This window comes from Ruegeria sp. THAF33, from assembly GCF_009363615.1.
In the GTDB taxonomy this organism is placed as follows: Bacteria; Pseudomonadota; Alphaproteobacteria; order Rhodobacterales; family Rhodobacteraceae; genus Ruegeria.
Genome location: NZ_CP045384.1, coordinates 2572235 through 3021836 on the forward strand (window position 1 = coordinate 2572235; position 449602 = coordinate 3021836).

472 protein-coding genes, 2 tRNA genes, 1 other RNA gene, 3 pseudogenes and 1 riboswitch (2 of these 479 cut by a window edge) are annotated in these 449602 nt (G+C 58.6%); of the genes and pseudogenes, 207 read left to right on the forward strand and 271 right to left on the reverse strand.

All coding sequences use genetic code 11. The annotated features are described in order from the left end of the window. From FIU92_RS12820 to FIU92_RS12830, 3 genes are all read right to left on the reverse strand, one after another. A protein-coding gene (locus tag FIU92_RS12820) for a PhzF family phenazine biosynthesis protein (RefSeq protein WP_152458984.1) crosses the window boundary here: on the reverse strand, positions 1-635 show its 5' portion. It extends 256 nt beyond the left edge of the window; 635 of the gene's 891 nt are visible here — the first part of the coding sequence; its start codon is at positions 633-635; its stop codon lies beyond the left edge, outside the window. An 84-nt stretch (positions 636-719) separates the two neighbouring features. Beyond that, a complete protein-coding gene (locus FIU92_RS12825) occupies positions 720-944 on the reverse strand; it encodes a DUF1150 family protein (RefSeq protein WP_152458985.1) in 225 nt (74 codons plus the stop codon). 5 nt (positions 945-949) lie between these two features. Beyond that, positions 950-1363, reverse strand: coding sequence for an Hsp20 family protein (locus tag FIU92_RS12830; protein WP_058275530.1), 414 nt, complete (start codon positions 1361-1363; stop codon positions 950-952). A gap of 163 nt (positions 1364-1526) precedes the next feature. Between FIU92_RS12830 and FIU92_RS12835 the strand changes: the two genes are divergently transcribed. The 4 genes from FIU92_RS12835 (at position 1527) to FIU92_RS12850 (ending at position 4135) form a co-directional block, all read left to right on the forward strand. Next, complete coding sequence (locus tag FIU92_RS12835) at positions 1527-1751, forward strand: YdcH family protein (protein WP_152458986.1); 225 nt, start codon at positions 1527-1529, stop codon at positions 1749-1751. Between the two features lie 76 nt (positions 1752-1827). Further along, the gene (purE, locus tag FIU92_RS12840) at positions 1828-2313 is read left to right on the forward strand and encodes a 5-(carboxyamino)imidazole ribonucleotide mutase (RefSeq protein WP_152458987.1); all 486 of its coding nucleotides are present in this window, start codon (positions 1828-1830) and stop codon (positions 2311-2313) included. After that, the gene (locus FIU92_RS12845; RefSeq protein ID WP_152458988.1) at positions 2310-3065 is read left to right on the forward strand and encodes an NAD(P)-binding domain-containing protein; all 756 of its coding nucleotides are present in this window, start codon (positions 2310-2312) and stop codon (positions 3063-3065) included. The genes purE and FIU92_RS12845 overlap by 4 nt, the downstream gene beginning before the upstream one ends. A 2-nt stretch (positions 3066-3067) precedes the next feature. After that, positions 3068-4135, forward strand: coding sequence for a 5-(carboxyamino)imidazole ribonucleotide synthase (locus FIU92_RS12850; RefSeq protein WP_152458989.1), 1068 nt, complete (start codon positions 3068-3070; stop codon positions 4133-4135). Positions 4136-4183: 48 nt separating this feature from the next. On the opposite strand, the gene FIU92_RS12855 is transcribed toward FIU92_RS12850, so the two are convergent. The 6 genes from FIU92_RS12855 to FIU92_RS12880 form a co-directional block, all read right to left on the reverse strand. Further along, positions 4184-5335 carry an alpha-D-ribose 1-methylphosphonate 5-triphosphate diphosphatase gene (locus FIU92_RS12855; RefSeq protein WP_152458990.1) on the reverse strand — a complete coding sequence of 384 codons (1152 nt, stop codon included), beginning with the start codon at positions 5333-5335 and terminating at the stop codon, positions 4184-4186. Next, complete coding sequence (locus tag FIU92_RS12860) at positions 5332-6105, reverse strand: alpha/beta fold hydrolase (RefSeq protein WP_152458991.1); 774 nt, start codon at positions 6103-6105, stop codon at positions 5332-5334. Before FIU92_RS12860 ends, FIU92_RS12855 begins: the two co-directional genes overlap by 4 nt. A gap of 38 nt (positions 6106-6143) precedes the next feature. Further along, on the reverse strand, positions 6144-6986 hold the full coding sequence (locus FIU92_RS12865; RefSeq protein WP_152458992.1) for a DMT family transporter: 843 nt from the start codon (positions 6984-6986) through the stop codon (positions 6144-6146). A 244-nt stretch (positions 6987-7230) separates the two neighbouring features. Further along, positions 7231-8874, reverse strand: coding sequence for a chaperonin GroEL (gene groL / locus FIU92_RS12870; RefSeq protein ID WP_152458993.1), 1644 nt, complete (start codon positions 8872-8874; stop codon positions 7231-7233). Between the two features lie 55 nt (positions 8875-8929). Next, entirely contained in the window at positions 8930-9217 is a 288-nt protein-coding gene (groES, locus tag FIU92_RS12875) for a co-chaperone GroES (RefSeq protein ID WP_152458994.1), read from the reverse strand. Positions 9218-9370: 153 nt separating this feature from the next. Beyond that, a complete protein-coding gene (locus tag FIU92_RS12880) occupies positions 9371-10045 on the reverse strand; it encodes a DUF2161 domain-containing phosphodiesterase (protein WP_152458995.1) in 675 nt (224 codons plus the stop codon). Positions 10046-10155: 110 nt separating this feature from the next. On the opposite strand from FIU92_RS12880, the gene FIU92_RS12885 reads away from it, so the two are divergent. The 5 genes from FIU92_RS12885 to FIU92_RS12905 all read left to right on the forward strand — a co-directional run bounded on the left by FIU92_RS12885 (position 10156) and on the right by FIU92_RS12905 (position 14898). Next, a complete protein-coding gene (locus FIU92_RS12885) occupies positions 10156-11136 on the forward strand; it encodes a TraB/GumN family protein (protein WP_152458996.1) in 981 nt (326 codons plus the stop codon). Positions 11137-11246: 110 nt separating this feature from the next. Beyond that, a complete protein-coding gene (locus tag FIU92_RS12890; RefSeq protein ID WP_152458997.1) occupies positions 11247-12167 on the forward strand; it encodes a manganese-dependent inorganic pyrophosphatase in 921 nt (306 codons plus the stop codon). Between the two features lie 131 nt (positions 12168-12298). Further along, positions 12299-13375, forward strand: coding sequence for a DUF389 domain-containing protein (locus tag FIU92_RS12895; RefSeq protein WP_152458998.1), 1077 nt, complete (start codon positions 12299-12301; stop codon positions 13373-13375). Positions 13376-13477: 102 nt separating this feature from the next. Next, entirely contained in the window at positions 13478-14353 is an 876-nt protein-coding gene (locus tag FIU92_RS12900) for a TIGR01459 family HAD-type hydrolase (protein WP_152458999.1), read from the forward strand. A 101-nt stretch (positions 14354-14454) separates the two neighbouring features. Further along, positions 14455-14898, forward strand: a complete 444-nt coding sequence (locus FIU92_RS12905) for a MaoC family dehydratase (RefSeq protein WP_117872517.1) — start codon at positions 14455-14457, stop codon at positions 14896-14898. A gap of 75 nt (positions 14899-14973) precedes the next feature. Here FIU92_RS12905 and FIU92_RS12910 read toward each other — a convergent pair whose 3' ends face one another. Both FIU92_RS12910 and FIU92_RS12915 read right to left on the reverse strand, forming a co-directional pair. Further along, on the reverse strand, positions 14974-15963 hold the full coding sequence (locus FIU92_RS12910; protein WP_152459000.1) for a methylenetetrahydrofolate reductase: 990 nt from the start codon (positions 15961-15963) through the stop codon (positions 14974-14976). Then, positions 15960-16541: a methylenetetrahydrofolate reductase C-terminal domain-containing protein gene (locus tag FIU92_RS12915; RefSeq protein WP_152459001.1), complete on the reverse strand. Its 582-nt coding sequence runs from the start codon at positions 16539-16541 to the stop codon at positions 15960-15962. Before FIU92_RS12915 ends, FIU92_RS12910 begins: the two co-directional genes overlap by 4 nt. 259 nt (positions 16542-16800) lie before the next feature. On the opposite strand from FIU92_RS12915, the gene FIU92_RS12920 reads away from it, so the two are divergent. From FIU92_RS12920 to FIU92_RS12930, 3 genes are read left to right on the forward strand one after another with little or no spacing between them, the layout of a single operon-like run. Continuing rightward, complete coding sequence (locus FIU92_RS12920) at positions 16801-17733, forward strand: bifunctional riboflavin kinase/FAD synthetase (RefSeq protein ID WP_152459002.1); 933 nt, start codon at positions 16801-16803, stop codon at positions 17731-17733. Further along, positions 17730-18203, forward strand: coding sequence for a YcgN family cysteine cluster protein (locus tag FIU92_RS12925; protein WP_152459003.1), 474 nt, complete (start codon positions 17730-17732; stop codon positions 18201-18203). Before FIU92_RS12920 ends, FIU92_RS12925 begins: the two co-directional genes overlap by 4 nt. Then, positions 18203-19237, forward strand: a complete 1035-nt coding sequence (locus FIU92_RS12930) for a low specificity L-threonine aldolase (protein ID WP_152459004.1) — start codon at positions 18203-18205, stop codon at positions 19235-19237. The genes FIU92_RS12925 and FIU92_RS12930 overlap by 1 nt, the downstream gene beginning before the upstream one ends. On the opposite strand, the gene FIU92_RS12935 is transcribed toward FIU92_RS12930, so the two are convergent. Both FIU92_RS12935 and FIU92_RS12940 read right to left on the reverse strand, forming a co-directional pair. Further along, positions 19224-20057 carry an alpha/beta fold hydrolase gene (locus FIU92_RS12935; RefSeq protein WP_152459005.1) on the reverse strand — a complete coding sequence of 278 codons (834 nt, stop codon included), beginning with the start codon at positions 20055-20057 and terminating at the stop codon, positions 19224-19226. The genes FIU92_RS12930 and FIU92_RS12935 overlap by 14 nt on opposite strands. Further along, positions 20054-20656 (reverse strand): 2-hydroxychromene-2-carboxylate isomerase, encoded by a 603-nt coding sequence (locus FIU92_RS12940; protein ID WP_152459006.1) that lies wholly within the window; start codon positions 20654-20656, stop codon positions 20054-20056. Before FIU92_RS12940 ends, FIU92_RS12935 begins: the two co-directional genes overlap by 4 nt. Positions 20657-20763: 107 nt before the next feature. Here FIU92_RS12940 and FIU92_RS12945 point away from each other — a divergent pair, with 107 nt between their 5' ends. Together FIU92_RS12945 and rpiB are read left to right on the forward strand one after the other, a co-directional pair. Beyond that, a complete protein-coding gene (locus tag FIU92_RS12945) occupies positions 20764-21783 on the forward strand; it encodes a ribose-phosphate pyrophosphokinase (protein WP_152459007.1) in 1020 nt (339 codons plus the stop codon). Between the two features lie 103 nt (positions 21784-21886). Continuing rightward, positions 21887-22336 carry a ribose 5-phosphate isomerase B gene (gene rpiB, locus FIU92_RS12950; protein WP_152459008.1) on the forward strand — a complete coding sequence of 150 codons (450 nt, stop codon included), beginning with the start codon at positions 21887-21889 and terminating at the stop codon, positions 22334-22336. A 44-nt stretch (positions 22337-22380) separates the two neighbouring features. Here the strand turns inward: rpiB and FIU92_RS12955 are convergent, their stop codons facing one another. The 7 genes from FIU92_RS12955 to FIU92_RS12985 all read right to left on the reverse strand — a co-directional run bounded on the left by FIU92_RS12955 (position 22381) and on the right by FIU92_RS12985 (position 28740). Beyond that, positions 22381-22731, reverse strand: coding sequence for an H-type lectin domain-containing protein (locus FIU92_RS12955; RefSeq protein WP_152459009.1), 351 nt, complete (start codon positions 22729-22731; stop codon positions 22381-22383). A 114-nt stretch (positions 22732-22845) separates the two neighbouring features. Then, complete coding sequence (locus FIU92_RS12960; RefSeq protein WP_152459010.1) at positions 22846-23256, reverse strand: F0F1 ATP synthase subunit epsilon; 411 nt, start codon at positions 23254-23256, stop codon at positions 22846-22848. Positions 23257-23268: 12 nt separating this feature from the next. Then, entirely contained in the window at positions 23269-24693 is a 1425-nt protein-coding gene (gene atpD, locus FIU92_RS12965) for a F0F1 ATP synthase subunit beta (protein WP_152459011.1), read from the reverse strand. An 18-nt stretch (positions 24694-24711) separates the two neighbouring features. Then, complete coding sequence (locus FIU92_RS12970) at positions 24712-25590, reverse strand: F0F1 ATP synthase subunit gamma (protein WP_152459012.1); 879 nt, start codon at positions 25588-25590, stop codon at positions 24712-24714. Between the two features lie 15 nt (positions 25591-25605). After that, positions 25606-27144, reverse strand: a complete 1539-nt coding sequence (gene atpA, locus FIU92_RS12975) for a F0F1 ATP synthase subunit alpha (RefSeq protein ID WP_152459013.1) — start codon at positions 27142-27144, stop codon at positions 25606-25608. Beyond that, positions 27145-27705 (reverse strand): F0F1 ATP synthase subunit delta, encoded by a 561-nt coding sequence (locus FIU92_RS12980; RefSeq protein WP_152459014.1) that lies wholly within the window; start codon positions 27703-27705, stop codon positions 27145-27147. A 300-nt stretch (positions 27706-28005) separates the two neighbouring features. Next, positions 28006-28740 (reverse strand): class I SAM-dependent methyltransferase, encoded by a 735-nt coding sequence (locus tag FIU92_RS12985; protein ID WP_152459015.1) that lies wholly within the window; start codon positions 28738-28740, stop codon positions 28006-28008. Between the two features lie 61 nt (positions 28741-28801). Here FIU92_RS12985 and gloB point away from each other — a divergent pair, with 61 nt between their 5' ends. From gloB to FIU92_RS13000, 3 genes are all read left to right on the forward strand, one after another. Then, on the forward strand, positions 28802-29569 hold the full coding sequence (gene gloB, locus FIU92_RS12990) for a hydroxyacylglutathione hydrolase (RefSeq protein WP_172978493.1): 768 nt from the start codon (positions 28802-28804) through the stop codon (positions 29567-29569). A 174-nt stretch (positions 29570-29743) separates the two neighbouring features. After that, a complete protein-coding gene (clpA, locus tag FIU92_RS12995; protein ID WP_152459017.1) occupies positions 29744-32068 on the forward strand; it encodes an ATP-dependent Clp protease ATP-binding subunit ClpA in 2325 nt (774 codons plus the stop codon). Positions 32069-32206: 138 nt separating this feature from the next. Next, complete coding sequence (locus tag FIU92_RS13000) at positions 32207-33094, forward strand: YHYH protein (RefSeq protein WP_152459018.1); 888 nt, start codon at positions 32207-32209, stop codon at positions 33092-33094. 50 nt (positions 33095-33144) lie between these two features. Here FIU92_RS13000 and FIU92_RS13005 read toward each other — a convergent pair whose 3' ends face one another. The 3 genes from FIU92_RS13005 to FIU92_RS13015 all read right to left on the reverse strand — a co-directional run bounded on the left by FIU92_RS13005 (position 33145) and on the right by FIU92_RS13015 (position 36669). Continuing rightward, positions 33145-34887, reverse strand: a complete 1743-nt coding sequence (locus FIU92_RS13005; RefSeq protein WP_152459019.1) for a peptidoglycan -binding protein — start codon at positions 34885-34887, stop codon at positions 33145-33147. Positions 34888-34890: 3 nt separating this feature from the next. Further along, a complete protein-coding gene (locus FIU92_RS13010) occupies positions 34891-36069 on the reverse strand; it encodes a biopolymer transporter ExbB (protein ID WP_152459020.1) in 1179 nt (392 codons plus the stop codon). A gap of 69 nt (positions 36070-36138) precedes the next feature. Beyond that, the gene (locus FIU92_RS13015; protein WP_152459021.1) at positions 36139-36669 is read right to left on the reverse strand and encodes a gamma-glutamylcyclotransferase; all 531 of its coding nucleotides are present in this window, start codon (positions 36667-36669) and stop codon (positions 36139-36141) included. A 66-nt stretch (positions 36670-36735) separates the two neighbouring features. On the opposite strand from FIU92_RS13015, the gene FIU92_RS13020 reads away from it, so the two are divergent. Beyond that, positions 36736-37734, forward strand: coding sequence for a DUF2125 domain-containing protein (locus FIU92_RS13020; RefSeq protein ID WP_152459022.1), 999 nt, complete (start codon positions 36736-36738; stop codon positions 37732-37734). Here FIU92_RS13020 and FIU92_RS13025 read toward each other — a convergent pair. The 4 genes from FIU92_RS13025 to FIU92_RS13040 form a co-directional block, all read right to left on the reverse strand. Beyond that, positions 37731-38564, reverse strand: a complete 834-nt coding sequence (locus FIU92_RS13025; RefSeq protein ID WP_152459023.1) for an extensin family protein — start codon at positions 38562-38564, stop codon at positions 37731-37733. The two genes, FIU92_RS13020 and FIU92_RS13025, sit on opposite strands and share 4 nt — an antisense overlap. Beyond that, positions 38561-39481, reverse strand: a complete 921-nt coding sequence (locus tag FIU92_RS13030) for a prephenate/arogenate dehydrogenase family protein (RefSeq protein WP_152459024.1) — start codon at positions 39479-39481, stop codon at positions 38561-38563. The genes FIU92_RS13025 and FIU92_RS13030 overlap by 4 nt, the downstream gene beginning before the upstream one ends. Next, entirely contained in the window at positions 39478-40563 is a 1086-nt protein-coding gene (gene hisC / locus FIU92_RS13035; protein WP_152459025.1) for a histidinol-phosphate transaminase, read from the reverse strand. Before hisC ends, FIU92_RS13030 begins: the two co-directional genes overlap by 4 nt. A 64-nt stretch (positions 40564-40627) precedes the next feature. After that, entirely contained in the window at positions 40628-42043 is a 1416-nt protein-coding gene (locus FIU92_RS13040; RefSeq protein WP_152459026.1) for an aminotransferase class V-fold PLP-dependent enzyme, read from the reverse strand. Positions 42044-42145: 102 nt separating this feature from the next. Between FIU92_RS13040 and FIU92_RS13045 the strand changes: the two genes are divergently transcribed. Continuing rightward, the gene (locus FIU92_RS13045) at positions 42146-42607 is read left to right on the forward strand and encodes an Lrp/AsnC family transcriptional regulator (RefSeq protein WP_152459027.1); all 462 of its coding nucleotides are present in this window, start codon (positions 42146-42148) and stop codon (positions 42605-42607) included. A 146-nt stretch (positions 42608-42753) separates the two neighbouring features. On the opposite strand, the gene rpsD is transcribed toward FIU92_RS13045, so the two are convergent. From rpsD to ugpB, 7 genes are all read right to left on the reverse strand, one after another. Next, on the reverse strand, positions 42754-43374 hold the full coding sequence (gene rpsD / locus FIU92_RS13050) for a 30S ribosomal protein S4 (RefSeq protein WP_152459028.1): 621 nt from the start codon (positions 43372-43374) through the stop codon (positions 42754-42756). 240 nt (positions 43375-43614) lie between these two features. Beyond that, positions 43615-44151: a hypothetical protein gene (locus tag FIU92_RS22810; RefSeq protein WP_172978494.1), complete on the reverse strand. Its 537-nt coding sequence runs from the start codon at positions 44149-44151 to the stop codon at positions 43615-43617. Between the two features lie 371 nt (positions 44152-44522). Further along, positions 44523-45458 (reverse strand): glycerophosphodiester phosphodiesterase family protein, encoded by a 936-nt coding sequence (locus FIU92_RS13060; protein WP_254705309.1) that lies wholly within the window; start codon positions 45456-45458, stop codon positions 44523-44525. Beyond that, the gene (locus tag FIU92_RS13065; RefSeq protein WP_152459031.1) at positions 45458-46513 is read right to left on the reverse strand and encodes a sn-glycerol-3-phosphate import ATP-binding protein UgpC; all 1056 of its coding nucleotides are present in this window, start codon (positions 46511-46513) and stop codon (positions 45458-45460) included. The genes FIU92_RS13060 and FIU92_RS13065 overlap by 1 nt, the downstream gene beginning before the upstream one ends. 3 nt (positions 46514-46516) lie before the next feature. Beyond that, entirely contained in the window at positions 46517-47353 is an 837-nt protein-coding gene (gene ugpE, locus FIU92_RS13070; RefSeq protein WP_152459916.1) for a sn-glycerol-3-phosphate ABC transporter permease UgpE, read from the reverse strand. A gap of 20 nt (positions 47354-47373) precedes the next feature. Then, positions 47374-48255 (reverse strand): sn-glycerol-3-phosphate ABC transporter permease UgpA, encoded by an 882-nt coding sequence (gene ugpA, locus FIU92_RS13075; protein ID WP_152459032.1) that lies wholly within the window; start codon positions 48253-48255, stop codon positions 47374-47376. Positions 48256-48316: 61 nt separating this feature from the next. Beyond that, positions 48317-49627, reverse strand: a complete 1311-nt coding sequence (ugpB, locus tag FIU92_RS13080; RefSeq protein WP_152459033.1) for a sn-glycerol-3-phosphate ABC transporter substrate-binding protein UgpB — start codon at positions 49625-49627, stop codon at positions 48317-48319. A gap of 172 nt (positions 49628-49799) precedes the next feature. Between ugpB and FIU92_RS13085 the strand changes: the two genes are divergently transcribed. Next, positions 49800-50702 (forward strand): LysR substrate-binding domain-containing protein, encoded by a 903-nt coding sequence (locus tag FIU92_RS13085; protein WP_152459034.1) that lies wholly within the window; start codon positions 49800-49802, stop codon positions 50700-50702. Between the two features lie 198 nt (positions 50703-50900). On the opposite strand, the gene FIU92_RS13090 is transcribed toward FIU92_RS13085, so the two are convergent. The 3 genes from FIU92_RS13090 to dgcN form a co-directional block, all read right to left on the reverse strand. Further along, positions 50901-51761 carry a D-amino-acid transaminase gene (locus FIU92_RS13090; RefSeq protein WP_152459035.1) on the reverse strand — a complete coding sequence of 287 codons (861 nt, stop codon included), beginning with the start codon at positions 51759-51761 and terminating at the stop codon, positions 50901-50903. A gap of 10 nt (positions 51762-51771) precedes the next feature. Beyond that, the gene (dgcA, locus tag FIU92_RS13095; RefSeq protein WP_152459036.1) at positions 51772-52737 is read right to left on the reverse strand and encodes an N-acetyl-D-Glu racemase DgcA; all 966 of its coding nucleotides are present in this window, start codon (positions 52735-52737) and stop codon (positions 51772-51774) included. Between the two features lie 75 nt (positions 52738-52812). Continuing rightward, positions 52813-53814 carry an N-acetyltransferase DgcN gene (dgcN, locus tag FIU92_RS13100; protein ID WP_152459037.1) on the reverse strand — a complete coding sequence of 334 codons (1002 nt, stop codon included), beginning with the start codon at positions 53812-53814 and terminating at the stop codon, positions 52813-52815. A gap of 295 nt (positions 53815-54109) precedes the next feature. Here dgcN and FIU92_RS13105 point away from each other — a divergent pair, with 295 nt between their 5' ends. Next, a complete protein-coding gene (locus tag FIU92_RS13105; protein ID WP_152459038.1) occupies positions 54110-55072 on the forward strand; it encodes an L-malyl-CoA/beta-methylmalyl-CoA lyase in 963 nt (320 codons plus the stop codon). 45 nt (positions 55073-55117) lie between these two features. Here FIU92_RS13105 and FIU92_RS13110 read toward each other — a convergent pair whose 3' ends face one another. Together FIU92_RS13110 and FIU92_RS13115 are read right to left on the reverse strand one after the other, a co-directional pair. Continuing rightward, positions 55118-55696, reverse strand: coding sequence for a PA14 domain-containing protein (locus tag FIU92_RS13110; RefSeq protein WP_152459039.1), 579 nt, complete (start codon positions 55694-55696; stop codon positions 55118-55120). A 119-nt stretch (positions 55697-55815) separates the two neighbouring features. Continuing rightward, positions 55816-56268, reverse strand: a complete 453-nt coding sequence (locus tag FIU92_RS13115; protein WP_152459040.1) for an Lrp/AsnC family transcriptional regulator — start codon at positions 56266-56268, stop codon at positions 55816-55818. Positions 56269-56341: 73 nt separating this feature from the next. Here FIU92_RS13115 and FIU92_RS13120 point away from each other — a divergent pair, with 73 nt between their 5' ends. Then, positions 56342-56938, forward strand: a complete 597-nt coding sequence (locus FIU92_RS13120) for a LysE family translocator (protein ID WP_152459041.1) — start codon at positions 56342-56344, stop codon at positions 56936-56938. On the opposite strand, the gene FIU92_RS22815 is transcribed toward FIU92_RS13120, so the two are convergent. Next, positions 56914-57084, reverse strand: a complete 171-nt coding sequence (locus FIU92_RS22815) for a hypothetical protein (RefSeq protein ID WP_172978495.1) — start codon at positions 57082-57084, stop codon at positions 56914-56916. The two genes, FIU92_RS13120 and FIU92_RS22815, sit on opposite strands and share 25 nt — an antisense overlap. Positions 57085-57187: 103 nt before the next feature. Here FIU92_RS22815 and FIU92_RS13125 point away from each other — a divergent pair, with 103 nt between their 5' ends. Next, a complete protein-coding gene (locus FIU92_RS13125) occupies positions 57188-58150 on the forward strand; it encodes an acetyl-CoA carboxylase carboxyltransferase subunit alpha (RefSeq protein WP_152459042.1) in 963 nt (320 codons plus the stop codon). A 3-nt stretch (positions 58151-58153) separates the two neighbouring features. Here the strand turns inward: FIU92_RS13125 and FIU92_RS13130 are convergent, their stop codons facing one another. From FIU92_RS13130 to FIU92_RS13140, 3 genes are all read right to left on the reverse strand, one after another. Beyond that, positions 58154-59284 carry a lytic murein transglycosylase gene (locus FIU92_RS13130; RefSeq protein WP_152459043.1) on the reverse strand — a complete coding sequence of 377 codons (1131 nt, stop codon included), beginning with the start codon at positions 59282-59284 and terminating at the stop codon, positions 58154-58156. Positions 59285-59397: 113 nt separating this feature from the next. After that, positions 59398-60045, reverse strand: coding sequence for a GntR family transcriptional regulator (locus FIU92_RS13135; RefSeq protein WP_152459044.1), 648 nt, complete (start codon positions 60043-60045; stop codon positions 59398-59400). Between the two features lie 30 nt (positions 60046-60075). Beyond that, positions 60076-60771: a M48 family metallopeptidase gene (locus FIU92_RS13140; protein WP_253282570.1), complete on the reverse strand. Its 696-nt coding sequence runs from the start codon at positions 60769-60771 to the stop codon at positions 60076-60078. Between the two features lie 100 nt (positions 60772-60871). Here FIU92_RS13140 and FIU92_RS13145 point away from each other — a divergent pair, with 100 nt between their 5' ends. The 14 genes from FIU92_RS13145 to FIU92_RS13210 all read left to right on the forward strand — a co-directional run bounded on the left by FIU92_RS13145 (position 60872) and on the right by FIU92_RS13210 (position 73238). Then, positions 60872-61198: a TIGR02300 family protein gene (locus FIU92_RS13145; RefSeq protein WP_152459046.1), complete on the forward strand. Its 327-nt coding sequence runs from the start codon at positions 60872-60874 to the stop codon at positions 61196-61198. A 143-nt stretch (positions 61199-61341) separates the two neighbouring features. Continuing rightward, positions 61342-61417 (forward strand) — tRNA-Ala (locus FIU92_RS13150). Between the two features lie 100 nt (positions 61418-61517). After that, positions 61518-63287 (forward strand): site-specific integrase, encoded by a 1770-nt coding sequence (locus FIU92_RS13155; RefSeq protein WP_152459047.1) that lies wholly within the window; start codon positions 61518-61520, stop codon positions 63285-63287. A 77-nt stretch (positions 63288-63364) separates the two neighbouring features. After that, positions 63365-63988, forward strand: a complete 624-nt coding sequence (locus FIU92_RS13160) for a hypothetical protein (RefSeq protein ID WP_152459048.1) — start codon at positions 63365-63367, stop codon at positions 63986-63988. 548 nt (positions 63989-64536) lie between these two features. Next, on the forward strand, positions 64537-65202 hold the full coding sequence (locus FIU92_RS13165; RefSeq protein ID WP_152459049.1) for a recombinase family protein: 666 nt from the start codon (positions 64537-64539) through the stop codon (positions 65200-65202). Positions 65203-65443: 241 nt separating this feature from the next. Next, the gene (locus FIU92_RS13170; protein ID WP_152459050.1) at positions 65444-65641 is read left to right on the forward strand and encodes a hypothetical protein; all 198 of its coding nucleotides are present in this window, start codon (positions 65444-65446) and stop codon (positions 65639-65641) included. 1892 nt (positions 65642-67533) lie between these two features. After that, positions 67534-68202, forward strand: coding sequence for a hypothetical protein (locus tag FIU92_RS13175; RefSeq protein WP_152459051.1), 669 nt, complete (start codon positions 67534-67536; stop codon positions 68200-68202). Between the two features lie 35 nt (positions 68203-68237). Further along, positions 68238-69002 (forward strand): hypothetical protein, encoded by a 765-nt coding sequence (locus FIU92_RS13180; RefSeq protein ID WP_152459052.1) that lies wholly within the window; start codon positions 68238-68240, stop codon positions 69000-69002. 223 nt (positions 69003-69225) lie between these two features. Next, positions 69226-69744: an N-acetylmuramoyl-L-alanine amidase gene (locus FIU92_RS13185; protein WP_152459053.1), complete on the forward strand. Its 519-nt coding sequence runs from the start codon at positions 69226-69228 to the stop codon at positions 69742-69744. Between the two features lie 155 nt (positions 69745-69899). Further along, complete coding sequence (locus FIU92_RS13190; protein WP_172978496.1) at positions 69900-70205, forward strand: hypothetical protein; 306 nt, start codon at positions 69900-69902, stop codon at positions 70203-70205. A gap of 176 nt (positions 70206-70381) precedes the next feature. Further along, entirely contained in the window at positions 70382-71005 is a 624-nt protein-coding gene (locus tag FIU92_RS13195; protein ID WP_152459055.1) for a hypothetical protein, read from the forward strand. A 44-nt stretch (positions 71006-71049) separates the two neighbouring features. Continuing rightward, positions 71050-71331 carry a hypothetical protein gene (locus FIU92_RS13200; RefSeq protein WP_152459056.1) on the forward strand — a complete coding sequence of 94 codons (282 nt, stop codon included), beginning with the start codon at positions 71050-71052 and terminating at the stop codon, positions 71329-71331. A 38-nt stretch (positions 71332-71369) separates the two neighbouring features. After that, entirely contained in the window at positions 71370-71663 is a 294-nt protein-coding gene (locus FIU92_RS13205) for a hypothetical protein (RefSeq protein ID WP_152459057.1), read from the forward strand. Between the two features lie 87 nt (positions 71664-71750). After that, positions 71751-73238 (forward strand): DUF4041 domain-containing protein, encoded by a 1488-nt coding sequence (locus tag FIU92_RS13210; RefSeq protein ID WP_152459058.1) that lies wholly within the window; start codon positions 71751-71753, stop codon positions 73236-73238. Between the two features lie 347 nt (positions 73239-73585). Here the strand turns inward: FIU92_RS13210 and FIU92_RS13215 are convergent, their stop codons facing one another. Together FIU92_RS13215 and FIU92_RS13220 are read right to left on the reverse strand one after the other, a co-directional pair. Next, positions 73586-74467 carry an exonuclease domain-containing protein gene (locus FIU92_RS13215; protein ID WP_152459059.1) on the reverse strand — a complete coding sequence of 294 codons (882 nt, stop codon included), beginning with the start codon at positions 74465-74467 and terminating at the stop codon, positions 73586-73588. A gap of 2 nt (positions 74468-74469) precedes the next feature. After that, a complete protein-coding gene (locus tag FIU92_RS13220; RefSeq protein WP_152459060.1) occupies positions 74470-75102 on the reverse strand; it encodes a hypothetical protein in 633 nt (210 codons plus the stop codon). Between the two features lie 258 nt (positions 75103-75360). Here FIU92_RS13220 and FIU92_RS13225 point away from each other — a divergent pair, with 258 nt between their 5' ends. The 5 genes from FIU92_RS13225 (at position 75361) to FIU92_RS13240 (ending at position 79075) form a co-directional block, all read left to right on the forward strand. Then, entirely contained in the window at positions 75361-76143 is a 783-nt protein-coding gene (locus FIU92_RS13225) for a hypothetical protein (protein ID WP_152459061.1), read from the forward strand. Between the two features lie 303 nt (positions 76144-76446). Beyond that, a complete protein-coding gene (locus FIU92_RS23205) occupies positions 76447-76656 on the forward strand; it encodes a DUF6538 domain-containing protein (RefSeq protein WP_371419717.1) in 210 nt (69 codons plus the stop codon). A gap of 757 nt (positions 76657-77413) precedes the next feature. Beyond that, the gene (locus FIU92_RS13230) at positions 77414-77845 is read left to right on the forward strand and encodes a cytochrome c (RefSeq protein WP_152459062.1); all 432 of its coding nucleotides are present in this window, start codon (positions 77414-77416) and stop codon (positions 77843-77845) included. 10 nt (positions 77846-77855) lie between these two features. Continuing rightward, positions 77856-78197: a copper resistance CopC family protein gene (locus tag FIU92_RS13235; RefSeq protein ID WP_152459063.1), complete on the forward strand. Its 342-nt coding sequence runs from the start codon at positions 77856-77858 to the stop codon at positions 78195-78197. A 2-nt stretch (positions 78198-78199) separates the two neighbouring features. After that, a complete protein-coding gene (locus tag FIU92_RS13240) occupies positions 78200-79075 on the forward strand; it encodes a copper resistance D family protein (protein ID WP_152459064.1) in 876 nt (291 codons plus the stop codon). A gap of 265 nt (positions 79076-79340) precedes the next feature. Here the strand turns inward: FIU92_RS13240 and FIU92_RS13245 are convergent, their stop codons facing one another. From FIU92_RS13245 to FIU92_RS13260, 4 genes are read right to left on the reverse strand one after another with little or no spacing between them, the layout of a single operon-like run. Then, the gene (locus tag FIU92_RS13245) at positions 79341-80123 is read right to left on the reverse strand and encodes a dimethylarginine dimethylaminohydrolase family protein (protein ID WP_152459065.1); all 783 of its coding nucleotides are present in this window, start codon (positions 80121-80123) and stop codon (positions 79341-79343) included. Positions 80124-80126: 3 nt separating this feature from the next. After that, entirely contained in the window at positions 80127-81731 is a 1605-nt protein-coding gene (locus FIU92_RS13250; protein WP_152459066.1) for a 5-guanidino-2-oxopentanoate decarboxylase, read from the reverse strand. Beyond that, complete coding sequence (locus tag FIU92_RS13255; protein WP_152459067.1) at positions 81728-82912, reverse strand: pyridoxal phosphate-dependent aminotransferase; 1185 nt, start codon at positions 82910-82912, stop codon at positions 81728-81730. Before FIU92_RS13255 ends, FIU92_RS13250 begins: the two co-directional genes overlap by 4 nt. After that, positions 82909-83565 (reverse strand): TetR/AcrR family transcriptional regulator, encoded by a 657-nt coding sequence (locus FIU92_RS13260; protein WP_152459068.1) that lies wholly within the window; start codon positions 83563-83565, stop codon positions 82909-82911. Before FIU92_RS13260 ends, FIU92_RS13255 begins: the two co-directional genes overlap by 4 nt. 77 nt (positions 83566-83642) lie before the next feature. Here FIU92_RS13260 and FIU92_RS13265 point away from each other — a divergent pair, with 77 nt between their 5' ends. The 4 genes from FIU92_RS13265 to FIU92_RS13280 are packed head-to-tail and all read left to right on the forward strand — an operon-like array spanning position 83643 to position 86803. After that, on the forward strand, positions 83643-84440 hold the full coding sequence (locus tag FIU92_RS13265) for an ABC transporter ATP-binding protein (protein ID WP_152459069.1): 798 nt from the start codon (positions 83643-83645) through the stop codon (positions 84438-84440). A gap of 42 nt (positions 84441-84482) precedes the next feature. Next, the gene (locus tag FIU92_RS13270) at positions 84483-85247 is read left to right on the forward strand and encodes a transporter substrate-binding domain-containing protein (RefSeq protein ID WP_152459070.1); all 765 of its coding nucleotides are present in this window, start codon (positions 84483-84485) and stop codon (positions 85245-85247) included. A 9-nt stretch (positions 85248-85256) separates the two neighbouring features. Then, positions 85257-86009, forward strand: a complete 753-nt coding sequence (locus tag FIU92_RS13275; protein WP_152459071.1) for an ABC transporter permease — start codon at positions 85257-85259, stop codon at positions 86007-86009. After that, entirely contained in the window at positions 86006-86803 is a 798-nt protein-coding gene (locus tag FIU92_RS13280; RefSeq protein WP_152459072.1) for an ABC transporter permease, read from the forward strand. The genes FIU92_RS13275 and FIU92_RS13280 overlap by 4 nt, the downstream gene beginning before the upstream one ends. A 493-nt stretch (positions 86804-87296) precedes the next feature. On the opposite strand, the gene FIU92_RS13285 is transcribed toward FIU92_RS13280, so the two are convergent. From FIU92_RS13285 to FIU92_RS13330, 10 genes are all read right to left on the reverse strand, one after another. Beyond that, on the reverse strand, positions 87297-88052 hold the full coding sequence (locus FIU92_RS13285; protein WP_152459073.1) for an ABC transporter ATP-binding protein: 756 nt from the start codon (positions 88050-88052) through the stop codon (positions 87297-87299). Positions 88053-88061: 9 nt separating this feature from the next. Continuing rightward, on the reverse strand, positions 88062-88817 hold the full coding sequence (locus FIU92_RS13290) for an ABC transporter ATP-binding protein (RefSeq protein WP_152459074.1): 756 nt from the start codon (positions 88815-88817) through the stop codon (positions 88062-88064). Between the two features lie 10 nt (positions 88818-88827). Further along, on the reverse strand, positions 88828-90033 hold the full coding sequence (locus FIU92_RS13295; RefSeq protein ID WP_152459075.1) for a branched-chain amino acid ABC transporter permease: 1206 nt from the start codon (positions 90031-90033) through the stop codon (positions 88828-88830). 3 nt (positions 90034-90036) lie between these two features. Next, positions 90037-91068, reverse strand: coding sequence for a branched-chain amino acid ABC transporter permease (locus FIU92_RS13300; RefSeq protein WP_152459076.1), 1032 nt, complete (start codon positions 91066-91068; stop codon positions 90037-90039). Between the two features lie 105 nt (positions 91069-91173). Beyond that, positions 91174-92520: a substrate-binding protein gene (locus FIU92_RS13305; RefSeq protein WP_152459077.1), complete on the reverse strand. Its 1347-nt coding sequence runs from the start codon at positions 92518-92520 to the stop codon at positions 91174-91176. Between the two features lie 110 nt (positions 92521-92630). Next, the gene (locus tag FIU92_RS13310) at positions 92631-92945 is read right to left on the reverse strand and encodes a hypothetical protein (RefSeq protein WP_152459078.1); all 315 of its coding nucleotides are present in this window, start codon (positions 92943-92945) and stop codon (positions 92631-92633) included. A gap of 144 nt (positions 92946-93089) precedes the next feature. Beyond that, positions 93090-94076 (reverse strand): zinc-dependent alcohol dehydrogenase family protein, encoded by a 987-nt coding sequence (locus FIU92_RS13315; protein ID WP_152459079.1) that lies wholly within the window; start codon positions 94074-94076, stop codon positions 93090-93092. 273 nt (positions 94077-94349) lie between these two features. After that, positions 94350-96143 carry an alpha/beta hydrolase gene (locus FIU92_RS13320; protein WP_152459080.1) on the reverse strand — a complete coding sequence of 598 codons (1794 nt, stop codon included), beginning with the start codon at positions 96141-96143 and terminating at the stop codon, positions 94350-94352. A 185-nt stretch (positions 96144-96328) separates the two neighbouring features. Further along, on the reverse strand, positions 96329-96706 hold the full coding sequence (locus FIU92_RS13325; protein WP_171118898.1) for a nuclear transport factor 2 family protein: 378 nt from the start codon (positions 96704-96706) through the stop codon (positions 96329-96331). Positions 96707-97053: 347 nt separating this feature from the next. Further along, on the reverse strand, positions 97054-98223 hold the full coding sequence (locus FIU92_RS13330) for an AraC family transcriptional regulator (RefSeq protein WP_152459082.1): 1170 nt from the start codon (positions 98221-98223) through the stop codon (positions 97054-97056). 78 nt (positions 98224-98301) lie between these two features. Here FIU92_RS13330 and FIU92_RS13335 point away from each other — a divergent pair, with 78 nt between their 5' ends. Both FIU92_RS13335 and FIU92_RS13340 read left to right on the forward strand, forming a co-directional pair. Next, positions 98302-99960, forward strand: a complete 1659-nt coding sequence (locus tag FIU92_RS13335; protein ID WP_152459083.1) for a sulfatase-like hydrolase/transferase — start codon at positions 98302-98304, stop codon at positions 99958-99960. An 81-nt stretch (positions 99961-100041) separates the two neighbouring features. Further along, positions 100042-100488, forward strand: a complete 447-nt coding sequence (locus tag FIU92_RS13340; protein ID WP_172978498.1) for a twin-arginine translocation signal domain-containing protein — start codon at positions 100042-100044, stop codon at positions 100486-100488. A 545-nt stretch (positions 100489-101033) separates the two neighbouring features. Here FIU92_RS13340 and FIU92_RS13345 read toward each other — a convergent pair. The 4 genes from FIU92_RS13345 to FIU92_RS13360 are packed head-to-tail and all read right to left on the reverse strand — an operon-like array spanning position 101034 to position 106585. Continuing rightward, a complete protein-coding gene (locus FIU92_RS13345; RefSeq protein WP_152459085.1) occupies positions 101034-101882 on the reverse strand; it encodes an ABC transporter six-transmembrane domain-containing protein in 849 nt (282 codons plus the stop codon). 6 nt (positions 101883-101888) lie between these two features. After that, a complete protein-coding gene (locus FIU92_RS13350; protein WP_152459086.1) occupies positions 101889-102308 on the reverse strand; it encodes a DUF2141 domain-containing protein in 420 nt (139 codons plus the stop codon). Then, entirely contained in the window at positions 102305-105433 is a 3129-nt protein-coding gene (locus FIU92_RS13355; protein ID WP_152459087.1) for an efflux RND transporter permease subunit, read from the reverse strand. Before FIU92_RS13355 ends, FIU92_RS13350 begins: the two co-directional genes overlap by 4 nt. Before the next feature lie 3 nt (positions 105434-105436). After that, positions 105437-106585, reverse strand: a complete 1149-nt coding sequence (locus FIU92_RS13360) for an efflux RND transporter periplasmic adaptor subunit (RefSeq protein ID WP_152459088.1) — start codon at positions 106583-106585, stop codon at positions 105437-105439. 101 nt (positions 106586-106686) lie between these two features. Between FIU92_RS13360 and FIU92_RS13365 the strand changes: the two genes are divergently transcribed. The 10 genes from FIU92_RS13365 to ureG all read left to right on the forward strand — a co-directional run bounded on the left by FIU92_RS13365 (position 106687) and on the right by ureG (position 113087). Then, entirely contained in the window at positions 106687-107304 is a 618-nt protein-coding gene (locus tag FIU92_RS13365) for a TetR/AcrR family transcriptional regulator (protein WP_152459089.1), read from the forward strand. A 506-nt stretch (positions 107305-107810) separates the two neighbouring features. Beyond that, a complete protein-coding gene (locus FIU92_RS13370) occupies positions 107811-108449 on the forward strand; it encodes an urease accessory protein UreD (protein ID WP_254705378.1) in 639 nt (212 codons plus the stop codon). A gap of 1 nt (position 108450) precedes the next feature. Then, positions 108451-108753 (forward strand): urease subunit gamma, encoded by a 303-nt coding sequence (locus tag FIU92_RS13375; protein ID WP_152459090.1) that lies wholly within the window; start codon positions 108451-108453, stop codon positions 108751-108753. 18 nt (positions 108754-108771) lie between these two features. After that, positions 108772-108933 carry a hypothetical protein gene (locus FIU92_RS22820; protein WP_171169025.1) on the forward strand — a complete coding sequence of 54 codons (162 nt, stop codon included), beginning with the start codon at positions 108772-108774 and terminating at the stop codon, positions 108931-108933. Beyond that, entirely contained in the window at positions 108930-109262 is a 333-nt protein-coding gene (locus FIU92_RS13380; RefSeq protein WP_152459091.1) for an urease subunit beta, read from the forward strand. Before FIU92_RS22820 ends, FIU92_RS13380 begins: the two co-directional genes overlap by 4 nt. Beyond that, positions 109237-110997 (forward strand): urease subunit alpha, encoded by a 1761-nt coding sequence (gene ureC / locus FIU92_RS13385; protein WP_152459092.1) that lies wholly within the window; start codon positions 109237-109239, stop codon positions 110995-110997. Before FIU92_RS13380 ends, ureC begins: the two co-directional genes overlap by 26 nt. A 121-nt stretch (positions 110998-111118) precedes the next feature. Beyond that, positions 111119-111343 (forward strand): DUF1127 domain-containing protein, encoded by a 225-nt coding sequence (locus FIU92_RS13390; protein WP_152459093.1) that lies wholly within the window; start codon positions 111119-111121, stop codon positions 111341-111343. A gap of 28 nt (positions 111344-111371) precedes the next feature. Beyond that, on the forward strand, positions 111372-111824 hold the full coding sequence (gene ureE / locus FIU92_RS13395) for an urease accessory protein UreE (RefSeq protein WP_152459094.1): 453 nt from the start codon (positions 111372-111374) through the stop codon (positions 111822-111824). Next, a complete protein-coding gene (locus tag FIU92_RS13400; RefSeq protein WP_152459095.1) occupies positions 111808-112461 on the forward strand; it encodes an urease accessory protein UreF in 654 nt (217 codons plus the stop codon). The genes ureE and FIU92_RS13400 overlap by 17 nt, the downstream gene beginning before the upstream one ends. After that, positions 112458-113087: an urease accessory protein UreG gene (gene ureG, locus FIU92_RS13405; protein WP_152459096.1), complete on the forward strand. Its 630-nt coding sequence runs from the start codon at positions 112458-112460 to the stop codon at positions 113085-113087. Before FIU92_RS13400 ends, ureG begins: the two co-directional genes overlap by 4 nt. A 284-nt stretch (positions 113088-113371) precedes the next feature. On the opposite strand, the gene tcuB is transcribed toward ureG, so the two are convergent. From tcuB to FIU92_RS13420, 3 genes are read right to left on the reverse strand one after another with little or no spacing between them, the layout of a single operon-like run. Beyond that, positions 113372-114451: a tricarballylate utilization 4Fe-4S protein TcuB gene (gene tcuB / locus FIU92_RS13410; RefSeq protein WP_152459097.1), complete on the reverse strand. Its 1080-nt coding sequence runs from the start codon at positions 114449-114451 to the stop codon at positions 113372-113374. Further along, on the reverse strand, positions 114441-115835 hold the full coding sequence (tcuA, locus tag FIU92_RS13415) for an FAD-dependent tricarballylate dehydrogenase TcuA (protein WP_152459098.1): 1395 nt from the start codon (positions 115833-115835) through the stop codon (positions 114441-114443). Before tcuA ends, tcuB begins: the two co-directional genes overlap by 11 nt. Before the next feature lie 11 nt (positions 115836-115846). Continuing rightward, positions 115847-116527 carry a GntR family transcriptional regulator gene (locus tag FIU92_RS13420; protein ID WP_152459099.1) on the reverse strand — a complete coding sequence of 227 codons (681 nt, stop codon included), beginning with the start codon at positions 116525-116527 and terminating at the stop codon, positions 115847-115849. 168 nt (positions 116528-116695) lie between these two features. On the opposite strand from FIU92_RS13420, the gene FIU92_RS13425 reads away from it, so the two are divergent. Next, the gene (locus FIU92_RS13425) at positions 116696-117670 is read left to right on the forward strand and encodes an AbrB family transcriptional regulator (protein ID WP_254705310.1); all 975 of its coding nucleotides are present in this window, start codon (positions 116696-116698) and stop codon (positions 117668-117670) included. On the opposite strand, the gene FIU92_RS13430 is transcribed toward FIU92_RS13425, so the two are convergent. From FIU92_RS13430 to FIU92_RS13450, 5 genes are all read right to left on the reverse strand, one after another. After that, on the reverse strand, positions 117639-118619 hold the full coding sequence (locus tag FIU92_RS13430; protein ID WP_152459101.1) for a D-2-hydroxyacid dehydrogenase family protein: 981 nt from the start codon (positions 118617-118619) through the stop codon (positions 117639-117641). The two genes, FIU92_RS13425 and FIU92_RS13430, sit on opposite strands and share 32 nt — an antisense overlap. Beyond that, the gene (locus tag FIU92_RS13435; RefSeq protein WP_152459102.1) at positions 118616-118852 is read right to left on the reverse strand and encodes a hypothetical protein; all 237 of its coding nucleotides are present in this window, start codon (positions 118850-118852) and stop codon (positions 118616-118618) included. Before FIU92_RS13435 ends, FIU92_RS13430 begins: the two co-directional genes overlap by 4 nt. 51 nt (positions 118853-118903) lie before the next feature. Beyond that, positions 118904-119992 carry a 4-oxalomesaconate tautomerase gene (locus FIU92_RS13440; protein WP_152459103.1) on the reverse strand — a complete coding sequence of 363 codons (1089 nt, stop codon included), beginning with the start codon at positions 119990-119992 and terminating at the stop codon, positions 118904-118906. Between the two features lie 79 nt (positions 119993-120071). Continuing rightward, complete coding sequence (locus FIU92_RS13445) at positions 120072-122102, reverse strand: tripartite tricarboxylate transporter permease (protein WP_152459104.1); 2031 nt, start codon at positions 122100-122102, stop codon at positions 120072-120074. A 76-nt stretch (positions 122103-122178) separates the two neighbouring features. Then, on the reverse strand, positions 122179-123267 hold the full coding sequence (locus FIU92_RS13450; RefSeq protein WP_152459105.1) for a tricarboxylate transporter: 1089 nt from the start codon (positions 123265-123267) through the stop codon (positions 122179-122181). 139 nt (positions 123268-123406) lie between these two features. Between FIU92_RS13450 and FIU92_RS13455 the strand changes: the two genes are divergently transcribed. The 6 genes from FIU92_RS13455 to FIU92_RS13480 all read left to right on the forward strand — a co-directional run bounded on the left by FIU92_RS13455 (position 123407) and on the right by FIU92_RS13480 (position 129183). Continuing rightward, positions 123407-124075 carry a response regulator transcription factor gene (locus FIU92_RS13455; RefSeq protein ID WP_152459106.1) on the forward strand — a complete coding sequence of 223 codons (669 nt, stop codon included), beginning with the start codon at positions 123407-123409 and terminating at the stop codon, positions 124073-124075. Positions 124076-124128: 53 nt separating this feature from the next. After that, the gene (locus FIU92_RS13460; protein ID WP_254705379.1) at positions 124129-125439 is read left to right on the forward strand and encodes a sensor histidine kinase; all 1311 of its coding nucleotides are present in this window, start codon (positions 124129-124131) and stop codon (positions 125437-125439) included. A gap of 513 nt (positions 125440-125952) precedes the next feature. Beyond that, complete coding sequence (locus FIU92_RS13465) at positions 125953-126840, forward strand: AraC family transcriptional regulator (RefSeq protein WP_152459107.1); 888 nt, start codon at positions 125953-125955, stop codon at positions 126838-126840. A gap of 113 nt (positions 126841-126953) precedes the next feature. Further along, complete coding sequence (locus tag FIU92_RS13470; protein ID WP_152459108.1) at positions 126954-127907, forward strand: alpha/beta hydrolase; 954 nt, start codon at positions 126954-126956, stop codon at positions 127905-127907. A 60-nt stretch (positions 127908-127967) separates the two neighbouring features. Continuing rightward, positions 127968-128477 (forward strand): nuclear transport factor 2 family protein, encoded by a 510-nt coding sequence (locus FIU92_RS13475; protein ID WP_152459109.1) that lies wholly within the window; start codon positions 127968-127970, stop codon positions 128475-128477. 10 nt (positions 128478-128487) lie between these two features. After that, positions 128488-129183 carry an SDR family NAD(P)-dependent oxidoreductase gene (locus FIU92_RS13480; RefSeq protein WP_152459110.1) on the forward strand — a complete coding sequence of 232 codons (696 nt, stop codon included), beginning with the start codon at positions 128488-128490 and terminating at the stop codon, positions 129181-129183. Positions 129184-129185: 2 nt separating this feature from the next. On the opposite strand, the gene FIU92_RS13485 is transcribed toward FIU92_RS13480, so the two are convergent. Next, positions 129186-130022, reverse strand: a complete 837-nt coding sequence (locus FIU92_RS13485; protein WP_152459111.1) for a LysR family transcriptional regulator — start codon at positions 130020-130022, stop codon at positions 129186-129188. Between the two features lie 91 nt (positions 130023-130113). On the opposite strand from FIU92_RS13485, the gene FIU92_RS13490 reads away from it, so the two are divergent. Both FIU92_RS13490 and FIU92_RS13495 read left to right on the forward strand, forming a co-directional pair. Further along, positions 130114-131109 (forward strand): zinc-binding dehydrogenase, encoded by a 996-nt coding sequence (locus FIU92_RS13490; RefSeq protein WP_152459112.1) that lies wholly within the window; start codon positions 130114-130116, stop codon positions 131107-131109. A gap of 28 nt (positions 131110-131137) precedes the next feature. Further along, on the forward strand, positions 131138-131878 hold the full coding sequence (locus FIU92_RS13495; protein WP_152459113.1) for an SDR family oxidoreductase: 741 nt from the start codon (positions 131138-131140) through the stop codon (positions 131876-131878). A 158-nt stretch (positions 131879-132036) separates the two neighbouring features. Here FIU92_RS13495 and FIU92_RS13500 read toward each other — a convergent pair. The 5 genes and pseudogenes from FIU92_RS13500 to FIU92_RS13520 form a co-directional block, all read right to left on the reverse strand. Further along, positions 132037-132843 (reverse strand): annotated as a pseudogene (locus tag FIU92_RS13500) (IS5 family transposase). 211 nt (positions 132844-133054) lie between these two features. After that, positions 133055-134296, reverse strand: a complete 1242-nt coding sequence (locus FIU92_RS13505) for a membrane dipeptidase (RefSeq protein WP_152459114.1) — start codon at positions 134294-134296, stop codon at positions 133055-133057. 50 nt (positions 134297-134346) lie between these two features. Further along, positions 134347-135525: a carbohydrate porin gene (locus FIU92_RS13510; RefSeq protein ID WP_152459115.1), complete on the reverse strand. Its 1179-nt coding sequence runs from the start codon at positions 135523-135525 to the stop codon at positions 134347-134349. Next, positions 135522-136286, reverse strand: coding sequence for a DUF3299 domain-containing protein (locus tag FIU92_RS13515; protein WP_152459116.1), 765 nt, complete (start codon positions 136284-136286; stop codon positions 135522-135524). The genes FIU92_RS13510 and FIU92_RS13515 overlap by 4 nt, the downstream gene beginning before the upstream one ends. Positions 136287-136311: 25 nt before the next feature. Continuing rightward, positions 136312-137709, reverse strand: coding sequence for an amidohydrolase family protein (locus tag FIU92_RS13520; RefSeq protein ID WP_152459117.1), 1398 nt, complete (start codon positions 137707-137709; stop codon positions 136312-136314). Positions 137710-137851: 142 nt separating this feature from the next. Here FIU92_RS13520 and FIU92_RS13525 point away from each other — a divergent pair, with 142 nt between their 5' ends. Both FIU92_RS13525 and FIU92_RS13530 read left to right on the forward strand, forming a co-directional pair. After that, positions 137852-138853, forward strand: a complete 1002-nt coding sequence (locus tag FIU92_RS13525) for an AraC family transcriptional regulator (protein ID WP_172978499.1) — start codon at positions 137852-137854, stop codon at positions 138851-138853. 535 nt (positions 138854-139388) lie between these two features. Then, positions 139389-140387, forward strand: a complete 999-nt coding sequence (locus tag FIU92_RS13530; RefSeq protein ID WP_152459119.1) for a LacI family DNA-binding transcriptional regulator — start codon at positions 139389-139391, stop codon at positions 140385-140387. On the opposite strand, the gene FIU92_RS13535 is transcribed toward FIU92_RS13530, so the two are convergent. Both FIU92_RS13535 and FIU92_RS13540 read right to left on the reverse strand, forming a co-directional pair. Further along, on the reverse strand, positions 140388-141521 hold the full coding sequence (locus tag FIU92_RS13535) for a Gfo/Idh/MocA family protein (protein WP_152459120.1): 1134 nt from the start codon (positions 141519-141521) through the stop codon (positions 140388-140390). 38 nt (positions 141522-141559) lie between these two features. Further along, complete coding sequence (locus FIU92_RS13540) at positions 141560-142663, reverse strand: Gfo/Idh/MocA family protein (protein ID WP_152459121.1); 1104 nt, start codon at positions 142661-142663, stop codon at positions 141560-141562. A 122-nt stretch (positions 142664-142785) separates the two neighbouring features. Here FIU92_RS13540 and iolC point away from each other — a divergent pair, with 122 nt between their 5' ends. From iolC to FIU92_RS13555, 3 genes are read left to right on the forward strand one after another with little or no spacing between them, the layout of a single operon-like run. Continuing rightward, a complete protein-coding gene (iolC, locus tag FIU92_RS13545; protein WP_152459122.1) occupies positions 142786-143754 on the forward strand; it encodes a 5-dehydro-2-deoxygluconokinase in 969 nt (322 codons plus the stop codon). A gap of 9 nt (positions 143755-143763) precedes the next feature. After that, positions 143764-144600, forward strand: coding sequence for a 5-deoxy-glucuronate isomerase (locus FIU92_RS13550; protein ID WP_152459123.1), 837 nt, complete (start codon positions 143764-143766; stop codon positions 144598-144600). Beyond that, positions 144597-145436 (forward strand): class II fructose-bisphosphate aldolase, encoded by an 840-nt coding sequence (locus FIU92_RS13555; RefSeq protein WP_152459124.1) that lies wholly within the window; start codon positions 144597-144599, stop codon positions 145434-145436. Before FIU92_RS13550 ends, FIU92_RS13555 begins: the two co-directional genes overlap by 4 nt. 3 nt (positions 145437-145439) lie before the next feature. On the opposite strand, the gene FIU92_RS13560 is transcribed toward FIU92_RS13555, so the two are convergent. The 13 genes from FIU92_RS13560 to FIU92_RS13620 form a co-directional block, all read right to left on the reverse strand. Continuing rightward, positions 145440-146219, reverse strand: coding sequence for a TIM barrel protein (locus FIU92_RS13560; RefSeq protein WP_152459125.1), 780 nt, complete (start codon positions 146217-146219; stop codon positions 145440-145442). A 26-nt stretch (positions 146220-146245) separates the two neighbouring features. Continuing rightward, entirely contained in the window at positions 146246-147004 is a 759-nt protein-coding gene (locus FIU92_RS13565) for an SDR family NAD(P)-dependent oxidoreductase (protein ID WP_152459126.1), read from the reverse strand. Next, complete coding sequence (iolB, locus tag FIU92_RS13570) at positions 147001-147807, reverse strand: 5-deoxy-glucuronate isomerase (protein ID WP_152459127.1); 807 nt, start codon at positions 147805-147807, stop codon at positions 147001-147003. Before iolB ends, FIU92_RS13565 begins: the two co-directional genes overlap by 4 nt. 48 nt (positions 147808-147855) lie before the next feature. Continuing rightward, positions 147856-149037 (reverse strand): phytanoyl-CoA dioxygenase family protein, encoded by a 1182-nt coding sequence (locus FIU92_RS13575; protein WP_152459128.1) that lies wholly within the window; start codon positions 149035-149037, stop codon positions 147856-147858. Positions 149038-149086: 49 nt separating this feature from the next. Further along, positions 149087-149986 (reverse strand): myo-inosose-2 dehydratase, encoded by a 900-nt coding sequence (gene iolE / locus FIU92_RS13580; RefSeq protein ID WP_152459129.1) that lies wholly within the window; start codon positions 149984-149986, stop codon positions 149087-149089. Further along, a complete protein-coding gene (gene iolD, locus FIU92_RS13585) occupies positions 149983-151815 on the reverse strand; it encodes a 3D-(3,5/4)-trihydroxycyclohexane-1,2-dione acylhydrolase (decyclizing) (RefSeq protein WP_172978500.1) in 1833 nt (610 codons plus the stop codon). The genes iolE and iolD overlap by 4 nt, the downstream gene beginning before the upstream one ends. A gap of 152 nt (positions 151816-151967) precedes the next feature. Then, positions 151968-152789, reverse strand: a complete 822-nt coding sequence (locus tag FIU92_RS13590; protein ID WP_152459131.1) for an ATP-binding cassette domain-containing protein — start codon at positions 152787-152789, stop codon at positions 151968-151970. A gap of 1 nt (position 152790) precedes the next feature. After that, positions 152791-153897 carry an ABC transporter permease gene (locus FIU92_RS13595; RefSeq protein ID WP_152459132.1) on the reverse strand — a complete coding sequence of 369 codons (1107 nt, stop codon included), beginning with the start codon at positions 153895-153897 and terminating at the stop codon, positions 152791-152793. 69 nt (positions 153898-153966) lie between these two features. Beyond that, the gene (locus FIU92_RS13600) at positions 153967-154887 is read right to left on the reverse strand and encodes a sugar ABC transporter substrate-binding protein (RefSeq protein ID WP_152459133.1); all 921 of its coding nucleotides are present in this window, start codon (positions 154885-154887) and stop codon (positions 153967-153969) included. A 124-nt stretch (positions 154888-155011) separates the two neighbouring features. Beyond that, positions 155012-156025 (reverse strand): inositol 2-dehydrogenase, encoded by a 1014-nt coding sequence (gene iolG / locus FIU92_RS13605; RefSeq protein ID WP_152459134.1) that lies wholly within the window; start codon positions 156023-156025, stop codon positions 155012-155014. A 381-nt stretch (positions 156026-156406) separates the two neighbouring features. Then, positions 156407-156483 (reverse strand) — tRNA-Arg (locus FIU92_RS13610). 21 nt (positions 156484-156504) lie between these two features. Further along, on the reverse strand, positions 156505-156981 hold the full coding sequence (locus tag FIU92_RS13615; protein ID WP_152459135.1) for a GNAT family N-acetyltransferase: 477 nt from the start codon (positions 156979-156981) through the stop codon (positions 156505-156507). After that, entirely contained in the window at positions 156982-157293 is a 312-nt protein-coding gene (locus tag FIU92_RS13620) for an ETC complex I subunit (RefSeq protein WP_152459136.1), read from the reverse strand. A gap of 157 nt (positions 157294-157450) precedes the next feature. On the opposite strand from FIU92_RS13620, the gene FIU92_RS13625 reads away from it, so the two are divergent. The 5 genes from FIU92_RS13625 to FIU92_RS13645 all read left to right on the forward strand — a co-directional run bounded on the left by FIU92_RS13625 (position 157451) and on the right by FIU92_RS13645 (position 161990). Continuing rightward, complete coding sequence (locus tag FIU92_RS13625) at positions 157451-157708, forward strand: hypothetical protein (RefSeq protein WP_152459137.1); 258 nt, start codon at positions 157451-157453, stop codon at positions 157706-157708. 14 nt (positions 157709-157722) lie between these two features. Continuing rightward, a complete protein-coding gene (uvrB, locus tag FIU92_RS13630) occupies positions 157723-159909 on the forward strand; it encodes an excinuclease ABC subunit UvrB (RefSeq protein ID WP_152459138.1) in 2187 nt (728 codons plus the stop codon). A 100-nt stretch (positions 159910-160009) separates the two neighbouring features. After that, positions 160010-160558, forward strand: a complete 549-nt coding sequence (locus FIU92_RS13635) for a hypothetical protein (protein ID WP_152459139.1) — start codon at positions 160010-160012, stop codon at positions 160556-160558. A 252-nt stretch (positions 160559-160810) separates the two neighbouring features. Then, positions 160811-161518 carry an ORF6N domain-containing protein gene (locus FIU92_RS13640; RefSeq protein WP_152459140.1) on the forward strand — a complete coding sequence of 236 codons (708 nt, stop codon included), beginning with the start codon at positions 160811-160813 and terminating at the stop codon, positions 161516-161518. 43 nt (positions 161519-161561) lie between these two features. After that, the gene (locus FIU92_RS13645; protein ID WP_152459141.1) at positions 161562-161990 is read left to right on the forward strand and encodes a hypothetical protein; all 429 of its coding nucleotides are present in this window, start codon (positions 161562-161564) and stop codon (positions 161988-161990) included. Positions 161991-161995: 5 nt separating this feature from the next. Here the strand turns inward: FIU92_RS13645 and FIU92_RS13650 are convergent, their stop codons facing one another. After that, positions 161996-162229: a zf-TFIIB domain-containing protein gene (locus tag FIU92_RS13650; RefSeq protein ID WP_152459919.1), complete on the reverse strand. Its 234-nt coding sequence runs from the start codon at positions 162227-162229 to the stop codon at positions 161996-161998. A 157-nt stretch (positions 162230-162386) separates the two neighbouring features. Beyond that, positions 162387-162809: an excalibur calcium-binding domain-containing protein gene (locus FIU92_RS13655; protein WP_152459142.1), complete on the reverse strand. Its 423-nt coding sequence runs from the start codon at positions 162807-162809 to the stop codon at positions 162387-162389. 143 nt (positions 162810-162952) lie between these two features. Between FIU92_RS13655 and FIU92_RS13660 the strand changes: the two genes are divergently transcribed. Next, complete coding sequence (locus FIU92_RS13660) at positions 162953-163435, forward strand: HugZ family protein (protein ID WP_152459143.1); 483 nt, start codon at positions 162953-162955, stop codon at positions 163433-163435. A gap of 3 nt (positions 163436-163438) precedes the next feature. Here FIU92_RS13660 and FIU92_RS13665 read toward each other — a convergent pair whose 3' ends face one another. The 5 genes from FIU92_RS13665 to FIU92_RS13685 form a co-directional block, all read right to left on the reverse strand. Beyond that, the gene (locus tag FIU92_RS13665; protein WP_152459144.1) at positions 163439-163846 is read right to left on the reverse strand and encodes a universal stress protein; all 408 of its coding nucleotides are present in this window, start codon (positions 163844-163846) and stop codon (positions 163439-163441) included. A gap of 65 nt (positions 163847-163911) precedes the next feature. After that, positions 163912-164238, reverse strand: coding sequence for an antibiotic biosynthesis monooxygenase (locus FIU92_RS13670; protein WP_152459145.1), 327 nt, complete (start codon positions 164236-164238; stop codon positions 163912-163914). A 143-nt stretch (positions 164239-164381) separates the two neighbouring features. Beyond that, on the reverse strand, positions 164382-166670 hold the full coding sequence (locus FIU92_RS13675; RefSeq protein WP_152459146.1) for a glycosyl hydrolase family 28-related protein: 2289 nt from the start codon (positions 166668-166670) through the stop codon (positions 164382-164384). A 138-nt stretch (positions 166671-166808) separates the two neighbouring features. Then, entirely contained in the window at positions 166809-167210 is a 402-nt protein-coding gene (locus tag FIU92_RS13680; protein WP_152459147.1) for a DUF4864 domain-containing protein, read from the reverse strand. Between the two features lie 50 nt (positions 167211-167260). After that, positions 167261-168835: a lysine--tRNA ligase gene (locus FIU92_RS13685; RefSeq protein ID WP_152459148.1), complete on the reverse strand. Its 1575-nt coding sequence runs from the start codon at positions 168833-168835 to the stop codon at positions 167261-167263. A gap of 364 nt (positions 168836-169199) precedes the next feature. Between FIU92_RS13685 and FIU92_RS13690 the strand changes: the two genes are divergently transcribed. The 3 genes from FIU92_RS13690 (at position 169200) to FIU92_RS13700 (ending at position 170807) form a co-directional block, all read left to right on the forward strand. Then, entirely contained in the window at positions 169200-169925 is a 726-nt protein-coding gene (locus tag FIU92_RS13690) for a bifunctional 2-polyprenyl-6-hydroxyphenol methylase/3-demethylubiquinol 3-O-methyltransferase UbiG (RefSeq protein ID WP_152459149.1), read from the forward strand. Beyond that, on the forward strand, positions 169922-170296 hold the full coding sequence (locus FIU92_RS13695; RefSeq protein WP_216597870.1) for an EamA family transporter: 375 nt from the start codon (positions 169922-169924) through the stop codon (positions 170294-170296). The genes FIU92_RS13690 and FIU92_RS13695 overlap by 4 nt, the downstream gene beginning before the upstream one ends. Positions 170297-170384: 88 nt before the next feature. Next, on the forward strand, positions 170385-170807 hold the full coding sequence (locus FIU92_RS13700) for a tellurite resistance TerB family protein (protein ID WP_152459150.1): 423 nt from the start codon (positions 170385-170387) through the stop codon (positions 170805-170807). A 19-nt stretch (positions 170808-170826) separates the two neighbouring features. Here FIU92_RS13700 and dacB read toward each other — a convergent pair whose 3' ends face one another. The 3 genes from dacB to FIU92_RS13715 form a co-directional block, all read right to left on the reverse strand. After that, a complete protein-coding gene (gene dacB / locus FIU92_RS13705) occupies positions 170827-172305 on the reverse strand; it encodes a D-alanyl-D-alanine carboxypeptidase/D-alanyl-D-alanine-endopeptidase (protein ID WP_152459151.1) in 1479 nt (492 codons plus the stop codon). A 66-nt stretch (positions 172306-172371) separates the two neighbouring features. Continuing rightward, positions 172372-172992 (reverse strand): nicotinate-nucleotide adenylyltransferase, encoded by a 621-nt coding sequence (locus FIU92_RS13710; protein ID WP_152459921.1) that lies wholly within the window; start codon positions 172990-172992, stop codon positions 172372-172374. Positions 172993-173024: 32 nt separating this feature from the next. Then, a complete protein-coding gene (locus FIU92_RS13715; RefSeq protein WP_152459152.1) occupies positions 173025-173495 on the reverse strand; it encodes an MOSC domain-containing protein in 471 nt (156 codons plus the stop codon). 136 nt (positions 173496-173631) lie between these two features. On the opposite strand from FIU92_RS13715, the gene ettA reads away from it, so the two are divergent. From ettA to FIU92_RS13755, 8 genes are all read left to right on the forward strand, one after another. Further along, on the forward strand, positions 173632-175299 hold the full coding sequence (gene ettA, locus FIU92_RS13720; RefSeq protein WP_152459153.1) for an energy-dependent translational throttle protein EttA: 1668 nt from the start codon (positions 173632-173634) through the stop codon (positions 175297-175299). Positions 175300-175465: 166 nt separating this feature from the next. After that, positions 175466-176272 carry a DUF3800 domain-containing protein gene (locus FIU92_RS13725; RefSeq protein WP_152459154.1) on the forward strand — a complete coding sequence of 269 codons (807 nt, stop codon included), beginning with the start codon at positions 175466-175468 and terminating at the stop codon, positions 176270-176272. Between the two features lie 747 nt (positions 176273-177019). Next, positions 177020-177862: a 50S ribosomal protein L2 gene (gene rplB, locus FIU92_RS13730; RefSeq protein ID WP_008757664.1), complete on the forward strand. Its 843-nt coding sequence runs from the start codon at positions 177020-177022 to the stop codon at positions 177860-177862. A 3-nt stretch (positions 177863-177865) separates the two neighbouring features. Next, the gene (gene rpsS / locus FIU92_RS13735; protein WP_068348022.1) at positions 177866-178144 is read left to right on the forward strand and encodes a 30S ribosomal protein S19; all 279 of its coding nucleotides are present in this window, start codon (positions 177866-177868) and stop codon (positions 178142-178144) included. Between the two features lie 3 nt (positions 178145-178147). Continuing rightward, positions 178148-178528, forward strand: a complete 381-nt coding sequence (gene rplV, locus FIU92_RS13740) for a 50S ribosomal protein L22 (RefSeq protein ID WP_039538267.1) — start codon at positions 178148-178150, stop codon at positions 178526-178528. Beyond that, entirely contained in the window at positions 178528-179235 is a 708-nt protein-coding gene (rpsC, locus tag FIU92_RS13745) for a 30S ribosomal protein S3 (RefSeq protein WP_152459155.1), read from the forward strand. The genes rplV and rpsC overlap by 1 nt, the downstream gene beginning before the upstream one ends. 12 nt (positions 179236-179247) lie before the next feature. After that, entirely contained in the window at positions 179248-179661 is a 414-nt protein-coding gene (rplP, locus tag FIU92_RS13750) for a 50S ribosomal protein L16 (protein WP_117872242.1), read from the forward strand. 234 nt (positions 179662-179895) lie between these two features. After that, a complete protein-coding gene (locus FIU92_RS13755; protein ID WP_152459156.1) occupies positions 179896-180516 on the forward strand; it encodes a 2OG-Fe(II) oxygenase family protein in 621 nt (206 codons plus the stop codon). 77 nt (positions 180517-180593) lie between these two features. On the opposite strand, the gene FIU92_RS13760 is transcribed toward FIU92_RS13755, so the two are convergent. Continuing rightward, positions 180594-181037, reverse strand: coding sequence for a GFA family protein (locus FIU92_RS13760; protein ID WP_152459157.1), 444 nt, complete (start codon positions 181035-181037; stop codon positions 180594-180596). A gap of 339 nt (positions 181038-181376) precedes the next feature. On the opposite strand from FIU92_RS13760, the gene rpmC reads away from it, so the two are divergent. From rpmC to FIU92_RS13825, 13 genes are all read left to right on the forward strand, one after another. Further along, positions 181377-181583 carry a 50S ribosomal protein L29 gene (gene rpmC, locus FIU92_RS13765; protein ID WP_093965352.1) on the forward strand — a complete coding sequence of 69 codons (207 nt, stop codon included), beginning with the start codon at positions 181377-181379 and terminating at the stop codon, positions 181581-181583. A 4-nt stretch (positions 181584-181587) separates the two neighbouring features. Then, positions 181588-181818, forward strand: a complete 231-nt coding sequence (rpsQ, locus tag FIU92_RS13770) for a 30S ribosomal protein S17 (protein WP_152459158.1) — start codon at positions 181588-181590, stop codon at positions 181816-181818. Positions 181819-181893: 75 nt separating this feature from the next. Then, a complete protein-coding gene (rplN, locus tag FIU92_RS13775; protein ID WP_039523372.1) occupies positions 181894-182262 on the forward strand; it encodes a 50S ribosomal protein L14 in 369 nt (122 codons plus the stop codon). A gap of 2 nt (positions 182263-182264) precedes the next feature. Continuing rightward, a complete protein-coding gene (gene rplX, locus FIU92_RS13780) occupies positions 182265-182576 on the forward strand; it encodes a 50S ribosomal protein L24 (RefSeq protein ID WP_152459159.1) in 312 nt (103 codons plus the stop codon). Then, entirely contained in the window at positions 182569-183129 is a 561-nt protein-coding gene (gene rplE / locus FIU92_RS13785) for a 50S ribosomal protein L5 (protein WP_152459160.1), read from the forward strand. Before rplX ends, rplE begins: the two co-directional genes overlap by 8 nt. A gap of 19 nt (positions 183130-183148) precedes the next feature. Beyond that, positions 183149-183454, forward strand: coding sequence for a 30S ribosomal protein S14 (gene rpsN, locus FIU92_RS13790; RefSeq protein ID WP_010437098.1), 306 nt, complete (start codon positions 183149-183151; stop codon positions 183452-183454). 13 nt (positions 183455-183467) lie between these two features. Beyond that, on the forward strand, positions 183468-183860 hold the full coding sequence (rpsH, locus tag FIU92_RS13795) for a 30S ribosomal protein S8 (RefSeq protein ID WP_068340741.1): 393 nt from the start codon (positions 183468-183470) through the stop codon (positions 183858-183860). An 11-nt stretch (positions 183861-183871) separates the two neighbouring features. Then, the gene (gene rplF, locus FIU92_RS13800; protein WP_152459161.1) at positions 183872-184405 is read left to right on the forward strand and encodes a 50S ribosomal protein L6; all 534 of its coding nucleotides are present in this window, start codon (positions 183872-183874) and stop codon (positions 184403-184405) included. A gap of 11 nt (positions 184406-184416) precedes the next feature. Beyond that, positions 184417-184776, forward strand: a complete 360-nt coding sequence (gene rplR, locus FIU92_RS13805) for a 50S ribosomal protein L18 (protein ID WP_152459162.1) — start codon at positions 184417-184419, stop codon at positions 184774-184776. A 116-nt stretch (positions 184777-184892) separates the two neighbouring features. Further along, positions 184893-185462, forward strand: coding sequence for a 30S ribosomal protein S5 (rpsE, locus tag FIU92_RS13810; RefSeq protein WP_039538294.1), 570 nt, complete (start codon positions 184893-184895; stop codon positions 185460-185462). A 12-nt stretch (positions 185463-185474) separates the two neighbouring features. Continuing rightward, positions 185475-185663, forward strand: coding sequence for a 50S ribosomal protein L30 (gene rpmD / locus FIU92_RS13815; RefSeq protein WP_050605831.1), 189 nt, complete (start codon positions 185475-185477; stop codon positions 185661-185663). Positions 185664-185780: 117 nt separating this feature from the next. Next, entirely contained in the window at positions 185781-186164 is a 384-nt protein-coding gene (locus FIU92_RS13820; protein ID WP_152459163.1) for a hypothetical protein, read from the forward strand. Between the two features lie 360 nt (positions 186165-186524). Beyond that, a complete protein-coding gene (locus FIU92_RS13825) occupies positions 186525-186686 on the forward strand; it encodes a DUF1127 domain-containing protein (protein ID WP_224859333.1) in 162 nt (53 codons plus the stop codon). A 215-nt stretch (positions 186687-186901) separates the two neighbouring features. Here FIU92_RS13825 and FIU92_RS13830 read toward each other — a convergent pair whose 3' ends face one another. Continuing rightward, positions 186902-187522, reverse strand: coding sequence for a hypothetical protein (locus tag FIU92_RS13830; protein ID WP_216646548.1), 621 nt, complete (start codon positions 187520-187522; stop codon positions 186902-186904). 98 nt (positions 187523-187620) lie between these two features. Further along, complete coding sequence (locus tag FIU92_RS13835; protein ID WP_152459166.1) at positions 187621-188202, reverse strand: YceI family protein; 582 nt, start codon at positions 188200-188202, stop codon at positions 187621-187623. A 149-nt stretch (positions 188203-188351) separates the two neighbouring features. Between FIU92_RS13835 and FIU92_RS13840 the strand changes: the two genes are divergently transcribed. Then, entirely contained in the window at positions 188352-188741 is a 390-nt protein-coding gene (locus tag FIU92_RS13840; protein WP_254443893.1) for a MarR family winged helix-turn-helix transcriptional regulator, read from the forward strand. A 91-nt stretch (positions 188742-188832) separates the two neighbouring features. Here the strand turns inward: FIU92_RS13840 and FIU92_RS13845 are convergent, their stop codons facing one another. The 9 genes from FIU92_RS13845 to rpsL all read right to left on the reverse strand — a co-directional run bounded on the left by FIU92_RS13845 (position 188833) and on the right by rpsL (position 197168). Then, positions 188833-189129 carry a 50S ribosomal protein L23 gene (locus tag FIU92_RS13845; protein WP_152459168.1) on the reverse strand — a complete coding sequence of 99 codons (297 nt, stop codon included), beginning with the start codon at positions 189127-189129 and terminating at the stop codon, positions 188833-188835. Continuing rightward, a complete protein-coding gene (rplD, locus tag FIU92_RS13850) occupies positions 189126-189743 on the reverse strand; it encodes a 50S ribosomal protein L4 (RefSeq protein ID WP_152459169.1) in 618 nt (205 codons plus the stop codon). The genes FIU92_RS13845 and rplD overlap by 4 nt, the downstream gene beginning before the upstream one ends. Next, complete coding sequence (gene rplC / locus FIU92_RS13855) at positions 189740-190465, reverse strand: 50S ribosomal protein L3 (protein WP_152459170.1); 726 nt, start codon at positions 190463-190465, stop codon at positions 189740-189742. Before rplC ends, rplD begins: the two co-directional genes overlap by 4 nt. Before the next feature lie 15 nt (positions 190466-190480). Continuing rightward, positions 190481-190795: a 30S ribosomal protein S10 gene (gene rpsJ / locus FIU92_RS13860; protein ID WP_008756422.1), complete on the reverse strand. Its 315-nt coding sequence runs from the start codon at positions 190793-190795 to the stop codon at positions 190481-190483. Positions 190796-190970: 175 nt separating this feature from the next. Then, complete coding sequence (locus FIU92_RS13865) at positions 190971-192812, reverse strand: amidohydrolase (RefSeq protein ID WP_152459171.1); 1842 nt, start codon at positions 192810-192812, stop codon at positions 190971-190973. A gap of 126 nt (positions 192813-192938) precedes the next feature. After that, positions 192939-194114, reverse strand: a complete 1176-nt coding sequence (tuf, locus tag FIU92_RS13870) for an elongation factor Tu (RefSeq protein ID WP_152457114.1) — start codon at positions 194112-194114, stop codon at positions 192939-192941. Between the two features lie 60 nt (positions 194115-194174). Then, positions 194175-196292, reverse strand: a complete 2118-nt coding sequence (gene fusA / locus FIU92_RS13875) for an elongation factor G (RefSeq protein WP_152459172.1) — start codon at positions 196290-196292, stop codon at positions 194175-194177. Positions 196293-196310: 18 nt separating this feature from the next. Continuing rightward, the gene (gene rpsG, locus FIU92_RS13880) at positions 196311-196781 is read right to left on the reverse strand and encodes a 30S ribosomal protein S7 (protein ID WP_010441203.1); all 471 of its coding nucleotides are present in this window, start codon (positions 196779-196781) and stop codon (positions 196311-196313) included. Between the two features lie 15 nt (positions 196782-196796). After that, the gene (gene rpsL / locus FIU92_RS13885) at positions 196797-197168 is read right to left on the reverse strand and encodes a 30S ribosomal protein S12 (RefSeq protein ID WP_005621086.1); all 372 of its coding nucleotides are present in this window, start codon (positions 197166-197168) and stop codon (positions 196797-196799) included. Positions 197169-197558: 390 nt separating this feature from the next. Between rpsL and FIU92_RS13890 the strand changes: the two genes are divergently transcribed. Beyond that, positions 197559-198365 carry a putative rhamnosyl transferase gene (locus FIU92_RS13890; protein WP_152459173.1) on the forward strand — a complete coding sequence of 269 codons (807 nt, stop codon included), beginning with the start codon at positions 197559-197561 and terminating at the stop codon, positions 198363-198365. Positions 198366-198369: 4 nt separating this feature from the next. Further along, positions 198370-199176: a putative rhamnosyl transferase gene (locus FIU92_RS13895; RefSeq protein WP_152459922.1), complete on the forward strand. Its 807-nt coding sequence runs from the start codon at positions 198370-198372 to the stop codon at positions 199174-199176. Here the strand turns inward: FIU92_RS13895 and FIU92_RS13900 are convergent. The 9 genes from FIU92_RS13900 to rplK all read right to left on the reverse strand — a co-directional run bounded on the left by FIU92_RS13900 (position 199161) and on the right by rplK (position 212803). Continuing rightward, positions 199161-200030, reverse strand: a complete 870-nt coding sequence (locus FIU92_RS13900; protein WP_152459174.1) for a DMT family transporter — start codon at positions 200028-200030, stop codon at positions 199161-199163. The two genes, FIU92_RS13895 and FIU92_RS13900, sit on opposite strands and share 16 nt — an antisense overlap. Before the next feature lie 90 nt (positions 200031-200120). Further along, positions 200121-200603 carry a hypothetical protein gene (locus tag FIU92_RS13905; RefSeq protein ID WP_152459175.1) on the reverse strand — a complete coding sequence of 161 codons (483 nt, stop codon included), beginning with the start codon at positions 200601-200603 and terminating at the stop codon, positions 200121-200123. Between the two features lie 186 nt (positions 200604-200789). Beyond that, the gene (gene rpoC / locus FIU92_RS13910; protein ID WP_152459176.1) at positions 200790-205031 is read right to left on the reverse strand and encodes a DNA-directed RNA polymerase subunit beta'; all 4242 of its coding nucleotides are present in this window, start codon (positions 205029-205031) and stop codon (positions 200790-200792) included. 50 nt (positions 205032-205081) lie between these two features. Beyond that, the gene (gene rpoB, locus FIU92_RS13915) at positions 205082-209218 is read right to left on the reverse strand and encodes a DNA-directed RNA polymerase subunit beta (RefSeq protein ID WP_152459177.1); all 4137 of its coding nucleotides are present in this window, start codon (positions 209216-209218) and stop codon (positions 205082-205084) included. Between the two features lie 250 nt (positions 209219-209468). After that, on the reverse strand, positions 209469-209846 hold the full coding sequence (gene rplL, locus FIU92_RS13920) for a 50S ribosomal protein L7/L12 (RefSeq protein WP_152459178.1): 378 nt from the start codon (positions 209844-209846) through the stop codon (positions 209469-209471). Positions 209847-209925: 79 nt separating this feature from the next. Next, entirely contained in the window at positions 209926-210444 is a 519-nt protein-coding gene (rplJ, locus tag FIU92_RS13925; protein ID WP_152459179.1) for a 50S ribosomal protein L10, read from the reverse strand. A gap of 322 nt (positions 210445-210766) precedes the next feature. Next, on the reverse strand, positions 210767-211531 hold the full coding sequence (locus tag FIU92_RS13930) for a nuclear transport factor 2 family protein (protein ID WP_254705311.1): 765 nt from the start codon (positions 211529-211531) through the stop codon (positions 210767-210769). Positions 211532-211653: 122 nt separating this feature from the next. Beyond that, positions 211654-212352 (reverse strand): 50S ribosomal protein L1, encoded by a 699-nt coding sequence (rplA, locus tag FIU92_RS13935; protein WP_152459180.1) that lies wholly within the window; start codon positions 212350-212352, stop codon positions 211654-211656. A 1-nt stretch (position 212353) separates the two neighbouring features. After that, on the reverse strand, positions 212354-212803 hold the full coding sequence (rplK, locus tag FIU92_RS13940; RefSeq protein ID WP_152459181.1) for a 50S ribosomal protein L11: 450 nt from the start codon (positions 212801-212803) through the stop codon (positions 212354-212356). Positions 212804-213185: 382 nt separating this feature from the next. Here rplK and FIU92_RS13945 point away from each other — a divergent pair, with 382 nt between their 5' ends. Further along, positions 213186-214415, forward strand: coding sequence for a peptidoglycan-binding domain-containing protein (locus FIU92_RS13945; protein WP_152459182.1), 1230 nt, complete (start codon positions 213186-213188; stop codon positions 214413-214415). A gap of 86 nt (positions 214416-214501) precedes the next feature. Here FIU92_RS13945 and nusG read toward each other — a convergent pair whose 3' ends face one another. From nusG to ccoG, 6 genes are all read right to left on the reverse strand, one after another. Continuing rightward, positions 214502-215035 carry a transcription termination/antitermination protein NusG gene (nusG, locus tag FIU92_RS13950; protein ID WP_152459924.1) on the reverse strand — a complete coding sequence of 178 codons (534 nt, stop codon included), beginning with the start codon at positions 215033-215035 and terminating at the stop codon, positions 214502-214504. Between the two features lie 199 nt (positions 215036-215234). Then, positions 215235-215432, reverse strand: a complete 198-nt coding sequence (gene secE / locus FIU92_RS13955; RefSeq protein ID WP_050605011.1) for a preprotein translocase subunit SecE — start codon at positions 215430-215432, stop codon at positions 215235-215237. A gap of 99 nt (positions 215433-215531) precedes the next feature. Further along, positions 215532-215690, reverse strand: a complete 159-nt coding sequence (ccoS, locus tag FIU92_RS13960; RefSeq protein ID WP_152459183.1) for a cbb3-type cytochrome oxidase assembly protein CcoS — start codon at positions 215688-215690, stop codon at positions 215532-215534. A gap of 5 nt (positions 215691-215695) precedes the next feature. After that, entirely contained in the window at positions 215696-217873 is a 2178-nt protein-coding gene (locus FIU92_RS13965; protein WP_152459184.1) for a heavy metal translocating P-type ATPase, read from the reverse strand. A gap of 2 nt (positions 217874-217875) precedes the next feature. Beyond that, positions 217876-218334 carry a FixH family protein gene (locus tag FIU92_RS13970; RefSeq protein ID WP_152459185.1) on the reverse strand — a complete coding sequence of 153 codons (459 nt, stop codon included), beginning with the start codon at positions 218332-218334 and terminating at the stop codon, positions 217876-217878. A 2-nt stretch (positions 218335-218336) separates the two neighbouring features. Next, a complete protein-coding gene (gene ccoG, locus FIU92_RS13975) occupies positions 218337-219764 on the reverse strand; it encodes a cytochrome c oxidase accessory protein CcoG (RefSeq protein ID WP_152459186.1) in 1428 nt (475 codons plus the stop codon). 35 nt (positions 219765-219799) lie between these two features. Between ccoG and FIU92_RS13980 the strand changes: the two genes are divergently transcribed. Continuing rightward, entirely contained in the window at positions 219800-220180 is a 381-nt protein-coding gene (locus FIU92_RS13980) for a hypothetical protein (RefSeq protein ID WP_152459187.1), read from the forward strand. Positions 220181-220183: 3 nt separating this feature from the next. Here the strand turns inward: FIU92_RS13980 and ccoP are convergent, their stop codons facing one another. The 4 genes from ccoP to ccoN are packed head-to-tail and all read right to left on the reverse strand — an operon-like array spanning position 220184 to position 223592. Then, complete coding sequence (gene ccoP / locus FIU92_RS13985) at positions 220184-221047, reverse strand: cytochrome-c oxidase, cbb3-type subunit III (protein WP_152459188.1); 864 nt, start codon at positions 221045-221047, stop codon at positions 220184-220186. Continuing rightward, entirely contained in the window at positions 221044-221229 is a 186-nt protein-coding gene (locus tag FIU92_RS13990; protein WP_050605006.1) for a CcoQ/FixQ family Cbb3-type cytochrome c oxidase assembly chaperone, read from the reverse strand. The genes ccoP and FIU92_RS13990 overlap by 4 nt, the downstream gene beginning before the upstream one ends. A 12-nt stretch (positions 221230-221241) precedes the next feature. Continuing rightward, positions 221242-221970 carry a cytochrome-c oxidase, cbb3-type subunit II gene (gene ccoO, locus FIU92_RS13995; RefSeq protein WP_152459189.1) on the reverse strand — a complete coding sequence of 243 codons (729 nt, stop codon included), beginning with the start codon at positions 221968-221970 and terminating at the stop codon, positions 221242-221244. A gap of 14 nt (positions 221971-221984) precedes the next feature. Beyond that, complete coding sequence (gene ccoN / locus FIU92_RS14000) at positions 221985-223592, reverse strand: cytochrome-c oxidase, cbb3-type subunit I (protein WP_152459190.1); 1608 nt, start codon at positions 223590-223592, stop codon at positions 221985-221987. Positions 223593-223792: 200 nt separating this feature from the next. Here ccoN and FIU92_RS14005 point away from each other — a divergent pair, with 200 nt between their 5' ends. Next, positions 223793-224632, forward strand: a complete 840-nt coding sequence (locus FIU92_RS14005; RefSeq protein WP_152459191.1) for a universal stress protein — start codon at positions 223793-223795, stop codon at positions 224630-224632. 52 nt (positions 224633-224684) lie between these two features. On the opposite strand, the gene FIU92_RS14010 is transcribed toward FIU92_RS14005, so the two are convergent. Next, positions 224685-224939 (reverse strand): GlsB/YeaQ/YmgE family stress response membrane protein, encoded by a 255-nt coding sequence (locus FIU92_RS14010; protein ID WP_152459192.1) that lies wholly within the window; start codon positions 224937-224939, stop codon positions 224685-224687. Between the two features lie 70 nt (positions 224940-225009). Continuing rightward, positions 225010-225753, reverse strand: a complete 744-nt coding sequence (gene fnrL / locus FIU92_RS14015; RefSeq protein WP_152459193.1) for a transcriptional regulator FnrL — start codon at positions 225751-225753, stop codon at positions 225010-225012. A 61-nt stretch (positions 225754-225814) separates the two neighbouring features. Between fnrL and hemN the strand changes: the two genes are divergently transcribed. Together hemN and FIU92_RS14025 are read left to right on the forward strand one after the other, a co-directional pair. After that, positions 225815-227170 carry an oxygen-independent coproporphyrinogen III oxidase gene (gene hemN, locus FIU92_RS14020; RefSeq protein ID WP_152459194.1) on the forward strand — a complete coding sequence of 452 codons (1356 nt, stop codon included), beginning with the start codon at positions 225815-225817 and terminating at the stop codon, positions 227168-227170. A 212-nt stretch (positions 227171-227382) separates the two neighbouring features. Next, positions 227383-229311 (forward strand): elongation factor G, encoded by a 1929-nt coding sequence (locus FIU92_RS14025; RefSeq protein ID WP_152459195.1) that lies wholly within the window; start codon positions 227383-227385, stop codon positions 229309-229311. Between the two features lie 24 nt (positions 229312-229335). On the opposite strand, the gene FIU92_RS14030 is transcribed toward FIU92_RS14025, so the two are convergent. The 5 genes from FIU92_RS14030 to FIU92_RS14050 form a co-directional block, all read right to left on the reverse strand. Beyond that, a complete protein-coding gene (locus FIU92_RS14030) occupies positions 229336-230913 on the reverse strand; it encodes an ABC transporter ATP-binding protein (RefSeq protein ID WP_152459196.1) in 1578 nt (525 codons plus the stop codon). Beyond that, positions 230910-232016 (reverse strand): ABC transporter permease, encoded by a 1107-nt coding sequence (locus FIU92_RS14035; protein WP_152459197.1) that lies wholly within the window; start codon positions 232014-232016, stop codon positions 230910-230912. Before FIU92_RS14035 ends, FIU92_RS14030 begins: the two co-directional genes overlap by 4 nt. Next, positions 232017-233111 (reverse strand): microcin C ABC transporter permease YejB, encoded by a 1095-nt coding sequence (locus FIU92_RS14040; protein WP_152459198.1) that lies wholly within the window; start codon positions 233109-233111, stop codon positions 232017-232019. It abuts the gene before it with no gap. A gap of 1 nt (position 233112) precedes the next feature. Then, entirely contained in the window at positions 233113-235017 is a 1905-nt protein-coding gene (locus FIU92_RS14045; protein WP_152459199.1) for an extracellular solute-binding protein, read from the reverse strand. Positions 235018-235188: 171 nt separating this feature from the next. Beyond that, entirely contained in the window at positions 235189-235701 is a 513-nt protein-coding gene (locus FIU92_RS14050; protein ID WP_152459925.1) for a cytochrome c family protein, read from the reverse strand. 120 nt (positions 235702-235821) lie between these two features. On the opposite strand from FIU92_RS14050, the gene FIU92_RS14055 reads away from it, so the two are divergent. After that, entirely contained in the window at positions 235822-236655 is an 834-nt protein-coding gene (locus tag FIU92_RS14055; protein ID WP_152459200.1) for a prephenate dehydratase, read from the forward strand. A gap of 4 nt (positions 236656-236659) precedes the next feature. Here the strand turns inward: FIU92_RS14055 and FIU92_RS23145 are convergent, their stop codons facing one another. The 4 genes and pseudogenes from FIU92_RS23145 to nudC all read right to left on the reverse strand — a co-directional run bounded on the left by FIU92_RS23145 (position 236660) and on the right by nudC (position 238737). After that, positions 236660-236791, reverse strand: coding sequence for a hypothetical protein (locus FIU92_RS23145; protein WP_256367498.1), 132 nt, complete (start codon positions 236789-236791; stop codon positions 236660-236662). 15 nt (positions 236792-236806) lie between these two features. Then, a pseudogene (locus FIU92_RS23030) lies at positions 236807-237201 on the reverse strand (AAA family ATPase); the annotation flags it as partial. 47 nt (positions 237202-237248) lie between these two features. Continuing rightward, positions 237249-237716: an SRPBCC family protein gene (locus FIU92_RS14065; RefSeq protein ID WP_152459201.1), complete on the reverse strand. Its 468-nt coding sequence runs from the start codon at positions 237714-237716 to the stop codon at positions 237249-237251. Between the two features lie 37 nt (positions 237717-237753). Then, positions 237754-238737, reverse strand: a complete 984-nt coding sequence (gene nudC, locus FIU92_RS14070) for an NAD(+) diphosphatase (protein ID WP_152459202.1) — start codon at positions 238735-238737, stop codon at positions 237754-237756. A 182-nt stretch (positions 238738-238919) separates the two neighbouring features. Between nudC and FIU92_RS14075 the strand changes: the two genes are divergently transcribed. The 3 genes from FIU92_RS14075 (at position 238920) to rsgA (ending at position 242110) form a co-directional block, all read left to right on the forward strand. Continuing rightward, entirely contained in the window at positions 238920-240788 is a 1869-nt protein-coding gene (locus FIU92_RS14075) for a bifunctional 2',3'-cyclic-nucleotide 2'-phosphodiesterase/3'-nucleotidase (RefSeq protein ID WP_254705313.1), read from the forward strand. A gap of 39 nt (positions 240789-240827) precedes the next feature. Next, positions 240828-240926: signal recognition particle sRNA small type (ffs, locus tag FIU92_RS14080), an RNA gene on the forward strand. Between the two features lie 107 nt (positions 240927-241033). Further along, a complete protein-coding gene (rsgA, locus tag FIU92_RS14085; RefSeq protein WP_254705314.1) occupies positions 241034-242110 on the forward strand; it encodes a ribosome small subunit-dependent GTPase A in 1077 nt (358 codons plus the stop codon). A gap of 39 nt (positions 242111-242149) precedes the next feature. Here rsgA and FIU92_RS14090 read toward each other — a convergent pair whose 3' ends face one another. Beyond that, positions 242150-243070 carry a hypothetical protein gene (locus FIU92_RS14090; protein ID WP_371419718.1) on the reverse strand — a complete coding sequence of 307 codons (921 nt, stop codon included), beginning with the start codon at positions 243068-243070 and terminating at the stop codon, positions 242150-242152. A 70-nt stretch (positions 243071-243140) separates the two neighbouring features. Further along, positions 243141-243363, forward strand: a riboswitch (cobalamin riboswitch). Between the two features lie 90 nt (positions 243364-243453). Here FIU92_RS14090 and FIU92_RS14095 point away from each other — a divergent pair. Next, complete coding sequence (locus tag FIU92_RS14095) at positions 243454-243861, forward strand: hypothetical protein (protein ID WP_152459203.1); 408 nt, start codon at positions 243454-243456, stop codon at positions 243859-243861. Here the strand turns inward: FIU92_RS14095 and FIU92_RS14100 are convergent. Then, the gene (locus FIU92_RS14100; protein WP_152459204.1) at positions 243853-244365 is read right to left on the reverse strand and encodes a dual specificity protein phosphatase family protein; all 513 of its coding nucleotides are present in this window, start codon (positions 244363-244365) and stop codon (positions 243853-243855) included. The genes FIU92_RS14095 and FIU92_RS14100 overlap by 9 nt on opposite strands. A gap of 171 nt (positions 244366-244536) precedes the next feature. Between FIU92_RS14100 and FIU92_RS14105 the strand changes: the two genes are divergently transcribed. The 3 genes from FIU92_RS14105 (at position 244537) to recR (ending at position 247709) form a co-directional block, all read left to right on the forward strand. Beyond that, positions 244537-246300: a DNA polymerase III subunit gamma/tau gene (locus tag FIU92_RS14105; RefSeq protein ID WP_152459205.1), complete on the forward strand. Its 1764-nt coding sequence runs from the start codon at positions 244537-244539 to the stop codon at positions 246298-246300. Positions 246301-246700: 400 nt separating this feature from the next. Further along, positions 246701-247054, forward strand: a complete 354-nt coding sequence (locus FIU92_RS14110; protein ID WP_152459206.1) for a YbaB/EbfC family nucleoid-associated protein — start codon at positions 246701-246703, stop codon at positions 247052-247054. 61 nt (positions 247055-247115) lie between these two features. Beyond that, complete coding sequence (gene recR, locus FIU92_RS14115; protein ID WP_152459207.1) at positions 247116-247709, forward strand: recombination mediator RecR; 594 nt, start codon at positions 247116-247118, stop codon at positions 247707-247709. Between the two features lie 69 nt (positions 247710-247778). Here the strand turns inward: recR and FIU92_RS14120 are convergent, their stop codons facing one another. Continuing rightward, positions 247779-248276, reverse strand: a complete 498-nt coding sequence (locus FIU92_RS14120; RefSeq protein ID WP_152459208.1) for a lactoylglutathione lyase family protein — start codon at positions 248274-248276, stop codon at positions 247779-247781. A 206-nt stretch (positions 248277-248482) separates the two neighbouring features. Here FIU92_RS14120 and FIU92_RS14125 point away from each other — a divergent pair, with 206 nt between their 5' ends. Further along, the gene (locus tag FIU92_RS14125; RefSeq protein ID WP_152459209.1) at positions 248483-248971 is read left to right on the forward strand and encodes a hypothetical protein; all 489 of its coding nucleotides are present in this window, start codon (positions 248483-248485) and stop codon (positions 248969-248971) included. Here the strand turns inward: FIU92_RS14125 and FIU92_RS14130 are convergent. After that, positions 248968-249609: a ribonuclease T2 gene (locus tag FIU92_RS14130; RefSeq protein WP_152459210.1), complete on the reverse strand. Its 642-nt coding sequence runs from the start codon at positions 249607-249609 to the stop codon at positions 248968-248970. The two genes, FIU92_RS14125 and FIU92_RS14130, sit on opposite strands and share 4 nt — an antisense overlap. A 130-nt stretch (positions 249610-249739) precedes the next feature. Between FIU92_RS14130 and FIU92_RS14135 the strand changes: the two genes are divergently transcribed. Both FIU92_RS14135 and FIU92_RS14140 read left to right on the forward strand, forming a co-directional pair. After that, positions 249740-250501 carry a DUF1013 domain-containing protein gene (locus FIU92_RS14135; RefSeq protein WP_152459211.1) on the forward strand — a complete coding sequence of 254 codons (762 nt, stop codon included), beginning with the start codon at positions 249740-249742 and terminating at the stop codon, positions 250499-250501. Positions 250502-250552: 51 nt separating this feature from the next. Next, a complete protein-coding gene (locus tag FIU92_RS14140) occupies positions 250553-250942 on the forward strand; it encodes a hypothetical protein (protein ID WP_152459212.1) in 390 nt (129 codons plus the stop codon). Between the two features lie 56 nt (positions 250943-250998). On the opposite strand, the gene FIU92_RS14145 is transcribed toward FIU92_RS14140, so the two are convergent. Then, entirely contained in the window at positions 250999-252030 is a 1032-nt protein-coding gene (locus tag FIU92_RS14145; RefSeq protein WP_152459213.1) for a permease, read from the reverse strand. Next, on the reverse strand, positions 252023-252331 hold the full coding sequence (locus tag FIU92_RS14150) for a helix-turn-helix transcriptional regulator (protein WP_152459214.1): 309 nt from the start codon (positions 252329-252331) through the stop codon (positions 252023-252025). Before FIU92_RS14150 ends, FIU92_RS14145 begins: the two co-directional genes overlap by 8 nt. Before the next feature lie 133 nt (positions 252332-252464). On the opposite strand from FIU92_RS14150, the gene FIU92_RS14155 reads away from it, so the two are divergent. The 6 genes from FIU92_RS14155 (at position 252465) to FIU92_RS14180 (ending at position 261497) form a co-directional block, all read left to right on the forward strand. Beyond that, positions 252465-253925: a PLP-dependent aminotransferase family protein gene (locus tag FIU92_RS14155; protein WP_152459215.1), complete on the forward strand. Its 1461-nt coding sequence runs from the start codon at positions 252465-252467 to the stop codon at positions 253923-253925. Positions 253926-254050: 125 nt separating this feature from the next. Next, positions 254051-255826 (forward strand): sulfoacetaldehyde acetyltransferase, encoded by a 1776-nt coding sequence (gene xsc / locus FIU92_RS14160; RefSeq protein ID WP_152459216.1) that lies wholly within the window; start codon positions 254051-254053, stop codon positions 255824-255826. A gap of 22 nt (positions 255827-255848) precedes the next feature. Continuing rightward, positions 255849-256856, forward strand: a complete 1008-nt coding sequence (pta, locus tag FIU92_RS14165) for a phosphate acetyltransferase (RefSeq protein ID WP_152459217.1) — start codon at positions 255849-255851, stop codon at positions 256854-256856. Positions 256857-256946: 90 nt separating this feature from the next. After that, positions 256947-259766 carry a molybdopterin oxidoreductase family protein gene (locus FIU92_RS14170; RefSeq protein WP_152459218.1) on the forward strand — a complete coding sequence of 940 codons (2820 nt, stop codon included), beginning with the start codon at positions 256947-256949 and terminating at the stop codon, positions 259764-259766. Positions 259767-259875: 109 nt separating this feature from the next. Beyond that, a complete protein-coding gene (locus FIU92_RS14175) occupies positions 259876-260625 on the forward strand; it encodes a 4Fe-4S dicluster domain-containing protein (RefSeq protein WP_152459219.1) in 750 nt (249 codons plus the stop codon). Next, positions 260625-261497 (forward strand): DmsC/YnfH family molybdoenzyme membrane anchor subunit, encoded by an 873-nt coding sequence (locus tag FIU92_RS14180; protein ID WP_152459220.1) that lies wholly within the window; start codon positions 260625-260627, stop codon positions 261495-261497. The genes FIU92_RS14175 and FIU92_RS14180 overlap by 1 nt, the downstream gene beginning before the upstream one ends. 135 nt (positions 261498-261632) lie before the next feature. Here the strand turns inward: FIU92_RS14180 and dapA are convergent, their stop codons facing one another. Continuing rightward, on the reverse strand, positions 261633-262505 hold the full coding sequence (gene dapA, locus FIU92_RS14185) for a 4-hydroxy-tetrahydrodipicolinate synthase (protein WP_152459221.1): 873 nt from the start codon (positions 262503-262505) through the stop codon (positions 261633-261635). A 134-nt stretch (positions 262506-262639) separates the two neighbouring features. Here dapA and FIU92_RS14190 point away from each other — a divergent pair, with 134 nt between their 5' ends. After that, entirely contained in the window at positions 262640-264613 is a 1974-nt protein-coding gene (locus FIU92_RS14190) for a lytic transglycosylase domain-containing protein (RefSeq protein ID WP_152459222.1), read from the forward strand. Here FIU92_RS14190 and FIU92_RS14195 read toward each other — a convergent pair. Both FIU92_RS14195 and mnmD read right to left on the reverse strand, forming a co-directional pair. Continuing rightward, entirely contained in the window at positions 264587-265456 is an 870-nt protein-coding gene (locus FIU92_RS14195; protein ID WP_152459223.1) for a DMT family transporter, read from the reverse strand. The genes FIU92_RS14190 and FIU92_RS14195 overlap by 27 nt on opposite strands. Then, on the reverse strand, positions 265453-266118 hold the full coding sequence (gene mnmD / locus FIU92_RS14200; protein ID WP_152459224.1) for a tRNA (5-methylaminomethyl-2-thiouridine)(34)-methyltransferase MnmD: 666 nt from the start codon (positions 266116-266118) through the stop codon (positions 265453-265455). The genes FIU92_RS14195 and mnmD overlap by 4 nt, the downstream gene beginning before the upstream one ends. 55 nt (positions 266119-266173) lie before the next feature. Between mnmD and FIU92_RS14205 the strand changes: the two genes are divergently transcribed. Further along, on the forward strand, positions 266174-267208 hold the full coding sequence (locus FIU92_RS14205; protein ID WP_152459225.1) for an FAD-binding oxidoreductase: 1035 nt from the start codon (positions 266174-266176) through the stop codon (positions 267206-267208). Here the strand turns inward: FIU92_RS14205 and FIU92_RS14210 are convergent. From FIU92_RS14210 to FIU92_RS14225, 4 genes are all read right to left on the reverse strand, one after another. Continuing rightward, a complete protein-coding gene (locus FIU92_RS14210; protein WP_152459226.1) occupies positions 267200-267991 on the reverse strand; it encodes an acyl dehydratase in 792 nt (263 codons plus the stop codon). The genes FIU92_RS14205 and FIU92_RS14210 overlap by 9 nt on opposite strands. Positions 267992-268006: 15 nt before the next feature. Beyond that, positions 268007-268549, reverse strand: coding sequence for an NADPH-dependent FMN reductase (locus tag FIU92_RS14215; RefSeq protein ID WP_152459227.1), 543 nt, complete (start codon positions 268547-268549; stop codon positions 268007-268009). A 132-nt stretch (positions 268550-268681) separates the two neighbouring features. Continuing rightward, positions 268682-269353 (reverse strand): OmpA family protein, encoded by a 672-nt coding sequence (locus FIU92_RS14220; protein WP_152459228.1) that lies wholly within the window; start codon positions 269351-269353, stop codon positions 268682-268684. A 126-nt stretch (positions 269354-269479) separates the two neighbouring features. Beyond that, positions 269480-270172, reverse strand: coding sequence for a YafY family protein (locus FIU92_RS14225; protein ID WP_152459229.1), 693 nt, complete (start codon positions 270170-270172; stop codon positions 269480-269482). 106 nt (positions 270173-270278) lie between these two features. Between FIU92_RS14225 and FIU92_RS14230 the strand changes: the two genes are divergently transcribed. Further along, positions 270279-270470, forward strand: coding sequence for a hypothetical protein (locus FIU92_RS14230; RefSeq protein WP_152459230.1), 192 nt, complete (start codon positions 270279-270281; stop codon positions 270468-270470). A 2-nt stretch (positions 270471-270472) separates the two neighbouring features. On the opposite strand, the gene FIU92_RS14235 is transcribed toward FIU92_RS14230, so the two are convergent. Next, entirely contained in the window at positions 270473-271120 is a 648-nt protein-coding gene (locus tag FIU92_RS14235) for an RluA family pseudouridine synthase (protein ID WP_152459231.1), read from the reverse strand. A gap of 96 nt (positions 271121-271216) precedes the next feature. Between FIU92_RS14235 and FIU92_RS14240 the strand changes: the two genes are divergently transcribed. Together FIU92_RS14240 and FIU92_RS14245 are read left to right on the forward strand one after the other, a co-directional pair. Beyond that, positions 271217-271627, forward strand: coding sequence for a nuclear transport factor 2 family protein (locus tag FIU92_RS14240; RefSeq protein WP_152459232.1), 411 nt, complete (start codon positions 271217-271219; stop codon positions 271625-271627). 2 nt (positions 271628-271629) lie between these two features. Beyond that, positions 271630-272340 carry an SGNH/GDSL hydrolase family protein gene (locus FIU92_RS14245; protein ID WP_152459233.1) on the forward strand — a complete coding sequence of 237 codons (711 nt, stop codon included), beginning with the start codon at positions 271630-271632 and terminating at the stop codon, positions 272338-272340. On the opposite strand, the gene rarD is transcribed toward FIU92_RS14245, so the two are convergent. The 13 genes from rarD to FIU92_RS14310 all read right to left on the reverse strand — a co-directional run bounded on the left by rarD (position 272331) and on the right by FIU92_RS14310 (position 286454). Then, positions 272331-273236 carry an EamA family transporter RarD gene (rarD, locus tag FIU92_RS14250; RefSeq protein WP_152459234.1) on the reverse strand — a complete coding sequence of 302 codons (906 nt, stop codon included), beginning with the start codon at positions 273234-273236 and terminating at the stop codon, positions 272331-272333. The two genes, FIU92_RS14245 and rarD, sit on opposite strands and share 10 nt — an antisense overlap. A 262-nt stretch (positions 273237-273498) precedes the next feature. Then, positions 273499-275952: an FAD-dependent oxidoreductase gene (locus FIU92_RS14255; RefSeq protein ID WP_152459235.1), complete on the reverse strand. Its 2454-nt coding sequence runs from the start codon at positions 275950-275952 to the stop codon at positions 273499-273501. 89 nt (positions 275953-276041) lie between these two features. Further along, entirely contained in the window at positions 276042-277019 is a 978-nt protein-coding gene (locus FIU92_RS14260; RefSeq protein WP_152459236.1) for a GlxA family transcriptional regulator, read from the reverse strand. Between the two features lie 5 nt (positions 277020-277024). Continuing rightward, a complete protein-coding gene (locus FIU92_RS14265; RefSeq protein WP_152459237.1) occupies positions 277025-277918 on the reverse strand; it encodes a homocysteine S-methyltransferase family protein in 894 nt (297 codons plus the stop codon). 11 nt (positions 277919-277929) lie between these two features. Then, complete coding sequence (locus FIU92_RS14270; protein ID WP_152459238.1) at positions 277930-278982, reverse strand: alcohol dehydrogenase family protein; 1053 nt, start codon at positions 278980-278982, stop codon at positions 277930-277932. 12 nt (positions 278983-278994) lie between these two features. Continuing rightward, positions 278995-279471 (reverse strand): cupin domain-containing protein, encoded by a 477-nt coding sequence (locus FIU92_RS14275; protein WP_172978502.1) that lies wholly within the window; start codon positions 279469-279471, stop codon positions 278995-278997. 16 nt (positions 279472-279487) lie between these two features. After that, on the reverse strand, positions 279488-281935 hold the full coding sequence (locus FIU92_RS14280; protein WP_152459240.1) for an FAD-dependent oxidoreductase: 2448 nt from the start codon (positions 281933-281935) through the stop codon (positions 279488-279490). Between the two features lie 15 nt (positions 281936-281950). Further along, positions 281951-282331, reverse strand: a complete 381-nt coding sequence (locus FIU92_RS14285; protein ID WP_152459241.1) for a GFA family protein — start codon at positions 282329-282331, stop codon at positions 281951-281953. A gap of 4 nt (positions 282332-282335) precedes the next feature. Further along, a complete protein-coding gene (locus tag FIU92_RS14290) occupies positions 282336-282959 on the reverse strand; it encodes a LysE family translocator (RefSeq protein ID WP_152459242.1) in 624 nt (207 codons plus the stop codon). Next, positions 282959-283528: a helix-turn-helix domain-containing protein gene (locus tag FIU92_RS14295; RefSeq protein ID WP_152459243.1), complete on the reverse strand. Its 570-nt coding sequence runs from the start codon at positions 283526-283528 to the stop codon at positions 282959-282961. The genes FIU92_RS14290 and FIU92_RS14295 overlap by 1 nt, the downstream gene beginning before the upstream one ends. Before the next feature lie 333 nt (positions 283529-283861). Beyond that, on the reverse strand, positions 283862-284611 hold the full coding sequence (locus tag FIU92_RS14300; RefSeq protein ID WP_152459244.1) for a hypothetical protein: 750 nt from the start codon (positions 284609-284611) through the stop codon (positions 283862-283864). Between the two features lie 141 nt (positions 284612-284752). Continuing rightward, entirely contained in the window at positions 284753-285208 is a 456-nt protein-coding gene (locus tag FIU92_RS14305; RefSeq protein WP_152459245.1) for a GAF domain-containing protein, read from the reverse strand. A gap of 73 nt (positions 285209-285281) precedes the next feature. Continuing rightward, positions 285282-286454 carry an acetyl-CoA C-acyltransferase gene (locus FIU92_RS14310; RefSeq protein ID WP_152459246.1) on the reverse strand — a complete coding sequence of 391 codons (1173 nt, stop codon included), beginning with the start codon at positions 286452-286454 and terminating at the stop codon, positions 285282-285284. Between the two features lie 102 nt (positions 286455-286556). Between FIU92_RS14310 and FIU92_RS14315 the strand changes: the two genes are divergently transcribed. The 3 genes from FIU92_RS14315 (at position 286557) to ggt (ending at position 289160) form a co-directional block, all read left to right on the forward strand. Then, a complete protein-coding gene (locus tag FIU92_RS14315; RefSeq protein ID WP_152459247.1) occupies positions 286557-286895 on the forward strand; it encodes an STAS domain-containing protein in 339 nt (112 codons plus the stop codon). 21 nt (positions 286896-286916) lie between these two features. After that, entirely contained in the window at positions 286917-287366 is a 450-nt protein-coding gene (locus FIU92_RS14320; protein WP_152459248.1) for an ATP-binding protein, read from the forward strand. A gap of 216 nt (positions 287367-287582) precedes the next feature. Further along, the gene (gene ggt / locus FIU92_RS14325; protein WP_152459249.1) at positions 287583-289160 is read left to right on the forward strand and encodes a gamma-glutamyltransferase; all 1578 of its coding nucleotides are present in this window, start codon (positions 287583-287585) and stop codon (positions 289158-289160) included. Positions 289161-289195: 35 nt separating this feature from the next. Here the strand turns inward: ggt and hspQ are convergent, their stop codons facing one another. Continuing rightward, on the reverse strand, positions 289196-289522 hold the full coding sequence (hspQ, locus tag FIU92_RS14330; RefSeq protein ID WP_050604943.1) for a heat shock protein HspQ: 327 nt from the start codon (positions 289520-289522) through the stop codon (positions 289196-289198). Positions 289523-289602: 80 nt separating this feature from the next. Between hspQ and FIU92_RS14335 the strand changes: the two genes are divergently transcribed. Next, complete coding sequence (locus FIU92_RS14335; protein WP_152459250.1) at positions 289603-290484, forward strand: AEC family transporter; 882 nt, start codon at positions 289603-289605, stop codon at positions 290482-290484. Positions 290485-290545: 61 nt separating this feature from the next. Next, a complete protein-coding gene (locus FIU92_RS14340) occupies positions 290546-291127 on the forward strand; it encodes a lytic transglycosylase (RefSeq protein WP_152459251.1) in 582 nt (193 codons plus the stop codon). A 14-nt stretch (positions 291128-291141) separates the two neighbouring features. Here the strand turns inward: FIU92_RS14340 and FIU92_RS14345 are convergent, their stop codons facing one another. The 4 genes from FIU92_RS14345 to FIU92_RS14360 form a co-directional block, all read right to left on the reverse strand. Continuing rightward, positions 291142-291738: an outer membrane lipoprotein carrier protein LolA gene (locus FIU92_RS14345; protein WP_152459252.1), complete on the reverse strand. Its 597-nt coding sequence runs from the start codon at positions 291736-291738 to the stop codon at positions 291142-291144. Positions 291739-291777: 39 nt separating this feature from the next. Further along, on the reverse strand, positions 291778-294699 hold the full coding sequence (locus FIU92_RS14350; RefSeq protein ID WP_152459253.1) for a DNA translocase FtsK: 2922 nt from the start codon (positions 294697-294699) through the stop codon (positions 291778-291780). Between the two features lie 14 nt (positions 294700-294713). Continuing rightward, positions 294714-295895 carry an aminotransferase class I/II-fold pyridoxal phosphate-dependent enzyme gene (locus tag FIU92_RS14355; protein ID WP_152459254.1) on the reverse strand — a complete coding sequence of 394 codons (1182 nt, stop codon included), beginning with the start codon at positions 295893-295895 and terminating at the stop codon, positions 294714-294716. 108 nt (positions 295896-296003) lie between these two features. After that, positions 296004-297332 (reverse strand): amidase, encoded by a 1329-nt coding sequence (locus FIU92_RS14360; RefSeq protein ID WP_152459255.1) that lies wholly within the window; start codon positions 297330-297332, stop codon positions 296004-296006. Positions 297333-297384: 52 nt separating this feature from the next. Between FIU92_RS14360 and FIU92_RS14365 the strand changes: the two genes are divergently transcribed. Then, the gene (locus FIU92_RS14365) at positions 297385-298647 is read left to right on the forward strand and encodes an FAD-dependent monooxygenase (protein ID WP_254705315.1); all 1263 of its coding nucleotides are present in this window, start codon (positions 297385-297387) and stop codon (positions 298645-298647) included. Here the strand turns inward: FIU92_RS14365 and FIU92_RS14370 are convergent. The 4 genes from FIU92_RS14370 to FIU92_RS14385 all read right to left on the reverse strand — a co-directional run bounded on the left by FIU92_RS14370 (position 298644) and on the right by FIU92_RS14385 (position 301273). Beyond that, positions 298644-298829: a Trm112 family protein gene (locus tag FIU92_RS14370; RefSeq protein ID WP_152459256.1), complete on the reverse strand. Its 186-nt coding sequence runs from the start codon at positions 298827-298829 to the stop codon at positions 298644-298646. The two genes, FIU92_RS14365 and FIU92_RS14370, sit on opposite strands and share 4 nt — an antisense overlap. Then, positions 298826-299467 (reverse strand): LON peptidase substrate-binding domain-containing protein, encoded by a 642-nt coding sequence (locus FIU92_RS14375; protein WP_152459257.1) that lies wholly within the window; start codon positions 299465-299467, stop codon positions 298826-298828. The genes FIU92_RS14370 and FIU92_RS14375 overlap by 4 nt, the downstream gene beginning before the upstream one ends. 27 nt (positions 299468-299494) lie before the next feature. Beyond that, positions 299495-300409: a thioredoxin gene (trxA, locus tag FIU92_RS14380; protein WP_152459258.1), complete on the reverse strand. Its 915-nt coding sequence runs from the start codon at positions 300407-300409 to the stop codon at positions 299495-299497. Positions 300410-300484: 75 nt separating this feature from the next. Further along, a complete protein-coding gene (locus FIU92_RS14385) occupies positions 300485-301273 on the reverse strand; it encodes an exodeoxyribonuclease III (protein ID WP_152459259.1) in 789 nt (262 codons plus the stop codon). A 242-nt stretch (positions 301274-301515) separates the two neighbouring features. Between FIU92_RS14385 and FIU92_RS14390 the strand changes: the two genes are divergently transcribed. Next, positions 301516-302334, forward strand: coding sequence for a DUF2189 domain-containing protein (locus FIU92_RS14390; RefSeq protein ID WP_152459260.1), 819 nt, complete (start codon positions 301516-301518; stop codon positions 302332-302334). Positions 302335-302549: 215 nt separating this feature from the next. On the opposite strand, the gene FIU92_RS14395 is transcribed toward FIU92_RS14390, so the two are convergent. Continuing rightward, on the reverse strand, positions 302550-303236 hold the full coding sequence (locus FIU92_RS14395) for a response regulator transcription factor (RefSeq protein ID WP_117872957.1): 687 nt from the start codon (positions 303234-303236) through the stop codon (positions 302550-302552). Positions 303237-303398: 162 nt separating this feature from the next. Between FIU92_RS14395 and ribA the strand changes: the two genes are divergently transcribed. Together ribA and FIU92_RS14405 are read left to right on the forward strand one after the other, a co-directional pair. Continuing rightward, a complete protein-coding gene (gene ribA, locus FIU92_RS14400; protein ID WP_152459261.1) occupies positions 303399-304490 on the forward strand; it encodes a GTP cyclohydrolase II in 1092 nt (363 codons plus the stop codon). Then, complete coding sequence (locus tag FIU92_RS14405) at positions 304487-304987, forward strand: L,D-transpeptidase (RefSeq protein ID WP_152459262.1); 501 nt, start codon at positions 304487-304489, stop codon at positions 304985-304987. The genes ribA and FIU92_RS14405 overlap by 4 nt, the downstream gene beginning before the upstream one ends. On the opposite strand, the gene FIU92_RS14410 is transcribed toward FIU92_RS14405, so the two are convergent. Both FIU92_RS14410 and FIU92_RS14415 read right to left on the reverse strand, forming a co-directional pair. Continuing rightward, complete coding sequence (locus tag FIU92_RS14410; RefSeq protein ID WP_152459263.1) at positions 304971-305630, reverse strand: YggS family pyridoxal phosphate-dependent enzyme; 660 nt, start codon at positions 305628-305630, stop codon at positions 304971-304973. The genes FIU92_RS14405 and FIU92_RS14410 overlap by 17 nt on opposite strands. Before the next feature lie 101 nt (positions 305631-305731). Further along, positions 305732-306814 carry a porin gene (locus tag FIU92_RS14415; protein WP_152459264.1) on the reverse strand — a complete coding sequence of 361 codons (1083 nt, stop codon included), beginning with the start codon at positions 306812-306814 and terminating at the stop codon, positions 305732-305734. A gap of 285 nt (positions 306815-307099) precedes the next feature. Here FIU92_RS14415 and FIU92_RS14420 point away from each other — a divergent pair, with 285 nt between their 5' ends. From FIU92_RS14420 to holA, 4 genes are all read left to right on the forward strand, one after another. Then, positions 307100-307582, forward strand: a complete 483-nt coding sequence (locus FIU92_RS14420) for a DUF3576 domain-containing protein (protein WP_152459265.1) — start codon at positions 307100-307102, stop codon at positions 307580-307582. Between the two features lie 72 nt (positions 307583-307654). After that, positions 307655-310192 carry a leucine--tRNA ligase gene (gene leuS, locus FIU92_RS14425; protein ID WP_152459266.1) on the forward strand — a complete coding sequence of 846 codons (2538 nt, stop codon included), beginning with the start codon at positions 307655-307657 and terminating at the stop codon, positions 310190-310192. After that, positions 310179-310670 (forward strand): LPS assembly lipoprotein LptE, encoded by a 492-nt coding sequence (gene lptE / locus FIU92_RS14430; RefSeq protein ID WP_152459267.1) that lies wholly within the window; start codon positions 310179-310181, stop codon positions 310668-310670. Before leuS ends, lptE begins: the two co-directional genes overlap by 14 nt. Continuing rightward, a complete protein-coding gene (gene holA, locus FIU92_RS14435) occupies positions 310667-311695 on the forward strand; it encodes a DNA polymerase III subunit delta (RefSeq protein WP_152459268.1) in 1029 nt (342 codons plus the stop codon). The genes lptE and holA overlap by 4 nt, the downstream gene beginning before the upstream one ends. A 1-nt stretch (position 311696) precedes the next feature. On the opposite strand, the gene FIU92_RS14440 is transcribed toward holA, so the two are convergent. Continuing rightward, positions 311697-312881 (reverse strand): TIGR03862 family flavoprotein, encoded by a 1185-nt coding sequence (locus FIU92_RS14440; protein ID WP_152459269.1) that lies wholly within the window; start codon positions 312879-312881, stop codon positions 311697-311699. A gap of 48 nt (positions 312882-312929) precedes the next feature. Here FIU92_RS14440 and FIU92_RS14445 point away from each other — a divergent pair, with 48 nt between their 5' ends. After that, positions 312930-313226: an HNH endonuclease gene (locus FIU92_RS14445; protein WP_152459270.1), complete on the forward strand. Its 297-nt coding sequence runs from the start codon at positions 312930-312932 to the stop codon at positions 313224-313226. Here FIU92_RS14445 and FIU92_RS14450 read toward each other — a convergent pair whose 3' ends face one another. The 3 genes from FIU92_RS14450 to FIU92_RS14460 are packed head-to-tail and all read right to left on the reverse strand — an operon-like array spanning position 313227 to position 315309. Beyond that, positions 313227-313964: a VOC family protein gene (locus FIU92_RS14450; protein ID WP_152459271.1), complete on the reverse strand. Its 738-nt coding sequence runs from the start codon at positions 313962-313964 to the stop codon at positions 313227-313229. Beyond that, the gene (locus tag FIU92_RS14455; protein ID WP_152459272.1) at positions 313961-314569 is read right to left on the reverse strand and encodes an enoyl-CoA hydratase/isomerase family protein; all 609 of its coding nucleotides are present in this window, start codon (positions 314567-314569) and stop codon (positions 313961-313963) included. Before FIU92_RS14455 ends, FIU92_RS14450 begins: the two co-directional genes overlap by 4 nt. Beyond that, a complete protein-coding gene (locus tag FIU92_RS14460) occupies positions 314566-315309 on the reverse strand; it encodes an SDR family oxidoreductase (protein ID WP_152459273.1) in 744 nt (247 codons plus the stop codon). Before FIU92_RS14460 ends, FIU92_RS14455 begins: the two co-directional genes overlap by 4 nt. 107 nt (positions 315310-315416) lie before the next feature. Between FIU92_RS14460 and FIU92_RS14465 the strand changes: the two genes are divergently transcribed. The 5 genes from FIU92_RS14465 to lpxK all read left to right on the forward strand — a co-directional run bounded on the left by FIU92_RS14465 (position 315417) and on the right by lpxK (position 321493). Further along, positions 315417-316964 (forward strand): DUF2125 domain-containing protein, encoded by a 1548-nt coding sequence (locus FIU92_RS14465; RefSeq protein WP_254705316.1) that lies wholly within the window; start codon positions 315417-315419, stop codon positions 316962-316964. A gap of 172 nt (positions 316965-317136) precedes the next feature. After that, on the forward strand, positions 317137-318483 hold the full coding sequence (locus FIU92_RS14470) for a TldD/PmbA family protein (RefSeq protein WP_152459275.1): 1347 nt from the start codon (positions 317137-317139) through the stop codon (positions 318481-318483). Beyond that, positions 318470-319270 carry a 3'(2'),5'-bisphosphate nucleotidase CysQ gene (locus FIU92_RS14475; RefSeq protein WP_152459276.1) on the forward strand — a complete coding sequence of 267 codons (801 nt, stop codon included), beginning with the start codon at positions 318470-318472 and terminating at the stop codon, positions 319268-319270. Before FIU92_RS14470 ends, FIU92_RS14475 begins: the two co-directional genes overlap by 14 nt. Beyond that, positions 319267-320505 (forward strand): 3-deoxy-D-manno-octulosonic acid transferase, encoded by a 1239-nt coding sequence (locus FIU92_RS14480; RefSeq protein ID WP_152459277.1) that lies wholly within the window; start codon positions 319267-319269, stop codon positions 320503-320505. The genes FIU92_RS14475 and FIU92_RS14480 overlap by 4 nt, the downstream gene beginning before the upstream one ends. Beyond that, positions 320492-321493, forward strand: a complete 1002-nt coding sequence (gene lpxK, locus FIU92_RS14485; protein ID WP_152459278.1) for a tetraacyldisaccharide 4'-kinase — start codon at positions 320492-320494, stop codon at positions 321491-321493. The genes FIU92_RS14480 and lpxK overlap by 14 nt, the downstream gene beginning before the upstream one ends. Positions 321494-321532: 39 nt before the next feature. On the opposite strand, the gene FIU92_RS14490 is transcribed toward lpxK, so the two are convergent. Further along, positions 321533-322195, reverse strand: a complete 663-nt coding sequence (locus FIU92_RS14490; RefSeq protein ID WP_152459279.1) for a DsbA family protein — start codon at positions 322193-322195, stop codon at positions 321533-321535. A 13-nt stretch (positions 322196-322208) separates the two neighbouring features. Continuing rightward, positions 322209-322715, reverse strand: coding sequence for a DUF721 domain-containing protein (locus tag FIU92_RS14495; RefSeq protein ID WP_152459280.1), 507 nt, complete (start codon positions 322713-322715; stop codon positions 322209-322211). A 150-nt stretch (positions 322716-322865) separates the two neighbouring features. Here FIU92_RS14495 and FIU92_RS14500 point away from each other — a divergent pair, with 150 nt between their 5' ends. Together FIU92_RS14500 and FIU92_RS14505 are read left to right on the forward strand one after the other, a co-directional pair. After that, the gene (locus FIU92_RS14500; RefSeq protein ID WP_371419751.1) at positions 322866-323852 is read left to right on the forward strand and encodes an A/G-specific adenine glycosylase; all 987 of its coding nucleotides are present in this window, start codon (positions 322866-322868) and stop codon (positions 323850-323852) included. 61 nt (positions 323853-323913) lie between these two features. After that, positions 323914-325050, forward strand: a complete 1137-nt coding sequence (locus tag FIU92_RS14505) for an alkane 1-monooxygenase (protein WP_152459282.1) — start codon at positions 323914-323916, stop codon at positions 325048-325050. 79 nt (positions 325051-325129) lie between these two features. Here FIU92_RS14505 and FIU92_RS14510 read toward each other — a convergent pair whose 3' ends face one another. The 4 genes from FIU92_RS14510 to FIU92_RS14525 all read right to left on the reverse strand — a co-directional run bounded on the left by FIU92_RS14510 (position 325130) and on the right by FIU92_RS14525 (position 329048). After that, the gene (locus FIU92_RS14510) at positions 325130-326512 is read right to left on the reverse strand and encodes an adenylate/guanylate cyclase domain-containing protein (RefSeq protein WP_152459283.1); all 1383 of its coding nucleotides are present in this window, start codon (positions 326510-326512) and stop codon (positions 325130-325132) included. A gap of 140 nt (positions 326513-326652) precedes the next feature. Continuing rightward, positions 326653-327753 carry a site-specific DNA-methyltransferase gene (locus FIU92_RS14515; RefSeq protein WP_152459284.1) on the reverse strand — a complete coding sequence of 367 codons (1101 nt, stop codon included), beginning with the start codon at positions 327751-327753 and terminating at the stop codon, positions 326653-326655. 107 nt (positions 327754-327860) lie between these two features. Continuing rightward, complete coding sequence (locus tag FIU92_RS14520) at positions 327861-328478, reverse strand: ribonuclease HII (RefSeq protein ID WP_152459285.1); 618 nt, start codon at positions 328476-328478, stop codon at positions 327861-327863. 111 nt (positions 328479-328589) lie between these two features. Next, positions 328590-329048, reverse strand: coding sequence for a hypothetical protein (locus FIU92_RS14525; RefSeq protein ID WP_152459286.1), 459 nt, complete (start codon positions 329046-329048; stop codon positions 328590-328592). Positions 329049-329224: 176 nt separating this feature from the next. Here FIU92_RS14525 and FIU92_RS14530 point away from each other — a divergent pair, with 176 nt between their 5' ends. The 3 genes from FIU92_RS14530 (at position 329225) to FIU92_RS14540 (ending at position 331866) form a co-directional block, all read left to right on the forward strand. Beyond that, on the forward strand, positions 329225-329512 hold the full coding sequence (locus tag FIU92_RS14530) for a hypothetical protein (RefSeq protein WP_152459287.1): 288 nt from the start codon (positions 329225-329227) through the stop codon (positions 329510-329512). Then, positions 329484-330185, forward strand: coding sequence for a helix-turn-helix domain-containing protein (locus FIU92_RS14535; RefSeq protein WP_152459288.1), 702 nt, complete (start codon positions 329484-329486; stop codon positions 330183-330185). Before FIU92_RS14530 ends, FIU92_RS14535 begins: the two co-directional genes overlap by 29 nt. A 106-nt stretch (positions 330186-330291) precedes the next feature. Beyond that, positions 330292-331866, forward strand: coding sequence for a DUF427 domain-containing protein (locus tag FIU92_RS14540; RefSeq protein WP_152459289.1), 1575 nt, complete (start codon positions 330292-330294; stop codon positions 331864-331866). A gap of 100 nt (positions 331867-331966) precedes the next feature. Here FIU92_RS14540 and FIU92_RS14545 read toward each other — a convergent pair whose 3' ends face one another. The 4 genes from FIU92_RS14545 to FIU92_RS14560 form a co-directional block, all read right to left on the reverse strand. Then, a complete protein-coding gene (locus FIU92_RS14545; RefSeq protein WP_152459290.1) occupies positions 331967-332761 on the reverse strand; it encodes a DUF1217 domain-containing protein in 795 nt (264 codons plus the stop codon). Then, positions 332758-333159, reverse strand: a complete 402-nt coding sequence (gene flbT, locus FIU92_RS14550; protein WP_152459291.1) for a flagellar biosynthesis repressor FlbT — start codon at positions 333157-333159, stop codon at positions 332758-332760. The genes FIU92_RS14545 and flbT overlap by 4 nt, the downstream gene beginning before the upstream one ends. After that, complete coding sequence (flaF, locus tag FIU92_RS14555; protein ID WP_152459292.1) at positions 333159-333533, reverse strand: flagellar biosynthesis regulator FlaF; 375 nt, start codon at positions 333531-333533, stop codon at positions 333159-333161. The genes flbT and flaF overlap by 1 nt, the downstream gene beginning before the upstream one ends. 77 nt (positions 333534-333610) lie before the next feature. Continuing rightward, positions 333611-334822 carry a flagellin gene (locus FIU92_RS14560; RefSeq protein WP_152459293.1) on the reverse strand — a complete coding sequence of 404 codons (1212 nt, stop codon included), beginning with the start codon at positions 334820-334822 and terminating at the stop codon, positions 333611-333613. Here FIU92_RS14560 and FIU92_RS23150 point away from each other — a divergent pair. Continuing rightward, a complete protein-coding gene (locus FIU92_RS23150) occupies positions 334812-334940 on the forward strand; it encodes a hypothetical protein (RefSeq protein WP_256367488.1) in 129 nt (42 codons plus the stop codon). The genes FIU92_RS14560 and FIU92_RS23150 overlap by 11 nt on opposite strands. 91 nt (positions 334941-335031) lie before the next feature. Here the strand turns inward: FIU92_RS23150 and FIU92_RS14565 are convergent, their stop codons facing one another. Both FIU92_RS14565 and FIU92_RS14570 read right to left on the reverse strand, forming a co-directional pair. Then, positions 335032-335391, reverse strand: coding sequence for a flagellar biosynthesis protein FlgN (locus FIU92_RS14565; protein ID WP_152459294.1), 360 nt, complete (start codon positions 335389-335391; stop codon positions 335032-335034). Beyond that, positions 335381-335656 (reverse strand): rod-binding protein, encoded by a 276-nt coding sequence (locus FIU92_RS14570; protein ID WP_152459295.1) that lies wholly within the window; start codon positions 335654-335656, stop codon positions 335381-335383. Before FIU92_RS14570 ends, FIU92_RS14565 begins: the two co-directional genes overlap by 11 nt. 110 nt (positions 335657-335766) lie before the next feature. Between FIU92_RS14570 and FIU92_RS14575 the strand changes: the two genes are divergently transcribed. The 3 genes from FIU92_RS14575 to FIU92_RS14585 are packed head-to-tail and all read left to right on the forward strand — an operon-like array spanning position 335767 to position 338576. Then, positions 335767-336990, forward strand: a complete 1224-nt coding sequence (locus FIU92_RS14575; RefSeq protein ID WP_152459296.1) for a flagellar hook-length control protein FliK — start codon at positions 335767-335769, stop codon at positions 336988-336990. Positions 336991-336993: 3 nt separating this feature from the next. Further along, complete coding sequence (locus FIU92_RS14580) at positions 336994-337656, forward strand: flagellar hook capping FlgD N-terminal domain-containing protein (RefSeq protein WP_152459297.1); 663 nt, start codon at positions 336994-336996, stop codon at positions 337654-337656. A 53-nt stretch (positions 337657-337709) separates the two neighbouring features. After that, positions 337710-338576 carry a phosphotransferase gene (locus FIU92_RS14585; RefSeq protein ID WP_152459298.1) on the forward strand — a complete coding sequence of 289 codons (867 nt, stop codon included), beginning with the start codon at positions 337710-337712 and terminating at the stop codon, positions 338574-338576. A 9-nt stretch (positions 338577-338585) separates the two neighbouring features. Here FIU92_RS14585 and FIU92_RS14590 read toward each other — a convergent pair whose 3' ends face one another. The 5 genes from FIU92_RS14590 to FIU92_RS14610 all read right to left on the reverse strand — a co-directional run bounded on the left by FIU92_RS14590 (position 338586) and on the right by FIU92_RS14610 (position 343877). After that, on the reverse strand, positions 338586-339887 hold the full coding sequence (locus FIU92_RS14590; protein ID WP_152459299.1) for an FAD-binding oxidoreductase: 1302 nt from the start codon (positions 339885-339887) through the stop codon (positions 338586-338588). Further along, the gene (locus FIU92_RS14595; protein ID WP_152459300.1) at positions 339884-340702 is read right to left on the reverse strand and encodes an ABC transporter permease; all 819 of its coding nucleotides are present in this window, start codon (positions 340700-340702) and stop codon (positions 339884-339886) included. The genes FIU92_RS14590 and FIU92_RS14595 overlap by 4 nt, the downstream gene beginning before the upstream one ends. Beyond that, entirely contained in the window at positions 340699-341589 is an 891-nt protein-coding gene (locus tag FIU92_RS14600; protein ID WP_152459301.1) for an ABC transporter permease subunit, read from the reverse strand. The genes FIU92_RS14595 and FIU92_RS14600 overlap by 4 nt, the downstream gene beginning before the upstream one ends. Next, positions 341589-342716 (reverse strand): ABC transporter ATP-binding protein, encoded by a 1128-nt coding sequence (locus FIU92_RS14605; protein WP_152459302.1) that lies wholly within the window; start codon positions 342714-342716, stop codon positions 341589-341591. The genes FIU92_RS14600 and FIU92_RS14605 overlap by 1 nt, the downstream gene beginning before the upstream one ends. Before the next feature lie 75 nt (positions 342717-342791). Beyond that, positions 342792-343877, reverse strand: a complete 1086-nt coding sequence (locus FIU92_RS14610) for a polyamine ABC transporter substrate-binding protein (RefSeq protein ID WP_152459303.1) — start codon at positions 343875-343877, stop codon at positions 342792-342794. Positions 343878-344017: 140 nt separating this feature from the next. On the opposite strand from FIU92_RS14610, the gene FIU92_RS14615 reads away from it, so the two are divergent. Both FIU92_RS14615 and FIU92_RS14620 read left to right on the forward strand, forming a co-directional pair. Further along, positions 344018-344701, forward strand: coding sequence for a GntR family transcriptional regulator (locus FIU92_RS14615; RefSeq protein ID WP_152459304.1), 684 nt, complete (start codon positions 344018-344020; stop codon positions 344699-344701). 77 nt (positions 344702-344778) lie between these two features. Continuing rightward, entirely contained in the window at positions 344779-346176 is a 1398-nt protein-coding gene (locus FIU92_RS14620) for an aspartate aminotransferase family protein (RefSeq protein WP_152459305.1), read from the forward strand. 54 nt (positions 346177-346230) lie between these two features. Here FIU92_RS14620 and FIU92_RS14625 read toward each other — a convergent pair whose 3' ends face one another. Both FIU92_RS14625 and FIU92_RS14630 read right to left on the reverse strand, forming a co-directional pair. Continuing rightward, a complete protein-coding gene (locus tag FIU92_RS14625; RefSeq protein ID WP_152459306.1) occupies positions 346231-347547 on the reverse strand; it encodes a lytic murein transglycosylase in 1317 nt (438 codons plus the stop codon). A 62-nt stretch (positions 347548-347609) separates the two neighbouring features. After that, a complete protein-coding gene (locus FIU92_RS14630; RefSeq protein ID WP_152459307.1) occupies positions 347610-348323 on the reverse strand; it encodes a YafY family protein in 714 nt (237 codons plus the stop codon). Positions 348324-348408: 85 nt separating this feature from the next. On the opposite strand from FIU92_RS14630, the gene FIU92_RS14635 reads away from it, so the two are divergent. Both FIU92_RS14635 and FIU92_RS14640 read left to right on the forward strand, forming a co-directional pair. After that, positions 348409-349107: a glutathione S-transferase family protein gene (locus FIU92_RS14635; RefSeq protein ID WP_152459308.1), complete on the forward strand. Its 699-nt coding sequence runs from the start codon at positions 348409-348411 to the stop codon at positions 349105-349107. Next, positions 349104-349490, forward strand: coding sequence for a DUF1801 domain-containing protein (locus FIU92_RS14640; protein WP_152459309.1), 387 nt, complete (start codon positions 349104-349106; stop codon positions 349488-349490). Before FIU92_RS14635 ends, FIU92_RS14640 begins: the two co-directional genes overlap by 4 nt. Here the strand turns inward: FIU92_RS14640 and rnr are convergent. From rnr to dapE, 3 genes are read right to left on the reverse strand one after another with little or no spacing between them, the layout of a single operon-like run. Beyond that, on the reverse strand, positions 349481-351739 hold the full coding sequence (rnr, locus tag FIU92_RS14645) for a ribonuclease R (protein WP_152459310.1): 2259 nt from the start codon (positions 351737-351739) through the stop codon (positions 349481-349483). The genes FIU92_RS14640 and rnr overlap by 10 nt on opposite strands. Before the next feature lie 47 nt (positions 351740-351786). Beyond that, positions 351787-352362, reverse strand: coding sequence for a TIGR04282 family arsenosugar biosynthesis glycosyltransferase (locus FIU92_RS14650; RefSeq protein ID WP_152459311.1), 576 nt, complete (start codon positions 352360-352362; stop codon positions 351787-351789). 3 nt (positions 352363-352365) lie between these two features. Next, positions 352366-353505, reverse strand: coding sequence for a succinyl-diaminopimelate desuccinylase (gene dapE, locus FIU92_RS14655; RefSeq protein ID WP_152459312.1), 1140 nt, complete (start codon positions 353503-353505; stop codon positions 352366-352368). Positions 353506-353715: 210 nt separating this feature from the next. Between dapE and FIU92_RS14660 the strand changes: the two genes are divergently transcribed. Further along, positions 353716-354774 (forward strand): transporter substrate-binding domain-containing protein, encoded by a 1059-nt coding sequence (locus FIU92_RS14660; RefSeq protein ID WP_152459313.1) that lies wholly within the window; start codon positions 353716-353718, stop codon positions 354772-354774. On the opposite strand, the gene FIU92_RS14665 is transcribed toward FIU92_RS14660, so the two are convergent. Next, positions 354771-355115, reverse strand: coding sequence for a hypothetical protein (locus FIU92_RS14665; protein ID WP_152459314.1), 345 nt, complete (start codon positions 355113-355115; stop codon positions 354771-354773). The two genes, FIU92_RS14660 and FIU92_RS14665, sit on opposite strands and share 4 nt — an antisense overlap. Before the next feature lie 338 nt (positions 355116-355453). On the opposite strand from FIU92_RS14665, the gene FIU92_RS22825 reads away from it, so the two are divergent. Then, a complete protein-coding gene (locus FIU92_RS22825; RefSeq protein ID WP_172978503.1) occupies positions 355454-355951 on the forward strand; it encodes a hypothetical protein in 498 nt (165 codons plus the stop codon). Between the two features lie 141 nt (positions 355952-356092). On the opposite strand, the gene dapD is transcribed toward FIU92_RS22825, so the two are convergent. The 3 genes from dapD to FIU92_RS14685 all read right to left on the reverse strand — a co-directional run bounded on the left by dapD (position 356093) and on the right by FIU92_RS14685 (position 358584). Next, positions 356093-356920, reverse strand: coding sequence for a 2,3,4,5-tetrahydropyridine-2,6-dicarboxylate N-succinyltransferase (gene dapD / locus FIU92_RS14675; RefSeq protein ID WP_152459315.1), 828 nt, complete (start codon positions 356918-356920; stop codon positions 356093-356095). Between the two features lie 108 nt (positions 356921-357028). Further along, entirely contained in the window at positions 357029-357628 is a 600-nt protein-coding gene (locus tag FIU92_RS14680; protein WP_152459316.1) for a GntR family transcriptional regulator, read from the reverse strand. A gap of 44 nt (positions 357629-357672) precedes the next feature. After that, positions 357673-358584, reverse strand: a complete 912-nt coding sequence (locus FIU92_RS14685) for a threonine/serine dehydratase (RefSeq protein WP_152459317.1) — start codon at positions 358582-358584, stop codon at positions 357673-357675. Between the two features lie 79 nt (positions 358585-358663). Here FIU92_RS14685 and FIU92_RS14690 point away from each other — a divergent pair, with 79 nt between their 5' ends. After that, the gene (locus FIU92_RS14690) at positions 358664-359506 is read left to right on the forward strand and encodes a TIGR00730 family Rossman fold protein (RefSeq protein WP_152459318.1); all 843 of its coding nucleotides are present in this window, start codon (positions 358664-358666) and stop codon (positions 359504-359506) included. Between the two features lie 3 nt (positions 359507-359509). Then, positions 359510-360607 (forward strand): cystathionine gamma-lyase, encoded by a 1098-nt coding sequence (locus FIU92_RS14695; RefSeq protein WP_152459319.1) that lies wholly within the window; start codon positions 359510-359512, stop codon positions 360605-360607. Here the strand turns inward: FIU92_RS14695 and FIU92_RS14700 are convergent, their stop codons facing one another. Then, on the reverse strand, positions 360608-360991 hold the full coding sequence (locus FIU92_RS14700) for a hypothetical protein (RefSeq protein ID WP_152459320.1): 384 nt from the start codon (positions 360989-360991) through the stop codon (positions 360608-360610). It lies immediately after the preceding gene. 160 nt (positions 360992-361151) lie between these two features. Between FIU92_RS14700 and FIU92_RS14705 the strand changes: the two genes are divergently transcribed. The 3 genes from FIU92_RS14705 (at position 361152) to FIU92_RS14715 (ending at position 364129) form a co-directional block, all read left to right on the forward strand. After that, positions 361152-362072 carry a DnaJ C-terminal domain-containing protein gene (locus FIU92_RS14705; protein WP_152459321.1) on the forward strand — a complete coding sequence of 307 codons (921 nt, stop codon included), beginning with the start codon at positions 361152-361154 and terminating at the stop codon, positions 362070-362072. After that, positions 362069-362407 (forward strand): hypothetical protein, encoded by a 339-nt coding sequence (locus tag FIU92_RS14710; protein WP_152459322.1) that lies wholly within the window; start codon positions 362069-362071, stop codon positions 362405-362407. Before FIU92_RS14705 ends, FIU92_RS14710 begins: the two co-directional genes overlap by 4 nt. A 63-nt stretch (positions 362408-362470) precedes the next feature. Continuing rightward, the gene (locus FIU92_RS14715; protein ID WP_152459323.1) at positions 362471-364129 is read left to right on the forward strand and encodes a U32 family peptidase; all 1659 of its coding nucleotides are present in this window, start codon (positions 362471-362473) and stop codon (positions 364127-364129) included. Positions 364130-364135: 6 nt separating this feature from the next. On the opposite strand, the gene FIU92_RS14720 is transcribed toward FIU92_RS14715, so the two are convergent. From FIU92_RS14720 to FIU92_RS14730, 4 genes are all read right to left on the reverse strand, one after another. Further along, the gene (locus FIU92_RS14720) at positions 364136-364753 is read right to left on the reverse strand and encodes a cytochrome P460 family protein (RefSeq protein WP_152459324.1); all 618 of its coding nucleotides are present in this window, start codon (positions 364751-364753) and stop codon (positions 364136-364138) included. Between the two features lie 285 nt (positions 364754-365038). Continuing rightward, positions 365039-366226, reverse strand: a complete 1188-nt coding sequence (gene rlmN, locus FIU92_RS14725; RefSeq protein WP_152459325.1) for a 23S rRNA (adenine(2503)-C(2))-methyltransferase RlmN — start codon at positions 366224-366226, stop codon at positions 365039-365041. Positions 366227-366343: 117 nt separating this feature from the next. Continuing rightward, positions 366344-366514, reverse strand: coding sequence for a hypothetical protein (locus FIU92_RS22830; protein WP_171119963.1), 171 nt, complete (start codon positions 366512-366514; stop codon positions 366344-366346). A 142-nt stretch (positions 366515-366656) separates the two neighbouring features. Then, a complete protein-coding gene (locus FIU92_RS14730) occupies positions 366657-367193 on the reverse strand; it encodes an invasion associated locus B family protein (protein WP_152459326.1) in 537 nt (178 codons plus the stop codon). A 179-nt stretch (positions 367194-367372) separates the two neighbouring features. Between FIU92_RS14730 and FIU92_RS14735 the strand changes: the two genes are divergently transcribed. Continuing rightward, the gene (locus tag FIU92_RS14735) at positions 367373-368371 is read left to right on the forward strand and encodes an asparaginase (protein ID WP_152459327.1); all 999 of its coding nucleotides are present in this window, start codon (positions 367373-367375) and stop codon (positions 368369-368371) included. A gap of 4 nt (positions 368372-368375) precedes the next feature. On the opposite strand, the gene FIU92_RS14740 is transcribed toward FIU92_RS14735, so the two are convergent. The 11 genes from FIU92_RS14740 to FIU92_RS14790 all read right to left on the reverse strand — a co-directional run bounded on the left by FIU92_RS14740 (position 368376) and on the right by FIU92_RS14790 (position 380268). Next, positions 368376-368696: a YciI family protein gene (locus tag FIU92_RS14740; RefSeq protein ID WP_152459328.1), complete on the reverse strand. Its 321-nt coding sequence runs from the start codon at positions 368694-368696 to the stop codon at positions 368376-368378. Positions 368697-368718: 22 nt separating this feature from the next. After that, positions 368719-369147, reverse strand: a complete 429-nt coding sequence (locus FIU92_RS14745; RefSeq protein ID WP_152459329.1) for an SRPBCC domain-containing protein — start codon at positions 369145-369147, stop codon at positions 368719-368721. Beyond that, positions 369135-369464 carry a helix-turn-helix transcriptional regulator gene (locus FIU92_RS14750; protein ID WP_152459330.1) on the reverse strand — a complete coding sequence of 110 codons (330 nt, stop codon included), beginning with the start codon at positions 369462-369464 and terminating at the stop codon, positions 369135-369137. Before FIU92_RS14750 ends, FIU92_RS14745 begins: the two co-directional genes overlap by 13 nt. A 42-nt stretch (positions 369465-369506) precedes the next feature. Further along, the gene (gene serB / locus FIU92_RS14755; RefSeq protein ID WP_152459331.1) at positions 369507-370385 is read right to left on the reverse strand and encodes a phosphoserine phosphatase SerB; all 879 of its coding nucleotides are present in this window, start codon (positions 370383-370385) and stop codon (positions 369507-369509) included. Between the two features lie 36 nt (positions 370386-370421). Further along, positions 370422-371150: a metallophosphoesterase family protein gene (locus FIU92_RS14760; protein ID WP_152459332.1), complete on the reverse strand. Its 729-nt coding sequence runs from the start codon at positions 371148-371150 to the stop codon at positions 370422-370424. Positions 371151-371269: 119 nt separating this feature from the next. After that, positions 371270-372865 (reverse strand): phosphoglycerate dehydrogenase, encoded by a 1596-nt coding sequence (gene serA / locus FIU92_RS14765; RefSeq protein WP_152459333.1) that lies wholly within the window; start codon positions 372863-372865, stop codon positions 371270-371272. 64 nt (positions 372866-372929) lie between these two features. Beyond that, complete coding sequence (locus FIU92_RS14770; protein WP_152459334.1) at positions 372930-374084, reverse strand: phosphoserine transaminase; 1155 nt, start codon at positions 374082-374084, stop codon at positions 372930-372932. Positions 374085-374279: 195 nt separating this feature from the next. Continuing rightward, a complete protein-coding gene (gcvP, locus tag FIU92_RS14775) occupies positions 374280-377135 on the reverse strand; it encodes an aminomethyl-transferring glycine dehydrogenase (protein WP_152459335.1) in 2856 nt (951 codons plus the stop codon). A gap of 179 nt (positions 377136-377314) precedes the next feature. Beyond that, on the reverse strand, positions 377315-377680 hold the full coding sequence (gene gcvH, locus FIU92_RS14780) for a glycine cleavage system protein GcvH (protein WP_152459336.1): 366 nt from the start codon (positions 377678-377680) through the stop codon (positions 377315-377317). 17 nt (positions 377681-377697) lie between these two features. Beyond that, positions 377698-378795: a glycine cleavage system aminomethyltransferase GcvT gene (gene gcvT / locus FIU92_RS14785; protein WP_152459337.1), complete on the reverse strand. Its 1098-nt coding sequence runs from the start codon at positions 378793-378795 to the stop codon at positions 377698-377700. Positions 378796-379080: 285 nt separating this feature from the next. Beyond that, positions 379081-380268 (reverse strand): Zn-dependent hydrolase, encoded by a 1188-nt coding sequence (locus FIU92_RS14790; RefSeq protein ID WP_152459338.1) that lies wholly within the window; start codon positions 380266-380268, stop codon positions 379081-379083. A 136-nt stretch (positions 380269-380404) separates the two neighbouring features. Here FIU92_RS14790 and FIU92_RS14795 point away from each other — a divergent pair, with 136 nt between their 5' ends. From FIU92_RS14795 to FIU92_RS14810, 4 genes are read left to right on the forward strand one after another with little or no spacing between them, the layout of a single operon-like run. Then, on the forward strand, positions 380405-381055 hold the full coding sequence (locus FIU92_RS14795) for a histidine phosphatase family protein (protein WP_152459339.1): 651 nt from the start codon (positions 380405-380407) through the stop codon (positions 381053-381055). Positions 381056-381073: 18 nt separating this feature from the next. After that, positions 381074-381688 carry a glutathione S-transferase family protein gene (locus tag FIU92_RS14800; protein ID WP_152459340.1) on the forward strand — a complete coding sequence of 205 codons (615 nt, stop codon included), beginning with the start codon at positions 381074-381076 and terminating at the stop codon, positions 381686-381688. Positions 381689-381702: 14 nt separating this feature from the next. Continuing rightward, a complete protein-coding gene (locus FIU92_RS14805) occupies positions 381703-382758 on the forward strand; it encodes a saccharopine dehydrogenase (RefSeq protein ID WP_152459341.1) in 1056 nt (351 codons plus the stop codon). A 3-nt stretch (positions 382759-382761) separates the two neighbouring features. Beyond that, entirely contained in the window at positions 382762-383904 is a 1143-nt protein-coding gene (locus FIU92_RS14810) for a saccharopine dehydrogenase family protein (protein WP_152459342.1), read from the forward strand. A 25-nt stretch (positions 383905-383929) separates the two neighbouring features. Here FIU92_RS14810 and FIU92_RS14815 read toward each other — a convergent pair whose 3' ends face one another. Next, positions 383930-384166 (reverse strand): hypothetical protein, encoded by a 237-nt coding sequence (locus tag FIU92_RS14815; protein ID WP_152459343.1) that lies wholly within the window; start codon positions 384164-384166, stop codon positions 383930-383932. Between FIU92_RS14815 and FIU92_RS14820 the strand changes: the two genes are divergently transcribed. Then, the gene (locus FIU92_RS14820) at positions 384165-384899 is read left to right on the forward strand and encodes a hypothetical protein (RefSeq protein ID WP_172978504.1); all 735 of its coding nucleotides are present in this window, start codon (positions 384165-384167) and stop codon (positions 384897-384899) included. The genes FIU92_RS14815 and FIU92_RS14820 overlap by 2 nt on opposite strands. Here the strand turns inward: FIU92_RS14820 and rhuM are convergent. The 6 genes from rhuM to FIU92_RS14850 all read right to left on the reverse strand — a co-directional run bounded on the left by rhuM (position 384896) and on the right by FIU92_RS14850 (position 389006). After that, complete coding sequence (rhuM, locus tag FIU92_RS14825; protein WP_152459345.1) at positions 384896-385996, reverse strand: RhuM family protein; 1101 nt, start codon at positions 385994-385996, stop codon at positions 384896-384898. The genes FIU92_RS14820 and rhuM overlap by 4 nt on opposite strands. After that, on the reverse strand, positions 385989-386924 hold the full coding sequence (locus FIU92_RS14830) for an IS1595 family transposase (protein WP_152459346.1): 936 nt from the start codon (positions 386922-386924) through the stop codon (positions 385989-385991). The genes rhuM and FIU92_RS14830 overlap by 8 nt, the downstream gene beginning before the upstream one ends. A gap of 176 nt (positions 386925-387100) precedes the next feature. Beyond that, positions 387101-387304: a DUF1127 domain-containing protein gene (locus FIU92_RS14835; RefSeq protein ID WP_152459347.1), complete on the reverse strand. Its 204-nt coding sequence runs from the start codon at positions 387302-387304 to the stop codon at positions 387101-387103. 59 nt (positions 387305-387363) lie between these two features. Then, positions 387364-387591, reverse strand: coding sequence for a DUF1127 domain-containing protein (locus FIU92_RS14840; protein WP_152459348.1), 228 nt, complete (start codon positions 387589-387591; stop codon positions 387364-387366). Between the two features lie 238 nt (positions 387592-387829). Then, positions 387830-388147: a DUF3775 domain-containing protein gene (locus FIU92_RS14845; RefSeq protein WP_152459349.1), complete on the reverse strand. Its 318-nt coding sequence runs from the start codon at positions 388145-388147 to the stop codon at positions 387830-387832. Between the two features lie 85 nt (positions 388148-388232). Beyond that, complete coding sequence (locus FIU92_RS14850; protein ID WP_152459350.1) at positions 388233-389006, reverse strand: DUF1365 domain-containing protein; 774 nt, start codon at positions 389004-389006, stop codon at positions 388233-388235. A 146-nt stretch (positions 389007-389152) separates the two neighbouring features. On the opposite strand from FIU92_RS14850, the gene FIU92_RS14855 reads away from it, so the two are divergent. From FIU92_RS14855 to FIU92_RS14865, 3 genes are read left to right on the forward strand one after another with little or no spacing between them, the layout of a single operon-like run. Further along, positions 389153-389809 (forward strand): sigma-70 family RNA polymerase sigma factor, encoded by a 657-nt coding sequence (locus FIU92_RS14855; protein WP_152459351.1) that lies wholly within the window; start codon positions 389153-389155, stop codon positions 389807-389809. A 10-nt stretch (positions 389810-389819) separates the two neighbouring features. Further along, positions 389820-390470, forward strand: a complete 651-nt coding sequence (locus tag FIU92_RS14860; protein ID WP_152459352.1) for a ChrR family anti-sigma-E factor — start codon at positions 389820-389822, stop codon at positions 390468-390470. A 42-nt stretch (positions 390471-390512) separates the two neighbouring features. Then, on the forward strand, positions 390513-390920 hold the full coding sequence (locus tag FIU92_RS14865; RefSeq protein ID WP_254705317.1) for a hypothetical protein: 408 nt from the start codon (positions 390513-390515) through the stop codon (positions 390918-390920). Between the two features lie 3 nt (positions 390921-390923). On the opposite strand, the gene FIU92_RS14870 is transcribed toward FIU92_RS14865, so the two are convergent. From FIU92_RS14870 to FIU92_RS14895, 6 genes are all read right to left on the reverse strand, one after another. Next, positions 390924-392153 (reverse strand): DNA recombination protein RmuC, encoded by a 1230-nt coding sequence (locus FIU92_RS14870; RefSeq protein ID WP_152459353.1) that lies wholly within the window; start codon positions 392151-392153, stop codon positions 390924-390926. Positions 392154-392205: 52 nt separating this feature from the next. Next, on the reverse strand, positions 392206-394071 hold the full coding sequence (gene mutL, locus FIU92_RS14875) for a DNA mismatch repair endonuclease MutL (protein WP_152459354.1): 1866 nt from the start codon (positions 394069-394071) through the stop codon (positions 392206-392208). 263 nt (positions 394072-394334) lie between these two features. Further along, the gene (locus FIU92_RS14880) at positions 394335-395264 is read right to left on the reverse strand and encodes a metal ABC transporter permease (protein WP_152459355.1); all 930 of its coding nucleotides are present in this window, start codon (positions 395262-395264) and stop codon (positions 394335-394337) included. Beyond that, positions 395261-396466: a metal ABC transporter permease gene (locus FIU92_RS14885; protein ID WP_152459356.1), complete on the reverse strand. Its 1206-nt coding sequence runs from the start codon at positions 396464-396466 to the stop codon at positions 395261-395263. The genes FIU92_RS14880 and FIU92_RS14885 overlap by 4 nt, the downstream gene beginning before the upstream one ends. A 3-nt stretch (positions 396467-396469) precedes the next feature. Continuing rightward, positions 396470-397273, reverse strand: coding sequence for a metal ABC transporter ATP-binding protein (locus FIU92_RS14890; RefSeq protein ID WP_152459357.1), 804 nt, complete (start codon positions 397271-397273; stop codon positions 396470-396472). Between the two features lie 3 nt (positions 397274-397276). Next, positions 397277-398230, reverse strand: a complete 954-nt coding sequence (locus FIU92_RS14895; protein ID WP_152459358.1) for a metal ABC transporter solute-binding protein, Zn/Mn family — start codon at positions 398228-398230, stop codon at positions 397277-397279. A 202-nt stretch (positions 398231-398432) separates the two neighbouring features. Between FIU92_RS14895 and deoC the strand changes: the two genes are divergently transcribed. The 3 genes from deoC to FIU92_RS14910 are packed head-to-tail and all read left to right on the forward strand — an operon-like array spanning position 398433 to position 402610. Then, complete coding sequence (deoC, locus tag FIU92_RS14900) at positions 398433-399431, forward strand: deoxyribose-phosphate aldolase (protein ID WP_152459359.1); 999 nt, start codon at positions 398433-398435, stop codon at positions 399429-399431. An 11-nt stretch (positions 399432-399442) separates the two neighbouring features. Continuing rightward, positions 399443-401776: an aldehyde dehydrogenase family protein gene (locus tag FIU92_RS14905; protein WP_152459360.1), complete on the forward strand. Its 2334-nt coding sequence runs from the start codon at positions 399443-399445 to the stop codon at positions 401774-401776. 24 nt (positions 401777-401800) lie between these two features. Beyond that, positions 401801-402610, forward strand: a complete 810-nt coding sequence (locus tag FIU92_RS14910; protein ID WP_152459361.1) for an SDR family oxidoreductase — start codon at positions 401801-401803, stop codon at positions 402608-402610. 23 nt (positions 402611-402633) lie between these two features. Here the strand turns inward: FIU92_RS14910 and FIU92_RS14915 are convergent, their stop codons facing one another. From FIU92_RS14915 to FIU92_RS14945, 7 genes are all read right to left on the reverse strand, one after another. Further along, positions 402634-403944 (reverse strand): pitrilysin family protein, encoded by a 1311-nt coding sequence (locus FIU92_RS14915; protein WP_152459362.1) that lies wholly within the window; start codon positions 403942-403944, stop codon positions 402634-402636. Next, positions 403941-405281 (reverse strand): pitrilysin family protein, encoded by a 1341-nt coding sequence (locus FIU92_RS14920; protein WP_152459363.1) that lies wholly within the window; start codon positions 405279-405281, stop codon positions 403941-403943. Before FIU92_RS14920 ends, FIU92_RS14915 begins: the two co-directional genes overlap by 4 nt. Before the next feature lie 81 nt (positions 405282-405362). Beyond that, positions 405363-405878 carry a DUF3035 domain-containing protein gene (locus FIU92_RS14925; RefSeq protein ID WP_152459364.1) on the reverse strand — a complete coding sequence of 172 codons (516 nt, stop codon included), beginning with the start codon at positions 405876-405878 and terminating at the stop codon, positions 405363-405365. 50 nt (positions 405879-405928) lie between these two features. Next, complete coding sequence (gene lspA, locus FIU92_RS14930) at positions 405929-406405, reverse strand: signal peptidase II (RefSeq protein ID WP_152459365.1); 477 nt, start codon at positions 406403-406405, stop codon at positions 405929-405931. Beyond that, on the reverse strand, positions 406405-407994 hold the full coding sequence (gene purH / locus FIU92_RS14935) for a bifunctional phosphoribosylaminoimidazolecarboxamide formyltransferase/IMP cyclohydrolase (RefSeq protein WP_152459366.1): 1590 nt from the start codon (positions 407992-407994) through the stop codon (positions 406405-406407). Before purH ends, lspA begins: the two co-directional genes overlap by 1 nt. Positions 407995-408016: 22 nt before the next feature. Further along, the gene (locus FIU92_RS14940; protein ID WP_152459367.1) at positions 408017-409756 is read right to left on the reverse strand and encodes a heparinase II/III family protein; all 1740 of its coding nucleotides are present in this window, start codon (positions 409754-409756) and stop codon (positions 408017-408019) included. 90 nt (positions 409757-409846) lie between these two features. Next, complete coding sequence (locus tag FIU92_RS14945) at positions 409847-411106, reverse strand: RsmB/NOP family class I SAM-dependent RNA methyltransferase (RefSeq protein ID WP_152459368.1); 1260 nt, start codon at positions 411104-411106, stop codon at positions 409847-409849. 88 nt (positions 411107-411194) lie between these two features. Here FIU92_RS14945 and FIU92_RS14950 point away from each other — a divergent pair, with 88 nt between their 5' ends. Continuing rightward, positions 411195-411377, forward strand: a complete 183-nt coding sequence (locus tag FIU92_RS14950) for a DUF1674 domain-containing protein (RefSeq protein WP_152459369.1) — start codon at positions 411195-411197, stop codon at positions 411375-411377. A 4-nt stretch (positions 411378-411381) separates the two neighbouring features. On the opposite strand, the gene FIU92_RS14955 is transcribed toward FIU92_RS14950, so the two are convergent. Next, positions 411382-412236 (reverse strand): LysR family transcriptional regulator, encoded by an 855-nt coding sequence (locus FIU92_RS14955; protein WP_152459370.1) that lies wholly within the window; start codon positions 412234-412236, stop codon positions 411382-411384. A 99-nt stretch (positions 412237-412335) separates the two neighbouring features. Between FIU92_RS14955 and FIU92_RS14960 the strand changes: the two genes are divergently transcribed. The 3 genes from FIU92_RS14960 to FIU92_RS14970 are packed head-to-tail and all read left to right on the forward strand — an operon-like array spanning position 412336 to position 414724. After that, a complete protein-coding gene (locus FIU92_RS14960; RefSeq protein ID WP_152459371.1) occupies positions 412336-413472 on the forward strand; it encodes a TauD/TfdA family dioxygenase in 1137 nt (378 codons plus the stop codon). Next, positions 413469-414059, forward strand: a complete 591-nt coding sequence (locus FIU92_RS14965; protein WP_152459372.1) for an HD domain-containing protein — start codon at positions 413469-413471, stop codon at positions 414057-414059. The genes FIU92_RS14960 and FIU92_RS14965 overlap by 4 nt, the downstream gene beginning before the upstream one ends. Further along, complete coding sequence (locus FIU92_RS14970; protein WP_152459373.1) at positions 414056-414724, forward strand: ureidoglycolate lyase; 669 nt, start codon at positions 414056-414058, stop codon at positions 414722-414724. The genes FIU92_RS14965 and FIU92_RS14970 overlap by 4 nt, the downstream gene beginning before the upstream one ends. Here the strand turns inward: FIU92_RS14970 and FIU92_RS14975 are convergent. Next, on the reverse strand, positions 414711-415394 hold the full coding sequence (locus tag FIU92_RS14975) for a DUF2306 domain-containing protein (protein WP_152459374.1): 684 nt from the start codon (positions 415392-415394) through the stop codon (positions 414711-414713). The genes FIU92_RS14970 and FIU92_RS14975 overlap by 14 nt on opposite strands. A 39-nt stretch (positions 415395-415433) precedes the next feature. Continuing rightward, positions 415434-416243: a 4-hydroxy-tetrahydrodipicolinate reductase gene (gene dapB / locus FIU92_RS14980; protein ID WP_152459375.1), complete on the reverse strand. Its 810-nt coding sequence runs from the start codon at positions 416241-416243 to the stop codon at positions 415434-415436. A 91-nt stretch (positions 416244-416334) separates the two neighbouring features. On the opposite strand from dapB, the gene rbfA reads away from it, so the two are divergent. The 6 genes from rbfA to rpsO all read left to right on the forward strand — a co-directional run bounded on the left by rbfA (position 416335) and on the right by rpsO (position 420476). Continuing rightward, complete coding sequence (rbfA, locus tag FIU92_RS14985) at positions 416335-416730, forward strand: 30S ribosome-binding factor RbfA (protein WP_152459376.1); 396 nt, start codon at positions 416335-416337, stop codon at positions 416728-416730. Then, entirely contained in the window at positions 416727-417464 is a 738-nt protein-coding gene (locus FIU92_RS14990; protein ID WP_152459377.1) for a phosphodiester glycosidase family protein, read from the forward strand. Before rbfA ends, FIU92_RS14990 begins: the two co-directional genes overlap by 4 nt. A gap of 60 nt (positions 417465-417524) precedes the next feature. Further along, entirely contained in the window at positions 417525-418430 is a 906-nt protein-coding gene (gene truB / locus FIU92_RS14995) for a tRNA pseudouridine(55) synthase TruB (RefSeq protein ID WP_152459378.1), read from the forward strand. A gap of 21 nt (positions 418431-418451) precedes the next feature. Next, positions 418452-418955 carry a DUF1643 domain-containing protein gene (locus tag FIU92_RS15000; RefSeq protein WP_152459379.1) on the forward strand — a complete coding sequence of 168 codons (504 nt, stop codon included), beginning with the start codon at positions 418452-418454 and terminating at the stop codon, positions 418953-418955. Between the two features lie 94 nt (positions 418956-419049). Beyond that, entirely contained in the window at positions 419050-420063 is a 1014-nt protein-coding gene (locus tag FIU92_RS15005) for a calcium-binding protein (protein ID WP_152459380.1), read from the forward strand. A 143-nt stretch (positions 420064-420206) separates the two neighbouring features. Next, entirely contained in the window at positions 420207-420476 is a 270-nt protein-coding gene (rpsO, locus tag FIU92_RS15010) for a 30S ribosomal protein S15 (RefSeq protein WP_152459381.1), read from the forward strand. Positions 420477-420639: 163 nt separating this feature from the next. On the opposite strand, the gene FIU92_RS15015 is transcribed toward rpsO, so the two are convergent. The 3 genes from FIU92_RS15015 to FIU92_RS15025 all read right to left on the reverse strand — a co-directional run bounded on the left by FIU92_RS15015 (position 420640) and on the right by FIU92_RS15025 (position 423336). Continuing rightward, on the reverse strand, positions 420640-421392 hold the full coding sequence (locus FIU92_RS15015; protein ID WP_152459382.1) for a class I SAM-dependent methyltransferase: 753 nt from the start codon (positions 421390-421392) through the stop codon (positions 420640-420642). Between the two features lie 67 nt (positions 421393-421459). Continuing rightward, complete coding sequence (locus FIU92_RS15020; protein ID WP_152459383.1) at positions 421460-421771, reverse strand: hypothetical protein; 312 nt, start codon at positions 421769-421771, stop codon at positions 421460-421462. Further along, entirely contained in the window at positions 421735-423336 is a 1602-nt protein-coding gene (locus tag FIU92_RS15025; protein ID WP_152459384.1) for a BCCT family transporter, read from the reverse strand. The genes FIU92_RS15020 and FIU92_RS15025 overlap by 37 nt, the downstream gene beginning before the upstream one ends. Before the next feature lie 482 nt (positions 423337-423818). Between FIU92_RS15025 and pnp the strand changes: the two genes are divergently transcribed. Together pnp and FIU92_RS23210 are read left to right on the forward strand one after the other, a co-directional pair. Beyond that, entirely contained in the window at positions 423819-425969 is a 2151-nt protein-coding gene (gene pnp, locus FIU92_RS15030; protein WP_152459385.1) for a polyribonucleotide nucleotidyltransferase, read from the forward strand. A 544-nt stretch (positions 425970-426513) separates the two neighbouring features. Continuing rightward, positions 426514-426897 (forward strand): annotated as a pseudogene (locus FIU92_RS23210) (Hint domain-containing protein); the annotation flags it as partial. 262 nt (positions 426898-427159) lie between these two features. Here FIU92_RS23210 and FIU92_RS15040 read toward each other — a convergent pair. Next, positions 427160-427795 carry a DUF1326 domain-containing protein gene (locus tag FIU92_RS15040; RefSeq protein WP_152459387.1) on the reverse strand — a complete coding sequence of 212 codons (636 nt, stop codon included), beginning with the start codon at positions 427793-427795 and terminating at the stop codon, positions 427160-427162. Between the two features lie 236 nt (positions 427796-428031). Here FIU92_RS15040 and FIU92_RS22835 point away from each other — a divergent pair, with 236 nt between their 5' ends. The 3 genes from FIU92_RS22835 to FIU92_RS15055 all read left to right on the forward strand — a co-directional run bounded on the left by FIU92_RS22835 (position 428032) and on the right by FIU92_RS15055 (position 429657). After that, positions 428032-428304, forward strand: coding sequence for a PepSY domain-containing protein (locus tag FIU92_RS22835; RefSeq protein WP_171233448.1), 273 nt, complete (start codon positions 428032-428034; stop codon positions 428302-428304). 23 nt (positions 428305-428327) lie between these two features. Then, complete coding sequence (locus tag FIU92_RS15050; RefSeq protein WP_152459389.1) at positions 428328-428828, forward strand: helix-turn-helix transcriptional regulator; 501 nt, start codon at positions 428328-428330, stop codon at positions 428826-428828. Between the two features lie 139 nt (positions 428829-428967). Next, entirely contained in the window at positions 428968-429657 is a 690-nt protein-coding gene (locus tag FIU92_RS15055; RefSeq protein WP_172978505.1) for an outer membrane protein, read from the forward strand. 228 nt (positions 429658-429885) lie between these two features. On the opposite strand, the gene FIU92_RS15060 is transcribed toward FIU92_RS15055, so the two are convergent. Beyond that, complete coding sequence (locus FIU92_RS15060) at positions 429886-430536, reverse strand: peroxiredoxin (protein ID WP_152459391.1); 651 nt, start codon at positions 430534-430536, stop codon at positions 429886-429888. 213 nt (positions 430537-430749) lie between these two features. On the opposite strand from FIU92_RS15060, the gene FIU92_RS15065 reads away from it, so the two are divergent. Continuing rightward, a complete protein-coding gene (locus FIU92_RS15065; RefSeq protein ID WP_152459392.1) occupies positions 430750-432189 on the forward strand; it encodes an aldehyde dehydrogenase family protein in 1440 nt (479 codons plus the stop codon). A gap of 60 nt (positions 432190-432249) precedes the next feature. Here FIU92_RS15065 and FIU92_RS15070 read toward each other — a convergent pair whose 3' ends face one another. Both FIU92_RS15070 and FIU92_RS15075 read right to left on the reverse strand, forming a co-directional pair. Then, on the reverse strand, positions 432250-432684 hold the full coding sequence (locus tag FIU92_RS15070) for a glyoxalase superfamily protein (RefSeq protein ID WP_152459931.1): 435 nt from the start codon (positions 432682-432684) through the stop codon (positions 432250-432252). Between the two features lie 177 nt (positions 432685-432861). Beyond that, positions 432862-433713: a bifunctional helix-turn-helix domain-containing protein/methylated-DNA--[protein]-cysteine S-methyltransferase gene (locus tag FIU92_RS15075; RefSeq protein ID WP_152459393.1), complete on the reverse strand. Its 852-nt coding sequence runs from the start codon at positions 433711-433713 to the stop codon at positions 432862-432864. Between the two features lie 116 nt (positions 433714-433829). On the opposite strand from FIU92_RS15075, the gene nth reads away from it, so the two are divergent. The 3 genes from nth (at position 433830) to FIU92_RS15090 (ending at position 436308) form a co-directional block, all read left to right on the forward strand. After that, the gene (gene nth, locus FIU92_RS15080; RefSeq protein WP_152459394.1) at positions 433830-434474 is read left to right on the forward strand and encodes an endonuclease III; all 645 of its coding nucleotides are present in this window, start codon (positions 433830-433832) and stop codon (positions 434472-434474) included. Next, positions 434471-435460, forward strand: a complete 990-nt coding sequence (locus tag FIU92_RS15085; RefSeq protein ID WP_152459395.1) for an adenosine kinase — start codon at positions 434471-434473, stop codon at positions 435458-435460. The genes nth and FIU92_RS15085 overlap by 4 nt, the downstream gene beginning before the upstream one ends. A gap of 149 nt (positions 435461-435609) precedes the next feature. Continuing rightward, positions 435610-436308: a glutathione S-transferase family protein gene (locus FIU92_RS15090; RefSeq protein WP_152459396.1), complete on the forward strand. Its 699-nt coding sequence runs from the start codon at positions 435610-435612 to the stop codon at positions 436306-436308. Between the two features lie 33 nt (positions 436309-436341). On the opposite strand, the gene FIU92_RS15095 is transcribed toward FIU92_RS15090, so the two are convergent. Further along, positions 436342-436827, reverse strand: coding sequence for an RNA pyrophosphohydrolase (locus tag FIU92_RS15095; RefSeq protein ID WP_152459397.1), 486 nt, complete (start codon positions 436825-436827; stop codon positions 436342-436344). A 137-nt stretch (positions 436828-436964) separates the two neighbouring features. On the opposite strand from FIU92_RS15095, the gene FIU92_RS15100 reads away from it, so the two are divergent. After that, positions 436965-438992, forward strand: a complete 2028-nt coding sequence (locus FIU92_RS15100) for an NADPH-dependent 2,4-dienoyl-CoA reductase (RefSeq protein WP_152459398.1) — start codon at positions 436965-436967, stop codon at positions 438990-438992. Positions 438993-439013: 21 nt separating this feature from the next. Here FIU92_RS15100 and FIU92_RS15105 read toward each other — a convergent pair whose 3' ends face one another. Together FIU92_RS15105 and FIU92_RS15110 are read right to left on the reverse strand one after the other, a co-directional pair. Next, positions 439014-439622, reverse strand: a complete 609-nt coding sequence (locus FIU92_RS15105) for a LysE family translocator (RefSeq protein ID WP_152459399.1) — start codon at positions 439620-439622, stop codon at positions 439014-439016. 99 nt (positions 439623-439721) lie between these two features. Further along, positions 439722-440162 carry a DUF4399 domain-containing protein gene (locus tag FIU92_RS15110; protein WP_152459400.1) on the reverse strand — a complete coding sequence of 147 codons (441 nt, stop codon included), beginning with the start codon at positions 440160-440162 and terminating at the stop codon, positions 439722-439724. Between the two features lie 227 nt (positions 440163-440389). On the opposite strand from FIU92_RS15110, the gene FIU92_RS15115 reads away from it, so the two are divergent. After that, complete coding sequence (locus FIU92_RS15115; protein WP_152459401.1) at positions 440390-441295, forward strand: LysR family transcriptional regulator; 906 nt, start codon at positions 440390-440392, stop codon at positions 441293-441295. Between the two features lie 52 nt (positions 441296-441347). Here the strand turns inward: FIU92_RS15115 and FIU92_RS15120 are convergent, their stop codons facing one another. After that, positions 441348-442265 carry a hydrogen peroxide-inducible genes activator gene (locus FIU92_RS15120; protein ID WP_152459402.1) on the reverse strand — a complete coding sequence of 306 codons (918 nt, stop codon included), beginning with the start codon at positions 442263-442265 and terminating at the stop codon, positions 441348-441350. A gap of 98 nt (positions 442266-442363) precedes the next feature. On the opposite strand from FIU92_RS15120, the gene FIU92_RS15125 reads away from it, so the two are divergent. Further along, positions 442364-443326 (forward strand): sodium-dependent bicarbonate transport family permease, encoded by a 963-nt coding sequence (locus tag FIU92_RS15125; protein WP_152459403.1) that lies wholly within the window; start codon positions 442364-442366, stop codon positions 443324-443326. Here the strand turns inward: FIU92_RS15125 and FIU92_RS15130 are convergent. The 4 genes from FIU92_RS15130 to FIU92_RS15145 are packed head-to-tail and all read right to left on the reverse strand — an operon-like array spanning position 443319 to position 446235. Beyond that, the gene (locus FIU92_RS15130; RefSeq protein WP_152459404.1) at positions 443319-444221 is read right to left on the reverse strand and encodes an OmpA family protein; all 903 of its coding nucleotides are present in this window, start codon (positions 444219-444221) and stop codon (positions 443319-443321) included. The two genes, FIU92_RS15125 and FIU92_RS15130, sit on opposite strands and share 8 nt — an antisense overlap. Further along, positions 444218-444775, reverse strand: coding sequence for a peroxidase-related enzyme (locus FIU92_RS15135; RefSeq protein WP_152459932.1), 558 nt, complete (start codon positions 444773-444775; stop codon positions 444218-444220). Before FIU92_RS15135 ends, FIU92_RS15130 begins: the two co-directional genes overlap by 4 nt. Before the next feature lie 30 nt (positions 444776-444805). Further along, a complete protein-coding gene (locus tag FIU92_RS15140; RefSeq protein ID WP_152459405.1) occupies positions 444806-445516 on the reverse strand; it encodes a GNAT family N-acetyltransferase in 711 nt (236 codons plus the stop codon). Continuing rightward, complete coding sequence (locus FIU92_RS15145; RefSeq protein WP_152459406.1) at positions 445513-446235, reverse strand: molybdopterin-binding protein; 723 nt, start codon at positions 446233-446235, stop codon at positions 445513-445515. Before FIU92_RS15145 ends, FIU92_RS15140 begins: the two co-directional genes overlap by 4 nt. A 50-nt stretch (positions 446236-446285) precedes the next feature. Here FIU92_RS15145 and sfsA point away from each other — a divergent pair, with 50 nt between their 5' ends. Continuing rightward, positions 446286-446993 (forward strand): DNA/RNA nuclease SfsA, encoded by a 708-nt coding sequence (sfsA, locus tag FIU92_RS15150; RefSeq protein WP_152459407.1) that lies wholly within the window; start codon positions 446286-446288, stop codon positions 446991-446993. 1 nt (position 446994) lies between these two features. Here sfsA and FIU92_RS15155 read toward each other — a convergent pair whose 3' ends face one another. Then, positions 446995-447390, reverse strand: coding sequence for a RidA family protein (locus FIU92_RS15155; RefSeq protein ID WP_254705318.1), 396 nt, complete (start codon positions 447388-447390; stop codon positions 446995-446997). Positions 447391-447659: 269 nt separating this feature from the next. Here FIU92_RS15155 and map point away from each other — a divergent pair, with 269 nt between their 5' ends. Then, the gene (gene map, locus FIU92_RS15160) at positions 447660-448472 is read left to right on the forward strand and encodes a type I methionyl aminopeptidase (protein ID WP_152459408.1); all 813 of its coding nucleotides are present in this window, start codon (positions 447660-447662) and stop codon (positions 448470-448472) included. Here the strand turns inward: map and FIU92_RS15165 are convergent. The 3 genes from FIU92_RS15165 to rsmD all read right to left on the reverse strand — a co-directional run. Further along, a complete protein-coding gene (locus FIU92_RS15165; protein ID WP_152459409.1) occupies positions 448460-448639 on the reverse strand; it encodes a hypothetical protein in 180 nt (59 codons plus the stop codon). The genes map and FIU92_RS15165 overlap by 13 nt on opposite strands. Positions 448640-448664: 25 nt before the next feature. After that, complete coding sequence (locus tag FIU92_RS15170) at positions 448665-449300, reverse strand: HAD family phosphatase (protein ID WP_152459410.1); 636 nt, start codon at positions 449298-449300, stop codon at positions 448665-448667. Between the two features lie 89 nt (positions 449301-449389). Further along, positions 449390-449602, reverse strand: the 3' end of a protein-coding gene (gene rsmD / locus FIU92_RS15175) for a 16S rRNA (guanine(966)-N(2))-methyltransferase RsmD (protein ID WP_152459411.1). It continues 345 nt past the right edge of the window; the window shows 213 of its 558 coding nt (coding positions 346-558); the start codon falls outside the window, past its right edge — the gene reads right to left on this strand; the stop codon is at positions 449390-449392.

Below are 449602 nucleotides of genomic sequence, written 5' to 3' on the forward strand. Positions count from 1 at the left end.
AGAAGGCGTGAAAACGTATCCCCCTCATCGGTTGCCCCTTGCAGCGTGACAAGAAACGGCTCGGCCATGTCCGAGCCGGAATACCCCGCAGTTTCAGCCACTTTGCGCAACGGGCCTTCAACCAGTTGAGCGGCCCGCAAGGCCGCATGATCCCGCAGAACGGTGATGCAGAACGGTAAGCCGGTTGAAACCATTTGAGGCGGAGAAATGATGGCTTCCGGTGGCAGGCTGACCGCTTCCGCCACCAGTTCCGCTGGGACGCGCGTACCGAATTGCGGTGCGACCTGAGTCATTTCGATCTGATCCCCCTGCAAACGGATCGACACCAGGCCGGCACCGGTTTCCAGCGTCAGACGATCGCCCGAGATCATGCCGCGGGATCGCATCGCCGCGACGGTGGCGATAGTCGGATGCCCCGCAAAGGGAATTTCGCGGCTGGCCAGAAAGTAGCGGACGCGGATGTCGGCCACGTCGGACGGCCCGGTAAAGGTGCATTCGACCAGAGAGGTTTCGCGCACATAGGCCATGCAGACCTCTTGCGTCAGGCGCGCACCTTCATGGACGACGGCACATCCGTTGCCACCGAAGGCGCGATCACTGAAGGCGTCCACCCAGTCAAAGTCAAACCAGCCCATGATGCCACTCCTGCTTTAGCATTTGTGGCACGATCACTGCATAGGCAGAAAATGTCACGTCTTTTCAGCAGTGTTTCAGGCCGCCTAGTGAACCGCCACCGGAGACAGATCATGTTCGCGCGCCAGCACGAAGGCCAGCTTGCGGTCAGCGACCAGCGCCAGTTGCTGCCCGTCGGAATCGTGGACGGCGTAAAGCTGATCCAAATCGCCGGCCTGTTCACGAACTTCCCGAGGCAATTCAGATACTTCAACCGTTTTGACATAGACAATACGGTTGCCCTGGGTGTTGATTTCAATCGGTGTATTCATTGCTCTTACCCCTTCCGTATGTTGATCGTCTGAACCACAGTTTCCGGCACGGCGCGGGTCAGATCCACATGCAGCAGACCGTTTTCCATGATCGCCTCGCCCACTTCGACGCCATCGGCCAGCACGAACATGCGCTGGAACTGACGCGCCGCAATGCCGCGATGCAGGAAGATGCGCCCCTCGCTGTCGTCGCGCTGACGGCCCCGGATCACCAACTGGCGATCCTCGATCGTGATTGACAGATCCTCTTCGGCAAACCCGGCCACCGCAAGAGTGATGCGATAGGAAAAATCCGAGGTCTGTTCGATGTTATAGGGCGGGTATCCCTCATTTCCGGCCTTTGCAGACCGTTCCAGAAGGCGTTCCAACTGCTCGAACCCCAAAAGATGCGGGTATGAGCCAAGAGTAAGTTTCGACACGTATTTTCGTCCTTCTTTGTAAAAGCGACGTGGTGTGCGGCCCCGTTCTGGCAACCGCCTGCAATAGAATATGGGAAGAAACCAGGATGTCCACAAGGTCTGGCGCGATAACGTCTGACACACTATCTTGTTGGCCAAGCACCACAACCAACTCGAGTCGCCAATGAACGCGCCTACCGATCTTTCGATGAAAACAGATGAAGTATTGCGTGTTGAGCTTGAGGTTTTCCGCCGACAGCACCGCGATCTGGATGAGGCGATTCAGGCATTGCATGACAAGGGAACGGCCGATCAACTGACCTTGCGGCGCCTGAAAAAAGAGAAACTGCGCCTGAAAGACATCATCCGCCTGATCGAAGACCGCCTGACGCCCGATATCATCGCCTGAACGCCCTGTACCGCATTGCCAGCCAACCGGATTTGGCTATAGTGCGCGCTCTTTCTGAGCGCGGGGACGTATGCGGATGAGCGATGTGAAAGTGGGGATCATCATGGGCAGCCAGTCGGACTGGCCAACGATGAAGGAAGCCGCGGATATTCTGGACGAACTGGGCGTCGCCTACGAAGCGCGCATCGTATCGGCTCACCGCACGCCGGACCGGCTGTGGGATTATGGCAAAACCGCTGTTTCGCGTGGGTTGCAGGTGATCATTGCAGGTGCAGGTGGGGCTGCGCATCTTCCGGGCATGATGGCGTCGAAAACGCGGGTGCCTGTGATTGGCGTCCCGGTGCAGACCCGAGCCTTGTCGGGCGTGGATTCGCTGTATTCCATCGTGCAGATGCCCAAGGGATTTCCGGTGGCGACTATGGCGATCGGGTCCGCCGGCGGGGCCAATGCCGGCCTGATGGCGGCGGGCATTCTTGCATTGCAGGATGATGCTTTGGCCGAAAGGCTGGACAGCTGGCGTGACGCGTTGTCAGCCTCGATCCCCCAGGAACCGCAGGGATGAACCGGATCGGCTTTATCGGAACCGGCCATATCGCCGCGCCGATTGCGCGGCTGATGGCCGCCAAGGGGCACCAGATCAGCGTGACCGAGCGCAACGCCAAGGTTTCAGCCGCATTGAAGGCGGAACTGGGCGTAACCGTAGCTGCGCCTCAGGCCGTGATTGACACCTCGGACATCGTGTTCCTGTGCCTGCGCCCGCATATCGCGGCCGAGGTTCTGGACCCGCTGACATTCCGCGCCGATCAGCAGATCGTGTCGGTCATGGCGGCGGTTTCGGCCGAGCACCTGGCCGCGCTTTGCGCCCCGGCGTCGGATTTCGTGCAGACCATCCCGCTGGGCTTTCTGGAAACCGGCGGCTGCCCGATGGCGGCTTTTGGCAATGATCGCCTGCTGGCGGATCTGTTTGAACCGGAGAACCCCGTGGTCAAGGTTGCGGATGAAGCCGCGCTGAACGCGCATTTCGCCATTTGTGCCATGGTTCCCGGCATTCTGGACCTGATGGCCACCGGTGCCGAATGGCTGGGTGACGCAACCGGTGATGCGGACGGGGCCGAGTTCTATACAACGCAGTTGATGGCGGGTTTTCTGGCCTCGATGGAAAAAGGCGCCGCCGGACGGTTGGCACAGGAGCGTGACGCCCTGGCGACAGAGGGCACGCTGAGCCTGCAAATGACGGACGCCCTGAAAGACGGGGGCGCGCACGAGGCGCTGCGGTCCGCGCTTGGGGCAATAGGCAAACGTTTGGAGAGTTGAAGATGGCGGAAATGCTTGCCCAAGGTGCAGTGATCGGGATTCTGGGGGGCGGTCAGCTGGGCCGGATGCTGTCCGTGGCAGCCGCCAGGCTGGGTTTTGTCAGCCATATCTACGAACCGGGTGCGAACCCGCCCGCCGGGCAGGTTGCGGATCGCGTCACCACTGCGGCCTATGACGATGCAGATGCGCTGAAAGCCTTTGCCGATGCGGTCGATGTCGTCACCTATGAGTTCGAGAACATCCCGACCGAAGCGCTGGACATTCTGGAAGCGCACCGCCCGATCCGCCCCGGGCGCGAGGCCTTGCGGGTCAGCCAGGACAGGTTGACCGAGAAGACATTTCTGCAAGAGCTGGGTCTGAAGACGGCCCCGTTTGCGGATATCGCCGACCTGAACAGCCTGAATGCGGCGATCGAACAGATCGGGACACCCGCCATCCTGAAAACCCGTCGCTTTGGCTATGACGGCAAGGGGCAGGCCCGGCTGCGCAGCCCCGAGGACGCCGAGGCCGCTTTGGCCGATATGGCCGGGGCACCAGCCATTCTGGAAGGGTTCGTGGAATTCTCGCACGAGGTGTCGATCATCGCGGCCCGTGGTCTGGACGGTCAGGTCGCCTGTTTCGATCCGGGTGAGAATGAGCACCGCGATGGCATCCTGCGCACCACCACCATCCCCGCCCGCCTGTCCCCGGCCCAGCGCACAGATGCAATCCTGCTGGCGGCGAACATCCTGAACGCTCTCGAATATGTCGGCGTGATGGGCGTTGAGCTGTTCGTGACGCCCGGTGGCCTGATCGTGAATGAAATCGCTCCGCGGGTTCACAATTCGGGGCACTGGACGCAGAACGGCTGTGCTGTCGATCAGTTCGAACAGCATATCCGCGCCGTGGCGGGGTGGCCTTTGGGGGACGGGCAGCGCCATTCCGACGTCGTGATGGAGAACCTGATCGGCGACGACATGGACCGTGTACCCGAGCTGGCCCGCGAGCGGGATGTGGCGCTGCATCTCTATGGCAAGGCCGAGGTAAAGGCCGGGCGCAAGATGGGGCATTTCAACCGCATCAAACGTTGAGGGTGTCGCGGCGAGAGTATTTTGGAAAAGATGAAGGTTTTGCGGGGCCTATCCCAGAAACCGGGCGGCGATGTCGCCTGACATGTAACTGACGCGCCCACCGGCCAGGGCGGCCGCAACGCGATGGGTGTCCGCATCCAGGATGACCAGATCCGCGCGTTTTCCCGGCGCGAGCGTGCCCCTGTCCTGCATGTCCAGCACCCGCGCGGGGCCGGACGAGACCAGCGCCCAGGCACCGGCCAGATCCAGCAGACCGGTTTTGGCCAGCATCAACGCTGCGCGGCGCGGGCTGGGATAGTGATAATCCGAGGCCAACGCATCACAGAGCCCCATGGCGATCAGTTCGACGGCGCTTGCGTTCCCCTTGTGTGATCCGCCCCGCACAACGTTGGGAGAGCCGAGGATAACGTGATCCCCGGCGGAACGCGCGGCTTCGGCGGCTTCAAGCGTTTCGGGGAATTCGGCAATGCGCACGCCCCGGTCGCGCCACCATGCCCTTGTCTCGGCGGTCGCGTCATCATGGCTGCCCAAACGCACCCCCATTGAGACAAGTTCGGCGCTGAGTGCTTCGACGGTAGCGGGAACCTCGTTCCTGCGGGCATGCATATTGAGCAGCATCTCAAAATGCGCATCCGGATTGCGTCCGGCCTTCAACGCCTGCCCGGTCAGGCGCGGCGGCTTTTTGCCCTGCGCCAAACGATCATGCGGTAGGTGATCATTGAACACCACATAGGGCACCTGCCATTCGGCGATGCGATGGGCCAGACCCTGGTAATCCTCCAGCATGTTGGTCTCGAACCGCAATTGCGGGATCAGATCCGTGACGGTGCTGTTCTTGACCGCAGCGATGGCCTGAAACACCTGCGCGGCAAACTCGGGGCCACGCACGCCACCTTCCCAGCTGTAGAATTGGGCCAGAACGGCGGTGGTGATACCATTGGCGGCCAGTTCGGCTTCGGCTGCCAGTATGCCTTCGCTCATTTGCTTCATTGCGCCCCGGCGCGGGGCGATGTGGCGTTCGAACCCGTCCCCGTGCAGATCGACGATACCGGGCAGGACAAGATAACCGGTCAGGTCAACCTTGCGCCCGGTCCGATCTTGCTGAATGACGCCCTCCGCCATCGAGAGATCGCAGCGTGACAGACCATCCTCCGGCAACAGAACCTCTGCACCGGTCAAAGTCAGATCCAGAGAGGTCATCGTGTGGGCTCCGAGTCAGGTTCCGAGCAATCCTGCCCGATGCAGATCTCGTCGATTATCTCCATCACGCCGTCCAGCCAGGTGATCTGCCGATCGAATTGGCCAAATTCGATGAAATGCAGCGCCTGTGCCATAACCCGCGGGTTGTTCATCATGAACGTGTGGGTCACCGGTAGAACAAGATGATCCTTCATCCCTTCGACCTTGGTGGTTTCAACCGAAACCTTACCGTCATCCGGCCCGTCGATCAGCGATGAAAACAGCGGGTTGAGCGAATTCTCACCCGCGATCACCCCCAGCTCAAAATCCACCGGCGGCAGGCGGCGCGGAATGCCTTCGGGACCTGTGCCCAATTGCAGGCCCGCCGGGCCGTTCAGATACCCGAACACTTCCCATGCGCTCAGCTCATCGACCAACTGGCTGCCCTGATTGGGCGGGCCGAGCATGACGACACGACCCAGGTTTTCGGACCGATGGTCCTTGAGCCAATAGCGCAACAGGATACCGCCCATGGAATGCGCAACGACATTGGCTTTGTCATCACCACATGCCTCAAGCGCGTCCGGTATGGTTTGCCTTGCCAGTTCCGGAATACCGATTTCGGTCGATGGATACCCGTGGCGCACAACGGTATAGTCATGCGCCTTGAACAGCTGCTCCATCACGGTGAACGAGGCCTCGGTGCGCGCGAGACCATGCAGAAGGATCACGCATTTCGCACTGGCTGCGGCAGGAGCGAGGCAGAAGAGCAAGGCAATCAAAAGTTTCATAACCGCCAGATAAAGCCTATCAGCCCTTGATAAAAGCCCTAGCCCCGGTGACGTCGCAGCACGGCCAGCGCGATACCGCCCAAAACAAGCGTGGCGCCGATGATCAGCCGCACTCCGGCAATCTCGCCCAGAAAGGCGACACCGCCGAAAATTGCGATCACTGGCACGCTGAGTTGAACGACAGCCGCCACGGACGGGGCCAGTTGAGGCAAAACACGGTACCACAAAGCATAACCAAGCCCGGATGTTACCGCGCCGGACAGGACGGCCAGCAGATACCCCGCCCCGCTCATCTGCCAGGCGCTGCCGCCGGCAAGCATCGCCAGGGCAGTCACCGGCAAAGCGACGATGAAATTGGCGGCCGTTCCCTCCAGCGGGTTTGTTTCTGATCGGCCCGCTATAGAGTAAAGGGCCCAACCAATACCGGCGGCGGCCATCAGAGCCGCGCCAGCCAAGTCGACTTGAACGGCGCCAGTCGGCCACAGCACATAGGCAAGACCTGCAAGCGCAACCCCTGCCCCCGCCACCTGCCGGGCGGTCGGAGTCGCGCCCGTCAATGCGCCCACAGAAAACATCGTAATTTGCACCACGCCGAACAGAATCAATGCACCCAAGCCTGCATCCAGCGTCAGGTAGGCGATTGAAAATCCGATCATGTAGAGCGTCAACGACCCCGCGCCAATGATCCGCCTTCGATTGCGCAGCGGAAGGCGCCCTCCGCGTGCCAGCACAAGAGCGGCCAGGACCACGGCCCCCGCCAAAACCCGAACGATGGCAAATCCGGTTGGATCGCTGGCTCCGCTGTCGATGGCCAGCCGGTTCAGAATGGAGTTCGCCGCAAAGGCACACATGGTCAGGGCGGTGAGCAAAAACAATCTCATGCCATCCGCATAGCCGTTCGGGCGGGATTTGCACACTCACTTTCGCGAAGGTTGTGGGAACAGACATCCGGCGCCGGACAAAGCAGCGTCTAAACACGCCTTGAAAACAGAACTGTCAACACAAAACGGGGCCGCCCGAAGGCGACCCCTTTCTCAAGCTCCAAGGCTCCCCCCTCGGCAGCTTGGCGATACCGCCAAGCGCCTGTCGGGTCGCCAGAATTCGCCAGAGGCGAATTCGGCGTGCTTACATCATGCCGCCCATGCCGCCCATGTCGGGCATGCCGCCGGCAGGTGCCGCGCCTTCCTTGGCAGGCTTGTCGGCAACCATTGCTTCGGTGGTAACCAGCAGGCCAGCAACCGATGCAGCGTCTTCCAGAGCAGTCCGAACCACTTTGGCCGGGTCAATCACACCGAACGAGAACATGTCGCCATATTCTTCGGTCTGCGCGTTGAAGCCGAACGCTGCGTCCGACGACTCACGGACCTTGCCGGCCACAACCGCGCCGTCGACACCTGCGTTCTCGGCGATCTGGCGCAGCGGCGCTTCGATTGCCTTGCGAACGATGTTGATACCTGCGTCCTGATCGGCGTTTGCACCTTTCAGAGCTTCCAGTGCTTTACCGGCCTGGACCAGAGCAACACCACCGCCCACAACAACGCCTTCCTGAACGGCAGCGCGTGTTGCGTTCAGAGCATCGTCAACACGGTCCTTACGCTCTTTCACTTCGACTTCGGTCATGCCGCCGACGCGAATAACGGCAACACCGCCAGCCAGTTTGGCAACGCGCTCTTGCAACTTCTCACGGTCGTAGTCGCTGGTGGTTTCTTCGATCTGAGTGCGGATCTGAGCAACACGTGCTTCGATCTCGGCTTTCTCGCCAGCACCATCGACGATGGTGGTTTCGTCTTTGGTGATTTCGATTTTCTTGGCGGTGCCCAGCATGTCCATGGTGACGGACTCGAGCTTCATGCCCAGATCTTCGCTGATAACCTGACCGCCGGTCAGGATTGCGATGTCCTGCAACATGGCCTTACGGCGATCGCCGAAGCCAGGTGCTTTGACAGCAGCAATTTTCAGGCCGCCGCGCAGTTTGTTGACAACCAGAGTTGCCAGCGCTTCGCCTTCAACGTCTTCCGCGATGATCAGCAGCGGCTTTTGCGACTGGATCACTTGTTCCAGCAGCGGAACCATCGGCTGCAGCGACGAGAGTTTCTTCTCGTGCAGCAGGATCATGCAGTCGTCGAGTTCTGCAATCATCTTGTCTGCGTTGGTGACGAAGTAAGGCGACAGGTAGCCGCGGTCGAACTGCATACCTTCGACAACGTCGGTCTCGGTTTCCAGACCTTTGTTTTCTTCGACGGTGATGACACCTTCGTTGCCAACCTTCTGCATCGCGTCTGCGATCTGCTGACCGATTTCGGCTTCGCCGTTGGCCGAGATGGTGCCAACCTGGGCAACTTCTGCCGAGTCTTTGACTTCGCGCGAGGCTTCTTTGATGCCTTCAACAACCTTGGCGGTTGCCAGGTCGATGCCGCGCTTCAGGTCCATCGGGTTCAGGCCAGCTGCAACCTGCTTCAGGCCTTCCTTTACGATCGCCTGTGCCAGAACGGTTGCGGTGGTGGTGCCGTCGCCGGCTTCGTCATTGGTGCGGCTGGCGACTTCTTTCACCATCTGCGCGCCCATGTTTTCGAACTTGTCTTCCAGTTCGATTTCCTTGGCAACCGAAACACCGTCCTTGGTGATGCGCGGCGCGCCGAAGGACTTGTCCAGAACCACGTTGCGGCCTTTGGGGCCCAGGGTCACTTTAACCGCGTCGGCCAGGATGTTCACACCCTTCAGCATACGGTTTCGGGCATCGGTGTCGAATTTGACGTCCTTTGCAGCCATGTCGTTTCTCCTTGAGAAATAAGTTTGAAATGAAGATCAGAGAAAGCGCGCGGGCTTACTCGATGATCCCCATGATGTCGCTTTCTTTCATCATCAGCAGCTCTTCGCCGTTGACGTTGACCTCGGTGCCCGACCATTTGCCGAACAGGATCTTGTCCCCAGCTTTGACAGCCATTGCGATCAGTTCGCCGCTGTCCTTGCGCGCGCCTTCGCCGGTTGCGACGACTTCGCCTTCGCTCGGCTTTTCTTTTGCGCTGTCAGGGATGATCAGGCCGCCTGCGGTTTTCTCTTCGCTCTCTACGCGGCGAACCAGCACACGGTCATGAAGCGGTTTCAATGCCATCTTTGCAGCTCCTTGGGCTCAAAGTTTATCTATCCTCCCCCCGCCTTCCGACGAGGCGTTAGCACTCGGGGTGTGTGAGTGATAACGACGCATAGCTAGGGAGTCTAAAAGTCCGAGTCAACAATTTGTGAGAGATTTTTTTTGCAAAATGGATCAGTCAGCCTGTTCCCAGCTATAGGCCCAATGCTTCAACCCTTCTGCGCCCTCTGACGTAAGCCCATAGATGCCTTTTTCAACCTTCTCGAACCACCCGTAGTGGTTTTCCCACATAAGCCGGGTGGCGACCGGGACCGCGACCGATCTGGCGACGTCCGCCCCCTTGGACGGGCCATTCTCGGCCAGATAGGCCGCACATTTCAGCGCATCCTGCCGATACGCCGTCACGATACCATGGCGCGTCGCGCCTCCGGCGTTCGGGTCGCCTTGCAGCCGGTCGAATTCGCGCAGCAACCGTGCGGCCCTGGCTTTGTTCTTACGGGGCGCGTAGGGGCCGGGATCGCACTGAACCTCGACCGTGCCATCAGCCCGCACGGTGATAAGGCCCAGGCCAAGCCTACGACACAGTGCCAGATTATCCTTGAGCGCCCGCCGGGCCGTTCGGCCCGTGGGTTTGCAGACGGCAACATAAACCAGATCAGTGAGTTTCAGCCGAGTGATCGCCTGATGAAACAGGGCCAGCGTGAACCGCAGTTTCAGTTCGACAATCACCGGCGCATCCCCATCGCGCACCGCAACGATGTCGGCTGCGCCGACTTCACCTTTGACGGTGTATCCCTGACGCTCCAGCAGCGCCTTGACCGGGGGATAGAGATCCTGCTCGCGGTTCATGCGGCCATGCTACGCAGATTGCCGGAGAATACCAGACGGGCGGCTTGAACATCGGCAGGTGGCGTGGCTAAGTCTGGGTTCAACTTCTTGACACCATTCAGGCTGGCCCCATGCGTTTGCTCACTTTTCTTGCGTTCCTTCTGTTTCCGATCTCGGCTCAGGCCGCATGCGAGGGGGTGGACCTGCGCCCGCAACTGCCCGAGGAAACCCGGACCAAATTGCAAAGTGCAGTGGCCCAGATCGCTTATCCCGAAGGCAATCACTGGATTGCACGCAAGGGCGACACGGTTTTGCACATCATCGGCACGTTGCATAGTTACGACCCGCGCATGGAAGACGTGATTGACCGCCTGTCGCCCGAACTCAGCAAAGCGGACGCCTTTTATTTCGAAGTCACTCAAGACGACATGGACGCCTTCGAAAAAACCATGGCCAACGACCTGAGTGCGGTGATGATTACCTCGGGCCCTACGTTGATCGATCTGATGGCAGAAGACGACTGGGATGCGCTGTCCGCAGCCCTGGCCCAGCGCGGCATCCCCGGCTGGATGGCTGCGAAGATGCGTCCGTGGTTCCTGACCATGATGCTGAGCATTCCGCCCTGCATGATCGAAGACCCGAATTCAACTTATGGAATGGACGCCCGCCTGAACGATCTGGCCGTTGAAAAAGGTGTTCCGCAGCACTCGCTGGAACGAATCGAAGACCTGATGGCCATGTTCGACAGTTATCCGCTCGAGAAACAGGTCGAGTCGCTTGTGCGCCTGTCCGGGGCGATGCAGGGCAATGCAGACCAATTGGCCACCATGGCCAACGCGTATCTGGAAGAAAAGCACGCCGAGATCATACAGCTTGCCCGCCTACAGGGGCTTGAGCAGTCGGGCCTGAGCCCCGAAGCCTTTGATGCGGAATGGCAAAATTTCGAGCAGCAGTTGCTGGTGCAGCGAAATGCCAACTGGATGGCGCAGATTCTGGACATCAGGGATCAGACAGTTGTGATTGCGGTCGGCGCGGGACACCTGAGCGATGATTACGGCCTGCTGAACCAACTGGAAGAAGCCGGATACGTTCTGACACGCGCCGAATTCTGAACGGACCCAGCGGTTTTCAGACCAAGCGTCGCAGACAGTGCTCAGCGGCGTGACAACGGCTTTTAGCCGCCCTATAAGGCGCGCAAATTTCCATTCCGCAGGACACTGACATGACGACGCTAGTATTTGGCCACAAATCCCCCGACACAGATTCCACAGGTTCGCCGATCCTGTGGTCGTGGTACCTGAACGAGGTCAAGGGTGAGCAGACCGAACCCGTGCTGCTGGGTGAACCCAACACCGAAGCAACATTCATGCTGGAAAACTGGGACCTGCCCAAGCCGCGGATCCTTGAGGACCTGCCTGCGGAAACCCCGGTGGTTATCGTCGACACCAACAACCCCGCCGAACTGCCGGCCAACATCAACGACGCGGATATCCGCGCCATCATCGACCATCACAAGCTGGTCGGTGGCCTGGAAACCAAAGGCCCGATCGACATCACCGTGCGCCCCCTGGCCTGCACCGCCACCATCATGGTTGATCTGATGGGCGAAGATGCGGCCAAGATGCCCGACGCAATCAAGGGCGCCGCGCTTACCTGCATTCTGTCGGATACTCTGGAATTCCGCTCTCCGACCACCACAGCGCATGACCGCGAGGTTGCAGAACGTCTGGCGGCTGAGCTCGAGCTGGACATTTCGGCATATGCGGCAGACATGTTCGCGGCGAAATCGGATGTCTCGTCCTTTTCGGACGCCGAGTTGATCCGCATGGACAGTAAAGAATACGAGGTCGACGGCACCAAATTCCGGGTCTCGGTTCTGGAAACCACCGCCCCCGGCGTCGTTCTGGACCGCAAGACCAGCCTGGCGGACTCGATGGTGGACGTTGCCAAGGAAGACGGCGTCGATCAGGTGCTGCTGTTCGTGGTTGATATCCTGAACGAAGAGGCCACGCTGCTGGTCCCCAATGATCTGGTCAAAACCGTGGCCGAGAAGAGCTTTGGCGCAACCGTGGACGGGGACGCCGTCGTTCTGCCCGGTATCATGAGCCGCAAAAAGCAGATCATTCCGAACCTGAAGGTCTGATCCTCAAACGACCCAAATCTGAAGGCGTCCAATTCGGGCGCCTTTTTCTTTGCTGACAGCCATTTGCGGACGCGTTGTCGGTTGTTAGTCTGACCGGGGGTCCAAAGCCTATCCCAGGTCAGGTAAATGCAATGGTCGTACGAAAACTGAGCACCACCCGCAGCATCCTTCTTTTTGAAGGTGCCGACAAGGCGGCGTATTGGCGACGCTTTGCAATGCTGCTGACGCTGTCGGTCGTGATTGCCACCATGGGGTTGCTGCGCAACTCCGGCGCCGTCGTGATCGCGGCCATGCTTGTGGCGCCGCTGATGACCCCGATCCTCGGGGTGGCCGCCGCGATGGTCATGGGATGGCTGAAACGCGCGGTGACGCTGGCGCTTACGGTCTGTCTGGCTGCCATTGTCTGTGTGATGATGGCATGGTTTCTGGTCTATGTCGCAGATGTTCCCCGTGGCATTTTGATCCCCGATCAGGTCCTGGCGCGCACCGATCCCGGCACCGAAGACCTGATCGTCGCGCTCGCTGCCGGTGTGGCCGGGGCCTATGTTCAGATCAACAAATCCGAATTGAGCCTTCTACCCGGCGCGGCCATCGGTGTTTCGCTTGTTCCCCCGCTGTCGGCCTCGGGCATTCTTTTATATTTTGACGAACCCGCCGAGGCCTATGAGGCAGGGCTGCTTTTCGCAACGAACCTTGGCGCGATCATTCTGTCAGCCTGCGCGGTTTATCTTGTCTATGCCGCGCGGTCCGTGGTTTTCAGCAAGGGAAAGCGCAAGCTGAACTTCACCGCCAGCGTCTTTGTCGCGATCGCGTTTCTGGTCGTCGTCGTCCTGCAACTTGGGAAGTCCACCTACAACCGTTATCTGGAGACGCGCACCGAGGCGCAACTGGCCGATGCCATTCGCGAATGGGCCGATCCGGTTTCCGTGGAAATCATCCGCATCGACGTCAACGCTCAGCGCAAGCGGGCCGAGGTTTGGCTGATCGTCGATCTGCCGGCCGAAGCGCAGTTCAAGGTTTCTTCCATTGCCGGTTTGTTGCCACCCAAGCTGCGTGAGACCCCTCTGGTCGGGGTGCTGGAGGAGGAGCTTGGACCCGGATACCTGGCCATTATCCGGTATCAGCCGCGTATCGGGGCCCAGATCATCCTGGGAACGGAAAACGTTCAGCAGGCCCCGGACGTCACTGAAATTACCGAAGACGAGTAGCAGTTTCACCCATTCCTTCGCGCAAACGGGAATGCGGGATGGTGTTCGGTCCCAAGCTTTGCCATAGCTGTCGCCAGCGCGATATCAGACCCAGAGGCCCCCATGACCCAGATCGTTTCCTCGCTTTCCGAGATCTCGGACCGTTACAAAGCACTGTTCGTCGACCTTTGGGGCTGTGTTCACAACGGCATCACGGCCTACCCCGAAGCCGTCGAAGCGTTGAAGGCCTATCGCGCCAAGGGTGGCCTTGTGGTTTTGGTCACGAACTCTCCCAAACCCCGCGCCGGGGTGGCAGAGCAACTCGTGCAATTCAACGTCCCCGCCGACGCGTATGACACCATCGCCACCAGCGGGGATTCCGCGCGATCTGCGATGTTCCGGGGTGCTGTGGGGCACAAGGTTTACTTTATGGGCGAGTGGCAGCGCGATGCGGGCTTTTTCGAACCGCTGAAACTGCTGGATCACCCCATCCATATCGAGCGTGTGCCGCTGAAGGAAGCCGAGGGTATTGTCTGCTGCGGCCCGTTCGACCCGATGGCCGACCCGGATGTGAACCGGCCGGATTTCCTTTACGCCAAGCAGATGGGGATGAAACTGCTTTGTGCGAACCCTGACATTGTCGTGGACCGCGGCGAGGTGCGCGAATGGTGTGCCGGTGCTTTGGCCAGGCTGTACACCGAAATGGGCGGCGAGAGCCTGTATTTCGGCAAACCGCATCCCCCGATCTATGATCTGGCCCGTCGCAGGTTGCAGGAACTGGGGTACGATATCCCCGACAGTGACATTCTGGTGATCGGCGACGGCCCCCACACGGACATTCTAGGCGGCATGGGAGAGGGCATTGATTCTCTGTTCATCTCGGGCGGATTGGCCGCGGCAGAAACAAAAACGTCGCATCATCCGCACCACGAATCCTTAACCGCCTATATTGAAAGGGAAAAGATCAATCCAACCTACACGATCGGGCGCTTGAGGTAGCAAGAAAAGACTTGATTTTCTGCAACTGCGAAGTAATAAAGTTGCCAACCTTGGCCAAATGATGGTTTTTTCTTTCACGGCCGACTTCGAGTGAGGGCAACATGTTGGACAATCTTCCGCGCGGAACGATCTGTATCGAAGACATCGAAATGGGCATGTCCCGCCACCTGCGCAAAGTGGTGACGGATGAAGATATCGAAATGTTCGCGCAGGTCTCGACCGACCGGAATCCGGTGCATCTGGACGACGACTATGCCCGCGATACGATCTTCGAAGGCCGTATTGCCCACGGAATGCTGACGGCGGGTCTGATCTCGGCCGTGATTGGTGAACAACTGCCGGGTCATGGTACTGTTTACATGGGGCAGTCACTGAAGTTCCTGGCGCCTGTGCGTCCGGGTGACATGGTCTATGCCGAGGTGAAGGTGATCGACATCGATTTTGCCAAGCGCCGCGTCAAGCTGGACTGCCATTGTTCGGTCGAGGGCAAGAAGGTCCTGATCGGCGAAGCCATGGTGCTTGCCCCGTCGCGCAAGTTCGACTGACTGGCAAACACAGTTTTGCAAAAGGCGCCGGACCGGCGCCTTTTTTGTTTGGGCGCTCAATTGCACACAAGGTCGTCAGGAAGAACGAGTTCGTTTTCGCCCTTTCAGCGCACCTGATTCCAGAATGATTTCCGACACCACGTGTTCACGCCTGTAGGCCATCACATGAACCCCGGAAACACCGGCGATGTCCCGGATCTGCTGGATCAGTTCGATACAGATCTTCTTGCCCTCTTCCGCGGGCTTTTCGGCCTTTTCCATCCGCTCGATGACATGATCCGGGATGTGAATTCCGGGCACATTGCTGCGCATCCAGCGTGCCGCGCGCGCCGAAGCGATGGGGCCCACACCGGCAATGATGAATACTTTTTCGTCCAGACCGGCATCCCGAACCCGATCCATGAACCTTTCAAAGAGCGGAATGTCGTAGATATAGTTGGTCTGAATAAACTCGGCCCCCGCCTCGACCTTCTTTGCAAGGCGTTCCGGGCGCCAATCATAAGGTGGAATACAGGGGTTTTCCGCCGCACCCAAAAACAGTTGAGGGGGGCGCGTGATCTTGCGGCCGGAAAGAAACTTTCCCTGATCGCGCATCGTTCGGATCGTCCGCAGCAAGGTCAGGGAATCAAAGTCGAACACCGGCTTTGCGCCCGGTTGATCCCCAACCCCGACACCGTCGCCCGTCAGGCACAGCACGTTGCTGACGCCCAGCGCCGCAGCCCCCAGAACATCCCCCTGAATGGCGATCCGGTTCCGGTCTCGGCAGGAAATCTGATAGACCGGAGAATACCCCGCGCGGGTCAACAACGCACAGATCCCTATCGAAGACATGTGGCAGTTGGCACCAGACGCATCGGTTGCATTGATCGCATCCGCCACTTCACCCAGCGGCTGCGCCGCCTGAAAAACATCCTCGGGGTCAGCGCTGTCTGGCGGGTTCAGTTCAGCGGTCACCGCAAAGCGGCCCGAACGCAGAACTCTTTCCAATCGACTGTGCGAGACATAGCCTTCGGGAACAGGCACATAGCCGATCGGCTCGACCTCGCTGCGATGGGCATCATTCATTTCTTCAGCTCCCGGTTCACCGCGTTGGGGGGTTCAGCAGCCAGAGGTGCCGCAGAGGGTTCGTTTTCGCGCGCCTCCGGGAACGCCTGCGCAAGCGTTTCGCGGGCAGCGTCCCGGGCCTCGCGTTCCTGTGCGGCGATCTCGCGGCTGACCCGCAGCCAGGATGATGATCCCTTCAACGTGTGTTCCAAAGGCGGAAGAACCTCTTTTATCTTGTCGCCCCCATGTTGCATGCGGCTGGCCCCGTCCCAGGCCAAAGCCCAGACGCATTTCATATCGGGCTTCACCTCGCAGAACTCACCGGGGCGTACGCCGCCGCATGGGCCGTTGCGCAGTTGCTTGGGGCAGTTCATCGGGCAAGACATACCCGTCGAAGACAAAACGCATTGTCCGCACATCTTGCAATCAAACAAAAGACTTTTGACGCCTTTTTCGACCAGCGCTATGGGGCGTTCAACGCGGTTGTAGCCGATCCTTGCAAAGACCGGATCCATCGCGACCATGCCCCGTTCGACACATTTGTAAATCCACTCGAACGCACGGGCGTTGCGAATCGCGAACAGTCGCAATCGATACATGGTCTGCCTCCTGTGCTGGGTTCATTTGAACCTGGCCGGGCCATCGTCCGCCCCCGAGCGTGTTCCGAGGGCCGGAAACTCAGTCTACACCCAGTATTTTTTTTGGATCAAGCAGTTGGCCGAATGTCGCACAGCAATCCGGGGATGCCCCGCGTGCAATCAGGTCTGACAAATGGTTTTGGTGTGTTTCGCCGGGACGCGCGCCTTGAATTCAAACTGCCGCTTGAACAAATCGCAACGCAACGCTACGCAATCGCCTATGCACATCATCCGGGATTTCCAGTTTGTCGAGCCAGAAGATCGCGGCGCCAGCGTTGCGATCGGGAATTTTGATGGCGTCCATTTGGGGCACCAGTCGGTCATCGAACTGGCCCGCGACGCGGCCCCGGATGCGCCACTGGGTGTCATGACCTTCGAGCCGCATCCACGTGAATACTTTGCGCCGGACTCTCCTCCGTTCCGCCTGATGCGCGGCAATGCGCGGGCGCATCGGCTTGAGAAGCTGGGTGTGGAGAAACTGTATGAACTGCCGTTCAACGCGGCGCTGGCCGGGCTTTCCCCCGATGAATTCGCGCGCAACGTGATTTGCGACGGTCTGGGACTGTCCCATGTCGTGGTCGGGGCCGATTTCTGTTTTGGCAAGGGCCGCAGTGGGACGGCTGACGATCTGGTTCGGTTCGGGCAAGAGATGGGATTTGGCGTGACGATTGCCCCTTTGATGCAGCGGTCGGAAAACGTGGTCTCGTCAACCGCCATCCGCACCGCATTGAGCGAGGGTCGCCCAAGGGATGCCGCCGCGATGCTGGGCCATTGGCACAGGATCGAAGGCGAGGTGATCGGCGGCGAGCAACGCGGGCGGGAACTGGGTTTCCCAACCGCGAACATGTCCATCGAAGGGCTCCACCCGCCGAAATTCGGTGTCTACGCGGTATTGGTCGACGTGCTGGATGGCCCGCATCAGGGCAGTTATCACGGCGCGGCCTCGGTTGGGGTGCGCCCGATGTTCCATGGCGAAGTGCCAAATATCGAAACCTTCCTGTTCGACTTTTCCGGCGACCTGTACGGGGCGACCTTGTCGGTGGGGCTGATCGAATTCCTGCGCCCTGAAATGACATTTGACGGGCTGGATGGTCTGATCGCGCAGATGAATGCCGATTGTGAACAGGCCCGGGACATTCTGGCCGCCCTATGAGCGCTGATCCGATTCAACGCACTGGCCTGCCCGCCCGGTTCTGGGAACGCAAACCCCTGCGCAAGATGAACCAGCGCGAATGGGAAGCTTTGTGCGACGGTTGCGGCAAATGCTGCCTGAACAAGTTGGAGGATGAGGACAGCGGTGAGGTTGCCCTGACCTGCGTCGCCTGCCGCCTGCTGGACGATGAAAGCTGCCGCTGCACGCAATACGACATCCGGCATCAATTTGTCCCGGAATGCATCGTCATGACACCCGACAATATCGACGAACACGCCTATTGGTTGCCGCAAACCTGCGCCTATCGGCTGCTGTGGGAGGGCAAACCGCTTTACGACTGGCACCCATTGTTGTCTGGTACGCCGGAAACCGTGCACGCCGCAGGCGTGTCGGTCCGAGGGCGCACGGTGTCCGAGTTCGAAACCCCCATGGAAGAGTGGGAAGACTACATTATCGAGGAGCCTAGCTGATGTATTTCGCATCTGACAATTCCGGGCCGGTTCACCCGCAGGTCATGGCCAAACTGGCCGAGGCCAACCAGGGCTACCAGATGGCCTATGGCGCCGACACGATGATGAACGAGGTGCGTGACCGCATTCGCAGCATCTTTGAAGCTCCGGGGGCGGCCGTCTATCTGGTGGCGACGGGGACAGCGGCAAATTCGCTGGCCCTTGCCACATTGTCCAACCCCTGGGAAACGATCTTCTGCTCTCCGGTTGCCCATATTCACGAAGACGAGTGCAACGCACCCGAGTTTTACACCGGCGCCAAGCTGACCCTTGTTCCCGGTGGCGACAAGATGGCGCCGGACGCGCTGCGCGGGTCCATCCTGGGCGAAGAAACCCGTGGTGTTCACGGGCCGCAACGCGGGCCGGTGTCGATCACCCAGGTCACCGAGCGCGGATCGGTCTATTCGCTGGAGGAGTTGCAGGCGCTGTGCGGGGTCGCAAAGGAATATGGCTTGCCGGTCCATCTGGATGGGGCCCGGTTCAGCAATGCCCTGGTGGCCCTGAATTGCTCTCCGGCTGACATGACATGGAAAGCTGGGGTGGACGCGGTCAGCTTCGGCGGCACCAAAAACGGCCTGATGGGCGTTGAAGCGGTGGTGTTCTTTGACGAGAGCAAGGCCTGGGAATTCGAGCTGCGGCGCAAACGCGGGGCGCATCTGTTTTCCAAGCATCGCTACCTGTCCGCTCAGATGGCGGCCTATCTTGAGGATGATCTGTGGCTGAAGCTGGCGCGTCAGGCCAATGCAAACTGTGCCCGGCTGGCCGATGGCTTGCGTGCAAAAGGCGCCGAGTTCCTGCACGAACCACAGGCCAATATGATCTTTGCCGCTTTTTCACGCGCAAAGCACAAACAGCTGCATGAGGCCGGGGCAATCTACCACCTCTGGGGGGCAGAGTTGGAAGGTGATGATGGCGACGAAAGCCTTGCATGCAGACTGGTCTGCGACTGGTCGATCGGGACAGCCGAGATCGATCAGTTTCTCAGCCTGTTGTAACACCCGTCTCTTGGCCAGCTTTCCAGAGATCCTCAAGCAGCACGCTGGTTTCACCGGGGTGCGAAATGGGCAGCATGTGCCCCGCACCTTGAACGACCTCATGGCGTGCGTTCGGCAGACGGCGCTGCAATCCTTTACAGATTGCGGGGATCGTCGGGTGGGTCTTTGATCCGCTCAGCAACAGGGTTGGCATCGATACGCGCTTGCATCCGTCGGGGTCAAGCAACCCGGCGCGGTCATCGTACAGAACGGGATAAGACGCGGGAACAACATGAATCCCACGCACCATGCTGGCGCGCGTCCGCTCTGGCAGGTCAGGCCATTTGGGGCTGATGTCAGTGCTCCACATCCGGTTGAACAACCGCGCGGCCAGCGCCTTGTCGCCTGCTTGGAACGCTGCTTCAATCGGCTGGGACTCTCGCAGGTGCTGATCGTACAAATGGGGCGCGTCCTGTTTTGCCACGGCAAAGAACACAGGCTCGATCAGGGTCAAGCTTCGAATAAGGTCCGGGTGCTCCATGGCCAGTCTGAGCGCAACGATCGCCCCAAAGGAATGGCCGACCAGATCCGTGGGCTCGGTCAATTCGACCGCCGCCAGCCCTGTCACAGCGTCAAAGAAATCGCTTTGACCGTCCCAGTCCGGACTGCGCCCATGAGACAGCATGTCCGGTGCAACAAGACACACGCTGCCATCCAATGCCTTGGCCAGGCCGGACCACGCGCCGGAATGTGCAATGGTGCAATGAAGGGCAAGCAAATTGCGCCCTCCGTCGCCCAATCGTCTCACGAAACCGGATTGCATCGCCGTCGGGGCTGTCATCCATTCATCTCGGACAGATGCCGATCCAGATCGTCCAGGCGATCCTGCCCCCAGAAGCGTTGACCATCCGGCGTGATGTAGAACGGCGCGCCGAACACGCCGCGATCCACGGCTTCTTCCAGATTGGCGGCATAGGTTTCGGCCCCGACCAGCAGACCGCTGTTGGCCAGCTCCGGGTCAAACCCGGCATTTGCCAGGCAGTCCCTGATCACATCATCCTGAGCGACGTCCTTTTCTTCGGCCCAGCAGGCGCGCAGGATCAACTGGCACAACTTGCCCACGTCGCCCGAACCATCCTTGATCGCGGCGATGATCGCATAGGAAGACGGCGCCATGTTGGTCGGCCAGTGCGCCGGTTGCAGGTTGAACTCCATCCCCAGATTCTTCGATTGGCGCAGCAGCTCCTGAGCGCGGTATTCGATGCGCGATACATGACGGTCCTTCGGCGGCGTGCCCCCGGTGCGTGCGAACAGGGCCATGATGTCCAGCGGCTTGTAGTTGATCGTTGCGTCGTGTTTCGCCGCAATCTCTTCCAGCCGGTTCCCCGCAAGATAGCTGTAGGGCGAAATTGTCGCAAAAAAGTAGTCAATCCGGGTCATGTTCACTTTCTCCGCTGCGTTACCTTTGCGGGACGGTAAGGCCATGCTAAGCGGTGTCAACATCACGAATCTGTCACATTGCCATTGCTGCCCGGGGACCTCAGCCGATGCCGACACTTCACGAACCCAAGCTTATCGCTGGGAACGCCAACCTTCCACTTGCCGAAACCATCGCCCGCCGCATGAGCCTGTATCGCGGTGTCGACCAGGGATTGGTCGATGCGCGCGTCGAACGGTTCAATGACGGCGAGATCTTCGTCGAGGTTTTCGAAAACGTTCGCGGCGAGGATATGTTCATCATCCAGCCGACCTCGAACCCGGCCAACGACAACCTGATGGAGCTGCTGATCATCGCCGACGCACTGCGCCGCTCGTCGGCGCAACGGATCACGGCCGTGATCCCGTATTTCGGCTATGCCCGCCAGGATCGCCGCACCAAGGCCCGCACGCCCATCAGTGCCAAGCTGGTGGCCAATATGCTGACCGGTGCAGGGATCGAGCGGATTCTGACGATGGATCTTCATGCCGCGCAGATTCAGGGCTTTTTCGATATGCCCGTCGACAACCTGTACGCCTCGCCGATCTTTGCGCTGGATGTCAAAAACCAGTTCAAGGACAATCTGGATGAGATCATGGTGGTTTCACCCGACGTGGGCGGCGTGGCGCGCGCGCGTGAACTGGCCAAGCGTATCAACGCCCCCTTGTCGATCGTTGACAAGCGGCGCGAGAAAGCAGGCGAAGTCGCGGAAATGACCGTTATCGGGGATGTGAAGGACAAGATCTGCCTGATCGTCGACGACATGTGTGACACCGCCGGAACGCTTTGCAAGGCCGCGCAGGTCCTGTTGGACAATGGCGCCAAGGAAGTTCACTCCTACATCACGCATGGCGTCATGAGCGGCCCTGCGGTCGAGCGGGTGACGAACTCGGTCATGAAGTCGCTGGTGCTGACCGATACGATCCAGCCGACCAAAGAGATTTTGAAGGCAAAGAACATCCGCATCGTTCCGACTGCACCGATCTTCACCCAGGCGATCCTGAACATCTGGAACGGAACCAGTGTGTCTTCGCTGTTCGAAGACAAGACGCTGACCCCGATCTACGAATCCATGTATCAGATGGATTGAGCAACAGGGGCGACCGAACATGTCGCCCCCTGATATCTGAAATGCCGATTGCGCGGATATCTGACCATGCGGCGCGATCGGCGACACAAGTGGAATCACCTCCATGACTGCCAACAAACGTATTGTTCTTTCCAGCGATCACGCGGCGATCGAGCTGCGTCAGTCCGTGGCCAACCACATCGCGCAGCAAGGTTGGGACGTGGTTGATATCGGCCCGACAACCCCCGAAAGCACCCATTACCCCAAGCATGGAAAGGCCGCGGCGCAGGCCGTTGCCTCGGGCGATTGCAGCTTGGGTATCGTCCTCTGCGGCACTGGGCAGGGTATCATGATGGCTGCGAACAAAGTGCCCGGCATTCGCTGTGGCGTTTGTTCAGACGCATTCTCGGCCCGCATGATCCGCCAGCACAACAACGCCAACATGCTGTCGATTGGTGCGCGGGTTGTCGGCGAAGGTCTGGCGCTGGACATCGTTGACGCGTTTCTGGGTGCCGAATTCGAAGGCGGCCGCCACGCCACGCGCGTGGACATGATCGAAGCGCAGGACGACTGAGCCCAATCAATCGTTCAAACGCCTGAAAACATGGCGAACCCGGATCAGGAAATATTCCAATCGTCCGGGTGTGCCACCTCTCCTATCGCGGTCCAGCTTGCCCGGATGCGGGCAATCCGAGTGTCGGACCAGGTCCGGAATACTGCGTCAAAACCCTCGGCGGTGATATGTTCGGCCTGAACCTCTGCGCGCAGCGCCGAGGACGTATCGACATCCCACAGCGAGATCCCGATCTGCACCACGGGCGGGGTCCGAAATGCTTCTTTGAACCGAATGTGTGTGCGGCGTTCACGCGGCCCCTGCCCGGTCCACATATCGCCGCCTTCAGCAAACTCCGAGAACAGGACATCTTCACCCTGCTCAATTCCAATGGGATGGGTTAGAAACTTTTTCATCTTATCATCATTATTCTTGAATTCCCGCAACTTACCCCGGCATTTCGGCAAAAGCACGACAAAAAAACGGCCCCGCAATTGCGAGGCCGCTCAAATTTTTCACCAGTGGGCCCGTTACAGGCTCATATGTGTTCCTAGGGCTTCCATGTCAGCCAGCAGCTTGGCAGCATCGTCGACGATGGTCTGATCGTCGCCAGCCTTCGCAGCCTCGTGCGAAGCGCGGGCTTCGGCGATCAGGTCATCCAGATGCGACCGGGTCACTTCGGCAACCGGGATCGCCTTTTCGGCCAGAACCGAAAGGCCATCGCCATTGATCTGAGCAAACCCACCGGTGACCAGATATTCACTGGAACCTTCGGGTGCCTCGACCTTCAGGATGCCCGGGCGCAGCGTGGTGATAGTGGGGGCATGATCGGGCATCGCCGTCATGTCCCCGTCCGCGCCGGGAATCTGGACCGCGCTCGCCGCAAGCGAAGCAAGGCTCCGCTCGGGGCTGACGAGGTCGAATTGCATCGTGTTTGCCATCAGGTGTGCTCCTTAGGCGGCTTCTGCGGCCATCTTCTCCGCTTTGGCGATCACTTCGTCGATGCCGCCAACCATCAGGAAGGCCGCTTCGGGCAGGTGATCGTATTCGCCGGCTACAACGGCCTTGAACGACGCGATGGTCACATCCAGAGGAACCTGAACGCCGGGCGAACCGGTGAAGACTTCGGCCACGTCGAACGGCTGCGACAGGAAGCGTTCGATCTTACGGGCACGTGCCACGGTCAGTTTGTCCTCTTCGGACAGTTCGTCCATGCCGAGGATGGCGATGATGTCCTGCAACGACTTGTAGCGCTGAAGGATCTGCTGAACGTCGGTCGCAACCTTGTAGTGCTCTTCTCCAACGATGGCCGGATCAAGCAGACGCGAGGTCGAGTCGAGCGGGTCCACGGCCGGGTAGATACCCTTTTCCGAGATCGCACGGTTGAGAACGGTGGTCGCGTCAAGGTGGGCAAACGAGGTTGCCGGCGCAGGGTCGGTCAGGTCGTCCGCAGGCACGTAGATCGCCTGAACAGAAGTGATCGATCCCGACTTGGTCGAGGTGATGCGTTCCTGCAAGGCGCCCATGTCGGTGGCCAGTGTCGGTTGGTAGCCCACCGCCGAAGGAATACGACCCAGCAGAGCCGACACCTCGGAACCCGCCTGCGTAAAGCGGAAGATGTTGTCGACGAAGAACAGAACGTCGGTACCGGACTGGTCGCGGAACTGCTCGGCCAAGGTCAGACCGGTCAGAGCAACACGCGCACGCGCACCCGGAGGCTCGTTCATCTGACCATAAACCAGGGCCACTTGGCTTTCCGACAGGTTGTCGGGTTTGATGACGTTCGATTCGATCATCTCGTGGTACAGGTCGTTCCCTTCACGGGTCCGTTCACCAACACCCGCGAACACCGAGAAGCCCGAGTGCACTTTTGCGATGTTGTTGATCAGTTCCATGATCAGAACAGTTTTACCAACGCCGGCACCGCCGAACAGGCCGATCTTACCGCCTTTGGCGTAAGGGGCCAGCAGGTCAACAACCTTGATGCCGGTCACTAGGATTTCCGACTCGGTCGACTGTTCGTCGAACTCGGGCGCGGGCTGGTGGATGGCGCGGGTTTCGGTGGCTTCGACCGGGCCCTTTTCGTCGATCGGTTCGCCGACCACGTTCAGGATGCGGCCCAGGGTGGCGTTGCCGACCGGAACCGAGATCGGTGCGCCGGTGTCGGTCACGGCCTCGCCGCGGACCAGACCTTCGGTCGCGTCCATCGCGATGGTGCGGACAGTGTTTTCACCCAGGTGCTGAGCAACTTCCAACACCAGGCGCTTGCCGTTGTTGGTGGTTTCCAGCGCGTTCAGAATTTCAGGCAGCTGATCTTCGAAGTGCACGTCGACGACGGCCCCGATGATCTGTGTGACTTTGCCTTTTGCATTCGCCATGTTTCGTCTCCGGTTTTCTTACAGCGCTTCGGCGCCGGAAATAATTTCAATCAGCTCGTTGGTGATCACGGCCTGACGCGAGCGGTTGAACTGGATCGTCAGTTTGTCGATCATCTCACCCGCGTTGCGTGTCGCGTTGTCCATCGCGGACATCCGTGCACCCTGTTCAGACGCCCCGTTTTCGAGCAGAGCCGAGAAGATCGCGGTCGCAACCCCCTTGGGCAGCAGGTCGGCCAGAATGGCTTCTTCGCTGGGCTCGTAGTCGAAGATGGCACCGCTGTCGTCACCCGCCGCTTCGTCCTCGAACGAGGCAGGGATGATTTGCTGTGCCGTCGGGATCTGGGTCACGACGTTGACGAACTTCGAGTAGAAGATCGTGGCCACGTCGAACTCTCCCCCGTCGAAACGAGACAGGATGTCCTTCGCGATGTCCTGCGCGTTGGCATAGCCAAGACGCTTGACCTCGCTCAGGTCAATATGTCCAACGAACAGATCGCCAAAATCACGCTTCAGCGCGTCGCGGCCCTTCTTGCCGACAGTCAAAACCTTGACTGTCTTGCCTTTCAGGCGCAGCTCTTCCGCTTTGACACGGGCCAGCTTGGCGATGTTCGAGTTGAAGCCGCCGCAGAGGCCGCGTTCAGCTGTCATGACAACCAGCAGATGGACATCATCGCTGCCCGTACCACGGAGCAGCTTGGGGGCGCTGTCGCTGCCCCCGACCGAAGCCGCCAGCCCTGCCATCACGGCGTTGAACCGTTCGGCATATGGACGCGAGGCTTCGGCAGATTCCTGGGCGCGGCGCAGTTTTGCAGCCGCGACCATCTGCATGGCCTTGGTGATCTTGCGGGTCGATTTGACCGACTCGATCCTGTTTTTAAGGTCCTTAAGATTTGGCATATGCCCGCCTCTCCCTTAAGCGAAGGTTGCGGCGTATTCGTCCAGCGCAGCCTTGATCTTGTCGGAAGCGTCACCCTTGATCTTGGGGTCTTCGTCCGTGATCCACTGAAGCAGATCCGCGTGCTTGCCACGCAGGTGTGCCAGCAGGCCAGCTTCGTAACGGCCAACGTCGGACACATCGATCTTGTCGAGGTAACCGTTGGTCCCTGCGAAGATGACGCAGACGATTTCAGCGTTGGTCAGCGGCGAGTACTGCGGCTGTTTCATCAGTTCGGTCAGACGCGCACCACGGTTCAGCAGCTGCTGGGTTGCGGCGTCGAGGTCGGAACCGAACTGCGCAAAGGCCGCCATTTCGCGGTACTGAGCCAGTTCCAGCTTAACCGGACCGGCAACCGACTTCATCGAGTTGGTCTGAGCCGAAGAGCCCACACGCGAAACCGACAGACCGGTGTTCACGGCAGGACGGATGCCCTGGTAGAACAGTTCGGTTTCCAAGAAGATCTGGCCATCGGTGATCGAGATCACGTTGGTCGGAATAAACGCCGAAACGTCACCACCCTGGGTTTCGATAACCGGCAGAGCGGTCAGCGAGCCCGCGCCGAAGTCTTCGTTCAGCTTCGCCGAACGTTCCAGCAGACGGGAGTGGAGGTAGAAAACGTCGCCAGGATAGGCTTCACGTCCGGGCGGACGACGCAGCAGCAGCGACATCTGACGATAAGACACAGCCTGTTTCGACAGGTCATCATAGATGATCAGCGCGTGGCGGCCGTTGTCGCGGAAGTATTCAGCCATCGCAGTTGCGGCGTAGGGTGCCAGGAACTGCATCGGAGCCGGGTCCGAAGCGGTTGCGGCCACAACGATCGAATATTCAATCGCACCGGATTCTTCCAGTTTCTTCACCAGCTGTGCAACGGTCGAACGCTTTTGACCGATCGCTACGTAAACGCAGTACAGTTTCTTCGACTCGTCGTCGCCTGCTGCGTCGTTGTAGGTTTTCTGGTTCAGGATTGCGTCCAGAGCAACGGCGGTTTTGCCGGTCTGACGGTCACCAATGATCAGCTCACGCTGGCCACGGCCGATCGGGATCATCGCGTCAACCGATTTCAGGCCCGTTGCCATCGGCTCGTGAACCGATTTACGCGGGATGATGCCGGGGGCCTTGACGTCTGCAACGCCACGCTTGGTTGCGTTGATCGGGCCTTTGCCGTCCAGCGGGTTGCCCAGACCGTCCACAACGCGGCCCAGCAGCTCGTCACCGATCGGAACGTCCACGATCGAGTTGGTGCGCTTGACGGTGTCACCTTCTTTGATGTCACGGTCGGAACCGAAGATAACGACACCGACGTTGTCGCTTTCCAGGTTCAGCGCCATGCCCATGATGCCGCCGGGAAATTCGACCATCTCGCCGGCTTGCACATTGTCCAGACCGTATACACGGGCAATCCCGTCACCGACGCTCAGCACGCGACCGATCTCGGCCACTTCGGCTTCCTGACCAAAATTCTTGATCTGGTCCTTCAGGATTGCAGAAATCTCTGCAGCTTGGATTCCCATTTATCCGACCTCTTTCATTGCATTCTGTAGGGAGTTCAGCTTCGAACGGATCGAACTGTCGATCATTTTCGAGCCCACTTTAACGACAAGACCGCCGATGAGGCTTTCATCCACGGTCGCATTGATTGTCACCGTCTTGCCCACACGCTCGGACAGTGTCTTGGACAGTTTTTCCATCTGGGTCTTGGTCAGTGCCTTGGCCGAGGCAACCTCGGCGGTCACTTCGCCGCGCTCTTCGGCCAGCATGTCGCGCAGAACCTTCAGCAGTTGCGGCACGACGAACAGGCGGCGCTTCTGCGCCATCAGACCCAGCGTGTTGTGCAGGATGGGGTTCAGACCCATCTTGTCTGCGATCGCAGTGATCGCGCCTTCCTGTTCAGCGCGGGAAACCAGCGGCGATGCGATCAGGTCGCGCAGCTCTGCACTGTCGTCCAGCGCGGCTGCCAGATCATTGATGCCGGATTCCAGACCTGCAAGGTCGTTGTTCTCTTTTGCGATCTCGAAGATCGCGGTGGCATAGCGCTCGGCGATGCCAGTGGAAATCGAAGCTGGTTCGGACACGTCCACCCTTCCGATATTTTGGGCCCCGAATTCGCGTGCGGCAGCTACCCCGGGGGCGTGAAGAAACCCCGGCCAGACGGTCGGGGATCAAAATCACCGGGGATGTAGCAGAGCCGAACCAACCAAGCAATACGCTATAGCGGTAACAGATTTATCCACAAATTGTTATTTTTCATTAACTTACGGCAAGTGCGACGGTTTGAACACATTGGCCCAGTTGAAAAATGTTACGAATATGCAGGTTTTTGCGATTCCTGTGACTTTTTTTCCTCAATTTTTCGCATGGAATTGCCCGGGGTCTCAGGCGGGCTTCAGCAAGCCGTCCAGCGCCTTGATCGGTTTTTTGACCGCATCCTTGGTCACGCTGCCGCTTGGCGGGCGGATATGTTTGCTGACTTCGACCATCAGCACCCCACCCGCCATCACCGTCGGAATCCGCTGGCCGGTCTTTTCGATCAGGTTGCCGGATTTCAACCAGAATCGCCGGAACGACGGAGGCATATACAAGGCCGAGCAATGCACCTCGGGCAGAAAGTGATGCGCCTTGAGCTGGTTCTCCAGCTGAGTTGCCGAGTATGGGCGCCCGAACCCGAACGGGGTCTTGTCCGACCGTGACCACAGACCCGCCCGGTTGGGTACTATGAAGACGGCCCGGCCACCGGGGCCCAGCACGCGCCAGCATTCGTCAAGCAACTGGTTTGGCCGTTCCGACGTTTCCAGCCCATGCATCACCACAAGCTTGTCCACGTGGCCGGTCTCGATCGGCCAGAGGGTTTCTTCGGTCAGGACCGAAACGTTGGGCATGCCTGCCGGCCAGGGCATCACGCCCTGCGGTCCCGGCATCAACCCGATGACCCGGCGCGCATCCGACAGGTAAGGGCGCAGCAAAGGCACCGCGAAACCGAATCCCGCCACTGTCTGGCCTTTTGCTTCGGGCCAAAGCTCGATCAGACGCCCGCGAATGGCCGCCTGCGCCGCACGCCCCAATGTGCTGCGGTAATAGAAGTTCCTCAGATCCTGTACATCAAGATGCATTGCGGACATCCGGTCAATCGGCTTAGCTGGGCGTAGTCTAGCAATGAAAGGGCAAAAGGCCATGCCTCTTGAAATCGTTACAATCCCGTGCCTGAGCGACAATTACGCCTTTCTGGCGCATGACGCCGTCACTGGCCAGACCGCGCTGATCGACGCGCCCGAGGCCGCACCGGTCCTGAAGGCGCTGGATGACCGGGGGTGGACGCTGTCACATGTGCTGTTGACCCATCATCACTGGGATCACGTGGACGGGCTTGCGGGAATTTTGGCCAAACAGCCGGCAAAGGTCATCGGGGCCGCCGCTGACGCAAATCGCCTGCCGCAGCTGGATCAGCAAGTCACCGAGGGGGACAGTTTCGAGATAGGCGGCGAACCGGTTCAGGTTCTGGACGTTTCCGGGCACACGGATGGCCATATCGCATTCTACATGCCGCAGAGTTCCGCCGTGTTCACCGCCGACAGCCTGATGGCGCTGGGTTGTGGGCGCCTGTTCGAGGGCACACCCGCGCAAATGTGGGCCTCTTTGAACAAGCTGGCCGCCCTGCCGGACGACACTTTGGTCTGTTCAGGGCACGAATATACACAATCCAACGCCAAATTCGCGATTACAGTCGATCCCGAAAACCAAGCCTTGAAAGATCGCATTGCGGATATCGACCGCGCGCGTGCGGCCGGAAAAGCCACTGTTCCTTCGACTCTGGCCCTTGAAAAGGCCACAAATCCGTTCCTGAGGGCCGCCGATCCGGCGATTCAGGCGAAATTGGGTATGGTGGGTGCTGACCCCGAGGCCGTTTTTGCCGAAATTCGGGCTAGAAAAGACCGGTTCTGATGCCTATTTGCTCCTCTTCAGGGCCACGGTCACAACAAATGTGACTGTCAAGTGAAAGAAAACCCTTGAAGCCGGGCCACGATCAACCAAACTCTAATAGTATGAGGACATGGTTGGGATGGGGTTCCGGCCAAGAAACCGCCCCCTTCTGACCCAAGACAGAGGAGCACCCGCGTGCCTTCATTCTCGAGCACATTGGAACAAGCCATCCACGCGGCCCTGGCGGCTGCGAATGAACGGCGCCATGAATTCGCAACGCTGGAGCATTTGCTGCTGGCCCTTCTGGAAGAACCCAATGCCGTGCGCGTCATGAAAGCGTGCAGTGTCGATCTGGACGAGTTGCGCAGCACTTTGGTGGAGTTCATCGACGAGGATCTTTCGAATCTGGTCACGGATATCGACGGATCCGAAGCCGTACCCACCGCAGCGTTCCAGCGCGTCATTCAGCGCGCCGCGATCCACGTGCAAAGCTCGGGCCGGACCGAAGTGACCGGCGCCAACGTTCTGGTCGCCATATTCGCCGAACGCGAAAGCAATGCCGCCTATTTCCTGCAAGAGCAGGACATGACCCGTTACGACGCGGTCAATTTCATCGCGCATGGCGTCGCCAAGGATCCTGCCTACGGCGAAAGCCGCTCGGTATCCGGTGCGGATCAGGTGGAAGAAGACGCCCAGACCACATCCGGCGAAGCCGAACAGAAAGAAAGCGCGCTGGGAAAATACTGCGTGGATCTGAACGCCAAGGCTCGAGCGGGCGATGTCGATCCGCTGATCGGACGCTCGGATGAGGTGGAACGCTGTATCCAGGTGCTGTGCCGCCGCCGCAAGAACAACCCGCTGTTGGTGGGGGATCCGGGTGTGGGCAAGACCGCCATCGCAGAAGGCCTTGCGCACAAGATCGTCGGTGGCGAGGCCCCCGATGTGCTGGCCAATACCACGATCTATTCGTTGGACATGGGCGCGCTGTTGGCCGGAACCCGCTATCGCGGTGATTTCGAAGAACGTCTAAAAGCGGTTGTGACCGAACTGGAGGATCACCCGGACGCGGTGTTGTTCATCGACGAAATCCATACCGTGATCGGTGCCGGGGCGACCTCGGGCGGGGCTATGGATGCCTCGAACCTGCTGAAGCCTGCGCTTCAGGGCGGCAAACTGCGCACCATGGGCTCGACCACCTACAAAGAGTTCCGTCAGCACTTCGAAAAGGACCGTGCGCTGAGCCGCCGGTTCCAGAAGATCGACGTGAACGAGCCTTCGGTGGAGGACAGCGTAAAGATTTTGCGCGGGCTGAAGCCTTATTTCGAAGAGCATCATGACATCAAATACACCGCCGATGCGATCAAGACGGCGGTCGAGCTGTCGGCGCGTTACATCAACGACCGCAAGCTGCCCGACAAGGCCATCGATGTGATCGACGAGGCCGGCGCGGCGCAGCATCTGGTCGCGGAAAGCAAGCGGCGCAAGACCATTGGCGTCAAAGAGATCGAGGCGGTTGTCGCCAAGATCGCGCGTATTCCGCCCAAGAACGTCACCAAGGATGATGCGTTGGTGCTGAAAGACCTCGAAGCATCGCTGAAACGGGTGGTGTTTGGTCAGGATCTGGCAATCGAGGCGCTGTCCAGTGCGATCAAACTGGCCCGCGCCGGTCTGCGCGAACCTGAAAAACCCATCGGCAACTATCTGTTTGCCGGTCCGACGGGGGTTGGCAAAACCGAGGTGGCGAAACAGCTGGCGGATACCTTGGGTGTAGAACTGCTGCGTTTCGACATGTCGGAATACATGGAGAAACATGCGGTTTCCCGCCTGATCGGTGCCCCTCCGGGCTATGTCGGGTTTGATCAGGGTGGTCTGCTGACCGACGGTGTCGACCAGCATCCGCATTGCGTGTTGCTGCTGGACGAAATCGAAAAGGCCCACCCGGACGTGTTCAACATCCTGTTGCAGGTGATGGACCACGGCGAGCTGACCGATCACAACGGGCGCACGGTGAATTTCCGCAACGTGGTGCTGATCATGACCTCGAACGCGGGCGCGCAGGAACAGGCCAAGGCCGCCATCGGCTTCGGTCGCGATCGGCGCGAAGGCGAAGACACGGCCGCGATTGAGCGCATGTTCACACCGGAATTCCGCAACCGTCTGGATGCCGTGATCTCCTTCGCACCGCTGCCGAAAGAGGTCATTTTGCAGGTAGTCGAGAAATTCGTCCTACAGCTTGAGGCACAACTGCTGGATCGTGGCGTGACCATCGACCTGACCCCAAAAGCTGCCGAGTGGCTGGCCGACAAGGGATATGACGACAAGATGGGTGCACGCCCGCTGGGTCGCGTGATCCAGGAGCACATCAAGAAACCCCTGGCCGAAGAGCTGTTGTTCGGCAAGTTGGCCAAGGGCGGCGTGGTTCGTGTCTCGGTCAAGAAAGGCGAACTGGATCTTGAAATTCTTGGCCCGGACCAACGGCGCATTTCAGGAGACAAACCACCTCTGTTGACGGCAGACTGACCAAAATACAGACAACTCCTTCAAAGCCCGGCGATCCCCATCGCCGGGCTTTTTCTCTGCTGGCAGCATAAAATGCGACGGAAAAAGACTTCTGCTGCGTGTCATCTTCAATGATGAACGCAAGACAGGGATCGACACGTGAGCAAAATTTCAATCCTCTGGGGCGCCGCCTTTGCCCTATCCGCCGTTGCCGCTGTGGCAACTGCACAGCACCGGTTTCGCTATCACGACGAAACGACCGCAGAACCGTTGAGGTTGGTGCCCGCAACCGAAAACCCCGGGAAAAGCAGCGCTTTGGTGAAAGAAAAAGGCGGAAAAATCAAAGTGACGGGCAATGGTATTCCTGATCATCTGGTTGGCCGGTTTCCAAACCAAGGCAATCCGCACCAGATCGAACAGCAGAAGGTCAGGTTGAAATTGCCTGCAAATCCAACGGCCAAAGGTGCAATCACGCCGCTGCAAATGGGGTGGAACTTTGGCGTGTCACTCAACGGGGTTGTATTCGACCCGCTGGCGGCCGAGTTCTGGCATGGCGACCCCGGATCCGGGTGGTCCTACAATGCTCTGGGTGGCGCTGTTTCCTTGGGATTGGACGCCAATTTTGCCCATGTACAGCCGAATGGAAAATATCACTATCACGGTGTACCGACAGGGTTGGTCAAGCTGCTGGGATGGTCACCGTCCGAGCATTCACCCTTGATCGGCTATGCCGCAGATGGTTTCCCGATATATGCCGTCACTGGCGTCGTAGGGGGCAAAGTGACCGAAATGACGTCGTCCTATCGTCTGAAACCCGGCAACCGGCCGGGTGGCGCTGCGCCGGGCGGGCGGCATGACGGCACCTTCAACGAGGACTACGTTTTTGTTCAGGGTCACGGCAATTTGGACCAATGCAACGGCGCCTTCACCGTTTCAGCAGAATACCCTTCAGGAACCTATGCGTATTTTCTGACCGAGGATTACCCCGTGGTACCCCGGTGTTTCATGGGCACTCCGGATCAAAGCTTTCGCTTTGGCAGACGGTAATCGGTTTGACCCCATCACGCAGATTACCCAGGCAAGAGGCAAGGGTTTTGCTATCTTTCCGTGAGTTTCAGCTCGATCCGGCGGTTCTGTGCCCGCGCCTCGGGCGTGTCAGCCGGATTGACCGGCTGGAATTCACCAAACCCGTTTGCCGCCAGACGATTGGGCGGGATGCCCAGCGCGTCGACCATATAGCGCACAACAGACAACGCGCGACCCTGGCTGAGTTCCCAGTTGTCCCGGTATCGGCCCGAACCAGCCAGCGGAACGTTGTCGGTATGGCCGTCGACCCGGATCACCCAGTTCAGACCGGGCGGAATTTCAGCGGCGACACTGCGCAGGATGTTGGCAACTTTCGCAACCTCCTGCTGCCCTTCCGCGGACAGCACGGCTGATCCTGTCGGAAACAAAACCTCGGACGAAAAGACAAAACGGTCGCCTTCAATCCGCACACCTTCCTGATCGCCAAGGACATCCCGAAGACGTCCGAAAAATTCCGAACGATAGCGTTGCAGATCTTCCGCCTGCGCTGCCAGTTCCTCATTCTGACCGGCCAGTGCTTCGGCCTCGGCCTCGAGACGCAGGCGTTCGGCTTCTTCCAGCAGGCGGCGGCGGCGTTCTTCCGAAGCGGCACGGGCCAGCGCGGCATTCAGGTCCTGACCCAAAGTCTGGATTTGGATTTCGGCGGCCTCGTTGCGCTCTTCGAAATCATCCAACAGGGCCTGCAATGACCCCAACTGCCCGCGCAGGGCGGCAATCTGCTGGTTGAGAAGTGCCGCCTCACGCTGGGCCTCGGCTGAGATTTCTTTCTCTTCTGACAATGTCGATTCGGCCAGAGCCAGCAAAGCCTGCCTTTGTTCGGCCAAGGTGCGTTGCTCATCAGCATCCACCTGCGCTTGCGTTTGCGCCTCCAGGGCAGCTTCAAGCTGGGCGCGCAATTCATCAGGGTTCACGTCACCGAATTGTCGCTCAAGCTCGGCCCGCGCGGCTTGCGCAGCGGCCAGAAGGGTCAGCGTGTCTTCGGCCTCTTTGCGTTGTGCCTCCAGCGCCAGCGTCATGGCCGTCAGCTCGGCATCCGCATCCTGAAGGCGGTTTCGCAATGCCTCGGCAGCAGCGGCTTCGACTAGGCGGGCGGCTTCTTCATCGCTCAGTTGCTGTTCAAGGGTGGCGATTTCCGCCGCGCGTTCCTTGCCGCTTTGCTCCAGATCCGCAACCATTGCTTCCAGCACTTCGCGGCGGGCGGCTGCCAATCGGGCCGCTTCCGTCTGCGCATCGATTTCCTCGCGACTTTGTGCAAGGGCAAGGTTCAGCGCCTCTTGTTCCGTCAGCAATTGCTCGCGCTCAGTCTCAAGCGCTGCGATGTCGCCCAAAGCCTGTTCCTGCTCGGCAAGCAGCGCCGCAACCTGTGCTTCGAAATTCGTGATACGGGTCTGCGCCTGATCCAGCGCGGCGGCCTGACGGTCGCGTTCGGTGGTCAGTGAGGCGATCAGCGACTGCGCTTGCGCCAGATCGTCTTCGGCCTGCGACAGCGTCGTGTTCAACGCACCCAGCCTTGCCTGCAAGCGGCTGTTTTCACGCTCTTCCAAACCCAGTGCGCCCGCAAGCGCAGCAACTTCGTCTGCCAGTGTCGTCAGTTCGTCTTCCTGCCCCGAAATGGTCTCGCGCAGAACAAACTGAATCACCATGAAAATGGTCAGAACGAATGTCAGCACCATCAGCAGCCCGGTCATCGCGTCCACGAATCCGGGCCAGACCGAGCCCTGGAAGCGTTGACCGGTGCGGCGGGACAGCGCCATGGGTTACTCTCCTTCCGGCGTGGTGCGCACCGCGCCCCGCGGCAGGGTCAGGGCCTTGACCAGCAGTTCTATATCCTTGCGGAATTCGTTCATGCTTTCCTGACGACCCGCCGAAATCTCTTCGAGAATGCGCAGCAACTGCACGTCCATCGAGCGCAGGCGCATCCGACTTTCGGCATCGATGCCATCGCCTGCACCATGTTCGCGCATGTGGTCAAGCAACGCATCCTGCCCCAGCGCGACACGCTCCAGAGCCGAAGTGACGCTTTCGGTATTGGCCTGGCGATTGTTCATCTCGGCAATCACATCGACCAGTTGCCCCAGCTTGGCCGAAACCTCGGCCCGCTCGCTTTCCTGAGCGGCAAACAGATCCTGCAACGCATCCATCTGTTCGGACATGGCATCCAGCACAGGTGTCAGTACGGCGATCTCTGCCCCGCCCTCTTCACCACCGGCAAACCCGACGCGGGTGATCGAGGACAACCACTCTTCGAGCTCGCGATAGAAACGGTTCTGCCCGTGCCCGGCAAACACTTCGAGCAGACCAACGATCAGCGATCCCGCCAAACCCAGCAGAGACGACCCGAACGCAACACCCATCCCTTGCAACTGCGCCTCGAGCCCCGTCATCAGGCGATTGAAAACGGCCAGCCCCTCTTCGCCTTCCTGCGGGTTCAGGCTGCGGATGGTGTCGACAATGGCTGGAACGGTTGTCGCCAAGCCAAAGAATGTACCCAGCAGACCCAAATAGATCAGAACATTGGTTATATAACGCGTGATTTCCCGTTCTTCTTCGACACGCTCGGCCACGGAATCCAGAATGGACCGGGTTGAGGTGGAACTGATCTGCGAGCGCGCGCCTCGCTCGCGCAGCAGCGAAGCCAAAGGCGCCAGCAATTGCGGTGTGCGCGCATCTTCGCGAACGACGCCCCCGACAAAGGCCTCGATCCAGCGCACGGACCCGATCAGTTGCGTGACTTGATAAAAACAAGCGAGGACGCCGATAAGAAATACGATCAGAATGAAACCATTCAGATACGGATTGGCATAGAAAACCGGCAATACGTAAGGCAGTGCCAGAAACACGCCCAGCCCGGACAAGCCGATCGCCATCAACATCAACAGAATTTGTCGAATGGGATGCGAGAAATGGGGTCTCGCGCCCTGATGTGCCTGCGCCATGCGCGTGGTTCCCGGTATTTGCCTGCTTTGCGTCGAATCTAGCGGGATTCCGCGCGTGACGCCAAGAGTTTATGCGGTGATGTCGCGCACCCGTTGCGCCAACCACTCAAGATCATGGTCACGCAGCCCGATCTCGGCCAGATGTTCTACGGTGTTGTAAAGATATTCGTCATTCGGACCGCGCCCGCCAACCGCATGGGCGATGATCCGGGCCTGTTCCTCCAACGGCATCCCGCCGCAATACTGGACGTGGTCGGCATCTATCACATAGGTAACGGCATTGACGATTTCGCCGTTTTCCAGGTGCACATCCAGCATACGTTCAACATAGGCCGAGGAAATCAGCTCGCGCTCGCGCAGCTCGTGCAGCGTACGGTCTTCGTGACCCGCCTCGACCGCAAGAGCCAAACCGGTGCAACTTGCGTTCTCCTGTTCGTCCAGTGCCAGCACCAGGCCGGGTTTTTCTTCGGTCCCGCGATGGTGGATCGAGCTCATGCAGAAGGACCGGGAATAACCATGAAGTGTCGCGCGTTCACTGCGTGCCACCGGAAAGCCCGGATTCCACAGCAGTGATCCATATCCGAATACCCACATCGTCATTGCACTGGTCCTTGCCTGTTTCGGCCTATAAACATCAATTCCAAGGCGGGAAAAAGGGCCTTTCGAATGCGTCTGATACGAGTGTTGATTTTTGTTTCCCTGGCATGGAGCGCCTATTGGTTCGTGGCCGGGTATGGCCTGCGCTCTGCGATCACTGGCTGGTTCGAACAGCAGGAGGCGCGCGGCTGGCAAGCGGATTTCTCGAATGTCGCAACGGCAGGCTATCCGACCCACCACATGACCCGTCTGAACAATCCGGCACTGGCGGATCCGGTGAACGGCACGGCATGGAGCGCGGATTGGATCGAATTCAAAAGCCCCGCCATCTGGCCCGGTCGTCAGGTATTGCGGTTCGCGGACACACCGCAACGTCTGTCATATTTCGACCAGACATCAACAATTGTGGCCGACGAATTGCTTGCCGAGCTGCAATTGCAGCCCGGCGTCTCGCTCGTGCTGGAGAAAATGGCTTTGACGGCCGGAGCCTGGTCGGTGACGGAAAACTCCACCACGCTGGCCTCGGGCGACACGCTGAGCCTGATCATGGAACAAACGCCAATTTCCCAAGCCTATGCCATCACGGCCCGCGCGGATGGGTTTACACCGGGGGAAAAACTGCGGGCCCTGATGCATTCCGCAAGTTCATTGCCGCAGAGCTTTGAGACGCTGGAACTGGATATGGTCACCACGTTCGACAAGGTTTGGAGCCGGTCCGCCCTCGAAGACGGTCGTCCGCAGCCCGTGGCCATCGATCTGCGTCTGGCCGAGATCAAATGGGGTGAGCTGCGCCTGTTCGCGACCGGCGATCTGGATGTGGACGCCCAAGGTATCCCGACCGGAGAGATTGCCGTCAAAGCCGAAAACTGGCGGGATATGATCGCAATGGCAAACGCGGCGGGTGCCCTTCCCGATCAGGCCGTAGATCCCGTCACCCGAGGGCTGAACTTTCTGGCAGGGCTGGGCGGAAACCCCAACGCGCTGGATCTGCAACTGAATTTCCGCGATGGTTTCGTGGCGCTCGGGCCGCTGCCTTTGGGCCCTGCCCCGCGCCTGATCCTGCGTTAACGGCAGTAGGGTCCGCTGCGATAGCGGGCCGTATCAAGGTGGAAATGATCCTTGTGATAGCGATCGGAATTCGGTCCCAGCACGGTGCCAAACGGGCCGCACGCCCCGCGCCAGATCTTCTTGAGCTGTTTCTGAGACGGGTTCTTGCGCCACCCGTTCAGGACGGTCACCACCTCACCGTCGGCCATTTTGAAACCTGAGATATCGATCGCACGGCCCTTGCCATGTTCGGATATCCGCGCGCCTTTGCGGTTGTTGCGGGTTCGGCAGGCATAATGGGCGGCGATTTGCAGCTCGACCACGGGCCCGCGGCGTTTGAAGGTGGGTTTGACGGTCTTGTCGACCCACTTGTTCAACGCAATGGCGGTGCCGCAATCCATCGTCGAGGGGCGGCTGAGCATCACACCCGAAACCGAGGTGATCTGTACCGCATCCTTGACACCGCAGGCTGAATTCTTGCTGCCCACACGGCCAACAGGCTTGCCCTGAATGGCAATATCCCCGCAAACAGACCCTTTGCGCAGCTTGCGCCTTTTGAACAACACCTGCTGCTCGACAGACTCGGGCCGCAAATAAGGCATCAAGGACGTATCCGGCCCCAGAAGTGGCAGCTCCGACGGGCGCGCCGCCGCAGCCGTGACTTGCGGAGAAACCGGACGCGAAACCGGACGGAGGTTGGCAATGTCAAAAGGGGCAGGCGCGCTGACAGCCTGCTGAACAGTCAAAGGGCGCATGAGGGGCACCAAAGACTGATCAAGGGGCGCGGCCTGAACCGGCGCGGCGCTCAAAGCCACGACCCCGATCAGAATATGCCCCCAGCGCAGTCTCATGAACTTGTCTTTCCCCGCCCAAAGTCCGGCGCATCCGTATCCTGCCCGGCATCGATGATGCCGCGACGAATAGCACGGGTGCGGGTGAAGTAGTCAAACAAATGATCGCCGTCGCCGGTGCGTATGGCGCGTTGCAGGGCAAAAAGCTCTTCGGTGAACCGGCCCAGGATTTCCAGCGTCGCATCCTTGTTGGACAGGAACACATCCCGCCACATGGTCGGATCGGACGCGGCAATCCGGGTGAAGTCGCGGAAGCCGGCGGCCGAATATTTGATGACTTCGCTGTCGGTTACCCGTCGCAGATCGTCGGCCACGCCAACCATCGTGTAGGCAATCAGGTGCGGCGCATGGGACGTTACGGCGAGAACCAGATCGTGGTGATCCGCATCCATCTCATCGACATTCGACCCCATGCCCTCCCAAAGCGCGCGCAGGCGGGCAATGGCATCCGGGTCCGAACCCTCGACTGGGACCAACAGGCACCAGCGATTGTCAAAGAGTTCGGCAAACCCGGATTCAGGGCCGGAATGCTCGGTCCCTGCCAAGGGATGCGCGGGAACGAAATGCACACCGTCGGGGATATGCGGTTGCACCGCCCGAATGACGCCCCGCTTGACCGAACCCACATCCGAAACGGTAGCACCGGGTTTCAGAACGGGTGCAATTTCTTCTGCAACCGCGCCCATAGCCCCCACAGGCACGCAGAGTACGACAAGATCGGCGCCTTCGACCGCCTCGCGTGCCGTGTCGCAAACACGGTCACACAATCCGATCCTGCGCGCGGCTTCACGGGACTTTTCAGACCGGGCATAACCCGTCACTTCCCCGGCCAGCCCTGCACGCTTCATCGCCCAGAACATGGACGAAGCAATCAGGCCCAGCCCGATCAGCGCAACGCGGTCGTAAATCTGGCTCATGCTGCGCCCTCTTTGAATGCAGTGATCGCCGCAACCACACGGCGGCAGGCTTCTTCGTCGCCCACGGTGATCCGCAAGGCGTTCGGCAGGTTGTAGCCTGCAACCCGGCGGACAATCAAACCTTGCGTTTTCAGGTAGTCATCGCAGGCCTCAGCCTCGGCCCGATCGGCGAAACGCGCTAGGATGAAGTTGGTGCAGGACGGGTCCGACGGCACGCCTGCCTTGGCCAATTGATCGGCCAGCCACACGCGAAGGCGCGCGTTTTCGGCCTGACAGAAGGTCAGGAATTCCACATCGTTTACCGCAGCTTCAGCCGCCGCCAATGCGGTCATTGACAGGTTGAAGGGCTGGCGCACCCGGTTCAGCACGTCGATGATCGGGCGGTGCGCATAGCCCCATCCGACACGCATACCGCCCAACCCGTACACTTTTGAGAAGGTGCGCGTCATGATTACATTCCCATGGGCGTCAACCAGCGACGCCCCGCCATCGAACCCCTCGACAAACTCCGCATAAGCGCCATCAAGAACCATCAGGCAGGCGTCGGGCAGACCCAACGCCAGACGTTCCAGTTCGTCGTTCGGGATCATGGTCGAAGTTGGATTCCCGGGGTTGGTGACAAACACGATCCGCGTCTGCCCCGTCACCGCGGCGAGAATGGCATCCACATCCACTTTGCGGTCACGTTCGGCCACCATGACCGGCGTCGCGCCGGCCATGCGGGCGATGATCGGGTACATGGAAAACCCGTGCTCGGTATAGATCACCTCGTCCCCCGGCCCCGCGTAGGCCTGGGCGACGAATTGCAATACCTCGTCGCTGCCGACACCGCAGATGATCCGCGCTGGGTCCAGCCCATGGCGTGCGCCGATGGCCGCGCGCAGGCTCGCGTGGTCGGTGCTGGGATAACGATGCAGAGTGGCCGCGCTATCGCGCACCGCCTCTATGGCCTTGGGGCTGGGTCCAAACGGGTTCTCGTTCGAGCTCAGCTTGATGACATGCTCCACTCCCGCCACGTGCGACTGACCGCCCTGATACAGCGCGATGTCCATAATGCCGGGTTGTGGGGTGATCTTGGTCATGAGAGGCTCCGTTGAATGGGCCTCTCATACCTGTCTCAAAGGGTTGAGAAAAGCGGCAATTCCCTCATGCGGCCTTGAAGCGCGCTGTTGCCGGGTCAGCGTTGTAGTAAGGCGTGAATTCTTCGGTCCGGTGCGACAGGTCATTGACGCTGTCGATGATGAACTGAACCGTCTCTTCGCTCATCAGATATGAGAAATTCAGACGCACCCAGCCGGGTTTTTTCATTTCTTCCCCAGCGGACAAGGCAGCGTGCAGCGCCTCTGAAGTTGTCCGATCGATCCCCAGCAAGCGGTGGGCGTAGGGTCCGGCACAGGCACAGCCGCCCCGCGCCTGAATGCCGTAGATATCGCTGAGCATCCGCGTGAACAGCTGCTGATGCACGGGCTGGCCCGCATTGTCGCGCACCAGGAAGGAAAAGATCGGCAGACGGTGCGCTTTCTCGACCCCAAGCAGGGTCAGGTTCGGGTTGTTCTTCCAGCCGTCCAGCGCCATTTGATTATACTGCGCCTCACGCCGGGCGATTTCGTCCGTTCCGACGACATCCTTGACGATGAAGGCCAGCGCCGCACGAATGTCTCCGATCACGTTGGGCGTCCCGGCCTCTTCCCGGGTGGACAGATCGGTGCTGTAGTCATGCCGCCACGGTGACACGAAACTGACGGTTCCACCGCCGGGCCAGCTGGGGCACGTCCGTTTCACGGCCGATTGGTTCACAACCAAAACACCTGACGCGCCCGGGCCACCGGGAAACTTGTGCGGCGAAACCACGATCGCATCCTTTCGGGCCCCTTCCGGCCCCATGTCCATCGGCAGGTAGGGCCCACCACCGGCATAGTCCCAAACGGCCAAGGCACCATACGCCTTGAGCATCCGCGTGACCGGATCAGGATCGGTAACAATGCCCGTTACGTTGGACGCGGTAGAAAACGATCCGACCACCAAATCGGCATCCACATGGGCCTCCAGTGCGGCTTTCAAGGCATGCAGGTCCACACCACCGCCCTCGGCCTCGGGGATTTCGATGACACGTGCCTTGCTTTCGCGCCACGGCAGAATGTTTGAGTGATGTTCATACGGGCCGATCAAGACAATCGGCTGGTCAGCCTCTGCCACCCCTAGCAGGCTGACCAACCGATTGAGCCCCGCAGTGGCGCCGGACCCGGTAAAGATCACCGCGTCCTCTTCCCGAGCACCAACAATGCGGGCTATTTCCGCCCGCGCTTCGCGGCGCAGACGTGTCATGTAGGACCCACAGTAGGAGGCCTCGGTGTGACTGTTTGCGTAAAACGGCAATACGTCCTGCGCCACAAAATCCTCGACCTGCCGCAACGCGCGGCCCGAAGCGACGTAATCCGCATAGACAAGCGGCACGTCTCCAAGCAGACCCGGGATCAGAACGTTCTCGCCGATCAGCCCATCGCGCAGATTTGAATTGTGAGCGGTGGAACAGAGTTCCGCACGAAATTTGGACAGGGTCATGACATTGGCTCCTTACTGCCATACCAATGTGATATTTCTGGCCCGAGGAAACTTCACATATCTTTGCGTGGATTTTAAAAAATTTGTGTCATATGATCAGTTATGACATCAAAAATAGATCAAATTGATACACGCATTCTGAAAGAGCTGCAAAAGGACGCCACCCTGTCACAGCGGGAATTGGCGGATCGGGTTGGCCTGTCCCAGAATGCCTGCTGGCGGCGCTTGAAGGCCCTGAACGAAAACGGTGTGCTGATCGGATCCACGGCCCGCATCGCACGAGAGGAACTGGGGTTGAGCCTTGTGGTCTTCGTCATGCTCCGCACCCGACACCACTCTGCCCAGTGGCTTCAGGCGTTTCGGAGCCATGTTCTGACAATCCCGGAAGTCGTGGATTTTCATCGGATCGGAGGGGACTACGACTATCAGCTGAAAGTCGTAACGCAGGACATGTCGTCATATGACAAGGTCTATCAACGATTGATCGAAAAGGTCGAGCTGGACAGCGTGACCTCGTATTTCGCGATGGAAGCGATCGCCGAAGGCAGGCCCCTGCCGATCTGACACGCACTTCATTTGCCCAAAAACATTTGCCCAAAAACACCCTAAGGAGTCGCGGGCAATGTCGCGATGACGGCTTCGCTATGGGCAAACCATAAAAAAAGACCGCGCCAAAAGCGCGGCCTTTCAGAATTCGATTGCGGCGAAGATCAGTTCTTCGCGTAGAATTCGACGACCAGGTTCGGTTCCATGACGACCGGGTAAGGCACATCGCTGAGGCCCGGCGCGCGCACGAACGTCGCGGTCATTTTCGAGTGGTCGGCGTCGATGTAGTCAGGAACGTCACGCTCGGCCAGCGCAACGGCTTCCAAGACAACAGCCAGTTGTTTGGATTTGTCACGCACCTCAATCACGTCACCTTCTTTGACGCGGTAGGACGGGATGTTTACACGCTTGCCGTTCACTTTGACGTGGCCGTGGTTCACGAACTGGCGTGCGGCAAAAACAGTTGCGACAAACTTGGCGCGGTAGACCACAGCGTCCAGGCGGCGCTCCAGCAGGCCGATCAGGTTTTCACCGGTGTCGCCCTTCACACGCTCGGCTTCGGCGTAGATGCGGCGGAACTGCTTCTCGGTCAGGTCGCCGTAGTAGCCTTTCAGCTTCTGCTTGGCCCGCAGCTGCAGACCGAAGTCCGACAGTTTGCCCTTGCGGCGCTGGCCATGCTGGCCGGGGCCGTATTCGCGACGGTTGACCGGGGATTTCGGACGACCCCAGATGTTTTCGCCCATCCGGCGGTCGATTTTGTACTTGGCAGACGTGCGTTTGGTCACGGCTGATCTCCTTCGTTAGGTCGAAGCCCCGACGGGCCACTATGAAGGGCGTTGTCCTCTTGAGGTCTCCCCCATGACAGGCATCCCCTTGCGGGGGCCACCAACACCAATGAAGCCGCGCTTATATCCGCAATGCTGGCGGAGTCAACACAGCATTCCGCAAAGTTCAGAAAAACGATCAGGGCAGACAGCCAGCGAACCCGGCAGCGCGCCGAAACCGTCTGGCGGCACCTTGAAAACTTAGTTTGAAGCCGGGAAAGAAACTACCGTCGCGCCGCTTTTCGCGGCGGGGTTTGGGATCATCGCAACCTCGGTCACTTCGACAATCCAGAACTCTTCATCCCGTGGCGGGCAAGCGCCTTCGAACACGAGAGCCCGCGACGTATCGTTGCCATCGGCAACAAGCTTGGCAGAGAACTTCTGCGCACCGTTGGTAAGGGTAAGGGTTCCGGCCACGTGGCCTGGAATGTCACGGACAATTGGAAAGTGGCTGTTCACCTGGCTGGCAGCGCCCCCGACATTTCCTATTTTTCCGATGCTTTGCTCGGCAGCCTCGCTCATGACGATTGCTTGACCACGCCATGACCATGCCGATCCGATCGTCAAACAGGAAAGAGGAGCGTCTTCAAGCCCGTCAATTTCCGTCTGACACCAGGAAATAGCTATTTGACCGTTTGTTCCGGCTCTCATCTGCCCACTCGCACTTACAACACCCCAACACTTAATTTTATCCTTATCAGCACAAATTCCGGCGGAAAAGAGACAGAACTGCAGCAATCACAAGATTGTTGTTAATGTGACTCAATAATTGGCGCCATCCGTCAGGGGTGACGGCCCGTCGATGACGGTTGTGGTCAGCGATGGCCGAAACCGATGCCAGATAGCAATTCCAATTCATCGGAGAACGTGTGGAACGCTGTCCCGATAACTGCGGGTACAACGCTCAGAGCAATGGGGCCAGCGTTCCGGATTTCCGTCAGCCGCGCGCCCAAGAACGGTTTCCTGAGATAAAGCTCTCATCAAATCAGGCCGCAAAAACACGCGGGTCCTGGTTGGCAACGGGCTGAAGGGCCTTTGTTTGAGTCAATTTTCAAATGGCGCAGGAAATTCATCCATGTCACCCTCGGGTTGCCGGGATCACCGGTACGCTATTGCCAACGGAAGCCTGACTCCGACAATTGTCTTTGAACCCGCCCGGGATAGTCGGATACGATTGCGTCCACGCCCAGATCGATCATCCTGCCGATATCTTCGTGTTCGTTGACTGTCCACACGACGACGCACAGGCCCAGTTCTTTTGCGCGCGTGACGTTTTCGGGCGTTACATCCGCAAAGTACGGGCACCAAAGCGAACCGCCGGCCTGCTTTACCAAGTTTGGAATTTCGTCGCGACGGCCACGAAAGTCCGGGCAAACGGATTTTGAGGAATCCTCGCCAACATCGTCGGCATTGTCCGGAAGTTGCGTCAGGTAGGATGAAGGCATATCCGGAGCTTGCCTCTGACACTCCGCCAACAGGTTCCAATCAAAACTGTGAAGCACCGCGCGCGAAGATAACCCTTTGCCGCGAACATCCCCAAGTACTCTGCGGACAAAGTTCTCTCGGTAAAGTGCATCATGGGCCAGGTCGGGGTCCGACTTCAGCTCGAGCATCAGATGGGCATCACGGTATTTCGGGTCATCGACCAAATCGAGCAGATCCAACAGCCTTGGAACACGAACATCGTCTATTTGCGCCTGATCCGGGAAGCGTTGGCCATAGGCGGAATGGCCGTCCAGACGCCCGATATCGAATTGTCGGATCTGTTCGTAAGTCAGCGAGGATACTTTCGGCTCTTCCCCGGTCAGAAACAGGCCATTGCCATCGCGGAAACTGGCCGAATGCAGGCGATGATTGTGCGTAATGACCGGCACATCATCGGCTGTCAGGACAACGTCAAATTCAAGAAGCGGGACGCCAATGGAAAGTGAAAAGTCGAAGCCGATCAAGCTGTTTTCAGGCAACACGCCCCGTGCCCCACGATGCCCCACGACCCGGATCAGGTTCTCCCCGCCGCGAAAGGCCTCAACCTGTTGAAACGCCATCAGCCTTCCAGCCTTTGGCCTGTTGCGTGGTCAAACAAATGCATGTTCTCCGGTGCCACCGAGAACCGCATAATCGGATGGCGTCCTTCGATCGGGTGAACACCGGGAAGGCTTGCCGTGATCGCGCTTTCAGAGCCCGACAGGTGACCGTGCAGCAACGTGTTGGCCCCAAGCGGTTCAGCCATCTGAATCGCGGCTTCAAGCGGGCCATTGTCATCCGACAACAGATGCTCTGGTCTTATGCCAAGCTTCACGGCGCAGTCCGGACCCCCAGAGGGGCCGACTTCGATTTCTCCGATCTTGACCGCCCCGTTTTCGCGCCGTGCTTCGAATATGTTCATTGCCGGGCTGCCGATGAATTGCGCGGCAAACAGCGTCTGCGGAGTTTCATAGACCTCGAGCGGCGTGCCGATCTGCTCGGCTATGCCGCCGTTCATCACGATCATCCTGTCCGCCATCGTCATTGCTTCGACCTGATCATGCGTGACGTAAAGTGACGTGATCCCAAGCTTTTCCTGAAGTTCGCGTATTTCCAGACGCATCTGAACACGAAGCTTGGCATCGAGGTTCGAGAGCGGCTCGTCAAACAGGAAAACAGCGGGCTCGCGGACAATGGCCCGGCCCATCGCGACCCTCTGGCGCTGACCGCCGGACAACTGCCTGGGTTTGCGATCCAGCAAAGGTTCAAGCTGCAACAGCTTTGCCGCCTGGGTCACCTTTTGATCGATCTGAGCCTTGGGCAGCCCCGCGATCTTCAGGCCATACCCCATGTTCTGGCGCACGGACATATGTGGATAGAGCGCGTAGTTCTGGAACACCATGGCGATGTCGCGATCCATGGGCTCTTTGTCATTGGCGCGTTCACCGCCGATCCGGATTTCCCCGGACGTGACCGTTTCCAGCCCCGCCACCATCCGCAACAATGTGGACTTGCCGCAGCCTGACGGGCCAACGATCACGATGAACTCTCCATCGGCGATATCGACATCAACGCCGTGGATCACATCCGTCGGGCCAAAGCTCTTTTTGACATTCTCTAAGGTAACTGTTGCCATTTCTTACTTCTCGCTATCGACAAGGCCACGGACAAAGAGCTTTTGCATCGACACCACCACGATGACCGGCGGGATCATCGCCAGAATGGACGTCGCCATGATCGTCGGCCAATGCGCAAAGTCGTCACCGGACGGGAACATCTGCTTAATACCCATCACGATGGTATTCATTTCGGGATCGGTCGTGATCAGCAGCGGCCAAAGGTACTGGTTCCACCCATAGATGAACAGGATCACGAACAGTGCGGCGATGTTGGTCCGGCTCATGGGGACGACGATATCGATGAAGAACCGCATCGGTCGCGCGCCGTCGACCCGGGCTGCCTCGGCAAGCTCATCGGGGATGGTCAGAAAGAACTGACGGAACAGGAAGGTTGCCGTGGCCGAGGCGATCAGGGGAAAGATCAGCCCGTAATAGCTGTTGAGCATGCCGAACCCGGCGACAACTTCGAACGTCGGAACGATGCGGACTTCGACCGGCAGCATCAGGGTCAGGAAGATCAGCCAGAAGAACGTCGTTCGCCCGGGAAAGCGGAAATAGACAATCGCGAAAGCCGACAGCAGAGAGATGATGATTTTGCCGACTGCAATTCCGATTGCCATCACCAGGCTGTTGAACAGCATCGTGGCAACGGGCACATTTACCCCCGAGAACAGCGCCGCCTTGTAGTTCACCCAGAACTGATCGCCGGGCACGACAGGCATCGGTGGCGAGACGATCTCGGCCTGGGTCACGGTCGAAGCCACGAAGGCAAGCCATATCGGGAAAAATATGATCAGGACACCGAGGATCATGAGGGCATGGGACAACCAGATGCCCGCGCCGCGTTTTTCGACCATTCCGTGTTGTTGGGCCGCCATCAGTAATGCACCCTCTTTTCCACGTATTTGAACTGGATGACCGTCAACAGTCCCACGACGATCAGCAAGATGACTGATTGCGCCGAAGACGAGCCGAGGTCCTGCCCCACAAACCCGTCCGAAAATACCTTGTAGACAAGGATTGTCGTCGACTGTTGCGGCCCGCCGCCGGTGATCGTGTGGATCACGCCAAAGGTTTCGAAGAAGGCATAAACGACGTTCACCACCAGCAAGAAGAACGCCGTCGGCGACAGCAGCGGCAGTACGATCGTGAAGAATCGGCGCCAGAAATGCGCGCCGTCAATCGCCGCCGCCTCGATCACGGATCTTGGAACGGATTGCAGGGCAGCGAAAAAGAACAGGAAGTTATAGCTTATGCGCCCCCAGGCCGAAGCAACGACCACCAGCCCCATGGCTTCGGTGCCGTTCAGAACGTGGTTCCAGTCATATCCAAGCTGGCCAAGATACCATGACACGACGCCGACGCGCGTGTTGAACATGAAAAGCCACAGAACGCCCGCGACCGCAGGGGCAACAGCGTAGGGCCAGATCAGCAACGTCCGATAGACCCCGGACCCTTTGATCAATCGATCCGCAATGACCGCAAGAAACAAGGCAGGGATCATCGAGCACAACGTGACCAGCGTGGAAAACACCGCCGTCGTCACGAAAGAGGCGCGATAAAACTTGTCACTCAGCAGGAATTCAAAATTGCCGAGCCCCACGAACTGGGACGACAGCCCGAACGGGTCAGGTATGAACAGCGACTGCCATATGGCCTGACCGGCGGGGTAGAAAAAGAAAACAGCGGAAATGATGACCTGAGGGGCGATCAACGCCAATGGCAACAGCCAGCCGCGAAAGGTGACGCGTTTTTCCATCCTGAAAACCCACCGAAGAAAGAAAATGCGGGCCCCGAAAGGGCCCGCATAACGTTACGACTTATTGATTGGCGGATTCGAACCGGCGCAGCAACGCATCACCGCGTTCCTTCGCGCTGTCCATCGCTTCCTGAGCGGTCTTCTCACCGGACCAGATCGCCTCAAGCTCTTCGTCGATGATGCCCCGGATCTGGTCGAACGATCCCAGACGCAAGCCTTTCGAATTTGCGGTCGGCTCTTTCGCAGTCATCTGGATCACTGCGACGTCGGTACCCGGGTTTTCGTCATAAAAACCTGCGGCACGCGTAACCTCACCCGCTTCTGTCGTGATTGGAAGGTAACCGGTGTTCTGGTGCCACGCCGCTTGTACATCAGGTGATGACAGGAAGCTCAGGAACTCTCCGACGCCCTTGTACTCTTCGGGCTCATGACCCTCCATTACCCAAAGAGACGCGCCACCGATGATGGTGTTTTGCGGCTCACTGGTGACGGATTCCCAATAGGGCAGCGGACGCACGTCGAAATCGAACTCGGCCTCTGCCTTGATGCCGGCGTATCCGGCCGAACTTTCGGTGAACAATGCGCACTCGCCTGACCGGAAGTTCGCACCACCTTCGTTTCTGCGGCCGGTATAGATGAACTTGCCGTCCTTGGCCCAGTCACCCATCGCGGTCAGATGTGCTACCTGCACCGGACCGTTCAGCAGCAGCTCGGTATCCAGATCGGCAAATCCGTTGTCCCGTGAGGCAAAGGGAACGTCGTGATAGGCTGAAAGGTTTTCAAGGTGAATCCAGCTTTGCCATGCTGTCACCAGCGGGCAATCCTCGCCACCTGCCTTCAGCTGCTCGAGCACTTCGCCGACTTTTTCCCAAGTGGACAGATCCGTGTCCGGATCAACGCCTGCTGCTTGCATGGCATCGCGGTTAACCCACAGGACCGGCGTCGAGGAGTTGAAGGGAAGCGACAGCATCTCTCCGTCAGTGGTTGTGTAGTAGCCTTTGACGGCGCCAATATACGCGTCGGGATCAAAAGACGCGCCGCTTTCGGCCATCACTTCATAGACCGGTTTGATCGCCCCTTTGGCTGACATCATTGTCGCCGTGCCGACTTCGAACACCATCAGGATATGTGGCTGTTCACCGGCCCGGAATGCTGCAATCCCGGCATTCAGGGTTTCCGAGTAGTTGCCCTTGTGGCTTTCGACCACGACGAACTCATCCTGACTGGCGTTGAACTCTTCAACCTGTCCTTTGACAAGTTCCCCTAGGCGACCGGTGAAGGCGTGCCAGAACTGGACTTCGGTTTGCGCCATTGCCGCCAAGGGGGACAAGGCTGTGGTGATGGCAATCGCGCCAAGCAGATTCTTTTTCATGATTCCTCCCATGCATCAGGGTTGATGCTTCGTTGAATACCGACCGCAACGCGTAAACGGCACACATGACGATTTCACGACGTTAACGTTACAAAAATATAATTCAAGGCCTATCTACTTGGTGAAAAAATAACATAGTGTTATGAAATGGCGCAGCAGATCGGGATCAGCAATGAGTCAAATTCTGAGAGTTCGGCAGTTGGAGGCCCTGATGGCCGTGACCACCAACGGGTCTGTCACGGCCGCGGCGGCTGATCTGGGCGTGACCCAGCCAGCTGTCAGCAGATTGCTGTCCGATCTTGAAAAGTCGCTCGGGTTTCAGCTTTTTGACCGTCGGGAAGGCCGATTAGTACCAACGCAGGAGGTTCGCTATCTCTTGCCCAGCGTCGAGCGCGTTCTCGAATTGATGAGACAAATTTCGGATGTCAGTCAGGATATCACACAACGCAAAGCAGGGCACATCCGTGTCGCTTGCCTGCCGGGATTTGCCACCAGCCATTTGCCCAAAGTCGTCGCCGGTTTCCTGAAGGATCGGCCCGGTGTCACCCTGACGATCGAACCAGACAGACCTGAACGCATTCTGGAATGGATGATCGGCGAGCAGTATGATTTCGGAATCACTGACAGCTTTCACGGTCATCCGGCAGTAGAAAGCAGGGACATCGACGTTCGCACGGTGTGTGTGTTCCCCACCGGGCACGAGTTGGAAAGCCTTTCCGAAATTACGCCGGCGGATCTCGCACATAGAAAAATCATCCACACCCGACGCGACAGCGATTTTTTCGGGCGGCTTTCGAAAGTGTTTCAACATGCCAATGTCGAATTGAACTCGCATATCGAGGTCAGGCAGTTCACGGCAGCATGTGAATTGGCGCTGGAAGGTGTCGGTGTCTCGGTCGTTAGCGAACTGGATGCCGTCCAATACACGTCGAGGGGATTGAGTTATCGGCCGTTCAAGCCATTTTTGACGCATACCCTCTCGTTGGTGCGTCCAATTCTGAAGCAACCGTCATTGGTAACGCTGGAATTCATCGAGCAGTTTCAGGAAAGCCTAAGCCCTTTCAAGGTCGGGTAGCGCCGCCTTCGACCATATTCCTGTGACACCGCAGGAACTGATCCGACAACAAGACCGGTGTCCCGGCCGAAAGTCGCATGTGATCTGCTCGTGCTCAGCGAGATCTACAGCGAAACTCCCTGCACTGCCCCGGGGTCCGACTGAGGCTGGCACGGCGCCGCAGCAGCCTGCTGCAACGCCGTCCAACATGGTGGTTCTTCAGATCGCGGCCTTTCGGCTTTCATCCAGGTAAATTTCACGAAGGCGTTTGGCAATCGGACCGGGTGTACCATCACCCAGCGTGACTCCGTCGATTTCCACTACCGGCATCACGAAGGCACTGGCCGAGGTCGTGAACGCCTCATCAGCCTCTTTGGCTTCGTCGATGGTAAACAGCCGCTCTTCAACTTCCATCTGTGCTTCGGCTGCCATGCGCAGCACGGCCTTGCGAGTGATCCCGTGCAGGATGTCGTTGGACAGCGGGCGGGTCACGATCTTGCCGTTCTTGACGAAATAGGCGTTGTTGCTGGTGCCCTCGGTCACAAAGCCGTCCTCGACCAGCCATGCATCGTCGCAGCCCGCTTTCTTGGCCATCATCTTGCCCATCGAAGGGTAAAGCAGTTGCACGGTTTTGATGTCGCGGCGACCCCAACGGATGTCCTCGATCGAGATGATCTTGGCACCTTTCCGTGCCGCCGGGCTGTCAGCCAGCCCGGGCTTGTTCTGGGTGAACAGAACGAGGCTTGGCTTGGTATCGGCCGAAGGGAAGACAAAATCCCGGTCACCGTCGCTGCCGCGCGAAACCTGAAGGTAGACCAGGCCCTCTTCTATGCCGTTCAGATCAACCAGCTTGCGGTGGATTTCCAGCAGCTCTTCCTTGGTGCAGGGCTCGGCCATCTCCAGCTCGTCCAGAGACCGCTTCAGGCGCACCGCGTGGCCCTCGAAATCGATCAGCTTGCCATCCAGTACACTGGTCACTTCGTAAACCGCGTCTGCAAACAGGAAGCCACGGTCAAAGATAGATACCTTGGCCTCGGTCTCGGGCAGGTATTCGCCATTTACATAAACGGTACGGGTCATGTTTGTCTCCTCAGCCCCAGAGCGCCGCTTCGGGCGGGTGAACTCCGGCGTCGTCAAAAATCAGCGGGGTGTCGCGGTCTTCGGCCAACAGAAGCGGTCCGTCAAGGTCCGTCACCATCGCACCCTGCGCCAACAGTGTCGCGGGCGCCATGGCAAGCGAACTGCCAACCATGCAGCCGACCATGATGCCATACCCTTCCACGATTGCGGCTTTGCGCAGTTCAAGCGCCTCGGTCAGGCCACCGGTCTTGTCGAGTTTGATGTTGATGACATCGTATTTCCCCTTCAGCCCGGGCAGGCTGGCGCGATCATGGCAGGACTCGTCGGCGCAGACGGGCACCGGGCGGTCCATTCCGATCAAAGCGTCGTCGTCACCGGCCGGCAATGGCTGCTCGACCAGCGCTACGCCCAAACGCACCAGATGCGGGGCGAGGTCGGCGTAAACCTCGGCCGACCAGCCTTCGTTCGCATCCACGATGATCCTGGCGTTCGGAGCACCGGCGCGCACGGCCTCGAGCCGGGGCATGTCATCTGGCGTGCCCAGCTTGATCTTCAGAAGCGGGCGGTGCGCGTTCTCGGCCGCCTGAGACTGCATTGCCTCCGGAGTACCCAGCGACAGAGTATAGGCCGTGATCTCGGGTCCGGGCACCGGCAGGCCCGCCAAATCCCAGGCGCGCTTACCCGCGCGCTTGCTTTCCAGATCCCACAAAGCACAATCCACGGCGTTCCGGGCGGCACCGGCAGGCAGCAGATCCATCAGCGACCGGCGGCTGAACTCAGCAGGCAGACCGGCGATCTCGGCCTCGACCGACTCGAGCGTTTCGTCATAACGCGCATAAGGAACGCATTCGCCCCAGCCCTGATGCTTTCCGTCCGACACCCGCACCGTCAGCACCTTTGCTTCGGTCCGTGACCCGCGCGAAATGGTAAACACCTGCGCCAACTGAAACACATCGCGAGAGACTTCTATCTGCACGCACCTGCTCCTTCATCTTTTCCCAAATACTCCCGCCAGAGGCGGAACCGGCCCGCCACCGGCGGGCCGGTTGGATCACATCGCGGCCAGCGCGTCCACCAACTTGCCCGAGCCGAACCGGAACGGATCGGTCGCCGGCAGCCCCATATCTGCTTCGATCTTGGCCAGATATGCTGTCGCGTCCTCTTCGGACATGTGCTGGGTGTTGACCGAAACGCCGACGACCTGACAATCGGGGTTCGCCACTTTGGCCAGGGCCAGCGCGGTGTCGCGCAGGGTTTCGAGCGTCGGCAGCTGATAGGTCGGCAGACCGCGCATGTGCGCGCGGGTCGGTTCATGGCTCAGGATCAGCGCGTCGGGCTGGCCGCCGTGAATCAGCGCCATAGTCACGCCGGAATAGGACACATGGAACAGCGATCCCTGACCTTCGATCAGATCCCAGTGGTCGTCATCGTTGTCCGGTGTCAGCCATTCGATCGAGCCGGCCATGAAATCCGCAACAACGGCGTCCAGCGGCACGCCATCGCCGGTGATCAGAATGCCCGTCTGGCCGGTCGCGCGGAAGGTCGACTTCATACCACGGTTGCGCATTTCGGCATCCATCGCCATTGCAGTGTACATCTTGCCCACAGAGCAGTCGGTGCCGACGGCCAGACAACGTTTGCCCCTGCGCTTGATCCCGTTGGCGATCGGGTAATCAACCTCGGGTACACGCACGTCGTGCAGCTTTCGCCCCGTTGCTTCGGCCACCGCCACCAGATCGGGCTCGTCGCGCAACAGGTTGTGCAGGCCAGAGGCCAGGTCAAACCCTTCCTCAAGCGCCATGACCAGAACCTTTTTCCATTCCTGGCTGATGACGCCGCCACGGTTGGCGACACCGATAACCAGCGTTTTTGCGCCGGCCGCTTTGGCCTCGGTCAGGGTCATATCCTTCAGGCCCAGATCAGCCTTGCAGCCGTCCATACGATATTGACCGACGGCGTTTTCCGGGCGCCAATCCTTGATGCCCACAGCCACTTTGGCCGCCAATTGGTCGGGCGCATCGCCCAAAAACAGCAGGTACGGTGTCTCGATCATTGCGGTCACTCCTTTGATTCCGGCCCAAGCTAGAGAAGCGTTTAAACGAGCGTTTCGCGTTTTGATCCGCCCAACACGGCGGGTACGCGAGTTTCTTGCACCATTGACACAAAAGGCGCAAAATTATTCGAAGTTTCCAAAGTGATTAAACTTTAATCACCACTTCCCAGCCGCTGGCACGCAGCATTCTGCAACCGCATTGCCGCAGATGCACAATCTCCCTTGCGCCAGGTTGCGCAATTTAATACCTCATTGGGCGAGAAAATCGCAATTTCATTACCCACACGAGGTCCAGATGAGCTTTCGCATCCAACCCGCCGCGCCTGCACGACCCAATCGCTGCCAACTGTTTGGTCCGGGATCGAATACCAAACTGTTCCCGAAAATGGCAGCTTCTGCTGCGGATGTGATCAACCTTGACCTCGAGGATTCGGTTGCGCCTTCGGACAAGGACATCGCCCGCGCCAATGTCATCGAAGCCCTGAACACTGTTGATTGGGGCAGCAAATACATGTCCGTTCGCATCAACGGATTGGATACCCCCTATTGGTATCGTGACGTTGTCGACGTGTTGGAGCAGGCAGGCGACCGTCTGGACCAGATCATGATTCCCAAAGTCGGCTGCGCATCGGATGTCTATGCCGTGGATGCCCTTGTCACCGCCATTGAACGCGCCAAGGGCCGGACCAAACCTATCAGCTTCGAGGTCATTATCGAATCCGCTGCCGGTATCGCGCATGTGGAAGAGATCGCAGCCTCCTCTCCCCGTTTGCAGGCCATGAGCCTTGGGGCCGCAGATTTTGCGGCCTCGATGGGGATGCAGACTACAGGCATCGGCGGCACACAGGAAAACTACTATATGCTGCGTGACGGCGAAAAACACTGGTCTGACCCGTGGCACTGGGCCCAAGCCGCCATCGTTGCAGCGTGCCGCACCCATGGGGTGCTGCCAGTGGATGGGCCATTCGGGGATTTCAGCGATGATGAAGGGTACATCGCTCAGGCGAAACGCTCGGCGACGCTGGGCATGGTCGGCAAATGGGCGATCCATCCCAAGCAGATTGCACTGGCCAATCAGGTCTTTACCCCGTCGGATGAGGCCGTTTCCGAGGCCCGCGAAATCCTGGCCGCAATGGAACAGGCCAAAGCAAACGGTGAGGGCGCAACCGTCTATAAAGGGCGTCTTGTCGACATCGCCTCAATCAAGCAGGCCGAAGTCATCGTGGCGCAGGCCGAACTGATTGCGGCGGGCAGCTAAGCCCCCAAAAAAGGGCGCTCGATCGAGCGCCCTTTCATGAATTCTTCAACGGCCAAAAACGTCATTGGGCGTCCATGTGAAGCGTTCCCCCTTCTTTCCTGACTTCATCATCAGGCAAGAGGTTCCCAGTTTCTGGAAATAGACGATCTTCAGTGGATACCAACCCGCCTTGGGCACTTCCACTTCGGTGCGTTGATTGGCTTCACAGCCCTGAATGCCATTTACCCGGCCAATCTGCTGACCGCCAACCCAAGCCTCTATCCCGTCATTCGACCACGTTTCCAGCTCGTAAACGCCAGGTGAGTCAAAGCGCATATAGCCTGTGACCTCGGCGGCAACGTTGTAGGCCTGGTCGAAGGTCAAGACATCCTCACCTTTGCTAGTGTCCCTGTAATCCAACCCGCGCAACGGTTTTCCGGGCTTCGCCTTAGACAGCATGCTTTTTGCCTGGCTCAGATCCCGTATCTTCTTGTGTTGATTGCCTGTACCTAAGTATTTGACATTCAAACCCGCCTTCGGAGACGGCTGTGGATTGGCAGGTTGCAGTTTCAGCGGGGCAGACAAAGCGGCCCCGGCAATGACCGACATGGCAACTGCGGTCGCCACTGTTCGAACGAGTTTCATCGTAATCTCCCTGTTTGCGTGCCGTTTTGGCTGGGCGTATCCCCTGGCAGCGTCATTACAAAGACACTAGGCCCTGAAAATTTGCGCTGCAAGAGAGTGTGGCTTCACATTTCCAGTGGCTACGCACGCAGATCCTTGGGTGACCCCATGACCACATAGGATGTGATCGACGTGACATGAGGCAGCGTTCCCAGCACCTCGGTATGGAAGGTCTTGTAGGACGGCAGATCGGCGCATTCGACGCGCAGCAGGTATTCGATCGTACCGGTGATGTTGTGGCATTCGACCACTTCAGGGGCTTGTTGCAGGGCACGCTCAAACCCCTCCTGCGCCGCTTTCGTGTGTTCACCAAGACCGACCCCGATATAGGCGACAAAGCCGACACCCATCGCGGCCGGGTTCAGAACCGCACGATAACCGGTGATCACGCCGGCCTTTTCCAACTCTTGAACGCGACGCAGGCAGGCGGACGGAGACAGCGCGACCCGTTCGGCCAATTCCAGATTGCTGATGCGCCCATCGCGGGTCAGTTCCTGCAATATCTGGCGATTTATCTGATCATTCTTCATCATAAGTTGCAGAAATAGCGGAAACGCGCACGAAAAAGCAATTTCATTTGCTGCCGGTCAGACGATACTTCGCAGCATGACTTACGACATCCTTCTGGCGCTCATCGCTTTTGCCTTCGTGACATCCATTACGCCCGGGCCGAACAATCTGATGCTGATGGCATCGGGTGCGAATTTCGGCTTTCGGCGTTCGATCCCGCATATGCTGGGCATTGGCCTTGGCTTCACGCTCATGGTGCTGCTGGTCGGTGCAGGGCTGGTTCAGGTCTTTGACCGGTACCCGGTCAGCTATTCAGTGCTGAAGGTCGTGTCGGTGATCTATCTGCTCTATCTGGCATGGAAGATCGCGCATGCCGCGCCAGCCACAGGCGATTTGGCAGCGGGGACGCCCATGACGTTTCTGCAAGCCGCCGCCTTTCAGTGGGTGAACCCCAAAGCCTGGGCCATGGCCCTGACCGCCACAACCGCTTACACGCCCAGCCAGACCCTGCATGCGATTGCGCTTGTGGCGTTGGTTTTCGGGGCGGTCAACCTGCCATCGGTGAGCACATGGACCTTTCTAGGACAGCAGATGTCGCGGGTGCTGACGAACCCGCGCAGGCTGGTTGCGTTCAACTGGACAATGGCGGTGCTGCTTGTGGCCTCGCTCTATCCCGTTCTCTGGCCCAGTTGACCCAGACAGGTTTCGGCCAACATATCCTCGGGCGCGGTGTCGGGTGGGTACAGGGTCAGACGCCGCGTTAGATTGTCGTGGGTGCAGGCCAGAGCGCGCAGCGCGGGGTCTTTCTTGGCGGCGGCCATCAGTATCCGATTTTCCATTCACCCATCTGAAATCGAACATCTTCACCACTCGGATCTTGCCGAGTTGCATCCGGAGCACCGTCAGGCCATATAGCAGGGAACTTTCGCGTTGAGAGGCGTCATGACCCAGTATCTGGATTTCGAAAAACCGCTGGCTGAAATTGAAGGCAAGGCTGAAGAGCTGCGTGCGTTGGCCCGAACCAACGAAGAGATGGACGTAACCGAAGAAGCCGCCGCGTTGGACGCCAAAGCCGCCAAGCTTCTGGATGAGCTTTACGCCGACCTGACCCCATGGCGGAAATGCCAGGTCGCCCGCCACCCGGAACGCCCGCATTGCAGCGATTACGTCGATGCCCTGTTCACCGAATTCACCCCTTTGGCCGGAGATCGCAATTTTGCCGATGATCTGGCCGTGATCGGCGGGCTTGCACGTTTCAACGATCAACCCGTCATGGTGATCGGCCATGAAAAAGGCAGCGATACAAAATCGCGGATCGAACGCAATTTCGGCATGGCCCGTCCCGAAGGCTATCGCAAGGCAGTCCGCCTGATGGAGATGGCCGGTCGGTTTGGCCTACCGGTGATCACTCTGATCGATACCGCCGGCGCCTATCCCGGCAAAGGCGCCGAGGAACGCGGTCAGTCCGAAGCGATTGCCCGGTCGACCCAGATGTGTCTGAAGATCGGCGTGCCCCTGGTGTCGGTCATCATCGGCGAAGGCGGCTCGGGCGGGGCCGTGGCCTTTGCTACCGCCAACCGCGTGGCAATGCTGGAACACTCGGTCTATTCGGTGATCTCGCCGGAAGGTTGCGCATCGATCCTTTGGAAAGATGCAGAAAAGATGCGTGAAGCGGCCGAGGCGCTGCGTCTGACCGCTCAGGATCTTCACAAGCTTGGCGTTTGCGACCGGATCATCCCTGAACCCAAGGGCGGCGCGCATCGCGATCGTCCGGCCGCTGTCGAAGCTGTTCGCGCGGCTCTTACCGATATGCTGGCGGAACTGGACGGCAAAGACGCGGCGACCCTGATACAGGACCGCCGTCAAAAATTCCTCGACATCGGCTCGAAAGGGTTGGCGGCTTAACCGTCAGCCGCCCAACCTGCGCAACAACGCAACCGAAGGTTCTCCGGTGACCGCCAGGCCATTGGCGCTTTGATACGCGCTGATGGCAGACGTCGTGTTTTTGCCGATCACCCCATCCGCGCCTTTCGTATCATACCCTTGGGATGTCAGCCGCCGTTGCAATTCCTTGCGGTCGTCCAATGTCAGACCGTTTTCATCTGGCCCGAACGAGGCCTGAAACGGCGCGCCACTGGCGATTCTGTCCGCCAGATGACCGACCCCGATCGCGTAACTGTCCGAATTGTTATAGCGCTTGATGACCTGAAAATTGCGGAAGACGGCAATGCGCGGCCCGGGTTTCTGTGGTTGCAGCACGGCGACCGGTGTACCGGAAACGGTTCCGACCTCGCCCCCCCAAGGCTGCCCCCGCACCCAGCCTGCGCGCGACAGGTAAGCAGCGGTCGAAGCCAGCGAATCCGTCGGATCGTCCGACCAGATATCGCGCCGCCCGTCGCCGGTGAAATCCACGGCATAGGCAAGGTAGGAGGTTGGAATGAATTGCGTGTGCCCCATCGCACCGGCCCAGCTGCCGGTCATCTTGTCAGGCGTGGTGTCACCATTCTGAAGAATCTTGAGCGCCGCGATCAACTGGCTTTCAAAGAACTGACCACGCCGCCCGTCATAGGCCAGCGTCGACAGAGCTGATACAACGGGCACATCGCCCCGACGCGCGCCATAGCGGCTTTCCAGCCCCCACACTGCAACGACGATTTCCTTGTCTACCCCGTACTGCGCCTCGATCTGCGACAGCGTCCCGTTGTATTGCCGCAGCATCTTCTGGCCGGTGCTGATCCGTTCGTCCGAGGCGGCAATGGCCAGGTAGTCTTCGAGCGAACGCTTGAACTCTACCTGATTGCGGTCACGCTCGATCACATCGGGCAGATACCCTGCACCCTGAAAGGCGCGGTCAATCGTGGATTGTGAAATTCCCTGCGATGCCGCCCTGCCCTTGAATCCGGCAACCCAGGCATCCCAACCCGCGTTGGGAACAGCCCGCATACGCGATGCAGGCGCGCTGGATGGCGCACCGCCACCCGTGCAGGCGGCCAACAATGTTGATCCAAGGCAAATGGAAAAAGTCCGTCGAGTGATCATGGCTGTGGTCTGCTCTTGTTTGTGATTTGCATCAAGAGTAACCCAGTCGGGTTGAACAGGCCAGAACGGTGAAACCTTGCGCAGTGGGCGCGGGAATGTCGGCGGGATGCCGCTCAGCTCACCAGCAAGCGCAATCCCTGCGTCACGTCCGAACGGACCGCCAGGCGCAAGCCCGGTTCGTCCCCGGCCTTGAGGGCAGCAATGATCAGCTTGTGATAATGCGGTGGCTCAGTGCGCCTGAGACGCCCGTAAAGCGCCCTCATCGTCGGCCCGAGTTGCAGCCAGACCGTTTCGGCAATGGCCAGCATCGCGGGCGCCTGAGCCCGCAGGTAAAGGGTGCGGTGAAATTCCAGATTTGAACGGATGTACCCAACCGCGTCCCGCTTGGTCACCATCTCGGCAACGGTCATGTTGATGGTCTGCAACCGGTCGATAAGCGCAATATGCGCCCGGGGCAAAGCCCGGCTGGCCAGCTCGACTTCCAGCAACGCGCGCAACGCCGCCAATTCCTCAATCCGGTCGTTGGTCAATTCAGGTGTCGAGACCCGGCCGGAATTGGAAAGGAACAATGCCCCCTCGGCGGCCAGACGGCGCACGGCCTCTCGCGCCGGGGTCATCGAGACGCCGAATTCCTTGCCGATGCCACGCAAGGTCAGCGCCTGTCCCGGCGCCATCTCACCATGCATGATTCGAGACCTCAGGGCCCGATAAACCCGGTCATGAGTGGCAGTTTGGGTGTCAGACGGGCGTGCGCTCAACATCCGCTTATGTGATCACAAAACAGCGCAAGGTCAACTCGGCTTTGCGTCAAACCTGTAACGATGCAACTCTGCCCCATTGTCTCGCAACCAGCGGCGGGGTTGCTGACAGGGGCCGAAAATGCGTTCCACCTGTTCCCAGAACGCGGGCGAGTGGTTCATCTCGACAAGATGCGCCACTTCATGCGCGGCCACATAGTGCAGCACCTCGGACGGCGCGAGAATGAGCCGCCACGAGAACATCAATCCACCCTGCGAACTGCATGATCCCCAGCGTGACCGCGTGTCGCGCAGGCTGAGCGTGCTGTACGACCGCCCCAGCATTGCCGCGTAATCATCACACGCGCCAATCAATCGGTCTCGCGCCAATTCCTTCAGAAACCGGGCCAATCTGCGCGCCTCGGCCCCTTCGGGCACTGCGACCTCGTCCGCCATCAACTGAACACGCCGACCCTTGGCGGGCACGATTCGCCGGACAACGCCTTCAATCGGTATCTTCTGTCCGAACTGCACCACGGCCGTTTCCGGCCTGTCCTGCAAATGCTGGCGAATCCACTCTTCCTTGGTACGTGCGAAACTCAGCGCCTCGGATTCAGGCACACCGACCGGATAGGTCAGCGTAACCCGGCCGTCCAGCTGAGAAATTCGCAAACTTATGCGCCGCGCCCGGGCGGATTTGCGCAGCCTCAGCGGCACCGGCGGTGTCCCTGGCAATGCGTGCTCTCCCATATCGCGACCTCTCTTGCGCAAAGACTTTGACAGTGCCCTCTGCCTGTGGCAGGTGAGCTGAATCATTTAGACGACTCACCTGATATCAAGGGGATTTGACATGCCCAAGGAAGAATGGGGCGTAAAGCGCGTTTGCCCGACCACCGGTAAGCGATTCTACGACCTGAACAAGGACCCGATCATCAGCCCCTACACTGGCGAGATCGTGGAGCTTGAAACATCCAAAAGCCGCATGATCGCGGCGGATGCAGAAGATGCCGCCTCGGTCAAGGCGCGTGAAAACGCGTCGGACGAGGAGCTGGTACTGGATGACGACGACTCTGTAGACGTCGAACTGGATGATGATCTGCTGGATGACGATGATGACACCAGTGATGACGTTTCGCTGGATGATATCACTGACATGTCTTCGGAAGACGAAAACTGATCAAGTCAAAGGCGACCACAGGGTCGCCTTTTTCGTTCCACGGACAGCTTAGTGCGGAAATTCGCGTTCGATTCCATTTTTGGACTTGCACTCGTCGTCACTGTCTCCTAAACGTCCGTCCACCGCATCCGCGGTACCTGGATGGGGCCTTAGCTCAGTTGGGAGAGCGCTTGCATGGCATGCAAGAGGTCAGGGGTTCGACTCCCCTAGGCTCCACCATCCTTCCAAGATAACCATAGAAACAAGTAACTTCATGGTTTAAAAGGAGTTTTCCAAGGGACTGTTACAGCGAGGTGTTACAGTGAGGACTCTTGAGAAGATGCCTGGACACCCCCGTCTGTATCGCCGTGGATCGACCTATTATCACCGTGCAGCGGTCCCGAAGGACATTGCTGACTCGTACGGAAAGGTCGAAGAAACCTTCTCACTACGCACCAAGAACAGGGCTGAGGCACTCGTTAGGGTCCGTATCGAAGCGGCCCGCATTGATCGCCTTTTTGAGGAACACCGGAGAGCGCTGAGCAGACAAAAGGAGAAGGATGCAGAGGCTCCTCTGGAAGAACTCACCCCCATCCAGATAGCTCGGGCAAAGCAAGCCTACCTGCATCACCTCTTGGATGAGGACGAAGAGGTTCGTCTGGAGGGTTTCGAGGACCCGGACGATCCAGACGAACCCATCGTCTATGAACCGCGCCCGACCTTCGAGGAGTGGCAACAGGTCAACCAAGATATGAACGAGGTCAACCGCGCCAACCTCGCTCGCGGTAAACGTGATGAATTCTTCCGGTCTGAGGCCGACGAGGTTCTCACATGGGAAGGCATTGACCTGAAACTGGCCGAGGGTTCCCTAAGTTGGCCAAGGTTGATAAGGGCGCTCCAAGAGGCATCTGTGGAAGCCCATGCGGCGACGAAGGATAGAGACCTTGGCAACCCAGTTGTTACCCCGCCCTACCCCGAGGTTACACCAAGCGGAACTGACAGTGGCACGGCGGGTCCTCTCCTGTCTGAGGCGGTAACGAGTTGGGAAGCCGAGAAGTCACGAGGCGCATGGTCACCCAAGGTGCGCGATGATCACTTGGCTTGGATGGCCGCTTTCAAGGAGATCGCAGGCGATAAGGCTCTCTCTCAGTACAGCAAAGACGATGCTCGACGTTTCAAGGCAATCCTGCTCAAGCTCCCAGCGAACTGGAAGAAGAAACCCGAGGTCCGAGACCTTTCGATCCTAGAGGCCGCTGATAAGGCCGCTGAGACGGGTATGCCACCGATGAGCAGTGCCACGCTGAACAAAGCCTTGCGCCGGGTCGGTGCCTTCTGGAATTGGGCAGAGGCGCACCATGACGGGATCAGAACCGGGTTATTCAAGGGGTTGACGATCAAAGAGACGGTCAACGCCCGTGAGCAACGCGACCCGTTCAGCACAGACCAGTTGACCAAGCTGTTCAACAGCCCCCTCTACACGGGTTGCCGGTCTGAGCGTTTCTGCGCGGAACCGGGAGATCACTCGATGCGTGGAACCGCACGGTACTGGTTGCCGCTCCTTGGCTTGTTCACCGGGGCAAGGCTAAACGAACTCTGCCAGTTGACCGTCAAGGATGTACGCGAAGATGATGGTATCACGTTCCTAGACATCACAGACGAAGCAGAGGATCAGAAAGTCAAATCTGCGAGCGGGCGGCGTCGAATACCTGTTCATCGGCAACTTGTTGAACTTGGGTTCCTCGAGTTCGTTGATGAGCAACGGGATGCGGGTGAAGTTCAACTCTTCCCTGAACTCAAAGTAGATGCTTCGGGGTATCGCTCGGGGGAGTTTTCAAAGTTCTTTAGCCGTTACCTTGAACGCATCGGCGTGAAGACGGATAGGACATCGTTCCATTCATTCCGTCACAACTTCGAGGACGCCTGCCGGAACGGTCGTGTTCTCCCGCACATCATGAACGCGATACAAGGTCACTCAGAACAAGGCATGGCAGGACGGTATGGCGACGGGGTTTATCGGTTGTCCCTTCTAGTGGAAGCTATTGACTGCATTGAGTATTCAGGATTTGAAGTCGATCACCTTGCAAAAGCATCGACCTTGATTGACGGATAAAGCTCCATTGAGTTTAGCTAGGTTCGTTAGGCCAATATATTTCACAGGGGAAGACTCGATTGTTGAGGATTGAGCAAATGGTAGAAGCAGCAATTATAGCCGCCAGCAATTCTGATGTCCCAATGGGAATGTCTATGATTCTTCCGGCTATTGAAACAACAGCCCGAAAAGCGTTGCGGAAAAAGAAGGTAAGCGGAAGTGAATATAAGAAATTTCTGCGGGACCAATACGCAATTATTGAAGCGTTTATCGGCGCAGGGCTTAACCTTGAAGAAACTGTGTTTCCACCGATTGAGTTGGCTACTGATAACGGTCGAAGATTAGAGACTCCTGATCTTGCGGACTTAATCTACCACGCATTTCGTTGTTCTGCTGCGCATGGGCATGAGTTGACCGAAAAGTTCACCTTTACGCGAAGCGATACTCAAGGTGAGAGTTTATGGCAGATCGATACTCGGGAAGGGCGGATTCACATGCCAGACAAAATTCTCTGGGCTCTGATTGCCGTTGTCGTTTTCAGTGAGGCAAACAAGGAAATCTCCACTAGAACAAACTCATATTTGACCTGGGGCGGTGCGCCTGCCGAACGCGAACCTCCGTACAAGTTTGAAGTTGATGTCTTTTGGGGCGGCGAAAGCGTCGTTCGCAACTTCCTTTCAAAGAGGAACTTGATACGTGTCGCCATAAAGTATGAGCAATGAGACTTGATGTGAAATTTTGTAGATCGGATTTTGCTGGAAAAATTTGTGTGAGTTACAAATACGTGATCCTTCCCCGGTTCCCCCCGTACCCCCTCGCGCACACCCCCCGTGAAACCATAAGGCACCCCCGGGTCACACCGTTCACTCTAGTCACGTGTTAACTTCAGGTGCCACCCCTCAGTTGTCGCGATAGCTACGCCCCCACTTAAACCCAATGCCCAATGCACAGGCTGCACTAGCAAGGGCGGTGTAACCAGCACCCATCTGCCCGGACGAATAGAGGCACACCAACCCGACTATCGCCATCAACCAAGCCTGTGCTTTGTCTGTATTATCCATCGCAGTATTTTCCCCCAATCGCTGAATAGGCTGACTACTTTTTAGGTCCTCAGCCGCATCAACGTCGCAAGCTAATTTGGCGTTTGTATGTCCGTCTGTCGGGAAACCTCATTGCTCTTGAGTGAGGGTGTAACACTCACAACCTTCCTTGACGATTGCAACGACCCTGACTATCTGCTTGAATTGAGCCATCAGAGGAAGGCCAATCAATGAAGCAGTACGTCACCTATCGAAGGGTATCCACGGCAGACCAAGGGCGCTCTGGGCTTGGCCTCGAGGCCCAGACACGGGACATAGACTTGTTCCTGGTTAACTACTCAGACGAACCGTACGAGGTCATAGGGGAATTCACCGACGTACTGAGCGGGGCAGACAATGAGCGCCCGGAGCTAACCAAGGCGATCACCCTAGCGAAGCAGACAGGGGCCGAGTTGCTAGTCGCCAAGTTGGACCGCCTGTCACGCAAGGTATCCTTCATTGCAACGCTGATGGACGACAAGAAGCTGTCCTTGCGTGTCGCTTCGATGCCTCACGCCGACAAGTTCCAGCTACACGTCTATGCGGCTTTGGCGGAACAGGAACGCGAGTTCATATCCAAACGCACCAAGGCAGCGCTACAGGCTGCAAAGGCCCGAGGTCAGAAGCTCGGCGGTGTGCGTGATGCTACGATGAAGCGGAACGAAGCTGTGAAGGCCAACGCTGCCGCAAGGGCTGAGAAGCTGCGGGGCCTTGTGTTGCCCCTGAGGGACGCAGGTAGGTCACTACGGGAGATCGCTGGGGAGCTTGATAAGGCTGGTGTGGCGACCGCGCGGGGTGGTGCTTGGAGTGCTGCTCAGGTGAAACGGATCATCGAGAGATTGGAGGTGAACTCTTAGATTTCAGAGGCGTTCGCGGCTCAATTCGTCCCGTATTGGGCGTGTTCTTGTCCTTTCCTGCGTGGTGGTGTGCTTGTGTAAACTAAGGGCCGTCTTGCCCTCTGTCTCGGCTGGAAAATACATACGATATCGCAAGGGTCAGGATGTCGTAACTATATGAAAATCAACAATTAAATTGTTGACATCGAAGAGTCGCTCGGCCTATTCCGGTGTCACCAACATGCGATGGAAGGATAACGATATGACCCTCAATCACTTCGCGAACACCGAAGAAGCACTCAAGTTCGCCCTCGATGAGAAGATCGCCGATTTGCGAAAAGAACACGCGGCGGCAATGGGATCACTTGCCGATCAGTACAACGACGAGGAGTTCCATGCGTTGGAGGACAAGATCGACGACTTGAAGGTGGTCGGTCGCTCCATGGGCCTGAAGGTTTAACCCCGTCGAGGCAATTACAGCTGACTCCTGAATGAACCCAAAACATCTCGGCTGGTGTTCTGCTGGCCGAGGCTCTGAAAACTCCTAAATCAGCGTTTTGTGGGTCACCCTACCTGACCCCTGTTTTTTACCTCTTATTTCCCAATGAAATCAAAGGCTCACAGCGGCCCAAAAGGCTGGTCGAGGGTCTGCGAGGTCGATGCCATCCGCGTCGTGGAAATCGACGGGAACCCGTGGTTCCAAGATTGGGTCACTCAGTTTGTCCTCCCGTCGATCCGTAAGGACGGTGGATCACCCGACGACTGCCGCTAGAACGAGGGTGCCGGAACTCCATATAATCAATGGGTTGGAATTACAGCTCCCTCATGAGACAGAGAAGAAACGAAAAGTTATACCTATAGTGTACACCCAGAGTACACCTCAAGTTCACTCAGAGTATCTCCTCTGTGATGTTGATCGATGATGGACACAGTTGATGGTCATTCACCGGTCGATGACACGCTAAGTACATCTCGTTGTAAATCAATGGGTTGGAATTACAGCTCCCTCATGAAGAACAGATACCAAAAGTTATACCTATAGTTACACGATCAGGTTCCTCTCAGGGCTTCACAGTTCCCTATCAGTGTACCTCCGGTGCAGTGACCATCAATGATCAACCATCTACTGTGATCATCAACCAACCACTGTGACCATCAATCCTAATTCCTATACCACATCGATCTCTGGTCCTTGGTCGATGCTGGTTCAGGTCTCACACGCATCCTTGTCGTAACTGACGGGTCGATGCAGTGAGACCTTTTAACCGTTTCACCTCGCCCGTGATGTCTGTTGTCAGCTTGGCACATGGGCGGGGTGGTGGGGGTCTCTGTTCCTTCCGACTGTATCGCAGAGACCCCCTCAGTAACCCTCAACGTACAACTCAACGCACAACTCAACGAGGCCACCATGACCATCTGCGCCTCAGTTACATGCACCAACCCATTACCTGCCTTTGAGTACACCGAGAGACCACCTCAGCGATGGGGCCTATGTTCCCGCTGTCGGGGGGTCGTCCAGAACCGAGGAGTTGCTCTCGGTGGCTACATCCCCGGTGGAGCGATCAACGCCGTTGCACGGTCGGTGATGAAGCAGACCAAACCGACACCACAGGAGATCGCTGAGGCCGTCCGGTTAACCCGAGGCACACGTCATCGTGTCGGTGATTGGTCTGATCGCCCGACATATCGCATGGCTGTACTGAGACACGGCAGGGCAAGGGAGAGGTTGCCACACCTCCTCATCGGTAGACGACACGTGCCGAACGCGTCAGCCATTGTCAGGTCCTTCGTCCACTACGTTCTGGCCCGCGAGTTCCTCGGTACTGGTCATCGCTATCAAGTCTACCTCGTTGGCGGTACGTTCATGGGTCGCCAAGGGCTTTGTGTCCCGCCTGGTCGCAAGGATGAGGTGCTGACCGGCGATGTCCAATACTCGAAGTATCGCCTGAGTTACAACGACTTCGCCATTATAGGCACACACACGCTCAAGGCCGCTGAGAAGCTCGGTCTGCGTCGATCTGATCGAGACCTAACCGCATTCATAGCGGTTGCCTACGGTCGTCTCCTCGCCTCTGGTGAGGCATTCCCTCCGGTCTCCGTTCCCATTCGATCTATGAAGACGGACATGCTCGGTGACAGCCTGTTCGATCACGTCCTACCGAGGTCCCCAGCGATACCCCCGAGATATCACAAGATGATCCGCAGGTCGTCGGGTCTGATCGCCGGAAAATGGCCCGAGGGCATCGACCCCGTGTCCGATCCGGCACCCCGACCGACACCCCCTCCACGGCCAGCACCACCCCCGATGCCATCTACCGATTGGCTGTTTGTTGACAATTAAGGACCGTCACCATGCCCAGATTGAAACCCAAGAAGCCACCCCGGCAGATGTACCTCAAGACCTGCAACGCATGTGGTGAAGAACACGAGACCCACAAGCCCAAAGCCTCGAGGTGCGACCCATGCATCACTGAGAACCGCAGGATTACCTACAAGTCCTGCATCTCCTGCGGTGTGAAGTTCCCCGCTCCATTCGGCGATGAATACAACTGCCTATCCTGTGCCGAAGCTCATGGGATTGGGCAGGTAGAACTCACCCCAGAACAACGCGAAGCACTCAAGGCAGAAGAGACGCTCGCTCGATGGAAGAACAAGGTCGCGACCCTCGAGGCAGCACTCGACGAACGCAGCAACGCAAAACCCAAAGGGACACGAAAGTTGAGCAACAAGGTAAAGGAAAGCGCCATCGGCGTGGCATGGCTCGAGTTGTGCGCAAGGGACGGACAGGTCTCCGCGCTGTCGCAATTGCATGAGCGCGATATCGATGAAGACACAAAGCTGCGTCTGGTGATGGCGTTCACCCGTCTCCGCCTGAAAGGCTACGCATTGGATGCACTGGCTCAGTTATGCCCTGTTCACCTGATGTCCCTCGATGATGACAAGGCGATCACTGGTCTGCCCCTCGTCGAGACCCCACCCACACCCCAGGAATTGACCGAGATTGAACTCGGTCTCCACTAATCCCTCTAACCCCCAATCAAAAGGACCCATGAAACATGGTTGATAGAGTAACCCTCGGTGGTGGTGATGCCACCGTTCAGACGATGATCTCCTCCAAGGAACACGCCTCAAGCACAGACTACGTGAGTAGTGCCGTCACCGTCCGCAACACGAACAACATCCAGCGCGAGGTCCACTCACAGAGTGATCTCAGCGACACCGACGTGATCAATGTTCAGGGCATGTCGATGAAGGTCGCCCAGGCTAAAGAGCTTGGCCTGTTGAACACCGTCTTTGATGAAGGTCTGTCTTTCGGTGCTGCTCAACGTGCCGCGCAGGATCACCAGTCGCAGACGCCGGAGACCCCTGAGGAGGCCCCACGTAGCGACACAGGGTTTCCCGAGTTCGACACCGTGGTTGATGGTCTCAACGCCGCTCTCGACGACGAGATCATGACGATGGGCGAGGCTCAGGTATACGAAACAGCTTTCGGTCAGATAGCTATGTCAGGTATGTCGGTCGATGAGGTTACTGAAACCATGCGCGGTCTGGCTGATGGGTCGGTATCGGAGATAGACGTGGATGGTAGCACTCGCGCCATGTTTGCGAATGTTCAAAGCACGGTCACCGAGGCTGCAACACAGAGCGCAATGCAGGAACTCGGCCCGGATGGCTTCGACTTCCTGAAGCAAGCAGCCTTCACAAACCCCGGTGTTGACCGCGTGGTCCGCCAGTTCGCCGTAGATCGAGCAGCGGGTCGCGCTGATGGCATCACGTGGACCGAGTTCGCTCAGCACATCCGCGAACAACTTGGTCACTGACCTTCGGCATCAGCACGAATGACCGATCTATCAGACATGGTTTGGGACACAGACATCGATCTGGTCCTGAACCGTATCCAACCCCGCACCTGCGCTGACCCCGAGTACTTCTATGCAACAGTCGATCTGATTGAAGATGGTCGGTCACCAACAGGGACGGGAAGGCTGACCATGAGTGAACTCCAAGCATGGGCAGAGCGTGTGAAGACAGGACCAAACACCAATGTTGAACATCAAGAGAGCCGACACCTACCTGCGAACATCGTTGTTCGCCACGTTGCCCCGCGAGAAGACCACCGGCCTATTCGTCAGATACACCCATCACCCACCTGACCCACGCATCGACGCGACAATCATCGATGTCGAACACGCCAAGACTGGTCGCTTCGGGATTGGCTGGCACTTTTTGGTGCTGGTCGATGGTACGGTCGAACTCTGTAGGCACCCCCTGACATGCGGCGCAGTCGGTCGAGACAACTTCACAAGAAGTCATATCCAGATCGGCGTGGTCGGTGGACGGGATCGTGAGACAGGCAAGTTCTCCGAGACCCTCACAGATACCCAGCGTGAAGCACTCGAGGCTCTCTACCAGAAACTCGCGGATACACTCGGTGTACCCCTCGAGATCGACGAAAGCCTCGAGAAGTTCACCACCGTGCAGCATGACCAAGACGAAGCCGCAGAGGCCGAACTCGAAGAACGCCTCGACCGCAACGAGGCGATGACCACAGGCGTCTACTGACGACGCCCAAGAACAACAAAAAGAAAGCTGACCCCATGAAGGACCAAACCGAAACACCCGAGGCAACACGCAGATGCCGTTTGTGCGCAGGCCCGATACCGGCTCATAAACATCGCAGCGCGGTCTATTGCCACAAGAATTGCAATCGCAAAGCTGTGTATCACCGGAAGACCCCCGAGGAACGCGCTGAGATCAACAAGAGATCGAACCAAAGGCGCTATGTCAAAGACCTGCTGCCCCGCATTCAGTTGCTCAAGCAGGTAGCCTCAGAGTTACACGCAGGCAGCGACGTGGGTTACGCCATCGCCGCATTGGTTCACCGACAGACGATAACCGATTGGCGGTGGTCGCTTGCCATCGGCTACGCCCAATCTCAGGAAGCTCTGGTTCATCTTGTGGGTGGCCCTGAGTACCTTGAGGAGATCATCGAGGAAGAACTAGAGGCCGTCGCGCTTCACTGAGGCGCTGTCCGAAGGCGCTCGTTAAATCCCGCGTTTCCCGGCGAAACGTACAATCACCCATTCCCACGGAAAATCAGAAAACTAAGGTTGAGAAAGTCTGTTCCCTCAAAGGGTTACAGGAGGCGTTCTCACGTCCGCAGCTTTCCGACCACCCCCGCAATCAAGGAATCTAGCAAATGTCCGTAGAGACACTCCCTGCATCCGCCAAAAAGGCGACCCAACATTTCGTTGAGAACAGCAAGCTCCGCAAAGGTAAACGCCGAGATGCGTTGATCGACCAGATCGCACAAGCCAAGCGACCTATGGTTCACGCCAAGAAACTCTTGGACACCTTCGGCAAACCCAAGCCCGCATCGCTGACCACCAAAGAGTTCGAGCGGTTGTTCGTTGAACACGTAGCCAAGTCAGGCTTGCCCGATCCAACCATCTTGCCAATGATCAAGAAAGCGAAGCTGCGGGCTTATCGCCGAGACCTGACATTGGATCAGGCCAAGCACATCCTCAAGATCGCTGGTCATGTATTCAATGGTCGCTGCCAAGATGAGATTGACCAGAGCCGGGACGCTGCTCGGCTTGCTCTGGGGTTGGACCCCTATGTCAAACCAGAGATCACCGCCAAGAAACCCGACGTTCGCCCCAGCATGCCCGAAGACAAAGTTGCTGATGCGATTGGCTATGTCGAGGCCACGGCGTCGGACACGGCTCGACGGTTCTACGCCAAGGCTATCGCTGAGAATGCTCGAGGTGAACTTACGGTCCACCGGGCAGACCAGATCGCCAGACTTATCAATGTTCGATGAACCGTCATCACTACCAACAACAACGACACAAGGACCCAGAAACAATGACATCCAAAACCAACACCACACCGCAACCGCTGACTGATGACGCCGAAAGCTGGAAGCGAACCCTGTCGATCCTCGCAGGTATCCGTCAGGTTGCCAAAGAGATGCGCGAGGAGGCCGAACAGATCGAGGTTGCACACCCGAACCAAATGCGGAAACCGGGTTACGGTGAACGTGTCGATATCGTCTCCATCCTCAACAAGACCTACGCGTTCATGTCCACGGATATCCGCCGGGTTGCTCGCAGTAGCAGTTTGACCATGCCGGAGGACCTGTGTTGATCAATGCTAGAACCCAAGGACACGCTACGCTGACCCTCATGCGGCTCAGAGAGAACCTATCAGCGTCCTTAAGTGACGCTGAGGCCGCAGGGCCTGCGGGTATCACATATGTCCTGCAGCAACCCTCTGGTGCCGTGTACACCGACAGGGCAGGTGCATGGACCTTCGATCTTTCATTGGCTCGGGGGTTCCAGCAAGGTGCCGCCCCGATCCTCGGCGCTCGCGTTATGGAAGTTGAGGCGGCTCGTGCGGTCATCGTTGCGGGGCTGAAAGATCATTTGTCGCAAATCGACGAGTTGCTCGAGGTATCGAAGGGAACACGCTCAGTCTAACTCGAGGTTATACCACAGGAAGACATCCATGGGCTGGCATGCTGCTATCTCGTTGATTCTTCCTGTGGTTGATGATCACATGCCAATATGGAACAGATCGATTTTTTTCTACCCGTTTTGTTGACGCTCTACCTCGGGCTGGCCGCGTTGTTTTTCCCCGTTTTTAGCTTCCTTTTTTACCGTCGAGGGCGCAAGCTGAGAGATCAAACCGAAGCCATAAACCAGAGGCTTGAGCAAGCCCGCACCGAATGCGACGCGCGACTTACTGAGCTACAGGCTGAACACAAAGAGGATGTCGAACGGTATGCCGCGATCATCAGCATCGAGGATGAGATTGCTCGTCTAGAAGATGAACGCACAACCCGTGTTCAAGACATCGAACAACAGACCCAAGCGCTCAGCGAAACGGTTAAGAGCAAGGAGGAGGAAATCGAAACCCTCCGTTCGTCATACAAGGAGAAGCGCGTCACTTACGACCGCTTGAAGCGGGAACTTTCAATCTTTGATGAGCGGCTATCCCTCGCAGGACTCGGGGTCTACGAGCCTCATTTCGACTATGGGGACAGTGAAGCGTTCAAAGAGGCGATTAAGGCGATCAGGGAAGAGCAAAAGGCCATGGTCGCTAGTAAGACTGCCGTGTTCTGCTTGAAGGAATGGACGGTTGATGGGAGCAAGAGCAAGGGGGAAACCATGGTCAACCGTGCAGTGCGCCTTACACTCCGAGCGTTCAACAATGAGTGTGAAGCGGCCATCGCAAATACCCGGTGGAACAACGTCCAGGCGATGGAGAAACGGATCGAGCGGGCCAAGACCGCCATCAACAAGTTGAATGCCTCGAACAGCGTGATCATCTCGGATGATTACCATCAGGCCAAGCTGAAAGAACTCCGGCTCACGCACGAATACCGAGAGACCCTCAAGCGTGAACGTGAAGAACGCGCCGAGGCAGCGCGGTTGGAGCGGGAAGAGAAACGACTACAGCAACAAGCCAAAGCTGCGGAGAAAGAAGAACAGCGTTATCAGAAGCTACTTGAGAAAGCCCGTACTGAGGCGGGTGTGATCTCCTCCGATGAACACGAGGCAAAGATCAGGGAACTCGAAGAGCAACTGGCAGCAGCCCGTGAGGAGACTGAGCGAGCCAAAGCGATGGCCGAGCAAACAAGAAGCGGCTTCGTCTATGTGATCTCGAACATAGGATCATTTGGGGATGATATCGTGAAAATCGGGTTGACCAGACGCCTCGATCCTGCCGACCGCGTAAGGGAACTTGGGGACGCTTCAGTGCCGTTCTTGTTCGATACACATGCAATGATCTACTCAGAAGAAGCCCCAGCACTTGAGGCAGCGCTGCACGCCGAATTCGGTGCGCGGAGGGTTAACGCTGCGAACATGCGAAAGGAGTTCTTTCGGGTGACGCTAGAAGAGGTCGAGGAGGCCGTCAGGCGTTTGGCACCTGATGCAGACTTCCACACTGACGTTGAAGCCCAGGAATACTTTGAGACGCTCGCAAGGCGGCAGGAGCTAGCTGAGAAACTGGCGAAAGAGGAAGCTGAGGCGCTACCGCTAGAAATCTAACGGATTGACGTTCAAATATTCGACCACCACATAACACCAGGAATGCTTCGTTGTTCAAAGGAAACATATCACCGCTGCGGCCCGCGCTCTAGATTGTGCAAAGTACCCGTAGGGGGCTACGGGCAATTGGAGACAACTGTAGCGCAATCTCGGTTGAGACGGGCGGAGTACTGCAGGTAAAAGGCAAGCTCTCGTAAAGCTGCCGAACGGCAGAATCCACTAAATTTCTGCATCTGTGTCTCGAATAAGGCACCCGTCGACTCCGCGGTTAAATCACTTGGAGCAGGTCATCTTGCTGCACGCCTTTACACCGTAGCTTGCCAAACAATCCACGAATGTCTTGTGTCTTAGCCGCAATGACCAACCCCACTACGTTCAAGAATTGCCCAGAATTGGTCCTCTGACAAAATCTCAATACCGAAGCCTTTTTCTTTTAAACCCTCGGCCTTGCAGTGTTTGTTGCTTTTATTGTTCAAGACCATTGGCGATTCTTGGGTTCCGACAACCAGTATAGTCGTCTTCTTTGTTACAGATGGGCACACACCGGCACCAAGCCCGTTAACCATTTCAGCGGCTTGAGTACGGACAACACTCAGCGATCCGGTGAAGCAGATCATTTCGCCAGAAAGCGGACCGCCTTCTTCGCCGATCATTTGCAATTGCTGGCGGTAGTTACGTTGCTGAGAAAGCGGTTGATATGCTCGCTGAAGCATTTGCTCGAAATCCATTTCTAGCTTTTCAGCCGCGAGCAAGATTGCTTGTGCGAGCACCTGGGCATCGCTTCCGGCGTCGTGCGCTTGAAGTTTAAGGCCCAAGGTGTCTGCGACTAAACCAAGGTTGTACTTTTGCTTGAAATGTTCTGGCCAAGCCCTTCGCACGATCCGCTGACCGTTAACCCAAGGCATTTCGGTCACAAATGAAGTGTTTGCGTCATCGTCGTCAGCGAGATCAAATGCTGCTTGGTCGAATAGCCCATAGCTGATCACCGGTACCGAGTTCATCATCTCATGAAATGCGTGCCTCACATCCGCGAAGGTTGGCGCTCCTTCAACATCGGATTCAGTTATTCCGTGGATGGATTTGTTGAACGGGTCAAAATAGGTCTGAGGATCAATCAGAAGGCTTTCATTCTGTACGATTTGGCCATCATTCACGAGTGACCAGCCGATCTGGCAGATCGAACTCTTGTCCCAATTTGCGGTTTCTACGTCAACGGCAACGAAATCCATTTTCAGACCACCTTTAGCTCGACCGAAACCGTTGGAGCCTCTGTCTGCCGTTTACGATAACTGTCGTATGCACCTTGGAGATAGACACGCGTACGCAAGAAAATTCGCCAAAGACCGTACATCTCGCCTTCTGAGTATCGGTGCCTTTTTCCCTGATATTCTTGGGCGAATTGCAATTCTGGATGGCCACCGAACTCTTCAAACGAGACTGATTTTGTCTGGAGCAAATGCCAGTATGTACTACTTCGAGCACGGCAGATATGAAGCTGCGCGGCGTCTTTGAGAAACTGGACGAAATCCTGGTCATCGAGATCGTAGTCGAAGTCAGTGACTGACAACAAAAATGCGTCGTCAAAATCGGATAAATGCCCTGGTCCAGACCGCGACCAGACCCAAGGCTGGGGAACGCGCTCCGGCAAGAACTGCGCGGAGGATTTTTTGCCTTCATCACGGGATTTCTTGTGTATCTTTTCTACCCGGTTCTTTTCGCGTTTCAGGGCTTCAATCCAGATTTGCTGCTCAGCAGTCACGTCGCACCTTAATTCCTTTACTTTGGTTCCTGATAGCACAACAAGTTCGGCTCTGGCCAACCCTGTCGCGAAAGCACCCAGCCTTTTTACCTCATAGTGCTGCAAAGGTTTTCACTACTGGCAGTCCCGTCATATTGGCCATGACACTCGCACAACCTGATTATTAACGGCCAGAAGGCGAAGCCGCGAGTTGGTCCCGGTGAATACCGGTGGTGGAACTGTGCGGGTGAAGCGCAGGACGTTCGAGGATTTGCTGAAAGAGTGACGGAAAGTGAACTTGGAGGGAGCCGCAGTGGCTCCTTCCTTTTTTACCGACAACAGCGGTACTCTCAGGATATCTATCATCCTGCGTCAGAGGAAATTATGACTAGGCCTGTACCTACGGATAATGAAATCGCAATACGTAACGCCTTAGAGCGTGAATACGGCAGCGAGATTGAGTTTGAGGACCGCGAAGAGGAGGATAGGCCAGACTTCCTTTTCAAGTTGAACGGTCGACTTATTGCGTGTGAGGCCACACAAGTGCCGCAGTCGGAGATTCTTCAATACAACTATAAACGAGGCCTCTACGAAGTAGAGAGAACCAAATCAGTTGGCGTTCAAGTTGTTTGGGCGATTGAACCTCATGTTTGGATTGCAAAGGCAATCATAAGCAAACGCCGGAAGATCGTTGAATACAAAAAGAGGACCGGCGCATCGAATGTCTGGTTGATTGCTCACACTCTGGCCGGGTCAAAGGACAGGTATATTCGCGCTGATCAGCCTTGGCAGTTCCAAATGATGCAATTTGGCGCTGCAAGCGTGGCTCACGGGTTCAAGTCGGTTTACTTTTGGGACGAGGTAAGTGGTTTTTCCGAGGTCTTTCGTCGAGGTCGATCTCACAAGAGACCGGTTCTTGATCTCACGGACGGATACCCAAGCAATGCCTTCACGGTGTTTTCCTCGGGAGAGATCAAAACTTCCGAAGAAGGAGCATCCCCAGTGGAGTATGACTTCGGAGAGATTGAGATTTCACAACTCATAATCCCCCCATTCGATCCCAAGTTTAGAAAGCATCAACCGAAGAGTTCTCCTCCCAAAAGGCAAGGGCTGAGAGCTACCGCATACGATACACATATCGATATGTCACTCTACGATCTCGACTAATTATTTGGGGCTACGGCGGCTTTTTCCGCAATGTTAACCATTTACCGTTTCGGCAACGGGATGAACTCCTGGTCATCACCGGGTGGAAGGTGGAACCGAGGGTTACTTTCCTAAGCCTCAGCCCGTATCCAACCCAAAAGTGTTACAGTGGGTTGTTACAGTGCAAGAAATCAACTACACGTAAGCTACTGATTTTATTTAAACCTATCACCTCAGGACCGCATCCCCTAGGCTCCACCAAAACCTAACAATTCAACTAGATAGCAAGCATTAGAGCGGTGTGACACACAGGTGTGACACAAAATGAAGCTGTATGCGTATCTCTCGCTGTCCAGACATGGGATCTATTACTTCCGTTGGCCCCTGCCCGACACAAAACCAAAACCCCACACTAGACCAAACACCACACGTAGGACCCTTCGGGTGTCTTTGCGTACAAGATGCCCTAAAGAGGCTCGTACTCTGGCACGGCGTATTGCAGCGTGCGGGGACGCAACAAAAAAGCACAAATAACAGTCGGGCATGAACTACGCACAATGATGCCCGGGGTCTCAAGAGTGCTTTGGCAAGGACAAGGGCGCACGGGATAAACTCAGCCCTTTCAGTGAGTCTCAGAGGGAGCGCATGATTGATACCATCCGATACTGCGAATTGGGCCATGAAGACTATGGTGAGAATGCAGCGCACAAAACCGCATCGCAGTCACGGTTTGCTTTTTTTGCATCACAGACCACAATTGAGCGACCCTGTTTCGGGGCGATGAATTGTGTGGCGTTGTATCGTGCGCTTGCGTGCAGTAACGTCCGGCACCATGGTCATCCGGCGATATTCACTTGTTCTATTGGTTGGCGTTCTGGTCATCCTGACCGGCATTGGCGGTGTTGCGCACGCGCTGTCGAAGGGCTGCGTGGGCCTTCACTGTGAGCACCATACGCAACCTTCCGAACACTCAGCATTGGCAACCAGCGGTGACGTCTCGGCTTCAGGTCATCATCATGACCCGGAGAGTTCCGAAACCGGAAAGTGCAATCCCTTTATCTGCCAAGCCGTTGCATTGCCGTTCCAAGTCAGTGAAGTTGCCAAGGGTCGGCGTGATACTGACCCGGAGTTCCATGTTGGAACCCAAGTCAAGCTAAGTGAACCAGACGCACTCTACAGGCCCCCTGACCTTTGAAGCAGCACAAATCCCTGCGGATGTAAGCGACCAGCACGTGCGGTTGTTCGCGATGTGCCGCAGCGTTGCCAGCTTCCAAAATGTCAGGACCAATCCATGAAAAAAAGTCACTTGCTAATCGGCGCATGCGCTGTCGCTGCCGTCGCCGCCTTCATAACTCTTCGCCCCGGCGCAATTGAAGAGGCCGCACCGCATGAAACACGCACAGGCGACGCCATGGTCGCAATTCAGATGCCGGCCATCGAAGGCAATGCCGCAATCGGACAGCGTGTTTTTGAGGTCTCATGCGCGTCATGCCACGGCGCCAATGCGGTCGGCGTAGAGGGCGCCGGGCCGCCTCTGATCCACAAAATTTACGAACCCAGTCACCACGCTGATGAAGCCTTTCACAGGGCGGTTTCACAAGGTGTAAGAAGCCACCATTGGCAGTTTGGCGACATGCCCCCCGTGGAGGGCCTGACACGAGGTGACGTTGCCATGGTGATCGCCTACATTCGCGAAATCCAGCGCGCCAACGGAATAAACTGAGGGTAACCCAATGAAGAAGATCATGACATTCGCGCTTATGGTTGCGCTTGCCAACGGCGCACTGGCGCATTCCAAAATTGAAGAAACAAACCCTGCCAACGGCGCCACGATAACCACTGTGCCCGCTGAAATTGGTCTCAACTTCTCAAAAAACATCCGGCTGACACGGATAGAGATGGCCCATGAAGAACACTCGGCAGTAAGCTTGGATTTGGGCGACCAGACAAGTTTTGGTCAGGCATTCACGATCCCACTGCCGAGCAATGGAACGGGCACCTATGTCATCGAATGGCGGGGTTTGGGTGAAGACGGCCATGCGATGCAGGGCGAGTTTTCCTTTACCGTGGAATGAGCATGCCAGACATCTGGGCGATTGCTGCGATCATCGCAAAGCTGGTGCTCTACATCGGCTTTGCGGGCTCTGCCGGGCTAGTGATTGTTGGATGCCTCTATTCCGGCCTTGTCGCACCGGTGAACCTTGCGATGGCGCGTCAGGCAAGGGCCTTGGCATGGCTTGCTCTTGTCGCGACAGCAGTTGGCTTCTTGCTTCGTGGGGCCGCCTTGACAGGCGGGGTTGACGGCATGGTCGATCCGAAGATGCTTGGCCTGCTGTGGCAGACATCCGTGGGCGACACACTTGTTTATCGCCTTGCAGGCGCAGCGTTGATCCTTGTTGGGCTGTCCGTTCCTCGCTTTAATCAGTGGATCGCGCTGTTGGGTGGCACGATCGCTTTATGGTCGTTTGCGCAGATCGGGCACGTTCCGGAACTGGAGAGCTTTGGTATCCAGCTCCTGCTCCTGCTGCACCTGTTATGTGTAGCTTTCTGGGTGGGCATCTTCAGCCCGCTGCGGAATATGGCCCTTGCTCCTGAACACCTGAAGGATGCTGCTGAACTCGGTCATGTCTTTGGGCAAGCTGCCACTTGGCTTGTGCCGGCATTGATCGTGGCGGGCCTTTGGATGGCCTGGTTGCTTGTCGGCAATCTCCAAGGGCTGCTGTTCACTGGCTACGGGCAGTCGTTGTTGCTCAAAGTGTTTTTTGTGGCGCTGCTGTTGTTTCTTGCCGCCGCAAACAAGCTCCGATTTGTTCCGGCCATGCAAGGTGGAGAGGTCAAGGCAGCGCAACGCCTCGCCCGCTCTATCGAGGTTGAGGCATTGATGGTGTTGGTGGTGCTGGCAACAACGGCAACACTCACGAGTGTTCTGGCGCTTCCGAATTCGGGCCATTAGAGCGGGCCAGACACCGGTGCGCGCGCAATGTGCAGCAATGGCAGCGGCGGTGCACGATCCGATGCGAACAAGGAAGACAATCCTACTCAGGACCCGCCGACCCTTGCCGCGGGGCCTAGCCATTGGGCTTTGGCAAACAGGGTTCAAACAGTGCCACCTGCGCGCCGGTCAACCGTAAGAAATCAAGCTTGTTCACCGCCTGTCTTTCGAACCATCAACACGCGACCTGCCGAATTCACTGGGGTCTGAACCCTGCAGCTGCCCCTCAGAACCTTAATGAAAGACAGGACATGCCACCATCAAGCTTTGCACAATCGGTATTGTCAATTTCAATGACCTCATATCCTTCGCGGTCCAGCATCTCTGCGGTGCGTGGGAAACCAGCGGCCATCAGCACCAGATTGTTGAACCGGATCGCGTTTGCCGCTGCCTCCTCTCCGTCAGCAACATGCAGCACCCGGTAGCCTTCGAAGCAGCCCGAAGCGTCCAATCGCCGGGTCGCAAGAATTGTCTCGGCATCCATCAGAGAACAATCCGTTTTGAAGTGCAAAACGCCCTCGGGCGTGAACACTTCCCGCAGTTTGTGACCCCATTCCGAGGTGATTTTCGCCAGTTCCTCAACACCTTCCGCGTCAGTGCGGTCTGACCGGCCCACAAGAATTTCGCGGCCGGTTACAAGGATGTCTCCACCCTCGATATGGCCGGGACCATTGATCTGTGTGACCGTTTCATAGCAGGCCAGCAGTGCCGGGGCGATCTCGGCCACTTCCCCCATTCGCGAAGGCGCGCCCGGCCGCATCAGCACAGCACCCTGCGGCAGGCACAGTGCCGTATCTTCCACAAACTGCGCGTCAGGGAACGCATCCAGGGGATCAAGCTCGATCACCTCGGCCCCGGTGCTTTTCAGTGCTGCCACGTATGCCCCATGCGCGGCCGTCATCCCATCGAAATCCGGGTTTCCGATATCTTCTGCGCGCAATCCGTCAGCAATGGTCGGTGCCGGGCGGCGAGTGATGGCGCGGGAAAACTCAAAAGTTGGGTCTGACATGTTTCAATCTCTCTGAGGTTCGAATTTTCGGGCGGTGACTTCGATCATCGCGGGCCCGCCCATGGACGCCATTTCGCGTAATGCATGCGCGACGGCCTGCGGCTTGTCGGGAACCCGGGTGTGTGGAATGCCAAAGGATCTGGCCGTTGCCGCAAAATCGGGGGGTGTGGGATCACATCCAATGACCGTCACGCCTGCATCCTGCATCGATGTGGCGATTTCCCGGTACCCGTGATTGTTCCAGATCACGAAAGTGACCGGCAGGTTTTCGTCTACCGCGGCCATTGCTTCCGGCATTGAAAACTGCGCCCCGCCATCGCCGACGATGCATATTACCCGCGCCGTTGGATCGGCAATCGACGCACCGATGGCTGCGGGTATGCCATAGCCAAGCGCACCATACCCCGTTGCCGCATTGAACCAGCCACCAGCCCGGTCGTGGTCATAGTAAAGATTGCCGGCATAAATGGGCTGGGTGGAATCCCCGACCATCAGAGCATTCGGAGACGCCGAGCGCATTGCATTCAGTATCTCCACCTGTTGGCGATAATCCGGACCAATCTCCTGCCAGGCCGCATTGCGCGTTTTTCTGGCACGGTCCGCACCGTCGCTTTGCTGTGCCCTCTGCGGCAGGGCCTGACACAGGGCTGGTACGACCAAGCCGACGTCACCTTGAATGGCAATCGCTGCCTCATGCCGTGAAAGCTGATCGCTGCACCGATCAACCCGTATCAGGTTTGGCAGTCTTGCAAACTGACCGGTGGCATACATGTCATAGTCGGTCGGCCCCAGCTCGGTTCCCAAGGCCAGAACGCAATCGGCGCTTTCCAACAATGTGCGCACCGCGTTCAGGCTGGGGCTGGCCGGAACGGTCAGGGCATGTCCGTGCATCAGGCCGCGCGCGTTGACGGTTTGCACAACCGGAGCATCCAGAGCTTCGGCCAGTGCCTGCAATCCCGCCTCGGTACTTTTCGCGCCGCCGCCCGCCAGAATGACGACTTTCTTTGCCTCAGCCAGTTGCCCTGCGGCCTGCCTGATCAATGCCGGGCTGACCGGAGGATCAGGTTCAGGCGTCTCGACTGCTGTTTCCTGATAGTCCGCCGCTGCGACATCCAATGGAACCTCGATATGCGCCGGCCCGCAGCGACCATTGCTGAGGCCGTGAAAAACGCGGTCCAAAACTGGGGCCAGAGCGCTGGGGCCGGTGACCTGTTCGGACACCAACGCAACCGTTTTCGCCAACCCGATTTGGTCTGGCAATTCGTGCAGATGCCCCAAGCCCTTGCCAAGCGTTCCGGTTTTGTTGACGCCGGACACCACCAGCATCGGTATTGAATCGGCCCGCGCCTGCGCCATCGGCGTCAGCGTGTTGGTCAATCCGGGGCCGGTGATCACAAAGGCAACACCCGGTTTACCCGACACGCGGGCATAGCCATCGGCCATGAAACCCGCCCCCTGTTCGTGTCTGGGCGTCACATGTCGTATGCCCGAAGCGGCAAGCCCTCGGTACAGTTCCACCGTGTGAACGCCCGGAATTCCGAAGACGCAGGTCACATCCCGCTGGCGCAGCCCGGCAACCAGAGCTTCGCCAATTGTCACACCGCTCATGCGACCTCGCGTGATTTGCTGTTGGCGTGTTCGATGATACGGGAAACCGCAGTACCAAAATCCGTGTCATTGATCGTCAAAGCGACCCGCACCCAGTCCTTAAGGCTGTCACCAAAGGCGGATCCCGGCATGACGGCCACCCCGGCCTGAAGCAGATCCCAGGCATAGGCTTCGCCATCCAGCCCGGTGGCAGAGACATTGATGAGTGCGAACATTCCCGCCTCGGGCCGGTGAACTTTCAGATCCGTTTCTGCTTGAAGACGATCGGCCAACAGGGTCGCGCGGCCAGAAAAGCGGGCGGCCATACCGGGCGCAACCTCGGACCCGTCACGGATCGCCTTTTCGGTCATGTCCGCGATGAACGGTTGATTGCCAAAAAGCATGGTCTCGGAATAGGGCAGCAACGCTTCGCAGAACGGGGCGGGCCCGACACACCAGCCGCTGCGGAACCCCGGAGCGGCATGAGACTTCGAGATGGATGATACGCCAATGACGCGATCCGCCAGTTCCGGATCAGCCAATGGTGAAACAAATCGGGCACCGTCAAAGATCAGTTCTTCATAGACCTCGTCCGAGATGATCCACAAATCACGCGCAATCGCCAGCTGCCCGATCTCGGCAATGTCCGCGGCGGTCAGAATCGCGCCCGTCGGGTTATGCGGCGTTGTCAGAAGAATGGCGCGGCTGCGCGGAGTGATGCGGGCCGCGATATCTGCGGCCTGCATGCGAAACCCTTTCTCGGGCCGCAGCGGTACGGGCACCATCTCGGCCCCGGATGCACGAACAACACCTTCATAGGTCGCGTACATCGGATCGCCGACCAGAACTTCGTCGCCCGCCTCGGCGACCCCGGCCATGGCTGCGAACAAGGCGGTTTGTGTGCCGGGAAAGCACAGAAAATTCCCGGGCTCGAAAGCCCGCCCGCGAGAGGCAGAATAGCGCGCAGCCAGCGCATCAAGCAGCCCTGCTTCACCGCGCCCGTTGGAGTACCCTGTCCGCTGCGCCCGCAATGAGGCAACGGTGGCTTCGACCAGCGCATCCGGCACCGGCACGTCCGGTTCTCCTATCGTCATTTCGACGATGTCCGCTCCGGCCTTGATCAGGTCGCGGGCTTTCAGATGTACGCCCCATTTGGCACCACCCAAGCCCGCCAACCGTTCTGTCACCGATGTGGTTTTCATGACTGCTCCACCTCTTTGGTCAATGGAATCCCGACGATGGCGCTGACGGAATCCAAACCGATCCGCGCCAGTTGGCCTTCGCAAAACGCATCCGGAAGCGCGCCCCCTTCAAGCCACAGGCCGTCGATCACCGCGTTGCAGGCGATGGCCAGTTGCATTGCCTCTGACGCATCAACCGAACGCCCGGTTTCCTGCAATGCCGCGACGATCAGCTTCTCGAGGTGATCCCGGAAATAGTCATAGGTTCGCTGGTGAATGCGCTGCATTTTCGGGTCATGCTGCACCTTGTTCAGGAAACCCGCCCACAACGCCACGGCGCTTGGATCGACGATCGGCGGTCGTAGTGACGCGTCGACGAAGTTGGTCAACTGAGAAACCGCGCATCCGGTTCCTGATGACGCCGCGGTCTGGTCCGTCAGCGTATTCATGTGGTGCTCATATGCCGCCTGAACCAGTTCGTCCTTGGATGAGAAATAGTGCCGGATCAAACCTTGGGTCACATTCGCGCGGGCTGCGATCTCGCGCACCGTGGCACCCCGAACGCCCATCTCGGCGATCAGGTCCAAAGTCGCCAGAATCAGCGCCTCGCGGCGAAACTCGGCAGACTCACGTTTGAATTTGCGGCTGTCGTCCTGCACGTCAGTGTCATCCATGGCACGGAGTTATTATACACTTGCATAATTGCGAGATTCGGGGCTTACTGCAAGCTGAAATCAGAAGATTCTTGGATATGGACACAGCCAAAGCAGTTGCACCCGCACCCGAAACAACCACGCCTGACGAGGCGATCAAGGTTGAGGATCTGCACAAATCCTTTGGCACGCTGGAGGTTTTGAAAGGCGTATCCCTGACCGCAAACAAGGGGGATGTTGTTGCCATTATCGGGGGGTCAGGCTCTGGAAAATCCACCATGCTGCGCTGCATCAACTTTCTGGAAACGCCGAGTTCCGGAAAGATAACCATCGGCGGTGAACTGGTTGAAATGCACACCGATGGCAGCCCTTCCAACCGCCGCCAGATCGAACGTATCCGCACGCGTCTGGCCATGGTTTTCCAGCAGTTCAATCTGTGGACACACCGCACGCTTCTGGAGAACGTGATCGAAGTGCCGGTGCATGTCCTAAGGGTGCCAAAGGCCCAGGCGATCGCGCGGGCGCATGAGCTGCTGACGCGGGTGGGCCTTGGCGACAAGGCTGACACCTATCCGGCCTATCTTTCGGGTGGTCAGCAACAGCGCGCCGCCATTGCCCGGGCGCTTGCAGTCGATCCTTCGGTGATGCTTTTCGATGAACCCACGTCGGCGCTTGATCCCGAGCTTGTTGGCGAAGTTCTGACCGTGATCCGCGATCTTGCCGCCGAAGGGCGCACAATGCTGCTCGTCACCCATGAAATGAAATTCGCACGCGAAGTCGCAGACCACGTTGTCTATCTCTTCGAGGGCCGCATCGAAGAGCAGGGCCCACCTGCCGAGGTCTTCGGAAACCCAAAATCAGAGCGCCTGAAGCAGTTCCTCAGCTCGGTCGCCTGAACCTAAAAAACAAAACAAAATGAACCAAAAGGGAGTATCAAAATGAACGTCAAGAAACTGCTCGTGTCCGGCCTTGCCGCCGCTGTCCTTTCGGCTGGTGTCGCCAGTGCAGAAGAGGTCAAGATCGGCATCGCAGCCGAACCTTACCCGCCATTCGCATCACTGGACAGTTCAGGCAATTGGGTCGGCTGGGAGATCGATGTCATCAATGCGGTCTGCGCCGCTGCGGAACTTGACTGTGTCATCACGCCGGTCGCCTGGGATGGTATCATCCCGTCGCTGACCGGACAGCAGATCGACGCCATCATGGCGTCTATGTCGATCACCGAAGAGCGGCTGAAAACCATTGATTTCAGCGATCCTTACTACAACACACCTGCCGTCATCGTCGCGGACAAATCGATGGATATCGAAGCGACCCCCGAGTCGCTGGCCGGTAAGGTTGTCGGCGTTCAGGCGTCGACCATCCACCAGGCTTATGCGCAGGAATATTTCAAGGATTCCGAACTGAAGGTTTATCAAACTCAGGATGAGGCCAACCAGGACCTGTTCGCAGGTCGTATTGACGCCACTCAGGCCGACAGTATCGCCATGGCGGACTTCGTGAACTCGGATGCCGGGGCATGCTGTGAAATCAAAGGCGCCGTCGCAGATGATCCGGCCATCCTGGGCCGGGGCGTTGGTGCCGGTGTTCGCAAGGGCGATGATGACCTTCTTGCAGCGCTGAACAAAGGCATCGCGGCAATTCTTGCCGATGGAACGCACGAGAAGATCACTTCGAACTATTTCTCGGCCAGCATCTACTAAGCGGCTGCCGTGACCGGACTGTTGGAATCGCTTGGATTGGCGCAGAGCGCAGAGCTTCTGTCGCTGTCGCCACCGGGTTGGGGGGGCAATCTGCTGCGCGGATTGTCCCACTCATTGCAGATCGCTTTTGGTGCATATGCGCTCGGCCTCGTGATCGGATTGTTCGGAGCCTATGGCAAGCTTTACGGCGGGAAGGTCACGCGCGATCTTCTTGCCATCTACACGACCGTGATCCGGGCCGTGCCGGAACTGGTCCTGATCCTGATCCTGTATTACGTGGGATCTGACATCATCAACAAAATCTCTGCTGCAATGGGCGGAGGTCGGGTCGAGGTCAATGGCGTCGCTGCGGGCATTTGGGTTCTGGGCGTTGTACAGGGCGCATATGCAACCGAGATTCTGCGCGGAGCCATACAGGCGGTTCCACCCGGACAGATCGAGGCCGCCAAATCCTACGGGATGCCCGCCTTCATGACCATGCGCCGCGTGACGATCCCCGCCATGATGAGCTTTGCCGTACCCGGTCTGGCCAACTTGTGGCTGATCGCCACCAAGGACACCGCCCTGCTCGCGGTCGTGGGATTCAACGAACTGACACTGGAAACCCGGCAGGCCGCCAGCAGCACACGCGCCTATTTCACCTTCTTTTTGGCGGCGGGTTTTCTCTATCTCATGGTCACCCTGTTTTCGGGCGCCATCTTCGCGCGGATCGAAAAATGGGCGCGTCGCGGTCAACCTTCTCTGAAAGGAGGTGGCAGATGATCGATCTCAGGTCCTTGATGCAACCCCATCGCATCGTGATGATGCTGATCTTTGCGGGGATCGTGATCTGGTGTGCCATGTCTTTGCGATGGGACTGGTTGCCAAAATACGCACCGCTTGCGTTGCACGGAATCTGGACCACGCTCTGGCTGCTTGTTGTCACCGTCGTTCTCGGGTTTCTGCTGGCCGTACCACTCGGGTTGGCCCAGGCCGTTGGGCCCTGGTATCTTGCGGCCCCCGCAAAGGCATTTTGCACCGTCATTCGGGGCACACCCCTGCTTTTGCAGCTTTGGTTGCTGTATTACGGCCTCGGCTCATTGTTCCCTCAATTCCCATGGATACGATCGTCCGAGCTTTGGCCGTATCTGCGTCAGGCCTGGCCTTATGCGGTGCTGGCCTTGACGCTTTCTTATGCCGGCTATGAAGGTGAGGTCATGCGCGGAGCCTTCAAAGGCGTTGCCAAGGGCCAGCTGGAGGCCGCCAAATCGTTCGGCATGCCCAGGCTGACGATGTTCCACCGCATCTGGCTGCCGCAGGCAATCCGCAACGTTCTGCCGACCCTGGGCGGTGAAACCATCCTCCAGTTGAAGGCGACGCCCTTGGTCGCCACGATTACGGTGGTGGATATCTATGCCGTGTCGTCCCGGGTGCGGTCTGACACGTTCATCATCTACGAGCCGCTCATCCTGCTGGCCGTATTCTACATTCTCGTTGCCGGTATTATTGCCCTGATGTTCCACTGGCTGGAAGTGAAGGTGCTGGGAACCGGACGCCGAAATGGGCCAGCCGGATAGTACAAGCCGGAAGTAAAGCGAGATCCACGGCCCCACTCCGGGCACAGATTTCGTCGGCGCGTTTTCAGGCCGATTGAAACCATGGGGCCACGATCAAGACGGTTGCCCGAAATGATTTAGGGAAGGTTCGGCTTGCAGGCCCCTGCGGCGAGGCACTGGCAGCCTAGGGCCAGAGCCTGACTTTCTTATCCATTGCACAACGACCTGGAACACCGTGCCGCAATCGTCTGGTCGGCGCAGTGGCGGATGTCACGAAGCATTGCAAACTTGCCCCCCTCGTCCTTTGGGGCCCGTTGCACAAGACGTGCATTCGGCACAGCCCCGACAGAACCTAATGTCGCAAACCCGTATTCAGATTTGAGCCAACGACCATCATTTTTTGGGGTGAAACACCTTTGATCGCGCGAATGGGCAGTATCTGCCCTGAACGCGGATCATGGTGAGCCACGAACTGGTCATACCCATCGGGTCTGTTTGCCAATCAGAATAACGCTTAGATCGCCAGATACTCCTCACGAAGACCGGTGTCCTCAAGCACTTCTTTTGCCGTTCCGTCGAACACGATGGTACCGGTGTCAAGAATGATCGCGCGATCCGCCAGTTCCAAAGCGCGCACAGCGTTCTGTTCAACGATGATCGTGGTCATACCCTGCTGCTTGACATGTATGAGGGTTTTTTCGATTTCGTCGACGATAACAGGCGCCAAACCTTCATACGGCTCATCCAAAAGCAGCACCTTGATGTCCCTGGCAAGCGCTCTGGCGATTGACAGCATCTGCTGTTCGCCACCCGACAGTGTAATCCCTTCCTGCTTCCTGCGCTCACCGAGACGCGGAAACAGCTCGTAAAGCCGTTCAAGGGACCATCCGATCGGAGGCGCAATCTGTGCAAGTTGCAGATTTTCTTCGACTGTCAGGCCGGGAATAATGCGCCTGTCTTCCGGTACAAGACCAAGGCCAGCCGCTGCTGCTTCATAGCTTGTCATGTTGTGCAGCGGTTTGTGGTCCAACCAGATTTCGCCATGTCTTACTTCGGGTTCTCCAACCCTTGCAATCGAGCGCAGTGTCGAGGTTTTGCCCGCACCGTTGCGCCCAAGAAGCGCAAGAATCTCGCCTTCATGCACATTGAAGCTGACACCCTGCACGATATAGCTTTCTCCATAATAGGAGTGCATATCCCAAACGGAAAGAAACGCAGGGGCGGTGCTGGCCATATTGGCGTTTTTCGAAAAGTCAGGTTTCTCGTTCATAGCTTGTCCTTACGCAGCCTCGCCCAGATAGGCTTCGCGAACCTTTGGGTTTCCGCGGATGTTTTCAGGAGTATCTTCAACCAGGGGTGTCCCCTGGGCCAGAACAGTGATGCGTTCGGCAAGGCTGAAGACAACATGCATGTCATGCTCGATGATCGCGATGGTGATGTCGCGTTCTTCCTTGATCTGTTTCAGCAGGTCGATCGTGTTGTTGGTATCCGCCCGCGCCATCCCCGCCGTCGGTTCGTCCAGCAGCAACAGCCTCGGATTCTGGCTGAGACACATGCCGATCTCGAGCCGGCGCTTGTCGCCGCGCGACAGCGAGGCCGCGTGCATCTCGCGCTTGTCGGCCATGTTCATCTCTTCCAGCATGGCTTCGGCCTGTTCAACAACAGCCTTTTCGTTGGCGATGGTCTCGTATGCATGCATCCGGAACGCGCCATCCCGCATGGCGAAGATCGGGATCAACATGTTCTCCATCACCGTCAATTCACCAAAAATCTCGGGTGTCTGAAACACGCGGCTTATGCCCATCTGGTTGATCTGGAAGGGCTCAAGCCCCAAGACCGAAGCGTTGTCGAACAACACGGACCCGGTGTCTGGCATGAGCTTGCCGACCAGACAATTCAGCAAGGTCGATTTGCCCGCCCCATTGGGCCCGATGATTGCGTGAACCGAATTCTCCTCGACGCTGAGATTCACGTCCGTGAGCGCCTTGAGACCGCCGAAGCGCTTGCTGACGTCTTTGACTCTTAGAATTGCCATGGCTCGCCCCTTATTCCGCCGGTTCCGTTTTGCCCGACGTCGCGTCGTCGGGTTTTGATTTCTTGCGCTTGAGCCGGTTCAGCAAACGCTGACCACCTTCGACAAGACCACCCGGCAAGTAGATAACGACAAGCATGAAAAGAATGCCCAGCGTCAGATGCCAGCCCTTGCCGATGAACGGATGGATCAAGAAAACCACCGCGTCCTCCAGCCCGTCCGGCAGGAATGCAAACCAGCTGTGCAACACGTTGTCGTTGATCTTCGAGAAGATGTTTTCGAAGTACTTGATGAAGCCCGCACCCAGCACCGGCCCGATCAGTGTGCCGGTGCCGCCCAGGATCGTCATCAGAACGACCTCGCCCGATGCGGTCCACTGCATACGTTCGGCACCTGCCAGCGGGTCCATTGCGGCCATCAGCCCACCAGCCAGGCCGGCATACATGCCAGAGATGACAAAAGCTGCCAGCGTGTAGGGTTTCGAGTTCAGGCCGGTATAGTTCATCCGCTGCTGGTTTGATTTGACGGCCCGCAGCATCATCCCGAAAGGTGAACGGAAAATTCGGATGGACAGATAGAACACCACCATCATGATCACCGCACACAGATAGTATCCCGCGTTGAAATCAAAGCTCCATGCGCCCACGTCCAGCGTGTAGGTTGCGCGCATCGGCAACCCGAACAGATGCGGCAGGTCCGGCGAGTTCGCCCCTTGCAGAATCTGTGGATCATCCGCGTAAACCTGCAATCCCGTTTCCCCGTTCGTCAGGTTGAATTTGGGGTTGGACAACACCGAATAAGCCAACGCAAAGCTCATCTGAGCGAATGCCAGCGTGAGGATCGAAAAATAGATGCCCGACCGGCGCAGGCTGACGAACCCGATCAGCAATGAGAATACCCCGGCGACCACAACGCTGAGTGCGATGGCCGGAATGATATTGTAACTCAGCAGCTTGAACATCCATACGGCGGAATAGGATCCAACGCCCAGAAAGGCTGCGTGTCCGAACGACAGGTATCCGGTAAGGCCGAACAGGATGTTGAAGCCGATGGCAAAGATGCCAAAGATGACAAAGCGCTGCATCAGATCCGGATAGCCAGCGTTGAACTGCGCCATGGCGCTGCCTTCCGGGAACGGATTCAGGATGAAGGGTGCCAGCATCGTAAGGATGCCGACGATGATCAGCAGGCTGGTATCTTTTTTGTTCAGTCCCAACATCGATTATTCCTCCATCACGCCTTTGCGTCCCATCAAACCGCGCGGGCGTGTGAGCAGCACAATAATGGCAACAAGGTAGATGATGATTTGGTTGATGCCCGGGATCGTCGTCGTGGCCCAGGTCGTAGAGGCGAAGCTTTCGAGAATGCCCAGCAGAAAACCAGCCAGCACCGCGCCGGGGAGAGACCCCATGCCACCAACAACAACCACAACGAAGCTGAGGACCAGAAAATCCATCCCCATGTGATAGTTTGGTGGGTTGAGCGGCCCGTACATGACGCCCGCCAAACCGGCCACCGCGGCAGCAATACCGAACATGATCGTAAAGCGCCGGTCGATGTTGATCCCCAGCAAGCCCACAGTTTCGCGATCCGCCATGCCGGCACGCACAACCATGCCGAAGGTGGTGAATTGCAGGAATGAGAAGACGGCACCGATTATGGCAACTGCAAAGCCAAAATAGACGAGGCGCCAGATCGGGTAGATGATCGCGTTGGGATCAAACCCGATCATGGTGCCAAGATCGATAGAGCCACTCAGCGCGTCGGGCGGCGGGGTCTGGATGGGGTTGGCACCGAAGAAATACTTTACGATTTCCTGCAACACGATCGCCAGGCCGAACGTGACAAGGATCTGGTCCGCGTGGGGGCGTTTGTAAAAATGCTTGATAAGCCCGCGTTCCATCACATAGCCAACCGCCAGCATGATCGGGATCGCAAACAGGATTGCCAATGGAACGGACCAGTCGATGACCGTCGCCCCGAACTCCGGGCCGAACCATGCCTCGACATAAGGTGTTTCCACCTTCAGCGGGTTGCCAAGAAAGTCGGTTTGGCTCTCGTCGATGGTTACAAAGCTCAGGTTCATGAGCTTTTGCAAAGTGACGGCACAGAACGCACCGATCATGAACAGGGCCCCATGGGCAAAGTTCACAACGCCGAGCGTCCCAAAAATAAGCGTCAGCCCCAGCGCAATCAGCGCATAAGCCGACCCTTTGTCCAGACCGTTCAGAATTTGCAATAGGATGGCGTCCATTGGCCCACCTCAGGGTTGGTCAGTGTGAATTGAGTGGCACAACAGGATCAACCCTGCTGTAGATGTCTGGCCACCATTTTGGCGGCCAGACTTTGATACGCGGTCTTATGCGCCCGGGTTACACTCACCCAGTGCGCCACCGGCAAACATCGGATGCTCCGGATCGTATTCGACCTGCGCGCGTGGGGTGATCTCGACGATCTCCAGCGTGTCATAGGCGTTGGTCGGGTTCATGTTGCCACGCACGACCAGCACGTCCTTGAAGCACTGGTGATCCGCGCCGCGATACCAGGTCGGGCCGTTGCCCAGGCCGTCGAACTCGAAGTCTTCCAGCGCTTCAACAACACCGCATGGGTTGAACGTACCGGCACGCTCGCAAGCATCAGCATATAGCAGAACCTGTGCATAGCAGGTTTGCGCCGAGTTGGACGGCGGCTTGCCGTATTTTTCGCCGAAGGACTTCACGAAGGCTTTGGTGCCTTCATCCTGCAACTGCCAGTTCCAGTTCATCGAACCCAGCACGCCTTTGATGTTCTCGCCAGCACCGGCGGCCATCAGTTCCGAATACAGCGGCACGACGATCTTGAAGTCCTTGCCGTTTGCGACTTTGTCGAGCAGGCCGAACTGAATCGCGTTGGTCAGCGAGTTCACCATGTTGCCGCCATAGTGGTTCAGAACCAGAACGTCCGCGCCCGAGTTCAGAACCGGAGTGATGTAGGACGAGAAGTCTGTTGACGCGAGTGGCGTTTTGACGGTGTTGACCGTTTCCCATCCCAGGGCTTCGGTCGAGGCGACGATGGACTCTTCCTGGGTCCAGCCCCAGTTGTAGTCCGCCGTCAGGTGATAGGCGCGGCGGTCATTGCCCATCTCGGCAGCCAGCACCGGCGCAAGCGCAGCGCCCGACATGTAGGCGTTGAAGAAATGGCGGAAACCATTGGCCTTCTTGTCCTTGCCGGTCGTGTCGTTGGCGTGGGTCAGACCCGCCATAAAGATCACACCCGCTTCCTGACACAGGCCCTGAACCGCAACGGCCACGCCCGAGGACGACCCGCCGTTGATCATGATCGCACCGTCTTTTTCGATCATCGACTTTGCGGACGCACGTGCGGCGTCTGACTTGGTCTGGGTGTCACCTGTGACGAACTCGACCTTCTTGCCGAGGATGCCATTGCCCTTCAGCGCCTTGGACGTGAAGGTGTTCAGGCAACCGCCGTCACCCTCTCCGTTCAGGTGTTCCACCGCCAGCTGTTGCGCCAGCAGCTCGTCATTGCCCTCTTCCGCATACGGACCGGTCTGGGGAACATTGAAGCCCAGGGTCACGGACCCTCCGGTTGGTTCGTTGGTGTAAGCGGCCGCCGACGAAGCCGTGAAGATCGTAGGCAGGGCCAGACCGGTGCCTGCAACGGCACCAGACTTCAACACGCCGCGGCGTGTGACAGATTTGTTGGTCATTAATTCCTCCCATTTCCCTTTCTCTCGTCGTCTGGCTCCTCTTCCAGCAGACGAAAGCGCACTTATGTGCATTTCAATAATGGAAAGGCGGTGGAAAATTTCACAACAAATTACTGGATTTGAAACAAAATTTTGTAAACGTATTGACGAAAATCAAGATTGGTTGAAAAGCTTTTTCGTTTGCTTGCATTTAAACATATATTTTTCATATATTTAAATGTAAATATCGGTGACACATTTGTCAGGCATGACACCAATATTCGTTCTCTGCGGCACCAAAAGCCGATTTGCAATACAAAGCCAGCATTTTCAACACGCTGAATGGAAACAAGCTCTTCGCTCATCTGACGGTCCAGTTTGATTGTTGGCGCATGATCGTCCACGAGTCCGCCGTTATGATCATATCCTGCACGCGTGGGCGACATCCCAGTGCGCCGAGCGGTCTTTCGTGCTCCGGTGTTCCGTCCATTCCGCGATCAGTATCCGTTTGCCTAAGCCACCACCCTAATTTCGGATGCTGACGTCCGCTGTGACTTGTCAAGCCGGTGCGGGGCGCGACAGACCATTGGTTAGGGAACCAATACCGCTGCCCCTTGCAATCGTCCGGCGCTCAGATCCGCGAGGGCTGTGTTGGCGTCCTTCAGTGAATATCTTTGGGTTCGTGTCTGGATGCCTGCGGCTTGGGCCGTTGCAAAAAACTCCTCACCATCCTGACGCGTCAGGTTCGCGACAGACAGAATTTGGCGTTCCCCCCAAAGATCTCTGTAGGGAAAGGAAGGAATGTCGCTCATGTGAATTCCGCCGCAAACCACGCGGCCGCCCTTGCGGACAGCTTGCAGCGCTTTGGGCACAAGGGACCCGACGGGGGCGAATATGATTGCAGCATCCAGTTCCACCGGTGGTCGTTCGTCGGACCCACCAGACCAAACCGTGCCAAGGTCACGCGCAAACTCCTGCGCCTCGATATCGCCGGGCCGGGTCAGCGCATATACATTCCGGCCCTGCCAGACGGCCAGTTGTGCAAGGATATGCGCGGCGGCTCCGAAGCCATAAAAGCCGATATTCTTGGCATCCTGGGCCATTCGCAGACAGCGAAACCCGATAAGCCCGGCACATAACAACGGCGCCAGTGCAACCGGATCGGCAATCTCTGGCAAGGCAAAGACATACCGTGCATCCGCAAGGCAGGCTTCGGCAAATCCACCGTTTCGCGTGTATCCCGTGAACACCGGCGCGTCACACAGGTTTTCCTGTGCGCGGCGGCAATACGGACATTTACCACAAGTGGACCCAAGCCAAGGCACGCCCACGCGCTGACCGGCATCCAGCCCTGTTACGGCATCCCCCTTTCGAACGATCCGCCCAACGATTTCGTGGCCCGGAACAAGTGGAAGTTCAGGATGTTCGAGGTCACCATCGACGATGTGAAGATCCGTGCGGCAGACACCACAAGCCTCGATCTGGATCTCGATGTCATGAGGGCCCGGCGCCGGAAGTTCGATGTCTTCCAGTCTCAGCGCGCGGCCGGCCTCGTTCAAAACCATTGCGCGTGTCATGGCCCAACTCTCCAGATACATCCGCCCGAAATCATCTGTGTATTGCCTCTTTTCGTTGCAAATTGCGGGCTTGGCCTTTGACAGAGCCGCAAAAGTGGCACAGGGTTTCGACGACCTGCACGATAACACACCTGCGCCGCAGCAAGGCTTGATCCATCGCAAAGTCCCAGATCCAACTCGGCGACCAAAATCTCAACTGCACCTGAAGGGCTTGCGCTGGATATCCAAAGCAGATCGACCGGGCACTGACGGGTCTGACCCTCGCCACCGGTTTCAGGTCTGATGAATGTAGCTGCCCGGCGCTTTGGGCAGGTTTTCAGCCCCCCTTCGTTTTCCGCCCATCGGCGGCGGCGCAGTTTCGCCCGATGAACGGTCTTTGATCCAATCCACCATCGCTGGCCACCAGGAACCTTGCTTTTCTTCGGCCGACTCGAACCACTCATCCGGCGAGGTATACAGCGCGTCGGCCGGCCTGTGGCCCAACCGATAGTGGCGGTGCTTGTGCCCCGGCTCGCTCAGGATGCCGCCATTGTGACCACCGTTGGTCAGCACGAATGTAAGATCTCCGTCGGTAAACAGCCGAATTTTGTACACTGATCGCCACGGGGCAATGTGGTCGGATTCCGTTCCGACCACAAACATGGGTACGCGTATATCCTTGAGCGCAACAACCCGACCTTCGACTGAAAAGCGCCCAGCGCTCAGCCGGTTTTCCAGGAACAGACCGCGCAAATACTCGGAGTGCATTCGCGCCGGCATCCGGGTCGTGTCATTGTTCCAGACGGTCAGATCCGTAGGCAGGTCGTCTTCACCCAGAAAATAGCGGCGCACAGCCCGGGCATAGATCAGATCTTCGGCGCGGATTGTCGTGAAAGTTCGCGTCATCTGAGGGCGGTCAAGATAGCCCTGCAACCACATCAGATCTTCGACAAAAGCGACCTGGCTGTCATCGATAAACAGCAAAAGCTCACCGGCTTCGGCAAAATCAACCTGCGCCGCCATCAGCGTAACGCTTGCAAGCCGGTCATCGCCATCGCGTTGCATCACCGCAGCTGCAATCGCCAGAAGTGTGCCCCCCAGGCAATACCCATTGGCGTGGATCTTTTTACCCGGAACGATTTTCTCGATGGCCTTGATCGCGGCCATGACACCGTTCAGGCGATAATCCTCAAGGCTGAGATCAGCCTGATCAGCGGTGGGATTGACCCAGGAGATCATGAACACGGTAAAGCCCTGCTCGACCAGATACCGCACCATGGAGTTTTCCGGAGAAAGGTCGAGCACATAGTATTTCATGATCCAGGCAGGCACGAAAAGGATCGGCTCCGCCTGCACGCGCTTGGTGCGTGGAGTGTATTGAATCAGCTCGAACAGCGCGTTGCGATAAACGACCCTGCCGGGGGTCGCGGCAATGTCTTTACCGATTTCATACCCCTGAGGGGCAGGTTCGTGCTGTTGCGTTATGGTATGGGCAACATCCTCAAGAAAGTGGGCGGCGCCCTCTATCAAATTGCGACCGCCGGTCTGGAACGTGCGATTGATGATTTCCGGGTTTGACCACGGAAAGTTCGAAGGAGAGACAAGATCAAGTGCTTGGCGAATCTGAAATTGCGCGCGTTCGGCGTCGCGGGGGGCGATGCCGGGCATTTCGTCCGTTGCGGCCTGCCACCAATCCTGTGCGCTCAGAAAAGCCTGCTGCCAAAGGGAAAATGGCGCCTTGTGCCAGCCGGGCGCATTGAAACGGTGATCCTGCTTGCGTGGCTGAAAAGGCGGAGTGGCCTTCGCACCGGGCGCCATCTCGCTGGCATAGACCCAGAGTTTGGCCGCATCGCGTGCCGCGCGCTCTGTCAGTTCAAGCTGGCGTCCGGGTGAACGACCCAGGTGCAGGGCCCAATCCATCCAGGTGGCCATTATCGAATGCGGGGAAACACCGGCGGTGGCACGGGCAAGGGCCGCGCGCGTTGCGCGATCAAGTTTCTCATAGGGGTGTGGCGGGCCATTCTTGCCGGTATCTGCCGCACAAACCCCGGCCTCGGCAGACAGCTTGTCAGGTGAGAGTTCGGTCATCTGGGTTCTCCGATCCGGGCAGAATGCTTAAATGCTGCAAGCCTAAATCCATCTGTCCACCAAGCCCCGGACCGACCAGTCAACCGCCCATTTTGACTGGACGTACTTGATGCAGCGCCGGACCTGGCGAGGCTTCCTGAAATGGACGCAAGCGCTTGGGAACCCGTGTTGCCGGGCGCCGTTCGCTATTTTGGCAACATAAAGAACTCTTCGAGTACAATCTTGCCATCCTCAACGGAATAAATGGCAATCTCGCTAAGGTTCATTCTTTGTCCGGTGTCTTTCTGCACGACCTCGGCATTGAAACGCACGCCAAAGCGATTGGGCGGATGAACAAAAGGACCATCTGCCGTAAGCGTTTGGATTTCATGCGTTTTCAGCCAGTCTTCCCGCTTTGCTTTGATGGCGTCGCGACCCTTTGTAATCCGAAATTGCCGCACCGGAGGCACAACCGCCTCTATGGATTGAGCGTTTTCCGCGTACATCTCGTCAACACTTGCCAAGCCATTGCGATCACGCATCGCCTGAACAAATGTCCGCCCAATTTCGACCAGTCTTTCCATGCAAGACCTCCTGATACATTGGTGACTGTATCTCGTCGGGCCGCATCCAACTTTGACAAAGATCAAAATGAGACGGTTCTGCAAAGATTGGCCACCGGGCTTGCTTCGGAACAGGTAGAACTGCACCTTGTAAATTTGGACGCAACAAGTAGCCGCCATTCGTTGGGCAAGATGTGATCCTACGGGTCTTGGCGCATCTCAACTCTGTACCGGACGACACCATACTGCTCGAAACTGGCAACAACCCTCCTGCCGATATGCACTTGACGCCAGCTCAGGGCAGGAAGGTGCCGGCCCCTGCCCCTGATACTTCCGGGTGCTGAAGAGCGTGAATTAGTATGGGAACCCTATTTCTGCATGCCCCTTGTTTCAGACGGCAGCTCTCGGAAAAACAGCCTGTAGTCGCGCGCGAACTGGCCCATATGCCAAAATCCGAGCCGGTTTGCAGCATCGGTTATCGTTCCGTTGAAAGACCCCGTTAGAAGGTCCTCGCGAACACGATTCAACCTGAGACGCATATAATACGACTTGGGGCTTTGTCCGAACTGTTCCTTGAACGCGCGATCCAGAGTTCGCCAAGACGCCCCGCTTTCTTTACAAATCTCTTCAATTGAAATCGGGTCTTCCAGATTGGCAACCATAAGATCGGTTGCGCGATCTAGGGCACGCCGCCTGGTGCCCGCCTGACTTCTGTCAAAATGCGCTTCGTCGTCGGTCAGGATAACCAAGGCTTCAAGCATCAGGGCCTGCTCAGCCGCCTCAGACCACTGCGCATCAACACTGTTAAGAAGCCCGGCTACGCGACCCTCCAGATTCGCCATGCTGGCCAAACCTGCTTTGGACCTCAGTCTGTGGGCATCCGGGTTGTCGCGCGCCAGGTGAAATCCGCAGGACTCTGCAAAATTCTCCAATCTTTGGGTTTGGAAGGAAATGACATTTCCCGTGAAACCGGCCGTCGAAATACCGTCAAACCCATCACTGTCACCGAAGGACAGGAATGCGTTATCGGTTACGTCCTTTGCCTGCCATTTGTCGACCGCACCATTTGACGGAATCCCGAACGTCATCCAGCCCTTGGGCGAAACACCACGTTGATGAACGCGTTGGTTCATCGCGATGCTGAGAGCGGAGACCGATCGCCCTGAGCGCACCCTTATGGACGTCGACAACCGACCGGGATCGAGCTGTCGGAAGTCTATCTCCCACGGCGTGATTTCCCCGATTTTGTTGGGGTGTTCGAAATTCAGCACGGCTGTGGGCGTAACCCCGTCTGATACGGAAGGGACACCCTTTTGCGAATTTGGCGAATTCTTGATGTGGTCCATTCCCAGAGCCTGACACTTTACCGGTAATGTAGCGAATTCGAACCGCGGGGAGTCAAGTGTCAGCAAAAACTCCAAACCTCGCCACCATGGGCCGACCACGGCTTCCTGAGGCCGATGCCCGATCAGAGCGCGTGGTGACGTTTCTAACGCCACCAGAACACCAGCGGTTATCTGAGCTGGCGCATCATTCAAACCAATCTCTTTCAGCAAAATGTCGCGACCTGATTGTTCAGGCGATGAACTTCAGGAGCACCAAAGGGGGAACGAAGAATGACTAATGTTGTCCAAAGGACTGGCATCGCAGCCTGTTTGCTAGCAGCGTTGAGCACCACACAATCGGCCGCACAACAAGACGCGATTGTGCATGACGGTGAATTTGCGTTCCTGCGCGCCCAATTTGGCGAGCAATGGGATGCGCAGGACGTCGAGATTGATGCGAGGCTGGCTGAACTTCGGGAAGCCAACGGCGGCAAACCCCCGAATTTCCTGTACATCCTCATCGATGACATCAGCTTCGGCCAGATGGGCGAACGCAAACTCAACTATGTGATGGGCATTGAAACCCCGAATATCAATGACTTTGCCAGCGAAGGCATGTCGTTGATGCGGATGTACACCGAGCCCTCATGTACACCCACTCGTACGGCCATGCTGACCGGGCGCCACCCGATCCGGGCCGGCGTGGAAGAGGTGAAAGTGGCTTTGGTGGGGGAAGGGCTTCCTGCCAGCGAAGTGACTCTGCCGGAAATCCTGAAACAGGCGGGCTACAACACATCGCATGTCGGCAAATGGCATCAGGGCGATATCGAAGAGGCCTATCCGCACAATCAGGGCTTTGACTGGGCGGCCTTCCCGCTGCATCAGCAGGTTCAGCTGAGCCTGATGACCCGCGAGGCGATGCAGGCGAACAACATGTTGGGATACCACGCGTCGGGACAGAACAATGCCCTTCTGCTGGATGAGCGTTTCAAGCCCTATGGTTTGGTGACAGGTGTCGAAGCCGAGGCCGGAGGGCAAGCCCGCGAGGTTGACATGGCCGCAGGTGAAGAATGGACCCAAGCCAAATACGAAGAGATGAACGAGCGCTACCAGATGCAGGCAATTGAACAGCTCGAGCGTGTCGCAGCCTTGGATGAGCCGTTTTTTCTGCAATACTGGCCGCTTTATCCGCTGAACTTTGTCTATCCCGATCAGGCGCTGTCACGTAACGGCGGCTTCCACGCGGACAAGTTGCAGCTTCTGGACGGTTGGATCGGCGAAGTTCTCGACGCGCTGGAGAAGACCGGCGAGGCGGACAACACCATCGTCATGATCATGGCCGACAACGGGTTGATGTACCATTACGAAGGAACATCCGGGCTGAACCAACTGATCTATCGCGGCGGCAAGACCCAACATCTCGAAGGGGGTGTGCGCACTGATGCATTCATTCGCTGGCCCGGTGTGATCGAGGCTGACAGCGCCGCCGGTGACATTTTTCATGTGTCGGATATCTACACGACGATGGCGCGTATCGCTGGCGCCACCGACTATATCCCGCGTGATCGGGTGATCGATGGGATCGATCAGACGGCCCTGCTGCTGGAAGGCGAAGGCAATGGGCGACGCGACTACGTTTATGTGTACGAGGGCCCGGTTCTTCGCTCGGTCGTGAAACAGGAGTTCAAGATGCACCTGCCTGCGCCGGGCGCGCCCGGAGCCGCCGCGCCAACGTACAACATCTATCGCGACCCGCGCGAACTGCATCCGCTGGTCGGGTACTCCCTCTGGGCCGGCGCATCGTTCCAGGACATGATCAAGCGACATCAGAAGATGATCACCAAGTATCCGAACTCGGAAATCGGTAAAGACGTCCCCTATGGCGGCATCGAGAACCTGCGCCCCGAAAGCGAAAAGGCGCGGCAGGTTTTCATGAGCTGGCAAGAGTGAAGCCTTGATGGCGCGCGGAACCTGCCCGCGCGCCAACGACAACCTATGCAGTCAAGACAACACTGGGCCGCTCCCCAATGCTTGGACAAGATTCCGCGTGGCACAAGCCAATGGAATGCCGAGGAAGGTAATGTTCTAAGGCAGTCTTTGAACGCATCGGCGCCAGTGTTTGCCCTGATATTGTTCAATCTGGTAGCAACTGGCTTTTTAGGCTTTGAGCGGATGTGGTTTTTTGCGGATCGTTTGACCGATGTGCCAACCGCATTCCAACCCAGCTGGACAAATCACCGTGCCCAAAAAACCTCTTCTTTGATTACTGACTACCTTAGCCGCCGCGGCTTTTTGAAAGCCTCCATGAGCGTGGCCGCATCGCCTGCTATGCTGGGCGCTGCCTGGAACAACGTCACAACCAAGGTTGAGGCCCGACAGTCCGAACCAAAGACCTTTGATCAGGTACCCCTCACAGTTCCGCTGCCGTCGAGGAGACGGGATCGAAATCAAGGTCAGCGCTTTCAACAAAGATATTGATCCGAACGCGGCCCGTATCACATCGCCCAGCATAGGCGCCACGGTGGCCGAGCAATACATCGTATCGCGCTAGGACACGGTTTCGCAAACTGGTTGGGCGCAGCTGATCGAAGGCCAGGGCGAGGTCTTCTGCGCGGGCACCATCTATTGGTTCCTGGGTCTCAAGTGGAAGGACCGCACCACTCAGCAAATCCCGCATAACGTTCTCAGCCGTTTTACAGCCTGAGCCTAAGCAATTGCAGATGGGCTGGCTTGGCTGATCCTTCCCTTCCGGAAAAATCCCGCCGACGCTGTCTTGGCAAAGCTACAGCCTGTACGACATTCCATTCAAGACTCTGACCTGCGCAGATACACTGCCATTGTTTCGAAACCTGCTTTTCCCGCGATACAGGTCTCTGACAGTTTTGCCGCAGAGCAATCGCACAGGGTATTTGCCACAAAAAGCTGCCCTGCCGCATGCTGGAGGGTGGTTCAACAGCGGTCACGAGAAGACCAACACCTGATTGCAACACCTGTTCCACGCAACTTGCAGTTTGAAAATCTGATCATCCTCTCTGCAATCGGACCGTGATTTCGGACAGCCGGGACCAGGATTGGAACGTGATCGGCAAAGCAAGCGCGGCTTCAGCAAATTCCCATGAGTAGCTGACAATCGAAAAGATCATTCCGGGTGTCGCCTCCAGGTTTTGCGTCGCGAACCACAGGTTGAACAGGATCAGACCTATCAGCAGAACGAAGATCACACCATACAGGTAGGCTTCGGTATCCGAGAGCTTCACTTCGAAACGACGCAGTTTCGTCAGGTGGACAAGCACCGGGCGGACGCGGCGTTGCTCCAGAATGCTGACCTGATGTTCCATCTGCTCATTCAGGGCCCGGTTCCATTGCCAGAACGTCGAATGAAACAGGGCGTAGATGCATATCATTCCCACAAGCACCCCGCAGGCTGACAGAGCCAGCACCGGCGAGAAGTAAAACAGCAATATTGCTGAGACGACGAACTGCATGATTCCTGAAATTGCCGAAGGCAGGATCTCTTCCAGAAAGTCGGCCAGTTCGCGCCCCATTCCGATCCGGGCGTTCAACGAAGAAATCGGCAGGTTTGAAAAACGCGCAGCAAGCGCCTTGCCCAGCTCGACGCGGATCGTTCCGTAGACACGCGTATCGTATATCCGCCGGATCACGCCGATCAGCGTGAGGGCGACCATGACGGCGCCCAAATGCACAAAGGGCTGAAACTGTCCGCTCAGCAATCCATCTATGGCAAAGCCGATAAACAGCGGGATTAGCACAGTCAGTGCTGTTTCCGACAGGATCAGAAACCATGTGATCCCGACACGCCACCGAAACACGCTCAGCAACGTGCCGATCGTCAGTTTTCTGTCCCTCAGCATGCGGCATCACGGATCATAGTGGACACGAACGCGGACATCGCCCGGCCAGACCAAGGCGGCCTTGAAATCAGGCATGTCCTGAGGGTTCGGGGCGCCGGTTGAACCCAGCCCCTCCAAAAGCTTGGTCTCGGTCATGTTCAGGTCTTCGTCCTTGTTTTCATCGTGAAACAGCAGCACCGCATAGGGGCCGGCCGTCAGGTCGGGAAACTCATGGCTGACACTGCCTTTGCGGGACGGAATCTGGGCGTAGTCAATCGCGCTCTGGACATCCAAGCCGTCAAAGGCGCGCGCGTCGTCGAAAACAAGGATCACAATGTTTCCCTTGGCGTTGCGGATACCCTCCACGATCACGTTCAGACCATCAGAGGCGGCAGGCGTTGCAAGCGCCATCAGGGCGAATACGGGGGCCAGCATGCTACGTGTCATGACTGTGTCCCTTCTCCGGAAGGGTGCGGCGGGACTGGCTTGAAGACGCCAAGGACATCTTCGGCAATGGCGATCAGCACGGGCACCAGCAGCAGCATGAGGGCGGTGCCGAACAGCTCCCCAAAAGCCAGAGAAATGGCGGCAGGGATCAGATACTGCGCCTGTTCCGAGGTTTCCGTCAGCAAGGGCAGCAGGCCGATCACCGTCGTTGCGGTGGTCAGAAAGATCGCCTTGAAACGTCCGATGCCGGCGCTTTTCAGCGCCAGGTTCACGGGCTGACCTTCCTCGCGCGCCTGATTGTATCGGGTGATCATGACCAGACTGTCGTTCACGATCACGCCGGTCAGAGCCAGCATGCCGAAGAACGAAAACAGCGACAGCGACACATCCATGATCAGGTGCCCGACCGCAGCCGCGATGAAACCAAAGGGCACGATGGCCAGAATGACGAAAGGTTGCCAATAGCTTTTCAACGGCACGGCCATCAACACATAGATCAAAACGGCGGCCAGCAGCAGCGCACGTTTCAAGCCACCGCTGATATCGGCCATCTCTTCCAGTTCACCGGCGGGCAGAACTGTGACGCTCGGGTACTTTTCGCGGAGTTTCGGGACCAATTCTTCGAACACCGCCTGACCAACCTCTTCGGGGGCAACACGGTCACGGTCGATGGACGCGGCCACGATGTTCATGCGCTTGCCATCGCGGCGATCGACGGTGTCAGAGGTGTAGATGCCTTCGATTTCGGCAACCGTCTCAAGCGGCACCCAGGCACCGGATGCGCTGCGCAACTGGGTCTGCATCAGATCGGCGAGCGTATCGCGGTTTTCCCGCGCGTTCTGCACGACCACGCGGATTTCGGACCCGTCGCGCCGGACCTTGGTCACCTCGGCCCCGCCGAACCCAAAACCGATTTGTTTGGCCAGGGCCTCGGCGTTGAAGCCAAGGTGCCGCGCGTCCGGTCGCAGGCGGAGCTTCAGTTCGGGCTGGCCACCCGCCAAGCCATCCCGAACATTCGCCACGCCCTCGATGTTCGACAGGAAGTCTTTCATCTCGGCGCTGGCCTGTTGCAGCAGGTCTTCGTCTTTTGACGCCAACCGGATGCGGAATCCTCCGGCGAGCGTTTCCGATCCGGTGAACTCCAACTCGGTTGCGCCTTCGACCGCTCCGACCCGGTCGCGCCATTCGCGAACCACGGAAAGGACCGGAACATCCGGTCGTTCGGCCACCGGGATCATTTCAGCGTATATTTGCGCGTTTCCTGCGCCGTTGATGATGCTGAACACCGTCTGAACCGGCGGCGTGGCCATGCCGGCGCCTTGGGCAAGCTCGGCGTTCAGATCGTTCAACACAGTTTCAATCCGGTCCACGTTCGCGCGGGTCAGCGCAAAAGGCGCGCGGGCGTCCATTTCCAGGTTCATCGTGATGATCTGACCGGGCACGTCGGGAAAGAACACCGTTCTGACCTTGCCCTTGTACATCAGGCCAAGCCCCAGCGTCGCGGCGGCGACGAACAGGATCAGCACGGCATAGCGCTGCCGCACTGCCGCAACGAGCAGCGGCTGATAGATGCGATCCCGCACCCAGTCCAGGCCGCCCTGCGCGGTATCCTGTACGCGGCCCCAGAGGCGGGACAGCAGGTACCTGCGCTCTTGCCCCATCGAAACCTGCGCCAGATGGGCGGGCAGGATGAACTTGCTTTCGATGAGCGAAAAGACCAGCGTCAGGATCACGATCCCCGCAAACCCGGCCAGCACCTTGCCCAACGGGTTGTCGATCAGCAGCATCGGGAAGAACGCCGCGATTGTCGTCAGCACGCCGAAGACTGTTGCGACCGCCACGCGGTGCACGCCGCGTTCGGTGTCCTGGACCGGGTCCCTGCCCTTTCGACGTTCCTCGAAAACGCTTTCTCCGACCACAACCGCATCATCGACCAGAATGCCCAGGGCGATGATCAGACCGAAGGTAGTGACATCGTTGAGCGAATAATCCACCCATTTTGAACCCGAAACGGCTATGGCCCCCATGACCGAAACCGGAATGCCCATGGCGACCCAGAAGGCCAGGCGCACGTTCAGAAACACCGACAGCATCAGGGTCACAAGGATCAGCCCCTGCACCCCGTTGGACCGAAACAGCGCCAGCCGGTCCGAGATATAGCCGGCGCTGTCGCCCCAGACCACGACCTGAACCTGCGACGGCGACTGGCGGCTGAACTCATCCACCTTGCGGCGCACAACGTCACTGATCGTCAGCAGGTTCTCTTTCTGCCCGACCAGAACCTCCATCCCGACGGTTGGCTTGCCATTCAGCCGAAACAGGTACTCGCCGTCCTGAAACCCGTCTTCGATCTTGGCGATATCACCCAAGGGCACAAAAGACCCGTCGTCACGTTCAATGATCGGCAGGGCCGCGTATTCAGGAGCGTATTTTGCGCGATCATCGGCCCGCAGATAGATCGTGCCGCCCTCGGTCCGCAAACGACCTGCCTGAAATGTCACCGAGTTTTCCGCGATTGCGCGGGTCACATCCGCCACGGTCAGGCCATAGTGGCGCAAAAGTGTAGGGTCGATTTCGATGCGCAGTTCCCGCGGGATCAAACCCCAGATTTGCAGCCGGGACAATTCCGGTTGCGCCAGCAGCTCTTCCTTCAGGCGCTGCGCCAGGCTCTGCAATGTGGCCGGGTCTGTTTCGCCGTATAGGTTCAGATAGAGCGCCGGAAAATCGAAACCCGACGCTTCGATCACAGGGCGGCGCGCGGTATCGGGCAGATCGGTTAACCCATCGATGCGAATGCGGACCCGATCCAGAACGGCTTGCAGTTTCTGGCCCCCCGCGCGGCGGACGGTGACGACACTCAGATCGTTTTGGGATCGCGACGTCACACTGCGCACGCCCTCCAACCCTTCCAGCGCCTGCTCAACTTTGCGGGTCACCAATTCATCGACCTGTTCGGCAGTGGCGTCCGGGAACTCGATCGAAATCGTAACGCTTTCCGCAGGAATGCGAGGGAAGCCCTCGATCCGAATATTCAGCAGCGTCTGCACCCCAAGAAAGAGGATCAGCGCCATCATCAGATTGGCGGCGACAGGGTTGCGGATAAACCAGGATGTCAGTGCGTGCATGGCTCAACCCCCATCCGACAGCGACGTGACGCGTTGACCCGGCAGAAACGAGGCCAAAGGTGTCTTGGCCACGCGCCATGGGCCGTTCCCGTCGGGGGCCTGTATCGTGACAGCACCTTCGCTGCGGAACAGGATGTTCGGGCTGAATCTCTGAAGGTGGTCGTTTTCATCCACTATCCAAATGTACCCCGCGCGCGTCAGGGCGCTTTCCGGCAGGGTCACGGTGTCAGAAATTCGCCGTCCGGGAATGTGCACTTTCAGAAAGTCTCCGGCGAGTATGCCGTCACCGGGGTTTGCGACATCCAAAAAGACGCGCACCTGTCGTGTGTCCTGATCCAGAAAACCGCCTCCACGCCGGACGCGTGCCTGACCCAGGTTTTCGCCCGAACGGTGCGTCAGGTCAGCAGCAACGCCAGAGATCGGATGATCGAACAGCGCCCAATCCGCTTGGCTGAACCCGGCAACCAGTTCGAATTGCCGGTTGTCCGACAGGTGTATCAGGGGATCGCCCGGGTTGACCGTCTGGCCAAGGCTGGCAAAACGACGGGTGACAAAGCCTGAAAACGGGGCAACAATTTCTGCGTCCTTCAGGTCATTTCTCGCCGCATTCAGGCGTGCCTGCGCCGCGGCAACGGTTTTTTCGGCGACGCGCAATTGCGGCAGGTTCACGGCCAGTTCGTTTGGCGGTTCCACCCCATCCCGTTCGAACTGCCGTTTCGCGACGGTTACGTTGTTGCGCGCGCGCAACAGCGCAAGCTCTGCTCGCTCAAGCTCCATCTCAGCGGCTGCAACGGCGCTTTGATAGGGGGCATTTTCGATTGAAAACAAAGGGTCGCCCCCTTCCACCTGTGTCCCGGCCAAAGCACCGGCATGGACTGCGGTGATGCGCCCGGACACAGCAGATCGCAGCTCGGCATCCCAACGAGGCCGAACTTCGGCAAATGCAGAAACTCGCGCCTGCACGGTTTCCGGAACAACAGTTACGACAGAGACGGTCGGTGGCGGAGGTGAGATGTTTGTTGCCTGAACATCAACCGTATCTTCCGCGTCAAATAACAAGATGACGATCGCCACAAACAGCATCAGCGACAATCCAATCCAGAGCCATCGTCGGGCTGGTCTTCGCTGAGCTTCTGAGGTTTTGTCTGTCATTGTCCTGTTTTTCCTGAGCCGCCTGAACCATTGCGCCTTGTGGTGCACGATTGGATGTCATATACTATGAACGATCGTTCGTTCAATATGAAAAAGCAAAAATGTCTGAAGACACCAAAAAACCAGGGTCAACCCGGGAAAAGGCTACAGCCAAGCGCCGCAACCAGATTTTGGAAGCCGCCGTCATGTGTTTTCTCGAGCGCGGCTATCATCAGACCGGCGTCCGCGATATCGCAGCGCGGGCGGGCGTCAGCCTTGGAAACCTCTACAACCATTTTCGCGGCAAGCATGATGTGCTTGTGGAAATCGCAATGCTCGAACGCCGCGAACTGGAGCCGTTTCTGAAAGTCCTGAATTCAAATGCACCCGCACCCAAAGTGTTGAAAAAGTTCATCCGGGCCTACGCCAACTATCTGGCTGCGCCGGAAAACGTCATCCTCACCTTGGAGATTTCGAGCGAAGCCGTTCGTCAACAGGATATCGCGCGACTGTTCGTCGAAAACCGAGCCAGACTGACGGAGGCGCTTGAAGAAGTAGTGAGACGCGGCGTGGAGGCAGGAGATCTGCGCGCTGTTCCGGATCCTCTACAGGCGTCGCAATTGGTGATAGAGGTTCTGGAAGGAAGCGCGTATCGCAGCGTTCTGTCGGAAACGCCCATGAGCAAAATCGCTGGAAGCATGGAGGATTTCATTCTGAGCTCTCTGCTGGCGCGTCGATGAAGCCTGTGTCACTTGTCTATTCGAGGCAGATGAAAGCCTGCGAACGGGAAGACGCACTGTGGCAATCGTGCGGATAGCTGAGTTCAGCTTTCCGCCCATCCTTCAGGAAAACGAAGCCTCCCCAAGTTACCTTTAACCCAATTTGGGAAATCGGCGAGATGCGCATATTTTTTCATCCAAGCCAATGGTTGCTGTCTAAAATTTAATCACATGATGTGAAATTAAGCAGATTCCGACGCTGCAGGTTAGTGTTCCGATACTTCAACAGAGAAACAGGTGGCAGCAAAACGAAGCGCTGTAGGTGCCCTATTACACAAGTTGCAACCATATTACCCGCGCACAGCGCAGTACCACCGCGCGCAGCAGGCACCGTCAGCTTAAGCACCAAGCAATTGGGCAACAGGACCGTGCTGAACAAGTTTCGCCAATCTGGGTCTTTCAAATGCCTATTCCCCAGAACCACGACACCTGAACTTGATGCGGTTCTGCTAAACTCGGCTGGCGGAGTGACCGGAGGAGATTCATTTCGGTTTTCTTGCAAGGCAGCAAAAGGCACGGCGCTGACCTTGACTACGCAAGCTTGCGAGCGTGCTTACAAGGCCCAGCCCAAAGAATGGGGCCAGGTTACAAATCATTTGACGGTAGAGGCTGGAGCCCGGCTGAACTGGTTGCCGCAAGAGATCATTCTGTACAATGGCAGTGCGTTGGACCGGCGCCTCAGGATCGACCTGTCACCGGATGCCGAAATGCTGATGGTGGAACCGCTTGTTTTTGGACGCGTCGCCATGGGTGAAACGTTGACTGAAATCCGCTTGCGCGATCAGATCGAGATTTGGCGCGAAGGAACGCCGGTGTTTCTCGATGCGATTAGGTTCGCTGGTGATTGGCACACTCACTTGGCTAAGCGGCATATTGCAAACGGCGCAGGGGCGATGGCCCTGATCGTCTTAATGTCGAGTTCCGCCGAAGGTCATCTGGAACCTGTCAGGGAATTGCTACCGGACGCCGCCGGGGCAACTCTGACCCGGAATGACCTGCTGGTCATTCGCATTCTGGCCGGCGACAGCTTTGCACTGCGCCGCACATTGATGCCGGTTCTGCGCCGGCTGAACAACGACACATTGCCCCGATGCTGGATGCTCTGACATGAACCTGACCCCTCGTGAAAAAGACAAACTACTGGTGGCCATGGCCGCCGAGGTCGCTCGCAAACGGCTGGCGCGTGGCGTCAAGCTGAATCACCCCGAGGCCATTGCGTTGATTACCGATGCCGTGGTCGAAGGCGCGCGCGATGGTCGTTCGGTCGCCGATATGATGCAAGCAGGGGCTGAAGTGATCTCTCGGGAACACTGCATGGAAGGCGTGCCCGAGATGATCCACGAGGTGCAGGTCGAAGCCACTTTCCCGGATGGCACAAAACTTGTGACTGTCCACAACCCCATTCGTTAATTTCCAAAGGAGTCACCCATGATCCGCATGCTGTTTCCCGCTCTCATTCTGGCTGGTCCGGCCACGGCCCATTCGGATACCCATATTCACGCCCATGGCAGCGATTACACCGCGCTTGCAGTTGGGTTGGCTTTGATCGGGGTCATCGCCATAACCGTGATTTTGAAGCTGCCGAAATGATTCCGGGTGAGATTATACCTGCCGAAGGCTCACTGACACTGAACGCGGGACGCAGCAGCCGTCTTGTTATTGTCGCCAATACAGGCGATCGACCCATACAGGTCGGCAGCCACTACCATTTTTCCGAAGCAAACTCGGCCCTGGATTTTGATCGGTATGCAGCTTTGGGTATGCGGCTGGACATCCCGGCGGGTACCGCGGTGCGATTTGAGCCAGGCCAAACTCGCGAAGTTATACTGGTGCCATTTGAAGGGCGCCGGCACATTTACGGTTTCAATATGCATATCATGGGGGCTCTGAAAGATGCCGGGCAAGATCAGGCGGAGTGACTATGCCTCCATGTTCGGCCCCACGGTCGGCGACAAAGTACGATTGGCAGATACCGATCTGATCATCGAGGTAGAAAAAGACCTTATCGTGGAGCGCGCAACAACTGCGCGTTTTAGTGAAACCGGCCACCGCGAAGATGTCTATGGTGAAGAGGTCAAGTTCGGTGGCGGCAAAGTCATTCGAGATGGGATGGGGCAGTCTCAGGCCACGCGTGCCGAAGGTGCCGTGGACACTGTGATCACCAATGCTCTGATCGTGGATCACTCGGGCATCTACAAGGCGGATGTCGGTCTGAAGGACGGGCGCATCGCCAAGATCGGCAAGGCCGGAAATCCGGATACGCAACCCGGCGTAGACATCATCATCGGTCCGGGCACAGAGGCCATCGCGGGCGAAGGTCGCATCCTGACGGCTGGCGGGTTCGACAGCCATATTCACTTCATCTGCCCGCAACAGATCGAGGACGCGCTGCATTCTGGCCTGACGACCATGCTTGGCGGTGGCACCGGCCCGGCACATGGCACTCTGGCGACCACATGTACCCCCGGCCCGTGGCATATCGGCCGGATGTTGCAGGCGGCGGATGCTTTTCCCATGAATCTTGCTTTTGCAGGCAAGGGAAATGCTTCGCTTCCCGCTGCTTTGGAGGAACAGGTCAAAGCCGGGGCTTGTGCCCTGAAACTGCACGAGGACTGGGGTACGACCCCGGCGGCCATCGATTGCTGTCTTTCGGTCGCTGACGCGATGGACGTTCAGGTGATGATCCACACTGACACGCTCAACGAATCCGGGTTTGTTGAAAACACGGTTGCCGCGATAAAGGGTCGGACTATCCACGCTTTCCACACTGAAGGCGCGGGCGGCGGCCACGCACCAGATATTATCAAAATCTGCGGTGAGGACCATGTCCTGCCCTCCTCTACCAACCCCACGCGGCCTTTTACGGTGAACACGGTCGAGGAACATCTGGACATGCTGATGGTCTGCCATCACCTCGACAAATCCATCCCCGAGGACGTGGCTTTTGCTGAAAGCCGCATCCGGCGTGAGACCATCGCGGCTGAAGATATCCTGCACGACATGGGTGCGTTCAGCATCATTGCGTCCGACAGTCAGGCTATGGGCCGCGTGGGCGAAGTGTTGATCCGGACGTGGCAAACCGCCGACAAAATGAAGAAACAGCGCGGGCGCCTTCCCGAGGAAACAGGCGAAAACGACAACCTGCGCGTCAGACGCTATATCGCCAAATACACGATCAACCCGGCCATTGCCCATGGCCTGAGCCACGAGATTGGCAGTATCGAAGAAGGCAAACGTGCCGATCTCGTTTTATGGAACCCTGCCTTTTTTGGTGTGAAACCCGACATGGTTTTGCTGGGCGGTACGATTGCTTGTGCCCAAATGGGTGACCCAAACGCGTCGATCCCCACACCGCAACCAGTCTATAGCCGCCCGATGTTCGGGGCCTATGGCCGCTCGGTCGAGCATTCGGCAATCACATTTGTCTCTGAGGCCGCACAGGCCGACAGGATTGGCGATACACTGGGCTTGGCGAAGCAGACCGTCGCTGTCCAAAACACACGAGAGATTGGCAAACAGGATCTTTTGCTCAACAACGCGACGCCGCATGTCGAAGTTGATCCGGAAACCTATGAGGTCCGAGCAGACGGTGAATTGCTGACCTGCCAACCGGCCGAAGTGCTGCCGATGGCACAGCGATACTTTATGTTCTGACTAAAAATTATGCTGCATTGCACCGTGCGCAAGGCAGAAATGACCAAACACCCACTTCAACGTGAGGCCGATATGACAGATATTAATGCTCAAGGGAGGACCAACGTTTACGAGGGTCCAAATGGCACACTCAGCAACACAATCACACGCAGGCTTTTCGCTGCCCGGTCTGATCGCGTCCATCGGATCATCAATCTACGGGGCTCTGATCAGTGTGGCCGAAGCTCAATCGCGCGCGCGGCAAGTCGAATTCCTGCAATCGCTCAGCGACGAAGAGTTGAAAAAACGGGGCCTATCACGCGAACGGATCGTGCATCGGGTGTTTTCGGATTCGATCTGGCTCTGACCATTTCTGCTCCAGAGGAGGCGACGGTATGACCGCCCTGCTCTGCACCGCACGCCGTTACTCGGATCACATGCACGACGACACTGCCGATTGCCTGTCGTTGACCTATGACGATCGGTTTTTGCGCCGAAAGGTTTTAACATGCGAAAGCGGCGAACAGATTCTGGTCGACCTGGCTCAGACAACCTCACTGGATCACGGCGGCGCGCTGATCTTGGACGACGGGCGCGCGGTTGAAATCCAGGCCGCGCCCGAAGCCTTGCTGGAGGTCTCGGCTCCTGATCTGGCACGTATCGCATGGCATATCGGCAATCGCCACACGCCCTGCCAGATCGAAAAGGATCGTCTGTTGATCCAGGTCGATCATGTGATCCGAGACATGCTTTTGAAAATCGGGGCCACAGTACGTGAGGTGCACGAACCGTTCACCCCTGAAGGCGGAGCCTACGGCCACGGCAGGACACATGGCCACGCCCACTGAAGCTGATATCCTGACGCTGACCCAGTGGTTGTCTCCGGCATATCCTGTGGGAGGCTTTGCTTATTCCCACGGGCTGGAAGCCGCAATTGACGAGGGGGCTGTCGCCAGTTCACAAGACGCCGAAGCCTGGATTTCTGATGTGCTGGAACATGGGTCGGGATGGAATGACGCTCTGTTCGTGGTGTCCGCTTACAACGCGCAGAACAATGATGAGCTTATCAGTGTTGATACCAAGGCACGGGCGATCTGTGCATCATCGGAAAGAAAAATGGAAACCGAATTGCTGGGGCAGGCATTCGGGACCGTCACAGGAGACGTCTGGGATTTAGACATCCAACAGCTTTCCTACCCAGTGTCCGTGGGCTATGCCGCGCATCTGCAGAGCCTTCCCATACTGTTAACGACACAGCTGTATCTACAAGCATTTGCAAGCAACTTGGTCGCGTGCGCAACGCGCCTTGTGCCGCTGGGGCAAACCGACGCTCAGAAACTGATCCGTAATTTGACACCGTTATGTGCTCATATCGCTGGACAAGCGCAAATGGCAGGCTTGGACGAATTGAGTTCGACTGCGTTCCTGACGGACATCGCGTCGATGAGACACGAAACACAGTATTCAAGGATATTCCGAACATGAGCAGTATGAACGGCCCTCTTCGCGTCGGCATCGGTGGTCCGGTTGGAGCCGGAAAGACCACCTTGACGGCTGCCCTATCTGAAACCCTGCGCGATGTTTGTTCAGTGGGCGTTATCACCAATGATATTTACACCCAGGAAGACGCCGAGGCGCTGATGCGCTTGCAGGTCTTGCCAAGAGACAGGATCATCGGTGTCGAAACGGGGGGCTGCCCACATACAGCTATCCGTGAGGATGCATCGATAAACCTTGCAGCGGTTGCTGAAATGCGAAACCGGCATCCCGATCTTGACATCGTTCTGATCGAAAGTGGCGGCGACAACCTGTCGGCTACATTCAGTCCAGAACTCGCAGACCTTACAATCTATGTGATCGACGTCGCAGCAGGAGAGGAAATACCGCGAAAAGGCGGACCGGCAATAACGAAATCCGACATCCTGGTCATAAACAAGACCGATCTGGCGCCGCATGTTGGCGCTTCACTGGAGGTCATGGATAGAGATGCAGCCAGAATGCGCAAAGGGCGGCCCTTTTTGTTCACGTCCCTTCGTCACAAAAAAGGAGTCGGCGCAATTGTCGACCTTTTAGTGAAGAAGGGGGGGTTAATGATTCCAGAAAGGAATTAACGCTCAGAACAAAGATGCCAATCTGTCGACACCTGTCATCGGCTCTGCCGTTCAGAGGCACCTAATCCATAGATTTTTCGTCATTCTATTTTCGATTGGCGCACAGATTTTACCACGCGCGACTCCAAGCTTTTCCATCAATTCCGCACCTTTCGTGGCGGTATCTTTCAGTGCCGCTGAGAAATATTCACGCGAACCCTTTGGGACGTTGACTGCCACCCGCGACACAGCGTCCTTCGATTTTAAATGCGTTTTCCTTTGCCTCACTCAGGAAATGCGGGCTGCTAGCGGACCACCGACACATCTCTTTTTCGTTGCGCATCCCTGACAAGGGCAGCAACCCGATAGAAACCGTGCGCCATTTTTGTGTAAGGCGTAAGAAGGAAGAACGCGAGAACCGACCCCAGATGGACGGCAAGCAGTGCAGGCATTACTGCGGATGAACCGAAAGCGTAAAGAACAAGCCCGCTCAACGCTACAAACCCAAGCAGTAATATAAATCCGATTTCTCCGCCCCAAGCTGAAACATCGCCGAGATTGCGGTCTGACTTCTGTTTCAGCCGGACCATCATGTAGCAGCCAGCAGTGAGCAAAACGCCCCCTGTGACTCCAAACAGCTTCGGCAATGACCAGAACCCGTAAGGTGCGTGCAGATCGAACCCGTAATGCATGATCGTCGCCACCGAAGTCGAAGCAAAACACAGCAGAAACCCGTACATGATCGCATGATGCACGTGGCGGCGAGCTTGGCTAAAACGGTCTTCGTCCTCGAAATTGCAACCCTCCCCGTGGCCAGCAGCCAGGTCCTGCATTTTGGCCGTTCGACTTAGCGCGGCTTTCAAGTCGCCCAGTTGGATCGGCTGGCCTCCAACTGCGTGCCAATAGCGCCGCAAGCTGATGCCAATGCTGAACAACGGCAGAAGGAATGCCGGAGCAAAAATCAACACCATCGCATTGTGAGAGAGGACAGAGTAGAAGCCTTCGCCTCCGGTCGAGCCGATCGCGCGAATGGCCCAAAAAATAAGCGCGAAGCCAACGACCAGAGCCAGAGCGATCGCCCCGCCATGGCTATGGAAGCAGCGCGCCAGAGGTTGCGGCCAGGCGAAGCTTTCCCAACTGTCGCGCCGGACCTCGGCCAGAGCCTTCGGCAGGTTGAGGTCGAACTCATGCGGCGCCGTATATTGGCAGGCATAGTAACATCCTCTGCAGTTATGGCAGAGATTGGCCAATTGCGTGATATCGCCGTCCGAGAACGCGCGTTCAGCGTGAAGCGACGGAAAGACCGAGCAATAGCCTTCGCAATACCGGCAGGCATTGCAGATCTCAGCCTGACGGCGGGCTTCCTGTATCAGTTCAGTTCGCATAAGAAGCGGCCTCTCGTCCTGCAATGCGTCCGAAGACGGTTCCGATGGTCATGCCGAACCCGGCCAGATAACCCTGCCCCAAAATCGACCCAGCCATGGTTTCGCCTGCCGCCCAGAGGTTCTGGATTTTGCCGTTTGCCATTGAACATTGCGCAGATTCATCCACCTTGAGCCCCAGATAGGTGAAGGTCACACCGGTGCGCAGCGAGTAGCCATAGTAAGGAGGTTCGGTGATCGGGCGCGCCCAATTGGTTTTGGGTGGGGTCAGGCCGGTAGTTGAAACTCCGTCCAATTCTGTTGGATGAAAGCCACTTGTGTCACCGCAGGCGGCATTGAATTCTGCGACGGTCGTGGTCAGCTTATCGGCGGGCAGGCCCATCGCTTTGGCCAGTTCCCCGAGCGTGTCCGCCTTTAACGGCGGAAAAACCGACGGCATGAACAGATTCAGCGATTTGGCATCAATGATCACATAGCCCACCTGATCCGGCTGGGCTGCGACCAAGCGACCCCAGATCGCGTAACGCTTTGGCCACACGTCCTCGCCCTCGTCATAGAACCGCTCGGCATCTTTGTTGACAACAATTGAGAATGGAACGCAGTCCAGGCGGGTGACGATGCCGCCATCGAATTTCGGAGCACGCCCGTCGACGGCAACGGCGTGGCATTGGGTCGGGTCTCCGACGCTCTCAACGCCTTGATCCAGAAGATCGGCCAGCACGACACCCCGGTTATAGGGCGTGCCCCGGATCAGGAAGTTGCGTGCCGCAGGTCCCCACGCACGCGTCAGCCAATCGGTGTCAGCCTGAAAGCCGCCCGATGCGACGATGACCGCTTTGGGTGTTATGCGATGGGATTGGCCTTCGCAGGTGAAGTCTACCCACTCAATCCGGTCTCCGTTCAATTCAAGATGCGTGACGGCGGCTTCGTACAGGACTTCGACGCCCAGCTTCGCTGCTGTCCGGTAATAGGCATTTACCAGCGATTTACCGCCGCCCATAAAGAACGCATTCGTCCGCGCCAGCGATAGCGTCCCCGACAAAGAGGGCTGGAACCGAACCCCGTGCTCCTCCATCCAGGGAAGACATTCCTCAGACGTGCGAATTGCGAGGCGCGCCAGATCTTTGTCGGTTTTACCCCCGGTAACCTTGAGCAAATCTGACAGGTATTCGTCTTCGCTGTATTCCTCGACCAGCGGGCCTAAAGGGCTGGAATGCATGCAGCGAAAGTTTCGGGTATGGCGCGAGTTTCCGCCACGATAGGGTTTGGGCGCCGTTTCAAGGATCAGAACGCGCGCGCCTGCTTCGGCGGCGGTCATCGCAGCGCACAGGGCGGCGTTACCTCCGCCAATCACAGCGATATCGTAGGCTTCCTTTTGGGTGGCCATGTGGTTTCCGCCTATTGAGTTTGGTCCGTTGTTCGGTCGCGCTCCTGCAAGGCGCGAATGCGCATGCGTTGTGCTGCGTGGATATGAGCGCGCATCTCATTTTCAGCCGCCGCGCCATCCCGGGCTTTCAAGGCGGCCATGATAAGGCGGTGTTCGGCTACTGCGGCCTCGGCTCGGTCGCCGTCCAACAATTGCGACGGGCCCAGGATCAGCAACGCCTTTTGTAAAGACAACATGGATTTAGCCAGAAACCGGTTCTTGGCCGCATCCAGAAGCGTCGCATGGAAAATCCGATTGATCCGCGCGGCCTCCGGGCCGGTGCCTGCCTCGGCCAGCCGGTCATTCAGCACATCCAGCTCATCCAGTTCGACATCGGACGCCGCCCTTGCCGCCAGACGGGCCGCAGTTCCCTCGAGCACAGCGCGCATCTCATAGAGCTCCATCACTTCGGCGTAATCCAGGCTGCGTACCGTCGCGCCTTGACGGGGGATATGTGTTACCAAGCCATCCGCTTCCAGCTGTCGGATCGCTTCGCGCACAGGCGTGCGGCTAACTCCCAACCTCTCGGACAACTCTATCTCGCGCAGGCGTTCGCCGGGCGGCAGGCTACCTTCGCGAATCTCATCCAGCAGGCGCTGATAGGCGGAATTGCCTTGTGGGCCTGGCTGTAACGGGTCGTCCTGCAGGGTCATCACGCGCTCACTTGTGTTATTGCGTCCATTTGTATACATTTGGATACACACTAAGTCAACCGCACCGGAATCTACATTTTGTCCACCCAGATCAACGCACCCTCCTCAGCGAAAAAACGTGCAGTGACCTTCGCGCTTGCAGTGTTGGGCACCGGAGCATTCTGGTTAATGAATTTGCCCCTGCCCTTCCTGTTCGGCCCAATGAGCGCCTGTCTGATTGCAGCCCTGGCGCATGCGCCGATGGAGGGATTCGGGCAGGTCTCGGTGGCGGCACGCACTATCCTGGGCGTTGCCGTGGGAGCATCGATCACTCCGGCCCTGTTTGCCGAATTGCCGAAAATGGCCGCGTCGATTGCGCTGGTTCCGTTCTTTATCCTGCTGATCGCACTGGTCGGAGTGCCATTCTTCCGCAAGATTTGGGGCTTCGATACTACAACCGCTTTTTATGCTGCCATGCCCGGCGGGTTGCAGGACATGATCATCTTCGGATCCGAGGCGGGTGCCAATCCGCGCACGTTGTCGCTGATCCACGGCACACGCGTGCTGATCATAGTGACGTTGGCCCCGCTATTTCTGACTGTTTTCTATGGCGCTGAATTGACCAACCCAATCGGTGAACCCGCACACGCCCTGCCGGTTCACGAACTGGCCCTGATGGTGTTGGCCGCCTTTATCGGCTGGAAGGGCGGCGAGCGCATCGGTCTCTTCGGCGCGTCGATCCTGGGACCGATGATCCTGACAGCTGCTTTGTCACTCGGGGACTTCATCCATACCCGCCCCCCGCGCGAGGCCATCCTGGCCGCGCAATTCTTCATCGGTTGCGGAATCGGAGTGAAGTTTGTCGGTGTCACCTGGGTGGAATTGCGCAAGGTCGTGGCAGCGGGTTGCGCCTATGTGGTTGTCCTGGCCGTGTTGGCGGCGGCCTTCACTGCTGTTGTCACCACGTTAGGGCTTGGCAAGCCGGTCGAGGCGTTTCTGGCCTTCGCGCCCGGCGGGCAGGCCGAGATGACAGTTCTGGCCATCGTTTCAGGCGCGGACCTGGGCTTTGTGATCACTCACCATCTGACAAGGATTGTGCTGGTGATCATCGGCGCGCCCATCGCCGCCAATCTTATTCTACGGTGGTCCAAACCTCGGGGTTGATCATGTGGATCGGCGCGCCGTCAGCGTACGCATTTACCTGATCGAAGATATCGGCAAATTGCAGGTCGAACTCATCCTCGGTCACAAAACCGATATGCGGCGTCGCGATCAGGTTGGGATGTGCCAGCAAAGGATCGGTCGCGTCAGTCAGTGGCTCGGAATCGAATACATCAATCGCGGCTTTGCCGGGGCGACCGGCGTTGAGCGCTTCAAGCAAAGCGCCCGGAGCAATCAGCCCGGCCCGTGAAGTGTTCACGAAGATCGCCCCGGGCTGCATCTGCGCAAAATCCGATGCGGTAATGATCGCACGCGTGTCCGGTTTCAGGCGCACATGGATCGAAACAACGTCACTATCGGCAAAAAACGCCTCGCGGCTCGGCGCGACCCTAGCGCCATCCGCTTGCGCACGCGACCGACCTTCATCGGACGACCACCAAACGACATTCATTCCGAACGCCTCGGCATAACCCGCAACCGCACGCGCGATACGGCCGTAACCATAGAGCCCCAATTGACGACAGCGTAGCGTCTTGCCTACCCCTGCCTGCCAGTGCCCTGCCTTGACCGAGGCCATCTGAGCGGGCAAATCCCGCATCCCAGCCATGATCAGCGCCCATGTGAGTTCCGCCGCAGCATAAGACGGCGTGCCGCTATGCATATTCGAACACAGTAAAACACCCTGATCTGTACAGGCCGGCACATCAACATGGGGATAGACGCTGCGCTGGCTGATCAGCTGCAAATTCGGCAACTTTTCCAGCAAGGCGTGAGTGACTTTGGTTCGCTCTCGGAACAGCACCAGCACTTGAGCCTCCTGCAAACGCTTGGCCAAGATGTCAAGATCCTCGACATGATCCGTCCACACCGTCACTTCATGAGCGTTGAGTCTCTCAAAACATGGCAGCCCACGCAGCGTGTCGAACCAATCGTCCAGAATGTGTACTTTCATCGGCTTTCTATACTCTGCCCGGTGGTCAGTTTTCTGGGTGTCGGCACAAAATGCTGCACGTCAAGTGCTGCCAGCGCGTTTCGGACGCGTTCGCTTTGGTCCAACAGATGATTGAATTGCTCGTCGCATCCCGCGATTGGCGTGGGGTATTCGGCCATATCCCGTCGCAAGGCAGCTTGCGCCAACCGGAGCTCCTGACGCGCGATATCGAGGCATTCCGAGTAGTCGTCCATCGTAACCTCTCTCGTTTGTATACAAAAGTATACCAATTTGGAAATGCCTAATCAACTCCCTTTCCACACGGATTGTGGAACGTACACATGGCCGTCTGCCAACTTGCGCGCGGTACGAACCAAGCCTGCTGCGTTTACAGTGAACCCATTCTCAGTGGTGAAATCCACCAATACGTCGATCGTGCCCGAGGCATGTTCCAATATGACTTCAGCCGGGCTTGTCGTCGGGCGATCCAGCAAACCGTCCGCGACCGTGCCGGGCGTCAAAGCGCAGGACGCCATGCACTGCGCACCGGTAACCGCCATGGTCGGGTGGGTCTTCCACGGCATGAAATACCGCACTGCAAGCGTTCCGCCCGCTTTGGCAGGAGCTACAAGGCCGAATTTGGGGGTCACGGATTTGGACACATCCCCCATCCCCATCCGTTCCCCGGCTTCGATCCGAACGGCTTCCATCCGGTCAAAAAAGGCGCGGTTGGCGTCCAGATCCTCGGCGCTTTCATAACCCGTCAGTCCGAAATCTGCGGCGCAGGCAATGGCCATTGGCATAGCGACGTCCATGCAAGTCAGTTCGATCCCCTGTACTGTGTCACGCAGGTTGCCGGTGGGCAGGAAAGCACCGGTTGCTGACCCAACCACCCCCATGAAACTCAGCTGCACCGGTGCAGATTGGCCGGGCACCCCGGCAATGCCTGTATCACCCTCATAGGTCAGCCTTCCCCCGGGTGTCTGAATCCGGGCCACTACACGGGCCCCGGTGTTGACCGCCCGGATACGGATTTCGGTTTCATCGCCTTGGGGCTCAAACAACCCCATTTCGATTGCAGCGGGGGCGACACCTGACAGGATGTTGCCGCAAGTTGGTTTGAAGTCGACCAACTTATCCTCGACCGCAACCTGCGCGAAGAAATAGTCGATATCGGCCCAGTCATCCTCGCTGACCGACAGCATCGCGACCTTGGTCGTGACCGCCGCGCCACCGCCGATACCATCAATGTTCAGCGACTGCCCGGCCCCGAGGGCAGCGATCAGCACTTTGGCCAAAGTGTCCAGATCCTCGGGCAGATCCGAGCGGCGGAAATACGGGCCCCGAGAGGTTCCGCCCCGCATGAATACATATGGGATTGCTGTTTGGGTCATCGGGTGCCCCCTGGCCAAGACTGAGTGGTGTTTCTTCTGCCCGGCCCGGTACACAGGCCGAGCGATGTCATCGGGCTGCTCATTTCAATGGCCAGGGCAAGCTGACCATGTCCTGCAACAGTCCAGGTGGGAAATCGCGGTTCAGAGCACCCGCCATCAGGCACATAAAGCCGATACCGCAGGCGGTCAGGATCAGCGCCATCTGCCAGCTGGCCCCCGCCCGAATGCGGAAAAACGCCATCAGGAAACCCAGCAATGCAAGGATGAACCCCACCACCCATGTCGCCGCGATGAGACCAGCGAACCAAGCCAGCGTGGACCACAATCCATGGGGGGCACTGGCGTCCTCACCCGCAATTTCCTTGTCCGCAAAGATCGCGTCGCCCTCGGGCCGCCGCATCATCTGGATCAGCAGGATCACGCAGCAGAACAAAGAGATACAGCCGATCACCAGGGGGATGATTTTGTCGGTCATGTTGTAGTCAGGGATCATGTTAGCATTGACCAAAGCCACGATCAGATAGGCCATGATCACCAGTAGAAAGACCAATGGCGCACGCTTTGTACCTGCCTGAACCTCACCCTCAGCCATGATCATCTTGGCTTGCCGGATGCCCAGAATAACCGAGGCAACCGTGACCACGATCAAGACAATGACGATGGGGCTGAAGACATATTCCATCCCTTCGCCAAAGCTCTTTCGGAAACGGAACGATGCAATCTGGAAGGCCTGATTGGTGAACTTTTCAACCGGGTTCGACAGAACAAAGCCGATCAGGAAAGCTGGGCGCGACCAGTCGAACCGTCGCAGGAAGATGCCGATCAAACCAATCACAAACAAGGCCAGCAGGTCTTCGAAGTTCTGACCGGATTGGAAGGCTGCAAAGCTGATCAACATGAACAGGAACGGCGCCAGATAGGTAAAGCGGATCGTGGTCAGCTTGGCGATCCCGCCCGAGGCCGCGATGCACAGGATGGTGCCTACCACGTTGGCCAGCGCCAACAGCCAGACGATCGAATAGGTGATGTCGAGATTGTCCTGAAGCATGCTCGGACCGACTTCGATATCCCCCGACCCCAGCAACGCAACCGCACCAATGAAGATTGCCATCGAGCCCGAGCCTGGAATTCCGAACAGAAGCGTCGGCACCAGACCGCCGCCTTCCTTGGCGTTGTTCGAGCTTTCCGGGCCGATGACCCCGCGCACTTCGCCTTTGCCGAAATTACTTTTGTCCTTGGTGGTTTGAACCGAATGGCCATAAGCGATCCAGTCAACGACCGAACCGCCGAGGCCCGGAATGACGCCGACGACGACCCCGATGATCGAACACCGGACCGACAGCCAGATATTCGCAAACCAGTCTTTGACGCCTTCCAGCCATCCAGCACCTATCGAGGCGCCTTTCGCAATCGACCGATCCTGCCGCAGCAGCGAGACGATTTCGGGCACCGCAAAAATACCCAAACCGACAATGACAAGTTTCAAGCCATCGGTCAGATAGGGAATGTCATAGGTCGCCATCCGAAGCGATCCACCAGCATCGGCCTCGCCAATTGTGCCTACCATCAGACCCAGACCGGCGGCGGCGACGCCTTTCAGTGGGATACGTCCTGCCAAAATGGCGACCATCGACAGGCCGAGAATAGTGATCATCAACATCTCGGGCAGTCCAAAGGCCAGAACGATTGGGCGCGCGATCAGAATGAACATGGTCAGAAAGGTCGCGCCGACCAGCCCTCCGAACAGGGACGAGGAAAAGGCCGCCGACAGCGCCCGCGCGGCCTCGCCCTTTTTGGCCATGGGGAAGCCATCCAGCACTGTGGCCTGCGATGCCGAACTGCCGGGGATGCCCATCAGAACCGATGCGAAAGTGTCAGAGGTCGGAACCACCGCCACCATCCCGATCATCAGGGCCAGACCCAGGATCGGGTCCATGCCGAACATGAAAGGGAGCAAGAGCGACAGGCCGGCAATGCCTCCAAGCCCCGGGAAAACACCTACGGCCAGCCCCATAACGACGCCGAGCACGAGATAGCCCAGAACGATGGGTTGCAGGATCAGACCCCACGCATCACCAAGCGCAGGTAGAGCGGTGGCGAAAACCTCCATAGCGGCCGCCTTTCATAAATTGTCTTGTATGTAGAAAAGCGCGCGCCCTTCGTTGGGCGCGCGACGACGTGTCGGCTTAGTTCAACTCGACACCATAGGCTTCCTTCAGCCAGTTCAGGACATATTGCTTGGCATTGTCATCCACATTGGTCGCGGTTTGCAGCGCAGCTTTTGAGCCGTCGCCGACGAACACCGGATACTTGCCTACGCGTTTGGACGAAATGTCTGCAAAGTCACCACGCTCGGTTACAGCTTGGAACGCCGCGGTGTAGGCATCGACGACCTCTTGTGGCGTGTCACCGGGCAAGAAGGCCAGTTTCTGAACCGGGAAGCCCGCCACGAAGAAGGCTTTCCATGCGTCCCATGCTTCACCGCTGGTTTCACAGCCATCGGTCGCCTCGCAGACCTCTTTGAAAGTCGGGATATCCGGGAAAGTCGGATCGCGCACGATGTTGCCGTCTGCATCCAAGGCACCCCATGTCATCATCGGCACGGCCTGACCAGCCTCGACCAGCGGCGCCGAACCGCCCAGATAGCCCGAGGAGGTTTGATAATCGATGTTGGCCTCTCCACGTTCGAACATCAGGCGTCCGTCTCCACGGCCTTTGATGCCAAAGACAGGCTCAACGTTCATGCCTAGCATCTGCCATGCAAGCAACGGCACAAGGTCCAGACGGGTTGCGCCTTGAGAGCCATAGATGAAATTGGTGTCTTTCAGTGCATTTGCCGATCCATCAAACTTGACACCATCTTCTGCGTTCAGATAGGCGACGCCACCGGTTCCCGATGCCATGACCGGAATCCAGTCGTTATATTCATAACGCACGCGCGGATCGTTCAGCAGATACGGGAATTGAGTTGAACCCGAGGTACCGAACAGCAGCGTACCGTCATCATGGCTTTGCTCCTGAAACCAGTTCGCACCCTTGGTCGAACCAGCGCCCGGCATGAATTTCACGACCACGGTCGGTTGACCCGGCAGCGCCTCGGACAGAAGCGGCGCAAAGAAGTTGGCCCATTTGGCAGACCCGCCGGTTTCCGAAAACGGGATGACCCATTCAATGGTCTTGCCCGAGAAATCGACCTCGGCTGCGGCGGGTGCTGCGATACCGGCGGCGGCGATCAGCCCCACGACGGCGCGACGGGTGAAGTTGGAAATGGCCATTGGTTCCTCCCTGTTGACCAGACAACCACGTCGGCGCCCTCCGCGCCACCGTGATCGCAAATAGAACTGTGGGGTTGATTCCCCCTCCCATCTGGCAATCATGGAGCGCCAACCTTGCGCGAAACTTGCAGGAGCCCGAATGCGGATCGTCATCGTCGAGGATAATGAGACCCTCGCCAACGCCATTGCCTATCGCCTGCGGGATCGGGGCCATGCTGCTGATGTACTGACAGACGGCGATGCAGCCGATCTGTATCTAGAGCAGGAAGGCGCAGACCTGATCGTTCTGGACATCAACCTGCCGGGTCGTTCAGGGCTTGAAATCTTGCAGTCCCTGCGCCAACGGGGCGACAGCGCGCCCGTCATCCTGCTGACCGCGCGCACCGAGACCAGTGACCGAGTGTCTGGTCTGGATATGGGCGCCGACGACTACCTGGTCAAACCTTTCGAGATGGACGAGCTCGAGGCGCGCATCCGCGCCCTGTCTCGTCGCAAGCAACTGGATTACGGCTCGCAAGAGACCATCGGAGAACTGGTATTTGACCGCACCGCGCGGCAGGTCAGCGTAAAGGGACAGGTGCTTGACGTGCCACGCCGAGAAATGGCTGTGCTTGAATGCCTGCTGGAACGGCGCGGCAGAATTGTCCCCAAGGGCCAGCTGACTGACTATGTCTATGGCGTGGGTGCGGATGTCGAAGACTCTGCCGTTGAACCTCATGTATCGCGATTGCGCAAACGCCTTCAGAACCTTGGCATTAGGATCAAGACAGCCCGCGGTCTTGGGTATCTGCTTGAGGTGCAGAAGTGATCAGGCATGGTTCGCTCCGGCTTAGGCTGTTCATTCTGATCCTGACACCCTTGGTGTTGCTCGCGATTCTGCTTGGATATTGGCGCTACACGGTTGCCCGGGAAACGGCGCAAGAGCTTTTTGACGACAGCCTGTTATCTGCTGGTCTGGCGATCTCGCGGGATGTGGCGGTGTCAGACGGCGATGCTTTATCGCCCACCACCCGCAGCTTAATCCGCGATGCATCGGGGGGAGAGATTTTTTACCACGTGACCGGACCCGGCGGTATCTACGTAACCGGTTACGCATATCCACCTGCCTCGGCAAACCCGACAGAACAGGACGTTTACCAACCCCAGTTTTTCGAAGCTGTCTATCGTAACGAGCCGGTGCGCGTATTGAAAATGACCGAACGGGTCACACTGGATAACCTGGTAGGAGATGCGACGGTCACTGCATGGCAACGCATCGCGGATCGCAACGCGTTTGCCAACGAATTGTCGATCCGAGCAGCTATACTTATGGGCATCCTAATGGCCACCCTTGGCTTTGTCGTCTGGTTCGGCGTAGCGCGCGGCCTGCGACCGTTGCTGGATTTGCAGGACGCCATTGACCTGCGTTCGCCCGACGACCTCAGCAAGATAAAACGCCCGGTCCCGACCGAAGTCCGTGGCATTGTTCAGACCCTGAACCGGCTGTTTGGGCAGGTCGAAGACAGTATAAACGCTCATCAAGTGTTTATCTCAGAAGCTGCGCATCAACTGCGAAATCCAGCAGCCGCAGTCCAGTCCATGGCCGAGGCGCTGCGAGATGCAAAAACGGATGAAGACAGGGACAAACGCGTTGTCGAGCTTGTGGCAGCAGCAAAGAACTCGGCCACTGTGGCGGAACAGCTGTTATCACTGGAACGGCTGCGGCAACCTACGCATCAGGATCAGATGGAAAAAATTGATTTCCGCTTGGTCGTGGAAGAAGCTAGTGCAGAGATGGGCGTACACATTCTGGCAAATGGGATCGATTTTGAGGTCACGATGCCGGAGTCTGCAATCATGGTAACAGGGGATCGGGTATTTTTGACTGAGGCCATCAAAAACCTGCTGGACAATGCAGTTAAGCATGGTGGCGCTAAATTGAGCCGAATTTCAATTGTGCTCTTCTGTGACGGAGGAAATGTCAATCTTACTGTGGCCGATGACGGAACTGGTCTTTCACCCGCCCAAAGCGAAGCAGCATTCAGTCGGTTTTCGCAGCTAGAGTACTCGGAAGGCAGCGGCCTTGGATTGTCAATTGTCTCAGCGGTGGCAAAACGCCATGGAGGAGTGGTTGCAATCAACCAAGTCGAAAAAGGAGCAAGCGTTACACTTGAGCTTCCCATAGCCCTGTAAGTCGTTTCCAGCATTTAGAAGCCCTAAACTCTTCAATATCAAAGGGTACTCTTTGCGGTTGCAGCGAACTGTTGCTTCGTTGCGCATTGCGGTTGTTTCCGGACTATGTTCTGAACGGCTGGCCTCGCAACCATCGGCTAATTTTCCGCGTCATAACAAACCGCCAACGTCGATAAAACCGATGTTGGGTCAAGCGATCTATGGTTGAGTTGTGGCCGTTCGGTGGAACGAGTACGAAAGGCTGCCTGGCGGAACAAAGCTAGCGCTCTTCTTAGACGCCGGTGTTATGCTTTCAGACATAAACCCGTTCCTGACGACCACCAGAGTCTCACACCCGTTTTTTTCATGTATGTCCCCCGTCAGTGCTGATCAATGATGTCGCGTAGGCTGTTCAACGACCACATATAACGCCAGCAAGGTGTTTGATCCTGTACCAGTTGGCCCAACTTATCGAATGTTGTCCGCGATGCGGATACCTGCAATTCTATCTATGTTGCCAGCCGGAGACATTCATTGCCTTTGAGATACGCTGATATCTATCCGTCAGAACCGCTTTTGAACAGCGATGCGATGCAGCGCCCTTCGGCGGCTGGTTTGATGTCAGTGCGGTATTTTCGGGCCGAACCTGATCGGATGCCCGAGGAAGTTTTTGCAGAACATCATGTCCTTCTGAACCTTCAGGAAAATGGGCATCGTGTTCAAAACTGGCGAGATGGGACACTGCGTGATTTCACCTTTTGCAAGGACGAAGTCATTGTGACCCCGGCAGGCATGCGGTCAGGTTGGCGGTGGTACGGACAGTCCGACGTGATCGTGATCACCTTGCATCCGGAAAAAGTCCAGCGCTTTGCACAGTCGGAACTCGGTATGCTGTTGGCGCCGGAGCAGTTTCACGATCAGCCGCAGTTTTACGACCCTGACCTATGTGCTGCAGGCGTCATTTTGCGCGACGCGCTTGAAGCCGACGATATGCCCTCGGCCGTGATGTTCGAAGCCATGAGCCGGGTATTTCTAGCTAAACTGCTGCAGAAATATGGAAAACGCCGCGCTGAAGAGGTCGAGCTGTCCGCGCGCTTTACCTCTCAGCACTATCAACGGGTGCTGGCCTACGTTCAGGACCGTTTGGATCAGACGATCACCGTCGATCAGATGGCGTCCGAGGCGGGCATGAGCCCCTCGCATTTCGCGCGGGTTTTCAAGGAGACGCTGGGCTCGACTCCCATGCAATATGTCATGGCCTACCGGGTCGAGCAGGCGATGAAGATGATGGAAGACCCGGCGCGCCCTCTGGGGGATATCGCCATGGCCTGTGGGTTCTCAGATCAGGCGCATTTCACGCGCAGTTTCAAACAGGTAGTAGGGCAGACCCCCGGCGCATTTCGTGCGGCAAATGCTGTCTGAAGCAGAATCTTTCAAAAACGCGGCAGTCCGGTACAAGTATGCCTGCCGTCGACAGCGTATCTCAGGTGTCATCGGGCTTGTGCCCATCCAGAAAGACTTTGGGAGATATCGCTATGAACACCCTCGCTTTGAACACCGCCGCAGCACTTATGGCGTCGACGGCCGCCGTCGCGCAGGTTGAAACCCGCACCGTCACATTCGAGAACGAAGGCGCCACACTGTCCGGCACGCTGTACCTGCCGGAAGAGCGCGGATCTGAACCGCTGCCGACGGTCGTTGTGACCGGGGCCTGGACCTCGGTTCAGGAACAGATGCCCGCAAACTATGCCCGCGAGATGGCCGAGCGCGGCTTTGCTGCCTTCACCTTTGATTTCCGCGGTTGGGGCAAATCGGACGATCTGCCGAACAACATGCGCTTTGTTGAAAGCCCCGAGGCCAAGACATCGGACATCAAAGCTGCCATCGCATTCGTCGCGACTCTTCCCGAAGTGGACGCCGATCACATCAACGGTCTGGGGATCTGCGCCTCGGCTGGCTACATGGTCGATGCGGTCTCCGGCAACCCGCTGGTTCAGCGGCTGGGCTTGGTTGCACCATGGTTGCAGAATGAAGAGATCGTCGAGGCGGTCTATGGCGGCGCAGACGGTGTTGCTGGGCTGATCGAGGTGTCCCACGCCGCCGAGGCCGCAGGGGGTCAGATCATTCCTGCCGCAGGCCCCGAAGGTGCCGAGGGCGTTCTGATGCCAATCGGCGGATACTATTATGAGGCCGACCGTGGCGCGATCCCAGAGTATGACGACAAGTGGAACAATGCGGGCTGGGAAGGCTGGCTGACCTATCACCCCGCCGACAATCCGCAGCGATTGGATAAGCCACTGGCCATTGTGCACTCGGAAAGCGCGGCGATCCCACAAGGCATACAGACCTTTCTTGCCGGTTTCGCAGGCGATGCGACCGCGCAATGGCTGGAGGATGTCACGCAGTTCGATTTCTACGACAACCCCGAGGATGTCACCCGGGCGGCCGATACCGTCGCTGACCACTTCCGCGCCGGTTCGAGCAACTAAGCCCTGTCTGGACACCGAGCAGTCGTTCGGCGTCCACCCTCATCTATTCGGAGCATCCCCATGCGTAGAAAACTCACATCGACTCTTGCTGCCGTCTCCATGATCGGAACCGCAGCTTTCGCCGAACCACAGGCAGGCATCTCGACCGCAATCACCGATATCGCGGCAGGCGCAGACCGCCACGACTGGGCCCGCGTGCGCGACGCGTTTGCCGATACCGTCACGACGGATTACACCAGCCTCTGGGGCGGAGACCCGGTTACACAACCCGCTGATGAGCTTGTGGCGGGATGGTCCGCCTTTCTGCCCGGTTTCGACGCGACGCATCATATGGTGACCAATCACACGATCACCTCTCTGTCCGATACATCCGCCATGGCACAGGCTGATTTCACAGCAACCCATCGCCTTGATAAAGACTTGTGGGTGCTGGGTGGCCGCTATGACTATATCTTGGAGAAATCAGACGACCGTTGGGTCGTTACTGCGATGACAATGACGGCACTTTGGGAAACCGGAGATCGTGGTCTGTTGACCCTTGCCGGCCAGCGCGCTGCCGAGGCGAATTGAGGGAAGCAACATGACCAGTCAGCGCATCGCACTCGTGACCGGCGCCAATCGCGGTATCGGTAAAGAAGTTTCCCGCCAATTGGCGCAAGACCACGGCATGTGGGTTCTGATCGGTGCGCGCGATCTGGCGAAAGGGAAGGCTGCTGCGGATGAGATCGGATATGGGGCGGAAGCCTTGGAATTGGATGTCTCAAGTCCGGACTCTGTCGCTGCCGCCTTCTTTTTGATGGTTGAATCTATCTATGGTCGTCTCGATGTTCTGGTGAACAATGCGGGTGTGGACTATGACACCGACCAACAGGTCCACCTCGCCGATCTGGATCGGGTTCGCCGCGCTTTTGATACGAACCTTTTCGGCCCTTGGGATACCACGATTGCGGCGGTGCCACTGTTGCAACGCGGCACGGATGCCCGGATCGTCAACGTCTCATCTGGCGCGGGGTCGCTGAACAGCATGCCCGCCGGCACACCCGGTTACGGCGTTTCCAAAGCGGCTTTGAACGCGCTAACCCTCAAGACCGCCGCCGCGTTGAAACCTCAGGACATTCTCGTTAACGCCGTGTGCCCCGGTTGGGTCGCAACAGATATGGGCGGCGGAGGACGTCCGATTTCTGAGGGTGCCAAGGGCGTTGTCTGGGCCGCGACCTTGCCGAAAGGCGGCCCGACCGGAGGGTTCTTTCGCGACGGCGTTGCGATTGATTGGTAGGTCTATCCTGGCGCCATAAAATCAATCAGCTTCCTCACCCGCGCGGGCAAAAGGCGACGACTGGGGTAGACTGCGAACATATCCCGCGTCAAAGGGATAGTGTCCGTGACCTCAAGCCGTTGCAGGTCTCCGTCCACCATATCCAAAGGCAGCATCGCGACACCCAGGTTGCGGCGGGCCGCCTGAGCAATGACATCAAGGTCCGTTAAACTGTGCGCGGTGTGCTTCAGTTGCAGAGTTTCCCCGCTCTCAAGCACCCAGGGCTGACCAGCTGTCAGGGCGGGCAAAGCAAGAAAGTCCGGTCTGTATATCGGCCCGTCCAACGCACGCTCCCGAATGAGGCCCTGTCCCGCACAAAAGCAATAGGGAACCGACCAGAGCCGTTTCGCGACAAGGCTGGAATCTGTCAACGGGCCGACCCGAAAGGCCAGGTCGATATTGTCGCGAAAGAAATCCAACATGATGTTGGTCGTGGTCACCTCAAGTGCCACATCCGGATTCTGCTCCGCAAAATCCAACAGCCGAGGGCCTATGGTCGTGCGCGCGGCCAACGGAGGCGCCGTGATGCGGATGCTCTGGCGTCTGGTATCGTCGGTAAAACCCGCGATACCCTGCAACGACTCAATCGGGTCCTGGCATCGATCCAGAAGGCGGCGGCCCTCTTCCGTCAGGCGAACCTGGCGGGTTGTCCGCTCGAACAGTTTGGTGCCCAGATGGCCTTCCAACTCTGCAATCCTTCGGCTGACCCGGCTGAGGGGTATACCCAGGCGGTCCGCAGCCCTGGAAAAGCTGAGATGGTTGGCGACGACAGTAAACAGGGCAAGGTCGTTGTAGATCATTATTCTAATTTTGGGATTATATCTTCCGATATCAACTATTATCTTCCGATGACGTGACCTCTACCTTCTGCGCAACAGAAGGAGACAGCTCATGCCTTTCGCCGTTGAAATCACCCAGACCGGCAAACCGGACGTTTTGCGCGAAACTGACAAGGCGACCCCGACCCCCGATGCCGGAGAAATCCTGATCCGCAACAAGGCCGGGGCGGTCAACTTTATCGACACGATCATCCGTCGCGGTGAGATGCCCGAGGGAATGATGCCCGATCTGCCTCATATACCCGGAGTTGAAGGGGCCGGATTGGTCGAGGTGCTGGGTGAGGGGGTCGAAGGCTTCTCTGTCGGAGACCGAGTGGCGTGGATGGGGCCGATTGGTGCCGGTGGGTACGGGACCCATTCGGTGATCGCAGCGCCCTATGTCACCCGGCTGGCCGAAACCAAGGACTTCGAAACCGCGGCCGCTATCCCTGTCAACGGGATGACCGCCTATCACATGCTGGTCAATTTGGGTGGCGCAATGGCAGGCAAGTCCGTGCTGGTTCACGCGGCAGCCGGGGGCGTAGGGACTATGGCCCTACAGATCGCGAAACATCTGGGCATGACGGCGATCGCCTCGACCAGCACCGACAAGGTTGGGTATGCCAAAGATCAAGGTGCCGATCACGTCATTGATTATCGCACTGAGAACGTCACCGAGCGAGTGATGGAAATCACCGGCGGGTGCGGCGTGGACCTGACGCTGAACCCGGTTTCCGGAGAGTCTCTGAAATCAGATTTCGATGTGCTGGCGCCTCTGGGTACCGCAGTTTTGTTCGGATTTCTTGCCGGTCCGCCCGCAGGCAGTTTTGCCGAGGACTTGGCGAAGCACTTCCAGAAATCCGTCTCGGTCCGTGTCAGCGATATATACACCTATTTCGTCAATCGCCCCGATCAGTTTAGCGCAGATATGGCCACAGTGTTTGATCTGCTTGAGACGGGAATTCTGCGCCCGCAGGTCACCGCCCTGCCCATTGCTCAAGCCGCCGAGGCGCACCGCCGACTGGAAGCCGGTGAAACCACCGGCAAGCTGGTGCTGAGTATCGACTGATCGATCCAACAAAAAAGGAGCCATAGAAATGAGCACGGTTTTCGAAGCCGCCCTGAAAGGCAAGCACATTGTCATTCTCGGCGGTAGCAGCGGTATGGGGAAAGCAACTGCAAAGATGGCCACCGCCCTCGGGGCAAAGATCACCATCGCAAGCCGCAGTGCTGCCAAGCTGCATGCGGCGGCAGACGAGATCGGCGGCGGGTTGCAGATCGCACCGGTCGATACAACCGATGAGACCGGCGTGAAATCATGGGCTGGTGTATTGGGCCCGGTGGATCACCTGGTGATCTCAGCCTCAAGCGCTGCGCATGGTGCGTTCGCCGATCTGCCCACAGACGATCTGCGCGCCATGTTCGAGGCTAAGTTTATCGGTCCCTATTTGGCTGCGCGCGAAGTGTTGCCCGTGTTGGTCAAAGGCGGCTCCATCACGTTCTTTTCCGGTGTGCTCAGCCGTCGCCCATCCGCCGGGGCCACGGGCCTCGGCGCCGTAAATGCCGCGGTCGAGGCGTTGGCGAAGGGGTTGGCGCTGGAGCTGTCCGGACGGGCGCGGGTGAATTGCATCAGCCCCGGCATGGTCGCAACCGAAGCCTATGCCGCGATGTCGGAAGAAGCACGTGAAGGCATGTTTGCGCAGGTTGGTGGCAGCCTGCCTGTGGGACGCGTCGGAGAGGCCGAGGACATCGCGCAAGCCGTGATCATGGCGATGACGAACAGGTTTTTAACTGGCTCCGTTCTGGATGTGGATGGCGGCCATCTTGTACGTGATTGACGCCTAACCCAAGTCTGGCGTTAAGAACACAGCCTGCCCAAAACAGCCTTTGGTCTGGCTTTGGTCAAAGCTGGCAAATCGTTTGAAGGCGGTGCGCAAGTTGGGCCGAACGCAAGCGCAGGCGCAATTTCTTAGGCTCCCGGCTCATTGACTTACAGCTAAGACAGAACGGTTGCCGCGAGAGCGCTTGCTGAGGGGGAGATCTTCGGGCGTCTGTCATACCGAGTGGCGACACGGCACCAGTCCTTCAGGCGTCCGAACATGATTTCAATCCTATTTCGTCGTTTGTAGCGGCGCTTGTCCTACCGGGCAGGCTTGCTGCGTGATTTGCGGCCTGGCATGCACGGCTTTAATCCCTTGTCTATCTGGGCTTCTCTGAACCCGTCGGCATCGTATCCGCGATCTCCCAACAGCCAGTCAGCCGATGGCAGACTGTTCACTAGAACCCTGGCGCCCGTGTAATCGCTCACTTGGCCAGCGGAGATTTGGCCAGCGGAGATAAAGAACCGAAGAAGGCGACCGACGCTGTCAGTGATGGCATGCAGTTTGGTGTTCATACCGCCCTTGGTGCGACCGATCAGTCTTCCAAGCCCCCCTTTTCAGCCGCAGGCTGGAGGCCGTGCGGTGTGCTTTGAGGTAGGTTGCGTCCACTGCCCGTCAGGGCAATACGCAGCAATGTCCCGGGAGGGGATCATGAGGGTCTTGTGATCGGTTCCCTCCGCAGCGAGCCCCATCATGATCCGAGCGAACACACCCATATCGCTCCACCGCTTCCAACGGTTGTACAGCGTCTTTGGCGGCTCATATTCGCGAACCGCATCAGACCACCGCAACCCATTGCGCTTGATAAAAATAATCCCGCTCAGCAAACGTCGGTCATCCACTCGCGGCTTGCCATGGCTTTTCGGAAAGTAGGGCCGTAAACGCGCCATCTGTTCGTCAGTCAGCCAGAAAAGGTTGCTCATGATACACCTCTGAAACTCAGCAGCTTGAAGCACGCAGCCAAGGCGACGGCAACCAAATCAATGGGTCCTGACATTAGAGTGCGCCCGTAAGGCATCGTTTTTAACAATCCGAAGGGAGTTCGAATCTCTCATCACCCACCAGCCTTTCCCCAAAAATTCCTGCGCTGTTCCGCATCCGGGGCCAATCATCATTGATGCCGGTCCTGAAAGTCTATCGCAAATAAAACCCTTCTCGCAGTTCCTGTCTGAGACGCAGACGCTCGGGGTATTCTTTCAGAAATTGTTCGGGGGGCTTTCCCTCCCAGACTTGCGCGTAAACCCGCATCTTGTTGCCGCCATAGATCTTTTCGAGGTCTTCATCGGAATAACCCCTGGCCCAGAGATCATCGGTGATTGCCGCAAGGATTTTGGCCAACTCACCGTTGCCGGTCGCCCCTTTGTTGAACGCGTCGATCATGTAGCCGCCATCATCATACATGCTTGCGTTTGCAGTCGCCCATTGCACGACGAGTTCGAGCGAGAACATGTCATCCGTTGCGATCCCAACGTGGTCGACCCCAACAAGTTGGACATAGTAGTCGATCATGTCGGCGGCTTGCTTGGGTGAGATATCTTCAGGCCAAACGCCGTCCATCATCCATTCAGTGAATGTCGGAGAAACATAGCCGCCCGATTTGGCCGCACGCAGGGCCTCGTCATCGGGAATGGCCCGATAACACCCGCGTGGCGTCGCACCGGGTTCGTTCGCGTAAAGGCCGGCAGGAACCGAATGCGTGTAAACATAAGGCACGCCGGGATAGTTTTCGTCCATGTAGTCCATGGCGTCGTTGGCCGTTTTGGAACCCGTGTGGCTCAGGTCCAGAAGGATGCCGAAACGCACCATTTCATCGATCACCGACTTGCCCCAAGGGGTCAGGCCGATATCGCGCCCGTTATAGGCCGCCAACTGCCCCGACCCGGTGCGGAAGATATCGTTGTAGGCCAGGATCATACTCTTGATCCCCATATCCTTGAGCAACGCCATCTTCCTCAGGTCGCCATCCAGAATCGTCGCCGTCTGGCTGTTCCAGATGACCGCCGTCTTGCCTTGTATATGGGCGGCTTCGATATCGCGGGTTTCATTCACGATCAGGTAATTCTCTGGCTGTTGCGCCATCGCCGACCGGAAGTGGTAGTGCTGATCAAGAAAGGTCTCAAAAGACATATCCGCTGCGGCCAGCGTCATCTCATGACCTGTTATTCCGTTGTCCCGAGCGCGCGCGAAGTAAGTGTGCAGTTGTTCGTCTTCAGTCCAGCCGGTGCCGTAGGGGCTGGCCAACATGCCAAGCACGATTGTGTCCTTCACAAATTGCTTCGCCTCATCCGACGCATCCCATGTCTTGCTTTCCTCGCTCGCGTGCAGCGCGGCACCGGATACGATTGCAATGGCGCTTGCGGCCAACAAAGTTTTCATGACTGAGCCTCCCAAATTGGTTTCGTGTGAGCTGCTGCTTTCGAGCCGCATCAAAAAACGATCCGGGTTCGCAGGCTGAACAACGTGATGCTATCCTGATTGGGGTTCAGCAGCGGATTGGAAATGAACTGTAGTGACGGCGTGATTTGCAGACCGGGTGAGATTGAAAAGCGATAGAATGCTTCCAGCGTGAACTGATCGCCGTCGATGTTTCTTGCTTCGGCCCAGTTCAAACCCAAACCGGCCAGATCGGTGTTTCGGCCGTAATAGCCCAGCCCGGCAGAAACCGAACGATCATACAGCGCTGCCGTGCCTTTCGACGCCCCTGCCCGAAAGAACGGCATCCATTTGTTTTCGACAAACCAAGCCGCGGAAAACACGGCGCCATAATCTTCTGCACGGCTGCCATCGTCGGCCGCATCTGCATGCCAGAGGGTCAAATGGACATTGTCGAAATAGATGCGATCAAAGCCCGAAGTGTAGCCAATCTCAAACGATTTGAAGAGATTGCCGTCGCTGAACACGTCAAGACTTGGATCAGACGGATCGGCGTTTGCGTCTGCAACGCTGGCAACCGCGTAGAAGTTTTCGTTCAGCTTTATCCCACCGGCAATGCCAATTCCCTGGTTGGGTGTGTTGATTGTCGGGTTGGTGTTGAACGAAAGGTTTTGGAACCCGCTGTAGGGGCTGACCAATCCATAGATATCCACAAAGTCCGTCACATCAATCTGGCCGACTTGCAGCGTCCACGCGCCGTTCTCGGCCCTTTCGGTCCAGAACAGGTTGGTCAGCAACAAACCATTGTCGTTGAAGGCAGTCCCGGTGATCGACAATGCGCCTCCGTCCAGCCCAAGGAATTGCGGGGCAACATCGGTGTATCCGTGCCGATCTTCGATTTTGAATGTCAATGAACCCCGCTCGGTTGCCTGCCAACTGCCGTAGACGCGAGCGATTCCACTTGCGGCTTCACCAGTTCCCAAATCGGCGTTCGTGGATTGACCCAACGCCAGGTAATCCACGTTGAACCGAAATCCGCTCTCGGCCAGCCGGTCTTTCCACCGAAACCAACCCGGCGCGATGTTGCGCGGAAATCCGGAACGGTATTGCGGATCGGTCAGGCCATCGCCAGGTTTCAGCTCGGCCTCGACCGAAGAAGGCCCGGACAACCCCTGCGCAGACGCCGTACCCGCGCAGGCAATACTCAATGCGGCAACAAGGCGCCTTATCATTCCGACGCCTTTGCGCCGCCAGTTTTACGATTGCCAGCAGCTCGGACGCGATCGGCTGCACGCTGTCTCCATTCCAGACCGTCGGCCTTGGTTTCCAGCGTTTCAACGCTGTCCGTCTCCAATTTGAAGGTTGCATTCATCGGCACAAGCCCATCCACGACCATCATGTTCTGAACCGAGGGTTCAATCGTCAGCCTACCTGTGAGCCGAACGGGTTCATGGAAGTAACTGGGGGCCCAGTCGCCGTTCAACCGCACCCGGATCATCTGGTTGGGCGGAGGCGGGGGCATGTGGCTGCACATCCCGCGTTCTGGCACCAAATATGCAACCGCTCGCCCGTCCGGATCATTCGGCGCGGGAATGGCAAAGCCTGTCAGCGTAACACTCTGGCCATCGAGTTGCGGATTTCCGTTTGTTCCTGCCTTTCTTCGCCGCTCTTTCACATCCTCTCGCTGATCGAGCAGCCAATCGACATCAACGCCACCCTCGGCCAAGGCGTCTTCAGTCTCGGTCAGAAGCTCTTGCCATTTCTGTCTTTCCTCAACGCTGCCGACATCCTGCTGCAACCTGCCGCGCAAGCGCACGACGAAGAGCAAATCGTCAAACTGTTCAGGGCTCAGATCACGATAAGGGTCATCGAACACCTGCACCGACGGGTCTGGAAGGTCAGACCAGTCAAGCGTCGCATGGGGCGTTGCCATTGCGGAATGACCGCTCAGGACCAAGCCAGCGAAAACTGCGGCGCGAAACCAAGGGAACATCAAATCTCTCCAACCGTTATTTGGGTCAGTCCAGTGTGTTCTTGTATATCACACCGTCCTTCATAATCAGTCGGATCGTTTCCGGGCTTTCCGGCCTCGGGTCGGCGCCAAACCATTGATCCCCGGTTCCAACGACGGAAAAGTCTTCAAGTGGGTTTCCGTCGATCAGCAGGATATCAGCATAGGCCCCTTCCTCGATAACGCCCAGTTTTCCGGCCGTATACGGGTTCATGAAATCGCCGGACAGCGCCACGATCTCGCCACCGATCGACGTCAAAGTGACCATCGACTGATAGGGCCCAAAAAACTCATTGTTCAGGTGTTTCTCGTAGGCAATCTGGATATTGCAAGCCTCGACCGAACCAACACAATCGGTCTGGAACCCCCGCTTCACCGGGCATTCCTTCATATTGTCGATATAGCCCGCAAATGTGGCTGAAGCGGATTTTGCCTTGGCCAGGCTCGACGGCACGTTTGCCACAGCCGGAATGTCCAGCAATCCAGGGTCGAAGGCGGTCAGGTTGGTGGTGATGTAGGCCCCTTTTTCGTTCATGACCTGGGCAATGTCACAGTCGAACGAGAAACCATGTTCGATCGACATCACACCCGCGTCCAACGCACTCAGGATAGCTTCCTTTCGATAGGAATGCGCCATGACATAGCTGCCATACTCATTTGCCACCTGCACAGCGGCCCTGATTTCTTCGGGCGATCCAGCAAGCAACTGCCATGGATCGAAGGCTGAAACGACACCGCCGGATTGCATGAATTTCAACTGCGTTGCGCCCATGCGGAAATTGTTACGCGCGAATTTATAAACGTCATCGACGCCGCTAACCTCTTGCGCCAAGTTTAGGCGGCTCATGTTGGTCTCTGAGCCGGGCGGCGCAGTGAAATTCGCAAAGTCAGCGTGACCACCTCGCGTTCCTATAAATGCGCCAGACGGGTAATAACGGGGGCCATCGATTTGCCCCGAGTCAATTGCCCTGCGCAACCCGCCATTGGCCCCCCCGGCGTCTCTGACCGTGGTAAAACCTTGCATGAGATACATCTCAGCCATTCGTGCACCGTGAATGGCGAAGTCCTCCCATGTTGTGTTGGCTTCCATCGCTGGCAGCGTAGGCCCCATCAACATCAAATGGGCATGGTTCTCGACAAAGCCCGGGCTCAACGTCCGCCCCCCGCCGTCAATCACAACGGCGTTGGGCGCGTCCACCGCTTCGGTTGAAACAGTCTTGATCAGGTTGCCCTCGACCAGAACATTTGCATTCTCGATACGTTGCTCATTCACGCCATCAAAGACGTGCACATTGGTAAACAGCGTTTGAGGATCTTCTTCATCCTGAGCCTGCACAGCCGCCGAAAAACCAAAAACTGCCGCGACCACTACCGCCGGGCAAATGGACATTCGCATGTTGGTCATAGGGTCTCCCTTCACATTCACGTTTTACCAAACGTAGCCCGAAAACTCTTGGGCGGGTTGCCACTTTTGGATTAACATGTGCGAATGTGACCGCAAAAAAGGCCACTGAACGAAACCATTGGTTTAAAAAAGGGTGACGGGCGTGCCACTCAGCTCCACTTCTGAAGCGCATAGCGAAGGCTTTATCCGCCTCGCGCTGGCCGCCCCTTTTCTGCAATATCTCACCGACCGCAGGATCAATCCGCAACCGGCCTTGGATCAGGTCGGCTTGAAGGCCGACCTGCTGTCCGACCCATCTGTCTATGTCCACTCGGAACTGGTCTATGGTCTGTTGAATGCCTTCTCAGAGTTGTCAGGGGATCGATACCTTGGCCTGAATGTAGGAGAGACATTTGACCTGCAAGGATGGCCGCCATTCGCTCGGTCGCTGCAATCCTCGAACACTCTGTTCGAGTTTTTTGCCCGGTTCGTAAGGCTTGTTCCACAAGAGTCCAACGCCGTCCGGCACAGTCTTGTCGTGGAAGCAGACAAAGCGATCTATCGGATCGCACGGCAACAAGAACCAACCGTTCCGCCCGTTCAGGTTACCGGGTTTGGAGCTGCCATCTATGTGCGCCTGTTGCAAAGCGTGGTCGGAAACGCGTGGGATCCGTCCCGGGTGCGATGGGAAAGCAGATACATCCTTGGCTTGCCACGCGGTTACAAAGGTATCGAAGTCGGCCTTGGACCCAACCCCGGAATGCAGATCAGTTTTCCCGTGGAATGGTTGTTTCTACACCATGCGGCAGAGGAGTCCGAAACGCCGACAGACACGATTCGACACAATGAAGACGTCACCGTAGTTGCCGCTTTGCGGTCTGTCTTGCGTGGAAAACTGGATGAGTCAGAGCTGGGGCCGGAGGTTGTGGCCGGATTGCTGGGTATCCAGCCCGAGCGGTTCCTGAAGGCACTTCAGAAACATCAGACAACACTTCCCCGAGAGGTAAGGCGTCTGCGGGTCGATGTCGCCAAGGAGCACCTCAGAGAAAGCAATATGACAGTTGCCGAGATCGGCCTCATGCTTGGCTATTCCGACAAGTCCCACTTCACTCGGTTTTTTCGAAGCCAGACCGGTGTGACGCCAACAAAATTCCGCCTTGGATAGCAACCGCGCTGCGAATGGGCGGGTTGGCGTTCCACTGCCTCTCTCATGTATGTCCACCAAGGGATGGCCATGATTTGCGCTACGTTCATGGATCAATGCCAAAGGTTGAAAAAGCAATTGCCCGATGGCCCTTTTGGCAACGCATGCGACGTCACGCATGCCTTTTGCGGCTCGATCGGACGTGATCTTGAAAGCGGCAGGAAAGGATATGCCCTTGAACCGTTCCGCAGTTTGTGCAACTTCAAATCGCTGACAACACCAGGCATCTCTGGGAACCTGTGCGCTTGGCGGCAGTGCAAGACGGCGCTTGGGTACATCTGCGGATTGGAAAAGGCGCTTCGGTTACGCTGAAGATGTCAGGAGTTCGAGTGTCTCTTCACCCACCTTTTTACCTTCTGAATTTCGACGCTCAAACACGGTTGAATCGACGTGGCGGCGTTGCAACCGGTTGCAAGTTCAGGTCGATGATGCATAATGCTGGGGCAATGCCAAACTTACCTGCTTTCCTGCCTCGCTGTTATCGGAGTCCCGCAGCGTGAGTGTGACCCTGAAAGACGTGGCCGCCTTGGCTGGCGTTTCACGGTCCGCCGTGTCGCGCACCTTTACCGAAGGTGCCTCGGTTTCCGCAAAAACGCGCAGCAAGGTTGAAAAGGCGGCCCGTGAGCTGGGCTACAGCCCCAATGCTCTGGCTTCGTCTCTGACGACCGGGCGCACCAAACTGATCGGGTTGATTTCGAACAACTTTCACAACCCGATCTTTCTGGAAGTCTTCGACCAGTTTACACGCGCCTTGCAGGAACGCGGCCTGCGCCCGCTGATCGTGAACCTGACGGACGAGACCGAGCCCGCCAATTCCGTACGCATGCTGCGGCAATACTCGGTGGATGCGGTGATCGTCGCCTCGTCGACCTTGCCGCCCAGCTTTGCCAAGGCGTTCCACGATGCTGGCGTACCGGTGGTGCACACGTTCGGCCGGTCTGCCACCTCGCCCGAGGTGCATGTGGTCGGGATCGACAATGTGGAATGCGGGCGCATGGCCGCGCGCGAGCTGGTCGCCCGGGGTTATGCCAGCGTGGGCTATCTGGGCGGGCCGCAGGACGCGACCTCGTCCCTGGACCGGCAGCGGGGCTTTTTCGAGGAAATGGCCAACCATCCGCAGATTCCGGTCAACCACTCCTTCGCCGGGGCTTATTCCTTCGAGGCCGGCCGGGCCGAGATGCTGCGCCTGCTGGCCGGTGACCCGGCGCAGGCCTATTTCTGCGGCGACGACATCCTGTCGATCGGGGCGCTGTCGGCGCTGGCTGATCACGGGCTGAAACCGGGCACCGATATCGGGATCATCGGCCTGAACGACATGGAAATGTCGCGCTGGGAATATATCAACCTGACGACCATCCATCAGCCGATCAAGCAGATCATCACCTCGTCGGTCGATCTGGTCGAAGAGATGCTGAAAACACCCGACCGCTACCCCGAAGCGCGGATCTTCCCCTGCCGGGTGGTCGAGCGGGGCACGTTGCGGCCCCGCCCCTGATCAGCGGAACATCGGCGGGCGGGCGTCCTGCCAGGCACCATCTGCTTTGCCCGACGCAACAGCCGCGTGCACCGCTGCGATCGATCGCACGCCATCCGCTGCGTTGGGCAGGCCATCCCGGCTTTCACCGCGGATCGCATCCGCCAGATCGCAATAGATATTGGCAACGGCCAGCGGGAAGCCTTCGGGGTGCGCGATGGCGACCCGAGACAGGCGTTGCACTTCATCATGCAGCCCCCCCTCGCCCTTTTCGATGATCTGGGTGCGCCCTCCTACCGGGGTGTAGATCAACTGGTTGGGTTGCTCTGACGCCCAGCGCAACCCGCCGGTTTCACCAAAGACCTGTATGTCAAAGCCATGCTGGCGCCCGATCGCCACAGAAGATGTCCAAAGACGCCCGACCGTGCCGCCTTCCATACGGAAGTTGATCATTGCATCGTCTTCCAGTTCCCGGCTTGCGATCGTTGAGGCCATATCAGCCGAAAGCGTCTTCACCTCGTCATCACAGATAAAACTGGCCATATGCAGGGCGTGGATACCGCAATCGGCGAACTGCCCGGAAACCCCTGCCATCGCAGGGTCATAGCGCCAGCGCACGCGCGGATTGTCCGCATCGGTGGCATCCCCATGATGGCCGTGGCTGAAATTGGTCACCACAAGACGCACCCGTCCGATCTCGCCCGAGCGCACCATAGCGCGGGCCTGCCGCACCATCGGATAGGCGGAATAGCAGTAGTTCACCGCGCAGATCTTTCCCGATGCTTCGGCGACACGGACTATTTCCTCACCCTCTTCCACAGTCATTGTCATCGGTTTTTCACACAAGACATTGAAGCCCGCTTCAAGATAGGCCTTGGCGATCTCGAAATGTGTCGAATTCGGCGTGGCGATTGTCACCAGATCGATCCGGTCTTCACGGTCCTTCTCACCCGCCAGCATCTCTTGCCAGTCGCCATAGGCGCGATCGGCGGCAACGCCCAATCGCTGCGCGTATTCCCGACCCGCTTCGGGCCGGTGATCCAGCGCGCCAGCGGCAAATTCAAACAGCCCGTCAGCCTGTGCCCCCAAGCGGTGCGCGGGGCCAATCTGGCTGCCTTCACCACCACCGATCATGCCCCATCTCAACTTAGCCATGGTCATTGTCTCTCATTAGAACTTTTTTGTTTGAGCGATCAGAAATCGCGGATGTCTTTCCACTGCCGCTGCTCTGACGATGCCAAGGCGGCGGCAAGCACCCGGTTGACCTCATGCCCGTCGCGAAAGGTGGGCCAAGCGGCTCTTCCGGTGTGAATGGCCTGAAGAAAATCTTTGGCCTCGATAATGATCTGGTCCTGATAGCCTGTTCCGTGGCCCGGACCTTGGCAGAAGGGCTCGTAATCCGGATGCGCCGGGCCGGTCAGGATTTTTGTGAACCCACGAGACGCTTCGGGCCCTTCCCGCTTATACAGCCACAGCGCGTTCTGGTCCTCCTGATCGAACCGGATGGCGCCCTTTGTTCCCGATATTTCATAAGCATAGCCCATTTTTCGCCCCGTCGCGACGCGGCTGAAATACAGGTTGCCCATAACCCCGTTTTCAAAACGGCACATCATCTGGGCATGGTCGTCATTTGTCACCTCACCGCCCGGTCGGGTTTTGTGAACCGTTTCAACATCCGCCATCACTTGCGCGATCGGACCAACCAGCGCCAATGCACCGTTGACCATATGCGGTGCCAGATCTCCGATGGTGCCATTGGCCATGCCCGTCGTACGCCAAGAGGCAGGAGCGTGCGGGTCGGCATAGAAATCCTCGGTGTGCTCGCCCCGGAACCAGGTGATATCCCCGATTTCACCATTGGCAATAAGTTGGCGGGCGTATTGGGTCGCAGGTGTACGAACATAGTTGAACCCCACCATGTTGACCGCGCCAGACGCTTCGGCAGCAGCAACCATGGCCAGACTGTCGTCAAGGGATGCGCCCAGTGGTTTTTCACACAAGACCGGTTTACCCAATTCAAACGCTGCTTCGGCAATCTGGCGATGTGTCGATTGAGGAGAGGCGATGACAATTGCCTCGACCCTGGGATCTTCAACCAATGCCCGCCAATCATCGGTCGCTTTGTCAAATCCGTAGGCTGTCCTGTAACGTTCGGCGCTTTCAGGGCTGGACGCACAAATGACCTCGAGCCGGGGTCGCAATGCCGTGTTGAACACCGCGCCGACCGCTGACATAGCCACGGAATGGGCCTTGCCCATATAGCCGCCGCCGACGATTCCAATTCCGATTTCAGGCATCTGCAACGGCTCCGAACATATCATTTGCAACCGGTTGCAAAATCAGTATCGTGTGAATCGATTCAACGCAAGGTCCAAACTTGCCGACCCATTCTGCCGGAGGACAAAACTTGAGCGCTTTGATGGATGGTATCAAAGGAAACCGCTTCGCCGTTCTGGGTCGCGCAGGCATGGACCTGTTCGCTGACCCAATTGGCGTCAAAAGCGAGGATGCCAGCACGTTTCATGCCGACCTTGGTGGTTCTTCTGCCAATATTTGTGCCGGGCTGGTCAAGTTGGGCAGCGAGGCGTCGCTGATTACGTCCGTCTCGGACGATGCGATTGGGCGGTTCTGTCTGAACCGGTTGCGGCATTACGGTGTGGACACATCCTATATCCGCGTTCTGGGCGGCGAATACCGCATGTCTCTGGCCGTGTACGAAAGCCGGATCGAGGACTTTCAGAATGTGATCTATCGCAACGGGGCCGTTGATTTCCAAGTCACCAAAGAGGATATGGACAGGGTCGATTATTCATCTTTTTCGGCAATCATCTCGGCTGGAACTGTCTTTGCGTCCGAACCGTCGCGCAGCGCCACATTCCGGGCCTTCGAGAACGCCCGAAGCGCAGGCCTGCCGATCATCTTCGACATCGATTACCGCCCATACAGCTGGCCCTCGGCCGAGGTGGCTGCCGAAGTTCTGTCGCGGGCTGGCGAAGCCAGCAACCTGATCGTCGGCAACGACGAAGAGTTCGGATTCATGGCCGGCGGCATCGAAAAGGGTTTTGCCAAAGCGCAGGAACTTGCCCAAAAACCGGATCGGATCGTCATCTACAAGATGGGCGAAAAAGGTGCTGTCACCTTTGTGGACGGGCAAGAGCTGCGAACCGGTATTTACCCGGTTACGGCCGTCAAACCCAACGGGGCTGGCGACAGTTTCATGGCCGGGCTGCTGGCCTCGATCGCGGCCGGGCACGACCTGAAAGACGCCGTCATGCGCGGTTCGGCCTGCGCGTCGATCGTGGTGTCGCATCCCGGTTGCGCACCCGCCATGCCAACGACACCAGAACTGGACGCGTTCCTCGCTTCGCATCCCGGCCCGACCACATAGGAGAGTACCATGCATATCGCGCCCTATGACAATCAGAACAAACCCATCGTAGACGCCGATGATCCGACGGTTCCGCTGAACTATTTCAACATCGTCAAACTGAAAAAGGGCGAGGCCTTCGAATACACGGTCCCGGGTTACGAGACCTGCATCGTGCCCGCCACCGGCAGCGTCGACGTGGACGTCGAAGGCGTGCGCTTTGCCCATCTGGGCAACCGGGGCGAGGATGTCTGGGATGGCGAGCCCGAGGGCGCCTATGTCCCGTCGGGGGCACGGGCGCAGATGGTCTGCGTGTCAGAGACGGCCGAGGTGTTCGTGGCAGGCGCAAAGTATGACAAGGTGCTGGATCCGTTCGACGTGCGCGAGCATGACCTGGTGCAATATGGCAGCGACGACACCAAGACCCATCGCAAGATCAAGCATATCCTGGGCCAGAAACAGCATGACAAGGTCGGCCGCCTGCTGGTGAGCGAGCTGTTCACCGTGGGTCAGGGCGGCTGGTCCGGCTTTCCCAGCCACAAGCACGACACCAACCGCCTGCCGGACGAGACCCGTCATGACGAAACCTACAATTTCCGCTTCAAACCCAACTGGGGCTCGGGCCTGCAGATGCTGCAGCGCGAGGACAACGAACCGGGCGATGCCTATCACATCGTCGATGGCTCCACGATCTGCATCGACAAAGGGTATCACCCCTGCTGCGTGCTGCCGGGATACGAGATGTATTACTTCACCATCCTCGGCGGGCTGACCCAGCGGTCGCTGGTGCAGTATTTCCAACCCACCCATGCCTATCAGATCGAAACGATCCCGGGCATCAAAGACATGATCGCCAAATTCAAATGACCCTCGCTACGCTCAAAGACGTCCTGCAACCCGCCTACGAACAGGGCTATGCCGTCGGCGGCCTGGTGACGCTGGGCTGGGAGGACATGCGCGCCTATGTCGCCGCCGCCGAGGCCGAGAAAGCCCCGGTGATCCTGCAAGCCGGACCCAGCTGCCGCGAGCACACCCCGCTGCCGATCCTGGGCAAGATGTTCCGGTATCTGGCCGAAAACGCCTCGGTGCCCGTGGTGGCGCATCTGGATCACGGCTATACCTTCGAGGATTGCAAGATCGCGTTGGACAGCGGGTTCACCTCGCTGATGTTCGACGGGTCGCGCAAGCCCTTGCAGCAGAACATCGATGAAACCGCCGCGATTGCCGAAATGGCCCATTCCGCCGGGATCTCGTGCGAGGGCGAGATCGGCTTCGTCGGGTATTCCGGCGGTGAAGGCTCAAACGGCACGGATCCCGAGGAAGCCGCGAAGTTTGCCCGCGACAGCGGCGTCGACGCGATGGCAATCTCGGTCGGAAACGTCCACCTTCAGCAGAACAAGGAAGGTGGTCTGGACGAAAACCGCATACGCCAGATCGACTCCATGACAGAGGTTCCACTGGTGATCCATGGCGGATCGGGTGTGCCGGTCGAACAGCGCGCGCGGCTGGCGCGTGAAACCGCGATCTGCAAATTCAACATCGGGACCGAGTTACGCATGGCCTTCGGCACCGCGCTGCGCGAGGCCGTGAACCGCGACCCCGACCGGTTCGACCGGGTGACGATCCTGAAGGAAACCCACGATCCGGTCATGGCTGCCGCCCGCACCGTGATCCGCGCCTTTGGTGCGCCACCGCAGCGGTGACGCTCAGAGCGTGAATGCCGACCGGAAGGCGTTTAGCGCGTCTTCCGGGTCGCCTGCGGCGAAGGCTTCCATCCCGACAGGGCCACGATAACCCAGATCGTTCAGCGCACGCGCCACGGCGGCATAGTTGATCTCGCCGGTTCCGGGCTCGCACCGACCGGGATTGTCGGCCACCTGCACCTCTCCGATCCAGGGCAGGCATTTTTCACACCAGCGGATCAGATCCCCCTCGCCGATCTGGGTATGGTACAGGTCGAGATTGATCCGCAACTGCGGACGATCAACCGACGAAACCAAGGCGAGCACGTCCGCCGTTGACCCGAACGGACAGCCGGGATGGTCCAGCAGGTTCAGGTTTTCAAGCGTGAACACCACATCTTCGGCCTGGGCCAGATCACAGATCCGGTTCAGGGTGTCCCTGGCCTTCAGCCACATCGGCCCTGTGACCACGTCATGCTGCCAGATCGGTATGCCACCATCACCCAGACCGGTGCCGTGCAGGTTCAGACGCGCAACGCCAAGTCGCTTGCCGACCTGAATTGTTTCGGCGGCCGAGGCCAGCAGCATCTTGGCCCCGTCATCGTCGGCCAGCCGCCCCTGAAGATAGCCGTTCATGATGGTGAAACTGGCGCCGGTTGCGACCAGTCTGGGAATATCGAGCTCTGGCCAGTTCCACAGCCCGACGCCGAACCCCATCTCGGCCAGCCGGGCGGCACGCCAATCCATCGGCCTGTCCAGCCACAGCATCTCGGCACAGGCCGCAAGTTGAAACGGTTGAGGCATTGATTTCTCTTTCGGTATGGAAAGACTTAGATCGACCCGCCTTCGACCATGAAATTCCCCGCGCTGCACATGGCCGCGTCATCCGAGGCCAGAAACAGCACCATCCGCGCCACATAGACCGGGTCGATCGGGTCGGGCAGGCATTGGCGGTCGATCTGTTTGGCCAGCGCCTCGGGCGTGACCCACAGGTCTTTCTGGCGCTGGGTCATGATCCAGCCGGGCACGACCGTGTTGACCCGGATCCGGTGATCGCCCAGCTCGCGCGCCATGGTGCGGGTCAGGCCATGCACCGCCGATTTCGCTGTGGCATAGGCGGGAAAGCCCGCACCGGCCTCCCACCACGAATTCGACCCGATATTGATGATCGAACCTGCACCCTTGGCGATCATTCCTGGTGCCACCGACTGAATGGCAAAGAACATGTGGCGGATATTGGTCGCCATGCGCTCATCCCAATAGTCTGGCGTTACCTCGCGCCAGTCGTGCCGGTCATCCCGGGCCGCGTTGTTTACCAGCACATCCGCGTCGCCCAGCTCTTCCACCAGTTGCCCTATTGCGGCGTTCATCTCGTCAATGTTGCGCAGATCGCATTGGGCGAATGTATGCTCTCCGTCCAGTTCGGAAAGCAAAGCAAGCCCGGCATCGGCGTTGAGGTCCAAAAAACCAACCTTTGCCCCCTGTTCGGCAAAGGCCCGAACGGTTTCCGCGCCAATTCCGCCGGCGCCTCCGGTGATGAAAACCGTCTTACCTGCAAGGCTTGGGTAATTGGCGAAAGTATGGCTCATCCGTCACGCTCCATGATCCACGCGACCTCGGGGGCCGCAACAAAGCGCCATTTCCGCAGAGGTCCGGCCATGACGTTCAGATAGTACATCTCGAACCCATAGGGTGCACCGCAAGGGTGATGGCCGCGCGGGACGATCACAACGTCGCCATCTGATACCGCCATCGTCTCATCCAACTGGCCGTCATCGGTGTAAACCCGCTGGATCCCAAATCCGTTCGACGGGTTCAGGCGGTGGTAGTAGGTCTCTTCCAGATAGGTGATGCGGGGATAGTCATCCTCGTCGTGGCGGTGGCTGGGATAGGAGGACCAGTGGCCGTTCGGCGTGAACACCTCGGTCACCAGCAGGCTGTCTGCGTAGTCCTCATTCTCCATGGCGATATTGTTGATATATCGCGTATTTACCCCTTTGCCGCGTTCGGTCAGGGTTATGCCATCAGGTCCAATCCGACGCGCCGTATGACCGCCCTTACCCGGCGCCGAACAGATGGCCACAACGCAGTCGGTTTCCGCCACGGCCTCCCACTCGGTTCCGTTGGGCAGATACAGGCAATGCGGCGGTGTTTTTTCGAATACACTCATCCGGTCGCCCAAAATGCCCCAATCCTGTCCGGCCCCGGTGATCCGCGCCTTGCCTTCAACCATCACAACGATGACTTCGCGATCCGCGGTCACTTCGTTTGCGCGATCCCCGGCCTTTAGATGATAAAGCCCAAAGCCCACATGATTCCATCCAGCGCTTGACGGAGTGATGTCATGTACCTTGCCGTGGGTTCCGATCGGTTTCTTCAGCAGGTCTGCCATTCTTGTTCTCCTTCTTGGGCGGCCCCCGAGTGCCCGCCTGTGTTGAATTCAGGCAGCTTGCCTTTGGTTCCGGGCCGATAGGGACTGGGCCAGCTGCGCCTCGGTCCATCCTTCCGCAACCGCGCGACGCAGAATATCCGCCTGGCTTTCCGGCGCATTGCCCCCGACCGGGGGGTCCGTGTCCAGATTGGTCGGGAAGGGATAGCACTCTGCCGTGGCCGCTATGACCGCGTCCAGTTCTGCTACCGTCAGATCGCCCCATTGTTTCAGAGCAATCAAAGATGGGAATACCGCCTCGGACATCGCCCACCGATCCACCGACTCCATCGCGCGCCCGAAGGCGGATGAGATTTGCAGCAGGTTTGCCATGCGATTGATGTCGGCGCTGCTGTTCGCGCCCGCCGCATGGAACAGCGCCGGATTGAAGAACACCGCGTCCCCCTTTTCCAATGGCAACTGGATACAGCTGTCTTCGAAATGCGCCCGGTGTGCTTCATCGTGGAACGCCAGATAGCCCGGCGGGTAGAGCTGCGAGAACGGCAACAACTTGGTCGGCCCGCTTTCCACCGGCATGTCAAAATGCGCAACCGCCCCTTGCAGGGTCAGCGAGGCCGTCACCAGATGAGCCTGTGCGGGATACCTGGCCGCGCTTTCGGCGCTTTGAAACCCAAGGTGATAATCCCGATGCGCCTGTTGCGCCTTGCCACCGGGGCGCACCTGATTGATCTGAGCAGTCACCTGATAGTTCGGGCCAAGCCACGCTTCACATGCCGCCGCTATCGCCGTGTTCCCGAAATAGAGCGCAAAGCCCTCGGGGTCGCGCAGGCATTGCTTTTGCAGCGCGTTCCACACCCGGTCATTCGCGCCCGAGGCGGCAAAGTGATCGCCTTCACCGGCGCCACCCTGGCGTTCTTCTTCGATGATTTCACGAAACACATCCGTCGCCCGATCAATGATCGACGTGTCGGGATACGCCCCTTTCAGGGCGATCACACCGGCGGATTTGCCCAGCACCCGGCCCCATTCTGCCAGCAAGGCCCTGCGCGTATCAGGCCGTTCCAAACCGGGGCTCAGTGCCTGCATATCATAGACGGGCACGTTCTTTTCGACCGAGGCGGCAAAAGGCACCGTCTCGGCGGAAAGAGTCTGAGAGGTCAACACCTTGAATTCATCCAGATCACAGGATTCCTGGTCGAAATAGCCGACGAAACCGAGTTCTTGATTCACCATGATCTTTCTCCTCTTTCATGGCTTCGGTGTTGCCCCGAAGGGCGGGTTGTTACGCTTTGATCTCCAATCCTGCCTGACCGCAGACTTCGACAATGTGGTCATAGCCCATTTTCGAGTACTCATAGGGCGGCGCCTTGGCCGGGTCCTGCTCTGCCTCGACCACGATCCAGCCGTTGTAATCCATTGCTTTCAGTGCATTGGCCACGGCCTGAAAGTCTATGCAACCGTCACCCGGCACAGTGAACGCGCCCGCGATCACCGCATCCAGAAAACTGCGATTGTTCTCACGCGTGTCCTGTACGATTTCGGGGCGGATATCCTTGAAATGCACGTGATGCACCCGGTCGCCCCAACGGTTCAGCGTGGCCATCACATCGCCGCCACCAAACAGCAGATGGCCCGTATCGAAACACAGGCTCAATTCGGGGCCTGACCCCTCCATCAGCCAGTTCACCTCATCTTCACTTTCGATGATCGTGCCCATGTGATGGTGATAGGCCATGGGCATGCCCTGATCTGCCATCCACTTGGCAAGTTCGGTCAGCCTGCCCGCATAGGCCAGAACCTCGTCCCGCGACAATTTGGGGCGATCATTGACAGGCGTTCCGATCTGTCCCTGGACGGTATTGGAACATTCGGCATAGACGATGCACGGGCTGTTCAGCGCAACGAATTGTTCGACCTGTTCACGCACCACGGCGATCTCGGCGTGCAGGTCGTTGACCAGCGTGCTGCCCGAGCACCACCCCCCGCACAGCGCGATGTCATTTGCGTCCAGATAGGCCCGCAACCCTTCGGTGTCGGCGGGCATCCTCTGGCCTCGTTCGACACCTGTATAACCGATCTCGCGCGCTTCTTTCAGCGCCTGCTCCATCGTGTAAGCTGCGGTCAGGTCCGGCAGGTCGTCATTCTGCCAGGCAATCGGAGAGATGCCGATCTTCACGCTCATTTCGTGTTTCTTTCCTTGATGGCGGCTTCATAGGCCGCGCGTTTTTCATTCACTTCGGGGCGGGTGCTGACCTCGGGCACCGCCACTTCCCACCAGGTTCCGCCATATTCGGTCGATGGATAGGGATCGGTGTCGATCACCACGACATAGGGGCCTTTGACCTCATCGCGTTTGGCCAGCGCGTCTTCGAGCTCGGCAATCGAACTGACCTTGACCGAAGTCGCCCCCATCGCTGCCGCATGGGCGGCAAAATCGATGGCTGATTTTGTCTCGTGCACAGTGTGGTCGAGAAGGTTGTTGAACTCGGCCCCGCCTGTCCCCATTTGCAGACGGTTGATGCACCCAAACCCGCGGTTGTCCGTGACGACAACGGTGAACGAAATCCCCATCATCGCCGCCGTCGCCATTTCCGAGTTGGCCATCATATAAGTGCCATCACCGGTAAAGCAGATCACGTCGCGGTCGGGCTGGGCCATCTTGATGCCCATGGCACCAGCGATCTCGTACCCCATGCAGCTGAAACCATATTCCATGTGATAGGCACCGGGGCGTGGTGCCTTCCAAAGCTTGTGCAGCTCACCCGGCATCGTGCCGGCAGCGCACATCGCAACAGTGTTTTCCTTGGCGGCCCGCTGCACGGCGCCGATCACCTGCATATCCGTTGGCAGCGCATTGCTGTCCGTCGGGGCATCCGTCAGCGCATCAACTTTGCCAAACCAATCAGATTTCAATGCCGCAGGCAGATCCGGCGCGCGATGGCCGCCCAGCGCTTCTCTGAGCTCATCCAGACCAACCCGAGCGTCGGCCTGCAACGGCATCGCTCCGTGCTTTTCGGCGTCATAGGCGGCAGTGTTCAAGCTGATCAACTCGCGCTCGGGGTTCGCGAACAAACCCCATGACCCGGTGGTGAAGTCCTGAAACCGGGTGCCGACGCCCAGCACAAGATCCGCCTTTGCGCAGATGTCATTGGCGGGTTCGCCCCCGGTCACACCAACGGGACCAAGGTTGAGCGGGTGATCCCAGGGCAATGCGGACTTGCCGGCCTGTGTCTCGGCCACGGGGACATTGTGTGCCTCGGCAAAACGCTGCAACGTGGCGGTTGCGTCCGAATAATGCACACCTCCGCCAGCAACGATAACGGGGCGCTTGGCGGCCTTGATCGCAGCAACGGCGCGCGCCAGTTCCCCCTCATCCGGGCGAATGCGGCGCTGATACCAGACGCGCGGCTCAAAGAAGCTTTCGGGATAGTCGTATGCTTCGGCCTGCACATCCTGACAAAAGGCCAGCGTCGCCGGGCCGCAATCCGCCGGGTCCGTCATCGTGCGGAAGGCGCGCGGCAGAGCCGTCAGCAGATGTTCCGGGCGGGTGATGCGGTCGAAATACCGGCTGACCGGTCTGAAACAATCATTCGCACTGATGGTTCCATCCGAGAACACTTCGGGTTGCTGCAAAACCGGATCGGGGCCACGCGTCGCAAATACATCGCCAGGCAGCAACAAAACAGGCAGACGGTTTACATGGGCCAGAGCAGCGGCCGTGACCATATTGGTGGCCCCCGGTCCGATCGACGATGTCACCGCCATGGCGCGCCGCCGGCCCAACTGCTTGGCATAAGCAATCGCGCTGTGTGCCATGGTCTGTTCGTTGTGACCGCGATAGGTGGGAAGACTGTCTTTCGCCCCATGCAGCGCCTCGCCCAGACCTGCCACGTTGCCATGGCCGAAGATCGCCCACACACCTGCGATGAACGGCTCTCCAGCCTCGTTCATCTGCGCCCCGAGATAGCGCACCAGAGCCTGCGCCGCGGTCAATCGGACTGTTTTGCTCATCATGATCCCTTTCAACTCGGAGCCGCCATCGGCGGTCCGCGGGTTTTCTCATTTTCGAAGGTGTCAGGCCTTTTTCCAGAGCCTGAAATCAGAGTGGCGTCAGGTGCCACCGCCCGATGGATGCCCCCGTGAGGGCATCCGAGTGTTTTGCTTTAGACAGTACCGCCCAGCGATCCCTCAAGCTCGGCCATTTCCTGACCGCCGGCCATAAGGTCCTGCAACTCTTCGGGTGTGATTTCACCGCGTTTGGCCGTGCCCAGAGTTTTGCCGCGGTTCAGTACGGTAAAACGATCACCCACCGCCAGCGCATGGCGCACGTTGTGGCTGATGAAAACCACGCCGACACCCTGGCTGCGCACCCGGTCGATCGTAGCAAGAACATTCGACGTCTGACGCACACCAAGCGCCGAGGTCGGTTCGTCGAGGATCAGGATCTTGGCGCCGAAATACACCGCCCGCGCGATGGCCACCGTCTGACGTTCGCCGCCGGACAATGTCCCAACCGCCTGATCCGGTGCGCGCAGATTGATGCCCATCTTGCGCATCTCTTCCATGCAGACTTCGTTTGCATGATCCACATCGAACCGCTTGAGCAACCCTTTGCCCTTGGTGGGTTCGCGCCCCATGAAGAAATTGCGCGTCACGCTCATCAGCGGGATCATCGCAAGATCCTGAAACACGGTCGCGATGCCCGCTTCCATCGCGTCACGCGGCGTGTCGAAATGCAACGGCTGACCTTCGAACAAAATCTCGCCCTTGGTGGGTTTGTGCACCCCGGACATGGTCTTGATGAAGGTGGACTTACCCGCGCCGTTGTCGCCCAGCAGGCAATGGCATTCCCCGGGCTTGACGTCAAAGCTGACGCCAGCAAGCGCGATGATATTGCCAAAGTGCTTTTCGATGTCTTTCATCTGAACGATGGGCGCCTGATCATCGACGGCATCTCCATGGTGGAACTTGGTGTCTTCGGTCATATCAGCGCTCCCCGGTTACGCGCTTGCGGATCGCGTTGTTGAACAGAACGGCAATCAACAGCATGGCACCCAGGAAGACCTGGAACCAATCCTGATCAAAGTCGGTATAGGTCAGTCCGATGACGACCATTCCAAAGATGATCGAGCCGAAGAAAGCCCCGATGGCCGAGCCGTATCCGCCGGTCAGCAGGCAGCCGCCGATCACCGCGGCGATGATCGCCTCGAATTCTTTCTGGAACCCCCTCCGCGCATCGGTCGAGCCTGCGTCCATGACGGTGATGATCGCCACAAGGGCGGCACAGCACGCCGTCAGCATGAACAGTGAAACCTTGACGCGGTTCACCGGTACACCCGAATTGGATGCAGCCGTGCTGTCACCACCCGAGGCGAAAATCCAGTTCCCCACCGGGGTACGCAGCAGCACGTAGGTCGCCGCCAGTGTAATGACGATGAACCACAGGATTTCGACCGGAATACCGGGGACCTTGGGCGCACCGCTTTTGAATGTATCGATCATGCCGTTGGCGGCCAGCCATGCGAACAGGCTGCCGAATGCTTCGCCCGAAAAGAAGGGCGCCAGCCAGTCGTTTTCGACCGCGTCGCGCACGCCGCGCAGCTGGGTCGAACCGCCTGTCGCCATTTTCAGACCCACCAGTGACAGGCCACGAAGGATGAACAGAAACGCCAGCGTTACAATGAACGAAGGCAGGCCAGAACGGATCACGATATTGCCGTTAATCGCACCGACACAGGCCGCAAATACGAATGTCATTGGGATGGCAAAGATCAGCGGTAATTGCCAGGTCACGACGCAGACGCCGAAAAACAGCCCCGAGAACGCAACCATCGATCCGATCGACAGGTCGAACTCTCCACCAATCATCAGCAGTGCCGCACCGATCGCCAGGATACCCAACTGTGCCGCAGGAGTCATGAAGTTCATGACACCGGCAAGAGTGAACATCGATTCATCTGCGGTGATCGCAAAGAACACGAATACCAGAACCGCACCTGCAATGGCGCCCAGCTCGGGTCTTTTCATCAGTTTGGTCAGGAATGGTTCTTTCTTGACCCTTTCGTCCGACAGGACGGGCGCTGATTCACTCATGGTTTCCTCCCAATTCGGTGAGACCGGCGCGTTGGCGCCGATCCTGTTGTTTGTCGAGCCGCGCCGAAATCAGCGGATACCTTGCGCGGACAGTTCGATGACCTGTGCGGCCTTGTCCTGAGTGATCAGGTTCGGACCCGAAGGCACGTCGCCACCCGGCATCAGGCCGTATTTGGCGTGCAGACCCATGAAGTTCACCGACAGGTAGCCCTGAAGGTACTGCTGCTGGTCGATGGCAAAGGCCGCGTCACCATCCACGATTGACTGGAGGAAGTTGGCCGAAAGGTCGAACGAGGCAACATTCAAATCCCGCCCCGAGGCTTTGGCCGCGGCGACCGAAGGCTCGCCGGCCGAGCTTGCGCCCAGAGCCATAACGGTATCAACGCTTTCGTCAGCGGCCAACGCGGCGGCAACTTTGGACTCGATCTCGGACGGATCGTTCGAGGTCGGCAGAACGGTTACTTTACCGCCGAACCCTTCGGTGAAGCCTTCGCAGCGCAGGTCAAGTGACACGTTGCCGACCTCGTGGTTAACACAGATCGCATTCGTTCCACCCATCGAGGCCAGCTCTTCACCAGCCGCCTTGCCCGCATCATATTCGTCCTGACCCACATGCAGCAAAGCACCCAGTTCCTTGGCCACTTCCGCACCCGAGTTGATCGAGATCACCGGGATACCGGCGGCAACCGCACGTTCGATCGAGGGGCCAAGCGCATCGGCATCCGGGATCGAGACGATCAGCCCGTCAGGCTCCTGGTTCACGGCTGCGTCGATCAGCTGCGACATGGCAACCATGTCAAAGGTCTCAGGTGCACGATATTCCACGTTGACACCGACATCTTTTCCGGCCTGCTCAACGCCGTTCTTCACGACGTTCCAGAATGCGTCATTGGCCTGGCCATGCGACACGACCACGATTTCCTGCGCAAATGCAGGTGTGGCCAAGGCCAGTGCCCCCGCAGCAAGCGCGCCTTTAACGAATTTCTTCATTTCAGTTTCCTCCCAATGGTTCAGTCTGATCTTCTGTCGGGGTACCAGCCCCGATCATCCGGCTGTGCCGAATCTCAGTGGCTGCGGCGCTGGGCCGAGCTGATGTTAGTTTGAAGAATTTCGATCATTTTGCAACCGGTTTCAAAATTTCTTCCATCCGTACCGGTTTTCCTGCCCGCGCCGACAGGGTTGCGGCCTCGGCCATCGCCAGCGCTGCAACACCGTCCTTCAGCGTGACCGGAACTTCGGATCCACTTTCAACAGCGTCGACAAATGCGGCCCATTCCACGCGGTATGCAGGCATGTAGCGTTCCAGGAAGAAATAGGTAGGCTTGGCACCCACGACACCGTCCGCCGTTGACTTGACGACAGTGTTTTCCAGCATGTTCTGAGCCTGTAGCAACCCCTGGGAGCCCAGCAGTTCGACCCGCTGGTCATAGCCATAGGCCGCGCGCCGCGAATTCTTGATGACCGCGATGCGGCCATCCGCGTAAGTCATTGTAACTGCCGCTGTATCCACATCCCCCGCGGCGCCGATTTCAGCATCCACAAGCGAAGACCCAACCGCCGAGATTGTTTCGGGAACGTCCCCCATCAGGAAGTTCGCCATGTCAAAATCATGAATCATCATGTCCCGAAACAAACCGCCAGACACCTTTACGTAGCTGACCGGTGGCGGCGCCGGGTCAAACGATGTGATCGACAAGAGCTCTGCCTTGCCAATCTCACCCGCATCCAACCCCGCCTTCAAGGTCGCAAAATTGGGATCAAATCGCCGATTGAACCCTATCATGACCGGCTTGCCGCGTTCCGAGACCGAATTGAGACATTCCATGGCGCGCTTCAGGTCCAAATCAACGGGCTTTTCACACAGGACGGCTTTTCCTGCGCCTGTCGCTGCTTCAATCAGGTCAGAATGCGTATCTGTCGGAGTTGCAATCAGAACCGCGCAGATTTCCGGATCCGCAATGATCTCTTCGGAACTGCGCGCCTTGGCCCCATGATCGCTGGCAAGGCTGGCCGCGGCCTCTGGCAAGGCATCGGAAACAGCAATGAGTTTGCTGCCCGGATGCGATGCAATCGCCTGCGCATGAACACGCCCGATGCGCCCGGCACCCAACAATCCGACGTTCAACATACAGATCTCCCGAATCTTGTTGTTGCGCGCAACAATGATTCTATTTGCAACCGGTTGCAATATTTTTTTCACAACCTTGGCGCTTTTACGGCTCAGGCCCCAAATCATCCTGAAGAATTCGCGTTATGACCCCGGATCCCGATCCGCCAGCTGCAACTCACACGCTGAAATCCGCGCATTGGCCGTCCTACGGGAATCCCCCAATTTCGGAACATGGTGAATCAGGTTAATGTTTGGTTAAGGAACACACACTACCACTCTGTGACCCCTTAGAAGGGCTGGCATGACCCCCTCGTCCAGCCCTTCATACCTCACCCAACAACCGCGAAGAAACAGCCCGCATTGCGGCCTGACGTGTTCATCGAAATTGACGTTCGAGAATGGCGATCCCTGAAGGACTCGAACCCTCAACCTGCTGATTAGAAGTCAGCTGCTCTATCCAGTTGAGCTAAGGGACCGCTGCACCCTTCTTGCGGTTTTTACGAGCGGGGTTCAAGAGCCAAGCGCATGAATGCGCTGTTCGGATCGTCACTGTACCCAAAGATCGGTCTGCAATAGGAATAACCCAACTCTTCGTAAAGCTTGCGGGCGGCATCATACTCTGGAAGATGGTCTGCCCCGGTTTCCAAAACCAAAGCTTCGACGCCTTCTGCGCGCGCCAGATCGGCCAGATGAGCCATCATGACACGCGCCAGTCCGCGCCCCCGTACCTGTGCGAGGATATGCACCGATTTCACCTCGGCCGTGCCATCGGGCAACAGTTTCAAGGCGCCGCAGCCCAACGCCTGCTGATCGTCGTAAATCGCACAGAATCGAATGCCCGGTCCGGCCAGTGATTCTGCGCTCATCGTATGGTTGCTTTCCGCAGGACCGGCCGATTCGCTGTGGGCGAAATGAGCTTCCACAATCGGACGCAACACGTCCGAGGTGGGGTCGGCCTCGCGAATTTCGATCATTCAGTGAGTCCAGGGGCCACGGCGGTCAGTGGCGAAGTTTTCTCCGTAGCCGCGTGCGCGCAGGTTGGGTTTGCGCTTGTGCGGCTCGCTGACTTGCGCATCGATGCCATTGTCCCTGGCATAATCCATCGCCTCTTTCTTGGTGTCGAATTTCAGGCGTATCTGGGTTTGCGTATCATTGGATGATGTCCAGCCCATCAGCGGATCAACCTCACGTGCCGAAGCGGGAGCATATTCCAGAACCCACTTGCGTGTCTTGGCCATCCCTGAAGTCATCGCATTCCTTGCAGGCTGGTAAATCCGTGCGCGCATGTCGCCTCTCCGTACTCACTTGGCTGGACCTGTTTATGCGTCAGAGCGCAGCCCGGGACAAGACAACAATTGTCGCGGATTGTCGAAGCAAGCCTATGACAGAAACTGTCATCAGGGCCAACTATGATCTTCGACAAATCAGCCGAAGGATAAGCAGATGATCCATCGTGAGTGCATTCTGGGCGTCGACGCGAACCCCGGGAACAACCGGGCGATGCCCTCGACCGAAGCCCATGCCGTGATCGCCGGCCAACCGATGATGACGAAGGCTCTCGAAGGCGAGCTTGCCGCGTTGGCCGGCAAGGTTGGTTCGGATCACAATCCGGATGCGTATCTGCCCAGTGTCGAAACTGGGAGATTTGTACCGGATCAGCCCTTGCAGTTGGACAAAATAAGAACAAGTGTAAGGGCCTGATCCGGAGCCTGCCCATGCCATACGCCCATTCCGACAAGACCCAAATGACAACCGAAGATGTTCGGGCCCGCCTGAAACTGGAAGGCGGCAAACGGTTTGTCATGCATACGGATTTCGCCCCCGCAGGAGACCAGCCAACCGCAATCAAGGAACTTGCAAGCGGCATTCTGGATGGCGAGCGCGATCAGGTTCTGTTGGGGGCGACTGGTACGGGCAAAACCTTCACCATGGCCAAGGTGATCGAGGAAACCCAGCGCCCGGCCATCATCCTCGCCCCCAACAAGACATTGGCGGCGCAGCTATATGGCGAGTTCAAAGGCTTCTTCCCGGAAAACGCGGTCGAATATTTCGTCTCCTACTACGACTACTACCAGCCCGAGGCCTATGTCGCGCGATCGGACACCTATATCGAGAAGGAATCGCAGATCAACGAACAGATCGACCGGATGCGCCACTCGGCCACGCGGGCGCTGCTGGAACGCGACGACGTGATCATCGTCGCCTCGGTCTCGTGCATCTATGGCATCGGCTCGGTCGAGACCTACGGGGCGATGACACAGGATCTGAAGGTCGGACACGAATACGACCAGCGGCAAGTGATGGCCGATCTTGTGGCCCAGCAATATCGCCGCAACGATCAGGCATTTCAGCGCGGGTCATTCCGGGTGCGGGGCGACAGCCTTGAAATCTGGCCCGCCCACCTTGAGGATCGCGCCTGGAAATTCTCGTTCTTCGGTGAGGAACTGGAAAGCATCACCGAATTCGACCCGCTGACCGGCGAGCGCGCCGCGACAATGGAACAGGTGCGCGTCTATGCGAACTCGCACTATGTCACGCCGAAACCGACGATGCAGCAGGCCATCATCGGCATCAAAAAGGAACTGCGCCAGCGGCTGGATCAACTGGTGGGCGAGGGCAAGCTGCTCGAGGCGCAGCGGCTGGAACAGCGTACCAATTTCGATTTGGAGATGCTCGAGGCCACCGGCGTCTGCAACGGGATCGAGAACTACTCGCGCTATCTGACCGGCCGCGCGCCGGGCGAGCCGCCCCCGACCCTGTTCGAATTCATCCCCGACAACGCCATCGTCTTCGCCGACGAATCCCACGTCAGCGTTCCGCAGATCGGCGGCATGTATCGGGGCGACTATCGCCGCAAGTTCACCCTGGCCGAACACGGGTTCCGCCTGCCCTCCTGCATGGACAACCGGCCTTTGAAGTTTGAGGAATGGGACGCCATGCGCCCGCAATCCGTCTTTGTCTCGGCCACCCCGGCGAAGTGGGAGATCGAACAGACCGGCGGCGTCTTCACCGAACAGGTGATCCGCCCCACGGGCCTTTTGGACCCCGAGGTCGAAATCCGCCCCGTCGAGATGCAGGTCGACGACCTGCTGGACGAAGTGCGCAAAGTTGCCGCCAATGGCTTCCGCACGCTGGTCACCACGCTGACCAAACGCATGGCCGAGGACCTGACCGAATACCTGCACGAACAGGGCATCAAGGTCCGCTACATGCATTCCGACATCGACACGCTGGAACGCATCGAGATCCTGCGCGACCTGCGGCTGGGGGCCTTCGACGTGCTGGTGGGTATCAACCTGCTGCGCGAAGGGCTGGACATCCCTGAATGCGGGCTGGTCGCCATTCTGGATGCGGATAAAGAGGGCTTCTTGCGGTCCGAGACCTCGCTGATCCAGACCATCGGCCGCGCCGCCCGCAATGCCGAGGGCCGCGTGATCATGTATGCCGACAAGATCACCGGCAGCATGGAGCGCGCGCTGGAGGAAACCAACCGCCGCCGCGCCAAGCAGATTGCCTACAACGAGGAACACGGCATCACCCCCGAGACGGTGAAGAAGAATGTCGAAGACGTTCTGGCCGGTCTTTACGACGGCGACGTCGACATGAACCGCGTCACCGCCACAATCGACAAACCGATGCACGGCGCGAATTTGGAAGCACATCTGGACGGGTTGCGCGAGCAAATGCGCAAAGCCGCCGAGAACCTTGAATTCGAAGAGGCCGCCAACATCCGGGACGAAATCAAACGTCTGGAAGCGGTCGATCTGGCCGTCGCCGACGACCCAATGGCACGCCAATGGGCGGTCGAGAAAGCCTCGGAAGACGCAGTGAAATCACGCGGACGGTCGACGGCTGGCAGGCCGGGGCAGCGGGGTGGGAATGTAAAGAGAAGGAAGCGTTAATACGCGCCAAGTTAACGCGTATACATATTTTATTGCAACGTTGACGCCATATGTTGACGCACCCCTCCGAATCGCGTAGCAATGCGTTAAGGAGGCTGCAATGGCTCAGGACTACTCATTTGATGCACTTATCGATTTCTTAGGCTACCTAGGAAAAAAGGGGCTAATGAATCGTAACACGGTTGTTTCGAGAAAGGCGTCTTGCAACAAAGTGCTCTCTGTGCTCGATCCAGAAGAATTGGCAGACTTGCGAAATTTGGATCTAGATGTTGTAGCCCAAAGATTCGCCAACCTCCAAGGAGGCGAATATGCACCGAAGAGTCTGAGGGTCTATAAGTCCCGTGTTAACAGTTCTCTTGATGACTTTTTTCGCTACAAGGAAAACCCCGCTAATTTTTCAGTAAGCGCCACTCCTCGAAAACGCACAGCAACTCGCATTGAGTCTGAAGTAGAAATGCCTCGCCCGTCGGACCGCCCTCCACGAGTTGATACTGATATCTCAAGTCGCCGCGGCCCCACAATTAATGTGCCAATCGCCTTGTCATCCGACTGTATAGTTCAGATTAATGGGCTACCTGTTGACGTGTCACATAGCGAGGCGAAAAAGATTGCAAATGTGATTATGGCAATGGCTCCAGAAGCAGAATAAGCGCTCCCTTCCACAAGGAGTTGCTTCGCGGGTTTTCCCGCACGGCGCGGTCCTGCTAGAGGTGGCTTCCAACCCCACACTCTAGCAGGCCACACAATTTATTTAGCGGCCCGAGCAGCAATTTGCAAATTTGGTCCATATTAGTTCGTGCGCGATCTAAATGACAAACTTGAGCCCCAACACTCCACCCTTGCAGCCCAGCGCACACTCCTCCACGTTTGAAATCACAAATTGTGATTCCAAACGGTTGCCATGACGAACCCTAAAAATCTGCCCAGCACGCATGAGGTCCAAAGCGCCATTCACCGGGTGCGCGGCACCCGTGTGGTACTTGCCGAGGATCTGGCGCAGTTCTACGGAAAATCCGTCAGCGCCTTCAATCAGGCCGTCTCGCGCAACAAGGACCTGTTCGAGGGCTACCGTTTTCAGCTGACCGATGCCGAGGTCGCCGATTTGCAATCACAGAATGTGATCTCAAAACCCAAGGGCCGCGGCGGGCGGCGGATTAATCCTTGGGTCTATACCGATTACGGCGTGGCCATCGCTTCGGCCCTGTTCAAAGACCCGCGCGCGATCAAGATCACCCGCATGATCACCGAGGCATTCGTCGACGGCGCCAACGCCGTGACCGAAACCCCAGGCAGCGCGCCCGAGATCCTGCCACCCCAAGACGCCGCCGCCCCGTTGCTGCCCAATGGCGATCAGTTGCGGGCGCTGGCCGAAAACATCCTCGATTCCGGGCAACAAAGCCTGGTCGATTACATCGCCAACCCCACCACCAAACGCCAGCAGGCAGTGGCGGTGATCATGAAGACCCTGGCCGAAACCGCAGGCGAAGAGGTGCGCACCCAGCACGAGCGTCTGCGCCTGCGGATCGCCGAACGGTTGGCCGCCGGCGATTATGCCGATGATGACGACCGCAAGGGGTTGCTGGAATTGCTGAATGCGATGAAAGGCTGACGCAGCCCTTGCCCCGGACCTTTCGGCCGCTAGACTCCGCCCCATGCGCGTTGTCCTGTTATCATTGATCCTCGGCACACCCGCCGCCGCATGGGAAGCAACGGTGGGCCAGATCTGCACCCTGTCACACGTAACGGACACGGCAGAGATATTCCTGACCTATGACCCGGCAAAGCCGCTCTATACCCTGTCCGTGACCCGCATGACCGAAGGTTGGACCAATACCCCATGGTTCGCGATGCGGTTCGAGGGGCCGAACCCCATCGAAATCGCCACTCCGCATCATGTTCTGTCCGACGGTGCATCGATGCTGACAGTCACCGATACCGGATTTGGAAACGTGCTGGACGGGCTGGAATACAACCGGACCGCCTATGCGTTTACGCAGGACAGGGTGAGTGAATTTCCCTTGGACGGTGCAGCGCCCCAGGTTCGCATTTTCCGCGAATGTGCCGGGGCTCAGCTGTCCTGACCGGGTCAGAAATCGAACAGATCTTCCAGAAAACCGCCACGTTTCTTTTTCTTGCGATAGCCGTGATCCGCTCGGTCATCGTAACCGGGCTTTGGCGGAGAATACGCTGTTGACCGCTCGATGATCTTGTCCAGTTCGCCCCGATCCAGCCAGACACCTCGGCATTGCGGACAATAGTCGATTTCAACCCCGTTTCTGTCCGTGATGACCAGTTGAGTTCCGTCAATCGGGCATTGCATCATACGATCTCCTGTTTTGCTATTTATATGAGATGGGGTTGATCCGCTGCATTGCCATCCCTCTGTGACATGACGCCCGTTCGCTTGGGTCAAGCTGGATGACACAAGCAACTGGCCCCGGCCCAGGCACAATTTCTGGACTTCGCGATTACAACCGTCAGGGGCGCACGAACTTTGCCGTTCCAAGAGACCGCTGTTGCGGTTCGGGATCGTTGTGAACTGGCGGCGCAGTTGCCCGCGGCACGCTGGCAGCGCCACAGGCGACCCCGTCGCCATCCGGGTCATTGCGCTTGTGATAACCCGCCTGCCCCTCGTAAAACGGCCCCACCCCCAGCGACTGCGTCGCATCACAACCTGCCAATGCGATCAGGTGGATCACCGCCTCTTCCCGCTCAAATTCGGACAGGCGCAGAAAAACACCCGTGGCGATCAGCACGGTGGTCAGCGGCAACAACAGAACCATGACCAGTATGCGTAGCGGAGACAGCGCATGCCTGCGCGTCGCTTCTGCGCGCCGGTGTCGTCTGGACGGCCGCGGCTTCGGATCAGGCGTATCCTGCGAGGGTTTCTTGAACAGCATTGCCTGATCTGTAACGTCGATTTGTGGCAAAGCCGAGGCAATCCCATATCGCTGAGGTAAAACAAATGGCGCAATCCATTTCAGGCACTTAAGATGACAGGGAACCTGTCATCTGCCCGATTTTTTGCTGCCGAACCGATATCGTGACCCTATCCGATCCTTATCACACGCCCGACGCAGCGGCGCGCTTGCAAGCACAAGACCTTCTCTTTAAGGCCAAATTTGCCGCACTGGCCTTTCTGCGCCCTGACACCGAGTTGCCGTCTGTCTCACGGATCGCGTTGGCCACGGATGAAGCAGGTTGCCCTGTCTCGCTGATTTCAACCCTTGCGGAACATACGCGCGCGCTGAGCACTTGCCCCAACTGCGCCCTTCTGATCGGAGAGCCCGCAGACAAGGGCGAACCGCTGACCCATCCGCGCCTGACATTGCACGTGATCGCTCAGCCAGTTCACCGGGACATGGCAGGCTATGGTGACTTGCGCGACCGGTACTTGGCGCGACGGCCCAAAGCGAAACTCTATATCGATTTCGCCGATTTCGGACTGGTCCGGTTCGCCATTCAGGACGGTCTTTTGAACGCCGGATTTGGCAAGGCCTATCGCCTTACAGCACAGGATTTCTAGCCATCAGCGGACCACATGCACGGCACATCCCGCATGACGAACGACATGAGACGCGGTAGAGCCCAGAAGCAGGTCCTGCATCCCCGGCCGGTGGGACGCAATTATGATCAGATCGGGCTTGTTCGCCTCGGCCCAATCCAGAATGGTCCGGCCGGAATGTCCCTCGATCACCAAACCCTTGGCATTCGGCAGCTGCGATGCCAGTTCATCCAGTTCTGTCTGAATCGCCTTACGCGCCTCTGTCAGATATTCGGACGGCATATACGAGATTGCATAGTTTGGAATATGCTCGACCACATGCAACAATGTCACCTGCGCGTCTGGCGTGGCCAGAATCTGGGCCAGCTTCAAAGGCCCGGATGTATCTCTTTCAGCATCGAACGAGATGGGGACCAGAATGTTGTGATACATGATGTGAGCCTCCAATTTTGCAGGCTAACTTTGAAACAGATATGAATTGCAGGCTTTGATTCAGGTCAGGAACTGCCGAATGTCTCAGCGACGTCATACATGACCGGCTCAAAGCTTTTGCAGAGTTCGTTGATCTTGCGGTTGCGATCGCGCATTTCAGGCGTGCGCAGCATGGCAAGGAAATCTTCGCGGCGCTCCCATTGCGAATAGTTTGCTATTCGGGTTTGTGCGTCATTGACGTGCAGCCCGGCGGAAACGAAACCTGGCTGCTTCGAAATGAACTCGGCATAGGCATCCGTCAAAGCTTCCAGAAGGTCCTGACAGGTGCCAGGCGTCATTTCAAAGGTCGTGATAACTGTTTGAACACTGGCGTTTTTGGCGATTTTCAGCATCGGGATTCTCCACTTTCTGTCCCAAGCCTAACACATCAAAATGAAACGTCGCCTATTTCCTGCCGACCTTGCAAACCGGGTCAGTCATTTACGGTCAGATCAGAGTGAAATGGCCACCCGTTTCGGAGTGGCCAGACAGCCTTTTAACGTTCCATGCGCATCAGAACCGAGGCCGTACCCTTCACATGCTCTGGCCAGCGCAACAGAAAACTGTCGCCTGTCGCCCCCTGTTCGACCTCAACATGAGGCGCACTGAAGACATGGTTGTTGAACACTCCCGAGAGCACACCGATCGTCGCAACCCCATCGCAGCTTCGTGCCTTGCCGTCGAATGGCAACTGTCCGTTTGCCGAAACAGGCCAAAGATTGGACACCGAGTTCTGCGTATAGCGAACCCTCAACGGGTTTGCGGATTTCCTGGTTACGCCATGATACGTATTGTTCTGGAAGGTCACGTTGGTGTGCCTGTCTTTGTTCAAGTCGGCAAAGCTTGTATCCACCCGTTCCGCTCGGAAGATTTCACCGCTCGTGGCACGAAACTTGTTGCCGGTCACGACCAGGCCATTGAGAAAATGCCCGGGCCCATAGGGGCGAATGACGATGAAACTAAACCAGGACGGGGCCTGACTAGAATAAAAGATGTTGTCCGTGATGCTCATCGCACTGAACGAAAAACCACTCGTGTATGTCGGCGACGGGTCGCGTTCATTCGTCCATTCGATGAAACAGTTGTCGACATAATTCTCGGCGATAGTGGAACTGTTGTAGGTGCCGATCATGATCAAACCGGCCGTACGCACACCTTGCGGGATGCTATCGCCCTGAAAGACATGGTTGCCCAGAATCATGTTGTTGTCACCGCCCAGAACAGCGAAATGCCTGAAACGCACGGCTCGGTTGTGGCGCAGCTTCACATCGTTTGAATTGGTATTCAACGCAATGGAATACCGGTCCGTAACGACAAGGGCTTCTTCTGCTGACAGGAACTGGCAATTGTCGATCAGCATGCCCTTGCACCCCGTTCCGGTCGACGTGATCCCCCGGTCTTTCGGGCGGCTGACAAAACAGTCGTTCAACGAAAATGTACTGCCGGCGGCCGCCAAACGAATTCCGCTGCATCGGCTGTTGCATTGAAATTCGATCTGCTCCATGCCGAATTTTCGAAGCGTGCTGAAGCCGCTGAAATCCAGCAGGTACTTGAATGAATAGAACGAAAAGGACTGGGTCCCCGACGCCCCCACAAGGGGCGCGCTCAGTGTGATCTCACCCGCACCGACGTTCTTTGACCGTACATAGATTTCACGCCCGACTCCGCTGCCGGCAACGTAGGACCCGACGGGAATGTTGGCGACATTCGCGACATTGGTCAGACGCGTTTTGTCCGACGGATCATAGGTCGCAGTCGAGGTGAACGTTTCCGTATCCCAAGCCGAACTGCTTTTGACGTCAAACTGACCATTCCGGATCACGCGACGGGTTGAAAAACCACTCTGCTTGTTGGGAACCGCTGCGGCCATGTCGATCGGCGCGGTGACGGAAATCTTGCGACCACCCAAATCCAGCGAGTCATGATCCGAATTGTTCAGAAGGGCCTGAAACGCTTTTTTGAACGCCAGTTCTTCGTCTCCGAAAGCCGAAATGTAAGCCGGCAGATGGAAATCCTTTGTCAGCAACAGCATCTTGTCATCCGGCATGGTAACTGTGCCTTCAAAGTCCATTTCGGAGGTCATACTGGTGTTTTCGGCCAGATGATAAGTCCCTTGCGGAACGTAAACCCGACGGCCACCCGCCGCCTGATCGGTCGCTTCAAACGCAGCTGAATCGTCCGTCACACCGTCGCCGATGGCCCCATAGTCACGCACATCCACAACACTGATCATCTCACGCAGGAAAACACCGGTGACATCCGTGATCTCCAGGTCGTCGACACGCACCAGCGCCCCATTCGCGCCCTCAATATCCAGACCGAAATGGCCATACAGGGCGGCCAGCCCCCAAGGCATGTCCACGCCGGGGCGTTTGCCGGTTCCGACGATCGCCGTTATTTCATGCACGCTTCCATAGCCCGACAGCTGTGTGGCAGGCCCCTGCTCCACGACTCCTGCCACATGCGTGTCCCCTGCGCCCCCGGCCCAGGCCGCTATGCGCACCGACGGCAAAGGGCCGCTGATCGCCTTGACCCGCGCTTTGATCTGCAAATAGCAACCGGGCAAAATCGGCGTCTGGCCCATATACCGAAGCTGTTGGGTGGTTTGGACTTTCAGGATCTCCAGACAGCCACCAAAATCGGCATCCGCAGGCACGAAAACCCCCGTGCCGGATCCGCCATATGTGGGCGAGCCGGGCGTTCCGTCCCCCGCAGACCAAACGGTCAGGCCATTCGCGAATTGAGGCGGCATGAAGACGATGCCGTCAGTGATTGCCTTGTTCATTGAAAACCCTTTCTAAATCGCGCCGCACCAATCTGGCGACGCGTCCAAACCCCGTGTCCAGGTCCGCCCCGAACGCGTCAGTCTGAATACCGAAAGAGAGTTAACCACGGCTCATATCACCGTGACGGTGGTGTTGCCTCAGGCCGCAGGGTCAGCGGTGCCCAACAATTGGACGCCGTTGACTTTCCAACCGTCCTCCAGAGGGATCATCTGATAGTCCAGTATGTGCACACGCCCGTTTGCGTCGGTGATCATCACCTTCTGCCACAGGGCTCCTGCAATTTCACGCAACTCCAGAAAACGAAATTCGGAAGGACGCCAGACCATCGGATACCCATTGCGTACCATTGCTCCGAAATTGTCGGGGTTCTGAAAAAGGCGCTGGATGCTGGGGCTGGCAAAGGTGAAGGCCGTGGCAAAATCATCCGCCTTGAAGGCTTGTATCTGCGCCGAAATGTTTGCTTCGATCTCTGCGTTTTGCGCAAATGCGCCCGACCCCAGCCCAACACTCAGGGATACAGCAAGCAAAAATCGACGCATGGGGCCACCTCCTGCAAAAAAAGAGTAGCCCCATACGGGATCAGGTCAAATCAGACCAGCTCTCCGGCCAGCGCCTTGTCGATCAGGGAAATTGTTTCAGGCACACCGTACAGCGCGATAAAGCCGCCAAAACGCGGGCCCTGCGATGCACCCAGAAGCACTTCGTACAACGCCGTGAACCAACCGCGCATGGGGTCGAACCGCTCACGCCCGATGGAATAGACCACTGATTGCAGCGCCTCGTCCTCGGTCGGGCCATCATAAGCCTCAAGCGCGGCTTTCAGCGCTTCCAGCGCCTCACGCTCCTGATCCGTGGGTGAGCGATGTTTGCGCGTTGGTTTGGCGAAATCGTTGAAGTAGCGAACCGCAAAGCCCGCGGCCTGATCCAGATCGGGATGGCTTTCAGCCGTTGCTTCCGGCGCATAGCGGCGAATAAAGCCCCACAGCGTCTCCTTGTCTTCCGCGCCCGAAACCGACGCCAGGTTCAGCAACATCGCAAACGGTACGATCAGGGTCGATTCGGGAACGTCGCCACCGTGAATGTGCCAGACCGGATTGTTCAGCTGAGCTTTTAGGTCCTGCCCCGGATAGGCGCGCAACTGTTGATGATATTCGTCATAAGCCTTCGGGATCACGTCGAAGTGCATCCGCTTGGCTGTCTTGGGCTTTTGATACATGAAATACGCCAGGCTTTCGGTCGGCGCGTAGGTCAGCCATTCGTCGATCGACACGCCATTGCCGGACGATTTCGAGATCTTCTGGCCATTCTCATCCAGGAACAGCTCATAGGAAAAATGCTCGGGCGCACGGCCGCCCAATGCACGGCAGATCGCGTCATAGATCTTTTCGTTGGTAGCATGTTCCTTGCCGTACATCTCGAAATCGACGCCCAGCGCTGCCCAGCGCGCCCCGAAATCAGGCTTCCATTGCAATTTCACGTTGCCGCCAGTGACGGGCACGGTCCATTCCTTGCCGTCCTCGTCATCGAATGTGACGGTATAGGTCTCTGCACACACTTTCTTCATCGGCACATACAGAACCCGCCCGGTTTCCGGATGGATCGGCAGGAAAATCGAATAGGTCCGTTGGCGCTCTTCCCGCAGGCTTTTGAGCATGATGGCCATCACGTCATCATACTTGTGGACCGCGCGCTTCAGGATCTCGTCGAACTGGCCTGACCGATAGAAATCGCGTGCAGAATAGAACTCATAGTCGAATCCGAAGGTATCGAGGAACCGGCGCAACATCGCGTTGTTGTGCTCGCCGAAGCTGGGGTATTCGCCAAATGGATCGGGAACCGAAGTCAACGGGCGCTGCAAATGTTCTTCAAGCGCCTCCGGGTTGGGCACGTTGCTGGGCACTTTGCGCATCCCGTCCAGATCGTCCGAAAAACAGATCAGCTTGGTCGGTATGTCCGAAAGCGCCTCGAACGCGCGCTTGACCATCGTGGTCCGCGCGACCTCGCCGAATGTTCCGATATGCGGCAAGCCAGACGGGCCGTAACCGGTTTCGAACAGCACATACCCCTTTTCCGGAGCGCCCTTCTGATAGCGTTTGAGCAACCGGCGCGCCTCTTCAAAAGGCCAGGCCTTGGACGACATCGCGGTTTCACGCAGTTCAGACATTTCAATGTGCTCCATCGGGGAAAGTGTCGCGGTCACCCCATGCAACCGGACCGGCCCCTCCTATTGTGCCAGTGCAGCATGAGTCAATAAAGCAGTGGCGCAATTCGCGACACACTGCGCCAAAAAACAGTCGCCCTCGGGCAGGTAGGGAAACGTTCCTTGGCCCGCAAACACTCTGTCCGGGATATCTGCGCTGCATTTTCACCGGCCAGTGTTGCTCAGGCCACAATGGTGGGCCGATTGTTCCCCCGAAACAAAAAAGACACGCGCGCGGGCGCAAACTTGACCTGGTTGTTTCGCACGCTCACCGGGCAGTGTTAGACAAAGGCGACACGGGGGGGTTCCCCGGACCAGAGGAAACGGGATGCGACGCGAAACCACCAACCGTATACGCTTTGTACTCGAAGATATCGTGCCGCCTATCCTGCGTGACAGCGCCGCGTTTCATTGGCTGGCATGCAGGGTTTGGGGCGACCATATCACGCGCCTTGCCGAATTCCGTGAACGCGCAACCTATCTGACGGATGACGAATACGAAAAGCTCTACCGCGATCATCCGCGCGTGCATCAGGGCACCGACAATTCCGAAGCCTGCATCAAGCGGATTGCCACGGATATCGTCGGGCAGAGCATCTGCGATATCGGCTGCGGCACCGGAGTTCTTTTGCAACGCATAAAGGCCGCCCGGCCCGACATCACGCAACTGACAGGGGTGGATTTCGTCGTCGATGATGCGGCTGCCATCGACAATATCGACTATGTTGCAGCTCGGATCGAAGAACTGCCGTTTGAAGACAACAGCTTTGACACCGTAATCTGTACCCACGTGATCGAGCATCTTCTGGAATACCGTCAAGCAATCGCTGAACTGCGTCGTGTCGCGCGAAAACGCGTCATTATCGTCGTCCCGCGTGAACGCGAAAGCAGGTACACCTTCAATCCGCATTTCAACTTTTTCCCCTACACCCACAGCTTTCTGCGCGCGGTGTATCCCAGCCCGGACATCCATGTCTGCGAAGACCTGGGGCGCGACATCTACTATTGCGAAGACCGCCCCGAGGAAAAACCGGAACCGGAGCACCAAGGATGACTCCGCCCGCCCCAACGACACTGGTCTGGGCTGGTTTGCTGTTCACACCAGTTATGATCTCGGCCGGGCAAATTCTGTTCAAACTGGCGGGAAACCGGATTGATGGGCGCGAAGCCACCGGATTGGCGGGCCTCATCCAGACGCTGTTCGATCCTTTCCTTTTGACAGCCTTTGCCATCTATGGCTCGGCTACAGTGCTGTGGGTGTATGTCTTGAGGTATCTGACTCTGTCCCAGGCCTACCCTTTTATGGCCCTCAGTTTCGTTCTTGTGCCACTGGCCTCGCACGTCTTCTTCGGCGAAACACTTGGGCTGCGCTACTGGCTGGGGGCCGCGCTTTTGATTTCGGGAATGATGGTCATGAATACCTGATCGCGCGGGATGGATGAAACAAGGTGTTGAACCTGACCCGCTGCGCTCATATCGTGCGTCCTCGAACGACCCCAATCAGGACCATCCCATGACCGAGCAAGTGCCCCACCCGATGTCCCCGCAGGATTGCCTTGTGGCGATCATGGTTGCAGTCTCGGCGTCTGACGAAAACATCCGAACCGCCGAGCTGGTCAAGATCGAGGTTGCCGTGAACATGCTGCCGGTCTTTGCCGGGTATGACATCGATCGGACCCGTCGTGTATCACAGATTGTTTTTGACCTGTTCGAACAGGAAGACGGTTTGGATGCGCTGTTTGGCCTGATCCGCGAAAACCTCCCCGAGCGTCTGAACGAAACGGCCTATGCGCTGGCTTGCGATGTCGCAGCCGCCGATGGTTCGCTGGCCGAAACGGAACTGCGCCTGCTGGAAGAAATCCGGTACGAACTGAATATCGACCGTCTGCATGCCGCCGCAATCGAACGCGGGGCACGCGCGCGCCACACGGTCTGATCTTGGCAATCTGCGAGTTTTAGCTTCCGTAGAGCGAACCCCAACGTTCCAGCAAGGCCCGTTGCAGTTTCCGCGACCTGCGGTTCCAGCTTCGCGCGCCTTCAGGCCGTTCGCGTTGTGCGCGGGGAATCTTGGCGCGATGGGCCACGTCCGCCGTAAAAATGGCAAAGGCCAGATCGACCCCGTCCGCCGTTGTCAGGAAACCGCCCAACCCAGATACGAAGTTCAATGTGCCTGTCTTGGCATCGACCTTGATCGGGTGGTTCTTGACCGGCCGCCCATTGCGATCCGTCAAGGCAAAAGGCTTCATCAATGGGCGCAATGCGCCCATTTTCCGGGCCGCGACAAGGGCCGCGACCAGATCCGCCGGCACCATACGCGAGGCATCGCCAAGACCGGAATGATCGACCATCGCGATCCCGTTCACGCCAAAGCTCTGAGACGCCCAACGGTTCATCTCGGCCGCCGACTCCGCCAGGTTGCGCGGGTCAACGCCCCGCGCTTTGGTTGCGGCCAGTCCGACCATCTCGGCCGTCAGGTTCGTCGAGTATTTCAGCATCCCGCGCAAAATACTGTTCAATGGATCGCTGCGATGCACCACAAGGTCGACGCCTTTTGGCGCCTCTCGTGTCACTTGCGCGTGGTTCAGAACGATTCCATTGGATCGGGCCAAAGTGCGAAACACATCACCTGCGTACAATGCGGGTTTGCGCACAGGCAGCCAGCGTGCCCCGCCATTGCCCAGCGCGCCCTTGGCCACGGTCCAGCGGTCCTGCCGCGCGCTTGGCTGATAGGTATAGATCGGCAAGCTGCGGTTCTCGACCCGCATGGCTGCCACATCAACTGCCGGCACATATCGCGCGCTGCGGGCATCCATGGTCACATCGTAACCCTTACCGGCACGCTTCCACTCGAAATGGACCCGATTGAAATTCAACGATATCCCGCTTACCGCCGGGCTGTACCCCACATGATCCGGCTGACCGGGATCAATGCTGAACACGAAGGGCAGCGCCCCGTCATAGACCTTGAAGGCTCCTCGAACCTCGGTGATTCCGGCCTCGCGCAGGTTGGCCGCCATCGTAGCCAGCGCATCCGTATCCAAAAGCGGGTCACCCCCGCCTGCCAGTATCAGATCGCCATGCAAAATCCCGTTTTCAATTGGCCCATCTGCGATCAAACGGGTTTCGAACCGGTGGTCGGGTCCCAGAACGTCCAGCGCGTAAAGCGCGGTCATCGCCTTGCCGACACTGGCCGGGGGCAAGCCCGCACCTTCACCAAAAACCTCCAGCGGCTTTCCGGTCGCCACATCCGCGACGGCGAAAACAACTTCGCCCGTCAACCCTGCGGCCGCAACCAAACGCTCGGCGCCACTCAACAGCGCCACACGCGCGCGCGGCCTGAGCGAGACCAGCGGCGCCTGTGCCAGACCAGCTGCCGGGATCAGAGACGCCCCCAATCCTCCCAGAAACTCACGACGTGAAAAACGACCAGCCATAGTTGGAATAAAATCCCACAGATCAAATGCGCGCAACCGCTCGCTGCGATTATGCGCCGCGCAAGGCTATTCCGGCAACACTTCCGCGCGCCATTCGCCGCGCGTCCGAATCTCGGTGGAACTGACATCAACCATCGGCACATTCACGAAACACCAGGCCGGAGCCTGCGCCCGCCCCAAAAGATGCCGCGCCTGCCCGTCGATCCTGTACTTGGCATAGACCCGCGCCGCCCTGGACATCCGGGCGGATATCCGGTCGCCGGGCCGTGCGACCACACCGACAGGGACACTGTCCATGATCCCTCGCCAATCTTTCCAGCGGTGGAATTGCGCCAGATTGTCCGCCCCCATCAGCCAGACAAATCGCACCTGTGGATACAATCGCTGCAACGCTGTCAGAGTATCCGCAGTCGCGCGTGTACCTGTCAGCGCCTCGATGTCCGTCACCTCGACACGCGGATGCTGCATCACATTCCGCGCTGCCGCCATTCGCCTGTCCATGGGCGCGGGCCCGCGTTCCTTCAACGGATTGCCCGGCGATACCAGCCACCAAACCCGATCCAGCCCGAACGCCTTCATCGCCTCAAGCGTGACATGCACATGGCCCTGATGCGGTGGATCAAACGACCCGCCGAACAGACCGACGACCTGCCCAGGTCGCGCATAGGGTATGCCGTACCGCTCCATACCCTGCTGATGTTCAGAACTGCGGGGCGTTGTCAATCAACAGGTTGCACCACATCACCCAGCCGAACCCGCCCGGGCCGCACGACTTCGGCGCACCATCCTCCGTGCCCACGCACGGCGGAATAGCCACCCTTGCCCAGCGCTTCTTCCATCCGGCTGCACGGCGCACAAATCACGGTGAGGCGCAAAATCGCCTCGCCCACCTGCACCTCGCGCCCTTTGAGCGCCACCAGATTGATCCCCGAAACCACCAGGTTGCGCCGTAGGATTTCAGGCGCAACCGGCCCCTGCCCCAGGCACGACCCAATCGCCGCCAGATGCTCCTGCTGGATCAGGGTAACCGCCCGCTTGCCAACGCGGGCACGGTCACTGATCAGACCGGCCTCGGTAATCACGGATTCCTCGAGTGACACCATCTCGGCCCGGCGCTCTGGTCGCGCTCCGATCCAAGTCACGCAACCGGGCTGCGCCCAACCCGCAATCAACTCGGCCAGTTCCGACATAACACCCCCATTTACAACGCACCCACACTATGCCGCCCGACCCAAAGACGAAATTCACAATACCACCAGCTTGCCCCGCCCGTCCCGCTCGGATATCCAGCGTTTCAACCCAATTTCCCGACCCAGAGGACGCGACATGGCCGCCTATCAATATGTCTACCACATGCAGAGTGTCTCCAAGACCTATCCCGGTGGCAAGAAGTGCTTTGAAAACATCCACCTCAGTTTTCTGCCCGGCGTGAAAATCGGTGTCGTCGGTGTCAACGGCGCCGGTAAATCGACGCTGATGAAGATTATGGCCGGCCTCGACACCGACTTCACCGGCGAGGCATGGGCCGCCGAGGGCGCCAAGGTCGGCTATCTGCCGCAGGAACCGCAACTGGATGAATCCCTGACCGTTCGCGAAAACGTCATGCTGGGCGTGGCCGGGAAAAAGGCCAAGGTCGACCGCTTCAACGAGATCGCGATGGAGATCGCCGAGAATTATTCGGACGAGCTGATGGAGGAAATGACCACCCTTCAGGACGCGATCGACGCGGAAAACCTGTGGGATCTGGACAGCCAGATCGACGTGTCGATGGAGGCGCTGCGCTGCCCGCCGGACGACGCCGACATCGCCAACCTTTCGGGTGGTGAGAAACGCCGCGTGGCGCTGTGCAAGCTGCTGCTGGAAGCGCCCGACATGCTGCTCTTGGACGAACCGACCAACCACCTGGACGCGGAAACCATCGCCTGGCTGCAACAGCACCTGATCGACTACAAAGGCACCATCCTGATCGTCACCCACGACCGTTATTTCCTGGATGACATCACCGGCTGGATTCTCGAGTTGGACCGCGGCCGTGGCATTCCGTACGAGGGCAACTATTCCTCGTGGCTGGAGCAGAAAGCCAAGCGGCTTGAGCAAGAGGCCCGCGAGGACAAATCCAAGCAGAAGACGCTTCAGCGCGAACTGGAATGGATGCGTCAGGGTCAAAAGGCGCGTCAGGCCAAATCCAAGGCCCGGATCAACGCCTATAACGAGTTGGCGGAACAGTCCGAACGCGAAAAGCTGACCCGCGCCCAGATCGTCATCCCCAACGGCCCGCGCCTTGGCAGCAAGGTGATCGAGGTCAGCGGGCTGGCCAAGCACATGGGCGACAAGCAACTGATCGAAAATCTCTCGTTCAGCCTGCCGCCCGGTGGCATCGTCGGTGTGATCGGCCCCAACGGCGCCGGTAAATCGACCCTGTTCAAAATGCTCACCGGCCATGAAAAGCCCGATGCCGGCATCATCGAATACGGCGACACGGTGCAGCTGTCCTATGTCGACCAGTCCCGCGACGACCTGAAAGACAACGACACCGTGTGGGAGGCAATCACCGGCGGCGCCGAGATCATTCAACTGGGCGACGCACAGGTCAATTCCCGCGCCTATTGCTCGTCCTTCAACTTCAAGGGCGGCGACCAGCAGAAAAAGGTCTCGCTGCTATCGGGTGGTGAGCGTAACCGCGTCCACATGGCCCGCCTGCTGAAAGAGGGCGGCAACGTCCTGCTGCTGGACGAACCGACCAACGATCTGGACGTCGAAACCCTGCGCGCACTGGAAGACGCCCTGGTCGATTTCGCCGGCTGCGCCGTGGTGATCTCGCACGATCGTTTCTTCCTCGACCGGATCTGTACGCATATTCTGGCCTTTGAAGGTGATGCCCACGTGGAATGGTTCGAGGGCAACTTCGAGGACTACGAAGAGGACAAAAAGCGCCGTTTGGGACCGGATGCGCTGGAGCCCAAGCGGTTGAAGCATAAGAAGTTTGCGAGGTAACTACTACATTTTGTAGCGCGCGGTGTTGCTTGTACAAAGTGGCACCAAGCTCATCTTTAATTCACTTGAAAGGTATGGTTCTTAATGCTAAGTGCGATTCAGGAGATGCGGAATCCTTTCCGCGCTCGTTCCAGGGCCCGCACTTTAGGTGCGGGCTTCTGAGTTAATGTACTTCGTCTACCTCGATGAGTTTGGGCATATTGGCCCATACATAGAAAGATCGTCCAGAAAACACAATGAAAGCCCAGTTTTTGGGCTAGCCGGGATAATACTGCCGGAGGAAGCCGTTCGCCCTTTTGCGAGCTATTTTCTTAAGCAAAAGGGGCTGAACTTCAAAGCCGAAATCGATAGCACTGGCAAGATGGCCGCGAAGTGGGAGAAGAAAGGCACCTCATTTATTCGACCAAAGCCGATGCGGCAATACACGGAAGCTCGTCGCTTGTTACATCGCGTAATGAAAAAAGTCGGCGATTCTGGGGGACATCTATTCTACTACGGGCGAGAGAAAAAGCGCGGGCTACACGAGGACCTGAACTCAATAGGTCTTTACACTACCTGCTTCGCTCATACGCTGCGGCAACTTGATCGTTTTTGCCATGCGCGCAATAGCAGTTTCGTAGTTATCGTCGACCAACATTCAGCACGTAAAGAACTGTTAGAATGTGCCGCAAAAACAATGTTCGGGCATAAACCGTGTATTCACCTTGCAAGCCCGCCATTTGAAGTGGAGAGTTACCTCAACCAGAACATTCAAGCCGCAGATTGGATTGCGACGTTGGTAGGCCGCTTGGCCGCATATGAAGTTTGCCCAGAAGAATACCAAGACTACGCTTATCTGCGAGAGATCTTTTCGGACCGCCTGAACGACTTAAAAAAGAACAGTCTATTGGACAAAAGACCTCGCAGAGAGGTAAAATCTCCAGCTAGCGGACCATTTGCAAGTTTGGCCGTTCTGCGCGACAGCATGAAGTGACCAACAAGCGTAGGATGGGGTTTTACCCCATCTTTCACCCAACGACCCTACTCGAACACCCGCACGATCTGTTCCCGCGCACCAAATCACCTCCAAAACCCGACCTTCCGCATGATGGGGTAAAACCCCATCCTACAGCTCTCCGAATGCGCCGTCCGTCACACCATCACTCCAACCCGGATCAACCCGACCCACAATAATACCGCGATAGATTGACGATTGCGGTCACTCGGTAGTGTGCTTCTCCAGCCCACTCATGAATGCGGCCGCCAAGAAACAGCACCTCAAAACATAATGTTGGACTGATTGCAGGGGCAGCACCTTTCCAGATCGGTTTACGCGAAACCTTCCGACCCGACACCAATAAACCCGATCTCCGAGCCTTCCGATCGGGACTCACTGCACCGAAGTTCAAAGGAAACGGTTTCAATCCTTTCTGTCAGGTCCTGTTCCCGCTCTGTGAGTTCCAGCAACAGTTCGTGCATTTCTGGGTTTAACATCCCGGCCGCAAACCACGACGCGTTCGGCCAGGGTGCGGTTTTCACGGCCACAGAAGAAGTTTGACACTCTCTCTTGTCACCCGGCCCCAACACTGCTAAACGCACCCAATCTTGCGGCCTCGGATTCGTTCCGGGGCCTTAGATATTTTGAACCGGGGACCTTCGGGGCCCTATACCCTTGGCACCTACGGGGGCCTCTCACATAGCGGGGAACCCCCTCGCACTTGCTAAACGGAAGACAGAAAGCATGGCACTCAAGTCGTACAAGCCGACGACGCCGGGCCAGCGCGGGCTGGTGCTGATCGACCGTTCGGAGCTTTGGAAAGGACGTCCGGTCAAGTCTCTCACTGAGGGTTTGACCAAATCGGGCGGCCGGAACAACACCGGACGGATCACTTCACGCCGCCGCGGCGGTGGCGCAAAGCGTCTCTACCGGATCGTTGACTTCAAACGGAACAAATTTGATGTCGCGGCAACCGTCGAGCGGATCGAATACGACCCGAACCGGACCGCATTCATCGCACTGGTAAAATACGAAGACGGCGAGCAGGCCTATATCCTGGCTCCGCAGCGTCTGGCTGTTGGTGACAAAGTCGTGGCATCTGCCAAGGCCGACATCAAGCCGGGCAACGCAATGCCGTTCTCGGGCATGCCCATTGGTACCATCGTCCACAATATCGAGATGAAGCCTGGCAAAGGCGGTCAGATCGCACGTGCGGCCGGTACTTACGCTCAGTTCGTTGGTCGCGATGGCGGCTACGCTCAGATCCGTCTGAGCTCGGGCGAGCTGCGCATGGTCCGTCAGGAATGCATGGCCACCGTTGGTGCCGTGTCCAACCCCGACAACTCGAACCAGAACCTCGGTAAAGCCGGTCGTATGCGCCACAAAGGCGTTCGTCCGTCGGTTCGTGGTGTTGCAATGAACCCGATCGATCACCCGCACGGTGGTGGTGAAGGTCGTACCTCGGGTGGCCGTACACCGGTTACACCGTGGGGTAAGGACACCAAGGGTAAGCGTACCCGCAACAAGAACAAAGCGTCCCAGAAGCTGATCATCCGCTCGCGGCACGCCAAGAAGAAGGGACGTTAATCTATGTCTCGCTCTGTTTGGAAGGGTCCTTTCGTCGATGCTTATGTGCTGAAAAAAGCCGAAGCAGCGCGCGAGTCGGGCCGCAACGAAGTCATCAAGATCTGGTCGCGTCGTTCCACCATTCTGCCCCAATTCGTGGGTCTGACCTTTGGTGTGTACAATGGCCAGAAGCATATCCCGGTAAACGTCACGGAAGACATGATTGGTCAGAAGTTCGGTGAATACTCGCCAACTCGTACCTACTATGGTCACGCCGCAGACAAAAAAGCGAAGCGGAAGTAAGTCATGGGCAAGGAAAAGAACCCCCGCCGCGTGGCTGAAAACGAAGCAATGGCGAAAACTCGCATGCTTCGCACCAGCCCGCAGAAACTGAACCTGGTTGCGCAAATGATCCGCGGCAAGAAAGTCGAGAAGGCTCTGACCGACCTGACTTTCTCGAACAAGCGTGTCGCGCAGGACGTCAAGAAGTGCCTGCAGTCCGCAATCGCGAATGCCGAAAACAACCACAACCTGGACGTTGACGAACTGATCGTCGCCGAAGCTTGGGTTGGCAAGAACCTGGTCATGAAGCGCGGTCGCCCGCGTGCCCGTGGCCGTTTCGGCAAGATCATGAAGCCGTTCTCGGAGATCACCATCAAGGTGCGTCAAGTTGAGGAGCAAGCCTAATGGGACATAAAGTCAATCCGATCGGCATGCGCCTGCAGGTCAACCGCACCTGGGACAGCCGCTGGTACGCTGACACCAAGGATTACGGTGATCTTCTGCTGGAAGACATCAAGATCCGTGAGTTCATTCAGAAAGAGTGCAAGCAGGCCGGTGTTGCACGTGTGATCATCGAACGTCCGCACAAGAAGTGCCGCGTAACGATCCACACCGCACGTCCGGGTGTCATCATCGGCAAGAAAGGTGCAGACATCGAAGTTCTGCGCAAAAAGCTTGCTGGTATGACCGACAGCGAACTGCACCTGAACATCGTCGAAGTGCGCAAGCCCGAGCTTGACGCGCAGCTGGTTGCCGAGTCGATCGCTCAGCAGCTGGAACGTCGTGTTTCGTTCCGTCGCGCAATGAAGCGCTCGGTTCAGAACGCCATGCGCATGGGCGCCCTGGGTATCCGGGTGAACGTCGCTGGCCGTCTGGGCGGCGCCGAAATCGCACGGACCGAATGGTATCGCGAAGGCCGCGTGCCTCTGCATACCCTGCGTGCCGACATCGATTACGCACATGCCGAAGCGATGACTCCTTACGGGATCATCGGGATCAAGGTCTGGATCTTCAAAGGTGAGATCATGGAGCACGATCCGCAGGCACGTGACCGTAAAGCACAGGAACTCCAGGATGGTCCGGCACCTCGCGGTGCAGGCGGCCGTCGCTAAGGAGGATTTGAGATGCTTCAACCAAAGCGTACGAAATTCCGCAAGATGCACAAAGGCCGGATCAAGGGAGAAGCCAAGGGCGGCTCTGATCTGAACTTTGGCACCTACGGTCTGAAAGCCTTGCAGCCCGAGCGCGTCACCGCACGTCAGATCGAAGCTGCACGTCGTGCCATGACCCGTCACATGAAACGTCAGGGTCGTGTCTGGATCCGTATCTTCCCCGACACTCCGGTCACTGCAAAGCCGATCGAAGTTCGTATGGGTAAAGGTAAGGGTTCGGTGGACCGCTGGGTTTGCAAGGTCAAGCCCGGCCGCGTGATGTTCGAGATCGACGGCGTCAATGACGACATCGCCCGCGAGGCCCTGCGCCTGGCCGCGATGAAGCTGCCGATCAAGACCCGCGTCGTGGTTCGCGAAGACTGGTAAGCGATCCGGGGTTTCCCCGTTCGTGACAAAATTGACCCCCGTCGGGAAACCGGCGGGGGTTTATTATTTGGGGGCGCTGCCCCCGCCGCGGCAAGCCGCGACTCCCCCGGGATATTTAAAGCCAGATGAAGCGGGGGATCCGGATTTCATCTGGCAAAAAATATCCCGGAGCGCGAGGCAGAGCCTCGCAAAAGAGCCATCGCAATCGCGATGAAGCTAGGTTAAGAGGGCGCTATGGCACAGATTGAATCTCTCTTCGTAACCCGTCTTTATCGCGCAGCCCTGTCCGAGTTCGATCCCGCGATCGATGCGGAAGAGTTGGAAGACTCGTGCCTTGTCATCGCCGAAGATGACGAGGCCGGGCAGCAATGGTGTGAGGAAAACGGCTATCCCGGCTACACCAGCTATGCCTCGCTGACCGATCTGCCCTGGCGCTTCCCGATCTTTGCCGATCTGGTGGAGGTACTGGATCAGCACGTGGCGGCCTTTGCCAAGGATCTGGAGTTCGATCTGGGCGAGGGCGCGTTGAAACTGGAAGACCTTTGGATCAACATCCTGCCCGAGGGTGGCATGCACTCCAGCCACCTGCACCCGCACAGCGTGATCTCGGGCACGACCTATGTGGCGATGCCCGAGGGGGCGAGCGCGCTGAAACTGGAGGACCCCCGTTCAGGCCGCATGATGGCTGCGCCGACGCGTCTGAAAGGCGGGCGGCGCGATTTGCAGCCATTCATCTACATGAAACCGCAGGTGGGGGATGTCCTGCTTTGGGAAAGCTGGCTGCGCCACGAGGTCCCGATGAACATGGCCGAGGAAGAGCGGATATCTGTCAGTTTTAACTATCGGTGGGACTGAACGCTCCCACCGAATAACGGCATCTTGAATGCCGGAGAACACCGTTGGCACTCCGCCCAGAATGAACGAAAGCCCTGTCAGGCGGCAGGTGAAGGCCAAGAAAATTCTGGACGGAACGCTTCATATACCGGTCGTCCGTCATCAGGCTTGGGGTACCCTTTGCTGTCATCGTAAAACGCGTGGTAAGTCGCTGCAGGAAACTTGCTGTCATCATACCCCATCACGTTGGGTACAGCCACGCGTATGCGTTTTTGCTTATCATCCAGCATCAGCGCGGCCCCGCACTCAGAACAGGTGCAAAGCTCTAAAGGGCCATCGGGATTGTTGGCGTTGAATGGTTGACGGTTCATCTTGTCTTCGGGGTCTGCTGACAGGTCTGTGTAGTTAAAGAACGCAACATGGGTTGTGTGCTGTCCGGTCACGGACTTACAGACATCACAGTGGCATTCATGGTTGTCTATCGGTTCTGCCGTCGCGACTATCTTGACGTGTTCACATCCTCCTGAATAAGGGCTGGTCATTTTCTTACCTCCTCTGTGAACTTCAGGCTTTTGGGCCTTCTCTATTGGGCGCCGAACGCGGCACGTTGGCAATACAGACCTTGGCCTGAGTTTGGATGAGGAATACTTCGCGGAAGTTTCGTGATTGGTAACCCGTTCGGCGACCGAGAGCATCCAATTCCCTCGCCATCAAGAAGACGTCAAACTTTCCCTTGCCCCCCACTCCCTAAACCCTTATACGGCGGCATCCTGCGTGTCGCCCGGCGTTGTCGGGAGATTCGCATGTCTATCATTCATCCACCAGGTCCAAGGTGACCCGTGTACGGGGCCTTCTGGTGTTTTGAGCAAAGGAAAAAGGCGATGAACGCCCAAGAACTGCGTGAAAAGACCCCGGACCAGCTCCGCGAGGAACTGGCCAACCTGAAGAAAGAAAGCTTTAACCTGCGCTTTCAACAGGCAACCGGTCAGCTGGAAAACACTGCCGGCATCAAAGCGGCCCGCCGCAATGCTGCCCGCGTCAAAACCATTCTGAACGAAAAGGCCGCTGCTGCGGCATCGGAGGAGTAATCCCATGCCTAAGCGTATCCTGTCCGGAGTAGTAACCAGCGACGCCAACGAGCAGACCGTGACTGTTTCGGTTGAACGCCGTTTCAAGCACCCGCTGCTGCACAAAACCGTTCGTAAGTCCAAGAAATACCGGGCTCATGACGAAAAGAACGCCTTCAAGGTCGGCGACACTGTACGCATCATCGAATGCGCGCCGAAATCGAAGACGAAACGTTGGGAGGTTCTGGAGGCATAAGCCCCCAGACCTTTCCATTTGTCGAAACCCTGGGGGAATTAACAAGACCAGCCCCCACAGGTCGGGAGAAACCACATGATCCAGATGCAGACCAATCTGGATGTCGCTGACAACTCCGGCGCTCGCCGAGTTCAGTGCATCAAGGTCCTGGGTGGTTCCAAGCGTAAATACGCCTCCGTCGGCGACATCATTGTCGTCTCGGTGAAGGAAGCCATCCCGCGCGGTCGCGTGAAGAAAGGTGACGTCCGCAAGGCCGTCGTCGTACGCACCGCCAAGGAAGTCCGTCGCGAAGACGGCACCGCGATCCGTTTCGATCGCAACGCCGCCGTCATCCTGAACAACAACAACGAGCCGATCGGTACCCGTATCTTTGGCCCCGTTGTTCGTGAACTGCGCGGCAAGAACTTCATGAAAATCATCTCGCTGGCTCCGGAGGTGCTGTAATCATGGCTGCTAAACTCCGCAAAGGCGACAAGGTCGTCGTGCTGGCCGGCAAGGACAAGGGCAAAGAGGGAACCATTTCCTCGGTTGACCCCAAAGCCGGAAAAGCTGTTGTTGATGGCATCAACATCGCCATCCGTCACACCCGCCAGTCGCAGAACTCGCAAGGTGGTCGTCTGCCTCAGGCAAACCCGATCGACCTGTCGAACCTGGCACTGCTGGACAAGAACGGCAAAGCGACCCGCGTTGGCTTCCGCATGGAAGGTGACAAGAAGGTCCGCTTCGCCAAGACCACAGGGGACGTGATCGATGCTTGATAACGCAACCTACACCCCGCGTCTGAAAACTCAGTACGTTGAAACCATCCGTGCCGCTCTGAAAGAAGAGTTCGGTTACAAGAACGACATGCAGCTGCCCAAGCTGGAGAAGATCGTTCTGAACATCGGTTGTGGTGCCGAGGCCGTCAAAGACTCGAAGAAAGCGAAAGCTGCGGTCGAGGATCTGACTGCGATTGCCGGTCAAAAGGCCGTTGCAACCAAGGCAAAGAAATCGATCGCGGGCTTCCGCGTCCGTGAAGACATGCCGCTGGGCGCGAAAGTGACCCTGCGTGGTGACCGGATGTACGAATTCTTGGATCGTCTGATCACCATCGCGCTGCCGCGCGTGCGTGACTTCCGCGGTGTAAAGCCTTCTTTCGATGGTCAGGGCAACTTTGCCATGGGCATGAAAGAGCACATCGTTTTCCCGGAAATCGATTTCGACAAGGTCGACGAGGTCTGGGGCATGGATATCGTAATTGCCACCACAGCGAAAACCGACGCTGAAGCAAAGGCACTGTTGAAAGCGTTCAACATGCCGTTCAACGCGTAAGCGCCGGGAGGATTGAGACATGGCTAAAAAAGCAATGATCGAACGCGAAAAGAAGCGCGAACGCCTGGTGGCCAAATATGCCGCAAAGCGTGCCGAGCTGAAAGAAATCGCGAATGACGAAAGCAAGCCGATGGAAGAGCGCTTCAAAGCGCGTCTGAAACTGGCGAAGCTGCCGCGCAACAGCTCGGCCACTCGTCTGCACAACCGCTGTCAGCTGACAGGTCGTCCCCACGCTTACTACCGTAAGCTGAAGGTCAGCCGTATCGCGCTGCGCGAGCTGGGTTCTGCTGGTCAGATCCCCGGCATGGTGAAATCGAGCTGGTAAGGGAGACATAGATATGAATGATCCTATCGGCGATATGCTCACCCGTATCCGCAACGCGCAAATGCGCGGCAAGTCCACCGTTTCCACCCCGGCTTCCAAGCTGCGCGGTTGGGTTCTGGACGTGCTGGCGGACGAAGGCTACATCCGTGGCTATGAAAAAACGACCGGTGAAAACGGTCATCCGGCCATCGAAATCAGCCTGAAGTACTACGAAGGCACCCCTGTCATTCGCGAACTGAAGCGGGTCTCGAAGCCCGGCCGTCGCGTATACATGGGCGTCAATGACATCCCGCAGGTCCGTCAGGGTCTGGGTGTGTCGATTGTCAGCACTCCGAAAGGTGTGATGTCGGACGCAAACGCTCGCTCCAACAATGTTGGCGGCGAAGTGCTCTGCACCGTCTTCTAAGGAGGTCTGCAATGTCTCGTATTGGTAAAAAACCGGTCGAGCTGCCCAGCGGCGTTACCGCCACTGTGTCGGGTCAGACCATCGAAGTGAAAGGTCCGAAGGGCACCCGCAGCTTTACCGCCACCGACGACGTAACGCTGTCGGTTGAAGACAACGTGGTCAAGATCGACCCCCGCGGCATGTCCAAACGTGCTCGCCAGCAATGGGGCATGAGCCGCACCATGGTTGCCAACCTGGTAACCGGTGTGACGACTGGCTTCAAAAAAGAGCTGGAGATCCAGGGTGTTGGTTACCGGGCTCAGATGCAGGGCAACACCCTGAAGCTGAACCTGGGCTACAGCCACGATGTTGATTTCACTGCTCCGGAAGGTGTCACCATCACCGCCCCGAAGCAGACCGAGATCGTTGTGGAAGGTATCGACCAGCAGCTGGTGGGCGAAACCGCGGCCAAAATCCGCGAATGGCGCCGCCCCGAGCCTTACAAAGGCAAAGGCATCCGCTACAAGGGCGAGTTCATCTTCCGCAAGGAAGGCAAGAAGAAGTAAGGACGAACACAATGGCAAACAGCAAAAGAACCCTGTTTCTGAAGCGCCGCCTGCGCGTTCGGAACAAACTTCGCAAGGTCAACGCGGGTCGTCCGCGTCTGTCCGTACACCGTTCGAACAAGAACATCTCTGTTCAGTTGATAGACGACGTACGTGGCGTGACCCTGGCCTCGGCCTCGACCCTGGAAAAGGATCTGGGCGTTGTTGGCAAAAACAACATCGATGCGGCGACCAAAGTCGGCGCGGCCATTGCAGAGCGTGCCAAGAAGGCAGGCGTCGAAGAGGCCTATTTCGATCGTGGTGGCTTCCTGTTCCACGGCAAGGTGAAGGCTCTGGCCGACGCTGCGCGTGAAGGTGGTCTGAAGATCTAAGACCTGCGGGCGGGTTTCGATCCGCCCCGATGATCCGGGGGCCTCGGCACTAGTCGGGGCTCACTTGGATTGAACAAACGGCGCCGAGAGCGCCTCTAGAGAAAAGGGATGCCAAGATGGCAGAACGTGAAAACCGTCGGGGCCGTGGCCGCGACCGTGACGAAGCACCGGAATTTGCAGATCGCCTGGTTGCGATCAACCGTGTGTCGAAAACCGTAAAAGGTGGTAAGCGCTTTGGCTTCGCCGCTCTGGTGGTTGTCGGCGATCAGAAAGGCCGCGTCGGCTTTGGTAAAGGTAAAGCGAAAGAAGTACCTGAAGCCATCCGTAAGGCGACCGAACAAGCCAAGCGTCAGATGATCCGCGTGCAACTGCGCGAAGGTCGTACCCTGCACCACGATATCGAAGGCCGTCACGGCGCTGGTAAAGTGGTTATGCGTACCGCACCTGAAGGTACCGGTATCATCGCCGGTGGTCCGATGCGTGCCGTGTTCGAAATGCTGGGCGTCAAGGACGTTGTGTCCAAGTCGCTGGGCTCGCAGAACCCGTACAACATGATCCGCGCCACCATCAACGGCCTGCAAAAAGAGCAGAGCCCGCGTTCGGTTGCCGCACGTCGTGGCAAAAAGGTTGCCGACATCCTGCCCAAGCGGGACGAAGCACCGGCTGCTGCTGAAGCAGAAGCATAAGGAGAGCGACCCATGGCAAAAACCATCGTCGTCAAGCAGATCGGTTCCCCGATCCGCCGCCCCGCCGAACAGCGCGCAACTCTGATCGGTCTGGGCCTGAACAAGATGCACAAAACCCGTGAACTGGAAGACACTCCTTCGGTCCGCGGCATGATCCGCAAGATCCCGCATCTGGTAGAGATCGTCGAAGAGCGCGGCTAATCGCTAAATCTTCGCAGAGTTCGAAACGCCCCTGATATTTTTCAGGGGCGTTTTTTCTTGCGTTTAACTGCGTCTGACGTATCGTTTTGATCCATTTTGATTAAAGAGTGAGAAAAGATGAAACTGTTCCTATCCGCGCTTTGCGCGACGGCCATTGGTGTCTCAGCGCACGCAGCCTGCCCTAACAAGGCTCCAAAACTTTCGAAAAGCTATTTCTCAGACGGCGACCAGAAAGTGAATGCAGCCTGGCTCCAAAACAACCTTGCGGGACGCAAAGTCGTTTACACTGGCAAAGACACAGAAACATATTTTTCCGACGGAACCTATTCCTACAAAAGGGATGGCCAAACATGGAAAGCAAACTCATACAAATTCTATGACAACGGGATGCGTTGCATTGGATACCAAAACCCCCGGTTTGATCTTTACGTCGTGAACAACGGCAAACTGATTCTGGTTAATGAACAAAAAGAGCGATACGAGGGGAAGATTAGGAAATAGTCGGTTTTTAGGGCATTTCGTACAGGTTTATCGCAAGGTGTTAGCACTGCCACACGGCCTGCGTTCAATAGGAGAAGCGCCGTTACAGCAGTTTCTGAGTGCTTCTGACGCAAGTACATAATATTCCGAATGTCTTGCGCGATCCGTAATGCGTTGGGATCAACCTTTGTCATACCGAAAACGCATAACGGCTAGACCGAAACCTATATTGTTAGCGATAACCATCAGCCCTATCTCAGCCTTGTCCAAACAAGGAACACAAAAGGTGACGTCAGGGAATTCGCCCTGATTTGAGAAAGGAACACAGAAATGACAACCGCAACACTGACAAATACCGGCTTCAACTTCGGCACCCGGATCATGGACATGATCGAACGGATCAAAACCGCACGCAAACGGGCCGCTGAATATCAGCGCACATACCGCGAACTGCAGAGCCTGACCAACCGCGAACTGGATGACATCGGCATCCGCCGCTGCGACATCGCAGATATTGCGCACAAACATGTTTACTGCTCTTGATCGCGGATAATCCGCAGAAATACAAAAAGGCGCCGAATGGCGCCTTTTTTTGTATCACGCGTTGGCTCACAGCACGACCAGTAAACGCGTAACAGCAGGATAGGCCCACTGAAGATCACAATGCCGCTGTACGGAGCTAAAATCCGGCTCTACGGCGCTTTCCAACCGTGGGCTCCCGCAACATACGTTTCCCTGACCCCTGGCCTTCTGACGCCCTACCCCAAAGACCGCCTGCGGCAGAGTGGTTCAGACTCCACTGCAATCCGCTGTTTGAGCTTGATATGGCCAAGAACCTCTCGAAACGCACGGTGCTTGGGTTTGCCTTCCAGATAATCCGCCAGTTTTAGCAGGTTGATTGGGTGCTTCTCAACAAGCACTTCGATCCGCTGCACGGCGTCGTCCAAAATATAATGATCGATGAACTGGCAAGCCACCTGCGTCGGGGTCAGCAGGCAATAGTCCTGAGCGCGCTTGTCTGTGTAGCGCGTAATGTCAAAGGGCGACGCGCCGAGGGCGTGGAACTTTGGAATATGTACACGCATGTCGGCTTTCACATGCTCCAGCACCGTACCGGAAATCTGTCGAAACCCCAGCGGACCAAGCTTGGTGACAACATGCTTACGCATCGCCGGAGAGATCATGTCCACATCCGCCCGATCGTATTTCAGATCATCGAATACCGACAAGAGCCCCAGCTTTTCATCTGCTATCTGGAAATACGGCTCACCGTTAAACGCGCGCATCTTCTCCAGCACCTGCTCACGTTCAGCTGATGGATCAGAGACGAAAGCGACCTCGTCGGTTTGATCCGCCGAGGTCGCGAAACCACCTAGCAAGCGTCGTAGCAGGGTGTGCTGCTTTTTTCCATGCTGCGGTGTGTTCTTTGAGTCAGCCATAGCATTCAATGTAGCGCCAGCGGGCTGACTTACCATTCTTACCCGTCAGCCTTCATCTCGGTGTCGATGAGGATGGTGATCGGCCCGGTCGAGAATGGTCCGACGCCAAACTCCGTATGGTCAATCTCAGCTTCTGCCGAGAACGCCACCCAGTCGCCTTGATAGTATTCAATGGCACCGCCCAGCGGATGCGGGCCTTGGTGAGTCAGCGTGGCTTTCAGAGTTACGGGTTTGGTTACACCATGAATGGTGAGGTCGCCGGTCACATCCGCCGTGGTGTCGCCCGTCCGTTCAATTCCCGTGCTGACGAAAGTGATTTCCGGATAGGTTTCGACCTCGAGAAAATCCGCCGACTTAAGGTGATCGTCCAAAGGCCCAAACCCCGAGGACAAGCTGTTAGTGTCGATCGTCACGTTCAGTGTCGATGCCTCTACATCATCAGCGTTCAGATCCAGCACACCTTCGACTTTGGTGAATTCGCCATGCTGGGTGGACACGCCTGCATGGCTCCAGCTGAAGCGGACTTCTGTATGCCCCTGGTCAGTCTTGTAGGTCTGCGCAAAGGCAGGTGCCACGGCAACGGTCAGGGCGGCGGCAGCGATCATAGAGTAAAAGCTCATGGCTAAGTTCCTTTCATCCGGTAGGGGCTGGATATTAGTTGAATTTTCATCTAATTGAACACGCTAGAAACCGCAATCTGAATCTAGGAGAACACGAAGTTGTGAAGAGTGATCTGCCAACATCACTGGAAACCGACATCTGGGTTGCAATGAACCGGACGACACGGCTCATCCAGTTTGAAATCAGTGCCGCCCTGAAAGACGCTGGCCTGCCGCCTTTGAAATGGTACGATATCCTTTGGTCCCTCGAGCGGCACGGCGGCCAACTGCGTCCCTACGAGCTGGCTCAGGACACCATATTCGAGCAATCGAACCTGTCCCATTTGAGCAGGCGCCTGGTTGCAGAAGGGCTGATCACATATGTGTCCTTTGACGGTGACCGGCGGGGTAAAGTCCTGAAGATCACCGACAAGGGGAAAGAGCTGCGAAAACGTATGTGGGAAATCTACGGCCCCTTGCTGCACGAAAAGATGCGCGCCTTTGGCAAGTCGGATGGCTGGCAGGCCTTCATCGAAACCGCGCGCAAGCAAGCTGAATAGGAAGCCGTCCGGGGCAACGAGCAAACGACGTGTGCCAAACAAAAAACCCCCGCTTGCGCGGGGGTTCTGATTGTCCAAGTGACGGGTCCGATCAGAGACCGGTGGCCACGTCGATGGTGTTCCCCTCTTCCAGGGTCACATAGGCCTTCTTGACGTCTTTCCGCTTGCCCAGCTGGCCGCGGAACCGCTTGACCTTGCCTTTGGTCACGGTGGTGTTCACCGCTTTGACCTTCACGCCAAACAGCGCCTCAACGGCCTCTTTGATCTGCGGCTTGTTGCTGTCGATCGCCACTTCAAAGACAACCGCGCCGTTTTCGGACGCCATGGTCGACTTTTCAGTGATGATCGGCTTGCGGATCACGTCGTAGTGTTCTGCCTTCGCGCTCATTTCAGTCGAGCCTCCAGTGCTTCGACAGCCGCTTTGGTGAGCACCAGGGTGTCACGCTTGAGGATGTCATAAACGTTTGCACCCATCGACGGCAGGATATCCAGACCTTCGATGTTGCGCGACGCCTTCAGGAAACCTTCGTTCACGGTCGCACCGTCGATGACCAGAGCGCGTTTCCAGCCCAGGTTTGCAACCTGTTTGGCCAGAGCGGCGGTCTTGCCTTCGGCTTCGGCGCTCTCGATCACAACCAGTTCACCTGCTTTGGCTTTTGCCGACAGAGCGTGGCGCAGGCCAAGCTTGCGGAACTTCTTCGGCAGGTCGTGGCCGTGCGAACGAGGGGTCGGGCCCTTGTAGATGCCACCCTTGCGGAAGATCGGCGCGTTGCGGTCACCATGGCGTGCGCCACCGGTGCCCTTCTGGCGATAGATCTTCTTGGTCGAGTAGCTGGTTTCCGAGCGGGTCTTGACCTTGTGGGTGCCGGCCTGCGCGTTGTTGCGCTGCCAACGGACCACACGGTGCAGGATGTCTGCACGCGGCTCGAGACCGAACAGATCGGCGTTCAGCTCGATGTCGCCGGCTTTGCCGCCGTCCAGTTTGATTACATCAAGTTTCATGCTTCACCACCTTCCGCGGGAGCTTCTTCCGCAGGTGCATCAGATGCAGCCGATTTCACAGCAGCCGGGAAAGGCAGGCCTTCCGGTGCTTTCTTCTTCACGGCGTCCTTGACGGTGACCCAGCCCGATTTCGGTCCGGGAACGGCGCCTTTGATGAAGACCAGACCACGCTCGGCGTCGGTTTTGACGACTTCCAGGTTCTGGGTCGTTACACGGGCAGCACCCATGTGACCGGCCATCTTCTTGCCTTTGAACACCTTGCCCGGGTCCTGACACTGACCGGTCGAACCGTGCGAACGGTGGCTGATCGAAACACCGTGCGAGGCGCGCAGACCACCGAAGTTGTGGCGCTTCATCGCACCGGCAAAGCCTTTACCGATCGAGGTGCCCGAAACGTCAACCTTCTGACCTTCCAGGAAGTGTTCTGCCGAAATCTCGGCACCCACTTCGATCAGGCCATCTTCGGAGACGCGGAACTCGGCCAGCTTACGCTTGGGCTCGACCTTGGCAGCGGCATAGTGACCGCGCATGGCTTTCGAGGTGCGTTTTGCCTTGGCAGCACCGGCGCCCAGCTGAACGGCAGTGTAGCCATCTTTGTCAGCGGTCCGCTGTGCAACGACCTGCAGGTTGTCCAAGTGAAGAACGGTCACAGGGATCTGCTTGCCGTCTTCCATGAACAGGCGGGTCATGCCAACTTTTTTTGCGATAATACCAGAGCGCATTCTCATACCCTCCGATTACGACTGCAACTTGATCTCGACGTCCACACCAGCAGCGAGGTCGAGCTTCATCAGCGCGTCAACGGTCTGGGGGGTCGGATCAACGATGTCGAGAAGACGCTTGTGCGTGCGGATCTCGAACTGGTCGCGGGATTTCTTGTCAACGTGAGGGCCACGGAGAACCGTGAACTTCTCGATCTTGTTCGGCAGCGGGATCGGTCCGCGCACGTTCGCGCCGGTCCGCTTGGCAGTGTTGACGATCTCTTGCGTGCTGGCATCCAGAACGCGATAGTCAAATGCCTTCAGCCGAATACGGATGTTTTGGCTTTGCATATTAACAGCCTTTTATTCAGGCGTTGGAGTTGAGAGGAGGACAGACGCGCATCGCCAACCCTCATCGAACCCAAAAGGCGGGAATCACCCCGCCTTGATGTTCTTATTGAGAACCCGCGCGTACTATAGCGACCTGAGCGTTTTTGCAAGAGGCAAATGCCAGAATGAAAACCTTCTATTCACCTCCAGAAACGCCATTGGTTAACCATGGACTTTCGACCTTCATTCCTTGGTAAACCGCGTGCATAAAAAGATGCGCAATAACTGGGTCACTGGAAAATGGAGAAAAACGCATCTTTCCCTCTCTGACACCTTCTTCAGCTTCGTAAACAACCTCATCACCTTTGACGGTTACAAGCACTTTGAGCTCGGCTAGGGTCTCTGGATCGACCGTCGTAGGATCGTCAGACAAGATCACAAAGTCTGCAACTTTTCCGACTTCAATCGACCCCTTCTCGTTTTCCTCAAAATGCTGCCACGCAGGCCAAATAGTCATGGCCTTAAGTGCAGTCATGACGTCCACCCTTTGATGCGGCCCCAATATGTCGCCCGAACGGGTGCGGCGAGTGACCGTCGCGGCAAGAACCCGCATACTGTCGGGAAACGCGACCGGGGCATCGTGATGTGTGCCGAACATCATGTCCCTTTCTCGCAGCCATCCCGTGGGTGAGATGTTGTCGGCATTGACCGGTCCCACAGTATGATCCCGGTGCCAATCGCCCCAATAGAACGTGTGCATCGGGAAAAGCGACGGGAACACGCCAAGCCGTTTGAAACTGGCAACCTGATCCTCCCTCAGAAACTGGCCGTGTATCAGAACGGGGCGGTTGCCTGGGTCGCCATACTTGATCTGCGCTTCTTCAAGGGCCGCAATCAGCATATCGGATGCTCCTTCGCCGTTGGAATGCACAAGGATCTGGAAGCCGTTCTCATAACACCAGTTCACCGCGTCCTGAAGCTGCTCCATCGTTATGGCGGCATATCCGGCATACCCGGCGGCATAATTTCCAACCGGATTGTAATAGGGTCGATCCCGCAAGGCTGTGAAACCCTGCGGTGAACCGTCGATTGTCAGCTTGCAACCCCCAACCCGGACCCGGTTCTCATAGTCTGCCGATGTGTTTTCTCTGATGAACTCCCGAGCTTCCAAAACGTCTGGAAACGCGACCACGTCGATGGGCAGCCCTTCTTCGGCAGCAACTTTCCTGAGAACCTCGACAATCTCGCCGGACGATCGGCCTTCTTGTCCGGTTGTATATCCAAACTTTGCCCAAAGCTCTGTTCCGGCCTTCGCGAATGCCGCCAAGCCTTTCTCACCCAGATTTCCAAGCATAGGAACAAGAACCGAAAAGAACGCGTATTCCTCCAGAACGCCGTTAGGCTCACCAGCTTCATCGCGCTGAATCACACCGCCCGGAGGTGCTTCTGAGGTGGCGGTGATACCTGCCAACTCCAGAGCTTTTGAATTTGCGACCCCCAAATGCCCGGATTGATGAATGATGATGACCGGCAAGTCTTGGGACACCATATCCAGTTCTTGCCGTGTCGGGTGACGCAGCTCCTTCAGCTGCGCGTTGTCGTAACCAAAGCCAACGATCATTTTCACCTGCTCAACGGCTTCCGCATTCTCAGCGGCCCAGTTGGACAGTGTTGATTGCAGGCTTGCGATATCAACGACATCTCCATCCGGCGGCGCGAGAAGGTTGGCTGACAGTGCCTGCAAACCTCCCATGACAACATGCCCGTGGCTGTCCACAAAGCCCGGCAGCATCGCGCGTCCGTTCAGATCGAAGGTTTCCGTTCTATCACCTTGGTACGCAGATAGATCAGACAGCGATCCAACGGCCAGAATACGCCCGTCTTTGACTGCAACCGCTTCGGCAGAGGGGCCTTCGTCATTCATCGTGACGATTGGACCGCCAAGATAAATGCGATCCGCGATTTGTTGGGACGATGCCGAGGTTGATGAAAACGCGATTGCTGCGACAAGACAGAGTGAACGTGCCGATACGTGCATCTTATGACCTCTTTCGAATTGCAATGCTTCAATACAGAAAAGGGTAGCATCTCGTTGTGCGTTTACGAAAATGAAAAAGGGCGCCCCGCGGGACGCCCTTTCCGTCTGATCATTCGCTTGCGCGAATTACTCGATGATTTTCGACACAACGCCGGCGCCGACGGTGCGGCCGCCTTCGCGGATCGCGAAACGCAGGCCGTTTTCCATCGCGATCGGCGCGATCAGCTCAACGCCGAACGACACGTTGTCGCCGGGCATGACCATCTCGGTGCCTTCGGCCAGGGTCACGGTGCCGGTCACGTCCGTGGTCCGGAAGTAGAACTGCGGACGGTAGTTCGCGAAGAACGGGGTGTGACGACCGCCTTCTTCCTTGGTCAGGATATAGGCTTCGGCTTCGAACTTGGTGTGAGGGGTCACCGAACCCGGCTTGCACAGAACCTGGCCACGCTCAACGCCGTCACGGTCAACACCACGCAGCAGCGCGCCGATGTTGTCGCCCGCTTCACCGCGGTCCAGCAGCTTGCGGAACATTTCAACGCCGGTGCAGGTCGTCTTGGTGGTGTCGCGGATGCCGACGATTTCAATCTCGTCACCAACGTTGATCACGCCACGCTCGACACGACCGGTCACAACGGTACCACGACCCGAGATCGAGAACACGTCTTCGATCGGCATCAGGAACGGCTGGTCAACGGCACGCTCGGGGGTGTCGATATACTCATCAACAGCCGCCATCAGCTCGCGGATCTTGTTCTCGCCGATTTCCGGGTTGTTGCCTTCCATCGCCGCCAGAGCCGAACCTGCGATGATCGGGATATCGTCGCCGGGGTAGTCGTAGCTAGACAGCAGTTCGCGAACTTCCATCTCAACCAGTTCCAGCAGCTCTTCGTCGTCAACCTGGTCAACTTTGTTCAGGAACACGACCATCTTCGGGATGCCAACCTGGCGGCCCAGCAGGATGTGCTCGCGCGTCTGCGGCATCGGGCCGTCAGCGGCGTTCACAACCAGGATCGCGCCGTCCATCTGCGCCGCACCAGTGATCATGTTCTTGACGTAGTCAGCGTGGCCGGGGCAGTCGACATGCGCATAGTGGCGGTTGTCGGTCTCGTATTCCACGTGGGCGGTCGAGATGGTGATGCCGCGCGCTTTTTCTTCCGGCGCACCGTCAATCTGGTCATACGCTTTGAAGTCACCGAAATACTTGGTGATTGCTGCGGTCAGCGTGGTCTTGCCGTGGTCAACGTGGCCAATCGTGCCGATGTTGACGTGCGGTTTTGTACGCTCAAACTTTTCCTTTGCCATGATGGCCTCCTTTTTCGGTAATGAAGGGAGCGTGATACCCACGCTCCCTCAAATCTTCGCTTATGCGTATTTCGCCTGGATCTCGTCCGAGATGTTCTGCGGAACCGGATCGTAGTGGTCGAACTGCATGGTGAACTGGGCACGGCCCGACGACATCGAACGCAGAGTGTTGATGTAGCCGAACATGTTCGCCAGCGGAACGAACGCGTCGATCGCGATTGCGTTGCCGCGCGGTTCCTGACCAGACACCTGGCCACGACGCGAGGTCAGGTCGCCAATGATACCGCCGGTGTATTCTTCCGGGGTGATCACTTCGACCTTCATGATCGGTTCCAGCAGTTTCGCGCCGGCTTTGCGCATGCCTTCACGCATGCACATACGGGCAGCGATTTCGAACGCCAGAACGCTCGAGTCAACGTCGTGGAACTTACCGTCCAGCAGGGCAACCTTGAAGTCGATCACGGGGAAGCCAGCCAGAGGGCCGCTGTCCATGACAGACTGGATGCCTTTTTCGACACCCGGGATGTATTCCTTCGGAACAGCACCACCAACGATGCGGCTTTCGAACGAATAACCTTCGCCCGGCTCGGTCGGAGTGATCTCAAGCTTGACCTCGGCGAACTGACCCGAACCACCCGACTGTTTCTTGTGGGTGTAGGTGTGCTCGACCGGCATCGAGATGGTTTCACGATAGGCCACCTGCGGCGCACCGATATTGGCCTCGACCTTGAACTCGCGCTTGAGGCGGTCAACCAGGATGTCCAGGTGAAGTTCGCCCATGCCCTTCATGATGGTCTGACCCGATTCCAGATCGGTTTCCACACGGAAGGACGGGTCTTCGGCCGCCAGACGCGCCAGACCCTGAGACATTTTCTCCTGGTCGCCCTTGGTTTTGGGCTCGACCGCGATCTCGATCACCGGATCGGGGAAGGTCATGGTTTCCAGAACCACCGGATCCTTCGCATCACACAGGGTGTCACCGGTGGTGGTGTCTTTCAGACCCGCCAGCGCGATGATGTCGCCTGCAAATGCTTCTTCGATCTCTTCCCGGTTGTTCGAGTGCATCATCATCATACGACCGATGCGCTCTTTCTTGCCTTTGGTCGAGTTCAGGATCGAGTCACCCTTGTTAAGCACGCCCGAATAAATCCGGGTGAAGGTCAGCGAACCGACGAAGGGGTCGTTCATGATTTTGAACGCCAGACCCGAGAACGCCATGTTGTCGTCAGCACGACGGGCGATGTCCCGAACTTCGTCCTCGTCACCGGGTTTGAAGCCCATGTAATCGACAACGTCCAGCGGGCTGGGCAGATAGTCGATCACAGCGTTGAGCAGCGGCTGAACGCCTTTGTTCTTGAACGCAGAACCACCCAGTACCGGAACGAACGCGATTTCCAGTGTGCCCTTGCGCAGCAGTTTACGCAGGGTCGGAACGTCGGGCTCATTGCCTTCCAGGTATTCCATCATCGCGTCGTCGTCCATTTCGACGGCCGCTTCGATCATCTTGCCGCGCCATTCTTCAGCCATGTCTTTCAGGCTGTCGCGGATCGGAGCTTTGATCCAGCTTGCGCCCAGGTCTTCACCCTGCCACAGCCATTCTTCCATGGTGACCAGATCGATCAAACCTTCCAGCTCGGATTCGGCGCCAATCGGGATACCAACCGGAACAGCACGTGCGCCGGTGCGGTCTTCGATCATGCGAACGCAGTTGAAGAAGTCCGCGCCGATCTTGTCCATCTTGTTGACGAAAACCATACGCGGAACCTTGTAGCGGTCAGCCTGACGCCACACGGTTTCGGTCTGGGGCTCAACACCGGCGTTTGCGTCGAGAACGCAGACGGCACCGTCGAGAACCGCCAGCGAGCGTTCGACTTCGATGGTGAAGTCAACGTGGCCGGGGGTGTCGATGATGTTCAGGCGGTGCTTGGGGGTATCGGCGGTTTTACCGTCCTCGGTGCGTTCCCAAAACGTGGTGGTCGCAGCCGAAGTGATGGTGATGCCGCGTTCCTGCTCCTGCTCCATCCAGTCCATGGTGGCGGCACCATCGTGCACCTCACCGATGTTGTGGGATTTGCCAGTATAATACAGGATGCGTTCCGAGCAGGTCGTCTTGCCTGCATCGATGTGCGCCATGATACCGAAGTTACGGTATAGTTCGAGCGGATATTCGCGTGCCATTTGGATAAGCCTCTAGAATTACCAGCGGTAATGGCTGAAGGCTTTGTTCGCCTCGGCCATCTTGTGGGTGTCTTCGCGCTTCTTAACGGCAGTACCGCGGGACTGTACGGCGTCCAGCAGTTCGCCGGCGAGGCGTTCTTCCATGGTGTTTTCGTTGCGGCCGCGCGCAGCGGTGATCAGCCAGCGGATGGCCAGTGCTTCACGGCGCTCGGGGCGCACTTCGACCGGAACCTGGTAAGTTGCACCACCAACCCGGCGCGAGCGAACCTCGACCGAAGGTTTGATGTTGTCGAGCGCTTCGTGGAACACTTCGACAGGAGCGCGCTTTACCTTGTTCTCAACGCGGTCAAATGCGTTGTAGACGATGCGCTCTGCGACCGACTTCTTGCCGTCGATCATCAGGTTGTTCATGAATTTGGTCAGTACCTTGTCGCCAAATTTGGCGTCAGGCAGGACTTCGCGTTTTTCGGCGGCGTGACGACGTGACATATCAGCCTCTCCTTCTTACTTGGGACGCTTCGCGCCGTATTTCGAACGACGTTGCTTACGGTCTTTGACGCCCTGAGTATCCAGAACACCGCGCAGGATGTGGTAACGCACACCGGGAAGGTCTTTCACACGGCCGCCACGGATCAGAACAACCGAGTGTTCCTGCAGGTTGTGGCTTTCACCGGGGATGTACGAGATGACCTCGAACCCGTTGGTCAGGCGCACTTTGGCAACCTTACGCATCGCCGAGTTCGGCTTTTTAGGCGTTGTGGTATAGACACGTGTGCAGACACCGCGCTTTTGCGGGCACTGCTCCAGGTGCATGGACTTCGAGCGTTTGACTTTGGGCTGCCGCGGCTTGCGGATCAGCTGTTGAATAGTTGGCATTCCGGTTCTTTCCCCGTTTTGCAACACACATGACATGCACGCGCGTTGCGTGCGGCTAAATTCGCTGCACTTATGCGTCCACAAGCGCAAAACCCACGAGCGTTCCCATTCCGAGGTGAACGTCGCGGTTGGTTCTCAGAGGGCGCGAACTATAAAATTGTCCGGGCCTTGACCAGTTCATTACTGGAATCGGCTACGGGGCGGCCCCCGGTACCGAGATGACGCGCGTATAGGGGGAGTCGTCCCAAGTGTCAACAGCCCTATCCCAGCGCCCCGGCGCGCGCGTTGAATGCAGCCTGTAGGATTGCCTTTCCTGCGCGCCGCTGTCCCGGTTGCGGCTGAACCGCGGCAAGGGCATAGTCGGGTCGAATATCTGCTGATGGATTACAGATGCAAGTGATTGGCCTTTGCCGGTTTTCCTATCCCGCAACCGGCGGTTTTCGGCTGAACCGGGATACGATTGAAGAACAACGGCAATTTCTGTATGCCCTCGACCGGCTGGAAGAACGCTTTCGTCTTTTCGAGGCAATCACCCTGCCCGGTTTTGGCACCCAGACCGATGAGACGTTCGAGTTGTATGTTTTGACCGGGACGTGCCTGCCTCAGATCCATGCGGACCGGCTGCGCGACCTGACCGCCGGGATCAAACAGATCCGTATCATTGCAAAAGAACCAGGGTATCATAAGCAGATTGTGCGAGAGGTGCTGAACACCGCCCGCGCGGACCCGCATCAGCCCTGCCTACAGTTTCGGCATGATGACGATGACGCCGTTTCCGTTGATTTCATGGAACGCCTTCGCGCTGCTGTTGTCGAAAACACAGGGCTGATGCAGCAGAGCGAGTCCGTCGGTATAGACTTCAATCAAGGGTACATCGCCCGGCGCGAGGCCCGCGGAATTCGGGCCGCTCGGGTCTATCGATCGCTGCTGGGCGTTGGCCTGGGCATGTATGTTCAAGCCGGCAGCACGCGGACGATCTTTGACCGGTTGCACAACAGGCTCGCCCGGTTCATGCCCGTGGTCAGCTATCCGGACACGCCCATGTGGGTAAGGATGCTGCACGATTTCAACGACTCGGACCACGCGCGCAAAGATACCAGCGAGCTATCGCCTTTCACGCCTGAACAGGCAGAAGGCTTGCGGGTACGGTTCTCGATCGACCCTGACGCGTTCGAGGCCAGATATGCGGCGCGCTGAGAAAATGCAAGTGATTGGCCTTTGTCGGTTTTCCTATCCCGCAATTGGCGGCTTTCAGACAACGCACGAGAGTGTCGAAGAAAGACGGCAATTCCTGTACCAGCACGACAGGTTGGAAGAACGGTTTCGCTTGTTCGAGACGGTCGCCCTGCCCGGTTTCAAAAAACAGTCCGACGAAGATTTCCAGTTGGTGATCGTGGTCGGTGACTGCCTGCCCAAGCCGGCATTTGACCGCCTCAACGATCTGACCGGTGGGCTGAAACAGGTGCGCATTGTCGCGAAACCTCCGGGGCGGCACAGAAAAATCATGCAGGATGTCCTGAATTCGGCGCGGAACGATCCCGATCAACCCTGCCTTCAGTTTCGCCATGACGATGATGATGCAGTGGCCGTGGATTTTGTCGAGCGGTTCCGGGGCTGTGTCAGGGAATGCGTTGGCTTGTTCGAAAGGCACGCGATGGTCGCCGTTGACTTCAACTGCGGTTATCTGGCTCGCGCCAATTCCGAGGGGATACAGGCCACGCGCGTGCATCGCCCGTTGATCACTGCCGGTCTGGGAATGTACGTGCGGGGCGGGCAGCGGAAATCGATCATGAATTTTGCCCATAACAGGATCAACCGCGCGATGCCCGTTGTGACCCGACCCGATAGTCCGATGTGGGTACGGGGATTGAACCGGTTCAATGACTCACCGCGAACCAGAAACACGGATGTCGCGCTCAACCCTCTTACCCGGCAGCAGGAGCTCGAGTTTCAAACCCGTTTCGCCATTGATCCGGACGTGGTCAGACGGCGTCACGCCAAGCCCTGACGCGCACGTGCCCGGAACAAGGTGAACAGACCGGCACCCACGATCAGGACAGCACCCAGCATCGTCAGGCTGTCAGGCCATTCGTCAAACACGACCCAACCCAACCCGAGCGCCCAGATCAGGCTGGAATATCTGAATGGTGCAACGAATCCGACATCTCCCTGACGCATGACCATGACGCTGAACAAATAGCCAAGCAGCACAAACACGGCCGCCGCCGCGACCAGGGAACCCGCCGTTGCCGAAACCGCAACCCATCCTTCGAAAACCGAAGCTATTGCCGCGGCCCCCGCTATGGAAACCGATGTGGCCAGGGTAACCAGCATTGACGGCACGTCGGCTGACATGCGTCGCGTGATGAGGTCCCGAACTGTAATCGAAACCACTGCAACCAGCGCATAGATGGAATACACGCTGAACCCCTCTGGCCCGGGTCTTACGATCAGCAGCATTCCGACGAAACCCACGGCGATTGCCAAAGCGCGTCGCCAACCAACCTGTTCGGAAAAAACCAAAGCAGCACCCAATGTTACCGTAAGAGGCAATGCCTGAAGAATGGCCGTAACATTGGCAAGCGGCATGTTCTTCAGCGCCGTCAGGAAAAAGAATGTCGCCGCCAGCTCTGCAAGGCAGCGCAGTGCAACCAGCCACTTGTCATGGCGCGAAAAATTCAGATGCAACGTGCCCAGTGACCGGGCAAGCACATAAATCAGAAATACCGCCAGAAACCCGCGCATGGCCACCAGCTGAAACAATGGCAGATCCTGCAAGGCAACCTTCACCAGCGTGTCGTTCAGGGTGAAGGCAGCCATGCTGCCCATCATCAGCAAAGCGCCTTTGGTGTTTGGGGTCATGCTGCTTCGGGCTCCGGGGCAATTGATTGCCCCGCATTGGCCGCCGAGTCGGGCTGGATGTCAACAACGCTCCAAGGGGTGCAGAGATCATCAACCGAATGGAAGGATGGTCCCGAACAGGTTCAGGCTGGAAGGCTCTGTCGTGTCTTTTACAAACTCTACCCAGTCTTCCCCGTATACAAGTTCGAAAAACACAGGATATTTCCACACGAAATTATGAAAGGAAAAGGTCGTCACCAACGCACCAACCGTGAGCGCCCCGGCGAACTCTCGCAGTTTACCTTTCAGAAACAGCATAACCATGATGCAGGCCCCGCCTGCAAGGCCGAGGCTTACGAAATCCTGCGTTCCCACCTTTCCGGGCACCGGAATGCCAACCGATTGGTATTGAATCAGGCGGGACAGGAAGACCGCAAAAACACCCAGTAAAAAAGCCCCCATAAACGCAGCGGGATACCCCAGACGTTGCCAGATACTCTCGGTTCGAGGCATAGGCGAGTTGTGTGTGTTTTCTGCCGAACGCTTTTTGATCCGCGCCACACGGTCCTCGAAAGAGTTGCTTTTGGTGTCCATTGTTCAGCTCAAAATAATCCGAAAACACAGAATATCGCTAAACCACCGATTGAAGAACCACAAGCCTGATGCAATCGCGTCAAAGGCTGTGCTCTGTCACGACGGTTCACAATTGCGTAGCAGGAGAGGCGACGAAAAAAGGCCCCACGAAATCGCAGGGCCTTTTTTGGTTCTGAATGACGCGGTTTATTCGCGGCTTTCCGGTGTTTCGACCAGAACGTCCAGCTCATCCCCGACCATATCATCATCCATGATCGGCGCGGCCAGGGCGGCGGCGGCCTCGGCCTCTTCCCGGCGGGCTTCGATCACCACGTTGTCACGCGACTGCGCGATGTGGCGGACAGCCTGCGTTGCACCACCGGTACCGGCGGGGATCAGGCGACCGACGATGACGTTCTCTTTCAGGCCGACCAGTTTGTCCTTCTTGCCCTGAACCGAAGCTTCGGTCAGCACGCGGGTGGTCTCCTGGAACGACGCCGCCGAGATGAACGAGCGCGTCTGCAACGAGGCCTTGGTGATCCCCAACAGGATCGGCTCACCCTGAGCAGGGCGACCACCGCGGGCGATGGTCTTTTCGTTGGCCGCGTCGAACTCTTGCTTGTCGACATGCTCGCCTTTCAGCAGGGTGGTGTCGCCTGAATCCAGGATCTCCCACTTCTGCAGCATCTGGCGCACGATGACCTCGATGTGCTTGTCGTTGATCTTCACGCCCTGCAGACGATACACGTCCTGCACCTCGTCGATCATGTAATCCGCCAGCGCTTCGACACCCATGATGGACAGGATGTCATGCGGAGCCGGGTTACCGTCCATCAGGTATTCACCCTTCTGGATGAAGTCCCCTTCGGCGACCGGGATGTGCTTGCCCTTGGGTACCATGTACTCGATGGTCTCCATGGACTCGTCAGCCGGTTCGATGCTGATGCGGCGCTTGTTCTTGTAGTCGCGGCCAAAGCGCACATAACCATCGGCCTCGGCGATGATCGCGTGATCCTTGGGACGGCGCGCTTCGAACAGTTCGGCCACACGCGGCAGACCACCGGTGATGTCCTTGGTCTTGGCACCTTCGCGCGGGATACGCGCGACGACGTCACCGGCTTCGACCTTCTGGCCGTCTTCGACCGACAGGATCGCATCGACCGACATCGGATAGTGAACCGGGTTACCCGCATCGTTGCGGACCGGCTCGCCATCTTCGCCAACCAGAATGATCTCGGGCTTGAGGTCGCTGCCTTTGGGGGCGGCGCGCCAGTCGATCACGATCTTCTGCGTCATACCGGTTGCTTCGTCGGTCTCGTCGCGGACAGCGAGGCCCGAAACCAGATCGACATATTTCGCAGTACCGGCTTTCTCGGCGATGATCGGCAAGGTGTACGGGTCCCACTCGAACAGCTTGTCGCCACGGGCCACCTTGGTGCCGTCCTTGACGAACAGCTTGGAGCCGTAGCCCAGCTTGTGGCTGGCACGCTCTTCGCCGTGTTCGTCCTTGATCACCAGCTTCATGTTCCGGCCCATGACCAGGCTTTCGCCGGCTGCGTTGACCAGAATCTGCGGGTTCTCGAAGGAAACGATACCTTCCTGGCTGGCTTCCTGGAACGACTGCTGACCACCTTGCGCAACACCACCGATGTGGAAGGTCCGCATGGTCAGCTGTGTACCCGGTTCACCGATCGACTGAGCCGCGATGATGCCGACGGCTTCACCTGTGTTCACCATCGTACCGCGTGCAAGGTCACGACCATAGCAGGTCGCACAGACGCCTTCCTCGGACTCACAGGTCAGAGGCGAGCGGATGCGCATCGACTGAACGCCGGCTTCGTCGATGGTGTCGGCCATACGTTCGTCGATCAGCTGACCGGCTGCGACGATCACCTCATCGGTGCCCGGACGCAGAACATCGTCAGCGGCCACACGGCCCAACACGCGCTCGGCCAGCGAGGCGACAACCTCACCGTCGTTAACGGCTGCTTCGGCAGTGATCGCACGCTCGGTGCCGCAGTCGATCTCACGAACGATACAGTCTTGCGCCACGTCCACCAGACGACGGGTCAGGTAACCCGAGTTCGCCGTCTTCAGAGCGGTATCCGACAGACCCTTACGGGCACCGTGGGTCGAGTTGAAGTACTCGAGAACGGTCAGACCTTCTTTGAAGTTCGAGATGATCGGCGTCTCGATGATGTCACCGTTCGGTTTGGCCATCAGGCCACGCATACCGCCCAGCTGTTTCATCTGAGTGACCGAGCCACGCGCACCCGAGTGGGCCATCATGTAGACCGAGTTCGGCTCCATGTCCGACCCGTCTTCGGCCTTGGCAACGTCCGAGATCGTGCTCATCATTGCCTCGGTCACGCGGTCGTTACACTTCGACCAGGCATCAACAACCTTGTTGTACTTTTCGCCCTGAGTGATCAGGCCGTCCATGTACTGTTGTTCAAAGTCTTTCACCTGGCTGCGGGTGTCATCGACGATGCTCCACTTGTCCTTCGGAATGACCATGTCATCCTTGCCGAACGAGATGCCCGCCTTGAACGCTTCCTTGAAGCCCATCGACATGATCTGGTCACAGAAGATCACCGACTCTTTCTGACCGCAGTAACGGTAGACGGTGTCGATCACCTGCTGCACTTCTTTCTTCCGCAGCAGACGGTTGACCAGATCGAACGGCGCCTTGTTGTTCATTGGCAGCAAAGCACCCAGACGCAGACGGCCCGGAGTGGTTTCATAGCGCTTCTGAACTTCGTTGCCTTCCTCGTCGATCTGCGTGATCCGGGCCGTGATTTTCGAGTGCAGATGCACCTCGCCCGCATCCAGCGCGTGCTGAACTTCTTCGATCGACCCAAAGACCTTGCCTTCGCCCGGCATACCTTCGCGTTCCAGGGTCACATAGTACAGACCCAGGATCATATCCTGCGACGGAACGATGATCGGCGCGCCGTTTGCAGGCGACAGAACGTTGTTCGTCGACATCATCAGAACGCGCGCTTCCAGCTGTGCCTCAAGGCTGAGGGGCACGTGAACGGCCATCTGGTCGCCGTCGAAGTCGGCGTTAAAGGCCGAACAGACCAGCGGGTGCAGCTGGATGGCTTTACCTTCGATCAGGACCGGCTCGAATGCCTGAATGCCAAGACGGTGCAGCGTCGGCGCACGGTTCAGCATGACAGGGTGTTCGCGGATCACCTCGTCGAGGATATCCCACACTTCGGGACGCTCTTTCTCGACTAGTTTCTTCGCCTGTTTCACGGTCGAAGACAGACCCTTAGCTTCAAGGCGCGAGTAGATGAACGGCTTGAACAGCTCCAGCGCCATCTTCTTGGGCAGACCACACTGGTGCAGCTTCAGCTCCGGACCGGTAACGATGACCGAACGGCCCGAGAAGTCGACGCGCTTACCCAAAAGGTTCTGACGGAAGCGGCCCTGCTTACCTTTCAGCATGTCCGACAGCGATTTCAGCGGACGCTTGTTGGCGCCGGTGATCACGCGGCCACGACGGCCGTTGTCGAACAAGGCATCCACGGATTCCTGCAACATCCGCTTTTCGTTGCGGACGATGATGTCAGGTGCGCGCAGCTCGATCAAACGCTTCAGACGGTTGTTCCGGTTGATGACGCGGCGATACAGATCGTTCAGATCCGAAGTCGCGAACCGGCCACCGTCCAGCGGAACCAGCGGACGCAGTTCCGGCGGAATGACCGGGATTACGGTCATCACCATCCACTCGGGCCGGTTGCCCGACTCGAGGAAGGATTCGACAACTTTCAGACGCTTGATGATCTTCTTGGGCTTCAGTTCACCGGTTGCTTCGGCCAGATCAGCGCGCAGCTGCTCGGCTTCGGCTTCCAGATCGATCTGGGCCAGCATCTCACGGATGGCTTCGGCACCGATATTCGCGGTGAACGCGTCCATGCCATAAGCATCCTGCGCATCCATGTACTCTTCTTCGGTCAACATCTGGCCGTAGGTCAGGTCGGTCAGACCGGGCTCGATGACGACGTAGTTTTCAAAGTACAGAACACGTTCCAGATCGCGTAGCGTCATGTCCAGCATCAGACCGATGCGGGACGGCAGCGATTTCAGGAACCAGATATGTGCGACGGGCGCGGCCAGTTCGATATGGCCCATACGCTCGCGGCGGACTTTCTGCAAGGTGACTTCCACGCCGCATTTTTCGCAGACAACGCCGCGATATTTCATCCGCTTGTATTTGCCGCACAGACATTCGTAATCTTTGATCGGGCCAAAGATACGCGCGCAGAACAGACCGTCACGCTCGGGCTTGAACGTCCGGTAGTTGATGGTTTCGGGTTTCTTGATCTCGCCATAGGACCAAGACAGAATCCGCTCAGGGCTCGCCAGCGAGACCTTGATCTCGTCGAAAACCTTCGGGGGCGTCAGCGGGTTGAACGGGTTGTTGGTGATTTCCTGGTTCATTTGTTACCTCAAATCTTGCGGAAGGGGGGACGGGAGAAAGGGCAGCGCCCTTACTCCTCAACCTCCGCATCCAGGAGTTCCATATTCAGGCCGAGGCCGCGGACTTCTTTCACCAGAACGTTGAACGATTCCGGTACGCCCGCTTCAAAGTTATCCTCGCCCTTGACGATCGACTCATAGACCTTGGTCCGGCCGGCGACGTCATCCGATTTCACGGTGAGCATCTCCTGCAGGGTGTAGGCGGCGCCGTAAGCTTCCAGAGCCCAGACTTCCATCTCACCAAAGCGCTGACCACCGAACTGCGCCTTACCACCCAGCGGCTGCTGGGTCACCAGGCTGTACGGCCCGGTCGAACGCGCGTGGATTTTGTCGTCCACCAGGTGATGCAGTTTCAGCAGGTACTTGATGCCCACGGTGACCGGACGCGCGAATTGCTCACCGGTACGACCGTCGAACAGGATCGACTGACCGCTTTCCGAGAAGCCCGCGCGCACCAGTGCGTCGTTGACGTCAGCCTCTTTGGCGCCGTCAAAGACCGGGGTTGCGATCGGAACACCGCGGGTGACGTTGCTGGCCGCTTCGATCAGCTGGTCCTCGTCCATGCCGCTGATGCCCTCTTCATAGACATCCTCGCCATAGGCGTGTTTCATCGCGTCACGTACCGGCGTCAGGTCGCCCGAACGGCGGTATTCCTGCAGCGCCTCATCGATGTTCAGACCCAGACCGCGTGCGGCCCACCCCATGTGGGTTTCAAGGATCTGACCGACGTTCATACGCGACGGCACACCCAGCGGGTTCAGACAGAAGTCGACCGGCGTACCATCGGCCAGGAACGGCATGTCTTCCATCGGAACAACCTTGGAAATCACACCTTTGTTCCCGTGGCGACCAGCCATCTTGTCGCCCGGCTGCAACTTGCGCTTCACGGCGATGAAGACTTTGACCATCTTCATCACACCCGGCGGCAGATCGTCGCCACGACGGACTTTCTCGACCTTGTCTTCGAAACGGGCGTCCAGAGCACGCTTTTGCACTTCGTACTGCTCGTTCAGAGCTTCGACGATCTGTGCATCCTGCTCGTCTTCCAGCGCCAGCTGCCACCACTGACCACGGGTCAGGGTTTCCAGCAGCTCCTCGGTGATCACCGACCCTGCCTTGACGCCTTTCGGGCCTTTGACAGCGGTTTTGCCCAGGATCAGACCTTGCAGACGCGCATAGATGTTGCGGTCAAGGATCGCCAGCTCGTCGTCCCGGTCACGGGCCAGACGTTCGACTTCCTCACGCTCGATCTGCAGCGCACGCTCATCTTTCTCGACGCCGTGACGGTTGAACACGCGAACCTCAACGACCGTACCGTAATCGCCCGGCTTCACGCGCAGCGAGGTGTCGCGCACGTCAGATGCTTTTTCACCGAAGATGGCGCGCAGCAGCTTTTCTTCCGGGGTCATCGGGCTTTCGCCCTTCGGAGTGATCTTGCCGACCAGAATATCGCCCGGTTCAACATCCGCGCCGATGTAAACGATGCCCGCCTCGTCGAGGTTGCGCAGCGCTTCTTCACCGACATTCGGGATGTCGCGGGTGATCTCTTCCGGGCCCAGCTTGGTGTCACGGGCGGCGACTTCGAATTCCTCGATATGGACCGAGGTAAAGACGTCATCACGCGCGATACGTTCGCTGATCAGGATCGAGTCTTCGTAGTTGTAACCGTTCCACGGCATGAACGCGACGACCACGTTCTTACCCAGAGCCAGTTCACCCATATCGGTCGACGGACCGTCGGCAATAACCTCGCCCTTCTGGACGGTGTCACCCACCTTGATCAGCGGACGCTGGTTGATGCAGGTATTCTGGTTCGAACGCTGGAATTTGCGCAAACGATAGATGTCAACGCCAGCGTCGCCCAGTTCCAAATCCTCGGTGGCGCGGATCACGATACGCTGGGCATCGACCTGGTCGATGATACCGGCGCGTTTCGCCTGAATCGCAGCACCCGAGTCAATCGCAACCTTTTCCTCGATACCGGTACCGACCAGCGGTGCCTCGGCCCGCAGCAGCGGAACCGCCTGACGTTGCATGTTCGAGCCCATCAGAGCGCGGTTGGCGTCGTCATTTTCAAGGAACGGGATCAGCGATGCAGCGACCGAGACCAGCTGTTTCGGCGACACGTCGATCAGGTCCACATTCTCACGCGGGGCAAGCGTGTAGTCACCGGCCTGACGGGTCGAAACCAGATCATTGATGAACTTGCCATCGGCATCCAAGGTCGCGTTCGCCTGCGCCACGGTGTGACGCATCTCCTCGGTCGCGGACATGTAGTGAACCTCATCGGTCACCTCGGCGTCTTTGACGACGCGGTACGGTGTTTCGATGAAGCCATACTTGTTCACGCGGGCAAAGGTGGCCAGCGAGTTGATCAGACCGATGTTCGGACCTTCGGGCGTTTCGATCGGGCACATCCGGCCATAGTGGGTCGGGTGCACGTCGCGCACCTCAAAGCCCGCACGTTCACGTGTCAGACCACCGGGGCCAAGCGCCGAAAGACGGCGTTTGTGGGTAACCTCGGACAGCGGGTTGGTCTGGTCCATGAACTGCGACAGCTGCGAGCTGCCGAAGAATTCACGAACAGCCGCCGCCGCCGGTTTCGCGTTGATCAGGTCCTGCGGCATGACGGTGTCGATCTCGACCGACGACATACGCTCTTTGATGGCGCGCTCCATGCGCAGCAGACCGACGCGGTACTGGTTTTCCATCAGTTCGCCGACCGAACGCACACGACGGTTGCCGAGGTGGTCGATATCGTCCACGTCGCCCTTGCCGTCACGCAGTTCCACCAGCGCCTTAATGCAGGCCACGATGTCTTCGCGGCGCAGGGTACGCAGAGTATCCGGCGCATCCAGAGCCAGACGCATGTTCATCTTCACGCGGCCAACAGCGGACAGATCATACCGCTCGCTGTCGAAGAACAACGTATCGAACAGAGCCGACGCAGCCTCGACGGTAGGCGGCTCACCCGGACGCATGACGCGGTAGATGTCCATCAGCGCGCTTTCACGGTTCAGGTTCTTGTCCTGAGCCATGGTGTTGCGCATGTAGGGGCCTACATTGACGTTGTCGATGTCCAGAACCGGGATGTCGGTGATGCCCGCATCGATCAGTTCCTTGACGGTGCCACCGATCAGGTCGCCATCCTTGTCGTATTCCAGGGTCAGCTCATCACCGGCTTCGACATAGATCGCGCCGGTTTCTTCGTTGATGATGTCCTTGGCGACAAACTTGCCGACGATGTGATCAAACGGAACCAGCAGATCAGTGACGGTGCCTTCGTCGATCAGCTTCTTGACCGCGCGCGGGGTAACTTTCTTGCCCGCTTCGGCAATCACTTCACCGGATTTGGCGTCAACCAGATCATAGGTCGGGCGGGTGCCGCGCACGCGCTCGGGGAAGAACGGTGTGACCCAACCCTTGTTCTTGTCCAGCTTGTAGGACACGGTGTTGTAATACGCGTCCATGATGCCTTCCTGATCCAGACCCAGCGCATAAAGCAGGGTTGTCACAGGCAGTTTGCGGCGACGGTCGATCCGGGCGAACACGATGTCCTTGGCGTCAAACTCGAAGTCCAGCCAGCTGCCGCGATACGGGATGATGCGGCAGGCAAACAGCAGCTTGCCCGAGGAATGAGTCTTGCCTTTGTCGTGGTCAAAGAACACGCCGGGCGAACGGTGCATCTGGGATACGATCACACGCTCGGTCCCGTTCACGACAAAGGTGCCGTTCGGCGTCATCAAAGGCATATCGCCCATGAAGACATCCTGTTCCTTGATGTCCTTTACCGATTTTGCGCCGGTGTCCTCATCGACATCAAAAACGATCAGACGCAGTGTTACCTTCAGCGGCGCGCTGTAGGTCATGTCGCGTTGCATACATTCTTCAACGTCGTATTTGGGTTTTTCCAGATCGTATTTCACGAATTCCAGAACGGAGGTTTCGTTGAAATCCTTGATCGGGAAAACCGACTGGAACACGCCTTTGATGCCTTCGCCGTCGGTGGGCTGCTCTGCATCGCCGGAGCGCAGGAAAAGATCATAAGAAGATTTCTGGACCTCAATGAGGTTCGGCATTTCCAGCACTTCGCGGATTTTGCCGTAATATTTACGAAGACGTTTCTGGCCAAGGAACGTTTGAGCCATGTCAGATGTCACCTTTCGATGTTCTCAGCGGGCAAAGACACCGTCGGGCCCCGGCATCTTGCACAATCGAGACAACACGTACGGATCAATTCATGGCCACCGTCCCGAAGGCGGCCTCCCGATCCGAAAACCGTGCCTTAGAAAACGCCTCGCGTCTTGAGGCCTTTTCTAAGACAGGTTCGGCTGGACCCGGATTTCTCCGGACCCAGCCAAATTTTTCGGCACATCAGCGATGCACCTGAGAATAAGCTTAGGCCAGTTCGACTTCGGCGCCAGCTGCTTCCAGCTTGGCTTTGACGTCTTCTGCTTCTGCTTTGTCCACGCCTTCTTTGATCTTGCCGCCGGCTTCGACCAGTTCCTTGGCTTCTTTCAGGCCCAGGCCGGTGATGCCGCGAACTTCTTTGATGACGTTGATTTTCGATGCGCCGGCGTTCTTCAGAACGACGTCGAATTCGGTTTTTTCTTCCTCAGCTGCGCCGCCGGCGTCGCCAGCTGCACCTGCGACCATTACGGCGCCGCCAGCTGCGGGCTCGATGCCGTATTCGTCTTTGAGGATGGTTTTCAGTTCTTGTGCTTCCAGCAGGGTCAGACCCACGATGCTTTCTGCGAGTGCTTTCAGATCAGCCATTTTATCAGCTCTTTCCGTTTACAGTGTGTGTTCCAACGTCAGGGCACATGCCCCACGCAGATCATTCAGTGCCAACCGCTTACGCAGCTTCCGCCTTCTCTTCGATGGTGGAAAGGATGCTTGCGATATTGCTTGCAGGTGCGCCAATCGCGCCGGCGATGTTCGAAGCAGGTGCGCCAATGCAGCCAACGATCGAAGCAATAAGCTCCTCGCGAGACGGCATTTTCGAAACAGCTTCGACGCCTTTGCGGTCCAGAGCGTTCTCGCCCATTGCACCGCCAAGGATTTCGAACTTTTTGTTCTCCTTGGCGAAGTCCTCGGCTACCTTGGCTGCTGCCACGGGGTCCTCGGAATAGGTCAGAACGGTCATCCCTGTCAGCAGGTCGGCCATGTTTGCACACGGCTTACCCTCAAGGGCGATTTTGGCGAGCCTGTTCTTGGCAACACGCACGGAACCGCCCGCTTCGCGTGCACGCGCGCGCAGGTCCTGCATCTCGGCAACTGTCAGACCGGCGTAGTGGGCAACCACTACGACGCCAGAGCTTTCGAAGATTTGGCCGAGTTCCTCGACCACTTTCTCTTTCTGGGCTCTATCCACAGTTCTCTCCAAGTTAGGGGCGAAATCTCACCCCGGCTCATATTTGCCGCAGCTTTCGCTCCGGCGTTCAGGTCCTTGTTACGGGATTGGCCAAAATGCGCCCGAGGGTGGGACCCCCAGAATTCTTTGGTCTTACCCGTCTCAGGCAGGGAATTAAGGGGCCGAACGGACCCACCCACCGTCTTGGACGAAACGAAACAAAGCGCACGACGAATCGCACGCTTTGTTCCGCAGGTCTTCTTAGGGCAGATGGAGGGGGTTTCCAAGGGGTAAATTGCACCCAATTCAGATCATACAGCACCCAAATTCCAAGGGCATCTTTTCAGAACTTCCCGTTGTCGTTTTTCCATTCCTCGCGCGGCGGAACCGCTTCGATGGTGCTCCAATGTTCGACGATCTGATCAGCGTCCCAACGATACAAATCATAAAAGCTGGAATGCACCCCATTTCTTTCCCCTTCACACACGCAAAGGACGAAATTTCCCTCTGCCAAAACCCGATGCAAATGCTTGTAGACAAATTTTGTCCCGCTTTCGTTTGTTCCTTCCAACACGTTCTTGAGCGCTACGATTCCGTCGGCCATGTCCGGATTGTGCTGTTTTAGATCCTCTGCAACAAAGTCCGCCAATCTGTCAAACCTGCGCTTTATCAGAACCTCTGTGACAAACATGCTGCTAGCGGCCCGGTTTTCTTCCGTCTTCTCCAGGTCCGTTACTTCGGTGTGGCCATCCAGCATTCCACGCCCAGAAAGGTTTGGACTGCGCAAGGGCTGAATGTTGTCCCAATGCTCTACGGCTTTGCCATCTTCGAACCGAAACACCTCGAACGCGGCGCGCAGGCTACTGAAATCGTACTCAATATGCGCAAAGGCAAAGTCGCCATCCTCGAAAACCCTTTTAAATGTAACCTTGGGTGAGGTTTTGGACAGCCTTGCGAACAGGTCGGCAATACCTTCGCTGCCTTCGTGAGTTTGAGGGTTGTGCTGGATGTACTTCTCTTCATTCACAACCGCTGCCGCCATGGCGTCACCGGTCTCCAAACCCTTAAGAAATCTTTGGAGGAGTTCGCGCTTAGTTTCCATAGCCATGGTCCGTTCGATTCCTAGAACTGAAATGCATGCGATTTATCTTCGCACCGAACCCGGCAAAATGAAAATCCCGGGCAGTTTGCACCACCCGGGATCAATTCTTTTCATCAGATTTGTCTGACTTACTCGCCCGAGGCCTCTGCTACATCAACGGTCACACCGGGGCCCATGGTCGAGCTCAGCGCGATTTTCTTCATGTAGGTGCCTTTGGCGCCCGACGGTTTCGCCTTGGCAACAGCTGAGACAAACGCGCGGACGTTTTCAGCCAGTTTGGCTTCGTCGAACGACGCTTTGCCAACACCGGCATGCACAACGCCGCCTTTTTCCGCCTTGAACTGAACTTCACCACCCTTGGCTGCTTCCACGGCCGCTTTCACGTCCATGGTCACGGTACCAACTTTGGGGTTCGGCATCAGGTTGCGGGGGCCCAGAACTTTACCCAAACGACCGACGATCGGCATCATGTCCGGGGTAGCAATGCAGCGATCAAATTCGATGGTGCCACCCTGAATGGTTTCCATCAGGTCTTCTGCACCAACGATATCCGCGCCTGCTTCTTTCGCTTCGTCTGCCTTGGGGCCACGAGCGAAAACAGCAACGCGCATCGCTTTACCGGTGCCGTTCGGCAGGCCGACAACACCGCGAACCATCTGGTCTGCGTGACGGGTGTCAACGCCCAGGTTCATCGCGATTTCGATGGTCTCGTCGAATTTCGCGGTTGCGTTGGCTTTGACCAGGGCAACTGCTTCATCAACCGACAGGTTTTCCTTGCCGACGACGGCTTCGCGCGCAGCGCGGGTACGTTTACCGAGTTTTGCCATCTTACTTCACCTCGATGCCCATGGAGCGGGCCGAGCCCAGGATGATCTGCATTGCGCCTTCGATGTCGTTGGCGTTCAGATCTTTCATTTTGGCTTCGGCGATTTCGCGAACCTGCTTCGAGGTCACGGTTGCCACGGTCTCACGACCTGGGTTTTCCGCGCCGCGGGGACGGTTACGCTTGCCGACCGGCTTCAGACCAGCTGCTTTTTTCAGGTAATAAGACGCGGGCGGCGTCTTGATGTCCATGGTGAAGGACTTGTCCTGATAATAGGTGATCACGGTCGGGCACGGAGCGCCGGGCTCCATGTCTGCTGTCTTGGCGTTGAACGCCTTGCAGAATTCCATGATGTTGATACCGCGCTGACCCAGCGCCGGACCAACTGGCGGCGACGGGTTCGCCTGACCTGCAGGAACCTGCAGTTTCATTGTACCAGCAAGCTTCTTGGCCATTTGGTTTTCCTTTCAACTTGGGTGAAACGCGTCCCACCCAGATTATGTTGCGTGGTCCGGTCCGGGATCGCGACCCCAGCAACCTCCCACGAGAGAATCTCGCCCGAAGACGATAAAGGCGGCGTTTACATGGGATCAGGAGAGATGACAAGTGGTTGGTGCACCATTCGGGTTGTACCGAATCAAACCCTGAGAGGATTCTTTCTGCCTGCGTGATTGCACGCGAATGTCCGTACAGTTTCGAATTCCTCTAACAATCTGCAAAGACATGTAAAACCGCCAGTTTGCCGCCAATTGAACGCGACATTGGCGCTTGCTTCGCCACAACGCAGATGACCGTGCTATACTCCTTAAAAATTGTGATTATTGGTGGAGATTAATTATGATACTTCGTTTAGCTTTAACTCTTGGCATCGCCTTTTCTCTTGCTGCTGCTATCCCTCAAACGGCGCGGGCCGACGCTGGAGAGTTTCTTGGTGGTGCGGTCGTCGGCGGGATCGTTGGTTACGCGATCGGCAAGGACCAACAAAAGAAAAAATCTCAGAGAACAACTTCATCGAACCGCACCTATCGGTCAGGTATTCCATCGACCACGCAAGGCGCGCAAACTCAGACCGCGCTCAATTACTTCGGGTACAATGCAGGACGGGTCGATGGTCAGGTCGGTCGCGGCACCCGGTCCGCAATCGAACGCTATCAGGCCTCGATGGGTTATCCTATAAACGGCTATGATTTTCAGCCGTATCAGTATGACTTTCTGATGCAAGCCTACTATTGGGCCACAAGCGGTGGACAGGCGACGACTCAACTTGCGGGCCAACCACTTCTGATGGCGTATCGCCGTCAGGTGCAGACGGGATCTGCTTTGGCTACTGCCCCGCAAGCTCCGGCACAAGCCGCCCCGGCACAACCTGTTCCGGTTGCGACACCGCAAGAACCTGAGCCGGAGACAACCGAAACAACGTCTGCCAGCCTGCCGAGCCTGTTTTCCGGCGGCACCGGAGGCCCGTCGCTGGCCAATCGCTGTAGCGGGGTCATGCTGCAAACATCTACCAATGGCGGTTATACGACCCTGGCGAACATGTCGGATCCCGACTTTGCGCTCAGCGAACAGTTCTGTCTTGCCCGCAGCTACGCGATGGCGCGCGGTGAAGATCTGATTCAGGATATCCAGGGGCTCACGCCGGATCAGGTCAGTGCTCAATGCGACTCGTATGGTGAAATGGTGGCGCCTCAGGTTGATGCTCTGTCTATCAACTCGAAAACCGAGGCTGAAACCCAGATGCGTAAGCTGGCGCTGGACTCGGGCCTCAGCCCCCAAGATCTTGCCGCGACAAGCAAGGTCTGCCTGGCGATTGGCTATCGTCAGGACAACATGGATGCCGCTCTTGGGTCTGCCCTGATGCTGGTCGCAATGGGTGAGCCCGCCTATGGCGAGCTGATTGGCCACCATCTGCGCGAAGGCTTCGGTGTACAGAAACGTCGCGATCTTGCGATGCAGTGGTATGACGCGAGCCTGTCGGCACTGGATGCCGGATCGCAGGCTGTGTTCCTGCCCTCGCAGACCGACCGCCCGCAACTCTTGCGCGCGGCCATGGTTCAGGCGCAATAGGTCGATCCGTTTTCAGCGAATACCCAAACAAAAAACGCCGCGTTGCCCTTGGCATCGCGGCGTTTCAATTCTCGAGGAATGTTTCCTCAGCTCTGCTTGGTGACCTGCGTGAAATCCAGCTCGACCGGAGTTTCCCGGCCGAAGATCGAAACCGAAACCTTCAGCTTCTGGTTCTCGTCGTCCACACCTTCGACCATGCCGTCGAAATCTTCGAACGGGCCGTCGTTGACTTTGACCTTCTCACCGACCTCGAAGCTGATCATCAGCTTGGGTGCTTCTTCACCTTCCTGAACACGGTTCAGGATCTGGTTCACTTCGGCGTCGCGCATCGGCATCGGGCGGCCTTGCGGGCCCAGGAAACCGGTGACGCGGTTGATCGAGTTGATCAGGTGATACCCCTGATCCGACATTTCCATATGCACCAGAACGTAACCAGGCATAAAGCGGCGTTCGGTCGTGACCTTCTTGCCCCGGCGCACTTCGATCACCTCTTCGGTGGGCACCAGAACTTCGTCGATATCGTCCTCAAGGCCCTGTTCAGCCACCGACGTGCGGATCTGTTCTGCGATCTTCTTTTCGAAATTCGAAAGAACGCTGACCGAGTACCACCGTTTCGCCATGAACCTGTCGTCCTTGTTTTTCTTCGGGGCATCAAGCGTACCGGACACACCCGTCATTAAAATCTTGTCACGCCATCCGGAATAAAAAGCGGCGCGCAGCCCGAATCGCCACACGCCCATTCCGAATAGTACCGCGTCACCTACTCTGACATTGCCCGCAGCGCAAGGGGGCAGAGACGTTTCAGCGCGCTGATCCCGTCTAGCTAAAAGCACCCAGGATCAGTTGAAGACCACCCCGAATACCCAAATCGACCAAAGCGAAAAATACAGCCGTCAGCGCCGCCATGATGAAGACCATTACCGTGGTCAGCAGCACCTCGCGCCGGGTCGGCCAGACGACCTTGGAGACTTCGGCACGGACTTGCTGAATGAACTGGATCGGATTGGTGGTGGCCATTTGGCGTGTTCTCTCTGCTAGCGGATGGGCCGGACATAGCCGGGCATTGCGGCAATTTCAAGGGCAGTTGGTTCAACTCTGCCTCTATAGGGCATTCGTTCAGGGTTTGGGTTTGTCATCCCATTCGTCGCTCAGGATCCGGCGCGCATCACCTTCGGGGTCTTCGTACTGGTTCGTACGAACGGTATATACGAAGGCAGCCAGACCAACGCCCCCCAGGAACAGGGAAATCGGGATCAGATAAGCAAGCACTTCCATTCAGGTTACCTCAGCCGCAGGGCGTTCAGGGACACGGTAATGGACGAGGTCGACATCGCCAAGGCCGCGATCAGCGGTGTCGCCAATCCGATCACGGCCAGAGGAACGGCGATCACGTTGTAAACGGTTGCGATCTGGAAGTTTTCGCGAATGCGTCTGGTGGCTTTGACGGCCGTGTCACACGCATCCGCAATGGGCGAAAGATCATTGCCCAACAGCACGATATCCGACGCGACCCGCGCCGCATCCAGCGCAGAGGCCGGAGAGATCGACACATGCGCCGCGGCCAAAGCGGCGGTATCGTTCAGCCCGTCGCCAACCATCAGAACTTTGTGGCCTTCATCGCTGAGATCCTGAATGCGTCTTGCCTTGTCCTGCGGCAAAGCCTCGGCGATCCAATCCGTGATTCCCAGTTTTTCGGCCAAGGCGCGCACCGCCCCCTGCGAATCCCCTGAAATCAAAAGTACACGTTTGCCCGAAGCACGCAGGGCATCCGCCGCCTCAGCAGCGCCGGGGCGCAACGCGTCCGAGAATCGGAAGGCCACGGGTGCGTCCTCGCCGATTGCAAGCCAGGCTGAAGTATCGGCGCCCTGATCCGCGCCGACCCAGGCCGCCCGCCCCAGACGAACACGTTGACCACGGAATTCGCCCTCGGTGCCATAGCCGGGAACCTCGGCTATTCCCCGCACATTTGCTGGTTTAATCCCTGCCGCACGCGCCGCTTTTGCCAGTGATACGGACAAAGGATGTGCAGAAGCCTCGGCCAGCGCCAGAGCGACCTCGACCTTGGCGCGTGCATGGTCTGCCAGATTGACCAGTTCGGGTGCGCCGGATGTCAGCGTGCCCGTCTTGTCGAATACAACCGTGTCGGCTTCGGACAGCCGTTCCAGAGCTGTGGCGTGCTTGATCAGCATTCCCTTGCGGAACAACCGGCCCGACGCGGCCGTGGTTACTGCTGGCACGGCCAGACCCAACGCACAGGGGCAGGTAATAATCAGAACAGCCGCCGCGATATTCAGCGCCGTGCGCAAGTCACCGGAATAGATGTACCACCCAACAAAGCTGAGCGCCGACAGAATGTGAACACCCGGCGCATACAGCTTGGCGGCCTTGTCGGCCAACGAGGTATAACGGGACCGGCCAGACTCGGCGATGGCGACCAGATCAGCCATACGATGGAGCGACGTGTCTTCACCCACCGCCGTTGCCCGGATTGTCAACGGACCCGTCAGATTGACTTCACCCGCGCTCACAGTCTGCCCGGCTTCGGCAAAGACTGGCACCGTCTCGCCTGTCAGAAGGGATCGATCCAGTTCGGACTGACCCGACACGATCTGGCCGTCCACGGGCATGCGCCCACCCGGTCGCACAAGGATCAGGTCTCCGACGCGCAACTCGGCAACGGGAACTTCATCTTCAACCCCATCGGCGACACGAATGGCGCGGGGAACTTCCAACGCGGTCAATTCCTCGGCCGCAGATCGCGCCGCGGCACGGGTGCGGTAATCAAGATACCGTCCGGCCAGCAGAAAGAAGGTCAATGTCAGGGCTGCGTCGAAATAGGCATGCTCGCCGCTCAACGCGGTTTCCCACAACGACGTGACCAGCGCCAACAGGATCGCCAGCACAATCGGCACATCCATATTCAGCCGTCGCACGCGCAGGGCGCTCCAGGCATTGGCAAAGAACGGCTGGGCCGAGAACGCAATGGCGGGCAGCGCGATGGCCGCTGAAATCCAGTGGAACATGTCCCGCGTTGCATCCGTCGCACCGGACCAGACCGACACCGACAGCAACATCACGTTCATGGATGCAAACCCGGCCACGGCCAGCCGCATCAAAAGATCACGCCCGGCCTTGTCCGTCTGCGTTGCGGACAAAGCCCCCGGATCAAGCTCATGTGCTTCGAATCCTGCCTGTTCAAGCACCGGGATCAGATCGCTTGCACGCGTTTCCGGCGTGGCTTTGATCATCGCGCGTTTGAGCGTCAGGTTCACCCGGGCGTCTTCGACGCCGGGATGCGCGTTCAGTTCACGCTCGACCGTCGCGATACAGGCCGAGCAATGAATGCCCGGCAGCGACAAGGCGATCTGTACATCTTCCGGTATGGGCCGGGCCGGTTCTGCCGGGGCCGCAAGGCAGCCCGGGCAAGCTGCTGTGCCGGATGAAAGCTGAGCCGTCATGCTTACCCCTTCACGTAAAGCGGGACGCGCTGCGAGAATTCGGCACCGTTTCCGTCACGCGCCACCAATCGGATGTTCCAGTTGCCCTTACCCAGTGTAGCAGGCGTGGCATAGGCTGTACCGTCGAACGTAAAATCCGGCACGAAGTCGTCGCGCAAATGGGTTGCCCGGCCGACCACGGCCTGCAATTCGCTCACCTCAACTGGCGCACCGCTTTCGTCGGTGATGTGCAGGATTAGAAGGCCGCCTTTGGTTTCCGCCCGAACTGTCCAGCCCAGCGCCTGCTGCTCTTTCAGGCGCTCGTTGAACTCCTGACTGGCGACGTAGGAGTTCTTGACCTCCAGCCCGGGAAAGGTTTTCACCGCATTATACGCCAGCACGAGGTTCACCGCGATGATCACGCCAAAAGCGCCGACAAACACGGCCAAAGCGTGCTTTCCGGTGAATTTACGTTCGGCCATGATCAGTTCCCTCGTCCGTTAAACGTGGTGTCCTTGTAGGCGCGTTCGCCGCTGCTGAGGTCTTCGACCCAGATCCGTACTGGCGTCGCCTCTGCTGCGGCCGGATCGCTATCGCGGGAGGCCACGATATATACACGGGTCAATTGTGCCGTATCCGCCGTGACATTCACAGTATCGATTTTGGTTCCCTCGATTTCCAGTCGCATCGCCGGATCGCCCGCCAAAGACAGTTTGAACAGACGGTCCTCACCGTGCTTGTTGCGCAGTCGAACGTCATAGGTGTTGCGGATTGTACCGTCCGACAGGGTGACGAAAGTGGGGTTGCGGACCGGTGCAACAGTCAGATCGATGTCAGAACGGATGAAGAGTGCAAACAACAGCCCGAACCCGACCAGCGCCCACAATGCGGTGTACATGATCGTACGCGGCCTTAGAATGTGCTTCCAGACATTCTTGGCGGGCTCGCCGGATCGCTCATGCTCTTCATCGCTCAGCGCCATGTAGTCGATCAGCCCTCGTGGCTTTCCGATCTTGGCCATCATGTCATCACACGCGTCGATACAAAGGGCACAGGTGATGCATTCCAGCTGCTGACCATCCCGAATATCGATCCCGACAGGGCAGACATTCACGCAGGCCATACAGTCGATGCAATCCCCCAATTCAGAATCGGCCGTCCGCTTGCCTTTGCCGCGCGGTTCACCCCGCCATTCGCGATAGCCGACAACCAGCGTGTCCTCATCCATCATCGCCGCCTGAATGCGCGGCCATGGGCAGGCATAGATACAGATCTGCTCGCGGGCGAACCCGCCGAAGAAGAAGGTTGTACCCGTCAGGATCAACATCGTCGTGTAGGCAATGGGATGCGCGTTGCCCGTCACAAGATCACGGGCCAGCGTAGGTGCATCCGCGAAATAGAACACCCAGGCACCACCTGTCGCCAAACCGATCAGAAACCAGACCGCCCATTTGGTGACCCGCAGGCGAGCCTTTCGGAGATCAAGCTTTTCCTGACGGTGCAGGCGCAGGCGGGCGTTTCTGTCGCCTTCAATCCACCGCTCGACCAAAATGAACAGGTCCGTCCAGACGGTTTGCGGGCATGCGTATCCGCACCAAACGCGACCCAGAGCGGACGTAAACAGGAACAGACCCAACCCTGCCATGATCAGCAGACCAGCGACAAAGTAGAATTCGTGCGGCCAGATCTCGATCCAGAAGAAATAAAAACGTCGATTTGCAAGATCCAGCAGGACAGCCTGATCAGGCAGGCTGGGGCCACGATCCCATCTGATCCAGGGTGTCACATAGTAGATGCCCAGTGTCACGATGAGGATGATCCATTTCAGGTTTCGAAACGGCCCCGAAACACGTCTTGGAAAAATCGGCTCACGCGCGGCGTAAAGGCTGGGGGCGGGATCGGAATCGCTCACTGGCTGGCTCCACAAATGGGTCTTCTGAAGACGTCTTGTTCCAGATCATGCCTAGGCGAACTTTGACATGGGTCAAAAAGCGCATCGAGCAAACATCTTTTGAAGATCAGCGCATCCTGCCGGCGCTGGAATTAAATCATTTTACCCGATTTTCAGCCGATTTTGGCGCAAAATCTGCTTGTGGCGCGATACCAGCTGCAAATCGCAATTGCAGTTTTCAAAGTACCGGCCAATTGTCGCAGCCCCGGGTCAGACCTGCCCGGACGCGGATGGTCAGCCGTCTTTGCAAAGAACGGAATGGCAAAACAACAGGAATTCAGTGTAAAAAAGCACCGGCTGTTCAGGAAACGCGCGAACAGATGGAACAGCCGGTGCTACAGCCTTCGGGCGGCGAACCGCCCGAAGGTGCCCTCTAGGTCTTACTGGCCACCACCCAACTGGTGGACATAGGCGGAAACCGCACGGATCTGCGCCTCGGTCAGTCGGGTATCCCATGGCGGCATGACACCAAAGCGGCTGTAAGTCACAGTTTCGGTCAGAGCTTCTTCGCTACCGCCATAAAGCCAGATCGCGTCGGTCAGGTTCGGCGCCCCCTGGAAGATGTCACCTTTGCCATCTTCACCATGGCAGGACGCGCAGTTGTCTTCGAAGACAACCTTGCCCGCCTGTGCCGCCGCGTCATCGGTCTGAGCGTTGCTCAGCGACATGACATACTGAACCACCTGCGTGATTTCGTCATGCTCCAGGATTTCACCGAAGGCAGGCATCTCGGAATAGCGCGCATCGTCGCTTTCTTCGTTCCGGATACCATAGCTGACGGTGTAGACGATATCTTCCATCGTACCACCCCACAGCCAGGCGTCATCCAGCAGGTTCGGGAAACCCGGCGCGCCCTGCGCACCGGAACCGTGGCACTGTGCACACCAGGTACGGAACACGGCACCGCCAGAGTTCACGGCATATTGCTGAAGCTCAGCGTCCTTCGCGATGTCTTCCAATGGTGTTTCCACCAGTTTGGCGTTCCAGGGTGCATTTGCCTCTTCGAATGCGACCATCTCCTGCTGGACCAAAGCCCGTGAAGACCAGCCCAGCACGCCAGCAGTTGCCGACTGCACCAGGGGCCATGCTGGATACATGATCGTGTAGATCACGCCCCAGAAGATAGTGGCGTAGAAGGTCCACAGCCACCAGCGCGGCATCGGGTTGTCGAACTCTTCGATCCCGTCCCAGCTGTGCCCGGTTGTGTTCGGATCACCCGGCTGTTTTTCAGGTGTCTTGCTCATTGCCGCGCCTCCTTGGATGTGGCGGGTTTGTCTTGATGCCGGAAGGGGATGTTGGCGGTGTCCTTGTATTCCTTGCTGGCACCGGGGCGGAAAACCCAGATGACGATACCAACGAAGAAGGCGAACAACAGCAGCAGCATCCAGCTATCCGCGAACTGCCTGAGAATTGTGTATTCTTCCATCACGATCCTCCTTTAGCGGCTTGCGTCCGGGGTGAAGGTCGAGAAATCGACCAACGTGCCCAGCATCTGAAGATAGGCAACCAACGCATCAGCTTCGGTCAACTCGGGCTGGCCGTCGAAGTTGCGCACGTTGACCTTGTCGCCGTAACGCTCCAGCAGCCCGTCATAGTCGCTGTCCGGGTCAGCCTGAGCGAGGAAGTCGGCTTGTGCGTTTTCCAGCATCTCTTCGGAATAGGGCGTACCGACCAGAGCATTGGCGGCCATCACATCACCGATGTACTTTCCGTCAATTTTGCGATGTTCGAGGAAGCCGTATTTCGGCATCACGGATTCCGGCACAACGGATTGCGGGTCCCGCAGGTGGTCGACATGCCATTGGTCAGAATAGCGGCCACCGACACGCGCCAGATCCGGTCCGGTCCGTTTGGACCCCCACTGGAACGGGTGATCGTACATCGATTCCGCCGCCAGCGAGTAGTGGCCATAGCGTTCGACCTCATCCCGCATCGGGCGGATCATCTGGCTGTGGCAGACATAGCAGCCTTCGCGGATGTAGATCTCGCGCCCCGCCATTTCGAGAGGGGTGTAAGGGCGCATGCCCTCCACCTTTTCGATCGTGTTCTCAAGATAGAACAGCGGGGTGATCTGAACGATGCCGCCGATGGTCACGACCAGAAAGCTGAAGATCAGCAGGAGGGTCGCGTTGGTCTCGAGGATCTTGTGTTTGTCGAGAATTGCCATTGCTCCGGCCCTCCTTATTCAGCCGGGACCGCGACGGTCAGGCTGGCCTCTTTGGCCGGCGCTTTCCGCACAGTCATCCACAGGTTGTAGCACATGATCAGCGAACCGGCGACGAACATCACGCCACCCAGAGCACGCACCACATACATCGGGAACTTGGCAGCCACGGTGTCGGCGAACGAGTTCACCAGGAAGCCGTTGGCATCCACTTCGCGCCACATCAGGCCTTCCATGATACCGGTGACCCACATCGAGGCGGCGTAAAGCACGATACCGATGGTGGCGAGCCAGAAGTGCCAGCTGACCATTTGCAGCGAATACAGACGCTCACGCTTCCACAGGACGGGCACCAGGAAGTACAGCGCACCGAAGGTGATCATGCCGTTCCAGCCCAGCGCGCCCGAATGCACGTGACCAATGGTCCAGTCTGTGTAGTGCGACAGCGAGTTCACCGCGCGGATCGACATCATCGGGCCTTCGAAGGTGGACATGCCGTAGAAGCCGACCGAGATCACCATCATCCGGATCACCGGGTCAGTGCGCAGCTTGTCCCATGCGCCCGACAGAGTCATCAGACCGTTGATCATACCACCCCAAGACGGCATCCACAGGACCACCGAGAACACCATGCCCAGCGTCGAAGCCCAGTCAGGCAGCGCGGTATAGTGCAGGTGGTGCGGACCGGCCCAGATATACAGGAAGATCAGTGCCCAGAAGTGGATGATCGACAGCTTGTACGAGAATACAGGGCGTTCGGCCTGTTTCGGGATGAAATAGTACATCATGCCCAGGAAGCCGGCAGTCAGGAAGAATCCCACCGCGTTGTGGCCGTACCACCACTGGATCATGGCGTCTTGTACGCCCGACCAGACGATGACCGATTTCGAACCCCAGATGCTGACGGGAACGGTCATGTTGTTGACCAGGTGCAGCATCGCGACGGTGACGATAAAGGCGAGGTAGAACCAGTTGGCCACATAGATATGCGGCTCTTTCCGCTTGACGATCGTGCCCAGGAACACGGCCAGGTAGGCGACCCAGACAATGGTCAGCCACAGATCGACATACCATTCAGGCTCGGCATATTCCTTGGACTGCGTTCCGCCCAGAACATAGCCCGTCGCCGCCAGAACGATGAACAGCTGATAGCCCCAGAAAACGAACCAGGCCAGATTGCCGCCCCAAAGACGCGCGGCGCTGGTACGTTGAACGACGTAGAACGACGTTGCGATCAGCGCGTTGCCACCAAAGGCAAAAATCACTGCCGACGTATGCAGCGGACGCAAACGACCGAAATTCAGATACCCCTGTGCCCATTCAAAGTTCAGCACCGGAAAGGCGAGCTGAAACGCGATGAAGGTCCCGGCCAGAAACCCGACCACGCCCCAGAAGGCGGTTGCGATCACGCCATAGCGGATCACGTCATCCATGTATTCGCCCGAGCGATCGACTAGAATATCTGGCTCGTCAGTGTTTCGAAGCGTCCAGATAAACAGGCCACCGGCGATAAGCATCACCAGCAGTGCATGTACCTGATACGCCAAATCGCGTGCATAATTGGTTCCGATCGCTGCAAACAGCGCGATCAGACCAAGCACGATCAGCTTGATGTAATTCGACATATTGCGTCCCTTTGCCATGCCCCGCGCGTTTTTGATTCTTGTACGCGCGAAACCCATTTGACTGGCTGCCGTTCTGAAGCACGGCAGCTGTTACTGCTTTGATCTGTATCAAGACAGTTCTGCGTTTTCTGTGACACGCATTGTAGAGGAAATAGGCCGACTGGTCACATGAGACCAAATGCCCGAATCATGAGGTCGCAATGACTTACAAATCACTACTCACTGTCATGACCGAAACGCAGACGGCACCCGCCGCTCTGGCGCAGATGGTGGCCCTGGCAGAATCGCAGGATGCACATGCCGAAGCCCTGTGCCTTGGCGTCGATCGCAGTCAGACAGGTTATTACTATGCGGGTGCCAATGCGCTTATCGTTCAGGAAACACTGAGCCGGGCCAATGCCGAGGCCCAGGAGCTGTTGAACTTTGCCAATGACTACCTTGGCAAGTCCGGCGTTCGCTGGTCCGCCGAGCACGGCGTCGCGCAGATTGCCGATATCGGACGCCATGTTGCGCATCGGGCACGGTTTTCCGATCTGGTGGTCCTGCCGCACCCTTATGGCAAAGACCGCGCTGCCGAGGCCGAGCCGATCATCGAAGCCGCCATGTTCGAGGGGCATTGCCCGGTTCTGGTCGTACCGGACGACGCCGAGCCCCTGACGGTGCCGCGCAATATCATGATAGGTTGGAACGAAAGCGTAGAGGCCATGTGCGCCATTCGTCACGCCCTGCCATTCCTGAAACAGGCCGAGCTGGTCCGAATCGTGGTCATCGATCCGCCCCGCCATGGGCCGGACCGGTCTGATCCGGGCGGAATGCTGTCACAGATGCTGGCCCGACACGGGGTCAAATGTGAGATTGATGTGCTGAGCAAAAGCATGACGCGCGTGTCGGATATTCTCAACCGTCACGCATCCGATACAGAATCGGATCTGATCGTCATGGGCGCTTACGGTCATTCCCGTTTTCGCGAGGCCATTCTGGGCGGCGCAACCCGCAACATGCTGGAGCAGTCTACCGTACCGGTATTCCTGGCCCATTGATCCGCCCTTCAAAAGCCGCCCGACGTGGCGGCTTTTGTCATCCTCTCTTTTGTCATCCTCTGCGGATCAGGCCTATCAGGAACAACAGGATCACGGCACCTGCTGTTGCGAAGAGGATAGATGACAGCAGGCCGCCGCCAACGGCGAATCCAAGCGCCGGAAAAATCAACCCCGCCAGAAACGCACCTACGATTCCGACAACTATGTTTCCGAAAAGACCAAAACCCCTGCCCTCCATGATCTTTCCGGAAAGCCAACCGGCGATTGCGCCGACCAAAAGCATTGCCAACAAACTGGTAAATTCCATGCCGAGCTCCTGAATTAGATATCTCGCGAAAAAGACTGCGGCGGCTGTTCGTGGTCAAAAGCCGATTACGTCAGACCGGAAAGCCGCCATCCGAATCGTCACCTGCCTCTTCCATCAGGCGGCCCAGATCGGGGATGGTCACGTGTCGCTTTCCTTCAAGTGTGATCACCCCGTCTTTTTTCAAAGCTGATATCTGGCGACTGACCGTTTCCAATGTCAAACCCAGGTAATCCGCCATTGCTTCTCGGGTCAGGGGCAGGTCGAACACGATAGATCCAGTCAGACCCTTTTGGCTGACCGAAGCGTCCCGGCGCGCAATGATCGACAGCAGGCTGGCAATCTTCTCACGCGCCGTTTTGCGCCCCAGAACCAGCATCCACTCGCGGGCGGCATCAAGCTCGTCCAAAGTCATCTGCAAAAGACGATGGGCGATATGCGGGGTGTGGTCCATCAACTCTTCGAACGGTTTCTTGCGGAAACAGCACATCACGACATCCGTCGTGGCCTGAACATCATAGGGCGCAGTATCGCGACCCGGGCGGCCAACGAAGTCGCTTGGCAGCAGCAGACCAACCATTTGGGTGCGGCCATCTTCCATTGTCTGAGTCAACGACGCGATACCAGCCACAACCGAGCCGACAAAACTCATCTGATCCCCAGACCAGATGATCGTCTGACCCGCTTCAAAACTGCGGTAATATTTAATGCTTTCAAGCTCTTCCAGCTCATCGGCATCACAACGGGCGCAGACGGCGCGATGACGAATCGGGCAATCTCCGCAATTTGAATGGTCAAATTGTGCTTTTACTGTCATGCGCGTTCCCACTTGATCTCCATCAAAGCACCTGTGTCGCCTGTCGCATAAGGGTATCGCCATGATAGTGAAACCACAATTGGCAAAGCTTGGACTTTTTGACGCGAAAGTACCGCGTTACACAAGCTACCCCACCGCCCCCCACTTCAGCAACGACGTGGGATCAGACATGTTCGGCGACTGGATTTCCGGGATCAAACCCGGCAGTGCAATTTCGCTGTACATTCATGTCCCATTCTGCCGCAGGCTATGCTGGTTCTGCGCCTGCAGGACACAAGGGACACAAACCGACAATCCGGTAATCGCCTATGTCGATGTTCTGAAGGCCGAACTGGACCTTCTGGCCGCACGTCTGCCTGAGGGTGTGGTTCTGTCGCGCCTGCACTGGGGCGGCGGCACACCAACATTGCTGAACGCCCAATTGATGCGCGAATTGGCGCAACACATCCTGGGTATCGTGCCCATGGGGCCGAATGCCGAATTCTCGGTCGAGATTGATCCGAACGAGATTGACGAGGCGCGTTTGGATGCGCTGGCAGACGCGGGCATGAACCGCGCCTCGATCGGGGTGCAGGATTTCGATGACGAAATCCAAAAAACCATAGGCCGTATTCAAAGCTATGACACCACGCGCGACGCTATTGACATGATCCGTGAACGTGGCATCACCAGCCTGAATGCGGATATCCTCTACGGTCTGCCACATCAGACCAAGGCGCGCATGACGGAAAGCGTGCAGAAACTCGTGTCGCTCAACCCGGATCGCGTGGCACTTTACGGTTATGCCCACGTGCCTTGGATGGCCAAGCGGCAGCAGCTGATTCCGTCGGACGCCCTGCCCACACCGGAACAGCGCCTTGAACTATTCGACACGGCCCGACGTTTGTTCCTTTGGGACAATTATGCCGAGATCGGTATCGACCATTTCGCCACTGTGGATGACGGTCTGACACACGCTTTGCGCGCGGGCCGCCTCAAGCGGAACTTCCAGGGTTACACCGACGATCAGGCCGATGTTCTGATTGGTGTCGGGGCCAGCTCGATCTCTCGTTTCCCGCAAGGCTACGCGCAGAACGCCCCGGCCACCTCTGCCCATACCAAAGCCATTCGCGATGGGCAGTTTTCGACATCCCGAGGGCACCTTTTCAAAGGTCAGGACATTCTTCGTGCTCGCCTGATCGAGGCATTGATGTGCGATTTCAAGATCGACTCGGCGGAAATCCTGCGGGATCACGATATTTCGGCCTCTGACTTGGACGAGATGTACCGCGCAGCCAACGCATCTTTCGACGGGATGCTGCAAATCACCGAAGCCGGGCTTTTCATACCGCCCGAAGCGCGGGCGCTGACCCGGATGATCGCCCGCAGCTTTGACGCCTATGACCTCAGCAAAGCCGGGCACAGCTCGGCCATCTGACCCTTTTTCGGCGGGCAACATTCGGCCCGTGACGCGCAAAACACATCAGGGGCTTGACGCACGCCTGCGGTTTTTCCCACACTCATGTTGTAGGGCGGCATCTCGCTCTGCGGTCTGAGGCGGGCAAAATACAGACAATCCTTGTCGGCGCCAACGCGTCGGTCGGTCCCTTTCGTGTAGCCAATCTGCAACCTGAAAGAGGGACAACACTCATGCGCGTTTTCACCGTCCTCGGGCCCAGCCAATCGGGCAAATCTACGCTTGTCGAGGCCATCAGCCGCCTCGACGGGCGCCCCACCACATTCGATGTTTCCGGAACCGTGCATTTGCACGGTTTTTCTTACCTGGACGAGCCCTGGTGCGCGATCGACGTCGATGGGGGCGGCGATGCACTGGCCTATGTCGGCCCTGCAATGGCGATTTCGGACGCCGCCGTGGTCGTGGTGCCCCCCGACCCGAATGCCGCCGTTCTGTGCGCGCCCTACCTGCGATTGGTCGAAGAGGCCGGCATCCCCTGTTTTCTGTTCATCAACCGGATGGACAACCCCAATGGCCGCGTCCGCGATATCATCGCCGCTCTGCAAACATACTGCACCCACCACATTGCCCTGCGTCAGGTGCCGATCCGCGAAGGGGATACGATCATCGGGGCGGTTGATCTGATCTCGGAACGGGCCTGGAAATATCAGGAGGGCCAGCCCTCGGCCCTGATCGAACTGCCTCAATCCGTCGAAGACCGCGAGCAGGAAGCGCGAACCGAGCTGCTCGAAACCCTGTCCGATTTCGATGACAACCTGCTGGAACAGCTGATCGAAGACAAACAGCCGCCAAGTGACGAGGTCTATGATCTGGCGGCACAGGTCCTGAAGAACCACCAGTTGATTCCCGCCTGCCTGGGTGCCGCAAGTCACGGCAACGGGCTGACGCGTCTGATGAAGGCGCTGCGGCACGAAGCCCCCGAATTTGACATCGCCGCCGGGCGCGACGAGGCCGCAGACAGCGCCCGCGCCATTGCCGGTTTTGCAGATGTCAAAAAGCACATCGGAAAAATCGTGGTTCTGCGCGGCCTGGGGGACGGCGTGCAAGCCCATGAAGCCTTGGGCGGTGAGACCGTCGGCAATCTGACAACGCTGGATGCCAAAACCCAGATCGCCACGCTTGAGGCCGGGCAGATTGGTCTGGCGGTGAAATCCGATCACCTAAACCCCGGCTATATCTACGACAGCAATTCGGCGACGGAACTGCCGGAATGGGCAGCCTCGCATCCGGTGGCGCATCGTCAGATCGTCTCGCCCGCGCATGAGCGGGACGATGTGCGCCTGTCAAACGCCCTGAGCCGCCTGGCCGAAATCGACCCCGGCCTTCACCTGCAACAGGATGAGCTTACCGGCCACGCCGTTCTTGGGTCTCAAGGTCCGCAGCACATGCGACGCGTGACCGCCAAACTGGCCGAGGATTTCGGGATCGAGATTGAAGCCGACCCGGTCGAAACCGCCTATCGCGAAACCATCCGAACACCTGTCGAACATCGCCACAGACACCGCAAACAATCCGGCGGGGCTGGGCAGTTCGCGGATGTCGTGATCTCGGTCGCGCCGCTGCCGCGCGGATCTGGGTTCCAGTTCGAAGAGGTGGTCAAGGGCGGCGCGGTGCCCAAGAATTACATCCCATCCGTGGAACAGGGCGCCAGAGACGCGCTGGAGCAAGGCCCCGAGGGCTTTCCGGTGGTGGATGTGAAGGTCACGCTGCATGACGGCAAACATCACAACGTGGACAGTTCCGATTATGCCTTCCGCACCGCGGGCAAGAACGCCGTGCGCGAAGCGCTGCCACAGGCCAAGCCCGTTGTTTTGCAGCCAATCCTGAACGCCGAAATCCACCTGCCTTCTGATTTTGTCGGCGACCTCGTGCCGACGATCAGCTCTCTGCAAGGGCAGGTTCTGGGATTTGAGGGCAACCCGAACGCATCAGGCTGGGAGATTTTCAACGCCCTGATTCCCGCCGTGGCCGAGGATGAGTTGCATCGCACTCTTGCCAGTGCCACGCGCGGAACCGGGTGGGTCAAGCTGAGCTTTGATCACTATGAAGAACTGCGCGGGCCGGTGCCGAAAACGGCGGCCAAAGAGAAAGCCAGCGCCTGATGGACTGACGGTGGCGGGCTGATTTCAGCCCGCCGCAGCAATCAATTCGCGGGTATAGTCGGTCTGGGCATTTTCGAACAAATCCTCGGCCGTGCCCATTTCAACCACATCTCCGTTTCGCATGACGATCACCTTGTGCGACATCGCCCGCACCACTTTCAGGTCATGGCTGATGAACAGATACGCCAGCCCGTATTTCTTTTGCAGATCGCGCAGCAGATCGACGATCTGAACCTGAACCGTCATGTCCAGCGCGCTGGTCGGTTCGTCCAGAACCAGCAGCTTGGGGCGCAAGACCATCGCGCGCGCAATCGCGATGCGCTGACGCTGACCGCCCGAAAACTCGTGCGGATACCGGTCCATTGCCGCAGGATCCAGGCCCACCTCGGTCATCACCTCAGCGACCAGTTCACGCGGCGCGCGATGAGGATCAATATTGTGAATGGCCAGACCTTCCGCGATGATCTGCTGACAGGTCATGCGTGGGCTGAGGCTGCCGAACGGGTCCTGAAACACGATCTGCATATCCTTGCGCAGCCGGCGCAGCTCTCGTGTGGACCATTTCCGAACATCCTGATCGCGGAAGGTGATGCCGCCTTCGGACGCGATCAGACGCATGATCGCCAGCGCCAGCGTGGTCTTGCCCGACCCGCTTTCGCCCACGATCCCCAAGGTCTCACCCGCGCGCACGCTCAGCGTGGCGTCATTCACCGCCTTCACATAGCCGACCGTGCGTTTCAGAAACCCGCGCTGGATTGGGAACCAGACCTTCAGGTGATCGGTGCGCGCGACTTCCTCGGCATCTGTTGCAACGGCGACTGGCTGGCCCGAAGGTTCCGCGGCCAAGAGCTTGCGGGTATAGGGGTGCTGCGGGTTGTCGAAGATCTCGGCGGTCGCACCGGTCTCGACGATCTCACCATCCTTCATCACACAGACCCGGTCGGCGATGCGCCGCACGATGCCCAGATCATGGGTGATGAACAGCATCCCCATGTTTTCGGATTTCTGCAAACTGGCCAGCAACTCGAGGATCTGTGCCTGAATGGTTACATCCAACGCCGTCGTCGGTTCATCGGCGATCAGGATGTCCGGCTTGTTCGCCAGCGCCATGGCGATCATCACGCGCTGCCGCTGTCCGCCAGACAACTGGTGCGGATAGCTGTCCAGCCGGTCTTCGGGGTCGCGGATACCGACCTTGTTCAACAATTCAAGAATTCGTTCGCGCGCGACATCACCCGTGACCCCCTGATGCAGGGCCAACGATTCCGCCATCTGCTTCTGGATCGTGTGCAGCGGGTTCAGCGATGTCATCGGCTCTTGGAAAATAAAGCTGATGTCATTGCCGCGCACATCCATCAGGCGTTGCTCCGAGGCGCCGATCATCTCCTGTCCGTCATAGGTGACGGACCCTTCGACGATCGCGCTGTCGCCCAGCAAAGATACGGTGCTGAGCGCGGTCACAGATTTGCCCGATCCGGATTCACCCACCAGCGCCACGGTTTCCCCGCGATCGACATGGAATGACACGCCCCGAACCGCAGCACTGATCTGACCGTCCTGCCGGAACGAGACCTTCAGGTTGTTTACATCCAGCAGGCTCATGAGAAGGTCTTTCTGGGATCGAACGCATCCCGCACGCCTTCAAAGATGAAGACCAGCAGAGACAGCATGATGGCAAAGGTGAAAAAGGCCGTGAAAGCCAGCCATGGGGCCTGAAGGTTCTGTTTTGCCTGCAAGGTGAGCTCCCCCAGCGAGGGGGCCGAAGACGGAAGACCAAAACCCAGATAATCCAGCGAAGCCAGCCCGCCTATGGTGCCCGTAACGATGAAGGGCATGAAGGTCAGCGTGGCCACCATTGCGTTGGGCAGCATGTGGCGGAACATAATGGTCATGTTGCCCACCCCCAATGCCCGTGCAGCGCGCACATATTCAAGGTTTCGCGCCCGCAGGAATTCTGCGCGCACCACGCCAACCAACCCGGTCCAGCTGAACAGGATCATCAACGCGACCAGCAGCCAGAAACTTCGGCCCAGAACCGCGAACATGATGATGATCACATATAACGAAGGCGTCGCTGACCAGATCTCAATGATCCGCTGAAAGATCAGATCCAGCCAACCGCCGAAGAAACCCTGTATGGCACCGGCAAAAATACCGATCAGGCTGGCAGCGCCCGTCACCAGCAGCGTGAACAGGATCGACAAGCGGAAGCCGTAAATCACCCGTGCCAGCACATCGCGCTTGGTGTCATCGGTGCCCAGCAGGTTCTGGCCGTTGGGCGGCAAAGGTGCAGCCCCGGGGCGATCCACAGACGTGTTGTAGGAATAGGGGATCAGCGGCCAAAGCGCCCAGCCACGCTCGAACCCTTCCGCCTGGAAAGTCCCGGCGTCGATTTGTTCAATGATACCTTCGGGATCGTCGAAACACTCTTCCAGTCCACCGCTATCGATCAGGCATTGAACTTCGGGATCGCGATAAATGGCTTCAGTCTGGAAATCGCCACCAAATTCGGTTTCCGCATAGAAGTTGAAGACCGGCATGTAAAACTCGCCCCGGTATTTCACCAGAATCGGTTTGTCATTGGCGATGAACTCGGCAAACAGCGACAGGCCGAACAACACGGCGAAGATGATCAACGACCAGAAAGCGCGCTTGTTTCGGCGAAAATTGCTCCAGCGGCGCTGGTTCAGGGGGGACAATGCCATTTACCCCTCCCGCTTTTCAAAATCGATGCGCGGGTCGACCAGCACATACATCAGATCGCTGATGATACCGACCACCAGACCCATCAGGCCAAAGATGAACAACGTGCCGAAAATCACCGGGTAATCCCGCGCCACGGCGGCTTCAAAACCCAGACGTCCCAGACCATCAAGTGAGAAGATCGTTTCGATGATGATCGAACCTCCGAAGAACACGCCGATGAACACGGCCGGAAATCCGGCTATGACGATCAGCATCGCGTTGCGGAACACATGGCCATACAGCACCTTGCGTTCGCTCAGGCCTTTGGCGCGGGCGGTCATGACATATTGCTTTTTGATTTCATCAAGAAAAGAGTTTTTGGTCAGCAGCGTCAATGTCGCAAAGGCCGAGATCGTCAGCGCAATGGTCGGCAACGCGATATGCCAGAAATAATCTGCGATCTTGCCAAAAAGACTCAGGCTGTCCCAGTTGTCGGATGTCAGCCCCCGCAACGGGAAGATCTGCCAATAGGATCCACCGGCGAAAAGCACCAGCAGTAGAATGGCAAACAGGAAGCCAGGGATCGCATAGGCCACGATGATCGCTGCGCTGGTCCACGTGTCGAACTGCGAACCGTCCCTGATCGCCTTGCGAATGCCTAGAGGGATCGAAACCAGATAGGCGATAAGCGTTGACCACAGGCCCAGCGAGATCGAGACCGGCATTTTCTCGAGCACCAGATCAATCACGCTGATCGAGCGGAAATAGCTCTCGCCGAAGTCCAGCGTCAGATAGTTGCCCATCATGATCAGAAAACGTTCCAGGGGCGGTTTGTCGAAGCCGAATTCCTTTTCAAGTTCAGCAATGAACTCGGGCGGCAGGCCCCGCGCACCGACATATTTGTCGTCGAAAACGCCGCCCGCCGGCTCTGACCCCGCGCCGGCATCGCCCGCACCCGCAAAACCGGCGAAAACATCCCCCTGACCCTCGATCTGGGCAATGATCTGCTCAACCGGTCCGCCGGGCACGAATTGTACCAGCGTAAAGTTGACGATCATGATGCCCAGAAGGGTCGGAATGATCAGCAACAAACGTCTTAGAATATAGGCGCCCATGTTATCGCAGCGCGCCTTTCGCTTTCAGTGCGGCCTCTTTTTCCGGATTGATCCACCACAGATCCAGATAGCCCAGCGAATAAGGCGGCAGGTTTTCCGGGTATTCATACATATCGTAATATGCCACCCAGTGGTCAGCGATGTATCCTACGGGGATCACGAAGAACTCGTACCGCAAAGCGCGATCCAACGCCTTCAACGCCATGTCCTGATCCGCCTGATTGTCAGTATCAAAGGATGCTTCGATGATTGCGTCAACCAATGGGCTGGCCAATCCGGCCGGGTTGAAAAGACTGAATGCGGCCTCTTCCGACCCGTACATCTGGCTCAACCCGCCACCGGTCGACAAAAAAGACCCGTAACGAGTGGAATAGACCATGTCATAGTCCCGCTCGCGGCTGCGCAGCGTGTATTGCGCCGGGTCAACCTTTTCCGCCGACGCATCCACGCCAATGGCTTGCAGGTTCTGGACATAGGTTTCAATCATCGTGGCCGTCGAAGTCGGCAGATTTGAAGGATAGGGGAAATCCACCTTGAGCGTCTGTCCTTCCGCGTTGCGCCGCACGTTGCCATCGCCGACAGGCCACCCGGCCTCGTCCAGCAGCTTCGCGGCTTTTCGCAGATTTCTGCGATCGTTCAGGCGCGCGGGGTTTGACTCGTGAACCGTCACGGCAGGTTCTGAAAGAAGGTCCTCGGGCACAACCTCACCCAGCGCTTGAAGAAACGCCAGTTCATCGCCCTCGGGCAGGCCTTGCGCTTCCAGCGGGGTGCCTTGCGTAAAGGAGTTGCGCGGCGAATTCAGACCAAACAGCAGGGATTCATTTGCCCATTCGAAATTGAAGGCCAAGGCCAGGGCCTTGCGTACTTTTTTGTCGGAGAACTGCGGTTTTCCGAGGTTGAAGACGAAGCCTGACGGTGTTGGCGGGCTGCCATCCGGTATCTCGTCCCGAACGATCACACCTTCGTTCAGCTTCGGAAAATCATACGCCGTCGCCCAAAGCTTGGGATCGCTTTCAATCCGCAGCGTGTATTCACCGGCCTTGAACCCCTCGAACGCCGCTGTCTGATCGGCGAAATACTCGACGCGAATGGTATCGAAATTGTTGCGACCGACATTGAATGGCAGATCTTTACCCCAATAGTCGTCACGTCGCTTGTAAACGATACGACGATTGATGTCATAGCTGTCGAGTTTGTAGGGGCCCGAGCCGACCGCAACTTCCAGACGCGGCTCATCCAGACGCCGGGACTCGTCCGCCTCGAACCATGCTTTCGAAAAGACGGGGGTCGACCCAACGGTCTCGATCAAACTGCGGCGTGTGACTTCCGGATTGAACGTGAACTTGACCGTGTGATCATCCAGCGCTTCGGCCCCCGTCACCATGCGGCCCACGGCCTGGGCGTAAGAAGGCAGACCCTGTTCGATGAACAGGCGGTGGCTGTAGACAACATCCTCGGCCGTCACCGGCGTGCCATCCCAAAAGGTTGCTTCGGGCCGCAAATGGAAAATGACGTAGTTGCGCCCTTCATCGTATTCCAGACTTTCCGCCAACACGCCGTAATACTGTCCGACACCGTCATCAGAGCTTTCGAACAGGCGGTCATATTGCAGCGTCGTCAAGGCGCCTGCGCGCCCCTTGCGGGAATAGGGATTCAGGGAATCGAACGTCCCCGAAGCCGCCAAGGACAACTCACCACCTTTCGGTGCATCAGGGTTCACGTAATTCAGATGCGGATAGTCAGCAGGGTAATCCAGATTGCCGAAATACGAATATCCATGACTGCGGGTAACCCCCTCATCCAATGCCAAAGCGGCTTGCGAAGAGAGCAGAACAGCACAAAGCCCGAATATGCCAGCCAATGGCCTGACCTTAAGATCACGTGCAGCAGGCATTAGGGATATCATGGGGCTCATCCTCTGGGTTATTGTAATCTTTTATGTCGCATACGCTAGCTAAAGTGCCAACGCTGACAGTTTCAAGTTTAGAATGCGTGAGCGCTTTGTGAAGTTCCCTTCAGACAAAAAAAAGCCGCTGCGCGGGGCAGCGGCTCTGAACTTCAATAGTCTCTCAGGCAATCAGTTGCCAATTGTCTGCAGATAAGCAATCAAGTCCGCGCGGTCCTGAGGTTTTTTCAAGCCAGCAAAACTCATCGATGTTCCCGAGATATAGGCGCTTGGGCGTTCCAGGAAGGCATCCAGCGCTTCGGGCGTCCAGTTGCCGCCATGGGCCTGCATGCTGGCTGAGTAACCGGTGAAACCTTTTGCCGAGGCAACCGGGCGATCAACTACGCCATACAGGTAAGGGCCGGTTCCATTCGCCCCGTCTTCCAGCTTGTGGCACGCGGTGCACTTGCGGAATACTTTCGCGCCCTTCTCAACGTCAGCGGCGGCCAGCAGATCTTCAAAGACCACTTCTTCGCCGTCGGCGCTTTCGCCCGAGCTTTCGGTTTCGATAATGTAGGCGGCCTCAGCCGAGCCATGGCCACCGGAAGAATAGAGAATGTCAGCCCCCCATTTGGCCAGAAGCAGCACCAGGAAAGTGCCGAACAGGCCTGCGGCGGCCTTCGTAACTGTCATCGTGTCGAACATTGATCGCGTGTCCATTTCAGCTGTCTGCGCAGGTGTCTAAGGCTTCCACTTGCGAGAGGCAAGGTATAGACACCGCGACGAAACGACCAAATCGCGAACTTGTTGCATGGAATCGACCAAATGACCAATCGCATTGCTTTTCAGGGCGAACCCGGCGCCTACAGTCACGAGGCCTGCCGCAACGCACGCCCCGAAATGGAGGCCCTGCCCTGCCGCACATTCGAGGATGTGATCGAATCAGTTCGCTCGGGCGCGGCCGATCTGGCGATGCTGCCGGTCGAAAATACGACCTACGGTCGGGTTGCCGATATCCACCGGCTGTTGCCCCATAGCGGGCTTCACATCATCGATGAAGCGTTCGTGCGTGTTCACATCAACCTTCTTGGTGTACCCGGCGCAAAACTGGAAGACATCACCGAAGCGCATTCGCATCTGGTGCTGCTGCCGCAATGTTCAGGATTTCTGAAGGAACACGGTATTCGCGGCCGTGTCAGTCCCGACAATGCCCGCGCCGCGCGCGAAGTGGCCGAAATCGGGGATTTGCATTCCGCCGCTCTGGCCAGCGAGCTTGCGGCTGAAATCTACGACCTGAACGTGCTGGCCCGCCATATCGAGGACAATGACGACAACACGACCCGTTTTCTTGTCATGTCACGAGAGGCGGATCTGTCACGTCGGGGTGAGTATGAAATGATCACCAGCTTCGTGTTTCAGGTCCGCAACATCCCGGCCGCGCTGTACAAGGCCATGGGTGGCTTTGCCACCAACGGGATCAACATGACCAAGCTGGAAAGCTATATGGTCGACGGGTCCTTCACTGCAACGCAGTTTTATGCGGATATCGTTGGACATCCCGAAGACCGCAATGTGCAGCTGGCAATGGACGAACTGGAACACTTCACGACCAATGTCGAGGTTCTTGGCGTCTACCCTGCGGCCCATCCTCGCGGCTGACAGGTCACGTGAAAGACTGGCTGAATTCCGATTGGCGCAGGTCACTGCGCCATGCCTGAAGAATTGTCTGCACGTTGGCTTCAATGCCGTCCATGGAATCAATCTCGATATCGTAAACTCTACCTGCGTGGATCATGGTTTGGTCCCGTTGGGCGCTTCCCACCGGACGGTCGCCGCGTAATCGTTCGCGCGCGTTCAACTCGGGAACCGGCAATGGACAGCCACGAACAGAACATCAAACGGGCGGAAAAGGTCGCGCAAATCTTTGTCCCACCCCGGCGTATCCAGAATAGGTTCCAAAATCAGATTGTTGCCCGAGGCCGCGTAGGCAGCCAGCGACTGATGAAACCCATCAAAGACTGCCGATCGGTCGTCGGACCAATCGAACTCGCCACGGCGATAGCGATCCAGCGGCAGAACACCACAATCGCGCAGGTGGTCGATCGAGATATGCCAGAATGGCTTCGCTATCTTCTGTTGCAAAGCCTGCGCGATTGTCGATTTTCCGCTGCTTGATGCACCATGCAGAAAAATAATGTGCGACATCCGAGGTTTTTTCCAATCCTTGCCCCGATCAGCCCAGCAGACCCCGTTCACGCCCCGTGCAGGTGACGCTGCTCCAGTTCACGCGCAAACTCGCTGAACCGCAGCTGGAATTGCTTGCGGAACTTTGACTGTCCAAGCTTCATGGACTGCAACAGCAACCTCGCGGGCAAGGACTTTGCGGCCAAGGACATTTCGATGCTCAGGCGTGTCCGGCGCGGAGACAGGGCCAGAAAATCAACTGTCGTCAGGCCGGTCATCCCTTTGCTGGCCGCCTCGAACCGCATTTGCGACGGCTTGTCGTAATCCGTCATCACCACCGACATCTGGCGCGGCTTTCCACGCAACTTGAATTCGGTTTTCCATTCAGTGCCGGCAACCACCATTGCATCAGCCTCCAGACGCCGCACGTCGATACCACGACGCATCGCCATACGTTCGAACCTTTCGAAATCCGACACCATGTCGAACACCGAATTGATCGGGGCTTCGATATCTTCGCGCGCTGAAAACTGCATAATGACCTTTGCTGTTTATGGCTTCACCAGTTTTTCCTCAGTCCAGCGTATCCGCAAGCCAGTTCTGAAGCAGAAAATGAGCGATAGCTCCCTTGCGAGCCGGCAACAACCGGGGATGTTCGCCGGCAAATGCCTGCATCATTTCGGATTTGCTGACCCACATCGCCTCTTCGATCTCGACCGGATCGATAACGATGTCGCGCGACAGGGCCTCGCCGGCGCATCCGAACATCAGGGATGCCGGGAACGGCCAGGGCTGGCTGGACAGGTAAGACACCGCACCAACAGGTACGCCTGCCTCTTCCATCACTTCGCGACGCACCGCCGCTTCGAGCGTTTCGCCGGGTTCGACAAATCCCGCCAGCAAGGAAAACATGCCCTCGGGCCAACCCGGAGACCGCCCTATAAGCACATTGTCCCCATGCGTAATCAGCATGATCACAACCGGATCCGTGCGCGGAAAATGTTGCCCGCCGCATGACGGGCAACTGCGCTGCCATCCCGCTTGCGACATATCGCTGGCTGCGCCGCAGCGAGCGCAGAAGCGATGTGTTTCGTGCCAACCGACAACCGCCTTGGCGGATGCGGCCAGTTCGGCATCACGAGGCGACAATCGCGCCATGATCCGGCGAAGCTCGGCGAAAACATGCCCTTCAGGCAAATCCGGGTGCTGCTGTTCGGATCTGTCCACGAACTCTCCCAGGCCGGTCAGATCCAATCCCTCTGCCGCCCAGGCCGAGATATCCGCAGCAAACAGGGGTGCGCCCTCTGCGCTCAGGCCCAGAAAAACCGGTGCTTCGATCACGCCGCCGGGGCCATCGCTGACCAGCGGGTGGGTCATCTGCGTCAGGGCAAGCTGATCCAGCGCCGCGCCCACGACCAAAAGCTTGCCTCGCCACAGCAATATGCATCGCGCAGCAGGGTCGCGCGCCATCTCGGACAGCTTCTCTGAATCCCCACGAAGATGCGCTGCCCGATGCAGGCCCGAGCCGCCGAAAGTCACCTGCTCTGCGTTTTTCATTGGAATTCCTTCTGGTCTTGCGCACAGGGCTGCCATGTCTCAGGCCCTGTTGCAATGGCATTTCAATACGCAAAACGCAGAGACGCGCCGCCGAAAAGCCGCATGGCGGCCTCGGAAAAATCATCTAGACTGCGCTTTGATGATTTTAGCCCATTACCACATTCAAAAGCAGAACAAAAAAAGTGAAGCAAAACCCATCGACGCAGGTTCAACCCACAAAAGACCGTGGGCGTATTCGTATTCTTGCCACCTCCGACCTGCACATGCATCTGACCGGTTTTGACTATTACGCGGACACACCGGACCCGACGCTTGGGCTGACACGCACCGCCAGCCTGATCCGCAAGGCCCGACACGAGGCCACAGACGCGCTGGTGCTGATTTTCGACAACGGGGATTCGCTTCAGGGAACGCCGATGGGCGAATGGGCCATTCGAAACGACAATCCCCACCCGATGATGCAGGCATTCAAGGCGCTGGACTATGATGCGATTGGTCTGGGCAACCATGATTTCGGGTTCGGGCTGCCGACATTGGACAAGACCCTTGCACAAGCCCCGTGCCCGGTTCTGTGCGGCAATCTTCATCGGTCCGGAGAACAACAATCATGGCAGCGTTTTACGATCCTTGACCGTGTCGTGAGAGTGGGAAACAAGGATGTGCCCATTCGCGTCGGCGTGTTTTCGGTTCTGCCGCCGCAGACGACGCGTTGGGAAGAACACAATCTGAACGAAACCGTAGCGGCGGACGGCATCGTTGTCGCGGCACGGTCCCTGACGCGTATCTTGCGCGAAAAGGGGTGCGATCTGATCGTGGCGCTCGCCCATTCCGGGCTTGGACACCCGGACGCAGCGACCGACACTGAAAATGCCGTTATTCCCCTGGCCGCGATCGAGGGCATCGACGCTGTTGTCGCCGGGCACACTCACCTGACCCTTCCCGCACGCACCGGCGCGCAAACCCCGAATGTGGATGACGTGAAAGGGCTGGTGCATGGAACGCCGGTTGTCATGCCCGGCTCGGCAGGCGCATATCTTGGAGTAATCGATCTGGCCGTTACCGTACAGCCCCAGTCGGGGCTGTGTGTTGTCGACAGCAACGCCGAATTGCGCCCGGTTTCGGTGGGCGGCACCGCGATTGGCGAAGATTTGGAAATCGCGCATCTGGTTGAACCCGCACATCAGCAGACCCGTCAGGACATGGCCGCGCCCGTTGCGCACGTCTCGGACACATTGCACAGCTATTTCAGCTTCTGTGCGCCGGATCGTGGGTTGGCGCTTGTGGCCGCCGCACAGGCAGCCGCGTTGCGCCCTTTTTTACACGGCACCACGCTTGCAGAGCTGCCGCTGTTGTCAGCCGCGTCGCCGGCCAAATGCGGCGGACGCTCTGGCCCCAGGCACTATACGGACGTGCCGCCCGGTGAAATCTGTCTGCGTCACGTGGCGGACCTGCATGTCTTTCCCAACGAGTTGCGCGCGGTTCAGATCACGGGCGCGCAGCTGCTGGAGTGGTTGGAGATGTCAGCCAGCGCCTTCAACCAACAATTCCCCGACGCCGAGGCAGAGCTGTTCGACCGGGATCGGGCGGGATACAATTTCGATGTCATCTTTGGCCTGTCCTATCAGATCGACCCGTCGCAACCGGCGCGTTACGATGTCGGGGGGCAAATGATCCATCCCGGCCACAGGCGGGTGCATCATCTGACTTACGTAGGCCAGGCCGTGCAGCCCGATCAGGCATTTGTCGTTGCGCTCGATAATTATCGCGCAAGCGGGGGCGGACATTTCCCGCATGTGTCATCGGCCCCGGCCATCGATCTGCCCCCGCTGGATATCCGGGACATTTTGCGGGACTACATGACGCACCGCCTGCCACCCGACCCATTGGCCCGGCAACCTTACCCGTTCTCTCTGATGCCGAAATCGGGGATGACAACCATTCTTCGGACCGGTCCCGGTGCTTTGAAGTATGTCGACGAATTGAACAGGTTTGCCCCCAAGATTCTGGAACCTGACGAAAACGGTTTTGCACGCATTCGGCTGACGCTCTGACGGGTTGTCTTTTGCCGAAGCCTTCCCTATATCCTGAGTCGAGAGGTTGGCGCGGGCGAGCGCCTCGCCAACCTGGTCAGGTCCGGAAGGAAGCAGCCACAACGAGCCCCGCTTGGGTCGATGTCCAACCTCTCACTTTACGAACCTTAGCCGCAGGAGGGCTTTATGATTGTAGCAAAGACCCTTCGGGCAGCACGGTTCTGACCTCACGGTATCGACTGACTGCCTGAACACATGACCCGGGGATGAGCGATCGCCATCCGTCGGGAGTGCTGTTTCTGACGACAGGCAAACCAATGTTTCTTGCACTTTCGGACCTGGGATGGTCCTCTCACTTTGCTGCGCAACACGCGGCTTATCCTACCTGCACACCTTTTCGCATCACTTCCGTTCATCGGGACCGCCTGATCGGGCTGAACCCTGACGGCGAAGTCCCGTTGCTGACCCCCGATCAAACGACCGGCAGCTATGCCGTTGGCGATTGGGTTCTCGCCGATGACGACAAACGCGTGCGCCATTTGCTCGACCGGCGCAGCCTGCTGCACCGACGCGCCGCCGGTACAGGCGCCGCGACGCAACTGATCGCAGCCAATGTCGATGTGCTGTTCATCGTCAGCTCGTGCAATGCCGATTTCAACCTGCCCCGGCTGGAACGGTATTTGGCGCTTGCGTATCAGGCCGGGTGTTACCCGGTCGTTGTTCTGACAAAGGCCGACAAATCGGCGGACCCTGACAGTTTCTCGGGACAGGTGCAATCACTGGACCCGTTCCTGACGGTTCTGGCGATCAACGCGCTGGACCCGGCAGAGGTTGAAAAGGTGCTGTCCTGGTGCCCAAAAAGCCAGACCGGAGCGCTGGTTGGTTCGTCGGGCGTTGGCAAGACGACACTTGCCAATACCATGACCGATCAGGATCTTGCCACCTCGGACATTCGCGAGGATGACGCAAGGGGCCGGCACACGACGACCGCACGCGCATTGCACCGGATGCGCAACGGTGGCTGGTTGATCGATACACCCGGAATGCGCGCGTTGCGCCTGGTGGACGCTCAGGACGGGATCGACGACGTTTTCTCGGACCTTGCCGAGTTGAGCCGGGACTGCCGTTTTTCGGATTGCCAGCACAGCTCCGAGCCCGGATGTGCCGTGCAAAAGGCAATAAGCCACGGTACGCTTGATCCGGCTCGATTGGACCGGTGGCGCAAGCTTCGGCGCGAAGATCAGCGCAACTCTGAGACCGTCGCGCAGTCCCGGGCGCGGGACAAAGCGTTCGGCAAGATGGTCCGTGGCGTCATGAAGGAAAAGAAACTTCGCAACCGGTGATTGTTGGACGGTGCCCGGCCCGTCCTGCGACGCGTCTGATCAAGCGATCAGTCGCGGCCAAACCGCTGCATTGCGCCGGGCAAATGCTCCGATATGACCAACCTCGGGCAACCCGAAATCGGCAGGGCTCAGCAGGTGGCGGTTGGCATCGGGGCCGTAAAGATCCGCAAGCCGCCAAACCGCTTCCGGCGGCACCATCTGGTCGTCCTCGAAGGTGAACAAATCCACGGGCGTTCCAGAATCCTTCCACTGCGCCGCAGGTAACTCATGCCCGATTTCAGGCACATAATTCAAAGGCGCGGTACACCATTTGCGCCACTGCCAATAGACCGATGCCGGCAGATCCGAGCCGAACCCGATCGCCTTTCCGGGAAGGTAGCCAAGGGCTCGGGCCAAAAGCGGGGCATGACCATACCAGAACAATCCTGCCAGACCCCGATAGGGCCATGGGTGGTCGCTTACGGTTACCAGCCCCGAACACACACAGATCATCCGGTCAATCAGATCGATATCCGGCTGCACAGGCCCCAACATCGCGCCGATCGAATGACCGATGGTCCAATGCTGCGAATCGGGAAACCGTCTGCGCATTTCCGCCCGTGCCGCGGGCATGTCGATCAAAGCCCAATCCGCCATGGTCGCACGCGAGTCTTTCAGGCGGCCAGTCAAGGAATGCCCGTAATCGCGATAGTCATAGGTCAGGCAGGCCATACCCTGCTCGGCAGCAAGCCATCGTGCGAAATGACGGTAATAATCGCGCGGCACACCCGTTGCACTGTTCAGCACGACGACGATTTCGGGCGAGGTCAGCGGGCTGTACAATCGGGCAGACAGTGTTTTCTGCCCGGAAGGAAAGCAAAACTCTTCGGTCAATACCGTTTGCTCTGTGTCCAACATGATCTCTGGCTTTGCGCTTGGTAAATCCGGTTTCAGAACCTCAACGCCCTCGACACTATGCATGAACCAACATCGTATCCAGCATGACCAAGCGTCCGGTCAAAAGATCGGCTTGACTCGATGCGTGCTCAAACGCTAGCGGTTGTGTGATGGTTTCCGGCCTCCACAAGGGGTCGGGATGAAAAGGGAACACGGTGCGGTAATGTCTGGTCATGCAGGCAACATCCAAATCCGCGACTGCCCCCGCAACTGTAAGCGGTAAGCGATGCCGAAACACCACTGGCCCCGAAGGCTGGGAAGGTTGGCAAAGCGATGACCCGCAAGTCAGGAGACCTGCCATCGGAAACGAAACCAAAACTCGGGCGGGGTGTCCGGGCAGGTCCTGACGGCATCACGATGTCCCACCTGTCCAAAATATCCTGTCCACCAAGCGCGGAGGGCGCAGGATGATCTGGAAGACAAAAACACATGAATTCAGTGCAACAGTATGTCAGCGGACGGGTAAAACCTGCCCCGCTTTGGCGCGGCTGGCGCGCTCGATATCCGAAGCCATGGCCCAGGCGACCTCGGCCACAAGTGACGATTTCGAGATTGAGGGCAGCAGTGAGCTGTCACATTGCACCGAAGGATGTCATGCAATTTTCCGCGCGCAATCAGACAGCATTCGTGTTTTTTGCGGGACGCAGCCCGAAACCGCAGTTGAGCCGCTGAACGGCTATGCCGACCTGATCTTCGGAAACACGTTCAGTGCGATGCCATCCGGCGTCGTGAATCCTCCACCCTGCGCGATGATCGAAGTTTCCACGATCCGGCCTTGGAAACCTGCTTGCGCGCCCGTGCAGATTTCAATCTGAATCCAGACTGACCTGTGCCTGGGCGCGCCGAGAGGCCCAGGCCAGTTGCGCATCCGTTTCGACGGCGCAAGGGCGCACCGCCCGCAATCGTTGCAGCGCCGTGTCCGCGCGTTCGCCGCATTCGACCATAAGCCGAAGGACAACCATACCTGACCTGCCACATCCCCCGCGGCAGTGCACCAATACGCGACCTCCGCCGGAAAGCGCGTGCCGGGCTGCGGCGCTGACGGACGGCCACGCGTCATCAATCGCTTTTGTGGGCGCTCCGAAATCTTCGATCGGCAGGTGAACCCATCGGCTGGCGCGGCTTTGAATATCGCTGCCAAATTCCTGCGCCCCGTCCTGAAGCATTTCGACATCCGTCGTCATCGAAACAACAAGCCCCGGCTGCCAGGCTGCGATCATATCCAGATCGCTGGAGTAATCTCCGCCGCGTCCGGGCATCGAGGTCAGTGCCAGCGTTCCGCCACCAACTTGCAGGGCGTAGATCACCAACTGCGACATGAATCCTGTCCTCCCCAAAGAACTCTTTACAAAAATGAGCCATTAAATCCGCTGATGCAGTTTAGTGCGAAAGCGACTCGTTTCTAAATCAAAAATCATCGCGCCCCGCTGTGGACGCGGGCAACGGTGGCCACTACGCTGTGCCCAAGCACCGAATCCCAACGAGAAGACATGACAGACAGCTCCAGCCCCGCCTATCAGGTTCTCGCCCGCAAATATCGCCCGGAAACCTTTGCCGATCTAGTGGGTCAGGATGCCATGGTGCGCACCCTAAAAAACGCGTTTGCGGCCGACCGGATCGCGCAGGCCTTCATCATGACCGGCATTCGCGGCACCGGCAAAACCACGACCGCAAGGATCATCGCCAAAGGGATGAACTGCATCGGACCCGACGGAACCGGTGGCCCCACGACCGAGCCCTGCGGTCAGTGTGAACATTGTGTCGCCATCATGGAAGGCCGCCATGTCGACGTGATGGAGATGGACGCCGCCAGCCGTACGGGCGTCAACGATATCCGCGAGATCATTGACAGTGTCCGCTATCGCGCCGCCAGCGCGCGTTACAAGATTTATATCATCGACGAGGTTCATATGCTCTCGACCAGCGCGTTCAACGCGCTGCTCAAGACGTTGGAAGAACCGCCCGCGCATGTGAAGTTCATCTTCGCAACCACTGAAATCCGCAAAGTCCCTGTCACCGTGCTGTCCCGCTGCCAGCGTTTCGACCTGCGCCGGATCGAACCCGAAGACATGATTGGCCTGCTGCGCAAGATCGCCGAAGCGGAAAACGCCCAGATCGCCGAAGACGCGCTGGCGCTGATCACCCGAGCAGCGGAAGGATCGGCGCGGGATGCGACCTCGTTGCTGGATCAGGCGATTTCGCATGGGGCTGGTGAGACGACCGCCGATCAGGTCCGTGCAATGCTTGGACTGGCAGACCGTGGCCGGGTTCTGGACCTTATGGATATGATCCTGCGCGGCGATGCCGCCGAAGCACTTACCGAGTTGAGCGGCCAATACGCCGAAGGCGCGGACCCGCTGGCGGTGCTGCGCGATCTGGCCGAGATCACGCATTGGGTGTCCGTCGTCAAGATCACGCCTGACGCGGCGCAGGACCCGACGGTTTCTCCGGACGAACGGACCCGGGGCCAACACATGGCCGAGGCTCTGCCGATGCGGGTTCTGACCCGGATGTGGCAAATGCTGCTGAAGGCGCTCGAGGAAGTCTCGGCAGCCCCCAACGCCATGATGGCCGCCGAAATGGCCGTTATTCGCCTGACCCATGTGGCGGATTTGCCCAGCCCCGAAGAGCTGATCAAACGATTGCAAGATGCCCCGCCACCGCCGCCGGGCGGGCCCAATGGCGGCGTTTCGATATCCCGACCGGGCACCGGTCCGGCGCCGGCTGGCGCGGCCCATCCACCTGCCTATGCGCCGTCCCCTCGCGGTGCCGGTGGCGCACCGGTTGCAGCCCTGGCGCAGGATTCCCAGACGGCTCTTGCCCGGTACCCAACCTTCGACCACGTGGTGGAACTGATCCGGACAAATCGCGACGTGAAGTTGCTGGTCGAGGTGGAAAACGGCGTGCGCCTCGTCTCCTATCAACCCGGACGAATCGAATTTACGCCCGCCGCCCAGGCACCGGCAGATCTGGCGCCACGACTGGGCTCTGCCTTGCAACGCTGGACAGGAAATCGGTGGGCTGTCTCGATCGTCTCGGACGGTGAAGCCCCCACAATTGCAGAAATACGGGACGAGGCCGAGCTGGCACTGAAATCCGAGGCCGAAAAACACCCGTTGGTGCAGGCGGTACTGGCGCAATTCCCAAAGGCGAAAATCACCAGGATCGAAACGCCGGAGCAACGCGCGGCCAAGGTCGAGACCGAAGCGCTTCCCGAGGTGGAAGACGAGTGGGACCCGTTCGAGGAAGACTGACCCCACCGCCCGTCACCCCTTGTTTCAAACGAAACTGATCCAGTTTTCGTTCGAACACATCCGCCTGCCTGTCTCAGATCGTTCGTTGCAACACCGGCGAACGGAAGGCGGCCCGTGACAATTCTGATCCGGATGCTGCGTAGCCATTCGAACCCCGCCCAGATTTTCTGTGTTCCATGCAATCACTCTCGGCAGAAGACCATATGCGCGCCAAGGGCAATCCGCGCGTGTCGGGCCTGCAGGCGAATATGGCGTCGCAGATGGGCAGCACGATTCTGCTGACGCCTGCGCCGATCAACATGTCGGCCGGAACGATAGAGCCTCCGACCGGCGGGAGAACCCTTGTGCCATGTGGCTGCTGCCCGTATCTAGAGCGCAAACGGAGACACAGGAGAATACTATGCTGAAAGGACTCGGCGGGCTTGGCGGTCTGGGCGACATGGCCAAGATGATGAAATCCGCGCAGGACCTGCAAACCAAGATGACCGAAATGCAGGAAGAGCTGAACAACATGATGGTTGTCGGCGAATCCGGTGCAGGCCTGGTCAAGGCAACGGCGACAGCCAAGGGTGAACTCAAAGGTCTGGATATCGACCCGTCGATCTTCAACGGCGATGACAAGGAAGTGGTCGAAGACCTGATCCTGGCCGCCATCAAGGATGCGCAGACCAAGGCAACCGAACGTTCGCAGGAAGAAATGGCCAAGCTGACCGAAAGCATGGGCTTGCCCGCAGACATCAAGCTGCCGTTCTGAGCTTCATCTTTTCTAAAATACTCCCGCCGGAGGCTCCCTCCGGCGCAAGACAGGACTGGCCATGAGTTCGAACAGCGACATCGACAACCTGATCGACCTGATGGCCAAACTGCCGGGCCTGGGCCCGCGCTCGGCCCGCCGCGCGGTTCTGCACCTGATCCGAAAACGCGCCCTGCTGCTGACGCCCCTGTCTGATGCCATGCAGCAGGTCGCGATCACGGCCCGGGAATGCCTGAATTGCGGCAACGTGGGCACCACTGACATCTGCGACATCTGCAACGATGAAGCCCGCGCAACCGGCGAGCTCTGCGTGGTCGAAGACGTCGCCGATCTGTGGGCGATGGAGCGTGCCGGAGTGTTCAAAGGGCGCTATCACGTTCTGGGTGGCACGCTGTCGGCGTTGGACGGGGTCGGCCCCGACGAGTTGCGCATTCCCCGCCTCAAGGACCGGGTTGTGGCCGAAGGGATTTCCGAAGTCATCCTGGCGCTGAACGCCACCGTAGATGGCCAGACCACCGCCCACTACATCGCCGATCAGCTTGAGGGGCAGGTCCGCCTGACTTCGCTGGCGCAGGGTGTGCCTATTGGCGGAGAACTGGATTATCTGGACGACGGGACGATCACGGCCGCGCTGCGGGCGCGGAAGGAAATCTAGCTAACCTCGGAGGATCGGGGCGATAACTGCGCCATCGCCCCAGCACGTATCAACGCGGGCCCACGGGCTTCAGGTATATGCACCAGACGAGTAGGTCAGCTCATACGAGTGGCTGTAGATTTCGAATACGATACCAAAGGGGTCTTCAACATAGACCATTCGGTAAGGCTTTTCTCCGGGATAGTAGTGCCGTATCGGCATCCTCTGTTTTCCACCAGCCTGCACAATCTTTTCGACCAGACCTTCGACGTCAGGGTCCTGAATGCAAAAGTGAAACGTGCCATTTCTGCGGAAATCGATGTTGTTTTCAGGCTCGTAATTCCCGTCAAACTCGAAGAGTTCAATTCCAATCCTGTCCGCTGTCGCGAGATGCGCGATACGCAGTTTCCTCCAGTCCGGGCCAAAAACATCCGTGCACATAACGCCAATATCCGAGTCATCCTCGACCACGTCCGTGGGCGGCATGATGACGTAAAAACCCAAGACCTCGGAATAGAACTTCACGGCTTCGTCCACGTTGGGAACAGACAACCCGATATGTGAAAAAGTCCTTGGAAACTGAGACATAGAAGGCTCCTTAATCTGCTAAGACGTAAAACTATTGGACAGCGATTCGTTTTCAAGTTGCTTCCCAAGCCTTCATAGCAGGGTTCACCCCGCCGCACGGGTCATGACCCGGAGACAAAATACTCGCTACAAAGCAAAAGGGGCTTTGCCTTCCGTGCGCGCGTAGTAGAATGCCTCGGACTTGATCCCTTTGATTGGAATACGTTATGGCCCGCCTTCTCGCCCTCGCCTTCGCCACGTTCACTGCAACCGCCGCCCTGTCGCAGGACCTTGTGGACAAGGGCTTTGTCGAAGGTTGGAACATCATGATGGACCCAGCGCTTGGCAACGGGTGCCTGATCCAGACGGTGTATCAGGATCTCTCGGTGGTGCGGCTGGGCTATGACGCGCTGGGCAATCGTGGGTATTTCGCCGTGTACAACAAGGCATGGGGCGACATTAAACAGGGCGAGAGTTATCCGATCCGCTTTGATCTGGACGGCAAAAGCTATGATGCGACGGCCATCGGGTTCAACGAACGCGACGTGCCGGGCGCAACCGTGTTTTTCACCGACCGGAGCTTTGTGAACGCCATCGCTCAGAACAAAACGATGACCGTCTACAATCCGGCAGGTGAAGTGGTGATGGCCATCGATCTGAAAGGCACCGCCAAGGCGCTGGACTATGCGCGGGACTGCCAGAACAAAAAGCTTTAACGAATCGGATCGAACAGGGCGTCCTTTGCCGTGCAGTCACGGATCACGTCGCGGCCACAGGGTACGGGATCAAGATCGCGGGACAGGCACAGGCGGACTTCTTCGATATAGCCCTGTTTGCAGGTGATCGTGATCATGTCGCGCTCCAACTCAGGGTTGGCCTTCAGGAATGCCTCCTCGACCACCGAAGCCGGCAGTCTGACGGATGAATCCAGCTTGCGGAGCACCTCAGGGCGCTTGACCGCTTCATAAGCCCGCCGGGACAAGGCAAAGTAGTCGGATGCCGACAATCCCGAGCATGTGCCGTGTTTCTTCCATTGATGCCACGCAAGGCCGGAGCTGCCCTGAATATCCTCCATTTCCCGCGTCATGCGTCGCGAAGGTGGGCTTTCGGGGGTACGGCAGTAGGACGGCCAGCCCTGATGGAACTGTGGCCATAACCCGTGCAGTATCCAGCCGTGATCATGCCGATCGTCACATTGATCCGAGCCGCGCGCGTCACCTTCGCGGGCGCACCAGTTGGGCGACCAGCTGAGCGACAGCACGTAGTAATCGAACTCGCCCGCCTTTTCGCCCTCGGCCAGCGCAGCGACCGCGCTCAAGATCCACAAAACCAGCCCCGTAATCCCTTGGCGCATTCGCCTCTTCCCTTCTTGCCTTTGCGCGACTATATACGGGCCAAGTTCCCCGACAACGGAAACCTGCCCCAAAACCAAGGGGCCGCCGAATTCCGGCGACGGGACAGATGTATGTATAGGAGACGGGCTGATGGCAAAACCGCTTATGGCCAAGGCAACCGCCGTATGGCTGGTGGACAACACCACGATCAGCTTCAAGCAGATCGCGGATTTCGTAGGAATGCACGAGTTGGAAGTGCAGGGTATCGCTGATGGTGACGTCGCCGCCGGCGTCAAGGGCTTTGACCCGATCGCCAACAACCAGCTGACCCAGGAAGAAATCGACGCGGCACAGAACAACCCGCTTCACAAGCTGAAGCTAAAGTTCAACCCATCGGCCGCCGGCGAGGAAAAGCGCCGTGGCCCGCGTTACACGCCGCTTTCGAAACGTCAGGACCGTCCGAACTCGATCCTGTGGCTGGTCAAGTTCCACCCGGAACTCAGCGACGGCCAGATTGCCAAGCTGGTCGGCACCACCAAACCCACCATCCAGTCGATCCGCGAACGCACGCACTGGAACATCGCCAACATGCAGCCGATTGATCCTGTTGCTCTGGGTCTGTGCAAACAGTCCGAACTGGACACGGCCGTGCAGAAAGCGGCGGCCAAGAAAGCAGCTGAAGGCGGCGTGATGAGCGATGACGAACGTCGCAAGCTGGTCTCGACCGAGCAGTCGCTGGAAATGGACGCAGCGCCGAAAATCCCGACCGCAATTGAAGGTCTGGAAACCTTCTCGCTGTCCGACGAGCCGTCGGAAGAGAAAGAAGACGAGCCGATCATCGACGCAGACAGCTTTTTCAACCTGCCCAAGGGTGGGGCGGATGACGAAGACGAAGACGATCTTCGTCCGTAACGCGCAAACAGCCTCGGCCATGACGGCTGGGGCTTTTTTCACGGACTTGCCATGCTGAACGTTCTATCTGCGGTATTTGGCCCGCACCGCGCCGTCACGATTTATGCCTTTCTGAAAACGTGGGGGCTTGGTCTGGCCGGCGGCGTTGTCATGATTGCCATCGTCACGACATTGTTTCTGCTGGGGGATGAAGGCGAACACGAGCATGAGGCATTTCTGATCGTCCCGGTTCTGTCTGCAACTCCGGTGAACGGAGATCTGAAAAACGGCGTCGTGGCATCGGTCCGCTTGCCTGATGGGTCCGCCACATCGATTACGTCCACAGATGCGCAGATTTCGCAGACAGTGGGCACGACGGCCTGTATCGAAAAACGCGTTTACGTCGAAAGCGGAGAAGCCCGATACCGGTTCAAACTGCCACGTCTGTGCGACGGTAGTTGATCGACGGAACCGAACGGATAAAAGCCGCCCGATGTGACACCGGGCGGCTTTTGCGTTCAAACCAATTGAAAGATGATACCAGCCACGATTGCGCCACCGACCCCCAGGGTCAGATAGGTTGCAAAGACACGTGGTTTGACCAATGACCAGACCGCAGCCATCGCCGGGATGGAACTGACGGCACCGGCAACCATGAACGACATGGCCGCACCCGCTGTCATACCTTGCTCCATCAACCCTGCCAGCAAAGGCGGCGCCACGTAGGAGTTCAGGTATGCCGGCATACCCACCAGCGCAGCAACGACGATCGGCAGCACGCCTTCTCCGCCAACCAAGCCTGCGATCAGGTCGGCGGGGACATAGTTTACCAAAAGCGCCTCGAGGACATAAGCCAGCGCAAGCCATTTCAACAGGAACAGACCGTTGTGCACGAATTCCGAACGGAACCGGGCGCGGCGCTCAGGCTCCTGCCAGAATTTCCAGATCGGTTTGTCATCCGTTTTCGGACCACATCCGCAGCACCCGGCGGGCTTGTATTCGCGCAAGGGCTGGGCAAACGCGCCGTTGCGCATCAGCAACCGAACCGCGAACCCACCGAACAAGCCAAGCGCAACAGCCGCAACAGCCTTGCCGATGGCAAAGGGCCATCCCAGTGCACCGGCGGTTATCAAAAGCGTCGGCGGATCGATCAAGGGTGAGCTGAGCCAGAACGCCATGACTGCGGACAACGGCGCACCAAGGGCCAGAAGACCCGCAATAAAGGGGATAACCTCGCAAGAACAGAACGGTGCAAGACCACCGAACAAGGCAGCCAGAAAGATCATCCGGGTTTCGCGCCCCTCAAAGGCACGCGCCACCATCACCTCTGCGCCGGTCGCCTTGAGGTAAGACAGCAGAAGCACTGCAAACAGAATATACTGCCCTGTATGCGCCAGAGCCTTGGCTGCAAATGTCACCACCTCGGGCAAGTTTCCGGGATCCAGGATTGCCACCGCCGCCAGAATGACGACGATCAGCGTCCAGGGTGTCTTGATCAGGTCCAGCGCCACTTTGGCAGTCATGCGCGGGTTCTGTGTCAATTCAGCCATCGTTCGCAGCCTTTCCAACTTCGTCAGCGCAGCACTCGCTGAGAATGAATTGCGCCAGATTTCTCAATTCGTCGTAATTGGCGCGGTTGATCGTGGTTCGACCGGCCTTTTCCTGTTCGACCACACCACCGGCTGCAAGAAACCGCAGGTGATGGGCCAGGGTCGACGGGGCAATCCCTGTCCGGTCCTGTATCTCGCCAACGGTCAATCCGGCTTTGCCAGCCCGGACCAGCGTCTTGAGGACTTTCAGCCGAGCTTCAGAGCCCATGGCAGAAAATCCGGCCGCAGCAGCTTCCCACATCCACTATCTCCATTAAACTAGATTTCTAGTTATTTAGTCCGAAGGAACTCGCCGGTCAACCCCGCCGACAAAATTTCGTGACTGCGATGTAAGTCCAGATTGCCCCGACCTTAAGTCCACCCTATAAGCAGGCATGGGGATTTCGGTCGATACATTCTTTCTTGAGCTCAATGGTCAGGGCACATTGCAGGCCCAGATCCAGCAGATGATTGCCGAAGGCATCTTGTCCGGTCGCTTTCACGTCGGAGAAAAACTCCCTTCGTCACGCAAACTGGCCGCGCATCTGGGTGTCAGCCGAATAACGGTGACGTTGGCCTACACCGAACTTTTGGCCAATGACTACCTGACGGCCAAGGGGCGGTCCGGGTATTACGTTTCGCAAAACGCACCTGTCCCCCCCAAGTATTCGCCTGTCCAGCGCGGCACAGAATCCGTTGACTGGGACAATGCACTGGCGCGCCGCTTTCTGGACAGTGACGTTCTGCCAAAACCCAGCGACTGGCGAGAGTACCGTTATCCGTTCATCTACGGGCAGGCTGACCGAACCTTGTTTGACCACGCCAACTGGAGGTTATGCGCCGTCCGCGCGTTGGGACACAAGGATTTCGATTCGCTGACCGGAGATTACGTGGATCAAGATGATCCGTTGTTGATCGAATTTATTGCCCGTCACACTCTACCTCGACGTGGCATCGCGGCCCGCCCCGAAGAGATCCTGATCACTCTGGGCGCGCAGAACGCGCTCTGGCTGGCATCGCGCATCTTGCTGACCCACAATCGCACGGCCGTCATAGAAGACCCATGTTACTATGCGCTGCGAAGCCTTCTGAACCATTGGGATTGCGCGGTCACGCCCTTGAGCGTGGACCGGGACGGGCTGCCTCCCGAGGCGATTCCCGACGAAGCGGACGTCATCTTTACCACCCCCAGCCATCAAAGCCCGACAACCGCAACGATGCCGATCGACCGCCGCAACCAATTGCTGGACCGAGCACGCGATCTGGATGCGATGGTTGTCGAGGATGACTATGAGTTTGAAATGGCCTTCCGAGGCGCCCCTTCGCCGGCGCTGAAATCCATGGATCGGGATGGGCGCGTGATTTATGTCGGCAGTTTTTCCAAGTCGCTGTTTCCAGGATTGCGACTTGGGTACATGGTCGGCTCAGAGCCATTTATCCGCGAGGCGCGCGCGCTGCGCTCGTTGGTTCTGCGCCACCCGCCAGGCCACATTCAGCGCACGGCGGCGTATTTCCTGTCGTTGGGCCATTACGACGCGCAAATTCGGCGTATGTCGAAGGCCTTGCAAGAACGGCGCGACGCGATGGACGAAGCCATCGCGGAAAGTGGGCTGACCGTGGCTGGACGGGGTGTGATTGGCGGCTCTTCAATGTGGATGTCAGCCCCTGAGCACATCGACACAACTCAACTGGCATTAAGGCTGCAAAACCAGAGTGTTCACATTGAGCCGGGCGCACCGTTCTTCTCGGGGCCCGACAGGCCACAGAATTTCTATCGCTTGGGCTATTCCTCCATTCCAACAGACCGCATCGCGCCCGGCGTGAAACTGATCGCCGACGCAATTCGGGCCGTTTGAGCCTCATCTGGACCTAATCCGGCTTTCGTTTTGGCCCTAACGCAGGTCGCACCCTTGCGCCAAAACCATATCAAACGCCGGGCACAGTGCCCGGTTTCACTCACTCTTGGTTGGAGAGCACTCAGATGAAGATGACGACGGAAGAGGCGTTTGTTAAGGTTTTGCAGATGCACGGGATTGAGCATGCGTTCGGGATCATTGGATCCGCGATGATGCCGATCTCGGACTTGTTCCCGAAGGCCGGGATCATGTTCTGGGACTGTGCGCATGAAGGCAGCGCCGGGATGATGGCGGATGGCTACACCCGCGCGACCGGCAAGATGTCGATGATGATCGCGCAGAACGGCCCCGGCATCACCAATTTCGTGACCGCCGTAAAAACTGCCTATTGGAACCACACGCCGCTGCTGCTGGTCACGCCGCAGGCGGCGAACAAGACCATCGGTCAGGGCGGTTTCCAGGAAGTCGAGCAGATGAAGCTGTTCGAGGACATGGTCGCCTATCAGGAAGAGGTCCGCGACCCGACCCGCGTCACCGAGGTTCTGAACCGCGTGATCATGAAAGCCAAGCGCGCCAGCGCCCCGGCCCAGATCAACATCCCGCGTGACATGTGGACCCAGGTGGTTGATGTTGATCTGCCCGCCATCGTCGATTTCGAACGCCCTGCGGGCGGCGAAACCGCCGTGGCGCAGGCGGCCGAGCTGCTGTCGACCGCCAAGAACCCGGTGATCCTGAACGGTGCGGGCGTGGTTCTGTCCAAGGGCGGGATCGAGGCCTCGAAGGCGCTGGCCGAGCGTCTGGATGCGCCGGTCTGCGTGGGCTATCAGCACAACGACGCCTTCCCCGGCAGCCACCCTCTGTTTGCCGGTCCTCTGGGCTACAACGGCTCGAAAGCCGGGATGGAACTGATCAGCGAGGCCGATGTTGTTCTGTGCCTCGGCACCCGTCTGAACCCGTTCTCGACCCTGCCGGGCTATGGCATGGAATACTGGCCGGCCGAGGCCAAGATCATCCAGGTCGACATCAACCCCGACCGGATCGGCCTGACCAAGAAGGTCACCGTAGGCATCGTGGGTGACGCGGCCAAGGTGGCGACCGGCATCCTGAACCAGCTGAGCGACACCGCGGGCGACGAGGGCCGCGACGCGCGCAAGGCGAAGATCGCCGAGAAAAAGTCCCGCTGGGCCCAGCAGCTGAGCAGCATGGACCACGAGGATGATGATCCGGGCACCACCTGGAACCAGCGCGCCCGCGCGGCCAAGCCCGACTGGATGAGCCCCCGCATGGCGTGGCGCGCCATTCAGGCGGCGCTGCCGAAAGAGGCGATCATCAGCTCGGATATCGGCAACAACTGCGCCATCGGCAACGCCTATCCGTCCTTCGAGGCGGGCCGCAAATACCTGGCGCCGGGCCTGTTCGGCCCCTGCGGCTATGGCCTGCCGGCCATCGTCGGCGCCAAGATCGGCTGCCCGGACGTGCCGGTCGTGGGCTTTGCCGGTGACGGCGCCTTCGGCATCGCGGTGAACGAACTGACCGCGATCGGCCGCGAGGAATGGCCTGCCGTGACCCAGATCGTCTTCCGCAACTATCAGTGGGGCGCGGAAAAGCGCAACTCGACCCTGTGGTTCGATGACAACTTCGTCGGCACCGAACTGGATACCAAAGTGTCCTACGCCGGTATCGCGCAGGCCTGTGGTCTGAAGGGCGTCGTGGCCCGCACCCAGGACGAGCTGACCGCAGCCCTGAACCAGGCGATCGAGGATCAGAAGAACGGCATCACCACGCTGATCGAGGCCCTGATCAACCAGGAGCTCGGCGAACCCTTCCGCCGCGACGCAATGAAAAAACCCGTCGCCGTCGCAGGAATCTCGGCCGAAGACATGAAAGCTCAGGAAGCGTGATCAAAGGACGAGGCCAGAGCGTATGACAATGACACCAATTGAACTGTTGCGTCAGAACGCCCCGGCCTCGCGCCCTGTGATTTCTTTATGCGAAGGCAGTGATCCCCGCGTCGTTGCGGGGGCACTGGCCGCCCACCAGGCCGGACTGGCTGATGTCATTCTGGTCGGTCCACAAGCCGAGGTCGAAGCCACCCTCAAGAACCAGAATGCCGCTCGCTCTGACGGCGTCATGGTTCACGACCCGGCAACCTCGGACCTGACCGAGGAATTTGCCCAAACCTATTTTGAACTGCGCCAACACAAGGGCGTCGATCCGGCCAAAGCCCGCGCCGCCGTTGAAACACCGCCAGTCTATGCCGCCATGCTGGTACGCAGCGGGCGGGCCACTGGAACCGTAGGTGGTGCCGTTCACACGACCGGAGACATTGTACGCGCGGCCATTCAGGTGATCGGCATGGCCCCAGATGCCGGAATGGTATCATCCTTTTTCCTGATGTACCCGCCGGAAAACGCTCAGCCCGGAGCGCGGGCGATGCTCTATTCGGACTGCGGCCTGGTCATCGATCCCAGCGCTGACGAGTTGAGCAAAATTGCCGTCGCCTCGGCCAGATCGGCGCGGGCACTGCTGCGGGTTGACCCCAAGATCGCCATGCTCAGCTTTTCAACAAAGGGCAGCGCAAAGCATCCCGATGTCGACAAGGTGATCGAGGCCACTGAAACACTGCGCCAAAATTCCCCGGATCTCGAGGTCGACGGCGAGCTTCAGTTCGACGCGGCCTTCGTGCCCTCGGTCGGGGATCGCAAATCGCCCGGATCTTCGGTCGCTGGTCAGGCCAACGTGATGATCTTTCCCAATCTCGACGCGGGCAATATCGGCTACAAGATCACGCAACGACTGGGGGGTTACACCGCGATCGGCCCGGTTTTGCAGGGGCTGGCCCGACCCGCCAATGATCTTTCCCGCGGATGCAGCGCCGAAGATGTGACCCAGATGATCGCCGTGACGGCACTGCAAGCTATCAGGGAATAAAACTCAGAACTCGCGTCGTTTCCAGAACGATGTTCTCAAATCGGAAGGAAAGTGACAAAGTCCTCCCGACACAACCGACAGGACCCGCCAATGACCCATCAGCAGCCGATCCTTGAAACGTCTCCGAAAGTTTCGGACGAGGTCCGCAAAACCACCTGTTATATGTGCGCCTGCCGCTGCGGCATCAACGTTCACATGAAAGACGGCAAGGTCGCCTATATCGAAGGAAACCGGGACCACCCGGTAAACAAGGGGGTTTTGTGCGCCAAGGGCTCTGCCGGGATCATGCAGGTCAACGCCCCCTCTCGCCTGCGCAAACCGCTGAAGCGTGTCGGCCCACGTGGCTCGGGTGAATTTCGCGAAATCGAGTGGGACGAGGCGCTCAGCACTGCCGTGGGCTGGCTGAACGAACTGCATGAAACCGCACCGCAGAAACTGGCCTTTTTCACTGGCCGCGACCAGAGCCAGAGTTTCACCAGTTTCTGGGCCCAGAATTTCGGCACTCCGAACTACGCAGCTCACGGAGGCTTCTGCTCGGTCAATATGGCGGCCGGTGGCATTTACACGATGGGCGGCGCGTTTTGGGAGTTTGGACAACCCGACTGGGATCACACCAAACTGTTCATGCTGTTCGGCGTCGCCGAGGATCATGACAGCAACCCGATAAAAATGGGGATCGGCAAGATCAAGGCGCGCGGCGCACGGGTGATCGGGGTGAATCCGATCCGGTCGGGCTATAACGCTGTTGCCGATGACTGGGTCGGCATCACACCCGGAACAGACGGGCTGTTCATTTTGTCGTTGATCCACGTTCTGATGAAAGCCGGCAAGATCGATCTGGATTACCTGAGCCGCTATACCAATGCGCCGGTTCTGGTGAACGCAAGCGAGGGTGCGGAAAAGGGCCTGTTCCTGCGCGACGAGGACGGCAAGCCGCTGGTTATTGATCGCAAGACGGGCGAGCCAACCGAATTCGACAAGCCCGGCGTGCGCCCGGACCTGTCGGCGACCTATGACAAGGACGGTGTGACGCACCGCCCCGTTTTCCACCTGATGGCTGAAAAATACCTCAGCGACGAACACGCGCCCGAGACGGTGGCCGATCGCTGCGGCATCCCGGCCAAACGTATCCGGGCTATTGCCGCCGAAATCGCCAGGGTCGCTTTTGACGAAGCAATCGAACTGAATCAGGAATGGGTTGATTTTCGGGGTGAAAAGCACTCGAAGATGATTGGTCGTCCCGTAAGCTTCCATTCCATGCGGGGCGTATCAGCCCATGCCAACGGATTCCAGACCTGCCGCGCACTGCATGTGCTGCAGATCATGCTGGGAACAGTCGAGGTGCCGGGCGGTTTCCGCTTCAAGCCACCCTATCCCAAACCAGTCGAAGCACACCCGACGCCTCATGGCGACAGGCGTCCGGGACGTCCGCTGAACGGCCCGCATCTGGGCTTTCCACGTGGTCCCGAAGACCTGCTGCTGGACGACTGCGGCACGCCGCAACGCATCGACAAGGCATTCACCTGGGAAAACCCGATGTCCGTGCACGGGTTGATGCACATGGTGATTTCGAACGCTGCGGCTGGTGATCCCTACAAGATCGACACCCTGTTCATGTACATGGCGAATATGTCGTGGAATTCCTCCATGAACACCAAAGGTGTGATGGAGATGCTGACGGCCAAGACCGATGACGGCAATTACGTCATCCCGCGCATCATTTACTCCGACGCCTATTCTTCGGAAATGGTGGCTTACGCCGACCTGATCCTGCCCGACACCACCTATCTCGAGCGGCACGACTGTATCTCGCTGCTGGATCGCCCGATCTGCGAGGCCGACGCCGCAGCAGACGCCATTCGCTGGCCAGTGGTCGAACCCGACCGTGACGTGCGTGGTTTCCAGTCGGTTCTGATCGAGCTGGCCAACCGTATGAGCCTGCCGGGTTTCACGAATGAAGACGGCAGCCCAAAGTGGAAAGACTACGCGGATTACATCGTAAACCACGAACGACGCCCTGGCATCGGCCCGCTGGCCGGTTTCCGGGGTCCAGACGGCGACAAGGAAGGCCGCGGCGAGGTCAATTCGGATCAGCTGAACCGGTATATCGAAAACGGCGGATTTTATGTGGCGCATATCCCGGAAGGCGCGGATTACTACAAACCGTGGAACACCGCCTATCAGAACTGGGCCGTCGGGATGGGCATCTATGACAGCCCTCAGCCCTATCTGTTCCAGCTCTATTCCGAACCGATGCGCCGGTTCCAGCTGGCTGCTGAAGGTCACGGTGACCGCCAGCCGCCCGAGCACCTGCGCCAGCGCATCAAGGACACCATGGATCCGTTGCCGATCTGGTACGAAACCGATCAGCACGGCAATGAAGGCTTCACCGTCAACGCCCTGACGCAGCGCCCAATGGCCATGTATCACAGTTGGGGCACACAGAACGCGTGGCTGCGCCAGTTGCACGGGCAAAACCCGCTGTACGTCCCGACCAAACTGATGCGAGAACACAACCTGCAAGACGGCGACTGGGCAAAAGTCAGCTCCCCCCACGGTGAAATCACCGTGCCGGTGATGGAGATGGCCGCGCTGAACGACAACACGGTCTGGACATGGAACGCCATCGGCAAACGCAAGGGCGCCTGGGCCTTGCAGGACGACGCGCCAGAAGCGACCAAAGGTTTCCTGCTCAATCACCTGATTCACGAATTGCTGCCGTCCAAAGATGATGGAATGCGCTGGGCCAATTCGGACCCGATCACTGGTCAGGCGGCATGGTTCGACCTGAAGGTCAAAATCGAAAAATCCGACGCACCTGCCGATGCGCAAAGCCAGCCGAATTTCGACCCGATCAAATCTCCTGTCGGAACCGGCCCTGAGAACCTGGCCTGGAAGGTGGGCAAATGACCCGGATCCGCACTTCATCTGGCCAAAAATATCCCGGGGGTGAATTGAGCCGCAGGCTCAAGAGGGCGCTGGCCCCCTCACCTGCCCTCAACAGCGGAGGTTCCCTGAAATGACCCAGCTACCAAACTCCACTGACCGCAAGATGGGCCTGGTCATCGACCTGGACACCTGTGTCGGCTGCCACGCCTGCGTTATTTCCTGCAAAGGCTGGAACACGGAAAATTACGGTGCCCCTCTTTCGGATCAGGACGCCTATGGTGCAAACCCTTCGGGCACCTTTCTCAACCGTGTGCATTCCTACGAAGTGCAACCTGCCGACGGGCATGCCCAGCTGATTCACTTCCCGAAATCCTGCCTGCATTGCGAAGACGCGCCCTGCGTCACCGTCTGCCCCACCGGCGCCAGCTACAAACGGGTCGAGGATGGCATCGTCCTGGTCAATGAAAGCGATTGCATCGGATGCGGCCTGTGCGCCTGGTCCTGCCCCTACGGTGCGCGGGAACTGGATGTGGCCGAGGGCGTGATGAAGAAATGCACACTTTGCGTGGACCGCATCTACAATGAAAACCTCCCCGAGGTCGACCGTATCCCCTCCTGTGTTCGCACCTGCCCTGCGGGCGCAAGGCACTTTGGTGATCTGGGCGATCCCGACAGCGATGTCAGCCAGCTGGTTGCAGAACGGGGTGGCATGGACCTGATGCCGGAAATGGGCACCAAACCCGTCAACAAATACCTGCCCCCGCGCCCCAAGGACACCGTGGAAGACCAGATCGACATACTGGCCCCCCTGCTGACCCCCATCGCTGACGAGCCCAAAGGGTTCCTCGGCTGGCTCGACAAGACGTTGGAGAAACTCTGATGCATCCCGCACCCTCCGTCATTCTGTTCACCACCCTGTCCGGTCTGGGATTTGGACTGCTGTTCTTTCTTGGCCTGGGGTTTCCGGCTGTCTCGGGTTGGGTGGCTTTTGTGTTCTTCGCCATTGCCTATGGTCTGGCCGTCGGCGGGCTTTTGGCTTCGACCTTCCACCTGGGCCATCCCGAACGGGCCTTGAAGGCGTTCACTCAATGGAAAACCAGCTGGCTCAGCCGTGAAGGTTGGTGTGCCGTCCTCGCGCTGGTCATCATGGGGCTCTATGCGATTGGCGTGGTGTTTCTGGACCAACGCTGGGGTTTTCTGGGCTGGATCGGCGCAGGGTTGTCGCTGGCCACAGTGTTCACGACCTCGATGATCTACACGCAGCTCAAGACCATCCCACGCTGGAACATGAACCTGACACCTGCCATGTTTCTCAGCTTCAGCCTGGCCGGTGGTGCATTGCTGGCAGGTCAGACAAGCGCAGCTCTGCCGCTGCTGCTGATCGCGGCGCTGGTGCAGATACTGTACTGGCGCAAGGGGGATCAGGCGTTTGCGTTATCGGGAACGGATCTGGGAACAGCCACCGGGCTTGGCGCACGCGGATCCGTCCGCGCCTTTGAGCCGCCCCATACCGGCACCAATTATCTGCTGCGAGAATTCGTTCACGTGGTCGGGCGCAAACACGCCGAAAAACTGCGGCTGATCTCGTTCGTTCTGGCATTCGTGCTGCCGGTTCTGCTGTTGCTGCTGCCGTTCAATCACGTCTTCGCCCTGCTGGCCGTGGCCTCGCATCTGGCAGGTGTTGCAACGTCGCGCTGGCTGTTCTTTGCGCAGGCCGAACATGTCGTGGGGCTGTATTACGGCAAACGCTGAGGGGGCTCTGCCCCCGCCGCGGCAAGCCGCGACTCCCCCGGGATATTTTTTGGCCAGATGAAGTCTGGATACATCAAAAAGAAAGGGCGACGCTCAAGGTTTGAGGCCGCCCTTCGTCATATTCTGAAATACCAGTCAGATCAGGCCGGCATGGGCCATTGCGGCCTCGATTGCATCCTTGGTGCTGTCTTCCAGCTCGGTCAGGGGTGAACGCACTTCGGTACTGCAAAGGCCCAGTTTGCTGAGTGCATATTTGGCACCGACAAGGCCCGGCTCGATGAAGATCGCCTCATGCAGCGGCATCAGCTTGTCCTGATACTCCAACGCTTTTGCGTAATCTCCGGCCAGCGTGGCCTGCTGGAATTCGGCGCAGAGCCTGGGGGCCACGTTTGCGGTGACCGAGATGCAGCCAACACCACCATGGGCGTTAAACCCAAGGGCCGTGGCGTCTTCGCCGGACAATTGGCAGAAATCCGCGCCGCAAGTTGCACGCTGCTGGCTGACACGGGCCAGATCGCCCGTTGCATCCTTGACCCCGACGATGCGAGGAAGCTTGGCCAGTTCACCCATCGTGGCAGGTGTCATGTCAATGACTGAGCGGCCCGGAATGTTGTAGATGATAATCGGGATATCCGCGGCCGCATGCAGCGCCTGGAAATGCGCGATCAGGCCGCGCTGAGTTGGTTTGTTGTAATACGGCGTGACGACCAGTGCCGCATCCGCTCCGACTTTTTCCGCGAACTGAACGAAGCGGACAGCTTCGACCGTGTTGTTCGACCCGGCACCGGCAATGACAGGAACGCGGCCCGCAGCGGTTTTAACAACCACTTCGATCACCGTTTCATGCTCTTCGTGGCTGAGCGTCGGGCTTTCACCGGTTGTTCCCACAGGCACCAGCCCGGTCGAGCCTTCGGATATCTGCCAGTCCACCAGATGTTTGAGCGTTTTCAGGTCCAACTCGCCGTTGTTGAACGGGGTGACGAGGGCTGGCATCGAGCCTTTGAACATGACACGCTCCTTCAAGGTGCATTTTGCAGTTTTTACGCCGCGGTCCCTCACGTTTCCAGCTTTGTGAGTTGATCCCGGCGACGCACGGTTTATCCTCACAGGCTCTATCCTCGGTTGGTTGGGAAATGCAAGGGATGACACGCTTTCTGGCACTGTTGACTGCTGTGATTCTGTATTCGGTGACTGCGACGCATTCAGCACGGGCAGATGCTGCTGCTGATTTGCGCGCTGGACTTAACGAAATGCGCAAAGGCGACTGGAACGCAGCGTTGCGCGTATCCGGCCAGCGAGGTTCTGTATCGCGCGATATCATTGTCTGGCACTGGCTGCGCGAGGGCTTCGGCAGCTCTGGCGACGTGTTGGTGTTTCTCGAACGTCGCCCGGACTGGCCCGGGCTGGCATGGCTGCGCCGCAAGAGCGAGCCTGTTTTCACCGGTGCCGATCCAGACAGGGTTCTGAAATTCTATGCCGGCATGCCGCCTCAGACGGCAGAGGGCGCGTTGAACTTTGCCGTCGCCCTGAAAGCCAAGGGACGCATCGGAGAAGCGGAGGCCGACATTGTGACCGCTTGGCGCACCATGCCAATGGGTTCGGGTCTGCAAAAAAGCTATCTGGAGAACTTTGCCAAACTTCTGAAACCGCATCACGCGGCGCGGCTGGACAGAATGCTTTGGGACGGTCATCTTGTAAGCGCCGGACAGATGTTGCCTTTGGTCGGTCCGGACGAACGCAAACTGGCCGAAGCGCGCATAGCATTGCAGAAACGCCAACCCGGTGTGGACACCAAGGTGGCAGCAGTTCCCAAGTCTCTGGCGGATGCGCCCGGGCTGGCCTTCGATCGTTTTGTCTGGCGCGACAAGAAAGAACTGGATGACAGCGCCGTCGATCTGATGCTGGCACGCTCTACCGGGCCTGACGCCCTGGGTGAGCCTGACAAATGGGCCGAGGGACGGCGCCGTCTTGCACGGCTTGAGATGCGATCGGGCCGTGCGGCGCGCGCATATGACGTGGCCGCCAATCATCACATGACCCCCGAAATGGGTTACGGCTATGCCGATCTTGAATGGCTGGCCGGTTTTCTGGCGCTTCGCAAACTAAACGATCCTGCCACCGCCGTTCGCCACTTCCAGAACTTTTCGGACGCCGTGAAATCTCCGATCTCGAAAGGCCGTGGTGGCTATTGGCTTGGGCGCGCTTACGCGGCATTGGGTGACGCGGACAAGGCGTATGACGCCTATGCAATGGGGGCCGATTACCAGACCTCATTCTACGGTCTGTTGGCCGCAGAACGGATCGGACGACCGTTTGATGCGGAACTGGCCAATCCGCGTCGCGCGCCGCATTGGCGGCAGGCGGAGTTTGCCGATTCCAGCGTTTTGGAGGCCGGATTGCTGTTGTTGAAAGCCGGAGAAGCAAACCTGTCCGAGCGGTTCCTGACCCATCTGGTCGAAAGCCTTGATCCAGTGCAGGCCAATCAATTGGGCGACCTGGTTATCGAACTGAAACAGCCGCATCTGGCCGTGATGATCGCCAAGCGGGCGGCGACCACGGGAACCGTTTTACCCGCAGCCTATTACCCGGTCCATCCAGTGGCAGATATGCGATTGCCGATGGCCAAGGAAATGACATTGGCCATCGCGCGTCGCGAAAGCGAGTTCGACCCGGTCGTCGTCAGCGGTGCGGGTGCACGCGGCTTGATGCAGGTAATGCCCGCCACGGCCAAGCTGGTTGCTGGCGAGCTGGGCATTCTCAGCGGCCATCAGACGGGACGATTGACCACGGACTGGCAATACAACGCAAAGCTTGGGGCCAACTATCTTTCTGGTCTGGCGGCCGATTTCAACGGCAACGTTGTGATGATGGCGGCGGGGTACAATGCAGGGCCAAGGCGCCCGATCTCGTGGATGGAACGCTATGGTGATCCGCGCACGGGCGAGGTCGATATCGTGGACTGGATCGAGACGATTCCGTTCAGCGAAACGCGGAACTACGTGATGCGCGTGACCGAAAGCCTGCCGGTCTACCGTGCCCGCCTGGGGCAACCCGCCCTTTCGATTCCGTTCTCACAGGAGTTGATCGGATCATCTCTGGCGGCGTTCGCGCCATAAGGTGAACAAACCTGCGGCTACGACGATGGTTGCGCCCGCCACGACTTCGGGGCGCAACGTTTCGCCAAAGATCGAAATACCCAGGATCGCGCTCCAAACCAGGTGGAAATATGCAAAGGGTTGAACTGCACTGGCTTCGGCCACTTCGTAGCACTTGATCAGCAACCAGTGCCCGAATACGCCACTGACACAAAGCAGCGCCATCCAGAGCCAGTCGCCGTGCGCCATCGGCTCCCAGAACCACATGCCAATCAAGGTCATCGCCACGGCACCGGCGACACCAGTCCAGAAAAAGCTGGTGGCCGCGCTGTCCTGACGGGCGACATATCGCGTCAAAAGACCATAGATCGCAAACAGCAATGCAGAAATCAAAGGTATGACAGCCCACGGGTTGAAGACCCCGGCGCCCGGTTGCAGGATGATCAGAACGCCGATGCAGCCGACACCGATCGCAGCCCATCGCCGCCATCCGACCTTTTCGCCCAGCACCGGCCCGCTCAGCGCGGCGACAAGCAGAGGATAACAGATGAAAACCGCCATACTGTCGATAAGGCCAAGGACCGTAAAGCCAAAGACCGCGATGCAGATCTCGGCCGCCAGCAACAAGCCCCGCAGGATCTGCAAACCCAACTGATTTGTCTTTGTGGCCGCCTTCAGCCCACCGGGGGCCCGCGCGGCCAGAGCGATAACAAAAGCCGCAAAGAACCAATAGCGGATCATGACCACTATGTAGGTGTTGTAGGTTCCGGCCAGATGGCGCGAGATACCGTCCTGCAACGCAAAGACAATTGTCGCGCCCACCATCAAAGCGATGCCCGCACCGACATTGTTCTTCTGGGTCATGCTTTGTGTGCCCGTGTCATGTGCCGCTTGCGACCATAGCCGGGCATGCGGGTTACGTTGAAACCTGCACTCTCAAGTCCCCGGCGCACGAAACCCGCGGCCGTATACGTGGCCGCGGTACCGCCCGTGACAGTGTGGCTTGCCACGTCCTGCAACAGGTCCGCGCCCCACAATTCGGGGTTCTTGGCTGGTGAAAACCCGTCGAGAAACCAGGCATCTGCCATTCCGTCCCAGTTCGGCAATGCCTTGCGTGCATCGCCGATCACCACCTCAAACCGAAGCGAATCCAACACACATGTGCGTCCTGTCCAATGCGCCAGAAACCGACTGCTCCACGGATGCAATTCAGGAAAGGCCCCAAGCGCGCGCTGCATGTCTTCCGGCGCCATGGGAAAGGCTTCGAAACTAGTAAAGCGCAATGGCCCTTTCTGACCGGATGCCTCCCATTCCGACCAGGCGGTCAGCAGGTTCAGGCCGGTGCCGAAACCCAACTCGGCAATATGAAACCCCGGTGCAAACCGCGCAGGCAAATCATTTCCCGCCAGAAACACATGGCGCGTCTCTTCCAGCCCGTTCTGCAACGAGTAATATGGGTCGTCGAAGCGGTCCGAGACCGGTATCTGATCTTCGGTCCACGTCAATTCGGCGCGCTGGTCTGCCATTGGGGAATCCTGTAGCTAAGCGGCGCGACACTGAACAAGGAAAAGGGAATTGGCAATGGTCGATGTGACGGTTCGCGGCGCAGGAATTTTCGGCCTGTCCATCGCCTGGATTTGTGCGCGCCGCGGTGCGAAAGTGCAGGTTGTCGATCCGTCCGGTCCCGGCGCCGGGTCCAGCGGAGGTCTGGTCGGCGCATTGGCCCCGCATGTGCCGGAAAACTGGAACGCCAAGAAAGCATTTCAGTTCGACAGTCTGATCATGGCTGAGCCATTCTGGCGACAGATCGAAGACACTGGCGGGGTCTCCCCCGGCTATGGCCAGCTGGGCCGCCTGCAGCCGATCCCGGACGCGCGTGGTCTGGAACTGGCCCGCAAGCGCGAAGGCACCGCAGATGAGCTTTGGCAAGGCCGGGCGGAATGGCGTGTCATCACCACGGCCCAAGCGGGTTCTTGGTGCCCACCCAGCCCCACAGGCTTTGTCATTCGCGATACGCTGACGGCACGAATGCACCCCCGGCGGGCCTGTGCCGCGCTGGTCGCAGCCCTGGAGGTCATGGGCGTCCACATTGTCAGTGAAGCCGAGGACAAGGGGCAGGTCATCCACGCCACGGGCCTTGTAGGATTGCAGGAACTGAACGACGCCTACGGCAAGACCGTCGGAAATGGTGTCAAAGGGCAGGCCGCCCTGTTGCGCTTCGACGCGGGGGAAGTGCCGCAACTATTCGCCGACGCGATTCACATTGTCCCGCATGCAGACGGAACACTTGCGATCGGATCGACCTCGGAACGGAATTATGAGAACCCGACCAGCACGGACGAAGCTCTGGACGACGTGATAGACCGCGCCACGCGCGTCCTGCCCCTGTTGCACGGGGCCGAGGTGATCGAACGCTGGGCCGGTGTGCGCCCGCGCAGCAAAAGCCGTGCGCCGATGTTGGGCGCCCATCCCCTGCATCAGGGGCAGTTCATCGCCAATGGCGGGTTCAAAATCGGTTTCGGCATGGCCCCCAAAATCGCCGAGGTCATGGCCGATCTTATGCTTGAAGATCGGGATACGATCCCTGATGAGTTCCGGCCCGAAGCCTCATTGTGACTGCACGACGGCTTGCATGCATTGCCGCCCGCCAGGGCCGCGTACCCACATGTTTTCACCCCTCCGGCACAACTGGGCAGTTTCGAAATGCATCAATGGCGAAGTCGCGCGGAACGAAAACGAGGCGAGCGGACCGATCAGGTCAACCGCGAAAAGCATCAGAAGCTGCGCCAGAAGCGGCCCGTGCACGACCAGCCCGCCATATCCTTCAACATCGCGCGCATAGTCCAGATCATAGTGAATACGGTGGCCATTGAAGGTCAGGGCCGAGTATCGAAACAAGAACGTTGAATCGAACCCGACTTCGCGGCAATCGGTCTCATCGGTGCGCGCTGTGGGCGGTTGGGGCATTTCAGCATCCGGCGCAGGATCTTCGCGATAAACAAGATCCTGCCACTCTGTCACGCGCAACTGACCGTTCTGCCAGATCTCGTGCCGCAAAGTGACAAAGCCCAACGGGCCGGACCGCCCCACCTTGGCGCTTTGACTTTCAAGAACCGATTTCTTTTCGGCGGTGATCCCTGCGATCAGAGGAACGTGAAAGGTCAACCGCCCGCCGGCCCACATTCTGCGCGGCAATCCTATATCCGGGATCAGGCCCCCAACCTTGGGATGCCCATCCCGACCCAATTTGGCGGCCGGTTGCGGGGTCCAGAAATAAAGCTGATGGAAGAAGGGCGGCAATTCCGAACCACTGGCGATCGTTGCCACACCGCCCAGCGCCACCTGAAATGCGGCCGCGCGGGCCGGATCCAAGAGATCGGTCTGTCGCTCTTGCGTCATTTGCCTGACCCGCGATCAGAAACCGGCCTCGGCCCGGAGTTTCTGCATCAAGTCATGCAAAGACTTTTCGTACCGGTCCGAACGCAGCTTTCCCTGATCGTCGAATTCGTTCGAACTGTTCGCCAGATGGATTTCGGGCCCCTGAAGGATGCGCGGCTGAAATGGAACCATACAGGCCCGCAGGATCATCTGCGCCCGTTCCCCGCCTGCACGACCAGCGGCCGCCGACATTACCGCAACCGGTTTGTCGGCCCATGGATTGCCTTGCGTTCGGCTGACCCAGTCCAGCGCGTTCTTCAGAACGCCTGATGGACCCTTGTTGTACTCAGGTGTCGAAATGATCACCGCATCGGCCTGTGCGATCTGACTGGCCAGCGTATGAACCGCCTCGGGAATCCCTTCTCCGTCTTCCAGATCACCATCGTAGAGGGGCAGGTTCAATTCCGCTTCGACAAAGCTTGCCGGATAGAACAACCGTGCCGCCTCGCGTAGAAGCTTACGGTTGGTCGCGTTCTGGCGCAGGGAACCGGACAGGCCAAGAAGGGTCGGTTGGGACATCGGGAAAGCTCCGTTTCTGTGTTTCCCGCAAGTTAGACCGAGATCACCCCGATCCAAACCCCATTTGACGCACAGTCATTGCGCAAACCGAGCCGCCCATCGGGCGGCCCCGCTGTTCACGCCGCGCAGTGGTTACGCGTTTCCGCTGGGCACCACGACAATCTCGACACGCCGGTTTTGCGATTTTCCTTCCGGCGTCAGGTTGGACGCGACAGGGTTGTTTTCGCCCTGCCCGATCGTGCGAATGCGGTTGTAGCTGACACCGTTGGCCTGAAGGATATCGGCCACGGCATTCGCGCGACGCTCTGACAGGCCTTGATTGTAGGTTGCGTCGCCGTCGCTGTCAGTGTGCCCGATGATCTGCACGTTCGAATTCGGGTAGTTGACCAGGTTCTGGCCCACTTTCACCAGGTCAGACCGCAACGCCGGGCGCACGGTCGAACTGTCGGTGTCAAAGGTGATGTCATTCGGGACCGTCACAATCAGGCGATCGCCTGCGTTGACGATTGTAATTCCGTCATTTGCCAGTTGTTGACGCAGCTCCGCAGCCTGCTTGTCCAGTTGATTGCCGATCACGCCGCCCCCAGCAGCACCGATTGCAGCACCGGCCAGCGCGCCCAAACCGGGGTTCGAATTATTGGCAATCGCCCCGATTCCAGCGCCGACCAGCCCACCCAGAACGGCGCCCTGTTTGGCGTTCTGGTTCGGGTCGTCTTGTACTGTCAGCGTGCCCGGGTCGGTACAGGCCGCCAACACAAGGGCTGAACACAAACCTGTGGCCACGAAAAACTTGGAAATCGTCATGATATCACCTTCTGCTCCAGCACCCGTTGTTCGGGCGTGCTTCGTTTTCCTCAGTATATCACTGTGCAGGCTTGGCGGCTCAAGCAACAATGCGGTGAAGTCGGCGAATACCCGCCAAACACGTATTCAAACCGCTTCAACGAACGTTTCTGCGTTCTGTTGCTCCTGCCAGAGCTCGCGCAATGACCTGCTTTGTCCTGAAAAGCTATCTTCCGTGCATTCACTGGACCAGATACGGTCGGTGCGGAAATGGCGAAACCCGTTGCGCAATTCGCACCAGCCTGCCAGCATCGTGCATTCGATGTGATAGATCAGCGCCACAGGGCGCACGACCCGAACCGTGCGTTCGCCTTCGCCATCTTCATAGGTGATACGGATTTTCCGCTCTGCCCTGATGGCTTCGCGGTAATGCGCGATCGAAACGCAACCCTTGTTTGGATCATCCGCCGGGGCACCCCATGGGGCAACCTGCAACCAATCCGCTGGGCAATGCAGCGCGTCGATCTTCTGGCATATCCGGCTGGCGGCCCTTTGCAGGTGACTGTCGCCGGTACGCGCAAGAAGAGACAGGCCAACCCACAAGGCCTCAACTTCTTCTGCATCGAAATTGAGCGGCGGCAGATCGTAGCCGCGCCGCATCACGTACCCGATACCGGCCTCACCTTCGATGGGCGTCCGTTGCGCCTGCAACTCGGCAATATCCCGATAAACCGTGCGCACGGACACCTCCAACCTTGCGGCCAACGCCTCTGCCGTGACCGGAGCGCCCGCAGCCCGCAGGATCTGGATGATTTCAAACAATCGGGTCGAACGGCGCATTGCATCCTCCTGTCAACATGCTGACATTCTAGCACACCCCACTGACAAGAGGGTGTCAGGAGTGATGGGCCAGATTGGAATGGCATCGAAAGAAGGAGCACGAAAAATGCCTTACCTCGACACCCATGTCATGATGACACTCAGGCTGGGGCAATGGTCTCAGGACCATACCCTGCGCGCCTTCGAGATCGAGCGCGAAATCACCATGGCCCGGCAGTGCAAGCAGCCCGTATCAAAGAAACGATCCAAACGTTTTTCGCTGGGGAATCTGAAGATGCTCTGGACCAGCACGGCCTGAGATCAGAACTCGGGCCGGGCCCGAAACTTCATCGAAACCCCACCTTCCGGGTGTTTCAGGCGCAGCTCTTCTGAATGCAGCATCAATCTGGGGAAGTCCAGCGCGTCGCCTGTCGCATAGAATGGATCGCCCAGGATCGGGTGGCCCAGCGCCTGCATATGAACGCGAAGTTGATGAGACCGGCCCGTTTTGGGAAACAGACGCACACGCGTTGTATTGCCTTCGGTCTTGACGACACGCCAGTCCGTCACGGCAGGTTTGCCCGTCGCATGGCAAACCATCTGTCTGGGCCGGTTGGGCCAGTCCACGATCAGAGGCAAGTCCACGGTGCCGGTCTTGGGTTCCAGCTGCCCCCAGACACGGGCGACATAGGTTTTGCGGGTCTGACGCTGCTCGAATTGCATGCTCAGGTTGCGCTGCGCGTGCGGCGTTTGGGCAAAGACCATGACACCGGACGTGTCCCGGTCCAGCCGGTGCACCAGCAGTGCTTGTGGAAATGCATCCTGCACCCGGGTCAACAGACAATCTGACAGATTCGCGCCCCGCCCCGGAACCGAAAGCAGGCCCGATGGTTTGTTCACCACGATCAGCTGTGCATCTTCATGCAACACATCCAGTGGGGTTTGAGGGGGTTCATAGGTGTCGCTCATGCAGGGTGCCTATCGCAGCTCGTGACCTCCCGCAACGTCGTCCTTGCATGCCCGCCCATGTTCGGTGACCTTCTCTTCAAAAGCGGAGGAGATGCCATGCACCCGACAATTGAACGCATGCAAGAGGTTGTCGCAAAGGGCGATGAGGCCTTGATCCATCAGCTCCTGGCCGAAGATGTGCAGTTCCTGCCGCCCACATACTACAGCACCTGGACAGGGCGCGCACCGGTCGCTGCCGTTCTGGGGCATGTCGGGCAGGTGTTTTCAGATTTTCGTTATCGGCGCGTCATGGGCGACGGGAAAGACTGGGCATTGGAGTTTCAATGCAAAGTCGGTGATCTGGATGGTATCGGCGTGGATCTTGTTACGTTGAACGACGATGGGTTGATCCAGGTTTTCGAGGTCGTCATGCGCCCCTACAAAACGGTAGGTGCCTTGCGCGATGCCATGATGGCGCGGGTCATGACAGACGCTCGTTTTCTGGAATTCAAAAACGCGCTGAGCTGACAATGCCTCGTTCACTGGCTGCCGATCAGATTTTGCGGGTTCCGTTGCTTCCGGTGCTTGCCGCGCAGGGCCTATCGGTACGCAGGAACGCGCAGTTGCTGCCGGAACCGACTGGCCCGCGCGAAGGCCGCTCAGGGCGCGGGCCGCGTCTGCGGCTTCTGATCACCGGTGACAGTTCGGCAGCCGGAGTGGGCGCCGGCACGCAGGATCAGGCGTTATCCGGCCATCTGGTCAACCGTCTGGCCGGGCACTATGCGGTCGAATGGCAGCTGGAAGCGACAACCGGGCACACCACCCAGGACACGATTGACCGTCTTTCGCAAATCGAGGGCGAGTTCGATGCTGTCGTTACGGCACTCGGAGTCAATGATGTCACCCGGGCTGTGACACGCCAGCAATTTGCGCGCCGCCAGACCCGCCTTATCCGCTTGCTTTCAGAAAACCTAGGGGCTCGTCGCATCGTCGTAACCGCAGTCCCACAGATGAACAGGTTTCCGGCCCTGCCTCAGCCGCTGGCCTGGGTGCTTGGATGCCAGGCCGCGCGCCTGGATCAGGGGTTGCAAGAGGTTGCGGCTGCATTTTCGCATGTTCAACACCTGCCACTCGACCTGCCGGACGACCCGGCGTTGGCTGCACCGGATGGCTATCATCCCAGCCCCCGGGCGTATGCGCTTTGGGCGGATGCAGCCGCGCGCCTGTTGCTTCAGGCCTGACCGCGCGCCTGCCGGATCATAGGGATCGAGTAAACGACCAGAGCCGCCCAGATCAGTGGGAATGCGATCATCCGGCCCGTGTCAATCTTTTCGCCGAACAGGGTTATCGCGGTAATGAAAATCATGGTCGGCGCGATGTATTGCAGGATGCCCATCGTGGACAGGCGCACCAGTTTGGCGCCGTTTGCATAGACCAGCAATGGCACCGCCGTTACTACCCCTGCACAGGACAACAACAAGGTGTCCGACATCGCGACACCGAAATGACCAGTGCCCCGCACACCCAGAATGGTGACATAGACCAGTGCCGGAATCAAAAGGATCAGGACCTCAAGCAGGAAACCCTGGTTCGGCCCAATCGGCAGCGAGCGCTTGAAGAACGCGTAGAATCCCCAACTGATCATCAACCCAAGAGCCGCCCAAGGCAAACGACCGGCTTCCACCACAAGTACCACCACACCCAGCGCGGCCAATCCGACCGCGAACAATTGTGTCCGTGTCAGGGGTTCTCTCAACAGGATTGCCCCCAGCGCGATACTGAATAGGGGGTTGATGTAATAACCCAACGCCGCATCCAGTGCGTTGCCCGTGGAAATGGCCCGTACGTAAATCGCCCAGTTCACGGAAATAAGCGCTGCTGTCAAAGCGGCCATACCCAACATCTTCGGATTGCCAAGCGCGGCCTTCAGATCCCGGGTTCGGCCCAGGACAACCAGCAACAACCCGGCCACAGGCACTGACCAGATAACACGGTGCGCCACAACCTCGACCGCGCCCATATGATCCAGCGCTTTCATGTACAGAGGCAAGAACCCCCACAGGACATAGGCCGTGACTGCCAGCGCAAGCCCCTTTGGTGTGTCCGTGTTCTGTGAAGGTAGAAGCGTGTCTGCCACATCGGGTCTCCGGTTGATACCGGTTCGGTTTAAGGCAGAAATGAACGGGTTGAAAACTCTGAAAACAGTGAAGTGTCACATAACAATGTTTGATGAGTTGTCAGACCACGCTTTTTAGGTGAGGTCTGAAATGCGAGGCTCTGCCTCGCGCTCCGGGATATTTGTGGCCAGAGGAACAAGGGACCCGCTCTTCATCTGGCCACAAATATCCCGGGGGAGTCGCCGAAGGCGGCGGGGGCAGCGCCCCCACCAAACCCCGTGGTCACACCTTCACCCGTTCGGATTTCGGGTCATACATCGGCTTGAGCGACGCCTCGGCCCGAACTTTCGTGCCACACACGTCGATTTCGTAGGTCGAGGCCAGAACGTCTGCGGCCTTCTCCCCCTCGCACGGCACGTAACCCAAGCCAATCGCACCTCCCAGCGTGTGGCCATAGTTGCCCGAGCTGAGATAGCCCACATACTCGCCATCGCGGATGATCGGTTCATTGTGGAACAGCAGCGGCTCGGGATCGGTCAGGCGGAACTGCACAAGGCGCGATTTCGGGCCGCTTTCCTTGCGCGCAATCACCGCCTCGCGGCCGATGAAGTCGCAGCCCTTGTCCACCTTGACGGCAAAGCCCAGCCCGGCGTCCACCACGTGATCTTCGCAGGTGATGTCATGGCCGAAATGGCGGAAGCCCTTTTCGATCCGGCAGCTGTCCATCATGTGCATGCCGCACAGCTTCAGCCCCATGTTCTGCCCCGCCTCGTGCAGCGTTTCAAAGACGTGGCCCGCCATGTCGGATGAGACGTAGATCTCCCAGCCCAGCTCACCCACATAGGTGACGCGGTGGGCGCGGGCGAGGCCCATGCCGATCTCGATTTCCTGCGCGGTGCCGAAGGGGTTTGCCGCGTTCGAGAAGTCGTTGGGCGAGACTTTCTCCAGCAAGGCCCGCGCATTCGGACCCATCACCGCCAAAACGCCTTCACCCGCCGTGACGTCGGTGATGACCACGTTGAAATTGCCCGCATGGCGCATCATCCAGGTCTGGTCCGCCAGGCGCGTCGCCGCCGGGGTGACCACCAGATAGGCGGTCTCGGAAAGGCGGGTGACGGTGACATCTGCCTCGATCCCGCCGGAACGGTTCAGAAACTGCGTGTAGACGATCTTGCCATTGGGCACGGCATAGTCGCCGCCACCGACATAGTTCATGAACTTCTCGGCATCGGGGCCCTCGACCCGGATCTTGCCGAACGAGGACATGTCGTACATGCCCACGTTTTCGCGCACAGCGCGGTGTTCGGCGGCCGAGTTCTCGAACCAGTTCTGACGCTTCCAACTGTAGTTGTATTCGCGTTCCTGCCCTTCGTTGGCGAACCAATTGGCGCGCTCCCACCCGGCCAGTTCACCGAACACGGCACCGTGTTCATTCAGGTGGTGGTGGAATGGCGTCCGGCGCACGCCGCGCGCGGTGGCTTTCTGGCGATAGGGGTAGTGGTCGGCATAGAGCAGGCCCAGCGTCTCCTTGGACCGTTCGAAAAGATACTGCTTGTTGCCCTGGAAGGGCTGCATCCGGCTGATGTCCACATCGCCCAGGTCAAAGGGTTTTTCGCCTGTGTCCATCCATTCGGCCAGCGCCATGCCCGCGCCGCCCGCCGACTGGATCCCGATCGAGTTGAAGCCGGCGGCGACCCAGACATTGTCCATCTCGGGCGCGAGCCCAAGGTGATAGGCGTCGTCGGGCGTGAAGGACTCAGGGCCGTTGAAGAAGGTGTGGATGCCCGCCTCGGCCAGCATCGGCATGCGGTTGCAGGCGGCTTCGAGGATCGGTTCGAAATGGTCGAAATCCTCGGGCAGCTGGTCGAACTCGAAGCTGTCGGGAATGCCGTCCATCGCCCAGGGCTTGGCGTTGGGCTCGAAGGCGCCCAGCAGGATTTTCCCGGCGTCCTCCTTGTAATAGGCGCATTCATCCGGCACCCGCAGCACCGGCAGCTGCGTCAGGCCGTCGATGTTCTCGGTCACGATGTAGAAATGTTCGCAGGCGTGCAGCGGGATGTTTACGCCCGCCATTCGGCCAACTTCGTGCCCCCACATGCCGGCGCAGTTGACCACCATGTCACACTCGATATGGCCCGAGGCGCTGCCGTCATCGGCCACCCAGTCCACGCCGGTCACGCTGCGGCCCTGTTTGACGATATCGGTGACCTTTACCCGTTCCTTGACGATGGCGCCGCGCTGGCGGGCGCCCTTGGCCAGAGCCAGCGCGATGTTGGCCGGATCACCCTGCCCGTCCAGCGGCAGATAAACTGCACCCTTGACGCCCTCGAGATTGATATGCGGATACAGTTCCTGCACGCGCTCATTCGAGATTTCTTCGACCTCGACGCCAAACGCCCGCGCCATCGCAGTCTGACGATAGATTTCCTCTTTGCGTTCCTCGGTCAGCGCCACGGTGATCGACCCGCAGCGCTTGAAGCCCGTGGCGACACCGGTTTCCTCTTCGAGTGAGCCATACAGCTCCTGACTGTACTTCGCCAGCTTGGTCATGTTTGCGGTGGCGCGCAGCTGTGCGATCAGACCCGCTGCATGCCAGGTGGTGCCACTTGTCAGCTGCTTTCGTTCAAGCAACACGACGTCTTTCCAACCCTTCTTGGTCAAATGATAAGCGACCGAGCATCCGATGACGCCACCGCCGATGATGACCGCTCGGGCCTTGCTGGGAAGATCAACCATCCTGAAATCTCCGCTGTGTCAGGTTTGGCATAGGTTGCCACGGAAGATCGACAACAAATGCACCAAAAGCGTCACGAAATCCGCAGTTTTCACCGATGTGATGCCGCTCGCTTTTGCCGACGTACGACAAAGGGCGTGACCCCGAAGAAGCTTTTGTAAACAGACGAAAACCCGTTCGGAAAACCACAGGCCAAACCAATTTCGCGTACGCTCATCGTGGTGTTCAGCAACAGGTTATTTGCCTTGGCCAGTCGCATTTCCCGGTAGAATCCGTTGGGAGTGGTTCCAAAAAAGGTTTTGAACTTACGCTCGAGGGACCGGTTCGACAGGTGCAGCGATTCGACGATCTGATTGATCGGCAGGGGGTCTTCGATATTGGCCTGCATAAGCTTTATGCACTGATCCAGCTTCGAATCGCCTGTCGCAGTCAATTTGGCGCCCGAGAATGGCTGCATCGAAGCGAAATCGCGGATGTTCTCATGCAGCATGATGTCGGCCACGGTCATCTTCGCAGGCCCCGAGATATGGCGCCCGATCACCGCCAAGGCGATATCCGTCGTGGCCTCCATCCCGGCACATGTCACAACCGCGCCCTGTTCGGTTGCGATCGACAGTTTGGCTTCGAACCGGGCGCCGCGTTCCCGCAGGAACGATGCGTTTTCCCAATGGGTTGCCAGGTCGGCCGTTCCCTGCTCGTCGATATAGCGGCTGGCGGCTTCGGCCAGCAGGAACACCTTGGCGTCCCGGAAGGTATAGTCCGACACCACCCGCCCCAACGACAAATCCGGATGGTCCGGGTCTGAATTGCCGATTACGAACAGGTAATCCGCCCTTGGCTGTGACGGCACCGCTTCTGTTTGAACCACGGCGTCACTGCTGCTGGCAATCGGGCCACCTTTGAGCGAGCGATAGGTGAAGGTGAACGGAGGGCTTGGGCATACGCGGTTGGCCAGTCTCAACACCTCAACCAACGACGCCAGCTCCAACAGCACGAAACCCGGCGCGACAAGGATGTCGAAATGCCGGATGGCCTGTTTTGGAGCGTCCGAAGTAGATTTTGCCGCCATTTTCTTCAAACGATGTTATGACCGGCGGCCCGCAACCGGTTCGCCAGTTCTTCGATATGATCCGGCCCGATTTCGCAGCATCCGCCAACAATCGTTGCCCCCTGATCTATCCACCGCATCACCTGATCCGCATAAGCCCTGGGGCCAAGGTCATGACGTTCTTGCAGGGCATCCACGGTCGGCGCATCCTGAAGGAAATCATCCGAAATATGCGTGAAGCCATTGGCGTAGGCCCCAAAGGGCCGATTCATGCCGGACAGAACTTCCAGCGCCGCCGGGATCGCCTCGGGGCGCGAACAATTGATCAACACGGCATCGGGCGAAAACTCCTCCACCAACGGAGCAATGTCCGCCAACGGTTCGCCGGACCTGAGAAGGCTGCCATCGTCATCATTGACTGACAGGGACAGCCAAACCGGTTTTCCGCATCCGACCGTGCCACGCAATGCGCCCTCGGCTTCCTGTACCGACGACGCGGTCTCGATCAAAAACAGATCGACCCGCGCGGCCATCATGGCCACAAGTTCGGCGAACTTTTCAGCCGCATCCGCAGGGTCCGGGTTAAGGTCGGGGCGATATGAAGCGAGCAATGGCCCCAGTGCACCCGCAATCCGCCCCCCGGTTGCCGCGCGGGCACGTTCGGCCTGTGTCAGGGCGGTGTCGATCAGGGTAGGCATATGATCCTCCATCCCCACCCGCACCAGACGAGAGCGATGGACGGCATAAGTATTGGTTGTCGCGACCGTCGCACCCCGGCTGAAATAGTCGCGGTGCACTTCCGCGACCAAATCGGGGTGATCGATCATCACGCGCGTCGACCACAGCGGTGTCGCCTGATCGCCACTGCGTTTTACCAGTTCCTGCCCGATAGAGCCGTCCAAAAGGGTGATATCTGCCATGTCGTTACTCCTCAGGGCACCAATACCAGTTTTCCCGGAAGGGTCTTCGATTGAAAGTCAGCCTGTGCAATACCAATATCCTTCAACGGATAGGTCCGGGAAACCAGTGGCTTGATCCGTCCGGTATTCACCAGTTCAACAAGACGGTCAAAGACTTCGGGCGCCTGGTGCGTGCACCCATGTATGGTGATGTCGCGCAGATATATGTCCCGCAGATCAGCTTCGACAATCGGGCCTGCTATTGCCCCCGAAACGGCATAGTGCCCGCCGGATTTCAGGGAAAGGATCAGCGATGGCCAGGCCGGGCCACCCACAACGTCGATCACCACATCGAACATATCCTGCGGAAGCGGGTCGTTCCGGTCAAACGTATTCTCGGCCCCCTGGGATTTCACGATCTCGGCTTTCGTGCCCGCTGTTACAGCCCAAACCGACGCCCCGCGCAGGGCGGCCAGTTGCACCGCCGCCAACCCGACGCCACCCGAGGCGCCGGTGATCAGCACCTTGTGCCCGGCCGTCACGCCTGCGCGGGTCAGCAGGTTCTCCGCCGTCCCGAAGGCGCAAGGAATGGCGGCGATTTCCACATCCGAAAGGGGCGAGGCGCTGACGTCATAGAGATCATCGGCTTCAACCAGACAATACTGCGCAAAAGCCCCGTCGATTTCGGAACCCAGCGCAATGAAGCCCTGCGGGTTTCCCGGGCGCGGGCGCGGCAGGTTTATCGGACAGGTCACGCGCTGACCCGGTTTGAAGGCAACACCCGGCCCAACCTGTTCCACGATGCCGCAAAGATCTCCGCCCTGAATGCGGGGAAAGTGCAATGCACCGCCCCAACCGCCCGCTTCGACCTTCTGATCAACGGCATCCGTCGCGCCGGTGACGTCCGAGGAATACCAACCGACCCGTGTGTTGATATCCGTGTTGTTCACGCCTGCGGCGGCGACCCGAACCAGAACTTGCCCTGCCCCGGGTTCAGGAACCGGGATATCATCTCGCCATTCCAGAACTTCGGGGCCACCGTGGCCCGTCAGATAGACACCGGACATCGTCTTTGGAGCATTCATTTCGCTGGCTTCTCAGGTCTGGTCGGCGGGATGGGGCGGAACCGGTCCCATCGGCACGATGTCATATCGGGCATTCAGGTCGGCCATCTTGGCCTCGTCCTCGAAATCCGCCGGGGTCATGGTTGCCAGTTCCGCAAGGAAACCATCAAACCCGGATGGTTGAAAGATCATGAGCATCCGTGCCGGTTTGTTGTCGGCAACCCGGCAGGCATGCGGCACACCCGCCGGAACATGCATGGTGGTGCCCGGCGTGCACAGGTGCCAGTCTCCGTCGACATAGAAATCCACGGCGCCCTCGAGAAAATAGAAAGTCTCGGCGTGGCTGTCGTGGCGATGAAGGCCAAGCGCGAAGCTGGCCTTCAAGTTGTCTTCCATCAGTGTGTAGGCTCCGCCCGTGTCCTGACCGGAAACTTTCACGAAGGTATGGTCGTTTTCCCAGTCATAGTTGGGACCTTCACCAGGTCCCATCTTGGAATATCGCGGGCGCATGCGGGCCTCCTTTTTGTCAGGCGCGCAGCCGCTCATTTGCGGGATCCCACAGCGGCTGATCCTCCTGTACCACGGCGCGACACTTTTCGCCGTAGATTTCCACCTCGAGCTCGGTGCCCGGGTTGGCCAGATCGGCCTTGATCATGCCCAACGCGACGGACTTGCCGACACGATAGCCCCATGCGCCCGAAGTGGTCTCGCCCACGATCTGATCGCCCTGCCAGATGCAGGACATGTAAGGCGCATCGCAGTCACCGGCCTCGACGACCAGCGTAACGAAAGACTTCTTCACTCCACGCTGCTTTTCGGCCAGCAACGCGGCCTTGCCCGGGAAGTCCTGCGGCTTGTCGAACTTGATGAAGCGCTCCAGCCCACCTTCCAGCAGCGAGTAGTCGGTGCTCAGATCGCCCTTCCACGCGCGGTATCCCTTTTCGATGCGCAGGCTGTTCAGCGCATACATGCCAAACGGCTTGGCCCCGGCGGCAAGGATCGCGTCATAGATCGCGGGCATGTGCTCGTTGAGCGCATGCACCTCCCAGCCCAGTTCGCCGGCGAAGGACACGCGGATCAGGTGGGCGGGCTGTCCGGCCACGGTGGCCGCCTGATGGGTCAGCCAGCCCAGCGAGAGGTCGGCATCGGTCAAGCCCGACAGGATCTCGCGCGATTTCGGCCCGGTCACGATCAGCGTGTCGCGGGTGGTGGTCACGTCCTCGACGGTGACGCCCGCGGGCATCGCGTTCATCAGGATGTCGCGGTCGTGCCATTGCGCGGTGGCGGCGGTGATCATCACGAAATCATCCTCGCCCAGTCGCATGCAGGACATCTCGGTCAGGATGCGGCCACGGTCGTCGGCGATGTAGACGAGGTTGATCCGCCCCACCTTGGGCAGACCACCGGTGACCAGCCCGCGCAGCGCCTCGGCCGCGCCTTCGCCCTTGACGACGAAGCGCGAGAAACCCGGCAGGTCGAGCACGCCGCAATGGTCGCGCACGGCTTCGCATTCTTCTTTGATGCGCTGCTCCCACGGGCCCGAGCGGCCCCAGGTGTGGGTGCTTTCCTCGGAGGTGTCATCGCCCGGTTGCGCGAACCAGTTGGCGCGCTCCCAGCCATTGTAGACGCCCATGACGCCGCCCAGTTCCTTGACCTTGGCATGCACGGGCGACAGCTTCTTGTCGCGCGCGGCGGGCCATTCATGATGCGGGAAGTGCATGGCGTATTCGTTGCCGTAGACTTCCATGCCCTTCTGGTTGCAGTAGTCCTGATCGGTGTAGTCTGTATAGCGGCGCGGATCGACGGCCCACATATCACATTCGGTGGCGCCATCCACGATCCATTCGGCCAGTACCTTGCCCGCGCCGCCGCCCTGGGCGATGCCGAAGGTGAAGGTATGCGCCTCGAACGCGTTCTTGACGCCGGGCATCGGGCCGATCAGCGGCAGGCCATCGGGCGCATAGGGAATCGGGCCGTTGATCACGCGGCCCACGCCCGAGGTCGCCATCAGCGGTACCCGCTCCATCGCGTCGGTGACGATGTCCTCGATCCGGTCCAGATCGTCGTTCCACAGCTGGAAGCTGAAGTCCTCGGGCATCGGGTCGTCCTCGGTCATCCAGTGGCCTTTGCAGTTGGGCTCGTACGGGCCGAGGTTGAAGCCGTGCTTTTCCTGTCGCAGGTAGTATGAGATATCCACGTCGCGCAGCAGCGGCAGCTTGCCACCGTTTTCCTTCGACCAGGCTTCGACCTCGGGGATCTCGTCGGTCAGCAGGTACTGGTGGCTCATGACCATCGCGGGCACGGTGCGGCCGCCGAAGGGCTTGAACCACTCACCCACACGCTGCGCGTAGTAGCCGGCGGCGTTGACGACATAGTCGCAGTCTATATCGCCCTTTTCGGTATGGACGGTCCAGGTGCCGTCGTCATGCTGGCTCACGCCTGTGGCAGGGCAGAACCGAATGATCTTCTGGCCCATGTCACGCGCGCCCTTGGCCAGCGCCTGCGTCAGCTGCGCCGGGTCGATGTCACCGTCGGTCGGGTCATACAGGACTCCCTCAAGATCATGAGTTTCCAGGAAAGGGTAGCGTTCCTTGGCCTGCTCCGGCGTCCACATCTCCATCGGAATTCCCTGATAGCGGCCCATCGACATGGCCCGCTGGAACTCCTGCATCCGTTCCTTGCTGTGCGCCAGACGGATCGACCCCGAAACATGGTAGTTCATCGGATAGTCGACCTCTTCGCCCAGACGCGAATACAGCTCGGTCGAATAGCGCTGCATGTTCATAATCGCCCACGAGGTCGAAAAGGTCGGAACGTTACCGGCCGCGTGCCAGGTCGAGCCTGCGGTCAGTTCGTTCTTTTCCAGCAGAACGCAATCGGTCCAGCCTTTCTTGGCCAGATGATACAGCGAGGAAGCCCCCACCACACCGCCACCGATAATGACCACGCGGGCTTTTGTCGGAAAATCACTCATATGTCTTGGTCCCTGTTACTGTGCCCGTTGGGGCAGATCGTCCGTGATGTCGTAATAGTCGCCCTTGTCAGCCACAAAGATGTGCTTCGAGAGCTTTTGGCCCGTGGGCGCATCGAACGCGCCCATGGCAATCGAAATCGTGTCCTCTTCGGTATGTTGCCAGAAGAGAAATGAGCCGCATTTGTTGCAAAACCCGCGCCGTGCGATGTCTGATGCGCGAAACCAGTTCAGCGTGTCGCGGGCCGAGAAACTCAGATTGTCCTGATGGGTCGTGGTCGAGGCCCAGACATGGCCGGATTGCTTTCGGCACTGCCCGCAATGGCAGACCGAAGGCGGAGAAAGGTCTCCGTCGATGGTGAAAGCAACTGAACCGCAAAGGCAGGACCCTCTGTACATAAGATTACCCCCTTGCCGCAGGCGCGGTGCTGGTTCCCAACAACACGCCGTAGATTATGAAACAGGCCGCCATCACCCGGCGCACCCAGATGTTGAACACTGCGCCCAGCGCCGCCTTGCCCATCAAAGCGCCCAACACGGTAAAACCGGTATAGCTGAGCGTTGTGATGAAAAGTGCGGTTGGCATGATCACGACCATCTGCTGCCAGATCGGCACGTCCGGCTGCACGAATTGCGAAAACGCGGCCAGATAGCCCGCGACGCTTTTTGGGTTGATCGTGGCCACTGCCAGCGCGTGCAGATAAACGTGCCGGGCCGGGCGTTCCGAGACCGGAGCGGGCTTGCCGGCATTCATCCATCCCCGCACGCCCAACCAGATCAGAAAGCCCGCGCCGACCAGCTTGGCCACGAAAAACCCGGTCGGAGAAGCGGCAATCAGGGCTGTGACGCCCAGCGCGGACAGAATCAAAAACATGCTGGCCTGCGTCAGTATGGCCAATACACCCATCATGGCCTTTGGGAACGGCAGGCTCATCCCGTTCGAGATGCAGTTGACCGCGTTCGGCCCCGGTGTGGTGACGAATACCACCCAGAACAGCGCGAATATGGTCCAGGCCTCGAAGCTCATCAATACACCGGCGGAGCAATGACCCAGATGGCCACAGCAGGCTCTTCATAGGGGTTGGCCCATTGATAAGGTTCATGTTTGATCCGAAAACTGTCGCCTGGCCCCACCAGGAATTCACGCGACCCGATCGTCAGGTTCAATCGACCTGAAATCATATAGCCCACTTCCTGGGTCGGGCGGTTGGCCGGTGTCTGCATACGTGAATTTGGCTCGAACGTGGAATGCACCATTTCGAAATCATCGGTCAGATCCGGCGACAGCAACTCTTCGATCAGCCCTTCTTCGCCCGACCCCATCGGGCGACGCGACCCGGCGCGCACGACGTAGCCCTGTTCGTCTGCTGGGGCAGCGGAATGCGCAAACAGCATCGACATTGGCACGCCAAGGCATTCTGCAATCTGGCGCAGGTCCGAGATTGAAGGCTCGGACAAATCGCGCTCTACCTGGCTCAACCAACCGACAGAGCGATCCAGCCGAGTTGCAATCTCGGTCAGGGTCAACCCTCTGGCCTTGCGCAAGGCCCTCAGGTCAGCACCAAGGGTTGCGCTTTGGGGGGCTTGGCTGTTCACAGGCCGCTCCGAATCTCGTGAAATTCTTCCTTCGTTTTTCACGATGGAGCAAGCTGGTGAAATTTCCAAGCATTTTTTCACGCTCGATTTCATTTGGGTGTCGATCATCATCGTGTGCGAAAGACAGAATTGAGGACCAGCAGGCGCACAGGCTCCTGAAACACCAGAAAAACCGCAGGGGTGCAGCAGCCGAATTTCAGTTTTTGCCGTACAAGGACTTCATTTCAAAAAGACAGCACATATCGCTCCCCCGTGGCGCTGCGGCGACATGGGAAAACCTTCGCGACAGAGGCAGATCTGGAAAAGCCTGAATCGTGCAAAGCCCGCCTGGCTTTAGAGTTGAAGGCCGGCAAAAACCTTCACTTCATCCAACACATGTTGAGGCCAACGACGGGTGAAACTGTCGGCGATCGTTTCACGCTTTTCCGGCTCCAGCCCAGCAAGCAAGCTGGGAAAGCGGCGGCGATTTCTGGGCAGCGTCCACATTTCGATGCCGTTTTCGAAACAGTAACGGGCAAAACGCACGTCGACGAACTTCTCGCTGCCTTCCATGTATTCCAGTGTAGGGAACAGCGACCCGGACACCATAACGGTTCCGGTTCCCAGTTGGTGCACCCTGGTCGAGTAGGTCAGCCGTTGGTTCATACGCAACAACGTGCGCTGCCGTATCGACCTGGGCGTTGGGTTTGTGAACGTCGTGGCATGATAGCCGAAGACACGCTTTTCCAGTCCGACGCCCCGCGCCCGGCGTATGGTCTGACGGACATAGTTGTCCGCATATTCGATATCATCGTCGGCCAGAAAAACGGTATCTGCCGGATCCGGCTGGAAAATGAACTTGCCGACATCCTTGTAATCCCGGTCAGGGATCACGGCGGTGACGTTGTCGAACTCGCCCAGAAAATCGGGAATTTCCTGATATTCGTTCAGGCAGATGAAAACCCTGTCGACCTGATGCGCGATGCTTGCCACCGAATGGGGCAATACGCCGATGCGATCCGGGAATGTCGCCATATGGGCGCGTCTGATCCCTTTTGGAGGCGCTTCATCCGCGACCGTCGGATTGATGTCAGACTCTTGCATCCCTGAGAAACACCCCAAAACGAAACTTCGCTATGGATTTTGATAGGAGATCGCTTCGAAGCCTGCAAGACGAAGTCAGCCGGGCCGTTCAATCGCCCGGGAATCCCTTGGGTTGATGCACATCCGCAACGACCGCAGCGGTCAGAGCCCGGCAAACACGGCGGTCAAAATGCCTTCCAGATTTTGCGCATCCTGTTGCGTGAAAGCATCCGGCTGGTCGCTGTCAATGTCAAAAACGGCGATGACTTTTCCCGACGAATCCCGCACGGGCAGAACCAGTTCGGACCGGGTTGAGCTGGCGCAGGCGATGTGACCCGGAAACGCATCGACATCCGGCACCAGTTGCGTTTCGCCCGTTCTTGCGGCTGCACCGCAGACGCCCCGTTCGAACGGGATGACCAAACAACCATGCCCACCCTGATAGGGGCCGATTTTCAGAACGCCCGGTTCGGTGACACGATAAAACCCGGTCCAGTCGAAACGATCGTCGGAATGGTGAACCTCGCAGGCGACTGTGGCCATAAGAGCAACCTGGTCCGTTTCGCCTTCGGTCAGGGCCGCGATGGTTTTGGCAAGCGTTTCATAATCGGCAGTCATTGATTGCAACCCCTTCGGATGGTCGGGGGCACGGCCCCCGAACCCCCCGGAGTATTTGGAAAAAGATGAAGGGTCAAACGCGTTCGATGGCAATGGCCGTGCCTTCCCCCCCGCCAATGCAGATCGCCGCGACGCCCCGTTTGAGGTTACGTTTTTCCAGCGCATTCAATAACGTAACGATGATGCGGGCACCAGAGGCACCGATGGGATGGCCCAGGGCGCAGGCGCCGCCATTCACATTCACCTTGTCACGCGGAAGGTTCATCTCGTGCATGAATGCCATCGGGACAACCGCGAAGGCCTCGTTCACTTCCCACAGGTCAACGTCATCCTTGCTCCAGCCTATGCGTGACAAGAGCTTCTGCGCCGCCGGAACCGGAGCCGTCGTGAAAAGGCCGGGCGCCTGAGCATGACTCGCATGCCCCAAAATCCGGGCCCGAACCGTCATGCCCTGCGCTTCGGCGGTTTCTGCCGACGCAAGAACCAGCGCCGCCGCGCCGTCCGAAATCGAAGACGAGTTGGCCGCCGTCACCGTACCGTCCTTGCGGAACGCAGGCTTCAGCGTCGGGATCTTCTCGGGGCGGGCGGATTTTGGCTGCTCATCTGACTCCAGCAGAATTTCACCCTTGCGGGTCCGGACGGTAACGGGCGTGATTTCCTGATCGAATGCGCCATTTTCCTGCGCAAACAGCGCGTTGGACAAAGATTGCAGCGCGTATTCATCCTGTGCTTCACGGGTGAACTGATACGCCTCGGCACAGTCTTCGGCGAAAGTCCCCATCAGGCGGCCTTTGTCATAGGCATCTTCAAGGCCGTCGAGGAACATGTGATCAACCACCTGGCCGTGGCCAATGCGGGCACCGCCGCGCATCTTTGGAAGAATATAGGGCGCGTTGGTCATGCTTTCCATGCCGCCCGCAACCATCGTATCTGCGTGACCCAATGCAATTTGGTCAAAGGACATCATAGCGGCCTTCATCCCCGAACCACACATTTTGTTCAGCGTCGTGGCGGGAACCTCTTCGCCCAATCCCGCCGCGAATCCGGCCTGCCGCGCAGGTGCCTGGCCCTGCCCCGCCGGCAAAACGCAGCCCATCAGCACTTCGTCGACCGTCTGCACCCCTGCCTGCTGCAAAGCCGCGCGGATTGCTTCGCCCCCGAGGTCAGCCGCAGCAACACCGTCAAACATGCCTTGAAACCCGCCCATCGGTGTACGGGCGGCCCCTGCTATAACAACGTCTCTCATCCGGGTTTTCCTCCTGCTTTCGGGCTCTTGAATACCGAATGGTAAGAATTGCCGTCTAGCGTATTTCTACGACTCAATTTCAGTTTGGAAGGCGGCAGGATCATGGGGCTGACCAGCAAGACAACCGGCGAAACTCAGATCATCACCGTTCATGCCGACCGGATCGATGCTGCAATGGCCATTCAGTTCAAGGAAGACATGCGCGCCAATACCGAGGGCAGCGCTCATCGCGTTGTGCTGGATCTGTCCGATGTCGAGTTCATTGACTCCAGCGGTCTGGGTGCAATCGTTGCCTCAATGAAACAGCTGGGCAAGGACCGGAGGCTTGATCTGGCTGGATTGCAGCCAGTGGTCGAAAAGGTCTTCCGCCTGACACGCATGGATACGGTTTTCAGGCTTTTTGAAACACTGGATGACGCGTTGTCAGAGACGGACGCCTGACGGCAGCAGGGGATAGATGGCGTGGAGCCGATTGAAAACAAGACCTGTCTGGAATTGACCTTCCCTGCTACGGAATCAGAGGCCAGTGAGGGCATTGCAAAGCTCAGCGTCGGTCTGGCGGAACGGGGATTGCCCCCGCATAAAGCCGGTGATGTGAAGATTGCTTTGGCTGAAGCCATCAACAACGTCGTGGAACACGCTTACAATGGCATCGCCGCGGCCAAGGTTCAGGTCACCTGCCGATTGGACAGGGATCTTCTGGACATCTTGATCTCGGATACGGGGCGCCCGCTGCCTGGATACCGACTTCCGGATGGCACCCCTGCTCCGATTGGAACGGATCTGCAAGACCTCCCCGAAGGTGGGTTTGGCTGGTTCCTGATTCATCGCCTCACCAGTGATATCCGGTACGAGCGGCGCGGTGGATGCAACCGTCTGTCCCTGCGGTTTGACTTTGAACCCAACGGGTGATCGACCATAATTGGTCACAATAAGGTCATTTTCGAAACATTGTCGCGCCGCAAACAACCGCCATACAGTGACTCGTAGCTCAGATAGCTTCCCTCGGCGCCACATATCACAGCCCCCACCCAGTGAATGGCGCCGAGGAACTTCCCATCCTGAAATCGCTGGACAATCGCTGATCAGTGAATAGCTTTCTCTTGTTCCAACGAGAGAGAATTCGCCATGCGTGATCTGCATAATCCCGGCCGATCCGAAGTTTTTGCCACGCAAGGCATGTGCGCAACGTCGCATCCGCTGGCGGCCAAAGTGGCCATCGATATCTTGGGCCAGGGCGGCAACGCGATGGATGCCGCGATTGCCGGGGCTGTTCTCCTGGGGATTTGCGAACCTCAGATGACCGGATTGGGCGGCGATTGCTTCGTTCTGTTCAATCGCGCCGGCGAAAGCAGGATACGCGCGCTCAACGGATCGGGTCGCGCACCGGCTGCCGCGCACTCCCAAGTGTTGCGGGATCAGGGCCTGTCATCCGTACCTTTGAATGGGCCGGATGCCGTGACCATTCCAGGAGCCGTCGATGCCTTCTGCCGCCTGGCCCAGACCGAGGGCCGCCTGGGGTTGGGCGCGATTTTGAAACCGGCGATTCATTATGCTGAAGCGGGTGTTCCGGTGGCTCCTCGGGTCGCTTTCGACTGGAAATCGGGTGCCGCAACACTTCAGGGCGCCGCCCGCGACCACTATCTGATCGGCGGGCAAGCCCCGTCGATCGGGCAGGTTTTCCGTGCGCCGGGACAGGCGGAGGTATTGCGCCAGATCGCAGCCCACGGGCGCGACGCGTTCTATTCAGGTGAAATCGCCGACGATATGATCACCGCGCTTTCGGAAAGGGGTGGTGTCCATTCCGCTGAGGATTTTCATCACACAAGATGTACTGAAACGCAGCCGATACATGGGGCCTACAAAGGTGTGGATTTGGTGGAACATCCGCCGAACGGCCAGGGCGCAACCGCGATTTTGCTGCTGAATATCCTCCAGCATTTTGACATGGCCTCGATGGATCCATTCGGAGCAGAGCGTATTCATATCGAAGCCGAGGCCACCAAACTGGCCTATGACGCTCGAAACCGGTTCATCGCGGATCCCGACCACATGGCAAGAGTGGAGCGCTTTCTGGATCCAGATATCGCTGCCAGACTGGCTGCTTTGATCGATCCCCAAAAGGCGATGCCTGCTGCGGCGCCTTTGACCGAAGCGGTTCACAAGGACACGGTTTACATCACCGTCGTCGACCGCGACCAAATGGCTGTTTCGCTGATCTATTCGATCTTTCACAGCTTTGGATCCGGTATCGCGTCGGAAAAATACGGCATATTGCTGCAAAACCGCGGGGCAGGATTCACATTGCAACCCGGCCACCCCAACGAACTGGGCGGCGGCAAACGCCCGATGCACACGATCATTCCGGGAATGTTGGCGCAGAACGGTCGGGTCACTATGCCGTTTGGTGTCATGGGCGGTGCCTATCAGCCAACCGGACACGCGCGTTTCGTGTCAAATCTTACCGATTTCGGGCTTGGGTTGCAGGAAAGCATCGATGCGCCGCGCGCTTTCTTCGACGGATCGGTTCTGAAACTGGAACGTGGGTACAGCGAGGCAATCGCGAAACAATTGTCCGATATCGGCCACAATATTGAAGTGCCGGAAACACCACTTGGCGGAGCGCAAGCGATCCGAATCCGAAACGACGGCGTTTTTGAAGGCGCCAGCGACCCACGCAAGGACGGCTGTGCGCTTGGATATTGATCTGCGGCAGACCTATGCCCGCCGGTTCGGCTCTGCTAGTTCAGGTGGAAATGCAGAGGGTATGCACCATCTTCGAACGGTCCGAACATATTGGGAATATCCGGGTGCTCGACCGGTTCGCCTGAATAGTCAGCAACCAGATTTTGTTCTGAAACATAAGCAACATAGAAGGATTGGTCGTTCTCGGCCAGCAGGTGGTAGAACGGTTGCTCTTTCCTTGGGCGGCTGTCTTCCGGAATTGCCTGATACCATTCTTCAGTATTCGAAAACTCGGGGTCCACGTCAAAAATCACCCCTCGAAAAGGGTGTTTCTTGTGACGAACCACCTGGCCCAAGCCGTATTTTGCACGTGTCTTTAGCATTGTATCAGCCCCCAACGCTTTTTTTACCCGTTTCCGGGCGGAAAAGCCAATCATTGATGTGAAAATCAGGGAAACAGTCTGTGAACCTTATACTGACAGTGTTCGAAATCGTGGCGCCGGTTTTTCTATTGGCGGCTGTTGGTTTTACATGGGTTAAGCTGGGCTTTGAATACCGCCTGCAATTCGTTACCCGCTTTGCAACTATGCTGGCAATGCCCAGTCTGATCTTTGTTGCCCTGATGCAAACCGAGATCCCGGGCAATGATCTGTCACGCTTCACAATGGCGACACTGGTCGCAAATCTGCTGCTGGTGGTTGTGTTCTGGCTGATCGTTCGAGGGCTGAGACTGGACCCGCGAACATATCTGTCGCCTTTGATCTTCGGCAATACCGGAAATCTGGGCCTGCCGCTGTGTATCTTTGCCTTTGGTCAGATTGGTCTGGGATATGCTGTTGTCTTTCTGTCAGTTACCGCATTGTTTTCTTTCACTTACGGGATTTATCTGGTCGCCGGGAAAGGGGCGTGGGGACAGGTTGCGCGCCAACCAATGGCCTGGGCGACGATCCTTGGCGCAGTGTTTTTGTGGCAAGGATGGCAGACGCCGACATTTCTGACCAACACGCTGGAGCTTTTGGGGCAAATGGCTGTTCCGCTGATGTTGGTCACGTTGGGTGTGGCAATCGCCCGCCTGACCTCGCACAGCTTGGGGCGGGCGCTGTGGCTGTCAGCGCTGAAACTGGCGGTGTGCTTTACGCTGGGATGGGGAATCGGACGATGGTTTGATTTGGATACGATCGCATTTGGCGTTCTGGTTCTTCAAATCTGTACGCCGGTTGCCGTAACCTCTTACCTGTTGGCCGAACGGTTTGGGGCCGATTCCGACGCCGTCGCCGGCATGGTCATGGTGTCCACAGTGCTTTCCGTAGCGGCGTTACCGGCTGTTCTGGCTATCATTTTATAGCGATTGTGATTTCCTCAGCGCTCAATCTGCGCTAGAATACACAAAAAAAGGCACGAGGCACATGAGCAGAATTCTTTTCGTACTCCTAGGGGTGCTGCTTCTGGCATCCTGTGGGGGCGGTTCCAAACAGCCGCCCAGCAGATTAAACGATGCGTGCAGTATTGCGCGTGAAAAACCCGACTATATCAAAGCCTTCAAGAACACCGAGCGCAAATGGGGCGTACCGGTTCACGTTCAGATGGCGACCATCTATCAGGAAAGCCGCTATCGGCACGATGCGCGCACTCCGCATAGATACGTATTGGGCGTCATCCCGATGGGTCGTCAAAGCAGCGCTTACGGCTATGGTCAGGCACTGGACGGCACATGGGAACAGTACCAGCGTGAAACAGGAAAACGCCGGGCCAAGCGCGATCGCATCCGCGACGCCTCGGATTTTATCGGCTGGTACATGAACAAAAGCTACGAGCGAAACGGTATCCACCCGGCAGATACGCGCAATCAATACCTGGCCTATCACGAAGGTCACACAGGGTACGCCCGTGGCAGCTACAACAGCAAATCCTGGTTGTTGAACGTTGCCAATGACGTAGACGCACGCGCACAACTATATCAGGCACAGTTGGCAAACTGCCGGTATTGACACATACAAGCGGGTCAGCGATTGCCTGACCCGCTTCTCTTTTTGTCCGAGAACAGCTTCTGATCAAGGCGACCGCCTTCATTCATGGCGCCCAGCAATACCGTTGTCTGGCTGCCCGCATTGTCGTGAATCACCCACTTGCGCAGCTCGACCGGATTGTCCGTGAACATCAGTTCGATCCGGCCCGCTTCGGGGTTCTTGGGATCCTGCGCGGTGACGACGGTGGCCGTGCCGTCAAAGCTGTGACCTACAACCATATTCGCCTGGCTCAGGTTCACGTTGCGCGCCAGCACGATGGACAGTGGTGTGCGCTTAAGCGGGTATTGCTCGGGCGGCTGGTTCGATTTCGGATCAAAGATCTGAACGCTTCCGGATCTTGCCAGCACCACGGCACTGTTGGGCGGGTCATATTCAAACCGCATCTTGCCGGGGCGCTGCATCCACAGCTTGCCGGTGCTCAGCGAGCCATCGTCATTCACCTGGGTGAATGTCGTCTGAACCGTCTTCAACCCGTTCAGGTAATTGGAAATCTGAGAGAGCGGCAGCTTCTCCGCCGCCCATGCGGCGGGTGCGGCCAGTGTCAAAGCAAGGGCAAAAGCAATCTGTTTCATGCCGTACAGATAGGTCTTTTGCCCTTGTTATTAAATATCCTATTGCTCGGGGACGAGGATTTCGCGTTTCCCGACATGATTTGCTGACGAAACAACACCTTCGTCTTCCATTTGCTCAACCAGCCGCGCAGCCTTGTTGTAGCCGATGGCAAGTTTTCGCTGAATATACGAGGTCGAGCATTTGCGATCCTTGATCACGATTGCCACCGCCTGATCGTACAACGCGTCCTCTCCGTTCGTATTGCCGCCTGTGTTCAGGCCCAAAACGGCATCGATATTGTCAGCCTTTTCCTCGGCCGGACCGTCGACGACACCGCCAATGTAGTCCGGCGGACCGAACTGTTTCAGGTGGTTGACAACTTCCTCGACCTCTTCATCCGAGACAAAGGGCCCGTGGCAGCGGGTAATCTTGGCACCGCCGGCCATGTAAAGCATGTCGCCCTGCCCCAGCAGCTGTTCGGCCCCCATTTCACCCAGAATCGTGCGGCTGTCGACTTTCGACGTCACCTGGAACGAAATCCGCGTTGGGAAGTTCGCCTTGATCGTACCAGTGATCACGTCAACCGAGGGGCGCTGTGTGGCCATGATCAGGTGAATGCCCGAGGCCCGCGCCATCTGCGCCAGACGCTGGATGCAGGCTTCGATTTCCTTTCCCGCCACCATCATCAGGTCGGCCATCTCATCGACGATGACAACGATATAGGGCATCGCTTCGGGCGCGAATTCTTCCGTCTCGAACGTTGGTTCACCGGTTTCATCGTCAAACCCGGTTTGCACCGTGCGGCTGAACATCTCGCCTTTGGCCAGCGCATCCTTCACCCGGCCGTTATAGCCCGCGATGTTGCGGACGCCCATTTTGGACATCTTGCGATAGCGATCTTCCATCTCGCCCACGACCCATTTCAGGGCGACCACCGCTTTTTTCGGGTCGGTCACAACCGGTGAGAGCAGATGCGGGATGCCGTCATAGACCGACAGTTCCAGCATCTTCGGGTCGATCATGATCAGGCGGCATTCATCCGGCGTCAGCTTGTACAGCAGCGACAGGATCATGGTGTTGATCGCCACCGACTTACCGGAACCGGTTGTACCAGCAATCAGTAAGTGAGGCATCTTGGCGAGGTTTGCCACGACGGACTCGCCGCCGATATCCTTGCCCAAGGCCAACGGCAGTGCCTGGTTGCCATCGCCAAAATCGCGGCTGGCCAGGATTTCGCGCAGAACCACCATTTCGCGGTTTTCGTTCGGCAGTTCGATGCCGATCACCGAACGGCCCGGAAGGGTCGAAACCCGCGCTGACAGTGCCGACATCGAACGCGCGATGTCATCGGCCAGGCCGATCACGCGGCTTGCCTTCAGCCCCGGAGCGGGCTCCAGTTCGTACATGGTGACGACCGGGCCGGGGCGAACGCTGACGATCTCACCCTTCACGCCGTAATCATCCAGAACGTTTTCCAGCATCCGCGCGTTTTCTTCCAAGGCTTCATCGCTCAGATGGTGGCGCTGAATGCTGGCCGGATTCGACAAAAGGCCCAGAGGTGGCAGTTCGAAGTCCGAGTGCCGCTCTTCAAAGGATAATGCAGGCTGTGCCTCGGCCTGTGCGCGGCGAGACGGTTGCGGTGTGCGGCGTACCGGTTGCGCGACCACGGGCTTGCGCGGCTCGGCCACCGGGATTTTCATCGCCGGGCGTGGTTGCAAAACAGCTTCTTCGACATCCTCGAATACCTCGTCCTCCAGATCCGGCTCGGGTGCATAGTGGTTCCGCATGGGTTCGGGCGCATTTTCAAACGGCGTGGATTCTTGCCAGTCTGGCATGTCACCCGCTGTTACGGGCGGCTCGGGCGGCAGTCCTGCTGCTGTCACCGGCGGTTCCATTGGCAGGCCATCCGGCTGGCTTGCGTTCAGGATCAGCGGGCCCGGGCGACGGCCACGGCCCTTGGTCAGCGGAAGGTTCGGGTCGGGTTCGGGTGTCAACTCACCGGTGGCCACTTTTCGATTGCGCACAGCGGCCGAGATTTTCGAACGGATGCGATCTTCACCCGGCATTTCGTCGAAACCCGCGATTGGTTCCGGATCGACCAGCTCTGGCTCGGGCATGGGATCGGGGCGCCTGATGAGTGACGGCATGCGCGCCAACAGACCGGACTTGACCGGAGGTTCGGGACTTTCCAGTTCAGGTTCTTCAAAGATTGGATCGGCATAAGCCAGATCATCCTCGAACACGGCCTCGGCCGCTGCGGTTCGCGCAAGTTTGCGCTCTTCCCATTGCGCGCGACGATCTCGTGCCGCCTGCGCAGCCGAGGCTGCACCACGGCCCATCAGGGTCATCAGCATGTCATATGCCATCACAAGCCCCAGCAAGAAGGCCCGGAAACCCCGCTTGACATCGGTTTTGGTGAAACCCAGCACAAAAATACCCAGCGCAATCATCCCGACCGCCATGGCCAGCGACATCAGCTTCACCAGAAAATGTGACGAAATCGGCAACAGCGTCAACAACGCGCCCATGACCGTATCGCCGAACAAACCGCCCAGACCATAACTGTGAGTCGCGCGCCAGTCTGCATCAGGAACGAGGGTTGCGGCATACACCGAGACGACGGCGATCCAGATCGGCGCAAAAATCAGACGCGCAATGGCGCGATCTTCCCCGAAATGGCCCGCAAACCGAAAACCCCAACCGATCAGAACCAATGCGATGCCCCAGCTTCCCCAGCCGACGATCATGAACAAGGGTGCGGCGATCGAGGCCCCAATCCGCCCCATCCAATTTTGCACCGGCGCGTCGGTGGACACCATCCAGTTTGGATCATCGGGCGTGTAGGACCAGATCATCGCGGCCGCAGCCAAACCCAGCAGGATCAGGGCGATGCCGATCAACTCTTTGCTGCGTCGCTCAAGGGCTGCCTGCGTTGTGCTGTCCAGCAATGGATCGCGGTTGCGCGCGTTATATGATGCCATTTTGCCCTCGTACCTCACGAATAGATGCAGTCGCGGAGTGTGATCAGACCACGCTGCAACTCTGTTTTTGGGGCCACCAATGCAGCCCGGATAAATCCTTCGCCCGGGTTCTTTCCCGGATCGCCTTGTGAAAGATATGCGCCCGGCAGGACCCGGACACCGGTTTCCTTCCAGACTTTCAATGCGGTGTCTTCACCATTCTCGACCGGCAGCCACAGAAAGAAACCGGCCTCGGGCGCCATATAGCCTTGCACGCCTGCGAATACCTCATCCGCAATGGCGTACTTTTCCTGATACAGCGCGCGGTTTTCGCGAACGTGTTCCTCATCCGCCCAAACCTTTGCTGCGGCGGCTTGCAAGGGCAGAGGCAGAGGCGACCCGGCATAGGTGCGCAACTGCTTGACCTGTTTGATCGTCTTTGGACCACCGGCGATAAGCCCCGACCGCAAGCCAGCCAGATTCGAGCGTTTGGAGAGTGAGTTGAACAGCGTGATCCGTTCAGGATTAGCACCCAGTTCCTGTGCGACAGTCAGAATACCTGTCGGGGCTTCTTCACGGTAAATCTCGGAATAGCACTCATCCGCAAAAATACGGAAATCGTACTGCTCGGCCAGACGGATCAGGTCGGCCCAGTACTCGCGCGAGGCAACGGCCCCCTGCGGATTGGCGGGTGAACAGATATAGGCCACGGCGGTGCGGTTCAGCACGTCCGCAGGCAGGCCGGCATAGTCCGGCAGATGGCCCGTGGCAGCGGTGGCGGGCACAAAATAAGGCTGCGCGCCGACCGACAGCGAGGCGACCATGTAGACCTGATAAAACGGGTTCGGGCACAGGATGATCGGCTGCTGACCGTTCTTCTGTTCCGGGCACAAAGCCATGGCTGCGTTGTATAGCCCCTCGCGCGTGCCGTTCAGCGCCATCACGTTGGCATCAGGGTCCATCTGAACCCCATATCGCCGCTTGATCCAATCCGTAGTCGCCGTGCGCAGGTCATCCGACCCTTCGTTCGGGGGATATCCCTGGAACCCGGCGGCGTTTTCCATGATGACATCCGTCACCCAAGCCGGAAAATCATGTGTCGGTGCACCAATGGTCATGTGAACGACATCACCGCCCGGCTGGTGGTGATCCAACAGGGCGCGCAGACGCGGGAATGCATAAGCCGGTAGGTTCGAAAACCGCTCGGGGAAAACCATGGTACTGCCTCAATATCGGGGTCATTGGCGCCCCGCTTTTTTGGCAGATTACAGTCCGTGTGCCTCTTCGTCCAGACAAAGAGGTTCCGAATCAGGGGATTGTGGCATTCAGGCCAGCACCGTTTCCGCTGCCGAACCCAGCCGCAACAACGCCTCTTCCGAGCCGGGATAGCCCAGCATCATCAACCCGCAGCCAGGCGTTCCGGTGGGCAGGCTCAGCGCCGCCAGCCCCATCAGATTGCCAATCCGCGTGTTCCGCAGGGCCAGAAGATTCTCGGTTACGTAATAGTCGTGATCGCTGAGCAAGCGCTCCAGATTGGGCGGCAAAATCGGCGCTGTCGGCGCCAGAACCGCGTCAAACCCGGCGGTTGCCGCGTCCCAGGCGCTGCGGCATGCCTTGAGTTTGGCCCAGGCCGCCACATAGTCGGGGCCCGAATAGCCCATGCCAATGCGGAAGCGTTCGAGAATCTCGGGATACATTGCCTCGGGATTGGCTTCGATGACATCGCGCCACAGCCCATAGGCCTCGGTCGTGTATACGATGCTGGTCAACGTCATGGCCTCGTTCAACTCGGGAACTTCCAACGGCACGATCTCGGCCCCCGCGTCGGCAAGTTGGGCAACGGCTTCGTCATATGCCTTGCGCGGTGTGTCACGCAGGTCGTCCTTGGCAATGTTCTGCAAATCGGCAAAACGGCGTCCTTTAAGCGAAGCGCCACGCAGATCAGAAGGTGTTCCCCCCTCGAGCAGAGCCAGCATATGCGCTGCGTCCTCGACCGAACGCGCCACAGGCCCAACCGTGTCGAAACGCAGGCACAGCGGCACCACACCCTCCAGGCTGAGCCGCCCCGCAGTGGTTTTCAGCCCCACCAGATCATTCCAAGCCGCCGGGATACGCACCGAACCGCCCGTGTCCGAGCCGATGCCACACGCTGCCAACCCCCAGGCGACCGAGGCCGCCGCCCCCGAAGATGACCCCCCGGGCACTGCTGCCTCGTCATGAATGCAGGGCGGGGTTTCGGTGATCGGATTCAACCCAAGGCCGGAAAAGGCCAGCTCGCTCATATGCGTCTTGCCCAGGCAAACGGTGCCCATCTGAGTCGCATTGCGCAGCACCAGCGCATCCGCATCCGGCACGCGATCCTTCAGCAGAGCCGAACCCGCCTCGGTCACGGTGCCGGCGGTGTCGAACAGATCTTTCCAACTGATCGGGACCCCGTCCAGCAGCGACCGGCGCAGGCCCAGTTGCGCTCGTTGCCGAGCGGCTTCAGCCTCAGCCCGCGCGCGGTCATGGGTGACGCGGGCATAGATGCGGTCCCGATGCGGATGAGCGTCAATAGCGGACAGGTAGGTTTCCGTCAGTTCGACGGGATCGATCTGACCCATGCCAATGCCACGGCCCAAATCACACGCGGTCATTGTCAACCAATCCTGCATCTTGCCCCTCCGGAATTTTCGGCTTTGGGTGACGGTAGCGACAGGACTGCACATGGACAATCCCGAAAGGGCGCGCATATTGCAGGGCATGACACAGGCTTCTGACATTCTGATCGTGGGCGGCGGGTTGAACGGCCCTGCTTTGGCGCTGGCACTGGCACAAACCGGTCATTCGGTCACGGTGATTGATGCGCTGGCCGAAAAGGTGCGCAAGAACGCGGCATTCGACGGGCGCGCCTATGCGCTGGCTCTGGCCTCACAGCGGTTGTTGGATGCCATCGGCATTTGGGACCGCGTCGCGCAGCACGCCCAACCGATGCTGGAAATCAAGGTCACAGATGGCCATGCCGGAACAGGGCCATCGCCTTTTTTCATGCATTTCGACCATGCCGAAATCGAAGAAGGCCCGATGGGATATATGGTCGAGGATCGCCACCTGCGCCGTGCTTTTCTGGACGCGATGGCCGAAGAACCGCGCATCACCCAGGTAAGCGGCAAATCCGTCGTTTCGCAACAGGCCGACGCGGCCAGCGTGACCGTGACGTTGGATGACGGCACAACCCTGGGCGGCAGCCTGCTGGTTGGCTGTGACGGTCGCCGCAGCGGAACCGCGTCACGGGCCGGCATCAAACGCACCGGTTGGGATTACGGCCAGACGGCATTGGTCTGCGCCATCGAACATGAGCTGCCACATAATGGCGTTGCACATCAGTTTTTCATGCCACCCGGTCCGCTGGCGATTCTGCCGTTGACCGGCAATCGCAGTTCCATCGTCTGGAGCGAACGCACCGACACCGCACAGCACATCAACGCCCTGCCCGAGGACGACTACGTGCAAGTGCTGCGCCCGCGATTTGGCGATTTTCTTGGTGAAATCAGTCTGGCGGGTGATCGTTTCACTTATCCGCTGAACCTGACCATCGCCAATTCCTTCATCAGCGATCGCATGGCGCTGGTCGGGGATGCCGCGCACGGAATGCACCCCATTGCCGGTCAGGGCCTGAACGCTGGCCTGCGCGATGTCGGCGCTCTGGCTGAGGTTCTGACTTTGGCGGGACGGCGCGGCGAGGATATCGGCTCGTTGATGGTACTGGAGCGCTATCAGGAATGGCGCCGTTTCGACACGGCCTCGCTGGCGATGGCGACGGATGTCTTCAACAAGCTGTTTTCCAACGACAACCCGCTGCTGCGGCTTGGACGTGACATTGGCATGGGGGTTGTCGGCGCTTTGCCCGGCCTCCGTCGCGGTTTCGTTCGCGAAGCGGCCGGGCTGACCGGTGATCTGCCCAAGCTGTTGCAAGGGCGCCCGATTTAATCCAGCTGCCGGGCCTCATCGACCAGCATGACCGGAATGCCGTTGCGGATGGGAAAAGCCAAACCCGCCGCTTTTGAAACAAGCTCTCGCTTTTCGGCGTCATAGTGCAGGGTCGTATGTGTCTTCGGGCAGATCATCGCCTCGAGCATGTGGCGATCAAAGGCGTGTTCAGGGTCGGTCATTGCAGTTTTTCCTCGTTTGATCCGCCGCGCAAGGCGAATTCAATCAGCGTCACCAACGTTTCGCGCCGGGTGCGCAGGCAGGGGGCTTCCAGCAGGGCCTGTTTGTCCTCGGGGTCGAAATCCAGAAGCATCGACAGGGAATTCACCAAAAGCTCATCCTCTGCGTCCTTGAGCGAATCCCAGTCGGTGGACAATTGACGGGATGAAAAGAAACGCTCCAACAGTGTCAGGAACGCGTTGCGGTCAAACCCGTTGTCTTTCTCGGCCTTTCCCAGATCACGGTCGAACCCGTCCCACGAGACCGCGCACCTCCGGTAGGGCGTGAACGAATCCAGCTCTGACATGACCCTGAACCGGGATATACCGGTCAACGTGATCAGGTACCGGCCATCTTCGGTTTCCGAAAACTGCGTCACCCGCCCTGCGCATCCAATACGGTGCAACTTGTCTTCGTCATTGACCGAAGGATTTGGCTGAACCATTGCGATCAACCGTTCCTTGGTTTTCAGCGCGTCGTCCAGCATCTGAAGATAGCGAGGCTCGAATATGTGAAGCGGCAAGCGCGAACGCGGGAGCAGCAGCGCCCCGGGCAAGGGAAAAACTGATACCGTTTCCGGCAGGTCGGCGGGATGCATCATGTACCCGACTCTAGCTCTGATGAGAGATTAGGCAAATATCATAGAACTGAGTTTGCGACGTCCGTTCAGAACAATCGGGTCATTGGGCTTGAGCGCATCGAAGATGGTGAAAAGCTGTGTCTTGGCTGCGCCTTCATTCCATTCACGATCCCGGCGGAACAGTTCCAGCAATTGTGCCACGGCTTCTTCCACATTGCCGTTCGCATGCAGCGCCTGCGCCAGATCAAAGCGGGCCTGATGGTTGTCCGGATCCGCCTCGACTGCTGCCGTCAGCTCGGCGACGGGGCCGGCATCTGCCGCCTGCTTGGCGAGCTCCAGCTGCGCATGTGCGGCCTCCAGCTCGGCCGATGTGGAGATCTCGGCCGGAGCGCCGTTCAGGATCGCTTCTGCCTGCTCCAGATCACCGGTGGCGATATGCGCCCGCACAAGCCCACCGTACGCCGCGGCGTGGTTCGGATCTTCGCCCAGAATTGCGGCAAAGGTCTGAGCCGCGTCCGCAGCCGCGCCTTCGGCAAGCATTTCCTCGGCAGCCTGCACGGCATCATCCAGTTGGCCCCCCGGGCTTTCACCACCAGCGGCTTCGATCACACGGTCGACGAAAGCCTTGATCTCGGATCCCGGCAACGCGCCTTGAAACCCGTCCACAGGCTGGCCCTTGAAAAAGGCATAGACGGTCGGGATCGACTGGATGCGCATTTGCGCGGCAATTGTCTGCGCCTCATCGACATTGATCTTGACCATCTTCACCGCGCCTTTCGCGGCTGTCACGGCCTCTTCCAGCATCGGCCCAAGGGTTTTGCACGGGCCACACCAAGGTGCCCAGAAATCGACGATCACAGGTGTTTCCTGCGAGGTTTCGACCACATCGGCCATGAAAGTGGCCTCGGTCCCGTCTTTGATCAGATCGGTTGCTGGGGCGTTTCCGCCGTTCAGAAGGTCCATGGCAATCACTCTTTCGTTCGAACTTGCGCCCTATATGCAGCCGCTTGCCGCGGAAACCAAGGGCTGAGTTGCGGATCAGACGTCGAAACTGGCAAAGACCGGAGCGTGATCGCTGGGTTTTTCCCATCCACGGGCGTCCCGCAGAATACGGCTGGAATGGCCCGCGTTCGAGATATCGGCCGTCGCCCAGATATGGTCCAGCCGGCGCCCCTTGTCCGCCGCATCCCAGTCCCGGGCGCGATAGGACCACCAGCTGTAAAGCTGCCCTTCCGGGATGTCCTGACGGGTGATATCGACCCAGCCACCTGCTTCCTGTGTCTCGGCCAGATGCTCGACCTCGATGGGCGTGTGCGAGACGACCTTCAGCAGTTGTTTGTGTGACCACACATCATCCTCACGCGGAGCGATGTTCAGGTCGCCGACAAGGATGGATTTAGCCGGCTTTTCCGCACGGAACCAATCGCGCATATCAGTGAGATAGTCGAGCTTCTGGCCGAATTTCTCATTTACGTTCCGGTCCGGCACGTCGCCGCCCGCCGGGACATAGAAATTGTGGATCGTGACACCATTTTCCAACCGCCCGGCAATATGGCGGGCATGTCCGAGACCCGCGAAATCCCTGTCGCCCACCTCTTCCATCGGCAGGCGCGACAGGATGGCGACACCGTTGTAACCCTTTTGCCCGCGCGCGATCATGTGGGTGTAGCCCAGTTCGGCAAACCCTTCGGTCGGGATCTTCTCAACCGGTGACTTGCACTCTTGCAGGCACAATACATCAGGGGCTTCTTCTTGCAGCAATTTCAGCACGATAGGCTCGCGCAGGCGAACAGAATTGATGTTCCATGTGGCAAGGGTGAAAGGCATGTCGGGGATTCCTTTGTCGCGATTGGCGCAGGTTAGCGTGGCACAACGCCAGTTGCCACGAGAAAAGGCGGCCCGATGCCAGGACCACAGGCCGGCAGTTAGGCGGGCGTCACGTTCGTGCTTTCCCTTGCCCTGATATCTCGCCTGATGCAGACTTGTCTGCAAATGAGGAATGTCTGTTTCACCGCTGGGTCTGTTCGCGAACAGACCGGCCCGGCACCATGCATTGGGAGGAGTGTGTCATGGCATCCGAGACCGCAGGCTCCACGCCACCGGAGAATCTGACGCCGCAGCAGCGGGACATGCCGCAGGTCAACAGGATCACGACGGATGACATCAGGGCGTCGCTGAAAGCCGGGTTTTCCGACTTTCTGGCCCGCCCTGTCCTGAGCGGCTTTTTCGGTCTGTTCTATGCAGTATTCGGAATTCTGCTGGTTTGGGCTCTGATCTGGCTTGGCCAGATCTGGATGATCATTCCCGCCATTGTCGGCTTTCCGCTGGTCGCACCTTTTGCCGCCGCCGGGCTTTATGAAATGTCGCGCCGCTTGCAGCAAGGCGAAAGCTTTGGCTGGGCTGAAATCCTCAGCGTCATGGCCAATCAACGCAAACGCGAATTGGGGTGGATGGCCTTTGTCACACTTTTCATTTTCTGGGTGTGGATCTACCAGGTCCGGCTTTGGCTGGCGATCATCCTCCAGAACGCATCCTTCTCGGATTTCGACGGGTTTTTGAACACCGTTTTCTTCACGCCGCAGGGTTGGATCTTCCTTGCCGTAGGCACCTGTGTCGGCGCGTTCCTGTCGGCCGTGCTGTTTTCGGTGACCGTCGTCGCCATGCCCTTGCTTTTGGACCGGGAAACCAACTTCATCTCTGCCATGTTGACCTCTTTGCGCGTCGTGTCCGAAAGCCCGGCGGTCATGCTCAGCTGGGCGGCGATCATCTCGGTCACCATACTGTTGTCGCTGGTTCCAGCGTTTCTGGGCCTGATCTTTACCCTTCCGATCCTTGGTCACACCACGTGGCACCTTTACCAGCGCGCCGTTGCCCCGGCGGAAGGGTGAACGCGGCAGAACTCACCTCCATCATTGGTCGAATATCGGTCAGTGCTGCTGTCTGCCTTCTGTGGAAACCACCCCTCAGCAGCGAAAAAAAGCCGGGCCATTCGGCCCGGCAGTCCAACAGGGAGGTACATGTCATAACCCGGACATGCACGGGTTGGGAGTAACCTAATTATGAGTGCAGAGTATCACTTTGATCCACATCAATCCACAACCAGTTAAGACACGAGCCTATATCCACCCGATTCTGTGACCAAAAGGCGCGCATTGGACGGATCGGGCTCGATCTTCTGACGCAGGCGATAGATGTGGGTTTCCAGCGTGTGGGTCGTGACCCCGGCATTGTATCCCCACACTTCGTGCAACAGCACATCCCGTGCCACGACACCGTCGGTTGATCGGTACAGGAACTTGAGGATGTTGGTTTCTTTCTCGGTCAGACGGATCTTGCGGTCTTCTTCCGTGATCAGCATCTTCATCGCCGGCTTGAACGTATAGGGGCCAAGAACAAATACCGCGTCCTCGGATTGTTCGTGCTGCCGCAGCTGAGCGCGGATCCGGGCCAGCAATACCGGAAATTTGAACGGTTTGGAGACATAGTCATTCGCGCCGGCGTCCAGGCCCAGGATCGTATCGGCATCGCTGTCATGACCGGTCAGCATCAGAATCGGGCTTTTGACGCCCTGTTTGCGCATCAGGCGGCACAGTTCCCGCCCGTCGGTATCCGGCAAACCCACATCAAGAATAACCAGATCATAGATCGCTTCGCGTGCGCGCTCCATCGCGGACTGGCCGTCTGACGCTTCGAAAACGTCAAAGTCTTCGGTCATGACAAGTTGCTCGCTGAGCGCCTCGCGCAGATCCTCGTCATCGTCCACCAACAGGATTTTCTTGAGTTGAGCCATTTCCCGATCCTCCAAACGCTTTTCCATCACTTGCGCGCGGAATATGCAATCAACAAGATTTGCTGCAACGGTTTCACGCCTTCGTGTCAGAGTTGGCAGAAATGTTTCACATTTCCTTTCGAAACAGCTAGGAGAAGGGCTGAGCGTTATAGGGTAACATAGATGAGCCTCATCCCCGATATCACCGAACTTCTTGCCCGGGCCCGGGCCGATCTGCGCATGGGCGTTCCAGTGGTGCTGACCGATGACAGCGGCTTTAGCGTTGTGGCGATCTCTGCGGAAACGCTCAACCCGCAACGCCTGGCCGATCTGAAAAAGCTCGGAGACCCGGTGGTGGCCATTACCGGGCGGCGGGCCGAAACACTCAAGGCGCGGGCCTATGACGGCGATCTCGCGCGCGTTTCGATTCCCGCCGATGCAGATATCACTTGGGTGCAGGCGGTTGCTGATCCCTCTGACGATCTGAACGCGCCGATGAAAGGTCCGTTGATGACCGAGCGCCATGGCAACGCCAATTTGCACCGCATCGCGATTGCGTTGGCCAAGTCCGCGCGCATTCTTCCCGCCGCGGTCGTCGTGCCGGTCGAAGACGGTCGGGCCTTTGCCGTATCGCACGGCCTGACCTGCATTGACCACACGCGCGCCGCCCCGCATCTGGCGGACCGCAGCGCCCTGCATGAGGTGGTTGCCGCGCGTCTTCCGATGGAAGTATCCGAGGCCGGCCGCCTGCATGTTTTCCGCCCCGAAGATGGCGGAGAAGAACATTACGCAGTCGAAATAGGCCGCCCGGATCGGGACAAACCAGTGCTGGCACGATTGCATTCCGCCTGTTTCACGGGCGATCTGATGGGCAGCCTGAAATGCGATTGCGGTCCGCAATTGCGGGGCGCGCTGGCACAAATGGGGGCCGAAGGGGCTGGCGTTCTTCTGTATCTGAACCAGGAAGGGCGTGGTATCGGGCTGGCCAACAAGATGCGTGCCTATTTTCTTCAAGATCAGGGTTTTGACACGGTAGAAGCAAACCACAGGCTGGGTTTCGAGGATGATGAGCGCGACTTCCGACTCGGGTCGGATATCCTGAAATCTCTGGGTTTCAACTCGGTGCGCCTGCTGACCAACAACCCTGCCAAGATCTCGATGATGGAACGCACGGGGATCGCCGTGACCGAGCGCGTTCCTTTGAAAGTGGGTGAAACCGCGCACAACCGGGGATACCTGGCCACGAAAGCCGCGAAATCCGGGCACCTGTTGTGACCCCAGACGATCTTGTGCTCACCCCGCGTGGCGTTCGCTTTCTTGGCAGGACGTTCCCCTGTTCGGTTGGCAAAGGCGGATTGAGCAACACGAAACACGAGGGTGATGGGGCGACGCCTACCGGATGCCATCGAATCGTCGGCTTGCTCTACCGGCCCGACCGGCTGGTCGCCCCCAACTTCTGGGCAATCCCGATTGGGCCGCAGGACTTGTGGTCGGATGACGTCGAGGACAGCCACTACAATCACATGGTGCCGGCCCCTTATGAGTTCAGTCATGAAAAACTGCGCCGGGCTGATCCGCTTTACGATCTGGTCCTGTTGACCGACTGGAACTGGCCGAATGCCGTTCCCGGCAAGGGATCGGCTATTTTTTTGCACCAGTGGCGCAGGCCCGGCTACCCCACCGAGGGCTGCATTGCCTTCCGTCGGGACCATCTGCACTGGATTGCAGGGCGAATTGCCCTTGGAACGCGCCTAATCATCCCTGAGGTTTGACCCGCTCGCCAAAAATGGCCGACCCGATACGAACATGGGTCGCGCCCAAGGCGATGGCCTGCTCGAAATCACCGCTCATCCCCATCGACAACCCCTCAAGCCCGTTGCGTGCGGCGATCTTGGCCAAGAGGGCGAAATGCAAAGTGGGTTCTTCATCGACCGGCGGGATGCACATCAACCCGCGCACCGGCAGGTCCAGCGATCGGCATTCCGCGATAAACCCGTCCGCATCCGCAGGAAGAACGCCTGCCTTCTGCGCTTCTTCACCCGTATTGACCTGAATGAACAGGTCGGGGCAGTGTCCCACCTCTTGCGCCAGCCGCGCCAGGGTTTTGGCCAGTTTGGGGCGGTCGACCGAATGGATCGCATTGCACAGTTCCATCGCCTGCCTGGCCTTGTTGGTCTGCAACGGGCCGATGAGATGCAGATCGACGGCATCGAATTGCTCTTTGAAAGCGGGCCATTTGCTGGCCGCCTCCTGTACGCGATTCTCACCAAAACACCTGTGGCCCTGCTTCAGTACCGCCTGAACCCGCTCATTCGGTTGTACTTTGGATACCGCGATCAGTCTGACGGAACCGGCAGGGCGGTCCGATCTGGCTTCGGCATTTGCAATGCGTGAGGTGATTTCTTGCAACGACATGGGGCCCTCAATCTGTCTTTGGCGCAGAAAAACACCAAGTCGGCACAAAAGAAAAGGGCGAGTCCGAAGACCCGCCCTTAAACCTTACGGTTCAGATCAGCTTAGAAGTTGAACTGAGCACCGAAGTCGGCACGGATTGTGTCGCTTGCGCAGCTGTCACAATCGTCACGGCCGATACCACCGCGCAGCGATGCACCGCCACCCAGGTCGTAGATCGCACCGATAGCAACCTGCTGAGTGTCAGCAGAGGCGTTACCGTCACCGTAGGTGAACAGCAGGGTGGTTGCAGCGCCCAGGTTGTAGGCAGCCGACAGACCCCATGCAGTACCGTCGGTCGCAGCAACTTTGGTTGCGTCGTCCGCGACAAACAGAGTACCCGAGAAGTCACCCCATTCGCCACCAAGGGTCAGAACGGTCAGGCTCGGATCGCTGCCTGCACCTGCGTCGGTCTGACCATAGGCCAGAGCGGCAGTGATGTTGTTGAAGGTGTAGGTTGCGCTGATGTCCCAGCGGTCTGCATCGGTGAAGGTTGCCGGACCGGTCGGAAGGCCACCAGGAGTTGCAGGAACTGTAGCCAGTGTCGCTTGGTCGTACGAAGCGCCAAACGAGAAGTCGCCTACAGAGTACTGGAAGAACACAGCGTTCGAACCCGAACCGGTCGACGAGTATGCCAGGAAGCTATAGTCAACACCCGAGTACTGACCTGCGAACAGTTCCAGACCTACTTCGTTACCGTAGTAGTTTGCCAGGTTGTCAAACGAGCCAGCAACGTTGCCCGCGTCAACACGCAGACCACCGTAGATGACCGAGAAGCGCGCGCCGTTCAGGCCGGCCGAGTTTGCTTCACCGTTGTTGTTTTCGTCGGCTTGCAGACGAACACGGCCTTCAAAGCGAACGCCGCCGTCGGTTTCTACGATGCCGTCGATGTTCAGACGGAAACGCGAGACCAGGATAACGTCGTCGGTTTGAGTCGCAACGCTTGCGTTCGAAGTCTGAGTAACGACTGCGGTGCCGCCACCAGCAGTGCTAACAGTGGTTGGTGTGGTGCGAACAACGTCGTAGCTGCCTGTACGGTCTTCAACGTAGCCAATACCAAAACGGCCGTAACCGCTGAAGTTAACTTCAGCTGCTGCAACGCCTGCGGTCGCGATCAGCGCCGTCGATGCGAAGAGAACTTTTTTCATCTTGTTTCCCTCGGTTTCATTCAAAAGAGTTATCTACTCGACACATGCCTCGGCATATGTCTCAGCACGGACACCGTTTCGCTCTTTTTGCCCCCATTGCGCAAGCTTGGCATAAACCCGGTCACGTCATTGGGGTCAGATTGGTGCAAGGATGCCACAGTTCGTTTTTGCCCGGATCAGGCTGACACGCTTACATTTCAGAAGAATAGGCTTGTTGCAGCGAGGGTCCTTGGCTAGGAGTATGCCCTGAATACTGCACAACAAGTGAAACAGGACCTGCTGACAATGCGCCTGCCTACGATTTTGGGATTAATCATGCTGACCACCACTATTGCGGCATGCGGGCAGAATCGAAGCACTTCGACTTATTCCCCCAATCCCGCCAGCGGTAATTCCGATGAACGCGAGTTGAACGACCCTGAACGTACCACGCTTTGGGACATTTTCGATCGCAGCACGGCCGAGCAGACCACCAATGTAAACCGGTACTTGTGGGCAGCTTCTCTGGACATATTGAACTTCTTGCCTGTGCAGGAGGTCGATCCGTTTACCGGAGTGATCGTAACGGGTTACGGCACTCCTCCGGGCGGAGGACGGTCATACAGGGCGACCGTACACATCAGTGATCCGGCGCTTGCGGCGCGGTCTTTGTCCGTCGCCCTGCAATCCAGCGGAGGCGCCCCGGTAAGCGCGGCAACAACCCGCGCGGTGGAGGATGCGATTCTGTCCCGCGCGCGTCAGCTGCGTATCGCGGACAACAAGTTCTAGCACTCCGCCGAAAATCACACTAATACCACGCCGGGTTCCTACCCGGCGTTTTCATTCACGAAGGACCGCACAATGTCGCGCTATTCGGCCACCGAAATCGAAGCAAAATGGCAAGAAGCCTGGGACAAGGCAGGTATCTTCACCGCCAACCACAAGGCGGACAAGCCGAAATACTATGTGCTTGAGATGTTCCCCTACCCGTCCGGCCGAATCCATATGGGGCATGTGCGCAACTATACGATGGGCGACGTCATCGCGCGGCACAAGCTGGCCACCGGGCACAATGTTCTGCACCCCATGGGCTGGGACGCGTTCGGAATGCCGGCGGAAAACGCTGCCATGGCGATCGGCGGCCACCCCAAAGAGTGGACTTACGGCAATATCGCCGACATGCGCGCCCAGATGAAGCCGCTGGGCCTGTCGATCGACTGGTCCCGTGAATTCGCCACATGTGATCCGGAATACTATGGCCAGCAGCAGGCGCTGTTCCTCGACATGCTCGAGGCCGGGCTGGTCTATCGCAAGAACGCCGTGGTCAACTGGGATCCGGTGGACATGACCGTTCTGGCCAATGAACAGGTGGAAAACGGGCGCGGCTGGCGCTCGGGTGCGCTGGTGGAACGGCGCGAGCTGACGCAGTGGTTCTTCAAGATCTCGGATTATTCCGAAGAACTGCTGAACGCTCTGGACACGCTGGAAAACTGGCCCGCCAAGGTTCGGCTGATGCAGGAAAACTGGATCGGCAAGTCGCGCGGCCTGCAATTCGGGTTCGAACGCACCGATGGTGGGGAACCGATCACTGTCTACACGACGCGCCCCGACACGCTGCTGGGCGCGTCCTTCGTGGGGATTTCGCCCGATCACCCGATCGCCAAACAGCTTGAGGCCGAAAACCCGGAAGTCGCTGAATTCGTTGCCGAATGCCGCAAGGGCGGCACCACAGAAGAGGCCATCGAAACTGGCGAAAAGCTGGGTTTCGATACCGGCATCCGCGTCAAGCACCCGCTGGACCCGAACTGGGAACTGCCTGTCTGGATCGCCAATTTCATCCTGATGGATTACGGCACCGGTGCGATCTTCGCCTGCCCGGCCCATGACCAGCGCGACCTTGATTTCTGCCGCAAATACGATCTGCCGGTGATCGATACGTTCTTTGCGCTGGACGACGACACGCCGGTCGACAAGATCGCCTTTGTCCCGCCAAAGACCGAGAAAGTCCGCTGGGTGAACCATTTCGCAGGCTTGACCGAAGCAACCGGAGAAGAAGCGATCAACACCACCATCGATTTCGCCGAAAAAGCCGGTTGGGGCGAAGGGGTCACGAAATATCGCCTGCGAGACTGGGGCTTGAGCCGTCAGCGCTATTGGGGTTGTCCGATTCCTGTCGTTCACTGCGAAAGCTGTGGTGTGGTCCCTGAAAAGAAAGAGAACCTTCCGGTTCGCCTGCCCGATGATGTCACCTTCGACAAACCGGGCAACCCGCTGGACCGCCACCCGACCTGGCGCGACTGCGCCTGCCCAAACTGTGGCGCCCCTGCCAAGCGCGAGACCGACACGATGGACACATTCGTGGATTCGTCATGGTATTTCGCCCGGTTCACCGCTCCGCGCGCGGAAACGCCCACCGATCTGGCCGAGGCGGAATACTGGATGAATGTAGACCAGTATATCGGCGGGATCGAACACGCGATTCTGCACCTGCTGTATTCGCGGTTCTTCGCCCGCGCGATGAACATCACCGGGCATTTGCCGGACAAAGCCATCGAACCCTTCGACGCGCTGTTCACGCAGGGCATGGTGACGCACGAGATCTACCAGACCCGCGATGCCAACGGTCGTCCGGTCTTTCACCTGCCCGAGGAGGTCACAGACGGAAAACTGGCTGACGGCACACAGGTCGAGATCATCCCATCGGCCAAAATGTCAAAGTCCAAGAAGAACGTTGTCGACCCGGTCAGCATCATCTCGGCCTTCGGCGCCGATACCGCGCGCTGGTTCGTGCTGTCCGATTCGCCACCCGAACGGGACGTGGAATGGACGGCTGCGGGGGCCGAGGCCGCGTACAAGCATCTCAACCGTGTCTGGAATCTCTGCGACAAGATCGGCGCCATGGACCCGAACGCCACGGGTGAAGGCGATGAGGAACTGCTGCGCGAGATGCACAAAACCATCCGCGATGTGACATTGGGTGTTGAAAGCTTTGGCTTCAACGCGGCCATCGCCAAGCTTTATGCCTTCACCAACACGCTGGCGAAATCCAAGGCAGGTGCTGCGGCCCAAAAGCAGGCCATCAAAACGCTGGCACAGCTGATGTCGCCGATGACACCACATCTGGCGGAAGATATTTGGGCCCATCAGGGCGGCGAAGGCCTTGTGGCCGTTGCGCCATGGCCCGTCGCCGACGAGGCAATGCTGGTTGATGACACTGTCACCTTGCCGATTCAGATCAACGGCAAGCGTCGCGCGGAAATCAGCGTGGCCAAGGATCTGGACAAAGCCGAGGTTGAAAAAATTGCGCTCAGCACCGAAGCTGTTCAAAAGGCGCTGGAAGGGAATGCGCCGAAGAAAGTGATCGTCGTTCCGGGCCGGATTGTGAATGTTGTCGTTTGATCGCAGAACGTTTTTGCTGATGCCGCTGGCGCTGGCCGCCTGCGGCTTTGAGCCCGTCTATGCACCTGGCGGATCGGGTTCGGCCTTGTATGGCCGCGTCGAGGTGTCGGCGCCCAACACCGTGGAAAGCTATTTGCTGGTCCAAAATCTGGAACAACAACTGGGGCGAAGCGCCGGGTCGGTGAACGATTACAAGCTGGATGTTCAGGTTTCGACCGTAACGCGTGGCGCAGCAATCACCACCACAAACGAAACGCAGCGCTACACCATCGACGGAAGCGCACAATACAACCTGCGGTCCAACGCAACCGGTCAGATCATCGCCTCGGGCTCGGTGGCGGATTTTGTGTCATATTCTGCCGCAGGATCGACCGTTTCCACATTGGCGGATGAGCGCGATGCCAAGAGACGGCTGATGATGATTCTGTCGGGTCAGATCATGAACCGACTTTACGCCACACCGGATCTGGCCGCATGAAGCTGAGCCCGCGCGAGGCTGAGGGGTATTTTGCCAAGCCGGACGCGGACAAGACCGGGCTGCTTATCTATGGCGCGGATGCGATGCGGGTTGCGCTTAAGCGGCAGCAGGTGCTGGCCGCTCTGCTTGGCCCCCAAGCCGAAGAAGAAATGCGCCTGACCCGCATGCCCGGTGGCGATCTGCGTGGTGATCCCGCCCTGCTGCTGGACGCGGTCAAGGCGGTCGGCTTCTTTCCCGGTCCACGTGCCGTTTTCGTGGAAGACGCAACCGAAACCGCGGCGTCGGCAATTCTGGCCGCGCTCGAAGATTGGGCCCCCGGAGACGCCCAGATCATCGTGACCGCGGGGCAATTGAAACCCAGCTCGAAAATCCGCAAGGCGTTCGAAGGCCACCCTGCCGCCTATGCCGTCGGCATTTATGACGACCCGCCCTCACGCGCCGAAGTGGAACGGGTTCTTGCCGAGTCGGGTATGAAAAACGTGCCCCGAGATGTCATGTCTGCAATCAGCGAATTGGCAGTAAGCCTCAGCCCCGGTGATTTCGCCCAAACGATTGAAAAACTGTCTCTTTACAAACGCGGTGACAGCACTGATTTGACAATCGAAGATATCGAGGCCTGCGCCCCGCGCTCGACCGAGGCGGCGCTGGATGATGTTCTCAACGTCGTTGCCGAAGGCCGCGCCGGTGAGATCGGGCCTCTGATCCGGAGGTTGCAGGCGCAGGGCACCAATGGCGTGACTCTGTGCATCGGAGCGATGCGGCATTTTCGGACACTCTATGCCTGCGCTTCTGATCCCGGTGGTGCTGCGCAGGGCATCGGCAAGCTGCGTCCGCCGGTTTACGGCAAACGGCGTGACCGTATCCTGCGGCAGGCACAAGGTTGGGGTGCGGCCAAGCTGCAAACCGCGCTTACGGTTCTGACCGATACGGATTTGGCGCTGCGGTCTGCGGGGCAGACAGCCCCCGCAATGGCGCTGGTGGAACGCGCGATGATCCGTTTGGCGATGTTGGCGCGATCCCGCTAGGTCAATCAGCCTTTTCCAGCCAGTCGGCGGCAGACCGACCGGCCCAGCGCCCGGTCGCCAGGCAAGCCGTAAGCAGATAGCCCCCGGTCGGGGCCTCCCAATCCAGCATTTCCCCGGCGCAGAACACACCCGGCAGGGCTGTCAGCATCAGCCCGTCATCCAGCGCTGTCCGTTTGATACCACCTGCGGTCGAAATGGCTTCGTCCATCGGGCGAAGGCCGGCATGCCGGATAGGCAGCTTTTTCAACATGCTCACCTGCACGGATTGAGAGTGTCCGCCGCGTTTTGCCATTTCATGAAACAGGGCGATTTTCTGAGCAGACAAGTTCAGCGATTTTCTCATCCACTGGGACAGCGTTGTTTTCGACCGTTTCGCGGACAACCGCGCCAGCAGAGCCTGTTGGTCCAGATCAGGCGTCAGATCAGCAAACAATGGCTGCCCCGCGCGCAACGCCGGTGTCAGCGAGTACAGCCCTCCGCCTTCCAGACCGGTTCTGGAAATCGCAGCCTCTCCTCGGCTTTCCAAATCGCCTGCCATCCATCGGATCGATTTCAATGCGGCCCCGAAATGGGGCTGCATATGTGGGCTCCAATCAACGGAAATGGCTGAGTTCGCGGGTTCAAAGGGTGCTAAAGCCACGTCTTTTCCGGCCAATATCTGCGCCCAGTGACCGTCCGAGCCAAGGCGGGCCCAGCTTGCACCGCCCAGTGCCAGCACGGTGACATCCGTCGAAACACTGCGCCGCCCGTCCGGAGTGTCGAACACCGGCGCATCACTTTCCCAGCCAGTCCAACGCCAGCGGGTCCTGATCTCGACCCCGGCCTTGTCCAATCGTGCCAACCAGGCCCGCAACAAGGGCGAGGCCTTCATTGCTTCGGGAAACACGCGCCCCGTCGAGCCGACAAACAACGTCTGCCCCAACCCGCGCGCCCAGTGCTGAACAGCTTCGGCATCAAATTCAGACATGATCGGACGCAACCAATCTGCCGCTTCACCATAGGCGCGGATCAGGTCGTCAAGCGGCTCGTCCTTGGTCAGGTTCAGCCCCGATTTCCCGGCCATCAGGAGCTTGCGCGCGACCGAAGGTTTGGCCTCGGCCACCAACACGGAATGCCCGGCTGCGGCCAGCTGTTCGGCCGCCATCAACCCGGCGGGGCCTGCTCCGATCACCACTGCATGCGCCATTCGCACCCTCTTGCCTTCGCCCGTCACAGGCGCAAGTTTCACATCATCATGACGAACAGCGATCCGATCTGCCCGCTTTGCGGCCGCCCGATCCCCAATGGGGGTGGCAGCCTGCATCATCTGATCCCAAAACTCAAAGGAGGCAAGGGCGGACCTACCGTTCTGCTGCATCAGATCTGCCACAAAGAGGTGCACGCCACCCTGACCGAAGCCGAACTGGCACGCAGTTTCAACACGGTCGAGGCCCTGCGTGCGCATCCAAGGCTCGAGAAATTTTTGACTTGGGTCCGCAAACGTCCACCCGGGTTTCGTTCGAAAGTTCCGGGCAAGCGGCGCGGGCGCTGATCAACCTGGCAGGATCTGGCCGCCGACAATATCTGTGAGAGGTTCGGACAGGCCTTCGATCTCGATACCCTGAAAGTCCGGCACATGGGCGAATTGTGCGCCCGCAACATGCTGGAATTCCAACGTCGTATAGGCGCGTTTCCACAGCCATTCGCGGTTTTCAACAGCCCAAAGTTCAGAATTGGGCGGGGTTTCGTTGGTAAAGGCATAGAAATGCAGGTCAAAGCCGTAAGGGGCGACCTCCTGCATTGACAGCAACGACATGCCCCGGGCGCGCCAGAACGCGTCTTCGGAGGCAATATCGCCGGTTCGAAGGGTAATCTGACCGATCCGAGCCTGCGCAAAAGGCGCGTCGGGGTCCGCTGCATACGGCGGCCGGTTGCCTTCGAAATCATGTTGCAGCAGTTCGATGACGAACCCTTCGGGATCCGCAAGATGGCACATATAGCCGATGTCCAGAAACTGGTTCGGCGTGCTCACTGGTACGTCGAACCTGCGCAGATGAGCCGCAGCAAGATCGACATCCGGAACGGTGATTCCTATCTTCCAGTACCGCTGCCCCTTGTCATGGGTGTACCCTCCTCCACCCGGCAGCAACAAAATATCTGCGTCTGCACCGTCATAGCCGACACGGTAGCCGGTTTCTGCTGGGCCGACGGACATGCCCAGAATGTCGCGATAAAACGCGGCCAGCCGATCCGGGTCGGCGACCCGCAGGCGCAGTGCAGACAGCCTCATGAGCACAACCTTGCGATTCCCGCCGCGATCTCGGGGTCGGCGTTCACGCTGTCGGCCACCAGATCGCGTGCGGTTTGCATCAGGTGATCGGGATCCACAATTCGGTCCACGAGGCCAAATTCATACGCCTCCTGCGCGGTGATTTTCTGACCCGCCAAAAGGATCAACTTGGCCCTTGCCGGTCCGACCAGAGCCGCCAGCCGCGCGGGGTCGGACGGTTGTGGCAGAAACCCCAGCTTCATCACCGGATAGAAGAACTTGGCCGACGGCACGGCAATGCGCAGATCACAGGCCAGCGCCATACCGTTGGCCCCGCCTGCCAAAGTGCCGTTCAGTGCGGCAACGGTCAGACAGGGCAACGCGGCAATGGCGCCGGACAGCCTTTCCCAGACATCCGATTTGGCCAGACCGGCGCGCGCTTCGTCCAGATCTGCCCCAGCGCTGAACACTTTGCCCGCGCCGGTCAGGATCAACGCCTTGGCCTCTGTCGCGGATTCGGCGATCTCGGCCAGTTCCGCCAGCATGGCCCCGGTCAGGGCGTTCGCCTTGCCGGGATTGTTGATCGTGACGGTCCACAGGCCGCCTTCTTTGGTCAAATCGATCATATCAGCCCGGCCCGTTTGCGAATGTCTTCAAGCCGCAGCGAAATTTCAGTGCCAAGGAATTCATCGGCATCATCCGAGCACATCCACAACAGCGCCTGTGCGGGCCAGTCCGCGGGGATATGCACATCCCAGTCCAGCTGACTGACTGGATTTATGCCGCTGGCCTTGATCGACCGCTGCATATCGGTGGCCACCGTCCCCGGTGACAGGCCCATGGCGCGAATACCATTATGGGCTTCTTCCAGATGCAGACATTCCGTGAGCATCTTGGCCCCGGCCTTCGAGGCGCAATAATGGCTCCAGGCTTCGACCGGGTTCGATGCTGCACCGGACGAGATCGTCAGAATGCTCCCTCCTCCCGCAGCCCGCATCACCGGCAACGCCGCGCGCATCCCGTAGAAAATACCTTTCAGGTTGATGTCGATGGCCTTGCTCCACGCCTCGGTGTCAGCATTCGAGAGATGAAAGATCGGATCGATCACACCCGCGTTGCCGATCAGAACATCCAACCCACCGAACCGGTCCACGCATGTGGCCACGGCTTGTTCCACCTGCGCGAAATCGCTGACGTCACAGGCCAATGCGATGGCCTGATCGCCCAATGCGGCCGCCAGAGCGTCAATCTGGTCCTTGCTGCGAGCCACCAATGCGACATTGGCGCCGGCTGCGGCAAAAACGCGCCCTGCCTCGGCCCCAATTCCTCGGCTGGCCCCGGTTATGAGAACAGTTTTTCCCTGCATTTGCCCTTCCTCACGCATTGTAATCTCTGTCGGCTACAGCCGTAGCGCGTAAACGGGGAAAGGGTCCAGCCCTTGCCCCCTTGACGATACCCGCCACAAAACCGACCATGCGCCACAAATTGATCAAGAAGGGTTACCTTATGTCCGTTTTCCTTCGCCGCAGCTGCGGCGCTGCCCTGGCTTATGCCGTTGCCACCCAAGGGGCGTTTGCCGATCTGTCGGCCGATGACGTCTGGTCCGATTGGCAGAGCTATTTCACCTCGATGGGTTACACCGTCACAGGAGACGAAAGCACCTCGGGCGACGTCACCACGATTTCCAACATAACACTTTCAGTGGCCCTTCCCGAAGAGGACGGACGGTTTCAGATGGTCATGCCGGAAATGACACTGACCGAAAATGGTGACGGGACCGTTACCATTGACCTGCCGGAAAGCTTTCCCATGGAAATCACCGGTCAGGCCGAAGACGAAAACTTCGCAGCCACTGTCACCTATTCCCACAACCAACTGAAAATGGTCGTGTCAGGCACACCGGACGACATGACCTATGACTACAAGGCTGACAATCTGGGCGTGAAACTGGATTCGATTGAGGTCGATGGTGAGACTCTGCCCAAGGATGTGTTTGGCATCGATGTCCAAGCAAGCGATCTGTCCGGCAGCTCGCGGATGCAGATCGGTGACAATCGGAACATCAGCCAGACGTTCAACGCAGCCACGTTAACTTATGATCTGAACTTTCAGGATCCTGAAAGCGGCGAAAACGGGTTGATCAACGGTCAACTCGATCAACTGGCATTTGAGGGCAACAATGTGGTCCCGCCGGATTTTGACTTTTCGGACCCAGAAGCCTTTTACAAAGCCGGTTTTTCGTTTGACGGCACCTTCACCTATGCCGCGGGCAGCACGGATCTGAGCGGGACCAGCGAAGGTCAGGCGTTCTCGATGAACAGCACGTCCGAAGGCGGGCGTTTTGCAGCCAGCATCGATGCAGAGCGTATCGTCTATGACATTGACCAGAACAGCACGAAGATGGCCGTTACCACGGCGGGCCTGCCGTTCCCGATCGAACTTTCGATGGCCAAGGCGGGCCTGAACTTCGAATTCCCCATCCAGCAATCGGACGAGGTTCAACCCTTCGGCTTTGGGCTGAACCTGACCGATTTCACCATGTCGGACATATTGTGGGGCATTTTCGATCCTGCGGGCGCGTTGCCGCGTGATCCGGCGACGATTGCGCTGGATGCGACAGGAACCGCGAAAGTGCTGATGAATATCTTCGATCCTGAAATCGACGTCGAATCCGACGAAGCCCCGGGGGAATTGCACTCGCTGAAGATCAACGAACTGCTGGTTTCGTTGGTTGGCGCCAAACTGACCGGTGACGGTGATTTTGCTTTCGACAACACCAATACCGAAGAGTTTGATGGCCTGCCCAGCCCAAGCGGCGTGGCGAACCTTCAGCTGGTTGGCGCCAACCAGTTGATCGACACCCTGATCGGAATGGGAATCATCTCGGACGAAGACGCGCTGGGTGCCCGCATGATGATGGGTCTGATGGCAGTTCCGGGCGAAGAACCGGACACTTTGAACTCGAAGATCGAGTTCACCGAAGACGGCCAGATCCTGGCGAATGGTCAGCGTATCAAGTGACAATCAACGGAAAGGGCCGCGCAACATGCGGCCCTTTCTCTGTCCTGCCAACCCCTGCCCAAACCTCTGAAACGGCACGGGTTCACCGCGATCCTCAACGCACAATCTGGTCACAGGTCTTGCGAGACGGGCGGTCCAAGGCTAGGTCCTTGGCAATCAACCCGGAGGCCTCATGACCTGCTCACCAGAAGAAATCAGCCATCACTTGCTTGACGTGGCCCGCAAGGCAGGCGCGGACGCGGCGGATGCCATCGTTATCGACGGATCCTCTGTTTCCGTCGAAGTGCGGGGCGGCGCGCTGGAACATGCCGAACGCTCGGAAGGGACTGATTTGGGATTGCGGGTGTTTCTGGGCAAACGATCCGCCATTGTGTCCAGTTCCGACAGCCGCCCTGAAACCCTGCGCGCCATGGCGGAACGAGCTGTCGCGATGGCCAGGGAGGCCCCCGAAGATCCGTTTTCCGGACTGGCTGACAAGGACCAGCTGGTCACAGACTGGGACATAGAGTCACTGGAACTGTCAGACCCCGCCCCGGCCCCGTCTGCCGAAGCCCTGATGCAGGATGCTCTGACGGCCGAGGCCGCAGCGCTGGCCGTCGCCGGTGTCACCCAGGTGTCGGATGCGGCCGCAAGTTACGGGACCCACCATGTGCATCTGGCCGCGACAAACGGGTTCACCGGCGGATACGCGCGCAGCAGCAGGTCGGTTTCCTGTGTTGCGATCTCGGGCGAAGGCACCGGGATGGAACGGGACTATGACGGCGACAGCCGGACGTTCCAATCCGACCTGCGCAGCGCGGAAGAAATCGGGCGCACAGCAGGCGAACGCGCCGTGCAACAGGTTGGTGCGCGCAAACCTGTGACGGGAAGTTTTCCGGTGCTCTTCGACGAACGGATCTCGTCTTCGCTCATCGGCCACCTTCTGGCCGCCAGCAATGGCGCGGCGATCGCACGGGGCGCATCCTGGCTCAAGGATTGTTTGGGGCAGGACGTTCTGCCCGCGCACCTGTCCCTGATCGAAGACCCGCACCGCCCGCGCATTTCGGGCTCGCGTCCCTTTGATGCCGAGGGTCTGCCGACACAACGCCGGGCAATCGTGGAAAACGGCGTTCTGACCGGCTGGACGTTGGACCTGTCAAGCGGGCGAAAACTGGATATGGTGTCCACGGGAAATGCCGCTCGTGGGGTCTCGGGCCCGCCATCGCCCAGCAACTGGAACCTGAGCCTGACACAAGGTGACCAAAGCCGCGCCGACCTGCTGCGCGATATGGGGACCGGGTTGCTGGTCACATCCATGATCGGATCGACGATCAACCCCAATACCGGTGACTATTCAAGGGGTGCATCGGGCTTCTGGGTCGAGAATGGCGAGATCACGCATCCGGTCAATGAATGCACCATCGCAGGCAATCTGCGGGACATGCTGCGCCGGATCATCCCGGCGAACGATGCCCGCCCATACCTGTCGCGCGTGGTTCCGTCGCTTCTGATCGAAGGAATGACACTTGCCGGCAACTGATCTGCCCCTGCTGATCGAGGCGGCGCTGGAGGCCGGCAAGATCGCCACGCGCTATTCCGGCACGCAAGCACAGCGCTGGGACAAACCCGATGGCGCCGGCCCAGTGACCGAGGCAGATCTTGCCGTGAACACGATGCTGGAGGAGCGGTTGTGTTCGGTGCGACCGGGCTATGGCTGGCTAAGTGAGGAATCCGAGGATTCCACCGACCGGCTGGACCGTAACAGCACTTTCATCATCGACCCGATCGACGGCACCCGGAGCTTTGCAGAAGGCGCGCGCACCTGGGCACATTCCATAGCCGTCGCCGATAACGGCGTGGTGACGGCGGCGGTCATTTACCTGCCGATGCGGGATTTGCTGTACACGGCGGCACAGGGTCAGGGCGCCACTCTCAATGGTAAGACGATCACGACCTCGGATACCGCAGAGCTTTTGCAATCAGAAATTCTGGCCGCCAAGCCAAATCTTGACGCTCGGCACTGGCGCGACGCGCAGGCGCCAGATTTCGAACGCGCGTATCGCCCGTCACTTGCCTATCGCATGGCTTTGGTTGCGCAGGGTCGGTTCGATGGCATGCTGACCCTGCGCCCCAGTTGGGAATGGGATATTGCCGCCGGCGACCTGATCATCCGAGAGGCCGGCGGCGTGTGTTCCGACCGTACGGGTCAACGGCTGATCTTCAACAATATGCATCCCAGGTTGAACGGCGTGATCGCCGCCAGCGCCTCGATTCATCAGCAACTGTCGGCACTGCTGGATCCGGCCGGGCCGGGAATCGGAACATGAGCAAACCGCGCTCACTCAGCCTGGCCGCCTACAGGGTGTTGTCATGGGGGTTGCGCAACGGGGTTGCGCCGCAATCCAACCCGCCGCGCCCCGAAGGTGAGTTGCTATGGATCCATGTTGCCACACCGGATCGGCTGCGGGCTGTGACCGACTTCTGCCGTCGGCTGTCGCAGGTCAGGGCCAAGCTGAATTTCCTGCTGACAGCCCCCCCGGATGAGGATCTGTCCAACTGGCCGGACAGCAGGTTCCCTTTGATCAACCTGCCACAGGAACAGAGTGGCGCCGCCCGCGAGTTTATCGAATACTGGCGTCCGAACATGGGGTTGTGGGTCGGTGGCGATCTGATGCCCAACATTGTCACGCGCGCTGACGAACAGGCGATCCCGCTGGTCCTGTTCGACGCCCAATTCAGCGTCACACTGTCCCGGAACGCCCGTTGGTTGCCGGACATCACGCGGGTGACCTTTGACTGTTTCCGCAAGATTCTCACGCCATCCGCCGAGACGGCTCGACAGATCCGCCGCCTCGGAATCCAATCCGGAAAAGTTGCGGAATCACCGCCTTTGCGGATCAGCCCCAACCCCCGGCCCTGGCCAGAAGACGAACTTATCGAGACCACTCATACACTTGCCGGGCGTCCGGTTTGGCTGGCAGCATGGGTTCAGGACAAGGAATTCATCTCGGTTCTGACAGCCCACCGTCAGGCGCTGCGGATGCTGCATCGGCTGGTTCTGGTGTTGCACGTGGCAAACGAGCCGGAAGTCTCGCCGCTGAGACGGCGGCTGGAATCGATGGACCTGCGCTGCATCAACTGGGATGAAGGGGACATGATTGAAGACACCACTCAGGTCGTCCTGACATCGGACCCCGAAAACCTGGGCCTGTGGCATCGCATGGCACCAGTGACCTTCATGGGCAGCTCGCTGGAACGCGGCGCGGGCGGTCAGGACCCGTCCGAAGCAATCGCGCTGGGGTCTGCGATCATGTTCGGACCATATGTGCATCGCCATCAGGAATTCTATTCCAGCCTGCAACAGGTGAACGCCGCCAAAGAGGTTAAGACGGCAACCGAACTGGGCGACGCCGTTGTGCAGCTTCTGGCACCGGATCAAGCTGCCGGCATGGCGTTGGCTGGATGGCAGTTGTTGACCGAAGGCGCACCGCAGGCTGACGCCCTGATCGAAATGGTGCAGGATATTCTGGATCAGCGGAGTGCGGATCATGCGGGCACCTGATTTCTGGAACACGACCCCGGACCAACCGGATCTGAGGGCGCGCCTACTGACACCGTTGGGGCGCCTATATGCAGCGGCAACCGCCCGAAGGATCGCCTCGGAATCCGGCGAAAAGCCGGGTGTGCCCGTGATCTGTATCGGCAACCTCAATGCTGGTGGAACCGGTAAAACACCAACGGTGATCTGGACCCTTGAACAGCTTCGAGGCGCCTGGCACGAACCACATGTCGTCACGCGGGGGCACGGAGGCTCTTTGGACGGGCCGGTGCAGGTTGATCCGGCCCGGCACACGGCTGCCGAAGTAGGAGACGAGCCGCTGCTTCTGGCGATGTTTGCCGAAGTCTGGGTTGCAAAGGACAGAGCGGCGGGCGCACGGGCCGCCGCAGCGGCGGGCGCCACGGTAATCGTGCTGGATGACGGGTTTCAAAACCCCTCGGTGGCCAAGGATTTCTCGATCATTGTTGTCGATGCTCAACGCGGGTTCGGAAACGGTTTGTGCCTGCCTGCCGGGCCACTGCGGGAACCGGTCGACATCGGGTTGAAACGGGCCGACCTTGTGTTGTCTCTGGGCGATGAGGCCGCGCAAATGGCTTTCACCGCTCAGTGGGGCGACAAGTTGTCCGTTCCCCATGTCACCGGAGCAATCGAGCCCCTGCAAACCGGCATGGACTGGACCGGCACACGCGCTTTGGCATTTGCCGGGATCGGCCACCCCGAGAAGTTCTTCAAAACCCTGCGGCAGCTGGGCGTAGACCTGGTCCGCGCCGAAGCCCTGGACGATCACCAGCCTCTGACTCAGGCACTGATGGCCCGTCTGGAAAACGAGGCGCGCCAACTGGGTGCTCAGATGATAACGACCGAGAAAGATGCCGTACGTCTGCCCCCGGCTTTTCGGAGCAAAGTGATCACTCTGCCGGTGCGTCTGCGAGTCGGCGAAACTGACAAGGTCCGCGACATGCTGCTGAAGGCAGCACCTGCACCACAATAGGCCCGGTCGGCCCACGCAGGGCCAACCGGAAAAGGGTGTTTAGCCACCCAGTTCGTCTTCGATCAGCTTTTTGAAGTCAGCGTAGGACTGGTTGTCGACCTTCTTGCCGTTCACCACAAATGATGGCGTCGCCTGGATGCCATCACGCTCGGCGTTTTCCTGATACCACGCAGCCAATGTCCGCGCCTTGGTACCGTCTTGCAGGCAAGCCTCAAGCTGATCGCCATCGATGCCGGCCAAACGACCGATTTTGCGCAGCTCGTCCACGATCTCGGCCGGACCACCTGCGCGTGTCCATTCTGCCTGCCCTTCATAGATCAGGTCTGTGATACCGAAGAACTTTTCGGGGCCAGCGCAGCGTGCAACCATCGATGCCCAAAGGCCGTAGCGGTCAAAATACACCTCACGATAGGTAAACTTTACCTTGCCGGTGTCGATGAAGTCTTTCTTGAGTTGTTTGAAGGCGCCCTGATGGAAACTCGCGCAATGCGGGCAGGTATAGGAGGCATATTCGATGATTTCGACAGGTGCATCCTCGGCGCCCAGCACCATTTCGACGATCGTCGAAGTATCCAGGTCCGCCTCCTGCGCTGCGGCGGCACTGACCAGTGGAACGGTGACATTGGTGTTCGACCCTGTCAGCCAATAGCCGCCAGCGGCCACGGCGACGGCCGCACAGATTACGGTTGCAATACGGCTCATTTTCAGCCCTTTCTCAGCGTTTCTGTTTGGATAAAACGTTGCGCCCGAGACGTTCAAGAGCCGCGCGCAAATCTTCATCATGTACATCGCGTGACATTTTGTCGGCCTCGGTGGCAATGTCAGGCGCAATCTGGGGTTTGGCTTGCTTCGGCTTGTGGTCGAAACTGGCCTGCCCCTCGGCAAATCCGGTCGGAGCGGTCTGGGTGATACGGACACGGCTGATGGCGTTATAGCCATAGACCGCGTTTACCTTGCCGCGCAGCTGTTCCTTCTGCATTTCCAGCATCGGAGCCTGTGGCCCGGTCGTCAACACGGTCAGGGTGGCACCAAATCCGCCCTTGCCATAACCCACTTTGACCGGGCGCGCGATGGCGGCGGTTTCCTGGCCGACAATCTCGGCCCAGTGGGTCAAAAGCCGTGACACGGCAAACCCCCGGCTTTCCCCGGCGCGCCGGATCTGATCGTTCAGCAAGGATGCGGTGCGTTTGAACCCGCGGGTCGAAGAACGTCTGCGTTGCATCTGGTTTCCTGCTCCTACACCTCTATTGTACTGGGCAGACCACCATGTGCCAGCGAAACCCGACCGGGAGTTGAATAAAACTTGCGTGACTCTGCTGAAATCATCGTCAGTGATGCGTTGCTGGAATGGTACGACCGCCACGCCCGCGAAATGCCATGGCGCATCGGTCCGGCAGATCGCGCCGCCGGGATGCGCCCCGACCCCTATCGGGTCTGGCTGTCCGAAGTGATGTTGCAGCAAACTACAGTTGCCGCCGTTCGCGACTATTTCCTGCGCTTCACCACCCGCTGGCCCACGGTTCAGGCTCTGGCCGCCGCACCCGACGATCAGGTCATGGGGGAATGGGCCGGGCTTGGCTATTACGCCCGCGCCCGCAATCTTTTGAAATGCGCCCGTGCCGTCACGCAGGACTACGATGGCCGGTTTCCCGACAGCTTAGAAGCGCTGCTGAACCTACCCGGCATAGGCCCCTATACCGCCGCAGCGATCTCGGCCATAGCGTTTGATCGGCCTGAAACCGTGCTGGACGGAAACGTCGAGCGTGTCATGGCCCGGCTCCATGACATTCACGATCCGCTACCCGGGTCCAAACCCCTGCTGAAGGAAAAGGCGTCGGCCCTGACCCCGGCCATACGTCCGGGCGATTACGCGCAGGCCGTCATGGATTTGGGGGCAACCATCTGCACGCCGAAGTCGCCGGCATGTGGCATTTGCCCCCTGCGTGACCCCTGTCAGAGCCGCGTCGCAGGCACCCAAGCCGACCTGCCACGAAAAACACCCAAAAAGCCCAAACCCACGCGCTATGGGCACGTGTATGTTGCGCAAAGCGCAGACGGGGCCATGGTGCTGGAACGCCGGCCTGACAAAGGTTTGCTGGGCGGAATGCTGGGCTGGCCCGGATCAGAGTGGAACGATGCCCCGGCCGAACGGCCTCCATTCCCTGCGAATTGGACGATGTTGCCGGGCGAAGTGCGCCATACGTTTACGCATTTCCACCTGATTTTGCGGATCTGGACCACAGATGCCGCCGATCACGACATACCCGAACATCTGACAGTTGTAGACAAACACAGCTTCAGGCCCGGCGACCTGCCAACCGTGATGCGCAAGGCCTATGATCTTTGGCGAGGACAATAAGTCCGCTGTGCAAGTCTTCGGGCCATGGCTAGGATATCTCCGTAAAGTCGGAGCAGAAAAGATGATCGCAACAGGCAAATTGTCCCGCTGGCAATCTGCATCCCCTTTCTGGGTGTCGCTGCTGCTGATTCCGCTGGTCTGGTTTTCAGCTGCTACCGGTGGATGGTCACTGCTGCTGGTTCCTGCCGCAACCTGGTGGGCTTTTGCAGTGCTGGACCGGATCACCGGGCTCAACACTCAAAACGCCGACCCCGAGACCCCGGACACGGCGCTGCAATGGTACATATTGCTGACAAAACTCTGGGCCCCGATCCAGTTCGTTACCCTTTTTGGTCTCATCTGGTACGCAACCCACGGCACCCATCTGTCAACGCTTGAGAAAATCGGCCTCTTCTTTGGCACGGGCGTCATTTCGGGCACGATTGGGATCAATTACAGCCACGAGTTGATGCACCAGAAAAGCCGCTTGGAACGCTGGCTGGGGGACATCCTTCTTGCCATGGTGCTGTATTCTCATTTTCGGTCCGAGCACCTGTTGGTCCATCACCGCCATGTTGGCACCCCGCGCGATCCGGTAACGGCGCGCTACAACGAAGGTTTCCATCGCTTCTATCCCCGCGTTCTGTGGCAATGCTGGGTTTCGGCCTTCAACGCCGAGCGCAACAAGCTGGCCCGCATCGACAGACCGTGGACAGATCGTTCAAACCCGTTCTGGCGGTACTGGGCGCTGCAAGGTGGGATGCTGGCACTGGCTGGCCTGATCGGAGGATGGTCCGGCGTGGCGCTGTTTCTGCTTCAGGCTGGTGTCGCGATCTGGCAGCTCGAGCTGGTCAATTATGTCGAGCATTACGGCCTGACCCGAAAACACCTGGGCGAGGGACGGTACGAGCATGTCCTGCCACGCCATTCCTGGAATGCCTCGCAGAAAGCTTCGAACTGGTTGCTGATCAATCTTCAGCGCCATTCGGACCACCATTACAAACCCAATCGCCGGTTTCCGCTGCTGCAACATCACGCGTCGGACATGGCACCGCAATTGCCCTATGGCTATCCCGTCATGACCGTGTTCGCCATGATCCCTCCGCTGTGGCGGCGGGTCATGAACCCGCGCGTTCGCGCGTGGCGGCGCCACTACTATCCCGAGATCACCGACTGGCACCCCTACAACAAATCTTTGAACCCCATGCCCAAAGCGTGATCGCAGCGCGCACAGGCGCGCTGCTTGGCCCAACTGTCAGCACTGCATCTGCGATGCTGTTCTGACGGGCGGGAGGCCCTCAGCTTTTCATCACCCAGACATCCATCGGCGCCTCGACCCCTCGCACGGGTTGGTCGCGACAGGCAACAAAACCGGCCATGACCTCCGGCGCCTGCGGGTTTTCTTGCTCAACCCGCAGGCGTACGGCATCGCTGACAACGATACGCGCCTTGAATTCACGCGTCAGTGCCTCAAGCTTAGCCGCCACATTGACCGCATCGCCAATCACCGCGAATTCCAACCGGTTGGCACCGATATCCCCAAGTACGACCGAGCCGTAATGCACCCCAACGCCGACATGGATTTCGGGCTCTCCCACCCTGCGACGTTCCAGATTCCAACGGTCGATCACACCCACCATCGCACGCGCGCAGTCCAGGGCATTGCTCGCGTCCAGGGGCGTTGGCACCGGAGTGCCGAAGGTCGCCATCAAACCGTCGCCCAGATACTTGTCCAAGGTCCCGTGGTGCCGGAATACCTCGGTTTCCATACGGGCATGAAACCCGCGCAGAACCTCGATCACTTCATAGGGATCCCGCCCGGCGGCGTATTTGGTGAACCCGACGATATCGATGAACAGAACGGCCACATCTTCTTTGCGGACCTGTTTCAGCGGCTCATCGTTCTGGCTCAGCTCATCCACCACATTGGGCGAGAAATACCGCGACAGGTTGGCCCGTTCCCGTTCCAACCCCGCGTTGTTCATCAACAATTGATTGAGACGCCGCATCGAAATGCCCAGCGTCACCGCGACCATTATGAATACGATCACTTGCTGGATACGTTGAGGGACCATGAAACTGTTTGGATCCAACAGCTCGGCAACATCCGGATAGCCTTGCAAGGCCTCTGCAACCTTTTCGCTGATCCCCGGAATCGGCGTTGCCACCCACGAGGCAACGATCCAACCGATCGTCCACATCAATGCCGTCCACGAACCGATGGCAATGACCGTGCGCCAGGAATAGGCCAGGGTTCCGGCCGCCAGGATGACGAAAAAGTACTGAAAATTGTCGAACCGGTATTGCATGGCCAGAGGGCGGACATCGTCACTGAACGGGTTGGGCACGATCATTCCTAGGGTCATGATCAGCAGATCCACGAAGATCAAAAGAAGCTCGACCCGCGATTGCCCCACCCGACCGGAACGGCGGATCAGCCAACCGTTGGCGCAGATCAGCAGCAGAATGAAGTGATACCAAAGCACCTCCCATTGCGGGTTCAGGAAAACCAGAAGAACCCCGGTCAGTGCCATCGCCACCCAGCGCGCGCGGACGGCCAGTTCCAACCCTTCACGCTTGTGCCGCTCCAACGCGGCCTCGGTGTATTTGTTGTCCAGATCGAACGTGTCAGGTTCCGTGAAAAACAGACTGCGGCGGGGCTGCGCGGTTGTCTCGGTCATGGCCGTGATCTTTCTTGCAGTGTCAGGATCAACAACATGCAATCACTGTTGATCCGAAAACAAAAGACCCCGCCGTAGGATCGGCGGGGCAAGGCGTAGTGCCTTGTGTCAGGCCACAGGCACCGGCGGTGTTCTTTGTATCAGTTCATCTCGGCCCGGATCTGCTGGCGCAGAACGTCGATCGGAACCGTTTTGCCGTCACGCTTGAAGCACCAATAGGTCCAGCCATTGCAGGACGGCGCATTTTCCAGATGGGCGCCCACCTGATGGATCGAGCCTTTGACGTTGTCACCGACCAATGTGCCATCGGCCCGGACTTTGGCCTTGTGACGCCGGTTCATGGAATAAAGTTCTTCGCCCGGGCGCAGCATCCCACGCTCGACCAGCTGGCCGAAGGGAACGCGGGGTTCGGCGCGCTTGCTGGCGCTGACTTCCAGAGCCTCACGATCGAACTTGCGGACCTTGGCAATGCGCTTCTCGGCCACCTTGCGGTAGCTTTCCTCGCGTTCGATACCAATGAATTCGCGGCCCAGCATCTTGGCGACGGCTCCGGTCGTTCCGGTGCCGAAGAACGGATCCAGCACCACGTCACCGGGGTTGGTCGAGCCGATCAGAACACGGTGCAGCAGTGATTCCGGCTTTTGCGTCGGGTGTGCCTTGTCACCGTTTTCATCCTTCAGACGTTCATGCCCGGTGCAGATCGGCAGCACCCAGTCGCTGCGCATCTGCACGCCTTCGTTCAGGGCCTTCAGCGCCTCATAGTTGAAGGTGTACTTGGCACCTTCGCGCTTGGAAGCCCAGATCATCGTCTCATGCGCGTTGGTAAAACGTTTGCCGCGGAAGTTGGGCATCGGGTTTGACTTGCGCCAGACCACATCGTTCAGAATCCAATAGCCCTCGTCCTGCAAGGCCGAACCCACACGGAAGATGTTGTGGTAAGAGCCGATCACCCAGATCGCACCATTTGGCTTGAGCAGACGGCGCGCCGCCTTCAACCACGCGCGGGTGAATTGGTCATAGGCACCAAAGCTGGAAAACTGATCCCAGTGATCATCCACCGCATCCACCTGAGAATTGTCCGGGCGATGCAGCTGACCTTTCAACTGCAAATTATAGGGCGGATCCGCAAAAATCAGGTCAACGGATGCCTCGGGAAGACTGTTCATCACTTCGATGCAGTCCCCGGATAGAATCGTGTTTAAAGGGGGCGCTATTGCGCCCTTTTTGGTGGTTGTCGTCATATCACTGCCTCAAGTGTCCACGGCGCTTTTGCGCTCATTTGGTTGAGACAAGGATGAGTCAAAGACGAATCGGCGTCAATTTCTTTTTTGAATCAGCGACTTACGATTTACTCTTGATACAAGATATTGTGCACCGGCTTGAACGAACGTCTATGGTGTGGGGTCACGCCAAGATTTTGCAGTGCTTCCTTGTGTTGTTTTGACGGATAACCGGCGTTGGTTTCCCATCCATATCCCGGATGCTGTTGCGCCAAATCCACCATCACCTGATCGCGCCAGTTTTTTGCAAGGATCGACGCGGCTGCAATCGACACCGATCGGGCGTCCCCCTTCACGACGGCCTGCGACGGGATTTTCAGGCCGCGTGGAATCATGTTCCCGTCGATCAGCAGGAAATCAGGGGCCGGCGACAGAGCCTCGACCGCGCGCAGCATCGCCAGATGCGATGCCCTGAGGATGTTGATCTCGTCAATCTCGGCGACCGAGGCTTCGGCCACGGCAAACTCGGCGCTGTGCCGGATCTCGGTATCCAGCGCGACCCGACGTCTGGCCGTCAGCTTCTTGGAATCATTCAACCCTTCGGGGATGGTCTGTGGGTTCAGGATCACCGCTGCCGCGACGACCGGGCCGGCCAAAGGGCCGCGCCCGACCTCATCCACCCCCGCGATACGGCAATGGCCCCGGTCCAGCAGCGCCTGTTCAAGTTCGAAATCTGGTTTTGTCATCCTTTTGGAAAACCGTGTTTCACACAGCGCCGCAAGAAAAAAGAGAGAGGGCAGCCAACACCGCCCTCTCTCACGCGGCGCGTCTTTGGCGCCGCTCCTGCTCAACCGGTGTTACTGGTAAACGACACGGTATCCTTTCTGGCGCAGGCACGCGGGTTCGTATGCCCGCTTGACCTTTTGGCCATTCCAGAAACCGACTTTGCACTCTTGCGGCAGGCTATTGGCATGTTTGTAGTGCTTCTTGAGGCATTTCGGCCCAAGCAGCGGATGATCCTGAGAATACCCGTTGAATGTGCGCAGGCAGCGCTGGGGAAGATCATAGCGCGCCACGCGCGGCGGCAGAGGGCGCACAGGCTGCGGCGTGTAAGGTGCCGGGGTATAGGTCTGATGGCGAGTCGCCCGATCCTTTTTCTTTTCCTTGTTGTAATAGTGAACCCCGGCCCCGATGAGCGCGATGGCCGCCAGCCCGCCAAGAATGTCCTTTGCGTCCGCAGCCCGTGCCTGAGACGCAGAAACCCCGGTTATTGCAACCGCGGTCGCAACGATGAAAGCGATGAATTTCCTGTGCATGATGCGTGTCCTTCATAGTGTTTGGGCGACCGTGTGACGGAGCGCGTCCTGATTGCCCTGACACTGGGGGCGACCGGTCCAGACAAGCAATAACAGCCCGGTGTTATCGGATATCAGAGCCCGCAAACCCCTTGGGTTATTGAATATCGCGGCAACTCATGCGCAGGATGCGGCCTATGAAACAGATCCTCTCTTCTCTGACCTTTGCGGCCCTGATATCGCTTGGCTCTGCTGCGTCTGCGGCGGATTGCTATGCGGATTACAAGGCCAAGAAAGACAACCCGTTGCGTCTGCACTATGGGGTCATTCAGGTCTCGAACTGCGACAAGGGCCAGGCCCAGGCAGAAATCGCCCAGCGCCTGAGCGCGTCAGGCTGGACCTTGCTTGAAGTGCAGTCCGTTTTCGGGCCGGAAGGGTTGGATCAGAGGAAAGGCAATGCCGGAAAATTCTATCTCCGTTTCTGACGCACGCCGGTCGGGGGTCCGTCTGGTCGTGCTGGGCGTCGCAGCCATTGTCGCCATTCTGATCACCGCCGCCGTTTTCCTGTTCTGGACCCTGCCGGACGCCAACGCATTCAACGCGCGGGTCGAGCGATTGTTCATCGAGACCGATCTGACCTCGCAAACCGAAATCCGGTTGCTTGAAATTCTGGCCCAGTCCGGCACCGCCTTCGCCGACACCCTGTCCAGTTATCGGATGGTGATCTATGTGCTGCTGGTTTTTGCCTGCGCCATGATGGCCTCGGCGTTGGTCTTTCTGGTTATGCTGGTACTGCTGAACCGACGCATGGCGCAGATCGAACGCACCGGCATTCAGGTGACCTCGTTGCTGATCAGCCGCGAGGAAAACACCGTCTACCTCAACAACATGGATTTCAAACTCACGCCCGCCGCCATGGAAACCCTGTCTGTTCTGGCTGAATCCCGGCTGGATGATGAGGTTTTGTCCGGCGCCCAGATCGAGGCGATGATTTCCGGCCGCAATGAGGCCGATTGCGACGAAGCCGCAGGCGCGACGCGGATCAAACGGTTGCGGGATGCGCTTGGCAACCAGATGGTAAGTGAACTTCTGGTCAAGAACATCGCCAAAAAAGGGTACATGCTGTCCATCGAAAAAGACGTGATACAAATGGTCTGAGCCTTGCTGCATGACCGTATGCGTTGGCACTTTTCCCTTCTGCGCCTCTTGGAATGTGGGATGCAAAGCCCCATTCTAGAAAAAACCCAGGCAAGGGAGGTCGCATATGAACGTCCACGCCGCACCAAAAATCAATGGGTATGGAATCTCGGTTGAATCGCTGAATGGCAGAATTGCCATTTACCGCAATGATGTGCTTTTGGCTGAAAGCAAAGATGCCAAGGTCATGTATGAAACGCGCCTGCCGCCCACGATCTATGTTCCCCGCGCGGATGTCTGTGTTGATCTGAGCGAAGAAACAGACCTGCAAACATTCTGCCCGTTCAAAGGCACTGCCACGTATCACGACATCAATCTGGGGTCCGAAAACCTGGCCAATTCTGTCTGGGCCTATGAAGAAGCCCTGCCCGAAAGCGCGGCCATTCAAGGCTGTATCGGCTTCGTGCCCGATGCCTATACGAAAATCGATCTGGGCGACAACCGCCTTCGCGAACCAGAAGACGGCAACATCAGCGGCCCCCTGATCGATTGGTTGATGCGTGGTGCTTCGACCGCGGCAACGCCCGAAAGCTTTACCAAAGCGCTGGCCGAAAAGATGCTGGAGCACGGCATCGCAATACAAAGGCTGAGCATTCTGGCCTGGTCCCTTCACCCCCTGATCGCGGGAAAACACTATATCTGGGAAAAAGATGAAGAAGAGATTCTGACCCGGGCTCCGACATACGAAATCTATGATCACCCAGCTTTCATCAACAGCCCCTTGCGGCATGTCTCGAACGGCCTGGGTGGCGTGCGGCAAAGGTTGAATGATGAAAACCCGCAAAACAGCTTCCCGATCATGGAGGATCTGCGGGCCAAGGGCGCAACAGATTACGTGGCCATGCCCTTGCCGTTTTCCGACGGGCGCACCAATGTTCTGACGCTGACCTGCGATCACCCGGACGGGTTTACCACCGAAAATCTGGGCCTTGTCTTTGAATGTTCCTCGGTAATCGCCCGTTTCTACGAGGTGTTCATGCAGCGCGAAAACGCGCAGGTCCTGCTGGAAACCTATGTCGGCAAACGCACCGGCGCGCGCGTATTGGGCGGCGAAATCAGGAGGGGTGACGGGGATGAGATCGACGCCGCCATCATGTTCTGCGACCTCCGTAATTCAACGAGCCTGGAAGAGAAGCTGGGCCGGGGCGAGTATATCAATCTCCTGAACGAGTTCTTTGAAACGGTCTCGGGCATTGTTCATGACAACAACGGAGAAGTCCTGAAGTTCATTGGCGACGCTGTTCTGGCCGTTTTCCCGGCAACGGACGAGGATGCCAGTACGGCCCGCACCAATGCCCAGCGCTCGGCGATCAAAATCGTCGAAACTTTGGGAGAGCTGCGCAAAGAAGGTACGGACAGGCATTGCGACTGTTCGATCGGCGTCGCGTATGGGCGTGTCACCTACGGCAATGTGGGATCTCGCGAACGGCTTGATTTCACAGTTATCGGTCAGGCCGCAAACGTCGCCGCACGTTTGGGCGAGTTCGGCAAGTCGCAAGGGCACCGCATTGTCGTTTCAGAAGACATCGAACCGGCCTGTTCCAATGCTGTACCGCTGGGAGACGTCAATCTGCACAACGTGTCCCGACCCGTCAGATCATATGCTTTGCGAACCGCAGCCGATGAGATTCTGAACGGTTGAGGCCTTTCGTTGCAGTTCTGAAGAAAACCGCATTGCCTTGATCAGCGTGACGCCCTTGCGATCATGCTTCACCGACCACTTCGATCTGGAGGCGTTCTGCTCAAACGGCCCCCAACAAGATCAATGCGGTCTGCGCCGGCGAGATCGTGTTCTGAAGTTGCGCAATCTGACTTCTGGCCAAATAGGTGTCGGTCAGTTTCTCGATGGACTTTGGGTTCGAAAACTGTGCCAGATCCTCCGAGCCGGTCAGTTTGAGCAACCTAGCCTTGAACTCGACGAGTTGTTTGTCAATGTCCAGCTGCGCAAAGGATGACGGCAGTCCAAGTGCCGTTTCCATCATGCTGCGCAAAGGGGGCAGCCCCATAAGATCAAACCACTTTGTGTCTGCGCTTGAGGTCCTGTTGGCAAGATCCGAAAGCTCTCGTTGTGCATAGAGCGAAATACGCATCGTTTCATCCGACTCGCCAACGGCAATTTCAAACCGGGCCGTCAAATTGGCCTGGGCGATTTGCTCCATGTCGGACGTCAGAGCGGTTTTTCGGACAGCACCGGGACCAAACCCAAAGGCGTCAGAAAATTCCCGGTATCGCTTGTCGGCCAATCGATTGGACAACGCGTCATCCGCCTGTGTCCCATCCTCGAGGATTTTGCGTATGAAAAACCGGTTGTCCAAATCTCCTTCCAAGCCGAACGCACCCAAAGCGACCTGCAACAACCTGCGATCCGACACCAGCTGTTCGGCGGATTGGATTTTTCCGATGTTGTCCAGAAAAAACTTTGTCTCTCTTTCATTCGCAGCTGACGACGAAAAACTCTGGAGCTGGCTTTCATAGGTACGTTGCAAGAACCGCCAGCCCACGATTCCACCGCTTGGGATGACGGGCTGGAATGTCATTGCTGATAAGCCATCAGCCGCTCTTCGCGCGGCAGAAGCGAGCGAAGCGATTTGAGGCACTTGTAATAATGCTCTGCAACCAGGGCATCCGTGGCTTCGGCCAAGACCCGGCGGCTATCTGCATCCGTAAAAACCTGGCTCAGCTCTTCCACGCGGCGCAACAATTGCTGACGTGCTTGGCCAGGTTCGATGTCCCCCGACAATACAAGCTGCGCGGCATAACAGACGCGGCGCACCGGCGTATTCACCTCATCCGGATGAATCGCGTCCCGCAGTCGAAGAACATTCGCCTGTGGCGTCATGATCGAAAACCGGCCGCGGCGATCGCCGTTCTCAATCACGACCCCGTTGATCAGAACCCTTTCTTTCGGGGCAAGCTTCAGGACCAGACCACTCATCAAGTTGCCCTCATCTGGCGCAATCCGCGCAATACAGCCGTGTTGATTTCCACCAACGGTTCAACGGTTGCGCCGTCTCCCAGAACGCGGCTGCTGTGTTGTTCGGTGAATTCGGCAAGGTAGAAGATCCTGGCTCTCAGGTCGTTGGGCAGGGCATTCTCGGAATCGGCAACGCCGTTGGCGAGCACCCCCCACAGCCGCCGGTTTTCGTGCACGGCCTTTACAAAGCCCGAAAAATCCGTTGCCTTTTGTGCCGTTGCCGCCTTCAAGCGCCGTGTGATCCTTGAAATCGCTTCGTATTCCGTGTCTCGAGGCGTCCGAGTCGGCGCGGCGGTTTGCGCATAGGTTTGATGGGCTAGGGTTTGCGGTGTCACTTGAAATCCTTCCAAAGGGCCGTCATCAGGCAGTCATTGATGGGGCGCGAAGACCGCGCCCCAACCGATTTCGCGAATTAGCGGAACAGCGACAGAATCGACTGCGGTGCCTGATTGGCGATCGAAAGCGACTGTGTCGCCAACTGTTGCTGAACCTGAAGCGCCTGCAACCGCGCCGAAGTCTCTTCCATGTCCGCGTCGACCAGCGACCCGATGCCTGACTTGAACGAGTCGGACAGGTTCGAGATGAACTCTTTCTGAGTTTCGATCCGGCTTTGAGAGGAACCGAAAGCAGCAGACGCGTCGATCGAAGTATCAATCAGCGACTCAACGGCGGCCAGGGCAGCGGTCGCACCCGCACCGGTCGAAACATCAATGCCGGCCAGCGCGCCCAGACCACCTGCACCGGCGTTCACGAATTGAGCCGAAAACGAAATGTCCGAGCCCGTACCGTTGGTGACAGACAAGGTTCCGGCTGTACCCGAGTCATAATCGACCGTCAGACCGGTAATCCCAAGTTCTTCAATCTTCGATTTCAACCCAACGGCAACCAGATCACCGGTTGTTGTCGCGGCAGCGTCTTCGGCAGACACGGTATAGGATACGACCTGATCGTTGATCGCGACGATGACCTTGTCCCCGGCGGCAAAAACACCGCTGGATTCGTCGGTGACCAGAGCGGTTGCGGCGGTTGCGCCGTTATCAATGGTTGCGCCAACGCGATCGTTGCCTGTCGATGCGCCGGTCGAACCGTCAAAAACTTGCTTGGTGACATAACCACCGGTCGACAGGTTCTGCCCTGCGACGGTGATGGACGACGAGGTCACAGCACCTGTGTTGTCACGATCCAGCGATGCAAGGATCGAAGCGGAACCGGCAGAGCCGTCAACCAGGTTCAGACCATTGAACTGCGCCGCACTGACAACGGACGCGATCTGATCTTTCAGTGCAGTCACATCATCATTGATTTTGCCGCGGTCAACGTTGTCTTCCTGCGCCGCGACAATCTTGCCTTTCATCTGGGTCAGCAGATCAGTGACGGTTTCCGCGGCGTTCCGTGCTACGGCAACGGTCGATTCGCCAAGCGCAAGACTGTCCTTGATGGCGTTGAAACCTTTGACGTCCGACTCCATCACTTTGGAAATCGCCCAAACTGCCGAGTTGTCCTTGGCCGTCGCGACGTCCTTGCCGGTCGAGATTGCGTTCTGGGTCATCGCCAGGTTTTTGTTGACCGACTTGAGAGTTTGCAGCGCAACCATCGCGCCATTGTTTGTCAGAATGCTGGACATAGCTTTCATCCTTTTCCGTTCGGGCCATTTTGCCCATGTTCACCCCGCACTATTTGCGGGCATTGGTGTCTTTCTGACCTGTGCGACGCGCCGCGTGGCCGTTCGCGCCACCTGTTGATCTCAGGTGCAACACCACTTTTGAGCTCGATCCCCTAACGGAGTGCTAAAGCGCCCGGCCCAGAAATTTCGGATTTGAATCAAACTTCTGCCTATGCCCGCTTTTCCAGCTTTGCCGTGCTGCGCACCGCGAATTCACTTCGCTGTCCGTCTGCACCATAGGTGCTGAATTCCTGCCGAACGCGCCGCAATTCAGCCATTCGGCTGGCGACCGCCCGGATGCCTTCAGCCGCGCTGTTCAGCAGCGCCTGATTGCGCTCGGCTTTCTGTTGAACGCGAATCAGTGCCTCACTTTCCAGCACCTGAAGATCATTGATTGCCCCGATCAGCTTTTCTTTTTCAGGCACCATGCTGGACAAACGGTCCAGATCCCCCTGCACAAGTGCGGCACGTTCCAAATCCAGGACTTCTTCCAAAGACTTGATCAACGCTTTATCGGCCTTAGACGTCATCGGTTTTCTCCATCAGTGACTTGAACAGAATTTCGGAAAGGCCCACGCCGCCGGACCGGGCCAGTTGCTGCGCCTGATGTTGAACAAGCATCGAAGAAAACTGATCCTCACCGGCGCCACCGCCAAAGGACTGACGGGTCTTTCCCACCCCGGCAGATTTCAGCATTTCGGCCAGAAACGCGGCCTCCAGCTCTATGGCGGCGTTTTCCAGCCGGGTCTGGGGTGACTGTGATTGAGATACGTGAGGAAGGGTGGAAACCTTCATGGCATTCTCCGAATTTGCTTCGAACTTTCTCGATCAAAGGTGAAAGCGGTTAAAATAAACGTAACTTCCTACAGGCAGTGTTCCGACCAATCACACGGAGCCGGAGCAAAATGCCCAACCCCCTAACGCTGGCGAACGCAACGCCGACCACACCCGAGAAAGCCGTCACATCTCGTAAGGCTCCGGGCCAAAACACCGGATCGGAGAGCTTTCAGGATGTCCTCGGGCAAGAGGTTGGTGCCACCGGCCACCCAGAAGGCGAAAACGCTGCCATCAGTGCCGAGCTGAAAAATGTCGAAGCAGAGCCCGAGCCTGTGCCGGAGACAACGGCCGAGGCATCTGCAACGGCCCATCCCACCCAGATTTCAGAACGCACCGGCGAACAGAAAACCCCTTCTGCATTCCTCGAAACCCCCGGCTTGGACGAGGTAACGATGATGCCGGTTCGGGTGGCGGAGGTAAATCAAGCACCCTCTGAAACGCCGAACCAATCACCGGCATCGGTACCAATAGGTTTGCCCACGCAAAGCGACACACCTTCCCCGATTCCGGCGCTCTCGCAGAAGGTGCAGGGTCCGACGCCCCAACCTGTGCACGTGACTGCCATGACCGAAATCGGCCAGATGTTTGATCAGCTTGCAAAGCCCAAAGGCACGGTCGAACAAACGGGGGCCGTCCCCCTCCCGCTGGACCCTGAAAAGAAGCCGTTGCCCGAAGTGAACATTCTGACGCCCAAACCGTCAGCGCCTGACCGGGCGCCCTCGGTGGCGCAGCTTCAGCTGATGGCAACTGCCGTCGAAGCCGAACCCGTGGCACCCGTAGTCGAGGCTGAGGCCCTGCCTGCCGCCAGAGAGGAACCTTTGCCGCTGACCTCGCGCGAGTCCGTGCCTCAACTCACGGCTCCGTCCACTGCCGCCCGAGCGGAAATCGCCCGGGCGATTGCTGGTCAGCTGTCGGTAGCCGTCCAGACCCGCACCGGATCAGGAGCAACGGAAATAGCGTTGAATCCGGAAGAGCTTGGACGTGTGTCGATTGTTCTGAACGGCCGGGAGGACGGCCTGCAAATCACCATTGCGACCGAGCGCCCGGAAACCCTCGATTTAATGCGGCGTCATTTATCCGTTCTGACAGAAGAGTTTCAGAAGCTGGGTTATGGGGATCTGAGCTTTGATCTGGGAACCTCTTGGGGTTCTGGCGCACATCAAAAGGATGCAAACGACGCTGACACACAATCCCCTTCACATTCAGAAGCTGCGCCGCATGAACGGATCGATCACACAACTTCCCACACACAGTATCTGGCCTCGGGCCGGGGCATCGACATGAGGTTTTGACAAATGATTACGCCTGTCAACACCACGCAGCCCGTTGCGGATCAACAAAAGGCCGGGGCATCTCAGAATTCCGCGATTACGTCGGACTTTGAGACATTCTTGCTGATGCTAACGGCGCAGGCAAAGAATCAGGATCCGTTGGAGCCGATGGATTCGACCGAATATGCGTCTCAGCTGGCGCAGTTCTCGATGGTCGAGCAACAAGTCCAGACCAATGACCTCTTGTCCAACCTGGCCACCGCATTGGGCGGCACGAAACTGAACGAGCTTGCAAGCTGGGTGGGCATGGACGTCCGCTCGACGTCAGCCTTTCACTTTGACGGCCAGCCCGTGACATTGTTCGCCCAGGCCGACCCTGATGCGGACGCGACGAAATTGGTTATCCGCGACAGTGATGGCACGGTAATCGATAATGTCACCGTGCCCACGACAACCGAGGAGTTTGTTTGGGCCGGAGTGGATTCTTCAGGCAATCCATTGGCATCAGGCAACTACACCGCAACCCTGGAAAGCTACAAGGGCGACAAGTTGCTCTCTGAAAAACCTGTCGCCGCCTACAATCGCGTCGTCGAAGCACAGGTTGGCGACGACGCTGTTTTGCTGACCTTGCAGGGCGGTCAGGTGATTCCCGCAACTCAGGTCACCGCAGTCCGAACAGGTGCTTGATCTGTCGGGCGGGACGGGCCAAACCTTGGCAAATCGACTCGCCATAAGAAGTGATGGAACCTCTGCCCGACCTGCCTGCCCCCCCTCGTGATCTGGTTGACCATCTTCACGCGCAAAGATTGGTCAACGCGCATCCTCGGTTCGCGACCTTGTATGGCGGGCGCACCAACAAGGTGTGGAAGGTCAAGGGCCGCGACAGTGACAAAGTCCTGAAACTCTACAGCACGGCATTACGCAATCCTTTGTTTCGCAATGATGCAGAGTTGGAGGCCCTATGCCTGAAGGCGCTTGGCACCACGGGCTTCGTGCCAAGGCTGCGGGCCACAGGGCAATACAAAGAAGCCCGTTGGGTGTTTTACGACCACGCCCCCGGAGCCCCCTGGCGGCAGGATTCAGCACAGGTTGGCGCCTTGCTGCGCAAGCTTCATACCCTGCCCATTGCCGTCCAGGCGCCAGCCGGATGCAATGGCAGCGCAGACTTGCGCGCTCATGGAAAAAGAATTCTGCAAGGCTGTACGTCAAACGGGCGCGACAAACTCGCTGATTTGCAACCATCAAATTCGGTCGCACCCACGCAACAGACGTGCCTGATCCATGGCGACCCCGTGGCAGGCAATATCCTGGTGGCGACCGGTGGTCTGACCTTGATCGACTGGCAATGCCCGGCCCTGGGCGATCCCTGCGAAGACCTTGCGCTGTTTTTGTCGCCTGCAATGCAGCAGCTTTACCGAGGCTCACCGCTGTCGAAGAAAGAGGAAGACCAGTTTCTTTCGGCCTACGGCAGGCCCGAAATCGTCGCGCGCTATGAACAACTCAGGCCATGGTATGCGTGGCGCATGGCGACGTATTGCCTCTGGCGCGCTGAAAATGGTGCGCCCGATTACGCGACAGGGTTGAACTTGGAAACCGCAATTCTGTAACGCCCCGCCTCATCGCAGGTCGGCCAGCGCCAGCATGGCGTAGGCTGGCGGCATGAGCACACGGCGCCAGCGACCCAAAGGAAACCGACCCGGTGTTTGCATCATCACGACCGGCAGCCTGGCGTCCTGCCCCAGAACCAACCGCGCCAATGCTCGACCGCAATACGTGCCCATGGCGACGCCATTGCCGTGATATGCAAAACCGGCAAACATCCCCGGTTGATCCGGAACGGGGCCGACAAAAGGTGTCAGGGCCCGCGACAGGCACACCAAACCGGACCAGATATGAGTGACCTCGACCGTCGACCAAGCAGGAAACATATGTTTGAAATCCTGCTGAACCTTTCGCCGAATGGCTGCTTCAGCCTCGGCCGATGACCACAGGCCGCCCCGCATACCAAACAGAAAGCGCCCGTCCGGCATCAGGCGGAAATAGTGCAACAGATTGCGCGTATCATAGCACATCTGATCAGATGTCCATCCCTGTGCCATCTGTTCGGTTCGACCAAGGGGTCGCGTTACCATGACGGTCGACTGAGCAGGCATGTATCGTCCGGACATCCAGGCCGGGATATCCTCGCTGGAATAGCCGTTGGTACACACCAAAACCGCCTGCGCTTTGACTGTCCCGCTCTGTGTTTGCAACACAAAGCCGGACGCCGTTTTTTCAACGCTCAGAACCGGGGAATTCCGGAACAGATACGCGCCCATTGCTTCGGCGGCTCGGGCAATCCCAAACAGGTATTTGCGAGGGTTCAACCCGAAACCAACCGGCGATGTGTATCCACCATGAAACGCGCCACCCATGCCCTTCGCGGGCAGGTCTCTGGCTTCGTGCAGGGTTCCCGCCTCGTCGGCATTGCGGCGCAGCATGTCCATCGCCCGCCTGGAATGCGCCAGCTGGGTTTCCCCGCTGGAGTGCGTATCCGCATCGATCTGATGTCGTGCCAGCAGATCGGCGACCAGTCGGACCGATTCCTGTTCCGCTGCCGCATAGTCCAAAGCGGCGTCGCGGCCAAATCGGCGCTGCATGGATGCGTGGCCAAGTTTTGACCCGCCTAGACAGCAAAACCCGCCATTGCGGCCCGAGGCACCCCACCCCGGTGCGCCGGCTTCGAACACCGCAACCGAAGCATTTTCAGCCAAATGCAGGGCAGCCGAAACGCCTGTAAATCCGCCGCCAATGACGGCCACATCCACATGCATGTGGCCTTGGAACTCTGGCCAATCCGGGCTGGCAACAGTTTCGTCCCACCAACAGCCGTCGCGAGGTTCGCTGCCATAGGCGTAGTCTGGAAAAACCCGCTTCATTCGGTGCGCGCTGCGGCCATTTCGTCCTGCTGCTGACGTACCATCGCGCGTTTGGTCACAAGCGAGGCCGTGATTACCCCGACCGTCACCACAGCGATCATGATCGTCGACAACGCGTTGATTTCCGGGCTGACGCCAAGGCGCACGGCCGAGAATATCTTGATCGGCAATGTCGTCGCTGACGGCCCCGAAGTGAAGGATGCAATCACCAGATCATCAAGTGACAAGGTGAAGGCCAGCAACCAGCCCGAGATTACAGCAGGTGCGATGATCGGCAGGGTGACAAGACGGAAGGCTTGCGCGGGCGAACACCCAAGGTCCAGCGCAGCCTCTTCCAGCGAGCGGTCAAAGGTGATGAGGCGCGAGGATACGACAACGGAAACGAAACACATCGAAAAGGTCGTATGCGCCAGAACGATTGTCAGAATACCCCGATCCAGGCCGATGCCGATAAACAGCAAAAGCAGCGACAGGCCGGTGATCACTTCGGGCATGACCAGCGGTGCATAGATCATGCCGGAAAACAGTGTCCGACCAAAGAAACGCCCGCTGCGGACCAGCACATAAGCGGCGGCCGTTCCCAGAATAGTCGCCAGCGTCGACGAAAAGACCGCGACCCGGATCGTGACCCAGGCAGCATCAAGGAACGCTTCGTTCCGAAGCAGCTCTCCGTACCATTTCGTCGAAAACCCGGCCCAGACCGTGACCAGCTTGCTTTCGTTGAAGCTGAAGACGATCAGGATGATCATCGGGATGTACAGAAACGCAAAACCCAGCGTCAGCGAAACCGTGTTGAACCAGCTCAATCTGTTCATCCCTCGGCCTCCGCCTGTTTCTGCTGGTTGCGCTGGAACAGCACGATGGGAATGACGAGGATCAGCAGCAGCACGATGGCCACCGCACTTGCCACCGGCCAGTCACGGTTCGAAAAGAACTCTTCCCACAGAACCTTGCCGATCATCAGCGTACCGGAACCACCCAGAAGGGATGGGATCACGAATTCACCGATCACGGGGATCATCACCAGGAAACACCCTGCAATGATGCCGGGTTTGGACAGCGGGATGGTCACCAGCCAGAAGGCCTGCAAACGCGAACACCCCAGATCCTCGGCCGCTTCGATCAATGATCCGTCCAACCGTTCCAACGCAGAATAGATCGGCAGGATCATGAAAGGCAGATAGGTGTAGACGATGCCGATATAGACGGCAGTTGACGTGTTCAGGATCGTCAGCGGGGTCGAGATGATGCCGGTCCACAGTAAGATCTGGTTGAGATACCCTTCGTTCGACAGAATGCCCATCCAAGCGTAAACCCGGATCAGGAACGAGGTCCAGAAGGGCAGGATGACCAGCATCATCAGTGTCGGTCGCCATTCCTGAGGCGCGCGGGCCATGCCGTAGGCAATGGGATAACCTACCAGCAGTGTCAGGAATGTCGAAATCAAAGCGATCTTGACGCTGGACAGGTAGGCTTTCCAATACAGGTCGTCCTCGGTCAGCCAGACATAATTCTCCAGATCAAGCTGGCTGAAAAACTCCTTTATCCCCGCCCAACCGGCTGACAGGTCCAAAGTCGGGGTATAGGGCGGGATGGCAAGCGCGGTATCCGAAAGCGAAATCTTCAGAACGATGAAGAACGGCACCAGAAACAGGGCCAACAGCCAGACGTAAGGAATGGCGATCAGAACGGCGCGGCGCATCAGTTGGCCAGCAGAACCGCAGCCGTGGCTGTCCAGGACAGCCAGACCGGGTCTTCCCAGGTGAAAGATCGGCGCGAGATGCGGCGGGTGTTGGCCGTCTGCGCCTTGATGATTGTGCCGTTTGCCAATTCAACGTGATAGGTGGACAGATTGCCCAGATAGGCAATGTCGTGAACCTTGCCCTGCACGGCGTTGACCGCATCGACGGGCCGTTCGGCAGAGATTGTCACTTTCTCGGGGCGGATCGCCAGATGGCAGGACTGACCGTCTGAGAAAACAGCAGGCGAAGACGCCGAAAACGGGGCCTGACCTTCGGCCCATGCGATCTGATAGGCGTCCTCTCCGGATGGAGTCGCGCGGCCTTCGATGATGTTCACATCTCCGATAAAGTCAGCGACATAAACAGATTCAGGGTTTTCATAGATCCGATCCGGGGTGGCCACTTGCTTTAACTGGCCCTGATCCATCACCGCGACGCGGGTGGCAACTGTCATCGCCTCTTCCTGATCATGGGTGACGATGACAAAGGTGGTGCCGGTCTTTTCCTGGATATCCATCAATTCGAACTGGGTATCCTGACGCAGCTTCTTGTCCAACGCCCCCAGCGGTTCATCCAGCAGCAGAAGCTTGGGCGCTTTGGCCAACGAGCGCGCCAGCGCGACGCGCTGCCTCTGACCGCCCGAGATCTGATGCGGTTTGCGACGGGCGAACTGTTCCAGCCGGGTCAGGCGCAGCATCTCTTCGACCCGGTCTTCCAGATCGTGCTTGGGCATGTTGTCTCGGCGCAGACCGAAAGCGATGTTTTCCCAGACACTCAGATGCGGGAACAGGGCATAGGACTGGAACATCATGTTCACGGCCCGCTTGTTCGGCGGGATGGGGTCGATATCCTGCCCGCCCAGCAGGATATGGCCTTCGGTCGGGGTCTCGAACCCGGCCAGCATCCGCATCATCGTTGTTTTGCCGCACCCTGAAGGGCCGAGCAGGGCAAAAAACTCACGTTCGAAAATATCCAGAGACAGGTTGTCGATCGCCGTGAACTCGCCAAAGCGCTTGGTCACGTTCTGGAACTGGATCAAGGGTTTCGCCTGTGGGTCATTCCACGGCGCAAAAACGTCAGAACTCAAAGCAGCCCCCGCATGGTCAGTTTGGACAATAGTGCGGCGGGGCGATCGCCAGACCGCCCCGCGCTTTTGACCGGATCAGGTGCCTGACTTGATCTTGGTCCAAAGACGGGTCACGACCCGCTGTGTCTTCGCGGGGTACGGAGTCGTGATGTACAGGTTCTGCATCGTGGCTTCATCCGGATAAATTGCCGGATCGCCGATCACGTCTTCCTCAAGAAATTCCTGAGACGCCTTGTTGCCGTTGGCGTAGTACACGTAGTTGGACGCAGCAGCCATGTTGTTGGCATCCAGAATGAAATTCAGGAATTTGTGCGCACCTTCCGGATTCGGCGCGTCGGCGGGAATTGCCATCTGGTCGAACCACATCAACGACCCTTCTGCGAACGGGTGGTATTCGATGTTCACACCGTTGTCGGCTTCGGCCGCGCGGTCCCGCGCCTGCAAAATATCACCGGACCACCCCACGGCTACGCAAATATCGCCATTGGCCAGCGCGTTGATGTATTCCGAACTGTGAAATTTCTGGATGTAGGGGCGAACGCTTGTCAGAACGTCTTCGACCTTCTTGATCACTTCCGGGTCATGGCTGTCGGGGTCTTCACCGATGTACTGCAAGGTCATCGGTATCATTTCGGCTGGCGCATCAAGGAAGTGAACGCCACACGAGGCCAGCTTTTCCATATTCTCCGGCTTCAGAACCAAATCCATGCTGTTCAGGGCCACATCGTCACCCAAGACTTCCCTGACCTTGTCGACGTTCACGCCGATGCCCGTCGTTCCCCACATGTAGTTGATCGAGTAGGCATTGTTCGGATCATACCCTGCGGTACGCTCCTGAATCACGTCCCACAGATTTACCGCATTCGGCAACTTGGCCATGTCCAGTTCCTGAAATGCGCCCGCCTGAATCTGGCGTTGCAGGAATGTGCCCGACGGCACCACCACATCGTATCCCGAACCACCGGCCAGCATCTTGGTTTCCAGAACCTCATTGCTGTCGAACACATCGTAAATCAGGGTCAGACCGGTTTCTTCCTCGAATTTGCTCAGCAAATCTTCGTCGATATAGTCAGACCAGTTGTAAACACGCACCTCTTCGGCGAATGCCGCCGAAGTCCCCAATGCGATGACCGCTGTCATGGTCAGCGTTTTGATTGTCATATTCTTCTCCCTGCAAGTGTACGGCTATTTTCCCGTTTTTTTGGATTTGATCAAGTTTTGCGTTTTTCCTCGATCCAGCGTATGGTTTCACGAGGTCTGTCACCTGACAAGTCAGGGTTAGTCGAAATGGGAAGAACCAATTGGATTTGATCAAAAATAAGGCATCTGCGTCGACAATCGACAAAGGGAAACAGCCCGCGCATGAGCAGGTTTATCAAACGCTCAGATCACAGATCCTATTCGGCGAATTGGTTCCGGGCCAGCCTGTCACGATCCAGGGCCTGACTGATTCGCTGGGTGTTGGCATGACACCGGTGCGCGAAGCCATCCGCCGGTTGATCTCGGACGGGGCATTGGTGTTCCAGGGCAATCGGCGTGTAAGCGTGCCGCTGCTGTCCCCGGGCGATATTCAGGAAATGATCTTTGCCAGAACCTCAATAGAATCAGAGCTTTCAAGGCGCGCGACGTCGAATTTGCAAGCCGAGGACATCGATCATCTCGAGCTGCTGGATACCCATTTGGACCGTATGATTGCCGACGGGGATGTGGGCGGATATCTGCGCCTGAACCAGGCGTTCCACGAAACGCTGTACTCTCATGCAAACGCACCGATTCTCAGTGATCTCGCCGAAAGGCTTTGGTTGCGGTTCGGCCCTTCGCTGCGTGTCGTGTGTGGTCGATTCGGGACTCAAAGCCTGCCGGATCGGCACAAGGATATCATTTCAGCCTTGCGCGAAGGCGACGCCGAAAAAGCGGCAAAGGCAACGGCTCAGGACATTGAGCAAGGCATGGAATTGATGTCGGACGCCCTGACTTCCGCTTAACTCAGCCTGATTCGATTGACAGCGATGAATTTGATCATATTGTGATCCGCAACCGCGTTCTTGTAGGAGATTCTCCGATGTCCACCATAACCAACCATATGCCGACCGCCGAGTTGCAGGCGCTGGATGCGGCGCATCACATCCATCCTTTCTCGGCCAATGGTGCGCTGGGGCAGGAAGGGGCCCGCGTGATTACACGCGCCAGCGGGGTTTACCTGACCGACAGCGAAGGTGAGGAAATTCTGGACGCAATGGCAGGTCTTTGGTGCGTCAACATCGGTTATGGCCGCGATGAGCTGGCCGATGTCGCGGCGCGTCAGATGCGCGAACTGCCCTACTACAACACCTTCTTCAAGACGACCCATGTGCCGGCAATCGCACTGGCGGCCAAAATCGCCGAACTGGCACCAGGTGATCTGAACCATGTCTTTTTCGCAGCTGGCGGGTCCGAGGCAAACGACACCAATATCCGCCTCGTGCGCACATACTGGGCCGAGAAGGGGCAGCCGGACAAAAACATCATCATCAGCAGGAAAAACGCGTATCACGGGTCTTCCGTCGGGTCGGCTTCGCTGGGCGGCATGGCAGGCATGCACGCGCAGGGCGGCATTCCGATCCCGAACATTCACCATATCAACCAACCCAACTGGTGGGCCGAAGGCGGCGACATGTCGCCCGAGGAATTCGGCCTGGCCCGCGCGCGCGAGCTGGAAGAGGCCATACAGGAGCTGGGCGAGGACCGTGTCGCGGCCTTCATCGCCGAGCCGGTTCAGGGTGCAGGCGGCGTGATCGTGGCGCCCGATACCTACTGGCCGGAAATTCAGCGCATCTGTGACAAATACGATATCCTGTTGATTGCAGACGAGGTGATCTGTGGGTTCGGCCGAACCGGCAACTGGTTCGGATCGCAAACCGTGGGCATCAAACCGCATATCATGACCATCGCCAAGGGGCTCAGCTCGGGCTATGCGCCGATCGGCGGGTCCATCGTGAATGACGAGATCGCCGAAGTGATTGGCGGGACGGAATTCAACCACGGGTACACCTATTCCGGCCACCCCGTCGCCGCCGCCGTGGCGCTTGAGAACCTGCGCATTTTGGAAGAAGAGAAGATCGTCGAGCATGTGCGCGATGTTGCCGCCCCCTATCTGAAACAGAAATGGGAGGCGCTGGCCGATCACCCGCTGGTGGGTGAGGCGAAGATCGTCGGAATGATGGCCTCCATCGCTCTGACACCTGACAAAGCCAGCCGCGCCAAATTCGCGTCCGAGCCCGGCACGGTCGGCTATATCTGCCGTGACCGTTGCTTTGCCAACAATCTGATCATGCGTCATGTGGGCGACCGCATGATCATCTCGCCGCCGCTGATCCTGACCCCGGCGGATATCGACGAGATGTTCGTGCGGATTTACAAATCTCTGGACGAAGCACAGGCGGAAATCATCGCGCAGGGGCTGATGAAAGCCGCATCCTGAGTTCAGAAAAAGGCTTCTACAAAGGGGCGGCCCGTCTGGGTCGCCTCTTGTCGTTCACCGCAGCCGCTCCAAAAGTGTCGCAGTTGGATAGCCGTCCGGCACCAAACCCTGCGCCAGTTGGTAGGCGCGAACCGCATTGATGGTATTCGGCCCCGTACGCCCATCGATACCCTTTGTATCGAACCCCGCATTGGTCAGGCGGGTTTGCAGCTCTTTCTTCTCGGTGAAGCTCAGCGCCCGCTCACCTCGGGGCCAGTCGGACTGAAACGGTGCGCCACCCGCAAGCCGGTCGGACAGGTGCCCGATACCGATCACGTAAGCGTCGGCCCCGTTATAGGCCTCGATCACGCTGAAATTGTCGAAAATCATCAGCGCCACACCCTGCCCCCCGGCGGGCAAAAGGATTGCGGCTTGCCCGTGATCCGGGACCGGTTTGCCGTCACGCCCCACCACGCCGCGCGCCGCCCATTCTGACGGCAGCAGGGTGTAGTCCCGTTTGGCGGTGGCATAGTCGAACCCTTCGGGCAGGAGCACCTCGACGCCCCAGGGCTGCCCCTTTTTCCAACCGTGCCGCGCCAGATAGGACGCGGCCGAGGCCAGCGCATCCGTCGGATCATCCGACCAGATGTCACGCCGACCATCGCCATCGAAATCAACCGCGTGATCCAGATACGAGGTTGGCATGAACTGCGTGTGCCCCATCGCACCTGCCCAACTGCCCAGCATGTTTTTGGCGCTGACATCGCCTGCCTGCACGATCCTCAGGGCGGCGATCAACTGCGTTTCAAAGAACTGCGCCCGCCGTGCATCAAAGGCCAGTGTCGCCAAGGAACTCAGCGTCCGGTTGCTGCCACGATAAGAGCCGAATGATGTTTCCAGCCCCCAGATTGCCGTGACCACTTCCTTTTCAACGCCATATTCCGCCTCGATTTGCTGCAACACCTGCCGATATCGTTGCATCGCGGCACGACCATTGGAAACGCGCATGTCCGAGACGGCGGAATCCAGATACTCCCAGATCGGTTTCGAAAATTCAGCCTGATTGCGGTCTTTTTTCAGGATGTCCTCGTCAAAGATCATGTCCGAGAACACCCTGTTCAATGTTCTTTCCGATATACCCTGCTGCTTCGCGCGCTCCTGAAACGCGCCGAGCCAGGCCTGAAACCGTGCGGTCACGGCCGCGGACACCCGCAAAGCCTCAACCGCCGGGCGCGGGACCGGACGGATCGAAACCGCCACATCCGCCGAGACCAGCTGTATCGTTTTGCCGGACACTGCACTGTCTGGCCAAGTCGTTTTTTCTGATATGTCCGCCTGCACCATGGATGCCCACAATGCGACGGTCATGACGCCGCCTACGCATTTTTGCATTCCGATTTTTCCTGATTACTGCTCGACCTCAGAGTAGCGCAAAATCGGCGAATCACAAAGTCTCAGGCACCCTCATCGCGTTCTTGCGCGTCGTGCGCTGCGCGGATTTGCGCCAAAACTTCGCGCAGCATGGGCACCCGGTTCGGTCTAAAGCTTTGATCTGTCACGGACATGTCTTGCATGCGATCCAACCGGAAGACGCGAAAATCCTGTCTCAGGTGGCACCAGCCGAGCAACACATTTGATCGATCCATATAGACGATGCTCAGCGGGTTGACCCGTCTTTGTGTGGCATCGCCTTTTGCGTCCGTATACGAGAACTCGATCGCGCGTTCGTCCCACGTCGCCTGCCGCAAAATGGCCACGTCGATGGTCGGCGCGGGCGGGCGATTGAACCGCGTTGCCGCCAGAACCGCGTGGCTCAGCCGATGGGACTGTCGCTGTGGCAATCGCCCCTGCAATTTCCGCAGGGCGGCGCTGGCTGCATCTGACAAGGCCGGGTCACCAATCACCTGAACTTCGCGCAGGCCAAGAACCAGGGCCTCAAGCTCGTCATCGGTGAAACCCAATGGCGGCAATGTGGCATCTTCGATCAGGGTGAACCCAAACCCTGCCTCACCGTCAATAACGGCCCCCAGACCACGCAGCGCGTCAATATCCCTGTGTATCGTTCTGGCAGACACACCCAGATCCTGCGCCAGTTGTTCAGACGTTCTGGGCGATGGGCCAGAACGCAGGGCTTGCATCAGTTGGAACAATCGGGCGGTGCGGGACATGATGAACACTAACCTATCCCTAATGACAAAAACTGTCATCAGGCCGGTTTACTCATTCGGCACGTCAAAAACACGGAGCCATGCGATGCTGACCCTTCTCACCTATCCTTCCGCCTTCGGACTGTTCAGCGCCAGTCCGTTCTGCGTCAAGACAGCCTTGATGCTTCAGCACTCCGGTCAAGTCTGGCAGCGTTCGGACATGCTTGACCCGCGCAGGATGCCGCATCAAAAACTGCCAGTGCTGCGCACGCCAGAGCGGTTGATACCAGACAGCGATCTGATCCGCGATTGGCTGGAACAGAAGGGGGCGGAGTTCGATCAGGGGCTTTCGGATGTGGAAAAAGCGCAATCCCGCGCGCTGGTACGAATGGCCGAAGAGCATCTGTATTTCCACATCGTTCTGGACCGCTGGGGCAATGACGAGGTCTGGCCGATCCTTCGCGAAACCTTTTTCACTGGAATTCCGGCTCTGATCCGAAAGCCGGCGTCCAATGCGATCCGAAAATCCGTTCTGAAAGGGATCACGTCACAAGGGATCGGCCGGTTCTCGTTGCCCGAGCGCATGGACCGGGTCGAACGCGATCTCGAGGCGATCTCGGCCCATCTGTGGCAATCCCGCTTCCTGCTAGCGGATCAACCGACTTCAGCAGATATGAGCGTCGGCCCGATGCTCGCCGCCATGCGCGCAACACCTGCCGATACCCCACTGACCCGCAGGGTCAAACAGGATAATCTGTTGAACAGTTACGTAGACCGGATGGAACAGGCGATACCGATTGCATGAAACCTTTTGATGACCCCTCGGTCGCCTCGGCCTTTGAAGCCATGCCCCCGCAAGCACGCGCGGGGGCCCTGGCGCTTCGCGATCTGATACTGAATACAGCAGAGTCTCTGCCCGCCGCCAATCCATTGCGAGAAGAGCTGCGCTGGGGCCAGCCCGCCTATCTTGCCCCCAAAGGATCAACGATCCGACTGGGGGCTCACAAATCCGCGGATTTCGCACTGTTCGTGCACTGCCAAAGCCGATTGATCGGTGATTTCACCACGGCCTTTCCGGGCGAGGACCGGATTGACGGGAACCGGGCCATCCTGTTCGATGACCCGCGCCAGATCGATGAAACCCGCCATGGCTGGCTGATTGCCCGGGCGCTGACCTATCACCTTTGACGTCGCTTGCGTTCGACCTTGCGCTTGATCTTGTCCTTCTTGCGTTTGGTGCTGGCGGCCTTGCGTCGCGTCGACCGCTTGGCGGGCCCGCGCCCGCGCGGCAGCGCCTGATCGTCGATGGACAGCAGCTCCAGCTCCAACCCGCCGGTCACAGGTGTCGCCTCGGTCAGCCGCACCGTGACCCGCTGGCCGATGGCGATGATCAGCCCGGAATCCGAGCCCATCAGCGTTCCGGCCTCTCGATCAAAATGAAAGAATTCGCGCCCCAAAGACCGCACCGGCACCAGGCCATCCGCGCCCGTTTCTTCCATTTTCACGAAGGCCCCGAACCGGGCAATGCCACTGATCCGACCGGTGAATTCGTTGCCCACACGTTCGCTGAGATAAGCCGCCAGATAGCGGTCGGTCGTATCGCGCTCGGCCATCATCGAGCGGCGTTCGGTATCTGAAATATGCGTGGCCGTTTCTTCGAGCCGGGCAATTTCGTCCTCGGTCAGCCCGTCCTTGCCCCAGCCATGGGCCGAGATCAGCGCCCGGTGCACGATCAGGTCGGCATAGCGCCGGATGGGCGAGGTGAAATGCGCGTAGTTGCGCAGCGCCAGCCCGAAATGGCCGAAGTTTTCCGGGCTGTAATAGGCCTGCGCCATCGACCGCAAGGTGCTGAGATTGATCAGCTCGGCATCCTCGGTGCCGGCGGCGGCATTCAGCAGCGCATTCAGGTGACGGGTCTGGAGCACCTGCCCCTTGGCCAGATTCAGCCCGGCGGCCTGCGCCGTCTCGCGCAGGCTTTCCAGTTTTTCGGGCGCGGGTTCTTCGTGCACCCGGAACAGCAGCGGGCTGCGCTTGGCGATCAGCGTCTCGGCGGCGGCCACGTTGGCCAGGATCATGAATTCCTCGATCAGCCGGTGCGCGTCCAGCCGGTCACGGAAAGCCACGCTTTCGACCTCGCCCTTGTCGTTCAGCACGATCTTGCGTTCCGGCAGGTCCAGCTCCAGCGGCTGGCGATCAACACGGGCCTTTTTCAGCGCGGCATATGCAGCATAAAGCGGTTTTAGAACCGACTCCAGCAGCGGGCCGGTCCGGTCATTGGGGGTGCCGTCGATGGCCTCTTGCACCTCGGCATAGTTCAGGGACGCGGCCGAGCGCATCAGCCCGCGCACGAACCGGTGGTCGATCTTGTTGCCGTTTGCATCGACCCGCATCCGCACCGCGATACAGGCGCGCGGCACGCCTTCGTGCAGCGAACACAGATCACCTGACAGACGGTCGGGCAGCATCGGCACGACGCGGTCGGGGAAATAGCTGGAATTGCCGCGCTTGCGCGCCTCGCGGTCCAGCGCGGTGCCGGGCCGCACATAGGCGGCGACATCAGCAATGGCGACCCAGATGACGTGCCCTCCGGGGTTCTTGGGATCATCGTCTGCATGGGCATAACAGGCGTCATCATGATCGCGCGCGTCCGAGGGATCGATCGTCAGCAAAGGCATATCCCGCAGATCCTCGCGGCCTTTCAGGCCGACAGGTTTGGCCTTGTCGGCCTCGGCAATCACCTTGTCGGGGAAATCATCCGGGATGCCGTGCTGATGGATCGCAATCAACGAAACGGCCTTGGGCGCAGTCGGGTCGCCCAGCCGTTCTACGATACGCGCGCGTGGCAGACCCATGCGGTTTTTCGGCCCGGCTTGTTCAGCCTCGACCAGTTCGCCATCCCGGGCGCCCAGCGCAGCGCCTTCGGCCACCAGCCATTCGGTCGATCCGGCCTTGTCGATCGGCACGATCCGCCCGCCTTCAGCCCCTTTGCGGAAGATACCCACGATTTTACGAGGGTTCGTCCCGATACGGCGGATCAGGCGGGCTTCGTAATTGTGATCTTCTTCATGCACCACGGTCAGACGAGCCAGAATGCGATCACCTTCGCCCAGCGCCGGGTCGCTGGCGCGAGCAATGATCAGAACGATGGGCTCGACCCCCTCGCCATGCCATTCCAGCGGCCGCGCGAACAGGTCGCCATCGGCATTCGGCGCCTTTACCTGCAACACGCTGACCGGCGGCAGGCGATCCGGGTCGCGGTAACTGCGCTTGCGCTTCTCAAGATGGCCTTCGGCCTCAAGCTCTTTGAGGATACGTTTCAGATCAATCCGATCCGCGCCCTTGATGCCAAAGGCTTTGGCGATATCGCGTTTCGAGGTCAGGGTGGGGTTCGCCGAGATCCAGTCCAGGACCTCCTGCTTGGTAGGGATGCGAGTCATACGTCCGGCCTAGCACGCGTTTGCGACCGCGTCATGACCAAAAAGCCTCAGGGTTCAAGATCGGCAACCGTATCCACATCGCGCAGCTGATCAAGCAATGACACCCGACCGCCAGAAATCGAGGCCAGCGTGTCAGCCAATGCGTGTTCTGTCGACCAGCGCACGTTTTGGAACAGACTTGCCGGCAAGGCCGCATATCGTTGCGCGCCGACCAGCCAATAGCCACCATCCGGTGCTGGCCCAAACACCATCTGAGAACGCCCCAATGCGTCGAAAGCACGGGCAATATGGCGGCGCGAAATGCCCGGAATATCCGCACCGATCAGACAAACCGGCCCCTTGGGCATCCCGCGCAGCATCCGCCCCATGCGATCCCCCAGGTCCCCACGCCCCTGCGCGGCGCGCGGCAGGTCCGCAGGCCATACCCGGCTGTTCAGACCCTGCTGATCGGGTGAGACGGCCAAAACGATACGCCAGCGGGGATCACGCAGCCGCCGGATCAAGGACTGGGTCTGGTGCCGAAACCACCACGCCGCCGCGACCATGCCGATTTCTCGCCCAAGCCGCGTTTTGACGCGGCCCGGTTGAGGTTCCTTCACCATGATCACCAATGTGCGCTGCATGGATCAGGCGAAATAATCGGTCAGGATACGGCTATAAATCGATTTGAGTTGCTGGATCTGGGCCACCTCGACGCATTCGTCGACCTGATGCATCGTGCGACCGACCAGACCGAACTCTACAACCGGGCAATGGTTCTTGATGAAACGCGCATCCGACGTACCACCGGTCGTCGAAAGCTCGGGCGATGCGCCTGTTTCCGCCTCTACCGCTTTGGCCACCAGATCCGACAAGGGCCCCGGCGGGGTCAGAAAGCTTTCGCCTGAAATCTTGATTGCGACATCTATTTCAACGCCGAACTGAGCGGCCACCTCATCTGCTTCCGACTTCAGCCAGTCGCTCAGGCTGGCCCCGGAATGCAGATCATTGAATCGAAGATTCACTGTTCCCTTGCACTGCGCCGGGATTACGTTGGTGGCCGCATTCCCGGTGTCGATTGTCACCACTGCCAACGTCGACGCATCGAAGTGGTCCGTGCCCTGATCCAGTTCGTGCCCCGCCAGCCGATCCATCAGCCGCGCCATGGCTGGCAACGGGTTTTTGGCACGATGCGGATAGGCCGAATGCCCCTGAACACCGGTGATGGTAAACCATGCAGTCATCGACCCGCGACGGCCGATCTTCATCATTTCGCCCATCTTGTTCGGGCAGGTCGGCTCACCCACCAAACAGACTGACATATGTTCATCCGCGCCGTCCATGTAATCCAGCAAAGCGGTCGTGCCATCCAGCGCGTCGCCTTCCTCGTCGCCGGTGATCGTCAGGATGATGGCTCCGTCAGGCGGGGTGTCGCGCACGAAATCGATTGCCGCCGCCGCAAACGCCGCAACGCCGGATTTCATATCCGTTGCCCCACGCCCATACATCACACCATCCCGTATTTCGGCCCCGAAAGGCGGCATCGTCCACGCGGCCTCGTCGCCGACCGGCACAACATCTGTATGGCCGTTGAACCCGAAACTGCGCGGATGGCCTTTCTGGCCCCATCGTGCGAACAGGTTGCTGACGCCACCACGGTCGACACGCGTGCATTCAAACCCCGCATCCGCCAGCACCGATCCCAGCAGAACCAGCGCGCCACCTTCGGCAGGTGTGACCGATGGGCAACGGATCAGATCGGCTGTCAATTGGACGGGGTCGGTCATGCAATGGCCTCTGGAACTGTATCTTTCGCGGGTTCGCGCACAGATTCAACGAATTGGCCGGTTTTCCAACCCCAATTCGCAAAAATATCGTTGCGACCAAATGTGCAGATATCAAAGCGACACCCTAACAAATCATGGCGGTTTACCCGGCGACCATCTTGCCGCCCGCTGCACAATCGCGTTACAGGGCCGCGAAACAGGTGAATGAAAATGAAGCGCGCATTCTTCGCACTGATCTGCCTGACTTTCGCCGTCCTCGCGCAGCAGAGTATGGCGCAGTCTCTCACGGTTACGACGGTGACCCGCCCCCCGTTTTCCTATGTCGAGGACGGTGCGGAAACCGGCTTTTCGATGGATCTGCTCGCGGCGCTGGCAGAGGCGCTGAACTGGGACTATTCCGTCAATCGGGTCGATTCCTTTTCGGAGATGCTGGGCGCGGTCCGGGATGGATCTGCGGATCTTGCAGTTGCCAATATCTCGATCACCGCGCAGCGGGAAACGCAAATGGACTTCACCCAGCCGATCTTTGAGGCGGGCCTGCAAATCATGGTGCCATCGGAAGCCGCGCGCCAGCCGTCGCTGCTGCATGCGTTGCTCTCAAAAGAGTTGTTCATCGCCATCGGCCTGGCCTTCGCCATTCTGTTGGGCGGCGGCATGCTGATGTGGAGCTTTGAGCGCCGCGCCCAACCCTATTTCGACCGCAAGCTGAACGAAGCCTGGTTTCCCTCGTTCTGGTGGGCGCTGAACCTTGTCGTGAACGGTGGTTTCGAAGAGAGGATGCCGCGCACGCCATTCGGCCGGCTTCTGGGTGTCGTTCTGGTTGTTTCGTCACTGTTCATCGTGTCCGTTTTCACGGCCCGCATCACGTCGGTCATGACCGTGGAGGCGATCACGGGCAGCGTGAATTCGGTGAACGACCTGTATGGCAAGAGTGTCGGGACAATCACGGACTCGACCGCGGCAAGTTTTCTGAACCGGCGTGAGATTGAATTCACCGGCTATCCCGGGCTGGAGCAGATGCTGGATGCGTTCGAGGCCAAGCAACTTGACGCTGTGGTCTTCGATGCACCGATCCTGTCCTACTATGCGGCCCATGAAGGCCGGCGAATTGCATCGATGACAGGCGGCGTCTTCCTGCGCGAAAACTACGGTATCGCTTTCCCGACCGGGTCGCCTCTGGTCGAGGATGTCAACCAGGCCCTGCTTTCGTTGCGTGAAGACAGAACTTATGACGAAATCTATCGCAAGTGGTTCGGTACGCGGAACTAGGTCTGCGGCTCGTCTCCGAAGAAGGGTGTCATCTGCGCGACGATCACGGCGTTTTCATCCAGCGCGCGCTGCATCAGGGCACGTTCGTCGGGTTCGATCTCATGTCCCTGTGCCTCACGCTCGGCCAGGGTCCCGTAGCCGGTGACATCCAAAGGCGCGGTGTCGGCCTGCTTCAGAATAGCCACCGTCTCGCGCACGGCCTCGGCTTCGTCCACGCCGCTGGCATAACAGATCAGTGCCGCCCCGGTCGCACCGTCGGGCAGCCCGTCTCCATCCTTGCGGCCGATCTGGACCAGAAGGGTATAGACTTGCTGACGCGAGGGCTTCTTTTGCTTTTCCATGGGCCATGCATTACGCGCGGTGTTTTGAAGGGTCAACTGCTTCCATCGATCCAGGCTTTGAGGCCAAGATCTTCCGCAGCCCGCTGCCTGGCCTTTAGGCCCTGAGGACTTGCAGGAATGCGACTCAGCAAAGCCCTTTTCCCGTTTTCGCCCAAAAATTGAGCAGTGCTCGAATTCGATTCTCCAAGTTGAATCGGGCACATTTTTGCCACATTTGAGTCGTGATTCTAGCCATTTTCTGCTGAGTTCGACGCGTTTCCCGCCTTTTGCAACGATGAAGACAGGCCATCTCTACGCTGGAGCCACTGCGAAAGTCATTTTTTTACAGGAGAATTAAAATGAGTGTTCTGTCCAAGTTAATGATGACGACTGCAAGTGTGATTGCGCTTTCCGGAGTACCTGCTGTCGCTGTGCTGTCGTTTGTGACGCCGGGTGCGGCGTACGCTCAGGACGGCGGCGGCGATAACGAAGGCGGCGGCGACAACGAAAGCGGCGGCGACAGCGAAGGCGGCGGCGACAACGAAAGCGGCGGCGACAGCGAAGGCGGTGGCGATAACGAAAGCGAAGGCGACAGCGAAAGCGGCGGCGATAACGAAAGCGGTGGCGATAACGAAAGCGAAGGCGACAGCGAAAGCGGCAGCGATAACGAAAGCGAAGGCGACAACGAAAGCGGCGGAGACAGCGAAAGCGGCGGCGATAACGAAAGCGGCGGCGATAACGAAAGCGAAGGCGATAACGAAAGCGAAGGCGACAGCGAAAGCGGCGGCGACAACGAAGGCGCGGAAACCAATGCTGAAAACTCAGAAGTTGACGCTATGCAGGGTGAAAACCGCTGACCCACAAAGGGTGATCCTCTGAGATGAGCCTCATGCTCAGGACAGGTTTTGGTCGGGGTTCGGCCTCACCTTGAACGACACCCCAAAATAATCGAAAGGCCGGAGCGGGTCTGCTCCGGCCTTTCTGTACAACCGGGAAAATCAGTCCCGCAGCAATTCGTTGATGCCGGTTTTCGACCGGGTCTTTTCATCCACCCGCTTCACGATCACCGCACAATACAGGTTGATATTGTTCTTTGACGGCATCGAACCCGCGACGACCACGGAATAGGGTGGGACTTCGCCATATGTCACTTCGCCGGTTTCGCGATCCACGATCTTGGTGGATTTGCCAATGAACACGCCCATCCCCAGAACCGAGCCTTCGCGGACGATGCAGCCCTCGACCACCTCGGAGCGCGCGCCGATAAAGCAGTTGTCCTCGATGATGGTCGGGCCGGCCTGCATCGGCTCCAGCACGCCGCCGATGCCAACACCGCCCGACAGGTGGACGTTTTTGCCGATCTGCGCGCATGAACCAACGGTCGCCCAGGTATCGACCATGGTGCCTTCATCCACATAGGCGCCAAGGTTGACGAACGATGGCATCAGCACCACGCCCGGCGCGATATAGGCCGACTTGCGGACAACGCAGTTGGGAACCGCGCGGAACCCGGCCGAGCGCCATTGATCTTCACCCCAACCGGCGAACTTGCTGTCCACCTTGTCCCACCAGCCGCCGTCTTGCGGACCGCCAGTCTGGATTTCCATGTCCTTGATGCGAAAGCCCAGCAGAACCGCTTTCTTCGCCCACTGGTTCACATGCCAGTCGCCGTTTTCCAGCTTTTCAGCAACACGCAGCGACCCGCTGTCCAGCGCGTTCAGCGTGTCTTCGATCGCTTCGCGTTGTTCACCTGCCGTGGCGGGTGTGATCGTGTCGCGCGCCTCCCAGGCGGCTTCGATGGCGGCTTCCAGTTGCGCGTTGGACATGGGGCGTCTCCCTACAGAATCTGTTCATGTTGGTTTGGCCTATACGCAAGCCAGGCCCATGGCGCAATGCGACGAACACGGGCCGTTTTGCGGCTGACAGGCCCGTAATCAGCTGGCGCGGCGTATATGTCGGGTCAGAATACCTTTTGCCGTGCTCAGGTCCTTCCGCCTGAGCGCCTGAACAAGCGCCGCGTGGTCCTTGTCTGTCTGCTGCACCCATTTCGACCGCCAGTGCGCAAACAAATGGCGTGCGCTGGCGATATGCAGGTCGTCAATTGCATGCAAAAGCCGGGGCAACCCGCAAGGCGTCAGAATGCAGCGATGGAACGCTCTGTTCAGAGCCTCCCATTGGGGCATCGTCTGCGCCTCGTCACAGGCGATGCGTGCGCGATCGATCTTTTCCAATGCGACCGGAGACATGTTCTGCACCGATTGCTGCAACGCCAGTGTTTCCAGCGCCACGCGCATTTCGATGACCTCTCGCACCTCTGCCGGGTCCAGCGCCGTGACCCGCATGCCCCGGCGCGGTTCATGCCGGGCCAATCCATGCGCCTCAAGCCGCAACAGGGCTTCCCGCACCGGAACATGGCTGGTGTCGAAGGCGCGGGCAATATGATCCTGCCGCAGCTTTTCCCCGGCGCTCAGCTCTCCGGTTATGATTTGCTGGCTGAGGTTCTGGTAAATCGTGTCCGAGATCGTAGCGGTCATAAATTATAGATAAAATCTACGGCAGCTATCCTCAACCAGATAATTCACCCCGCAAGCGGGTCCGGGGCGATATTCGCACCACACACCAGAACGGCCACGCGTTCGTCCGGTTCGGGCCGATACACGCCCGAGGTCAAGGCTGCCAACGCCGTAGCGCCCGCCGGTTCCACCAGAATACGATGCGCCTGCCACAACGCCTTCTGAGCCGCCGCGATGGCATCATCCGACACCAGGACCGACGTCATCCCCTGTGCCAGGTCGAAACAGATCTGCCCGATCCGGCGCGCGCCCAGCGCATTTGCCGCGATGCCGGATACGGAAACATCCACCGGTTCACCGGCCTGCAACGCCGCATTCAATGCGCAGGAGGTCTGGGGTTCGACCGCCACGACCTTGCGCGCTCCGTCGAACCAGGCCAACGCCCCGGCGATCAGCCCACCCCCGCCCACGGCGACCAGAACCGTATCTGCCTGTAGCCCCTGCGCATCCCATTCCGCAAAGCAGGTCCCCTGCCCCGCCACGGTAGCCGGCGCATCATAGGCGTGAATCTGCATCGCTCCGGTTTCCGCTTCATGCGCCTGCGCCTGTGTCAGCGCATTGGCGTATTCGCCGGGCACAACGCTCAGATCCGCTCCGGTTTGCCGGATCAATGCAATCTTGGATGGCCCCGCCAGTTCGGGCACGAAAATCTTGGCCGGATATCCAAGCGCCTGCGCCGCAAAGGCCGCCGCTGCACCATGATTGCCGCCGGATGCAGCCACGACACCTGCATCGGGTACGTCGAGGCTCAGCAACGTATTGAACGCACCGCGCGCCTTGAAACTGCCCGTGTGCTGCATGTGCTCCAGCTTCAGCTCAATGGGATGGCCCGGAATTCGGCTCTCGATCACCGGCGTCACCTGCGTATGTCCGGCGATACGATCCCGCGCCGCTGATATTTCGCTCTTCCAATTCATTCTTGTCTTTCCGTGACTGGCACTCTGCCCGCGAACCCTATAGCTGTTTGGAAAACACGCAAGCAGGGATCGATCACCCATGAGAGAAGACCGCCACAATCCGTTTCGCGATGCGCAGACAGATCGCTCGACCGCGAGCGAAGTGCCGGACACGCCGCAAACGCGATCGTCCGCCTATCGCCTTGCCTTTGCCGATGACGAATTCCTGTGCCGGGACGAGCTGCGCCCGGTGCGTCTGCAACTGGAATTGTTGAAACCCGAGATGATCATGAGCGAACGCGAGATCACCTCGACCATCGTGATGTTCGGCGGCGCGCGCATCCCTGAACCATCGCAGAAACACACCGCACGAACGGAAACGCTGGCTGGTCTGTCGGCCTATTACGACGAGGCGCGCGAGTTCGCGCGGCTGATGACCGTGAAATCGAACGAGACCGGCTGCCGTGAAAACGTGATCGTCACGGGCGGCGGCCCCGGTGTGATGGAGGCAGGCAACCGTGGGGCACAGGACGCGGGCGGATGTTCTATCGGGCTGAATATCGTTCTGCCGCACGAACAGGCCCCGAACCTTTATGTGACGCCGGATCTCAGCTTCAACTTCCATTATTTCGCCATCCGCAAGATGCACTTCCTGATGCGCGCCCGCGCGATCACGATTTTCCCCGGCGGTTTCGGAACCATGGACGAGCTGTTCGAATCCCTGACCCTGATTCAGACCGGCCGGATGGACCGCGTGCCCTTCCTGCTGTTTGGTCGCGAATTCTGGGAAAAGGTCATCAACTGGAAAGCGCTGGCCGATGCCGGAACCATCTCGGACGAGGATCTTGATCTGTTCCGCTTTGTGGACACGGCGCAGGAGGCGGTCGAGATCATCGAAAACTGGGAGCCCGCCCCGCCCCGCGACGAAATTCCGGGGCGCTGAACCATGGCACCCAAGACCGGAGAGATGCTGCATCTGCGTGGAAATGCCCTGAGCAAGGGCGAACCCGTAGCGCTGCCACTGACCCAAAGCAGCATGTACCACCTGCCGGGCACCCCGGACGGGCGGGCGAGTTACGGTCGGGTGGACAACCCGACCTGGGTGCATCTGGAGCATGTTCTGTCGCATTTGGAAGACGCGCCCTGCCTCAGCTTTCCCTCGGGCATGGCGGCGATTTCCGCGGCACTGTTTGCCACCGTAAAGGCCGGATCACGCCTGCTGATCCCCTCCGATGGCTATTACGTGACGCGCCTTTTGGCCGATCGTTTCCTGTCGCGGCTGGGTGTGATCGTTGAGGAACGCCCCACCACCGCCTTTGCCGACGGCGGTTTTGACGGGTTCGATGTGGTCTTTGCCGAAAGCCCCTCGAATCCCGGGTTGGACATGATCGATCTGACCGAGGTGGCGGATCGGGTGCGCGCTGCCGGGGGCATAACCATTGCCGACAATACGACGATGACTCCGCTGGGTCAGCGTCCTCTTGATCTGGGCATCGACGTAGTCGTCTCGTCCGATACCAAGGCGATGGGCGGGCATTCCGACATGCTGATGGGCCATGTGGCCAGCCGCAACGGCGACATCATGGAACGGGTCGGGGAATGGCGGAAAGTCTCTGGCTCCATACCGGGGCCACATGAAGCATGGCTGCTGCATCGCGGCCTTGAAACGCTGGACGTTCGGTTCGACCGGATGTGCAGCTCGGCCGAAGTATTGGCCGAACGCCTGGCGGCACATCCCGCAGTGAAACAGGTGCGCTATCCCGGGCTGGCCAACGACCCGTCGCATAAACTGGCGCAACAACAGACCACACGTTTCGGCTTTCTTCTGTCGCTGACGCTGAACAGCGAAGACCAGGCCGAAGCCTTCATCAACAATTGCCCGCTTCTGCGCCCGGCCACGTCATTCGGAGGCGTCCACAGCTCGGCCGAGCGGCGCGCGCGCTGGGGCGACGACGTTGATCCGGCCTTTATCCGCCTGTCCGTCGGGTGCGAACCCGTGGAAGAATTGTGGCACGCTATCGAAGCCAGCCTGAACGCTGTGTGATTACTTTTTGGGCTCACGCAGTTCTTTGAACACGTAGATCGGCAGCACCACGCTGGCGATCAACGCCCCCAGCCAGACCAGCAATGTTGCCGCAAGCAGGTTCGAAACCCCGCCAACGGTCAGCCCGGCAGCAATCAGGTCGGTCACGAAAAGGCCCACGAAGGTCACGATCAGGGCGATCCCACCCTTCAGGGCGGGCGCTTTCTTTTCGCCCAGTTTCAGGATCAGGGGTTCAGCGACAACTTGTACGACGGTGAAGACTATCACCACCACGATGAACGAGATCGGCTTGATCGCAAATCCCGACAATATCAGCGCGGCAAGCAACAACCCAATGGCATTCCCGGCCAGCAGGGCCAGGGCGGATTTTATTCTGCGTGACATGCGGCGGTCTCCGTCATTCGACAATTATAAATATGCAGATACTATCAGGTCTGCGGGATTTTACGAAACAATTCAATCGCCTCTTTCGTTTTACCCGTTGAAATCTCATGGTAGAACACCTTCATCCTGATCAGACCCGTCCTTGACCTGAGAGAGTGATATGAGCGACGACCCCTACACCGTTCTTGGTGTCTCGAAGGACGCCAGTACAGCCGAGATCAAAAAAGCCTACCGGCGTATCGCCAAGGATTGCCATCCGGATCTGAAACCGGGCGATGACGCGGCTGAGGCCAAGTTCAAGGCCGCCGCGGCTGCTTATGATCTGTTGAAAGATCCTGAAACACGTGCGCGTTTTGACAACGGGGAAATAGACGCCTCGGGTCAGGAGCGCCCGCAACAGCAGTATTACCGGGACTATGCCGAGGCCGCTGGAAACCCCTATCGCGGGCGTCAGGCCGATCCCGACGACATGTCAGACGTCTTCGCCGAGTTCATGCGTGGTCGCGGCGGTTTTGGGGGCCAGCGCGGCCACCAGTTTCACGCACCGGGTCACAATCTGAACTACTCGCTTCAAATCAGCTTCCTGGACTCCGTGTTCGGCGCCAGTCAGAAATTGACCTTGCCGGATGGGGACAGGATCGAAGTCAAAATCCCGGCCGGGATCACCGACGGCCAGACCATCCGGTTGCGCGGCAAAGGCGCGCCGGGATATGGTGAAGGCCCTCCGGGCGATGCTCTGGTAACTGTCTCGGTCGCCAGCCATCCGGTGTTTGATCGTCAGGGCGACGACATCCACATCACCCTGCCCATCACCATTGATGAGGCGATTCTGGGCGGCAAAGTCCCCGCCCCTACGATTGATGGCGGCGTGAATGTCAGCGTACCGGCGGGCACCAGCAGTGGTAAAACCCTGCGATTGCGGGGCAAGGGTGTCAAAAAACGCGGCTCATCCGAGCGTGGGGATCAGTTGATCGAACTGACCGTCTCGATGCCCGACAAAATCGATGACGATCTGAAACAGTTCATGGAGACCTGGCGCAAAACACACAGCTACGACCCGCGGAAAGGAATGCCGTCATGACCCTGACCGAGAAGGAACTGATCGAAACCGTCGCCCGACTGACCTCGGATCGGCTGACCGAATATCTGGCGGCCGAGATTGTGATCCCCGAACAATCAGACCAAGGGCTGATCTATCACAGTATCGACGTCGCCCGTCTGGAACTTGCCTGCGAGTTGCACGAACAGTACGACATGGAGGCAGATGCACTGTCGATGATGATCTCGCTGATTGATCAGATGCATGGGCTGCGGGCCGAGTTGCGCGAGGTTTTGAACGCGGTCGAGGCTCAACCCGAACCAGTTCGTCAGCAACTGGTTGAAGTGATCGGCACAGCGCGATTCCGTCGCAGATAACGGGGTTTTGGACTCGAAACATTTGGATTAGAAGGCCGGCTTGATCCTTTTACAAGTGGCGCCATGACCCAGTCCAGATCCGAATTGCTGATGCCTGCGGGCAATCTGCGCAAGCTGAAACTCGCTGTCCTTTACGGGGCGGATGCGGTGTATCTGGGCACGCCCGATATGTCGCTGCGCACGAAATCCGAGTTTTCGCTGGAAGAGGTGATCGAGGGCGTCGAGTTCTGCCACAGCCATGGCCGGCGCGCCTATCTGACGCTGAACCTGTTCTCGCACAACAAGGACATCCCGAAGCTGGACGAATATATCGACACGGTCCGCAAAGTGCAGCCGGACGGGTTGATCATCGCCGACCCCGGCGTGTTCCAGTACGTGCGGGACCGCGCGCCGGAACTGCCGCTGCACATCTCGACCCAGGCCAATATCTGTTCCTGGCTGTCGGTGAAGTACTGGCAGGATCAGGGCGCGGAACTGGTGGTTCTGGCGCGCGAGGTTTCCTACCCCGAACTGGTGGAGATCCGCGAAAAATGCCCCGACATCAAGCTCGAGGCCTTCGTCCACGGTGCCATGTGCATGACCTATTCGGGCCGTTGCCTGCTGTCGAACTTCATGGCGGAACGCGGCGCGAACCAGGGCAACTGCGCAAATTCCTGCCGCTGGAACTATGCACTGAAACTGCGCCTGAAGGATGGCACCCATCAGGAATTGCGCATCACCGAGGAAAACGCCGACCTGTTCGAATTCCTGCTGGAAGAAGGCTGCCGCCCCGGCGATCTGATGCCGATCGAGGAAGACGACCGCGGTTCCTACATCCTCAATTCGCGCGATCTGTGCATCATGCCCAAGCTGGACGAATACCTGAAGATCGGCGTGGACAGCCTCAAGGTCGAGGGGCGCGGCAAGTCGGAATACTATGCCGCCATCGTCGCGCGCGCCTATCGCATGGCCATCGACGATTACTATGCCGACCCCGAGAACTGGGACCCGAAACCCTATATGCGCGAGTTGGAGACCGTGGGAAACCGCGGCTATACGCTGGCCTTCCACGAGGGGCGCCTGACCAACTACGCCCATGATTACGAGCACACGGCATCCATCGCGCAGTGGGAATATGCCGGGATCGTCACCGAAGTGACCCAGGAGGCCTTTCTGGTCGAGGTAAAGAACAAGCTGGAACCGGGCGATGTACTGGATTTCGTCTCGCCCATCTCGCGCGAGACGGTTCTGCTGCGGGTCTATGATTTCGAACGCGCATCCGATGGCGCGCGGATGGACGTGGTGCATGGCAGCACCAAAACAGTGATCCGCCTGCCCTTCACCCTGTTCGACCACGAGGATATCGACGATCTGCGCACCAGGTTCCCCGCCTATTCCGTTCTGCGCAAGGAACGCGCCCTGACCGACGAACACTGGAGCCGCATCCGCTTTGACAAGCTGGTGCAGGGTTTGGAAACCTCGGGCCGTGACAACCCTGGCGCCTATGCCCGCCGTCGCGACGCCCTGGTTGAAAAGATCGGCGAAGACGGCAACGAACGCCGTTTCAAAACCAACCGCATCGGCACCGAAGGCTGCTGCGGCAAGGGCTGCAACGGTTGCCTGATCTTCTGGCAGGACGACAAATACGCGCTGGCCCGTGAAGTTCTGTCAAAGCGCAAACAAGGCGAGCAGCTCAGCCGCCGCGAGGCGACGGAATTGAAGCTGCCGGGCGAAAATGCCTGAGTTGGCTCAATCGCGCGTCCGATAGTCTTCCGGCACGTAAAACGTATAGTCCCGATCTGCCACCTGTTCGTGACAGACATGGCAATACGCCACGGCGCCGGCGCGGTCGCCCATAGTGTCCCCAAATACCGAGCCGTCCGGCAAGACCATGATGTAACGCCAATCCGCCGTGTCCGGGCTGGCACCTTCTGTCAGTTTCTCCATTACGAACATGGCACCGGGATGCACGTGACCTTCATCCGTCACGGTCATGCTGTCCTTGGCAAGAACCGACCCCATGGGAAGTTCTTCACCTTCCTGCAACGTCCCGTAGTTATGCGCCATGCGATTGGCATAGCTGTTCACATACCTTTGCCCGTGGGTTGCCGAAATATAGGGCGCATCGTTGAAAAGCGGCCAGCTTTGGTAGTTGAGGATCAGGTCCAGTTGCGCCACGGCGTAGCCACGCGCCATGCGGCGATTGAGGGATCGGTAGTGTTCCAAAGCCTCTTGTTTGCTCAACTCGGCAGGGTTTTCGATTGCGATATGAGCGTCCTGGCCGTCAGCGAAGGCCAAGCCTGAACCCGAGACGATAGCAAGCGCAGCGGCACCAAAACGGATGATCGAAAAAGAACTTGCATTCATAATCGTGGCCCACCTGAAAATCAGTTCACCCGAGCGCATTCTGCACCACTTGGAACAGTCTAGCGGAATCGCAAAAACTTGCCATCTCTGACCCGAACACCTCACCGCCTTGTGCATCGAATTGAAGAGGCAAATTCAGCGACGGGCACGGCAAATATAGCAAATTATGCATGTGGTTTCAGCATCTGAAACATTAAGTTTGAACAAAACACTTGTGACGTGCAGACAAAGCCAGAAAACACTTAAGGCGCGATCTGATCAAGCCTGGCCCAGATGGATCAAACCCTATCGGCTCAGACCCGTTTCGGCCTCGATTTGTTTGCGTGACTTGCGCGCCCGCTCGGTGGCCGACTTCAACTGACCACAAGCTGCCATGATGTCCTCACCGCGCGTCTTGCGGATCGGCGAGGCATAGCCGGCCTGATAGATGATGTTGGCGAAAGCGCGGATACGGTTGTTCGAGCTGCGCTTGTATGGTGCCCCGGGCCATTCGTTGAACGGGATCAGGTTGATCTTGGCCGGAATGCTGTGGCGCTTGATGTGATCGATCAGACGATGCGCATCTTCGTCACTGTCATTCACACCATCCAGCATCACATATTCAAACGTGATCCGTTCAGAGTTCGAAGCATTGGGATAGCTGGCCAAAGCTGTCAGCAGTTCCTCGATGTTCCAACGCTTGTTGATTGGCACCAGAATGTCGCGCACCTCGTCAGTGGTGGCGTGGAACGAGATCGCCAGCAGGCACCCGATTTCCTCGGCCGTGCGCGCGATCTCGGGCACCACGCCCGAGGTCGACAGGGTAATCCGCCGACGCGACAGAGAAATGCCCTCGGGGTCCATGGCGATCTTCATCGCGTCGCGCACGTTTTCGAAATTGTAAAGCGGCTCGCCCATGCCCATCAGAACGATGTTCGACAGCAGGCGGGTTTCGTCCTTGGGTGCGCCGGGGGTTGGCCATTCTTCAAGATCGTCACGCGCCATCATGATCTGACCGACGATTTCTGCGGATGTTAGGTTTCGTACAAGTTTCTGGGTTCCGGTATGACAGAACGAACAGGTCAGCGTGCAGCCCACCTGAGACGAGATGCACAGGGTTCCGCGATCTTCCTCGGGGATATAGACCACCTCGACCTCATGCCCGCCGGCGATGCGGCACAGGTATTTGCGGGTGCCATCCTCGGACACCTGACGCGTCACCACCTCGGGGATTTCGATCACGAAATGCTCGGCCAGTTGTGCACGATAGGCTTTGGCGAGATTTGTCATCTGGGCAAAGTCGCGCACACCCCATTGATAGATCCATTGCCAGATCTGGCCTGTGCGCATCTTGGCCTGTTTCTCGGGCGTGCCGTGTTCAATCAAGGTCTCGCGCAACCTGTCGCGCGAAAGACCGACAAGGTTTACCTTCCCGTCGGGCAGTTTGCGCGGGATGGTCATGACGTCTTGGGTGATCGGCGCTTTGGGCGACATTGGCGTATCTCAAAGGAATCGGGCTTGGGATGCGCCTCTATATAGGAACCTGCGCAAAGATCAAAAGGTTTCCTAAGCCGGCAGGCCCGGCACGATTCACATGCCGGGCCTTTTTGATCAGTTTACCGGCGGCGGTGTGTAGCAATCACTGGCGTCCAGGGTCTGAACCGGATCTTCCGGGCCACATTGCTCGCCCGATATCGGATAGGAATCAGCGTTCTTCTCGCAAGCGCTCAGCACGGCGACGGATGCGGCAAGAACCAGAGTGATCCAAGTTTTCTGTTTCATCACGATGTCCTCTCTTGGTGGCTGAACCACTTAGTTCACATTGCCGAGTGCGAAACTTTGATACGGATCAAAACTGGCAGATGACCAGACGTCAAAAGCCCCGCGACCAGGCGGGGCGCTTTGAGCAATCGGCGCGATAAGATCAGTTGGAGCAGCGCTTCTCAGCGTCTTCAATCGCTGCGGTAAAGCCCAGCAGCGAGAAGGTGTCTTTCGTCTGCGTACCGCGCTCGGACCGGGCGGTCAGAACAGCCTCGGTTCCGCGCTTCAGGGCGGTGATGATCTTGGCATCATCCGCGTCCGATGCAGCCCAGGCCCATTCGCCTTCCGTGAACAGTTCGAACTCGGTCCCGTCCACATTCAGGTTCACCGTCGAACCCGCGGCAAACGGGTAGCCGCCAGTAAAGGTCAATTGGCCTTTCACCTCGGCATTCGGGCGATAGAACACAAACAGCAGGATATCGCTGCGCCGTACGGAAACCACACGTCCACCGCGGGTGTTTACGGTTTCCTTGGGTGCCGAGACGCTCCAGCATTCGGTGGGATCGTCTTCGACAAAAACGCTCCAATCCGTTTTTGCAGCAACGCGGTTGGTGCTTGTCGCCTGTTGGGCGATTGCGGATGTTGCTGCGATGCCTGCCACACACAGGCCCGCTATCGTGCGAACGAGCATTGATCCCATTTGTCCAGCCTCCTAGCTCGACCCTTACCTCATACCCATCGGACACGTCTGCGAACCCTGCCGGTTCGTCTATTCGTTTGCGTCTTCCGATGATTGCCGACATACACACACTAACGCAGATTTCGCCACAGGCGAAAGGGCGATTGGCAGAATTTTGCGCATAAATTTCGGAGGTCCAGATGACGCAGCCCGTACCCATGACAGAACTTTGGCGCGGCCCTCTGCTGGAAAGTCTGCATCTGGGTCATGCGGTTATTTGCGATGACACGGGCCAGATCGTGCGCAGTTGGGGCGACCCGCAATCCGTCATATATCCGCGGTCATCCGCCAAGATGATTCAAGCGCTTCCGCTGGTCACATCAGGGGCGGCGGCGAAATACGGGCTGACCAGCGAACACCTCGCGTTGGCCTGCGCTTCGCATAACGGGGCGGCAATCCACACGGATCGCGTGACGGCGTGGCTGGACCATCTGGGGTTGAACGAGCACGATCTTCGGTGCGGCCCACAGGAGCCCGCCGACACCGCCGCGCGCGACCGGCTGATTTTGGCGGACGATACGCCTTGCCAGATCCACAACAACTGTTCCGGCAAGCATTGCGGCTTTCTGACTCTGGCACAGCATATGGGCGCCGGGCCGGAATACCTTGAAATTGATCATCCGGTGCAACAAGCCTGCCTGTCTGCCGTCGAAGAAACAACGGGCGAGACCAGCCCGGCATACGGCATCGATGGCTGTTCCGCCCCGAATTTCGCCACATCTCTTTTCGGTTTGGCACGTTCGATGGCTTGGTTTGCTTCAGCCGCAGACCGGTCCGACCGTTCCAGCGATGCAGCGATGCAGCTGGTGGCCGCGATGGTGAAACACCCGGAACTTGTTGCCGGTGAGACCCGGGCATGCACCGAACTGATGCGCGCGATGAACGGACGTGTTGCCATCAAAACCGGGGCCGAGGCCGTGTTCGTGGCCATCATCCCGGAAAAAAGCATGGGCGTTGCGCTGAAGATCACCGATGGCACCACCCGCGCCAGTGAATGCGCGATTGCCGCGATACTGGTAAGCCTTGGCGTGCTGGAGGCCGATCACCCTGCCACCCGCAAATTCATGAACGCCACGCAATACAGCCGTCGCGGGCTGGAATGCGGCGTGATCAAACCTGCGACGGGTTTCCCCGACTAAGGCCTCACATCTCGATTTCGTGGATTTCGGCCACTTCAACCGAGCCTGTGCCGTTGACGACCATCGGACAGCCCTTGGCCATCTCGGTCGCAGCGTCGATATTGTTAGCTTTGATCACCGTGAAGCCCGAGGCCGGGTTTGCGCCGCCGTTATCGACCACTCCGTTGTTGCTGACGGTGTAAGACTGCCCCACCGGGTTTCCGGGGATATCGAGGGCGTCGCCCATATCCTGGAACCAGGCACCCCAGGCGGCCATGGTCGCCTCGATCTCGGCGGGGTCGGTCGGGGTGTGACCCCCGTGATAGACAAACAGAAACTTGGGCATATCGCTCCTCCGTAACAAAAAACTAAGTGCAAAGTGCTTCGAGTTTGCGCAGCGAAGACGTCCAACCCTGAGTGTGGTTCGCAGCTGCTTCGGCATCGGCCAGTTCACGGTGGTCCAGCACAAGGCGGGCACCGTTTTCGGTTGCGGCAACGGAAAGGGTCACGTGGCTTTCGGCACCGCGTTGATCCTGATCGTCATGCCAACCCCATGTAAAACCCACTAATTTAGGCGGGTCGACATGCGTCACGTGGCCCGAGACCTTGTATTGCTGGCCCTCGCCATTCTCCATCACCGAGTACCAAGGACCGGTACGCGAGAAATCCAGGTTGTGGTCCGGCACGTGCATCCCTTCGGGCCCCCACCACTGAAGCAATCTGGTGCCGTCACTGATCCAAGCAAACAGTTCTTCGGGACTTACGGGGAATTCCCGTTCCAGTTTCAGGTCGGCCATGAATTCTCCCTTTCGATTATTTCACTCAGACGATCCAGGCTGCCTTCCCAGAATTGCCGCTTGGAAATCGTCCAGTCGGCAATCGCCCGCAATCCTTCGGATCGGATGGAATACATGCGCTGGGTTCCTTGCACGCGCTGCTGCACCAACCCGGCCTCGCGCAGCACCTTGAGGTGGCGCGAAATCGCCGCGCCGGACATGCCGCGCCCTTCGATCAGATCACCGGCAGGCAGTTCGCCCTGCTCCATCAGTTGCTCGACAATCGAAAACCGGGTGGCATCGGACAAAGCGGAAAACGTGGTCAGAAGTGTGTTCATACCCCTTATTTAACACAAATGTTAAATAAAAGATAGCCCTGATCAGCCGCCTACGAAATCGGCGCGGCTATAGCCTTGCAGGTAAAGCAGCGCCGTCAGGTCGCCGTGATTCACCCGCACATCACATTGTGCGGCCACGGACGGCTTGGCATGAAGGGCAACCCCGGTCCCGGCCCGGCCAAGCATTCCAAGGTCATTGGCCCCGTCACCCACGGCGATCACGTCACTTTCCGACAGGCCCCGACGCGTTGAAATCTGCGCCAGCGCTTCGACCTTGGCCTGACGCCCCAGAATAGGACGCGCGACGTCTCCGGTCAGCTTGCCATCTTCCGCCAGCAAAATGTTGGCACGGTTTTCATCGAACCCCAAAAGCTCTGCCACCCGGGCGGTAAAGGCCGTAAAGCCACCGGATACCAATGCTGTATAGGCCCCGTTGGCCCGCATCGTCGCCAGCAATTCCCTGCCTCCGGGCATCAGGGTGATCCGTTCCCGCAGAACTTTGCCGATGACGCTTTCATCCAGATTCTTAAGCAAACCAACCCGCTCAATCAGGGCGCCTTCGAAATCAAGCTCTCCGTTCATGGCGCGGGCCGTTATGTCCTTGACCCGGTCGCCGACGCCGGCCTCATCCGCCAGTTCGTCGATACATTCCTGCTGGATCATCGTGCTGTCCATATCGGCCAGCAGCATCTGTTTGCGCCGTCCTTGCACAGGTTGCACGATCAGGTCCACCCCCATCCCTTGCAGGTCCGCCCAAACGTCCCAGCGATTGTCGGGGATGGCGTTCAACTCGAACTCTGCCGCCTCATCCGGGTTGAGCCAGAGGATGTCCCCGCCACCCCACGCATTGCGCAATGATTCGGGCAATGCGCTGTCCAGCGAAGGCGCTGCCGGATTGGTCAGCAAAGTGGCGACATACATCTTCAATCTCCAAATTTCTTGGCCGGGCGAGGTGATCTAGGGGGTCAACGGCAAACGGCCCTGATCGGTCAATTCCCAGCAGGTCTGCCCTTCGAACACCGCGACACCCACCGGGCGCCCATATCCGGCACCTGTGTCCAGATTGACGCGATTTCCATAATGCGTTGCCCGGTCTACCGGAGTATGGCCATGCACGATCAGCTTGGGATGCGGGCCCCGATGGGCATGAAAATCCTGCCTGATCCAGACCAGGTCGTTGTCGCGCTGCGCGTTGAGCGGTACGCCCGGGCGAATGCCTGCGTGAACAAAGGCAAGCTCGGGCGTCTGATGCATCAGAACCAGATCTCGCAAAAAGGTCAGGTGCGATTTCGGCACCGCCGCCTGCGCCATCTGATGCAGATCTTCCAGGCGAATCTGGCCTTCGAATTCCACCCCATAACTGCGCAGGGTCTCGACCCCACCCAGCCTTTCATGCAGCCAATGATAACCGACAAGCAAATGCGGATCGTGACGCGGCGTATCCTCCATGAACCAGGCGAACATGCGATCATGGTTGCCCAGCAGAGTGACCCAGTTCAGGCCCGCATCGCGCCCGGCAATCAGACGCTCGATCAGCCCGCGGCTGTCAGGGCCGCGATCCACGTAATCACCCAGAAACACGATCTGGGCGTCCGGGCCGCCATCGCCCCGGATCAGAGACAGCGCACGTTCCAGCTCGGCCACCTGCCCGTGCAGATCACCAACAACGTAGACAGGCTGTGTCATAGATCCTCCGACGGTAGGGTTCAGCTCGCTTGTGCCGCAGATTGCAGCCCGAGAAAACAAAGGACCCGGGCCTTCGGTCAACCGGGTCCTGAACTGTTTCTCAAACTCAACAGGCCACGTCAGGTGACATCAAATTCCAGCGGCTTGATCTGCGTGAACAGACCCGTTTCCGCCAGCTTGGCGCGTGCCTCGGCCGGAACGGGTTCGTCGACATAAAGCAACGCAATCGCTTCTCCGCCGGCCTCGGATCGACCAAGGGTAAAGTTCGCGATGTTGACGTTGTTTTCGCCCATGGTCTGCCCCAAAGCACCGATGATGCCCGGCACGTCTTCGTTGGTGGTGTAGAGCATATGGGCACCGACCTCGGCGTCGATATTGATGCCCTTGATCTGGATGAACCGCGGCTTGCCGTCGCTGAACACGGTGCCACCGATGGAACGCTCGCGCTTGTCGGTCACAACGGTAACTTTGATATAGCCTTCGAAGGCACCCGATTTGTCCTGATTGGTGGTCGAGATCTTGATCCCACGTTCCTTGGCGACAACCGGGGCCGACACCATGTTCACCTCGGGGTTGAACTTCTTCATGATCCCGGCGACCACCGAGCAGTTCAACGCCGCCAGATTCATTTCAGCGGCCACACCATCATACAGGATATTGATCGCCTTGACCGGCTCATCCGTCATCTGGCCGATGAAGCTGCCCAGATGGCCGGCCAGCTTGATCCACGGCCCCATCACCTTGGCTTCTTCCGCCGTCACACTGGGCATGTTCAAAGCGTTCTCGACCGCACCTGTCAGCAGATAATTCGAGATCTGCTCGGCCACTTGCAGCGCCACATTCTCCTGCGCTTCAGTCGTTGCCGCACCAAGATGCGGCGTGCAGACCACGTTGGGCAGGTTGAACAGGGGGTTGTCCTTGGCGGGTTCTTCACTGAACACGTCAAACGCGGCGCCCGCAACGTGACCGGATTGCAGCGCCTCGGCCAAGGCATCCTCATCGACCAGACCGCCCCGAGCGCAGTTGATGATGCGCACGCCTTTCTTGGTTTTGGCAAGGTTTTCACGGCTCAGAATACTGCGGGTCTGATCCGTCAGCGGCACGTGCAGGGTGATGAAGTCGGCGCGTGACAGCAACTCGTCCAGCTCTACCTTTTCCACGCCCATCTTGGCGGCTTTCTCTTCGCCCAAATAGGGATCATAGGCGATGACTTTCATCTTCAGGCCAAGCGCGCGCTCGCACACGATGCCACCGATATTCCCCGCACCAATGACGCCGAGCGTCTTGTTCGTCAGCTCGATCCCCATGAATTTGGACTTTTCCCACTTGCCCGCATGGGTCGAAGTCGAGGCCTCGGGGATCTGCCGCGCCACGGCAAACATCATTGCAATGGCGTGTTCGGCAGTGGTGATCATGTTGCCGAATGGCGTGTTCATCACGATCACACCTTTTTTCGACGCTGCTTCCTTGTCGATATTGTCAGTGCCGATTCCGGCGCGGCCGATCACCTTCAGCTTGTCGGCTTTTTCCAGAATGGTCGGCGTGACCTTGGTGGCCGAGCGGATGGCAAGACCGTCATACTGGCCGATCACCTCGGCCAACTTGTCCTTGTCCTTGCCCAGATCAGGCATGAAATCCACGTCGATGCCGCGATCACGGAAAATCTGAACGGCGGTTTCGCTGAGTTTGTCGGAAACGAGTACTTTGGGAGCCATGTTTGTGGTCCTTGAATGTATTGAAAGGTCCGGGCCGATGCGGCCCGGTGAAGATGGGATGCGATCAGGCGGCTTCTGTTTGCGCCGCGATTTCGGCCTCAAAGGCCCATGCCAGCCAAGGCAGCATCGCTTCGATATCCGAGGTCTCGACCGTACCGCCGCACCAGATCCGCAAGCCCGCAGGCGCGTCACGATAGGCACCGATGTCCAGCGCGATATTCTCGGACTCCAGCCGTTTGGCCACGGCCTTGGCAAAGCTTGCGCCGTCCTGAATTCGGGCGTCGGTGAATTTCAGACAGACGGATGTGTTCGACCGCGACGCTGCGTTTTCGGCCAGGTTTTCGATCCAGTCGTTCCGGTCGCAGAACGCATGCACGGCATCGGCATTGGCGTTCGCGCGGGCAATAAGGCCCTTCAGACCGCCCACCGAGCGCGCCCAATCCAGTGCAAACAGATAATCCTCAACCGCCAGCATCGACGGCGTGTTGATCGTCGCCCCCGTGAAGATGCCTTCGATCAGCTTGCCACCCTTGGTCAGGCGGAAGATCTTCGGCAGCGGCCATGCAGGGGTGTAGCTCTCCAGACGTTCAACGGCGCGCGGCGACAGGATCAGCATCCCATGCGCGGCCTCACCGCCCAGAACTTTCTGCCAGCTGAAGGTGGTCACATCCAGCTTGTCCCAGGGCAGGTCCATCGCAAAGGCAGCCGAGGTTGCGTCGCAGATCGTCAGACCCTGACGATCATCGGCGATCCAATCGCCATTCGGTACGCGCACGCCCGAAGTCGTGCCATTCCAGGTAAATACGACGTCATTGGCGAAATCGACCGATGCCAGATCCACGATCTGTCCGTAATCGGCGGTCTTCACCTCGGCGTCGATCTTAAGCTGCTTGACCACATCGGTCACCCAACCGGACCCAAAGCTTTCCCACGCCAGCATCTCGACCTTGCGTTCGCCCAATAGCGACCAAAGAGCCATCTCAACCGCGCCCGTGTCCGAGGCGGGAACAATGCCGATCCTGTAATCTGCCGGAATGCCAAGCACCTCGCGCGTACCTTCGATGGCCGCTTTCAGCTTGTCCTTGCCAACAGCGGCACGGTGCGAGCGTCCCAAGGCCGCATCGGCCAGTTTGGTCAGATCAAATGTGGGGGGTTTGGCGCAAGGGCCCGAGGAAAAACGCGGATTGGCCGGCCGCGTCGCCGGTTTTTGAGTACTCATCTGTATTACCCTTCCAGATACACGCCCCTCGTTGGGGAGGGGTGTCCCACGCAAAGAGCTATGGGCCCTTCGCACCCGCAGCAAGCGAAAAAGACGCTTCGCTGGGTAAAAACGACATCCAAAAAGGGCACAAATCAGAACATGAGTTTCCTATTGGCGAAAAACCCCGCCGAAACTCGGCGGGGTTTTTTGATGTTATTCCGCGGCGTCTTCGTATGCGTCCATTGGGGGGCATGTGCAGACGAGGTTTCTGTCGCCATATGCGTTGTCGACGCGGTTGACGGGGGACCAGTATTTGTCGACGCCCATGGAACCCGGCGGGAAGCAGGCTTGTTCGCGGGTGTAGGGGCGGTCCCAGTCGCCGACCAGATCGCGCACCGTGTGGGGGGCGTTTTTCAGCGGGTTGTTTTCCGCGTCGATCTTGCCATCGATGATGTCCTGTGCTTCCGCCCGGATCGACAGCATGGCATCGCAGAAACGATCCAGCTCGGCCATGGGCTCGGACTCGGTCGGCTCCACCATCAGGGTTCCGGCCACCGGCCAGCTCATCGTCGGCGCGTGGAAGCCTGAATCGATCAGGCGCTTGGCCACGTCATCGACGGTGACATGCGCCTCGGCGTCCAGCGGCCGGGTGTCGAGGATGCATTCATGCGCCACACGCCCCGTTTCCGAGGTGTAGAGGATCGGATAGGCATCCTTGAGCCGCGCCGCGATGTAGTTGGCGTTCAGGATCGCCACCTTGGTCGCCTGGGTCAGACCCGCGCCGCCCATCAGCAGCACATAGGCCCAGGACACGGGCAGGATCGAGGGCGAGCCGAAGGGCGCCGCCGAGACCGGACCCACGGCGGTGCCGTATTCCGGGTGCCCGGGCAGGTGCTCGGCCAGATGCGCCTTGACGCCGATCGGACCCATGCCGGGACCACCGCCGCCATGCGGGATGCAGAAGGTCTTGTGCAGGTTCAGGTGGCTGACATCGCCGCCGATATCGCCGGGGCGCGACAGGCCCACCATGGCGTTCATGTTGGCGCCGTCGATATAGACCTGACCGCCGTGATCATGGGTGATCTGGCAGACCTCCTGCACGGTGGTCTCGAACACGCCATGGGTCGACGGGTAGGTGATCATGCAGGCGGCCAGATGATCGGAGTGCTTTTCCGCTTTGGCGCGGAAGTCGGCGACATCGATATTGCCGTTCTCATCCGCCTGCACCGGCACGACCTGCCAGCCCACCATCTGCGCCGAGGCCGGGTTGGTGCCATGGGCCGAGGTCGGGATCAGGCAGACATTGCGGTGCCCTTCGCCGCGCGCAAAGTGATAGTTGCGGATGGTCAAGAGGCCCGCATATTCGCCCTGCGCGCCCGAGTTGGGCTGTTGGCTGATCGCGTCATAGCCGGTGATCTGGCACAGCTTGTCGTTCAGATCGGCGATCATCTCGTGATAGCCCTGCGCCTGATCCTGCGGAACAAACGGGTGCAGGTTGCTGAACTCGGGCCAGGTGACCGGGATCATCTCGATCGTGGCGTTCAGCTTCATGGTGCACGATCCCAGCGGGATCATCGCCCGGTCCAGCGCCAGGTCGCGGTCGGCCAGACGACGCATATAGCGGGTGATCTCGGCCTCGGCCCGGTTCTGGTGGAAGATCGGGTGGGTCAGATAGGCGCTTTCACGCAGCGCATAATCCGGCAGGCGGTATTGCTTGTTCGAGCTGTCATCCTTGCGGTCGATGCCGAAGGCGCCCCAGACCGCCTCGATCGTCTCGGGGCGGGTCTGTTCGTCCAGGCTGATGCCGACGCGGGTCTCGCCCACCTTGCGCAGGTTGACGCCGCGCGCCACGGCGGCCTCCATCACCGTCTTCTGCAGGTGGCCGACCTCGACCGTGATGGTGTCGAAGAACACCTCGGGTTCGACCGAGAAGCCCGCCTCTTCCAGACCGGCAGCCAGACGCGAGGTCTTGCGGTGCACCGATTGCGCGATCGCCTTGATGCCGTCGGGGCCGTGATAGACCGCATACATCGAGGCAATCACCGCCAGCAGCGCCTGCGCGGTGCAGACGTTCGAGTTCGCCTTCTCGCGGCGGATGTGCTGCTCGCGGGTCTGCAACGACAGGCGGTAGGCCTTGTTGCCGCGGCTGTCGATGGACACACCGATGATCCGGCCCGGCATGGATCGCTTCAGCTTGTCGGTGGTGGCCATGTAGGCGGCGTGCGGGCCGCCATAGCCCATCGGCACGCCAAAGCGCTGGGTCGAGCCGATGGCAATGTCCGCGCCCATCTCGCCCGGTGACTTCAGCAGCGCCAGCGACAGGATGTCGGCGGCGACGATGGCGATGGCCTTGTGTTCATGCAGCGCCGCGATCTCGGCGGTGAAGTCGCGCACATGGCCATAGGTGCCCGGATACTGGAAGATCGCGCCGAATACCGCGCCCGCGTCCAGCTGATCCGGGTCGGCGACCTGCACGTCGATGCCCAGAGGCTCGGCCCGGGTCTTGATCACCGCGATGGTCTGCGGGTGGCAGTTCTTGTCGACGAAGAAGGCCGCGTTGTTGGCCTTGGACCGGCCGCCGCGCTTGGCCATCGCCATCGCCTCGGCCGCCGCGGTCGCCTCGTCCAGCAGCGAGGCGTTGGCCACATCGAGCCCGGTCAGGTCGCTGACCATGGTCTGGAAGTTCAACAGCGCCTCAAGCCGGCCCTGGCTGATCTCGGGCTGGTACGGCGTGTAGGCGGTGTACCAGGCCGGGTTTTCCAGGATGTTGCGCAGGATCGGCGCAGGCGTGGTGGTGCCGTAATAGCCCTGACCGATCAGCGAGGTCAGAACCTTGTTCTTCCCCGCCACCTGTTTCATGTGGAAAAGCGCATCGCGTTCCGTCATCGCCGGACCCCAGTCCAGCGGCTGTTTCTGCCGGATCGCCGGTGGGACGGTGGCGTCGATCAGCTCGTCCAGCGTCTTGAAGCCGATCACCTTGAGCATGTCGCGCATCTCGGTCGGGCTGGGACCGATATGGCGGCGGTTGGCAAAATCATAGGCTTCGTAGTCGGTCAGTTTGAAGGCCATTGCAGCGCTCCCATGGATAGGTCAGGGCCGGCGGAGGCTGCGGGAGCCTCCGGCGGGGGTAAGGGCCGTCTTGGAAACTGTCCGGGGGACAGTTTCAGGCCCGAACGGGCGGAGCCCCAAATCAGCGGCTCCGAGTGAAAGATGAAGAGGTGGATCCGCGCAAGGACCCGCCGCCGGGTTTACCCGATGAAGGCCTTGTATCCGGCTTCGTCCATCAGATCCTCGAGCTGCGACGCGTCACTGATCTTGATCTTGTAGATCCAGGCCTCGCCCTCGGGGTCTTCGTTCAGCGCGCCGGGATTGTCGGCCAGCGCCTCGTTCACCTCGACGATCTCACCATCGACCGGTGCATAGAGTTCCGAGGCCGCCTTGACGGATTCGATCACACCGATCTCGCCGTCTTTCTCGAACTCGTCGCCCGCTTCCTGCTGCTCGACGAAGACCACCTCACCCAGCTGTTCAGCCGCGTGTTTGGTGATGCCCAGCGTGGCGGTGTCGCCTTCGACGCTCAGCCATTCATGCTCTTCGGAATAATAGGTTGCCATGTCTCTCTCTCCTGACTTCAACGCTTGTAATTCTGTTTGACGAAGGGCAGCGCCACGATCTGCGCCGGTTGCGCCTTGCCCCGGATGATCAGGTTCACCTTCTCGCCCGGCGCGCCATGGCCCGCGGACACATAGCCCATCGCGATCGGGCCACCCACCGTCGGGCCAAAGCTGCCCGAGGTGATCTGACCGATGCTGTTGCCCTCAAGGCATTGCACTTCCACGCCCTGACGCGCCGGCGCGCGGCCGTCGGGCTTGATGCCCACCAGCTTGCGCGATGCGCCCTCGGCCAGTTCGCGCTGGATACGCTCCGCACCCGGAAAACCACCTTCTTCCTTGCGGCGCTTCTGGATCGCCCAGGCCAACGAGGCCTCAATCGGCGAGGTGCTCTGGTCGATGTCATTGCCATAAAGGCACAGCCCCGCCTCAAGCCGCAGGCTGTCGCGCGCGCCCAGACCGGCGGCCTCGCAATCCTCATGCGCCAGGAAGGCCTGTGTGATCTCGATCGCCTTGTCCTCGGGGATCGAGATCTCGTACCCGTCCTCGCCGGTATAGCCCAGCCGCGAGATGCGGCACTCGACACCGTTGATATCGGCCACGGTGGTTTCCATGAACTTCAGGTCGCGGGCGGCAGGGCAGAGTTCCCCCACCACGTTTTCCGCCGCAGGACCTTGGACCGCAACCAGCGCACGGTCGAAGATCTCGGTCACGTCGACGCCGTCAAGGTTCGCTTTCATATGCGGAATGTCCTGATGGCGCAGCGCCGCGTTCACCACCACAAAATAGTGATCCCCCGCATTCGACACGATCAGATCATCCATGATCCCGCCTTCGGCATTGGTGAAGAACCCGTAACGCGCCTTGCCTTCCTTCAGCGTCGCATAGGCCTGCGGGCACAAAGCTTCCAGCTTCTCACCCACATTCTCACCGCGCAGGATCACCTGACCCATGTGAGACACATCAAACACCGCCGCCTTCTCCCGGCACTGCTTATGCTCCCCCATGATCCCCAAAGGATACTGAACAGGCATCTCCCAACCCGCAAAATCAACCATCTTGCCGCCAAGCTCGACGTGAAGGTCATACAACGGCGTGCGCTTCGGTGTGGTCATGATCCGGTCAACTTCCGATTATCCAAAGGTCAAAATGCATAACCGTCAGTCTGCCCCAAGCCGCATAGAATGCAATGATTCCACCCGGTTTCTAGTGAAACACCGATCCGAAGAAGAGGCGGTATACAGACGCATGCATCATGAATGTTCCTATAGGAAACTATTTTCCGTTAGGCAACAACCCTCGTTTCCATCGCATGAAATCCCCGGCGCCCGACCGAATGCCGGGGGGAGGATTTCACCGTCGATGCAACACCTTCTTCGGGATTTTTCGTTGCAAAGTGGCGTTTAGACAGAGAGAGACCGTACGGCACGCACTAGAGTTTCTAGCCCCGCAATCAAATCGACCTCTGCCGTATCTTCTGCAAAATCATGGCTGATTCCGTCGATCGAGGGCGTGAACAACATCGCGACCGGCATCAGGCGAGACACGTTGGTGGCATCGTGCAAGGCCCCCGAGGGCATTCTGCGCCACCGACCCGGTGCGACCTGTTCCGCACCGCGTTCAAGAGCGCGGCGCAAGGTCGGATCCATGGCAACGGGATCCAGCCCAAGCATGGGGCCGTAATCCAAACTCATCCCCAGTTGCTCAGCGGTTTCTTGTGCTGTCGCCCGGATGATCTCCTCCATCCGGGCCAAACGGTCTACATCAGCATCGCGCCATTGCATCGAGAACCGAGCCCGCCCCGGCACGATGGACGAAGCGTTTGGATGCAGGTTGACCCGCCCGATGGTCCAGACCGTCTGCGGTGTGACGACATTGCGAAACCTCTCATTGAGCCGGGTGTTGAACAGGGACAGGGCCTGAAATGCGTCGCGGCGCAGGTGCATGGGGGTGGTGCCGGCGTGGTTCTGCTGACCTTCGAAGGTGATCGACATATCGCGGATGCCAACGATATCCGTGACAACTCCGATCTGATCTCCGGACGCGTCCAGAGAGGGGCCCTGTTCGATATGCATCTCTATGAAGCCATCGAAACGGGACGGGTCCACGAAGCCCTGGGACAAGTCTGCCATGGAGGATCGGGCCTGGCCAAAGCTGACTCCGGCCCCATCGGTCAACACATCGGCTTTTTCCAGAGACAACCCGCCCGACCAGACAGCAGAACCTGTGGTCACGCCAAACCGCCCCTCTTCGTCCTGAAAGCTGACAACTGAAATGGGACGGTCGACGGAACGTGCGACTTCCAGCGCGGCAATGACGCCCAGGGCACCGTCCAGCCAGCCGCCTTCGGGCTGACTGTCGGAATGTGATCCCATCAGCAGCGAAGGACCGGACGCCAATCCGAACAGGTTTCCCACCGGGTCAAACTGCGGGGTCAGGCCCGCTTCGCACATACGTCCGGCAAGCCACTGGCGCGCAGCGATATCCACGTCGGAATAGGCAGGGCGGACAACCCCCTTGCCCACTCCCGCGGCACCGAATTCACGTAACTTATGCAGGTCGGTCAGAAAACGCGTGTGATCGACGGTCATAAACCCCTCCGAAGGTTTGTTCGAGGCGAACCATAGCCAGAAACAGAAAAGGAGCGAGGTTTTTTTTGACAGGCGTGAAACCCCTCTGGCACCAGAGGGGAACCTGCCCTAAGACTTCGGCGCAAGAGGGACCGACATGTCACATATCACATTGGTGCGTCACGGGCAGGCAAACACAACGGCACGGGACGAGGCAAGCTATGACAGGCTCAGCGACTTGGGGCATCAGCAGGCGCGCTGGCTGGGGGCGCATCTGCGTGACACCCGCAGCCACTATGCCCGGGTCTATTGCGGCACCCTGACCCGTCACGCCGAGACGGCGGACAGCATGGGATTGCACGAGCCAATCCGTGACGCGCGACTGAACGAGATCGAGTATTTCACGCTGGCGCAACTGTTCGAGGACCAACACGGCGTCGCGATCCCCACCGACCGCGAAGGTTTCGTCGAACACCTGCCCAGAACATTTGCGGCCTGGGCCAATGGCGAAATCAAGAACCCGCCGGAAACCTTCGAAGAATTCGAGACGCGCGTGCGCGACGCGCTGCACGAGATCGGGACCGAGGGCGGACCGGCGATCGTCGTGACCTCGGGCGGGTTGATTTCGATGGCGGTGCGGCAGGCGATGGGGTTGGATATCCCGTCAATGGCACGGGTGGCCCTTGCCATCATGAACACGTCGATGCATCGTCTGCATCCGATTGGTGCTCAGCTGAGCCCGGTTCTTTTCAATGCCGTTCCGCATCTGGAAGCCCCCGATCGGCAGTTCGCGCAGACCCACCTGTAACCAGATCGGAGACGCCTGATGCAGCTCTACTATGCACCCCGTACCATCTCGGTCGCTGTTGCGATCGCACTGGAAGAGGCCGGGCTGGAATACGAAGCGGTCAAGCTCGACTTCGCCGGGGGCGAACAGACGAAACCAGCTTACAAGCAAATAAACCCAAAAGGCCGCGTTCCGGCGCTGGTGGTGGATGGCGGCATCCTGACTGAAACCGGAGCCCTGCTGGAATTCGTTTCAGCCAAGGCCCCCGAGGCCGGGCTGGTGCCGGCTGATCCGGTGATGGCTGCCCGGATGCGCGAAGTGATGTTCTACCTTGCCTCGACCATGCATGTGAACCACGCGCACAAGATGCGCGGGCACCGCTGGGCCGACAAGAAATCCAGCTGGAAAGACATGAAAGACAAGGTCGCGCAGACGATGACCGCGTCCTGCGATTATATCTCGTCGAACGGCCTGCGTGGTCCATTTGTGCTGGGCGAGGCGTTCTCGCTGGCCGATGCCTATCTGTATGTGGTGTGCAGCTGGCTGGAAGGCGATGGCGTGGACGTTTCGGCCATTCCCAAAATCGTCGCCTTCCGTGAGGCGATGGAGGCGCGCCCTTCGGTTCAGGCAGTGCGTGTTGCCGGAATGCTCTGACAAAAGGAAATATGATGACACATCTCTGGGTCCGGGCAGAACAGCGCCCGAACGAAGAACGGGTTGGGCTGACACCGGAAGGTGCCGCGGCGCTGATCGCGGCCGGCATCCGCGTGACGGTCGAGGAAAGCCATGCCCGCGCCATTCCACTGGACGGCTACAAGGAAGCAGGCTGCGAGATCGCGCCCGAGAATTCCTGGCCCGAGGCCCCGCTGGACGCGATCATCTTCGGACTCAAGGAACTGCCCGAAGACGGTACACCCTTGCCCCACCGCCACATCATGTTCGGCCATGCCTTCAAGGGCCAGCATTCGGGCCGGGCTCTGCTGGAACGGTTCAAGGCGGGCGGCGGCACGCTTTATGATCTGGAATACCTCGTGGATGAGGATGGTCGCCGGGTCGCCGCATTCGGCTATTGGGCAGGCTACGCGGGCGCAGCAGTAACGCTCAAGACCTGGGCGGCGCAGCAACGGGGCGAGATCTGCGGCCCTGTCGGCGTCTATCCCGGCAAGGACGCGCTGAACGCCGAACTTCTGGCAGAATTGGACGCCACCGGCGCGCCCCGGCCCCGCGCCATCGTCATCGGAGCTTTGGGCCGTGTAGGCACCGGCGCCGCTGACTTGTGTGAGGCGATGGGCGTCGCGGTCACCAAGTGGGACATGGCCGAAACCGCCGGCGGTGGGCCTTTCCCGGAAATCCTCGACCATGACCTGTTCCTGAACTGCATCTTCGCGCGCCCCGGAACGCCTGTCTTCGTCCCGCGCGAGGCATTGACCGCCCCGCGCAAGCTGACCGCCATCGGTGACGTGGCCTGCGACCCGGACAGCGACTACAACCCGGTGCCCGTCTATGACCGCGCCACCACGTGGCAAGAACCCGCCCTGCGCGTGGCCACCGACCCCGTGATGGACGTGATGGCGATCGACAACCTGCCGTCGATGCTGCCGGTCGAAAGCTCGGAAGACTATGCCGCGCAACTGCTGCCGTCCTTGCTGACTCTGACCGATCTGGACAGCGGTGTCTGGGGGCGGGCAGAAGCAACTTACAAAACGCATATTGAAGGACTCTGAACGATGACCATTCATTGGTGTGGCACCGGCCTCTCGGCCATTCCCGGCCTGCGTCGCCTGATCGAAGGCGGCCACAAGGTCACCGTGTGGAACCGGACCGTCGACAAGGCCAGGGCCGAGGTCGGAGACCTGACCGACGACATCCGCGCCTTCGACATCGACGCGCTTGGCGCCGTACTGGAGAAGGGCGATGTAATCGTCTCGATGCTGCCGGGCGACTGGCATGTGCCGCTTGCGGACCTGGCGATTTCGAAAGGGGCCAATTTCGTCTCGTCCTCGTATATCGCGCCCGAGATGCGCGCGCTGGATGACAAGGCGCGCGAGGCCGGTGTCGCACTGGTCAACGAGGTCGGGCTGGACCCGGGCATCGATCACCTGATGGCACATGCCCTGATCGACGACTACCGCGGCTCCGATGCGTTCGACCCGGAAAACCACCTGAGCTTCATTTCCTATTGCGGCGGCATTCCTAAGAACCCCAACCCGTTCCGCTATAAATTCAGCTGGTCGCCGCTGGGCGTGTTGAAAGCGCTGCGGTCGCCGTCGAAATCGATCCGCGATTACGCGCCGCTGGACGTTGCCCGCCCCTGGGATGCGATCAGCAGCTACATCGCCCCGCTGCCGACACCGGAAAGCTTCGAGGTCTACCCGAACCGCGATTCGATCCCCTTCATGGCGCAGTACCATTTCGAGGATCACTGGCCGGTCAAGGAATTCGTCCGCGGCACTTTGCGTCTGAACGGCTGGGCCGATGCGTGGTCGGATGTGTTCACCGAGATCGAAACCCTGTCCGGCCCGGAAGGGGATGCGCGTCTGAAAGAGATGTCGGACCAGTTCTGGGAGGAAAACGCCTATGACGAAGGCGAGCCTGATCGTGTTGTGTTGTGCGTAGGATTGAAGGCCGAGAAAGACGGCATCGAAGTCTGGCACAAGACCTATGTCATGGATGCCTGGGGCGACGAGCGTGGCACGGCAATGGCGCGTCTGGTGTCGATTCCGGTCTCACTTGCGGTCGAGGCCGTATTGAACCGCGCCATCCCGGCCGGTGTTCACGCGGCCCCCAGCGATCCCAAGCTGGTGCAGGGATGGATGGGTGAAATCGACAAGCTGGCCCAGCATCTGCAAATCGTCGATCACACGGCCTGAATGCAAAAAAAGGGGGTCTATATACTTAACTAGCCACCCGGTGCGCAGACGTTAGCATCCCAAATATTTCCCTAGCCGCATCAAGATTTGTGGCCTTCGCGAGAATCTCGAACTGGTTGCGCCGCTCTCTAGCGATGAAGTAACCGCGTGGCCCGCCGAGGTTATCCGCTTCTACGAATTCATCGTATGTCTGGTCATGCATTGGCGACACGTATAGCGTTGTGTCATTGTCTAGTTTTGCAACCAAAGTGATATCGTCCATGATTTCAGATCCCAACTACAGGTTTAACCGTCGTCCACAGTTCTCTGTGAATCATATTTCTCAGTATCTGGCTACCTCAAACGCGACACAGAGGGGCCGAGTGATCAGGTCCGCTAAGTTCCCGAAGAAGGTCGAAGTGGCGGCTTATTCTCAAGTTCGGGACGCGCTCAAGAAGTCACTATTCAAGGCCGACTTCGGCCATGATGATCTTGAATTTCTGGCCGACCGTATGGACGCCAAGGCCAGAACAGAAACGGGTTGGCACAAAAGTGAAGCCCTCAGATCAGCACAGGCTGTGCGGGCGTTTCAGGATACGTTCAAGCAGAAGTCATTCAAGAAATACACTCTCGCACCGGCCCCGAAGAACCTCTCGGTGAGAATAAGTGGTGTGAAATTGAATGTCTCAATGGACGCTGCAATTACACAAGATCACAAAGGAACCACTTTCGCTGGTGGGCTGATCCTGAAATACGCATTTGGCGTTGATAGATCGTCAGTCGATAAGGAACTGGCAAATGCCGCAGGCCTTCTTCTTTGGGCATTAGAGGGCGGCCAGATGGAACCACTGCCAAGATTGTGTATGGCAGTCGATTTGGCAGAACATAGGGCAGTTAAGGCAAGTGCTTCCCACACAAGATTCCGTCAGGATATTTTCGACTCCTGCACCGAAATTGCGGCGCTGTGGGATGGCGTTGAGCCGCCGGATGATTACGACGGCCCAGATTGGTGTTAACCCTCTATCAGAATGTCGTCATATTCACCTGCAGCAAGCGCTTCCTCGTCATACTCGATGCCCATAGCCTCGATCTTCTTGCGTTTCTTGTAGAGCGCTAGTTCAGCCTTGGCATGCTTCTCGGCAATGCCTTTGTTGAAATTCTTCCAACCGTCAAAGACGGGGTAGTCGTTCACTTCCAGCAAGCGGTCCAGCTTGTCGTGAAGCGTGGCCATCGTCATCTTTTGTCCACGCAACGCAGACGCTTCCGCAAACAACAAGAACTGTTCTGAAAGCAGGTGGAGTCGATAAAGTTCTTCTTTGTCGAGATAGTTCTTTCCAACAACGACCTCGGCTGCTGTTGGCTCTCTGCCTTTGAATGTCTGAACACCCATATTGTCTTCGCGATGATCGGCTCGGTCCATGATGATTTTCGCGCCCGTTTGCCCCGTCACTGCGTGATGGAACTTGTCTTGCAGGAGTGCATAGAAAGTTTTTACTTGCTGGGAGGATGGCTCATAATCGGAGGCGCTGATCTTAAAGCACTCACGAACCTTGGCATAGATTTGCTTTTCTTCGGACCGAAGGGCGCGAAGCTCTGCCGCAAGCCGATTCAGTTTCTCTGGCGACTCGCGCAAAGCACGGTCGTTTAGGACGTACCCCTCTTCGATGTATGCTTTAAGTGTCTGAGTGGCCCACTGACGAAAGCGAGTCGCAGCCCTAGAATTTACGCGATAGCCAACCGAAATTACAGTATCAAGGCTGTACACCGTTACTGGCTTTGTTGAGCCAGCAATATTGATTTTCTTGATATTGCCCTTTGCTTGAAGTTCGCCCTCATCAAAGATGTTCTTGAGGTGGGTGGAGATGTTCGGCTGTTTTGTCCCAAAGAGCTCCGCCATTTGTGCCTGCGTTGCCCAAATGGTCTCTGTGCCGGGGTCAAGTGCAAAGCTGAGTGGATCGTGGTTCCCTGGGTCGGTGTATTCCACGAACTCAATATCGTGGATTACGCCTTCATCAGGCAGTTTGTGAACTGCTGTAGCTTTGGGTGCTACGGCGCTTAAAACCTCGTCGAAGGACGCGTCGATAGGTTCGATAACTTCTTTCTTGTCAGCCATTAATCAGCCCCTTGTATGTAAGCCGTTTGTCGGCCATTTGCTCGATTGTCATGTTGATGAAGTTCATGGTGCCAACCTGCGAAGTGTTGTGACGGAACGAGAATTCGTTGACATAACGATGCAGATGCTTGGCACTCATGTAGTGATAGATGCCGTAGTGACCGCGCTTGAGTAGCGCCCAGAAGCTTTCTATTCCGTTGGTGTGGGCCATGTCACGGACGTACTCGCCTACTGAGTGATTGACGCGCTTGTGGGTGTAACCTTGTTGATCAAGGCCTAGATAGCCCTTGTGGCTGTCTGTAACCACGGTTCCGCCTTTCGGGGCGTGCTGGCCCACAAAACCTTTCAGGGTTTCGCCTGTTGTGTTTTTGACGGGGGTAGCGCGTACCTCGCCATGCTGATCGCGAATACCAACAACGGCAGTCTTGCCAACGGTGCCGCGACCAGCATGCAATTTCTTGTTGGCGTGTTTGTTGCGCTCTTTGCCGCCCACATAGGTTTCATCTACTTGGGTCCGGTCGCCCATGTCGCCGCCACCCTGACCTTTCAGCCAAGTTTCGCGGATGCGCTGTGCAAGGAACCATGCTGATTTCTGTGTGATACCCAATTCGCGGGCCATCTGGGTGCTCGGAATGCCCTTGCGGGCGCTGGTAAGCATGTAGATAGCCAAAAGCCACTTCTGCAATGGAAGGCGGCTTTCAGCCAACACCGTGCCGGTACGGACGCTGAAATGCTTCCGACAGTCTTTGCAGCGGTAAGGCATGGGCTTGTGGTCTTTGCATTCGGTAACGTTGACCGACCCGCAGTGACCACATACCGGCTCGTCGCCCCAACGACGGGCTTCAAAGAACTTGCGCGCCGCTTCCTCATCTGGGAACTTCTGAAAGAACTCGAAGGTAGAAAGTGTTTCGGGTTTTTGCTGCGGCATCAGTCACTTCCTTGCTGTATGGAAGATAACTAGCCATTCTAGCCGAAAATTTCAAGGGGTAACTTGGCTAGTTAAGTATATAGACCCCAAAAAAAGCCATTCCAGACTGTCTGGAATGGCTTTCATTTTTGTACTTTACGCATATTGTCCTCGTTCGGGTTTCCCTCACCCGGCCTTCAGATATACCGCTGGATGGTATCTTCGATATCACTGCGGTTGATGCCCAGCTCGGACAACTGATGATCGGTCAAAGCATTCAGATGCTGGGCTGCGCGGACAATATCAGGGCTGATCGAACGGATCCGCATGGCACGATCGAACAGCAAAAGCGCGCTGGCGGCCGGAGCCGGTTGATTGGTCGGCGGTACGACGTCGAACATTCTGGTAACCTCACTGACAGGCTTTTGGGGATGGGTTTCAGTGCACGCTGAATACTTGATCACTGCCGGTATGGCTTGTTGTGATACACACTTTCATATGCGCGCCTTTTGATCTGATCCCGCTGGATGCCGATGTCGGCCAGTTGTACGTCATCAAGCTTTTCCAGATCCCGCACGGTTTTCGAAAAAATCCGGCGGCGGAAATGCTCGACCTTTGCTTCTGCATAGTTTGAAAACAGACCGTCAAGCAGGCCACCCCGGCCTTCGAATGTTTGTGTATGTGACATGTCTTTCTCCTCCTGAACTCAATGTCTTTGTCTTCCTGACATCAAATTTGGGAAGGCTGCCTTAACGTTGCCAAACCGGTTCATTAAGGTTTGTTAAGACTGTATTGGAGGGAAAGTTTGGGCTGGACCGGCGCGTTGATTACAGTCTTCGATCCAGGCCCGCGACATGTCCTTTCAGTGGCGGATCAAGATAACGCGAATATCGATCCGTCGCAGAAACCGCCCCTTTGCAGGCAAGTCACATCAGATCGTTTTCGACGTCCTCGGCTGATATCCCCAGTGCATCCAGACCGTTCTCGAGGTGGTCTGACATGTGCGGAGTGCCGATCAGATAGTCAGCGCAGGGGGTCGAGGCCTCGGCCTTGGCAGTGGCAATCGCTTCGGCCAGATCCTCGGGGAAAAAGCTTTCGCGGCCGATCCACATGATGGCAACCAGTTCGGCTTGCTCGTCTTCGCTCATACGTTCGATGAAGGCGCGCATTTCACCTTCTGCCCGGTTCAGCTCGCGCCCCATCATGGCAATCTGAGCGACTTTTCTTGCCGATATTTCCAACATGCATCAGCTCCTCGTGTTCGCGGTTGTCGTGCCATCACAATCACCGAACACCAGCCGCGTCTTTGATCTTACGCAAACAACGGCCCTAATGCCGCGCACGCGAAATCGGCTGGTCCGGTACCGGTTGCCTGCGAAACGGGCGAAAGGTGGCTTTTTTCAGCCACAGCCTGAACGCCTGCCAGACGATCAGTGCAAAGGTTCGCCGGGCGCCGAATGGCCGCCGCAGCAAGGACCACAGAATCACGCGGTTGGTCAGGGGTTGCCGCGGGCCGGTCAGCGTCGCGATCAGCCCGCCATCAGCGCGGCCGTAATCAATCCAGACACCGACCCGATCCGCGCGATAGTCGAAGCGGAACGTATAGCTGCCTTCGATTTTCTGAAACGGTGAAACATGCATCAGCTTGTCCGCCACCACCCTGTCAGTCGGTTCGATGACCGAGAAATCGGGTTTGTGACACAGGTAACTGTGACGGGTGCCATAAGTATTGGTGACCTCAGCCACCACGGCATAAAGGTGATCGCTGTCGTCAAAACAGAACCAAAAACTGACGGGATTGAAAACGTGCCCCAAAACGCGCGGTTGCGTCAGCAACTTGAAACGCGCCGGTTGTTGCACCGACATTTCATCAAATCGCGCGCGGAGCCATTGGGACCCTTCCCCGTGACCCGGCTCTCCCCCATGGTCGGCGGTGCGCCAGTTCGTGACATTCGCGCGATCAACCGAAAACAGCAAAGGGGTGTCCAGCTCTTCTTCCGGGTCCAGCAGGATGTAATCGACCGAGTATCGGAATGCGTTTTCAATCGCACCCTTGCGCCCGTGATAGGTATGACCCGCGATATGGTCTATTTTCTGCGTCATCCGCTGCTTTCTGGCCTTCACGTAAATGCTTTGAACTACACTGATTTCCTTCAGATGCTGGTAATCCTGATACGGCAATTTGCACAATTTGGATCATAATGTCCCGATAAAGTGATCCGGCTTGGGGAACGCGCCGTAATGAGGTTATGTTTACCGAGATCGATACCGTGACCTTGGACGAACCTGCGGCTGAACCGGCCGCCCTTCAGCCTCGGCGCGAAAAGAAACGCATCAAGGGTAGACGGGTGAACGGAAGTAACGGCAGGCGCGAAACCAGAACCGAATGGGTGGATCACGTCAGGCGCATCCGCGACGCGCAGGATCAGGCGGCATTTGCCGAACTGTTCCAGCACTTCGCGCCACGAATCAAGGCGTTCCTGATGAAGTCAGGATCAGACGCCACGATGGCCGAGGAGTGTGCGCAGGAGGTGATGGCGACCTTGTGGCACAAAGCCCATCTGTTCGACCCGACGCGGGCAACAGTGGCTACTTGGGTATTCACGATTGCTCGGAACAAGCGCATTGACGTTCTGCGAAAGCAACGCCGCCCCGAACCCGAAGAATTGTGGTGGGGTCCCGAGGCCGAGCCTGAGCAGGACGATGTTATCGCGCTACAACAAGAAACCGCGCAGCTTCGCACCGCTTTGACAGCGTTGCCAGACGCGCAGAGAGAGCTGATCGAAAAGGCGTATTTCGGTGATCTGAGTCATCGGGAAATTGCGTCTCAGACCGGGTTGCCCCTGGGAACGATCAAATCACGAATCAGGCTGGCGCTGGACCGCTTGCGTCATGCGATGAACTGAGATGAGTACGATGAGTAAATCGATCAAACATCACCTGACAGATGACCTGCTGATGGCATATGCCGCAGGCAGTCTGCCCGAGGCATTCGACCTGATGGTCGCGACGCATCTGTCGCTGTGTGACCATTGCCGTGCGCGGGCGGAAAGTTACGACGCCGTGGGTGGGCATGTTCTGGAGGAACAGACTGAATCCATCGCCATGAGTGACAAATCTCTGGCCGCGACTATGGCATTGATCTCCAAAGGTGCGCCAGCAGCTAAACCGGCGCGTCCGAACTGTTCGGTATTGCCGGCCCCGTTGCAGGATTATGTCGGCGGTACGGTTTCAGATATCCGATGGAAACCGATCGGCATGGGTGTGAAACAGGCCATTCTTCCGACCACAAGCGAGGCCTCGGCCCGGTTGCTGTTCATTCCAGCCGGAACGGCGGTACCAGATCATAGCCACAACGGTATAGAATTGACGATGGTGCTCCAGGGCGCATTCTCGGACGAAGTGGATCGCTTCGCCCGTGGCGACGTCGAGATCGCGGACGAGGATTTGGAACACACGCCTGTGGCGGACATTTCGGAAGATTGCATTTGTCTGGCGGTTACGGATGCACCGTTGAAATTCACCAAGTTGATGCCACGCCTGTTCCAACCCTTCCTGCGCATCTGAATTTGCCCGCGAGGGCCGTGTACGGCGTGTTTTGAAAGGAAGATGATGTTCGCAAGACTTGCTGTGTGCGTGCTTCTCGTTGCAATCGCGCCCGTCGCATCGGCCCAAATGTCGGCCGAGGTTCAGTTTCAGCCCGGCAATTTTGGCACCATGGTCAGCGGAACCATCTCAGGAGATGAGTACTTCGACTATTCGCTGGGCGCCAAAGCCGGACAGGAGATGTTTGCCGATCTTCAGGTCAGCGACACCAATGGTAATGGTGTGATCTATTTCAACATCCTGCCGCCGGGCAGCGACGGTGTGGCGATCTATAACGGATCGATTGACGGCAATACGGCTCGGATCACCCTGCCCGACGATGGAGACTATACGATCCGCGTCTATCTGATGGGCAATGACAGGGATACCGGAAAAACCGTGGGGTACAACCTGGACCTGTCCATCCAGTAGATTTCAACCTTCGTGCCGAGCAAGGGGCACAACGCCGTTTTCGGCCTTGGTCTCGATTTCTTCAAAGTCGAAATTGTCCAAACGCTGCGCACGTCGGCCAGCCTTTTCGGCGCTGATCTTGATTTCCGAGATATCCTTGGCCGCCTGCCCGAAATGACGGTCCAGGTTCGAGACGCGATCACCCAGGCGGTCCACATCCTTGTGCAGCAACCCCAACTCTTTGCGGATCGCTCCGGCCTGTTCGCGCATACGCGCGTCTTTCAGGATAGCCCGCATGGTATTCAACGTGGCCATGCACGTCGTCGGGGACACGATCCAGACCCGCGCGGCGAACCCTTCACGCACGACGTCGGGCAGACGCGCGTGCAGCTCGGCGTAAATCGCCTCGGAAGGTACGAACATCAAGGCACCGTCCGCGGTTTCCCCGTCCAGGATGTACTTTTCGGAAATCGCCTTTATATGCACTTTCACCGCAGCGCCGAAGGCCCGCAGGCATCTCTCGACATCCGCCTTCGTCTGCGCAGCGGCCAGCGCCTCGAAATCCTCCAAAGGGAACTTTGCGTCGATCACGATCGGTCCCGGCGGGTTCGGCAAGTGAATCAGGCAATCCGCCCGCCTGCCATTCGACAAAGTGGCCTGCAACGAATAACTGTCAGCGGGCAGCGCCTTGGACACGATATCGTTCAGCTGGATTTCACCGAACATCCCGCGCCTTTGCTTGTTTGACAGGATATCCTGCAAAGACAGCACATCGCCTGACAGTTTGGTGATATTGTCCTGCGCCTTGTCGATGGCGGCCAGACGTTCCTGCAATTGGGTCAGCGAGGTCGCCGTCTGTTTCGACGAGCCATGCAACGTCTCTTTCATCCGTTCCTGCATCTCGGCCAGCGCACGCGCCGATTTCATCGCATTATCCGCCAGCCGGTCATTCATCTGTTGCTGGACCGAAGCCAAACGCGCCTCGACCGTCTGAATCACCTGCATCTGCGCGTTGGCCTGAGTGTCCGAGACATGCTGAAGACCGCCGCGCAACTGTTCCTGCCCCTGGCCCAGTTGCTGAACATGCTGACCCAGATGCGCCATCTGCCGCGCCAAAGGTTCCGCCATCCGGGCCGAGCGGTTGGCCGCCCGCAACGACAGAAACAGCAGCAGCAGAATCAACGCCACCACGCCACCCCCGACCAGTAAGACAGGGTCATTCAATGCATATTGGGTGCCTGCAATCTCGATCATCACAACTCGCGTGTTCTTGTTTTATTCTTCATAGCCCCGCCGGGCCGCAGGATCAACTGCGCCCGAACAGGCGTTCGATGTCGCTGAGTTTCAGTTCCACATAGGTGGGCCGCCCATGGTTGCACTGGCCGGAATGCGGTGTCGCCTCCATCTCGCGCAGCAGGGCATTCATCTCTTCGGCGCGCATCCGACGACCGGATCGGATCGACCCATGGCAGGCCACCCGGCTGAGGATCGCCTCGATCCTTGCCTGCACCATCTGGCTTTCACCCTGATCGGCAAGTTCATCCAGGATGTCGAGGATCATCGCGCGTGCATCGACTTCACCCAGAATGGCGGGGGTTTCGCGTACGGCAATGGCGCTTCCGCCGAAGGGCTCGATGGTCAGGCCAAGGCGCGTCAAGTCATCTGCGACGGCCATCAGGCGGGCGCAATCCCCGTCGGACAATTCCACGATTTCCGGAATCAGCAGGGCCTGCGCCGCGACGCCATTCTCGGCCATCTGCGTTTTCAGCTTCTCATAAACCAGCCGTTCATGTGCAGCATGTTGATCTACGATCACCATGCCATCGGCGGTCTGGGCAATGATGTAATTCTCGTGCACCTGTCCGCGGGCTGCACCAAGCGGCAGATCCTGCGCCTGAGGCTGCTCCTGCACCTCGGCGACCTGCGCAACCGGGGTCGGCTCGACAATGCTGCCGCTGTAGTCGTTGGCCAGCTCGGCAAAACCCGGAGCCTGCGCGCGATACGCCGCCGTGCGCGCGGTAGGTGACGGGCGATCCATCTGGTAAACCCGCGCCGGAGCAGGCTGTGCGGGTTCCGGCCGCATCGCGCCCAGCGTCGCATTCGCCACGGTTGAGGATGCCCTGTGCCCGGCTTCCGCCAATGCATGGCGCAGACTGGACACGATCAGCCCCCGCGCGACACCGGGATCCCGGAACCGAACCTCGGATTTCGCGGGGTGGACGTTCACGTCAACCAGCGTGGGGTCGCAGTCGACGAACAACGCCGCAGCCGGGTGGCGGTCGCGGCTCAGGAAATCGAAATAGGCCGCCCGCAGCGCGCCGGTCAGCATCTTGTCGCGCACGGGGCGTCCATTGACGAAAAGATACTGTGCCACGGCAGCCCCCCGCGAGTAGGTTGGCAGGGCGGCATAGCCGTAAAGCCGGATGCCGTCACGCAAGGCATCAATCTGCAAAGCGTTTTCTGCGAATTCGCGCCCGATCACGCGGGCCAGTCGGGCGTGGAGCGCATCAAACAGATCTCCGTTCTCGCGATCCGCACGGAAGGTCACGCGACCCTCGCCGCCGCCGGATACATCCCGCAGGGCGAATGTCACGGAAGGTTCGGCCATGGCCAGCCGTTTCACAATATCGGTGATCGCCTGCCCCTCGGCCCGATCCGTGCGCATGAATTTCAGGCGGGCCGGTGTGGCGTAGAACAGATCGCGTAGTTCGACCACAGTCCCCGCGCGCAGGGCGGCGGGTTTGACCGCATCCATCTTGCCGCCCGCGACGTGCACCTGCGCCGCATCCGCGCCGGGAACACGGCTGGTTATGGTCAGACGCCCAACAGCACCCAAGGATGGCAGCGCCTCGCCCCGAAAGCCGAAAGTGTGGATGTTCAGCAGGTCCGAACCGTCAATCTTTGACGTGGCATGGCGGGACAGGGCCAGCGGCAGATCTTCCGCCGCGATACCGCAGCCATCATCCGTGACCCGGATCAGGGTCTTGCCGCCATCCGCGATATCGATGGCGATCCGCGTGGCCCCGGCATCGATTGCATTCTCGACCAGTTCCTTGACCGCCGAGGCCGGTCGTTCCACCACCTCACCAGCCGCGATGCGGTTGATTGCGGCATCGTCGAGCTGCCTAATTACGGGGCGTTTTTCGCCGATATTGGGGTTTGCCTGCGCCATACCCCTACACCTAGCATAGTCGCGCACGATTCTGCCACCGGTTTGAACCGCACATTCTAAAGGAGAGGGGGCGCCCGGGTATCCGCGAACAAGAACTCATTCAGGATCACCCGGACGTGCCAAGTGAGTGGTGTGTTTCAGCTAATTTATGAGATCGCATGTATCACGCACCTGTCGGAAAATCTGCTTAAGATTCTCACGTTCAGTTTCTTGGCAGAGATTGGCCGATGACGTGTGGGCATGTGTGGCGGGAAAATGCCTGATCAGGCAGATATGCGCGCGCCGATCCTGCCCCGGCAGGGTCCGAACATCGCTGCCGCCGCAAGAATCAGGCCTGACATCGTGGCGATCATACCCGCCGCGCTGACGGCATCCGCGCCGCCCAGCCACAGCGGGCCATAACCTGCCAGCACATAGCCCGAAACCGCCGAGGCGATGGCGAACACAACGCTCCAGGCAATCTGCGCTTCCAGCCGGTTGGTCAACATCCGCGCCGCGGCAGGCGGGCAGATGAACATGGCGATCACGATGATCGAGCCCACCGCGTCAAAGGCCGCCACCGCCGCAATTGCCGCGGTGATGACCAGTGCCAAGCCGAGAACGCCGGTGCGAATGCCAATGGTCCGGGCAAAGCCTTCGTCGAAGGTAGAGATCTTCAGCGGCCGCCAGAACAGCCAGATGAACAAAGACACACCGACCAGTGTCAGCGCAATGCGGGGTAGTTCCGGGGGCAATCCGGACAGCGCCTCTGTGTCCAGCAAGGACGACCATCCGGTGGCGTCCAGCCAGATCAGGCTTTCGAGATTGCCGTAAAGCGCATGTTCCACATCCAGATGCACCGTCGACGTATCCGTCTGCTCGAGCAGCAGGACCCCCGCGGCGAACATGGTGGTAAAGACCACGCCCATGGCGGCCCCGGGCTCGATCTGACCCAATCGCCGAATGGCTTCGATCAGCACCACGGCCACAACGGCAGCGCCCGCCGCGCCCAGCATCATCGGCCAGGTCGATATCGCCCCTGTGATCAGAAACGCCACGACGATTCCCGGCAGCACCACATGGCTGATCGCGTCTCCGATCAATGCCTGTTTGCGCAACACCAGAAAATTGCCGGGCAACGCGCAGGCAATGGCCGCGAACGTACCGATCAGCAACGGTGTCAGAGACAGGGGGACAAATTCTTCACCACTCATACCGGCACCCCCATTGGCCCGCCGATGCGGCGGTCTATCTCGGCGATCTGGTCGCGGGTCAGGACGGTTTCGATGTCCCGCAACCCGTCATACAGCGCAGCCGTTGCCTCGTGCGCCTGATCTGCGCGCACGATTTCCCAGCGCTTTTCGTCCCGCAACGCCTTGGCCGCGCGGGCTTTGCCGATGTCGGTCGCAACGCCGTCCGCGCGCACCAGCCCAGCGCGGCGCAGCAAGCGCAGGGTCAGGGGCTCGTAGATCTTTTGCCCCTGCGCCAAGGCCAAAAGACCCTGACGAATATGCACCCGACGCTGAAAGCGCAAATGGCGCAGCACCGCCGCCAGAACGCCACGTATCGGCGCCAGAAACAAAGACACGACAAAGAAGGCAAAGCTGACCAGAACGATGATCGGCCCCGTCGGAAGGTTCGGCGCCGAGGCCGAAATGGCCGCGCCAATGTACCCCGCCAACCCGCCGGCCAATCCCGCAAGCAGAACCACATGGTCCGAGCGTTCGGACCAGAACCGCGCGGTCACGGCGGGAATGATCAGCAAAGCCACGATCAGAATCAGACCCACGATTTTCAAGCCGACCACGGTCACGGCCATGACCAAACCCATCATGGCCAGATCGATCCTGTACACCGGCAACCCGCGGGCTGCGGCATATTCAGGATCGAAGGCCACAAGAATCATCGGGCGACGAATGATCATGACCAGCAGCAGCGTCGCAGCGCCGCCGACCGCAATGATCATCGCATCGGCCCAGAGCATCCCGGCAGTGGACCCCAAAAGGAAGCCTTCCAGGCCGGCCTGACGGCCTACGCCCATCGTCTGTATGACCGTCAGCAAAACGATGCCAAAGCCGAAGAAGACCGACAGGACCGCTCCGATGGCGGCATCTTCGGCCAAACGCGTGTGACGCGTCAGCCAGTTCATGCAAAGAAGGCCGATCCAGGCCGAGACGGCCGATCCTGCCAACAGGCCCAGCAGGTTGCGCCCGTCTCCTCCGAGTGCGACCAATACCATGAAAGCCAGACAGACGCCCGGCAGGGTTGCGTGGCTGATTGCGTCACTGACCAAGGCGCGCTTGCGCAGAAACAGAAACGTCCCCGTCACACCGGCTGAAACACCCAGCAAGGTTGCACCGATGGCGACCAGCGTGGCGTTGTAGCCAAGTTGCAGGGTCAAAGCATCCCAAAGCATGCGTTACCCCAGCGCGCGCGATATCTGATCGATCTGCGCGGTTGCCAGTCGACCGCCATATGCTGATTGCAACGTTTCCGCCGTGAAGGCCTCGGCCACTGGTCCCTCGGCCACCTTGCGAGTGTTGATCAGGAAGACATGGTCGAAATAATCGGTCACGGTCGCAAGGTCGTGATGCACTACGACAACCGTCTTGCCCGCCTCTTTCAGGGATTTCAGCACCGAGATGATGGCTTTCTCGGTGGCGGCATCGACGCCTGCAAAAGGTTCGTCCAGAAGATACAGATCCGCGCCCTGCGCCAGCGCGCGCGCCAGAAAGACACGTTGCTGCTGCCCGCCGGACAGCTGCCCGATCTGGCGATCCGCGAAATCCCGCATTCCCACGCGGTGCAAACAATCCATCGCACACGCCTTGTGGCGGGCACGCACACGGCCCAGCAAGCCAAGTTCGCGCGACAGGCCCATCAGAACCACGTCGATGACGCGCGTTGGAAAATCCCAATCCACGCTGGCACGCTGAGGAACATAGGCAATGCGCGCGCGCTGCGTGTCCAATGGCTGACCAAACACGGTCACTTGACCTGACAAAGGGGAAACGATGCCAAGCGCCGCCTTGAGCAATGTGGATTTCCCGGCTCCGTTCGGCCCGATGATCGCGGTCATCGCCCCGGGCTGTACGGTCATGTCGACCGAAAACACCGCAGGTTTCTGCCCGTATGAAACCGTCAGGCCGCGCAGGGCAAGGGGGCTGTCGGCCAACCCCTTGTCACCGACGGTCACGCCTTCATTGCTGATCAGGCCCAGCATCGATCAAAACCCCGCCGACAGTTTTCCGTCCATGCCACGATCTGGCACATCACCACCCAAAGCACTGGCAATGACCGTGATGTTATGGTCCAGCATACCAAGATAGGTGCCTTCATAGGTTCCTTCTGCACCCATGGCGTCCGAGAACAACTCGCCCCCCACGCGCACCTCATGACCCTTGGCCGCCGCGCCCTCGATCAGCGCGCGGATCGAACGATCCGAGACCGAACTTTCGACGAAAACAGCCGTGATCTTGCGGTCAACCAGCAGATCGACCAATTCGCCTATCCGGTTCAGTCCCGCCTCGGACTGGGTTGAGATGCCCTGAATTCCCAGAACCTCGAACCCGAAACTTTCACCAAAGTAACCAAAAGCATCATGGGCGGTTACTAGAACCTTGTTGTTGTCCGGAACGGACGCCAGAACTTGATCTGCATAGGCTGTCAGACGATCGATATCTGCCAGGTGGGCCTGCGCATTCGCTGCAAAAACTTCGGCCGCTTCAGGACGTACCTCGGTGAGGGCCGCCTGCACTTCAAGCACCACGTCCCGCCACAACTCGGGCGTCATCCAAACATGCGGATCATATTTGTCGGCGTAATCGTCATGCGCGCGCAGCTTCGACGTGTCGATACCTTCGGCAACTGCAACCACGGTCCGCTTGCGTTCAAGGTCATGGAAGAAATCTTCCATCTGCGCTTCGAGGTACAAACCATGCCACAGGATCAGGTCGGCCCGCGTCATCGCCACGATATCGCTGCGGGTCTGACGATAGGCATGCGGGTCGACGCCCGGCCCCATCAGCCCCTTGACGTCCACCTGATCACCACCGACCTGACGGGCCGCGTCAGCAATCATGCCCGTCGTGGCCACAACCTTGAGGGGTGCATCGGCCCAGGCCGTGACCGGCAGGGAAAAGGCCAGCGCCAATACCGCAAGAAAATTCCGGCGAATCATCTTCTACCTCAGTTTTTGCTTCACGTTCGAACTGAATATGAGAACCATTCGCAAGTAAGTCAACGCTAATGCGAATTATTCGCAAGAAAGCGGTTACATTTTGTCCATTTGGTCAAAAATTATCCAAACATTGCCCGCCTGCATCTTCCATTCCCCGGTCTCCCGTGCGAATTTTGTCGCAAACCTCCCAAAGGACGTGACAATGGATACGCAGAGCTCAGAAAGCCCCGTGCGCACCGCGCATCTGCCGCAAGTGACCGAAGCCCGGAATCCCGGCATGGATCTGGACCTGGACTGGGTGCGCGCCGTGCAGGCCAACACCTCGGCCATCGAACGCCGGGCTTCGACCCTGCCCGGGCGCCGGTCGGTCAAGAAAGAGCATCAGGCCGCCTGGCTGCTGAAGGCGATCACCATGATCGACCTGACCACCCTGTCGGGCGATGACACCGAGGGCCGCGTACGCCGCCTGTGCGCCAAGGCACGGCAGCCGGTGTCACCTGACTTGCTGAAAGCGCTGGACATGCCGCCGATCACCACCGGCGCGGTCTGTGTCTATCACGACATGATCGAAACGGCGGTGGATGCGCTGAAAGGCACCGGCATTCCGGTCGCGGCCGTCTCCACCGGCTTTCCGGCGGGCCTGTCGCCCTTTAACCTGCGCGTGGCCGAGATCGAGGAGAGCGTGAAAGCCGGGGCCGAGGAGATCGACATCGTGATCTCGCGCCGCCATGTGCTGAAAGGCGACTGGCAGGCGCTGTATGACGAGATGAAGGCGTTCCGCGCAGCCTGCGGCGAGGCGCATGTGAAGGCCATCCTGGCCACCGGCGAACTGGGCAGCCTGCGCAACGTGGCGCGCGCCTCGCTGGTCTGCATGATGGCGGGGGCGGATTTCATCAAGACCTCGACCGGCAAGGAAAGCGTCAACGCCACCCTGCCCGTGTCGCTGGTGATGATCCGCGCCATCCGCGATTACTATGACCGCACCGGCCATCGCGTGGGCTACAAGCCCGCAGGCGGGATTTCCAAGGCCAAGGACGCGCTGGTCTACCTGTCGCTGATCAAGGACGAGCTGGGCGACCGCTGGCTGCAACCCGACCTGTTCCGCTTTGGCGCATCGTCCCTGCTGGGTGATATCGAGCGGCAGTTGGAACATTTCGTCACCGGGGCATACTCGGCCGGCTACCGGCACCCGATGGGCTGAGGACAGGAACAATGACAGTCAAAGAGATTTTCGAGACCATGGAATACGGACCCGCCCCGGAAAGCGCCGCCGAGGCCTTGGCATGGCTGGTCGATCAGGGCGACAAGTTCGGCCATTTCATCGACGGCGCCTTCACCAAGCCGGGCAAGGGGTTTGAAAGCCGCAACCCGGCCACGGGCGAGGTTCTGGCCAAGCTGACCCAGGCCACACGGGCCGATGTGGACGCCGCCGTTGCCGCCGCCCGCAAGGCCCAGCCCAAATGGGAAAAGCTGGGCGGCCCCGCCCGCGCCCGATACCTCTATGCCATCGCGCGGCTGATCCAGAAGCATGCCCGCCTGTTCGCGGTGCTGGAAACGCTGGACAACGGCAAGCCGATCCGGGAATCGCGCGATATCGACATTCCGCTGGTGCAGCGACATTTCTACTATCACGCGGGCATGGCCCAGCTGATGGAAAGCGAGCTGCCCGACGCACAGGCGCTGGGGGTCTGCGGTCAGATCATCCCGTGGAACTTCCCGCTGCTGATGCTGGCGTGGAAGGTGGCCCCGGCGCTGGCCATGGGCAACACGGTGGTTCTGAAGCCCGCCGAATACACCTCGCTGACGGCGCTGCTGTTTGCCGATATCTGCATGCAGGCCGGCCTGCCCAAGGGCGTGGTCAACATCGTCACCGGCGACGGTGCAGTGGGTGAGATGATCGTGGCCTCGGACGTGGACAAGATCGCCTTTACCGGCTCGACCGTAGTGGGCCGCCGCATCCGCGAGGCCACCGCCGGGTCTGGCAAGGCCCTGACGCTCGAGCTGGGCGGCAAGTCGCCCTATATCGTCTTTGACGACGCCGACATCGATTCAGCCATCGAAGGTCTGGTCGATGCGATCTGGTTCAACCAGGGCCAGGTCTGCTGCGCGGGCTCGCGCCTGTTGGTGCAGGAAGGCATCGCCGAACGGTTCTATGCCAAGCTGCGCGCCCGCATGGACACGCTGCGCATCGGCAACCCGCTGGACAAATGCATCGACGTAGGTGCCGTGGTGGATCCGGTTCAGTTGCAGACGATCACTTCCATGGTCGACAGCAATACGGTGGGTCATGTGCATCAGGCTGCCTGCGAATTGCCCGCAAATGGCTGCTACTACCCCCCGACGCTGATCACCGGGCTCGAAACCTCGGACCCGTTGATGCAAGAGGAGATATTCGGCCCGGTTCTGGTCTCGTCGACCTTCCGCACCCCGGCCGAGGCGATCGAGCTGGCCAACAACACCCGTTATGGGTTGGCGGCCACGGTCTGGACCGAAAACGTCAACCTTGCGCTGGACATCGCACCCAAGCTGGTCGCGGGCGTGGTCTGGGTCAATGCCACCAACCTGTTCGACGCGGCCGCGGGCTTTGGCGGCGTGCGTGAAAGCGGCTTTGGCCGTGAAGGCGGCTGGGAAGGGCTGAGCGCCTATACAAAACCCAAGGGCAAGGCCAAGCCGCTGGCGAAAATCGAACCTGTCGCGGGCGAAGGCGCTCCGGTCGATCCGATCGACCGCACCGCCAAACTGTATGTCGGTGGCAAGCAGGCGCGGCCCGATGGCGGCTATTCCCGCGCGGTCTGGGGCAAGGCGGGGCTGCTGGGCCATGTGGGTCTGGCCAACCGCAAGGATGTGCGCAACGCGGTCGAGGCTGCGGCGGGGGCCAAGGGCTGGTCCAAGACCACCGGCCATCTGCGGGCGCAGATCCTGTATTACATCGGCGAGAACCTCTCGGCCCGTTCCGACGAGTTCGCGCATCGCATCGACGCGATGACCGGCCGCAAGGACGGCGCGAAAGAGGTCGACGCCGCAATCCAGCGCCTGTTCACCGCCGCCGCCTGGGCCGACAAGTATGACGGCCAGGTGCATGGCGTTCCGATCCGGGGCGTGGCGATTGCGATGAAGGAACCGGTGGGCGTGATCGGCGCACTCTGTGCGGACGAGGCACCGTTGCTGGGTCTGATCTCGGCCATGGCGCCGGCGATCGCGATGGGCAACCGGGTGGTCCTGGTGGCGTCCGAGCCCTATCCGCTGGCGGCCACCGATTTCTATCAGGTGCTGGACACCTCGGACGTGCCCGCAGGCGTGGTCAACATCCTGACCGGCAGCCACGAGGAACTGGCCAAACCGCTGGCCTCGCACCTGAACGTGGACGCGGTGTGGTCGTTCTCATCGACGGACCTGTCGGCGCAGATCGAGGTCGTCTCGGCCGGGAACCTGAAACGGACCTGGGTGAATAACGCGACGGCATTCGATTGGGGCATGGACCATTCCCGCCGCTTCCTTCAGGCTTCGACCGAAGTGAAAAACATCTGGGTGCCCTACGGCGAGTAGGGCTCCCCTTCAAGGGAGGCCTACATGGATTTTTCGGGAAAAACCGTCATCGTCATCGGTGGCACCAGTGGCATCAACCGGGGCATCGCCGAGGCCTTCGCGGCCTCGGGCGCCAAACTGGCCGCGGCCAGCCGCTCGCAGGACAAGGTGGATGACACCGTCGCCGCGCTGAAGGCGGCAGGCGCGGCCGAGGCGGTCGGCGCGGCCTTTGACGTGCGCGACGCCGATGCGGTCGCCGAGGGGCTGAAACAGTTCCAAGCGGCGCTCGGCGATTTCGACGTGCTGGTTTCGGGGGCGGCGGGCAACTTCCCGGCGCTGATGGCGGAGATGTCGGCCAACGCCTTCCGCACCGTTGTCGAAATCGACCTGATGGGCACCGTGCATGTTCTGAAAGGCGCCTATCCCTATCTTAAACGGCCCGGTGGCAACATCATCAACATCTCGGCGCCGCAATCCTATCTGCCCTACGAGGGCCAGGCCCATGTCTGCGCGGCCAAGGCGGGCGTCGATCAGATCACCCGTACCCTGTCGATGGAGTGGGGCGTGGAAGGCATCCGGGTGAACTCGGTGGTGCCAGGCTTCATCGAGGGCACCGAAGGCGCGAAACGACTGGCCCCCACCCCCGACGCGGGCGAGCAGCTGCGCCGGGACGTGCCGCTGGGCCGCTGGGGCACCCCGCAGGACGTGGCCAATGCCTGCCTGTTTCTGGCCTCGGACATGGCCAGCTATATCAGCGGTACGGTTCTGGCGGTGGACGGGGCGTTGTATCAGCGCGGCTCGGGCCAGTTCGGCCAGATGATGGGAGACATGCTGCGCAGCATGAAAAAGGGGTAAGCCGCAGCTTACCCCAAAAAGGTTCAGTTCGTTGTTTCCAGGCCCACCGGCTTGCCAACGACGACAAAGTGCAGACCGTCCGGGTCAAGCAGTTCGGCAGCAACGCGGTTCACATCTTCCAATGTTACCGCATTCACCTTGTCATTGCGGGTGGCGATATAGTCGATCGGCAGGCCTTCCATCTGCATTCCGACCATGATCGAGGCAATCTGACCATTGCCATCGAACCGCAGCGGATAGGCGCCGGTCAGATAGGTCTTGGCGTCGTCAAGTTCCTCTTGCGTCACACCCTCGGTGGCCGCGCGCGCCCATTCATCGCGAATTACGTCGATGGCTTCGGCGATACGGTCATTGGCCGAGGACACGGACCCAAGATAGACCGAAGCCAGATCCTTGGGCACCAGATAGGTCCCGACCCCATAGGTCAGGCCGCGCTTTTCGCGCACCTCCTGCATCAGCCGGCTTTCAAACCCGCCGCCGCCAAGAATATGGTTCAGAACGAAGGCCGCAAAGAAATCCGGGTCATCCCGATCTATCCCGGCCTGACCGAACAAGGCCACGGACTGAGGTGTGTCGAATTCGACAACGCTGACGCCACCGGGAATGTTCACCTCGGCCTTGCCCGGGATGGGCTTGCCGGTGTCCGGCAAGTCGCCAAGCAGGGTATCAAGCAGGGTACCCAGTTCCTCTGCCGTGATATCGCCGACGGCCCCCACGTACAGACGATCCTTGGCGAACACGCCTTCGTAAGCCGCGACCACGTCATCGCGGGTCAGGGCCGAGACGCTTTCGATGGTGCCTTTCCCCTCGGATCCATAGGGGTGATCGCCGTAGGCCATCTGCGCAAAGGTGAGGCCTGCGATTTCGTTCGGGTCAGTCTGGTCCGAGCGCAGGCCCGACAGAACCTGCGCGCGCACTCGGTCAACCGCATCCTGATCAAAACGCGGTTCGTGGATCGTCGTGCGCAGCAAATCGACCACTTCATCCCGGTTTTCGGACAGAAAACGCGCGGAAATCGAAACTGAATCGTCGCCGGCATTGTATCGGAACGAAGCCGCCAGAGCTTCCAGCTCGCGGGCATAGGTCCGCGCATCCATGTCGCCCGCGCCTTCTTCGATCAGCCCGCTCATCAGGTTGACCGCGCCGCGTTTGTCAGGGTCGTCCAGCGACGTGCCACCACGGAACCGCAACTCCAGCGCGGTGAATGGGATGGAATGGTCCTCGACCAGCCAGGCTTTGATGCCACCGCGCGAGGTCACTTCTTCGATCTCGATCTCGGCCAAAGCCGGCAGGGCGACCAGGCAGGCAATCAGCGTTGCAACAAACCGTTTCATTGCGTCACCTCGTCATCGCGCATCAGCCAACCGGTGACCGACGCCTCGGGTTGCAGAACTTCGCGGGCCGCGGCGATGATCTCATCCCCGGTCACGGCCTGAAGGATCTCGGGCCAGGCCTGAACATCTTCGACCGTCAGGCCGCTGGTCAGGGCCCGGCCATAGCGGTTGCCGATGCCGTCCACGTTGTCGCGCGCATAGGTCTGGGCGGCGCGCAGCTGCATCTTGATGCGCTCAAGATCGTCTTCGTTCACACCTTCGGCGATGAAGTCGGCCACGGCCTGGTCCATGGCGTCTTCGGCCTCTTGCAGGGAAACACCCTCGGCCGGAACGACGATCAGATCAAAGGTCGTGTCATCCAGCGAAACACCGCGATAGAACGCACCGGCATAGACAGCCTTTCGCTGATCAAACTGCAACTTTTCGTTCAGGTAAGACGTCGTGCTGCCGCCCAACAATTCGGCCAGCAGAAACAGAGCCGCCGCTTTTTCCTGTTCGCCCGGATCGCGTTCCGGGGCCAGATAGCTGCGCTGAACGTAAGGCTGGGCCACGCGCGGGTCCTTGAAGGTCAGGCGACGTTCGGCCGTTTGCGGCGGCTCTTGGGACCGAACCCGCTCGGGCAGGTCCGGGTTGGCGGGAATCACACCGTAATACTGATCGGCAAGCGCGCGGACTTCAGCGGGATCGACATCACCTGTGACCACCAGAATGGCGTTGTTGGGCGCATAATGGGTCTGGTAGAACGACAGCGCGTCCTCCATGTCCAGATCCTCCATCTCGTGCATCCAGCCGATGATCGGCACGCCGTAGCGGTGGTTCAGATACTGGGCCGCACTCATCTGTTCGCCGAACAGGGCACGCGGATTGTTTTCGGTGCGCTGGTTGCGTTCCTCGAGAATAACGTTCCGTTCGGTCAGAATGTCCTCTTCGCTCAGCCGAAGGTTCCGCATCCGGTCGGATTCCATCCGCATCATCAGCTCTAGCCTGTCGGCGGCGACACGCTGAAAATAGGCGGTGTAGTCATACGAGGTGAAGGCGTTGTCGTTACCTCCATTTGCAGCGACGGTGGCAGAGAACTCTCCCGGGGCCAGCGTGTCGGTGCCTTTGAACAGCAGGTGTTCCAGGAAATGCGCCACGCCGGATGATCCGATCGGCTCATCAGCGGATCCGGCCCGGTACCAAACCATATGCTGCACGACCGGGGCACGGTGGTCTTCGACCACGACGACATCCATGCCGTTGTCCAATGTGAATGTGGTGACCGCTTCTTTCCCGTCCTCGGCAAATACCGGGGCGGCCGCGATCAGGGCAGCCGACAAGGCCAGGGCCCGAACCATAGGGCATCCTCCGTTTCGTTTCTGGTATTCAAACTACGGTGACGCGGCCCGGGTTCAAGCCCGATGACGGAAAGTTAAGAATTATTCACCCGGCGGCGAAGAAGGAGTTTCGATGCCGGCCCGACGGGCGGCTTCCGTTTCCGCGAACGGATCGATCGATTGTTTTTCGTAGACCTGACCATAGCGGTCGACCGGGAACAGACGCAGACCGGTCCAGCGCCCCCGGCGCTTGCGGAACGCGGCGTCATCAGCCTCGACCACCTGCCGCGCATCGGGGGAAACACCATAGCGGCTGGAGGCCGTGACAAGCGCTGCATCCGAGGATGGCACAGCCGCGTTCGGGTTCAGCGCAGCAGCATTTCCGCCCAGCGCAGCCACCGCATCGGCATTTGGGTTCGGATCCGTCAGATTCGCGCCACCCGGCGTGGGTGCAGGCAAGAAGGCATAGTCTTGAGGTTGGGTCAGCGGCTTGACCGGCAGCACCGAAAACTCATCCGGCCCCGGGCCCGGAGCCTCCAGATCCCGCAGGCCGGGATTCGAACACGCCGCAACCGCAGCGGCAACAGTCAAAACAAATAGGGCGCGCGGCATCCGCATTGGTGTCTCCAGCCTGTTTCAGGCGCTTTTATCGCATATCATTCCGCGCGTCACGAGGCCTTTTTGCCGTCAAACAGCACCAGCCCGATAGCTCCTGCAAATATGAAGACATCTGCGAGGTTGAAAACAAACGGATTGTTGATGCCGCAACAGGACATGTTCAGGAAATCCAGAACAAAGCCGTAAAGAACCCGATCCACCACATTCGCCAGCGCACCGCCGATCAGCAGGCCGCCACAAAACAGCATCAGACCCGAATGGGCTGCACGGCCGAGCCAGACAAGCACGCCGACACAGATCGCCACGGAAATACCGATCAGAATCCAGCGCGCAGCCTCTGAATTTCCCTGGAATAGGCCGAAATTGATTCCCCGGTTCTCGCCGTATTTGAACACCAGCAGCGGCGGCACAACATCAATGCCGCCGGGCTGATCGGCCACGCGCATGACATGAACGACCAGATATTTGCTGATCTGGTCGATCGCAAAGGCGGCCAGCGCCGCCCAGAAAAGCAGGCGTGACCGCATCAGTGACGGAAATGGCGCATGCCGGTAAAGACCATGGCCAGGCCGGCCTCATCCGCAGCGGCGATGACTTCGTCATCCCGCATGGACCCACCCGGTTGGATCACACAGGTTGCGCCTGCCTCGGCCGCTTCCATCAGGCCGTCAGGGAAGGGGAAAAACGCGTCCGACGCAACGGCCGAACCGATGGTCAGCGGTTGGGCCAAGCCCAGCGCGTCAGCCATGCGTTCGGCTTTCTTGGCGGCGATCAGGGCCGAGTCCACACGGCTCATCTGGCCCGCGCCGACGCCCACCGTAGCGCCGTCTTTGACATAGACGATTGCGTTGGACTTGACGTGCTTTGCCACTTTCCAGGCAAACAAAAGGTCACGCATCTGTTCGTCGGTCGGGGCCTTCTTGGTCACGACTTTCAGATCATCCAAACCGACAAAGCCGTTGTCCTTGTCCTGCACCAGCAACCCGCCGGCCACCTGACGCACGGTTTTCCCGCCGGCGGTCACATCCGGCAGAGCTTCGGTTGTCAGCAGGCGCAGGTTTTTCTTGGCGGCAAAGATTGCCTTGGCCTCATCCGATGCGCCCGGAGCGATCACGACCTCGGTGAAAATCCCGGTGATCTCCTGCGCGGTTTCGGCGTCCAGGGGCTGATTCAACGCCACGATCCCGCCAAAGGCCGAGGTGCGGTCGCAGTCGAAGGCAGCCTTGTAGGCCTCAAGCAGGGTTGCTCCCTTGGCCACACCGCAGGGGTTGGCGTGCTTGATGATGGCACAGGCGGCGCCCTCGGTGGGGTCAAACTCGGCCACCAGTTCAAAGGCCGCATCCGTGTCATTGATGTTGTTGTAGCTCAGTTCCTTGCCCTGATGCTGGATCGCGGTCGCCACACCGGGCCGATTGGTGCCGTCGGTGTAGAACGCAGCCTGCTGATGGCTGTTCTCGCCATAGCGCAAGGTCTGTTTCAATTCACCGGCAAAGGCGCGGCGCCTCGGGGCTTCAAGCTCCAGCGCATCGGCCAGCCAGTTGGACACGGCCGTGTCATAGGCAGCCGTACGGGCATAGGCTTTCTGCGCCAGCTTGCGGCGGAATTTCGGACAGGTCGCGCCGTCGTGCTGATCCATATCGCCCAGCAGTTTTTCGTAGTCTTCAACGTCCACGACCACGTTTACGAACGCATGGTTCTTGGCCGCCGCGCGGATCATCGCCGGACCGCCGATGTCGATATTCTCGACGCACTCATCGTAACCTGCGCCTTTGGCCACGGTTGCTTCAAACGGATAGAGGTTCACAACCAACAGATCGATTGCAGTGATGCCGTGTTCGTTCATGGCTACGACATGGGTGTCGTTGTCGCGCAGGGCCAGCAGCCCGCCATGCACCATCGGGTGCAGGGTCTTGACCCGACCATCCATCATCTCGGGGAAGCCGGTGATCTCGCTGACATCCTTCACCGCAAGCCCTGCATCGCGCAGCGCCTTGGCCGTGCCGCCGGTCGACAGCAGTTCGACCCCGCGTTCGGCCAGCGCCTTGCCCAGCTCGATCAGCCCGGTTTTGTCGGATACGGAAAGCAACGCGCGGCGCACGGGGTGAAGATCGGTCATGGGTCCAAAGGTCCTTTTGGCGTCAGTCTAACTCGGGCTCGTCCCGATGCGTATCGCGCACGGCATAGGCTGTGTCCTGTGCCTTGCTCAGAGTCCACCGGGTGCGCGTCGCATACTCCATTGCGCGCCCGGATAGAACGATCTGTTTTGTCGCGCGTGGCTTTAAACGCCCTTTTTCAAGGTAAACGCTTGGCTCGACGGACAATTTTCCAACGCCATCATGGCGGAAAACCCAGATTTCACCGCTTTTGAGCGCCATCGACACCGCCGCACCGCCCAAATCCAGCGCCGCATCGACATCCGGATGCAGGTGAAACCGGATGTCATAGCCAATGCCTTTGAGGCCCGAAGCGTCCATCGCCTTGTCAAATTGACGTTTTGCCTTGTCGGTCGCCGTCAGCAGAATATCCTCGACCGTCAGTTCGCGCCCGTCAAATCGCAATTCAAAGGTCCGCGCATGGGTCAGTCCAAAGACCTTTGCGTATCCATCGTGCCCCGCCATAAAGCGGATGCCCTCGAACGCATCCTCGAAATCAACGGGCACCTCCTGTGGCGCGTCCACCAGCGCCTGCGCTTCACGCCCCGGCACCGGGTTGGCCAGCCGGGCGCTTGAGAACCCATCCAGACAAAGCGTCGAGTGCGACGGCGTCGCCCGTCCTGCACGCCGCCATTCCAGCCCGAAACTGGCCCCCGACCCGCAATTCACGATCAGCGGCCGCCGCCCCGAGGTCAGCTCGAACGCCAGAGTAGAGGCATGCGCATTGTACGAGGCCGCCCCCGACGGCGGTATGCTGGCATCCACGATCACCGTGGTGCGTGCAGCCGACAGACGGGCATAGCCCATCGGCAATTCGGTGGCCGCCTTGTGTTTGACGCCGCTTTGCGCAAGGGCCTGTTCCAGTCGCCCCTCGACACCGCGCCCGCCACCATGGAACCGCGCCAAGGCCCCATCCGCATGGCGCAGGCTGCGCAGGGTCGGCGCGATCCGTTTGATCGCATTGGCCTGGGCGGCAGGCGTCCCGCGACCAAGATCATTCAACGCCGCCGAAGTCCAGCTGAGCAGCGTGAACACCTCGAGCAGTTCTTCCGGGTTGCGGGTCGGAATTCCGCCCTGCGCATCCACCTGACGGTCGCATTCCCCGGCCAGAGCGCGCAGGGCCGGGTCGGCCATCCGCTCCAGCCCCTCCAGCGCCAGCCCGGCCTGCACCAGTCCGGCCAGTGCCTCGAACCGGGGCAGTCCCGGGGTCGCGGCATGCCAGCGCTTGGACAGGAACCATGTTTGCTGGGCCAACGAGCGGAAAAACAGTTTGCTTTGTTTTTCATCCGCCCCCCGCAGCAGAAAAAGCGCGTGGTTGATCCAGCGCATCACCCGACGTCCGGTCAGATCAGGCGCCCAGCCGGGCCCTTGCCCGCGGCCATGAGATTCGATCCATCCCCAGACCCAGCGCTGCGCCTTTTCCCGCGCACGCATGTCTCCGACCGCAGCCAGATCATCCAGCCAGGCAAAACCGTGACGTTCTTCGTCAAATCCGGCACTGGGGGCGGTGACGTCCCAAAGCCCGGTATCTTCGGCCTCGACCAGGTAGCCTGCGAACAACAGGTTTCCGGCAACCAGTTGCCGGCCGCGTGCGAACGAACCCACCGAGCGCGGATCCGGTTGCGCAACAAACCCTGTGACCGCCTTTTGCCGCTGGCTCAGCCGCGCATAGAAACGGTTCTGAAACCGCATCCACCGACTGGCCATGGTGTCTGATTTCGACATGACGCGTGTTACTCTGCCCCTTGCGCTCTGCTGGCGCTTGAGACCCAACGATAGACCGCGCCGATCGTCAAGTCATCGAAAAGCGTGCGTTCAGACGGATTTGGTCAGACACGCGACATAGAACCCGTCCATACCACCCCGATCCGGCCAATAATCCGGACGCAATCGCAAGCCGCCTTCCTCGGTGATCCAATCCGTTTCGACACCGGGTACGTTCAGCGCGTCGCGATCCACGCTCATGTCCGCATACATGTCCAACGCCTCTTCCACCTGAACTTCCCCCTCGTCCGGCAGCAGGGAACAGGTGCAATAGACCAGACGCCCACCGGGTTTGAGCAAGCCCCACGCATGGGCCAACATGCGCGACTGGAGCTCGATCAGGCCGCCGAATTCCGAACCGTCCTTGGCAAACGGCAAGTCAGGATGCCTGCGAATCGTACCCGTGGCCGAGCACGGCGCGTCCAGCAGGATCGCGTCGTACCGGTCCTCGTGTTCCAGCGCATCGCCCACGATGACCTTCGCCCTGAGGCCGGTCCTTGCAAGGTTCTCGCGCACCCGTTCCATCCGTGAGTCCGATACGTCAAGTGCCGTGACATCAGCCCCTGCGGCCGCAAGCTGCATCGTTTTCCCACCCGGCGCCGCACACAGATCCAGCACTTTCTGGCCCGCCTTCGGGGCCAGAACGCGAACCGGCAATGCGGCTGCCGCATCCTGCACCCACCAGTCTCCGGCCTTGTACCCCGGCAGGGTCGAGACCTGACCCGCATCGTGCAACCGCACCGATCCGGTCGGAAGTATCTCGCCTGAAGGGCCTTCCGCCCCGGGTTTCAAGGTAAGGTCCAATGGCGCACCCGCGAAATGTGCCTGCTCGATTCCGGTTACGGCATCCGCGCCCCACGCTGCGATCAGCGGTTCACGCAACCAGTCCGGCAAACGCGGAACGCGCATCTTCGGCCACGCCTCCGGGCCTTCTGCCGCAACCTTGCGCAGAACGGCATTCACCAACCCCTTGAGGCGACCATGCTTGCGCGAACGGCTGACGATCTCGACCATGGAATTGACGACGCCATGGGCGGCTTCGCCGTTGCAAAGCTCGACCGCACCCAGTCTCAGCGCGTTGTGGACCGTCAGAGCGGGTGTTCGGTTCAGGTGGTTGGCCAGCAGGCGGTCGGCCCGTTCCAGCCCACGCAGTGTTTCCAACGCCAGTCGCTGGGCACGCGCGCGATCCTCGGGTTCCAAGCGATCCACTGCGCCCGCCGCCAGACACTCGGCCAGCAGGCGACCTTCGCCCAGAACCTGATCCAGAAGATAGATTGCGCTGCGCCGTGCTGCTGTCGCGCTGTTAGACATTGTACCGCCTTCATGTGACCTGCGTCCGCATTGCCAATGGCGGACGCGGGCGTATATCAAGACTGCGCACGGAAAGGAACCCGATGTCATGAGTGACGACCGCAAAGACTTGCCCCCCGCCGCCCAGCGCGCCCTGGCCGAAGCGGAAGAACGCCGCCGCAAAGCCAAGGCCGAGGCCCGGGAATTGCCGAAAGAGCTGGGTGGCCGGGACGGACCGGACCCGGCCCGTTACGGTGACTGGGAAAAGAAGGGTATCGCCATCGATTTCTGAACGGTCAACCACGCAGCGCCTTGAGGAAATCCTCGATCAGGGCACGCTGTTTTCTGGACTTCGCCCGGTCTTCAGGCCAGGTCAGCCAGTACCCGTCCTTGGTGTGTAATTCGGGTAAATCCAGCCGCCGCAACCGCCCCTCTTGCAGGTCGGCAAGGGCCAAGGGAACGGATCCCAAAACCACACCCATGCCGCGCCGCGCAGCCGAAATCGCATGTTCCATCGAATCAAAGCTGATTTTTGATTGCGGCAGGTCCTGCTGGCCGTTTTTCTGGCTCCACTCTCTCCAGCCGGGTCGTTCTCCGCGCAGATCGATCAATGGAGCGCCCCAGTCGACACCCGGCGGCGCCATGGGGGCAAGGATCTCAGGCGCGATCAGGGCGGCATCACGCCCGGCCCAGATGCCTCGACCATATCGGATTTGCAGCCAGGTTCGTTCTTCGTCCAAAGACGACCGGCGCGCGACCGAGTCGGTCATCACCCGAACCCCTGGCTGCATCTCGTGAAACCGGGTCAGCGCCGGCAAAACCAGTGCGTGGATGTTCGACGACAAGCCGGCCACGCGCAGCTCGCGCGGGGATTTTCCAAACAGGTCCTCGGTATTGCGCTCCAGCGCGCGAAGGCTGTCCTGCACCAAAGGCAGATAGCTTTCACCTTCGACCGTCAGTGACACGCCCCGCGCCTCGCGCACGAACAAGGATCGGCCCAGCCAGGCTTCGAGGTTGCCGATCCGCTGGCTGACAGCGGCCTGCGTCAGCCCGAACTCCCTGGCTGCTGCCGAGAACCCACCAAGACGCCCGGCGGCCTCGAACACGCGCAGCCAGTCCAGTGGCGGTAGCCCGATCTTTTTCCTAGCCATTAGATTTTCCAAGCCTCAGCCGAAATAAGGATTAATTGTCGTAATGCCATGAACAGCGTATCTGCTCAACCAAAGCTCGCGCCGAACAGGAGACCCCAAATGCTGCGCACCGCCACCCATGACACTTCGGTCGTCACCGTCGCGTTCGACACAGGAACGCAAGCCCGCTTTCACGCCGTCTGGTTGCGCGACAACGCGCTGGACCCGGAAACCCGCGCCCCGGGCAACGGCCAGCGGCTGATCACCATCGGCGATATCCCTGCTGACATTTCGGTCAGTTCAGCCGAGGTTGTCGCGGGCGGCCTTCAGGTCACGTTCCAGCCCGAAGACAAAACCGTTACTTTCCCGGCCGAATGGCTGGCCGAACACAACTATGATTGCGAACGGGACGACACGCTGGGCCGCACCGGCCCCGGCATCATCACCTGGGAAGGCGGGATCGCCGCCCCCTCTGGCGACTGGAACGAGGTTCATGCCAGCCCTGCGGCCAAACGCAACTGGTTGGCGTCTGTAGCAAGTTACGGCTTTGCCAAGCTGACGGGCGGGCCAACCGAACCGGAATCGCTTTTGAAAGTGGCCGACCTGTTCGGCTATGTCCGCGAAACCAACTATGGCCCTTATTTCGAGGTTCGGACGGAAGTGAACCCGACCAACCTCGCCTATACCGGGCTTGGCTTGCAGGCCCACACCGACAACCCCTATCGCGACCCTGTGCCGACGCTGCAAATCCTCTATTGTCTGGAAAACAGCGCCGAAGGGGGCGACTCGATCGTGGTCGATGGCTTTCGCGCTGCCGAAAAGCTGCGTGCGCAGAACCCCGAAGGTTTTGCGCTGCTGGCAGGCTACCCGGCGCGGTTTGAATACAAGGGGTCTGACGGTGTCTGCCTGCGGTCTCGCCGTCCGATGATCGAATTGTCGCCGGATGGCGAATTGGTCGGCATTCGCTTCAACAACCGTTCCTCAGCGCCTTTCGTGGACGTGCCTTTCGACAGGATGGAAGCCTATTACGCGGCTTACCGCCAACTGGGCGAGATCATCGACGACCCGGCCATGGGCGTGTCGTTCAAACTGGAGCCGGGCGAAAGCTTCATCGTCGACAACACCCGTGTCCTGCACGCGCGGCTGGGCTATTCCGGTGCCGGTTCGCGCTGGTTGCAGGGATGCTATGCCGACAAGGACGGGTTGCTGTCCACACTGGCGGCGATGGAGATGACGCAGCCGGAGGCAGCGGAATGAAGCCCGATTTCTCGACCCTGAACCGGGACAATATCGTCGCCTTCATCGGAGATATCTTCGAACGCCGCGGCGGTGAGGAATATCTTGGAGAACCCGTCACCATGGCCCAACACATGCTGCAAGGCGCCACCATCGCCGAACAGAACGGCCAGCCTGAAGAGATCATCGTCGGCGCCTTGTTGCATGATATCGGCCATTTCACATCCGAGTTCGGGACCTACCACCCCGATGATACCGAAGATCGCCACCACGAAGATGCGGGTGCTGAGGTGTTGGAACAGTTCTTCCCTTCGGTCATCACCGATTGCTGCCGCTATCACGTGGCCGCCAAACGGTATCTCTGCGCCACCAAGCCCGAATATATCAACCGCCTCTCTGCCGCCTCGGTCCATACCTTGAAACTGCAAGGCGGCCCGATGAGCGCCGAAGAAGTCGCCGCCTTCGAATCCAATCCTAACCTGAAAGAGATCATTCAGGTCCGGTATCTGGATGAGGCCGGCAAACGGGCGGATATGGAGACGCCGGATTTCGCCCATTTCGCACCGATGGTGCAGCGCATGGTCGACAAACACCTGGGGGCATCATGACCGCACCCGAGTACATCTTCGAGGCCAGTTCCAAGCCATCCCTGCCGTGGCACGAGGTTCCCCTGATCCGGGCGACGGACAGCACGGTCAGGGGGTACGGCTGTTTGGTCGACGACCCCGAGACCTTTGAAATCGAGATCGTACGCTGGCCGCAGCAGGGCTGGCGACCGATTGACGACGGCACGGGTGACGAAGGCGGCTGGGTTGAAGGCACGTTCAAATGCGATTGGCAGGGTGACGTGCTTTACGGTGAGAACGAGGCGGTCAAAGGCCATTACGTGCTGGGTTGGTCCGCCGACCCTCAGCAGGCGCAAACCGACCGACAAACGGCCCCGCGGAATCAGGTGTTGCTGTGGCATATGAACTATCACCCCGATGGCGGTCAGATGTTCTGGCCGCTGGACAACAAGCCCTTCATCGTGCCTACTGCCCTGCCCGGCGACGACCTGACCCCTGAGAAAGTGGTGGCATTCTGGTGCGACGGGTCAAAGGGGCTCTATATCCATCCCGGCATCTGGCACGAGGGGATTTTCCCGGTCGAGGACAACCAGCGTTTTCTGGATCGTCAGGGCCGGGTCCACGCGCGGGTCAGCGCCGATATCGGCAAAGAGTTCGGCGTTTATCTGGCCTGCCCGCTGCGGGCGGACAAAGTCAGGGATTTGTGACCAACGCCCCCTGATGCCTCGGGCGCCGGTGTGCAATCCAGATCTGCAAGGCCAGCAGATAAGGCACAAAGAACGCGAAATTCTGCACCAGATCAAAAGGGCCCGAGAAATCGGGCTCTGACCCCACCCCTCCGGTCAGCAGATACCAAAGCGTATAGTGGACGCGGTAAAGCCACGACCCCAACGCCAGCCAGAACAGCCGCAATCCCCATGCCCAATGGCCTGCGCGATCCCCTTCCAAAGCCCTGCGCGCCACCATCAGCGCAGCCGTGAAAAGACACAGCCCGTACAGAAAAAAGGCGGCAGACATCACCGGCCCACCGATGGTTCCGCGCAGGGGAATATAGATCATGCCCGCCAGCCCGGTGATCCAAGCCAGCGCCACCAGACAGGCTCCCATCATACGGTGAAATCGATTGTACTTGAGCCGCAGCCCCTTCAACAGTTGAAGCGGGACGAGTGCGACCAGAAAAGTTCCTGCCAGAATGTGTACCAACATCGCGGCATTGCCGACATTCTCACCATCAGCGAACAAATAGCTGCGCCGGGCGGCGTCCTGCGACAGGCCTTTGCCGATCAATCCAACGCCATGCGCAACGAATGGCAACAGTGTCAGGTAAAACACCGCAAGCAAAATGCCGGTTGCCAGTCCAGAGCGCCGAATCCTCATGAATCAAAGCTTAGCGTCGGCGACCGCTTCGTCTATGGCTCACAGACCCAGCACATCCACCATGTCATATTGGCCGGGTGCCTTCCCCTGCCCCCACAGTGCCGCCTTCAGCGCGCCACGGGCAAAAATCGCGCGGTCGCTGGCCAGATGGCGCAGGACGATGCGCTCGCCGGGCGCGGCGAACAGGACGTCATGTTCACCAACGATGTCGCCACCGCGAATGGCGTGGAAGCCAATGTCACCACGCTTGCGCGCACCGGTGATGCCATCCCGCCCCCGATCGGCCACATCCGACAGTTTGACGCCACGCCCCTCGGCAGCGGCCTCGCCCAACATCAGCGCGGTGCCGGATGGTGCGTCCACCTTGTGATGGTGATGCCCTTCGATGATTTCGATATCAAAATCCTCATCCAGCGCAGCCGCGACTTTCTTGGTCAGTTGCACCAGCAGGTTGACGCCAAGGCTCATGTTCCCTGCCCGCACGATGACCGCATGGCGCGAGGCCGGTTCCAGCGCGGCGATCTGCTCATCCGTCATGCCGGTCGTGCCGATCACATGCACGCAACGCGCCTGCGCGGCCAATGCGGCAAAGTCCAGCGTCGCCTCGGGCGCGGTAAAGTCGATCACCGCCTGTGCCTGCGCAAAAGCTTCCAACGGGTCATCGGTAACTTTGACGCCCAGCGCCTGGCTACCCATGGCTTCGCCCACATCCTGACCGACCCAGTCATGCCCCGTGCGCTCGACCACGCCGACCAGACGCGCCTGATCACTGTCGGTTACGGTCTTGATCAGCATCTGCCCCATGCGGCCCGAAGCCCCTGTGATGACGATCCCCGGAATATGGGTCATGGCGGTATTCCCTTGCTGCAAACTGCTCAAAGCCTCCTACCCCGTTCGCGCCCGCTTGGCAAAGCCCCGGTTTGCGCTTAGATCGGGGATTATGGCAAAGAACAAATTCCACGATGGCCCCGGCCCGTCCCAACGACAGCTGCGCGTCGGCGAACTGATCCGCCGCACCCTGTCCGAGGTTCTGGCGCGCGGAGATGTCCACGACCCCGACCTGAACCGCATGTCGATCACCGTAGGTGAGGTGCGCACCTCGCCCGATCTGAAAATCGCCACCGCCTATGTGCTGCCCTTGGGCGGCAAAGGGCAGGAGGACGTGATCGATCTGCTCGCCCGCAACAAGAGTGAACTGCGGCGCATGGTCGGCAAAAAGGTCGGCCTGAAATTCTCGCCCGATCTTCGGTTCCGTCTTGATGACACGTTTGACCGTCTGGACGACACCCGCCGCATGTTCGAACAGGACGCGGTACGCCGCGATCTGGACGAGTGATCCGGGCATTCGTCACATTGGGCGCGGTTGTCTGGGCCGCGCAAGCCTCTGCGGTCACTTGCGAAAAGCTGACCCATGACGACAAGCGCTATACCGTCTGCGAAGTCGATGCGGCAAACGAAGACCTGCGCCTGTTTCTCAACGACGAAAACGGGGATCTGCTGGGGCATTTCTCGTCGGTGAACGAGGCGCTGGCCCCCGGCGGCAAGCGTCTGGCCTTTGCCATGAACGCGGGCATGTACCATGACGACCGGTCGCCCGTCGGCCATTATGTCGAGAACGGCAAAGAGGTCATGCGGGTGATCTCCAACCCCGGCCCCGGCAATTTCGGCCTGCTGCCCAACGGCGTGTTCTGCATCCGCGAGGGCCGCGCTGACGTGTTCGAGACGCTGGATTTCATCGACCGGGCCCCCGACTGCCGGTTCGCCAGCCAATCCGGCCCGATGCTGGTGATCGATGGTGAACTGCACCCCCGGTTCCTGCCCGATTCGACCTCGCTCTATGTGCGCAACGGGGTGGGCACCAGCGCCGATGGCACCCGTGCGGTGTTTGCGATTTCCGAAGATTACGTCACTTTCCACGAATTCGGCCGTCTGTTCCGGGACGTGCTGGAAACTCCGAATGCGCTGTTCTTAGATGGCAATATCTCTCGCATGTATGACCGCGCGAGCAATCGGTCCGATGTCGGGTTTTCGCTGGGGCCGATCGTGGGTGTGGTCGAAGACGCACCTTGAAATTGACAGGGCGATGGCGATCCGCTAGGTCGCGCGCCTCAGCAAGGTTGAAGGTGCTACATGGGACGCAAACGCAAGGGTCGCGACATTTCCGGCTGGCTGGTGGTGGACAAACCCGCGGGCATGACGTCGACCGCTGTGGTCAACAAGGTGCGCTGGGCGATGGATGCCAAAAAGGCGGGCCATGCGGGCACGCTTGACCCCGAAGCGACCGGCGTTCTGGCCGTGGCTCTGGGTGAGGCGACCAAAACCGTTCCCTACATCACGGATGCTTTGAAAGCCTACACCTTCACTGTCCGTCTGGGCCAGGCCACCAACACTGACGATGCCGAGGGCGAAGTGATTGCCGAAAGCGATGCCCGCCCGTCAGACGAAGACATCAAGCGGGCGTTGACCCCGTTTCTGGGCGACATCATGCAGGTTCCGCCCAAGTTTTCCGCCGTGAAAATCGACGGCCAGCGCGCCTATAAACTGGCCCGCGACGGCGAAGACGTGGAACTGACAGCCCGGCCTCTTTGGGTCGAGGAACTGATCCTTGTCGACCGCCCCGACCCGGATCACGTGGTGTTGGAGATGACCTGCGGCAAGGGCGGTTATGTCCGCTCGATCGCCCGCGATCTGGGTGAAGCGCTGGGATGCCACGGCCACGTCCGGGAACTGCGCCGGATCTGGTCCGGACCGTTCGAGGCCGAAGACGGGTTGAGCATCGAACAGATCGACGAAATGGCAAAGACCACGGCGCTGGACGACTATCTGCACCCGCTGGAAGCCGGCCTGTCCGACCTGCCAGAGCTCAAATGCACCCCCGAAGGCGCAACCCGCCTGCGCAACGGCAACCCGGGCATGGTGTTGGCCGCGGATGTTGAATACGGCGACGAGGCATGGGCCTCGCTGGATGGCAAGGCCGTGGCCGTGGGGGTTTACAAATCGGGCGAATTGCATCCCAGCCGGGTGTTCGCCGCCTGAACCGCGTGTTAGGCGAAAGGCATGATCACCCGAACGCACACCAAGGGCGATGCGCCCTCGACCGCCATCTACTCCGACTGCGAGAAATACCGTTATAGCCTGACCCGCGTGTGGGACCCGGCAGGGCGCAAGGCGCTGTTTGTCATGTTGAACCCGTCAACCGCGACCGAAGTGCAGAACGACCCGACGGTTGAACGCTGCGAACGTCGTGCCCGGGCGCTGGGGTTCGGCGCGTTTCAGGTGACCAACATCTTTGCCTGGCGCGACACCGATCCGCGCAAGATGCGTGCCGCTGCCGATCCGGTAGGCCCGGAAAATGACGCCGCCATTCTTGAAGGTGTTCGGTGGGCCGATCAGGTCATCGCCGCCTGGGGCACCCATGGTGCGCATCTGGACCGGGGCCCGGCGGTGGAGACCCTGTTGCGCAACACCGGCCAGCCGCTGTTCCATCTGGGCTTGACCAAAGACGGCCACCCCAAGCACCCGCTTTATGTCGCCTACAGCCAACAGCCCGAGCAATGGTGATAAAGTATTAACCATTTCAATAACTTGACTTTGACCCGATCGCCAATTGCATGGGATGTTCACCCTCGGAGCATTCTGCGATCGGAGAGGTGTCATGTTTCTGGCCGGATTGATCGGACTCGCCGCCATCGGCGGTGCCGCATACGCGATGAGCGACATGCTGATCGAAGACGAGGACGTTTCAGAGGACGGGCCCAACGAGGACCCGGAAACGGAACCCGACACCGGAGAGTTTCTTGATATTGGCGAAAACGTCGAAGACCCGGTAAACCCCGACATCGAAACCCCATCCACTGGCACCGTAATCTCTGAATTCGAAGGAGATCTCGTGATTGCCGGCAGCGATGGCCCGGACCAGGTCACCGGTCAGGACGGTGTTGACCAGATCAACGGGTTTGGCGGCGACGATACCATCGACGGCGGCAAGGGCGATGACGTTCTGCACGGGGGCGAAGGTACGGACACGATTTCGGGCGGTCAGGGTGATGATGTTCTGCACGGAGAGGCGGATGACGACTTTCTGTTCGGCAATGAGGGGGACGACGCCCTGTTCGGCCATTTCGGGGACGACACCCTGGATGGCGGCGAAGGCGAAGACGAACTTTATGGCGGTCAGGGCGACGATACTCTGACGGGCGGGGCCGATGATGACGCGTTGCAGGGCGGGTTCGGAGACGATGCCCTGAACGGTGGCGCAGGTGAAGATACGGTCTTTGGCGGCGACGGCGATGACTTTGTCTTTGGCCTCGAAGAAGGCGCAGCCGAAAAAGACTTCCTGAATGGGGGCGCCGGTGACGACACCATTGTGGCAGGCGGCGGGGATGTGGTTAACGGTGGGCAGGGCGCCGATGACATCGTGCTGAGCCCGGGTGACGAAGACGTGACCGTCATGGGATTCCAACCCGGTGAGGACAAGTTGCTTGTCACCTGGGAGGATGAGGCTGACCCGGAGATCGAGGTGGAACCCGACGCTGAAAACGCCAACCTAACCCGGGTCATGATCAACGGTCAGGAAGTGGCGCAGGTATACGGGGCCCAAGGCATGACGGTGGCCGACATACAATTGATCACCGAAGCGCAACTGGCCCAGTACGGGCAGATGGTCTGAGCCCGCAAATTCCCTTTGCCATTTGGTGAAAATGCGCTTATACGCGCCCATCCGCATCGGAATCGGTGCGGTTTTCTCCATGGGCCTGTGCTGGACGACATCCCGGCCTGCGCCATCAACTCTAACCTTTGAAGGAGACCCCGATGTCGATCACTGCTGAAGAAAAAGCACGCGTCATGAAAGAATTCGCAACCAAAGAGGGCGACACCGGTTCGCCTGAAGTACAGGTTGCCATCCTGACCTCGCGCATCACCACTTTGACCGAGCACTTCAAGACCCACAAGAAAGACAACCACGGTCGTCGCGGTCTGCTGAAGATGGTTGCCCAGCGCCGCAAGCTGCTGGACTACCTGAAAGGCAAAGAAGAAGCACGTTACCAGGACCTGATCAAAAAGCTGGGCATCCGCCGCTAAGCGCTTTTTTGCAAATGACCTGAAACCGGGTTTTCCGGTTCAACGCCCGCCAACCGGCGGGCGTTTTCCGTTGGATCCGCCACAAGCGATACATCCCCCTTATCTTGCCAGAGCAGCTGAGCATTCCGTGGCCGTCAGGGAATGTCCGTTGCGGCACTTGGTTTTAGGCTTTCTGCGTGTTTTCCCAGCGCGTGGCATAGTCACTTTGCGACACACTTGCACTTGTCTTGGTGCCGGCAACAGGTTTTCGAACCACATAATCCAGAAGAACAGGCAATCCCGGACCAAAAGTTCCCAGCGGCCGCGGACGTTTCTTTGTCTTGTTGGGATCCGTCATCTTCACCACGTCACGGGCGGCATATGGCCTCAATGGCTGCCACACGCATTTCAGAGCCTCATAGTTCATGGCGTTGACCCAAAAGCCGTACACGATCTCTGGGCAAATCTGATAGAAGCCGTGATTGATCCAGTTGTTCGATGGCGAATGTGCGATAAACACACCCCCGGGCTTCAGCATCTTGTCGATGTTTCTGTAGGCCGTCGGCAAGTCGAACACGTGCTCGCATGTTCCACCGTCATAGACAACGTCAAACCGACCAACCAGATTTTCAGGCAAGTCCCCCGCGAGATCCTGAACGATGCTCGCACCTTCGAAATCCGAAAAATCCAGCGAATCCACTTCCGAGAACCCAAGTTTCCGAAAGAACGTTTCCGAATATCCATCATCCGGGTTGCAAAGGTCAGCTTCGGCCACTCCAGGCAGGTATTTCTGCAAGGTTTCCCTGAACAATGCGGCGGACGCAGACCGGCGCGCACCAATCCAATCCTGCCGCCCAAGCATCAGAAAGCTACCTGACAGGTCATTGGATTTGACATCTTCGATCAGTCGCGCAGCCAGGACATCAACAATTGACACTCATTCCTCCGAAGGGTGGTCCAAAGCGGTTTTCTTCGCGTGAACGTCCTATTCTGAGGATTCAATGTCAACGCAATAGCAATATTCCGGAACATGCGGCAAAGCGGGCAAGTTTCCCGGTCAACGCAAAGTTGGCGGCTTCCCTGCTTTGCTGACATCCTGCGCCCGGGTGTTCGGCATCCGGCATCAAACGCAGCGCCCGGCCCTTGCGGTTTTCTTCGCGCTGGCGGGTGTATGACTCCGGTCCAGACACCGCGCAGATCAATTCACCATACGCAGGCTCCACAAAACCGAAGACGCCCACCAATCGGCGGGCGTCTCGTTGATGGAAAATCTTCGGCTCTACATTTTCGCCTTTTCTGATTTCAAGGCCAGCCACAGGCAGTAGCACATTATCAGAACCACAAGCGTAAAGGGGATGCCGGTTGAAACCGCCGCGCCCTGCAATGCGGAAAGACCGCCTCCCAACAGCAATGCGATGGCAACCAGGCCTTCCAAAGTGCACCAGAACACGCGCTGAACCACGGGTGCGTCCATCTTGCCGCCTGCGGTGATCGTGTCGATCACCAAAGATCCGGAATCAGACGAAGTGACGAAGAAGATCACGATCAGGACTAAGGCGATCGGGGCTACGATGCCGTACAGCGGCAGCTCCTTCAGGAAACCGAACAGCGCTCCCTCGGGGGCGTAGCTGTCGATCACGGTCGCGCGCACACCTTCTGCTCCGCCTGCGTTCAACATGTCGATGGCTGCGCCACCGAAGGTCGACATCCACAGGGCACAGACGGCTGTTGGCGCCAGCAGCGCACAGATTACGAACTCGCGCACCGTACGGCCCTTTGAAATGCGGGCAATGAACATGCCAACAAACGGTGACCATGCAATCCACCACGCCCAGTAGAAGGTCGTCCAACCGTGGAAATAGCTAGTGTCTTCTCGTCCGAACGGATTCGACAGCGCGGGCAGGTGCAGCACGTAATCAGTCATCACGTTGAAATACCGCGCGATGGCGGTGCCAATGCCCGTTACAGCGATGACGAAAAGGAACAGCCCCACGGCCATGATCATATTGATCTCACTCAGCCGTTTGACGCCCGCATCCATGCCCAGCAAAACCGAGCCCAGCGCGATCAACGTAATGCCAATGATTAGCAGAACCACGACGGTGGGGCTGGGTTCGATGCCAAAAACCTCGTAAAGGCCAGCGGCAACCTGCTGAGCACCCAGACCGAGCGATGTGGTCAATCCGAACAACGTGGCAAAAACCGCCAACGTGTCGATGATATGGCCCCACCAGCCCCAGACCCGTTCACCCAGAATTGGATAGAAGGCCGAACGCAAAGTCAGGGGCAGGTTCAGATTGTAGCTGAAAATCGCCAGGCTCAGGCCGACTGCGGCGTAAACCGCCCAGCCTTCCAGCCCCCAATGGTGAATGGTTCCAACAACGCCGATATACTCATTGCCCGGAACAGCGATATCGATACCCAGTGGGCGCGCATTACCGTCTTCGGCAAAGTTGTAGTAGACCGGCTCCATCACACCGAAAAACAAAAGACCGATACCAATACCGGCGGCGAACATCATCGCAATCCATCCGGCGTAGGAATAATCAGGCTTGGCGTCCTTGCCGCCGATCCGCACACTGCCGACGGGCAGGATGATCAGAACGAGGCAAAACAGGGTGATTGCATCTACCGAAAGGACCAGAAACCAATCGAACGTGCTGGTCAGCCAAGGCCGGAGCCAGCCGAAAAACGTAGCTGCGGCCTCTTGGTTGGCCAATGCGATCAGAACGAACGCAAAGATCATGATACTCGAGATCAGAAAGACCGGGTTGTGAATGTCCAAGCCAAACGGCCGGACGTTATCCTGCCCCAGTTCATATTCCGTTTCGAAGTCGTAAATCCGGGGGTCCGGATCCAGCATCTTCTTTGTTTGTGCCATTCGATTGCCCTTCTGTTCGCTGTCTGCAAACGCCAAGGTATTCGGTCGGCGGACGGGAATGAGTTAGTTAACCCCCTTGGCGCGTTTCCGTCATTTCGACCGCAGGCTTAGTGATAAGAGCTTATACTGCCTTCATATTTTTACAAAATGCATTCGATTGCGGATATGTTAGCGCTACATGCTGTTCCGGGTTCCCGTAACCCCGGACCTGAAGAACCAACAGCGACTTGATAAATTGATCGTTGTTCGGGCTTGAATCTTTTGCGCCCGGTGGCAGCACAAGCCAGTCCCGGCATGAAACGGCCATCCGATGCAGTTTCGCTTTCCTTCCAACGCATTCTCATGTATGCGCGCGGTATCTGAGACGTTGTGCCCTGACCCCGGCACTCGAATGGAAGATAAATTGGGGTCGGCGGCAATGGGGCCGCCACGCAAAACGGGAGACCCGCAGGGGCGGGAGTGCTCCCATCTAGGATACGCATATGTTTGATGTAACGAAGAAATCGATGCAGTGGGGCGAGGAAACGCTTACACTGGAAACCGGCAAGGTTGCCCGTCAGGCTGACGGCAGCGTGATTGCCACCTTGGGCGAAACCAGCGTCATGGCCAACGTGACCTTCGCCAAGGAACAGAAGCCCGGTCAGGACTTTTTCCCGCTGACCGTGCATTACCAAGAGAAATACTATGCCGCCGGCAAGGTTCCGGGTGGCTTCTTCAAGCGCGAAGCGCGCCCGACCGAGAAAGAGACGCTGACCGCGCGTCTGATCGACCGTCCGATCCGTCCGTTGTTTGTTGACGGCTTCAAAAACGAAGTCCTGGTGATGTGTACCGTGCTGAGCCACGATCTGGTCAACGATCCCGACATCGTTGCGATGATTGCTGCTTCGGCTGCTCTGACCATCTCGGGCGCGCCGTTCATGGGCCCGATCGCGGGCTGCCGCGTGGGATACACCGACGGTGAATATGTCCTGAACCCAACCGTGGACGACATGCAGGACCTGCGCCTGAACCCCGAACAGCGTCTGGACCTGGTTGTGGCCGGCACCAAAGACGCCGTGATGATGGTGGAATCGGAAGCGTACGAACTGTCCGAAGCGGAAATGCTGGGTGCGGTGAACTTTGCGCATGAGCAGATCCAACCGGTCATCGACCTGATCATCTCGCTGGCGGAAGAAGCCGCGAAAGAGCCGTTTGACTTCCAGGCGCCGGATTACTCCGAGCTTTATGCCGCCGTTAAGGCCGCCGGTGAAGAACAGATGCGCGCCGCCTTCGCGATCACCGACAAGCAAGAGCGCACCGCCGCCGTTGCCGCCGCCCGCGAAGCGATCAAAGAGGCGCTGACCGAAGAGCAGCTGGAAGACGGCAACCTCGGTTCCGCGATGAAAAAGCTGGAAGCCGGCATTCTGCGCGGCGACGTCGTCAGGGGCGGCAAGCGGATCGACGGTCGTTCGACCACCGATGTCCGCTCGATCGTTGCGGAAACCTCGATTCTGCCCCGGACCCACGGTTCTGCCCTGTTCACCCGTGGTGAAACACAGGCGCTGGCCGTGACCACGCTGGGCACCGGTGACGATGAGCAGTTCATCGACGCGCTGCATGGCAACTTCAAATCGAACTTCCTGCTGCACTACAACTTCCCCCCGTATTCGGTGGGTGAAGTTGGCCGCGTTGGTTCGCCCGGCCGTCGCGAGATCGGCCACGGCAAACTGGCATGGCGCGCGCTTCAGGCGGTTCTGCCTGCGCCGACCGATTTCCCCTACACCATCCGCGTGGTGTCCGAGATCACTGAATCCAACGGCTCGTCCTCGATGGCCTCTGTCTGCGGCGGTTCGCTGTCGATGATGGATGCGGGTGTTCCGCTGAAAGCGCCGGTTGCCGGTGTGGCCATGGGTCTGATCCTGGAAGATGACGGTGAATACGCTGTTCTGACCGACATCCTGGGTGACGAAGACCACCTCGGCGACATGGACTTCAAGGTTGCGGGCACCGAAAACGGCATCACCTCGCTCCAGATGGACATCAAGGTTGCCGGTATCACGCCGCAGATCATGGAAACCGCCCTGGCACAGGCCAAGGAAGGCCGGATGCACATTCTGGGCGAGATGGGCAAAGCCCTGTCCGAGACCAACGATTTCTCGGTCCACGCCCCGCGCATCGAGACCATGAACATCCCGACGGACAAGATCCGCGAAGTGATCGGCTCGGGCGGCAAGGTCATCCGCGAGATCGTCGAGGTTTCGGGTGCCAAGGTCGACATCAACGACGATGGCGTGATCAAGATCGCCTCGCCCGATGGTGAGTCGATCAAGAAGGCCTATGACATGATCCATTCGATCGTGGCAGAACCTGAAGAAGGTCAGATCTACACCGGTAAAGTGGTCAAGATCGTCGACTTCGGTGCCTTCGTGAACTTCTTTGGCAAGCGCGACGGTCTGGTCCACGTGTCCCAGATCGAAAACCGCCGCCTGAACCATCCGTCGGATGTTCTGAAAGAAGGTCAGGAAGTCAAAGTCAAACTTCTGGGCTTTGACGATCGCGGTAAGGTGCGCCTGTCGATGAAAGTCGTCGATCAGGAAACCGGCGAAGAGATCGTTCCGGAAAAGAAAGAAAAGAAAGAGGAAAACGCAGAGTAATCTGCCCCTCTGACCCACAGCGGAAGGCCCCGGTTTCATCCGGGGCCTTTTTGTTTGCGCGGCAGCAGAACGGTTAACTGCGCCGCAACTTTGGTAAATCAATTGTTAACACTTATTGCGTGTATTAGCTCAACCTTAAGGGGGATATTGCCGTTTTCAAGGAAGCTGTTCGACCGTGGCATCGATTACTGTTTATGAAATCAGCGCAGACCCGTTCAGCAACCGCAGTGTTGATATTACTGCTGCGTATTCGGTCGACGTCACGGATAATGACGCCCTGCTGCAAGATCCCGACCCGGATGGCAGCTCGCAACTTGACCTCGGGTCTCTTCCCGGCTTTTCCGGCTCGACCCAGAATTTCAGTACTTTCGAAAACTACACAGGAACGGTCGATGGCGCGCCGGTCACGTTCATCCTGATCCAGTTTTCAAACCCGCGTTACATCATAGTCACTTCGGGTCAGGCCGAACTGAATGACACGATTTCAGATACCAGTTTTGCCGGCACCGCGCCGCCATCCGCGTATGACACTTTGCCTTCTTTCGTGTGTTTCACCTCAGGATCTCTGATCCAGACACCAACTGGGCTGCGCCGGGTCGAGGCGCTGGAGCCCGGCGACCCGGTCATCACCGCCGGCGGCCATGCCCGCCCGGTCCGCTGGATCGGCAAGCGCCGGTTGTCCGCGGCTGAGTTGCGGCGAAACACGCACCTGTCCCCTGTACGGATCAAGGCGGGCAGTTTCGGGTCGAACAGCCCAAGCCGCGATCTCGTCATTTCCCCACAGCACCGGATTGCCGTGACCTCGACCATGATGGAGCTTATGCATTGCGAAGCGGCGATGCTGGCCCCCGCAAAGGGGCTGATCAATGGGCATTCCATCGTTCAGGAAACGCCCGCACATGGGGTGGAGTACATTCATATCCTCTTTGATCAGCATGAGTTGGTGAATGTCGAAGGACTCTGGTCCGAGTCCTTTTACCCCGGCGACACCAGCCTTGGGGCAATGGCACCCGCCACCCGAAGCGAGCTGTTCGAACTGTTCCCGGAACTTGCCAATGGTGAAGGCAGTTACGGTTCAACCGCATTGCCGGTCCTCAAACCCTTCGAAGTCCGGGTGCTGTCGGCGGATCTGGCGGTTCCGGGCTGGAAGGTCCGCCCCAATGAATCCGCGAAAGCCGCCTGACCGCAGGTCAGTGCGCGACACCACCGGGGCCATGTTTCAACAGGTGCCACTGGCCGTAGCTGTCTTTCAGATCCAGTTTGATCGCCGCATCGGCTCGGGTCGAGGCGCTGCCGATCTCGGCAATGGTGAATTCGATCCCACCGGGAATATCGATGCGTACACGGTGTTCGCCGCCACCATGCGGGGCCTGAATCGGGCGCCCGGTCGACTTTAGAACGTCGCCAACGGTAACGCTGGCCGTTCGTCCTTCGATATCCATCTCAAGCTTGATCGGCAGGTACAGCGTGTCGTGCACCGTCTCACACATGGCTCGGAACACGTACCAATGGGTTGCCATCTCTTCGGTTTCTTCGCCGTGAAAGACTTTTTCCAGCGCATCGCGCTGCGCCGGTGACGCCGCGGGGTCGACGATCACCTGCATTTCGCCGCCACCCTCGAATATTGGCCCTGGCCATGCATAGATCAACGCAGCCTTGGTTCCACTCAGATCCGTTTCGCCAAAATATCCGGAGGATATTTCAAGCACCTCGAAGCCGCGGCAATCGCCATGCGTCGGCAATTCCTCGAACTGGCAGGGGCAGGCATAGCCGCAGTTGCAGTTTCCGAAGCTTTCTCCCTCGACGTACCAATCTGTAAAAGCCATGGTTTTCTCCTGTTCAGGACAGTCAGAAAGCCCGACATCGTTGGTCACATGCCCGTATGTTTCCGCAAAACAAACTATCACAACTTGATTGCAATCTGAACCTGACGCGCGCAAACGGCCGCAAATGGCATAAACCTTGGTTCCATTCGCCCTGTTTCAACCAAAAACCAATCGCAGGTGTCCGCTGCCATCCCCAGTTCGACCGCATCGCCACAACGCAAAAAGGGAGATGCGATATGGAAACCTTGAAACTGCTGACACTGACGGGATTGATCGCAACCGCACCGGTTCTTGCTTTGGCCAATGTCGGACTGGGCGACAAACTGGGCACAAGCGAAGCCGATATCCGCGCGGCGCTTGAAGCCCAGGGGTACCAGATCGAAGAGATCGAATTCGAAGGTGGGAAGATCGAGGTTGAACTCACCAAGGATGGCGTGGAAACTGAACTGGTTCTGTCTGACACGGACGGGGTGGTGACGGCCATCGAGCTCGAAGAGGACGACGACTGAACCTGCAACGTTCAAGGGGCCGCATGAAAGTACCTCAAACGTCTTTGCTCTGGCTCCTTCTGGTGGTGCAGGCCCTCTGCGCCGCCTTTTTCATGACGGATGCACTGCTGGATTGGACAGGCGGCGACGGCGCGGGATTTCGTCACCTTCATTCGTTCGAACTGTTTCTGTCGCTGGCGCTTGTCGGCGGCCTGAGCGCCACGATCGCCCTGATCCGTTCCCAGTCCAGACGGGTGCGCGATATGCAGCGGCAACTGCAAGTGGCGCAAGGGGCTTTCGCCCAGGTCATCGAAACCCAGTTCAGCGAGTGGCAGCTCAGTGAGGCTGAGCGCGACGTTGCCATGCTGACGATCAAGGGTCTTTCCATCGCGGAAATCGCCGAAATGCGACAGACGAAAGAAGGGACGATCAAGGCCCAAAGCGCCGCGGTCTATCGAAAGGCGGGCGTTTCCAGCAGGGTGCAGTTGCTCAGTTTTTTTGTCGACGAACTCCTGTCAGAACCCTTGGTCAGGGATGTGCCCTGAAACAGTGGCAGAACCTCGCGCCTATTCACTCACACATTCCTAAAAACCTGTGAAGCGAAGTGAAGGCCCGGCGCCTTTCTTTTTGGGCCAGCCTCGTCCACATCCATGGCATGCGGATTTTGGAACACTGGAGATGGTTATGTTCACGCGCCTCATTCTCGCCTCTTCGGCTCTGGCGATCAGCGCAACGGCGCTTGCCGCGCAGAGCCTGGGCGATGGCACCTATATTCACGGCTTCATCGGCTACAGCCAGCTACAGGACAGCGATTTCACCGGGACGATCGGTGGCGCGACGCAATCGGTAGATACCGAATTCGACGCAGGTTTCGGACTGGGCCTCGCGATAGGCAAGGAAATCCCGCAATGGTCCAACGACATCATCGGAACGCGGATCGAGCTGGAACTGTCTTACAGCGAAAGTGACGTGGATGGTGTGAACTTTACCGGCAATGGTCCGGGGCCCGAGGGCAATATCTCGGGCGACGTCACGCAGACCTCTTTATTTGCCAATCTGCTGTTCGATTTCAAACAGGCCGGCGCGCTGACACCGTTTGCCGGGTTTGGTCTGGGGGCCACCTATTCGGATCTGGATTTTTCTTACGGGCCGGGTGTGGCGCTGAACGACACCGACACCACCTTGGCCGCCCAGCTGATCGCCGGTGTGGCATATGACATCAACGCGTCGACAGCGTTCACGATTGACGCCCGTTACGCCCGCGCCTTTGATGTTTCGTCGCAGCGCCTGGCCCCCAACGGAGCTTTGACCGGCAACGTAGAGGACGATCTGGATACTTTCAGCATCAATTTCGGACTTCGCCATAATTTCTGATTGCTTCGGGTGTCAGGTTTCTCTCCGGTTTCCTGCCCCTCTTTGCCCTCGCGCCTCAGGCGCGGGGGCACCCGGAAAACCCCGAAAAATGCAGCACACGCTGGATATGCCGGTGGTCGCCCGACCTGCAACAACCGCCTGCTTCATCTGGCTGAAAATATCCTCGGGGGGAATCGTGCCTGCGGGCACGATGGGGGGGCAGACAGCCCCCCTGACCCGGCAACCGGCTTACGACGGCGCTTTGGTCTTGCGCAGATAGGGGAAGATCGTTTCGAACTCGCCAAACTTGGCCTTGGCGTCTTCGTTCGACACGGTTGGCGGGATGATCACGTCTTCACCCGGCACCCAGTTGGCAGGTGTCGCAACGCCCTTGGCCGACATTTGCAGCCCGTCCAGAGCGCGCAGGATCTCGGCAAAGTTTCGACCCACGGTCATCGGATAGGTCATCGACAGTTTCAGTTGCTTGTCCGGGCCGATGATGAAAACCGAACGCACGGTGGCGCTGTCAGCCGGAGTGCGACCGTCGGGCAGATAGGCTTCTGCGGGCAGCATGTCGAAGGCTTTGGACACGGCCAAACCGTCATCGGCGATGATCGGGAAACCGGGGTTGGCCTTGCCGTATTCTTCGATGTCCTTCTTCCACTTTTTGTGGTCTTCGACACCATCGACCGATACGCCGATCACCTTGGTGTTGCGCGCGGCCCATTCGTCATTCAACTGCGCAACGGCCGAAAACTCGGTGGTGCAAACAGGTGTAAAATCCTTTGGGTGCGAGAACAGAATGGCCCAGCTGTCGCCAATCCAGTCGTGAAACTGAATGGTGCCCTGATCCGTTTCTGCCGTGAAATTCGGAACGGTGTCGTTGATACGCAAACCCATGGGGCATCTCCTTCTCTGTGAAAAACCTGAATCGGTTGTTTGGAACCTAATCACTTTGTGTGCAGGTTAAACCGTCCATCACGCTTGGGGATACGGAATTCGTGGGCATTGCCAGAAAATAATTTGATCAAATTCACTATTGCTCAGCCTGTGCATGGGTGACAGAGTGTCCCCGAACAGCCGGTTTCAGGCAGACCTTCAGGAGGGCTCAGGATGATCGAAAAGCGGGATTTCTATATTAATGGTCAGTGGGTGGCACCATCGCAGCCCAATGACTTCGAGGTCATCAACCCGTCAACCGAAGACCCCTGCGCCGTGATCTCGCTTGGCGCCGAAGCCGACACGAATGCGGCCGTTGCCGCGGCCAAGGCCGCCCTGCCGGGCTGGATGGCCACGCCAGTGGAAACCCGCATCGCGCTGGTGGAAAAACTGGTCGAACTCTATGCAACCCGGGCAGAGGATCTGGCGCAGGCGATGTCGCTGGAAATGGGCGCCCCGATCGATCTGGCGCGCTCGGCGCAGGCGGGCGCCGGCATCTATCACCTGAAGAACTTCATCCGCGCCACCAGGTCGTTTGAATTTGAGCGCCCGCTGGGGGATCATGCGCCGAATGATCGCATCATTTACGAGGCGGTTGGCGTTGCCGCTTTGATCACGCCGTGGAACTGGCCGATGAACCAGATCACGCTCAAGGTTGGGGCTGCTGCGATTGCGGGCTGCACGATGGTGCTGAAACCGTCGGAACAAAGCCCGCTGAACGCGATGATCTTTGCCGAGATGATGGACGAGGCAGGCTTCCCGCCCGGTGTGTTCAATCTGGTCAACGGCGACGGCGCGGGGGTTGGTTCGCAACTTTCGGGCCATCCGGATGTGGACATGGTCAGCTTCACCGGCTCGACCCGCGCAGGCACCGCGATTTCCAAAAATGCGGCAGATACCCTCAAGAAAGTACATCTTGAGCTTGGAGGCAAAGGGGCCAACGTCATCTTTGAGGACGCGGACGAAAAAGCGGTCAAGCGTGGGGTGCTGCACATGATGCAAAACACCGGCCAGAGCTGCAACGCCCCCAGCCGGATGCTGGTGCAACGCCCGATCTATGACAAGGCTGTGGAAACCGCGGCCGAGGTTGCAAACATGGTCAAGGTTGGCCCTGCCTTAGAGGAAGGCCGCCATATCGGCCCGGTGGTGAATGAAGTTCAGTGGACCAAGATTCAGGACCTGATCCAGAAGGGCATCGATGAAGGGGCGCGGCTGGTCGCAGGCGGCGCCGGACGGCCAGAGGGCCTGAACAAGGGCTACTATGTCCGCCCCACGGTCTTTGCCGATGCAAACAACCAGATGACCATCGCCCGCGAAGAGATCTTTGGCCCGGTTCTGACTATGATCCCCTTCGACACCGAAGAAGAGGCTGTCGAAATCGCCAATGATACACCCTATGGCCTGACCAACTATGTTCAGACGCAGGACAGCGCGCGTGCCAATCGCATGGCGCGGGCGCTGCGGTCGGGCATGGTCGAAATGAACGGACAATCGCGCAGCGCGGGCTCACCGTTCGGCGGCATGAAGCAATCCGGCAACGGGCGTGAAGGCGGCGTCTTTGGGCTTGAGGACTTCCTCGAGATCAAAGCTGTCGGTGGTTGGGCGGCAGAGTAACTATACCTGCAAAGCAGACAGATCGGGCGGGGCAACGCGGTTGGCCCCGCCCACAACCCCCTATAGGGGCCGTACCACAAGCTGGGGTACGCCATCGGACGTGCGGCGCCGGGATTGACCGTCCCACCCAATCTCTCCGGTGACGCGCTGTCGAAATGCAGAAAAGCTGTCAAAGCGCACCACATCTACCGGCGCATCGAAATGCAGGGTCACTCGGCGACGCGCGCCATCGCCAAGAATGGTCATACCGCGAATTTCGGCCGTGAACGCCTGACCCAGATAGCGCCCTTCGACCCGATCACCCACGCGCAGATGCATCCGGTTTCCGGCCATTGCGTGCAAGGTGTTCCAGTCTCGAACGCCATGCTGATGGGCCAGCAGTTCCAATGCCGCACTGTGCGACAGCGAAACGCCCTTCGTTTTCAAGTCTTCCCGCAGGCGTCTCGCCTGCGCTTTCAGCTCTTCAACCGGAGCAACGGTTCGGGATCGTGTCATCATGTGCCTCGTTTCCTTGAACGGGCGCGAAGTCAGGACGGGGCTCGCATTTCCATCCGCGCGCCGGGAAAGGGCAACAGATGTTTTTCAAACCGGGTTTCACCAAAGCCAATGGCCGCGAACGGCAGGGGACCCGAACCTGAGGTGCCTTTTGGCAGCGGCCGGGCCGTCTGTCAATCAGGCGTCTGCCTGCGCCGCCTCATAGGCCAGCATGGCACGCTTGACAGGCAAGCCCCAGTGATAGCCCCCCAGACCACCTGATTTGCGCAATGCCCGATGGCAGGGGATCAACCAACTGACCGGGTTGCGGCCAACTGCCGTTCCAACGGCGCGAACGGCTTGCGGCGAGCCGATTCGCTGGGCGATCTCGGAATAGGTCGTGACCTGCCCGGACGGGATATGCATCAGCGCTTCCCACACCTTGATTTGCAAAGGTGATCCGATCAGGAAAACCGGTGTCGGCTCCAACCGGTCGCTGGCAGCGCCAAAAGCACTCAGCGCCCAAGGACGCAGGCGCATCGGATCTTCGACAAACGTCGCCTTGGGCCAGCGCGAGATCATGTCTTCCATCGCGGCCTCTTCGCCAGTCTCGGCACCGAAGGCGATGCCGCAGATGCCCTTGTCGGTTCCCATGACCAGCGCAGGGCCAAAGGGGCATTCGAACCACCCCCAATAGATCGTCAGGCCTTCGCCCTTGCGGGCATATTCGCCAGGGCTCATCGATTCCCACTTCAGGAACAGATCATGCAGACGCCCGCTGCCGGACAGGCCCACATTGTGGGCCGTTTCCAATGTCGTAAACCGTTCACGCAACAATGCCTTCGCATGGCCCAGCGTCAGGTATTGTTGATACCGTTTCGGTGACACTCCGGTCCAACGCGAGAACAAACGCTGGAAATGGGCCGGGCTCATATCCATCTGGCGTGCCAGTTCATCAAGGCTCAGGCCTTCACCGCCCTGATCGATCAACTCGATTGCCCGGCGCATGACGTTGTAATGATAACCGCTTTCTGGGGTCTGGACGTTCATGGTTCCACCTCATCATCTGACAAAACCATAGCGCGACGGCCACGCTGCCGCGACCCGGAACTTGCGCATTGGCTTTGTGCTTGTGTCAGGGCGCGGTGGACGGCATTAAGGCCCGGATGGCAAAGCAACTCGACTATCATACGATCCGCGAGATTTTCACGCGCTTTCAAGAGGCCGACCCTGAACCCAAGGGCGAGCTGGAGCATGTGAACGTCTATACTCTGGTCGTCGCCGTGGCCCTTTCGGCGCAGGCCACGGATGCGGGCGTCAACAAGGCGACGCGCGAGTTGTTCAAGATCGCCGACACGCCGCAAAAGATGCTGGATCTGGGCGAGGACGGCCTGATCGAGCACATCAAGACCATTGGCTTGTTCCGCCAGAAGGCCAAGAACGTCATCAAGCTCAGCCGTATCCTGGTTGACGAATATGGTGGCGAGGTTCCCAATTCCCGGGCTGCCCTGCAATCCCTTCCGGGTGTGGGCCGCAAGACGGCCAACGTGGTTCTGAACATGTGGTGGCGGCAACCGGCGCAGGCGGTGGACACCCATATCTTTCGCGTCGGCAACCGCACCGGTATTTGCCCCGGCAAGGATGTGGAAACGGTCGAACGCGCCATCGAAGACAATATTCCCGCTGACTTTCAACTTCATGCGCATCACTGGCTGATCCTGCATGGTCGGTACCACTGCAAGGCGCGCAAGCCGCAATGCCCGACCTGCATCATCCGTGATCTCTGCCAATTCGAGGACAAAACCCTATGAAGACTTATCAACTGACCGGCATCGGAAATGCCGTTGTGGACGTGATTTCCCAGGCCGATGACAGCTTTCTGGAGCTGATGGGCATCGAAAAAGGCATCATGCAGTTGATCGAACAGGAACGCGGCGAGGTGCTGTACGCCTCGATGGAAAGCCGCGTTCAAACGCCGGGTGGCTCGGTGGCCAATACCATTGCGGGCGCAGGCGCGCTTGGTCTGGATGCAGCGTTTATCGGCCGGGTACACGATGACGCTCTGGGCCGGTTCTACGCAGATGCGATGAACGAAGATGGCGTCGACTTCGTGAACCCGCCTGTTCCGGGTGGCGAATTGCCGACGTCACGCTCGATGATCTTTGTCTCGCCTGATGGCGAGCGGTCGATGAACACCTATCTGGGCATTTCCTCGGAACTGTCGTCTCAGGACGTTCCGGACGAGGTCGCTGGAAACAGCCAGATCATGTTCCTCGAGGGATATCTGTTCGACAAGGAAAAAGGCAAGGCGGCATTCCTTGAGGCCGCACGTGCCTGTCACAAGGGTGGCGGCAAAGCCGGGATTGCCATCTCCGACCCGTTCTGCGTGGAACGGCATCGGGTGGATTTCCTGCTGCTGATTGAAAACGAGCTGGATTTCGTGATCGGCAACGAGGCCGAGATCAAATCCCTGTTCGAGACCGACGACCTGGAAGAGGCGCTGCGGCGCACGTCGGCGATCTGCCCGCTGGTGGTCTGCACCCGCTCGGGTGACGGGGTGACGGTTATGAACGGTGATGCTCGCATTGACGTACCGGTCGAGAAGGTCGTCCCCGTTGATGCAACGGGTGCCGGCGACCAGTTTGCCGCCGGGTTCCTGTTCGGCATGGCGACGGGACGCGATTACGAGACCTGCGCCCGCATCGGCAATGTCTGCGCCCGCGAGGTCATCAGCCATATCGGCCCCCGCCCCGAGGCGAACATGCTGGAGCTGCTGAGGGAAGAAGGGTTGGTTTGAGGACGCGGGTTTCCCGGGCCTTTCTCCGGGAAAAAATGCGGTTCGACCCTGTGAGCGCGGCCTGAACACCGGGCCGCGGCGCCCCTTTTCTGCTGGCAAGGCTGGCACTGACAGCGTTATGCTTTTTGCATCAAAAAGGGGGGGCTGTCATGAGAGCACTGCTGTTCACGACGGGATCGCCATTCGCAAGGGCGGTCAGGATCGTTCTGGACGAACTTTCGCTGGATTACGAAAGGCGAGAGGAAATCACCACGCCCAGCGCCGAGCAACGTGCGCAGGCTACTCCGACATTGCAGGTGCCGACATTTTGGGACGGCGATCTTGTGCTGTGGGAAAGCGGCACCATCGCCGAATACCTGCTGTCGACCTATCCGGACAGGCCGCAGGCCGCGCCGAAACTGGCGCCCTTTGCCTTTCGGCCCGGGGACGCGCAGTGGCAGGACAAGCTGGTGTTCTCGACCATCCAGACCTTCGGCAACGCGGCCACGACCATCTCGCAAATGAAGTGGTCCGGCGTGAGCGTGGGCCAGAACACGCATCTTCAGCGGTCAGCCGAGAAGCTGGCCCATATCCTGGGCTGGCTGGAAGACCGGCTGAGTGGCGAGGACGGTTTCGTGCCGGGCTACCTGTCGATGAAGGATATCTTTCTGGCCGCCCATGTGCGTTTCGTGCAGGCCCGGCCGCTTGGGGTGGATCTGAAGCTGGACCGGTATGGCAAGGTTTCGGCGCTGCTCGACCGGCTGGATGCGCGCGGCAGTTTCAAGGCGAACCCGATCTGGTGGTGGGAACCGGGGGTCATCGGCTATGAGCCCGACGGCACGCCTGTCTACGAAAAACAGAATGCCTGAGCCGGGATCCCCGCGGAATTACGGCAGCCTTATTTAGCGCAGATACCCACGAAAGGCCTCCATGACACGCTCGTATACCACGCGTTTGAAGGGCACAATCTCGGCGATCAGGCGATCGGGGTCCTGCCATTTCCAGCGGGTGAACTCGGGGTGATCCGTCTGGATATCGATCTGGTCGTCGGTTCCCAGAAACCGCATCAGGAACCATTTCTGCTCCTGCCCGCGGAAGCGGCCCTTCCAGATCTTGGGCACGATGTCATGCGGCAGGTCATAGGGCAGCCAGCCCTCAGTCTCGGCCACGATTTCCACAAGATCGCCGGTTACACCGGTTTCTTCCCACAGCTCTCGCAAGGCCGCATCACGAGGGTCTTCGCCCTTGTCCACGCCGCCTTGTGGCATTTGCCACGCGTCCTCGAACCGGTCGTTGCGCTGACCGACGAAGATCTGGCCCTGATCGTTCATCAGCATCAGCCCGACGCAGGGGCGATAGGGCAGTTTGGCAATTTCTTCGGGGGTCATGCGCGGCCTCATCGTGTTGTTTCGCCCACCTCTAGCAATCACCGGCGCAACAGCAAAGAGGGTGACGTGGGGTTTCGCGTGACAAAGTTTACGCGAACGTCAATCTATCACGCAAATTCAGGAGGGAGAGTTTCGCCATGACTGTGTACCCAAACATGCTGGCACCACTGGATCTGGGCTTTACCACGTTGAAGAACCGGGTCCTGATGGGCTCGATGCATACCGGGCTGGAGGAAACCGGCGACTGGAACCGGGTGGCCGAGTTCTATGCCGCCCGCGCGCGCGGTGGCGTGGCGCTGATGGTCACGGGCGGCATCGGGCCGAACCTCGAAGGCTCGGTCCTGCCGGGGGCTGCAATGATGACCAGCGACAAGGACGTGGCCAATCATTCCGTCGTCACCGACCGTGTGCATCAGGCGGGCGGCAAGATCGCGATGCAGATCCTGCATGCGGGTCGCTATGCCTATGGGCCGAAATGCGTGGCGCCCAGCCCGGTGAAGTCGCCGATCTCGCCCTTCCCCCCCAACGAACTGGACGAGGACGGCATCGAGAAGCAGATCAGCGACATCGTCAACGCCGCCGTGCTGGCCCAAAAGGCGGGCTATGACGGGGTCGAGATCATGGGGTCCGAGGGGTATTTCATCAACCAGTTTCTGGTGACCCACACCAACAAGCGCACAGACCGCTGGGGCGGGTCCTATGAGAACCGGATGCGCCTGCCGCTGGAAATCGTGCGCCGCACCCGCGCGGCGGTGGGCACCGATTTCATCATCATCTACCGGCTGTCGATGATCGACCTTGTACCCAATGGTTCGACCTTCGAAGAAGTGGTGCAGCTGGCGCAAGCGGTCGAAAAGGCCGGGGCCACGATCATCAACACCGGCATCGGCTGGCACGAGGCGCGGATTCCGACCATCGCCACATCGGTGCCGCGCCGGGCCTTTGCCTGGGTGACGAAGAAGCTTATGGGCAAGGTGGGGATTCCGGTCATCACCTCGAACCGGATCAACACGCCCGAGGTGGCCGAGCAGGTGCTGGCCGAGGGCTGTGCCGACATGGTCTCTCTGGCGCGGCCGATGCTGGCGGATGCGGATTTCGTAGCCAAGGCGATGGCAGGTGACTCGGCCAGGATCGCGCCCTGCATCGCCTGCAACCAGGCCTGTCTGGATCACACTTTCAGCGGCAAACTGACCTCCTGTCTGGTGAACCCGCGCGCCTGCCACGAGACGGAGCTGGTGATCGAAAAGGCCGCCACGCCCAAGCGCGTGGCCATCGTGGGCGCGGGTCCGGCGGGCCTGTCCACGGCGATGACGGCGGCGGAGCGCGGCCATGGCGTGACCGTGTTTGACAAAGCCGACGAGATCGGCGGCCAGCTGAACATGGCCAAGCAGGTGCCGGGCAAGGAAGAGTTCTGGGGCTTGGTGGACTGGTACCGCACCATGCTGAACGATCTGGGCGTCAAGGTCGAACTGGGCCGCAAAGTCGGCGCCGACGATCTGGTCGGGTTCGACGAGGTGGTGATCGCCACGGGCGTCAACCCGCGCGACCCGCAGATCCCGGGCGAGGACAGCGACAATGTCGTGAACTATATCGACGTGCTGCGCGACAAGGCCCCGGTGGGCAAATCGGTGGCCGTGATCGGCGCGGGCGGCATCGGCTTCGACGTGTCGGAATACCTGCTGGAGGAAGGCCATTCGCCCACCACCGACCTGCCCTTGTGGATGAAGGAATGGGGCGTTGCCGACCCTGAACAGCACCGCGCAGGCCTGGCGCCCGAAGGCCCGCAGCCCGAGGCGCCCAAGCGGCAGGTCACCCTGCTGCAGCGCAAGAAGCAGGCGCATGGCAAGGGGCTGGGCAAGACCACCGGCTGGATCCACCGCGCCACACTGAAGATGAAGGATGTCAGCTTCGTGGGCGGCGTGAACTATGAACGCATAGACGACGAGGGGCTGCATGTCTCGTTCGGAGAAGAGCGCGCCGATCCGACCGTCATCAAGGCGGATACGATCGTTCTGTGTGCAGGACAGGTGCCCGAGCGGTCGCTGGCCGACGCGCTGATCGAACGCGGGATCACCCCGCATGTGATCGGCGGCGCGGACGTGGCCGCGGAACTGGACGCCAAACGCGCGATCAATCAGGGCACACGCCTTGCCGCAGAGTTCTGAAGCCACTCGTTCAGAGTGTCTTCAGTCCGACAGCGCGAGCTTTGCACCCAAGGCACCAAAAGCGGTTGCGAAACACCGCTTTATCCACGCCATCACAGCAGGGCGTCGGATCACATAGTCCCGCGCCAGTGCGGCGCATGCGCCATACCCGACAAAAACAACAAATGTCATGGCCATGAAGGCCAGCGCCAGTTTGGCCAGTTCCATTCCTGCATTTGCTGCATTCGCCGGCAGGAATTGAGGCAGAAAGGCCAGGAAGAATAGCGACAACTTTGGGTTCAAAACGTTGATCAGCGTTCCTGTCACGGCAATTCTAAAGTCGCTTTTTGCGGATTTCTCCGCCGCGACGTCCATGGCACCGCCGTCCTTCAGGATTCCCCATGCCATGTAGAACAAGTACAAGACGCCAAGATATTTGATGAGTTGAAACGCGACGGCACTGGTGTGCAGCAAGGCTGCAAGTCCGATGATGCTGGCCAAGGCCGCCGGAACGATCCCAAGTGTGCATCCTAAGGCTGCGGCAAGGCTTGCGCGAAACCCGCGCCCAAGACCGACAGCCAAAGTATAGATGACGCCGGTACCCGGCAGCAAAACAACAATCAATGATGTGATGAAGAATTCCAGCGACATTATTACCCCCTGCAAATGCAGGCAGATTCACTAAGTGCGCCGAAAATGTAAATGCCTTTCCCTCACATGAACCGAACGGACGGTTTCAAGGGCCTGCGGCTATTCAACGGTGATCGTAATCACCTCGGATACAATCGGCGGGGAATGCGGCACATGCCCGGCGTCGCCCAGAACCAATTGCAGGGTGTGTTGGCCCGGCGCCAGATCCAGCGTTACTTCGGTCTGACCGCCTCCGAAGTGCATGTGATTATCGTCGGCGGGCAGGCCATTGGCCAACTCATCTGCGCCATCCTCGCCTTCACCCAGCGGAGGACGGTCAAGCAACAGGTGGTGGTGCCCGGTGTTTTCTTTCTCGGTTCCGGCGGGCGCGACGCCCATGCCGCTTAGGCCAAAGACAACCGTGACCGGTGATTGCACGGTATCGCCATCCGACAGGTTGACGAAATAGACCTTTGCATCAGGATTCGATGGGGTCTCTCCTCCGGCATGCGCAAAGCCCACCGAAAGGCAAAGCGCAGCAATGGCGAAAAAGGTTCTCATGATCTCCTCCCTGGTCACAAAAATGCCATTCTCATTGTGAGATCTTAGCGCGATTGCCTGAAAAACACAGCATCACAATGCCTGAGGCGCGTTTGGAAACCACTGTTTCTACGTTTCCCATACGCAAACGATCCGATTCAAATCCCTGATATTATCCCATGTCTGCCCCGTTTCCGCCCAGATTCAGCGCCATAGTCAGTACGGAAATCAAGATCTGGGGAACGAGTATGGACCGACTGACCGAAATGGAAGCCTTCGCCAATGTGGTGGACCAGGGTGGCTTCACCGATGCGGCCAAAAAGATGGGCATCTCCAAATCAGCTGTGTCCAAACACGTATCAAGCCTTGAGGCGCGCCTGGGAGCGCGGCTGTTGAACCGCACCACGCGCCGGGTTTCACCAACGGAAATCGGGCTAGCCTATTATGACCGCGCGCGGCGCGTGTTGAATGATGCCGGAGAAGCGGATTCACTGGTCACGTCAATGCAATCGGCCCCGTCTGGTCTTTTGCGCATCAGCGTTGCCACGGATTTCGGCGTCAATCACCTGTCACCTGTTCTGTCCGAGTTCCTTGCAGCCTACCCCGACATCACTGTGAACATGGTTTTGAACAACCGCTATGTCGAGCTGATTTCCGAAGGATTTGACGTGGCCGTGCGTATTGGTGAGCTGGAAGACAGTACACTGCGCGCCCGCAAACTGACCGAGACGGTCAAACGCATGGTCGCCGCGCCCAGTTATGTCGAAAGGTTCGGCCGGCCGCAGAAGATCGATGATCTGAACGAACACAAGCTGCTGCATTATTCCAGCCAATCCTCGGGCAATGTCTGGAAACTGACCGCGCCATCCGGCGAAAAACGTCAGGTTCGTACCGCCGGGTGGTTGAGTGTCAATGATGGCCAATCCCTGTTGAACGCAGCGGTTTCCGGCCTGGGTATCGCATATCTGCCCAGCTATCTTTACGCTGAAGCCCTAAAGGCCGGGCTGGTTGTCGATGCAATGCCGTCCCTGCCTGACGAAGTTCAAGGCGTTTACGCTGTCTACCCGCCGGGCCGCTTTACGCAACCCAAAGTGCGGGCCTTCATCGATTTCCTCGTTGATTCCTTCCACGGGAAGGGTCCGATGGACTGGTAATTTCTCCCTGAAGACCAACCTTTGGCCCGCATGTAAAAGTGCGGGCCTTTTTTTACGGGTCGATTACTGACAGTCCCATGGACCGGGCGGAAGTGCGCAAGCTGTCCGTCAGCACATTCTGACCCGGCGGTGGGGTTTCGGAACTGCGTGCCAACAGGGCGATATCGCGATTTGCATTGGCGATGGACAGCGGTCGCAAGCGCACCTCGTCGCGGTAGATCCCCTGTCTGCGAGCATAAAGATCAGGCAGTACCGCAACACCAACACCCGAAGCCGCCATCAGAACAATGGAATCAAGCGTCGTGCCTTCATACTCATCCGAAACAACCCCACCGCATTCCGCCGCCAATGCATAGACGATGCGCGACAGGCGGTGGCTTTGATCCAGGGTGAGGAAGATCCGGTTCTGAAGATCGGTGGCACTGACACCCTGCAAATCCCGCGCCAGAACGTCATCAACGGCAACCGCGACCCAAAGAGGTTCGTTGAACAACCGGTGTTGCACGGTATTCGGATGGTCTTCGGGCGTGGACAATATCAGATCAAAGCGACCGGATTTCAGACCCTGTTCCAGATCCAGTGTGTTTTCCTCGCGCACCACAATGCGCAATCCGGGGCGAATCCGGTGCACCTGTTTGATGGCTTGCGGCAACAGATAAGGCCCGATCGAAGGCAAAACCCCCAGTCGCAATCGTCCTCCGACGGGCATATCGTTCGACATGGCGTGGCGCAGGTCCTTGACCTCTGCCAGGATCTTCTGTGCGCGCAAGATGAACTCTTCTCCCTTCGCCGTCACCTGGATACCACCACGGTTACGCTCAAAGATCCGAACGCCAAGCTCTTGTTCTACAGTCGCAATTTGCGTCGACAGGCTGGGCTGGCTGACATTCAGCACCTCGGCTGCCAAACTGAATCGCCCAAGGCGACTGACCGTAACGATGTATTCCAACTGTCGTAATGTCGGGCGCATTTCATAGCCTAAAACTATTTATAACTTAGAAAGATAGTATTTGGCGAAATCTGTTTTGCAAGGCACCTAACCCAAAAACGAGGGATCAGGAGTCAATTATGCCCGGAGTGATCGAGACGCTTTCCAGCAACCTGCTGGTGCCGACCATATTGTTTTTTGCCCTTGGGCTTCTGGCGGCCTTTGTACGCAGTGACCTGTCCATTCCGGCGGGCGCGGCCAAGTTCATGTCGCTTTACCTGCTGCTGGCCATCGGGTTCAAAGGCGGTGCCAGTCTGGCCGCGCATGGCATTCACCTGCAACTGTTCCTGACGCTGCTGGGCGGTGTCGCCTTGTCCTTTGCCATCCCCTTCGTGGCCTTTGGCCTGCTCAGGGTGATGACACGCCTGGATGCGCTGAACGCGGCGGCGGTGGCAGGGCACTATGGTTCGATCTCGATCGTCACCTTTGTTACAGCCACCAGCCTGCTGGATCTGGTGGGGCTGACCCATGACGGATTCATGGTGGCCGTTGCGGCTGCGATGGAGGTGCCCGCAATCCTGTCGGCGCTTTGGTTGGCACACAAGACCGGAAGCAAAGGCGTCAAGGATGACAAGCTGTGGCGCGATCTGCTGGCCAACGGCTCGATCGTTCTGCTTACCGGTGCCTTCCTGATCGGAGCCATCACCGGCGGTGAAGGCATGCAGATGATCGCGCCCTTCATCGTGACGCCTTTCACCGGAATCCTGTGCCTGTTTCTGCTGGATATGGGCTTGTCGGCAGGGCGCAGCCTGATCAGCAACCGAGACAAGCTGTCGGTTGGCCTGTTCGCCTTTGGTGTTTTGATGCCCCTGATCGGCGCATTTATGGCTTGGGCGGTAGGTGCCGTGATCGGCTTGCCACAGGGCAGCTTGTTCCTGTTCATGGTGCTGTCAGCCTCGGCTTCGTATATCGCGGTTCCCGCCGCGATGAAGATCGCCCTTCCAAAGGCCGAGGCCGGGATCTATCTGACCTTGTCGCTGGGGGTGTCGTTTCCGTTCAACATCACCGTCGGATTGCCGCTGTACCTGTGGTGGGTCAGTTGACCAGCAATACGGCTTCGACCCGACGGTTGAGATCGCGCCCTTCCGGAGTTGCATTCGACGTGAGCGGAGACAGATAGCCAACACCCTGCGCTTCGATCCGGTCGGGTGCCACGCCATGCGCATCGATCAAGCGGGTTCGCACCGCCTCGGCCCGGCTTTTGCTGACCGCAATATTTGCCTGTAAGGCACCGGTATCGTCAGTGTGCCCCACCAACGCCAGGCGTGTGTTCGGGTTGTCGGTCAAGTATCCGGCCAGCAAGGTCAGCGAGTCAAACGGCCCTTCGCCCAGGGCAACCTCGCCCGTCGGAAAATGCAGATCATCCAGGATCACGTGGCCCGTTGTCGCCAAGGCCTCCAACACCCCGACCGAGCCTTCCACAGCTTGCTCGACCACCACAGGGTCCGGGTCCGGCGCGTCCTGGGGTGTGACCCGGATCATCTGAACATAGCCATCCGGGGGATTGCGGCTGACCAGCAGGCTAAGGGCAACCGGCCCCTTGGTGGCCGACAAAAAACGGTAATCCTGAATGGCGACATACATGTCCGGGGTTGGCACGACCTCGGTGCCAAAGCGAAAGTCGAAACCACCGCAAACCCGCGCGTCGCATTCGAACAGGATCTTGTAGCCCTGCGCCTCGATCTGATCCCGCAACGGTGCCAGCAGCTGCAATGTCGTGCTCGACCCCGCCTGAAGCCGCCACGTATAGCGTTCCACGCGCCCTTCGAGTGTTTCTGCGGGAACCGAGCCATTTGCATAAGGCCCCGTCGGCAGATCATAGCTGTCCAGTGGCGATGTTCGGTCGCTGATCTGTCGGGCACTGGCCGGCAGGGTCAGGTCCTGCGCGGCAACAGGTCCTGTCATCAGCAGGGCAACAAGGGCGGCGGCGCGGATCATCGAAACTGTGCGTGATATTCTTCGTTGGGCACCATCGCCGTCGCGCTGGCGACCCGGTTTGACATGTTGAAAAACCCGGCGACATTGGCGATGTCCCAGATGTCGCGGTCGGAAAAGCCTGCATCGCGCAGGCGCTGGCGGTCGGGCTCTTCGATCTCGGCGCTGGCGGTAGTCATCTTTGCGGCAAAGTCCAGCATCGCCCGTTGACGCGGCTCCAGCGGGGCGACGCGATAGTTCATCACCAGCATTTCGCCCAGTTGCGGATTGCCCGAAAGCTGACGCACCGCCGCCCCATGGGCGACCAGACAGTAGAAGCATTTGTTGATCGACGAGACGACGACCGCGATCATCTCGCGTTCCAGTTTGGTCAGCCCGCTGTCAGCCAGCATCAGATCGTTATACATCGCGGTGAAGGCGTTCAGCTTGTCGATATCGAATGCGTTGGCTTTCAGCACATTCGGCACCATGCCCAGTTTTTCGACACAGATATCAAAGTATTTCTGCGTTTCCGGCGGCAGCGGATCGACCATGGGCAGGTTCAGCGCGGTAGGCATGTCTTTTTGTGTCACGGCGGCCTCTTCGGTTCAGACAAGATGACGGTAATGGTATTCGCCCGCGATCTCCATCCCGAGGGCACGATAAAGACCGTTGGCGCCCTCATTGGCCTTGGTGCAGATCACGCTGAGGTTCTGCGCACCGTGATCACGCGCCCAGAATGCCGCCGCGCGCATGGTCCAGTGGCCCAATCCCTGACGACGGTGTTCGGGCAACACTTCCAGCGCGTGGACCATCGCAGTGTCTGCATGCATCGCCACAAAAGCCACGCCGCTGGGTTTGTCGTTGTGACGCAGCAAAAATCCTGTCTTGGGGCCCTTGGCACGTTCCATCACCGCGATCCGCTCGGGTCCGATCCCGCCCGAGGCCCAGATTTCGCGCATGATCTCAAGCGGTTCCCAGATTGAAAACACCATGACCGGTGGGATCGGCTGATCGATCAGCCGAGAGACGGGGCAGACATATATGTTGACCGGGTCAAGAATGTCGTATCCCCGCTGGGCCAGCATTGCATCCAGGGCTTCATCCCCGGGCCGCAGGCAGAAGATGCGTTTTTGCCCCATGGCCAGCATCGCGGCCTCGGCGGCGTCGATATCGTCTTCATCGGCCGGGCCCAATGCACTGGCCGCAGACACGCGCGACCCTCCGCCCTGCCCCTCACGCAGCAGAAACGGGCCAAGCCGCTGATAGCGTGCGGCGGGCCAGGTTCCGTCGACTATTTCCGCCCAGTTATTGCTCAAAGCTCAAGCTCTTTCGCCAGGCGAGTGGTGGCCGCGTCGATCCGGCCTCCGTCGGTGCCGCGCACAACCACATTGGCCCCGAAGGCACCGTTGATCTGAAACGGATAGCACCCGATGGACAGGTCGCTGAAATCTTCGGCCAAGGCCGCCAGGTTTGCGGCGATATCACCTTCTCCGCGGTCCACACGCAGAGTTTGCGACAGCAAAGGGCGGCCTCCGGTCAATGTTGGCAAAACGCTCGCCACCATCGCCTGAAAAACCGACGGCACACCTGCCATGACATGCACATTCGCAAGCGTGAACCCGGGCGCCGTCGAAACCGGGTTTTCGATCAGCGTCGCCCCGTCCGGAATACGCGCCATGCGCAGGCGGGCGGCATTCAGTTCCAGCCCGGATTTGTCGTAATGGGCCTGCAACAGCGCGCGCGCGTCATCGCGCACATCAATGGGTGTGTCGAAAGCGCGGGCAATGCAATCGGCCGTGATATCGTCATGGGTCGGGCCGATGCCGCCGCTGGTGAAGACATTGTCATAGGCGTCGGACAGCGCTTTGACGGCCGCTTCAATGGCAGGGGCGTCATCGCTGACAATGCGGACCTCTTTCAGGTCGATGCCGTGTTTGGTCAGTTCCTGCGCCAGAAAATGCATATTCGCATCGCGGGTGCGACCCGACAGGATTTCATCCCCGATCACCAGCATCGCTGCGGTTGGATTGGCCATGGCACTGTCCCCTCTTGATCGTCCTCAGGGGCAGGTATAGGCCCTGAACCATGCGATTTGAAACCCCTCTTGTCCCCGCCCGGCTGATCCGCCGCTACAAACGCTTTCTGGCTGATTGCAGGCTTGAGGATGGAAGTGAGGTAACGGCCCATTGCGCCAATCCGGGGTCGATGATGGGGCTGGCCGAGCCCGGCGAAAAGATTTGGCTGGAACCCAACGACGATCCGAAGAAAAAGCTGAAATTCGGATGGCGGCTGGTGGACCACGAGAACGGGCATTTTACCGGGGTCGATACCTCGGTCCCGAACCGGGCGCTGCGGGCTGCTTTGGAAGCCAGTGAGATTCCCGAACTGGCCGCCTATGACACCGTCCGGCCCGAGGTGAAATACGGCGACAACAGCCGCATCGATTTCCTGCTGACGGGGCCGGGCCTGCCGGATGCCTATGTCGAGGTGAAAAGCGTGACACTGTCACGCCAGCCCGGACTGGCCGAGTTTCCCGACAGCGTCACAGCCCGTGGCACCAAGCATCTGGGCGAGTTGGCCGCAATGGCGTCACAAGGGCATCGGGCGATCATGCTGTATTTGGTTCAGCGAACCGATTGCGACCGGTTTGCTTTGGCGGCCGATATTGATCCGGTCTATGCGGCGGCGTTTGAGGCGGCGCAGGCGCAAGGGGTGGAACGGATCGTTTACGGGACGCGGATAACGCCGTCGGGGGTTTGGGTGCAGACTGAAATGAGGATTTTGGCCGGCTGAGTCAGTCCGAAACGACAGCATCAACCTCTATCTCGACCAGCCACTCGGGATTCCCAAATCGTTCGATGGCCATGATAGTATCTACAGGGCGAGCATCCAAACAATACAGCTTTCGGGCTTCGATCGCCTGTTTCCAGTTTTCGATTTCGGTCAGGATGACACGCGTTCTGACAATATCGTGCAGCCCTGACCCGGCACGCTCAAGCGCATCTTTGATGATTTCGAAACATTGTCTGGTTTGCAGATAGACATCGCCGACACCCACAGTGTTGCCCTCAGCATCGACTGGTGCGGTTCCCCCGACCGCGATGAAGTTCCCGACCCGAACCGCTCGGCTGAACCCAACGATGCTTTCCATGGGGTTTCCGTTAGAGATCAATTCTCGTTTCTGTGACATGCATCCGGTTCCCTGATTTTCTCAAGAAAAAGTGCAATCATTAGATACTGATCCGCCTGCCGTGAAAAGTGTCCAAGCCAGTAGCCGTACGGATTGCGGTCGAGGCGGTGGGGTCCAAGATGCTGCAATGCAGCCCCTACTCTTGAATCCTGAGCCAACGGAACCAAGTTTCTCGCATGGTTTACGCAGTCTGAACGCGCGCCCTCTGGTACTTTCTGCACAAGCAGCGTAAAAGGAATGCTGCGCGCAACATTTGGAGCTTAGCGTCGATGAAAGAGCATCGTGGCCGCCTGACCAAGGACGGCATTCGCATCTATGAACAAGGTGACTTTGCCGGGATGCACGCGGCAGGGGCTTTGGCGGCGCGGATTCTGGATGATATTGCAGAACATGTGTTTCCCGGTCAAACCACCGGCGCACTTGACGGGCTGATCACGCAGATGGTCGAAGACGCCGGTGCGACCTCGGCCACCATAGGTTATAAAGGCTATCAGCACGCCAGCTGCATCAGCGTGAACCACGTTGTCTGCCACGGTATTCCCGGTGAGAAAAAGCTGAAGGACGGCGATATCCTGAATATCGACGTCACCGTCATCGTCGATGGCTGGTTTGGCGACACCTCACGCATGTATGTGGCGGGCAAGCTGCCGCGCAAGGCGGAACGGCTGATCCAGGTGACCCATGACGCGCTGTTCAAGGGCATCGAGATGGTCAAGCCGGGCAATACCTTTGGTGACATCGGCCATGCCATCCAGTCCTACGTCGAAGCACATCGGATGAGCGTCGTGCGTGATTTCTGCGGTCATGGTCTGGGTCGTGTGTTTCACGCGCCACCGAACGTGCTGCACTATGGTCGCCCGGGCACCGGTGCCGTGCTGGAAGAGGGTATGTTCTTTACCATCGAACCCATGGTCAACCTGGGTCGCCCGGAAACCAAGACTCTGGCCGACGACTGGACAGCCGTGACCCGCGACAAATCGCTGTCGGCACAGTTCGAACATTCGGTGGGCGTCACCTCGGATGGGGTCGATATCTTTACCCTGTCACCCGCTGGCAAGTTTCACCCGACTTATTCGTCCTGATCCGCGGCCTGTTCGCGGAGGAGTTTCAGCAGCATCGTTTCGTCCGCCCACGGCGTGACCGCGTCGTGGATGAAGACCGGCGCGCGCGTGGGTTTGCGCTCGGGGCCGGCAGCGGCTTCGGTGTCACTGGAAAAGGTCCAGGCAAAAGGTGTCAGGGTGCGGTCCATGCGTGCACATTAGCACAACCGCGGGTCAAAGTCCCAACAACCCATGCGCCTGTGACATGTCCGTGATCACCTCGGCCCCCAGATCCGCCAGCTTTTCACCGCCTCCATGAGGCGCATAAGCAAGGCAACGCATGCCGGCGCGGATCGCCGCCGTGACACCACTGTGACTGTCTTCGATCACCACCGGAGCCGTCGCGCCAAAGTGCTCGGCGGCCAGGCGGAACATCTTTGGGTCCGGCTTTCCGGTGCCCAGCACATGGGCCGAGAACATCACGTCTTTGAAGCGGTCCCAAATCCCGTTCTGACCCAGAGTGATCTTCATCTTGTCCGGGCTGCCATTCGACGCGACGCAACAGGGGATACCCTTTTGATCCAGCCCCGCAAGCAGGTCTGCGATACCGGGGACCAATGGCACACCTGCGCGCAGGCGGTCATAGGTTTCGGCATAGATCTGATCTATCCAGTCTTCGGGCAGAACGGCACCCATCGCGCGGGCCTTGTCCCGCACCCCCACCATGGTTCCGCCCACGAACAGGGACATGCATTCACGCAGTGCCAGATGCAGGCCATGATGCGCCAGATTGTCCACCAGCACCTGGTTCGAGATCACCTCGCTGTCCACCAGAACGCCGTCGCAATCGAAAATGACAAGATCGTGCATATGGGATTCCTGCTGTGCCTCGCGCTCGGCCTATCCAAGCTGTCCCGTCATTGCAAACACAGGCCGCCGGCCAAACCGCGCGAAACGTCTCAGCCTTGCACACCTTTCCACATCAAGGAAATATGCGTGTCGCCATATTTGCGACTGTCTTGCAATGTGAACCCGGCCGGCGCCTGCATCGGGGCGTTTTCTTCCCAAACCAACAATGCATCATCCGCGATCCAGCCATTGGCCAAGGCGGCGACGGCCTTCTGCCCCATGGATTTCCCGTAGGGCGGGTCCAGAAAAATCAGATCGTAAGG

Coding starts and splice junctions, on each gene's coding strand:
- FIU92_RS14265 (WP_152459237.1), bottom strand. CDS start 277,918: ATGGCAGATATCACCCTTTTGGACGGCTCTATCGGGCAGGAACTGGTA.
- FIU92_RS13475 (WP_152459109.1), top strand. CDS start 127,968: ATGCGTAGAAAACTCACATCGACTCTTGCTGCCGTCTCCATGATCGGA.
- FIU92_RS12855 (WP_152458990.1), bottom strand. CDS start 5,335: ATGACCTCTCTGGATCTGACTTTGACCGGTGCAGAGGTTCTGTTGCCG.
- FIU92_RS14620 (WP_152459305.1), top strand. CDS start 344,779: ATGTCCACCATAACCAACCATATGCCGACCGCCGAGTTGCAGGCGCTG.
- rpmD (WP_050605831.1), top strand. CDS start 185,475: ATGGCAAAAACCATCGTCGTCAAGCAGATCGGTTCCCCGATCCGCCGC.
- FIU92_RS13430 (WP_152459101.1), bottom strand. CDS start 118,619: ATGAAAGTACACATTCTGGACGATTGGTTCGACACGCTGCGTGGGCTG.
- FIU92_RS13245 (WP_152459065.1), bottom strand. CDS start 80,123: ATGTCAGACCCAACTTTTGAGTTTTCCCGCGCCATCACTCGCCGCCCG.
- FIU92_RS14700 (WP_152459320.1), bottom strand. CDS start 360,991: ATGTCACGCAGAATAAAATCCGCCCTGGCCCTGCTGGCCGGGAATGCC.
- FIU92_RS14890 (WP_152459357.1), bottom strand. CDS start 397,273: ATGCTGGGCCTGATCAGCAATGAAGGCGTGACCGTCGGTGACAAGGGG.
- FIU92_RS14350 (WP_152459253.1), bottom strand. CDS start 294,699: ATGGCATCATATAACGCGCGCAACCGCGATCCATTGCTGGACAGCACA.
- tcuB (WP_152459097.1), bottom strand. CDS start 114,451: ATGCGAACTGAACTGATACAGGAAGCCCGCCGTCAGGCTGAGATCTGC.
- FIU92_RS14505 (WP_152459282.1), top strand. CDS start 323,914: ATGATCGCAACAGGCAAATTGTCCCGCTGGCAATCTGCATCCCCTTTC.
- FIU92_RS14565 (WP_152459294.1), bottom strand. CDS start 335,391: ATGACGTCTAAGGCCGATAAAGCGTTGATCAAGTCTTTGGAAGAAGTC.
- FIU92_RS13165 (WP_152459049.1), top strand. CDS start 64,537: ATGAAGCAGTACGTCACCTATCGAAGGGTATCCACGGCAGACCAAGGG.
- FIU92_RS12850 (WP_152458989.1), top strand. CDS start 3,068: ATGGCGGAAATGCTTGCCCAAGGTGCAGTGATCGGGATTCTGGGGGGC.
- FIU92_RS13295 (WP_152459075.1), bottom strand. CDS start 90,033: ATGTTGGGACTGAACAAAAAAGATACCAGCCTGCTGATCATCGTCGGC.
- FIU92_RS15105 (WP_152459399.1), bottom strand. CDS start 439,622: ATGTCGCTGGAATTCTTCATCACATCATTGATTGTTGTTTTGCTGCCG.
- FIU92_RS13140 (WP_253282570.1), bottom strand. CDS start 60,771: ATGGGAGAGCACGCATTGCCAGGGACACCGCCGGTGCCGCTGAGGCTG.
- FIU92_RS13485 (WP_152459111.1), bottom strand. CDS start 130,022: ATGATCTACAACGACCTTGCCCTGTTTACTGTCGTCGCCAACCATCTC.
- FIU92_RS14895 (WP_152459358.1), bottom strand. CDS start 398,230: ATGATTCGCCGGAATTTTCTTGCGGTATTGGCGCTGGCCTTTTCCCTG.
- FIU92_RS14275 (WP_172978502.1), bottom strand. CDS start 279,471: ATGCGCCCGCGATATTCCAAGATGGGACCTGGTGAAGGTCCCAACTAT.
- ureE (WP_152459094.1), top strand. CDS start 111,372: ATGACCGCCCTGCTCTGCACCGCACGCCGTTACTCGGATCACATGCAC.
- holA (WP_152459268.1), top strand. CDS start 310,667: ATGAAGCTGAGCCCGCGCGAGGCTGAGGGGTATTTTGCCAAGCCGGAC.
- FIU92_RS13170 (WP_152459050.1), top strand. CDS start 65,444: ATGACCCTCAATCACTTCGCGAACACCGAAGAAGCACTCAAGTTCGCC.
- FIU92_RS13725 (WP_152459154.1), top strand. CDS start 175,466: ATGTACTTCGTCTACCTCGATGAGTTTGGGCATATTGGCCCATACATA.
- groES (WP_152458994.1), bottom strand. CDS start 9,217: ATGGCATTGAAACCGCTTCATGACCGTGTGCTGGTTCGCCGCGTAGAG.
- FIU92_RS14650 (WP_152459311.1), bottom strand. CDS start 352,362: ATGCAGCGCACATTGGTGATCATGGTGAAGGAACCTCAACCGGGCCGC.
- leuS (WP_152459266.1), top strand. CDS start 307,655: ATGTCGCGCTATTCGGCCACCGAAATCGAAGCAAAATGGCAAGAAGCC.
- FIU92_RS14865 (WP_254705317.1), top strand. CDS start 390,513: ATGATGTTCGCAAGACTTGCTGTGTGCGTGCTTCTCGTTGCAATCGCG.
- FIU92_RS13315 (WP_152459079.1), bottom strand. CDS start 94,076: ATGACACGCGCAATGGTTTTGAACGAGGCCGGCCGCGCGCTGAGACTG.
- FIU92_RS13840 (WP_254443893.1), top strand. CDS start 188,352: ATGAACCGGACGACACGGCTCATCCAGTTTGAAATCAGTGCCGCCCTG.
- FIU92_RS15085 (WP_152459395.1), top strand. CDS start 434,471: ATGAAGACTTATCAACTGACCGGCATCGGAAATGCCGTTGTGGACGTG.
- FIU92_RS13575 (WP_152459128.1), bottom strand. CDS start 149,037: ATGGTGAATCAAGAACTCGGTTTCGTCGGCTATTTCGACCAGGAATCC.
- FIU92_RS13200 (WP_152459056.1), top strand. CDS start 71,050: ATGACATCCAAAACCAACACCACACCGCAACCGCTGACTGATGACGCC.
- FIU92_RS14940 (WP_152459367.1), bottom strand. CDS start 409,756: ATGTCGAAATCAGACACCATGGCCAGTCGGTGGATGCGGTTTCAGAAC.
- FIU92_RS13425 (WP_254705310.1), top strand. CDS start 116,696: ATGAATTTGCCCCTGCCCTTCCTGTTCGGCCCAATGAGCGCCTGTCTG.
- FIU92_RS13470 (WP_152459108.1), top strand. CDS start 126,954: ATGAACACCCTCGCTTTGAACACCGCCGCAGCACTTATGGCGTCGACG.
- rpoB (WP_152459177.1), bottom strand. CDS start 209,218: ATGGCTCAAACGTTCCTTGGCCAGAAACGTCTTCGTAAATATTACGGC.
- FIU92_RS15120 (WP_152459402.1), bottom strand. CDS start 442,265: ATGCGCCCGACATTACGACAGTTGGAATACATCGTTACGGTCAGTCGC.
- FIU92_RS14460 (WP_152459273.1), bottom strand. CDS start 315,309: ATGCAGGGAAAAACTGTTCTCATAACCGGGGCCAGCCGAGGAATTGGG.
- FIU92_RS13030 (WP_152459024.1), bottom strand. CDS start 39,481: ATGAGCCAGATTTACGACCGCGTTGCGCTGATCGGGCTGGGCCTGATT.
- FIU92_RS14770 (WP_152459334.1), bottom strand. CDS start 374,084: ATGAGTACTCAAAAACCGGCGACGCGGCCGGCCAATCCGCGTTTTTCC.
- rsgA (WP_254705314.1), top strand. CDS start 241,034: ATGAGCGATCGCCATCCGTCGGGAGTGCTGTTTCTGACGACAGGCAAA.
- FIU92_RS14280 (WP_152459240.1), bottom strand. CDS start 281,935: ATGAGTGATTTTCCGACAAAAGCCCGCGTGGTCATTATCGGTGGCGGT.
- FIU92_RS14685 (WP_152459317.1), bottom strand. CDS start 358,584: ATGAATTGGAAGAGCGAAATATCAGCGGCGCGGGATCGTATCGCCGGA.
- FIU92_RS13360 (WP_152459088.1), bottom strand. CDS start 106,585: ATGACAGACAAAACCTCAGAAGCTCAGCGAAGACCAGCCCGACGATGG.
- FIU92_RS13550 (WP_152459123.1), top strand. CDS start 143,764: ATGCATATCGCGCCCTATGACAATCAGAACAAACCCATCGTAGACGCC.
- FIU92_RS12945 (WP_152459007.1), top strand. CDS start 20,764: ATGCCGACACTTCACGAACCCAAGCTTATCGCTGGGAACGCCAACCTT.
- FIU92_RS13160 (WP_152459048.1), top strand. CDS start 63,365: ATGGTAGAAGCAGCAATTATAGCCGCCAGCAATTCTGATGTCCCAATG.
- FIU92_RS13015 (WP_152459021.1), bottom strand. CDS start 36,669: ATGACGATGTGGGTATTCGGATATGGATCACTGCTGTGGAATCCGGGC.
- FIU92_RS14205 (WP_152459225.1), top strand. CDS start 266,174: ATGGTCGATGTGACGGTTCGCGGCGCAGGAATTTTCGGCCTGTCCATC.
- FIU92_RS13440 (WP_152459103.1), bottom strand. CDS start 119,992: ATGACCCAAACAGCAATCCCATATGTATTCATGCGGGGCGGAACCTCT.
- FIU92_RS14500 (WP_371419751.1), top strand. CDS start 322,866: ATGCCATGGCGCATCGGTCCGGCAGATCGCGCCGCCGGGATGCGCCCC.
- fnrL (WP_152459193.1), bottom strand. CDS start 225,753: ATGACAGTAAAAGCACAATTTGACCATTCAAATTGCGGAGATTGCCCG.
- hemN (WP_152459194.1), top strand. CDS start 225,815: ATGATAGTGAAACCACAATTGGCAAAGCTTGGACTTTTTGACGCGAAA.
- FIU92_RS14575 (WP_152459296.1), top strand. CDS start 335,767: ATGCCCAACCCCCTAACGCTGGCGAACGCAACGCCGACCACACCCGAG.
- FIU92_RS13280 (WP_152459072.1), top strand. CDS start 86,006: ATGATCGATCTCAGGTCCTTGATGCAACCCCATCGCATCGTGATGATG.
- atpA (WP_152459013.1), bottom strand. CDS start 27,144: ATGGGAATCCAAGCTGCAGAGATTTCTGCAATCCTGAAGGACCAGATC.
- rplC (WP_152459170.1), bottom strand. CDS start 190,465: ATGCGCTCTGGTATTATCGCAAAAAAAGTTGGCATGACCCGCCTGTTC.
- iolB (WP_152459127.1), bottom strand. CDS start 147,807: ATGGCAGACCTGCTGAAGAAACCGATCGGAACCCACGGCAAGGTACAT.
- FIU92_RS15135 (WP_152459932.1), bottom strand. CDS start 444,775: ATGCCTACCGCGCTGAACCTGCCCATGGTCGATCCGCTGCCGCCGGAA.
- FIU92_RS14095 (WP_152459203.1), top strand. CDS start 243,454: ATGATCTGGAAGACAAAAACACATGAATTCAGTGCAACAGTATGTCAG.
- FIU92_RS13020 (WP_152459022.1), top strand. CDS start 36,736: ATGCGTCTGATACGAGTGTTGATTTTTGTTTCCCTGGCATGGAGCGCC.
- FIU92_RS14420 (WP_152459265.1), top strand. CDS start 307,100: ATGCGCCTGCCTACGATTTTGGGATTAATCATGCTGACCACCACTATT.
- nth (WP_152459394.1), top strand. CDS start 433,830: ATGGCAAAGCAACTCGACTATCATACGATCCGCGAGATTTTCACGCGC.
- FIU92_RS14410 (WP_152459263.1), bottom strand. CDS start 305,630: ATGTCGTTGCAAGAAATCACCTCACGCATTGCAAATGCCGAAGCCAGA.
- FIU92_RS15155 (WP_254705318.1), bottom strand. CDS start 447,390: ATGTCACAGAAACGAGAATTGATCTCTAACGGAAACCCCATGGAAAGC.
- FIU92_RS14455 (WP_152459272.1), bottom strand. CDS start 314,569: ATGATCGATTTGACCAAAGAAGGCGGCCTGTGGACCGTCACGATCAAC.
- tcuA (WP_152459098.1), bottom strand. CDS start 115,835: ATGGCCACCCAAAAGGAAGCCTACGATATCGCTGTGATTGGCGGAGGT.
- rpsH (WP_068340741.1), top strand. CDS start 183,468: ATGAATGATCCTATCGGCGATATGCTCACCCGTATCCGCAACGCGCAA.
- mutL (WP_152459354.1), bottom strand. CDS start 394,071: ATGGCGCAGGCAAACCCCAATATCGGCGAAAAACGCCCCGTAATTAGG.
- hspQ (WP_050604943.1), bottom strand. CDS start 289,522: ATGCTAAAGACACGTGCAAAATACGGCTTGGGCCAGGTGGTTCGTCAC.
- nudC (WP_152459202.1), bottom strand. CDS start 238,737: ATGAAAAACGCAGAGCAGGTGACTTTCGGCGGCTCGGGCCTGCATCGG.
- FIU92_RS14850 (WP_152459350.1), bottom strand. CDS start 389,006: ATGACGCAGAAAATAGACCATATCGCGGGTCATACCTATCACGGGCGC.
- FIU92_RS14305 (WP_152459245.1), bottom strand. CDS start 285,208: ATGACTGCCGATTATGAAACGCTTGCCAAAACCATCGCGGCCCTGACC.
- FIU92_RS13025 (WP_152459023.1), bottom strand. CDS start 38,564: ATGAGACTGCGCTGGGGGCATATTCTGATCGGGGTCGTGGCTTTGAGC.
- FIU92_RS13400 (WP_152459095.1), top strand. CDS start 111,808: ATGGCCACGCCCACTGAAGCTGATATCCTGACGCTGACCCAGTGGTTG.
- FIU92_RS14055 (WP_152459200.1), top strand. CDS start 235,822: ATGACCAATCGCATTGCTTTTCAGGGCGAACCCGGCGCCTACAGTCAC.
- FIU92_RS15130 (WP_152459404.1), bottom strand. CDS start 444,221: ATGATCCGCGCCGCCGCCCTTGTTGCCCTGCTGATGACAGGACCTGTT.
- FIU92_RS13690 (WP_152459149.1), top strand. CDS start 169,200: ATGCGACGCGAAACCACCAACCGTATACGCTTTGTACTCGAAGATATC.
- FIU92_RS14245 (WP_152459233.1), top strand. CDS start 271,630: ATGCCTCGTTCACTGGCTGCCGATCAGATTTTGCGGGTTCCGTTGCTT.
- FIU92_RS13265 (WP_152459069.1), top strand. CDS start 83,643: ATGGACACAGCCAAAGCAGTTGCACCCGCACCCGAAACAACCACGCCT.
- serA (WP_152459333.1), bottom strand. CDS start 372,865: ATGGCTCCCAAAGTACTCGTTTCCGACAAACTCAGCGAAACCGCCGTT.
- FIU92_RS12925 (WP_152459003.1), top strand. CDS start 17,730: ATGAGCGCTGATCCGATTCAACGCACTGGCCTGCCCGCCCGGTTCTGG.
- FIU92_RS13255 (WP_152459067.1), bottom strand. CDS start 82,912: ATGAAAACCACATCGGTGACAGAACGGTTGGCGGGCTTGGGTGGTGCC.
- dapE (WP_152459312.1), bottom strand. CDS start 353,505: ATGACCGACCCCGTCCAATTGACAGCCGATCTGATCCGTTGCCCATCG.
- FIU92_RS12955 (WP_152459009.1), bottom strand. CDS start 22,731: ATGAAAAAGTTTCTAACCCATCCCATTGGAATTGAGCAGGGTGAAGAT.
- FIU92_RS14530 (WP_152459287.1), top strand. CDS start 329,225: ATGAAACAGATCCTCTCTTCTCTGACCTTTGCGGCCCTGATATCGCTT.
- rnr (WP_152459310.1), bottom strand. CDS start 351,739: ATGACTCGCATCCCTACCAAGCAGGAGGTCCTGGACTGGATCTCGGCG.
- FIU92_RS14225 (WP_152459229.1), bottom strand. CDS start 270,172: ATGCGCCGTTCGACCCGATTGTTTGAAATCATCCAGATCCTGCGGGCT.
- sfsA (WP_152459407.1), top strand. CDS start 446,286: ATGCGATTTGAAACCCCTCTTGTCCCCGCCCGGCTGATCCGCCGCTAC.
- FIU92_RS13085 (WP_152459034.1), top strand. CDS start 49,800: ATGAGTCAAATTCTGAGAGTTCGGCAGTTGGAGGCCCTGATGGCCGTG.
- FIU92_RS14590 (WP_152459299.1), bottom strand. CDS start 339,887: ATGAAGCGGGTTTTTCCAGACTACGCCTATGGCAGCGAACCTCGCGAC.
- FIU92_RS14600 (WP_152459301.1), bottom strand. CDS start 341,589: ATGCGCCGCGCCGTTCTGATCGCCATTCCTTACGTCTGGCTGTTGGCC.
- FIU92_RS14270 (WP_152459238.1), bottom strand. CDS start 278,982: ATGAATGCTCCAAAGACGATGTCCGGTGTCTATCTGACGGGCCACGGT.
- lspA (WP_152459365.1), bottom strand. CDS start 406,405: ATGCGGTCACGCCTGCTTTTCTGGGCGGCGCTGGCCGCCTTTGCGATC.
- FIU92_RS13700 (WP_152459150.1), top strand. CDS start 170,385: ATGACCGAGCAAGTGCCCCACCCGATGTCCCCGCAGGATTGCCTTGTG.
- FIU92_RS13350 (WP_152459086.1), bottom strand. CDS start 102,308: ATGACACGTAGCATGCTGGCCCCCGTATTCGCCCTGATGGCGCTTGCA.
- ureC (WP_152459092.1), top strand. CDS start 109,237: ATGCCGGGCAAGATCAGGCGGAGTGACTATGCCTCCATGTTCGGCCCC.
- rplF (WP_152459161.1), top strand. CDS start 183,872: ATGTCTCGTATTGGTAAAAAACCGGTCGAGCTGCCCAGCGGCGTTACC.
- FIU92_RS14025 (WP_152459195.1), top strand. CDS start 227,383: ATGCGCGTTTTCACCGTCCTCGGGCCCAGCCAATCGGGCAAATCTACG.
- FIU92_RS13650 (WP_152459919.1), bottom strand. CDS start 162,229: ATGCAATGCCCGATTGACGGAACTCAACTGGTCATCACGGACAGAAAC.
- FIU92_RS14630 (WP_152459307.1), bottom strand. CDS start 348,323: ATGTCCCGCACCGCCCGATTGTTCCAACTGATGCAAGCCCTGCGTTCT.
- FIU92_RS14440 (WP_152459269.1), bottom strand. CDS start 312,881: ATGGCGCATGCAGTGGTGATCGGAGCAGGCCCCGCCGGGTTGATGGCG.
- FIU92_RS14010 (WP_152459192.1), bottom strand. CDS start 224,939: ATGGAATTTACCAGTTTGTTGGCAATGCTTTTGGTCGGCGCAATCGCC.
- FIU92_RS14535 (WP_152459288.1), top strand. CDS start 329,484: ATGCCGGAAAATTCTATCTCCGTTTCTGACGCACGCCGGTCGGGGGTC.
- ggt (WP_152459249.1), top strand. CDS start 287,583: ATGCGTGATCTGCATAATCCCGGCCGATCCGAAGTTTTTGCCACGCAA.
- FIU92_RS12895 (WP_152458998.1), top strand. CDS start 12,299: ATGGTCGTACGAAAACTGAGCACCACCCGCAGCATCCTTCTTTTTGAA.
- FIU92_RS13225 (WP_152459061.1), top strand. CDS start 75,361: ATGACTAGGCCTGTACCTACGGATAATGAAATCGCAATACGTAACGCC.
- FIU92_RS14680 (WP_152459316.1), bottom strand. CDS start 357,628: ATGACCGCTACGATCTCGGACACGATTTACCAGAACCTCAGCCAGCAA.
- FIU92_RS14170 (WP_152459218.1), top strand. CDS start 256,947: ATGACCCATCAGCAGCCGATCCTTGAAACGTCTCCGAAAGTTTCGGAC.
- FIU92_RS14540 (WP_152459289.1), top strand. CDS start 330,292: ATGAACGTCCACGCCGCACCAAAAATCAATGGGTATGGAATCTCGGTT.
- rplE (WP_152459160.1), top strand. CDS start 182,569: ATGCTTGATAACGCAACCTACACCCCGCGTCTGAAAACTCAGTACGTT.
- FIU92_RS14710 (WP_152459322.1), top strand. CDS start 362,069: ATGACCCTGACCGAGAAGGAACTGATCGAAACCGTCGCCCGACTGACC.
- FIU92_RS13155 (WP_152459047.1), top strand. CDS start 61,518: ATGCCTGGACACCCCCGTCTGTATCGCCGTGGATCGACCTATTATCAC.
- FIU92_RS14525 (WP_152459286.1), bottom strand. CDS start 329,048: ATGCACAGGAAATTCATCGCTTTCATCGTTGCGACCGCGGTTGCAATA.
- FIU92_RS15065 (WP_152459392.1), top strand. CDS start 430,750: ATGATCGAAAAGCGGGATTTCTATATTAATGGTCAGTGGGTGGCACCA.
- FIU92_RS22835 (WP_171233448.1), top strand. CDS start 428,032: ATGGAAACCTTGAAACTGCTGACACTGACGGGATTGATCGCAACCGCA.
- FIU92_RS13365 (WP_152459089.1), top strand. CDS start 106,687: ATGTCTGAAGACACCAAAAAACCAGGGTCAACCCGGGAAAAGGCTACA.
- FIU92_RS13120 (WP_152459041.1), top strand. CDS start 56,342: ATGACTTACGACATCCTTCTGGCGCTCATCGCTTTTGCCTTCGTGACA.
- FIU92_RS14195 (WP_152459223.1), bottom strand. CDS start 265,456: ATGACCCAGAAGAACAATGTCGGTGCGGGCATCGCTTTGATGGTGGGC.
- FIU92_RS13760 (WP_152459157.1), bottom strand. CDS start 181,037: ATGACCAGCCCTTATTCAGGAGGATGTGAACACGTCAAGATAGTCGCG.
- FIU92_RS14040 (WP_152459198.1), bottom strand. CDS start 233,111: ATGGGCGCCTATATTCTAAGACGTTTGTTGCTGATCATTCCGACCCTT.
- dacB (WP_152459151.1), bottom strand. CDS start 172,305: ATGGCTGGTCGTTTTTCACGTCGTGAGTTTCTGGGAGGATTGGGGGCG.
- FIU92_RS13390 (WP_152459093.1), top strand. CDS start 111,119: ATGGCACACTCAGCAACACAATCACACGCAGGCTTTTCGCTGCCCGGT.
- FIU92_RS14830 (WP_152459346.1), bottom strand. CDS start 386,924: ATGCCGCAGCAAAAACCCGAAACACTTTCTACCTTCGAGTTCTTTCAG.
- FIU92_RS14855 (WP_152459351.1), top strand. CDS start 389,153: ATGTTTACCGAGATCGATACCGTGACCTTGGACGAACCTGCGGCTGAA.
- FIU92_RS14125 (WP_152459209.1), top strand. CDS start 248,483: ATGGCCCGCCTTCTCGCCCTCGCCTTCGCCACGTTCACTGCAACCGCC.
- map (WP_152459408.1), top strand. CDS start 447,660: ATGAAAGAGCATCGTGGCCGCCTGACCAAGGACGGCATTCGCATCTAT.
- rpsO (WP_152459381.1), top strand. CDS start 420,207: ATGTCGATCACTGCTGAAGAAAAAGCACGCGTCATGAAAGAATTCGCA.
- iolD (WP_172978500.1), bottom strand. CDS start 151,815: ATGAGCAAAACAGTCCGATTGACCGCGGCGCAGGCTCTGGTGCGCTAT.
- FIU92_RS14610 (WP_152459303.1), bottom strand. CDS start 343,877: ATGACAATCAAAACGCTGACCATGACAGCGGTCATCGCATTGGGGACT.
- FIU92_RS13325 (WP_171118898.1), bottom strand. CDS start 96,706: ATGGAAAGACTGGTCGAAATTGGGCGGACATTTGTTCAGGCGATGCGT.
- FIU92_RS13535 (WP_152459120.1), bottom strand. CDS start 141,521: ATGGCTAAGTTGAGATGGGGCATGATCGGTGGTGGTGAAGGCAGCCAG.
- FIU92_RS14480 (WP_152459277.1), top strand. CDS start 319,267: ATGAGCAAACCGCGCTCACTCAGCCTGGCCGCCTACAGGGTGTTGTCA.
- FIU92_RS13450 (WP_152459105.1), bottom strand. CDS start 123,267: ATGGCCATTTCCAACTTCACCCGTCGCGCCGTCGTGGGGCTGATCGCC.
- FIU92_RS15125 (WP_152459403.1), top strand. CDS start 442,364: ATGCCCGGAGTGATCGAGACGCTTTCCAGCAACCTGCTGGTGCCGACC.
- FIU92_RS14050 (WP_152459925.1), bottom strand. CDS start 235,701: ATGTTCGACACGATGACAGTTACGAAGGCCGCCGCAGGCCTGTTCGGC.
- iolE (WP_152459129.1), bottom strand. CDS start 149,986: ATGAGCGTGAAGATCGGCATCTCTCCGATTGCCTGGCAGAATGACGAC.
- FIU92_RS14465 (WP_254705316.1), top strand. CDS start 315,417: ATGCGCCACAAATTGATCAAGAAGGGTTACCTTATGTCCGTTTTCCTT.
- FIU92_RS13320 (WP_152459080.1), bottom strand. CDS start 96,143: ATGACCGAACTCTCACCTGACAAGCTGTCTGCCGAGGCCGGGGTTTGT.
- FIU92_RS12915 (WP_152459001.1), bottom strand. CDS start 16,541: ATGTATCGATTGCGACTGTTCGCGATTCGCAACGCCCGTGCGTTCGAG.
- FIU92_RS14915 (WP_152459362.1), bottom strand. CDS start 403,944: ATGAAACGGTTTGTTGCAACGCTGATTGCCTGCCTGGTCGCCCTGCCG.
- FIU92_RS14745 (WP_152459329.1), bottom strand. CDS start 369,147: ATGGCCGACCTGAAACTGGAACGGGAATTCCCCGTAAGTCCCGAAGAA.
- FIU92_RS13125 (WP_152459042.1), top strand. CDS start 57,188: ATGACCCAGTATCTGGATTTCGAAAAACCGCTGGCTGAAATTGAAGGC.
- dapA (WP_152459221.1), bottom strand. CDS start 262,505: ATGTTCAAAGGCTCGATGCCAGCCCTCGTCACCCCGTTCAACAACGGC.
- FIU92_RS13710 (WP_152459921.1), bottom strand. CDS start 172,992: ATGGAGCGGTACGGCATACCCTATGCGCGACCTGGGCAGGTCGTCGGT.
- FIU92_RS23205 (WP_371419717.1), top strand. CDS start 76,447: ATGAAGCTGTATGCGTATCTCTCGCTGTCCAGACATGGGATCTATTAC.
- lptE (WP_152459267.1), top strand. CDS start 310,179: ATGTTGTCGTTTGATCGCAGAACGTTTTTGCTGATGCCGCTGGCGCTG.
- FIU92_RS14730 (WP_152459326.1), bottom strand. CDS start 367,193: ATGGGATCAATGCTCGTTCGCACGATAGCGGGCCTGTGTGTGGCAGGC.
- FIU92_RS13260 (WP_152459068.1), bottom strand. CDS start 83,565: ATGGATGACACTGACGTGCAGGACGACAGCCGCAAATTCAAACGTGAG.
- rpsS (WP_068348022.1), top strand. CDS start 177,866: ATGTCTCGCTCTGTTTGGAAGGGTCCTTTCGTCGATGCTTATGTGCTG.
- FIU92_RS14660 (WP_152459313.1), top strand. CDS start 353,716: ATGAAGCGCGCATTCTTCGCACTGATCTGCCTGACTTTCGCCGTCCTC.
- FIU92_RS14190 (WP_152459222.1), top strand. CDS start 262,640: ATGACACGCTTTCTGGCACTGTTGACTGCTGTGATTCTGTATTCGGTG.
- FIU92_RS14215 (WP_152459227.1), bottom strand. CDS start 268,549: ATGTCCCAACCGACCCTTCTTGGCCTGTCCGGTTCCCTGCGCCAGAAC.
- pta (WP_152459217.1), top strand. CDS start 255,849: ATGACAATGACACCAATTGAACTGTTGCGTCAGAACGCCCCGGCCTCG.
- FIU92_RS13105 (WP_152459038.1), top strand. CDS start 54,110: ATGAGCTTTCGCATCCAACCCGCCGCGCCTGCACGACCCAATCGCTGC.
- FIU92_RS14720 (WP_152459324.1), bottom strand. CDS start 364,753: ATGAATGCAAGTTCTTTTTCGATCATCCGTTTTGGTGCCGCTGCGCTT.
- hisC (WP_152459025.1), bottom strand. CDS start 40,563: ATGACCAAGATCACCCCACAACCCGGCATTATGGACATCGCGCTGTAT.
- FIU92_RS14155 (WP_152459215.1), top strand. CDS start 252,465: ATGGGGATTTCGGTCGATACATTCTTTCTTGAGCTCAATGGTCAGGGC.
- FIU92_RS13480 (WP_152459110.1), top strand. CDS start 128,488: ATGACCAGTCAGCGCATCGCACTCGTGACCGGCGCCAATCGCGGTATC.
- FIU92_RS14375 (WP_152459257.1), bottom strand. CDS start 299,467: ATGATGCATCCCGCCGACCTGCCGGAAACGGTATCAGTTTTTCCCTTG.
- FIU92_RS13510 (WP_152459115.1), bottom strand. CDS start 135,525: ATGATAAGGCGCCTTGTTGCCGCATTGAGTATTGCCTGCGCGGGTACG.
- rplK (WP_152459181.1), bottom strand. CDS start 212,803: ATGGCCAAGAAGCTTGCTGGTACAATGAAACTGCAGGTTCCTGCAGGT.
- FIU92_RS14515 (WP_152459284.1), bottom strand. CDS start 327,753: ATGACGACAACCACCAAAAAGGGCGCAATAGCGCCCCCTTTAAACACG.
- FIU92_RS13045 (WP_152459027.1), top strand. CDS start 42,146: ATGACATCAAAAATAGATCAAATTGATACACGCATTCTGAAAGAGCTG.
- FIU92_RS14340 (WP_152459251.1), top strand. CDS start 290,546: ATGAGCAGAATTCTTTTCGTACTCCTAGGGGTGCTGCTTCTGGCATCC.
- FIU92_RS14490 (WP_152459279.1), bottom strand. CDS start 322,195: ATGAGCCGTATTGCAACCGTAATCTGTGCGGCCGTCGCCGTGGCCGCT.
- lpxK (WP_152459278.1), top strand. CDS start 320,492: ATGCGGGCACCTGATTTCTGGAACACGACCCCGGACCAACCGGATCTG.
- FIU92_RS12865 (WP_152458992.1), bottom strand. CDS start 6,986: ATGAGATTGTTTTTGCTCACCGCCCTGACCATGTGTGCCTTTGCGGCG.
- FIU92_RS14260 (WP_152459236.1), bottom strand. CDS start 277,019: ATGGCGGCAAAATCTACTTCGGACGCTCCAAAACAGGCCATCCGGCAT.
- FIU92_RS13900 (WP_152459174.1), bottom strand. CDS start 200,030: ATGACCCCAAACACCAAAGGCGCTTTGCTGATGATGGGCAGCATGGCT.
- rpsL (WP_005621086.1), bottom strand. CDS start 197,168: ATGCCAACTATTCAACAGCTGATCCGCAAGCCGCGGCAGCCCAAAGTC.
- FIU92_RS14845 (WP_152459349.1), bottom strand. CDS start 388,147: ATGTTGGAAATATCGGCAAGAAAAGTCGCTCAGATTGCCATGATGGGG.
- FIU92_RS14950 (WP_152459369.1), top strand. CDS start 411,195: ATGAGTGACGACCGCAAAGACTTGCCCCCCGCCGCCCAGCGCGCCCTG.
- FIU92_RS14970 (WP_152459373.1), top strand. CDS start 414,056: ATGACCGCACCCGAGTACATCTTCGAGGCCAGTTCCAAGCCATCCCTG.
- rplA (WP_152459180.1), bottom strand. CDS start 212,352: ATGGCAAAACTCGGTAAACGTACCCGCGCTGCGCGCGAAGCCGTCGTC.
- FIU92_RS12970 (WP_152459012.1), bottom strand. CDS start 25,590: ATGCCAAATCTTAAGGACCTTAAAAACAGGATCGAGTCGGTCAAATCG.
- FIU92_RS13115 (WP_152459040.1), bottom strand. CDS start 56,268: ATGATGAAGAATGATCAGATAAATCGCCAGATATTGCAGGAACTGACC.
- FIU92_RS22815 (WP_172978495.1), bottom strand. CDS start 57,084: ATGGAAAATCGGATACTGATGGCCGCCGCCAAGAAAGACCCCGCGCTG.
- FIU92_RS15100 (WP_152459398.1), top strand. CDS start 436,965: ATGACTGTGTACCCAAACATGCTGGCACCACTGGATCTGGGCTTTACC.
- FIU92_RS13930 (WP_254705311.1), bottom strand. CDS start 211,531: ATGGCTATGGAAACTAAGCGCGAACTCCTCCAAAGATTTCTTAAGGGT.
- rplP (WP_117872242.1), top strand. CDS start 179,248: ATGCTTCAACCAAAGCGTACGAAATTCCGCAAGATGCACAAAGGCCGG.
- FIU92_RS13490 (WP_152459112.1), top strand. CDS start 130,114: ATGCCTTTCGCCGTTGAAATCACCCAGACCGGCAAACCGGACGTTTTG.
- FIU92_RS13620 (WP_152459136.1), bottom strand. CDS start 157,293: ATGCGCGCACGGATTTACCAGCCTGCAAGGAATGCGATGACTTCAGGG.
- FIU92_RS15095 (WP_152459397.1), bottom strand. CDS start 436,827: ATGACCCCCGAAGAAATTGCCAAACTGCCCTATCGCCCCTGCGTCGGG.
- FIU92_RS13435 (WP_152459102.1), bottom strand. CDS start 118,852: ATGGACGACTACTCGGAATGCCTCGATATCGCGCGTCAGGAGCTCCGG.
- FIU92_RS13835 (WP_152459166.1), bottom strand. CDS start 188,202: ATGAGCTTTTACTCTATGATCGCTGCCGCCGCCCTGACCGTTGCCGTG.
- rpsE (WP_039538294.1), top strand. CDS start 184,893: ATGGCAGAACGTGAAAACCGTCGGGGCCGTGGCCGCGACCGTGACGAA.
- FIU92_RS13495 (WP_152459113.1), top strand. CDS start 131,138: ATGAGCACGGTTTTCGAAGCCGCCCTGAAAGGCAAGCACATTGTCATT.
- ettA (WP_152459153.1), top strand. CDS start 173,632: ATGGCCGCCTATCAATATGTCTACCACATGCAGAGTGTCTCCAAGACC.
- FIU92_RS14860 (WP_152459352.1), top strand. CDS start 389,820: ATGAGTAAATCGATCAAACATCACCTGACAGATGACCTGCTGATGGCA.
- FIU92_RS12900 (WP_152458999.1), top strand. CDS start 13,478: ATGACCCAGATCGTTTCCTCGCTTTCCGAGATCTCGGACCGTTACAAA.
- FIU92_RS13455 (WP_152459106.1), top strand. CDS start 123,407: ATGCGGATCGTCATCGTCGAGGATAATGAGACCCTCGCCAACGCCATT.
- FIU92_RS13555 (WP_152459124.1), top strand. CDS start 144,597: ATGACCCTCGCTACGCTCAAAGACGTCCTGCAACCCGCCTACGAACAG.
- FIU92_RS14470 (WP_152459275.1), top strand. CDS start 317,137: ATGACCTGCTCACCAGAAGAAATCAGCCATCACTTGCTTGACGTGGCC.
- FIU92_RS13655 (WP_152459142.1), bottom strand. CDS start 162,809: ATGCTGTTCAAGAAACCCTCGCAGGATACGCCTGATCCGAAGCCGCGG.
- FIU92_RS14110 (WP_152459206.1), top strand. CDS start 246,701: ATGCTGAAAGGACTCGGCGGGCTTGGCGGTCTGGGCGACATGGCCAAG.
- ugpE (WP_152459916.1), bottom strand. CDS start 47,353: ATGGTCGAAAAACGCGGCGCGGGCATCTGGTTGTCCCATGCCCTCATG.
- FIU92_RS13380 (WP_152459091.1), top strand. CDS start 108,930: ATGATTCCGGGTGAGATTATACCTGCCGAAGGCTCACTGACACTGAAC.
- FIU92_RS13300 (WP_152459076.1), bottom strand. CDS start 91,068: ATGGACGCCATCCTATTGCAAATTCTGAACGGTCTGGACAAAGGGTCG.
- FIU92_RS13695 (WP_216597870.1), top strand. CDS start 169,922: ATGACTCCGCCCGCCCCAACGACACTGGTCTGGGCTGGTTTGCTGTTC.
- FIU92_RS14905 (WP_152459360.1), top strand. CDS start 399,443: ATGACAGTCAAAGAGATTTTCGAGACCATGGAATACGGACCCGCCCCG.
- FIU92_RS14945 (WP_152459368.1), bottom strand. CDS start 411,106: ATGTCTAACAGCGCGACAGCAGCACGGCGCAGCGCAATCTATCTTCTG.
- FIU92_RS13970 (WP_152459185.1), bottom strand. CDS start 218,334: ATGGCCGAACGTAAATTCACCGGAAAGCACGCTTTGGCCGTGTTTGTC.
- FIU92_RS15060 (WP_152459391.1), bottom strand. CDS start 430,536: ATGGGTTTGCGTATCAACGACACCGTTCCGAATTTCACGGCAGAAACG.
- FIU92_RS12960 (WP_152459010.1), bottom strand. CDS start 23,256: ATGGCAAACACGATGCAATTCGACCTCGTCAGCCCCGAGCGGAGCCTT.
- FIU92_RS13615 (WP_152459135.1), bottom strand. CDS start 156,981: ATGATCGAAATTCGCGAGGCCGACCCCACCTCGGACGTGTTGCGTCCG.
- mnmD (WP_152459224.1), bottom strand. CDS start 266,118: ATGGCAGACCAGCGCGCCGAATTGACGTGGACCGAAGATCAGATACCG.
- FIU92_RS14285 (WP_152459241.1), bottom strand. CDS start 282,331: ATGTACAGAGGGTCCTGCCTTTGCGGTTCAGTTGCTTTCACCATCGAC.
- FIU92_RS13590 (WP_152459131.1), bottom strand. CDS start 152,789: ATGACCGAAGACACCAAGTTCCACCATGGAGATGCCGTCGATGATCAG.
- rplR (WP_152459162.1), top strand. CDS start 184,417: ATGGCAAACAGCAAAAGAACCCTGTTTCTGAAGCGCCGCCTGCGCGTT.
- FIU92_RS14300 (WP_152459244.1), bottom strand. CDS start 284,611: ATGCAAGAGTCTGACATCAATCCGACGGTCGCGGATGAAGCGCCTCCA.
- FIU92_RS13205 (WP_152459057.1), top strand. CDS start 71,370: ATGCGGCTCAGAGAGAACCTATCAGCGTCCTTAAGTGACGCTGAGGCC.
- FIU92_RS13110 (WP_152459039.1), bottom strand. CDS start 55,696: ATGAAACTCGTTCGAACAGTGGCGACCGCAGTTGCCATGTCGGTCATT.
- FIU92_RS22830 (WP_171119963.1), bottom strand. CDS start 366,514: ATGAAACAGAAAACTTGGATCACTCTGGTTCTTGCCGCATCCGTCGCC.
- gcvP (WP_152459335.1), bottom strand. CDS start 377,135: ATGGCCTTCAAACTGACCGACTACGAAGCCTATGATTTTGCCAACCGC.
- FIU92_RS12985 (WP_152459015.1), bottom strand. CDS start 28,740: ATGCATCTTGATGTACAGGATCTGAGGAACTTCTATTACCGCAGCACA.
- FIU92_RS14870 (WP_152459353.1), bottom strand. CDS start 392,153: ATGATCGAGATTGCAGGCACCCAATATGCATTGAATGACCCTGTCTTA.
- FIU92_RS14210 (WP_152459226.1), bottom strand. CDS start 267,991: ATGACGCAAGAGCGACAGACCGATCTCTTGGATCCGGCCCGCGCGGCC.
- ureG (WP_152459096.1), top strand. CDS start 112,458: ATGAGCAGTATGAACGGCCCTCTTCGCGTCGGCATCGGTGGTCCGGTT.
- FIU92_RS13185 (WP_152459053.1), top strand. CDS start 69,226: ATGTTGAACATCAAGAGAGCCGACACCTACCTGCGAACATCGTTGTTC.
- FIU92_RS13540 (WP_152459121.1), bottom strand. CDS start 142,663: ATGCCTGAAATCGGAATTGGAATCGTCGGCGGCGGCTATATGGGCAAG.
- FIU92_RS14230 (WP_152459230.1), top strand. CDS start 270,279: ATGCCTTACCTCGACACCCATGTCATGATGACACTCAGGCTGGGGCAA.
- FIU92_RS14695 (WP_152459319.1), top strand. CDS start 359,510: ATGGCACCCAAGACCGGAGAGATGCTGCATCTGCGTGGAAATGCCCTG.
- FIU92_RS14665 (WP_152459314.1), bottom strand. CDS start 355,115: ATGGAAAAGCAAAAGAAGCCCTCGCGTCAGCAAGTCTATACCCTTCTG.
- FIU92_RS14445 (WP_152459270.1), top strand. CDS start 312,930: ATGACGAACAGCGATCCGATCTGCCCGCTTTGCGGCCGCCCGATCCCC.
- FIU92_RS14045 (WP_152459199.1), bottom strand. CDS start 235,017: ATGATATCCCTAATGCCTGCTGCACGTGATCTTAAGGTCAGGCCATTG.
- FIU92_RS23150 (WP_256367488.1), top strand. CDS start 334,812: ATGCTGGACATAGCTTTCATCCTTTTCCGTTCGGGCCATTTTGCCCAT.
- FIU92_RS13595 (WP_152459132.1), bottom strand. CDS start 153,897: ATGAGTGAATCAGCGCCCGTCCTGTCGGACGAAAGGGTCAAGAAAGAA.
- FIU92_RS15005 (WP_152459380.1), top strand. CDS start 419,050: ATGTTTCTGGCCGGATTGATCGGACTCGCCGCCATCGGCGGTGCCGCA.
- FIU92_RS14640 (WP_152459309.1), top strand. CDS start 349,104: ATGAAACCTTTTGATGACCCCTCGGTCGCCTCGGCCTTTGAAGCCATG.
- FIU92_RS14820 (WP_172978504.1), top strand. CDS start 384,165: ATGATTTCAGATCCCAACTACAGGTTTAACCGTCGTCCACAGTTCTCT.
- FIU92_RS15040 (WP_152459387.1), bottom strand. CDS start 427,795: ATGGCTTTTACAGATTGGTACGTCGAGGGAGAAAGCTTCGGAAACTGC.
- FIU92_RS14220 (WP_152459228.1), bottom strand. CDS start 269,353: ATGACGATTTCCAAGTTTTTCGTGGCCACAGGTTTGTGTTCAGCCCTT.
- FIU92_RS15025 (WP_152459384.1), bottom strand. CDS start 423,336: ATGGCACAAACAAAGAAGATGCTGGATCCGGACCCCCGGATTTACGAC.
- trxA (WP_152459258.1), bottom strand. CDS start 300,409: ATGGACCTTCTGAACGGCGGAAACGCCCCAGCAACCGATCTGATCAAA.
- FIU92_RS13515 (WP_152459116.1), bottom strand. CDS start 136,286: ATGTTCCCTTGGTTTCGCGCCGCAGTTTTCGCTGGCTTGGTCCTGAGC.
- FIU92_RS13335 (WP_152459083.1), top strand. CDS start 98,302: ATGACTAATGTTGTCCAAAGGACTGGCATCGCAGCCTGTTTGCTAGCA.
- gcvH (WP_152459336.1), bottom strand. CDS start 377,680: ATGGCAACCTATTATTCCGAAGAGCATGAATGGCTGAGCGTCGAAGGC.
- uvrB (WP_152459138.1), top strand. CDS start 157,723: ATGCCATACGCCCATTCCGACAAGACCCAAATGACAACCGAAGATGTT.
- rpoC (WP_152459176.1), bottom strand. CDS start 205,031: ATGAACCAGGAAATCACCAACAACCCGTTCAACCCGCTGACGCCCCCG.
- FIU92_RS12910 (WP_152459000.1), bottom strand. CDS start 15,963: ATGAATGATGCCCATCGCAGCGAGGTCGAGCCGATCGGCTATGTGCCT.
- dgcN (WP_152459037.1), bottom strand. CDS start 53,814: ATGATCGAGACACCGTACCTGCTGTTTTTGGGCGATGCGCCCGACCAA.
- FIU92_RS13215 (WP_152459059.1), bottom strand. CDS start 74,467: ATGGATTTCGTTGCCGTTGACGTAGAAACCGCAAATTGGGACAAGAGT.
- FIU92_RS12940 (WP_152459006.1), bottom strand. CDS start 20,656: ATGACCCGGATTGACTACTTTTTTGCGACAATTTCGCCCTACAGCTAT.
- FIU92_RS14975 (WP_152459374.1), bottom strand. CDS start 415,394: ATGAGGATTCGGCGCTCTGGACTGGCAACCGGCATTTTGCTTGCGGTG.
- FIU92_RS13065 (WP_152459031.1), bottom strand. CDS start 46,513: ATGGCAACAGTTACCTTAGAGAATGTCAAAAAGAGCTTTGGCCCGACG.
- FIU92_RS14835 (WP_152459347.1), bottom strand. CDS start 387,304: ATGTTCGACGTCGTACCGCCGACCAATCAACCGGCTCCGGCCGCCAGC.
- FIU92_RS12860 (WP_152458991.1), bottom strand. CDS start 6,105: ATGAAACTTTTGATTGCCTTGCTCTTCTGCCTCGCTCCTGCCGCAGCC.
- FIU92_RS13010 (WP_152459020.1), bottom strand. CDS start 36,069: ATGGCGCAGGCACATCAGGGCGCGAGACCCCATTTCTCGCATCCCATT.
- FIU92_RS13685 (WP_152459148.1), bottom strand. CDS start 168,835: ATGTCTGAACTGCGTGAAACCGCGATGTCGTCCAAGGCCTGGCCTTTT.
- ccoN (WP_152459190.1), bottom strand. CDS start 223,592: ATGTCGAATTACATCAAGCTGATCGTGCTTGGTCTGATCGCGCTGTTT.
- FIU92_RS13375 (WP_152459090.1), top strand. CDS start 108,451: ATGAACCTGACCCCTCGTGAAAAAGACAAACTACTGGTGGCCATGGCC.
- FIU92_RS12845 (WP_152458988.1), top strand. CDS start 2,310: ATGAACCGGATCGGCTTTATCGGAACCGGCCATATCGCCGCGCCGATT.
- FIU92_RS22820 (WP_171169025.1), top strand. CDS start 108,772: ATGATCCGCATGCTGTTTCCCGCTCTCATTCTGGCTGGTCCGGCCACG.
- FIU92_RS14560 (WP_152459293.1), bottom strand. CDS start 334,822: ATGTCCAGCATTCTGACAAACAATGGCGCGATGGTTGCGCTGCAAACT.
- FIU92_RS14395 (WP_117872957.1), bottom strand. CDS start 303,236: ATGGCTCAACTCAAGAAAATCCTGTTGGTGGACGATGACGAGGATCTG.
- rhuM (WP_152459345.1), bottom strand. CDS start 385,996: ATGGCTGACAAGAAAGAAGTTATCGAACCTATCGACGCGTCCTTCGAC.
- FIU92_RS14840 (WP_152459348.1), bottom strand. CDS start 387,591: ATGTCACATACACAAACATTCGAAGGCCGGGGTGGCCTGCTTGACGGT.
- FIU92_RS13210 (WP_152459058.1), top strand. CDS start 71,751: ATGGAACAGATCGATTTTTTTCTACCCGTTTTGTTGACGCTCTACCTC.
- FIU92_RS13945 (WP_152459182.1), top strand. CDS start 213,186: ATGATACTTCGTTTAGCTTTAACTCTTGGCATCGCCTTTTCTCTTGCT.
- FIU92_RS14800 (WP_152459340.1), top strand. CDS start 381,074: ATGCAGCTCTACTATGCACCCCGTACCATCTCGGTCGCTGTTGCGATC.
- FIU92_RS13250 (WP_152459066.1), bottom strand. CDS start 81,731: ATGAGCGGTGTGACAATTGGCGAAGCTCTGGTTGCCGGGCTGCGCCAG.
- ribA (WP_152459261.1), top strand. CDS start 303,399: ATGAGCCTCATCCCCGATATCACCGAACTTCTTGCCCGGGCCCGGGCC.
- FIU92_RS13230 (WP_152459062.1), top strand. CDS start 77,414: ATGAAAAAAAGTCACTTGCTAATCGGCGCATGCGCTGTCGCTGCCGTC.
- truB (WP_152459378.1), top strand. CDS start 417,525: ATGGGACGCAAACGCAAGGGTCGCGACATTTCCGGCTGGCTGGTGGTG.
- FIU92_RS14955 (WP_152459370.1), bottom strand. CDS start 412,236: ATGGCTAGGAAAAAGATCGGGCTACCGCCACTGGACTGGCTGCGCGTG.
- FIU92_RS15090 (WP_152459396.1), top strand. CDS start 435,610: ATGAGAGCACTGCTGTTCACGACGGGATCGCCATTCGCAAGGGCGGTC.
- FIU92_RS14925 (WP_152459364.1), bottom strand. CDS start 405,878: ATGCGGATGCCGCGCGCCCTATTTGTTTTGACTGTTGCCGCTGCGGTT.
- FIU92_RS14715 (WP_152459323.1), top strand. CDS start 362,471: ATGACCCAGTCCAGATCCGAATTGCTGATGCCTGCGGGCAATCTGCGC.
- FIU92_RS14810 (WP_152459342.1), top strand. CDS start 382,762: ATGACCATTCATTGGTGTGGCACCGGCCTCTCGGCCATTCCCGGCCTG.
- FIU92_RS12885 (WP_152458996.1), top strand. CDS start 10,156: ATGCGTTTGCTCACTTTTCTTGCGTTCCTTCTGTTTCCGATCTCGGCT.
- FIU92_RS14105 (WP_152459205.1), top strand. CDS start 244,537: ATGACAGACAGCTCCAGCCCCGCCTATCAGGTTCTCGCCCGCAAATAT.
- FIU92_RS14290 (WP_152459242.1), bottom strand. CDS start 282,959: ATGAGCTTCGAGGCCTGGACCATATTCGCGCTGTTCTGGGTGGTATTC.
- rbfA (WP_152459376.1), top strand. CDS start 416,335: ATGGCAAAGAACAAATTCCACGATGGCCCCGGCCCGTCCCAACGACAG.
- FIU92_RS13270 (WP_152459070.1), top strand. CDS start 84,483: ATGAACGTCAAGAAACTGCTCGTGTCCGGCCTTGCCGCCGCTGTCCTT.
- FIU92_RS12825 (WP_152458985.1), bottom strand. CDS start 944: ATGAATACACCGATTGAAATCAACACCCAGGGCAACCGTATTGTCTAT.
- FIU92_RS14545 (WP_152459290.1), bottom strand. CDS start 332,761: ATGACATTCCAGCCCGTCATCCCAAGCGGTGGAATCGTGGGCTGGCGG.
- FIU92_RS14345 (WP_152459252.1), bottom strand. CDS start 291,738: ATGAAACAGATTGCTTTTGCCCTTGCTTTGACACTGGCCGCACCCGCC.
- rpsN (WP_010437098.1), top strand. CDS start 183,149: ATGGCTAAAAAAGCAATGATCGAACGCGAAAAGAAGCGCGAACGCCTG.
- FIU92_RS13825 (WP_224859333.1), top strand. CDS start 186,525: ATGGACATGATCGAACGGATCAAAACCGCACGCAAACGGGCCGCTGAA.
- FIU92_RS13195 (WP_152459055.1), top strand. CDS start 70,382: ATGTCCGTAGAGACACTCCCTGCATCCGCCAAAAAGGCGACCCAACAT.
- rpsC (WP_152459155.1), top strand. CDS start 178,528: ATGGGACATAAAGTCAATCCGATCGGCATGCGCCTGCAGGTCAACCGC.
- rplN (WP_039523372.1), top strand. CDS start 181,894: ATGATCCAGATGCAGACCAATCTGGATGTCGCTGACAACTCCGGCGCT.
- FIU92_RS15110 (WP_152459400.1), bottom strand. CDS start 440,162: ATGAGAACCTTTTTCGCCATTGCTGCGCTTTGCCTTTCGGTGGGCTTT.
- FIU92_RS14750 (WP_152459330.1), bottom strand. CDS start 369,464: ATGAACACACTTCTGACCACGTTTTCCGCTTTGTCCGATGCCACCCGG.
- FIU92_RS14795 (WP_152459339.1), top strand. CDS start 380,405: ATGTCACATATCACATTGGTGCGTCACGGGCAGGCAAACACAACGGCA.
- ccoS (WP_152459183.1), bottom strand. CDS start 215,690: ATGGAAGTGCTTGCTTATCTGATCCCGATTTCCCTGTTCCTGGGGGGC.
- dapD (WP_152459315.1), bottom strand. CDS start 356,920: ATGTCCAACGCGCAACTGGAAGCCGCCATCGAAGCCGCCTGGGAGGCG.
- FIU92_RS14180 (WP_152459220.1), top strand. CDS start 260,625: ATGCATCCCGCACCCTCCGTCATTCTGTTCACCACCCTGTCCGGTCTG.
- FIU92_RS14960 (WP_152459371.1), top strand. CDS start 412,336: ATGCTGCGCACCGCCACCCATGACACTTCGGTCGTCACCGTCGCGTTC.
- FIU92_RS15075 (WP_152459393.1), bottom strand. CDS start 433,713: ATGAACGTCCAGACCCCAGAAAGCGGTTATCATTACAACGTCATGCGC.
- FIU92_RS13005 (WP_152459019.1), bottom strand. CDS start 34,887: ATGGCGCTGTCCCGCCGCACCGGTCAACGCTTCCAGGGCTCGGTCTGG.
- tuf (WP_152457114.1), bottom strand. CDS start 194,114: ATGGCAAAGGAAAAGTTTGAGCGTACAAAACCGCACGTCAACATCGGC.
- FIU92_RS14255 (WP_152459235.1), bottom strand. CDS start 275,952: ATGGTTGATCTTCCCAGCAAGGCCCGAGCGGTCATCATCGGCGGTGGC.
- purH (WP_152459366.1), bottom strand. CDS start 407,994: ATGACCGATCTTCACCCCGTGCGCCGCGCGTTGCTTTCCGTATCCGAC.
- FIU92_RS13665 (WP_152459144.1), bottom strand. CDS start 163,846: ATGTATCACAACATTCTGGTCCCCATCTCGTTCGATGCTGAAAGAGAT.
- FIU92_RS14310 (WP_152459246.1), bottom strand. CDS start 286,454: ATGAGAGACGTTGTTATAGCAGGGGCCGCCCGTACACCGATGGGCGGG.
- FIU92_RS13235 (WP_152459063.1), top strand. CDS start 77,856: ATGAAGAAGATCATGACATTCGCGCTTATGGTTGCGCTTGCCAACGGC.
- FIU92_RS14595 (WP_152459300.1), bottom strand. CDS start 340,702: ATGAACAGATTGAGCTGGTTCAACACGGTTTCGCTGACGCTGGGTTTT.
- FIU92_RS14005 (WP_152459191.1), top strand. CDS start 223,793: ATGACTTACAAATCACTACTCACTGTCATGACCGAAACGCAGACGGCA.
- FIU92_RS13345 (WP_152459085.1), bottom strand. CDS start 101,882: ATGCTGAGGGACAGAAAACTGACGATCGGCACGTTGCTGAGCGTGTTT.
- FIU92_RS12935 (WP_152459005.1), bottom strand. CDS start 20,057: ATGACAGCCCCGACGGCGATGCAATCCGGTTTCGTGAGACGATTGGGC.
- FIU92_RS13625 (WP_152459137.1), top strand. CDS start 157,451: ATGATCCATCGTGAGTGCATTCTGGGCGTCGACGCGAACCCCGGGAAC.
- rplB (WP_008757664.1), top strand. CDS start 177,020: ATGGCACTCAAGTCGTACAAGCCGACGACGCCGGGCCAGCGCGGGCTG.
- FIU92_RS14635 (WP_152459308.1), top strand. CDS start 348,409: ATGCTGACCCTTCTCACCTATCCTTCCGCCTTCGGACTGTTCAGCGCC.
- FIU92_RS14570 (WP_152459295.1), bottom strand. CDS start 335,656: ATGAAGGTTTCCACCCTTCCTCACGTATCTCAATCACAGTCACCCCAG.
- rpiB (WP_152459008.1), top strand. CDS start 21,887: ATGACTGCCAACAAACGTATTGTTCTTTCCAGCGATCACGCGGCGATC.
- FIU92_RS15170 (WP_152459410.1), bottom strand. CDS start 449,300: ATGCACGATCTTGTCATTTTCGATTGCGACGGCGTTCTGGTGGACAGC.
- FIU92_RS13090 (WP_152459035.1), bottom strand. CDS start 51,761: ATGACCCGTACCGTTTATGTAAATGGCGAATACCTGCCCGAGACCGAG.
- FIU92_RS12835 (WP_152458986.1), top strand. CDS start 1,527: ATGAACGCGCCTACCGATCTTTCGATGAAAACAGATGAAGTATTGCGT.
- FIU92_RS14175 (WP_152459219.1), top strand. CDS start 259,876: ATGACCCAGCTACCAAACTCCACTGACCGCAAGATGGGCCTGGTCATC.
- nusG (WP_152459924.1), bottom strand. CDS start 215,035: ATGGCGAAACGGTGGTACTCGGTCAGCGTTCTTTCGAATTTCGAAAAG.
- serB (WP_152459331.1), bottom strand. CDS start 370,385: ATGTATGTCGCCACTTTGCTGACCAATCCGGCAGCGCCTTCGCTGGAC.
- FIU92_RS14035 (WP_152459197.1), bottom strand. CDS start 232,016: ATGGCATTGTCCCCCCTGAACCAGCGCCGCTGGAGCAATTTTCGCCGA.
- ugpA (WP_152459032.1), bottom strand. CDS start 48,255: ATGGAAAAACGCGTCACCTTTCGCGGCTGGCTGTTGCCATTGGCGTTG.
- FIU92_RS14735 (WP_152459327.1), top strand. CDS start 367,373: ATGACGCAGCCCGTACCCATGACAGAACTTTGGCGCGGCCCTCTGCTG.
- FIU92_RS12930 (WP_152459004.1), top strand. CDS start 18,203: ATGTATTTCGCATCTGACAATTCCGGGCCGGTTCACCCGCAGGTCATG.
- rplX (WP_152459159.1), top strand. CDS start 182,265: ATGGCTGCTAAACTCCGCAAAGGCGACAAGGTCGTCGTGCTGGCCGGC.
- FIU92_RS13420 (WP_152459099.1), bottom strand. CDS start 116,527: ATGACCCTGCAGGACGACCCGTTACAGCCAGGCCCACAAGGCAATTCC.
- FIU92_RS14100 (WP_152459204.1), bottom strand. CDS start 244,365: ATGTCGCAGTTGGTGATCTACGCCCTGCAAGTTGGTGGCGGAACGCTG.
- FIU92_RS14090 (WP_371419718.1), bottom strand. CDS start 243,070: ATGCATAGTGTCGAGGGCGTTGAGGTTCTGAAACCGGATTTACCAAGC.
- FIU92_RS14390 (WP_152459260.1), top strand. CDS start 301,516: ATGGCATCCGAGACCGCAGGCTCCACGCCACCGGAGAATCTGACGCCG.
- FIU92_RS13285 (WP_152459073.1), bottom strand. CDS start 88,052: ATGAACGAGAAACCTGACTTTTCGAAAAACGCCAATATGGCCAGCACC.
- rpsG (WP_010441203.1), bottom strand. CDS start 196,781: ATGTCACGTCGTCACGCCGCCGAAAAACGCGAAGTCCTGCCTGACGCC.
- FIU92_RS14920 (WP_152459363.1), bottom strand. CDS start 405,281: ATGGTTCGGGCCCTGGCCTTGTCGGCTGCCCTGATCGCGGCCGCCCCG.
- FIU92_RS13565 (WP_152459126.1), bottom strand. CDS start 147,004: ATGAGCCATACTTTCGCCAATTACCCAAGCCTTGCAGGTAAGACGGTT.
- FIU92_RS14880 (WP_152459355.1), bottom strand. CDS start 395,264: ATGAGTGGTGAAGAATTTGTCCCCCTGTCTCTGACACCGTTGCTGATC.
- FIU92_RS14240 (WP_152459232.1), top strand. CDS start 271,217: ATGCACCCGACAATTGAACGCATGCAAGAGGTTGTCGCAAAGGGCGAT.
- FIU92_RS13635 (WP_152459139.1), top strand. CDS start 160,010: ATGGCTCAGGACTACTCATTTGATGCACTTATCGATTTCTTAGGCTAC.
- FIU92_RS12920 (WP_152459002.1), top strand. CDS start 16,801: ATGCACATCATCCGGGATTTCCAGTTTGTCGAGCCAGAAGATCGCGGC.
- gloB (WP_172978493.1), top strand. CDS start 28,802: ATGCCTCTTGAAATCGTTACAATCCCGTGCCTGAGCGACAATTACGCC.
- fusA (WP_152459172.1), bottom strand. CDS start 196,292: ATGGCACGCGAATATCCGCTCGAACTATACCGTAACTTCGGTATCATG.
- FIU92_RS14910 (WP_152459361.1), top strand. CDS start 401,801: ATGGATTTTTCGGGAAAAACCGTCATCGTCATCGGTGGCACCAGTGGC.
- FIU92_RS14510 (WP_152459283.1), bottom strand. CDS start 326,512: ATGACCGAGACAACCGCGCAGCCCCGCCGCAGTCTGTTTTTCACGGAA.
- FIU92_RS12890 (WP_152458997.1), top strand. CDS start 11,247: ATGACGACGCTAGTATTTGGCCACAAATCCCCCGACACAGATTCCACA.
- FIU92_RS14370 (WP_152459256.1), bottom strand. CDS start 298,829: ATGACCGACCCTGAACACGCCTTTGATCGCCACATGCTCGAGGCGATG.
- FIU92_RS14130 (WP_152459210.1), bottom strand. CDS start 249,609: ATGCGCCAAGGGATTACGGGGCTGGTTTTGTGGATCTTGAGCGCGGTC.
- FIU92_RS14140 (WP_152459212.1), top strand. CDS start 250,553: ATGCTGAACGTTCTATCTGCGGTATTTGGCCCGCACCGCGCCGTCACG.
- FIU92_RS13505 (WP_152459114.1), bottom strand. CDS start 134,296: ATGAAAACTTTGTTGGCCGCAAGCGCCATTGCAATCGTATCCGGTGCC.
- FIU92_RS14495 (WP_152459280.1), bottom strand. CDS start 322,715: ATGCAACGCAGACGTTCTTCGACCCGCGGGTTCAAACGCACCGCATCC.
- FIU92_RS13755 (WP_152459156.1), top strand. CDS start 179,896: ATGGCACAGATTGAATCTCTCTTCGTAACCCGTCTTTATCGCGCAGCC.
- groL (WP_152458993.1), bottom strand. CDS start 8,874: ATGGCTGCAAAGGACGTCAAATTCGACACCGATGCCCGAAACCGTATG.
- rpmC (WP_093965352.1), top strand. CDS start 181,377: ATGAACGCCCAAGAACTGCGTGAAAAGACCCCGGACCAGCTCCGCGAG.
- flbT (WP_152459291.1), bottom strand. CDS start 333,159: ATGAGTGGTCTGGTCCTGAAGCTTGCCCCGAAAGAAAGGGTTCTGATC.
- ccoP (WP_152459188.1), bottom strand. CDS start 221,047: ATGAGCAAGACACCTGAAAAACAGCCGGGTGATCCGAACACAACCGGG.
- dapB (WP_152459375.1), bottom strand. CDS start 416,243: ATGACCCATATTCCGGGGATCGTCATCACAGGGGCTTCGGGCCGCATG.
- FIU92_RS13240 (WP_152459064.1), top strand. CDS start 78,200: ATGCCAGACATCTGGGCGATTGCTGCGATCATCGCAAAGCTGGTGCTC.
- purE (WP_152458987.1), top strand. CDS start 1,828: ATGAGCGATGTGAAAGTGGGGATCATCATGGGCAGCCAGTCGGACTGG.
- FIU92_RS14415 (WP_152459264.1), bottom strand. CDS start 306,814: ATGAAAAAAGTTCTCTTCGCATCGACGGCGCTGATCGCGACCGCAGGC.
- atpD (WP_152459011.1), bottom strand. CDS start 24,693: ATGGCGAATGCAAAAGGCAAAGTCACACAGATCATCGGGGCCGTCGTC.
- FIU92_RS14360 (WP_152459255.1), bottom strand. CDS start 297,332: ATGCAGGATTGGTTGACAATGACCGCGTGTGATTTGGGCCGTGGCATT.
- FIU92_RS13640 (WP_152459140.1), top strand. CDS start 160,811: ATGACGAACCCTAAAAATCTGCCCAGCACGCATGAGGTCCAAAGCGCC.
- FIU92_RS22825 (WP_172978503.1), top strand. CDS start 355,454: ATGAGTGTTCTGTCCAAGTTAATGATGACGACTGCAAGTGTGATTGCG.
- deoC (WP_152459359.1), top strand. CDS start 398,433: ATGGATACGCAGAGCTCAGAAAGCCCCGTGCGCACCGCGCATCTGCCG.
- rplD (WP_152459169.1), bottom strand. CDS start 189,743: ATGAAACTTGATGTAATCAAACTGGACGGCGGCAAAGCCGGCGACATC.
- FIU92_RS15055 (WP_172978505.1), top strand. CDS start 428,968: ATGTTCACGCGCCTCATTCTCGCCTCTTCGGCTCTGGCGATCAGCGCA.
- FIU92_RS14355 (WP_152459254.1), bottom strand. CDS start 295,895: ATGGTTTTCCCCGAGCGGTTTTCGAACCTACCGGCTTATGCATTCCCG.
- FIU92_RS14030 (WP_152459196.1), bottom strand. CDS start 230,913: ATGAGCCTGCTGGATGTAAACAACCTGAAGGTCTCGTTCCGGCAGGAC.
- FIU92_RS14315 (WP_152459247.1), top strand. CDS start 286,557: ATGGGGCTGACCAGCAAGACAACCGGCGAAACTCAGATCATCACCGTT.
- FIU92_RS23145 (WP_256367498.1), bottom strand. CDS start 236,791: ATGATCCACGCAGGTAGAGTTTACGATATCGAGATTGATTCCATGGAC.
- FIU92_RS15050 (WP_152459389.1), top strand. CDS start 428,328: ATGAAAGTACCTCAAACGTCTTTGCTCTGGCTCCTTCTGGTGGTGCAG.
- FIU92_RS13865 (WP_152459171.1), bottom strand. CDS start 192,812: ATGCACGTATCGGCACGTTCACTCTGTCTTGTCGCAGCAATCGCGTTT.
- FIU92_RS14065 (WP_152459201.1), bottom strand. CDS start 237,716: ATGCAGTTTTCAGCGCGCGAAGATATCGAAGCCCCGATCAATTCGGTG.
- rpsQ (WP_152459158.1), top strand. CDS start 181,588: ATGCCTAAGCGTATCCTGTCCGGAGTAGTAACCAGCGACGCCAACGAG.
- FIU92_RS14385 (WP_152459259.1), bottom strand. CDS start 301,273: ATGCCTTTCACCCTTGCCACATGGAACATCAATTCTGTTCGCCTGCGC.
- iolC (WP_152459122.1), top strand. CDS start 142,786: ATGGATGGTATCAAAGGAAACCGCTTCGCCGTTCTGGGTCGCGCAGGC.
- FIU92_RS13675 (WP_152459146.1), bottom strand. CDS start 166,670: ATGAACAAGGCAATCACTGACGGCATCGTCTTCATGCCGCCTCAATTC.
- FIU92_RS13310 (WP_152459078.1), bottom strand. CDS start 92,945: ATGTCGCCCACGCGTGCAGGATATGATCATAACGGCGGACTCGTGGAC.
- FIU92_RS13445 (WP_152459104.1), bottom strand. CDS start 122,102: ATGGAGGTTTTCGCCACCGCTCTACCTGCGCTTGGTGATGCGTGGGGT.
- FIU92_RS14235 (WP_152459231.1), bottom strand. CDS start 271,120: ATGAGCGACACCTATGAACCCCCTCAAACCCCACTGGATGTGTTGCAT.
- FIU92_RS13645 (WP_152459141.1), top strand. CDS start 161,562: ATGCGCGTTGTCCTGTTATCATTGATCCTCGGCACACCCGCCGCCGCA.
- FIU92_RS14705 (WP_152459321.1), top strand. CDS start 361,152: ATGAGCGACGACCCCTACACCGTTCTTGGTGTCTCGAAGGACGCCAGT.
- FIU92_RS14815 (WP_152459343.1), bottom strand. CDS start 384,166: ATGGACGATATCACTTTGGTTGCAAAACTAGACAATGACACAACGCTA.
- FIU92_RS14150 (WP_152459214.1), bottom strand. CDS start 252,331: ATGTGGGAAGCTGCTGCGGCCGGATTTTCTGCCATGGGCTCTGAAGCT.
- FIU92_RS13905 (WP_152459175.1), bottom strand. CDS start 200,603: ATGGACACCAAAAGCAACTCTTTCGAGGACCGTGTGGCGCGGATCAAA.
- FIU92_RS14135 (WP_152459211.1), top strand. CDS start 249,740: ATGGCAAAACCGCTTATGGCCAAGGCAACCGCCGTATGGCTGGTGGAC.
- rplL (WP_152459178.1), bottom strand. CDS start 209,846: ATGGCTGATCTGAAAGCACTCGCAGAAAGCATCGTGGGTCTGACCCTG.
- FIU92_RS14805 (WP_152459341.1), top strand. CDS start 381,703: ATGACACATCTCTGGGTCCGGGCAGAACAGCGCCCGAACGAAGAACGG.
- FIU92_RS13180 (WP_152459052.1), top strand. CDS start 68,238: ATGGTTGATAGAGTAACCCTCGGTGGTGGTGATGCCACCGTTCAGACG.
- FIU92_RS13175 (WP_152459051.1), top strand. CDS start 67,534: ATGCCCAGATTGAAACCCAAGAAGCCACCCCGGCAGATGTACCTCAAG.
- FIU92_RS13990 (WP_050605006.1), bottom strand. CDS start 221,229: ATGGAAGAATACACAATTCTCAGGCAGTTCGCGGATAGCTGGATGCTG.
- FIU92_RS14580 (WP_152459297.1), top strand. CDS start 336,994: ATGATTACGCCTGTCAACACCACGCAGCCCGTTGCGGATCAACAAAAG.
- FIU92_RS14145 (WP_152459213.1), bottom strand. CDS start 252,030: ATGGCTGAATTGACACAGAACCCGCGCATGACTGCCAAAGTGGCGCTG.
- FIU92_RS14690 (WP_152459318.1), top strand. CDS start 358,664: ATGAGAGAAGACCGCCACAATCCGTTTCGCGATGCGCAGACAGATCGC.
- pnp (WP_152459385.1), top strand. CDS start 423,819: ATGTTTGATGTAACGAAGAAATCGATGCAGTGGGGCGAGGAAACGCTT.
- FIU92_RS13820 (WP_152459163.1), top strand. CDS start 185,781: ATGAAACTGTTCCTATCCGCGCTTTGCGCGACGGCCATTGGTGTCTCA.
- FIU92_RS14965 (WP_152459372.1), top strand. CDS start 413,469: ATGAAGCCCGATTTCTCGACCCTGAACCGGGACAATATCGTCGCCTTC.
- FIU92_RS15145 (WP_152459406.1), bottom strand. CDS start 446,235: ATGGCCAATCCAACCGCAGCGATGCTGGTGATCGGGGATGAAATCCTG.
- FIU92_RS12905 (WP_117872517.1), top strand. CDS start 14,455: ATGTTGGACAATCTTCCGCGCGGAACGATCTGTATCGAAGACATCGAA.
- FIU92_RS13670 (WP_152459145.1), bottom strand. CDS start 164,238: ATGCTGAAAATCGCCAAAAACGCCAGTGTTCAAACAGTTATCACGACC.
- FIU92_RS14120 (WP_152459208.1), bottom strand. CDS start 248,276: ATGTCTCAGTTTCCAAGGACTTTTTCACATATCGGGTTGTCTGTTCCC.
- xsc (WP_152459216.1), top strand. CDS start 254,051: ATGAAGATGACGACGGAAGAGGCGTTTGTTAAGGTTTTGCAGATGCAC.
- rplV (WP_039538267.1), top strand. CDS start 178,148: ATGGGCAAGGAAAAGAACCCCCGCCGCGTGGCTGAAAACGAAGCAATG.
- FIU92_RS13560 (WP_152459125.1), bottom strand. CDS start 146,219: ATGCCTCAACCGTTTCAACTTGCGGCCTGTGCCGAGATGCTGTGGCTG.
- FIU92_RS14450 (WP_152459271.1), bottom strand. CDS start 313,964: ATGAGGCTGTCTGCACTGCGCCTGCGGGTCGCCGACCCGGATCGGCTG.
- FIU92_RS13520 (WP_152459117.1), bottom strand. CDS start 137,709: ATGACCAACATGCGAATGTCCATTTGCCCGGCGGTAGTGGTCGCGGCA.
- FIU92_RS13130 (WP_152459043.1), bottom strand. CDS start 59,284: ATGATCACTCGACGGACTTTTTCCATTTGCCTTGGATCAACATTGTTG.
- recR (WP_152459207.1), top strand. CDS start 247,116: ATGAGTTCGAACAGCGACATCGACAACCTGATCGACCTGATGGCCAAA.
- FIU92_RS13305 (WP_152459077.1), bottom strand. CDS start 92,520: ATGACCAACAAATCTGTCACACGCCGCGGCGTGTTGAAGTCTGGTGCC.
- FIU92_RS14760 (WP_152459332.1), bottom strand. CDS start 371,150: ATGACACAGCCTGTCTACGTTGTTGGTGATCTGCACGGGCAGGTGGCC.
- ugpB (WP_152459033.1), bottom strand. CDS start 49,627: ATGAAAAAGAATCTGCTTGGCGCGATTGCCATCACCACAGCCTTGTCC.
- FIU92_RS13680 (WP_152459147.1), bottom strand. CDS start 167,210: ATGCGTCGATTTTTGCTTGCTGTATCCCTGAGTGTTGGGCTGGGGTCG.
- FIU92_RS13715 (WP_152459152.1), bottom strand. CDS start 173,495: ATGTCGGAACTGGCCGAGTTGATTGCGGGTTGGGCGCAGCCCGGTTGC.
- FIU92_RS13845 (WP_152459168.1), bottom strand. CDS start 189,129: ATGAGCGCGAAGGCAGAACACTACGACGTGATCCGCAAGCCGATCATC.
- FIU92_RS14520 (WP_152459285.1), bottom strand. CDS start 328,478: ATGACAAAACCAGATTTCGAACTTGAACAGGCGCTGCTGGACCGGGGC.
- FIU92_RS14740 (WP_152459328.1), bottom strand. CDS start 368,696: ATGCCCAAGTTTCTGTTTGTCTATCACGGGGGTCACACCCCGACCGAC.
- FIU92_RS14585 (WP_152459298.1), top strand. CDS start 337,710: ATGGAACCTCTGCCCGACCTGCCTGCCCCCCCTCGTGATCTGGTTGAC.
- FIU92_RS15165 (WP_152459409.1), bottom strand. CDS start 448,639: ATGGACCGCACCCTGACACCTTTTGCCTGGACCTTTTCCAGTGACACC.
- FIU92_RS15000 (WP_152459379.1), top strand. CDS start 418,452: ATGATCACCCGAACGCACACCAAGGGCGATGCGCCCTCGACCGCCATC.
- iolG (WP_152459134.1), bottom strand. CDS start 156,025: ATGTTGAACGTCGGATTGTTGGGTGCCGGGCGCATCGGGCGTGTTCAT.
- FIU92_RS13890 (WP_152459173.1), top strand. CDS start 197,559: ATGCAAGTGATTGGCCTTTGCCGGTTTTCCTATCCCGCAACCGGCGGT.
- FIU92_RS13290 (WP_152459074.1), bottom strand. CDS start 88,817: ATGGCAATTCTAAGAGTCAAAGACGTCAGCAAGCGCTTCGGCGGTCTC.
- FIU92_RS13355 (WP_152459087.1), bottom strand. CDS start 105,433: ATGCACGCACTGACATCCTGGTTTATCCGCAACCCTGTCGCCGCCAAT.
- FIU92_RS13600 (WP_152459133.1), bottom strand. CDS start 154,887: ATGAAGAAATTCGTTAAAGGCGCGCTTGCTGCGGGGGCACTGGCCTTG.
- rlmN (WP_152459325.1), bottom strand. CDS start 366,226: ATGTCGCCCAAAGCGCCGATCACCCAAGACGTCATGACCATCCCGCGC.
- FIU92_RS13965 (WP_152459184.1), bottom strand. CDS start 217,873: ATGACGGCTCAGCTTTCATCCGGCACAGCAGCTTGCCCGGGCTGCCTT.
- FIU92_RS14365 (WP_254705315.1), top strand. CDS start 297,385: ATGGACAATCCCGAAAGGGCGCGCATATTGCAGGGCATGACACAGGCT.
- FIU92_RS13040 (WP_152459026.1), bottom strand. CDS start 42,043: ATGACCCTGTCCAAATTTCGTGCGGAACTCTGTTCCACCGCTCACAAT.
- FIU92_RS15115 (WP_152459401.1), top strand. CDS start 440,390: ATGGACCGACTGACCGAAATGGAAGCCTTCGCCAATGTGGTGGACCAG.
- FIU92_RS14885 (WP_152459356.1), bottom strand. CDS start 396,466: ATGCTTTGGGATGCTTTGACCCTGCAACTTGGCTACAACGCCACGCTG.
- rpsJ (WP_008756422.1), bottom strand. CDS start 190,795: ATGCAAAGCCAAAACATCCGTATTCGGCTGAAGGCATTTGACTATCGC.
- FIU92_RS13135 (WP_152459044.1), bottom strand. CDS start 60,045: ATGTTGAGCGCACGCCCGTCTGACACCCAAACTGCCACTCATGACCGG.
- secE (WP_050605011.1), bottom strand. CDS start 215,432: ATGGCCACCACCAATCCGATCCAGTTCATTCAGCAAGTCCGTGCCGAA.
- FIU92_RS13060 (WP_254705309.1), bottom strand. CDS start 45,458: ATGGCGTTTCAACAGGTTGAGGCCTTTCGCGGCGGGGAGAACCTGATC.
- FIU92_RS13895 (WP_152459922.1), top strand. CDS start 198,370: ATGCAAGTGATTGGCCTTTGTCGGTTTTCCTATCCCGCAATTGGCGGC.
- ccoO (WP_152459189.1), bottom strand. CDS start 221,970: ATGGCAATTCTCGACAAACACAAGATCCTCGAGACCAACGCGACCCTC.
- FIU92_RS12880 (WP_152458995.1), bottom strand. CDS start 10,045: ATGAACCGCGAGCAGGATCTCTATCCCCCGGTCAAGGCGCTGCTGGAG.
- FIU92_RS13145 (WP_152459046.1), top strand. CDS start 60,872: ATGCCCAAGGAAGAATGGGGCGTAAAGCGCGTTTGCCCGACCACCGGT.
- FIU92_RS14625 (WP_152459306.1), bottom strand. CDS start 347,547: ATGCAAAAATGCGTAGGCGGCGTCATGACCGTCGCATTGTGGGCATCC.
- FIU92_RS15070 (WP_152459931.1), bottom strand. CDS start 432,684: ATGACACGATCCCGAACCGTTGCTCCGGTTGAAGAGCTGAAAGCGCAG.
- FIU92_RS14790 (WP_152459338.1), bottom strand. CDS start 380,268: ATGACCGTCGATCACACGCGTTTTCTGACCGACCTGCATAAGTTACGT.